Genomic DNA, 461,373 nt, shown 5'->3' on the forward strand with positions numbered 1-461,373 from the left:
TTAGTTTTCAAAGATCATCTTCGCCGTCTCTCAGAGGCGACTTTATTAATATAACATTCTATCAAGATAAAGTCAACAACTTTTTTTCTTAATGTTATTTATCAAGCGCGCTGTTTCAGCGGCGAATACAAATATAACACCTTTTGAAAGAAGAAACAAGTATTTTTTCTAAATAATTTATTTTTCTTTATCTCTTCCTATATATTGATACGAATACGGCTTTTCACGGGAATTGTCTATTGTTGATTCTGCAGGTCTTTAGTATATTTATAATAGATTGAAACTAAATAACCGCAGGGGGAGCTTTGTGCTGAGAGTGAACATTCGTTGTTCTGACCCTTTGAACCTGTCAGTTAATACTGAAGTAGGAATGTGGAATTACTTGAATACATATGGTGTATTCAAATCGATATGTTTTTCTATGAATAACATACTCATCCTTACACGGTCTCTCCTTGCTCAATTCATGAAAAAGGAGATTTTTTTATGCAGCAATCAAATCAATTGGTACGACTGATGGAAATCGCGATTATGACTTCACTTGCACTTGTATTAGATTACTTATCAGGTCTCTTTTTAAGAATGCCGAATGGCGGATCTCTTGCACTGATCATGATTCCCGTTATTCTTATGTCTATTAGATGGGGAATATCTACTGGGTTTATCATTGGTGTGTTAATCGCAGGTCTTCAGCTGATGAATAGCCCAATCATCGCTACACCTGTTCAAGGATTCCTTGATTACTTTGTCGCATCTGTTGTCATTTCTCTAAGCGGCCTGTTTTCTGGATTGATTAAAAAAGCCATCCAGGATCAAAAGCGAAAGCAGCAATTCTTCTATATTACCTTATCTGTTTTTGTTGCTAGTTTCTTCAGACTGCTGACGTTCTTTATTTCTGGCGTTGTTTTCTTTTCTCAATATGCACCAAAAGGAACACCAGGATGGGTTTACTCCTTAATTTATAACAGCACATATATGGTTCCTTCATTTATTATTTGCAGTATCGTTCTTTGTATACTCATCCCAAGTGCATCCCGTTTGGTTTTTCCTCGTCAAAAATAACCGGCTGATTCAGCTGGTTATTTTTTTATGCATAATTTTCCGCTCTATGGAATCTATTAATAATAGAAGATTTCATGCTGGAGGTACGACTATGAGCCCTTACTCCATTATGCTGTGCTGTTATATTTTCAGCCTTGCTTATTTTTTGGCAGGTTTCTATGAAGCTTTAAAAATAGCTGGCGTGAAAGGAAAAGTAGAAGCTTCACCGTTTATTTCTTACATTTTGCTTGCTGTGCTTTTCACTTTTTTCTCTCATTATTACTGGAAGCTGACGATTTGATTCGTTGTATATGGTTTTTTAATATAGACAGCTCCCACCCATATCCTATTTCATTATGGTTCTCGCCAGCCAGCTCAAACTGGCTGGTCACGACAAAACTAGGTTGAAGCTTTTGATAAAATTGCTTTGCCGTATTTTCTTCAAATACCCATAGCAGCATATTTTGATAACCCTTTTCTATTAAATAATCCACTCCGTTTGCCATTAAAGCAACACCCGCACCTGATTTCTGTTTCTGCTGTAATAAATAGATAGCATAAAGCTCTCCATCATATGTAGAATAACGTTCGTCACGTTGTTTTCCAAAAGAAGCAAAACCAAATACACCATCCGCATCTTCTGCGACAAACGTTCCTTCAAGCGACCTTCTTCTCCAGCTCTCTTCCCGCTCTTCAATGTTTAAACTATCTAAATACTCCTGCGAAATGATCCCTTGATAAGTCGTCTGCCAGCTTTTCACATGAATCTCAGCGATTTTAGGAATATCTTGTTGTACAGCATGCCTTACCTTCATCTGCGTCACTCCTTTTAGCTTTTTCCACACTATCTTCATGATTAAAATCCAATTGGTCGTTTTGTCAACGTACTTCCTACAACTTATACTACAGAAAAGAGCGGGAAAGTTAAAATTTCAATAGACACCTTCCATCAGAAGGTGTCTATTGATTTTATTCTTCTATTTGATGAGCGGCTTTTTCGATTTTTCTTGGCTGTTTGATCTCATTTGTCAGCTCTTGAATGCTTTGCTTCACATTGCCTTTGCCTGAAAAATTCTCAATAATTTCTTTGACATCAATTCCTGAGGATGCTTTTAGGCTTTCTTGAAGACTGGACATGAGGTTCGTGGCATAGCCTGTAACTTTATTGGCACCGCTGCCTTCTCCGTTACCACCCGTATCCACAACAGTAATTTTGTCAATGTTAGAAAGCGGTGCAGATACTTGCTTCGCATATTCAGGAAGCATTTTGACAATCATATCAAGGATCGCTGCCTGGCCATACTGTTCGAATGCTTCCGCAATTTTCTCTTTTGCTTCGGCTTCTGCAAGTCCTTTCAGTCTAATGACTTCTGCTTCTGTTTCCCCTTTCGCACGATCTGCTTCTGCTTTGGCAAGCCCGTCAATACGGACTTTCTCAGCTTCTGCTTTCGCCATTGCTTCAATGCTGTATTTCTTCGCATCTGCTTCAGCGAGACGTTTCGCTTTTTCCGCCGCAGCCGACTGCTCTACAGCATAACGGTCCGCATCTGCTTTCTTTTTCACTTCAGAATCGTATTGACGTTCACGACGCTGAATCTCTTTTTCTTCTAATTCAATTTGTTTCTGACGTTCGATGATTTTGACTTGCATTTCTTGTTCAGTTACGTGCTGGCGGTTCCGAGCTGTTTCAAGATCGTACGCTTGGTCAGCGCTTGCTTTCGCTGTATCCTGTTCACGTCTGAATTCGGCTCTTTTCAGTTCATTGATTTTTTCTGCCTCAGCGATTTCGGTAGCACGCTCAAGCTCAGATTTCTTCGCATCTTTATCTGCTTCTGCACGTTTAATCCGCGTTTCTTTATCTGCTTCAGCAGTTGCAATATCTGCGTCACGTTTCACCTGGGCAATTCTTGGTTTACCTAGAGATTCTAAATAACCATTTTTATCACGAACATCTTTAATCGTAAACGACACGATGACTAGACCCATTTTCGCTAAATCTTGCGAAGCGACACGTTGTACTTCTTGAGAAAATTTCTCTCTGTTTTTATAAATCTCTTCGACTGTCATTGATCCTAAGATGGAGCGTAGGTGTCCTTCTAGTACTTCTCTCGCTTCGTTTTCACGATCTTCTTTTGTTTTACCTAAAAATTGCTCTGCAGCAGTAGCAATTTCTTCAATCGATCCACCAATTTTAATGATGGCCGTTCCATCCGCCATGACCGGTACACCTTGTTCAGTATAGACTTCAGGCGTTGAAACATCTAGCTTGCTAGATAGTAAGCTGAGCGGTTCTGCTTGTTGAAAGACTGGAAGTACAAAGGTACCGCCGCCTCTTACAATCTTAATCTTGTTTCCACCTTCGTCCACGTGGACATTTTTACTTCCTAGATAACTTCCTGTAACGATTAACGCTTCATCTGGACCTGCTGTCCGGTATTTAGAAACAAATACACCAATAAGTGCAATAAGAATCACAAGCACAATTCCAATGATAACTAAAATGGTTGTTCCTGGCATAGCATTCCCTCCTAGATTTCTTCATTTGGTATTACGGATAAGACACCTTTGTTCACTTCGACGACTAGCACGCGGGTTCCATATGGAATTTCCTCTTGGTCGAAGCTGACAGCTGGCTTAGAGATTTTCCCGCTATTACTGACCAACAGCACTTCTCCAAACCCGTCTTTTGGAACAGATACAATGATCTCCCCAGTTCTTCCTTTTAAATCGGCCTCCATATAAGAAAGAGATTCTTCAGCAGAGGAAAGCGGGACTAGAACAAATACATTCAAACAAGTCACAAGGATCACTGCGATAATGGCAGATAATACTGCGCCAAGTCCGCTTCCTACAATTGCTGTTTTTTCAGAAATAAACCCTCCAGCCGAGAAAAAGGTAAGAAATGCGAGGATCAATGTTGGTTGCAGGAATGGGACAGGGATCGCGTCAAACCATCCATCAAATACATCGCCGAAAAAGACGAAAACAAGTGTCAGGATTCCTGATATCATCAATATGTATAAATACAGCGTCTGAAAAGGCAGCCCGAACACATCCATCTTCCTCACCCTTTCTTCATGAAATGAACAGCCTTTGTTTCATTTAGACCACACTCACCTCCAATGTATTCCTTCTAACAGGTAATACGAACCACTTTTGTAAAGGTTTCATATTTCATCACAATTCTTCAAAGGAATTCTCGAATAGCTCAAGAATGATTGTCATGTACCATTATGTTAAAATTTGATCTTGAGGTGAGTAAAATGAGTTTATTACATGATGCAAGACAAGAATTGTGGCACGAGCTGCAAGGTTTGAACGAAGATCAATTGAACCAAAAATTATCTGATGATACTTGGAGTATTCAAGAGGTAGCAGATCATTTAAAGAAAATGGACCTAGTTGCAGCAAAACATCTAGCTGCTGAGGGAAAAAAAGCACCGATCAAAGAATATGAACCAAAGCCGGTGGAAATGGCAGAGGACCGTTCGAAAAAAGCCATTGCGCCTAGTATTGTTAAGCCTGAGCACAAACATGTGACACCTACACATTTAAAGGATGAGCTCGATACAGCACGTGAGCAGCTCAATCAAATTTTATCAACATTTACTGAGGAAGATTTCAAACGCGTCATTGCACACCCCGTGTTTAAAGAACTATCCCTTAAGCAATATCTTGATTTTATCGGCGCACACGAAAAACGCCATATTCATCAAATCAAAGAAATTAAAGAACAACTATAAGACAGAAAAAAGACTCCCCTTTGGGAGCCTTTTTTCTTTGTTACACCGTTTTGGGTGTTAACTCAAAGCAGCGAGCATAAATCCAGTTGTACGCTTTTTCGTTTAGATCTCTTGGGTTTCCAACTGTTTGCGGATCTTTCATCGCTTCTTTAGATAAACGATCAATCATATCTTTTGATACACCTTGTTCTTCTAATGAAGGAACTTCTAAATCATCTACTAAATCATACATCCAGTTCACGGCTGCTTTGGCTGCTTCCTCTGTTGACATTCTGCTTGTATCAATACCAAACGCTTGCGCAATTCGAGCGAATTTTTCCGGATATCCTTTCCAGTTATACTCCATCACTGGTCCCATCATCGCTGCAACACACTGACCATGCGCTACAGGAATAATGCCTCCGAGTGTTTGACTCATTGCATGAGCCGCTCCAGCTGATTCGCTTCCATATGAAAGACCAGCGAGCATTGCAGCTTGTGCCATTCCATATCTCGCTTCTAAATCCTCGCCATCAGCAAAAGCGCGGCGAATATAATGAGCTGCATATTCAATGGCCATGAGCGCTACCGCATCAGTAATGGGCTGAGCAAATTTCATCGTATAGCATTCAATCGCGTGAGCAAGTGCATCAATTCCAGTCATTGCTGTCACATGAGGCGGCATGGATACATGAAGCTCTGGGTCAATCACTGTTAAGTGAGCTGCAATAAGTGGTCCACCAGTATTGAATTTGAATTCTCTTTCTTCATCCGTAATCACTGCCCACTGCGTGACTTCTGAACCTGTTCCGGCTGTTGTCGGAATGGTGGTTAAAGGCGGAATTCTATTTTCAAGCGGTTTTTTTCCATCTGCCGCTTCATAATCAAGAACTGAGCCTTCATGGGTCGCCTCTACTCCGATTGCCTTCGCTGTATCCATTGAGCTTCCGCCGCCTACTGCGACTAATCCATTACAGCCTTCTTTTTCATATAAAGCAGATCCTTCGTTCACTAGACGGACTGGCGGATTAGGCTCTACTTTATTAAATAGAACGACATCAATTTGCGCTTCTTTTAATGAAGCAATCACTGGGTCCACCACGCCCGCTTGATAAATACCGGGATCTGTTACAAGCAATACCTTTGAAACGCCATATGCTTTCACTTCTTCCCCAACATGTTTCACTGCGCCAATGCCATGTTTAATGACAGTCGGTATTTCAAATGTATGAAATTTCTGCATGCTTTCAATTTTCATATTTAGTGTCATATAGAATCTCCTCCAAATGTGTGATTTTTATTTAAACCAATGAACTGCTTCAGGTTTTGTATTTCGATATACATGCTTCAATTCAGTGTATTCTTCAAGTCCCGTGCGTCCTAACTCACGCCCAATACCTGATTGCTTGTATCCACCCCAAGGTGCTTGCGCGAAATAGGGGTGGAAGTCATTGATCCAAACCGTGCCTAATCTTAATTGACGAGCCACTCTTTCAGCTTTGCTGATATCCGAAGACCACACAGCTCCTGCTAATCCATAAATCGTATCATTTGCCAGCTCGATAACTTCTTCCTCTGTACGGAAGGATTCGACTGTCAGGACAGGCCCAAAGACTTCTTCCTGTACAATCCGCATATCTGACGTGCAGCCAGAGAAAATGGTCGGCAAGTAGAAGAACCCATTTTGAAGTTCCTCTGCGTCAGGTCTTTTTCCGCCTGTTTCTAATGTTGCGCCTTCTTCTAACCCGATGCTGACGTATTTTTCTACTTTTTCTCGATGCTCAGCTGAGATGAGCGGTCCACTCTGCGTCCCTTCATCAAAGCCGTTGCCTAGCTTGATTTTTTTCGTACGCTTCACCAGTTCTTCTAAAAATTCATCATGAATGGATTCTTCTACTAGCAAACGTGAACCTGCTGAACACACTTGCCCTGCATGGAAAAACACAGCATTCATTGCCTGGTCAACCGCTACGTCTAAATCAGCATCTTGAAACACAATATTCGGATTTTTCCCGCCTAGCTCTAGAGCGATTTTCTTCACATTACCGGTGGCTCCCTGCATAATTTTCTTACCTGTTTCAATACCGCCTGTAAAAGAAATGAAATCCACTTGATCACTCACAGCAAGTTCATCCCCAACTGTCGCCCCAGGTCCGAGCACTAAGTTTGCAACGCCTGCTGGAACGCCCGCTTCTTCCATGAGTTTAAATACTTTGATCGTTGTGAGTGGTGTGATTTCACTTGGCTTTAAAACGATTGTATTCCCCGCCACAAGAGCAGGAGCGATTTTCCAGCTTGCTTGAAGCAATGGATAATTCCAAGGAGTGATTTGTCCGCATACACCGACAGGCTCCCTGACTACTTCACTTTTCGAGTTCGGAATTGGCGATGCGATGATTTCCCCGCCATCTTTATCAGCCAGACCTGCGTAATATTGGAACACGTTCGCAATATCGTCCATATCTGCTTTGCTTTCCTCTAATGTTTTACCTGTATCAAGCGATTCTAAAGTGGCTAGTTCATCAAGATCACGTCTAATCAATTCTGCAATCTTAAACACCAAATTTCCTCTTTCAAGTCCAGGCAGGTTTGCCCAGTCACCTTGATCGAAGGCTTTCCTCGCTGCTTTGATGGCTAGCTGCGCATCATTTCTAGATCCTTCACTGACTGTCGCGATCACTTCTTGATTAAATGGATTGATGATATCCCGCGTGTCGCCACTTTTAGCGCCAACCCATTGCCCATCTATAAATAGTGTTTGACTCATAGAAGGAACCTCCCCTGTTTTTCTTTGATAAGTTTGTTAAATAAAAACTTAACGTTTTGAACATAATAAACGTAACATGTTCAAATTTTTCTGTCAAAGGGAGATATGCTTCATTTTCTTTTGACATTTTGCATTCTTTCGTTAACATATAGTCCATAAAGATTTTTTTGAACGTATTGAATTCTCTTAATAGAAAGCAGGGACAAAATGAAAAAGCAGGAACAGCCACAAGCAGAAGAACGTATTTTAGCTGCTAAAGATCTAGTCATTGATTCCATAGCTGAAACGATGGATCTCTACGGCATTACACGAAGTGCGGGTATTCTCTATGGGACCATGTATTTAAATGAGGAAATGACACTCGATGAAATGCGTGAAGAACTGCAAATGAGTAAGCCAAGTATGAGTACAGGTGTAAAAAAACTGCAGGACATGAATATTGTCAAAAAGACGTTTCACCGGGGCCGAAGAAAACATAGCTTTGTTGCTGAAAAAGACTTTTTTAAGTTTTTCATGAACTTCTTTCCGCAAAAATGGGAACGAGAGGTCGAGGTCAATTTAGCGGCGATTGAAGAAGCGCAAGAGCAGCTTCAAGAGATGGCGAGTGACGATCATCTGGAAGAACATGTAAGAGAGGAAGCGCAGCAGCTCCTTGAGCAGCTTGAACACTCAAAGGCCTATTATGACTGGTTGAGACGATTAGCTCACTCTGTTCATTCTGGCGAAATCTTTGACTTTATTCCAATTGAGCAGAAGGAAAAATAGACGATGTGCTTGCGTTTTACATCTTGAATTTTACAGGAGGATTGATTATAATAAATTATGTCGCAATACTTCGGGGCATTAGCTCAGCTGGGAGAGCGCTACGCTGGCAGCGTAGAGGTCAGCGGTTCGATCCCGCTATGCTCCATATGAAAAACCATTCTTGAGAAATCAAGGATGGTTTTTTTATTTGCATAACTCTTAATATTCTGATCGTTCTTTGTTTTTTCGTAATCTTAATAACTTTATGATGTGGTACGTGATCACAGAAAGATAAGTCGTGATGAGAATGATTATGTAGGACATAGGGAAATTGCTCGTCATTCCGTGATAAATGAAATAGATGAGTAGCACTGACAGCATGATAACTTGAAACAGTTCTTTTTTCATTTTTCTCTCTCCAAACCATGATAGTGATTTGGTCGATTATATCATATATGATGTCATTTTTTGTTAGCTATCAGCAAGGAAGCAACTCTTCACTTGCTGATAGCACTTTAGATAGATCGTCACTTTTTCTGTAATTGTTCGATTTTCTTCTTCGTTTTTGGTCCGTAAATTCCGTCTGCCGCTAATCCGTTCATGAGCTGGAACCGTTTAACCGCATTTGCCGTTTTCGGTCCATAATAACCATCAATCCCGTTGTTTTTTGCCCCTTTGTCCGGGTAAAAATGGAGAGAAGATAAAGCTTTTTGCACCGCTGTGACTTGAGGTCCTTTTGTTAAAGGCTTAGTTACTTTTAAAATGCCGGATGGCAGATTTGACGATTTCTGTTTGGAAACGGGTGCTTTTTGGCTCAAGCTTTTCGCCTGAACTGGTTTTCTTGTGCTTTTGCTGCCTGAATGCGCTGTGGCTATGCCAGCTTTAAAATGATCCCATCGTCCGAGAAGTTTCCTTGGACACTCTTTTCCGCTCCAATGTTTATGCGGCACTACATTTGATAAAGGAATTCCGAAATCTCCTATCAGCTTCCGAATGAGCCATTGGGCATTTTCTACTGCTTGTTCAAAGTTGCCGTCTACATTTTCACAAATTTCAATTCCAATCGATTTCATATTGCCGGTGCCTCTGCCATCCCCTGCGTGCCAGCCGTTTTCGTCTAACGGTAAATGCTGATAAATCACCTGATCATCAACAGTGTAATGCCAGCTGACCCCAGTGCTTGAACGTGCAACAAAAGCTGCATGACTCGCCGCATTTGCACCTTTTGCTGTGTTTGACGTATTATGCACCGTAATATAGAGCGGTTTCATCCTATTTGCTGGTCTGTTTCGATTTTGTTTTGGAATGAATGCTTGAATGATTTTAACCATGCTGTTTCTCCTTTAAATATTATTTTGTTAGCCCTCTTTGTTTCAGGGCATCTTTTTGCAATTGACCTTTGTAAGTCACATAATTGTTTTTAAACCATGCGATAACAGCTGTAACCATGGTAAAAATAGTGGAACCCGCCACATAAAGTGCCTCTCCAGCGGTTTGCACTTGCTCCTCACTAATCGGCAGCACCGTCTGTCCAAACATCACAAGCGTTTGATTGATAAGAGCAATAAAAAGAAGCACTGTGCGAATCACAGTGCCTTTGTCGAATGTTTTCATGATTTTTTCCTCCTATTTTAAATTTCGTTCAATTTTATCAAGCTTGTCGATCACGACGTCATACTTCTCACTAAATTTTGCTAACACATCATTTTGAGCATCAATTTGTTCATTGAGTTTGTTTTCTCGTTCCTTTGTTGTGTTTAATACGTAAAACAGTACCCAACAAAACAACACTGCAAATGGTCCCTGTGTCATTAAATATTGAGTCAAATCCATTTCCACTGCACTCACCTACTCCCTCACTTTGCGCATCCTTAAAGAAGGCAAAATAAAAACGCCTATTCAGCGTTTGTTTGATATTCTTCTTTTGTTATTTCTTTGTATTGTTCCGGCGTGATCTTCTCAAAGCGAACAAATTTTGCTACGTCTTCATTTTCATAACACTTCCATTGATAGAACAATGAAATACTACGGAACCAATCCAATTAAGTGACCCCCTTTTCATTCAGCAACTTGATAAGTTCTGTTGTTGTTTTTGATTGTTCTTCTGCTATCTGTTCTAAATCTGCCAGCTGCTGAAGCAGATCAGCATTTTGCTGTTTTAATAGATCAATTTCTGACGGTGGCATCGGCTTTGGCTGCAAGCTATCAATGTATTCCTGTGTAGCCGACTCATACCATGCTCTTTTCGTTTCATTGTATTTACCTTTGTACAAACCATCTTGTGGTCTTACATCTGTATATCCTTTTGGAATGTCTGCGTCCCCTTCAATTTCTATTTCTTCCCCTGGAAGGTAATTAAATTTTTCATCGTATTTATATATCCACTTCACTTTCATTCCTCCTTTGCCGCTATAAATTTAAAGCCAAACGTGATAAATTCATTTGGGTTTGTTGAATTGGAGACGCTTTGAATATACACATTACCACCAGTATCAATATGTGTTCTGTGTGTTTGTGGTGTTGAACCAGCGCCGATACTAGATGCTACCCCTATAAAATGGATAGCCTGTATAGGACGATAACCACTTGGCAATGTAAAAACAGGTACTTCAAAACCGATAGTCCCCCCTGTAATAGAACCGATTATCCCTACCTCTCCAAATGAATTCTTATAAAATTGCACTTTTTGAGTGCCGTATTGTTTCCATCCGTTTAATATTGTTGTTGGGGACTTCCATTCTAGTTGCTCTGCACTGGTTAGCAAACGTTCCCATTTTGACCATACGCCATTCGCTATAGTCTTACGCCACGTGCGGTTTAAGTTGTCAAAGCCAATTGCCTGCCCGTACGTACCTGTGTTATTACAAGTCCAAATCCCCCTTAACGCATTACCCGGGCCATTGGTTGGTGCATTTGCAGATGCAAAATGAACTAAACCTCGATACTTTGGTAATACTTCATGGAAATCTTCTGTATTTCTGATATAAGCCTTCCCCTGTCCATTCATATCAGTAATAGGAAATGATTGAATCGCATTTAAATCTGTAGATGTGAGCTGCCTTTCCCATTCAGTCCATGTATAGTCAATCTTCCTAATTCTATAAAAAGAGTTCAGACCATTGACTGCATCATATATAGTTTGTAACAGGGTATTTCCATAACTGATAACAATCATAAATGCCCTTTTGATCCCTTGTGGACCATTTAGACCTGCATTATAAACGAGATACATTCCTGTTTCCGTAATTTCGTTATAGTCGGTGGTCTCACTTGCACCTTTATAAATAGGTCTACCATTATTTTGAGTCAATTTATATAACTGTCCGTTGTTCCATTTATCTTTTTCAGCTGTTGTCGGGAGCTGTGTCCAAGTGATAGATATGTGACTAGAATAATAGTAGAAGTAATATGCATTTCCGGATGTATCTATTGCAAAGCCCGTTCCAATATTATTTTGTCCCACTGTCTGTATCCCTCTAATGGCATATTGTGAAGGGCTATCCTCTATTCCACTGGGAGCATAAAATGTACATGTCCCTTTGTCTTTAATTGAGTCAAAAATTTTTGTGCCGGCAGGAATATTTAAAAGTTGTACTCCATTATCACCTGTAATTTTATATAGCTGCGACTCATTCCATTTCTTTTTTTCTACTTCTGAAGAGTGTTGGCTAGAATCACCGATATGAAGAGTTAATTGTTCTGATATACCAGTGTCGTTATAAAGCAATGTTTTCAACATATCGTTGAATAGATCAGCATGAGCTTTGTCACTCGTTTCAAAAGAACGAGGAGTTTTTATATCCAATGATATCTCTCCTTTTTAAAATTATATAAAATGTAAAAACAACAAACCCAACCTCAATCTTGCTCCCCACAATCCTTCTTCCGGGCAAAAAAATAAAGCATTTAGGCTTGGTATGTTTCTCCTGTTATGTCTTGATAGTCATGTACGGAGATCCATCCAATGCTTACATAAAATGCAATATCCTCTTGGCTGTAACACTGCCAGTCCCAAAATTGTTTGATATCTGCTACAGTTGGAAACATCATTCTGAATTTCCCTCTTTCTGCATAGCCAATAGCTGCGTTAATTGTTTTGATAACAAAGCATTTTGTTTTTTCAAAAGTTCTATATCATTTGGCGGGAGAGGGGCTGGTTTTAGGCTATCTATATACTCCTGTGTAGCTGATTCATACCATTGTTGTTTTTCCACATCAAATGCAGCTTTATAAAAAGAAGGATTATTGGGTGGTGCAATTGTTGTGCATTGATCTGGAATGACATAATTGCCTTCATCATCCCTTTCGAACACTTCGATAGGTCTGACCAATTCATTTTGATGATTGTATTCATAGGCTTGTATCATTTTTATCACTTCCTTAATTTAATGGGACGACCGTGTCTAAATAGTAGCCAGTTACTGCACTATCATTCGCTGCCAGTAAACCAGTTAGCTTTAGCTCTCCTGTCTTATATATAAGTAATTTACTATGACCCGTTGTACCTGATACTGGAACTGATACTACTAGACCTTTCTCTGGTAAACCCGCGGCTGGAATCCATCCACAGATGATTTCTCTATTTGCTTTTAGATGCCCTCTCAGCAATAACAAATTTCCCCATTTTACATATTCGACTGGTCTATCCCCTATAGATGAACTTTTGTCTAAGGTAACACTCAGCCACGTGACATTTTCAAATTCAGAATTTGTCACTAGCTGTTTCCAGCCCCTGAAGATCCCATCTGTATGAGTAGTTCCGTACCAATGAGTATTATCGTAGCTTCGACTCACATGAAATGTTTTGCGGTTGTTTCCCGTTTCTAAAATATCTACATTAAACCAAGAAGCATCGGTCGTTGATGGCATATTTATTGCATTCGTTCCAGAGACATAATAAAAACCGGAGGGCAGAGTGAGTATATCTGTACCAGTCGGTATCAGCATTCTATTTCCATTCGCTTTCAATAATGGGTGCTCGTTCAGCCTCTTCCAGCCGCTCCATTCTTGCTGAGTACCGGTAACATCTGTCGTCGATCGATTAATGTATACATCGCCTGTGTTATTTGCCCCAATTATCCAGCCATAGGTATTTTCACTAAAGACTGATAAGGCCCTCATAGAACTTTTTGTTGGCAGATCGGGGTGTGCTTCATGGATATACCAGGAGTGCACGCCCGGTAATTTGATGAGTTTATCTAAAATACTAGGATCGTTTGCATTAATTCTTTCGTATGCTTTTCCATCGTCAGCAGTAATTTTAGATAGTTGTCCTGCGTCCCATTTGTTTTTTTCGTTTTGAGTAGGCATTTGCAACCAATTGATCGCAATGTCATTCACATGATAGTTAAAACAAAATGCATTACCTGAAGTGTCAATTGCGATTCCTACACCGATATTATTTTGACCTACTAGCTGAAAGCCCCTTAATGCTGCATTGCCTATAGCAGGAGAATCAACTACTCCAGAACCTCCCGGGGCATAGAACGAGCAAGCACCTAACGATTTAATCCCGTTATAAATGCTGCCGCCGGCAGGGATATTCACCAACTGGGACCCGTTATCATTTGTCATTTTATATAACTGAGATTGATCCCATTTCTGCTTTTCTTTTTCAGATGCATGAGATGTTGTATCATTTTTGTGTTGATTGATTTGATCTAATAGTCCATTATCATTCTCAAGAATAACCTTGATCATGTCATTAAACAGATCTGCATGGGCTTTGTCACTGACTTTAAAAGAACGAGGTGCCTTTATCTCCATTATCATTCTCCTTATATATATCAGTTCTAAATATCGGTTTTATTGGATTCATCTTGTACTGAACTTAAAACCAAATGTAATAAACTCAGTGGGATTAACAGTATTTGAAGATGATTGTACACATACATTACCCTGTTTATCTATTAACGTACGATGGAATTGAGGTACTCCTGGTGTTCCTGTACTTGAAGCGACTCCTACAAAATGCATCGCCTGTTTCGGCCGAAATTCTTCAGGCAAAATAAACACTTCGTTATTTCCTAAAATTCCACCTTTTACAGCACCTACTATCTCTACTTCACCTAAGAGATTCTTACGATATTTTACTGGCAAATTAATAGGGTCATATTCCTTCCAATTGCTTTTAAGCTCTTTAGGTGTTTCCCACGAACCTTCCAATAAATCTGATAGTGTGATTTGCTTCTCCCATGGTGTCCATGATTCTGCATTGTGTTTAAGAACTCTAAAGTATGTGTTCTTCCCATATACAGATTCATATGCTATTTGCACTAATGTAGTGCCATAACTCATGACCAACAAAAACACTCGATTAAAGGATGATGGACCGTTTATACCTTGGTTATAAATAAGATACATTCCTGTCTGAGTGAGAGTGTTATAGTCTGTCTCGCTAGCAAATCCATGATAAATGGGCTTTCCATTATCTTGTGTGATTTTTACTAATTGACCGTTATCCCATCTTGCCCTATCGCTATCTGTAGGCAGCTTTGTCCATGTAATCGACGTATCACCGGTATGATAATAGAAAGAATATGCATTACCTGAACGATCAATTGCAAAGCCAGTTCCACTATCCTCCTCCCCTACCGTCTGCATGCCTCTTATCGAGACATTCGATAGGGAAGGAGAATCTTCCACACCCGCAGCTGCATAAAATGTACATGTTCCTTTTCCTTTAATTGCGTCAAAAATTCTTGCATTGGCTGGAATGTTGATTAGCTGACTTCCATTATCGGCTGTAATCTTATAACTCTGTGATTCATTCCATTTCTCCTTTTCTGTTTCAGATGCATGTATTTTCGCATCATTTGTATGTTTTAAGATTTGTTCTACTAGTCCAGTATCATTTTCAAGTAGTACGTTGACCATGTCATTAAACAGATCTGCATGCGCTTTATCATTCACTTCAAAAGGTTTTGGTTCTTTGATATCCAATCACTCTTCACTCCCTTGCCTTAACATTTGGTTCAATCTCTTGCAGCTGCTCTAAAGTGAGCATCCTTTGCTCATATCCTTCATTTAGATCTTCCATTGAACAATCCCCCAGTTCAATTGCTTGTTTGACTAGCTCAGGTGTCGCCCATTGAAAATATAATGCCATGACCCAATAATTCATGATTCACTCTCTCCTTTAATGAAAAGGATCTCATTTTTTAGCGCTTTTAGTTCGTTTGATAGAAGATCACATTGGTGTTCAAGCTGTTTTCTCATCAGCTTTTCTTTGGCTACTTCTTGTGCTAGATAATCTAGTGGAAGAGGTGGTTGATACCTCGGGTTGGCTTGTGATTCTTCCCACCATTTTTTTAATTCTTCTGCCGTTGGCTTTGGCACGTCTAGATGCCACTCACTTATATATGAACCGTCGCCGTCATTTCTCAGTTCAAAATCCTTTTGCGGATCAGCATCAGGGTATTTATACTTAATAGCTTCATATAAAATCATCAGAACCCTCCTATACTCTCGGGAAATTACGTCCGCCTATTTCTGTAATATCGAAATAGTTGTACCAGCCTGAGTTCTCAGATACGTAGCGGCTAACATCTCCGTCATATCCTGCATACATATAAATTTCTAAATAATCCCCTTTATTAGCAGGTACATTGGCAGCACCATAAATTCCCGTACTCAAGCTCAATGTATCAGATGGGCTTCCAGGGCTTTGTCTATGGTGTGCGATATTTTTATATCTTTTTCCATTCAAATAGATTGATAATTCAAAGTTTGCGTATCTTTGAAAACTATCAATATAAACACCTGCATTTACTAAATACATCCCATTTTCGGGACAGATGAAGCGATTATTATTGATGTCAAAATTATTATGACTATCTTTTATCTTTCGATTAAAGAGGACTTTTTGGTACTCTCCCTTGGTTAACAGCTGCTTACCAGTTGTACCAATGTTCGTATGAAGAAAACCAGAGATTTTGTGCCACTCGGTCCAGCCAGACCCCGTCCACCAATGACGGCACCACGTACCTGTGCTATCAAAATAACTGCCTGCTTCGTTTCCAGTCCCATAGTAATATTGAATAAATCGAAAGTTACTATATTTTTCATTTTTCACAAAACCGTATCTTGTAGGGTATCCCGTATCATTGGCTTGACCAATATCCATGAATGTAATACCTATTGGATATTCTTCGCCGCTGACTGATGCATCTTGAATGGCTTGATCTCCCGTTAATTTGAATAAGCTTTCATTTGTGATACCTGCAATTTGTTTACTAAGCGCATTGTCGTTCTCTACAAGGGTGTCGACCATCCGATTAAACAAGTTAGCATGGGCTTTGTCTGAGGTTTCAAACGGTAAAGGTGATTTTATATCCACTTCTTTTCCCTCCATTAATAAATATCATCAATCTCAAAAACGAATTCGATGTCGCCGTCTTTTTGTTTGTCTGTCATAGTGCGGATGGCGGTGAATTTGCCGTCTTCGTCGACCAGTGCTAGTTCGTTGATGACTTCTCCTGCAAGTTCTCCTTCGGCGATCGTGCAGGTATAGCGGATTTTTGCTGGCTCCATGAAGGTAAATGAATCAATATTTTTTTGGACCAGTTCCTTTTTAAGTGCTTGTTCGGTGCCGTCGAGAGAGAGCGGTTTTCCATCCTTCGTTCCCCCATTTCCAAATGCCATTTTGACGACTTTTGTGAGTTTTGTTCCTTCTGCTCTTGCCTTTGCCATTTGTTGTCGTGCATACAGTGTTGTTACGGTTAATTGATCAGCCATTGTGATCCTCCTTATAGCTCTATTTTTTTAGAAGTTGCTGCTAGCATTTTTGATCCATCCAGCGGAACAGATCCATCGAGAATCCAGTAATGATCCTTGATCAGTAAGCTGCCACTCTGTTCAGTTTGGACATGTACTGGCAGGCGGAAAGTCATCTTCTTCTTGGTGTGATGCGAAAGCTGGTTCTTGGTGCGTAAAGTCAGCGCCGCTTTTTGCTTCGTTTCATGTACCGCTCCAGTTATGACATAATTCATCCGATATGCTGTTTCTGACTTATGCTGAAGCGGCATTCTCATCTTCAACGAATGCCGAAAACGAACAGGTACATCCGTTGTACCTCGTGTTCCGCTGAGATAGAACGTACCATTTAATACAAACTCACCATTGAGTAAAATCGGAATATGATCGAAAAAACCCACTCTGCTTCGCAGTGTGAGCCTTTGATGATGTTCATTTTTTTCATGTACATCAGTATGATGAAAAGCAGTGAACGTATAAGCCAAGTGAGCAGGCTTTAACGTTTCAAGAATTTCTACAATATATCTCGTGTTTTGCAGATCATCTAGGTTCACACGTAAGGCGAAGTGATAGCGATTTGTTGTGAGCCGGATGATGGCACTTGGATTCTTGAGAAATCGATTCACTGATTTCTCTAATGAAAGATATGTGATTGGCGGAATATTCGACATCATATTGAGTAAGCGTGCTCTGCGCAGTTCAATTGAATCATCTGATTCCCGCTGCACCTTGAGCATTCTTTCCCATCTATTCAAACCCCATGTCGCTGTTAAAGGAAAGAACTGATCCGTTAAGTCGAAAATGGATTCATCCAATTGCTCAAATTCAGGTGCTTCTGTCTTGAGCAGGTGATCTACTTCATAAATTTCTGTAAAATATGGCGGCAAGTAATTTTTCAATTCATCCTGTTTGCTCAATAACCTTCACCTGCCTCAGACGCGGAATCTCAATGTCCTGTAATACTAAGTTTTTCGACTCTCCATTCAATAACACATTTGCATAATCTGACACACTTTCTGAATGATACAGAATATCGTTTAAGGCTGACATTCGAATGGTACTCTTTTCAAATGCGATTGATTTCAACAGCGCTTTAACCTTTTCTTCTATTTCTTTCTGAGCTCCTTCAAGGGTCCAGTCCATTTGAAGTTCGACAGCCACTTCTATGTCGATATCCAGCCATTTGGCGCTTTCAACAGTTGCTTTTGAACCTATAGGCGCTTGTCCTTCTCCTTCACCTGGCTCTGGGTCGATATATTCCTGCACCCTTTTGACAAGAAGATCGGATGCAACGTCTAAATTGCCGTCTGTGATGACAATTTTGACCGTCCCTTCTCCGTTCCAAAGCGGGAACACCTTCGCTCTGCCAACACCAGTCACTTCCTCAGCCCATTTCTTATAATGCGCCCTGTTGGCACTGACAGCCTCTCGCCTCGCACGTATTAAATATCGATCATATAAAGAAGCGTCATCCTCTTCCTCTTGACCTGGGATCACCAGTTCTTTCATCGTCATCGATTCAAGACCTGGAATTGTATCAAGTGACAGCAGCGGCTGGTCTGTTAATTGACCATTTCCGGCTTTACCAGGCGTCTCACATTCTAGCGTGCCATCATTCGAATATTGGAAATAAACATCTTCAATAAAAAAGCGTGAACCAGCTGGGATGTTGACGTTCTCTGGCTGAATGGCCACTGACCAAACTGCTCTAGTGGCTGGTTTTCTTTCAATCCCTACTTCTGCAGCCCGCCGATCTAGAAATTCTCCTTGTGCTGTATCTGCAAAGACCAGCTCAAACACTTGATCAAGCCAAATATAGGACTGCGCCAATTCAGCAGCAGCAGGTGCCAAGGCATTCCAAATCACACTGTTTTCTCTTTTATCTATGTCATCTGGCAGTCTGTCCATCATTCTTTCCATCAATGCTTCATACGTTTGTTCCTCAAACATCTCCCTCCATCACCTCCTCTATTTCTAATGTGCCCTCGTCTGTGACAATAGCTAGTTTGACATGAAACGAGTCATTTTGTTTTGTGACTTCTAACTCTTCAATATGATCAATCCGCTCGTCAACGAGCAGTGCTTCCTCTAGCAGCCTTGGAATCTCCATTTCTTTGTATTCATCCGTGGCTTCTGTATCCGTCAATAGCTCTTGGATTTCAGTGCCAATGTCATGACTGTAGATCGGATGGGCATACCGCTCTGTCCTCAAGGTCATATAAATAAATTGCTGGATTGCCTCAATACCTGAAATGGTTTCGCCTGTCAGTCTGCCAGTTTCAAAATCTATTCGATACGTCGTCGAGGTTTCGACCTCTTCATCTTCTTCTATTTCCTCGATTTCTTCCTCTGGTGAAAGTGCCACGTTCATCACCTCCCTTACAATTTGTCGATGATGTAGAAGGACTGCCCTCCTGCCATTGCGAGCACCATAATACTGTCTCCCCTTTTCAGCCCATCTTCTTCACCCTTATTTAAGCGCTTCGGCCAAATCAGTAATTCTTCTGGAATGGTCAGCTTATGATTTTCATTTAATCGGATGCTCAGAGGGGAGACCGCCGTGACTTCTCCTATGAGAAGATCAATTGGAGATGCTGCATCTACTGCATTCACAGCCAATCGTTTAATCGCTTCACTCAATTTCACGCTTGATCACCCTTTGGCATGGAATTTTTCTCAACGACATCAATGGTCATGGTGTGTTTTACCCCACTAAATTCATGTTTGTCTTGATCGATCCAGTAGGTTTTTTTGACGTTGATTTCAGGAATTTTCAAATAGATTGGGAGACCGCTTTGCAGCTCAGGAATTCCTAGCGCTTGAATACTTTTGACTTCTTGTTTGACGCCTTTTTTCTCTGCCAGCCGTACTTTAGCTCTTTTTTGTAGCTGTGGCTGGTTGATTTGCCCCGTGACCGTCTCAACATGCTGTAAAATACCGTATTTACTTTGGCCTGCTTTATCTTGTTCGATCACCACAATCTCTGATTTACTGCCTTTTTTCTTATTCTTCCCTTGTTCATCAGCAGATGTACGCATCTTCACACGAGTGGCTGTCTCTTCAATCGAGGTGCTGTATTGATAGCTAACGAGATTGACGCCTGATTCAATGACCCATACGTCCTCTGGATCAGGCCAAGCTCTCAGCCCCATCTTGCCTTTGGCAGAATAGATTTGATAGTTTCTTCCCGTTTGCCTCTTCGTTTCTTTCAATGCTTTCAATATAATGTCATACAAACTCGTATCATTTTTAAACACTAGTGATTTTATGACATGCCCTGTATTGGCGATGGAGGTCATTGGAATCTGAAAGTCGGTCCCAATTCGCCTCAAGATTTGATCTGCTCTTTGATTTGAAAAAACATAGACATCTTGGTTTTTCACCAAATATTGAAGCATATCGTATGCGGTAAAGGTCAGCTTTCCTTCAACAGGCGTCCGGGAAAAAACGATGCCTCTAAACAGCTCTTTTCCTTTCCATTTAAAAAGAACCGTGTCTCCTTCTGAGACACGGTAATACGTTTGACTGCCTTGCTTTGTGATAATATTTGCCTGAATAGAGCGAGGGGCTTGATACCTTTGCCCCTGAAGTGTCACACTCTCTGTGACAAGCTCATACATGGTGCCGCTTCTGATGGCAAAAAGCTCAATCAATGCCAGCCCCCCTATTGTGGTATTTTTAATTTTTGCCCTGGGAAAATCCAATGCCCCGGCTGCTTAATATTGCGTTTGCTTCGTTTAATCATCGCTGCTTTATTGGCATTCCAAATACGCCGCCATTTCGTACTGTCACCATAAAATCGGCCTGAAATGGCCCACAAGGTATCACCTTTTTTGACAGTGTACAATTTTGGTGGTGTTTTTGATGGCCTTTTCTTTTTGGTTTGTTTTGCTTTTTTCTTTCGTTTGATTTTTCTAGGCGATGCGGTTTTATATTCTTTTAACTCGATCGTAAATTCACGATCTCCAATATCATATGACCCTTCCTTGTGGGTAAAGCTTTCAATGCTGCACGTCATATTGATTTTCGTTCCAGTTACAATCAACCGTACGGATTTCTTTGAACGCATCATTCTTTCAATTTTCGCTATCGCATTCTCTGGTGATGGAATGCTTTTATATTCAGCAATCGGCGAATATTTCTTAGGAAATAATGAGGTGAATGATACTTGTTTCGCCGATGGTACGTCAATAAAGGTCAGTTCTCCAAAAGAGGCAACCTTCACTGTTTCATTTTGTACGTTATTTGTGATTTCGAGTTCGGATGGAAGGACAGGGAATCGCAACTTGTCCTTTCCTTGGGAAATCCACAATTGATATACTGATTTACCCATCGATCACGACCCCCTTCGTTCCTGTATGAAGCTCTACTTCCAATTCATCTATAAGCATTTGTTTAATTTTTTCGACAAGCGATTGCTGATCTTGTCCATTATGGAAATGCTGATCGCCATTGAATTGAATTGTGATTTGTTTATTACCTGACGATGTTGTATTGCCAGCAGACTGAGCTGAGGTGACTTGCTGCATCTGTGCTTCTGGTAAAGGAGCAGATGCATTTGATGGATCATATACTTGCATCCCAAGCGCCTTGGCTGCCTGCGTCAATAAATACCTTCCGCGAATGCCTCTTTCTTCGGGAATTATCCATTCACGTTTGTTTCCTTCACCAACTCTAGCAACCTGCTCCTGAGTAATCAGTCCTCCATTTGCGTAGCCTTTATAAGGACCGCCTCTTCTCATACTTCTCAATCCAGGCGTGTTAAAGACTGTTCCATATCTGCCCTTAATGTAGTTAATGGCCGCAACAGCATTATGAATTGGGTTCCAAATGTCATTCATGCCCTTGCCTTTATTGGAGTTAAACGTTGGCCCAATGGTTTGCATTAAGCCTTTAGAAGGTGTTCCCTTTTTGGCGTTGGAATCCCATAAGTTGATCGCTCTCGGATTTCCATTTGATTCGTGCTGAGCGATTGTCATCAGACCTGGAAGCCAGCTCATCGATGTGCCAGTTGCCATCAGAGCTGCCATGAGCCATTGCTGAACACTAAGACCTGAAGCCCCCATCCCGCTAAATGCTCCGATTAATGAACCGGCTTGATTCTCTGCGAATTTTTTCACGTCAACTGAATCAAGCCCTTTGACGACACCGATTGATGCAAATTTCCCAAGACTCATCATGACGCGTGAAGGGGAGTGAATGTCTAATTCCTCTCTAAACGCCTGCTCTACTTTCTTCGCCATTTCTTTGGCGGCCTGCCTGACTTCACTTGCTTTCGAACGCATGCCGCTGTTAAAGGCGTCAATCATTCCTGAACCCCAGCCTGGTGATTCTTGTTTTGCTTGCAGGAAAGGTTGTTTGATATGTTGATCTACGTACAGGTTTGTGCCAGTTGATGTAGCATTTTGACCTGCTGCAAAACCACTAACCGTCCCAGTACCCCAATTTGGCGATGTTGTCATCACTTGTTGGTATGGTGCTTTTACACGGCTTTGCAAAAAGCTATCTGTTCCTGTTGGTGTCATTTTCTGACCATTCGCAAAGGCAGAAACCGTTTGTTGACCATATTTTCCTGAGTCAGTTGTCAATTGACCAAAAGGCTGCTGAATATTCTTTTGTTTCCATTGATCAAGTGTAATCACTTTTTGATTTAATCCTTGTTCAAAATCCTTATTAAATTGCTCCCCTATGCTGGAGGCTTGAATGTTCCCAGTCATCGAGACCGAACCGTCTATTGAACCGACAGAAGATGATGAAGCTACTGCTGTAGGAGCTGGAGAGCTTGATACTTGATTTCCAGCTACTCCGCTTGGCATAACAGACATTCCAAGATGAGAAGCAGCCTGTGCAAGCAGCATCTTTCCGCGTCCTCGGTTATTTTGAGTTGGAATAACAAATTCGTTACCAGCTTCTCCGACCCATGATAAGGTTGGCTGAGTGATATAGCCGCCTGTGGCTTTTTGATCAGGAGCTCCAAAGACCTGTTTCAATACAAAATCAACCCCACCGCTAGCCTTATTAAACAAATCTTTGACCCAACCAAACGCTTTAGAAAACCCATCACCAATAGCTTCTGCTACTTTTACAATCGGCTTTTGAATGTTGTCCTCAAACCATTTGGATAATCCATCCCATATATCTGTCACTACTTTATACGCTTCTTCAAACTTTTCTCCGATACCATCTTTAATGGTTCCTACGGTATCTACAAGTGGATTCCACACATTTTCCATAAACCATGTCGATACAGCACCAAAGATTGATTGTATTTTTTTCCATGCATTTGATAATGCTGTCCAAATCCCTGTAGCGACTGTAACAACTGTGCTGCTTAGCGGCGTCCAAACGTTCTCGATAAACCACCCTGCTACTGCACTGAATGTTTCTTGAATCCACGTCCAGGCATTGACTAGGCTTGACCAGATGGTCGTTGCTACCGTAACGACTGTGCTGCTTAGCGGTGTCCAGACGTTTTCGATAAACCAGCCTGCTACTGTACTGAATGTTTCTTGGATCCACGTCCAGGCATTGACTAGATTTGACCAGATGGATGATGCTACTGTAACAACCGTGCTGCTTAATGGTGTCCAGACATTTTCTGTGAACCAAGTCGCTACTGTTGACCAGACTTCGACAATTTGATCTTTAATTTCAATGGCTTTTTGGCCAATTTTTTCAAATCCGCCGCCATCAAACCATTTCCCGATCGTTTCACCGATAGATTCGCCACCCATACTTCCAGCGATGCCGCCTACTAGACCACCGATGGCTGTACCTACTCCTGGAACTACGCTTCCAATAGCTGCACCTGCTGCAGCACCTGCCATCCCGCCGGCGATACCGCCTCCAGTCGTACCGATCTTTTCACCAGCATTCTCTTTTTTCATACCGATTAAATTTGTTGCACTCAGTAAACCACCTAGAATAGGTACTTTCTTTAATAATTTACCGCTCCCTTTACCGATATTTTTCACCGCATCCCCTAGCCCCTTGCCACCTTTCATTAGCCCCGTAAGTCCGCCAACTGAAGCTGCGATACCCGCACCTTTCTTTAGTCCACTAGGAATTTTTCCAAATAACTTACCTGCATTTGTTTTCAGTTTCCCTAATTTACTTGGAGGCCTTCTATTCATTTCGGTTCTTGATGTGGCATTTGGATTTGTTGATCTTCTCGGTGAACGGCCATTTTTCGCTTTAGTAGATCCTCGACTGCTTATACCTCTTGCACAACATGGGCAACAACTACTGCGAAACAAACCTTTTCCACCTCGCGGCTTAGACTGCGTTTTAGGAGCCGAATTAGATGGTGTAGATGTTGGTGCTGTTGTTGGTGCTGTTGTTGGTGCTGTTGTTGGTGCTGTTGTTGGTGCTGTTGTTGGTGCTGTTGTTGGTGTCGGAGTGGTACTGCTATTTTCACTTGATTGATCACTTGCTCCTAAGAGACGATCTAATCCAGTCTTCACCCATTGATCTAGTTTTTTTTCAGGATTAAATTTAATCTTCTCTTTAATTCTTCCGATCACATCTTGTTTGTACTCTTCCATTTTATTTTCAACCCAAGGAAGTGCATTTTCATCCCAAAACTTTCTAGGACTCAATTTTTCCTTCACTTTGTCTGCAACATCACCTGCATATTTTTGGATTTCATTTAATCCTTTATTAGCAAAGTTCTGGAGCCAACTCTGTTTAGGTTCATCCGTTTTAGCTGACGGACTAGCAGTCTCAGGCTCTTTTTTTATGGTTTTTTCTTTCACAACAGACTCTGCCTGATCACGTTTTTTAAGCTTACTCTTGGCATTGTCTTGAACAGACACTCTGATTTCGTGTTTGGACATAGTCAAGCTTCTGAGCGTCTTTTTGATTCGTTGAATTGCAGCGGTGGCTTGGTCAACCATGTTTAATCTCATATAATAGGTTCTGTTCATGAGCTGAAGGATTGATTTTTTGATCGATGACATTTTTACTGACAATTGATCGTTCAGTTTAAACGTCAGCATAATGGGGCTTGTCCCCACTTGTTTCAATCGATCTATGCTGGACTTAATGACATCCAGCCCCTTCGCTTGAATGGATATGACCATATGATTCGGTAACATATTTAACTGATTTTTTAATGAATTTAGATCACGATAGATTCCCTGATCTAGCCTCATGGAAACAGCTGAAATTTTCCGAAGCGACAAAGTGAGATTTCTCAGCTTCTTTTCATCCATTTCCAGGCTTATTTTCACTGGTTTTCTAAATGGTTTGAGCTGCTTCTCAAACGTTTGAAACCTTTTTTGAATGCGTAATAGTTTCTTTGACACTCGGTCTTCTAATTCAAACCGTGCTGTGAGTTTCGCCAATTATTTACCTCCTTTCTTTGCTTCTTTTTCTAGCATGTCTAGCTTGTAGCTGATGAGTCCGAATAGGAATGCTTTGAACGGTCTTGATGATTCATATAATTCAAGGAGTTCAGATGGGGAGTAGTGAAGTTCGTGCATGGCATAATATAAAAACACCGCTTCTTTATCCCCATCTTTTATTAGTTTTTTGCTGCTTCTTCTAAATCTTCAATTTCATCTTCGAATCCGTTGATTTCAATTGCTTTGTTTAACCAGTTCGCATATTCACCGCCGACTGACAGGACACGTTTTGCTACTTCAACTGGATCTTGTGTGCTATAGGCTTCTCTTAATTCCTTTGAGCGGAAATCTGGGTAAATCGTTGATTCAATCGCAATACGTGCATAGAAGCGCTGACTGTCTAAGTCTTTCACACGTCCTCTGCCTTTGACATTTTTGAAGGTCGTGTTTTCTTTTTCCAGTTCATCAATCCGTTCAGTTGTAATAGCTTTAAAGACAAAAGGAATGACATTCCCTTTTTTATCAACAAAACGCTTAGAAATCGGTACCTTCACTTCTTCCGCTTCTACTGTTTGTCCTGGCATAAAAAATGAAAGATCAAATGTTTGTTTTTCGCTCATGTTTAAAAACTCCCTTTGTTAAGTTTTTTTGAATGCAAAAAAGCACATCCATTTTTGAATGTGCTTTCCAATCTTTTCATGTATAATCTTAATTGTACAATTGAACGGCTTGCTCAAGGGTGTCTGGCTCATCCCCGATAGGAAGGGGGTGATGTTCATGTCAACATTTCAAGCGCTTATGTTAATGCTTGCATTCGGGTCATTTATTATTACCCTGTTGACGTATATAGACAAAAAATAGACTCCCCTTGAGCTGTGGAAGGTTAAAGGGAAGTCTACCTAAAGAACCTATTCGAAAAGCCAGCCCCTTGAAGGGCCTTATTGTACATTGCCGGGATGTTAGCGCATCCTGGCTTCTTTTTATTTTATGCAAATTGCTTTGCATGTAAACATTTCAAATCTTTTTTTAGCTGCACAATAACTCTTCTGTAACTACAAAAAAGTATACCATATCGAGGACTGAAATAAAAATAACTTATATTTTAGTCATTCGTAATGTTGTTTCTAAATTAAAAAGAATCCTTCAGCTTTTCAGGAAGATCAAAGTCTTCAAACGTGAAAGGAACCTCTTCCTCCAGTGCTTCCGAATCCACATCCAGTCCAGCGATTTTAGCTGAATCAAAGTTGACATCAAATAATGTCACACGCTCAGTGCCACGGCCTGATGATTTATCGTCAAGTACAGCTTGAAGAGTGAAATATGGATCTTCCCCTTTTTTCACATAATTGAGCATTAATTGAACGAAACGTGACGTGACTTTATAGAAAGTTGCCGTGCCTGTTCCGTTTGCCCCCGTTGTTTTATGACCAGTCATTCGGCGGCCCATTACGTTGACTTCTGATTTGTTTTTCTCCACGTTTGCTTCGAAGGTTTTGATAAATGCAAGCTCCTCACCTTCTAAGAAAAGACGACCCTCTTTACCTGAAATCGTATTTTGCGCTTTAAAAGCCATCTTACTTCACCTCCACATTGAAATAGAATTTTTCTGCTGCATCTACTGGCTGAACTGCTAAATCGATGATAAATCCATCACGATCTTCATTAAGACTGATCACGATATCTGTTTCTGAATTAAAGCCTGTAATTCCGCTGCCATCTTGAAGTTGTGTGAGATACTGTGTAATCAATGTTTTCACAAGCTGCACACCATCATCTGATGCTGGAATGTCAGTGCCATTGGCTTTGCGTAATTTAATCAGATTTTTTAATTCGACGGTTAAATCATTGTTGATCGCATCAAGCACACGAATGATTTTGTTTTTCGCCATTTGCTGATTCTTTTCAACTGTGAAGCTTGTCAAGGAGTTAATATCTTTTTCAACACTCACGGTACGATCTCTCGCATCAAAGGTGAAAAGGAACTCTCCTTGTGATAATCGGTATTCAACTTGATCATTGTCAAGGCGTTCTAATGTATCGACTGCTCCTTCGTATTCAACAAAGGTCAGTGACTGATTGAAGTTTGCTCCGGCACTTGCACCTGCAACCCAAGCTGTTGTTTGAGCAGGTGTTAGTTCTGTTCCATCTTCCAGTACAACACCGCTTGTCACATTGATGATCCCTTCTTGGTCAGCTGCATAATTCGCCACAACCCCTTGCACCTTACGTCCTTGCTTATCACGTAACCGTTCGATAAATGAAGCGAAAGTTGCTTTTAATTGCTCACTATTATTGACTGGAAGTGCAATAACATCAAAGTATTCTGTTTCTGCTGCTTCTAGGAAAGCTGTATAATCTGCGACACTTGCCACGCCGTTTTTCCCGCCTTTTAGTGCCACACCAGCTGTGATGACGACTGCACCTTCACCAGAAAATTGAACGTATTTGTTTTTCACAAGGTCTTTGACATCAGTGACGATCTGCTTATCCACCATATCTGTTCCAAGATAAGTGATAACATCGCGTTTTGTGCTATCAAGTACATTTTCTGCCACTTGTACTGTGATCTCATTTCCTTTTTGGCCGCCATAATTTGCTGTGACCACAAAGTTTTCAGCGATTTCAGCTTTGGCCGGCTCCCCTTCATTTAAGCGGTAAAGCAAGACCGTTTGCGCTTTTTTCTTTGCTTCACGGAAAAGAAGAAGTGACTTATCATCAATGTTAAGTCCAACCTTCTTATTTAAGTCTTCCATATTGGAAACGGAAATAAAGGTTTTTGGTTCTCCCCAGCTCATCACAAGAGGAAGTGCCACCGTACCTCGATCGCCTAAAGTAATTCGCTGCTCTGCTGTTGTTTTAAAATTAAAGTAAATGCCAGGACGCTTTTTCTCTGTACCTGGTGTAAAAGTGCCTCCGTTCATCCTTTAAACCTCCTTGGACAAAAAAGCATCGATGTGCTTTTTCGCTTCTGTTTTTGTAATTGGTTGATGTTTGATATAAAAAAGAGCCCCTTCAAGGATTTCTGGTTTGACCCCGAAAAGATCCTTGCTGTGCTCCTTTAAGGCTTCAAATGAAAAGCCAAATTCTTTTTCTTCGCCGGCTGTTTGAGCGGGCTGTGCATTTTTAGTCTTGCTCACGTTTGATCACCCCATCTGAAAAGTTGATATCTTCAAGGCTTGCCTGTTTGTCTCGGTTGTACCAATAGCTGCTATCCCACGTCAGGACAATCGCTGCTACGCCTTGATCTATCATTCTTGTTTCCACTCTTTTTATGCGGACATAATCATCAAGCACCTCTCCGTCTTCACTCATCATCTGAATGATTTGACGATCAGCAAGCAATGCATCAACGATTGTTTCTGCCGCATCATGTGCTTTTTCTGTATCAATATGAAAGACTTTCACTTGCAGCGAATAAGATTTCATAAAGGTAGATACCGTATCTGGACCGCTGATGACTGTGACTGGCGGCACATAAACGGAGGGCACTTGAAAGCGTTCTGGCAAAAGACGATCATACATTGTCACAGGAAAGTGTGTGTAAATATAATGCATGATTGCCCCGACTTCTTGATTCATTCCATCACCTCCCAAAATGTCGATCGAACCAACTTTGCAGCTTTCGATCCAGCGACTGTTCAAACATTTGCTCATAGAGCATGACAGCATGATCCCAGTAGCCATTTCCATCAATCCATTGAGAGGCAAGCATCATTCCTGTACTTGCATTCGGATCATATTCAAAGCGGCTGCCAGTCCATCTGCCAGGCACCCATCTTCGCTCTCCATTTGAAGAAGCGGCATGTCCATCATTGACATAGGAGGCATATTCAAGCTGCGTCCCCACTTCAAGTGTGAGACCGCCTCTTGAAATGAGAAATTGATTCTCCTTGTCACCTTGCTTAAAGGAGCTTAGAAGCCGGCCTGTATCAACAGCATTCTCCTTGATTAATTCATCTTGAATGATGTCTAAAAGCTGTAAGCCCATGTCCTCTAGCCACTCTTGATATTCTGCCTTTAAGCCGCCATCACACGCTGACTGCAGCTGTGAAAGCAGCCGGTCAAGTCCATCAATTTTCATAGATTTTCCTTCCTGACTGCCATCACTTCAATGTGATGATTTTTCACTTTTTTAGGCTGCTGTAATTTGAGTGAGACGCCATTCCACACCATTTTGTCATGCAAGCGAATATCACTTGCTAAAGGAAAATGGACAAGATAGGATTGATAAATGACTGTATTCGGCTCTTCTTGCACAAGTGACTGGTTTTTTTCTATGACATAACAAGCTAGATCCGTCAGACTGGGAGCATCGGGATAGGAAAGTGTCATTTGTAAATCACCAGCTGGAATCCCAAATTTCCCGCTGGTAGACTCCTTATGTTCAAGGTGAAAAAGATCACAGCGGTCTGTTAATAGAGATTGATAGCTCATAATGATCTCACCTTTAATTTGGCACTGCCGCTAGTCAATGTTGGTTCAATGTAATCAACAAGCAGAGCATAGACATAGGGTCTGCCTTTCACTTGATCAGCTGCCTTCGCATATGAATAATCGCCCATTTTTTCTGACGTAAAACCTTTCAGCATAGATTCGTCATCGTTCAGCATGGCAAAATATTGGGCCATTTTTAATAATGCGATTCTTGCTTTTTCAGGGAGGGGCTGATATTTTTCGCTTGAGAAATCGTGACCTACGATCTGAAATACCGCAGCTTGTGCTTCGATAATATCTGCTGTCAGTCTTTCTACAGATCGATTTTTCACACGATCAAATACAGAATAGGCTTGCAGTTCTTCAGCAGAAATCATCATGGTCTGCCGTCACCTACTCTTTCACTTTCATCACTTTTGCTACAGCATCCTCTTCCTCAAATTTGCTGTCCAGCTTCGCTGTTAAGACAATAATAAATTTACGGCTGCGAATATCTTTTTCTACCTCAATACGAATATTGCGAGAAAAACCTACGATAATATTTTTAGGATGCGTGAGCAAAATATCTGATACATCTGTTCCCGCTTCGTCATATGGCTGCATATTGGCAAGACCTTTGACTGGCACACCGAATGCAGAAGAAAGCCCGCCTTGAATGGCCGCATCTCCGAGTCCTGTCTGACGGTTTGCTACTTGATCCTTCCACTCAACCTCTAAGCTTGGGGAGGTGTAGAAACGGAAATCCTGAGGTACACGTAAATATTTTGATGGCATCGCTTTATAGGCTTGCTTAAACATTTGGCGGCTAATTTCCGCTCCATTTGCATCTACAATATGAGATACCGCTTGTTTTCTTACGCCATCCATTTGAGCTAAAAATGGATCTGCTGAAGTCGTATCACCATTGACGATGAGCTCTTCAATGTCGACCGCTGCTCGTTCAGCGAGCATTTGCATAATCGTTTGCTGAATTCCGTCTTTCTCAATGTTGTTTTCAATACTGTCGTAGGTCATATGAATCTCTGCGATGACCTCTTTCGCATTTAGCTGGACAGTGCTTGTCGCTGGGACAACACGGTCTTTATCATCAAGTGCTTTGCCTTCTTCTGCTGGGCGCAAAATACGCTGGCCAAAGCCGATTTTTTCGATTTTTTGTGAATCACTTTCCATCGGAATGATACGTGCATCATTTAAAACGGTTGGTGTGTTTTGCATCATTCTAATGAATGTGTTGGATTGGGTTGCGTTCATGAGACCGCCGGTTTTTAAGCTGGCAAGTGTCATTTCGGCCTTGCGAATCAACTCTTGATTTCTCACACTGTTTCCTCCTTATTTAGGCTTATAGTAAGCCATCCCATATGGGCTTTGTCCTGTCGTTTTGTGTATCGTGGATTGTTTGTTTTGACATGCCGCGCGCTTTTTCAAGCATGTGAATCCGCTCTGAAATAGGCAAAAGTTGCTGCTGAAGCACTTGCTCAAGCGCTGCATTTTCTCTGCTGGTTGATTTCTCTAAGGAAGAGAGCTGATGACGAATCGGTGCAACTACTTGTTCGAGCACCTTTTGAACAGGCTCTTCTCCTGTTTGATCTGTTTCCTGCAATCCAGCCTGCTGTAAGACGTTGTCGATGGCCATTTTTGCTTTTTCAAGCTCTCGTACTTGATCCGTCGTCAAAGCGGCATCTTGTTTTTGTACGGAGGCTGGCCTTTCACCAATCGTTTGAAGCACATCTTCTGTCTTCAAAATGTCTTGCACGATTGGCAGCAATTGCTCAAGCGCTGATCTGACACCCGCCTCATCACCATCATTTGACTGTAAGGTTTCCAGCAGGTGGTCTAAAACGCTCCAAAATTGTTGTGACATGTTTGCACCTTCCTCTTTCAAAAAGAAATTTTTCAGCAAAGAAAAAAGCCCTCTCTCATTTGTGTCTTGAGATAGGAGCTGATCTTGTTCTTCTATTGCGACGATATCCGCCGTTCCAGCCATTGAATATCCTGTAATATGGCCTTTCTGAATTTGATCCCAAATCTCTTGGGAAGCCTTTGTCACAAGCACCCAAGATCCTTTTCGAATCCACTCACCGCCTACTTCAAAATCAGCTGGAGCAATGTAAGACTCGACCACTTCGCCAACACCATCTTGAAAATCATGCTGCTTGTCAATATGGCGGGCGTCCTTCATAAAACCATGTGCCGCTCTTTCAATTTCTTTAGCTGACATAAAGTCTTGGTGTGCATCAGGGGTATTCGGTTCATACACGACACCATACACAAGGCGATGAGCATCTTCTGCCTTTGTCAGAACACTGACCTCCTTTTGAAAGTCAGGCTGCCTTTTCTTTGCCTTCATCAAAAAGAATTTCTTTTGATTTGCTGCTCTGTCTACGTAGGAAACATGTGTAATTTTTGCGTTTTTTAGTTCTCTTGGCATATATTCACCCCCTTTCAAAAAGCGCACGCGCTTTTGGTTATTCCTTCAGCTGATTCGTCTCTCGTTGAGGCTGTTCTTCAGCTGATGTCATGCGGCTTTCTAAAGGTCGGTGATAGAAATCCTCTGGCCATTCCTCTAACGTTTTACCAAGGATACGCCCCGCCAGATCTCGCAAATCGTTTGGTGATACTGCCCCAGCTTGAATAAATGGGGTCAGAACTTTGGCAATCTCTAATGGGTCTCTAAAATCAGGACCATTTAATAGGAAACGGACATGCCAAATATCAAGATCAGGCAGGAAAAGGGTATTGAGTTTTCCTGTGATGAGATGCCGTTCAGGCTGAAATACCTGCTCCTCTGTTGTTTTCCGCGCCGTATCGGCTGTCGCTTTGTTATAGTCCTGAGACTCACCTGTGTAAATCGGCGGCAGGCGAAAAGAAGAGCGGATTTTGTTTCTTGTTTTTTCATCGTATTCTAAAAAGAGCGCATCTTCTTGCAAGATCTCTGCTAGAGATTTAAAGTTCACTTTGACGTTTGAGACATCTTCTTCTCCAGTCAGCCCTTTTTCCGTTGGGAGACCTTCGACTTCAAGCAATAGAAACTTATGCGCATGATCAGAGCCTTCAATATCGTCCATATAATCCTGAAGCTGCTGATAGGAGGACTCTGACAGCATTCCATTTTCGACAATGATGGCACCAGGTACATGCCGCCCTTGTTTAAAATAAAGATAGTTCAGCTCTTCTGCCTTGCGTGCTCCATACATATTGACGATGTTGCCAATCCAGCGGGGAATTCCATACGTTCCACTGCCGATTTTAAAATGGATCACTTCGGTTGCACGAAGCGGCTCTGGGGTGGTGTCATCATATTTGCCTGTTTCACAATGTAAAATGCGCGGATCACCGTACTCCTTGAAAAAGACTTTCTTTTCATTGATCACCTGCACATATTTACGGAATCGTTTCTTTCGGTTCATTGTTTTCAATTCGCCGTTTTCTGTGTACTGGAATTCGACATCGACTGGCTCACTAAGCTTGCAAATGCGAATATGGAGCGCATCCAAATACTCGATCCCTGCCGGCTTTCCTTGACCATCCCGGAGCACCTCTAAAAAACCATTGCCCGTTTTCTCCCGGTCTTCGAGGACATAGCCGAGAACTACATCAGCAGACTCATCATAGTTCATGTATTTCGTAAACTCTTCAAGTCTTGTCCATTCCTTCTCTGCCGCCTTCTTTTTTGCTGGTTTCACACCTTCTGCATTAAAATCAAAGGCGTATTCTACCCCAAATCCAAAGCCTAAAATATTTGTTTTATACGCATCAATACATTGCTGAAGAATGGTTGAATACTCTGCCATACTCTTTAATTCATTGATGTTATAAGGCGGGGGGACAATGTCATCTTTTTCGTAGGAAAATTCATCTGCATACATTTGTTTTGTATGATCAGACATGTTTGCCTTCATAATTGTTGCTTTCAATTGTTTCATTGTATAGACCTCCTCTCTCTGTTTGGACGGACACGCTCCGAGGCGGTCTGTTTCAAATCTGTCACTTCATAATCATCGAGCGCATACCAGATGGCTGATAATGTGTGCGGATCGATTTGAAATTCATCTTCCTCAAGACGTCCGTCCTTATCTGCCTTATAGGTCAGTGATTGAAGTTCATAGATGGTATACGGGCAGGCATCAGAGCAAATGATTTTTTTAAATCGTTTGATCTTTTTTGTATACTGCAAACGTGAGCCTTGGAATTTATGTGCTGCCACCATTTGAAAGCCGCGCTGCCGAAAATAGTGAATGGTTTTAGGTTCGGCTGCGTCTGCTTTAATCAGTTCCTTTGATTCAATGAACTCTTTCAGGTCATTGGCTGTTTCATCATCCGTTTTTCCGCGGTCGTAATATTCCCAATAAATATATAAGTACTTTTTTTCATGATCGACAGCTAACCGAATGAGCGCATTGTACGATTCAACAAATCCAAAATCCATGCCCGCTCGTTTCAGCGGTCTGTCAATCTGCTGAATGGCTGCTAATACGTCAGAATGGCTCCTCACCTCAAATTGAGGAAAAACCTTTGTGCCATTGATTCCGAAATACCCCTTCCTCGCAATTCGATAGAGGTCTGGGTCATACTCTTTCAGCTCATCCAGCTGCTGCACGTAGCTTTTAGGGAGGAATAGGTTATCTTCCGCCGTGGAGTGATGATAGTACGTATCCTTGATGACAACAGTTCGATTTTTATATAAAGTCTCGTCATCTAAAACGAATCGCTTCAGCTGTTCATCTCGAAAGAAATGCCTATATGTCCAATTATCTTGACCAACAGGATTGGTCGATAACATCATATAAAGTGGCAGGACCGGATGCCTCAGCCTTCCAAGCAGCTCTTTAAAGCCTTCATATGAAACCTCTGAGCACTCCTCAATCCAAATAATCGAGATGTTGTTAATCGATTTTAATTTTTCAGGCTTGTCCAGCCCTTTAAATAAGATGCTGCTGCCGTTTCGAAATGTCAGTGCAAGCGGTGAACTTCTGCACTTCACCACATGATCGATACCTAGGTCGCTGACGATCTCTTGTAATAGAGAAAATGTTGATTCGCGGTGCGTATCATACACTTCCCGGATGACAAGTGCTGTCCGCTTTTCCTCGAGCAGCTTTAAGACGAGCTTTAAAGCAATGTGATAGCTTTTGGAGGAGCCGTAGCCGCCTACTAAAAATTGAAACTTTTGATTCCAATCAAATAGAAAGTGCTCAAAGTGAGGGTTGACTTCTTTTTCAATCAATGGCGTCATGAGTCGTCCTCTTTTCGCTTGATCATGATATGAAGATCCTCCTCTTTTTCTTCACGCACGGCTTTTTTTGTCTTTTCGATCGTCAGTTCAATTTGCTTCAGCCTTAATCTTCGTTCATCCTTCGCATGAGCGAGCTCTTCAAACTGTTTGATCAGACGCCTGAGTTCACCCATTGCACGGGATTGGGCATTTAAAAACGTGGCATGCCGATCCCATGAAAATTGAAACGAATATTCTTCTGCGCTGATTTCTGGTTCTGGCTGAATGCCCTCTTCTGTTTCTTCTAAAGAAGAAGGGATGTATGACGCCTTTTTCAGCTCTTTGATCATGTCCTCCTGGTCTGCTACATACATGATTCGCTGCGCCCGAATAATGGCTGCATATTGAATCTGAATTTGGTCCCAGATTAAATCGAGCGATGTGCGTCCGCCCATTTTCTCCATGATTTCAATCGTTTCATCTGAAAGAAATTGATTGAAGATCGAGTGTGCCTGCTTTGACGGATTTTTTTGTCTTTGCCATCCATATCGTCTTTTCCATGATTTGACGGTATGGATTGAGACATTGTAATGATCAGCAATTTGCTGGTACGTCATCCCTCTCAAATAATCCTGCTTGGCCTCTATCCGTTTATCTTTCATTTACATTCACCTGCCGCCTCCTTTTAATTCGAATAATTCCCTTTGAAGGAATCATTTGTGTAGGGCTAGCAAACATTCGTTTGGTCTTTCTAACTATAGGTGGCAACTGTAAGACAAGCTTTAACTGATTTATTTTTGGAAAGAAAAAACGCCTATTCAGCAGCTTTGAATAGGCGTTCTTGGACTTTTTTGGACATCTTTGTCCGAGCTCTCTCCATATGTTTTTGGACAGTTCCTTTTTTGACATCAAGCATGACAGCAATCTCGCTAAATGATAACCCTTGTGTTGTGTGCATAAAGAATACGTCCTTTTCTCGGTCTGTTAAAACAGATAAAGCTTCATCAATTCGTTTTTTGTCTCTCTCACTGACTTCTCTTTCTTTCTCCTGGATAAGGGTATATTCATGTGATAATGCCTCTAACACTTCTGGATTTGCCAGAATCGTACGCTGATAGACTGAGCGCCTGTCTAGCCCTCTGCGTGCGCCTGGCTCTCTTCCGATTTGGAGCCATTCCACCACGTATTCTAGATCACTGACCATACTAGCGATCATTTTTTTATCATGCTTGTCTTGAACGGACAGCTGATGTTCTTCTTTTTCTTTAAATGGTTCATATTGTTTTCTAGCATCCTTTAATGCTCTTTTATATTCAATGAGTAAATCTTGCATGTTGGCTCTCTCCCTTTTTTAAGAAAATAAAAAACGGACACCAATCAATCCCCTTTTAGCAGGGTCTTGATCAGTGTCCGCAGGCTTTCCGTCTTGGACGTATTGTGTTGTGATGTGTTCAGTCAGTTAGCTGATTTTAAAACCAATCTCGTGATCTACTCTTGCAAAATGACCTTTCGCTGTTTGAATAATCGTTTTCCCATGTTCCGGTACATCCATTTTATAAGCCGTTCCTACATTCCCATCTAACACAATGACTTGAATCTTTCCTTTTTCCATCTCACCGACAAATGTTTGGTTTTCTTGAATGAATAGTTGTTTTGGCTCGTTCATGTGCTTGTCCCCTTTTTTGGTAATGATCTCTCATGATCATCACCTACTGTATTTAAAATGATTTCAACTCTTGAACGCATACTATAAAACTGAGAAACTCTTAAATCGACAATCTGTAGAGGAACTTCATTGGCAATGATTTGAAGTGCTTCTTGAATATGCTGTAATCTTGGCTGAAAGATACTGACGTGCACTGGACGTATCAGCCCTTTTTCTGCGTATGTACGCTTGTTTTGACAGTCAGCTATATCAAGCGGCATGTGATCAAATAAGCGAATCTCAAGTGATAATGCGCCTTCTAATTTTTGCGGGCATTGCGCTTTTGCAGCTAATCGTATTCTTTTCATCAATGTCTCTTTTGTTAACAAATGCTCTGCTTCAATGATTAAATGGATGACCATGCTATGATCTCCCGTCATCCTTCTCCCACTGACGGATGTTTTGTTCGTTTTTACTCGCTTTGAGCAAGCATTTCAAGAAAGTCATGATGTGCTTCCATCGTTTCACGTCTCCCTGATTCCTCCTTTTTTTGCAGCACCGACGTTTGCATTCAGGAGCTTCAGATATGTCTGCTTCTCTTCTGCTGTGGCGAAAACAAACATCGGCTTCTGATGATGAAAGGCGATCCAGCCTCCAGCTTGGACTAAACAAAGCTGCGCTTCTTTTCTGGCATCAAACGTCAACTGATGTCTCATCTTCTTTAGATTCCTCCAAACTGTCCTCAATTTCTGTTTGATATCCATGTCGTTTCATGTCATATGACCAATAACTTTTTGGATATCCAAAATCATTCATCTGTGTCACCATCGGATGTTCGATATTCATTCTGTTCGTCTCCCCTTTTCTAAGAACTGCTCTCCCTCCACAAAATTACTCTTTTCGTGTAACTTTTGAGCAAAAAAAAGCTCTTGAACACCCGTATTCAGCAAATCTGCAATACGCTTTGCTATGTCTAAGCTAGGCTTTGTTCTGCCCATTTCTATATTTGCATAGCCGCTCGTGTACTTATATCCCAATTTTTTCGCCATATAGGTTTGTGTTTTTCCTTGCAAAATCCGTTCTTCTCGTAAATTTTCAAGTTTCATCTTTTCACCTCTTACTCAATATGTGTAAGTTATATTCATATGATAATATACACAAAATGAGTAAGTCAACTTATTTTTTATTCTTTTTGTGTATTTATTTATCTTTTCCGTGTAATTCATGATAAAATTTACTCATAACATGAAAAAAGGTGTTTCCAATGGATAATTTGACTGGGAAGATTTTAACTGAATTACGAGAGAAGCATGGATGGAGCAAGTCAACAGTTGCTAAAAAACTAGGATTAAAGGCGATGTCCACCTATGCAAACTGGGAATATGGCTTGAGAAAGCCTGATGGTGAAATGATTGTGAAAATCGCCGAATTATATGGGGTCTCAACCGATTATCTTCTCACAGGTAAGGACAAAGGCAGACCCGATGATGATCTTGCAGATGATCCTGATTTGCAAATTGCGTTTAAAGCCGCCTCCGATTTTTCCGAAGAAGCACGAAGACAAACCATCGATTTTATTAACTACATTAGAGAAAAAGAGAAGCAAAAAGGCCGTCAGCCAAAACCGTCCGAAGACGAATAATGGAACCGGCTCAATCTCTTATCATAAGCATGACTTTGCTGGGTATATCCCAGCTTTTTTTATGCCACTTTTTCCCCCTAAAAACGACAGACATATGAATAAAAAATCATGTTTTTTTATTCTTCTGGTTTTATTTTCGAGAATATGTGACAATTTTCACCAAAATTACTTATTTTTTTACTAATTCTCATTGACATATAATTCTATTATTATTAATATATGTATATACCAAAAAAAGGAGTGTTACCGATGAAAAAATTAATGACAGCTTGTACATTGTCTTTAGCTGCTGTTGGTGCTCTTACGTTCTTCCAAACTGAAGGTGCCCATGCAGCTGCACAACCTAAAGAACCAGTTATAGCAAAAGCTCCTATTATGAATAAAGTGATTACAGTGAACCGTACGCTTTCTATCGGCTCTTCAATCGCTGTCTCCCTGCCAGCAAGCCAAATTTCTGTGTCAGGTGCAACGTATGCGATTAAATTAGATCAAACAGCTCCAAATTTCACTTGGATTCGTGCCGTACAACGCGGTTCTGTGACAGTATCTTACTATAATTCACAAGGCGAGCTTGTGATTAACTATATTACAGTTCGATAAGCAATCTAGCTATATTAAAAGGCGATGACAATCCCACTTTTACAAAGAGGGATTGTCACATTTTTTTAGTAAAAACATTATGTTTTTTACACTGAACAGGGTTCTTTCCATGTCCAGTTTGCTATTTTTTAAGATTCATGTCAGCGTAAGTACGCATAGATTACTATTAATGCCATTTTTACCAAAAAGGAGTGTTATCGATGAAAAAATTTATGAAAGCTTGTACACTATCTTTAGCTGCTTTAAGTGCTCTTACGTTCTCTCAAACTGAAGGTGCTCATGCAGCTGCTCAGCCAAAAGAACAAGTTATAGCAAAAGCTCCTATTATGAATAAAGTAATTACGATCGACCGTAAAGAGAAGGTAGGATGGTCTGGTGCTTTTTCAATTCCAATCAGTAAAATAACTTTATCCGGTGATACAGATGCTGTTGAGCTGAAACAAACTGCTCCAAATTTCACTTGGATTTACTATTTAAAACCCGGCTTTGTTAAAGTATCTTATCTAAATTCAGATGGTGAACTTGTAGTTAACAACTATACCATTACCTACTAAAACTCTTTTAAATTTATTAAACTCAAGGCGATGACATCATTCATCGCCTTTAATAATGTGACAATTCTCTAAAACCAGCTAGACATTCAATTCTTGCTATAGACCAACCAATATGTTAACTTTCAATTATAATAAGTTGATATATTAAGGGGCTGATGATGATAAAATACATATCTTTGTCTTGGGAAGCGATAGCAAAGAAAGCGCTAAAAAATGAGCCGATCACGGTGCAAGAGGGTCTAGACATTCTTGAAGCTGACGATAGAGAATTGTTACCTATCATGCACGCAGCCTATCAAGTGAGATTTCATTTTTTTCAAAATAAGGTGAAATTAAATATGATTTTTAACGCAAAAAGTGGATATTGTCCTGAGAACTGCGGGTATTGTTCACAGTCGATCATTTCAAAGGCACCGGTTGAAAAATACACGATGCTTGATCAAAAAACCATTGTGGCTGGTGCGCGTGAGGCGCTTAAAAGAAAAGCTGGGACTTATTGTATTGTGGCAAGCGGGAGAGCACCTTCTCACAGGGAATTAGATGAGGTGACTGCAGCAGTGAAGGAGATCACTGACACGATGCCTTTGAAGGTGTGTGCCTGTCTTGGGCTATTAAATGAAGATAAAGCGAAGCGGCTGAAGGAAGCGGGTGTTCATCGGTATAATCATAATATCAATACACATCATGACCACCATGATCAAATTACGACAACTCATACATATGATGACCGCGTTTCGACCATTGAGCAGGTCAAACAGTCGGGTATGTCACCTTGCTCAGGTGTCATTATTGGAATGGGGGAAACCAATCAGCAAATCGTTGAAATGGCTTTTGCACTCAGAGCACTTGATGCGGATTCAATCCCTGTCAACTTTCTTCATGCCATTGAGGGAACACCGCTTGAGCATCAAGAACGAACACACCCGATCAAAGCATTGAAAGTGCTGGCACTGATGAGATTGGTCAATCCAACAAAGGAGATTCGCGTATCTGGAGGAAGAGAGTTTAATTTACGGACACTCCAGCCGCTCGCACTTTATGCGGCGAATTCTATTTTCGTTGGCGATTATTTAACAACAAAAGGCCAGCAGGTCCAAATGGATCACCACATCATTGAAGATTTAGGTTTCGAAATAGAAGAATGTGCGTTATAAAAAAGTCTGCCGGTGAATCGGCAGACTTTTAACGATAGATTAGAATCTTTTATGGAAATCGACAGTTCCGCTTCCATCTTCACGATCAAAGCTGCCAACAAACGTCCAGTTAATATATCCACCGTCACCATTGTTGACAAACGTACCATCTTCAAATACCCAAATACCAAATGTAATCCCGTCATATTCAACACTATCATAGTAGACAACATTGTTCAGTCCACTAAAGTCATGATCTTGGCTTAAATTCTGGACAACAACGTTGTAGTTTTGACCTGCTTCATAGAATGCACTGTATGCCGCATTTTTTACGAATCCATCACGATTTTGAGATGATTTGACTGCTTGTTCGATTTTATCTGCGATGGCTACTGGATCAATAGAGACACTTCCATCAACACCTGTTGTCGTAGCGGCTTCAGCTGTTTGACCAAAAGTCGTAAGAGATAGAGGGGCAGCAACCATTGACGTAGCGATGACAGAACCAACAAACATTTTGCTTGTTTTTCTCATTATTTCTAACTCCTCCTTTAATTGGTATGTTTATGTACTACCCCTTTCTCTATCTCTTAAACACTAATTTATGAAAAAAATTCTGTTTCTACCAATTAAGAGGGTGTTTTTACTGTATAAAGAGGTGGAATAACAAAAAAACTACTCTTTAGAAAGAGTAGTTTCCAGTATTACATGAAAAGGATAAATAAAATCACACCTAGGATGATTCGGTATATCGCAAAAGGCACCAGTTTGATTTTATTGATCAGTTTTAGGAAGAAGCGAACAACGAATAGAGCCACAACAAACGCACTCACAAAGCCGACGATAAAGAATGGCAGCATGTCTGTTGTTAAATATTCAGCATTTTTCACAAGGGTTAACAAGCTTGCTCCCGCCATAATCGGCATCGCCATGATAAATGTGAAGTCAGCCGCAGCCCGGTGATTCAAACCAAGAATAACTCCACCTGCGATCGTAGAACCTGAGCGTGAGAAGCCTGGCCATAATGCCAAACATTGAAACAGTCCGATATAAAGTGCCTGTCTGTACGTCATGTTATCGACTGAGCTTGTTTCTGTTTTACGTTTATTGATCCAGTCAGCGACAAGCATCAGCACTGCCCCTAAAATCAAACCGACAGCGACTGTTCTGACGTCGAACAAGTATTTATCAATATAATCTTCAAATAAGAATCCTAAAATAACGGCTGGAACAAGTCCAACAGCAATTTGGGCGATGGTCAGCTTATGCCCGCTGCGCTTTTGTTCTTCCGTGATATTTTTCTTTAAGCCCAATAAGTTTAGAATACGATCTTTGAACACGATCATGACAGCTAAAATAGAGCCTAACTGAATCACGACTTTAAATGTGTTAGCCGCTTCTGGCGTAATAATCTCCTTCGATTTTAACCAAAGATCATCGACAATGATCATGTGACCTGTAGATGAGACAGGTGCATACTCCGTTAATCCTTCGACAATTCCTAAAACCAGTGCCACGAATAAATCCCATAGATTCATGATTTTCTTTCCTTTCAATTCTGATCTTTTGAAGCAGGGCTAACATCTATGTCCACATAAAGACAAGCTTCCTTCATCGAAAGCTCGTCTTTATGATACTATATTTTTTTCAAAAAAAGATTATGACATCAAACCTTTTCTTCTTTATACAAATTGGATCGCATTTTGAACCAATCAAATAAGTGGGTTGTGATGACCTTTAGAACGGCATATGTCGGAATCGCAACAATGATGCCGATTACGCTGAACAGTTTACCAGCTGTTAATAGAACGAAAATGATCGTGATTGGGTGAATATGAAGATTTTTCCCCATTACCTGAGGAGAAATAAATTTCCCTTCAATGAGCTGAACCACTGTCCAAACAATGATGAGTTTTAACAGCATCACTGGTGACGTCACAAGTGCAATCACAATCGCTGGTGTAATCGCAATCGTTGGACCTAAGTAAGGCACTACACTCGTACATGCCGCAATAATAGCGAGGAGCAGCGCATAGTCAAGTCCAATGATCAAATATCCGATTAAAAGAAGAAAACCGATACAGAAGCTGACAATGATCTGTCCACGAATATACGAGCTCAAGCGATGGTTCATTTCGTGAAGCACGATATGTGTATGTTCTCTCAGCTTATTCGGAATAAATTTCAAGAAATAGTCAGGCAGCTTTTTGCCGTCTTTTAATAGATAAAACAGAATGAACGGCACAGTCACGATCGAGATGATGACTTCTGTGAGCGCTCCTAAGAATGTTCCTACACCGGTAAAGGTGCTTTCCAAAATCTTCGTTGCTTGACTGGATGCTTTACTAACCAATTCAGACACGTTAAAGTTCATCGTCTTCTGTACTTGATTAATAAAGTTACTTCCTGTTAAATGTCTAATTTGATCTTCTACCGTATCGACGTATTTCGGAAGGTTATGAAATAGACTCATGGTTTGAGCTTGTAAAAAAGGAATAATGGACACGATGGTCACAGTAATAACCCCAATAATGACAATATATAAAAGCAAAATGGAATAGATCCGCTTGATTCTTGCTTTCTCTAACAAATTGACAATCGGATTTAATAAATAATACACGACCCCCGTTAAAATGATCGGTAAGGCAATGGTTTTGATGAGTACAATGAGCGGTGTGAAAATAAATGATGTTTTCATGAAAACAAGGATATTCAATCCGATTAATAGCAGGATGAGTAAAAAGAGAACAAACTTGTTATCAAGAAAAAATTTTCTAAATCGACTGCTCCACATTTGCATAGAATTCATATCGTTCCTCCAAACACGAGCTATTTTATGAGTATTGTACACTACTTGATCATGATATGGTGGTCATTGTTTCAGCTTTTCATCCCATTTTGCAATGGACATTGCCCAACCAATGAGAATCGGCTGTCCAATCAGCCTCAACCATAACACGGCTCGTTCTGTACTTTCTTGACCTGGGAATGGTATTCCCTCTCGTGCAGCAAATAAGTTTGCAGGGAAAATAAGCACAAGATAGACAGCAATGGATTTTGCCGCAGCGCCCCTGACATTTGGCAGAAGCAGAAGCAGCAGCATAGCCAGCAGCCATTCAAGGCAAGCAGTCAAATAGACCATCACATATGGAAATGGCCAGCCTGACATCATGCGGGCAAAACCACTAGGCTCTATCACATGAAACATACCGGCTGCTATAAATAAAAGCGCAAAGACGTATGTACTTCCTACATGCAGGACGCGCTTCATGTTCGTTTCCTCCTCTCCCTTCTATCTGAGTATTACCCGAAGAAGGAAGAAACTACCCACTTTTCGTACATTTATATCCTTTATGTAAGACGCAACAACCCATATAAAGGTTTCATCCGCTTCTCAACAAAAAGAATATTCTTTCATACAAACGCTTTCAAAGCATGTATAATCAGAGAAAAGCAGAAGGAGGGAATGACATGGTTCGATTTGCTGTCATCGGAACGAACTGGATTACAGATCGGTTCTTACAGGCTGGTGAAGGAATAGCTGATTTTATTTGTACAGCCGTCTATTCACGTTCAGCTGAAAAAGGACAGGCCTTTGCCGAAAAATATGGGATTGATACCGTTTTTACGAACTTACATCAACTGGCGGAAAGTGATGCGTTTGATGCCGTGTATATTGCGAGTCCAAATGCCCTTCACAAAGAGCAGGCTATGTTGATGATGGAGCATCAAAAACATGTTTTATGCGAGAAACCATTCGCCTCTCATCGAAAAGAAGTGGAAGAAATGATTGCCGCCTCGAAAAAACATCAAGTGTGTTTGATGGAAGCGATGAAAACGACATTTCTGCCGAATTTTCTTCAAATCAGACAACACCTCGATCAGCTGGGACCTATCAGACATGTGATTGCTCATTATTGTAAATATTCCTCTAGATACGATGCTTATCGTAATGGCGAGCTTCCAAATGCCTTTAAGCCGGAATTATCCAATGGTTCTTTAATGGATATTGGTGTGTACCTCGTCTACCCGGCCATCTATTTATTTGGTCTGCCGAATCAAATCACGGCGAGAGGCTATAAGCTTTCTTCTGGTGTGGATGGGAGCGGTTCAGTCCTTTTACAGTATGACGGGCATCAAGCACTTCTTTTTCATTCTAAAATTTCAACGTCTCATTTATCGGCTGAAATTCAAGGGGAGGATGCCACAATGGTGATTGATCAATTCCATCGTCCTTCACGAATCACGATCCATGACCGTGATGGGCGCCAAACTGACATCTCTCTCAAGGATGAGCAGCCAGCCATGTATTATGAAATCAATCATTTTATTGAGTGTATTCAGCAGGGAAAGTGGCAGTCTCCGGTCAATACATTTGCCCTATCTGTTCAAACCATGTCCGTCATGGACGAGGCGAGAAGGCAAATGGGCGTAACGTATCCTGCCGACAGACAAAATCAATAGGGCAAGAAATATGAGCAAAGGGCGAAACTGTTTTTATGTTCGCCCTTTGTTTTTTACGTTTCGCATCAATGGTTTATTTTTCCGCCAACACATCCGCAAATGCTTTCACATAAGGCGGGAGGTCAGGCGGACGTCTGCTTGAGACGAGATGACCATCTGTGACAACTGCTTCATCAAACCAGTCTGCACCAGCATTGGTCATATCATCTTTAATACCTGGTGTACTTGTCACTTGTTTGCCTTGCAGGATTCCTGCTGAAATCAGCACCCAGCCGGCATGGCAAATTTGGCCAATTGGTTTCGCTTTCGCATCAAATGCACGGACAATGTCTAATACTTCTGGGTAACGGCGCAGTTTATCAGGCGCCCATCCGCCAGGGACAAGCACAGCATCATAATCATCTGCTTGAATGGAATAAAAATCTTCATCAGAAACGGCCGGCACACCATACTTCCCGATGTACTCATGATTTGCTTTTTCCCCTACAAGATGGACAGTTGCTCCTTCTTCTCTTAAACGCAGTACCGGATACCACAGTTCTAAATCTTCAAAATCATCACTGACAAACGCAATGACTTTCTTATCTGATAAACGCATAACATCTCTCCTATTCTTTCGATTTCTTCTATTGTACGAGATGACCTCTTAAAAAGAAAAGCGGTTCCCCTTGAGGAGAACCACTTGACCTTATTCGCTGATCTTGAATTTTTTAATTAAATCACGTAATTCTTCCGCCATTTGGGAAAGAGTCGTTGATGAAGAACTAATCTCTTCCATAGAGGCAAGCTGCTCTTCAGCAGATGCGGCAATGTCTTGGATGCTTGCTGAACTCTCTCTCGATACATCGGCAATTTCATTCACTGCTTTAGAAATTTGCTCAGATCCTTTTGAAAGTTCACGTACCGTTGTATTCATTTCATTCATTCTTGCTGCGATTTCCGCTGTTTGCTCATTTATTTGTGAGAAGCTTTCTTTCGTTTGATCTGTAATTGTAAGACCATTCTTTACTTCATCATTTACTGATTTGAACATATTTTGAGATGTTTCAATTTCAGATACGATTTCTTTCACAAGCTTTTCAATCTCTTTTGCTGAATCGGATGATTGAACCGCTAGTTTACGCACTTCTTCTGCAACAACAGAGAAACCTCTGCCTGACTCGCCTGCGCGTGCAGCTTCAATGGCGGCATTCAGTGCAAGTAAATTCGTTTGATCCGCAATGCCGTTAATGACACCTAGGATGTTTGTGATATCTTTTGATTTATGCTCTAGCCCGTTGATCACGCCTTCAGCTTCTTTCACTGAATGGTCGATCGTTTTCATTTGGCCAACGGTTTGCTCTACAAGCTGTCCGCCTGTTTCCGCGACTGTTTTTGATTGAATAGATGACGCTGTGATGACATCAGACGTTTCTGCAACTTCGTTCAGTCCTTCATTCATTTGTTTTAAATGAGCTGCACTTTGCTCCACCATTTCACTTTGATTCTCATTGCCGCTTGAGAATGTTTCAATAGATGATGTAATATGTTCGGTTGCCTTTGTTGTTTGACCTGCGCTTGCTGTCAATTCTTCAGATGATGAAGCCACATTCTCAACAGATGTTTGTACAGCTTGAATGACATCTCTTAGGGACTCACTCATTTCATTAAAACTTGTACCAAGCTGTCCAATTTCATCTTTTGACCTGACATCAATTTTTTCTGTTAAATCTCCCTCACTAATCTTCTTCGAAGAAGAAACAAGGATGGAAAGTGGTTTTGTAATGGAACGGATAATAAAGAAAATGAGAATACCGCCAATAATGAGTGCACCGGCTAGAATAATGGCTGCCATGTTAAAGACTGGCTGTGCTGCATCTTCTACTTCACTGTCAAACATCGTACCCGCAATTTTCCAGCCAGTCACCTTGTTTGTGGTGAACTCCATTTGCTTTTCTCTTCCTTCAAACATATAGCTCATAGATCCTTTATCTTGTGAATACAGCTTTTCTAACCATTCATCACCAGATAATTTTGTTCCAGCTTTTTTCTTTGGATGTGCCACATATGTACGATCTGGACTTGCAATAAAGGCATAGCCTTGTTTCCCAATATTAATGCTATTGGACTCTTTTACTAGATTCGCAATGTTTAGGTTCATCGCAATAACGCCTGATCCATCCTCTAGTTTTTTAGAGATTGTGACCACAAGCGTACCGGTTGATGCCGTTGGATATGGTGCTGAAACAGACAGTTCACCGTTTTTCGCCCAGCCGTCTTTATACCAATCCCGCTCAGTGGCGACATAACCTGCAGGCATTTTTTGATTAGGATATCTTGAAAACACTTTGCCATCACTCGAAGCGACAAAAATGCCTTCTGTGTCATCATTCATACTCATGAACTGCTCAAAGCGTCCTTGAATATCGGTCGTTCCTTTTTGCTTGAGCTTTTTCTCTGTGATCCATTGACTAAAGAAATCGGCTGCGTCTGTTTTCACTTTCACAACCTTCGTAATATTTTTATCCAGCTGCTCTACGTTTTCCTTTGCGCTTTGCATAATTTGATCATTCAAAGAGATGCTCGCTGTATGATATGAAGAGAATGCCAATACAATGATTGGGCATAAAAGAATAAATAAGAAAGAGAATACGAGCTTTTTCGATATAGATGGCTTGCTGAAATACTGTATGAATTTCATAAAAAAGAAAACTCCTTTTAGTAAGATAGTATATATATCGGAAGTACTACTATGTTCTTTACTTTTTTAACTTATTAAAGTCTAAATAAGTCCAAAATACCCAATTTATATGCATTGAATGGAAAAACACCTGACGTTTTCACGTCAGGTGTTTCCGATTGTTGTTAACAAAGGGCTTAAGTGTTCTTGATTTTAGCCCTTTGTCTTCTTTTCAGCGTGATAGAAAACCTTTGCAGTCTAGGAAGGGCGAGCACCGGAGCGCAGACCTGACAAAGAATGCGAGGGTTTGTCTACACGCTGAAACACCTGACGTTTTCGCGTCAGGTGTTTCACTGTATCTCTTACATTTTAAACTGTTTAATGAGCTCTCTTAGTTCTTCTGCCATGTCGGATAAAGTGGCAGAGGATGAGCTGATCTCTTCCATAGATGCCAGCTGTTCTTCTGCTGAAGCCGCAATATCTTGGAAGCCTGCTGAGCTTTCTCTTGAGAGCTCTTTGATTTGATTCACCGCATGTGAAATTTGGTTTGATCCATGTGATAGCTCTTTGGCTGATCCGTTCATTTGTTTCATTTGTTCTGTCATTTCTGATGTTTTATCAGAGATTTTCTCAAAACTCACTTTCGTTTCATCTGTAATGTTTAAACCAGATTGTACCTCTCCTGCTACTTGTTTAAACATTTTCTGCGATTTTTCTATTTCATCGACAATTTCGTTCGTCAGGCTTTCAATCTCTTTTGAAGAGCTTCCTGACTGCTCTGCCAGCTTGCGGACTTCTTCTGCCACAACAGAGAAGCCTCGACCTGCTTCGCCTGCTCGTGCGGCTTCAATCGCAGCATTTAAAGCAAGGAGATTGGTTTGATCCGCGATGCCGTTAATGACACCCAAAATGTTTGTAATATCCTTTGATTTTTGCTCTAGGCCTGCAATAACAAGCTCGGCTTCCTTCACTGCGTGTTCAATGGTTTGCATTTGACCTGCTGTTTTTTGAACGAGTTCTCCTCCAGCCTGAGCGGTTTTGCTCGATTCGATCGACGATTCCATCATATGAGAGGTCGTGTCGACCATATGCGATAAGCTGCGATCCATTTCGTTTAACTGGACTGAGCTTTTTTCGATCATATCATTTTGATGTTCAGTGCTGTTTGAGAACTGTTCAATAGATGATGTAATATGCTCGGTTGCTTGTGCTGTCTGTCCCGCACTTGCTGTTAACTCTTCAGAAGAGGCAGCCACATTTTCAATGGAATTCTGAACGGCTTGAATGACTTGTTTTAGCTTTGCTGACATGTTGTTAAAGCTGTGCCCAAGCTTACCGATTTCATCGTGCGTACGAATTTCAATTTGCTGTGTCAAATCACCCTGACTGATTTTCTCAGCCGATTCAGAGAGCTCTATCAGTGGCTTTCGAATCGATTTAATAATAAAATAAATCGCGATTCCGCCAATGACAATTGCAGCTGCAAGGATGATCAGTGTTAAGTCAAGCACTGGCTGTGCGGCTTCTTTTACTTCATCCACATACATCGTTCCAGCCAGCTTCCAGCCTGTTGCTTCATTTGTGTCAAAAAACATTTGCTTCGGCTGGCCTTTGTATTCATATTCAAAGCTGCCTTCTTTTTTATCATACAGTTTTGAGATGAAGTCACCAGTCAGCTTTGTTCCAGCCTTATCAGTTTTATGGGCAACATAACGCTGATCTGAGGTGGCAACAAACGCATAGCCTTCTTGGCCAATTTTGATGCTGTTTGTATCTTTTACAACCGTATTCAATCGTACATTTACCCCAATCACACCAGATCCATCTGCCAACTGTTCTGATATTGTGATGAGCAGGTCATCAGATGACTTGTTTACAAAAGGATCTGAGATGATGAGTTTCTTATCCTCCATCGATTGCTGAAACCATGGCTCATTTTTTGCGCTCTTTACACTACTCCCTTTATCGATCTCGGAGTATTCAGTTAGTTTACCATTCTGATCTGCAATAAATACTTCCACCACATCGTCATCTGTTTCCGATAACTGCTCTAATTTTACCCTAAGTAAATTTTTGTTTTTTGCAGTCAATTCATCTTTTTTTACCGATTTGGCTAAGTATGAAACAACGTCCATTTTAGGATGAATATCTTTATTAATGAGTTCATTTAATTGCTGAACACCATTTTCGGCACTAGACATAATCTCATCATTGAGAGACTTTGATGCCACTTCATAAGAAAATGCTGCCAATACGAGAATTGGCACTAGGAGAATCGCTAAGAATGCAGTAATTAATTTCTTCGACATCGTAAAGTGCTTAAATAAGTTGATTTTTTTCATGACTCTACTCCTTTTGATTTATGTTTTGTGGTCTCCCTCTTCTATTCTTAGGTAATATGAATTATTTTTCAAGGATTAATGTTCAGAAAATCACCAAAATAAGTATATTTACCTATTTCTTTTGATTTACACAAACAAAAAAGAGCCTCTTGCTGGAGGCTCTTTTCTTCATGTCTATTCGACCTTAAATTTGCTAATTAAATCACGTAATTCTTCTGCCATAGAAGAGAGTGTGGCAGAGGACGAGCTGATTTCTTCCATTGATGCCAGCTGTTCTTCTGCTGAAGCGGCAATGTCTTGAATATTTGCAGAGCTTTCACGTGATACTTCTGCAATCTCACGGACAGCCTCTGACACATGTGCAGAGCCTTTTGAAAGCTGGACAACGGTTTGATTCATCATTTGGAGCTGGTCAGAAATCTCTTTTGTCATGTCGAAAATATTGTGGAAGCTTACTTTTGTTTGTTCAGTGAAGCTTAAGCCAGATTGTACTTCTCGATTGACCGCGGTGAATACTTCCTGTGATACATCGATGTCCTGCACGATTTCTTTGATCAAATTCTCAATTTCTTTTGCCGAGTTGGCCGATTGAACCGCCAGTTTTCTTACTTCTTCTGCTACAACGGAGAAGCCTCTGCCAGATTCCCCAGCTCTTGCTGCTTCAATCGCTGCATTTAGTGCAAGTAAATTCGTTTGATCGGCAATTCCATTGATGACACCAAGAATTTGGGTAATGTCTTTAGATTTACTTTCAAGCGCACTGATGACATTCTCTGCTTTTTTGACAGACTGATCAATGACGTTCATTTGAGAAGCAGTTTTTTCAACAAGCTGTCCGCCTTCTCCTGCGATATCTGTTGATTTAATGGATGAAGCAGTAATGGATTCAGCCGATTCATTCATATGTTGAAGGCCGCGATTCATTTCCTCTAACTCTTCTGAGCTCAATTCGACTTTATCATTTTGGCTTTCATTTCCACTGGAGAATTGTTCAATGGCTAGTGTAATATGCTCTGTTGCTTTACTCGTTTGCCCAGCGCTGGCAGTCAGTTCTTCTGATGAAGATGCGACATTTTCGACTGAAGTTTGAACGGCTCCAATAAGGGATCGTAATGAGTCAATCATCGTATTAAAGCCTTTACCAACTTGGCCAATTTCGTCATCCGATTTGATTTGAAGTTTATCGCGTAAATCACCTTCGCTGACTTTCTTCGAGAAGCGGGCAAGATTGGATAATCTTTTTGAAATAGAGCGGACGATAAAGAAGATGAGGGTTCCTGCAACAATGAGTGTGACACTGAACACAATAATGGCTGTATGGAACACAGGTCTTGCCGCATCTTCTACTTCTGATACGAGCATCGTTCCACCAATTTTCCAGCCGGTTAATTCATTGGTGACATATGCAACCTTTTTATCTGTTCCTTTAAGCGTGTAGCTGCCGCTTCCTTCTTTGTTTTTAAAAATAATACTGGCCAGATTCTCATTGACCTGACTTCCTGACTTTTGGGTTGGATCTGCTAAAACGGTTTTATCTTCCTCCATGATGAAAGCATAGCCTTTTTGCCCAATTTTGATTTCTTTTAATTTTTGGAGCAGGCTGTCAATTTCCATATCAATACCAATGACACCTGAACCATCTTTCAATTTTTGCGCAATCGTAATAACCATTTTGCCTGTCGATGCTGCTACATATGGTTTTGTGATGACTTGTTTCCCGTTTTCTGCATTCAGCGCATCTTGATACCATGGACGCTCTCTTGGGTCGTAGCCATCAGGCATCTTTTGAACTGGGTATTGCATAAACATTCCCTTTTCAGAGCCTGCATAGATAGCAGATACATCTTTTTTATTAATTTTTCCATATTGCTGTAATTCTTTAATCGTTGCACTTCTATTTTTCTCTTGAAGACTAGACGCTTTGAGTGAGTCTGCAAACAGTGTCACAGCATCTGCTTTGTTTCCAATATTCTCGTTGATTAAGGTATCAAATGCATTGACCTGACTCATTGCACTGCCCATAATCTGTTTGTCTAGCTCGGTCTTTGATGTGAAAAACGCACTAATTGTCAGTGCCACGGTTGGCAGGATTAAGACGACCAAAAAGGCAATGATTAATTTTTTTGAAATGGATGGTTTTTTGAACCATTGGATCATTTTTCCCATTTTAACTTTCCCCCTTTACATCTCTAAAGTTATTATCGGATGAAAGGTTTATTTTTAGAGGCTGGAAATGTCGTTTAAAAATAAAAAAAATACCCAGACAATTCTGGATATTTTTTCATCGTTATTTAATTAATTTTAAATTGACTTGTGAGCTCTTTTAGTTCCTCTGCCATGTTAGCAAGTGTGACAGAAGAGGATGAGATTTCTTCCATAGATGCAAGCTGCTCTTCAGCGGAAGCCGCAATATCCTGAATGTTTGCCGCGCTTTCTCTAGAGACTTGTCGCATCTCCTGCATCGCCTGTGAAACAAGCTTTGAACCGCTCGATAGGTCGATCGCCGTATCGTTTAATTGAGTCAGTTTTTTCGACATTCCTTCTGCCGCCTCATAAATGTTTCGGAAGCTTTCTTTTGCTTCTTCTGTCATACCGAGTCCTGCATTTACTTCTCGATTGACCGCTTTGAACATATCTTGAGATTTAGCAATTTCTAACACAATTTCCTGGATGAGCTTTTCAATTTCTTTCGCTGAATCCGCAGATTGGACAGCCAGCTTTCTCACTTCTTCTGCAACGACGGAGAAGCCGCGTCCTGATTCACCTGCTCTTGCTGCTTCAATTGCTGCATTTAGCGCAAGTAAATTCGTTTGATCCGCAATGCCGTTAATGACATTTAAAATACTCGTAATATCTTTAGACTTGTATTCTAATTCTTTCATGACCTGTTCTGCTTCTTGTACAGATGTATCAATATGTTTCATTTGGCTCGCTGTACTTTCAACAATTCGGCCGCCTTGACCAGCTGCCTCTGTTGATTGAAGGGAGACAGCAGCCACTTCTGATGAAGTATGTGACATATCTTGTAATCCTTCGTTCATTGACACCAGCTGATTTGTACTAGATTCAACTTTCTCGTTTTGCTCTTCATTTCCATTTGAAAATTGTTCAATCGACATCGTGATATGCTCTGTTGCTTTACTTGTTTGGCTGGCACTTGCTGTCAGCTCCTCTGAAGCCGAAGCCACATTGTCGACAGACTGCTGTACAGCACGAATGACCTCACGAAGAGATTCACTCATTTTGCTAAAGCTTCTTGTAAGGTCTCCTATCTCATCCTTCGATTTTGTTTCAATGGTCTCCGTTAAATCCCCATCGCTCACCTTTTCTGAGAAATCAACAAGCCTTCTCAGTCCAATTGTAATAGAGCGAACGATAAAGAAGATAGCGACACCGCCAAGGATAAATGAAGAAATTAAAAGAATAATGGCAGAATTCCAAACTGGCTGTGCTGCTTCTTCTGTTTCTGAGACAAACATCGTTCCAGCAATTTTCCAACCTGTTAAATCATTCGTAACAAAAACGAGACGCTTTTGTTCTCCTTTATTCTCATAAGTTGATGTTCCTTCTTTGCCGCTGTAAAGGATAGATGAAATATTTCCCGTGACTTTAGATCCTGATTTTTCTTCTGGGTGGGCTACAATTTGCTTGTTTTTATTTGCAATAATTGGATATCCTTCTCGTCCAATTTTAATATCTTTTATTTTATCTACAATGTCTTGCACATCAATGTCGATTCCGATGACTCCCGACCCATCCTTCAGGCGCTGAGCAATTGTGACAACCATGCCGTTTGTTTTGGCAGAGCCGTTTCCGTTTGTTGTGGCAGAAATGTATGGATTGGAGACAACTGGCTCACCTTTTTCATCCTGCATCGCTAGTTGATACCAATCACGTGTTGTTGGATCATAGCCTTTTGGTATGTCTACTTTAGGAAACTGAATGAAATCACGATTTTTACTTGCCGCATAAAAACCTACTACATCATCTTCATTGATTTTGCTGTATATCTCAAAATGCTCATACAGTTCGTCCTGGTTTTTCTTTTTAAAGTCTGCAGCAGTAGATGTTTCAGCAAAGAGTTTCACCGCATTTTCCTTATTCGAAAGCTTTTGCTCGATCATGTCATTCAGTTCATTGACTCTTGCATTTGCTCCGTACATGATTTCATGATCTAGTTCTTCTTTGGCAATCTGATATGAAATCGTACTGAGTGTAATAATGGGCAAGACGAGAACAAGCGTGAATGAAATAATCAATCTTTTAGAAATAGATGGTTTTTTCAACCATTTTATGACACTTTTCATGTTTTTCCTCCTTTTAAACGTTATGTTATATATCGGACGGCTTGATATTATTTTCATGTTTTTCAAATAAAAAGGATGACTTTTTGTTTATTTCCACAAATAGATTCCTTGCCCAAGCATCACGCATACGCTAATACAAAAGGGGGCGCTTTTCATATGATTATCCTTTCAGGACAGCCAGTGACAAATGAACAGCTGGCTTCGTTTCAGCTAGAGGGACAAAAGCGGATCATTTTGATGCAATTACAAGCCTCAAATGATACATTTCGCTATAGGCAAGCATCTGATTTGTTATTTGAGGTCACGTTACGATCAAACATTATGAATGCTGCAAGAGATTTGAATAAAAGTGGTGCCTCATTTGCTATCTTTCAAAGGTCTCGTGCAAATGACGCATTTTGGCGTGTATCGGAAGCAGGCGCACTAGAGCTCCGCTATCAAGTAGAACCATCTAGAGGAATAAAAGACATTTTTGAAAATGGTTCAAAATATGCTTTTGAATGTGCAACGGCGATTGTCATTGTGTTTTATATGGGGGTCCTCCAAACGGTAGGAGACGAGAAGTTTAATCGAAGACTTCGAAGTTTAACACTGTATGACTGGCACTATGATACATTGTCCATTTATACAGAGCGTGGGAATGATTTTATTTATGGGGATTGCTTATATTTCGAAAATCCAGAGTTTAGCTATCAGCAGTCGCAATGGCGCGGGGAAAATGTGATTTACTTAGGAGAAGATCAATATTACGGACATGGGCTTGGGATTTTAACAGCCGCAGAAATTATCGACAAATTAAATAATAGACGACGGCCAGGTGCGGTTCAATCCGCCTATTTATTGCCGCAGACTACCCGGATGGATGTAATATATCTCAGGCAAATGTTTGGCAGCTAAAAAAAGCCTCTTGTCTATTGGTTATGACAAGGGGCTTTTGTATGCCTTGCGTTTACGATAATCTTGGAGTGTGCCTAGCAAAGTGTTCACAAGGATCTCCATTTCTTCCAAATCTTTTCTTGTGACCGGCGGATCGTGCTGGCTCCACTTTACGTATCGAACAAAATAGTACTGACGAATGGGCGTAAGAATGGCAGGAGAGTGCGGGAAGTCATCAAACCAACATTCAATTTGTCCTTTTTTTCGGTATGAATGTTTTAAGATGTCCATCCTGTCCACCACCCATCATGATTTATGTCTGCGTCAGTTCGTGCATAATGTCTTCAACGGTTAAAATCGAGTGAATACGTCCTACACCCTGTCCTGCCCAAAGAGCCATTTGATCATAGTTTCCCTCGGCTGCGGCTGCTTTTCGCATCGGCGTTGTCCATACATGCTGCACTGGATAAGGGAGAACCTTGTCTTCATGCAGGCGTTCATCCTCCATCCACTGATTCACAATACCTCTCGCTCTTTTCCCAGAAAAAAGCCTTGTTACCCGTGTCCCGCTGCTCTCTGTCTGTAGAAGGGCCTTCTTGTATACCTCTGCGGCAGCACTTTCCTCACTAGCTAAAAAACGTGTGCCGATTTGAACTGCATCTGCTCCAAGCGCTAGCGCTGCTTTCACACCTGCTCGGTCCGTGATCCCTCCGGCAGCGATCAAAGGTACCCCGCAGAGCGGTTTGACGTCAGAGATGAGACTAAACAGCCCCACTAGCGCGTCTCCTTTTGTACGTAAAAATGTGCCGCGGTGCCCCCCTGCTTCACTTCCTTGCAAAACAATGGCATCCATTCCTTTATCCTCTAAAAGCAGTGCTTCCTCTTTTGTAGTCGCCGTTCCGATTAAAAGAATCCCCTTTTGTTTTAAGCGCTGAATCGTTTGTTCATTTGGACAAGCAAAGGTAAAGGAAACGATCGGAACGTCTTCTTCCAGAAGAATGTTGATTTTCTGTTCAAAATCATCCCATAATTCCTCTTCACTCGGCATCCTATCTGCTGCCGGCCGTACAGGCAGTCTCTTCTCCCAAAATGCCACATCCTCTTTTTTTACATCTGGAATTGGCTCTGGTACAAACACATTGACCTGAAACAGGCGAGATGTCAGCTGTTTGATCTGTCTAATCTGCTGCCTTATATCGTCAGGCTGTACATATCCGCTTGCCAGGCTCCCAAGTCCTCCATATTGTGAAACAGCGGCTGCCAGCTGCGGTGTCACAGCTCCTCCTGCCATTGGCGCTTGGATAATTCCATGTTCGATTTGCAATAATCTTTTGATATCCCCCATTTATTTCCCCCATCTCTTACTCGTTTGATGACACTTGTATATAAAAATGGCGATGTCTCGGCCCGTCAAACTCACAGAAATAAATTCCCTGCCACGTTCCAAGCACAAGATCACCATCATTGATGAGAACATGCTGAGACGCGCCCATATAACTTGCTTTCATGTGTGCTGCTGTATTCCCTTCCATATGCCGGTCCTTTGGATGTTCCCACGGAAAGACTTCGTCAAGCCGGCGAAGCATATCCCGTTTCACATCTGGGTCCGCATTTTCATTAATGGTGATCCCTGCTGTCGTATGTGGACAATAGACGATGACGGTTCCATTTTGTATGCCTGTTTCCCTTACATATTGGTGAACCTCGTGGGTGACGTGAATCATGTCATCGCGTTTATCTGTTTGTACATTGATTTTTTTCATATGAACTGCTCCTTTTTGACATTTCTATAAAACCATACCCTTTTTAAATGAAACAAATCACCGCCAATCGGCAGAAAACAAATCTCTTACCTAAAGTTTACCAAGCAAAAAAACCTCGTCAAGCGCTACGAGGTTTTTAAGAAAAGTGAACCTTTTTGACTTCAATGGTCCGTATATGATGATCTTCTGCATCAAGAATAGTAAATTCACAGCCTTCTGCTTCAATCGTATCTCCAATCTCAATATCAAATTTATGCGTCATCATCCAGCCTGCAATTGTATCAACATCATCATTTTCAATGGCTAAATCCAATAAATCATTTACTTCATCAATCAACGCTTTCCCGTCCATCACATAATGGAAATCACCTTTTTTCACGATGTGGGGTGTTTCATCCTGATCATATTCATCTCGAATTTCTCCGACAATTTCCTCTAAAATGTCCTCAACTGTGACAAGTCCCGCTGTTCCTCCGTATTCGTCTACGAGCACTGACATATGAATTCGTTCCTTTTGCATCAAAATGAGCAATTCTTGAACGGGGGTACTTTCAATCACGCGTATCACCGGACGCATTAAGTCTTCAATAGAAACGTCTTGATTCAGAAAGCTCGCCTTAAACACATCTTTGCTATTGATCACACCAATCACATGATCTTTGTCTTCTTTAATAACAGGGTAGCGTGTGTACCTTTCGTTCAGCATATAATGCGTCACGTCTTCTAAGGTTTGTTCAATTTCTATAGCTGAAATTTCTGTACGCGGGATCATGATCTCTCTTGCCACTCGGTTATCAAATTCAAAGATTTTATTCACATATTTGTACTCAGATTGGTTAATCTCACCCTTCTCATAGCTTTCAGATAAAATGAGACGCAATTCTTCCTCACTGATCGCCACTTCATGTTCTTTGACAGAATGAAAACCAAATAATTTCACAATGCTACGTGCAGATCCATTTAATGCTTTAATAAACGGAAACATGACTTTATAGAAAAAGATGAGTGGTTTTGCTGTTACAAGGCTTACGGCCTCTGCCTTTTGAATGGCAATCGTTTTAGGCGCCAGTTCTCCAACAACGACATGTAAAAACGTAATGATCACAAATGCGATGATAAACGATAGAATGTCTGTCAATGCGGAATGAAGCCCTAATTTTTCAAACAGCGGATGCAAAAAATGCTCTACTGTCGGCTCCCCCAGCCAACCTAAGCCTAAAGCTGTGATGGTAATGCCAAGTTGACAGGCTGATAAATATTCGTCGAGATTTGATATCAGCTTTTGAACATGAATGGCTCTCTTATCACCACTTTCAATCAATTGATTGATTTTAGAGCCTCTAATTTTCACAATCGCGAATTCAGTGACAACAAAAAATGCTGTCGCAGCAATGAGTAATAGGACTAAAAATACGTTTAAAATATACAAAAAAACCCTTACCTAACAATGGTAAGGGCTCACCTCCTCTGGCATCAATTAATCATTACGGCCATTTAGGAAGATCATTACAAAACGGAGCAATTCAAACAGGGAGACAAGTGCCGCTGCTACGTACGTCAGAGCTGCAGCATTTAATACCTTGTTCACGCCTCTTTCTTCACTGCTTCTAATGATTCCTTCTGAAACAATGATATCTTTGGCACGAGAACTTGCGTTAAACTCGACAGGCAATGTCACAAGCTGAAAGAACACAGCTGCTGAGAACAAAATGATCCCAAGCCCGATTAAGTTAAGGCTGCTGAGCAAAATTCCACCAAGGAAAAGAAGCGGAGCAACACCTGATGCAAAGTTCACGACTGGAAAGATCTTATGTCTCAAAACAAGCGCACCATAGGATTCCTGATGCTGCAAGGCATGTCCAACCTCGTGTGATGCGACTGAAATGGCCGAAATGGAATGGCCGTAGTACACAGGCTCAGATAAACGAACCACACGCTGCGTCGGGTCGTAATGATCAGTCAAAGTTCCTCTTACCGGTTCAACAGGCACGTCGTATAACCCGTTGCGATCTAAAATATATCGAGCGGTTTCAGCACCTGTTTTCATACTGGATGCATCAACCTTTGAATACTTTTCAAAATTATTCTTCACTTTAAATTGTGCCCAAAATGATAATCCCAATGCGGCAAATGTTAAAAAATAAAAAAACAGCATGCTCATCAGCTTCCTTTTATTTTATATATTTATTTACAATTTTAATGACTTTTATGTACCATGTACAGCAAAAAGCACTAGGTCTTTTTCAGGGGAATAACCATTCCAATGAAAAAGAAAAACACACCTAAGCATGCTGTATAAAAGGTGACTGAACCATAAAGGTCTTGAAAAAAATGCAGCCATGAAAAATCACTCATAAAATGATTCACAGCATTTAAGTCAAACACAAGTAAGATGACAGCTGATGATAAAAAGTGCGCGCCAATAAAAAGAAGTACGGTCTTTTGAACAAACGACATTCGAATTCCCTCCTTCTTCTCCCTTATTTTAAGGTATGGGTTCTATTTCAATACATGACGAAGATGAAAAAATGTTTCCGCAATCGGGCATACTGACATTAGCAGTCTCCTGAAAGGAAGAGTTCGATGAAATCAAACCGTATCTTTATTGCTTGGCTAAGGTGGCCGCTCTATCTTCGAATTGCCATCATCATTTGTTTTTTGCTTCTCTTTTTTGGACAATTAATTGTTTTGCTTGAACCGAAGCAGTATCATACGATCTTTGATGGGATCTGGTGGGCACTCATTACTGTTTCTACGGTTGGCTACGGTGATTTTGTGCCCCAAACGATGCCGGGACAAGTAGCGGGCATGGCGCTCATTTTTATCGGAGCAAGCTTTGTCACCGCTTATTTCGCCACGCTTGCCGCCGCTGTGTTCAGCAAGCAGCACCATTATGTTGAAGGAAAGGTCGCCTTTAAGGGGAAAGGGCATCTGATTATCGTCGGCTGGAATGAGAAAACGAACAAACTGCTTCAATCGTTTCAAACGATTGATCCAGCCATGCCGATTGTACTGATTGATGATTCCTTAAAGGAGGGACCACTTTTAGAGAATGTTCATTTTATTAAAGGACATGGCACCGAAGATGTCACACTACGCAAAGCTAATATTACTAGTGCAAATGCACTGATGATTACCGCAGATCAGCATGAGAATGAAGTGACAGCCGATATGCAGAGTGTGTTAACATTACTTGCGGCAAAAGGAATAAATCCTTCACTATACTGTTTAATTGAAATCTTAACAGATCGTTATGTGAAAAATGCCGAACGTGCTGGAGCCAATCAAGTCATTCATACCTCTGATGCAGTCAATCATTTAATGGTCGAACACTTTCTTATCAAAGAACAGTTCACGGCGTTAAAGAAAAAACGCCATATGACATTGCATAAACACATCACCATCATACCTGTACCGACTTCATTAGCTGGAGAAACATTCTTAACAGCGCTGCATCACTTTTTAGAGCACCATGTGATCATTGTCGGCGTACAAAAAAAAGAAGGACCCATGATGAATCCTCCCTTTAGCTATGAGCTTCATCCAGAGGATGAACTGATCAGCCTTTAAAGCAGCGCGTCTTCTAACTCCTTGACGAGTGAAAAGCCAATCTCAGCATAAGCATTTGATACATCTCCATCTTTCTCTTTTGGTTCTTGGAATTGGTTAAAGGATGCTCCCACATTTCCAATCATCGCATGATCATCTAACTTGTCTTGATATACATGCTTTAAGAGAAATGGATGTCCCATTTTCACCACAACACCCGGCTGATCTAGCTGGCCTTTCTCAGCCGTGAAAGGAACTCTGAGAAAGGTATAACCATCACGGTTATCAATTTTATAATCAAAATACCCGTGATCATAATCCCAGTTGCCATTAATGACATACCCGAGCGGCTTCATCGTTTCTTCCAAATGGTAAAGTGAAAAGCTTTCACCAGGCAGCCTGGATGGTACATGAATCATACGAAACCCTCCTTTTTGTATAGGGTTCGTTAAAGAGAGGAATTCATACATTTGCCTCTCGTGATTTGTACATTGTTTGTAAAAGCAGCATCAAATAAGCTTTGATTGGATGATTGTGTCGTCTCATTTGAACTTCCAGAACCTGCTGTTTCCTTCGTAACGCTCTTAGAACAAATGCGTCCAACATTGCCAAAGTTGACGATTGCCTGGCCAGATATATCATGAATATAAATATGATTTGTCCTCATTCTTCAACCTCCTCCATTCATTATTCTATGTTCAGAACATGGGAAGGCTTGCACAGGAATCTTAAGAATACAAAAAAGGCACACCCTTATGAAAAGGTGTGCTCAGCGTGTAGACAAACCCTCGCATTCGTTGTCAGCTCTGCGCGCTGGTGCTCACGAATGTCAAATTCGCTCCGCAAAAGTAGCTGAACTTCCTAGACTTCAAAGGTTTTCAATCACGCTGAAAAGAAGACAAAGGGCTAAAATAACGATCATTTTAGCCCTTTGTCAACAATCTGAGGCACACCCTTATGAAAAGGTGTGCCTTTCGTTCTTATGATTGTTTTAGACGGCTCTCAAGCTCTGCTTTTTTCTCTTCGAAGCCCGGTTTTCCTAATAAAGCAAACATATTCACTTTATACGCTTCTACACCAGGCTGATCAAATGGATTGACGCCTAGTAAATATCCAGACATTGCACATGCTTTCTCAAAGAAGTACACGAGGTATCCGAATGTATAAGCATCCATCTCAGGAATTGTCACGATGAGATTCGGTACTTTTCCATCTGTATGGGCAAGCATCGTTCCTTCAAATGCTTTTTTATTGACGAAATCAACCGTTTTTCCTGCCAGATAGTTCAAGCCATCAAGATCTTGTTCTTCTGCTTCGATGACAAGCTCATGACGTGGCTTGTCTACATTCACGATTGTTTCAAACAAGTCTCTTCTTCCTTCTTGAACATATTGACCAAGAGAATGAAGATCTGTTGAGAAGTTAGCAGATGAAGGATAAATTCCTTTTTCATCTTTCCCTTCACTTTCACCGAATAATTGCTTCCACCATTCTGCGAAATATTGCAAGCCTGGCTCATAGTTAATCAGCATTTCAATCGTTCTGCCTTTATTGTAAAGGACGTTGCGGACGACAGCATATTGGTAAGCCGCATTTTCAGAAAGCTCAGATGAAGCGAAGTCTTCGCTTGCTTTTGCCGCGCCTTCCATCATCTGATCAATGTCTGCACCGCTCACAGCGATTGGCAAAAGACCGACTGCTGTTAATACAGAATAGCGTCCACCGACATCATCAGGGATGATAAATGATTCATAGCCCTCTTCAGTTGCTAATGTTTTAAGCGCACCGCGTGCCTTGTCAGTTGTTGCATAAATACGTTTTTTCGCTTCTTCAGCACCGTACTTTTCAATAAGGAGCTTTTTAAAGATGCGGAACGCAATGGCTGGCTCTGTTGTTGTTCCAGATTTAGAAATCACGTTAATGGAGAAATCTGCATCTTCCAGCAGATCCATCACATCTGTTAAATAAGACGAACTGATGTTGTTTCCAATAAAAATGATTTGTGGTGTCTTTCGTTTGCCTTTTGGCAAAGTGTTATAGAAAGAATGGTTCAAAAATTCAATCGCCGCACGTGCGCCTAGATAAGAGCCGCCGATTCCGACAACAAGCAGGACATCAGAGTCAGACTTAATTTTATCTGCACTTTTTTTAATGCGGGCAAATTCTTCGCGGTCATATTGCTTAGGCAAGTCAACCCAGCCTAAATAATCACTGCCTGCACCTGTTTGTTCATGAATATTATGATGAGCCACCTTCACAAAATCTTTTAAATATGTAAGCTCATGTTCTTGAAAGAAAGGTAACGCTTTCGAGTAGTCAAATTGAATATGTGTCATCGCTGGTAAGCCCTCCATTACGTTAGTTCTGTCTCTTTCACTTTAGCGGAACTAGCTGTTGAAATCAAGTGATCGTCACTGGCATGGCAAAAAGCCGCTTCTCTGAATGAGAAGCGGCAATCTGAATTATAAAGAAGCTTTCAAAATCGATAGAATGTCATCACGACCAAGTTTCATAAAGTTGCCAAAACCACCGTATTCCATTTCTTTCGCTGCGATGTCAGCAATTTTGTCCAGCTGATCCTCGCCGATGTCATAGTCCGCTAAACGGCTTGGTGCTCCTAGACTTGTCCAGAAGGCTGACAGTTTGTCGATTCCTTCTAACGCGATGTCACGATCTGATTTTCCTTCTGTCTCGATATCGAACATGTTCAACATAAGGTTTTTAAAACGTTCCACATTATGATCGAGTGTATGACGCATCCAGTTCGGGAAGAGAATGGCAAGTCCGCCTGCATGCGGAATGTCATAGACAGCTGATACTGCATGCTCAATCGTATGGGACGCCCAGTCGCCAAAGTAACCCATTTGCAGCGTGCCATTTAAAGCGATCGTTCCTGCATAAAGAATGGTTTCACGATGCTCATAGTTTTGTAAGTCTTCTAGCAGTTTTGGTGCTGTCTCGATGACTGTTTGAAGAACAGCAAAACACATCCGATCCTGTAGAGGTGTGTTTTTTACATTATGGAAGTATTGCTCAAAAACGTGGCTCATCATATCAACCATGCCATACACCGTCTGATTTTCTGGCACAGAATACGTATGCTCAGGGTCTAGAATTGAAAATGCAGGATGAGTAACTGAACTTCCCCATACATATTTTTCATTCGTTTCCCAATTTGTGATAACAGAATCTGGGTTCATTTCTGATCCAGTTGCTGCAAGTGTCAGCACTGTGCCAAACGGCAATGCTTTTTGAGCAGTTGTTTTCTTTGAAATAATATCCCACACATCACCGTCATACTCTGCTCCGGCTGCAATTGCCTTTGTACAATCGATGACACTACCGCCGCCAACGGCTAATAAGAAATCAATGTTCTCATTTTGACAGATGTCGATTCCTTTTTTCACTGTCGTGAGACGTGGGTTTGGTTCAACGCCAGACAGCTCAAATACTTCAGCATCTGCTTCTTTCAACACATCAATGACCTTGTCATAAAGACCATTTTTCTTAATGCTGCCACCACCATATACAAGTAACACTCGTTTCCCATAACGAGCGAGTTCGCTTTTGAGTCCTTCTAGTTGTCCTTTTCCAAACATTAATTTTGTTGGATTATAGTAAATAAAATTCTCCATCTGTTCTACATCTCCTTAAAACGAATATATCCAAAAACATGAAAGACTACTGTAACATATGTACACGATGAACTCAAAAAAGATAGCTGCTAAAAGCAGCTATCTTTTTGATGTTCGATTATAAAGAAGCGTTTAGAATAGCTAGAACGTCTTCTTTGTTTAGCTTCTTAAATTGACCAAATTCACCACGTGCCATTGCACGGTCTGCAATCAAGTCAATTTTCTCATCATTGATGTCATAATCCGCTAAACGGCTTGGTGCTCCCAAGCTAGTCCAGAAAGCAGACAGCTTGTCGATACCTTCTAAGCCGACCTCTTCGTCTGTTTTGCCCGCAGGGTCTACATCGAATACGCGCACCGCTAGTTGCTTAAAGCGGCCTGGGTTTTCTTGAATCACATGCTTCATCCAGTTCGGGAACAAGATCGCAAGTCCGCCTGCATGAGGAATGTCATAGACAGCGGATACCGCATGCTCAATGTTGTGAGATGCCCAGTCACCACGTGCCCCCATTGAAAGCATTCCATTAAGTGCAATTGTGCCAGTGAATAAAATGGTTTCACGCAGCTCATAGTTCTCAAGGTCGTTGATCAGCTTCGGTGCCGTTTCAATGACAGTACGAAGAAGTCCTTCACACATACGATCTTGGTAAGGCGTATTTTCCGTGTGATGGAAATATTGTTCAAACACATGTGACATCATGTCAACCATGCCATAAATCGTATGGTTTTTAGGCACAGTGAATGTGTTGACTGGATCAAGAATAGAGAATTTCGGGAAAACTGCTGGACTTCCCCAGCCATACTTCTCATTTGTTTCCCAATTTGTGATCACTGATCCAGAGTTCATTTCAGAGCCTGTTGCAGCAAGTGTTAACACCGTACCGAACGGAATAGCCTCCATTGGGACGTGCTTACGTGTCACAATATCCCAAGCATCTCCATCGTACTTCGCACCAGCTGCGATCGCTTTCGTAGCATCAATGACACTGCCGCCGCCAACTGCCAAAATAAAATCAATGCCGCTTTCTTTGCAAAGCTCAATTCCTTTTCTCACTGTTGTTAAGCGCGGGTTTGGCTCAACACCAGCAAGTTCAGTGATTGTAGCTCCTGATTCTTTTAGAATGCTGACAACTTGGTCATAAAGGCCGTTTCGTTTAATACTGCCTCCACCATATACAAGTAATACGTTTTTTCCGTATTGTTTAAGTTCATCTGAAAGGGCTGATACTTCTCCCTTTCCAAAGATTAATTTCGTTGGGTTCCAATAAGTAAATCGATCCATTTGATCTCCTCCTCGCGCTACATTATGCGCCTCAATCATTCCAAAAGTAAAGTAATTTGCTTTCATCCATTTTCTTACGCATAGTTTGGCTAAAAATCTGCAAAATATAAATGTATTGATGCTGTATCGAAAGGAGGAATCACGATGAGTGCTATTCAACGTATTGCCCTCGTGCTCACGATTATCGGTGCTATTAACTGGGGACTAATCGGCTTTTTTCAATTTGACTTAGTAGCAGCGATCTTTGGCGGTCAAGGTGCTGCATTATCACGTATTATTTATGGTCTTGTTGGAATTGCAGGTCTTGTCAATCTTGGTCTATTGTTCAAGCCAAGTGAAGAAGCTGTTCACCGTGACGAGCCGAATCCAGAGGTTCGCTAAACAAAAAGACATAAAAAAGGCCGCCTACATGAGGCAGCCTAGGGCACCGTTTGAAGCGGTGCTTTTTTTATTTCTTGATAAGGTCTTTACGGTTTGATTGCTCAATCCACTCTTCAAGTTTATCTTTAAGTGTGTTGAAACCTTGTGGTGCAGCAGCTTCTTCTTTCACTTGCTGTGGTCTTTGTTTCTTTGGTTTGCTTTCTTTTCTTTCAGGTGCTTCTTGTGTAGCACGGATAGAAAGGCTGATTTTTCCTGCATTTTCATCAACAGAAAGAACTTTTACTTGTACTTCGTCACCAATTGAAAGGTGCTCGTTGATGTCTTTTACAAAGCCATGTGTTACTTCAGAAATATGCACAAGTCCTTGAGTTTCTTCATCTAATGCAACAAACGCACCATACGCTTGTAATCCTGTTACTTTACCAGTGTAAACACTGCCTACTTCAAACTTTGTCGCCATGATAACAACTCCTAAATAAATGTTTTAATATTCGTTTATACGCAATTAAAAACTATATCACAGAAAGGTCAGTTACGCAAAATATTTTTTAAATGGGTTTAGATCAGTTCAAAAGGGGGAATACCTGAAAACAAGAATGCTTTCTAGTATTCCCCCCTAATTTGTGAGGCATGAGTCCATCTGGATTGATGCCTTTTTTTATTTTAAGATGGCAGATGCTTCTTCCTTCACTTGTCGATCCTTCAAAAAGCGCTGGATTCTTGAAAGTGATTCCTGAAGATGGTCAAGTGATGAAGCATATGAACAACGAATATGACCTTCACCGCTCGGGCCGAATACATTCCCTGGGACAACGGCCACTTTTTCACTGAGAAGCAGCTCCTCAGCAAATTGTTCTGACGTCATGCCTGTGCTTTTAATCGACGGGAACGCGTAAAACGCTCCGTTAGGCTGGTGGCATGTGAGTCCTAATTCATTCAGGGAGCCAACAAATAAATTACGGCGCCTTCTGTAGCTTTTCTTCATTTTCTCTACATCTTCAAGTCCATTTTTCAATGCTTCTTCTGCCGCATATTGTGCCATTGCGGGCGCGCACATCATAGAATATTGATGTATTTTCAGCATAGCATCACGCAGGACAGGTGGTGCTGCCACATATCCTAAGCGCCAGCCTGTCATGGCAAACCCTTTAGAAAATCCTGAAATCAAGATCGTTCTTTCCTTCATATCTGCGATCGCCGCCACGCTCGTAAAAGCTTCATCGTATGTCAGCTCTGCATAAATCTCATCCGTAATAATGAGCAGGTCATGTTCTTTTGCAAATTGAGCAATATCTTCAAGCTCTTCCTTTGAATAGACAGACCCAGTTGGATTTGATGGAGAGCAAAGCAAGATGGCTTTTGTCTTTGGCGTCAGCTTCGTGCGAAGATCAGCAGAGTCCGCTTTGAAATCTTTTTCAGCTGATGTACTTAAATAGACAGGCACTCCGCCTGCAAGTGTCGTAAGCGCCCCGTACGCAACGAAACAAGGCTCTGGAATGATGACTTCATCTCCGCTATTTAAAATCGCACGAAAGGCTAAATCAAGTGCCTGGCTTCCGCCCACCGTGATAATGAGTTCTTCTTCAGGACTGTAGTTAATGTGAAACCGCTTATATAAGTAGTGGCTCAGTTCTTTTCGCAAAGAGATCAGCCCTGCATTCGCTGTATAAGAGGTCAGCCCTTGTTCTAATGACATAATACTTGCTTCTCTCACATTCCAAGCTGTCACGAAATCTGGCTCGCCGACACCAAGGGAGATGACCCCTTCCATTGTGGCAGCCAAATCAAAGAATTTCCGAATACCTGACGGCTGAATGCTTTGTACCGTTTCAGATAAATAAGACTTTTTCATTTAAGGAGACACCACGATTCTTTTGTCATCGTCTCCTGTTTCAAACACTTTCCCATCATGTTTATATCTCTTTAAAATAAAGTGGGTAGTTGTTGAAACAACGGAATCAAGTGTCGATAATTTTTCTGATACGAAGCGGGCAATATCAGACATTGATCTTCCACGGATCACAACGGATAAATCGTAAACGCCTGACATGAGATAAACAGACTCCACTTCTTGAAATCGATAAATACGTTCAGCAATTTCATCAAATCCGACGCCTCTTTTTGGTGTCACTTTTACATCAATCATCGCTGTAACGCCTTCGTGTCCATCCACTTTACGCCAGTCAATCATGGTTGAATAATCAATAATAACTTTTTGATCTTCAAGCTTTTGAATAATGATTTCGGCTTCTTCTGTTGTTACGCCTGCCATTTTTGCAATTGTATTTAAATCGGCGCGGCTGTTTTCATCTAAAATCTCTAATATTTCAGTTTCTTTTTCTGTTAGTTTCATTTGATTTCACACCTCAGATTATAAAAAGCTAGTTTTAAAAAATCTTCTGAACATTATAGCACGTTTTTCCCATTATGCTAAGCAGGGAAAAGATTCTAATCGTAGATTAAAATCCACATTTTAGGTTACAATACAGTCACCTAACAGAGAGAGTATCAAGTATCGGAGTGATGAGAGTGGACATTGTTCAGCCAGCTTATATGAAAAGTACATTCGGTTTAGATATCTATTACGAGCACTATCCAAATGAGGGAAAGAAGACATTGATCTTAATTCATGGTCTCTTCTCTTCTACCTTCAGCTACCGAAAACTCATCCCGCTTCTTAAACAGGATTTCAATTTAATTGCAATTGATCTTCCGCCATTTGGACAGTCGGAGAAGTCGAATACGTTTATTTACAGCTATCGCAACATGGGCAAAATCATTATTGAACTAGCAGGTTTTTTGCAGATTCAGCATGCAATCCTAGTGGGACATTCAATGGGTGGACAGATCGCCTTATACGCTGCTTCTGAACGGCCAGACCTATTTGAAAAGGCGGTTCTTTTGTGCAGCTCTGGCTATTTGAATAAGTCAAAGAAATCACTTGTTTACAGCACATATATTCCTTATTTTTATCTTTATCTAAAAAGAAAGCTTTTAAAGCAAGGCATTATGAAAAATTTAACGGCTGTTGTGCATGATCATTCCATCATTGATCAAGAGATGGTGGACGGTTATTTAAAGCCTTTTTCAGATGATCAAATCTTTCGAGGGATATTCCGTTTGATTCGGCACCGGGAAGGAGATTTGACCTCGGATGTTTTAAAGAAAATGGAGACACCCGTACTGCTCATTTGGGGCGAGGAAGATCGAATTGTTCCCCTTCAAATCGGAGAAAGGCTGCATAAGGATCTGCCCAATTCGACCTTACATGCATTAAAAAAAACCGGACACCTCATTCCTGAGGAAAACCCGGTCTTTGTGTCTGATCAAATCGGACATTTCAGCCTGTCTTAGCGTGAGCAGGAGCTGCTGTCTCGTATGATAAAAAGCTGATTCGCTGTATGCTGACAGCTTTCTATTGGAAGCAGCTGTTCAAATGAGTGATGGTAGATGGCTTGAATCTCTTTTGCTAAAGATAACGGGTCTTCTGCGTCGTATAATGCACTAATGACGTCAGCAGGCTCCGTTTCATAAAAATCCTCTCCATAATGAAAAGGGTCCCATGCCTTGATGATTTGAATCATCTCTTCTACAGCTTGACTATCTTTCATCGGTATCACCGCTTATAATAAATTTTGTGATGTTTATTTTAGCACAACCAGTAAAGGTTGAAAAACAGCTAGAGGTGGGTTTCATGAATTTCGACGAACAGATCATACGTAAAGGTTCAAAATCAGTGAAATGGGATCAAGCAGAGTCTTTGTTCCTGACAACGGATGCTCTCCCAATGTGGGTGGCCGATATGGATTTTAAAGCGCCGCAAGTCGTCCTTGATGCTTTAAAAGAACGATTAGATCATGGCGTTTTTGGCTATGCATTTCAAGATCAGGATACGCAGCAGGCTGTGGCTGGATGGCTCAAAAGAAGACATGGATGGACAATTCAAACAGATGCTGTCACCTTCACACCAGGCATCGTCACAGCACTTAGTTTTGCTGTCCAAGCTTTTACAGCACCGAATGACGAAGTCGTCATACAGTCACCAGTATATACGCCTTTTTATCAAATGATTGAGCGAAATGGACGGACAGTCTCAACCAATCCTTTAAAAATAGAAAACAACCGCTATATGATGGATTTTGATGATTTAGAGAAAAAGCTGAGCAGACCACAAGCGAAGCTCATGTTCCTATGTCATCCGCATAATCCGTCTGGAAGAGCGTGGACAAAAGAGGAATTAAAACGAGTCGGAGACCTCTGCGTTAAGCATGGTGTCACGGTCATATCAGATGAGATTCATTCAGATTTAATGCTTTATGGAAAGCCGCACATACCTTTTGCAAGTCTTTCTGACGACATTGCACAGATCACGGTGACGTGTATTGCGCCAAGTAAAACATTTAATTTAGCGGGGCTCCAGGCTTCTGCCATTATCATTTCAGATGAAGAAAAAAGAACCCTTTTCAACAAGGAATTGCAAAGACATGGACTGTCCAAACTGAATGCATTTGCGATTCCCGCGATGGAAGCAGCATACCGCCACGGGGATGAATGGCTTGATGCCCTTGTTCTTTATCTAGAAAACAATTTGAAGACAGCGATGGACTATATTGACGAATATCTTCCAAATATGCGTTATATGAAACCAGATGCGTCTTATTTATTGTGGCTGGACATTCAAGACTATCAATTCAGTCAAGCAGAATTGAAACGGAATCTGCTGAAAAAGGGGAAAGTCATACTAGAGCTTGGACACGTGTACGGGCACGAAGGAGACGGCTTTATTCGGATAAATCTCGGCTGTCCTGCTTCAACAGTTAAAGAAGGACTGAAACGCCTTCATCAAGCGTTCACACTATCAACTGAATAACACTTATAGATGAAAAGAACATCCTAACGGGTGTTCTTTTTAAAGAAAAAAACCCTCCTTTTATCATATCTACTTTGTACATGAAATGATATAATGAGAGGAATTACAATTATTTGCGAGGAGAGCATTTATATGGAAATGTTCAAGGATTTTCTGCTCCATGTATCTTTTATTCTATTTCCAATCTTTATATATCATGCGCTATGGCTAAGCCGGACCCCTGCACATTTCCCAAAAACGAATAAACTGCTCATCACAATATTCGCATCCATCTCTTCAGCACTATGTATTATGTATCCAGTTGGTTCGATATTAGATTTGCAGACTGGGCTTCAATCCATACCCCTTGTACTTGCTATTTTATACGGAGGGTATACAGCCGGGATTGTTGCCATCGTGATGAGTTCCATTGTCAAATTCGTGATGTATGGCTCTTTTTTATGGGTTGGGCTCATTGTTGTCCCAATTTACTTTTTCATCCCATTCCTGTTCTACCGGAAATGGCGTCAATATTCAAAGCTGAAAAAGCTGAATTACGGAGTGCTGATCGGTTTATCTAAAGGATTCTTTATTTATATTGGACTGCTTGCGGTCAGCTTAATAGAATACAGTCCAGCTTTTATTATGCAGCAAAAGTTCCTTGAGTTATTTTTATCAACCCTTTACTACATATTCTTTCTTGTGCTCAGTATCTATTCTATTGAATTCATCAAAGAAAATGCGCAAATGAGAACACAGCTCGTCCAGTCAGAAAAACTGACCATTGTGAGTGAACTCGCTGCAAGCGTCGCCCATGAAGTACGCAACCCACTGACAGTTGTGAGAGGCTTTATTCAATTGCTCTTTTCGAGTGACAATGCAAAAGAGCCTGCCAATAAAGATTATAAAAATCTCGTTCTGTCCGAGTTAGACCGGGCGCAGGACATTATCACGAGTTATCTTGATATTGCGAAACAAAACTATTATCAAATTGAATCTCTCAATCTATCGAAATTACTTGAGGAATGTGCATCACTGATGACATCCTATGCAAATTTTAAATCAGTCACGATTCATCAATCCATTGAACCAGACTTGTACATTCAAGGTGATGTAACAAAGATCAAGCAAGTCCTGATTAATTTAATCAAAAATGCAATTGAAGCAGCCCCTGATCATGAAGGGAAAATTGAACTTTTTGCTTCAAAAGAAAATCATAAAGTATGCCTTTATTTCGTTGATAACGGTGTAGGTATGACAGAAAGCCAAATGAAAAAGCTTGGCGAACCGTACTACACTTTGAAAAATAAAGGGACTGGACTTGGGCTGACAGTGACTTTTTCAATCATTGAAAATCACCATGGAACCATTCGTTTCAAAAGCTCACTGCAGTCTGGTACAACTGTCACCGTGAAGTTTCCTGAAGACACAAGAAGAAAATGATCAATCCATTTTTTTTGTTCTTTTTTCATCTATCCGCTCCTGCTTCTTGGACGCACGAATGATGAGGCGAAAGCAAATAAACGCAGCGATAAAGAAAATCACCGTGGTGATAGCCGCTGGGATGTACTCCCTTTTATCTTCAGGAAAATACAGCAGAAAAAGTACGATGAACGACAGCATCGCCATTCCCCCTTTTGCTCGTTTACTTCACTATATTGGCTAAAAAAAATGAAATACCTTCCTATGAGAAGGAAATGGAGGAATTTCACATGATAGACATTCAAATTGGACAAGTTGTGAAAGGTTTTTACAAAACAGGTGTTTACGTTGGGGAGGTGACAGCAGTGAAACCATCAACCTATCTCGTTCAAGTAAAAGCGGTTCTGACACATCCCGTTCAAGGCGACCTGCATCACCCAAAAGAAGCAGACGTGCCTTTTTTCCAGGAGAGACGGGCTTTGGCCTATAGAGAACAGACAAATATCCCTCATCATATGGTGAAGCCTTATGATGACAGCATCCCTGATTATCGAGTGTCACTGAAAGAAGCTGTAAATAAATTGAAACAAACGCTCCAAGCGGATGATTCCAAATGGGCTGAAAAATCAAGAGCATGCCTATCTTCTCTCGAAAAAGATTATTTTCCAGAAGACGACGCCCGCTAATCAGCCGAATCAAAAAAATATGAGAAATCAATCAGCTCACCAATTTTCGTTGTTTGCGGATTTTCTACATAGGCTCTGTCTTTTTCAAAAAGGGTTAGCAGCTGATAAGTCGTCATCGCATCATCGAGTGCTTTATGATGCTTACCAGCTCCCTCACTGCCGTATTCCTTTGCCGCTTTTCGAAGCCCAGTCAGGGTGCGGTCACCAAAAAAGGTTTTATATTCAAAGGCAAGATCTCTCAGCTTCCCCTTAAAAGGAAAGGCAATGTGATTGAGCATACAGTTTTGCTTCAATACCTTCATGTCCATATTGCCCCACGTAATAATCTCACAATTCTCTTCCCCATCAAGTGACACGAGCTTCTCGATAAACGCCTCAAATGAAATCCCGCTCTCTACATCCTGCTGCGTAATGCCGAGGAACGATTTACAGCGCTTCGTCAGCTTCGGGAACTTTTTCGGTTTGACGTAGCTAGAGAATGTGTCTATGATCGTTTCATCTGCTGCTTTCACTACCCCAGCTTCAATAATTTCAGGAAAAAAATTTTGCGGATGATATTTTCCATCAGGCATCGTAAATTCAAAATCGACCACAAGCACCGTCTTCTGTTCCACCAGTCTCACCTCACTTTCTCGTCAGTTTTTCATTCTGATACCATTATATTAAGACGGACCTTGAAATCACTTCATTTTCGTGAAAATAATGCAGATTCACTATGCCCAACCTATTCATCTGATGAAAGATCGTTTATTTTCCTTTATAATTATTAAGGAACACGAAATAAATAAAGAAGGTGGTCTCTATCACAAACAGGAAGAAAAACTTGTACATCATGTGGTTTGTGAACTTTTTTGTATCTGCCAGCATTACAATGATCGTCCCTTTTTTATCACTTTACATAGAATCTCTTGATAGCAGCTATTCAAATGAATTTGTCCAGAGATGGAGCGGCTATGTCTTTGGGGTTACATTTTTGACGGCTTTCCTAATCTCTCCGATTTGGGGACGGATTGGTGACCGGCATGGCTATAAAAAGATTTTATTAATTAATGGTATTGGGATTGCAACAAGTATTCTATTAATGGGGCTTGTGCACACGGTGTATCAGCTATTCGCATTAAGACTTTTCATGGGGCTTGTCACAGGCTTCATATCGACTTCGATGGCACTGATTTCTGCACAAACCGAAAAGGCAACGGCCGGTAAAACCCTTGGAACGATGCAGATGAGTAATGTCGCCGGAGGATTGTTTGGTCCATTAATGGGCGGATTCATGGCAGACAGCGTCGGATTCATTTATACGTTTTTCCTCACAGCGGCTGTCATTTATGTGTCAGCGATTGTGATCATTTTCGGAGTGAAGGAACAGCCAATCCGGTCAAAAGAAGCAAAGCGAGTATCTTACTCACGAAAAGAAGTGCTTGTCCATATTTTCAAACAGCCTTTACTTGTGGTCACGATGCTTCTAACGTTTATTACACAGGTGGGGAACTTTAGTATTCAACCGCTGTTAGCTCTATATATTCACGATTTACATGGTCCGGTTAATCTCGCTTTTTATGCGGGGCTTGCATTTTCTGCAACTGGACTTGGCAATTTGCTGTTTACACGAAAATGGGGAGATCTTGGAGATCGAATTGGTCACGACAAGGTACTGCTTGCCCTTCTCATCCTCTCCTCTATTTTATTCATCCCGCAAGCGATGGCAGATTCCTACGTGATGCTTGTCATATTCCGTTTTCTATATGGAATGGCACTTGGCGGGATTATTCCGTGTACGACAGCGTATATTCGAATTAAAGCACCCGCCTCCATGCAGGGGGAAGTGCTCGGATACAATGTCAGCTTCCGCTTTCTCGGGAATGTCGTTGGTCCGGTGATCGGCGGTATTGTAGCGAGTCATTATGGGATTCCAGCAGTCTTTTATGTCACCGCCGGCATTTTTCTATTTGGCGCATTATTTTTATGGGCGGTCCGCTCTCATTCGAAGGCAACAGAAAGGAGTGTCTGATTATCCTCAGATACTCTTTTTTCTTGTGCAGAAGCCTTATTCACTAGACTTCACGTCCATTTTATTCTAAAAATAACCTTCTCGTAATCGCAAAAGAATGGTACGATATGGCTAGAAAATTGAAGAAAGTGAGTGACCTCATGTTTCGTGCAATTATTGGTTGGTTATTACTTGCTGCCCTCATCCCATTATTTATTCTGACTTTTTATCTATCAAAGGAAGAAGCTGCAAGTGTAAAACCTGTTAACGAAGTGCTTGATCAAAAAATCAAGCTAGAAAAGGTGGATTTTTCCCAAAACAGTTATATGTATGATCGAGATGGTTCTCTGATCTCTGAGATCGTATCAAACGATGAGAACCGCGTTTTCGTCAAATATGATAAAATTCCTGATTCCGTCAAGGAGCTGTTCCTCCGTTCAGAGGACCGCAACTTTTATGACCATAAAGGCATTGACTTTATGGGAGTTGTTCGTGCACTTGCTGCGAATGTCAAAAACCATGGCATCAGCCAAGGAGCAAGTACTATCACACAGCAGTTGTCCCGAAATTTATATTTAAGCCATGAACGTTCGTTCAGCCGAAAGTTTACAGAACTGCTATACTCCTATGAACTTGAGCGGAAATTCTCGAAGGATGAAATTCTCGAAAGCTATTTAAATACCATTTATTTCAGTAACGGGGTTTACGGTGTCGGTTCTGCGGCTAATTACTATTTTGATAAGCCGCTTAGTTCTTTAACGCTCGCACAAATGGCATTTATCTCTGCTATACCAAACAACCCAACGCTGTATGACCCATTGAAACAATTCAAGCACACTAAGAAACGCCAAGAACGACTTCTAGGTATTTTGAAAAACGATGGTGTGATTACCAAAAAGCAATACAAAAAAGCCGTCAAAGAAAAAATCAGCCTGTCCTTAAGTGAAAAGAAAAACCTTTACCCTGACTATGTGACATATGCCAATGAAGAGTTTACCGATCTTGTGTCTGATCAGGAAGGCTTTACAAAACGATTGAAAAAGGCTAAAACGGCTCAAGCGAAAAAGGCAATTCAAAAAGAATTATCCGAAAAGGTCAGTGCCCTGCTCCAGGATGGCGTGAAGATTTATACAGCACTTGATCCTTCCTTACAGCAAAGAGCTGTCTATCAGCTCAATGCACAATTGCCTTACCAAGGTGTAGAAGGCGGATCAGCGGTCATTAATCATGAAACGCATCAAATTGTCGCACTTGCTGGCGGGAAAAACTATAAAAAGTTTGATTTCAACTACGCCTATCAAGCGCAAAGACAGCCAGGCTCTGCGATTAAGCCGCTTTTAGACTATGGTCCTTATATTGATCAAACCGGCGCAACAGCTTCAAGCACCATCAGTGCCGGCAAGTTTTGCAGCAGCGGATACTGTCCGCAAAACTATAATCATAAAACGTATGGAACGGTCACACTTGAAACAGCCTTTAAGAATTCATACAATACCCCTGCGATTCGAATGCTGGATACTGTAGGTGTCCAAAAAGGCTTCAGCTATTTAGAGAAGTTCTCATTCGAACATATCGTAGCGGATGATTACCGCCTACCTTCTGCACTTGGCGGATTTACGAAAGGCTTCTCACCGCTAGAAATAACAGATGCGTATACCGTCTTTGGCAATCAAGGTGCCTATACACAAAGTCATTCGATCACAAAGGTGACAGACTTAAACGGTAAGACCCTTTACAAGTGGAAAGAGTCGCCAAAGCAAGTGTATTCTCAGCGTACCAATGAAACAATGCGTAAGCTGCTTGCCTCCGTTGTGAAAAGTGGAACAGGGAAAAAAGCGAATTTCAACGCCCCTTACATCGGTGGTAAAACAGGAACATCTAATGACTACAAAGACATTTGGTTTGTGGGACTGACAGATCAATACACAATGGGTGTCTGGGTTGGAAGAGATAGAGGAACAGTTGAATCGATTTATAACTCAAGCCCACACTTACGTATTTGGAAAAATACAATGCAATACGCTAGATAAACAGGAGGTTTGATTGCGATGCATTCAACACATCCACCCCATTTAATTTTATTTGACGGTGTCTGCAACGTGTGCAGCGGCGCTGTTCAGTTTGTGATTAAGCGCGATCCGAATGGACAGATGATGTTCGCTTCATTACAATCAGATACAGGACAGCGTATATTAAAAGAAAACGGTTTGCCTTTAGATGAGTTCAATTCATTCATCTATATTGAAAAAGGAACGCTTTATACGAAATCAACAGGCATCTTAAAAGCCGCGCGGCATTTAAAAGGGATATACAGATGGAGCTACTTCCTCCTTGTCATCCCTCGCCCAATCCGTGATTGGTTTTATCAGGTGATTGCGAAAAATCGCTACAAGTGGTTTGGTCAAAAAACCTCTTGTATGATGCCTACACCCGATATTCAAAAACGTTTTCTTTCATAAAAAAAGCATCCTCCAATGATGGAGGATGCTTTCTTTGTCTGTTTATGAAGGCAGACTTGCCATCACACTGTTATACAACTTAATAAATAAGTACAAAATGCCGATTAAAAATGTGGCCCAAAATAGCAGAATAAACATCATAAATCCAATCAAATTCAGCATATTAAGCGATTGATAAATGCGAACCACAACCCAGATAAAATAAACAAGACTTGCTAAAACAAACAGTCCGACTAGCAGAATGAGCTGCTGCGTCAACAGGAATGCAAGCAAGCTGGCAAATAAATAAACAACGGATGCAATTCGAATTTTCTTTAAGTTCTCCCCTTCAGGGTCCTTAGCGAAAAAGAGTAACGCTAGCTCTAATACCGTATCTGCAATCAATTTTAAAGCAGATAAGATCATAAAATAAACAAGTGCAAAAGCGGCAAAGAGAGCAAGACGGATGCCCTGTTCTGAGAAAAATTCCAGCATTCCCTTTAAAATACCTGCTTGAGTTAAGAATTCAGTTGTGATACCTACTGTGAAAATCGAAAAAGCAGAGCTGAATAGTAAAATCGAAATCAGCGGAAAATATCCAGTCAAATATGTATTTTTCATAAATAGTTCCTTTCTCATAAGCTCACATTTATTATGGCTCACTTAAAACGGATTGACAAGATGCTTTCAAAGTAAAGTGGCAGCAAAATCAAATTTGTGATTTTGCACGTACATTCCTTCACAAACTTTCATTTTCCAGTTAAAGTATTACTATTACGAAAAAATCGTGCGTTAGGGGTATACTCGTGAAAAAAACTTTAAGACTGCAAACACGGCTGACGATCTTTGTGTGTATCGTTGTCCTGATCTCCCTTTGTATCACATTCTTTACGATATGGTCGGAAACAGCTAAGAACATCCATCAGCAGGAGCGTGACATTGCCCTCTCCACTGCCAAAATGGTCGCAGAGGCGCCGATCACTGCACAATCATTAGAAGACCATTCATATTCAGCATTACGAAAATATACAACACGTGTTCAGCAAATCACCAAAACTGAATTCGTTGTCGTGATGGATATGAACGGTATCCGCAAAACACATCCGAATCCGCAGAAGATTGGAAAGCGTTTTGCCGGCGGTGATGAAAAACCGGCTTTACAAGGGAAAGAACATATTAGTACGGCTTCTGGAACACTCGGCAGATCCATGCGTGCTTTTGTTCCTGTTTATGATCAAAACGGAAAGCAGCTCGGGGCTGTGGCCGTAGGGATTACGTTAAAGGAAATTGACTTGATTATTCATCAAAGCTTACTTCCGCTCTACTTCGTCACATCACTCAGCCTTCTATCTGGCATTATCGGCGCACTCATTGTTGCAAGAAAAGTAAAGAAGATTATGTTTGGCCTGGAACCGGATGAGATCGCCACATTATTAAAAGAACGAAGCGCCATGCTAGAATCGACAAAAGAAGGGATTCTTGCCGTCGACCAGCACGGTCAAATCAAGCTGGCCAATGCTGAAGCCAAACGGCTCTTTCATAATATGGGCATTCTGGTTGATCCTAGAGAACAAGATGTCCAGACTCTCCTCCCATCAAGCGGCTTAAAGCAGGTCATTGAAACACGCAAGCCGCTGCTTGATCGTGACGTGAGAATGAATGGATTGGAACTCGTCTTTAATGAAGTACCCATTACAGTAAACAACGAGATTGTCGGGGCCATCGCCACCTTCCGTGATAAAACTGAAGTCAAACATCTAGCTGAGCAGCTGAGCGGGGTCAAAATGTATGCCAATGCCCTTCGTGCCCAATCACATGAATTTATGAACAAGCTTCATGTCATTTTAGGGTTGGTCCAGCTCAAAAACTACGATGACCTTGGCACCTATATCAAAGATATTGCGATCTATCAGCAAACGGAAACAAATGAGATCATCAATCATGTGAAAAACACGGTTTTAGCAGGATTTTTACTAGGGAAACAAAGCTATATTCGGGAACAGGGTGCTTCATTAGAAGTCATTTGCAGCACACAAGTGCCTAATTCAGAGGATCCGGCAGTGACGCATGATCTCATTACTGTGATTGGCAATTTGTTAAATAACGCGCTCGATGCGGTTTCTCATACTGAGATTAAAAACATCTCGATCTCCTTCCGATACGTCCAGGAGCAGCTTCATATTGAAATCACAGATACAGGTGTTGGACTCACAAAAGAAGAACAAAACACCATGTTTGATCAAGGCTTTTCAACTAAAGGAGAAGACAGAGGGTTCGGGCTCTACTTCGTTGATCAAAGCATCAAAAAATTGAACGGACATATGATTGTCACGAGTGAAAAAGGAGAAGGAACGACCTTTAGTCTCCGCATTCCGTATAAACAAAAGGAGGATTCACATGATTAATGTGTTAATAGTAGAAGATGATCCAATGGTTGGGGAGTTGAATAAACGATACCTCACCCAAATAGAAGGCTTTGAGTTAAAAGGAATTGCCACATCTTTTCAGCAGGCACTTGAAAAGTTAAAAACAGAAGTCATCCACCTTGTGCTGCTCGATATTTATATGCCTGGTCAAAATGGACTGGCCTTATTATCAGAAATTCGTCAGCAAAATCATTCCGTTGATGTCATTGTCATTTCTGCCGCCAATGAAGTGGACGTTGTCCAGCAAACGATGCGAAACGGAGCGGTTGATTATTTAATCAAGCCTTTTGAGTTCGAGCGATTCCAATCTGCGCTTGCAGAATATAAACGAAAACATGCCCTGTATCAATCCATGAACAGTATTTCGCAAAACGATTTAGATGCGAAGCTTTTTCATAAAAAAGCAGAGGCAGAAAAAGTCCTTCTGCCAAAAGGTTTGACGAAAAGCACACTTAAACTTATTTGGACAAGCATTCAATCATTTGGTCAACAGGCTTTCACAACCGAAGACCTAGCTAATCATACAGAAATCTCTCAAGTTTCCATTAGAAAATACTTGAAATTTCTTGAGGACATCGAAGTAGTTGATGTGGAAATGGCATATGGGACAATTGGCCGCCCTGTTTTCCAATATAAACTGAATACAAGCAATATGAATTTGATTCAGCAATATCTATAATTTGACACATCTGACCTTGACGAAAGGCCAGATGTTTTTTTATGGCACACGATGTAACAAACCCCTTGATATCAATGGTTCTACTGTAGTAGAGCACATCATAAAAGCGGCATTATATCATATTTCAGCCGAGAAAAAGACATTGAATTAAGCCTTTTAACATTTTTTTAAAAATAAAACAAATTTCTATTTATTTATTCGATCGGAAATGATAAATTATGATTGATTAGTTGAACGAGATATAAGTCTGATGTCTTACATCTTCTCTCCTGCCTTCTAAGAAAGCAGGATAAAATACCCTTTTCAGAAGGGTGTGAAGAGATAGATCGGTCTTTTTTCGCTAAACTTTTCTGAAACTTTTAAATTTTATAGGGGGTTATGTTTTGAAGAAGCGCAAAATTGGACTAGCATTGTCCTTAGTCGTAGCAGCAGGAACCATCCTTGGAGCATGCGGCAACTCTGGCTCAAACAGCGGTGAAAGCAAAAAAGATAAAGATCAATTCACTGTTGCAATGGTAACTGATGTCGGTGGTGTCGATGACAAATCGTTTAACCAATCAGCTTGGGAAGGTTTACAAGCATTTGGGAAAGACAACAATTTAACAAAAGGTAAAAACGGCTTTGATTACTTACAATCTAAATCAGACGCTGACTATACAACAAACTTAAACACACTTGCTCGTGAGAAATTCGATCTTATTTACGGAATTGGTTTCTTAATGGAAGATGCTATATCTGAAATTGCGGATCAACGTAAGAAAAACCACTTTGCTATCGTTGATGCAGTCGTGAAAAAAGACAACGTGGCTAGCATTGTGTTTAACGAAAACGAAGGATCATTTCTTGTGGGTGTTGCGGCTGCTCTTACAACAAAATCAAACAAAATTGGTTTTGTCGGCGGCGTTGATTCTGAATTAGTCAGAAAATTCGAAGTCGGTTTCCGTGCAGGTGTTCAAGCTGCTAACCCGAAAGCAAAAGTTGAAGTGAAATATGCTGGTGCATTCGATAAGGCTGATATCGGAAAAGCAACAGCTGAAAGTATGTACAAATCCGGCGTCGACATCATCTATCATGCTGCTGGCGGCACTGGAACTGGTGTCTTCACAGAAGCGAAAAACCTGAAAAAAGCGGATCCTAACCGTAAAGTTTGGGTCATCGGTGTAGATAAAGACCAGTATGACGAAGGAAAAGTACCTGGAACAAAACAAAGTGTCACCCTTACTTCTATGGTTAAGAAAGTAGACACAGCGGTACAAGACTTAACAACAAAAGCAAAAGAAGGTAAGTTCCCTGGCGGCGAAGTGATCACATACGGTCTGAAAGAAGGCGCTCTTGACATCTCTCCATCCAAGGAAAACCTTGATAAAGATGTATTAAAGAAAGTTGAAGAATGGAAACAAAAAATCATCAAGGGTGAAATTAAAATCCCTGCAACACGTGATGAACTAAAAGATTTTAAAGCTTAATTTGAGCATCGGGATAAGCGCGGCTTATCCCCTTGCCTCTCCTTTACCTCCTCTTTATTCGTAAAAGGTGGTAAAAGAAAAGCTGCAGCCTCGTTTTGCAGCTTTTCTTTTGCTAGTTTTTATCTTCATCAGCACCCTAAAAAAGGAGCGGTTAAACCTGTGGATTATGTCATTGAAATGTTGAATATACGCAAAGAATTCCCTGGCATTGTAGCAAACGACAACATTACGCTGCAGCTAAAAAAGGGCGAAATTCATGCGCTGCTTGGTGAAAACGGCGCTGGAAAATCAACGCTCATGAACGTGCTTTTCGGACTGTACCAGCCTGAAAAAGGTGAAATCAAGGTGCACGGAAAACCCGTGACCATCTCTAATCCAAATGATGCTAGTGATTTAGGCATCGGAATGGTGCATCAGCACTTTATGCTTGTCGATACCTTCACTGTTGCTGAAAACATCATTTTAGGTAAAGAGCCAAAGAAGTTTGGAAAGATTGACAAAGAACTGGCCATACAGCAAGTACAAGAGCTTTCTGACCGCTATGGTTTGAAAATAGATCCTGCCGCAAAAGTATCTGACATCTCTGTCGGCATGCAGCAGCGTGCAGAAATCTTAAAAACACTTTACCGCGGCGCTGATATTTTGATCTTCGATGAACCAACGGCCGTTTTAACACCTCAAGAAATTAAAGAACTCATACAAATCATGAAAAACTTAATTAATGAAGGCAAATCCATTATTTTAATTACCCACAAGCTGAAAGAAATTATGGATGCCTGTCATCGCGTGACCATTATCCGAAAAGGCCAAGGTATTCGTACACTTGATGTGGAAAGCACAAACAAAGACGAACTTGCGAGCCTCATGGTTGGCCGTGAAGTGTCATTTAAAACAGACAAAAAAGCAGCTTCTCCTACTGAGGAAGTCCTTCAAATTCAAGACCTCACGGTAAAAGACGCAAGAGGAATTGAAGCGGTCAAACAATTGAACCTTTCAGTGAAAGCTGGCGAAATTGTTGGAATTGCTGGGGTAGATGGCAATGGTCAGTCTGAATTAATTGAAGCCATTACCGGTCTAAAAAAATCAGAATCTGGCACGATCATGCTAAATGGGAAAGCTATTCAAAACCTCCCGCCTCGTAAAGTGACTGAATCTGGGATTGGCCACATTCCTCAGGACCGTCATAAGCACGGACTTGTGCTCGATTTTTCAATTGGAGAAAATATTTCCTTACAAACGTATTATCAGCGCCCTTATTCAAAATTTGGCTTGTTGAATATGAAAAATATTTATGAAAAAGCAAAACAAATCATTGCGGAATATGACGTCAGAACACCGAGTGAATATACAGAAGCACGTGCTCTGTCAGGCGGTAACCAGCAAAAAGCCATTATCGGCCGTGAAGTTGACCGCAATCCTGATTTATTAATTGCCGCTCAGCCGACACGCGGACTTGATGTCGGTGCAATTGAATTTGTTCATAAACGTCTGATTGAGCAAAGAGATGCGGGCAAAGCCGTTCTGCTCATCTCCTTTGAACTTGATGAAATTATCAATGTCAGTGATAAAATTGCGGTCATTTTCGAAGGCAGCATTATTGCCATCGTTGATCCAAAAGAAACAACAGAGCAAGAACTGGGTCTTTTAATGGCTGGAAGTACGCAACAGGAAGTGGGGAAAGAAGCAAATGTCTAATCGCTTAACAAATCTGCTGATTCCGCTTATAGCCATTGTACTTGGTCTTATCGTTGGGGCCATTATTATGCTGGCGAGCGGTTATAGTGTCATCGAAGGCTATGGTGCTCTTTGGAATGGCGTATTCGGTGAGACCTATTATATGGGAGAAACCATCAGACAAGTCACACCTTATATTTTATCAGGACTTGCTGTTGCCTTTGCATTTCGGACAGGCCTCTTTAATATTGGTGTAGAAGGCCAATTGCTTATGGGCTGGGTGGCTGCTGTATGGATCGGAACAACCGTCCATGCACCTATGTATATCCATTTGCCGCTTGCACTCATCACCGCAGCTGCTGCTGGTGCTTTATGGGGCTTTATTCCCGGATTTTTAAAAGCTCGTTTTTATGTGCATGAAGTGATTGTCACGATTATGATGAACTACATTGCCCTTCATGTCACGAACTATTTGATCTCAAATGTCTTAACAGACAATAAAGATAAAACAGACAAAATTGATGCCACTGCTTCGCTTCGATCTGGCTTTTTTGAACAGATCACCGATTTCTCCCGGATGCATAACGGTATTTTTGTTGCCATTATTGCAGCGGTCGTGATGTGGGTAATTATTCAAAAAACCTCTAAAGGATTTGAATTGCGGGCTGTTGGTATGAACCAGCAAGCCTCACATTATGCTGGTATGAACGTTCGCCGCAACATCATTTATGCGATGCTCATTTCAGGTGCTTTTGCAGGTCTTGCAGGCGCTATGGAAGGCCTTGGCACATTTGAATATGCATCTATTAAAGGCTCGTTTACTGGCGTAGGTTTTGATGGAATCGCCGTCGCTTTATTAGGTGGAAATACGGCTATTGGTGTTGTACTTGCTGCATTATTGCTTGGTGGATTGAAGGTCGGCGCTTTAAATATGCCGCTTGAATCTGGCGTACCGACTGAGGTTGTTGATATTGTCATTGCGATCATCATTCTTTTCGTCGCCTCAAGCTATGTCATCCGTCTTGTGATTCAACAAATGAAGAAAAAGGGGGGAAAATAAGTGGGATTTCTGCAAATTCTTGAAATCATCATCCCAGCTACACTTGTTTATGCTGCACCACTTATTTTAACCGCTCTTGGAGGCGTCTTTTCAGAAAGATCAGGTGTTGTGAATATCGGTCTTGAAGGTTTGATGGTCGTCGGAGCATTTTCCAGTATTATCTTTAACTTATTTTTTGCTGATACGTTTGGAGACTTGACCCCGTGGCTTGGGCTTCTTGTCGGAATGGTTATTGGCGGATTGTTCTCATTGATTCATGCAGTGGCGACCATTACCTTCCGAGCAGATCAAACGGTCAGTGGTGTGGCCATTAACATGCTGGCACTTGGCGCTACACTGTTTATCGTAAAACTAATTTATGGAAAAGCACAAACTGATAAAATTACAGAGCCTTTCTATAAAGGAGATATTCCCCTTTTAAGTAACATTCCGATCATTGGCGATATTTTCTTTAAAGATGTTTATTATACGTCCATCCTCGCCTTAGCTCTTGCGGTTGTTGCTTGGTTTGTTTTATTTAAAATGCCGTTTGGTCTTCGCCTTCGTGCAGTCGGAGAGCATCCAATGGCTGCTGATACAATGGGAATCAAAGTATACCGGATGCGCTATATCGCCGTCTTCATTAGTGGACTGTTTGGCGGTCTTGGCGGAGCTGTTTATGCGTCAACCATCTCGCTTGATTTCTCGCATGCTACCATTACTGGTCAAGGTTTCATTGCACTAGCTGCGCTTGTATTCGGTAAATGGCATCCATTTGGTGCAATGGGCGCTGCTTTATTCTTTGGATTTGCTCAAAGTTTAAGCATCATTGGCTCTCTACTGCCGCTATTCCAAGATATACCGAACGTGTATATGCTCATAGCACCATATGTGCTCACCATTTTAGCACTTACTGGCTTCATCGGACGTGCCGATGCACCGAAAGCACTTGGTACTCCTTATTTAAAAGGAAAACGATAAATACGATGTATGATCAATCCCCTGAAGGATAAACTACCTTCAGGGGATTTTTGTATGATAAAAACATAAAAAACACCCGTTTATTTTACTTTTATTACACTTAATTTAGTTTAATAAATAGATGAGTGTCACAGAATCTTCTACAATTGAGACAAATAGCATTTGGGGGTGTTGATGTGGCTAATACACAACAATTGAAATCGATTACAGATGACTCTGTCAATAATAAAAGCGTTTTCCGAAAGATCATGTCTTGGAAAATTGGTGTTATTGATCTACCTGTGTATTTAGTACTTGCAGCGATTATTTTAACTGCCGCTTATTTTAATAAAATTCCAGCAAATATGCTTGGTGGTTTCGCTGTTATTATGATTTTGGGGATTTTCCTTGGAGATGTAGGACAACGTATTCCAATCTTAAAAGATATTGGTGGACCGGCGATTCTTTCTTTATTCGTACCATCGTTCCTGGTCTTTTTTAATGTTCTGAATCCGAACTCATTGGAAGCGGTTACGTCACTTATGAAAACGTCGAACTTCCTTTACTTCTATATTTCTGCTCTTGTAGTAGGTAGTATTCTTGGGATGCAGCGAACTGTTTTAGTACAAGGCCTTATTCGTATGTTTGTTCCTCTAGTTGCAGGTACAATTGCAGCTGTGAGTGCTGGAATTCTAGTTGGTCTTTTAGTTGGTTACACACCGCATCACTCATTCTTCTTTATTATTGTACCGATTATTGCCGGTGGTGTTGGAGAAGGGATTTTGCCATTATCTATCGCTTATTCACAAATTCTAGATGTATCAGCAGAATCATTAATTTCTCAATTAATTCCTGCTGCTGTCATCGGGAACGTCATTGCGATTATCTGTGCTGGCGCACTGAAGAAGCTTGGTGAGAGACGTCCTGAACTAAACGGAAATGGCCGTCTTGTGAAATCAAAAGAAGCAAACGAAATCTTCGAGCAGCCGGATTTGGATGCAAAAGTTGATTTCGGGTTAATGGGTGCTGGTGTACTTGTTGCTTGTACAACCTTCATCTTTGGTGGTTTGTTAGAAAGCTTTGTTCATATTCCAGGTCCAATCTTAATGATTGTTCTTGCTGCTTTAATCAAATACTTAAACGTGATGCCTCAGCATCTGCAAAATGGCTCACAGCAGTTCTACAAGTTTGTATCAAAAAGCTTTACATGGCCGCTAATGGTTGGTCTTGGTATTCTGTACATTCCACTTGATGATGTAGCAACTGTCATCTCTATTCCATTTGTATGCGTCTGTATTGCTGTTGTACTAGCAATGGTTGGTTCTGGTTACTTCGTTGGAAAACTAATGAACATGTATCCAGTCGAATCTGCTATTGTCACTGGCTGTCACAGCGGACTTGGCGGTACTGGTGATGTTGCGATTCTTTCAGCTTCTGGAAGAATGGGTCTTATGCCTTTCGCACAAGTATCTACACGTCTTGGCGGAGCAGCAACTGTAATCTGCGCAACGATTTTACTTAGAATGTTTACTTAAAAATACACACATAAAAAGCATGAGCTCTACACATGGGCTCATGCTTTTTTATATTTCTTTTCTCCTATAGGACCCCTATTCATCAGCTAATACAACTCGTAAATATTCCCTCGGCTGAAAAGGATACAGCTTGGTATCTTGATAGCTCATATGAAGAAGGTGCTCAGAAAATAACGGCCACTCACTTCCGGCCTGCCACCTTTTTTGATCATTTCGGTCAATCAAGAATGCTCCTCCTAAAATCGTGCAGAATAGGCTTAAGCTGATGGCGATCTTTCGTTTCATTTGATCAGCTCCTTTAAGAAAAGCATGTACGAAAAACAAAACAATATACAATGAGGTTCGTTTTTGATAAAATTATTTTTAGGGTCAAAAGAACCCAAAAATACGATTTGTTTAAAATCGGTTCAAACCAATGCACTATGGCTGTATTTACGCTATAATTTTAATTACCAGTTCTTTTGAACGTGAATTATATTGATCAAAGGAGGTTCATTTTCTTGCAGCTTATTCACTTCGCCATCCTATCACCATTTTTACTCGCCTTTGTTGTCCCTTTCCTTTATAAATATGTAAGGCGTATACATACAGGATGGTTTGTTCTCATCTTGCCGATTCTTTTATTTACCTATTTCATTCAAATGCTACACATCACCTCGAATGGACGAACGCTTTTCTCACAGGCAGAATGGATTCCATCCTTAGGGATGAATTTCACTGTGTATGTCGATGGTCTCAGCCTGTTATTTGCTTTATTAATTACAGGTATCGGCGCACTTGTGGTGCTGTACAGTATTTTCTACTTATCAAAGGAAAAGGAACAGCTAGGCTCTTTCTATACGTATTTGTTAATGTTTATGACCGCAATGCTTGGTGTCGTTCTATCTGACAACATGGTGGTTCTATACTTGTTCTGGGAGCTAACTAGTATCTCTTCCTTCCTCTTAATTGGGTATTGGTATAAGCGGGAGCGCTCTAGGTATGGAGCGACCAAATCACTGCTTATAACTGTTTTTGGCGGATTAGCTATGCTTGGTGGCTTCATCCTCATTTACCTGATTACTGATTCATTCAGTATTCGTGAAGCAGTCAATCAGCTTCAGCTCATTATGGCATCACCTTACTTTGTCCCTGCCATGATCCTGATTTTACTAGGTGCCTTTACGAAATCAGCGCAGTTCCCATTCTATATCTGGCTGCCTGATGCAATGGAAGCACCGACCCCTGTGAGCAGTTATCTGCATTCAGCTACGATGGTAAAAGCCGGTATTTACCTTGTTGCCCGCTTCAGTCCAATCTTTGCTATATCAGAGGTATGGTTCTGGACCATTTCCATCGTCGGACTTGTCACATTATTCTGGGGATCATTCCACGCCGTCCGGCAAAACGATTTGAAAGCCATCCTGGCCTATTCGACAGTGAGTCAGCTCGGTATGATTATGCTCATGCTTGGAGTCGGCGCCGCTGCCATTCATGAAAACAATCCTGCCTTTTTTGGCGCGGCCGTCCTTGCTGCTATTTTTCATCTCATTAACCATGCTACGTTTAAAGGCAGTCTCTTTATGGCTGCTGGCATTATCGATCACGAAACAGGAACTCGTGACATTCGCAAATTAGGCGGGTTAATGACCATCATGCCGATTACCTTTACGATCACATTAATCGGTACATTTTCCATGGCTGGACTCCCGCCATTTAACGGTTTCTTAAGTAAAGAGCTATTTTTCACAAGTATGATACGAATTTCTGACATCCGCTTTACCGACGTTTCGACATGGGGTGCTATCTTCCCAGCACTCGCTTGGCTCGCTAGTGTCTTTACATTCATTTACAGTATGATGCTCCTCTTTAAAACATTTAGAGGCCGTCTGAAAGTAGATGAATTGGAGAAAAAACCACATGAAGCACCAATTGGCATGCTGATTCCACCAATCATTCTCGCTGCACTTGTGGTTACATTCTTCTTTTTCCCTAATATTCTTGCCTATTCTGTCATTGAACCTGCGATTGCGGCGATCATTCCTGAGGCGATTGAATCGGGAAGTCGTTTTGCTGTGAAGATAGAAGCATGGCATGGTTTCCAGCCAGAGCTCTATATGACAATAGGTGTTGTGGTACTCGGTACAATTGGCTACTTGACCTTGTCAAAATGGCGTCCAATGTACAACATCTTTAAAGAAAAATGGTCATTTAACTCTTTATATGACCGCTCTCTAATCGGTTTTGAAAAAGGATCGTATCGCCTGACAAACAGTTATATGACTGGTTTTCTACGTGACTATCTTGTCTATGTGTTTGGGTTCATGATTATCGTCATTGGCGGCGTCATGTTTTATCAGCAAGCCTTCTCATTTCAAACAGATCAGGCTGCTCCAATTGGCACGTATGAGGTCATTCTTTCACTTGTGATGGTTGCCGCGACGATTACGACTGTATTCGCCAGCTCACGATTAACAGCTATTATTGCTCTAGGTGTCATGGGATACACGCTGTCATTATTCTTCGTGATTTTCAGAGCACCTGACCTTGCGCTGACGCAGCTGATTATTGAAACGATTTCTGTCGCACTGTTTTTGCTTTGCTTCTATCATTTGCCGAAGCTGAGCTTAAAGCAAAAAACGAGAAGATTCAAAATGACCAATTTCATCATTTCATTGGGTGTTGGGGTTATTGTCACTTGTCTAGCCTTTGCTTCCACAAGTCAGCAGTCACTGGACACCATTTCAACTTACTTTATTGAAAACAGCTATAAACTAGCTGGCGGTGACAACATTGTCAATGTCATTCTTGTCGATTTCAGGGGCTTTGATACCCTCTTTGAGATTACCGTACTCGCCATTGCGGCACTCGGTGTTTATGGGTTATTAAAAACACAAACAAAACGGAAGAGAGGTGTGCGGCGATGAGAAAGATTGATACGAATGATATGCTCTTGCAAGTCACAACAAAAATCACAGCATTCATCATCTTGCTTTTCTCCCTTCACCTATTTCTTGCGGGACATAACAATCCTGGCGGGGGATTCATTGGCGGCCTGATGAGTGCTGGGGCTGTCGTCCTTCTGCTTTTAGCCTATGACCTGAAAACAGTAAGACGCATTTTACCATTTGACTTTATTTATGTTGCTGGAACTGGTTTGCTCGTTGCGATCCTAACAGGTATGGGATCTTTTCTATTCGGTGCACCTTTTCTATCCCATGCATTTGATTATTTTCAATTACCGTTTCTAGGAAAAACAGAACTGGCGACAGCCGTCCTGTTTGATATTGGTGTATATTTGGTTGTTGTCGGTGTCACCATGACCATTATTCAAACGATTGGAGAGAAGGAATAATGGAATTTCTAATGTCTATTATCGTCGGAGTTATCTTTATGGCGGCGACCTATTTGATGCTGTCAAAAAGCCTTCTGCGGGTCATCGTCGGTACTGCTGTTTTGAGTCACGGCGTCCATTTGCTTCTTTTAACAATGGGCGGCTTAAAAAAAGGAGCACCTCCCGTTCTAAAAGAGGGGCTCACATCCTATGTAGATCCATTGCCACAAGCATTAATTTTAACAGCCATTGTCATTGCTTTTGGGGTGACATCCTTTTTACTTGTCATGGCCTTCCGTGCCTTCCAAGAGCTGCGAACAGATGACATGGATCAAATGAGAGGAAATGATCAGCATGAATAATCTCGTGATCCTGCCTATTTTAATTCCATTACTAGCTGCTACACTATTGATCTTTATGAATAAGAATATCATGCTATCAAGAGTCTTTAGTGTGCTTGCATCTCTTTTAGCCATTATTTGTAATGCATATTTAGTTCAAACGATTTTCACAAATGGGATACAAACTCTTTATTTGGGCGGCTGGAAAGCACCCTTTGGGATTGCTCTTGTAGCCGATCAATTTGCCGCACTCCTTGTGCTGACCGCTTCTGTCGTTGGGCTAGTGACAGTTCTCTTCTCCTTTCAAACGATTGGGAAAGAAAGAGAGCGGCTGTTCTATTATTCCGGCGTGCAGTTCTTGTTGGCTGGCGTGAGCGGAGCCTTTTTAACAGGAGATATTTTCAACCTGTTTGTATTCTTTGAACTGCTGCTAATGGCGTCTTACATGCTCATTGTGTTAGGCGGATCAAAGCCGCAGCTTCGCGAATCACTCAAATATATTGTGTTTAATATCATCTCATCAGCATTATTTATTGTCGGGGTCGCCTGTTTATATGCCGTAACGGGCACACTCAATATGGCTGATTTAAGTGTAAAAATAGCTGAATCAGGGCAAACAGGGTTAATCACTGTCATTTCCATTCTGTTCCTCATTGTATTCGGCTTAAAAGCTGGGGTCTTCCCGCTTTATTTCTGGCTGCCAGGATCGTATCACGCTCCGCCAGCAGCGATTTCAGCTCTATTTGGGGCTTTGCTTACAAAGGTCGGCTTATATGCGATAGCCAGAGTTTTCACGTTAATTTTTATACATGATACGGGCTTCACACATACACTCATGGCGTGGCTAGCTGCTCTGACGGTCATATTCGGTGTGATTGGCTCGATCGCCTATTCCGATGTGCAAAAGATCGTGATTTATAACATTGTCACAGCGGTTGGGGTCATTTTGTTTGGAATTGCAGCGAATACACCAGCCTCCCTTCAAGGAGCCATTTATTATCTCATTCATGACATGGTGATCAAAGGGGCCTTATTTATGCTGGCAGGTGCACTCTTTGCGTACGCTGGCACTCATCAACTGAAAAAAATGGGCGGGTTGATTCAATCCCAGCCTCTATTAGGTTGGATGTATTTCATATCGGCTTTATCATTGGCAGGAATTCCGCCTCTAAGTGGTTTTGTTGGGAAGTTAAAAATTGTGGAAGGTGGATTTTCTGCTGGATACATGACGTTTTCTATTCTGGTCTTACTGTCCAGTCTGCTTGTCCTCTACTCTATTATGAGAATTTTCATGTCCGCATTTTGGGGTGAGGAACAGGATAAGCGCAGAAGAAAACCGTCAATTAAAGGAATGGTGTATCCTGGCGTACTGCTTGTTGTCTTATCGCTTGCGATTGGGTTAGGGACAGAGTTCATTGCCCCTTATATCAATCAAGCAGCGGAAATGCTCTCAACACCAGAAAAATATATTCAAGCTGTGCTGAAGGAGTAGATGAACATGGCCTTTCAAATATTACTAAACGCTCTCCTCGCCTTTACATGGATGTTTATGAATGATACATACAGAGCCGCAGACTTTGTATCAGGCTTTGCCTTAGGGATGGTCGCCATTTTTATGCTGCGGCGATTTTTCCCGCAGCGTTTTTACGGCTATGCCCTTTATGCGATTTTCAAGCTCATCATCATTTTTATTCGCGAGCTGCTTCTTGCCAATTTAAGTGTATTAAAGACCGTATTATCTCCAAAACTCACGATTAAGCCTGGCATTTTCGCCTTTCGTACGGACTTGAAAACAGATTGGGAAATCACCATACTGGCAAACATGATTACATTGACACCAGGAACACTCGTCATTGATATTTCTGATGATCGTTCGATTTTATACATTCATGCCATGGATATTGAGGATGCGGAAAAAGCCATTCACGATATTCGGGTTTCATTTGAAAAAGCGATTCAGGAGGTGAGCGGTAAGTAATGGAACTCATATTGCAAATTTCACTTGGCATTCTTGCGCTGTCTACCTTGCTTTTTGTTATACGAGTGATCAAAGGTCCCTCTATTCCTGATCGTGTGAGTGCGCTTGATGCAATAGGAATCAATTTAATTGGAATGACAGGCATCGTTTCAATTTTACTGAAAACCACTGCGTTCTTTGAAATTATTTTACTGCTCGGCATCCTTGCCTTTATTGGCACTGTCGCTTTTTCAAAATTCCTTGAGAAAGGGGAAGTGATTGAAAATGATCGTCATCGCTAAAGCTATCGTGATTTTCTTTATCCTGCTAGGCGCCATCCTTTGTCTAATCTCAGCCATTGGTGTCCTCCGCCTGCCAGACGTTTACACACGTATGCATGCTGCATCAAAGGCATCGACCCTTGGCGTTGTCCTGATACTAGTTGGTGTGTTTTTTCATGAGTGGTTTCTTGCAGGCATTATTTCTGCGAAAATCCTCCTCGGGATTGTCTTTATCTTTTTAACAGCCCCGGTTGGCGCGCACTTGATCGGTAGAGCCGCCTACAATACGGGAGTTAAGATGGACAAACGAAGTGTCCAAGATGATTATGGCGGTTTCCGTAACTTTGTGATTAAACGAAAAGAAGATTCTTACTTATAAAAAAACTAAGAGAACGAATAAAAAAAGCTTCCGCTGCACCGGGAGCTTTTTTATATGCGATCAATGACAGCAAGTGTGCATCTTGATGTACAAATGTGCCGGTCTCGATCATCTTTGATATCGATTTGAAATACCATTGTACGCCGCCCTACATGTACAGGAACAGCTGTCGCTGTCACCACTCCATCGCGTACAGATTTTAAATGATTGGCATTGATTTCAATCCCTGAGCAAACCTGCTTCGTTAAATCTAAATGAGCAGCAGCCCCCATGCTCGCCACTGTTTCTGCTAGAGCTGCAGATGCTCCTCCGTGCAGCAGTCCAAATGGCTGTTTTGTTCTGTGATCGACTGGCATTGTCGCAACGCATCGTGACTCATTACACTCTACAATCTCAATGCCTAGTGCCTCAAGCAGTGTATTTGATCCGCTCACATCCATTAAGGCCCTCTCCCTTCACACGTTTACAGCACACTTTCAGACTTGGCAATTAACACCGCTTCAGTTCGAGATCCGACATTCAGCTTATTAAAGATGGACGTCAAACTGTATTCAATCGAGCGTTTGCTCAAATGAAGCACATCGGCAATCTCCTGGTTCGTGTATCCTTTTTCCACTTCTCTGAGGATCAAACACTCCCGCTCTGTTAAGAGCTCGTGATCGGTCTGCTGCGCCTGTTCTGGCTTTTCTTGCTGCTGTGAAATTAATTTCTTTAAATAGGATAGCTGAATGATAACTTCTCCTTGTAATGTGCGGTGTATGTATTCAATAATTTTGTCTTTCGTCTCTGTTTTACTAATGGCACCGTGCAATCCAGCCCGAATGGCCTCTTCAAAATAGTCATCTACTTCATACCCTGTGTAAATGATAATTTTCACTTGATGGTTGGTTTCTAAAATTTGTTTCGAAATGTCCATTCCATTGATATCCCCGAGATTTAAATCCATCAAAATCACATCATAGATGGAAAAGTCATGCGTCTTTAAAAAAGCGGCTTCTGCATCAGGACTTAAACAATCAACTGATAGCTGCTGGTCTGATTCTAGTATGCTTTTTGTCCCTTCCATGACAGCCGGATGATCATCAATGACCAATATCTTTTTCATGTCTTCCTCCCTTTAAATCACTCACTTCCATTTTATATAAAAAACTTGGCAGATGCCAAGTCTTAATCCTTAATAAATCGTTACAATTCCATTTCAATTTTTACCTTGAGCCCTTTTTCTGGGGCTGTTTGAATTTGAAGCTTCCCATTCAACGCCTTGACTCGTTCTCTAATTCCCGAAAGCCCCATGCTCATGGTGTGTTGATCAAGATGGCTTGCATCAAAACCGACTCCGTCATCCTCGTAGTGAAGGACAACCTGATCTTTTATACAAATCAGCATCACTAACACTTGGGTCGCTTGGGAGTGTTTCAGCGCATTGGATAACAGCTCCTGAACAATTCGATATATATTCAGCTGGGAGTCAATATCAATGTCCAGCTCTTTATCAAAACGTGTCGTATTCAGCCTAATGTGAAACGGTGCTTCCTCCTGAATTTGAGAAGTCAGCTTCGATATCGCTTTGACTAAACCTAAATCATACAGCAGCTGCGGCCGAAGTTCATGACATGTTTCTCTCGTTGTTTGAATCACCTTAGACATTTGCTCATTCCATGAGATCAGCGAATTTTCAATAGATGTTGGACATTGGTCGTTTTGGAAATTCGTTAAAAACATCTCTGACTGCCTTTTTAGTGATATCAAATCCTGAAGCACGGAATCATGAAGATCTCTCGCTAAATCGGAGCGCTGCTTTTCTTCCATCGCAAACATGACTTTTTTCAGCCAGGCGGGATTCGCTTCACGCTGCTTCAAATCTTCAAGATGCTCCATCAACTCTTCGATTTTAACGACATTTTCCAAACTGACACTTGTGTAAAAGGCCAATGTTTTCAGCCAAGAAATCTCATCACGCGTCAATTTCGATGTCCGTAAACTAGATAAACAGCAAATCACAAAAGAGTGACCACCCCGCTCACCAATTTTCATCATAAACCCTTTATCAAGCGCAATGATTTTTCCGACTTCATCTAAAATATCTTGAAATTGATCCACATACTCTTTCCATAGCTCGCTATCTCCTGTTGACTCATCAATTTCAACAATTTGCCCATCAGCCTTTACCTCAAGTACAAAGGCTTTATTCACAACAAGCACTTCTAAAATGGTGTATTTCAAATGGTATAACACTTGGTGAAGTGATGACGCCTCACGAATAAGCTGCGTGAATTTAAACACACTGTCCTGGTAATTATGCTTCTCTGAAAAACGCTTCAGACGAAAACGAAAATCGATAATTTCTTTAAAGTAGAAGACGGTGAGCATAAGAATATACGTGATAATCGTAAATTTAACTGTATAAAAGTTAGCACTTGGCTTCTGAATGAAATCAAATATAACGACCACCACTATAGTAGGTGTGATGGCTAAAAGACTGTAATATTTGATTCTCCCCAAGAAGAAATCAACATTATATAATTTATTGGACATAAATTGATAGACTAAGAAAAACGGAATCAATAGAGCAAACGATGCAAGAATATAAGGTGAAATAAAATATTTATGAAAAAAATAAGGAATAATAAAGAATAGCATAAATGGACTGAATGATGAGATCAGAATAAGTGCAAAGGCACTAAGGACATTTCCGATTTCAGTCCCTTTCAATTTTCTAGATGCCCTTAATGTGATAATAATCGTAATAAATGCAAGTGCAAAGAATGAAAGTAGGTTAAAAGCAGCAAAAATCATATTTCTAAACAGAATTTCTAATACAATATTTATAAAAGGAACGGCATACAAAGAAAGAAGTACACGCCAACTAATAATTTCCGTTCCTAATTCCTTTAAATATTGATACATGAAGTGCATATACAACGCCGGTACACAAGTCATCGTAGAAATTACGATAAAACCGCTAATATATTCTCCTTTACCAGAGCCACCCGAGCTTACATAGGCTACAGCAACAGCTAGCAAAAAGAGAGCAAGAATATATGCAGACTCTTTTTTCCTAGATCTATTGATTTTTAAAATCATAAATATACAAAATAGACAAATCGAATAAAAAATGATAGGTATTAAATAAATAAACAGATTTTCTTGACTCAATAACCTTACATTCTCGATGACAATTTCATCACCATGTCTATCAACTACTAAACTCTTGACATTCGCTAAATAACCTCGTCTTACTTCTTCGGTTGGTTCTTTATTACCGTTCACTTCTAGGATGATATCGCCTTTTCTAACACCAGCATAGTAACTGTCTGTAAAATCTACAACATCCTCTACTTCAAGTTGTCCGTCACTATTCACAGAAACGACTGCTCCTACAAAAATATTAAAGACATTGATGTAGGAAATATAAATCACATAAATGAAGCTAAGGATCATTAATATAACAGTTAATTTCGAGTAAAATTTTTGCATAGACCCTCTTTACTCACCCAGCATCTCTCCATTTTTTTGATCTAATGGTGTCTTCTTTTTGAAAACCTTCAACAATAATGCTTGCAGTCACTTGATCAACGTGAAGTAACGATGCATTTCCATTAGCAACTTGCTTTAATGCCGAGGGATTCTCCACTAGATAACTAACCAATTTTTGAATGTTCATCTTCTCCATCTCCAATTAAAAAGAGTATCAGCTTTTCCTTTTTAGAAGCCTCTAAATGCAGTATTCTAAATGCTTCTTTAAACTTATTTCTGAGAAGGTTTCTCATAATAAATACGTATTGTTGAACACCAGATTCTTTTAATTTATCCTTTAATTCTTCAGAACCGACGCTTTTATTCTCTGTTTGAAAATAACTGAGCAAGTCTGAACTGGATCGATTAAATTCATTTTTTAAATATACTAGCGGTAATGTTTGCATTCTTTTAAAATCAATATTCTCTTTATTGAAAAGACCTACATAGTCATTTTCAAGCTGCTCTGCCATTCCTAGATAATAAGCATACTCTTCAACATTCTTTTCAAAAGAACCTGTTGCCAAAACAACTCCTAACACACAGGGTAATACAAACAGTGATCCTGCCTTTAACTTCATGATATTTAAACAATCCTGCTCATTATCTGGCTCCAGTGTCATATCCAAATGCTGTCCTTGCATTGACTGAATAGAATAGGAATATACACTGTTTAAAAGCTCCGTTGCATGATCAAGCTTCGAAAAGACTTCAAAACTCAATGCAAAAAGAACATTTGCCGCATTAATCGCAATACCGCTCTGACACTTCATCCAAGGATACGAATCTTTGTCCTGATCTTCAATATCATCTAATATATCGGCTGATAAGATGAGAAGTTCAATCCCTGCTGCCAGTTTTGTAATTGCTTGCTTGTCTTGTCCGCCAAATGCCTTATAGTGCTGGTAAGCCAATTGTCCAAAAGGAAATTCATTCTTTATATCTGTAAATTCATGAAGCAGCTTCTGTAAATCATTCTGTCTGACTGCATGTTGAATAAAATCAGACATATTCTGCTTGATTTTTGTATTCTCTAGATAGTTTAGCATACTCGTTCTTGTCCCTCACCCTTTCGTCTTTTATTTTACTAAAAAGACATGAGCAAATGTCTGCTGACATCACTATTTAACAATTATATAATAATATATCCTTTTTTTGTATGTATTTGGATAAAAAAAAGACTTGATGATTATCAAGTCTTTAAGAAATTTTCACATATTCATATTTGTCGTATTGATCAATGCTTTTGTTAATGTTATGAAGAGAAGCCGTTGTTTCTCTAATTTCGTTTTCAAGTTTCCATAATAATTGTTTAAGTTCTTCGATTTCATACTTTTCCATCGATTCCACTCTCCTTTTTTGGAAGATCAATGTATTTGTGTATGGTGATTGGGTCATAAGTATTTGATCTGTTACTAACAGTGTAAATGTAATTGAGTATTTTTTCACCGAAAAGTATGCACAAAATGTGTGCGTGATACCGCAAAATTCAATAGGTCTTTTTTCATCATTTTCTGACTTTTCAAATCATACTTTTATCTCAATTTCAAAGGAATTGCGTCATTTTCGCGACAGGAATAGGCATCATTCGTCACACTTCTCTCCATATAGAACATACGATCCCCTCTATATCTTCGGTTTGGCAAGTCATAGGTCAGACGACAGAGTCTATTGTGGACACCGCAATTTTTTGACGACATTCACCGAAATTGACCGCAAAAGTACCTATTTTTATGTTGGAATTACAAAGATAGAAAGATCATTTTGATTCTTTATTCTGATTTTCTACATACATTTAGAACAGATATCCGTCCAATTTCACGTCAATGAGAGAAGAGGTGACCACGTGTTTTACCATGTTCCTTATCCTGCTTTGCAGGTTCCCGCAATGAGCCGCGCATATCCGCCGCGCACACCTATGACTTTTCCTCCAGTAGATGCTCACTCATTTCAACGAGCCGCAAAGGAATCAGCCCGTCTCGTTGCTGATGCTTCACTCATTACACAGCAAATTTCTAGCTCACTTCCGTTTGCACAGCGCATCATGGAGGCTGCTGAGCGCTCTGATTCGACAAGTGTCGTGCGAATGCTGAAGCAAATCGGTGTGAAAAGTGGCATCGAGATCCGTTTTAGTCCAGAAGGTATTCGTATCTACTTGTCTCTTGCCTCCAGCAGACTTTTCCTTCTTTTACAATGGGCATGACAAAGAAAAGCCGCTCTGACGCGAGCGGCTTTTCTTATGATTCAAACATTTTATGGCACCATTCAATGGCTTCTATATAACAGCCGTAGGCTTCCTCTTTTGGAAGATCCCCATCTAGCATCTCATCATCCCATGCATTTCGTTCAATCCGTTTAGCCACACCCAGCACAAAAGAATAATCATTTTCATAACCAAGCAGTGCCTCGCCAACTTCATCAGAAAGCGGCAGCTCTTTCACAAGTTCGGTGATATCTGCCCTAACAAGCGTATCAATGAGAGAGAACATGCCTGTCAGCATATAAGAGGCTGGATGCTCTCGTTCAGTACGATAGGCAATCAGTTCACACGTTTTGGCACGAATGAATGACATTTTGATAATTTCTTTTTGGCTTGAGTTGGCTTGGACATTCAGTTCTTTAAATGAAAGGATAAAGATCCAGCGCCGAATCTCATTAAACCCGAGCAGGATGATCGCCTGACGGATACTTTTAATTTGATATAGACGTCTCATGCCGCCTGAATTTAGCATTTTTAATAATTGATATGATAGCGATAGGTCACTTTCAATAAAATGAGTCACGGTCTGGATATTCGGCTGGTCCTTGCTTAGTTCATTTAAAAGCTGGTGGTACGCATGGAAGCTTGTCGATAATGCGCGTCCCGATATCACATGGGGTTCACTAAAGAAATACCCTTGAAACAAGTGGAAGCCCGCATCTAGCGCTTCTTCATATTCTCTTCGTGTTTCCACCTTTTCTGCTAGGAATCGAAGTCGATACTTTTTATACGTGTTCAGAATATCTCTTCGTTCATGCGATGTGGTCTTCAGAAAGTCAACTTTTAAAATATCAATGCAATAGAGGAGTTCGTCAAGCAGCTTGTCACAATGATGTTTTCCACTTAGGAAAAAATCATCGAGTGCAATCGTATATCCCCATTTTTTTAATTGCTTACATCTTATAATAAGTGCCGGGGTAATCGGTACATTTTCTAATATCTCGATCACAAGCTGATGCGGATCAAAATAGGTGAGCAGATCAGATGAAAGCAAGCTTTCAGTGAAATTAATGTAGCATCGTTTTCCTTCTGTCAGTGTTTCGATGCCGATATTCAAAAAACTGTTAATGATGAGGTCTGTTGTCGCTTGATCACCGTCTTCAGCACTGTATGTATTGGTTTCACTATCTCTATAAAGCAGCTCATATGATACGACTTGTTCTTTTCTGTTAAAAATAGGCTGTCTCGCAACAAACACCCTCAACTGCTCCAATCCTCCTTTATGCCATGACAAACAAGATGTGCTTACAGTATACCAAATGATTACGCTTTTAGTTCATTTTCAATCGGTCAAAATAAAAAAAAGAGACCATCCCGCTTGATGATCTCTCTTTCTTCAAACCATTAGCTTTCATAAAGCTCTTTTTTTATTTTATTTTTCACATCATGGATAAACTGCATCTTATTATCCCAGCATTTTTGACTCAAATCGACTGGATATTCTTCTGGTTTGCTGATTCGTTTGTATTCCTCCCAGAAAAGTCCAAGACTATCCTGCACATAGGCTTGAATCGTTTGAATATCCGGATTATCATAGACAAGTTTTCCTTGTTCAAAAATCGGAACGTGAAGATCCTTCGCCACAAAGTTTGTGACAAATTTGCTAATAAACGTATGCACTGGATGGAACATTTTTAGTTTATCCTCAGAATGAACATCTTCCTCTTCAAGCGCAATGTAGTCACCCTCAGAATGATGATTCAATTGATTGATAATGCGGTACACACGTTTACGACCTGGTGTTGTCACTTTCTCTGGGTTGGATGAAATTTTGATGGTATCATTCATTTTGCCGTTTTCTTCAATAGACACAAGCTTATACACGGCACCAAGGGCTGGTTGATCGAATGCTGTGATCAGTTTTGTCCCAACACCCCACACATCAATTTTAGCGCCCTGTGCTTTTAAATTCATAATCGTATGTTCATCAAGATCGCTTGATGCAATGACTTTTGCATCATGGAATCCTGCTTCATCCAGCATCGTTCTAGCTTTTTTAGACAAGTATGCAAGGTCTCCGCTGTCAAGTCTGACACCAATGAAGTTGATTTTGTCTCCGAATTCTTTCGCTACCTTAATTGCATTCGGAATACCTGATCTGACGGTATCATACGTATCGACTAAAAAGACACAGTCTGTATGAGTTTCTGCGTATTTTTTAAATGCTGTATATTCATCGCGGTATGCTTGTACAAGCGCATGAGCATGTGTTCCTGATACTGGAATATTAAAGCGTTTCCCAGCACGAACATTACTTGTCGCCTGGAAGCCGCCGATGAGTGCTGCTCTTGCTCCCCACATCGCTGCATCCATTTCATGTGCACGTCTTGTTCCGAATTCTAATGCTGTCTCATCTTCAATGATTCCTTTAATGCGAGCCGCCTTTGTTGCAATCAGCGTCTGGAAATTCACGATATTGAGCAATGCCGTTTCGATTAATTGAGCTTCAACAAGCGTTGCCTCGATACGCATAATTGGTTCATTCGCAAAGACAATTTCTCCTTCTCGCATTGAATGAAGTGTACCTGTAAAGGACAATCCGCTTAAATAGTCAATGAAATCGCTTTTATAACCGAGTTCATCTTTCAAATACGCTAGATCGCTTTCGGTGAAGGAAAAGTCCGATAAATATTCAATCGCTTTCTCTAAACCAGCAAATACAGCGAAGCCATTGTCAAATGGAAGCTTTCTAAAGAAGAGTTCAAACACTGCCTTCTTCTCATGAATGCCGTCTCTCCAATACGTTTCTGCCATGTTAATTTGATAAAGGTCTGTATGTAGTGATAAACTGTCGTCCTTAAACCGATGCTCCAACTTCCATTCTCCTTCCCTTACTTAACCACTTTCGCACCAAGCGATTGCTCAAAGTGAGAAAGTGCCCACTCGTGCCCCGCTTCATTAAAACTCGCCACAGCATTTTGGTGAATCACAAGTTCGAAGCCTTTATTGTATGCATCAACAGCTGTATGAAGTACACAAATATCGGTACATACGCCGGCTAAATGAAGTTCAGTGATGCCGCGTTCGCGCAGTTTCATTTCTAATTGCGTGCCTGCAAAAGCAGAGTATCTTGTTTTTTCCATATAGTAGACATGTTTTAAATGTTTTGACGTGTGAAATAGTGAACTTAGTTGTCCATAAAGCTCAATTCCCTCAGTCCCGCGAATATTATGGGGTGGAAATAACTTTGTCTCTGGATGATAAGGGTCCTCTTCTTCATGATGATCGACAGCAAAGACGACAAAGTGCCCTTCATCAATAAATGAAGAAGTGATCTCTGTGATCTTAGACTCAATCGCTTGTCCAGGCTTTCCACATGTCAGTTTTCCATCGTCTGCAACAAAATCAACTGTATAATCAATACAAATCAATGCTTTGCCCATCCGCATCTCTCCCATATGCTCTTTTGAATCATTATAGCTTATTCATTTCACTAGGGAAACCTATTCAACAGATTCGTGTGAAAAAGCTTTTTGAAACAGCTCATCTTTTAGGTAGATGTGCTCTTGATTGACCGCACTTGGCATCTCTATGACAAGACCAAATGGAGAGTGCGCTTCATGATGATTCACCACTTTAAACGAACATCCAGCGGCATTTGCCATTTTGACATATTGAGAATAGGAAGCATAGGACAATTCACCATTTAAAAGAACTGTGGCCTGGCGATTGGTCTTCAATATTTGTTCGACCTCATGATACGGTTTATTTCTTGATACCTGTCCCTTTGTCAGGGCGAGAAGCGCTCGTTCCCTTAATGAACCGAGAAACATTCTTCGTTCATCAGGTTTTGTTTCAGCATGTCCAAATATCCCTTGCTGCAAATAAAAGTCTACGGATTCTTCTTTCATCGCTGTGTTCACTCCTGGTTTCTAAATTTACATTTCTGTGACCCAGTGCACAACCTTGAGTGCGAGGTCACGTGCTTCATCTGTTTCTACTCTTTCCATTAAGGATTGTTCAAGCGTATGGATGAGCTGCTCTTTTTCGTCCTCATACGCAATGGAAATACTCCATTCAATGTCAGGTACGGCAACAAGCGTTTTATATTCTTTTTTATTTTCATGTAAATATACATTGTAGGTCTTTGGTTGTCCGCTTGTGATGTGTGCTTTTCTAATTTTCATTTGACTCTGTTCACACCTCTTTTTTTCTTACATCCATATCCATTGTACCATAAAAAAAGACAGCTTCAGAAAAGGAATTCCCTTTCAAAGCTGGCTACGCATTAAAGCTTTTTTGCTGGCTGATCAGGTCTATATCCCACACAAAAGTGACGTTTGGACTGTTAAAGAATTGGACAAAGTCTCCTGCATTATAAGTTCCTGAACCACCCGCAGAGTGATCGACACTTTTTGGCGAAATGGCAAAAACATCACCGAAATGTGCAGAACCGTTTCCAATCACACGATCAATATGAATAGGCCCAACTATCGCTGGCATCTTTCCACCACCTTTTCTTTCCTCATCATATGCCCAGCTCAAAAATACGTGTATGAAAAATAAAAAAGACAGCTGATATTTGATCATCAGCTGTCTTTCTATGCGTTAAATGATTGAGGCTGACCAAACAATGTAAAGTCCCAAAGCATTGTCGCATTCGGATCACTTGTGAGTGACATATAATCACCTGAATTAAAGGCTCCAGCCCCGCCAGTAGAGTGGTCTACAGCCAAAGGAGCAATGGCCAGGACATCCCCGAAAGTAGCCGCACCGTTTCCTCCTAACGACTCAATATGAATAGGTCCGACGATTGCAGGCATCAGAATCTCCCCCTATCTGCTTATGTCAATCATCTTATGCAAAAAGGGAAAAGTTGTGCATCTGCCCTAAACGTTTAAATGCTGTTCTTTGCGAGATCGCTGACGCAGCTGAACCAATCTGACAATATTCAAGGTGATGGCTTTAAGCAGTGCATAGACAGGGACTGCAAAGATCATACCAAGAATTCCGCCAAAGCTTCCTGCCCCAATTAATAGCAGGATAATAGTAAGCGGATGTGTGTTGAGCCGTTTCCCAATAATCAATGGAGAAATGACATTTCCATCAACTTGCTGAACGATAAGAATCACAATCACTGTCACCACCGCTTTTCCAGGCGAATCAAGAAACGCAATGAGCACAGCTGGTGCAGCGCCAAGATATGGTCCAAGGTACGGAATCACATTTGTGACCGCAATAATAATGCCGAGAATGAGCGCATATTTCACACCAATTAATAAGTATCCAATAAAACAAGCCACTCCAACAAATAAACAGACGACAATCTGCCCTTGTATGTAAGCCGCAAGCGTATCGTTTAATTCTTTAAAAATTTTCAATCCTTCCTTACGGTAAGGCATTGGCAAAAATTGAACGAGCTTGTCCGGAAACTTATGTCCGTCCTTCAGCATATAAAACAAAATGAAAGGAACTGTGATGACAGCTAAGGCAATATTGGCAATCACACCAAACACCGCAGACATACTTGAAGCAATATTCTCCGGCAAATCTTTTAATGTCGAAACGATCGTCTGTTCAAACTTCGAGACAGACACATAATCCTGGTTCATCATCCATGTAAATGTTTTAGAATGTGAGAAGTCGTTCATAAATTTCTGCATGTCCGTCACATAACCAGGGAAGCTTTTGACAAGTCCCCCTACCTGCGTGACAATAATCGGTCCCGCCGCATTGACAATGAATGTGATGAGTCCAATGAACAGGAGATAAATAATCAGGATAGCGAGTGTCCTAGGAATTTTCTTGGACAAAAATCGAACAATTGGATTAAAGATGAAAAAGAGAATCCCTGCCAGCAGAATAGGAACAAACAGAGTTGATGCAAATAAAATAATCGGTTGAAATAAAAACGAAACCTTTGTTGATACATAAACAATGAGTAAAACAAGTAATATTTGGAATGTCCAAAAATGAACTTTAGATTTTAACAAAGAGGCTCCTCCTGTAACGTATTGATCTTATTAAAAAACTACTATTCAACCCACCTTCTGTCAACTGCTTCTTGTTTTAGAACCTTATTTTTTGTAAAAAAAAGAACAATTGGTATATCATGCACTGATTCCAGATATACATTCTATAAGCATGAAAAAAGCAGACACCTATACGTCTGCTTGTTACACTCTTTCACTGTGATCAGGCATCACCGATACAATTTGCTGGATCCGCACATAAAAAACTGATTTTGCCCCCGCCTCAATCACAATATGATCCGGCATGACTTCCTTCAATTTTCCACGCACCGTATCTTTCACTGTTTGAACAATTAATCTCATACCGATCACTTTATGCAATGTTTGATAAACATATGGATCAACTAATGAAACAAGCTGCGGACTTCCTTGTTGTGCCATCCTACCTGCCCCTTTACTTGTGTATTTACCCACAGCGTATGCAATCACCCATGTGAATGTCACTCAAAGCAAACCTATAACGTTAATACCATATTTTTACATTTTATATGTTTTTACATTTTTTAGCAGTATAATAGATTGGTGCTGTCTACAGCTTAAATCATTTGAAGAGGTGAATGATCTTGAAAAAACTAATCTGTATCGTTGCTGTCATGCTCTTTCTATCTTCTGCATGTTATGCATATGCAGGCACAATAGGAGATGAGCCTGGGACACCAGGGAAGTGGTTCAAAGGAGATGAACCGGTTCAAAAAGATGAGTCCAAACCGCCACTTGTTTTTGTTCATGGCATTAACAGCTCCTCCTCCACATGGTTCGATCGAAACGATATGGCAAAGCAAGCTGTTCTGAACGGATACGAAAGCGCATTCATAGATTTGTATCCAGATCAGGACATGAAAAAGAATGGCAAACTATTAGCGGAAAAACTAAAAGAAATCTATGATGTTTTCGGCCGAAAACTCATTGTGATTGGTCACAGTAAGGGCGGAGTGGATACACAGTCCGCACTCGTGTATCACAATGCTCATCCATATGTGGAAAAGGTCATCACACTCGGCTCCCCTCATTACGGGACGCCGCTGGCAGATTTAGCGTATAGCAAGGGCGGGAGCTGGCTCGCAAAAATTCTTGGACAAAAAAGCGACGCGCTCTATTCTTTGCAAACCGGTCTCATGGAGGCTTTCCGAAGTGAAACTGACAAACTGGAGACGTTTCCTCATAAATACGTCACTTATTCTGGATCGGAATGGGGTACATTTGGCGGAGTACTGTATTTAGGCGGGATGTATTTAAAAAGCTTTGGTACAAACGATGGGGCCGTCACAGTAAGCAGCACAAAACTATCATATGCAAACAATATTTTAACAGGGAAGTGGAATCACAATTCTATCAAAAATGGCACAAGCATGTTCCCCGTGTTCCAGCATCAGCTGCTAGCCAACCCCGCAAATGCTGAAAATAAACAAAAAGAGAATCTAACGCAAGAGCCCGTTACTACTGAGCTGAATACAGATAGTTATGTACAAGGCGGAGAAAGTGAAAAGGATAAAACAGAAGCGTTCTATGTAGAGGAAGGAACGAATGGCTTATCGATTCAGTGGTTAAATGAAAGGCAAGAGGCGCAGCCCGAAATCATCGCCCCAAATGGAGACGTCTTAACAAATCTTAAGACATCGGAAGCATCTTTCCCATATGAAGGCGCATTTTCGCACCATGTGCAAATCAATAAACCCGTTCCTGGAAAATGGATGATTCGATCAAATTCTGAAAAAAGGACTCCTTATTTGCTGCTCGTATCCTTTGACTCACCATTAAATGAGGAAATCAAAGCAGAGGCAGCGAAATCAGGGGATGCATCGACCCATTCAAGCGGGCTGATTAAACGATTAAGCAAAAAAGTAGAAACCTTTTACTTTAAGGATGCACGAAAAGATCATCCATTCAAAACAACAGCTTCATCAGATGTTCAATTGAAAAAAGAAGGTGCTTATTCTGTTACGGTTCATTACACCGGACTCACTGCATCAGGTACATCTGCGTTTAACCGTACCGTTATTCGCACATTGTATGTTGATCAGCATGGAAATATTCATGGAGACATTCCATACTAAACAGAGCGTTTCATGGGCTGAAGTGCCTGATGCACTTTCTGATCCAAATCCGTGATTTTTTTCAGGGCAAGTGATTCGTCTATTTGTCTGTAATGATGATGCCCGCCAGGCTCTTCATCCATTTCGTCTGCTTTCTTAACGATTTGCTGGAGTGTGTCCTTATGAAGGTCGCCCTCTGGCAAATATGAATCCGTATGAAGCAGAATCGCAAGCGCAATATCTTTGGCTGCCTTGGGCTCCTCACCGAGCCGTATGAGCAGTTTGTGAGCCCGCTCTGCACCTTTAATGGCATGAATATCATTCCGTCTATATGTCTCGTAATCCCATTCTCCTCCTGCTGTATACCATTCATAGTGGCCGATGTCATGCAAGAGGGCTGCTTTCACAGCCAGATCTGGATTAACCCCAGCCTGCACCGCCAGCTTGAATGCGTGATAAGCACAAGCAATCGCATGGGCTTTTCCTGAACGATTTAAATATTTTTGAGCGACTGGATGGGTGTAAACATCCATTAACGTAACCTTTCTCATGGAAACCCCTCCTTATCTATATTTTTAGCATCCTAACATATTCTGAAAAGAAACTCAAATGTTCTGTCATATTTTCTATGAGTCTCAAGAGTAGCTTATGTCAAATCAGGTGGTTTTGCTTGTACAACACGAAAAAAGCAGTCGTTATGACTGCTTCTTCACATACTCACGTGCATCATAGACACATCCGCCAGCTGGATCATCGGCTAAGAGATCGAGCAATATACCTGCGACTTCATCTGGGCTCTTCAGCGTGCCTGTTTCATATAACTGCTGAAAACGATCAATTTGTTCAAAGTCCTGTTTTGATGACTTCCGAATTTCTCCCTGCATATCTGTATCGATGGTGCCGGGTGAAAAGGAAAACGTGTTAATTGGATGCGCCTCATCCTGCTGTTCCTCATGTAAAGTCCTCATAAACATATCAAGTCCTGCCTTTGAACTACAATACGCACTCCACCCTTTATATGGGTTTTTCGCCGCTCCAGAGGAAAGATGAACGATCGTTTTCTTTCCGTTAAATGATTGAGTCTGCTCAGCAAAAACATGGCTCAACAGAGCAGGAATGACTAGATTCAACGTATAATGCTGCTGCAGCGTATCCTGCCCGCCTTGTCCAACACGCTTAATCGGTGTCACCATTCCTGCATTATTGACGAATAAGATCTCATCAGCATCTGTCAGAGTTTGCGGTGTAAGATGATCTTGAAGCCATTTGGCTGCTGCCGTTTCATCTGTCAGGTCGACCTGTGTATGTGTGAGCTTCGGATGGGATATCGGCGAAACACTTCTTGCTGCTGTGTACACATGATCCCCTCGTAAAAGCAGCCTGTTCACAAGTGCTAGGCCAAATCCTTTTGATCCCCCTGTAATGATTGAAATTCGAATGACAATCTCCTCCCTTGATAACACTATTTTACGTAGTGAAACGGTATGACATCAAGCAATCTGCATAAAGAAAAGCCTGCCTCTTTTAAAGAGGCAGGCTACTTCTTTTCAGCTTTTACATTCACCTTTGGAATCAGGATGATCATCACCACGATGCCAAAGGCTATCAAGAAACCAAAGATGATTGGAAGCAGCGGCGATGTCTGCTTCTCATGCTCATCGTCAGAAGGTGCTGATACAGCCGAATCACTAAAAGAGATATTCATCTCTTTCATCATACGAGCTGGTGTTTTCGGCGGATTCTCTTTTAGATCACTGAAAAGCTGCGGAGAAAGAGATCCTCCCCGGGTTTTAGGCGGTTCAGCAAAATGAATATCTGTTTTGACTTTTGATGTCGTTTTGCTTTGTTCGTATTGCGTTTGATCCCTCAATATACTCGAGTTAATATTGAGCTCCTTTTCCTGATATTCATTCGGCTTGACATTCGTATCCGTATCTTCACCAGCAGCGAAAGCAGCAGGAATGAGGAGAAGAAAGGAAATGACACCAAGTGCCACCCCTTTCACGAATAAATTAAGCCTCATGAGTCACATCACGTTCCTCTGTTTTATCTTTCCATAGCTTTGTCACAAGCGGCACGACCATGAAGAGGACAGTTAAAATCACTAACCCTGTGACGCCCATTCCAAAGCTGTCTCCTTTTCCATATTGGATGGACAGATACACATCTGTCACTGGATTTGTAAAATGGAAGTTCGGCATCACCAAATCAATTAACGGTGCGACAAAGAAGAAAATAAGCGCCGTTGCCGCCATCCACCCGGCAATGGAACCAAAAAGGAAGGCCGTGCGAATAAAGGCGGAACAAGTCACCAATAGTAAAATCGTAAAAATTGACCATTCAATGGCTTGATCATCGGCAAGTTTGTAAATGTTCAGCCCAAACAAGCTGATCATCAGTCCGACTAATAGATTTAAGATGCCAAACAGTGCACCTTTCACGAGCATCGGAGCGGACGCATAGTACGAACTGAAAAAGCCAATTAACAAACTACTGATCATCACAATAACCAAAATGACTACTGGCGGTACAGTCTGCGTTTTTTCTTCTGGCACATCACCGCTAATTTTCAGCGGATTGGCTAGATGGTTATACACATAGTTGCTGTTGCCTTGATCGTCTAATGTGTTTCCTAAAATCCCCTTTAAATCTTGCTGAACAAGCTTCGTGGAATCAACATTTTTGCTCCAGTTTTCATTCAGCGTATCTGCTTTCTCTTGAACTGTCGTCACACTTTCTTCAATGTTATTCGTATAATCCGCCACCCCTTTTTGACGGTCGGTTAACGAACTCATATTTTCAGAAAGACGAAGCACTTCCTGACTAATTGAATCCTGTGCACTGACAACAATTGAACTGCCTGCAAGGTCTGCTGTATACACCGCATCTCCTTGATCAGCCATTTGCTCAGCTACATTGTCCGCACTTTCAGAGATTGTCTTTAATTCCTGTTCCATGCTTGCCTGCTGAGTCGTGATGTACTCTGCATAGCCATCTGAGAACTTCTGCATCTCATCAATAAAAGTAGACACATCATCGTTTGACGTCAGCATCTGATTTTTGAGCGTATCCCAGTTTTCTGTTTCCTCTTTTTTGATGGAGAGGATGGATTGGATTTCATCTGGTTTGGTGTCTAGTAGAGAAGAGTTATTAGATGGTTGGTAGACATTTGCCATCATCATCTCTAGCTGGGAGAGTTGATTGGAATACTCCATTAATTTTTTAGTATTTGTTGATTTTGTATCAAACTTTTTCTCAAAAAGATTATCACTAAAGGCTTCACCAATTGGTGAGTTTCTGCGCTTCAGCTCTTTCACCTTGCTTAAAATAGAGGATTCCTGGTTCTTGATTTCATTCGGAATCACATTATATCGATCTTGTAACCGTAGGATGGTCTTTTCAAGCTTTTCTACTTTTTTCGTAAGGTTCTCAAGCTCTTTACTCATCTGACTCACTTTGTCTTTCAATTCATCATTATGAGCGTTCGCTTTTTCTTGAATCTTTTTTTTCACTTCATCTAGACGAGTAGCGAGTGCTTTTAGATCATCCTTCGATGAATTCGTGCTGCCGGTATCTGGCTGAGCAGGATTTTCACCGGTTTCACCTTCAATGCCATCTTCAGCAGGAGGCGGCGTCTCCTGTTCTCCTAATTGATCCGCAAGATCGTTCATTTCTGTTGAAATTTGCGAGAGCTCATTTGTTTCTTCATCTAAGTTAATCCCAATCTCTTCTGGGTTTTCATTATCTTGATCTGATGCCCCGTCATCATCAGAGTCAACTGGCGGTTCAGTTTCAGCTAACAGCTGCTCCCTTTTTACGTTTAGCTTCGTCAGCAAAGCTGTTATTTTATTTTTATAGTCTTCTAAGTATCGTTCTTCATACTTTTTAATCAGCTCTTCCTGAGACGCCTTCACAAGTTCCGTTAATCCTGTCGATTGCTTAGGAATAGCGTCTTCTCTCGACTTTTGAACAGATTGGATGGCGTTGTCAGTTGTTTTCAGCTGACTTTGTACACCATTCATATCTGTTTTGAGTCCGCCCATTTGATCACTAAAGCTGCGGGCATTTTGGTTTTGAATGTCAGCGAGCTGTTTGAGCCCTTGCTGGATTTGTTTTTGGCTTGTCGATTGCGCTTTTATTAAGACATCTTTTTGTTTGTCTTGATACTGCTTGTATTGATCGACTACTTTCACAAAATCCTTCAGCTGGCTCTTTGCTTCTTCTGTTGTACCCAAGCCGTCTTTATATTGTTTCTGTGAATCGGCCATCGCATTTTTTAATTCTTCTATTTGTTTCTTTTGCTGCTGAACAGCATCTGATAGTTTGTTCGAGTTCGGCTTATAAAAGTTATACATCGTGTTTTGGAATTCGACTTCTTTGCCGACAATATGCTCAAATTCTTCTCTGACATTGCCGATTTCCTGTGATACAAAGCTCCAGTATAACGTCGACATCTGTTCATTCATTTTCTTTTGTGCATTTTCCAGCTCTCTCTGCACTTTCTCTTTATTGACTGCATTGAGCTGATCTTGCACCGAAAATTGAATGGACGCCTTTTCAGGATGATCTTTATCATAGCTGAGCACATTTTTAGAGAAATCAGACGGAATATAGAGGACAGCGTCATACTTTCTGTTTTTCAGTCCATTTTCCGCCGCACTGCGATTCACTACAGTCCATGTATAATCAGGACGCTCTGATAATGCTGCCACAACATCCTGCCCGAAACGAGCGGTGTTTTCACTTTCGCTCGCCCCCATATCCTCATTGACCACCGCTATATTACGTGTGGCATTCTTCTTCTGTTTTGCCGGGTCGTCTCCAATGAGATGGAAAAATAGCACCGGCAGCACAAGAATCAATATCATCGTGGTTACAATTTTAATGGAGCTTTTTTGCTGCTCTGTCATTGAACACTCTTCCTTTCTACCGCACATAAAGGAACCTGGATTTTCTTCTCTTTCCCGTTCTCAACCAAGTACCCGAAGCCTGGCTGAATGTCTGGTTCTTGTCTTGCATACGGAAGCGGTATGATGTTTTGCTCTGATTTTTTCATGAGTAACATCGCATGTCGAACTTGTTTGATTTCATTTGTAAGTGCATCATAGCCCTTACTGAATTCGGTATGATTCCCTGATGCGATCAGGCTAAAGCCTAGGTGCGCATATGATTTCATGAAATCAGCCAATTGATCTTGAAGACGCGGATCGATTGTCTGCTGAAAGCGTGTAATGCCATCAATCACAAGCACAATTTGAGGAAATGACAGCTGATCGGTCTCCCCTCGTCGTACAGCTTCAACGTACATCTCTTCCCTCACCTTGAATAAGCGATCCATTTCCTCTGCCCAGTCGGTGATATCATCCTTTGTTTCAAGGTAATCGATGTTCTCTTCTTTTGCATAATGGGATAGACCACGATCAATCGAATCAAAGACAGCCAGCTTTTCAGGCTTTGCCACTAAAAGCTGATCAAGCATCAGTTTTGTGACATTTGTTTTCCCGCGCTGCGTTTGACCGATGATGAGACAATGTTTATTCTTTTTCAAGTCAAAGTAAACAGGTGCCACAGATTCTTCATCTAATCCAACTGGAATGTCGTAAGGCGTTTTATATTCATCTAAACGACTCTCTAGCTCCCAAGCTGTCAGCTTATCAGGAAGCATTGGGACAGGTTTTGGTTTTTCTGCCGCTTCGAAGCGATCATGAAGAAACTGAATTTCTTGTTTCAGATGCTCAAATAATTCAAGATCGTTCTCTCCTTCAACTGGCAGGAACATTTGCGCAAAATAAAGCTCTTCTTTGTTGATAATGACTCGGCCTGGGATCGGCTCTAAACTGAACTTCGGTCTGCCAATAATTGAATATGCTTCCCCTTGATCCATTAAGTAATGGACAATCTTTGTTTTCAAATTGTTCATCAGCGATTGACGCACTGCATTGACCCGAGTCGCTGTAATCAAGAAATAAATCCCCAATGATTGTCCGTCACGGCTCAGTTGAATAAATTCAGATTCGAGCTCATGCATTTCATCTTTGACAATGTCAAAGTTGTCAATCACGATAAAAATGAACGGAAGCTTTTTCTCATTTAAGGCGTTGTACATTTTGATATGACTCATTTCTTGCTGTCTGAATAACCGCTTGCGATATTCAACCTCTTCCCGTAGACGCTTCATTGACTTTTGAATCTTTCTCATCTGATCCATTAAGAAATAATCCGCCGTATGTGGCAGTTTAGCTAATGGAAGCAATGTTCCGTTTCCGAAGTCATAAATATACGCATGCCATTCCTCAGGTGAATACCTCTCGGCAAAGCTCATCAGCAGTGTGGTGGCAGCGAGCGATTTGCCGTAACCGGAGGAACCAAAGATACCAATATTCCCATCTTCCATCATTTGATAAGAGAGTGGATGCTGGCTTTGCTGATCTGGTTCATCGACTAGTGCAAAATGGAAGACATGCTCTTCACTCGACGCATAACGCGTTTTTGGAATACGTTCTTCAAGCGGTGGAAGCCATGGACTTGGAAGCTTTTCAATCCCAAGCTCCTGCTGCATACGTTCAATTTCATCAACAACAGCAGAAATTTCCGTCACCGTCTCTTTTTTCACTGCCGGCTCTGTGCTAACACCTGATAACGGAATCAGACCAGTATCTGTCACAATGGCAATGTCATCTTCTGACCCGTAGCCATCTTCCATGTATGGCGCACCGCTCCAAGCTGATTGGAACAATTCATAAATTTCATTATTGCCCACTTGTAAATAACCGCGGCCTGTGACGGTAATGGACGCTGCATCACTATTTTTCAAAATTTCCTTACTGTCTGATGCATCTTGCACTTTTAGTGCCACTTTAAAGCGGGAGTTACTCCAAATCTGATCATCAATGACGCCGCCTGGCTTTTGAGTAGCCAAAATGAGATGGACTCCGAGGCTTCGTCCGATACGCGCAGCACTGACAAGCTCCCTGATAAAGTCCGGCTCTTCACTTTTTAATTCAGCAAACTCATCAGAGATTAAGAACAAGTGAGGCATTGCCTGCTCTGCCTTTTTCTCTTTGTAGAGCTTTGTATAATCATTGATGTGATTCACATGATACTGATCAAACAACCGTTGTCTTTTCTTCAGTTCACTTTTAATCGAGGCAAGCGCTCTTTCACTAAAGTTCTTGCTGCCTTCAATATTGGTGATCGTTCCAAGTAAATGAGGAATATTTCGGAACGGCTGCGCCATTCCGCCCCCTTTATAGTCAATCAACAGGAAAGCAACTTCATGCGGATGGAAATGTACCGCGAGCGATAAAATATACGTCTGTAAAAATTCACTTTTTCCTGATCCCGTTGTTCCCGCCAACAGTCCGTGCGGGCCGTGTGCTTTTTCATGCAGGTTCAGGTCAACAATATCATTTTTCCCTTTATAACCGATCGGCACCGATAATGATTTGGCCGTTTCTGATGTCAGCCATTTTTCACGAATGCCAATGTCGTCTACCTGTTTGGCATGAAAAAGGTCAAGGAATGAGACCGTTTCAGGAATAGAATTGGTCATTCCCACTTGATGATCTAATGTTCTCAGCGTTCTGGCAAACAGCTCATTGTCCCCGCGCTGATGCGTATCAAGCTGAAACGGAATTCGTACTGCCTTCTTATGCTGAATAAGAATATCTCCTTCTTCTTCGTTAATATAACGGACAAGCGTCGAGATATTTTCAGCCAAGCTTTCCTTTGTTTCAGCAGCAAAGATAATGGAGATGCCAAGGTCTGTCCGGCTGCCTTCTAAATATTCTAAAATAACATGTTCAGCAATGAGCTCATGATTTGTCACGATGAATACAAAGTGAGGCGTAAAGATTTTCTTCTCTTTTTCTTCTTCTAGATCACGCTCGCGTAAAATTTCATAGATCGATGACAAAAGCTGATCGCGTGTTTGTTCGTTGTAAATAAATCCTTTGCCATATGTATGAGGAAGCTGGAAGTGCGGAAGCCATTTCATCCATTCCCAATTCTCATACTCATGCTCATGAAAGATAAAGACAAATCTCAAATCGTGATAGCTGTGCGAGAAAGCCAGCTGTCCGACAAGCTGATGAAGCTCATTTTTCACAATCGCAGGCTTCCCAATTAATCCGGTTGGACCGTCTGCGAGACCGAATGTAATCGGAACATTCTTCACTTCACGATAGACTTTTTGCATGTGCTGCGTTTGTTCCATTAAGTCATCGATGTCTCGATTGGCCATATCGCCGCCGCTCATCGATAATTCATAGCTTGATGGGACTGCGCCTGTTCCAAGACGCAGCTGTAAGAAGTCATCACTCACAAGCGTCTTTTCCCAAATTCGGCCGCTAATTTCTGATGTTAAGTACTTCATTTGTTCAAAGGACGGATAATGATACGTCAAAATATATTGCTGGCGGTCATACAGCTCCTGCAGCTCTTTTCTTTTATTTTCTAAGTAAAGAGAGTAGACGCGCTGCCGCTTTTCTTCCCGTCTTTTGCGCTGTGATTTCTCTTTAAAGTATTGAACGGACGATGTGATTAACGTCATGATAAACATAGCCATTGATACGACAATAAAGATTCCGCGCGGCTGGATAAGGGCGACAATCCCCATCACAAGGAGCATCACAAGCGGCGGAAGGACTACAAGCCAAAGCCCCCTGCTGTTATTTTCACTCTCCTGCGCAGGAAAGCTAAAGGATACCCGGTCATCTGGCAAATCATAAATCAAACGCGGTGTTCGTCTGTATGAAGGGTATTTTTGTTTTGTTTCTGTGCTTGGCGGTCTTGTTTTTTCCAAACGTGTTTGAAAAGGTTCGTATGCTGTCACCTGTAATAAATCATCATCTTTAAATGTCACCGTCAGAAAGTTCCAAAATAGCTCATCTCCAGCATACACCTTCTCTGGACCGTGAATTTTTTTCCCGTTCACATAAATCGTTTCGTCCTGAGGCATGACAAACCAAGCTCCATCGATTTGTTCTAAAGTGAACTGACTGGCATTTCGGAACATGGAATGAGCTTGTTCTTTCCACACATCGACCTCATCCTTCTCCTCACGTGAAAAAGACAGCTCAACTCTATTTCCTAGGTAATAAATGTGTTGATCATGAAGTGCATCCATTAAAATAAATGTGAGTGATCCAAGCTGATATGGTTCATGTGGAAGTAATTTGCCTTTCTTTTCTTCCCCCTGATAAATAGAAAAGCCATCATTTGGTTCATCAGGAGATAAACGAATTGGCCCTTCATCAAATGAAAGTGAAGGGATTGTCACCGTATGCTCTATTTCAGGTCCAATCACAGCTTCTCGATTGAACTGCTCATCTAAACGGACGGTTTGATAATCCTCCTCATAAAAAACCCAAAGAAGACTCAAACACTCCACCTCCTCATGGGACAGCACCAACTGTCAGTTGTATCGAAAGAATTATTTTTTCTCATCTTTTTTCGTCTGAGAAGTTTTCTTTTTTGCTTCAGATTCTTTCTCTTTTTTCTCTTGATCGGCTTTTGACTGCTCTTTTTGTTCAGCTGTTTCATCTGTTTGGCTTGCTTCTGAGGAGTCATTGGTGCTTGTCTCTGTTGTTTCTTTTTCTTCATATTTCGCCATTTCTTTAATGATTGGGTCTAGCTGTTTTTGTTTTTCTTCAGCAGAAAGACTGTCATCATTTTGAATTTCATTGCGGTAAGCGACGAGTGCCGTGAATATGTACCTGTCGTCTCCAAGTACCCGAGCGATATCAAGCGCTTCTTTGCTATTGCCTTGTCCAATATGAATCCAGAAAAGAAAGTATTGCGGATCTGTCTGCAATGTGTACGTATCCGTGATTTCTTTTTTATGCTGATCGAGTAACAGGCTGCCTTGATTCGTTTGTACATACGAAATGGCCAGTTCATATTGAAGAGAGACTGGCATTTGATTGGCTGAATATTTCTCTAACGTATCCACCACTTGACTGTACTGTTTGTTGAGATAATATTTGTTTGCCTCGACATACGCTTCTTGCTTTGGCATGGCAAAAAAGAAGGTGTAAATGGTGTACACCAATGCAGGGATTAACAAAACAAGCAGACCTAGTCCGATGTACCGCTCGATCTTCCATTTCTTTTTAGGAATGGTGAATAGCGTTTTTTCTTTCGTTTCAATCGCTTCGATCTTTTGCTGAATGAGAGCAGATAATTCTTCCAGCGACTGCGTTTCGCTGATTTCTTTTGCCAGCTCAGATAATTTCAACGTATCCATGTAAGCGACATATTCCTGAAACTGATATTCATGATCAACCACTCGAAGAATGACGGCCTTGACCTCTTTTAACAGACGATACTCATCGGTTTCATATGGCGGGATGCTTTCTTTCACCCCGTAATGCAAAAATGCAGGAGCTAAACCTTGATGAAAAACAATGTTTTCAGGAGAAACAATAGGATGCAGCCGCTTCACGTCGTGTTTGCAAACTGCATCGACAAGCTGGTATGAAAAAATCCATTTGCTCTTTTCATCCTTTGCATGGATGAAACGAAATTCCTGATAGGCAGGAGGCGGTTGAATAGAAATGATGACCTCATCTTCGGTTAACTGAATCTCTTTCTGAAATGAAGGGTTGATGTCTTTGATCGGTGCCGCTTCTAAACCGTCTAAGAGTTTAATCGTCTCTTTTTGAAAAATAAAGGTATAGGTGCCTGCCTCTTTTTTCATGACTGCTTCTAATTGTTCTTCTAAATAGGAACTCTTTTTATCTGCCATTTACAAAAGTCCTTTCATAGTATTTCCAGCCTGTCTCCTGTGGTAATTCCACAGTCTGACAGCTTATATTCGCCTGAAAACACAGCTTTCTTATTGACTACACGCACCCAGCCGCCTTCTCGCTTAGGAAGTGAGATTTGTTTTGCCTGCCAGGCGATATGGATGACTTGTTTAATATGTAAATAATTTGATAGTCTCAAATCAAACACACTGCCATCATAATTTTTTAAGTCGATGGTAATATCGATATACACAAATTTCCACCTCACAAAATAGAAAGAGCGCCGGCATCCATTGACAGACTCGGCGCTTTTTCTGCTTTTCACACTTAGAAAGGAAATCCCTTTGATTAGCCGCGGATTTGGCTTGCGATGTCTTGGTCAGTGCTTTCAAGTGTATTTGCCGTTTGATCAAGCTGATTGCTGACATCTGTTAATAGATCAGACATTTTGATAAATGAAGGCTTTAGCTGCTCGTATTGATCAGCAAATGCTTCACTAGAAGCACCTTCCCACATTCCTTTTAAATCAGAGATCATTCTATTTAGACGATCAACTTGGTTTAACACTTCTTGACTTTCAACACCATATTGCTTAGCGGTCGCTCTTAGTTCTTCTGGGGTTACGCGAATAATTCCTGACATATTCCTCATTACCTCCCGTGCATAGCCGCCATATAATGGGCTAATCCACTTATTTTTTGACGTTATTATTATAAAAACAGAAATGATACACAGTCAAACAAATCTGTTTTTATTTTACAAAATGAGTCTATAGAATTACTGTTTTTTCGCTTTTTATCTAGTATTTAACAGTTTTTTGGTCATATATTCTTAATAAGTTTACACGCACTTCAATGAACCTTTCCGCCTAATGATTTTTTACTACGTTATGAATGTACTATTTCTTTTCCATCGTGATTAAACATCTATGTGCTCTCTTCTCACGCTTTCTGTTTTTTTAAGTTTATGGCATTTTTTTATTGATTTACTTACCTCATTCTCTTCATAATGTAAGTACGTGAAATATTCGAAAAAGCAGGGGTTTTTATGACAAAAAAGACAGATCCGTTTAAGTATAGTCTTGATCGTTTAGAGGACGTGGCAGACCAAATTAGTGATGTGCTCAATTGCCCTATTACTATAGAAGATACTCATCATCGCTTATTGGCTTATAGCACACACAATGATTTCACTGATCCCGCCAGAACTTCAACCATTATCTCCCGTCGTGTACCGGAAAAAGTCATCAATCGGCTTTGGAAGGACGGCATCATTCCTACACTCCTTAAAACAGACGAACCACTTCGTGTCCCTCAAATTGCAGAGGTGGGTTTATCTAGCAGGGTCGCCATTTCAATCTGGAAGGACAAAGAAGTGCTCGGATTTATCTGGGCGATTGAATCTACGCAGCCATTTTCAGAAAAAGAAATGGAGCTTCTCAAAATGGCTGCACATGCCGTCAAAAACAAATTACTCAATTTACAAATTCGTAAAACGAAAACAGAAGAACGCAACCAAGAGCTTTTTTGGAAGATGCTCACAGGTCATATTCATGAAAAAGATGAGATGCTTGACCTGTTTTTGAGACTTGGCATAAGATGTCCAGACACCTATGCCATCATCATCTTCCGCCTTCGTGACGAACTCACAGAGGAGACAGAAAAGAAGCTGTCCTATCTGCTGGAAACCACACAGCAAGTGCAGGTGCTGTTAACGACTGTTGATTTTCACGAATTCATTATTCTTGTCTCACCAAAAACCGAACATCCGCTTCAAGATATTAAACAATTCACAAGCGGTATGCTGCAGCAGCTGGCTGACCGATATCATATCGAGCATGTTCAGGCAGCGATTGGAGGAATTTACGATAACATCTCTCATCTCCAGCCATCCTATAAAGAAGCACTGGCTGTATTAAAGACTAAAGAACGCTTCCCAATTGAAACAGAACGATTAAACAGTTTTTCTGAACTAGGGATTTATCAATATTTAGATGTACTTGCTGAGAAGCGAAAGGGCTCTTCTTACTCCAGTTACTCTTTATCGAAGCTGGAGGATTATGACCTGAGGCATCATTCCAATCTCGTCGAAACCCTTGAACGGTTTATTGACTGTGACAGCAATGCCAATATTGCCGCAAAGCAATTAAACATCCACATCAATACCTTGAATTATCGATTAAAACGCATTACAGACATCGCAGAAATTGATTTGAAAAACATGAATGAGAAAATGACCATATACCTTGATATGAAGCTAAAAAACGTCCATTTGTGAAATTTCACAAAGAGGCGTTTTTTTATTTTTTATTTCAACCGAAGAATTTTCTAAACTTTCAGGATACACTAGACATACAATATCAATAGATAAGCATAGGGGGAATAAACATGATCATCGGCATTCCGAAAGAAATTAAGAACAATGAAAACCGAGTGGCATTAACACCAGGAGCAGCTTCTCAATTGCTTTCAGCTGGACATCAGATCTTAATTGAAACAAGCGCTGGTTCTGGAAGCGGATTCACTGATGACGATTATGTATCTGTTGGTGCAGAGATTCTTGATCAGGCGAAAGATGTATGGGCCTCTTCTGATATGATTATGAAGGTAAAAGAACCATTACCTGAGGAATATCCTTATTTCAGAGAAGGACTCATCTTATTTACGTATCTGCATCTTGCCGCAGAACCCTCCCTGGCTGAAGCATTAAAACAAAAAGGTGTGACAGCCATTGCTTATGAAACCGTAACGGATGGAAAATCACTCCCTCTTCTCACACCTATGTCGGAAGTGGCAGGCAGAATGGCCGCTCAAATTGGCGCACAATTTTTGGAAAAGCCAAAAGGCGGTAAAGGAATTTTACTTGCAGGCGTACCAGGGGTATCAAGAGGAAAGGTCACCATTATCGGCGGAGGAGTGGTTGGTACAAACGCAGCGAAAATGGCAATCGGACTTGGAGCAGACGTCACCTTGATTGATGTAAACGCAGAACGCTTACGTCAGCTGGACGATCAATTTGGCCATCAAATGAAAACGTTAATGTCCAATCCTGTCAACATTGCCGATTCAGTCAGTGAAGCTGATCTTCTCATTTGTGCTGTGCTAATTCCTGGTGCCAAAGCACCGACGCTTGTGACAGAAGAAATGGTGAAACAAATGAAGCCTGGTTCTGTCATTGTCGACGTAGCGATTGATCAAGGCGGCATTGTCGAAACCATTGATCATATCACAACCCATGATCAGCCCACTTATGAAAAACATGGCATTTTACATTATGCTGTTGCCAATATGCCGGGCGCGGTCCCGCGGACATCAACTGTTGCTTTAACGAATGTCACCGTTCCATACGCACTGCAAATTGCCAATAAAGGTGCTGCAAAAGCGATAAAAGAAAATAAAGCCATCGCAGAAGGTGTTAATGTCATGAACGGACACATCACATACGAAGCGGTTGCTCGTGATCTCGGCTATGATTACGTGCCTGTCAGCAAAGCTTTTGATGCATCTTTTATGACCGAAGCTTAATCCATTACCCGCCCTATCGTTGGGCGGGTTTTATTGTTAACCTAAAAATAAAACAGGTTGACAAAACTCTTTCTTCCCCTTAATCTATTTGTACAGATAAGACAGGGGGAAACTTCATGCAAAAGAAAACAAGAACTGCTGACTTTGTACTAGTCGGAATGTTTGCCGCGCTCATGGCTATCGGAGCCAATATCACATCTATTGTACCGTTTCTACAGGTTGGCGGAATTCCACTTACGATGCAGCCGTTTTTTTGTATACTTGCTGGTCTCTTACTCGGCAGACGGCTCGGGGCATTAGCTATGATTGTCTATGCCTTGGTTGGAATTGCTGGTGCACCAGTATTTGCACAGTTCTCTGCGGGCTTTGGGGTCATTTTAGGCAAAAGCGGCGGTTTTGTTTTATCGTACATCCCTGCTGCCTGGCTTGCCGGGTTCATTCTAGAGAATAAAAAAAATCCTGGCTTTGGCCGCTTTTTACTTGCAGCCATTGCAGGAACGACCGTAATTTATGTGATCGGAACCACCTATACGTACTTCGCATTAAATGTGTGGCTCAATGCACCAATTTCCTATCAAACAACGTGGTTCTTTATGATCTGGTTTATGGTGAAAGATTACGCTTTGACTATATTACTTGCCATGCTGGCACCTAAAATTTATCGCTCTGTTTCAAAAGCCACATCCTTTAGAAAACAGCAAGCTGCATCATAGATATAGACCTCATCTTGATTGAATCATAGAAAAAAGAGCCCATTTTCGTTGAGGCTCTTTTTTTATCGTTATTCAGCGTATTGATCTATGATTTGTTCTAGCATTCCTTCAAGCACTTCTACATTTTCAAGATCTGATGGATTGAAGCGGTAGCGCGCAAGCTGTTCTCCTTCATTATACATCTCTTCGAGCCATCCTCTCAGGCCTCTTGCTCTGCGGTCGACTTCAAAAACAATGTCTAAGCCGCCTTCATCTATCAGAAAAATCAGCTCTAGCTCATCAAGCATATAGCGATAGTAGTCTGATGTCGGAATGAACTCGAATTCTTGGACGAATGGCAGGCGCCGCTGAAAGTAAGGTGCTTGCTCACAGTCTGCTTCGTTCAGGTGGAAGCCAAGATTTCTAGTGGCCTCCAACACATTTCTCACCCAAGGATGTGCTTCAACGAAAATGCGGTCATAGTCAGATTTATCGATTCCACCTTGGATATCAAGGTCTGTCTCCACTGCAATTTCTACTTTTCCGATCGTCATCGGGGTATCAATAGGAAGAATAAATGAAAACGGAAATTCATGCTTTTCTCCAGGCTGGATGGTAAAAGAATCCGCCACCCGTACAGAATGGATGTTTGCATATTTTCTACGCTCTTCATCATCTTTCACAATCACATACTGTGTTTCAATTTTAACATTGATATGACGGATTTCCTGAGAGATTTTCCCGCCCTTTGCATGGACAGTTCCCCTTACCTCTTGTCCTGGATAATAAGCGTTTTTCTCCAAAATGGTATCTACTTTCGCTGCACCAATCCCAGCACTTGCCGCTAGCTTTTTAAAAAATGACATCTCTCATCTTCCCCTTTTCATTTTTATCAGCATATATACGTAAGATGGAGGAAGAAAGATTCATTTAATTCATACTTTTGACCTAATTATTTTTTTCAGCTGCGAACTGCAAAAAAGCTTATAGAAAAAACATGATCGTTTTCTCTACAAGCTTTTCATCTTACAAGATAATCGCCGCAAGCCAGCCGAACAGAACAAGCGGAATATTATAATAGATAAAAGTCGGGACACAAGTTCCCCAAATGTGGTGATGCTGTCCATCCATATTCAAACCAGATGTTGGCCCAAGCGTACTGTCACTTGCAGGTGAACCTGCATCTCCAACAGCCGCAGCAGAGCCAATAATGGCAATGGTGGCCATTGGACTAAATCCTAAGTGTAGACAAAGTGGCACAAAGATGGTCGTGATAATCGGAATCGTTGCAAAGGATGATCCGATCCCCATTGTCACAAGCAGACCAACGAGCAACATTAAAATTGCCGCAAGACTCTGGCTGTTGCCGATAAATTGTGAAGATGCTTTCACAAGCGTTTCAATATCTCCTGTTTTTGTTAACACGTTGGCAAAACCAGCAGCCACAAGCATGACAAAGCCGATAAATGCCATCATATTCATTCCAGATGTAATCAGTTCATCTGCTTCATCGCGCTTCATCATGCCAGTCACAAACAAGACGAGCAGGCCTGCAAGCGCACCGAAGATCATTCCTTCCACACCAAGGCTTTGAGACAGATAAAGCTGAACAATCAACGAAACGAGAATAGCAAGACCAGCAAAGAATAGGCTTTTTTTCGTATAAGCCGATTTCTCTACATCTGTTATTTCACGATCCTCATATACTTTCGGCTTTCGATACACAAAAATAGAAACGATCAAGCCAAGAACCATTCCCGCTACAGGAATCACCATCGCATACGGAATATCTGCAAGGTCTACGGTCAGACCCGCTTCCTTCATATTGTCGCGAAGCATTCCGTGGAAAATCTGTCCAAAACCGACTGGAAGTAATATATATGGTGCAGTGAGTCCGAAGGTAATGACACACGCTAGCAGTCTGCGGTCAATTTGAAGCTCGTTAAACACCTTTAATAATGGCGGAATTAAAACTGGAATAAAGGCTATATGAACAGGAACGACGTTCTGTGAAAAACAGGAGACGATCAAAATAACAAGAACGATGAGCACTTTTGATAGTGTTTTCCGTCTTGAATCGCCTTCTTTTCCTAGAAGCTTTACTGCTCCTTCAACCATTGCATCTGGAAGACCTGTTTTTGTCAGCGCCGCAGCAAATGCCCCTAATAGCGCATAACTAATCGCCACTGTTGCATTTCCCCCGAGTCCGTCCGTAAAGGCATCCACTGTGCCTCCCAAGCCTAATCCACCTGCAAGTCCGCCAGCTAAAGCGCCTAGTGCCAGCGCAATCACGACATTGACCCGCAGCAAGCTTAATATCAACATTAAAACAACCGCTAAAACAACCGCATTCATGGTGAAACCCCCGAAATCCTTTAGTTTACTAATGTAGTAGATAATTAAAGTACCAACGTATGTTAACATAGAAAAAATACTTCGTCAAATGGCGTATGTCCTACATAAAAAAAGCCCTGCCATCTGGCAGAGCCTTATCCCTTTATTTCTTTCCTTCAAATCGTTCCACAAATGTTGCGAGCGATCTCACCATCACACCTGTTGCTCCTGTTGGGCCAAAGCATGAAGGCTTTTCTGTTGTTGCGGTTCCTGCAATATCTAAGTGAACCCAAGGCGTATCCTCAGCAAATTCACCAATGAAAGCACCTGCCATGATTGCATGACCATCACGGCCTGGTGAGTTATTAAGATCCGCCATTTTGCTGTTTCGCACTCGTTTTTTGTCTTTTTCTGTGATTGGCAGCTGCCAGATCATTTCACCGCATTCTTCTGATGCCTCTTTAAATTGAGCATACAGTTCATCGTTATTGGTCATCACACCTGTTGTCTCATTTCCAAGCGCCACAATGACACCACCAGTTAATGTTGCCACGTCTACAAGGACAGAGGCACCATGCTGCTTCGCATATGTCACTCCATCTGCTAAAACAAGACGGCCTTCTGCATCTGTATTGAGCACTTCGATTGTTTTACCGCTTAGTGACACAATGACGTCATCCGGCTTCATAGCATCTGCTGAGATCATATTATCGGTTGAGGCAATGACAGCAATGACATTTTGTTCCGGGCGAAGTTCCCCGATGATTTCCATTGCGCCTAAAACGGAGGCTGAACCGCCCATATCTGTTTTCATACCGACCATACTAGCTCTTGGCTTTAAAGAATATCCACCGGTATCATACGTGATGCCTTTACCAACAAGGCCGATGACGTCTGTCCATTCTTCCTTGCCTTGATATTTCAACACGATGAGCTTTGGCGGTTCTGTTGAGCCTCTATTGACCGCTAATATGCCGCCCATCCCAAGCTCTTCCATTTGTTCTTTATCTAAAATTTCAATCTCAAATTCGTATTTATACGCAAGCTCTGCCGCATACGAAGCGAGATCAGAGGACGTGAGCATGTTCGGCGGCATATTCACAAGGGTACGGGCCGAATTAACTGACTGTCCGTACACTTCGCCGACTTTCAGACTCGCCTGAATTTCAGCTGTATCATGATCCGTCGTAGCATAAACAAACTCGATGAAACGATCCGGTTCATTTGTTTTATGTTTAAAATCCTGTAATTCATATGTAGCTAAAAGACAGCTTTCAGAAAGGGCATGAGCTGCATCTTGAGCAGGCAGATCCTTTCCAATAAACGTATCCAGCAAGACAGAAACCGCTTGCTTTTTATCTTGATGAAGCTTTTTAAATAAATGGGCAAACACTTCTTTTGCCTCTTCAAACGTGTAATCTGATTCCTTCCCAAGCCCGACAAAATAAATGCGTTTGATGCCTGTTTCAGGGGATGGGAAAAACTTCGAAAGCTGATTTCGTTTGGAAGAAATATCGCCTTCTTTTAATAATTCAGTGATTCTTCCTTCAAGTAATTCATCCATTTCTTTTGCTTTTCCTGATAATTGGCTCTTTTGAAAAAGTCCAATTGCCACTGTATCTTTATGCTGCCATTCATTTGTTGCGAAAAACATATTTATCACACGCTCCTTCATGAACTCCATTTTTCACATTGGAGCTTCTATTATATCAAAATTTGCGTGCCTATACGATCATGGCCAGTCTGTCTTTACTTGATGAACATTTATATTTTCACACGCGGAAGGGCATTATGAAAAAGCGGCGCAAATCTGAGCAGCCTGTCCATGTTCTCCTCGTTCCACATCTACTTTCTTTAATGTTATAATGAACATGGACTTGGCAGCATTTTTTATTGCTATCATTTTTTCATCTTACTAGGATTATTAGTCCAACATTTCGCACGATATTTTTTCTTACAGAGAGGATGTTTCTTGTTCATGAGCGTACTGACGAATTTTCCGCTGCTTGCCAGCCTTGCAGCCATCTTTTTTGCACAATTTGTAAAAGTACCGATTCAATTTATCATTTCTAGACGACTAGATTGGTCGCTCATTACAAGCACAGGCGGAATGCCAAGTTCACACTCCGCAGCAGTAACAGCACTCTCAACAGCAGTGGCTTTAGAGCACGGTATGGGAACATCTATTTTTGCCATTTCCGCCATCTTTGCCATTATTACGATGTTTGATGCGACAGGCGTTCGCAGACAGGCAGGAGAACAGGCAACTGTTCTCAACAAGCTCGTAACAGATTTTAACCGATTTGTTGCCGAAGCAAAGAATTTCCCAAGTGCTGAAGAAAAAGAGAAACAAAAGAAATTAAAAGAGCTTCTTGGTCATAAGCCGATTGAGGTCTTCTTCGGCGGCTTAACAGGGATCTTGCTGACACTCATCTTAGATTATTACTTCATGTAGAAGCGAAAAAGCTTTGGACCTAAACATGTCCAAAGCTTTTCTATTCTTTATTGGCTTGAAACTGCTGACGAAACACTTGCATTGATTCTGCTTCATTGAGCTGATTTAAGTCTTTTTCTGTTAGCGTTCCCCCGCCCTTTTTGATGATATACACATCAAGCACCTTTTTACCCCATTCTCTATACACATCATCAACGGTTTCATAGTATAAATCAAGCTTATGACCTTTAATGGCATTCCCTGTATCTGCAACTACACCGTAACCATAGTTTGGGATAAACAGCACCGTTCCAATCGGAAAAACAGATGGGTCCGCTGCCACTGTTGAATATAAATCACGTTTCACTTTGACACCTGAGTATGTAATGCCATATGCATGATGTTCCTTCGTTTTGCCTGTTGATTCCACACCTGCTGTATAGCCTGTGGCGACAACCTTCTGCTTCGGGTAATCGTCCCAATTAAACGCTTCTTCTAGAGAAACAGCCCGCAAGTCGTCATTTTTGAGTGCCAGCGTTTCCCTTTTTTGCTGTTGAAAAAAAGAAGATACTTGCTTGCCCGCATCGGTCTCTTTCACCCATGCAGCTAAATCACTTGGTTCGACTCCAGATATGCCCGTAAAGCTTGTCATCAATGCAAGCATAAAAAGGGCTGTCATGAACAATCGTTTCATCCATGTTTTCATCTCTATTTGTCACTCCTCTACCCATCTATTTGTTTCCAAACAAAATGGAAACTATGCAAAGGAGAAACAAAAAAACCCACTTGCGTGTCCACAAGTGAGTTAAAACATTTGATAGCCTCTTTTTCGAAGTGCATTAATGACAAAACCTGATGCGATCGCACCAATTAGACCACTCAATAAGATGATGATATCTGCCGCAGCAAGTGAGACAATGCGGTCTCCTATCCCTGAAAAAGCGGTGCCCGGTTCTCTTACATAGGCGATCATCTTTTGATTGTTAATAATGAAAAGGCATACAATTGGATATAAAATAGCCATGATCCATGACATTCTTAGCAGCATATTGAGCAAAAAGCCAATGCCAAAGAATAACACGAAAAATAAAATAACTGAAATGATAACGACTGGTAAACTGATCACTTCATCTCCACCCCCAAATATCCCATCATTAGTTTAACTTGGAAATAGAGATGAAGTCAATCAATGGAAAAAGAGAGCATTTAACGCTTCTTTCCTGTCCCTTTACATTCCTCACATGTTTCAGATCCGCCGAGCAATAACTGAAAATACCCTTTCCCTGAACAATATTGACAGGTTGATGATTTTTCTTTTGTTTGTACATTCATATTGCTCACTCCTTAATCTAAATTTTCTGATAATTAATCATAACATATTTTGCTGTCCATGACCAAGTGAGAAAATATACCACAAGTCATAAAAAAAACGTGTATCACGAGGATACACGTTTTTGTCTATATCGGTTTAGAAGAACTTGAATTTTCCTTTTTTCAGAACAAGTCCTGGTCCGCCAACCATGAATAATGAACGGTTGTCGATGATTTTCTTCATTGCAGAAGCTTTTGTTCCTTGAAGTTTTTTACCAAACGCAACACCTACAGCGTCGTGTTCACCAAGAGAAGCAACTGTTCCTTTGATGTCTGGCTTAAAGCTTTCAAGAGAACCACCTTTTACTAGTGCTGCAAGGTTTTTCGCTACTGTCTCACCTTGCTGCATAGCAATTTGTGCAGTTGGTGGGTATGGACGGTTGATTTCTTCATTGATAATCAATGAACAGTCACCGATGATGAATACATCATCATTTTCTGGTACACGAAGATCTGGAGACACTTTTACGCGGCCGCGCATGTTTTCAAATCCAGCTTCTTCAACGATTGGGTTACCGCGTACACCTGCAGCCCAAACAACAGTTTCAGCTTTGATTTCTTCTGTATCATCGTCTTTTCCAACAATGATGCCTTCTGGCGTACATTCTTTGATCGCTGTACCAATTTTGAACTCAACACCTTTACCTTGAAGGTAGTTCATCGCATAGTCGATCAATTCTGGATCGAATCCAGGAAGAGCTGTTGGCGCAGCTTCTACACAGATAATACGCACGTCTTTTTGATCAATATCATACTCTTTGCAAAGCTCAGGCACACGGTTTCCAAGCTCACCAAGGAACTCAATACCTGTGAATCCTGCGCCGCCGACAACGATTGTCAAACGCTCTGGACGTTTTTCAGCGTCCGTATTATACGTCGCAAATTGAAGCTCAATGTGCTCACGAAGCTGACGAGCAGAGTTGATGTTAGAGATTGAGAATGCATATTCTTTTAGTCCTGCAATACCAAATGTTTCAGGAACAGCACCAAGTGCAACAACAAGGTAGTCATAAGAAAGTTCGCCATCAGATGTTACAACTTTCTTCGCTTCCTTATCAATGCTTTCAACTGTTGCTTGTACAAAGTTGACACGGGAACTGTTAATCACATCTTTGATTTGATAACGACAGCGGTCATGATGAAGTGTACCTGCACTTGCTTCATGAAGCCATGTTGTTTCGTAATGATAATTATGCTTGTTCACAAGAGTAATGTCCGCATCATTTGTGCCAAGCTGTTTTGTTAATCTTGTTACAGTCATTAATCCGCCATAACCTGCACCTAATACAACGATTTTCGGTTTATTCACTGGAATCACATCCACCTTTTTTAAATTTGCTGTAAAACGGATAAAGAATTACATATTGTTATTCTCAACCGCTTTGCGGCATTTTATGAAATTTAAACAAAAAAATAAGTATGTGAAAATCTGAACTTTCACCTACATAAAACGAAAGCATTTGACCGTATCCGACAAAAATTCATAAAAAATTAATATTTAGTTCCCTTAACAATAATAGCGAGTTCTGCTCCAATTTTCAAGGCTTTATCCTGAAAATCCTCAATGATAAACGGTCTTTCTCACTTTTTTCTCTTTTTCAATGCGACAGCATCAAAAAACGACAAGTTTTTCAAAACAAGTCAAACGACGATATGTGGTATGATATGATATAGTGATAACAATTTTCATTTGGGAGGATTAAAGGAATGCAAGAAGATTCTAAGGTATATGACATTACCGTTATCGGGGGCGGCCCAGTTGGATTGTTTACTGCGTTTTACGGAGGCATGAGACAGGCAAGTGTGAAAATCATTGAAAGCCTTCCTCAGCTCGGCGGTCAACTATCCGCTCTTTACCCTGAAAAATATATTTACGATGTGGCTGGTTTCCCAAAAATCCGCGCACAAGAATTAGTTGATAACTTAAAGGAACAAATGGATAAATTTGATCAAACCATTTGCTTAGAACAGGCAGTTGAAACAGTTGAAAAGCAGGCAGATGGGATCTTTAAACTTGTCACAAATCAAGAGGTTCATTACTCTAAAACGATCATCATCACAGCTGGTAACGGTGCATTCCAACCGAGAAAGCTTGAATTGGATACAGCAGAATCATTTGAAGGAAGCAATCTGCACTACTTCATTAATGACTTGAACCAATTTGCCGGCAGACGTGTGGCTGTTCTTGGCGGCGGAGACTCTGCGGTGGACTGGGCACTCATGCTTGAGCCAATCGCCAAAGAAGTATCCATCATTCACCGCCGCGATAAATTCCGCGCACATGAGCACAGTGTAGAAAACCTGCACAACTCGAAAGTCAATGTGCTGACTCCATTTGTGCCAACTGAGCTCATTGGTGAAGACCGCATTGAACAGATCGTGCTCGAAGAAGTCAAAGGCGACAAAAAACAAGTGCTTGATGTGGACGATGTGATCGTCAACTTCGGTTTTGTTTCCTCCCTTGGACCAATCAAACAATGGGGCCTTGAAATCGAAAAGAACTCCATCGTGGTGAAATCTACTATGGAAACAAACATCGAAGGCTTCTATGCGGCAGGAGACATCTGTACGTATGAAGGAAAAGTCAAATTGATTGCAAGCGGATTTGGTGAAGCACCAACTGCTGTCAACAATGCAAAAGCCTACATGGACCCGAAAGCCCGTGTACAGCCTCTTCATTCCACAAGCTTATTTGAAAACAAATAAGAACGGATTAAAAAAGGAGTTCCCACTCGCGGAACTCCTTTTTCGTTTATTTAAAAACCCCAATATAGGCATTTGCCATTCCAAGCACCATTGCAGCAAGCAGCACCACAACAATCCCTGCCACAATCAAAATGACCCGATCCTTCACCCGTTCCTTTTTCGGAAGCGGCTTCTCAATCCCGCAAGCTGGACACGTTTTGGAACGATACGGAATCAGTTCATGACAGTTCCTGCAATTGATTTGTTCACTCAAACCTCAGCAACCTCTTTTCTGACTACAGTTTATGTTTGGTTCTCATGATACTCTTTTCGAGTGGAAATAGCCAGTTATGAGGACAAGCTGTAACAAAATTGAGCGATTTACAAATTGTTTTAGAAGGAATGGAATCAATGAAGGTTTGATTTGTTCAACCGATATAGGGAGTAGAAGATTGTAATGAAGGATGGGTGGAAAGATGATAAAGCGTTTCATGATTAGTTTGAGCTTGTTACTGATGATTGGCGGCTCAGTAGAAGTGTTTGCCAAAGACTATAACAAACATTATGCTCAATTTGCAGCAGGATTGAATATGGATGTTGATCAACTAGAACCTTTTTTAAAGCGTGTATCCACTTCGGTTTTGGATTCTGGTTTGAGTGATCAAGAAATCAAACAGATACTCTACAAAGTTCAAAAGATGAATATAAACAATGAAACGAAAAAAATGGGCATTTTTGAAGTGGTGTACCATGAAAAACCAGCAAAGATTAAAATTGAAATTGAAGTCCATGTGGAAGATGGCAATAAAGAAGTGGTGATCTATATGTTTAGCACCCAAGAGTTGGTGGATGTCTTGGATAAAGAACTATTGAAAATAGAAGAAGCTATATAAAAAGAGATGCGGGATGAGTGTCTTTTTTGGTCACCTTTCCTCTTCAAACAAAAAGCCTCCTCAATCGTGTTGTTTACAAAAACAAACGAGCAAGGAGGCTTATTATTATCCATGATCAGTTGTTAACACTCTTCTGGCGTACCGGTATTCGTCGCTGTTCTGAAAGAAGAACCGCATCCGCATGACGCAATCGCGTTCGGATTGTCTATCGTGAAACCGCCGCCCATTAGTGATTGTTTGAAATCAATGATGGTTCCGTTCATGATATCAAGGCTTTCTGAGTCGACAAGGACATTGATGCCGTGCTGCTCGAACTGCGTGTCTTTCTCTGAGACTTCATGGTCAAAGCCCATGCCGTACGAAAGACCGCTGCAGCCGCCGCCTTTTACGCCCACTCGCAGGAACGCATTTTCTTCTTCATGTTCTTTCATCATATCTTTAATCTGCAGTGCAGCAGCTTCTGTAATGGTTACTGGTGTAGTCATGATCATCCCTCCTTTTGACTGGATGTTTCTTTTTCAATTATAAACGTGATGATGCCTTTTCTCAAATAAATGGATTAGAGATAAAATGTGCCGTCACAAATCGTTTCAGCAGGTCCTGTCATAAGCACATGGTCATTGTCTTTCCAGCGAATGATGAGATCCCCGCCTGCTAAATGAACCGTCATGTCCGTTTCTTTTTTCGCCTGCCCATTCACAATTGTGGATACAGCCGCAGCGCAAGCCCCTGTTCCGCAAGCCTGTGTAATGCCGGAACCTCTTTCCCACACACGAAAATGCAGTTCTGTTTCACTAACAACTTCAACAAATTCTACATTGACGCCTTCTGGGAACATGTCGTGTTTTTCGATGATTGGCCCAAGTGTATCGAGCGGCGCTTTTTCGATGTCCTCTAAATAAAAAACGATGTGCGGGTTTCCCATTGAAACCGCTGTTCCATTTAAATTCGCAGTTCCAAAATCAAGCGGCTCATTAATCGTTGTGCTGGCCGGTTCACCAAGCATCGGCATCGCTTCTTTTTCAAAACGTGGTTTCCCCATATCTACTGTAACCAAATGAACGTGACCATTCTGTACATGAACGGTAGCTTCAACGAGTCCTGACAATGTTTCGATCTGGAACGTTGTATCTGTCACAATTTGATGCTCATACACATACTTTGCGACGCAGCGCAGCCCGTTACCACAATTTTTCCCCTCTGATCCATCATTATTGAAAATGCGCATCTTCACAGGTGCCACATCTGATGGGCAAATGAGGATCATCCCGTCAGAACCGATTCCTGTATAAACAGAAGAAACGCGAATCGCCAATTCTGATAGCTGCTCTTCTGGAAGCTGTTCCTTCATCTGATTGACGTATATATAATTATTTCCTAGTCCGTGCATTTTCGTGAATTGAAATGATGTCATGAGCTTCCTCCAAAAATGTTGTTTCTTTATAGTATAAAAGGAGTCGATTCAGGAGACAATCTTATCATCCCCCGTTTTTCATACATAGAAGCTCTTTGCTGCCATGGCAAAGGGCTTTTATTATGCATATGCCTCATTTTCTCTCGTGTGATGCTTCATTTTGATGATATTTTATTAGCATAACATATTGGATGCGCTTTCTATTAATTCTCCTTGAAAATGGAAGCTGAATGTATGAAAAAAATGCACCTCATGACCCATGTGGTGCATTTAAAACATGTCGTTTTCCTCTATAAAAGCATAAATACGCTCGACTAGCTGCTCTGCATTTTCTCCTGAAACAAATTCTCCATTCACAAGTGCAAATGGGGAGTCCATACATTTGCCGCAGTAGCTTAAACAGCCGTATTCCATTACGTCTAGGTTTGGGTCTTTTTCAAGTTTCTCTTTTGCTTCTTGAGACCCTTGTGCAAGATTGCTTACACAAAATTCGATCAGTGGAAACACTGTGCTTCACCTCACATTGCCTTACCATCCTACCGAAATTCTTCGTATTAGTCAAAATATGAGCTTCATCTGTATCGTTACGCCTATTCCTCGTAAAATGTTTTACTATTTAGGACTAACTGATGAATATGTAGGTTATTTTGAAACAATTATTGTGGTTTCACAGTAAATTCGATATAATTTTATTTGGTATTTTAACTTAAAGTTTTTTAGTATAAGTGTTTTTCAATGTCTACGGGGAAAAGGAGAATCGTCATGAAAAATTTAGTCTTGATCGGCGGAGGTTACGGGAATATGCGGGTTCTCCACCGCTTATTGCCAAATCAATTACCTGATGATGTCACTATCACATTAATTGATCGAAATCCTTACCACTGTTTAAAAACAGAATATTATGCACTCGCTGCTGGAACGATCTCTGATCATCACATTCGAGTATCTTTTCCAGAGCATCCGAAGCTTGATATTCAATACGGGGAAGTAGAAAAAATTGATATTGAAAACAAACAGATTTTATTCAGCGACCGTGAACCTATTCCGTATGATGATACGGTGATTGGACTCGGCTGTGAGGACAAATATCATAATGTCCCTGGTGCGAAAGAACATACATACAGCATTCAAACCATTGATCAGTCAAGACATGCGTATAACAAATTAAACAATTTGAGCGCAGGTGCAACGGTTGGCATCGTCGGTGCTGGACTTAGCGGGGTAGAGCTAGCCAGTGAATTAAGAGAAAGCCGTGCTGATTTAAACATTATTCTTTTTGACCGCGGAGAGCTGATTTTATCAAGCTTCCCAAAAAGATTAAGTTTGTATGTGCAAAAGTGGTTTGAAGAAAATGACGTAAAGATCATTAACTGTGCGAATATTACAAAGGTTGAAGAAGGTGTTGTTTACAACCATGATGACGCCATTGAAGCAGATGTCATCGTGTGGACAGCAGGCATTCAGCCAAGCAAAGTGGTACGAGAGATGGATGTCGAAAAGGACGTACAAGGCCGCGTCGTATTAACACCTCATCACAATATCCCTGAAGATGAGCATGTATATGTTGTAGGTGACTGTGCAAGTCTGCCGCATGCCCCAAGTGCACAGCTTGCCGAGGCGCAGGCAGAACAAATTGTTCTATCTCTGCAAAAACGCTGGAAAAACGAGCCGCTTCCTGAGGCTTATCCACAGTTTAAGCTAAAAGGTGTTTTAGGTTCTTTAGGAAAAAAAGCTGGCTTTGGGTTAGTGGCAGATCGTCCACTTGTTGGCCGGGTACCAAGACTCCTGAAATCTGGACTCCTTTGGATGTACAAGCATCACAATGGCTAAAATGATGTGAATTATTTCTCAAAGCTCCTTCATGACGAAGGAGCTTTTTTCTATGAAACGGCATGTGCCGATGAACGGGTCCATTTGATCGGAGCAAGGGCAAGGATGCAGTCTTTACGAAAGGTTCTCATCGTTTTCTTCGATAAACAATACGCTTGGATGACCTGATCCGTTTGACGGTGTACAATGATTTTTCTCTTTGTGCACTCTCCGTTTTTCTTCATATAAATCATCTCAATCGGCATTTGCTGATGAAGAGATTGTTTCAGTAAATAATTCATGATGCTCACGCTCCTTTCATTTCATTATAATCGAACAAACGTTCTTTTTCAACACAAAAAGGAACGTTTGTTCTATTTATTTCTCAAAAAAAGAACAGCTTATTCACTGCTCTCCTTGTACCCGTATTTCTCCATTTCTTGATAAATATCTTTTAATTTCGGATTGCCCTCTCCAACGATTTGATCCTCTACTAAGACAAGCGGATAAAAGTATTCGTCATCAAGAATTCGTTCAGACAATTCCTTCTGGTGTTCGTTTTCTGGCGGGTGCTCAATATCAATATAGGTGATGCGAAATGGCTGACTCGGATATTTTCGTTTTAATGCTGCATCTAACCATTCAAACGTATCTTTTGAAGAAGGCAGATTCACGCAGCTAGCGCACAGGACATCTCTTCCATATACATAAAGATCAACGGTTTTATTCATTTGACAAGCCCCCTATTCTTTCTTCATTTTAGCTGACTTTTCTGTATGAAAAAAGTCAAAATCACTTTTTGTTTCAAGATGAGATTGTGCTATAATGAAAAGGAAACTTTGAAACCAATCAATAGATTTTTATCGTCCAGATGAATATAATGGTGATATGTTGTGAAAGGAGCGATTATATCTAATGACTGAAGTCGAAATGCAAGACCAAGTACAGGAAGTACTGGACAAACTTCGTCCATTTCTATTACGTGATGGAGGAGACTGTGAGCTTGTAGACATTGAAGATGGCATTGTGAAATTACGTCTTCTTGGTGCATGCGGCAGCTGCCCAAGTTCAACCATTACATTGAAAGCCGGTATTGAGCGCGCATTATTAGAAGAAGTACCTGGCGTTGTAGAAGTTGAACAGGTTTTCTAATTCATATATGGCATGAAAACGACCCGATTTGGGTCGTTTTTTTATTAGGTCAGCTTTTCTCTAAACCATTCCTTTATAAAGGTCAGTCTTTGAATACGCTGTCCCGGATGGCCGCTTCTAGATAAATCATGGGATGCCTTCGGGAATTTGACCAATCTTGTGTCTTTCCCAAGCTCCTTCAATGCCACAAAAAGTTGCTCGGCTTGATCAACTGGACAGCGATAATCTTCATCGCTGTGTAAGATGAGGAGCGGTGTGTTCATCTGCTTTACATATTTTAGCGGTGAACGATCCCATAGCTTATCGACAGAATCATAAATATCCCCATCAATCTGCCACCTTGTAAAGAAATAACCAATATCACTGATGCCATAAAAGCTAATCCAGTTTGAAATGGAGCGCTGTGTGACAGCTGCACGAAAGCGGTCGGTCTGACCGACGATCCAGTTGGTCATAAAACCACCATAACTGCCACCTGTCACTCCGAGTCTCGTTTCATCAAGGAAATCATAGGCTTTGAGCACATGATCAACAGCCTGCATGACGTCATCATAATCAACGTCACCATAGCTTCCTCTCACACGGTCGGTAAACATTTGACCATATCCATGACTGCCATGGGGGTTGATATATACAATGGCATAGCCTTCAGAGGCAAGCATTTGAAATTCATGAAAATACGTATGACCATACATCGCATGGGGTCCACCATGAATTTCTAGAATGAGCGGATATTTCTTCCCCTTTTCCATCTGAGAAGGCTTCATAAACCAACCATGCACCTCGTCACCCTCTTTTGACTGAAAAGAAAATGGTTCAGGCTCGGATACGACATGCTCCTTTAAGAAGTCATGATGCTCAAACGTAATTTGCTTAAGTTCTGTCTCCCCTAAAGTCAGCTCATACAGCTCACTCGGTGAGATAGACGAAAGCCGGCTGAGCAGCAGTTTGGATTCATCTGGATGAAGGCTGAAGTTGGTGATATGTTCCGCCTCTAATCGAACAGGATAGGCTAAACCTTCTATAGAAAAATAATAAATCCCTGTACTGCCTTGATCGGAAACAAGCGCATAAAACCCTTGGCTGTCCTTTGTCCATTGCGGAAGCTGATTGGCCTCTCCCATCACGCTATCTCCTGCCATACAGTTCCCAGCATACATATCAAACATTTCTGACAGCTGAACCGCCTTTTCTTCCTTCAGATCATACAGCCAGAGTGATGGGAAGGTGGCATTTTGAAATTCACGCTCATGTCCAATGTACAAAAGGCTCTCTCCATTTGGAGAAAAAGATACGGTGGAATAAGCGCCGCTTGATTGTGTAATCTTCCTTGTCGTTCCATCCTCTAATGACAGGAGACACACATCACTTATGTAAGGTGTCTGTGCATGTAATTGAATATAGGCAAGCCATTTTCCGCATGGAGAGACCGTATGATTCATATGATGAACCTGCTCGCTCGTAACAGGCTCTACCTCTCCTGAACAGATATCCACTTTCACAATCTGCGTGAGGCGCCCATCTAAAAAGCCTTTTCCATCTGCTTTATAGGTCAAATCGTCATATACCACCGGAGCAAATTCATCTCGTTCTTCCTTTTTTTCATCATGAATAGATTCTGATTGTTTCAATGATACAGCTGTATAAATGAAAGCTCCGTCGGGAGAAAAGACAGGATGAGATACTCCGTACGGAATTGCCGTTAAAGTACGCACGCCGCCTCCTTCGCTCTTGATGAGTGCGAGCTGAGGGGCTTCCTTTGGCTTTTGCAAAATAAAAGCAAGCTGCCTGCCGTCTTTTGACCAAGCTGGCTGATGATGCTTTCCATCCTCAAATGTCCATTGTGCCAGCTCCTCTGTCTCTTCATCTCGAACCCACAAATGGATATGGTAATCGTCCTTTTTCTCATTCACAGTGACTTTTGTAAAAACTGCTCTTTTCCCATCTGGTGAATAAACCGGATGAGAAACAGATACAATCTTCGTCAAATCTTCTGCCGTCATCAATTTCTTCATGAATGTATCTCCCCCTTTTATGTATAAAAAATAGTTCGATCCTCTAAATAATAATCCCTGCTTCTCCCTATAAAAACAAGAATAAAAAAGAACGTGCGCCTAATCCGCACGTTCTACACTTGATTGACAGGATGATGCTCCACGACGACCCCTTCTACTGGTACCGTCAGCAAATCGACTTCGCAATGCGGGAAATTTTGGGCAAGCTGCTCTTTCAGCGCTTCACCCTTTCCCTTTTCAATTAAGGTGAGGATCGTCGGCCCAGCACCGCTTAATGCCGTTCCATACGCTCCTTTTAGCGAAGCGACATGCTCCACCTTCGATAGCTCTGGAACAAGCATGGTGCGATAAGGCTGATGAAACAAATCTTTATTCATCATTTCTCCAACAAGCGGCCAGTTTTGCGTCATTAATGCGGCAACAAGCACGTTGCTCACGGCACTCGCACTGACGGCATGCTTATAGGAAAAATCCTCTGGCAGGACATCACGGGCATCCTTTGTCAGCACTTCATAAAAAGGGATGACGACGACAACATCTACATCCACATGCTGCACTTTGACGGCATGTGTCTTGTCTTCTTCGTGGAGTCCGATCAGTAAACCACCGAATAAAGAGGCACCTGCATTATCTGGATGACCTTCTACCTCACTTGCAAAAAAGAGCTTCTGATCATCCGTCATGTTTAATGCAAGAAGCTGATTGGCCAGCTCAATGGCGGCCACGATGGCAGCGGCACTGCTGCCCAGCCCCCGTGCCAATGGAATATCACTCCACACTTTGACATAAACAGGCGGGAGTGTTTTTCCAAAGTCATCTGCGACCTTTTTAGCTGTTTGATAAATCAGATTGTCGGTGCCTGATGGAATTCCAGCTACGACATCTGTTTCTGCTTCAAACAGCCAGCTATCATGGTCATAGACCGATAGCTTTAAATAGCGGCTGAGCGCCATTCCAACTGAATCAAAGCCTGGTCCTAAATTGGCAGTGCTTCCCGGTACTGTGATTGAAAAAAGCATGGAGGCTTCACTCATACGCGTGCGGCCTTTTCTAAGTGTTCAAGAATTTGATCTTCATCTGCATCGAGTGTGACCGGCTTGATTTGTGAAATATCAATGGCCGTATTCGGATCTTTCAATCCGTTGCCTGTTAAGACTGCAACCACTTTACTGCCTGGCTTGATTTCTCCAGATTTCACCTGCTTTAACACGCCCGCAATAGACGCACATGAGCCTGGCTCTGCAAACACGCCTTCTTCACGTGCAATCAATTGATACGCATGAAGAATTTCCTCGTCTGTTACTTCATCAATCTTTCCGTTTGATTCGTCTGCAGCGGCCACTGCTTGTTTCCAGCTCGCAGGATTTCCGATACGGATGGCAGTTGCCACAGTTTCTGGCTGCTTAATTACTTCATTTCGAACGATGGCTGCTGCACCTTCTGCTTCAAAACCGCGCATAACCGGCAGTCCAGTTCCTTTTTTCTCGTGATATTCCTTGAAGCCTTTCCAGTACGCCGTGATGTTCCCTGCATTTCCAACAGGAATCGCCAGTACGTCTGGGGCAGAGCCTAGCTGCTCACAGATTTCAAATGCCGCTGTCTTTTGTCCTTCAATTCGGTAAGGATTGACGGAGTTAACAAGGGCAATCGGCGCTTTTTCACAGATACTGCGGACAATTTTCAATGCATCATCAAAGTTTCCATCAATGGCAATGATCTCTGCTCCGTACATGACCGCCTGTGCGAGCTTACCGAAAGCAATTTTCCCGTCTGGAATGATGACGATACATTTCATATCAGCACGAGCTGCATAAGCCGCTGCTGCTGCAGAAGTATTCCCTGTCGAAGCACACATGATCGTGTCATTGCCTTCTTCTTTTGCCTTTGCAACGGCCATGACCATTCCTCGATCCTTGAAAGAGCCTGTTGGATTGACGCCTTCTGTTTTCACATGAAGCTCAATCCCCAGCTTTTCTGAAAGCTTAGCAAGATGGATCAGCGGTGTATTCCCCTCATTTAATGTTAGTTTAGGTGTAGATTCGTTTACTGGTAAGAATTCTTGAAATTCTTCAATGAGTCCATTCCATTTCATCAGCTTAAACCGTTCCCTTCTACTCGGTACGTGCTCTTCACTTGAACCACCACGTCGAGATCGTTTAATTTTTGCAGGATATTTGAGAAATCTTCTTCTGAGGTCTGATGTGTAATAATCACAATTTCAGCCAGTTCATCATGCCCTTTCACTGGGAGCTGAAGGATCTTTTCAAAGCTGATGCCTTTTTCAGAAAAAATAGATGTAATACGGGAGAATGCCCCGACTTGATCTCTGACATGAATTCTTAAGAATTGCTGAGCAAATACTTCTGATGATGATTTGATCTTCTTCTCAAACTGCGGTGCGATAAATCCGCTTCCGTTCACGCCAAGGCGCATGTTTTTCATCACTGCAACTAAGTCTGATACTACGGCTGTTGCCGTTGGCAGACTACCTGCTCCAGGTCCGTAAAACATCGTCTCTCCTACAGCACTTCCGTAGACATACACCGCATTGAATTCATTGTTGACGGATGATAATGGATGATGATCAGGCAGTAAGGTTGGCTGGACGCTGACCTCCACTTTCTCACCATCTCGCTGGGCAATTCCAATCAGCTTCATTGTATAGCCAAACCGCTTACTGAAATTAATATCCTCATCAGAGATGTCAGAAATACCTTTTACCTTGACGTCCTCTAAATCCACATTCATGGAAAAGCCGAGTCTTGCAAGAATCGCCATTTTCCTTGCCGCATCAAGTCCTTCTACATCAGCTGTCGGATCTGATTCTGCAAAGCCCAGATCCTGAGCTTCCTTTAAGACATCCTCATATGCGCTTTTATCGACATTCATTTTCGTTAAAATAAAATTCGTTGTACCGTTCACAATCCCCATCATCTTGGTGATTCTGTCAGAGGCGAGCCCTTCCTCCAGCGTACGAAGAATCGGAATTCCCCCGGCGACACTTGCTTCATAATAAAGATCACAGCCATTTTCTTTCGCTACATGTAAAAGCTCCGTACCATAAAGCGCCATTAAATCTTTGTTGGCTGTAATGACATGCTTCTTCTCATTCAACGCATCTATTAAATATTGTTTTGTCTCTTCAATGCCGCCCATCACTTCAATGATGACGTCAACCTCTGGATCTCTAATCACATCGTAGACTTCAGTTGTGAAGACCTCTCTTGCGACATCCACATCTCTTTTTTTATCGGGATTGCTCACAAGCACTTTTTGTATTAATACCGGACAGCCGATTTGGTGCATTAATTTATCCTGATGGTCTTGGATAATTTTTACGACACCGCTCCCTACTGTTCCTAATCCTAGTAGCCCAACTCGAATTGCCTTCACCTGAAATTCCACCTTTCTCCATAAACGTCCTCTCTAGAAGGACATTTGTTAACCTTACACAGACATTCAATGTACACACATTATAAAGGGGTATCCTCATTTTGACAAGTTAATAAAATAAGAGATTGTCAGAATGAAACCGCTTAACTGCTATTTACATCAAGATTCTATATTTTCAAAATATTTTTGTTAGAAAAGCTCCCGAAAGCCGGGAAGCCTCATATTATGAACGAACCGGCGTTTTGGCTGGCTCGTCTTGTAAGACAAGCGCAATATTTTCAGCACATAAACGCATCATCGTTTTTCTCGTTTCGACACTAGCACTTCCGATATGAGGGAGAACTGTGACGTTACGTAATGTCGTTAACGGATGAGACGGACTGACAGGTTCCTGTCTAAATACATCCAGACCGGCGCCAGCAATCTTTCCTGTTGTGACAGCTTCATATAAAGCATCCTCATTCACCGTCTGTCCTCTTGATACGTTAATAAAATAAGCAGAGTTCTTCATCAGATCAAATGCTTTTTCATTAAACATGTCTTTCGTTTCCGGCGTTAACGGCGTTAGACAGACAATGAAATCAGACTGCTTGAGCAGTTCCTCAAAATCCGCATAGGTCACACCAAGCTGCGCTTCTGCCTCTGGTTTTCTTGAACGATTATGATAAAGAACATTCATATTAAAGCCTTTGGCCCGCTTGGCAAGTGCGGTTCCAATGCTGCCCATACCTACAATCCCGAGCGTTTTGTGATGAACATCAGCACCGGCAAGTAGAAGCGGTCCCCAGCCTGTCCAGTTTCCATCCTTAACCCAATCACTCGCCTCGACAATTCGTCTAGCTGACGCCATCAAAAGAGCAAAGGCTAAATCAGCCGTCGATTCTGTTAAAACGTCCGGTGTATGACATACGGTGATTCCGCGATTTTTGGCTGCTTTCAGATCAATATTGTCATAGCCAACAGCAAGATTTGCGACCACCTTGACATTCGGGGCTTTTGATAAAAGGGACTCATCTATTTGATCTGAAAGCATGGTGAGAAGCGCATCCGCTTTAGCTGCTTGTGTTTCTAACTCTTCTCTTGGACAAGGCTCATCCTCGCTTGGCCACATCTCAACATGAGCGACTTCTTTTAATGGTGTAAGTGATGCTTCATCCAGCTTTCTTGTGATATAAACATAAGGTTTCGTCAAGAAGAACACTCCTTTAATCGGTTTCTTTAAGCATAACGAAAAACGTCTCAAGAGAAAAGAGACGTTTCGTCTGTTCACTGAAACTTCAAATCAGCAGATGGCTGAATCCAGCCAATAGCAGGAATAGGGCTTCCGCCGCTTCGCATGGCACTCATTTCTTGAAAAACCTTTAGAAAGTATTCATAGCGATTGGCATCATTTAAGACGTAATCTAAACGCTCTTCATAATATGCTTTTTCATTTTCTCCGGACATGTAGTAGCCTTCCACAATTTCAAAATAATGAAGCGGGAACAACAGGCGGCTGTATAATAAACGCTTTGAAAAGGAGGAAAGAGGTGTCACCTGCTCATATTGCTGAAGAAAGGAAAAGCCTTCTTCAATTAAATCTTCCTTATGCTGGACAAAGGTTTCTCTTAAGTATTCCGCAATATCACGGGTTGGATGATCAAAGACCCAATCTACAGGTAAACGAAGCGGCTGCTCATGCGGCCATGTCATACGTGAAAAGCGCTGATGACAGACAGTGCCTGAGTCCCCTTCTTTCGGTTCATCATCGAGCTCCGTATCGACTAAATATTGAATGGCATTTTCCGTTAAGCCAAGATAATACGGAAACGATTCAATGAATTTTTTTTCAAATCGTTCCAGCGGTTTTTGATGCATTTGCTGCATCCAAAAGCCTTCTAGCTGATCTAACCGTTTTGCCCACAATTCCTTCCAAGCGCCCACACGTTTAGTTTCAGATACCTCATATGGAAATCCTCTTCCCCTGACATGAAAGGCTGCCAGCTCTGATGCATGCTGAATTGACCGGCTTGAAATCGGCGGTGCGGCTTTTAATAAAGCGTACAGCTCCTTTCCATGGGTAAAGGTGGGCTTCTCTTCATTTGTTAATTCAAACACAGCAACGTATGGGTCTCCGGCATTCAGTAAATACTGACTGATATGATACAACTCTGTGAGTTCTTCTTCACGCAAATGAGACACAGGAACAATGAGGAAGAGAGCCTTCGCCGTTTGAAAGCTCTGATAACTGCCATATGGCGTAAATTGACGAACATCAATACCAAATGTGTGATAAATGGTTTCTTTCATGTTTTCACCTGCGTTCATATGAATCAATCTCTTATCATATCGTAGTCGCAGGTTAAGGGATTTATGAATACTATTTACTATCCGAAGCTTTTTACACGTTGTGGACAAATTACGAGGATTGGGTGAGGAATACATGCCGCATCATCATGAGATGAACGAAGTAGAAAAAACAGCAAGACGCCGTTTACAAGAACGAGGCGTAACCATTCAAGATATAGCAGACCTTGTCTACTTTTTACAGGAAAAATATCATCCTGGCTTAGACATGACAGAGTGCATCCACAATGTGGAGCGTGTCATCGCAAAACGTGAAGTCCAAAATGCGATATTAACGGGCGTCGAGCTAGACGTACTGGCCGAGCAAAAAAAGCTGACCGAGCCGCTGCAATCCATTCTTGAAACAGACGAAAGCCTGTATGGCGTTGATGAAATTTTGTCCTTTGCGATCGTTAATATTTATGGTTCGATCGGCTTTACGAATTACGGATATATCGATAAAGAAAAACCAGGAATTCTCGGAAAACTCAACGATAAATCCACAGGCGAATGCCACACCTTTTTAGATGATATTGTCGGAGCGATTGCTGCTGCAGCATCAAGCAGGCTGGCACATAGTGCGAGAAATGCAGAATAAAGCAAAAAAGAGGACGCGCGCAAAACGCTTGTCCTCTTTTTTATGATAGTCGCTCGATCCAATCAGATAACGAGTCAATGACATAGGTTGGCTGCTTTTCATACTGCTGAAGCAGCTCTTTTGTTGTCACACCTGTATGGACGAGTAATGTGTCCATTCCTGCATTCATTCCTGCCATAATATCTGTATCATAGTTATCACCGACCATGAGCGTTTCAGAGATATCTGTCCCAAGCACACTCATCGCTTGTTCCATAATAATGGATTCTGGCTTTCCGATAAATGTTGGCTGAACTGTTGTGGTGACAGCAAGTACAGATGTTAATGAACCGTTCCCTGGCAAAAGCCCTCTTTCGGTTGGAATGGCAATATCTCCATTTGTGGAGACAAACTGTGCACCTTGACGAATGGCAATCGCACCTACTGCGAATTTTTCATATGTAATGCCGCGGTCAATTCCAACAACAACGAAATCAGCATCTTCCTGACCAAACGTCAGCCCTTTTTCTTCAATGGCCTGCTTGATTCCCTCTTCACCGATGACATAAACAGACGCATCTTTCTTTTGTTCAGCAATATAATTTGCTGTCGCCATACTTGTTGTAAAAACTTGTTCTTCAGTTGCTGGAATATCGAAGGAAACAAGCTTGTCTGCTACCTGCTTCGGCGTACGTGACGAGTTATTCGTGACAAACAAGTAAGGTATGTTCAACTCATTTAACTTTTGAACAAATTGACCTGCTTCTTCGATCTTTTCTGTTCCTTTATACATTGTCCCGTCTAGATCAATTAAATAGCCTTTGTATTTCATGATGTTCACAACTCCATTGGTTTATTTAAACGCTGATACTGGGCCAAGCTCCTGCTCCAAGTAGGTACGGATGCGGCTTGGAAAGACTTCAAGCGCCTGCTCTACCTCACTGATCACCTGTAAGAGGTCATGATGAACCACTTCCTGATATTGCTGCACAAGTGTTTTGCGGGATGAGACAAGCTTTTTCAGCTGACTGCCTTCCTCTTCTGGAACAACTTTTTCATCAACAAGAATATCCATGATGTCATCATAGCTTCCTGGATCACGCATAATAAAGCCATCAATCATGTCATTTCCTGTATCAAGAATACATTCGACGAGCAAATGAACAATTCGTTCCAGCGCTTTTTTCTCTAAAGGACTTGTCCATGTTTGATGACTCCGCATCAACTCATATTGCTCCTCGAAAAAACGTAACGTCTCTTCAATCTTTTTTCTGTCTACGAAATACATCATGACGCTCCCCTTTGCGTTATTTTCTAATTCGTTTTAAGACAAAATAGGCACAGCCAAAGTTACAGTATTCATAAATATATTCATCGAGTGTGCTGATTTTTGTATCAAATGTGGCTTTTTGGTTTTGGTCATCAAAAAACCCCTTCAGCCTCAGCTGATTGTAGCCCCAGTCCCCTACAATATAATCATACTTATTTAAAATATCTGAGTATCTTGCTTTAAACGCTTCTTCATTAAAGCCGTCCTTAATATCTCTTACAAGATCAAAGGTAGCATTCTGAATGACGATCATCTTCTCACCTCTTTTTAAACGATCCATCTTTAATGATAATTCATTGGAAGAACTCCATCAATTGCTAAAGCATGTTTTTTCTGTTTTAGCCGAAGCTAAAGAAAAAAGGAGGTCACATTTATGAAGAAACAATTAACAGCCGCGATTCTCCTCAGCATGCTTTTAGGCGGGTGCGGCTTTCAATCAGGTATGAACCGGCAAGTGGATGAAGATTCTTCAAGTAAAACCATCCGTCTGTCGAATCGTCATGAAGGAAATAATTCCAACATGCCAGAAGCAGACACAAACAGAGCAGGATATGTTCGTTATCAGCGGCAGCAAGTAACGGATCAGAAAGAAAGAACACCTGCTTTAAACCGTGAGCATCTCGCCCACGTCATTACAAGTTTAACTGTCCAGCTGCCAAACATCAAAGATGCATCCACACTTGTGACAGATGAGGATGCACTGATCGTGTATCGAACAGGAAACAAAAACCGTGATGAATCTGCCGATCAAGTAAAGAAAACGGCGGTTTCAGTTCTTCCTCGTTATTATCATGTATACGTCTCTGATAATCCAGAGCACTTTCAATCCATTGCCAATTTTTCACGTCTTCAAACCAATTCACGTGATTTTGATCAAATTTTAAACAAAACGATTCAACAAATGAAATATTCCCCTCAAGGCGGAGAGATATCAAATCAAGAAGATGCCAATGGGATGACGAATTCCGACCGTACGATGAGAAGAAATGCCCCTTACGGCCAAAATTAATACGAGAAAAAACGCCAGAGAGCTCTGGCGTTTTCTTTGTTATGCTTGCGCCTGACGCTTTTTAGACGCTTCGTTTACTTGTTCATCTGCATGGTAGGAAGAGCGCACAAGCGGCCCAGCTTCACAGTGGCTGAAGCCTTTTGACATCGCAATTTCCTTCAGCTCTGCAAACTCATCCGGATGGTAGTATTTTTGAACTTTCAAATGCTTTTTCGAAGGCTGTAAATACTGTCCAATCGCCATGATATCCACGTTGTTCGCAAGAAGATCATCCATGACTTCAATGATTTCTTCCTTCGTTTCACCGAGTCCAATCATAATGCTTGATTTCGTTGGAATGTCAGGCTGCATTTCTTTGGCACGACGCAAGAATTCTAATGAACGATCATATGTAGCACGTGCACGAACCCTTGGCGTTAACCTGCGAACGGTTTCAATGTTGTGATTTAAAATGTCAGGGCGTGTATCCATTAACGTCTTCAAGTTATCATAATTGCCGCCCATGTCTGAAGGGAGAACTTCAATTGTAGTGAATGGGCTTTTTCTTCTAATGGCACGAACGGTTTCAGCAAATACACCTGCTCCGCCATCTTTTTGGTCATCCCTTGCAACCGCTGTGATAACAGCGTGTTTTAAGTTCATTAAGGCTACTGAATCTGCAACGCGTTCTGGCTCTTGCAGATCAAGCTCAGTTGGAAGTCCAGTTTTCACCGCACAGAAACGGCATGCGCGCGTACAAACAGATCCAAGAATCATAAATGTAGCCGTTCTTCTAACTGCCCAGCATTCATGAATATTCGGACATTTTGCTTCTTCACAAACGGTATGCAGGTTGTTTTCCCGCATCATTTTTTTCAAGCCGGTATAGTTTTCATTCGTATTCAGCTTAATTTTAAGCCAGTCCGGTTTTCTTACGTGCTCTTCCTTCTTTGCCAATTCCATCATCTCCATATGAATTCGTTAAAGGTGCATCTACAAAAATCTTCCTGCTATATACGATGGATGCAGCTAAGAAGCTGCAAAAAATTGAATCTTCGGCCTAAAGCCTTTTCTTTAGACACTTTAACATAGTACAGATTGAACAACAAGGGAATGAGCTGCAAAAATACCCAAAAGCCTCCTAAAAAAACAGAAGAAAATTACTAACATTTTCTTCTTATGAAATAGTGTGAACTATCCACACTAAACGGTAGAAGACGATGCTCGATGAAAGGAGATGGACATTTGTGAAAGTGGTTTTAGCCATCATTATCGCTCTTTCAATGCTCCCTTTACCTGTTCATGCAAAAGGGACGGACAAGCAGCCAGACGAATTAAAAGAGAGAATGGCACTATACGAAAAAGTTGCCGTCACGACACAGGTTCCATGGTATGTACTTGCTGCGGTCGATCAGTATGAACACAATATTCGAAAAAGTAGAAGAGATTTACCGAAACAAAAAGGCATCATTGGCATCTACATTCCCCGGGAAATGTGGATTGGACCAGAAAACCCAAATAAGCAGGATACCTCTCCTTTAAGCATTAAAGTGTTTGATGGAATTGGGCTTGATGGGAATGGGGATGGAAAAGCTGAAAGCGATCACGATGAAGATGTATTGTTCACATTTGCTCAATACTTGCTTCACTATGGCAGCAGCATTGATCAATTAAAAATTGCTTTATGGGATTATTATGGACGTGATCAAACCGTTGGAATCATTTCGTCTTTTATGAAGCTGTTTAAGCACTACGGCCATCTTGACCTCGGCAAGCACGCTTTCCCTCTTCCAGTCGGAGCTGACTACAGCTACCGGAGTACATGGGGAGATGCGAGAGGGTTTGGTGGAAGAAGAATTCACGAAGGTACCGATTTATTTGCCCATTATGGACTTCCTGTTCGTGCGACATCGTATGGCGTGATTGAGATGAAGGGCTGGAACCGCTTTGGCGGCTGGCGGATAGGCATTCGAGATATTCATAATCATTATCATTACTTCGCTCACTTAAATGGCTTTGCGAAAGGGCTCAAAACAGGTCAAATTGTTGAACCTGGACAGGTGATTGGTTCTGTCGGAAGCTCCGGTTATGGCCCGCCAGGCACAGCAGGGAAATTTCCACCGCACCTTCACTACGGCATGTATAAAGACAACGGCAGAACCGAATGGTCATTTGACCCATACCCTCATTTAAGGGCGTGGGAAAGAGCTGAGCGGAAACGAAAATCGTAAAAAACAGCCCAATCCAATCTTGGGCTGTTATTCCTCTTTCCCCTTTTTCTCTGGGAGAACAATCGATGGAGCACCTGAGTTTGTTCCGCTGCCGTTATAATAATCTGGTACGTCTCCTTGAACGGCTTGTATGGAGACAGGAACAGAGTTTTTGACCACGATTGTTTCAGATGCGAACGGGATGATGACTCTTACCTTGACCTCAATTAGAACACTAATATCAATCAAGGCATTGTTGATGCCATAAGGCTTAATGTTTTTTTCAACGTCCGTATGCGGATCACCAATGACACTAAAGCGCACAGGCACTTTTGGCCCTAGATTGGCAATGAGTGCATTTCCGGATGCTTGCCCGAGCGGAATGTTATATATAATGCCGTCATGTCCATCTGTTTGATCCTTTAATGCTTCTTTGGCCTCTTTTTGAAAGTTCCCCTTCTCAATGTCCTCTAAATTTTTTTGAAGATGACGTGACAGATCAGCCATTGCTTTCGATGTTGCCTGCGCATTAAAATCGATCGTCGTCACTTTTCCGTTCTCACTTGTATTCATGACCACCATGTCCTTCATATTTTCCTGATCGTCTGCAAAGTCTTGGACGGAATATTGTATGAGGTGATTGGCGATGCGCTCTGTTTCTAGTTCAGCAATGTGAATAAGGGTAGGTTTAATTGATCGGTTGATAAAGAATAAACTGATCACAGTTGAGAGCACAAAGAATAAGATGGCAAGCAGCATGACGTAACGAAATGGCAAAGGGCCCTTTTTGTAGGGGCGATAACGGCGGTTCATTCTCAATAAAAAATCCCCCCTTCTCCATTACAAGTGTATGCAGACAGGCGGGGGGATAGGAATCATCTCTCTATTTTATTTCACCATTTTTAATAATGCGTCTCTTCCAATTGTTCCAGCTGAAATGCCCAGCGCTTCTGCCGCGTATGTCACAGATTCTAAAGGAGCATCGAGCAATTGCTCAATGGTTCTTACACCAACCGCTCTTCCTGCAATAATTCCTCTATCTGCAAGCTTTTCATTCAAGAGCCCGACATCCAGTGCACCGCACATGATATAACCATGTTCATTTGTCACTGCCATGAAATTCGTCTTCGGCAGCTTGACGGTGACAGCTGTAAAGGAATGGCCATCAATTGTAATAGGTGTTAAATTCACCAAATCCCTTCACTCCTCTCATCACAATCTATGTGAAAAGAGGGCGGGTGTTGTTAGGCTGAAGCGGATTTCATGTTGCTTCCTTTAAGCGCCATGTCAGAACATCACGTAAAAATTCAGGCATGAAATATTCAATGTGTTCGTGATCACGGATATGAGGAAAAAGTGAGCCTAATGTATACATATCCACTGTGCCAACTGTGTATAAGGCGTCCTTTTTAATCAATTGCCCGTTTACAAAGACATCCTTCACCCGTTTGGCTTCACCTTCTTCTAATGAATAGGTGAGACCGCTGTATAGCATTTTCCCCATCAGCTCACCTCTAAAGCCGAAGCCTTTGATGCGCAGCTGTTCCATTTTTTCTTCACAGCCCCGCCGAACCGTTTCGATAAGCTGTTGACCTGTCAGCGTCACCCGAATTGGATTAATGGGATGCGGACATATCCGGTGGATTTCCTCTCTTGTGACGATCCCTGCCTCTAATGAATCGAGCACCATACCTGCATTCATCATGCCAATATCTGCCCCGCACCAATCTTTAATGGCATCTGTTAAAAGCTGTGGAAGCGGAGATTCATCGAACCACTTCGTTTCCAGCCTCGACTCGATCGTTGTCACTTTTTCCTGCATGAGGGCTTTCGCTCTTCTTTCTGCCTGCTGTAAGGTGGTGATGGCTTCATCTGATTCGCTGATGAGCTGATCCACTGACTGCACTGTCGCTTTTTTCTCTATGAGCTCTTTGCGTGCTGTGTCAATCGTCAGCTCGACACAGCCAATATAATGCCCATACTTTTCGGCACATGCAAGCAGCACACCATTGTCCATTTCGCCCTGTTCTAACAGATGATGCGTGTGTGACCCTAGGATGACTTCGATTTCAGGGAAATCACGAGCGACCTCCCGATCATGAGTGATACCAAGATGGGATAAGAGCACAATGACATCCGCCTGTCCTTTCACTTCCTGCAGCATGTCCCGTATGCTGTCAAACGGGTCTGTAATGTTCCAGCCCAGCTTTTCATATACGGGTGTATACGCAATGGTCACGCCTAAGAGACAGAGCTTCAACCCGTTTTCCATTGTGATCATATGATAAGGCTTTGCCCACGATGGCCTTTTGCCTTTCTCAAATAAATTAGACAGGATTACTGGAAAATGCGCATGCTCATACAATTGATCCAGCTGATCATGTGGCAGCGTAATGCCTTCATTATTCCCAATCGTAACCCCATCATAGCCAAGCTGATTGAGTAGCTTAACATTTACCTTTCCATAATCGGCTTCTGACACGAGGTTCACTCGGTCCATATGGTCGCCAATATCAAACAAGAGCATCTGATCGTGAACTTGACGCTTTTCTTCAATATAAGCTGCAATTTTTGGCCAGTTCTCAAAGTGGCTGTGCAAATCGTTTGTATGATATAACCATAGCTTCTGCAGCATGTTGATCTCTCCCTCAAGTTGTCACTGAACCGTCTCATTCAGGTTGAAAGCCGCAGCTTTCGTTTAACTAAATAAATCTAACTGCTTCGGAGACAAGCTTGAATACGTAATATCCAGCAAATCAATCATCTGCTGGCCATTCGCCGCTGCATCTCCGCCGGAGTTATTATTAAACACGACATAAACATCTTTCGATTGCTGATGCAAGATGTCGAGATTCTTTTTCCACTCTTTTAATTCAGCTTCATTATATAAATATAAGTACCTCACTTCACGCCAATTCTCATGGTCTGCCGGGTGAAGCCAGCCCTGTTTATTCCTTCCATGAAAACGGACCAATGTTTTATCACGATGTGTAGCTTGTATCACTGGCGGAATGGAGCCTTCCCCCACTTGCGGTTCATCACAGACAGAATGAATCCACCCTTCTTTTTCCATAAAGGACAAGGTCTGCTCATAGAATTCGTCTGAGAACCATGTACGGTTTCGGAATTCAAGGGCACATGGAATGTCACCCATCTTCTCCTTACACCATCTTAAATAAAGGACGTGTTCTTTTTTGCAATCAAACCATGGTGGAAATTGAAATAGCACCATGGCGAGTTTCTTTTCACGAATGAGCGGAGTCAATGAAAGAATAAATGCATCAAACATGTCCTCCTTCGAAGCAAAAGGAATCTCGCCCCTTTGATGTCCAGTCATGCCTTGGTATGCTTTCACGACAAATTGAAAGGCATCCGGAGTATCCTTTATCCACTTTTCATGATTGCGTTCAGGCTGAACCGCGTAAAAGCTGGCATCGAGTTCCACAATAGGAAACGTTGACGCGTAGTGAAACAGCTTTTGCGCGCTGCCAATTTTCGGCGGATAAAGACTGTCATGATCCCCCCAGCCAGTTAATCCGATATAAATCATGTTTCTCACCTCTTGCCACTTTCATATATAGACGGCTTCCTCACAGCAAAGCCTTTGTCTTTTGTGATCCCCATATTTCTGAAAGAAATTCTTCTGTTTACAACATATCATATTTGCTCGTAATTCTGAATGAAGATGACTGGTGGCACGTGATTTTGTCCTGTCACTCTGTTTGTTTGTCATATTAATTAACAACTTTCTATCTAAAATGATTTTAGCTGATAACATAAAATGCATATCAGAGATGTTGACAGTGATTGTCCATTTTTTTATTCATCTTCACCAAGAGCTATAGCTCTTTACAAAGGAGACCGAGTGGATATGAACATAGACAATAACCAATTTGAAATTTTACAAAAAATGGCCAAAACAATTCACAAGCCTGTCTATTTATATAACCAGCACGGACGTATTCTCTACACCTCACATACCATGATCACGAGCCCAGAATGGATTCACCTTCTCCCCTTTTTCCGAAGCAGGACAAACCACTCGTTTTCGATGATCCAAGTGAAACAAACCTTTTCCGTCTTTCCAATTGATCTAAACGAACAAACATGTGATTACCTTGTCATCCCTTCCTTCATCCCCCCGCAAAATAAAGCATTGCATGCGACGATTGCAAAAGCGGTAAACGAAATATCGATTGCACGAATGAGACAATATGCCGCCCTGCAAACGACCAAGCGTGCTAGAAATGAAGGCTTTCGCAGATGGATAGAGAGGTCATCGTCTTCCCAGCAAGACGCCCCACGTCTCGCACAGGCGTTTGGATTAAATGTAGAAAGCAGCTATTTATGTATAATCTGTCAGCTTGATCAGCTTATTGATGCCGCATTTTTTAAGAAGCAGCAAATGGTTTTAGATCAAGTGATTGACTTGCTCGACAGCGCCATTGCAAGCAGTCCATTTCCTGCCTTTCTGTTTGTCAAAGGTGATACGGGTGTTGTATTGATGGAGGAGACAGGCAGTTGGTCTGAGATGAGTGACAGGCTCATCTCTTTTTTAAAACAGCTGCAGATCCTCGTGAAAATACATGTAAATCACACGATTTCCTTCGGGGTAAGCTTGACCGGCTATCCCATCCCCCATCTATCCGAGGGCTACAGTGAAGCATTAGAGGCTCTTCAAGCGGGACATCTCTCATCACGAACTGAATATATTCAGTTCTACCAAGCAAAGGATGTATCAGATTTACTAAAGCTCATTCCAAAAAAAGATGTCATCACGTTTCACCAGCTACACCTTCACCCGTTATCTGAACCATCACAAGCAGACCAAAGCCTTCTTCACACCTTATCTGTCTATTTAGAAACCCATTGCCACATTTCAGAAACAGCCAAACGATTGTCAATTCATCGCAACACAGTCATTTATCGACTGGAGAAATGCGAGGAATTGCTTCGGATCAGCTTAAAAGATCCTGACGCAACATTGCGGCTGCGCTTAGCCTTCCGTATTCAAAGATTTCTCTCATAACATCCTGATTGAATTTTTTCTTCCGACTCTTCATATAGTTTGTAGGAGAAAAGTGAGACGAAAGGGAGGGATGACAAATGGATGAAGAGCTGCGTCACATCCCGCAGCCCATTCGAAAGGATGGTGCTGGTGCCACCGATTTAGGCCCGCGCGATGTCCTTCGAGATATAGAGAACCCAGATATGCTCGTACCTCCTAAAACCGATGCCGGAACAATCCCTAATTTAAAATTTTCATATTCTGATACACACATGCAATTGAATCATGGCGGCTGGTCGAGGGAAATTACGAAGCGAGAGCTGCCTGTTTCAACAACGATTGCGGGTGTCAACATGCGGCTCACACGCGGAGGCGTTCGTGAGCTTCATTGGCATAAGCAGGCGGAATGGGCGTATATGATTTTAGGCAAAGCTCGCATCACATCTGTAGATGCACAAGGGCGAAATATGATCGCTGATGTTGAAGAGGGTGATCTGTGGTATTTTCCACCTGGTATCCCGCACTCCATACAAGGACTTGAGGATGGGTGTGAATTTCTTTTAGTGTTTGACGATGGCGCTTTTTCTGAATTTGATACATTCACGATTACAGACTGGTTTGCCCATACACCAAAAGATATTCTCTCCGCCAATTTTGGTGTCCCTCAGAAAATGTTCGAGCATATTCCGAATAAGCAGCGCTATATGTTTCAAGGATCGCCGCCGGCATCATTAGAAAGCCAATTCGTATCTGATCCATACGGCAGCATCCAGCCACCATTTACGCATAAGCTTCTTCACCAAGAACCGCTGACGACCTCTGGCGGGACAGTCCGAATTGTCGATTCGCGGAATTTTCCGATTTCAATAACCATTGCAGCTGCACTAGTTGAAGTAAAACCTGGCGGCATGAGAGAAATGCACTGGCACCCTAATAATGATGAGTGGCAATATTATTTAACCGGTACGGCCAAAATGACGGTTTTTGGAGCAGGAGGTACTGCCCGAACCTTTAATTACAGAGCAGGTGATGTGGGATATGTTCCATTTGGTATGGGGCATTACATCCAAAATATTGGCCAAACGAGCCTTTGGTTTTTAGAGATTTTTAAAAGTGATCGGTTTGAAGATATTTCGTTGAATCAGTGGATGGCCTTAACCCCTCCTCAATTAGTAAAAGAGCATTTACACGTAGATGATGCGATGATTCGTGCGCTTCATAAAGAAAAATCACCTGTCGTTAAATATGAGAGGTAATGCTATATCATGATAAAAAACCGATCATCTAAAAATGATCGGTTCAAATTGTTGACAAAGTGCTAAAATGATGTTTATTTTAGCACTTTGTCTTCTTTTCAGCGTGATAGAAAACCTTTGCAGTCTAGGAAGGACGAGCACTGGCGCGGAGCGAATTTGACATTCGTGAGCACCAGCGCGCAGACCTGACAACGAATGCGAGGGTTTGTCTACACGCTGAACCGATCATCTAAAAATGATCGGTTTTCTTTCATGGTTCACCTTATCTTATCGATACCAAGCTTTTGCTAAATTGTTTTTAAAATTACTGTCTTTGAATGGTACGTTGGCACTACCAAAGTCTGTCGTATTCAATGCATGTCTTGCAGCCGGCGTTAGATCATCCCAGCCAATTAAAGGCTGCATCCCTTTTCCGCTCACATTGCCGCTTACATCTAACTCGTGATTCAATGGCCAGTTGCTATCATAACCAACCAAAGGATTTGTCCCTAAAATACTTGCTGCACTCGGTGCTGCTTTCTTATATTGCCCATGTCCTGAGTAAGCAATCGATTGAACACGCGGGTTGGCTACAGCTGGGTTGTCAATCCAAACGACAATGGATTCCCAATCATGACGATGGCCAAAGCCTGGTGAAGGATTATCTTTTGGGAAATACCAAGCATACATAATCGCCCAGCTGCCATTGTACCAATCTGAACGTGAATATACTTGACCGATATTACTGCTGCATCCACCATTATGTGAACCGCTCGTTTTTAACCCTCTGCTAGTGTTTCCAGCAGCATCTACAGCTGGGAATGGTACACATCCATGCCATACTTTCAAATAAGGCTGAAATTTTTTCGCAGCTTTTTGTGTAACAGTTGTTGGGTTGACCTCTCTAAAACCAACTACCTTGTCATGATCAATTTCTGCCGCATGAACTGCTGATGGCACTGCGGTACTAAACATGGTGACGATTAAAAATATAATAGCAAACAGAAACTTCTTCATTTTCTATCCCCTTTTCTCTTAATTTTCTCAGTTACCTCATGCTGTCGAGTTTGATGTTACCATTGCGAAAAAAACCAATCAATCATTTTTTACACAAAATGTATAATTCAGTATTTTATTAACAAGTTTTTGTTGATTCAATAGACCTAAATATATTGTTTATCTCTGAGAAAAAGGTATAAATATTGATAAAACTCAATATTCATTTAGATAAAATATGAAATACATACTATTTCTAATTGGAATTTTTCTAAATACTTTTCATTCCATAAAAAAAAGATTGTAGATCAACTACAATCTCCCTCCCGCTGCTGATGCATGCTGCACTTTTTTCCCCCACATGATGGATGCAGCGAAACTGACGCAAAGCACCAATGTTCCAAACATAAACGGAAACTCAATATTCACATCAAATAATATACCCGCTAAACTCGGTCCGACGATATTGGCAAGGCTCATAAAGGAAGTATTGAGACCACCGGCTACCCCTTGCTGATTGCCTGCCATTTTGGACAGCAATGTATTGAGGGCTGGACGGACAAATGAAGTCGCCGACAAAAATAAAATCGAACCTGTAAAGATCCACCAAAAGGACGGCGCAAAACGGCAGGCGATCAACATAAAAGCCGCACCTAACAGCGCATAACGTACGACTCTCATCTCCCCAAGTCGTTTCACACAGGCATTCACTAACGCACCTTGGACAAGCACTCCAGCAAGACCCGCAATCGTAATCACAAACGCAATATCCTTTGGTGAAAATTCGTGTTTTTGGTCTACATATAAGCCAAAAATCGATTCAAAATGGATGATCCCAAAATTAAGGACAAAGGCCAATATAAACAAAAAGCCGTATGATGTCTTTAGGGCTTGGATCATTTGCACAAAAGGATTGAAATGAATATCCTTGTTGAGCCGCGCCTCTTCCTGCTTTTCCTTTGTTAATGTTTCAGGTAAGAATAGGATGGATAACAAGGTGGAAAGAGCGGCAAAGGAGCCGGCAATGAGAAAAGGAAAAGCGATCCCAAACTCAACCAAATAACCGCCAACGCCCGGCCCAATGACAAAACCTAGTGTCATTGCTGCACTAAATAGCCCCATTCCTTTCCCTCGGTCCTTTTCACTTGTGATATCTGCGATGTATGCAAACATGGCTGGCATGAGCAAGGCCCCGGCTGCACCGGCTAAAAACCGTGACACAAACAGCATCCAAAGCTGATCGGCAAAGGCAAAAATAAATTGGGCAATGGTAAAACCCGCGATCCCGGCAATGATCAATTTTCTTCGTCCAAATCGATCGGTCAGTGCACCGGCAATCGGTGATAACGCAAATTGTGTAAGACCTGTTGCAGCGACGAGGAAACCGAGCGTTTTTCCTGTTGCACCAAAGGCTTCAATGTAACTCGGCATGACAGGTACAATGAGGCCAAAGCCAAGCATGGCAATAAAAATATTGAGCATCAAAATGTATAATCTGCCCATCTTCTTCATACAAAAAACCTCTTTCTACAAAATAAATGAAAATGATGACAAAAATAATGAGAACTTCTCCAGTATAGCGATATCCTCGTCTATAAGTCTAGTTTTTCAAAAAATAGCGTTCTTTTCCAAATGAAAAATACCCGCCAATGGCGAGTATGAAGGATCTCTTTATTCAGCTTATTCATAGATAGAAAGAGCTGCCTGAAGCCCAGCCCCGCAATTGATAGACGCACCGTGTTTGATGAGGATCGCTTCAAGACCTGCTAAAACAAACAGCACATTTTCCTTTCGGCAGCTGTAGCCCATGGTGCCAATTCTCCATATACGCCCAGCGAGCGGTCCAAAGGAGCTTGCAATTTCAATCCCAAAATGATGGAGCAGGTCGGCCCGTACTGCTTCTCCATCAATACCATTTGGAATGACAATGCATGTCACAACCGGCATTTTACAATCTGGATCACCAAACAATTCAAGCCCCATCGCTTCAAGACCTTTCATCAAGGCTTTCTCATGATACGTGTGCCTTTGAAAACGCTCAGACAGCCCTTCTTCCAACACTAGACGAACCCCTTCTCGCAGTGCATAGAGCATCGTTGTCGCTTCTGTGTGATGATTTAATCGTCTTGGGCTCCAGTAATCCTGAAGCTGGCTTAAATCAAAGTAATTGCTTTTGATTGGAGAAATATCGATCTGTTTTTGTAATTCTTCCTCTGTCGCAATTCCTTTTTCTACTTTCTTTCTCGCTTCAATGACAGCTGCCACCCGGTCATTATACGTAATAGGTGACATGCCTGATGGAACAGATAAGCATTTCTGTGTGCCGCCAATCGCCGCATCAATGTTCCATTCATCCACTTTTACTTCGACACCGCCAATGGTTGCCACAGCGTCTACAATAAACAGCGCATCAAATGCCCGGCACGCTTCACCGATTTGCTTGAGCGGCTGCAATCGCCCGGTGGATGTTTCACCATGAACCATTGCAACGATTTTAGGCTTGACCTGCTTTATTTCTTGGATGATATCGTTAGGATCAAAAACCGTCCCCCATTCACATTCCATAGTATGTACCTCAGCACCATAGCGCTGCCCTATTTCAATGAGCAGGTGACCGAAGCGTCCAAAGACAGGCACAAGCATCGAATCACCCGGCTCAATCACGCTGGCAAGCACAGCTTCAAGCCCTGAACGGGACGTACCATCAATAGGATAAGCCCATTTGTTTTCCGTTTGAAAAAGTGACCTTAATAAAATCATCGTTTCATTCATCAAGTGTGTAAATGCTGGATCAAATTGACCGAGAATTGGGGTGCTCATCACACGGAGCACTCGCGGATCTACTTCTACTGGCCCCGGTGTCATAATGGTTCTTGAAGGTGTGTGCAGTTCTTTCACGTTATCCATCCTCTCCCTTGCTGTCCATCCTTATATGCCCACTTATACAGGAATGCTTCTAAAATAGCAATCTCTTTTCTCACGAATTGATTACATAAAATTTACGATAAATCCATTTATTTCTTCATGGTAATGTGATAGAAATAAAGAGAATACATTCCCTATCAAGGAGGAAATCGAATGAAGAGAACATTATTTGGAACTGTCGCCGCCGGAATCATGATATTCGGTACATTCGCCGCCCCGCTGCCCCCAGCTGCAAATGCTCAAGGTTTCACGCTGAATGAACCAAGTCAAACGATCACCTTTTCCCCGTTACAACTTCAAAACGAAACATCTGCACAGCAAACACAAACAGCTGCCACAAGTCAAACCGATTCCTATTACCAATCTGCTGCTGGCAAATCAGGACCCACTCTTAAAAAGGCTTTACACGATATCATTGATGATCATACACAGCTATCCTACAGCCAGGTTTGGGATGCATTAAAGAAAACAGATGAAGACCCCAATAACCCAAACAATGTGCTGCTGCTTTATAGTGGTGTCTCCCGCTCAAAACAAGCGAATGGTGGAAATGTCGGTCAGTGGAACCGGGAGCATGTATGGGCCAAGTCTCATGGCAATTTTGGGACAAGCCAAGGGCCTGGGACAGATCTCCACCACCTTCGTGCGACAGATGTGCAAACGAATAGCACACGTGGAAATTTAGATTTTGACACGGGCGGTAATGAATACAAAGGGGCGCCGGGCAATTTCTACGACAGCGACTCATTCGAACCTCACAGCCGGGTCAAAGGAGATGTTGCGAGAATGCTCTTTTATATGGCGGTTCGCTACGAGGGTGATGACCGCTTTCCAGATCTAGAATTGAACGACAAAGTGAATAATGGAAGCTCCCCTCTTCACGGTAAAATGTCTGTGCTTCTCAAATGGCACAAGCAAGACCCAGTCGATCAAATCGAACGGAATCGCAACGAGATCATATATCAAACGTATCAGCACAACCGCAATCCTTTTATCGATCACCCTGAATGGGCAAGCGCAATTTGGGAATAAAAAAAGCACTGCTATGAGCAAGCAGTGCTTCAGATTGTTGACAAAAGTCTAAAATGATCTTTATTTTAGACTTTTGTCTTCTTTTCAGCGTGACCTGAAAACCTTTGCAGTCTAGGAAGGACGAGTACCGGAGCGGAGCGAATTTGACATTCGTGAGCACCGGAGCGCAGACCTGACACCGAATGCGAGGGTTTGTCCGCGCGCTGAGGCACTGCTACGAGCAAGCAGTGCCTTTCTTTTTATCAAGCGGACAGACGAGACAATAATCAAGACTCTCCGATTTTTTCTCAAGCTGATAATACATACAGCAGGTCTTCCGATTAGATGTTTCAAGTAAACTGTCGTCTAAGTTTAAGCTGTGCTGAAATGGATTTTGCTGTGCTCCAAATACTTCACCAGCCGCCTGCTTCAGATACAGGTAATCCTCCCGTATACGCTGCTTCACCGAAGACTCTTCGGCTTCCCGCATCATGCTTCGATAAAGAGAATTGATCCGAACCGCTACATTTTCCCATAAAATACGAGAAGAGAGTTTTGATGTCCGGTTCAGCACGTCAAAAAGAGGTGTGACACACTCCGTAAACAGCGTGTGCACGACCCTCTCTCTCCACTGTTGTCGATCTCCTTCTAGTGGAACAAACGAACACACCGCCTGATCCAATTCAATTTTCCGATCCTCTCTAAATGCACATGCTGCTGGTGAAAACTGATAGACACCGTCATACAGCGTCATCAAGTATAAAGAGGAACTGACGGCTAAGTAGGCATACCGCTTTGAAAACATAGAGGCTGCCACCGCCAAAGTCGGTGCATGCATGGCTTTCTTTTCAGCCTCTAATAAACGCATGACAGATGCTTCTGAAAAAAGCGCAGCAAGTGTGCGATCAGATGTCATTGGTCCACTTTTGATGTGTACCCCAAAATCAAGTAATTCTTTCTCAACCCACTCTGGCCTCATATCAAAACCCCTATCCTTCGTTTATCGATTTCGCTGTTGATATAACAAATAAATAAAGAATGGTGCACCAATTGCCGCCGTAAATACACCTGCTGGGACATCTAACGGTAGAAAAGCGGTTCTAGCAACAAGATCTGCTAGCATCACGAGAATACTCCCAACTAGCGCAGATGCTGGGACAAGCGCTATGAAAGAACGTCCGATGATCATCCTTGCGACATGCGGCGCCATAAGTCCAACGAATTCAATACCGCCTGCAAATGCAACTGCAATACCAGCTAATGTCACACTCATCAGCAGAAAGAATAATCGTTTAGCCTGCACTTTGACTCCGAGACCTGTTGCAAGATCATCTCCAAGTTCTTTCACATTCATCGTTCTTGCTAATACCATGACAATCGGTAAAATGATCATCACCCAAGGAAGCATCGCCATGACGTCTTTCATCGTGGAACCATATAAACTGCCTGTCAGCCAGATATATGATTTTGTCGTTGTCATCGTATCACTAAGAACAAGAGTAAACGTCACACATGCCTTCATAATGGCGGAAATCCCAATTCCCATCAGGACAAGGGTGATTGGTTTCACTCCTTTTTTCCATGAAAGCAAATAGATGAGGCACGATACCGCAAAAGCACCTGCAATCGCCCATAACGATTGATAAGCAATAGGCACAGTCCCCATCCAGAAGACAATGAACATAATAGCACCAAACGAAGCACCACTCGTAATCCCAATGATATCAGGTGAGGCAAGCGGGTTACGGATCAATCCTTGTAAAATAAGCCCTGATACCGCAAGCGCTGCCCCAACTAAAACAGCCAGCAGCGTTCGTGGAATTCTCAGCGTATTTAACACGAAGGAATTCCCCTCACCCTGACCGATTAAATGAAGCAGCACATCCATCGGCGAAATGAACCGGCTTCCCATACTGAGACTGAGAATGAATAAAACAAAGGCAATGGCCGTCAATAAAGATAAAATCAAAAACGTCCGCTTTGAAAATTGAAATGAAATGCGCCCGCCCTTAGAACGCACTGTATATGTTTTAGCCACCTGTCTTCAACCCCTTGCGCACGAGATAAACAAATAGAGGCGCTCCTGCTACCGCCGTCATGACGCCAATCGGCACTTCCTGCGGCATGATCAGAAAACGAGCCGCAAGATCCGCGGCAAGCAAAAGCGACGCCCCCACAACGGCACAATACGGCAGTACCCAGCGATGGTCAGGCCCGACAAGCTTTTTCACAATATGCGGTACAAGAAAACCAACAAAGCCAATTGAACCTGCGACAGCAACGGAACCCCCAGCTAAAAAGACGACGAGTACACCCATCGTGATTTTCAGCAGCAGTGTACGCTGGCCAAGTCCTTTGGCAATATCATCCCCTGATAATAGGACATTGATGGAGCGTCCAAGAAGCAGCGCCACAATAGTCGCCCCTAGAATATAAGGCAAAACAGGGATTAACATATCAATACTTCTTCCAGACACTGAACCCGCCATCCAAAACAGGATACTTTGAATGGACTGTTCATTCACGATTAAAAGACCTTGTGTAAAGGATGCAAACAGGGCAGATATCGCTGCACCTGCAAGGACAATTTTGACTGGCGTCAATCCATCTCTACCAATGGAACCCAATAGAAAAACAAGCATCCCCGCAATGGCCGCGCCTAGAAAGGCTGTCCACATATAGCCTGTTAACGACTCTGTTGAAAAGAATACAATTGAAATCACGATAAAAAAGAGTCCACCTGCATTAATACCTAATAAATCTGGCGCCGCTAGCGGATTTCTCGTCAATGCCTGCATCAGTGCACCAGAAATGGCTAGACTTGATCCAACGACTGTTGCGATTAAAGCTCTTGATAATCTGGATGTCATGACAATCACACTGTTTGGATCCGATTCATCAAATTGAAGAAACGCATGGATGGTGGCTTTGAGGGAAATCGAGGTTTGCCCAAGGGAAATACTGAGCATAAAAAAGACCAACATCAATACGATGAATCCAGCAAATAGCAGTGCCTTGCTCGAATCCTTTTTTAATAAACTTCTCATCTGATTCCCGCTTTCAATCTTTTATGGAAAAAGGAGAAAATGGTTTTTCACATTTTCTCCTCTGCTATACTTATTTATCAAGTCCTAGACGATCATAAATATCATCAAGCATCATGTTTGCAGCGATGATACCGCCTGCCATGTTCCAAGTGATTTCATCGACTTTATGCACTTGTTTCGCTTTTACTGCGTCAAGCTGCTTCCATAAAGGATGACTTGTCCACTCTTTATATGCTTTTTCAACTGCTTTATCCTGATCATCCATAAAGTAATAGATCACATCTGCATCCATTTGTGGAATGCTCTCTTTGTCTGTAAGTGTAATGATATCTTGCTTTTTATCTTTGACATTTTTAGGACCTTCAAAGCCTAGCTCTGTTAAAATTGACCCCGCAAAACCAGTTTGATAGATTCTTGCATGATCTGCACGGAAGTTCACCACAGACACACTCATTGGCCAGTTTTTAATGTCTTTCTTCGCTTTTTCTTTGAAGTCAGCGACGCGGTCATCCCACTTCGTTAGCAATTCTTTTGATTTATCTTGCTTGTTTAACGCTTCACCCATTAGATTCACTGTGTCTTTGAAAGTGAACACTGTTTCTGTTGCAACAGTTGGAGCGATTTCTTTTAGCTGATCAAAAATTTGCTCGTGGCGGATTTTTGATGCAATGATCAAATCCGGCTTTAGCTTTTCAATTTCTTCTAAGTTTGGCTGTGTTTCCTGCCCAACAATTTTGACACCCTTTAAATCATCTCTTAAATATTTATACGTAGGTGCTTCAAGCCAAGATTCTACAACACCCACTGGTTTAATGCCCATAGCGACGGCTGCATCCGTTGCTCCTTGGTACAGCGTCACCACACGTTTAGGCGATCCTTTAATTTCAGTTGAACCGATAGCGCTTTCAACGGTTCTTGTTTTCTCTTTACTATCTGACTTGCCTTCACTGCTATTGCTGCCGCAAGCCGCTAGTAAAACGATGGAGAGCACAACTAGCAATGACCAGAAAGATTTTTTGAACATGTACCTCACCTATCCATTCTATATGTAGTCATTTCGTTTGATAACGATTCTCATTATCACATTATGATTTTATCATAGAAAAGGATGGTGTCAATGTAAATTTTTAAGAAAATGGGAGAGTATTGACTAGTTGTTCTTATGAAATAGGATGATTCCACATTTGGATGGTGCTGCCAATCTGTTTTCCTGCTTCTAGTAAAACCGACAAATGGGTGTGCCCTTCCAGCACTTGATAGACTGATTGTTTTTTGATAATTGGTTCCTTCGGCAACTCATGATAGGAGAGAAATGTCTCGATGTCATACAACTCATCTTCGCTGCCTACAAACATGCCATACGGCCGATCCATCTTCGTAAATTGTTTTTTAGGCGCAGATGAGGTTAAGGCAATAGATAGATTGACAGTGATGGCTGTCAATAGAAGCGGATCCTGCTCAACCACCCATGCAGGATAATGAAAACGTACGGCTTCAGAATGACTCATCAGACTCCCTTTGGTCATCGCAGACAGAATAAATTTCCATACTTGAACGGTGGCAAAAGGAATTTGATCAGCCCTTGCAGTGCCTGACTTATAGCCAAATTCAGGTGCGATAAAAAAGTAACCGTCCACTTCTCTTTTTTCGGGCCAAGATATGTAGTTCAGCAGCAGGCCCGCTCCAGATGAATGACCGCAAAGATACATGGCTCCTTTATTCTCCTGTTTGATGGCATCTACAACTTGCGAAATATCTTGCCATACATCCGTAACACTAGGTGTATCCCCTTTTTTTCCTTGTGAATGGCCATGGCCTCTTAGGTCGAGTAAAAACGTATTCACATGAAAATCATGTTGCAGCGTATAGGCGATATGCTCATACCCAGCCAAACTGTGAGCGCCTCCGCCATGAATCAAAATCACATTGGCCTGCGACTTCTTTTCTGATAAAAATGGATAATACGCAAGGCTTGTACCATCATGTGATGAAATGTATTGTCTTTCTGGAATATGTACAGGGGCTGCCTGCTGCATACTTGTAAACGAGAATGGTTCTGTCTTGGTGTGTCTCAATTGATTTCGCTCCTTCAGCCAGAAATGAGAATGACTAAGCCGAATTAGTCATCCTCTTTCCTGCATCCTATTCATTCATATCCTTCTGAGGGAAGGTCTTACGTTTTCTAAAGCATACCATAAGTACATGTCAATCAAGTCGGTGCTTTGTAAAACACCTTTCATCCTACTGTACATCTCTTTATGAATGAACAAAAGACGAACGTCCACCGTTCGTCTTCTTTCCTTACTTCACTTCCTCATGCTCTTGAGCAGCATCTCTTTTGCTCGCGATAAAGAGTGCACAGGTCATGGCAAGAATGGCCAGCGCCCACCAGAACGTCGATACTGCCTCTTCATGATCAATGATAATCAAACGAATGACAGCTGTGATCCCAATATATATAAAGTATCGAAGCGGAAAATGAAAGTTGGATTTAAAGTATTTAATAATTAAGGCAATAAACTCAAAGTACATAAAGAAGATCAGCAGTTCTCCAAGCATTCCGTAATAGCTTTCTCCTTTGTTGAACAGTGTCTTATAAACAAATTGGACAATGTACCATGTTTCACTGATTAAGAGAACGCTTAAAGCGATGGCCAAAAAGAACAGACAGATATTGAGAAGGCCTTGCAAGAGATCAGGTATTTTTTGGAAATTTTTGAATCGTTTCATTGGGTCGTCTCTCCATTCCAGTATATTCATTTGTTGTTTACATTTTGATGTTCCAAAATCGGAGCACGATGTAGTAAGTATCGTTCCTTTCTATACTTTCAAACTGCCCATGCATGCGGGTCATCATTCGTTTGATGCTTCGTTCACCAAGTCCATTGCTTTCCGGCGTGAGCTTTGTCTCTTTTATCGCATTGCAGATATGGATCTCAAAGATTTCTTGATCGGATAAAAACGTGAGATGAATATCCTTTTTGGGATCTGCGTATTTCCGTAAATTGGACATCACATTATCAAATACTCGGCCAAGCAGCTCGACATTCACATTGATAGAACTGTCAGGCAGCTCTCCTAAAAGATGAACCTTAAACTTCTCTTGATGCAGAATAACCACCTGATCTGACAGGAGATCGTAAATCACCTCTTTGACTGCAACGGTCTCAAGCTCAGATTCATGTTCTTTATCCAGCAGAAAATAGGCAAACAGATTGTCAGACAGATTTTTTAATTGCAGTGCTTTCCCGTAGGCACTCGCTATATATTGATCTTTACGGGTATCCGCTCCAGTCTCCTCTTTTTTCGCAAACTCCAGATTCATCATCAGCGATGTCAGCGGTGTCCTCATATCATGGGACATTTCGGTGACCAAGCTGCGGCTCTCTTCTTGCAGCTCATCAATGGCTTGAAGCTTGTCCAAAAAGGCTTTTCGCAGATCCTCAATACTTTTGGCAATCATCGCTAATTCATCATGCCCTTTTACCGTCATCTCATAGTCCAGCTCTCCGCCTTCAAGAATATGAATCTCTTGATGAATCATTTGCAGGTAGCGCAGACTTCTGCGAATGCCAAGAAGAACAATGAGGAGAAATATAAGCGTTGCCCCGAGCAGCTCCAGTGTAAAGGCAAGATCGTGGTAACGAGATGAATAGAAACCATCCACCATGACGCGGCCTTTACCGTCGCTAAACTGAATCGGATACGAATGATGCCTAGCGTACTGGGTCATCCTTTCTTTTCCGTACGCCGATTCATCGGCAGCGGAATAAATAGAGTCATATTGCAGCACTTGATCCTTGAAGATGGTCAAATTAATGTAATTCTCTTTTTTCACCCACTCGCCAAACGCATTTCGATCCGTTGAAGACAGCTCATTCTCAGACACGTAGCGGCTGAATTTTTGAATATACTCGGCTGACTCCTGCTCGTAATACTCGTCCGAACTCAAATATCCATCAATCAAATCATTGGTGATCTTTTGCAGCGTCAAAAAGACAATACCACTTACGATGGCAGCCGCCAAAATCAACAGAGCCAGCTTTTTGGCCAGTGTATATTTACGTTGTGCCAAATCGATATCCTCTTCCCCATTCAGTTTTGATATATACAGGACGCGCAGGATCATCTTCAATTTTGGCACGAAGCTTTCGAATATGCACCATCACCGTATTGTTGGAACAATAGAAATAGGGCTGCCCCCACACGCTTTCATAAATATTTTGAGCAGAAAATATTTTGTTTCGCCTGCTCATAAGCAGCTTTAACATCCGATATTCTAGATCAGACAGCTTAATTTGCTGGCTTTCTTTCCATACTTCATTAAATTCTTCACTTACCCTCAGCTTACCACCAACAAGAAAGGTCTCTTCCTGCTCCTTCTTTTCCTGATAGACGGTGTACCTGCGTAATTGTGCAATGACTCTAGCATGAAGCTCCTCTTCTGAGAAGGGCTTGGTCATATAATCATCCCCACCGGCAAGTAATCCTTCCGTTTTATCGAATGTGCTCGACTTGGCTGTCAAAAATAGAATGGGAACGTTAGATGAGGCTCTTATGTGCTGGCATGTTTCGATGCCTGAGAGCCCCGGCATCATCACATCTAAAATCACCAAATCGAGCGAATCATCCACAAGCTTCAATGCTTGCTCGCCATTCATCGCTCTTAGCACCTCATATCCTGCACGTATAAGGGATTCCAGCAGAAGGTCACCAATATCCTGATCATCTTCTACGACTAATATTCGATGGGTCATGCCTCTCACCTCATGAAATGTGATGCTCTTTCTTTTATGTCTTTACTATATATCATCTAGCTATGTGAAAAGATACAGCATAAACCTTAACAGTTTATGAATTTAAGAATCCGCCATCAAATAGACACATTTATTTCCAAAAATTCACTTCTTCATAATTTGTTAAGAATTGATCTATATATTGATTCATTGTAAGGATCAATGGTTCGATCCAAATCACATTTATCATAACAGGAAAAGGGGCATGGGTATGAATGCAAACAAAGTAGCACACGGACAACCGACGAGTGTGCGGGAAAGGGTTCATTTCTTGGATATCGTACGAGGGTTCGCCTTAATGGGGATTATTCTAGTCAATTACTTTTTGATTGTGGATTCGGCCAAGGGATTGGACATGGAGTCAAATGATGTCTTTCACAATGTGGTGAATTGGTTTGCCTCGGGGAAATTCATTACACTGTTTTCCTTTCTATTCGGGGTTGGTTTTATGATTTTTATGGACCGAGCTGCTCAGAAGGTGGACAGCCCAACCAAGCTGTTTGCCCGCAGATTAACCATTCTCTTAGGATTTGGCCTTCTGCATTTGACCTTTGTTTGGATTGGTGACATTTTGGCCTATTATGCAGTCGCTGGCTTTTTATTGCTTTTCTTTTACAAACGAACAGCCAAAACCATCCTTTACTGGCTGATCACACTCTTTGTGATTCAATTGCTCACACCTATTTTTACGATGCTGCTAAGTAATATTAGTACAAGATCATCAGGAAAGCCGGATTTTGCCGTTTTTGATTTGACCAGCCACAACAGTCTGACTTATTTAGCATCGATTGGTGACCGGTGGACAGATATGGTCACGATGGCTTCCAGTTCTTTTTCCACCGTCTATTCTATGTTCTTCATGTTTTTACTTGGTGTTTATTTTGTGAAAATGGAGTTTTTCAAAAACATGGAGGCGAAAAAAGCGATTTGGAATCGCATTTGGATCATTTTCGCAATCGCGTTTCTGATTACACAGTGCAGCACGATCCTAGCAGTGGTCAATCCTTTTGAAAATACACTGTGGTTGAACATCGCCCCTGTCCTTGAACAAAATGGGGGGTTAACTGGCAGTATGTTCTACATGAGTACACTTGCGATGCTGTTTCTGCATGTTCCTCAGCTGCGAGATGCTTTGATGGTCTTTACCAAAGTCGGACGGATGTCGTTGACCTGTTATTTGCTTCACTCCATCATTGGCACAATGCTATTTCTGAAATACGGAGCCGGACTTGCCAATCATCTTCAGCCAGCTGGCACGTTTATGATTGGACTGGGGATTTATGTCTTCCTAGTGCTCTTCAGTACGCTATGGTTAAAGCGGTTTAAATATGGCCCTATGGAGTTTATCTGGCGTCAGCTGACGTATGGGAAGGTTGATGATAAATCGAAAACAAGCACAATGCATGTGGCGAAGTAACTGACATAATAGTAGTTAAAAGGCGAACTTTAGTGGTTCGCCTTTGCTGTAGTATATTAGTTTTTTGTGATTCAATACTGGTCAATCACTTCTCGCAATTGATTCAAATAACTTTCTTTCAATTCATCTGGGTATTCAATTTTGACATGTTTCCCGAATGACATCAAATAGTGTGTCATATACGATAATTCTTCTTGATTGTACCCACCCACAATATAAGGAATATGATCAATGATCTCCAATCTCATATTTGGGTAATGATTCTTCAAAAACTTTTCTTTTCCTTGTTCCGTTAATCGACATTTAAATGAGATATCATGATAAGTTTTTTCGTACGCGAGTTGCAGTTCTTTTAATTCTTCCTTCGTAAATGTATCTCTGATTTCTTCTTCAATCATCATGTCCTTCATAAAGTCACATCTATAGATGCCCCACTTTTTATTTTGAACATCATATGCTTGAGAAAACCAAATGCCATTTCGATAAAACAACTCAAGAAATTGCAGCCTCATCCATTTATTTTCATATTGAGTGTAAGTCATCTTCACTATTTGATCTTCCATTATCGCCTGTAAAATCAATTCCAAATGATTTTGTTCACTAACTGGTGCGACATTATAGTAATGAATCACATCCAAAGTCTCCGTAATCATTTGCTTTCTCTCATCAGACATTGTGGCAAACAGCTTTTGCCGAATTTGTGAGTAGGATTTTTTAAATGGTGTTGCTGACACCAGGTCTAGCGCTTTAAGAGCGAAAAAAATAGCTTGGACTTCTTCTATATTGAAATAAATAGGAACCAATGGAGATTGATTCACCAGTCGATATCCTCCGTGTCTGCCATTTTCAACGTAAAAAGCTAAGCCCATTGACTCTAGCTCTTCTATATCCCTTAAAGCCGTCCTTTTAGAAATGCCAAATTCGGATTGTAAATCCTTTAACTGAAAAGAGTGTTTATCGCTTAAAAAAATAAGTTCTTGGTTTAATCGTTCTGATTTTTTCATTTGATTTTCCTTTTGAATATGGTGACATGTTTTGTCACCTTTATATTTTATACTCAGCTTATCAAAAGAAAAGGAGCATGTACATGCAAACATTAATCATTAACGCACACCCAGATTTCACTCATCGAGAAAGTTATTCAAACAAACTGCAAACACTATTTTTAGAACAGTTTAAAGAAAGGTTTCCTCATGAAGAACCAACCATTTTGCATTTATATGGAACTGAAATTCCTCGTATCGAAAAAGAACAGCTGCTAGGTATTTGGGATAAGCAAGCATCCGAACAAACATTAACGGCTACCGAAGAAAAAATCGCCGCTGCGTCATCTGCTTTATTGGCTCAATTCAAAGCACATCATCGAATTGTGATCGTGTCACCTGTTCATAATTTCAATGTGACTTCACGAATGAAAGATTATATAGATAATATCTTTATTGCGAGAGAAACGTTTAAATATACAGAAGATGGTTCAGTTGGTCTGATGACTGACGATTATCGTGTACTTTTACTTCAAGCAAGCGGCTCAATTTTCACAAATAACGATCGCTACACACCTCTGGAATTTTCACATCATTACCTAAAAGAAATATTTCAAAACTTGATGGGGTTTCATCAATTTCATATTGTCCGAGCACAAGGAACAGCGATTTTAGAACAAGATGTGATCTTACAATCTGCATCTGATGATATGACGAAAACCTTAGATCAGTTTTATGCACTTAGTTAACTTCTATTTAATCAAAAAGACCCAAAACGAAAAATCGTGCTTTTTTTGATAAAAATCACCTTTTTTCGTTTTAGGGTGCTATAAAATCTTTCAGTTGATGTGCATTGGCGGGACCACAAGCACTGCGATTTCATTTCAATTACGACATACTTTATTTATCCCAAACTCTCATCTGCTAGTATACTATTTTTTATGACCAATGCTGCCGTTTCACTCGGATGACTAAGAGGAAAATGATGACCAGATGGAACAACATCAACCTTACCAAGATGCGATGGAGCAGAATAGCCTTTGTCATACTCCCCCCAAATCATATGTATATTATCCTTTGTTACTTCATTGAAATCACCGTGATCATTTTTCAATAGTAAATGGTTAAGCTGAACCGTCGTATTCAAAATTCTAGGAGAAGTAAAGCTGTTTCTGATTTTTTCACTATAATGTTCAGGGATGCTCTCCGCCTTTTCAAACAAACCATTACTTAATAAATAACGCTTTATCATATTAGGAGTTGCTAATTTTAATGTCCATTTGTTCATCCATTTTGGAACATTTAGCGATTTAGCATTTTTTTTGGCAACTGGCGGCTGAAGTAAAGTGATTGAATACTTCTTATCTATGTACCCTTGTCCCAATGCTTCCAGTAAGATAAACGCACCGAATGAATGACCAATGAGATGTGCACCATTTGTCGCTTTCTCCAATAACTTTTTCACTACATTCAAGTAGATATCTAGAAGATGTTTCTCTCTTTTAAATGGAGAACGCCCCAAGCCAGGAAGATCCAAGATCCATACAGGCTGACTCGTTTTTTCATGAAGCTCTTCTGCTAAAGAGAATAAATCCTCTCCATCACTCAATAAACCATGTAATAAAATAAAAGGTTTCCCCTCTCCTTGTAATTGGTAAAGGGTGTTATTTTCACATAATGTTCGTTTAAATAAATGATGATGCTGGACGTTTTGATGCATCATTCGATAATCCAAATCAGCTACTACGGCAGGTAAAAACTTTATGACACTCGTCTTCTTGAACCAATCTCCTCCCATCATTTTTTTCGTTGAAGCATTTGAAAATGTTCTTTTTGTCATAAAATTCAGTCCATCAGAAGGAATGTTTGTTATTTTACTGACTCCACTTTTCATTATTGTTTTCATAAGCGGCATTGGGACAGAGATTTTTGGTGCTCTCATATTCATACTTTCCGACATCGCACTTAATAATTCGGCAATGTTCTGATCGTGCTGTTTGTCTTCAACAAGTGTATATGTTTGAATAGCTGGCTGTTCGATCCTGAGAACCTGCACAATAAACTTCGCAAACTCATCGTTTGAAATCAGTGGCAGCCTATATCCCTTACCTCCAGGAATCACTGGCATGAGCCCTCTTCGCATACTCGTCACAAGCAAACCTAATCCTGCTATCTGCTCTGTACTCCCTGTTTTACTACTGCCGACGACAGTTGGCGGATTAATGACAGACAGCGGATAACCTAGTGCTGATGCCTGTTGACGGATATAAAGATCTGCTAAAAATTTTGTTCTCTCATATGGATTTTTGATGTTCAAATAATGGTTTCCTTCTTTAAACACATCAATGGCAATCTTGCTATTTTCATCATCAAAGGGGCTCATATAACCGACAACATGAATAAATCGCTGCAAGCCCTTCGATTGATGAATACTTTTAGCTAATTCGCCAATGTATTTGGCACCATTTAAAAAGACAGAAGCTGCCTCGTTACTTGTCGCTTGAATATCCATTGGGCCTCCTGCGTGAATCATCACATCCGTTTTCATTACCCTCTCCTTATCCTCAGCACTTAGACCTAACTCTACTTTCGTCAAATCTCCTTCAATAAAGTGCATCACTTCCTGTTTTAAAATGCCTCTTTCTTGAAAAATACGTGCTGCTTTACTTTTAGACCTCACTAAAAGAAGAATGTTCACATCCTCTTTGGCTAATTCTTCGACTAATTGCTTTCCAATAAAGCCTGTTCCACCAGTTAAAAATACTGTTTTCATATGAAGTCTCCTTTTAGTACCACTCAGTACTAATTTGATTTAAAAAAAATGCTTCTTTATCGAAGCAAGTTAAATAAATGATCTGCTGTTTTTGTGATGACCGTTGCATCCTTCAATGTTTCTGAAATAAATAACGCTCCTTCAAGATTTGTAATAAAAAGTGATGCCACCTCATCAATCTGAATCGTATCCCTGAATTCCCCGTTCTCTACCCCTTGTTTCAGTAATAGAGAAACTTTCTTTTGTAATCCTGTAAAAAAAAGACCTATTTTTTCTTTTATGTGCGTGGACTGTGCAGGGCTTTGAATATAAAGAGTAATAAATGGACAGCCGCCCTTAAACTCTCTTGACTGAACTCCTTGTGATAATTGCTTTAAAAACAGTTGGATACGATCTTCAACTGAAAATTGGGTCTGAGAAATTACGTCGTCTATTGCAGCTTGATACATGTCAATCCAATAATCAACGACCCCTTCTAATAATTCCTCCTTATTAGAAAAGTGATAATACACATTAGACTTTGATACTTTGCTTACACGTACCAATTCATCCATACTTGTATAAGCAAACCCTTTTTCCAAAAATAATGTTGCAGCTACTTCGAGCACACGTTTTTGATTCATCAATTTTACCTTTGTCATAATTAGAACTATATAGTACTAATTTGAATGTGGCAAGTATTTATGTTCATTTAGAGATAAGTTTGATTAAAGGATTCTCTCTCAAATGAAAATGAGTCCAAAGAAAAATAAGATGACTTTCATGATAATTATGATGTTATTGGAGGGATGGATTTTTGTAATTCCATCATTCATGTGAGTAAGAGGCATTTGTTGGGATCAAACTGTATACTTTTCTCCATTCACTAAAAAAAACAACGCCATAAAGGCATTTAATTAACAAGTGGTATCATAACGATATCACTCGAAATTAAATGCCTTTAAAAAGCGTTGTGTATCAATGTTCTTTATTATCCAATAGAACCTTCCATCTCAAACTTAATCAAGCGGTTCATTTCAACGGCGTATTCCATTGGCAATTCTTTTGTGAATGGCTCGATGAAGCCCATGACGATCATTTCTGTTGCTTCTTCTTCAGAAATTCCGCGGCTCATCAAGTAGAATAGCTGCTCTTCTGATACTTTCGATACTTTTGCTTCGTGCTCTAATGAAATGTTGTCGTTTAAGATTTCATTGTAAGGGATCGTATCAGATGTTGATTTGTTATCCATGATGAGTGTATCACACTCGATGTTTGAGCGCGCACCTTCTGCTTTGCGTCCGAAGTGAACGATTCCGCGGTACGTTACTTTACCGCCTTGTTTCGAAATCGATTTCGATACGATCGTTGAAGATGTGTTTGGTGCAAGGTGAATCATTTTCGCACCTGCATCTTGGTGCTGACCTTTACCTGCAAGGGCAATACTTAATGTCATACCACGAGCGCCTTCACCTTTTAGGATGACTGCTGGGTATTTCATTGTCAGCTTAGAACCGATGTTTCCATCAATCCATTCCATTGTTGCATTCTCTTCACAAATCGTACGTTTTGTGACAAGGTTGAAGACGTTGTTTGCCCAGTTTTGAATCGTTGTATAACGGCAGTAACCGCCTTTTTTCACGATGATTTCAACTACCGCACTGTGAAGTGAGTTTGTTGTGTAAACTGGTGCTGTACAGCCTTCTACGTAATGCACGTGTGCGCCTTCGTCAACGATGATCAGTGTACGCTCGAACTGACCCATGTTTTCAGAGTTGATACGGAAGTATGCTTGAAGTGGCGTATCTACTTTTATTCCTTTTGGTACATAGATAAAGGAACCACCAGACCATACAGCCGAGTTAAGCGCAGCAAATTTGTTGTCAGTCGGAGGAATGACTTTTGCCCAGTGTTCACGGAAGATGTCTTCGTTCTCTTTTAATGCGCTGTCTGTATCTTTAAACACAATGCCTAGATCTTCAAGATCTTGCTTCATGTTGTGATACACAACTTCAGATTCATACTGAGCAGATACACCTGCTAAGTACTTTTGCTCTGCTTCTGGGATACCAAGTTTATCAAAGGTTTGTTTGATTTCTTCTGGTACTTCATCCCAAGAACGCTCAGAGCGCTCAGATGGCTTTACGTAGTACGTAATTTCATCAAAGTTTAATGCATTTAAATCTCCGCCCCATTGTGGCATCGGCATGTTGTAAAAGTGCTCAAGAGATTTCAAACGGAAGTCGAGCATCCACTGAGGCTCTTCTTTCATACGTGAAATTTCTTCAACGATCTCTTTAGTCAGTCCGCGCTCTGAACGGAAAATGGAAACGTCTTTATCAGAAAAGCCGTATTTATATTCACCAACATCTGGCATTTTTTTAGCCATCCATTTTCACTCCAATCTTATGATTTGCCGTTATCTTCGGCAGATGCGCCTTTTTCAAGCGCCTTCCAGGATAATGTTGCACATTTGATGCGTGCTGGGAATTTTGCTACTCCCTGCAGCGCTTCAATGTCACCAAGATCAATGGAATCGTCGTATTCTTTTCCTTGCATCATATCGGAGAAAATCCGAGACATGTTCAAAGCTGTTTCAATATCTTTCCCTTTAATCGCCTGCGTCATCATAGAGGCAGATGCCATCGAAATCGAGCATCCTTCTCCTTCAAATTTCGCATCAGTGACTTTTTGGTCTTCAATTTTCATCGTAAGACGAATGCGGTCACCACACGTTGGGTTGTTCATATCGACGACGATGCTGTCGTTTAACACACCTTTGTTTCTCGGGTTTTTATAATGATCCATAATCACTTGTCTGTACAGTGTGTCTAAGTTTACATTAAAAGACATTCGTAAAATACTCCTTTGTCTTGCGGAGCGCTGCAATGAGCCGGTCAATCTCTTCTTCTGTATTATACAGATAGAAGCTTGCTCTTGCAGTCGCTGATACGCCAAGCCATTTCATGAGCGGCTGTGCACAGTGATGTCCAGCACGAATGGCGACACCCTCCGTATCAAGAACAGTTGACGCATCATGCGGATGGACGTCGTCTAGGTTAAACGTCACAAGCCCAGCTCGGTGCTGCGGTCCATAAACAGTCGCACCGTCAAGCTCCTTAAAGCGTTCAAGCGCGTAAGTGGCAAGCTGATGCTCGTAACGGCTGACTTCCTCCATACCGATGTCATTTAAGAAGTCAATTGCTTTTCCTAGACCAACTGCTCCAGCAATAATCGGTGTTCCCGCTTCGAATTTCCACGGCAGCTCTTTCCAAGTAGAATCATACAGATCCACAAAGTCGATCATTTCACCGCCAAACTCAGCAGGCTCCATATTATTCAAAAGGTCCTTCTTCCCGTAAAGTACACCGATACCAGTCGGTCCACACATTTTATGCCCAGAGAATGCGAAAAAGTCACAATCTAGATCCTGAACATCAATTTGCATGTGCGGGGTGCTTTGCGCACCATCGACGACAATGATTGCCCCATGTTCGTGGGCAATTTTGGCAATCTCTTTAATCGGGTTGATGGTTCCTAATACGTTTGAGACATGTGTGACAGCGACAATTTTCGTTTGATGTGTGATGGTTTGCTTCACATCTTCAAGCGATAGCGTGCCGTCTTCCTGTAACGGAATATATTTCAATGTGGCGCCAGTTGCTTTTGCTGCCTGCTGCCAAGGGATGATATTCGCATGGTGCTCCATGTGCGTAATGACAATCTCATCGCCTTCTTTAAGGTTTGCTCTAGCATAGCTGATCGCCACCGTGTTTAGTGCGGTTGTTGTACCTCTTGTAAAAATAATTTCTTGGACAGATGAAGCACGGATGAATGCACGAACTTTCTCTCTCGCACCCTCGTATGCGTCCGTTGCTCTTGTGCCAAGGGTATGAACACCCCGGTGGACGTTCGAGTTGTAAGACCGGTAATACTCATTCATTGCATCAATGACCACTCTTGGTTTTTGAGAAGTCGCTGCACTGTCCAAATACACCAAATCATGTCCGTTCACTTGTTGATGAAGGATTGGAAATTGCTCACGAACGTCTTTGATATTCATTATTTTACTTTCCTTTCGATTACAGAAATTAGCTGCTTTTTAACTCCTTCAATCGGCAGTTCTTTAACAACTGGATTTAAGAAGCCATAAATCACAAGTCTTTCTGCATCTTCTTTGGAAATCCCGCGGCTCATGAGGTAATACAATTGAACTGGATCGACACGTCCAACAGAAGCAGCATGCCCTGCTGTCACATCATCTTCATCAATTAGTAGAATTGGGTTTGCGTCACCGCGTGCTTTCTCACTCAGCATGAGGACACGTGATTCCTGTTCTGCATTTGACTTTGTTGCGCCATGCTCGATTTTACCAATTCCGTTAAAGATAGAGGATGCTTGATCCTTCATGACACCATGCTTCAGGATATACCCTTCAGAGTTTTTACCGAAGTGGATGATGCTTGTTGTAAAGTTTTCTGTTTGATTCCCGCGGCCGACAACAACTGATTTCGTATCACCGAAAGTACCATCGCCCATAAGCTTTGTGATGTTTTCAGACACGACGTCTCCATCATTCATCAAGCCAAGTGCCCATTCGATTTTACTGTCACGGCCATTTGCCATACCACGTCTGTTCACATACACTGTGACACCTTCTGCAAGGTTATCTACAGCACCGTATGTGACGCGGGCATTTGCACCCGTGAACACTTCAGAAACGATATTGAAGATCGCTTCTTCCGGTTTTGCCGTACTGATGTAGTTTTCTACATATGTCACAGCACTATGATCGTCTGCTACAACGATGACATGGTTGAACAACGTCGTTTCGTCATTTTCATGAAGATAAACCGCTTGAATTGGTGCTTCAAGCTCTACGTTTTTCGGAACATAGAGGAAAGCTCCGCCATTGACTAAAGCAGCATGTAAAGCTGTTAGTTTGTGCTCATCCACTTTCACTGCATCTGTCATGAAATATTGTTTCACTAGATCTCCATGCTCACGAATCGCTGTATGAAGATCAGTAAAGATCACACCTTTGTCTTTCGCCTCAGCTGAAAGAGACAAAAAGGCCGGCGTTTGATCACGCTGAATGTAGACTGTCTTATCCGTGTCCTCTAAATCAATGAGAGATTTCACTTCTTCAGGAAGTTCTTCTAATGATCCAAATGGCGCACTTTCGACTGTATGCTGTTTGAAATTGGTTAAATTCCATTTTGAAATATTCGTTTTGTCAGGCTTTGGCATTGGGAGGTCTTCTGCTTTTTCAAGAGCCTGTAAGCGAAGGGAGCTCATCCATGCCGGTTCCTGATGCTTCTCGGAGAAGCTTTTGACATAATCTTGATCTACTGATAATTTCGTTTCTAATGTCATCAATAATCCTCCTAACGCTTACGCTTCTTGACCAACAGTTTCGTCTTCAATTCCTAACTCTTTTTTAATCCAATCATAGCCTTCTGCTTCTAGACGCTGCGCGAGTTCTGGTCCGCCGGATTTCACGATACGACCTTGCATCATAACATGAACGTGATCTGGTGTGATGTAGTTCAGCAGGCGCTGATAGTGAGTAATCATTAAGCAGCCGAAGCTTTCGCCGCGCATTTTGTTAATTCCTTTAGAAACAACTTTTAGGGCATCGATATCAAGACCAGAATCGATTTCGTCAAGAATGGCGATCTTTGGTTCGATCATCATTAATTGAAGAATTTCGTTGCGTTTTTTCTCCCCGCCTGAGAATCCTTCGTTTAGGTAGCGTTGAGCCATATCAGGGTCCATTTCAAGGAACTCCATGTTTTCGTCCATTTTGCGGATGAATTTCATAAGAGAGATTTCATCGCCTTCTTCTCTGCGTGCGTTAATAGCAGAACGAAGGAAGTCAGCATTTGTAACACCGCTGATTTCAGATGGGTATTGCATCGCAAGGAAAAGACCTGCTTGAGCGCGCTCATCTACTTCCATTTCAAGTACATCTTCGCCATCAAGCAAGATGCTGCCTTTTGTAACTTCATATTTAGGATGTCCCATAATTGCAGCAGATAAAGTCGATTTACCTGTACCGTTTGGTCCCATTACTGCGTGGAATTCTCCACCTTTTATCTCGAGGTTTACACCCTTTAAGATTTCTTTCCCTTCAATCTCAACGTGCAAGTCCTTAATTGTTAATGTCGAAGCAGTCATATATCGATACCTCCAAAATAATCATTATTCTCAATTTATTCTCATTCTAATTTTATAACAAATTAAAACTGAATACAACACATTCACGACAAGCGTGAGAGGATGCTCTCAAAATTCTAACAAAAAAAGCAGATAGATAAAAGGATTTATGTCGAAAAGACTGTTTTCATAAAGAAAGGACGGGAAACTGTTCTCCCCGCCCCTTAGCTATTAATAGCCCCTTATATTCATTTTTGCGAGCTGTCTTTTCTCATCTCGATAGGACTGCTCTCGTTTATATTCCACTTTCATCCGTAAGTCATGGTCTCTTTCGTACTCTGCATAGCTCATGCCATGAGCTTGGTGCATGGCCTTTTCCATCTCGGCGGTATAATCCAATCCCAGTGTACTTTGGTCCGAACAAATAATAAACCATTCCCTTCCTTGAGTGTAGCTTTATTGTAGCAAATACATACAGCTTTACTCAAAAGGGATATGACACGTTATGCTGGCATATTTTCTCACACAATCGAATGAGAAGCACTCAACTCCCTGATATGGAAAAATACCATGTTTTGCTTCCCTTAATGCGTCTGTCCTCCAAATTCATCAATACATTGCTGAACGACCGTAATTCCTTGGCTCAGCGCTGCTCCGCCGCCAAACGCTGCTGCCACGCTGACAACCTCCAGCAAATTCTCTTCTGTTGCGCCTTGATCAAGCGCTCCCTTTGTATGATAAATCATGCAGTATTCATCCTGTGCATGAATACTGATGCCAAGGGCAATCATTTGTTTTTCTTTTTGCGTTAAAGAATCGCTCTGGAAGCACTGCTCTGTGAATTCATTGAATTTCTTTCCAAACACCGGCATTTTCTTTTGGAATTCACCCATTGCGGTTTTATAATCAGTCAGTGATTGCTGCATGGATCCGCTCATATGCTGTTCATTCATCTTGATTCCATCCCTTCAGGTCATTTGTACGTTTTTATTATGAGCGAGATTTAAAAAAATACACAAAAAACCTCGCTTTGATAGAAGCGAGGTTGAAGGTTGTTATTCAGATACAGGTAATACTGCACCATCATATTTTTTATCGATGAATTCTTTGATTTTATCAGAGTGAAGAACTTCCATTAATGTCTTGATCTTATCTGATTTTTCGTCACCTTTGCGAACTGCAACGATGTTTGCATATGGGTTGTTCTTTGTTTTTTCAAGTTCGATTGAATCTTTTTTCGGATTCAATTTATTTTGGATCGCATAGTTAACGTTGATAAATACAGCATCGCCTTCACTGTTTTCGTACGCTTTTGCAGTTAATTCAGGTGCGATTTTTTTGAACTTTAGATTCTTTGGATTTTCTTTAATGTCTTTCACTGTTGCGTTGATTGTATCAACCTTTGGATCAAGCTTGATGACACCAGCATTTTGCAATAGAGCTAGCATACGGCCTTGCTCAGCTACGTTGTTTGTCATGATGATCGTGCCGCCGTTTGGAATATCTTTTACTGATTTGTATTTCTTAGAGTAGATACCGAATGGCTCAAGGTGAACCGCACCAGCACTTACTAGGTTGTAATCTTTATTTGATTTATTTTCTTCGTTCAAGTAAGGAATATGCTGGAAAAAGTTTGCATCCACTTCTTTTTCAGCTAACGCTTTGTTGTACATTTTATAATCGCTAAGCACTTTCACTTCTAAATCGTAGCCTTTTTCTTTTAGAAGCGGTTTTGCTTCTTCAAGAATTTCAGCATGCGGTGTTTTTGAAGCCGCAACCGTAATGGTTTTGCTTTCGCTAGCGTTATTAGATGAACCGCACGCAGCTAGAATGCCTGCAAATGCTAGAAATAGTGCACTTAAAATCAATTTCTTCATGAATAAATCCTCCCTTAACGTTTATCAATTTTATTTGTAATCAAATCACCGATTATTTGAATAATAAAGACGATGATGAGAATAAACACAGTAGCTACAAGTGTGACATCTGTATTTCCAGATTGGTACCCTTCCACATAGGCAAGGTCACCAAGTCCGCCTGCCCCAATTGCACCTGCAATCGCAGTAGAGCCAATTAAGGCAATCGCTGTTACGGTAATACCTGAAATAAGGGCTGGCAATGATTCTGGCAGCAATACCTTGAAAATAATCGTCGACGTTTTCGCTCCCATAGATCGTGCTGCTTCAATGACCCCTTTATCTACCTCACGCAGAGCAATTTCAACGAGGCGTGCATAAAATGGAGCCGACCCAATGACAAGGGCAGGGAGTGCTGCATTTGGACCTAGAATCGTATGCATTAAGAATTTCGTAAACCCTAATAATAGAATAATTAAAATGATAAAAGGAATCGATCTGAAAATGTTGACGACTGCACCAATCACAGCATTGATCGGTTTATTTTCCCAAAGACCGCCTTTCCCTGTAAGGAAAAGCAGGAGCCCAAGGATAATCCCGATAGCAAAAGCAAATGCCAATGAAATGAGTGTCATGTACACCGTTTCACCTGTTGCACTCCAGATGACATCTAAATCAACGTTCGGAAACCATTTCTCAAACATGTGTCATCACCTCGATTTCAACCTGTTTGCTTTGGATATAGGCGATGGCTTTTTCAACCTCTGTCTCTTCTCCATTAATATGGATGAAGAGTGTTCCAAACGCGCCTTCCTGCGTTTGAGAAATCTTCCCTTGAAGGATGTTCACATCGACGTTGAAGGATCGAATGATTTCTGTGATGAGCGGCTGCTCGGCAGAATCGCCAATAAAGGACAACCGTACGACCTGACCTTCTTTCACTCGCTCTAAGACGTGCTCAATTGTTTCTTTCGCTTCCTCTGGTTCAGCGAGCTGTTTCACAAATCGCTTCGTCATTTCTTCCTTCGGCTGTCTGAAGACGCGTAATACTTCGCCTTCTTCGACAATACGTCCATTTTCCATGACTGCCACACGGTGACAAATTTTGCGAATGACGTGCATTTCGTGTGTAATCAGGACAATTGTGAGCCCTAATCGTTTATTGATATCTGCCAAAAGCTCAAGAATGGAATCAGTGGTTTGCGGATCAAGCGCTGACGTTGCTTCGTCACATAGAAGAACCTTTGGGTCATTTGCTAATGCTCTCGCAATGCCCACACGCTGCTTTTGCCCGCCGCTTAGCTGAGACGGATACGCATTTTCTTTTCCTTCTAAACCGACCAATTTAATGAGTTCATTCGCACGTTCTCTCCGTTTTGAAGTCGGTACTCCTGCGATCTCAAGCGGGAACATAATATTTTGTCTCACCGTTCTTGACCAAAGTAGGTTAAAGTGCTGGAAAATCATGCTGATTTCTTGTCTTGCTTTTCGAAGTTTCGCATTCGATACTTCATTGATTCGGTTGCCTGCCACTTCAACAATTCCTTCTGTTGGCAGCTCCAGACCGTTTAATAGGCGAATAAGCGAGCTTTTTCCTGCACCGCTATACCCGATAATTCCGAATATTTCACCTTTATCAATATTTAAGTTGACGTCTTTCACGGCATCAACATTTCCGCTTTTTGAATAGTACGTTTTTGATACATTCTGTAAATGGATCACAGTCTGTTCACCTGCTTTCTTGCTGAATCTATAGGTTGCCATCACATATGTTATTTATTCTTCCTGCTGTCAGGAGACTCTATCCTCACGCAGGGTCAGTAAAAAAGACCTAACTGCAACGCAAGCAGAAAGGCCTTTTATGTTAAATTCGCCTTTCTCTCATCTTTCAAAGCATTGGGGCTTTGAGTGAATTGGCACCAATTTCAGCTATGCTGACGGTTGCCGGGTTTCATAGGGCACGTCCCTCCACCTCTCTTAATAAGAGAAAATATGTTATTTTATGTGATGTTCATGTTTTTACTAACGTAGAATATCATGCTACCCGAGATATGTCAACGCTGTAAATCGCTAATTTCCAAGTAAACAACTACGTTATCATTTTTCGAAAAAAACCGTTCGTCAGCCAAAGCACTGCCTCTAGTCTTAGGAGCGCACGGAATGACCCTTTGACTTTGACTTGTCCCCTGCTGATTAACTGCTGTAATGACAAATCTCCATCTAATAATTGTAGAATTTCTTTCCTCTCACCATAAAAGATGAGATCCGATAACTCAATTGCAGGTAGTTTCTTCACTTCACCACGTTCATCCACAATTAATGTACAAGAGTCAGTTTCCGCCTCAAATGTAATCTTCAAGGATGATGATGAGAGCAGCGGCTTTAACAATAAACGCTGCCCCGTGTTACCATGGGCTTTCACATTTTCCACATGTATAACCTCCCTGTCATTTGGTTATACATAACATTTCTCTACAAACATCGGCTTGTCCTTTATAAATAACTCGACAAATTTTCAAATGAATTGCTTGAAATATGACAAAAAACCGCTTTATTTAGCGGTTTCAATCATTTCATGAAGATATGGAACTGAGTGAAAGGCATAGCCTTTTTGTACCAGATCGCCTTTTTTAAACAGTAGAAAGCAAGGAACGCTCTCAATCTCAAATGCTTTCGCAAAGCCTGGTGAGTAGTTTAAATTGTTTTCGTAAAATGGTACATCTGGCTGCATGGCATCTACGACTGCCAGCATTTTCTTTGCCAGCTGGCATGTTCCGCAAAACGGTGTATATAAGTATAAAAGAAATAAATCGTCCTCTATCTCCTTGAATTCGTGTTCCTCAATCTCTTTCATATACGTCCACCCTCATAAATATTTCGAATGAACATCAATGTTTGCAGCTAATAGGATAGATGCAATGTGGGCTGACGGTGAAGCGGCCACTTCGCGGTACGTTCTGTCGACAAAAAGATGAATTGCTTCAGGGAATTCTTTTCGAAATTGCTTCCGCAGTTTGTCGCCTGCATCGTCACTGTCTGCTAATATGTAAACGTCTTTCCCCAATAAATCGTCCACAAGCTGATCCAGCTTCGATGTACTAATCGTGCCATTGGTGCAAATGATGGTAACAGGTTCACTTATAACTTCTTTTAGCTTTTGTTTGTCTGTTTTACCTTCTACAATGATGACCTTTTCTATCTCGGCATTCATCACGATCACCCGGCCCTTTTGACGTTGATTCACTTCTTCCTTAGATTACAATCTTTCATTCAGGTTGTAAAGATTGGGCGCCTCAGCATTAAAAAGACTGCAGCTGTTGTTCACTGCAGTCTCATCTGTGATTAGCACCAGCCATTTTCATCGTCACAGTCTACATATTTTTCTGACCCGCCTGTCAATGTATCCGTTAGACGATAAAAACGATTTTGATCATAGGAATAACCCGATTTCAGTTCATATTGGTTTTCACTAATCATTGTACCAATCTCTTCATTTTGATGATAAAGCACCATGCCGCTTTCTTTGAATCGCCCAGTGACATGCTCTGTTATATCCACCTGTTCTTTTTGAAAAGACAAATTGGACACCCCCCATAAAGGTAGAGTGTCCAATTTCACATGAATTAGTCTTCTTTTGTCATTTCTTCATATTGCTCAGCAGTCATCAAGTTCTCGATTTCAGATGCATCCGCTGGTTCTACAACGATCATCCATGCTTTTTCGTATGGAGAGTCGTTAACGAATTCTGGGCTGTCATCCAGCTCATCGTTCACTTCAACGATTGTGCCATTGATCGGTGCGTAAAGCTCAGAAACAGTTTTTACTGATTCTACACTTCCGAAAGGCTCGTCCGCTGTGATTTTATCTCCTACTTCAGGAAGCTCAACGAACACGATATCGCCTAGTTCAGATTGAGCAAAATGCGTAATACCGATACGCACCTTATCTCCTTCTACTTTAACCCATTCATGTTCTTCAGAATAACGTAAATCTTTTGGTGTGCTCATTTAATACCCCTCCAGTCTTTTCTGACAATCTATATTGAAGATACCACAATCTGAACGAAAGTTACATCATTTCCAGACGCTTTTAAATGTATCTTCATTAAATCCAACTGTCACTCGTTTGCCGTCTGTTGTAATCGGACGCTTGATCAGCATTCCATTAGACGCGAGTAATTCTAGCTGCTCGTCCTCTGACATTGCAGGAAGTTGATCTTTCAGCTTCAGCTCCCGGTATTTTTGTCCGCTTGTATTAAAGAATTTCTTCAGCTCTAAACCGCTTTTTTCGTAAAGGGCTTTTAAGGTTTCTTTATCAGGCGTCTCTTCGACGATATGTATGCTGTTGATGTCTTTATTGTGCGCTTCCAGCCATTTTTTTGCTTTTCGGCATGTACCGCAAGATGGGTATTCATAAAAGTCTAAAGCCATCATTTTCACCTCCTGCAAATAGTGACAACATTTTATCATAAAATATTTTAAAAACCTAAATGTATGCTTACAAAAAGGTGCGGAGTTGAATCCGCACCTCAGATTGTTGACAAAGGGCTAAAATGATCTTTATTTTAGCCCTTTGTCTTCTTTTCAGCGTGATAGAAAACCTTTGCAGTCTAGGAAGGACGAGCACTGGCGCGGAGCGAATTGACATTCGTGAGCACCAGCGCGCAAACCTGACACCGAATGCGAGGGTTTGTCTACACGCTGAGGTGCGGAGTTGAATCCGCACCTTTTGAACGACTTTATACAATATATTTCTCTGCTTCAAAAATTCGTTTCGCCACTTCACGCTTTTTGGCGATGACATTGATCGGGGTAAATCTTGTCAGCTTGCGAAGAGCTGACAGACTCATGCGGAGTGAATCTCCTTCTTCCATTGCGATCAAGGATTCTTTCGCATGAGCTTCAATCTTTAGGAACGCTTCCTGTGTGAAAATTTGTGTGTAAGCAAGCTTTTGAGCGTTCTTTTCTGCGCCTGATGCAGCGATTGCCTTTTCGGTACGCAGAACCGCCGATTCAGCAGCAAAAATTTCATTGACGATATCCGCTATGTTCACAAGGATTTCTTGCTCTTTGTCTAATGCTTTCCCATATTTCATCGCTGCCATACCAGATACCATGAGTGCGATCTTTTTCGCATGGGCGAGTAAATACTTTTCTTGATCAAGCGGTTGATCACCCGGCTCCTCTGGCATCATCATCATCAGCTCTTCCTGCAAGGTTTGCGCTTTTTGAAGAAGCGGAAGCTCTCCTTTCATTGCTTTCTTTAAAAATGTGCCTGGAACAAGCAAGCGGTTGATTTCGTTCGTTCCTTCAAAAATCCGATTAATCCTTGAGTCACGATAGGCTCTTTCGACTTCGTATTCTTGCATGAATCCATATCCGCCGTGAATCTGTACGCCTTCATCCACAATATAATCTAATGTTTCAGAGCCAAGTACTTTACAGAGAGAGCATTCAATGGCGTATTCCGCAATGGACTGAGCAATTTGTTTACCATCCTTTTGCTCTTCCTCACTTAACAGTCCCATGCGCTGTTCAAATAATCCGACTGTACGATAAACCGCACTTTCCATCGCATAGAGCTTTGCTGACATATTGGCTGCTTTTTCACCAATTAAACTAAAACGAGAAATTGGTGTTTTGAACTGCTTACGCTGATTCGCATATTCTGACGATAATTGAATAACGCGCTTTGAGGCACCGATTGTGCCGACTGCCAGCTTATAACGTCCGATATTTAAAATGTTAAAGGCAATGACATGACCTCTGCCTGCTTCACCGAGCAAATTCTCCTTTGGAACTTGAGCATCTTCGAGAATTAACGTTCGCGTCGATGATCCTTTAATGCCCATCTTTTTCTCTTCAGGTCCTGTTTTAACACCTGGAAAATCCTTTTCTACGATAAAAGCAGAGAAGTGTTCTCCGTCAATCTTTGCATACACAACAAAGACATCAGCAAATGCGGAGTTTGTGATCCACTGTTTTTCTCCGTTGAGGACATAATGGGTTCCTGCTTCATTCAGGACTGCGGTTGTTTTTGCTCCAAGAGCGTCAGAGCCTGAGCCCGGCTCTGTGAGTGCGTACGCCGCAATGGTTTCTCCAGAGGCGAGTCCAGGCAGGTACGTTTCCTTTTGCGCTTGGTTTCCGAACAGTACGATCGGCAGAGAACCAATTCCAACATGGGCGCCATAGGAAAGTGAGAAGCTTCCTGCTCGTGCGAATTTTTCGGTAATGATGGCTGAACTGATTTTATCTAATCCAAGCCCACCGAATTCCTCAGGTACATCAGCTCCAAGCAGTCCAAGCTCTCCAGCCTTTTTGAGAAGCCTCACGGAATGCTCAAACTCATGATTTTCAATTTGATCTATATGCGGAACCACGTCTTGTAAAATATAATCCTCTGTTGTTTTCCCAATCATTTGATGTTCATCAGAAAAATCCTCCGGTGTAAAGATATGCTCATAATTCGTCTCATCAATTAAGAAGCTTCCACCCTTTTTTACATCTTCCAATGCTTTCATCCTGATTTCCCCCTTTAGATCAATTCAAAAATACCTGCTGCTCCCATGCCCCCGCCGATACACATTGTGACAATGCCAAATTGTTCGTTTCGCCGTTTCATTTCATGAATGAGTGACAGCGTTAGTTTCGTTCCGGTACAGCCAAGCGGATGTCCAAGCGCAATTGCCCCGCCATTGACATTGACCTTCTCTTCATCAATTCCTAAATGACGAATGACTTGAATCGCCTGAGAGGCGAAGGCTTCGTTTAATTCAAACAGCCCAATATCCTTCAGCTCAAGTCCGGCGATTTTCAGCGCTCGCGGAATGGCTTCAACTGGACCAATCCCCATCACCTCAGGCGGTACACCGCCAACAGCAAACGCTCTGAATTTAGCAAGCGGCTGAAGGGAGAGTGAGGAGGCTTTCTCGCGATCCATCATCATCACACACGCAGCCCCATCACTTGTTTGAGATGAGTTCCCTGCGGTTACCGTGCCTTTTGTTGAGAAGGCTGGACGCAAAGTGGAGAGAATCTCCTCCGTTGTGCCTGCTCTCACGCCTTCATCTTGTGAGAACGTAAATGGATGCTCTTCTAATTGATATTGCTCTCCTACCCGTCGTTCCGTTACATCAACAGGCACAATTTCATCTGAAAATTTTCCTTCCTGAAGTGCCTTTGCTGCCTTTTGATGGCTCCTCACCGCAAAGGCGTCTTGATCTTGCCTTGTGACCTGATACTTTTGTGCCACTTGCTCTGCCGTGTGACCCATACTCATGTAGTATTCAGGCGCTTGCTCTGCCAATAGCGCATTCGGACGAATGGAATGCCCCATCATCGGCACCTGTGACATCGATTCAACGCCTCCGGCTAAGATCGTGTCTGCCTGACCGAGCATAATTCGTTCACCCGCATAAGCAATCGACTGAAGACCAGATGAGCAGTAGCGGTTAATGGTGATGGCAGGTACCGTATAAGGAAGTCCTGCTAGCGCCCCAATATTTCGGGCCACATTTAACCCCTGCTCTGCTTCTGGTGTCGCACAACCAATGATCAAATCATCTATCTGTCCGTCGTAATCACCGGCACGCTTTAATGTTTCTTTTACACATAGAGCGCCCATATCATCAGGCCGAACATGTTTTAACGATCCTTTTTTCGCCTTTCCTACTGGTGTTCTCGCGCCAGCGACAATGACTGCTTCTCTCATTTTGACTCCCCCTTAGTTACGTAAAGGTTTTCCTTTGACGAGCATGTGCTGCATGCGTGCCTGTGATTTCACTTCTCCTACAAGACTTAAAAAGGCTTCTCTTTCAAGCTCTAATAAGTATTGCTCCTCTACCTCTGTTCCAAATGGCAGTTTCCCGCCTGAAATGACATGAGCTAATTTTTTCACAATGGTCATGTCATGCTCTGAAATGTATCCAGACAGTCTCATATTTTCAGCAGCCAAAATCATCGCTGCATAGCCTGTTTCTCCCATGACCGGCACCTTTTGCTTAAGCGGTGCACGATAACCGGCTTCATCAAGAGAGAGCACTAGTTGTTTTGCATCATAGATCAGGTGATCTCCGTTCATACTAATTCGATCGCTCACGCGGAGCATGTTCATATCCCGCGCATCCTCAGCTGAAGTGGATACTTTTGCCATCGCAATTGTTTCAAATGTTTTCAGCGTGGCATCCTGTATTGCGGTCTGTGACGGCTTCGCTGATCCTTGCAGATGACGAAGATATAATTCTTTGTTTCCACCGCCGCCGGGAATCAGACCAACTCCTGCTTCCACAAGCCCCATGTACGTTTCACTAGACGCTTGAATAGCTGCTGCCGGAAGACAAACCTCCGTTCCGCCTCCTAATGTCATACCAAACGGTGCTGCAACGACTGGGCGCTCGCTATATTTCACCTTCATCATCGCCTGCTGGAAGCGCCTGATCACAAAGTCAATTTCAAAGAAATTATCGTCCTGTGCTTCCATTAAAATCAGGGCAAGGTTGGCACCAACACAGAAGTTCTTTCCTTGGTTTCCGATGACAAGTCCTTTATAATTCTTTTCCGTTTCATCTACAGCGCGATTGATCATATCAATGACATCAAGCCCAATCGCATTGCTTTTTGAATGGAATTCAAGCAAGGCGACATCATCACCAATATCAATCAAGCTCGCACCCGTATTTTTGAAGATGACACCATGTTTCTTTTTCAATCTAGCTAAAGAAATATGTTTGGCGTTCCCTTTTTCCTGTTCATAAGCGCCATTCTGATAAAACGCTCGCTCTCCTTCGGCATTCTCTTGATAGAATGTGTCGTGTCCTTTTGAGAGCATGTCTTGCACCCACGCCGGGATGCTGTGACCTTCTGCTTCCATGCGCTCGACCGCTTTTTTCACACCGATCGCATCCCACAGCTCGAATGGGCCGTGCTGCCAGCCAAATCCCCATTTCATCGCAAGATCGATAGACTGAATATCATCCGCAATTTCACCTTTTAAATGGGCTGAATAAAGAAGAACAGGCGCTGTCATATTCCAGAGCAATTGCCCTGCACGGCCATCCTGATAAATAAGCGCTTTCAATTTCGCTTTTGTTCCCTTTTGCTGCTTTGCCAGCTCAATGCCCGGATCTTTTAGCTTCGTGCGCTCTCCATATGTGAGCGTCACAGGATCAAGCTCTAAAATGGCCTTCCCATTTTTTTGATAAAATCCTTGTCCCGCCTTGCTGCCAATCCATCCTTTTTCGAGCATTCTTTCAATAAACTCAGGCAGCTGGAAAATCTCTTTTTCCTTCCCTTCTACTTGTTCATATACGTTTCGGGCCACATGAAAAAACGTATCGAGCCCGACGACATCAAGCGTACGGAAGGTTGCACTTTTCGGTCGCCCAATGAGAGGGCCTGTGACAGAATCCACTTCTCCGATGGTGTATTTGTTCTCAAGCATTTCACGCACTGTCACTAGAAGTCCATAAGTACCAATGCGGTTGGCAATAAAGTTCGGTGTATCTTTTGCTTCAACGACACCTTTACCGAGTACATTTTCGCCAAACGTTTTCATAAATGAAAGTACTTCTGGATCTGTTTCTTGAATAGGAATAATTTCTAAGAGCTTTAAATAACGGGCTGGGTTAAAAAAATGTGTACCTAAAAAGTGGCGTTTAAAATCATCTGATCGTCCTTCTGCCATTTTTTCAACCGAAATACCGGAAGTATTACTTGATACGATGCTGCCTTCTTTGCGGTGTTCGTCGATGAGAGAGAATACGTGTTGTTTGATGCTGAGCTTTTCAGTGACAACTTCAATGATCCAGTCAGCATCGTGTAATAAGGAAAGGTGATCTGTGAGATTTCCGGGTGTGATGTATGATAGGTTTTTTGCTGAAGTAAGAGGTGCTGGCTTTTGCTTTAACAATTTTTTCATCGCTTCTTGAGTGAATCTATTCCGAACACTAGGGTGATCAAGCGTTTGCTTTTTCGCCGTTTCTTCCTTTGTCAGTTCATTTGGCACAATATCTAGCAATGTTACTGGTATCCCGATATTGGCTAGGTGTGCAGCAATGCCTGAGCCCATGACACCTGAACCAATGACAGCCGCCTTGCGAATATGTTTGCCCATAAATATCCCCCTAAACATTTTGAATGAATGGTCATTCATTTTTTGTCCAAAAAAAAGCAATGCCTCTTTCTTTATCTTAAAAGATTTTACGAAACAGTTCAATAGCAGATTTCAAAAATTTACACATTCTCATGTGCCTTATTTTACGGCGTATGAATTAAAGATGAGAGGGAATTGTAAGAATGGAGGTGATGTCCACATGTCACGTTTGAAGAAAAACCCATCGAAAGCAGGCGTCAGTGCTGCCAGTGTAAAAGGAAACGCAGGTCCATCACAGGAAGCAGACCTAGGCGGGAAAAAAACCAGTCAAAATCAGCAATATAAAAAGAATCAGTAAGGAAACAAAATCGTAAGGAGGAACACATGTTGAACAATCAGCAAATGAATATGCCCCCACAAGTCATATCAGTGAAGGATTCCTTGTACTTAGAGGATATGCTGAACTGGAACTTGATCGCCATGAAAAAGGCTCATTTTATGGCCGAGCATTGCCAGGACCAAACATTGAAACAAGAATTAAATCAAGTTGGCCAAATGCATCATCAGCACTACACACAAATTCTTCAGCATTTAGGCAGCTCAGGGCAAGGCCAGTCTTCTGGCTTTATGCAATAGGAGGAAAAAACATGGAACAGCAAAATCAACAAAAAATCGGGAATCCACAAACGCCGGTTCCTACGACAACAAATATGAACGATCGTGATTTCATTACAGATCTCTTATCGACTGAAAAATATATGACAAACGGATACAACACGGCGCTCAATGAATTCAGTCATGAATCTCTTTATCAGGATATACAGCGAATCGCACTCGAAACACAGAAAACACAAAGACATTTATATGATGTCATGTTCCGATATGGCTGGTATTCTGTTGAAGCGGCTGATCAGCAAAAGCTCCAGCAGGCACATCAAAAATTCCAGCAAACACTGACAGATCAATCCCCGTACGGATCATCACAAATGTCATAAGAAAAAAACTGCCAGTCTGGATCTGATCTGGCAGTTTTTTAACGGTCTTTATTGGCCCGATGAGCTTCGTTCAACTGTTTGATTCGTTGAATCGTTTCTTTGATCTCTTCTTTCGCTTCTGGATATGTTTCATTGAAATGTTTTGCTAGCGGCGACATACTTTTTGCGATATGAGAGTAGATGATCCACTGTTTCACATCTTGTTTCAGTGCGTCTGTTAATTCACCAAGCAGCAGCTCTGTATATTTATCAAGCAAGCCTTCTAGCTTTTCATCTAATTCATTTCCCATGAATGTTCCGCTCCTTTTTCAGAAAAAAGCCTGACTCTGTGAGACACAGATATCAGGCTTTTGACATACGATTATCTTGCAGCCAAAAATGTTTCGGCTTGCGCTTGCTGCACAATACAGCGTCCTCTACCGTGCGGAATACATAATGGTGTTCCGAATAAAGGATCTGTTGTCACTTGGCAATTCATATCAAAGACATTTTTCACAAGATCACAATTAATCACTGTTTCTGGTCTTCCCTCTGCATAAATCGACTTGTCTTTAATCGCTACAAGATGATGAGCATATCTGCATGCGAGATTGAGGTCATGAAGAACCATCACAATCGTGCGCTGCTCTTTTTCATTTAAGTCAAATAGCAGGTCTAGAATTTCGATTTGATGCGTCATGTCTAAATATGTCGTCGGCTCATCTAACAAAATAATATCCGTTTCTTGTGCCAGCGTCATCGCAATCCATGCACGCTGCCTTTGTCCACCTGATAATGAATCAACTGTGCGATCAGCAAGGTCTTCCATCTTTGTTGACTTCAATGCACGATTCACTGCTTCTTCGTCTTGCTTGGACCACTGCTTCAGCCAATTTTGATAAGGATATCTGCCTTGCTTCACTAACTGATGCACGGTTAATCCTTCTGGCGCTTCTGGTCCTTGTGGAAGAATGGCGAGCTGTTTCGCGACTTCCTTAGTTGGTAGTTTTGCAATGGAATGGCCTTCAAGAAGAACTGAACCGCCCATCGGCTTCATGAGACGGGCCAAAGAGCGAAGTAGCGTAGATTTACCGCATCCATTGCTGCCAATAAATACTGTGATTTCACCCTTAGGGATTGATACATTTAGTTCATCGATGATCATTGTTTCTCCGTAGCCTAAGCTTAAACCTTCAGTAGAAATGGCACTCATTCCGCTCAAACGCTCCTTTTCTCATCCAAATTTTTATATTGAACATCGTCTATGTATAGACGTAAAAGATCACTTTTCTCAATTTAGTGTATCAGATTTAAGTGATCTTGAAAATCATTTTCAATTAAAAAATGAGAAAGTCTCGTTTATTTCTTCTTTTGGAATGTACGTTTGGTCCCATCTTCGAGCTTCAAATCGACCTGAATCCGCTGATAATCATCATCTAAATTAAAAGCAGCTAATAGTTCATTTACATACGCTTCATTGATCTTTGCACTAGGAATCGACATATCATTCAGCTTCATCTTCATCTCGCGTAAGGCTTCTTCCCCTTCATAGCGGACACCATTCATATGATCACGTATGAGTGCTTCTTCTTTGCCTCTCGCCTGACGGTAGGTGGCTTCGTATAATTCGTTTTTCTGTCCATATTGTACAAGCAGATGCATCTGCTGAAATGGCAGTTCCTTCATTTGAACAGCGGACAGACTCTCTGCTTCTGCTTCGTGTGTTTGTTGTAATGGTTCAATTGATTGACAGCCAGACAGCATAAAGAGCAGCACTCCTATTCGTCCCGCCTTCTTCCAACACATCATGTGTTTCCTCCTATTTCACAGCATCGCTTTTTATTCTTCTCCAAGCTTCTTTTCGTTATTCAATAAAATATCTCACTATGATAAGTTAGAACAAAAAGGAGAATCGGATGATGAAAAGAACAGCCATTGTAACTGGTGCCAATAGCGGCTTCGGTAAGCTCATCACGATGCGTCTCGCCAAGCGGGGCTATACAGTGATTGCAGGCGTCAGACAGGAAGCCAATGCAAAAAAGCTCGCTGAAGAAATAGAGCAAGCCTCTTTATCCGGCATGATACATATTGAAGCATTAGATGTGACGGATACGCAGTCGATTCAATTATTTCAGAAGAAGCTTCATGCCTATGCACCCATAACCCTGCTTGTGAACAATGCAGGAACAGCCTATGCTGGTTTTGCTGAGGAGGTTCCTGTCGACACGTACCGCCAGCAATTTGAAGTGAATGTCTTCGGTGTGATGGAAATGACACAAGCGGTGCTGCCGTTTATGACGAGTGGTGCAAAAATTTTCAATATGAGCAGCATCAGTGGATTAATGGGCATGCCCGCACTTTCTCCTTATGTATCGTCTAAGTTTGCTTTAGAAGGATATACAGAAAGCTTGCGGATTGAACTGGCTTCGTTCGGTATACAGGCAGCCTTGATCGAGCCGGGCTCTTTCCAAACAAATATTTGGAACACGTCTATGAAAGAGCAAATGGTTCAACCAGCAGAAGAATCAAAATACACAAATCTCTATCAAAAAATGATGGCACATATTGAATCACAAACATCCAGCTACGGAGATCCTCGTGAAGTGGCAGAGCTTGTTGTTCGATTAGCCGAAAAGAAACGACTGAAACGGCTCAGATATCTTGTTGGGAAAGGCGTACGGCTTTCATTTACAGCAAAGCAGCTCTTGCCTTGGAGCATATGGGAACACATCATACTACGTACACTTGCTTCAAAAAAATAAGCACAAAAAAACAGGTGGACTTTTACAGCCACCTGTTTTTTTATTTATTCGTTATCTGACTGTCCAAGGGTAATATCTAGATTTTTGTTCTTCCCTTCACGGATAACAGTCATTGTCGTTTTATCGCCAACTTTTGTTTCTTTGTAAAGAATTTCTTTCAGCTGCGAGCTGTTCACTACGTCTTTCCCTTTGAACTTGATGATGACATCTCCAGATTTCAAGCCTGCTTTTTGTGCAGGTGATCCTTTTGAAACATCCTTTACGTAAATGCCTTTACCGATTTGTTTATCAAATAAGCCGAGCGTATTTTCCTGATACGTCTCAGGCACTTGCTCAAGGTCAATCATTTGTACGCCAAGGTAAGGGCGTTCGACTTTTCCATTTTTCAACAACTCATCTACGATCGGTTTCACATCGTTACTTGGGATCGCAAAACCGAGTGATTCCACACCGCTTTCACTGATTTTCAAGCTGTTGATACCAATGACTTGACCATTCGTATTAATCAGTGGCCCCCCGCTGTTTCCTGGATTAATCGCTGCATCTGTTTGCAGTACATTCATCTCCACTGTACCAGATGACGTATTTGCTTCAACAGTACGATCAAGACCACTAATGATTCCTTCTGTCACAGTACCTGAGAACTGTGCACCGAGCGGGTTTCCAATGGCAATTACTTTATCTCCAGCACGCAGCTTAGAAGAATCACCAAAGCTCGCCACTTTATCAATGCCGTCAGCATTGATTTCAACAACAGCTAAATCTGTCATCACGTCACTACCGACAAGCTTCGCGTCTTTTGTTTTCCCATCGTAAAGTGTGACCTTTAATTTATTAGCCCCTTCGACTACGTGGTTATTTGTAATAATGTACGCTTTTTTGCCATCTTTTTTGAAGATGACACCAGAGCCTGTTCCAGCTTCAGCTTCTGTTTGATCACCGCTCAGGCCAAATGAATTTTGTGTAGATTGATAGTTTGAGACCCCTACAATAGTGGGCTCTAAATCTTCTACCATATCAGCGACATTTGTAGCATTGGTGATTTGTTTTGTTGAGAAATTATCTGATGCTGCCGGCTCACTTGATGCTGTCTGTGTTTGTGTATTGGCAGCAGTGTCCTGTGACTGCGGCAAAAGCGGTGTAATGCCAAGTACAAGACCCCCGCCAATAATCCCTCCAAGAATCGGGCTAAGCCATGCTGCCTTCCGCTTTTTCTCCTTTTTCGATGCACGGTCATCCACCATTTGAGGAGAATGATTTGTCACATTTTCCTGAGTGGCAGATGCTTCGTTTTCATGCTGGTGAAAAACGAGTTCTTTCTCTTTTTCTGGTGCGTCTATTTGTTTCTCATTCTCTTGATGGGTGTTTTCTTGATGATTGATTTCATTCTCTTGATTCACATTTTCTGGTTGGTTCATCTTATTCTCTTCATCTTCTCTTCGGAAATCCATCGCTTGCACTCCTTTACATCGTGTTTCATTCATATGTGTAGATAGGACTCGTGTCCTCTTAATGGAAAGTTCATTGAAAATACTTGATGGCAATATGTCAAATTATATAATACTTGTTCATAGAAAAAAAGCAAGGTGCGCACATTGATGAAAAGCACCTATTCATCTGCCTTTTGTCTATGCCCTTTTTTCCCTTGACCTTATCATAATCAAACATTATGGGATAATGATGAGAAGAATATGTGAAATTGTGAAAAAAGCGTGTGATTGTTGACATGCCGCCTTTGTATCCCGTTATAATGACGTTGAGAGGATGTGGAAGACTTTGTCGTACACCATTTATTTAGTTGAAGATGAACAAAACTTAAATGAACTTTTAACCAAATATTTAGAGAGTGAGAATTGGAATGTCTCCTCTTTTTTAACCGGAGCAGCGGCACGCGAGGCAATGAACAAGCCGCCGCATCTATGGATTTTAGATATCATGCTGCCAGATACAGACGGCTACACCCTCATTAAAGAAATCAAAGCCGCATCACCTGACGTACCGGTCATTTTTATTTCTGCACGTGATGCAGATATCGACCGTGTCCTTGGCTTAGAGCTGGGAAGCAGTGATTATATTGCGAAGCCATTTCTTCCGCGCGAGCTGATCATTCGGGTGCAAAAGCTGCTTGAGCTTGTGTATAAAAATAGCGACACCCCGCAGCAGCAAAGTGTCACACCTGTTTCTTCTTATGTTATTCATGAGAACGTAAGAGAGGTGTACGAAAGGGACAAACTGATTAACTTAACTTCGAAGGAATTTGACTTGCTGCTTTTATTTACACATCACCAAGGACATGCTTTTTCTCGTGAAGATATACTCGTCAAGATTTGGGGACACGATTACTTCGGGACAGATCGTGTGGTAGATGACCTCGTCAGACGGCTGCGCAAAAAAATGCCCGACTTAAAGGTCGAGACCATCTATGGATTTGGCTATAGGATGCTAAAAGGATGAAGAACAAACCGCTCGCTTTTCAAATTTGGGTTGTCATCTCTGGCATTTTGCTCACCATCTCAATTGTCCTGATCATTCTTTTTTCCAACACATTACGTAATTTCTTCACAGATGAAATTTATAAAAATATCGAAAATGAACAGCAAGTGCTCACAGAATATCCATTGAACCGAGACGGCTCGCCAAAATCGACACCGGAAAACCGCTCGGTGCAGCACATTCTGATTCCTTCAGATGAGTTAAACCAAATGGCGCAGTTTTTCCCGCATGCTTTTATTGAGAAAATCCAATCCTTTGTGAAAAAACAAAAAACCGCAACGAAACGCTATTCTGAAGAGGTGAATGGGCAGCATATCTTTTTTGTCATCAAAAAAGTACCAACAGGTAATACACAATATATTCTTCTGTCCTATGCACCAGATTCTTATCGAGACGACCTGTCCTTTACGCTGTTTAAACAGCTGATCTTCATCTTAGGCACTGTTATTTTACTAAGCTGGATTCCATCGATTTGGCTTGCCCGCTACTTATCCCGGCCTATCGTTGCGTTTGAAAAGCACGTGAAGCGGATTGCACAAGAGGACTGGGACGATCCTGTCATCGTTGACCGGCAAGATGAGATTGGCAAGCTCGGTCATACCATTGAAGAAATGAGACAAAAATTGATTCAAAAGGATGAAACAGAACGGACACTTTTGCAGAATATTTCACATGACTTAAAAACACCTGTCATGGTCATCCGCGGCTATACACAGTCCATTAAAGATGGTATTTTTCCTAAGGGAGATCTTGAACAAACGGTAGAAGTTATCGAAGGTGAAGCGGAAAAGCTTGAGAAGAAAATCAAGGATCTGCTGTACTTAACAAAACTTGATTATTTATCAAAACAACATCCCGCACATTCTTCCTTCCTACTCAGTAATACGATGCTGGAAGTGGTCGACCGAATACGGTGGTCGAAAAATGAATTGCAGTGGAACGTGGACTTAGATGATGAGGCTGCTCTTGAAGGCGATCCAGAACAATGGAGCAAATTATTTGAGAATGTACTAGAAAATCAACTTCGCTACGCAAAAAGTAACATTGATATTCAGATGAAACAGGAAGAGGATCAAATCCGCATTGTCATTCGTAATGACGGTCCTCCAATTGAAGAACATATGCTATCCAGCCTATACGAACCTTTTAGTAAGGGAAAAAAGGGCGAATTCGGTATTGGATTAAGCATTGTCAAAAGAATTCTTTCCATGCACAAAGCGTCCATATCTATTGAAAATGATGATCTAGGTGTACGTTATACAATCATCGTTCCAAAGAAGAGACTGTAGGTTTTTGACCGCAGTCTTTTTTAGATGAATGAATACCCATTGAAATCACGGTATGTGGCTTTGATTTTCTTGCCAGCTTGATACATCCATTTCTTTTCAATAGTTGTCTCTTTTGGCATTTTGACTTTTTCTACTTGAATCCCTTTTGTTCGCAAGCGTCTAATCATATCATCGATTTCTCTCATGGAACATCATCCTTTCACATTTTTTGACCAGTTGGTCACCTTACTTTATAATATAAAGAATTACACTGTAAAAAACAAGTTACAATCTGATTAATTTTTGAAAACTTTCGTCGTTTATGACCGATAAGTCACATCTCTTTGTGCACGTTTCCTAAGACATTTGTCTCTCGGTAAGAAAGGATGACATTCATATTGAAAAAGAAAGAAAAAATGATCATTGAGGCTGGTATGAAATTATTTGCCAGCAAAGGCTACAATACAACATCTGTTCAGGAAATTGCGGATGAATGCCACATGTCAAAGGGTGCTTTTTATCTTTATTTCAAATCAAAGGAAGCACTGCTCATTTCAATTCTTCATTACTATTACGATAAGGTATTTACCCGGATTCATGAGGTTCAAACAGAGGGTGGCACACCAAAAGAAGCCTACCGTAAACAGCTCACTGTTTATTACGATAATATTTTACAGCAAAAGGATTTTATCAAAATGCAGCTGAGCGATCGAGCGCTTCCATTGACTGAAGAAACGCAGCAGCTTGCAAAACAAATTAGGCTAGCGACCATCCAGCTTCACATCGATAACATTAAACAAGTGTATGGAGACGCTGCTATTCCATATATGGCTGATTTATGTTTAACGATTGAGGGCATGAGCCATGTTTATTTCGAGCTTGCGATTTTATATGATTTTCAGTTAGAGGCTGAGGAGCTTGCCACTACCATGATTCACCGTATTGATGATTTGATGGGAGGTATGATGAAGCGAAATGATCTTCCCCTCATATCTGTAGATCAAGCGAGCGACTGGTTTGGTCCGATTTATGAACGGCCATTTGATCCGCTCACAGAATCACTTTTAAAGGAACTAAGAGATCTTGCTGAAACACGCTTTGAAGTGAAAGACGAGCCTGAGTTATTTGAAGCGCTTGGCATCCTAGAAAATGAATTAAACAAACAAAAGCCAAGACAAGTCATCGTGAAAGGCATGCTGTACCAATTGAAATTATATGCACCGCTTCAAATCAACGCTGAATCTCTTTTGCGCATTATGAAAGAGGATCATTTGTAAAACCCAGAGCATCTCTTGGGTTTTCATCATTCAATGACAAAAACCAGGGGCAGCCGCCCCTGGTTTCTTATTTTGCTTTCGGTGTCACCATTTCTTCTGGTTTCACAAACTGCTCGAACTGCTCTTCAGTTAACAGCTCTAATTGAAGTGCTGCTTCTTTTAATGTTAATCCTTCTTTGTGAGCAAGCTTCGCAATTTTCGCTGCATTTTCATAGCCGATGTGCGGGTTAAGTGCCGTCACAAGCATCAGTGAATTGTTCAAGTTTTTCTCAATTGTTTCTAGGTTTGGTTCGATTCCTACTGCACACTTGTCATGGAATGAGTTCATGCCGTCAGCAAGTAATTCAACGGATTGCAGGAAGTTATAAATGATGACCGGCTTAAATACGTTCAGCTCAAAGTTTCCTTGGCTGGCGGCAAAACCGATTGTTGCATCATTCCCCATGATTTGTGCTGCGATCATTGTTAATGCTTCACTTTGGGTTGGGTTCACTTTTCCTGGCATAATGGAGCTGCCTGGCTCATTTTCAGGAATAATCAATTCACCAATTCCGCAGCGTGGACCACTTGCAAGCCATCTGACATCATTGGCAATTTTCATTAAATCAGCTGCAAGTGCTTTTAGAGCACCGTGTGCATACGTAATTTCATCATGGCTTGTCAGCGCATGGAATTTGTTTGGTGATGAATTGAATGCTTGACCTGTCAGCTTACTGATTTCCTCAGCAACATATTGACCGAAATCAGGATGTGCGTTAATTCCTGTACCAACAGCCGTTCCGCCAATCGCAAGCTCTCTCATTTTTTCAGTTGATTCTAGAATCATTTCTTTTGAACGATCTAGCATGTACACCCAGCCGCTAATCTCTTGACCCACAGTCAGCGGTGTTGCGTCTTGCAAATGCGTACGGCCGATTTTCACAATCTCTTGATAGGCTTTCGCTTTCTCATCAAGAGTCGCTCTTAACTGGTCAATAGCAGGAAGTAATTTTTTGTACACAGCTAAAACAGCTGCCACGTGCATAGCAGTTGGGAATGTATCATTTGAGCTTTGGCTGCGGTTGACGTCATCATTCGGATGAATGCTGATCTCACTATTTTTATCTTTCAAGTAAGCAGTTGCTCTATTTGCAACGACTTCGTTCATATTCATGTTACTTTGTGTTCCACTGCCTGTCTGCCAAACTACAAGCGGGAAATGCTCGTCATACTTTCCGCTGATGATGTCATCACATACAGCAGCAATGGCTTCAGCTTTTTCGCTTTCAAGGTTGCCAAGACGTTCGTTGGCAATCGCTGTGCTACGTTTCAAAATTGCAAACGCATTCACAACTTCCTTTGGCATTTTCTCAGAACCGATTTTGAAATTTTCTTTGCTTCGTTGTGTTTGTGCACCCCAGAACTTGTCCTTCGGCACCTTGATTTCGCCCATTGTATCTTTTTCGATTCTAAATTCCGTCATTATGTATCCCTCCATAGCTTCTCATCACTCAACTCTATTCTATACAAAAAACGAAAATCCTTTAAGCGTTTTCAAGTAAAATTTTATCTTTATTTTAATTTTAGTTCAATATAAACCCGAACATCCTTCGAATATTTGTATTTTGGGTTCGTTTTTCCGTAATCCTTTGACGTATACGTCACCTCATAATGCTTGTCAAACGACTGTAGAATACGGTCGATCTCCTCTTTTGTTCCTGCTAAACGAATCTGTGCCATCTTGTTTCCTCCAAAACCCTCATTCTTTCTTTTACCACAAAATAATGTAACACAGAATATTGTTTTTTCAAGCAGGTAATGCTAAGAAAAAGATTTGAGGCGGGTGATCCTAATGAATCAGACACCATTAAAAGAACACTTATACGATAATCTCTCCGTCATTCTCCCGCAATTAAAGGAAATGGACGATTTGGTCCATGATAAAAAAACGCTGCCACACGGACAGGTTGTTTACTATTTATACATAAAAGAAATGAACGAAACGATGGAGATTCAAACCTTTTTAAAGCTGCTCCTCCAAGATCATACATCTCTCACGAAAGAGAAGCTGGAATCCAATTTATCGATGATGACCACTCGTTCGGTGAAGACCTCTGAAGAATTGGTCGATGCGATTTTTGACGGGCATTGCGTGGTACTGATTAACGGATTTCAGCATGCGTATATATTAGAAACGCACGGAACAAAGAAACGAAGTATAGGGGATGCTACCTCTGAAACAGTTGTAAGAGGACCTAAAATTGGTTTTATTGAAGATTTAGATACGAACTTAGCTCTTGTAAGACAGCGTTTGAAAAACCCCGACCTCAAAACGGTCGACATGAAGATCGGACAAAAGAAATACACCCAAGTGACCATCATGTACATTGACGGTATGGCTCAATCGTCTGTTTTAAAAGAAGTCAAAAAACGGCTTAAGCAAATCACTATTGATGATATACAAGACTCTGGTGTCCTTGAGGAACTGATTGAAGACAATGTATATTCTCCTTTTCCACAAATTCAAAACACAGAACGCCCCGATAAAGTGGCGTCTGCTTTAAATAATGGTCGTGTCGCTATTTTTGTCGATCATTCACCTTTTGTGTTAATAGTGCCGGCTTCCCTCGCGACGATTATGCAATCACCTGATGATTATTATGAAAGATGGATCGCCGCCTCTCTCATTCGTATGCTGCGGTTTACCTCTATCTTTCTGACATTATTTTTATCAGCCATTTATATTGCACTTGTGTCGTTCCATCAAGGGCTTCTACCAACAAATCTGGCTATTTCGATTTCAAGTACTAGAGAAAATGTCCCTTTTCCGCCTATTGTGGAGGCACTCATCATGGAAATAACCATTGAGCTGCTGCGGGAAGCCGGCTTAAGGCTGCCAAATCCGCTTGGACAAACGATTGGACTTGTGGGTGGAGTCGTCATTGGACAGGCGGCCGTTCAGGCTCATATTGTAAGCTCAATCATGGTGATTATCGTCAGTGTAATGGCCCTTGCATCATTCACTGTCCCGCAATATGGGATGGGGATGTCGTTCCGAGTGCTCCGCTTTGTGTCCATGTTTACAGCAGCTGCCTTTGGTTTATATGGAATTGTGCTGTTCATGCTCGTTCTCCTTACTCATTTAACACGGCAAAAAAGTTTTGGTACGCCTTATTTCTCACCAGATTTTGTGTTCAGCTATAAAAACGAAGACAATTCCATCATTCGATTGCCTTTGAAAAATCAAAAGAAAGGAGAACGACATGGTCAATCATAAAGAGTCGATTACAAGCTATCAGGCAAGTGCCATAATTGCCAATACAACATTAGGTGCAAGTATGATGGTTCTGCCAAGATCAATGGCTCAGGCTGCAGCAACACCTGACGGCTGGATTGCGCTCTTACTCATGAGTGTCATTTACATTGTGTTTATTTTTGTGAATGTCCTTATGATGAAAAAAGTCCCCTTCTCCTCTTACTACGATTATACAAACGAGGGGCTTGGAAAGTGGATTGGTGCCCTTGCGAATTTGTTGATTATTATTTATTTTCTTGGTGTCGCCAGCTATGAAGTACGGGCTATGTCGGAAATGGTGAGGTTTTTTCTGCTTCAAAACACACCTGTAGCGGTGACAATGATCAGCTTTATTTTGGTTGGTTTTTATCTCGTAGTTGGCGGAATTGGTGATTTTGCCAGACTGTGTCCCTTTTTTCTCATTGTCACCTTGATTATCTTATTTATTGCATACGGACTCAGTGTGCAAGAATTTAAGTTAGATAACCTAAGGCCTGTTTTAGGAGAGGGATTCTCTCCTGTCTTAAAATCCTTGAACGCATCAGCCATTTCGTTTGTAGGCATTGAAATGATGCTGTTTATGCCTGCTTACATGAAAACGCAAAAGCACACCTTTGCTTATGGCACAGTCGGCTTTTTGGTTCCTGCGATCATCTATATTTTCACTTATATTCTTGTCGTTGGTGCGTTCACGATAAAAGAAACAGCGACTTTGACTTGGCCGACGATAGCCTTATTTCAATCGTTTGATATACAGGGGATTTTTATTGAACGAATTGAATCCTTTTTGCTCATCGTTTGGCTCGTTCAGCTGTATACGAGCTTTGTAGGATATACGTTTTTTGCTGCAATGGGGGTATCTAAACTGACAAAATTACCTAAAAAAGTCGTACTTGCGTTGATGGGAATTGTCATCTACTTTGCCGCCAGTTTCCCAAAGGATGTTGATACAGTTCGAGACTATTTAACCTATGTAGACCATTTATTTTTCCTTTTATTCGGTATCCTCCCGTTTCTCTTATTTATCATCGTGTTTTTGAAAAGGAGGCGGAAAGCATCATGAAAAAGAAGGCGGCCTTTGCATTACTCGCCCTTGCTCTATTAAGTGGATGCTGGGATAGTACCAATATTGAGGAGCTCAACATGGCGATTGGTTATGGGCTAGATAAAGGAGACGACGGTCATAAGCTGAAAATATCTATGCAAGTCCTTGTTCCTCAAAAAATTGAACAGGAATCCAGCGTGAAAGATCCAACAAAGATTATTGAAACTAACGGTGATTCCGTGCATCAAATATTCCGAACAACGACTCTCAAAAGTCATCGTATTTTCGCCCAGCAGCTGAGGGTGTATTTATTTTCTGAGGAGCTCATCAATGAGAATAATTTCGACTTGGTCATTAATCAATTTATTCGTGACAATGAAACGCGGAGAGGAAGCCTCGTCTTTATGACCGCTGAGAAGCCTGGAGACTTGCTGAAAATCAATGACGATGGGCAGCCTGCTTCTTCTACATTGTATGATATTTCTGGGAATACAAAATCGACCATACGTATGTTAAAGCCTGTTTCATTAGGAGATATTTCTTCTGCTATGCAAAACAACGTATCTTTTGCTGTTCCGAAAGTCAGCGTGGATCAAGGAAAATTAATACTCGACGGTGCCTCTATTATTAAAAACAAACGATTTCTCACCGACATATCTCCGTTAGCAGTGCAGTCATACAACCTATTGACTGGAGAGGGAAAAGGCGGAGTCATTGAATTTGAATATGATCACAGCATCTATTCTTATGAAATATTTAAACTGAAACACAATATTGAAACGAAGAAAACAGCCAGCGGAAGATATCAATTTGATGTATCAGTAAAGCTTGATGGAAGATTGTCTGAGGATTGGAATGAGCGTGAGAACGCATTTAATGAAAAGTATCTTCAAGAGATTGAGGGTGCAGTTGAGCGTCAATTAAAGAAAACCGTAAACGATTTCATTGGGGAATTACAGCATGAGATCAAAGCAGATATTTGTGGATTTTCTCAAAAAGCGAGCATTGCGTATCCAAAGGACTTTCGAAAAGAAGCGAAGCATTGGGATGAGATTTTTAGCGAATCAGACATTCGTTACAAGGTAAATGTGAAAATCCGTGACTTCGGGACTAAGGGCGCAACACAATCCTTATAGAGTATGTTAAAATGGTAAGAAAAAAAGGGTGTCAATCATGAAACGAGCTTTACTTTCGGCCGGCATTCTATTTTTGATTCTAGGGCTCCTTCTGTTAATCGTTGTGTTCATGCAATCAAAAGAAGATTTCTTCATTGAAGCCGACAGCTTTTCAAGCACATTTTTGATCGTGGTTTATTATGGACAAACTCCTGCGCTCCTTTTAGTTGGAGGCGGATTACTCGTCGGACTTTCACAGATCATCAATTTGCAGGAAAAAAAAGCGGCAGCAGCAACGGAGAGCGTAAAGCTATTATCCGAATTGAAGAAAACCCTGGAAGAAAAATCGGCCAAGGAGCAGGAGGCTTTCCCAGTTCCTGAGCTCCATCAACTATCCGAACGTCCGATTACAGGACAGAAGGACTAATTTTACGCATGTTCTAGCAGCTTTCACTTGAAAGCTGTTTTTTTATTGGATCAGCTTATGACGGTGTGCATACACAGCCGCTTGTGTTCGATCTTCTACATCAAGTTTGGAAAGAATGTTGGTAATATGGGTCTTCACCGTTTTAATTGTAATAAATAATTCCTCTGCAATAACCTTATTTGATTTTCCATCCGCAATCAGCTTGAGGATCTCCATTTCTCTTGCCGTTAATGAATCATGAAGGATTGACCCATTTGATGAATGACGGAGTTTGTTCATGACCTTTCCAGCCACTTTTGATTCAAGTCTTGGTTCGCCGATACTTGCCGATCTGATGGCATCAGCAATTTCTCCTGCCTTGGATGTTTTTAATAAATAGCTTAACGCACCCGCCTCAATCACTGGATAGACTTTATCATCATCAATAAAGCTTGTCAGAACGATAATTCGAGCATCTTCAATTTCCTGACATATTCTTTTCGTTGCTTCGATGCCATCCATTCCTTCCATAACAAGGTCCATTAAAATCACATCTGGCCTTAATTCAACTGCTAGCTCTACACCTTTTTGTCCGTCTGACGCTTCACCAATGACTTCAATATCAGCCTGCGCTTCTAAAAAGGCCGCAAGCCCCATTCTCACCATTTCGTGATCGTCGATTAAAAGCACTCGAATCATCAAACGTTCTCTCCTTTTCCTTCATCAAAAATAGGAACCTTCACATCAATTTGTGTTCCTTTTCCCTCAAATGACATAATCTCTGCGACACCGCCTACTTCACTTGTTCTCTCTCGAATCGATTCAAGTCCATAGGAGGCCGTCTTCACATGGTCTGTTTGAAAGCCAATACCATTATCGATAATCTTCAACTGCACTTGCCGGTTTCTTATGAGCAGGCGCACAGTCACCTTTGTTGCCTTTGCATGCCTAAACACATTTGACAGTGCTTCTTGCACAATTCGGAAGAGGTGGTCCTCTACTCCTTTAGATAACGGAACATCATCTTCAATCTCCCAATCAATATCAATCGGCTGCTTTGCTTGGAATTCATTTAGCAGCTCAATTAAGCCTTTCTTCAGGTCTTTTCCTTCCAGAGTGATCGGTCTTAGATGAAGCAGAAGGGCACGCATCTCATTTTGTGCATCGCCAGCCATTCGTTCGACAAGCTGCATTTGCTTTAAAATTTTTTCGTCCTTTTCCTTCATGCCTTCCAGAATGGCCGAGGTCATCATCGAAATGGCAAATAACTGCTGGCTGACGGCATCATGCAGCTCTCGTGCCAGCCGCTGGCGCTCTTCTGAAACGACCGATTTCTTCATTTGAACCTGCCATTCAGCTCGTTCATTCGAAAGCTTTTGCAGAGAGGCTACTTGCCCTTCCACTCGTTTCGCCATTTCATTTAACTGATCGGCGGCTAAGCCAATTTCATCGTCGCCAAGAGACGGCAGTCTGTATGCAAAGTTCCCATTTTCAAACTTCAAAATCGACTCTACAAGCTGGTCGAGCCTCTTCTTGTGCTGATAGCCAAATACACGTCCTGCAGAAATGCCAATGGCAAGACTAATGATCAGTAAAATGCAAAAAAACGGAATACCGAACCAGCGGGTAGAAAGCAAGATCATTGGATCAAGCTGATAATAAAAAAACATGGGCAGTGTCGTCATCGTCACAACGCCGAGCGCGATACCTACCGCAAGACGAACAGATTGCCACTGGATACCTAAATGCAGTTTCCTCATAAGTATCTCACATCCACATCTCCGATCAGTAGAGAGATGGAGATTTTCACTTTTCGTTTGCTCTCATCGTAATCGTTGGTCATCACATACACTTTACTGCCGAATCCGCTTCGTTTTTCATCTATGATTTTCATATCACCAATCGCAGCTGAAGCACTCACACACACTTCAATATCCTGCGGGACGTAAATATCCACATCTCCGATCAGCCCGCTAATCACGATCGTGCTCTCTTCTTCCGCGATGATCGCCTTTGACAAATCGATTTTGACATCGCCAATAAAACCTGAAATCGTCAAATCACTTAACTGAAACGGCTTTTTCATCAGCCTGACTTCACCGATAAAAAAGTCATGCTCTTTGCGCGGCTTTGTCTGGTTCTTTGTTTTCTTCTGATCGCCCTTTTTTTCAAGATTGACTTTCAGTGAAGGTTTCCCTTCTTTTGATGTTTCCTTTTTATCAACATCAAAAACGGGTTTATTCTTCAATAAACGATAGCCGGCATAAATCAAAAAGGCCGCAAATAAATATCCTGTTAAACTAAATGTAATATTGAGCAGGAATTTTAAGAAGAGAAAGCCGGCAAAAATATAGGAAACTGAACCGAGCCAACGTTTTGATCGTGAGTGCAGCCAATAACCTGACAGCGCAAAAAACACAGGCCAAAACAAATCTGCTCCGATCCCAATAATTTTGAGAAATAAATTAATACCAAAAATCACCACAAGGATGCCTAAAATTTGATTCCTTGAAAAACGCAGTTGACTCGCCTCCTTCCTTTCTTCCGTACATTACCGCAGCTTCAGTTTACCACTTGTCATTTCAATATCGACTAAATGTGTCCCTTTTCCCTGCGTACCTTTAAAGCCCCGACCTTCACTATCCACTTGATCAAATTGATATGAGTGATCGACGCTTCCACTTGTTTTTTTCACTTGAACGTTAAAGTCTCCTTCATCTGGCAAATTAAATTTCGCGCTGCCTGATGTCATGTGAAAGGAGACAGGTGACTCAATTGTATCAAAACTTGCCGTCAATCTACCGCTTGTCATGCCCAATTGCAGCTCTCCTTTGACATCATTAATATCGGCACGCCCCGAAGTTGCACCAATATCACTATCCTTCGCATCGATGTGAGACACTGCCAGCCTGCCAGAGGTTGCTTTGATTTCTACATTTTTTGCTGAGAAATTCTCAGCTGTGAGGTTTCCGCTCGTTGATTTGAGTATCACATCTTGAAGAGACAGCTTCCCATCTCCAACAAACTCACTGACGCCGCTTCCACCCGTAATCTTCACATTTTTATGATAATCTGTTGGAATTTTAACTAAAAGCTCTCCTTTTTCAAATTGAGTGAAAAACAAGAAGCTTTTATTTTCAGCACGAATTTTGAAGGTATCGCCTGTTTGCTCCGCATACATTTTCCCTTTTCCACCGACTGCCGTCACGGAAATATCGGAACGATTTTCAGGTTTTACCTTTACGCGAAACCCAGAAAGAGAAATATCTAATTGATCAATTTCATCTATTTTCGCTGAAGCTGTTGTCACTGGTTTTTCACGGGAAAAACTTAATTGAAAGAGACCTTCATTTTTGAAAAGCATACCAATCATTAAAAAGATACCTACAAGTATACAAATTAGACCGATTAATCGCTTCATTCATACCATCCCTTTATCTTCTGACCTTTTCATTATAAGGAAAAGCGAAACAGAAAGAAATCAAATATCGGAAGAAAAAGCCTGCTTTTCTTCCGATTTGATATCTATTTCTTAGTTTGCCTGCTGCTGTTCAGGCTGCTTTTTTAGCTTCAGCTTCTGCCACTCTTTTTCAACCTCATCGGCATAGTCTAAATGAGCATATGCCCCTTGATCCGCAAATTGTGCATAACTGCCTGCTTTTGTTTCCATTTCTTCAATACGGTTCTCCATTCGAAGAAACTCTTTATACGCACTTTCACTGTCTACTTTATTGATTGAATCATTCATATGCTGCTTTGCCTGTGCGGCATTTGCTCTTGCAATCAGTGCCTGCTTTTTGTCTTTAATATCACGCAGTTTCGTTTCTAAATGCTGTAATTGCTCTTTCAGCTCTTTTAATTGTTTCACAGATTGCTGGTACGCTTCCTGATATTCGTTGTGCTTTTCTTCAAAATACTTCATTTCTGTGAGCGCTTTTCGTGCAAGCTCCTCTTCTCCCGCATGGTATGCAAGCTCAGCCTGCTTCTTTCGTTTTTCAGCAAATGCTTCCGTCTCTTCTGCTTTTCGCAGGAAGCCTTGCTGAATCGTTTGCTGTTTGATGATGGCATGTTTCGCTTTCGCAACATCATCCTCCATATCACGAACGTATTGATTCAGCATGACACGCGGATTCTCCAATTTATCTAAGCCTTCATTGACAGTTGCAACAAACATATCTCTTACTCTTCTTAATACCATTTGATGTTCCTCCTTTTATTTTTTCTTTAAAAAGTCTTCCCATTCTTGATCAAATGACGTGTGAATCGGTTCCTCCGTATTGGGTGCCGTGTTTGGTTCCATATATGCTCTGCTTGATGATTTTTTGGTAGATTCACCAGTGATCATCGACCAACCAAAATAAAGAAGTACCCCTGCAAATGCGATGCCGAGTAAAAACGGCAGAAATTGCACGACGATCAGTACACCAATAACTGCTAGAATGACCCCTAAGGTTTTACTGCCTTTTTCATATTTTTTAACACCTGCATAGATGAGCCATGCCCCAATCAAAACCGGTATCAGTCCACCTAATGAACCACCAAAGAAGATGGATAAACCGACAAACAATAAAATTGAACCGATAATCGTTTTACTTGTTATTTTCATCTTCATGCCTCCTTTCTTGCTCCTTGCTTTAACTATAGTCAAAAAAGAAAGCCGGCAAAACGTGTCACAGATTGATCTTTGATTGCGACTAGAGTCGTAACAATGCTCAGACTGAACGGGTGAATCAAACAAAAAACACTCTTCGAAAAAGAAGAGTGTTGCACTTTGTCTTCTGTTCAGCGTGATAGAAAACATTTGCAGTCTAGGAAGGGCGAGTACCGGAGCGGAGCGAATTTGACATTCGTGAGCACCGGTGCGCAGACCTGACACCGAATGCGAGGGTTTGTCTACACGCTGAGACACTCATCGATAAGAAGAGTGGTGTTAAACGTATGGTAGAATCACAGAATAAGTTGTATCTAAATCAAGTAAGAGGAAGGTGTCATACATTGGTAAATAAAGATCAACTAGCTGATCTATTTGCTAGTCATCCTTTTCACATACAAGAAATCTATCGTTTAGTCATCCAGCCCCATAGTACATTAAGGGAGTTTAAGACAGAATGCGCTGGCTTTCTTTTCAGCATTCGCGGGGAAGCTAGACTGAATGTCAATGGGAAGAACTACGATTTGCAGCCAGGGTCCGTCATGCATGTAACACCAGAATGCCAGCTTGCCCTGCAGGTGATCAGTCAATCAGAATACGAGTATCATTCACTTTTCTATCATTTGAATTGTGATAAGCAATCTGACTGCGACACTGTTTTCAAGCTGGAAACGGGATCAAATCCGAGAATCATTGAAATACTCACCATGCTCCATCAGAATGTCCATACACCTGGCGGGATGGGAAAACTTCGAGTCAAAGAATTATTTATGCGCATCCTATATCAAATGCTCATGGGCTGTAATCAGAAAGAGAGCTCTCCTCATGAAAGGGTCATCGAGGAAGCCATTGCTTATATTAGAGGACAATATATGATTCCATTAACACTTCAGGATCTCGCTGAACTGTTCGATATGAACCCTAAAAGCTTCTCATACTTTTTCCATAAATATACCGGACTTCACCCAATTGACTATGTCATCCAGTATCGTATGGAAAGAGCGCTTGAAATACTAAAGGCAGGTAATATTCCGATTCGTGACGTTGCTATGACTGTCGGCTATCCCAATCAGCTATATTTTAGCAGACTATTTAAAAAGAAATTCGGAGTGCCGCCTAGCGCATATACTGCAAAATAAATCTGTCGTATTTCTTCTTAAAACGATGGATACCAGTCTCATTCCTGAAAGGGTTTCTACAGCTCTCTATGAAGCAACCAGCCTAACTGCCTCGGAAATTGAAATTGACCAAGATCAGCCCTCTTCTGTCAGCCAGATTAGATAATAATGCATATGATATTCGTTATTTGTGTATTCGCATTTCACGAGGTCCTTGCTATACTATTTTATGATAATGATTATCAATATCAATTAATGCTGAGTGATATTCAGCAACGACAGGGAGGCAGATGATGTGAACAAAAAAAGGCTGCTTTGTATCGGATTGTCCTTGTCAGCGACCTGGTTGAAGGGAAAAGGCTGGCAGCATCCAAACAGTATGGTAGAACACTTATTCTCAACTAACTTCTACGTCGAGCTTGCAAAGAGAGCAGAGATGGCCAAGCTTGACTTTCTTTTTAAGCCGGATGCACTGGTCCTCCACATAGAGTCATTGGATCACTCCCCTGGCTTTGGCGGTCTTGATCCGGCGATTCTGCTTGCATCAATTGCTCATGAGACGGATCAAATCGGTCTTGTTTCAACCGCCTCGACTACGTTCAATCCTCCCTATGTAGTGGCGAGACAACTTCAGTCCTTGCACTCGATCAGTAATGGGCGTGCCGGCTGGAATATTGTCACTTCGATCGATGGAGCCGATAATTTTAGCCATTTACCCATGCCATCTTCAGAAGAACGATATAAGAAGGCGATGGAATTTACGGACGTTGTACGCAAACTTTGGGAGAGCTATCCAAATGAGGCGCTGCTCATCAATCGAACGACAGGACAGTTTGCTGACAAGGAGAGAATTTCTTCTATTCATCATGAGGGGCATTTCTTTCAAATTAAGGGTCCGCTCAATGTACCGGCCCATCCATCAGGAACTATTCCTTTGTTTCAGGCGGGTGCTTCGGAAACGGGGAGGGATTTTGCCGCTTCAACTGCAGATGCGATGTTTGCAGCAACCCCTGATATGGCCTCAGGCATTGAATTACGGAAAGACTTGAGGAGAAGAGCATGCAAGCATGGCCGCCAGCCGGATGAAATCCGTGTGCTGCCTGGCTTGTACTTTTTTATAGGAAAAACACGTGACGAGGCGCTTGAAATGTATCGAGAGGCGCATTCCCATTTAAGCACTGCACAAGGTTATGCAGCGATACAATCGATTCTAGGTCTCGATATTCGTCACCTTCCCTTAGATCAACCCGTTCCTGCCGATATGCTGAAAGGAATAGGTGAACAGGTACGCAGTCAGACTCATGCTGATTTGCTGCGCAGGTTGATTGTACAAACGCAGCCTACCGTAAGAGAACTACTCTCTAGGCCTGAGGTCATTGGATCGGCACACTGGATGATCGTGGGAACAGCTGAGGATGCACAGAGAGAAATAACCAGATGGTTTGAAGCAGGCGCTTTAGACGGATTCATTGCTCTTCCAGGCTCGGTACAATCACTAGAATTATTTTTTGACGAATTGGTCCCTTTACTCGTCCAACATGACTTGTTTAGGAATGAATATACTGGGTCCACCTTGCGTGAGCATCTGGGTATGAAATAAAGCACGACCACAATAGACAGTTTGAAAGGAGTTTTGAAAAGATGAATAAAAAATTAATGATCATCGGCTTCATTTCCTTATTGATGCTGATCATGGCAGCATGCGGCGGAGGAGACAAGCCAAAGCAATCAACTACAGCCTCCGGAAGCAAAAATGCCAAAGTTGAAGATTCAGGTGATGCTGCTACGAAAACAATAGAGTATCTTGGGAAAAAGTATATCATCCCGAAGAAAACCGAAAAAATCGTCATTACTGGGGCAATGGAAGCAATGGAAGATGCGGTTGTACTTGATGTACATCCAGCAGGGGCAATATCAGTAGGAGGAAAGTTTCCGAAAATATTTGCTTCAATCACTAGCGATTCCGAATCAATCGGTGAAAAACAGCAGCCGAATTTTGAGAAAATATTAAAATTGAAACCTGACGTTATTTTAGGCTCCTCTAAATTTCAACAAGTCGTACTAAACAAGTTAGAGAAAATTGCGCCGACCATTCCGATCTCACATATTGCGACAAATTGGGAGGCTAATTTAGAGCTAATGGCCGATTTATCAGGAAAACAGACGAAAGCAGAGAAAATCCTCACTCAATATAAAACAGATGTCAAAAACGCAAAAGCATCGTTAAAGAAGAAGCTCAAGGATAAAAAAGTAGCCGTCATTCGAATTCGTGGAGCACAAGCCTACGTATATCCAGAAGATGTGTATTTCAATCCTGTCTTGTATAACGAACTAGGTCTCGCCGTTCCTCAGCCTGTTAGCTTGGCAAAAACGCAAGAAGCAATCTCTGTCGAGCAGCTAGGGGAAATGAATCCAGATTACCTATTTGTACAATTTTCTACGGATGAAAATCAAGAGGCACAACATGCATTTGATGACATGAAAAAGAATCCTGTGATTCAAAACATGACAGCCTTTAAAAAGGATCAGGTTTATATCAATGTGGTACATCCACTCCTTGAAGGTGGACCTGCTTATAGCCGCATCCAGTTTTTAGAAGCCTTGCAGCAGCAATTAGAAAATCAATGAGACTGCAATTATGAACTCATGACTATGGTCATTTTTAAAAATAAATGAAGCAAAAGAAGTGGGGCGAATTGTACGATGCAGGATATGGAAGTATATGATGTAACAATTATTGGCGGTGGACCTGCTGGATTGTTTTCCGCCTTTTATAGTGGATTGCGTGAAATGAAAACGAAGCTGATTGAATTCCAGCCATTCCTTGGAGGAAAGGTTCATGTTTATCCGGAAAAAATGATTTGGGATATAGGAGGGTTAACGCCTGTTCCAGGCTCGCAGCTAATCGAACAAATTGTTGCTCAAGGACTGACCTTTGAACCAAAGGTCGTACTCGGAGAAAAGGTCACCTCTATTTCTCAAGACGAAACAGGTCACTTTGTTCTCCACACCGCGTCCAATCAAAAACATTACTCCAAAACCGTCATTTTAGCTGTTGGAGGAGGTATCCTCAAGCCGATTAAATTGGATATTGAGGGGGCAGAACGATTTGAGGTTCAAAATTTGCATTATACGGTCAAATCCCTTGCACGCTTTAAAGATAAAACCGTGTTGATCTCAGGTGGTGGTAATTCAGCCATTGACTGGGCGAATGAGCTGGAACCGATTGCCAAGCAAGTGTATTTAACCTACCGGAAAGATGCTTTAAAAGGACATGAAGCCGAAATATCACGACTTAATAACAGCTCTGTCGAATGCCTGCTTCATACCTCGATTGAAAAGCTCATCGCAGCAGACAATCATGAGCGGATTGAAACGGTTGTCCTCAAAAATAATCAGGACGATGCCTTATTTGAGCTAGCCATAGATGAAGTCATTATCAATCATGGATACGAGCGAGACAAAGAATTACTTGCGAATAGCACGATTAAACTAGAGCAGAAAGATTACTGGATTTCAGGAACTCCACTGAGTGAGACGTCAGTCCGGGGCATTTATGCAGCAGGCGATATTTTGCATCATGAAGGAAAATTGCATTTGATTGCTGGGGCTTTCCAGGATGCGGCGAATGCGGTAAACCAAGCCAAGCAATACATAATGCCTGATGCAAGTGCTCGTGGAATGGTTTCTTCGCACAATGACATATTTATTCAAAAAAACAAAGAGCTGATGAAGCATTTGTATACGAAATAACGTTTTCGTTGAACAAGCAAGACTTGGAATCCCTTCTGTGCTTACAGAAGGAAGACGTTTAGCACTCTTCTCATTCGAAGAGTGCTTTTCCTTATTTAGAACGAAACACGTCTGCACTTCGTTCATATTCAACATCCGCTTCACCAAGACGATGATTTACGATTCTGGATGCTGCAAATAAATAGTCGGATAGACGATTTACGTATGTGAGCGCAACGGCTGGAATCTCCTCCTGCTTAGCGAGTGTTACAATATGCCGCTCTGCTCTTCTAACGACTGTCCGTGCCACATGTAAGAGAGCAGCGCCTTCCTGACCGCCCGGTAAAATAAACTTAGTGAGCGGTGTAGCTTCTTCTACATAGACATCCATTCTTTGCTCGAGGACTACCACAGAGGCTTCTGTTAATTTGCCCTCTTTAGGTGGTTTCACTGCTGCCAAATCACCGCCACAGTCAAATAGCTCATGCTGTATAACGATGAGCTCTGACAGAATATCTTGAAACAATTCGCCATGCTGCCGTAAATTTGCATGCGCAAGTCCAATGAAACTATTCGCCTCATCTAATGTACCATACGCTTCTACTCTCACGTCATCTTTATCGGCTCTCCCTCCGATCAAGCCTGTTTGACCCTGGTCCCCGGTTCTTGTATATAGCTTCAACGGTTTGCCCCCTTTTCTATCGTTCGTTCATTTAGTATAACCCGAACTCAATAGGATGTAGTTGTTTTACTAAAACATGGTGAATGAATGTCATCAATGAAACAGAAAAGTGAACCATTTGTTAAATTAGGATATTAAATAAGAGGATAGATAGTCCATTATGAAGGCGAACCATCCTCTTTATTTCCTTATAAAATAATAATTGAGGATATAGTTCATAATGTCTAAAATGTGATTAAGACAAAATGAAGGAGGATGGTATGAGTAAATTTAGTTTATTTAACAAGTTTATAGTACAAGAAGGCGAAAAAGAAAAAATGGTTGATATTCTGTTAGATGCAGCAGAATCAATGAAGAATTTGGATGAATGTGAAATATATCTTGTACATATTTCTGAGAATGAACCAAGTTCTGTTTATGTTTATGAAGTGTGGGCAAATGAAGATGCCCATCAAGCGTCTCTAGGTCACGAAGCTACCCAAACATTAATAAGTCGTGCGAAACCAATTATTACTGGTATGGAAAGAATCAATACTTTAATAACAAAAGGCGGAAAGGGCATTTCATCTAATTAGTATTAAACCGCCTTAGATATAAAATTAGGACTGGCTGTCATTGTGGCAGCTTTTTTTTATTTAAAGCAAAGATTGCGAACGAATGTACTTAAACAAACAGTGTGAGTTAATTGAAAAAGCGTAAATTAGGACCACACATTTTAGACATATCTAAAATGTGTTTGTCCTTTTAAAATCTACTGTTTTACTCAACTAACCTAAAAATAACTGTACGTTCACTTTTGAACGGCATTCAATGTTTGAAGAAGACGGTGCACTTTCTGTCCTAACCTTTCGAATAAAAGGTCAGCCTCTTCTGTTTCTTGCGTATTGGGTGCAGCAATACAAAAATGATGAATGGAAAGACTCGTCTCTTGTTTAATGATATGGACAAGCTGCCCCATGAGCTGAACAGACGCTCCGTCTGATAAAGATCCTTTCAGGATAAGCCAAATGGTCAACTTTTCTTGCTGAAGCATGCCGTAAAGGATCATATTGTCTTCGCCGTCTTCGGCGGCATATTGCGCTAATCCGTTAGCTTGCTCGAAAAACACCATATCTTCGGTTGACTCTAGCTGTTCATAAAGCGTCTTCGTCCCCGTTCCAATAGACCTTTTCCAAAAGAACCCGCCGGTTTTCTTATGTGAGGAAAGAATGCGAAGAGGCTGATTAATGGAAAACGTCATTCCTTCTAGGCCATATGTCCTCCAGCCACCCGCTATGTTTACACTTGATGGTTTAGAAGAGGCAGCAGGCTCGATCATCAGCTGACGGTTTGCCCTAAATGGATGCTGTAGCGGTGTCACATTTGTTTCATACACACGATTGATCCGTTCAGTGGTCAAGACGTGATGCGGCTGTCCTAACTGTTCCGTCTTTCCTTCATGAAGCAGTAGCAGCCGATCACAATACAAACTGGCAATGTTCACATCATGAAATACACCAATGACCGTTAACCTAGAAGAAGTCGTTTCTTCTTTAATTAAATCAAGCAATTCTTTTTGATAGGCCAAATCAAGAAAGCTCGTTGGTTCATCCAGCAATAAATATTCAGGCTGCTGCGCTAATGCCTGTGCTAAATATACACGTTGCTGCTCTCCTCCGCTTAAATCATGGATGGATTGATCCTTAAACTTTGCAACATCCGTTTGTTCCATTACTTTGTTGACGACATCCTCATCTTCTTGTGTGATAGAATGCAGCCATCCTTTTTGATATGGATAACGACCGAATTGAACGGTTTCTTCTACTGTAAAGGAGAAAGCCTGATCTGTTTTCTGCGGTAGAACTGCCATTTTTTGCGCAAGCACCTTTGGCTGATAGGATTGAATCAGGTAACCGCTTAAGCGTACTTCACCGCTCTCAGGTGCTAAAACTCCTGCAAGCATTTTTAGCAGGGTCGTCTTACCGCTCCCATTTGGGCCGAGTATACCGAGAAACTCTCCTTGCTTTACTTCAAGACTGATACCACGAATGATCTCTTTCTCTCCATACCCACCTCTGATTCCTTTCACTTGAATCATAACTGCGTCCCTCCTCTATATTTACGAATGAGGATGATGCCAAATACAGGTGCGCCAATTAACGCAGTAATGATGCCAATCGGTAATTCAGTCGGCTCAATGATCGTACGGGATAACACATCTGCTAAAACAAGAAAGGAAGCACCATTCAGCATAGATAGAGGCAGCAGATGCCGATGATCCGTAATAGCTAAAAGACGAATAAAATGCGGTATCACAAGTCCTACAAAACCGATCGTTCCTGATACTGCTACCGCACTTCCTGTCAGGATTGAACCCGCCAGCAGCACAACATATTTGCTCCTTTTCACATGTACACCTAATAGCTTTGCCTTCTCCTCACCATACGTCATGACATTCAAATCTCGCCCCATCAACAGTAACGCACATGTCCCAACGAGAAAGAAGGGGAGAAAAAGTGCAATATAACGCCAGCCCCTCATAGACACACTGCCAAGAAGCCAATGAATGATCTCTTTTAAATCATCACCGGTTAAAGCAATCATCAATGAAATGAGTGCGCCCAAAAAAGAGCTGAAAATCACCCCTGTCAAAATTAAAGAAGAGATGCTCATCCCACGATGAACAAGACGTGCAAAAAAGAGAACGAGGCACAGGGTCAGCAGTGCTGTTGCCATACTAAATAAAGGAAGTGTGAAATGACCAAAAAACGGAAGCTGCAAGCTAAAAAACAGGGTCGCTACGGCTCCAACTGATGCCCCTTGAGATACTCCCAGCGTGTAAGGGTCAGCAAGAGGATTTTTTAATAAACCTTGAAAAGCTGCACCAGATAACGCCAATGCTGCTCCGACTAATGCCGCTAAAATCACTCTCGGCAGCCGAATGTTCATCATAATATTGCGATCGATTGAATCAATGGTTCCAATCTGCACACCGAATAGTTCATGAACAAATATACGAAGAATAGAAGGAATGGGAATCCCTAAGCTTCCAAAGGAGATTCCCATTCCAATGCTTATTACAAGAAGTAAAGCACTCAGTGTATATGCGAGGATTAATTTATTTGAACGTGTCAGGATAGACGCTTTTCGCAAGAGCCTCGACTCCTTCAACCAATCGCGGTCCCGGTCTTGATGCGAGATCCGTATTCAATTGAAAGACTTGTTTTTCTTTCACTGCTTTGATTGCATTCCAGCCGTCTCTTTTTTTCAGATCAGCTAAGCTGGAACCATCAATTGTGACGATGACATCAGGATTTCGTTTGATGATCGATTCTTCCGTCATTTGTACCCAGCCAGTTTGATCCCCAGCAGCATTTTTGGCATGAATGACAGAAAGCATTTCGTCTATAAATGTATTTTTACCCGCAGTATAGATTTCCGGTGCACCTGAGACTTCGACAAAAACTGTTTTTTGTTTATCTTTTGAAATCGCCTCTGCTTGTTTTTTAAGATCATTCAGTTTTGATTTCATCTCGTCTACAAGTTTCGTTGAAGCCTCTTTCACGCCAGCTGCTTCACCGATCATATTGATGGATTGGTACACACCCTTAAAGGATGTCGCATCATTTACAGTCAGCACTTTAATCCCTGCATCTTCAAGCTGTTTAAATCCATCTTTTGATCCCATTTGAGATGCATGTGCTAATACAAGATCTGGCTTTAAGGAAATGACCTTCTCGACATTAAATTCAAGTCCGCCAATCTTCTCTACCTTTTCAACTTCCTTTGGATAATTGTCAAAATCTGATCGTCCGACCATTTTATCTCCTAGGCCAAGTGCATAGGCAACCTCAGTATTACTCGGAATTAAAGAAACAATTCGTTTAGGCTGTTCTTTGATTTCGACTGTTTTGCCTGCTGCATCCTTAATCGATACTGGAAATGCCGCAGTGGCAGTTTCTTTATTTTGTGACCCCGATGCTTTGTGATCTGTCTCAGCGCCTGCACATCCTGCTAAAACACCCACCACAAGCAATAACGATAGCCAAATAGCTGATAACTTTTTCATGAATGAACCCCCTGATTTATGTACTGCTTGACGAAATCTCTTTCGTCAATTCTTTTCTAATTTCGGGAATATTATACTACAGTGCAGATAGGTTGTATATGTGATTTCTAAAAGCGTCTTTTCTGTTCATAAAATAGAAAAACAGCCTCTAAAAAGACTGTTTTTCACTTTTCTATCAATTGATTTCTTCTCCATTGATGACAACTTTCTGAAAAGAAGGAGAGACTGCATGCTCTAAAGATAGAGGATACGCCACATCTTCTATGACACAATCTTTCATTTTAAAATGTGTCACAGGAGAATGTGCATAGGCGGCTATTTTCACACCATATCTTCCGCCGCTGCTTTTGAGTCCTTCTATTTCAATATGACGTACAACAGGACGATGCGGCCCAGCATCTCCTTCTTCATACATCATGTCGATACAGACCACTTCATGCTTCAGACTTTTGACTGTATTGTTTTTAAAATAAATATGTTCAATGGTTCCGCCTCTGACAGAGTTGGTTTTAATACGCAGTGCCCTGTCAAGGTTTGGACTGTCCATTACATTATTCTCTGCATATACATACCTTACCCCGCCAGAGATCTCGCTCCCGATCGTCACCCCGCCGTGTCCATCCCGCATCTCATTTCTACGAATGACGATGTTTTCAGATGAAATCCCTATTCTCCGTCCGTCCTCGTTTCTGCCCGATTTGATGGCAATGCAATCATCTCCGTTATCAAAAAAACAATCTTCAATAAGCACATTCCGGCAAGACTCTGGATTGACACCATCTGTATTTGGCCCATGCCCAATAATATGAACACCGCGGACGATGACGTTTTCACTTAATACAGGATGGATTTGCCACATTGGTGAATCCTTCACTGTCACTCCTTCGATCAGAACATGCTGACATTGGTATGGCTGTATAAAGCTCGACCTTAAATAATGACCTTCTCCAAATACCCTTTCTTCTACAGGTATTCTCTTTTCAGCCATTTCAAACAAAAGCTGGCGGTCCCGATCCTGAGAGGGCTGGCCATTCGTCCCATACTTCCAAGGCCACCAATGATGCTCATCACCTCTGCCATCAAGCGTTCCAGCTCCAGTAATGGCGATATTTTCTGCATGGTGTGCATAAATGAGAGGTGAATAATTATAAAGCTCAACCCCTTCATACCTTGTTCGTACAAGGGGCAGATAATTCTTTGGGTCTTGGCTGAATGTCACATAGGCATTCTCTTGCAGATGAATCTCTACATTACTTTTCAATTCTAAAGCACCTGTCACAAACGTCCCTGCTGGGATCAGCACACGTCCTCCTTTCAACCGGTGCGCATCATCAATGGCGGACTGAATGGCATCTGTAGAAAGCTCTGCCCCTTTCGCATCTGCACCATAATGAACCACATTAAATTCACGATCTGGGAACAGCGGCGCTTTTATCTGCTTTAGCACCTGAGCTATGCCGTTTACTTCTTTGTCCTTTTTCCCTTGCTTGGCTAAACGCGCTATTCCAATCCCTGTCAGCACCGTACCGGCTGTAATATACATCAAATCTCGTTTTTTAGACACTTCCTCATCCCCCAGTCGACTTAAAGTGTGACACCTGTTTTGAAAATAGCCAGCTCTCTAAAATTGTTTTTTTCATGATTTAACAGCTTGCCGCTCGCCACATCAATGACAGTTGAAATAAACTTTTCTAACACAACATCTTCCGGTACATCTTCAAGCAGTTCCCCAGCATTAAAGTCAATCCAGTGCTTTTTTGTTTCATATAAGGCTGTATTGGTCGAAATTTTCATTGTTGGAACAAACGTGCCAAAGGGTGTCCCTCTGCCTGTTGTAAAAAGGACCAGCTGACACCCGGAAGCGGCAAGTGCAGAAGAAGCAACCAAATCATTACCAGGTGCACTTAATAAATTCAATCCCTTTCGTTTCAGCAGCTCCCCGTATTTCAATACATCTTGAATGTCAGAAGTACCTGCTTTTTGTGTACAGCCAAGAGATTTATCCTCTAATGTCGAAATTCCACCTGCTTTATTTCCCGGGGAAGGATTTTCATATACTGGCTGTCGATGATCCAAGAAGTATTGTTTAAAGTCATTGATCATTTGCACAATATTGTCGAAAGTCGCTTCTGATGCTGCTCTCTCCATTAAAATCGTTTCCGCACCAAACATTTCGGGCACTTCTGTTAGCACTGTCGTGCCGCCTTGTGCGACAATAAAATCGGACAGTCTGCCTAAAAGCGGATTTGCGGTAATACCAGAGAATCCATCTGATCCTCCGCACTTTAAGCCGATTTTCAGCTCAGATAACGGAATGTCTTCACGATGATCCTCTTTCGCCGCATCATAAATTTCCTTGAGTAAAGCGACTCCCTGCTCAATCTCGTCTCCTACTTCTTGGCTTCTTAAAAATTTCACTCTCGTACGGTCATATTCACCTAATGTGGACTGAAAATCCTCAATGTCATTGTTTTCACACCCAAGCCCAAGGACGAGTACTCCTCCAGCGTTAGGGTGCTTCACCGCATTTTGTAAAATGGTTTTAGTATTTTCATGATCGTCCCCAAGCTGTGAGCAGCCATAATTGTGCTTTAATACGAGAGCCGTTTCAAAAGGCTTAATGTTTCCGCCCATTTCAGCGGTGAAAATTTGGATGATTTGATCGGCGATGCCATTCACACATCCAACCGTAGGGACAATCCAAAGCTCATTGCGAATCCCGCTTTCACCATTTTTTCGTTTATATCCTTTAAATGTAAGATTCGTTTTTTTATAGGGGTTTTCTGTTAATGAAGGATGGTATTCGTATTCGAGTTTACCTGATAGATTGGTTTTAATATTATGCGTATGCACCCATTCTCCAGCAGAAATTGAAGTCGTTGCATGACCAATAGGGTAGCCATATTTGATGATATTTTCTCTTTGTTTGATATGAGCCAATGCAAACTTATGACCTTTGGCGACGCTCTCTTTTAAGATAACAGTATGCCCCTGATGCTGCAGCTCCTCACCTTGCTCAAGAGCTTTTAAAGCAATACCGACATTATCTGAAGGGTGGATTACAATAAAGTCTTTCATGCTTTCTCCCCCTGACTTTCATATTGATGAAGCATCATTCGGTGAACAGCCGCTCTCATGCCGTGCTTCTGTATGAACGTCAGCTGATCAGCTACAGCGTGACTCAATCCATTAACATCCGTTAAATCTCTGCCCCATAATAGCTCACATGAAAGAATTCTCGCTGCAATCGCTTCATTGGAATGCTTCTCCTCTTCCCATGCTTCCTTCATGAGTTTCAGCACCGTCTCATCATCCTTTACCTTTTCTGCATGTACTCTGTAAAAATAAATGAGACTGCTAAGTGAAAACACAAGTTTCATTGGCAGCTGTTTCTTTTGCTCGACATAATCAAGTAATGACGGAAGATTTCGAGATCGGAACTTTGATACCCCGTTCAGAGCAATATCCAGCAATTGATGCTTTATAAATGGATTGCAAAAACGATCCCAAACGGATTGTGTATACAGAAGTAGCTCATCATCTGGGAGTTCAAGCCCTGGCAGTACTTCCTCCTCCAGCATTCGCCGGATAAACGGACCAACATGCTCATCTTCCACAGCTTCTTTTACAGTTTCTATACCGCATGAGCAGGCAATCGGCACCATTGCTGTATGTGCACCATTTAAAATTCGCACCTTGCTCATACGATAAGGCGCAATATCCTCTACAAACAGTACATTTACCCCTGCTTCTTGAAAGGGAAGCTCTTTTTGGACGAAGGCAGGTGCTTCAATAACAAACAGATGGTAATATTCTGCCGTGACAAGTAATTCGTCGATATACCCCTCTTCCTTTTTGACGATTTCAGCCGCTTCCTTAGAAAATCCAGGGACAATTCGATCTACAAGCGTATTACAAAACGTATTGGCTTCCTTAATCCAAGTAATAAACGCAGGCGGCAGCTCCCACTCAGCTGCCATACCTATTACATATTCCTTCAAACGATCACCGTTGTGTTCAACCAATTCACAAGGCAGAATGATAAGACCTTTCTGCTCATCTCCAGCAAATGTTTTAAACCGGTGATACAAGAGCGCTGTCAGCTTTCCTGGGAAACTGGCTTGAGGCCTATCCTCCAACCGATCCTCCTTTCTGAACACAAGTCCTGCCTCTGTCGTGTTTGAAAAAACGAAGCGAAGATCCGGGTTTTCAGCTACGTGTAGAAACGCCTCGTAATCCGTATACGTACTAATTCCCCTGCTAATCGATTGGATGATCATACGTTCATTCATTTCTTGCTGCTCATGGTATCCCTGAATACATAATGTGTACAAGCCATCTTGTTCATTCAAAGCCGTCACCGACCCTTTTCGGGGAGGAACAACAACCGCTCTTCCTTTAAAATCTGTGCAGTCGTTCAGCTTCTGGATGTGCCAATTGATAAATCCTCGCATAAAATTCCCTTCGCCGATCTGCAAAATCGTTTCAGGATACTCAGGCGCCGGGTATATGGCTTTAGATAATCGTTTCAAATTGATTCCCCTCTCCACTCGATATGCACACGTGAACATTTTCTTGAAAAGGTGCTGATTACTGCACCTTTTTGACTGAATCTCTGATCATCAGCTCTGTGTGGACATACACTTTTTCCATATGATCTTCTTCCTGTTCTTCACCGTTTATCACTGATAGGATGGCCTCTGCTCCAAGTGCACACATTTTTTCAATCGGCTTTTTCACCGTTGTTAGGGCAGGTGTTGTATAGGATGAAAAGGCAATATCATCAAAACCGATTATAGAAATATCATTTGGACACGTTTTTCCTTTTGCATATAAAGCATTCATTGCACCTATTGCCATATCATCGTTTGAACAAAAAAGCGCTGTTGGTGGATCATGAAGAGAAAGCAGCGATTCCATTGATTCATAGCCACTTTTCATGTGATAGTCACCTTTCATCATATACTCTTTCCTCATAGGTATATGGTGATCAATTAGCGCTTGCAGAAAACCAGCTTTTCTTTCTTGGGTCGATTTAAAGCCTTCTTTCCCTTCAATAATGGCAATTTGATCATGTCCTTGCTGAATGAAATAGTGCGCTGCCTGGTAAGCTCCTTGACTATCATCTGCTAATATATTCATGACTTCATTACTTTCTACACGGCGATTCAGCACAATAATCGGAATGCCCTGTTTTTTGACATGATGGATAAACGCTTCATCGTGCTCGCTTTGACTCATGAGCAAAATGCCATCATAGCGTTGTTTATGAATGGTTGTGTAATCGTGAAAGTCGTCAATTCCTCTTACAAAGAGATTATAATGCTCTGTCATGACGCTATTGACACCCTTTAACGCATCCACAAAGAAGCTGGAGGATGTGCCTTCTGTTAAACTCGTAAAAAACAAACCAATTGTAAATGATTTTTGTGATACAAGGCCTCTCGCATGGACATTCGGTGAATAATTCAGCTGTTTTGCAATCGACAAAATCCTTTGTTTTGTCTTCTCCTTAATAAAAGGACTGTTATTCAAAGCCCTTGATACCGTGGTGTGAGAAACATTTGCCAATTTTGCTATGTCTTTAATTGTGACTGTCATGCTATTCCGCCTTTTATGATTTTTTACCATCTTATCATAAAACCGCTTTCATTTTCTTGCCTTTTCTTCATGTGATTTTGTTTGATTGCTGGCGCTGCTTTACCCGGTCAAATTGAAAATACTGCTTGGCATTTTCATAGCTGATTCCTTTCACCATTCCCCCTAACAGCTCAAGATCATATGGGGCTTCTCCTTTTTCTACCCAATCACCGATGATATCGCAAAGCAGTCTTCTGAAATATTCATGCCTTGTATACGACAGAAAGCTGCGTGAATCTGTCAGCATTCCAATGAAACGGCTGATCAGTCCAATGCTGGATAGAGCCATCATCTGCTCTGTCATCCCTTGTTTCGTATCATTAAACCACCAAGCTGTGCCATGCTGAATCTTCCCAGGTGTCTTCCCGTCTTGAAAGCTCCCAGCCAATGTTGAAATCACGACATGATCCCTTGGATTCAGGGAATAGAGAATGGTTTTTGGCAGTGCATTTTCTTGTTCTAAATGATCCAATATTCGGCAAAGCGGCTTGGCAATGTCTTCATCATTCATCGCATCATATCCTGTATCTGGTCCGAGCCGCTCAAACATTTTCGTATTGTTGTTCCGCAGCGCATTGATATGAAGCTGCATCGTCCAGCCACGCTCACAATATGCCTGACCTAGCTTAATAAAAGTTTGTGTTTTAAATTTGATCTTTTCTTTTTCTGTCAATGGATGCCCAGACATTCTTTTATGAAAGATGGCTTCCACTTCTTCTTCGGTCGTTTCTTCATAAGTCATTTCATTAATGGCATGATCTGAGATCAGACAGCCCTGTTCATGGAAGAAATCAATTCTTGCATGGAGTGCTGTCAAAAAATCTTGATAGGATTGAATTGGAGTTGACGAAACCCCCGCCAGCTCGTGAACATAATCTACAAATAAATCATTCGTTATATCGAGTGCCTTATCAGGTCTAAACCCTGGCAGCACTTGCACAGAGAAACCTTCTTCCTGCAGCTTTTGATGATAGTGAAGCGAATCGACTGGATCATCTGTTGTCACCACAGTTTCGACGTTCGATTTCACAATGAAGTCTCTCGCACCAAAACCCTCTCCTTGCAGTTTTTCATTTACTTTCTGCCAAATGATATCTGCGGTCTTTTCGTTTAAGAGTTCTTCAATGTCAAAATAGCGTCTCAGCTCTAGGTGAGTCCAGTGATAGAGAGGGTTTCCAATGGTCATAGGTACGGTCCTCGCCCACGCCAAAAATTTCTCATAATCTGAAGCATCCCCTGTGACGTGTGATTCGGGTATACCGTTTGCTCTCATGGCACGCCATTTGTAATGATCTCCGTAAAGCCATGCTTCTGTGATGGTTTGGAAGGTTTTATTTTCATAAATTTCTTTAGGGCTTAAATGACAATGATAATCTATAATTGGAAGGTCCTTTGCAAACTCATGGTATAGCTTTTCCGCCGTTTGACTGTTGAGTAAAAACTGCTCATCTAAAAAGGCTTTCATCAAACTCCCCCATCTCTCTTATAGATAAAAATATTTTGTTCACGTTAACAATTTTATTGTAATCGTTTACAAAGATGATTTCAATCCTAAAACAGGAAAAAACGATCTCCTTTAGAAAAGAAAATCGTTTTTTGGCTATTTTACAGGTGATGATTTTTTTAGGATAATCGCAATAGTTGTTCCAGTACCTAGTTCACTTTCAACTTGAATATCACCGTCATGCAGCAAGACGAGCTCTTTTGCTATCGCAAGACCTAGTCCTGTTCCATTCGTTGGATCATTTGTATTTGTCCCTCTGTAGTAGCGGTTAAATAGGTGATCCACCGTTTCCTGTGCCATCCCGCGGCCATTGTCTTTCATCTCGATCCGAACTTCTTCATCTGTTTCAGATAAAACAGCTGTAATATGAGTGCCTTTTTCGTTATGCTTCACTGCATTCGCCAGCAGGTTCTCAATCACTCGTCTGAACCATGCTGTATCGATCTCAAATATAACTCCATTTGTTTGATCTTCAAAGGAGGATGGATAATCCTCAGATGAGGAGCTTCTTGAAAACTCGTCCATAATGGAAGTTAAAAATTCACTGAGTTCAACCGGTCTCCGATTTATAGGAAGGGCACCATTCTTCAATCGGTATGTGAGGTTTAAATCCTCAATCAAGGTCGACATGTATTCTGATTTTTCACGAATAACCTGTCCCATTTCCATGACTTCTTCTTTGGACCATTGATACTGATCGGATTCAAGCATGAGTCCATACCCGTAAATCGTACTTAGAGGCGTTTTCAAATCATGAGACAATCCTGCAATCCATTCTTCCCTCGTGGTTTGAATTTTTCTTCGGTTTGCTTCATTCTCTTTTAAAGTATGTGTGAGCTGATCCATTGTTTTTAGGATATCTTCAAATAAACGATATTCCCGCTTAATACGGCCTTTTTTATTTTTACTGACTGGAATTCCCTTTCTATTAGTTGGTTCCTGCAATTTATTTTTTGATAAGAAAATCAGCCAGCGAATAATGTGATAAATTGGTAGCCCATAGCGATACGAATACCATAATGTCATCACAATAATAATAGTGAGTGCAAGACCTGCAATTAAGATGTTTGTATATTGATTTAAAGCGTCTGTCTCTTTATCGTAAAGTTCGTCTGGGCTGTATACTTTATTTGGTACCGAAACGATGATATACAGGTTTTTATTCACTTTCATATAAGACAGATCACTTTTAAACTCCCATGGTTTCGATTGATACTTGAGCAGTTCAACATCTGTTACGTTATTTTTCAAATCGGTGTTGGTTCGTATGCCTTTTAGATATTTTCCTTCTTCATTGAATAGATGCACCGATCCATTCATTCTCTTCAAGAATTCTTTCGTTTCAACCGAATATTGAGATAGCGCAGCCAAATTCTTCTCATGCTGCTTCAAATAATTGGCTACTTTTGTGCTGTTCGTTTTGAATCCATATAACACGATAAAGCTTTCTTTATCAATCTCAATTGGCCAAAAGTACATTTTGTAATCTTTAAATTGTCTCTTTTCAAAGATCTTGATCATTTCATCCTTTTGATAGGATGTTGGAATGGTTTTAGGACGATGATAGCTATAGACGTTATTTTTTTTAGAATCAATTACTTGCAGCCAGCCGTCTCGTTTTTTCACTGCTTGCTTGAGCTGTTCGTCGGCTTCCATTTTTCCATCCTCGTTAAAATATAGCCAGCTCATGAGTGTATCTCCATCAGCTTTTGTTAAACCGGTTTCGGCCATGTTCTCATAGTGTTTTATATAATATAAGTTTTCAGAGAACGTCTGCCCGATCGTCAGAATGGCAATCACAATAAACATTTGTCCGACAAAGTGAAAGAAAAGTTTTGCTCGTAAATTCATAAATTATTGAAGAACCTTTGCAGGATGCGGTATAAATTTATATCCCATACCACGGATCGTCACAATATATTCAGGGTGACTCGGATCTAATTCGATCTTTTCTCTCAGCTTTCGAATATGAACCATGACAGTGTTGTTATCACCATATGATGGGACGCCCCATACTTTCTCATAGATTTGATCTTTTGAAAGAACCACATTCGGATGATCGCAAAAGTACTTCAGCAAAGAAAGAAGCTGAGCAGAGCATGCCGTCACCTCTCCTCTTACTTTCAATTCGGCTGCATGAGGATGATAGGAGAAATGGGCAAAATGATATTGGCTTTGAGTTTCTGCTTGCTCTTCCTGCAAGGAGATATATGTTCGGTTTAGATGAGCCTTAATTCTAGCCACTAGTTCAAGCGGGTTAAATGGCTTGGTGATGTAATCGTCTGCCCCCTGCGCAAAGCCTGTCAGTTTATCGACATCAGACGTTCTTGCGGTTAAATAGAAAATGGGCGCTTTCGTTAATTTTCTTATTTCTGGAAGAACATCAAAACCAGACTTACCGGGCATCATTACATCTAGGAGTAAGAGGTGGATGTCCTCATTCTTGACAACATGTAACGCTTCATCTGCATGGTAGGCTTTATAAATATGTTGAAATCCTTCTTTTTTTAATACGCGTTCAACCATTTTTACAATTGCTTCTTCGTCATCTGCAATCAATATTTTTGCTGTTTCCACGCATCTCTTTCCTTTCTGACTATGATCTCTAACCGTATATTACCATTGTCTAAAGTAAAAAAGTACCTCTTTTCTGCATAAAAGCGAAAAAATATAACTTGAGAAAATGGCCGTACAAGGAAGTATCAGACACGCAAAAAAACTCGGCAGCTGCACCGAGTTCCTTTACTTCTATTATCCGTTCACAGCTTCTAACTTTCGTTCATGATTCACTAAGTCATATGTTAGACAAATCGGCTTATTCGTTCTAGGATCAAGCACTATTTCTGCATCAATATGGAACACCTTGCCGAGTACCTCTTTGGTCATGACCTCATGAGGCGTACCGTCTTTTATGACTTTCCCTTGATTGAGAGCAATCATGTAATGTGAAAAACGCGCTGCATGATTTAAATCATGAATGACCATCAACACTGTTCGCCCCTGCTCTCTATTTAAGCGTTCTAACAGCTGAAGAATCTCAAGCTGATGCGCAAGATCCAAATATGTCGTAGGTTCATCTAGCAGGAGCAGCTCTGTTTCCTGTGCAAGTGCCATCGCAATCCATACACGCTGGCGCTGTCCACCGGAAAGTGCTTCAATTGGCCGATCATGAAAAGCGATCATACCCGTTTCCTCAAGCGCCCATCTGATGATTCGTTTATCTTCATTTGATAGGCGGCCAAACCCATTTTGATGCGGGAAACGTCCATATGACACGAGCTCATATACGGTCAGTCCACTTGGTGCTTCAGGTGTTTGCGGTAAGATCGCCATTTGTTTTGAGATTTCTTTTGTCGGCGTCTCATGGATGGCCTGACCATTTAAGTAAACAGCTCCTCGATTGGACTTCATAATACGTGACATCGTTTTTAAAATGGTTGATTTCCCGCAACCATTTGGACCAATCAGAGTTGTCACCTTGCCTTTTGGGATACTGACATTTAAATCTTCCACAATCAAACGGTCTTGATAACCGATACAAAGCTTTTCTGTTTCAAGTGATTTCATATGTTGTCTCTCCTTCCTCATTAGTTCGTTTTCATCAATAAGTAAATGAAGTAAGGTGCGCCTAAAGCAGAAACGACAAGGCCAACTGGCACTTCTGATGGTGCAAGTATGACGCGGCCAAGTGTATCAGCCAGTAATAGTAACAGCGCCCCAATCAACGCGGAGGCCGGTATCATTCCTTGATGCTTTGGCCCAACAAGCTTTCTCGCCAAGTGCGGTGCGGCTAACCCTAGGAAAGAAATACTTCCTGCTACAGCAACACTCGCACCTGCTAATGCAACGGCAATTAGCATGAACAAGCTTCTTTCTTTATGAACTGAAATACCCAATCCATAGGACAGCTGATCACCCAAATTCATGATATTTAAATAGCGTGCTCTGACAAGCGCAAATATAAGGAAAATCACCATCCATGGCAGAACAGAAAGGACATACGTCCAACTCGAGCCATAAATGCTTCCAGATAACCACACGATAGCTTGGTTAAAATCATTAGGATTCATTTTTAATTGAATGACCACAATCGCTGCTGAAAACGCAGCATTGACACCAATACCAGTTAAAATCAATCGGACAGGTGTGATGCCTTTTTTCCACGCTAACACGTAGATTAGAAATGCAGCAAAGCCTGCACCTACGAATGCGAAAAGCGGCATTACAAAAATCGTAAAGTCACCTAGATTCGCCATCGTACCTTGAAATGCAAAGATAAACAGCACAACGGCAAAGCCTGCACCTGCATTGACACCGAGAATACCTGGGTCAGCTAAACCATTTTGAGAAACACCTTGCCAAATCGCTCCCGATACAGCAATAGAAGCGCCAACAAGTAAAGCGATGACCATTCTTGGAAGTCTGAATTCGAATAATACGAGCTCATCCATTTCACTTCCGAATCCGAAAAATGTTTTCAATGTATCCATCGGAGAAATACGAATTTCTCCGGTATTTAAACTAATTAAGAACACAGCTACGATCGCTAAAAAAATCATGAGCATTGTTCGTTGATATTTCTTTTTCTTTGCTTGCTGCACCATTTCCATTTAAATTCCGCTCCTTTCACGTCTAGCTAAATATAAGAAGAAAGGAACGCCTATAATTGCAGTAATGGCACCGACTGGCGTTTCAAATGGAGCATTGACCAGCCTTGCAGCGATGTCTGCATAAATTAACAAAGTAGCCCCTAAAATAGCGGAGCAAGGGATAATCCATCGATAGTCGACTCCGACCAAGAATCGGGTGACATGAGGTATCACGAGCCCGATAAAGCCAATAGAGCCTGCTACTGACACGGCAGCACCCGTTAAAAGAATAACAACCAATATACCAAGCACCTTAACCGTTTTCGTATACTGTCCAAGGCCTTTCGCCAGTTCTTCACCTAAGCTCAGAACCGTGATCGATCGGGCAAGGATCATTGCAATGACAAGTCCTGCAATGGCAACTGGAATAACGATATGAATGTTGTTCCAATTCACACCTGCCACGCCTCCAGCGTACCAAAAGCTCATGTCTTGAGCGACGTCAAAACGGATAGCAATTGCTGAGGAGATAGAGCTTAAAAGTGCTCCAACTGCCGTACCAGCAAGTGCAAGCTTTACTGGAGTCAGTCCTCCTTTTGACATAGTACCAACACCAAACACAATAGAGGCACCAAGTGCGGCACCGACAAATGACCAAAGAATTAATGTAAAAGAAGATTGGCCAGGGAAAAATGCAAATGCAATGGCAATCGCAAATGCCGAGCCATTTGTCACACCCATAATTTCAGGAGACGCAAGCGCATTCCTTGTCATGCCTTGCATAATGGCACCTGATACTGCTAAAAAGGCACCGACAAGTGCGGCTCCAACTGTACGCGGCAGCCTCAATTCCCGAATGATTTGATGTGAAGTTTGATGTGGATCAAACTGAAAAACAGCTTCCCATACAGTTTTCAGGTGAATATTTGCTGCTCCAAGTGATACCGATAAAAAAAGACCAAATGCTAAAGCGATGATTCCTATGATGATAACAGCTGCTGTTCCAAAAGGCTTCGTGACAATATCAATCGTATCGTCGCTCCCAGACAGCTGTTTATTCGATTGTGAGCCCAAAACCAGTCTCTTCCTTTCCGTTCATTTCTATTCTTTATTAGTGATAATGATTATCAATCTCGAAGTCTAGTATATCACTTTCTTTTCTTTTTGAAATCATTGTTCTGATAAATTTCTTTATTTTCATAAAAAAACTGTGAGAATTTCACCATTTTTTGTTTAGGCTCTAAAATAGCCGATGCATTTTTAATCCCATCATGTTACGATAAAAATGAAATTGAGAATCATTATCAAGAGAAGATGAATAGGAGAGAATCTTTTGTGAAAAAACGAACTGGATTTCTTTTAATTTCTTTATCCATCCTTATGCTCTTTACAGCCGCCTGCGGAAGCAATTCAAATAAAGAATCTGCAGCTAAAAAGAATGACATGATTACATATCAGGATGTAAAAGGCGAAGTCAAGCTTCCGAAAGATCCGAAACGAATTGTGCTTCTTGCAGAAAGCTATTATGGAGACCTTGTGACACTAGGCAAAACACCCATTGCTACAACTGCACCCATCTTTAAAAACCCTTTTTATAAAGGAAAGACAGAGGGAGTCAAAAATCTTGGAACAGCCCCTTCTGTCGAAAAAGTTGCCGCTTTGAAGCCAGATATGATTATTGCTTGGGGAGAAGACGAGAAGTTTGATCAATACAAAAAAATTGCCCCTACTGTAGCAGTGAAATACAACCAATATTCCTTCAAAGACCAGCTAAAAGAATTCGGTAAAATGACAGGTACACCGAAAAAAGCAACAGAATGGATCACGAAATGGGATACGAAAATTGCTGAGGTGAAACCAAAGGTAACTAAAGCTGTCGGCAACAAAACGGTTTCGATCGTATCGCCATTTGATAAAGGTATTTATATCTTCGGAAACACCTTTGCCCGCGGAGGAGAAATCATTTATGACGAGCTGAAATTAAAGGCACCGAAGGCGGTCCAAAAAGAAGCGATCGACAGCGGTACAGGCTATGCGAACATTTCTCTTGAGAAGCTGCCAGAATTCGCAGGCGACTATATTTTCACAGGTCCATGGAGCGGCTCAAAAAGTAAGGGAGACCAAGTGTATCAAAGCAGCATTTGGACATCACTTCCTGCCGTAAAAAATAAACATGTATTTGAAATAGACCCAGTTGGTTACTTCTTTAACGATCCAGTATCACTAGAAGGTCAGTTAGAGTTTATTGTAGACCGATTGACATCTGCATCATAAAAAAACGTTTCTCCAGAAATGGAGAAACGTCTTCCTTTATTCCGTCCCTTTGGCAAATCCTTTTGACATGAATGGGTAAAGCAAAATCCCCACTAAGAATAAACCAATTCCAAGACCAAAAGTTTTCAAATCAGCTGTTCCTGAAATAATCACCCAAGCTGAATACCCCATCGCAACAAGTGCAATGATTCCGTCTCTTGTTCGATTTCCTTTTTGAAGCTCATACGTGTCACCTTGCATGATGACCTTGAAGCTGTAGATTGAAGACACAATATACGGAATGAGATACGCAAGTGTCGCTGATGTCGTTAAAAAGGTAAAAGCTTCATTAATCGTACGTGACATCACAGAGAAGATAAACAGCTGTGACATGATATTGGTGACAGTTAAAGCGAAGGCAGGACTTCCTTTTTTGTTTGTTTTTGCAAATACTGCTGGAAAATCACCAGCTTTTGCTGCTTGATACGGTACTTCTGAACCGAGTAAAATCCAGCCAAGCATTGAGCCAAACAAACAAATAATTGCAAGCAGTGCCATGACAATTCCGCCAGCCGGCCCAATAATAAGCTGAAGCACGTCCACGAATGGTTTATCTGAGCCTTGCAATTGATCGTGCGGCAGAACACCCATTGTAATCAATGTGATAATCATGTAGATCGAAAGTGCGATTAAAAGACCTGTTATCGTCGCACGTTTTACATCACGCTGAGAGGATGCTCTTCCTGATAAAATGACAGCTGATTCGATTCCAATAAATGCCCATAGTGTCGAAATGGCCGCATGATGAATTTGGCCTCCAAGTCCGAGCACTCCTTCACCACTTGTTTCAACCGGGAAATAATAATGGTCAAATAATGCCGTTTGGAATGCAAATAATCCTGCGACAATAAAAAGGACGAATCCAAGTACCTTTGAAAAGGTCGTAATAAAATTCAATTTACTTGCAGCACTTAAGCTTGTGATTAAAATGGTATGTGTTCCCCATAAAAGAATGGTACATATGATAAACGTCGTGAGCTGACCAAGTGTGATCGCTTCTTTTCCAAAAGTAAAGATTTCCGTTTTCACAGTGAGAATAGGGAAAAAAGTCGTTAGATAACCGGCAAGGCTCGTAATAATCGCGACATTACTTATCCAGCTTGCCACCCAATATCCCCAAACCATTGTAAAACCGGCCGCTTTCCCTTTTTTCGGATCTTTAAAAAGCGCCCTTGCATAACTTTGTGGTCCAGCCGTCAGCTGCGGCTTGTGAATGGACAAATGCCCAAATACAAGCGCGATCATCAGCACACCGCCACCTGTCACAAGCCAAGCCATCGTCACACCTAAAGGACTTGCGTGCTGGGCAAGCGTACTTGGCAGCATAAAGATGCCTGAACCCACCATATTTCCGACGACAAAAGCCGTCAATAACCAAAAACCCCATTTTTTTGTCTGTTCCATTTCCGTACCTCCGTTATATTCACTTTGGACCAGACCCGGCAGTATCTTCATTGATATATTTGTGAAGCAATGACTTGCATTCTTTATGTTCATAATGGATCACTTTATAACAGCTTACCCTTATTTTTGTAACTCAGAACATAAAAAAAAGCCTGAACAAAAGTCCATGCTTTTCAAAACATACACCTTGATCTCCGGATAGCCCTCCACGCTTCAAAGACGTGGCAGTCCTGCATTTATTCAATGCAGACCCAGCATAAAGAAAGTTGGAGCTCTCTCTACACTTCGGCGCTGATGCCTTTTTTCTCATGATCTTCGATTCCATCTCTCCCATGAGTGACTCATCATCCGCGCAACCTCTACCTCACTGAGACATAGCGTGAGGATTTCTATTCATTTTTACTACACGAAGGTTATCAAACATTCTCATATCTGTCAAAGGGAAAAACATAGAAAAAAGACAGAGAACTATTTCTCTGCCTTTTACCTGCTTATTGGTTGTTGTTTTTCTTCTTTTGTACAGCTTCCTGAAGTGGATCGCCTGCTAGCTCTTTACTTGCTTCTTCTAACAGCTGATCTACCTGCTGATGGTCTTTCTCACTGTTCGCCTTTTTATCCTTTTGGAAAAATGACATCGCTGTTTCCTCCCTTTTCATAAAATGCCGTTGCCTGTTTAATTTGTGCTACAGTGCTCAGCATTATACAAGATGAGAAGCTCAATCATCATGAAAGGTCTGTCGCATTTTTTGCAAATACATCAGAAAGGTTTTTAAATCTTCCTTTGTGAAGTCTGCCATCATATGCTGAATGACCTTTCCGAAAAGACGTGTATGCTTTTCATAAATAGCCAGCCCTTTTTCCGTGACTTCTAAACGAACAAATGATGAATCGTCCTTGTCCCGTTCTCTCTGAATATAGCCCTGCTCACATAATTTATTGAGTGCAATGGAAGCTGCACCTGGGTTTAAAGAGAGTCTTTGCTTCAGCTCTTCGGCATGTGATACTTTGCCTTGTATCAAAATAGAAAGAGCATAGATCTGCGGAGGCGTGATGTCTTTCTCTAACTCAAGTAACTTGCGGTTTAATTTACGGCTGACTTCATAATGTACAAGAACAATTTCTTTTAAAATGTCTGCATTACTCATCCGAATCGCATCCTTATCGTTAGTATCAACATGACTTCCCCTTTATTATAGAATGTTTTTCCATTCAGCCAACCCCTTTTGTCCTCTTTTTCTTTAGAAATAAGCCTTGCTGAATGAATCTACCCTTGATATAGTGAGTACTTGAACTAAAGATAGAACAGGAGTACGCATCATGACAGGAAAAACACACATCATGGGCGGAATTGCCGCCTCCACAGCCGTTGCCTACTATTATGGATTCGACCCAGTGACTATGGCTGCTGCTGGATCAGTAGGTGCCCTGATCCCGGATCTTTGCCATACAAAAAGTAAAATCGGCAGAAAATTCCCGCTGCTCTCGACACTGATTAGTAGCGTGTTCGGTCATCGCACATTTACACACAGTTTATTATTTCTGCTCATCATTTATTTTCTAGCAACAACATACATTCCAAATGACAGTCTAAGTATCGGTTTATTAGTCGGGATGGCAAGCCACCTCATCCTTGATGCAGGGACAGTGAACGGCATTAAATTTTTATTTCCAGCCTCCATTAAAGTGCGTCTTCCCTTCTATGTCAAAACAGGCAGCACAGGAGAACAAGTCGTACTGGCTGCTCTCACCATCGTTACCTGCTATTACATCGCTGTCATCTGCGGTATCACCATCCCAATCCAGTTCTAATGAATAAAAAAGAGTTTTGCGAAAAACACATGATATGAATTGATCATTCCTCATTTTTTTAGTAGGTTTAAGATAAGTGTTTTTGCCTTGCAGCTGAATACAGAATGGTGAGGAGCTACATAAATGAAAGCGTTTTTCAAAGATCACTGGTTTTTAGTGTGCTCCATCCTCTTCATGTGGATGAAAACATACATCATTTATCAATTCGGATTTCATATACGTACAGCCAATCTGTTTCACGAATGGCTGCTTTTGATCAATCCACTTAGCTTTTTGCTCCCTTTGTTTGGGATTGCTCTTTTTTTAAATGAAACGAAGCAAAAGGTTTTTTTATTGACCGCAAATTTAATTTTAACGGCGATTCTCATATCGAATACGATCTTTTATGGATTTTATATTGATTTCATTACGATCCCTGTCTTATTTCAAGCGAAGAACATGGGAGATATGGGCAGCAGTATGACAGAATTGTTCCACCCGCTATTTTTGCTGATGCTCATTGATTTCGTGGTGCTGGCGTGGCTGTTAAAGCGCAAACCTTTAGCACCAAAAGCATCTTTCAAGACGATCAAAACATATTATGCGGTGTGCTGCAGCTTTCTAGTGTTTCATGTCAGCACAGCCATGATGGATCACCCTCGCTTTCTGACAAGCTCTTATGATCGAGAAGTGATCGTACGAAACCTTGGGCTGTTCCAGTTCCACCTGTATGACGGCGCTGCCCAAACGGCGCGTATTGGACAAAAGGCCTTTGCAGATGAAGATACACTTTCAACCGTAGCAAACTACACAAAAGCTGATTACAGTGCACCAAACGAAGAGTACTTTGGACTTGCTAAAGGCAGGAACGTTGTGTTCATTTCACTCGAATCAACACAGCAATTTGTCGTTGATCAAAAGGTGAATGGACAATACATCACCCCCTTTTTAAATCAACTTGCTAAGAAGAGTTTTTATTTTGATGAATTTTATCAGCAGACTGAGCAAGGGAAGACGTCAGATTCAGAGTTTATTGTCGCCAATTCCCTCTACCCATCTAGCAGCGGCGCTGTTTTTTTCACAGCGAGTGACAACGAATATGACACGTTATACAAGCAGTTGAAAAAAGAGAGCTATCAATCTGTCCAATTTCATGCAAATAATAAAACGTTTTGGAATCGTGATGTGATGTATGAATCGCTTGGGATTGACCGTTTTTATGATGTTGATTCATATCAGGTCAATGAACAGAATTCAACTGGCTGGGGCTTAAAGGATATCGACTTTTTTGATCAATCCATTGATTATTTAAAAAAGTTGAAGGCGCCTTATTACAGCACATTCATTACCTTGACCAATCACTTTCCATTTGAAATCGAACCGAAGGACCAATTTATTGATGAATTTGATTCATCCAGCACCATTTTAAACCGCTATGTGACGACCGTCCGCTATCAGGATGAAGCCATTAAGACATTTTTTGACCGGATGAAAGAAGAAGGACTGTATGACAATACAATGTTTGTCCTCATGGGGGATCACTATGGGATTTCCGAGGCACATCATGAGGCTATGGCAGAGCTGCTCAAAAAAGAAGAGATCACACCGTTTGATGCTGTCAAATTGCAGCGGGTTCCCTTTTTAATTTACATTCCTGGTGTAACAGATCAAGCACCCCAGACAATTTCTGAAACAGCTGGACAAATAGACGTAAAGCCGACACTCCTGCACTTACTCGGTATTGAAACGAAGGATGCCATTCAATTTGGCAATGACTTATTTTCAAACGAACGGACGCCTTTTGCTGTTCTGAGAAACGGCAACTTTATTACAGATGATTATCTCTATACAAAGAACACCTGCTATGATCAAAAAACAAAAGAACCTGTTGAACAGGATGAGGTGTGTCAGCCTTATATCGAAAAAGCCAATAAAGAGCTCTCCTTATCAGACAAAGTGATCAATGGGAATTTGTTACGCTTTTATCAGCATTAAAAGTCGCCATTTGGCGGCTTTTTCTTTTCTCTTTTTAATGAAAGCCTATGAATGGTCAAATAAGTTTGCTTATAATAAAGGATACACATGATATTGAATGATAAGAGGTGTGAACATGAAGTATATATTTTTCGCCTTCATCGCCATCTGTTTGGTCCTGAGCGGGTGTCAAACGGAGATGAAGTCATCGTATACAAGCAAAAAAACAGAGCTTGTGATTTCAGCAGCGGCAAGCCTGCAGGATGCACTAAAGGAAATTGAATCTGCCTTTAACGATGAACATCCGAATGTGACATTAACAAATAATTTCGGGTCATCCGGTGCATTGAAGCAGCAAATCGCTCAAGGGGCAAAAGCAGATCTCTTTTTCTCTGCAGCTGAAGCTCCCTTTGATGAGCTTGTCCAATCTGGAGACATCGATCAAAATAACATTAAGGATGCCATAAAAAATGAGCTTGTACTCATTGTGCCAAAGGATCGTTCTTCCTCTATTAAAAGCTTTCAAGACGTCGAGCACATAAAAGGAAAGGTGGCTCTTGGTACACCTGAATCCGTTCCAGCTGGTACATATGGCAAAGAGATTTTCTCAAAGCTGAATATTTGGGATCAGGTGAAAAAGAACGCTGTGTACGGCAAGGATGTGCGGCAAGTTTTAAATTACGTAGAGACAGGAAATGTGGAAGCAGGTGTTGTGTATAAGACAGACGCCCTCATTTCCAAAAAAGTAAAAATTGTAGCTGTAGCCAATCAGGACATGCACTCCCCGATCATTTACCCAGTAGGGATCGTCAAAGGGACTGAACATCTTGAGGAAGCCAAGACCTTTTTTCAATTTCTTCAATCAGATACAGCCAAATCAATTTTTAAAAAGTACGGCTTTCAAGTGAATTAATGCCTATGATGACTGAAGAATTTCTCTCTCCTATTTGGCTGTCCGTTCAGGTTGCTTTTGTGAGCGGGCTGCTTGCCACTATTTTTGGCACAACGATTGGCTTTTGGATGGCACGAACCTCGTTTAAAGGAAAAATGATTGTGGAAACGCTGTTGATGCTGCCGCTTGTCCTCCCGCCAACGGTTGTAGGGTTTTTATTGCTCGTCATATTCGGAAGGTATAGCATGATCGGAGGCGCCATTGAATGGATCTTCCACCAGCCAGTCATTTTCACGTGGTGGGCGGCAGTCATTGCATCGACGGTTGTGGCATTCCCGCTTATGTATCAATCAGCAAAAGCCGGATTTTCAACGATTGAATCAGATATTGAAGGCGCTGCAAAAGTAGATGGTGCTCATTCATTCCAAGTCTTTACCTACATTACAGTACCACTTGCTCTGCCTTCCCTTCTGTCAGGCAGTGTCCTCAGTTTTGCCAGAGCACTTGGAGAATTCGGAGCAACCTTAATGTTTGCCGGCAACATCCCAGGAAAAACCCAAACACTCCCAACCGCAATCTATGTAGCGATCGATTCTGGGCGGATGGAGCTTGCTTGGGCCTGGACGATTTGTATTGTAATCTTATCTTTTATCATGCTCTTGGCAGTTCGCCGAAGCAGTACATAAAAAATCCTCTTACTCACATGAGAAAGAGGATTTTTTCATTTTATTCAAATCCAACCGTCATCGTCTCTGGATTCGAGCCGACGCGTTCGTTATTGTTTAGTGCATCGATTTTTTCCATGTCTTCTTTGGAAAGCTCGAAGTCAAAGATATCGGCATTTTGTTTAATACGTTCTTCATTGATTGATTTAGGAATTGTCACGACACCGCTTTGCAGATCCCAGCGCAAGATAACTTGAGCAACAGATTTGTTGTAGCGTGCAGCAATTTCCTTCAATACGTCATGATCTAGTAGCTTCCCTTGCATCAGCGGAGACCATGCCTCAATTTGAATGCCTTTTTCCTTTGCATATTGGCGCAGTTCAACAAGAGACAGTTTCGGATGAAACTCTACTTGGTTCACGGCTGGAACAACCTCAGCATCTTTTAACAGCTCTTCTAAATGCTGAATGTAGAAGTTGCTGACACCAATGGCTCTGACTTTCCCGTCTTTATAAAGTTTCTCAAGTGCACGCCATGTGTCTTTAAATGTATCGGCATTTGGGCCAGGCCAATGAATTAAATAGAGGTCTAAGTAATCAAGACCTAATCGGTTTAAACTTGCGTCAAATGCGGCCAGCGCTTTGTCATAGCCTTGATCTGTGTTCCATACTTTAGACGTAATGAATAAGTCTTCTCGTTTCACGCCAGATTCTTTAATCGCTTTTCCTACGCCTGTCTCATTTTTATAAACGGCTGCCGTATCAATGCTGCGATATCCGTTTTTTATGGCTGCTTTTACGGCATCTACCACTTGATTGCCGTCTTCCACTTTAAATACACCTAAACCAAACCAAGGCATTTCCACTCCATTATTCAGTGTTACGGTATCATTCAAGCTTTTGACCATGTTAACAACCACCTTTTTTATAGATTCCATCTTTTTCATTATCTCATGTTGTGCTTCAAAACTCTATTATCAGGCGTTTCTCTTCGCTTCGATGGCTAAAAGTAAAGCACCTGTTATGCCAGCTTTGTCCTCAAGTCCAGGGGAGACAATGTATGTATCAAGCGCCGGCAGGTCTACATAATCATTGACATAAGCAGCTAGCTTCTCTCGAATGAGTGGAAATAACTGCTTTTGTTTCATGACGCCTCCGCCCATTATGATACGCTCTGGGCTTAAAATGAGCGAGTACTGCATAAGCGCCTGCGCTAAATAATCGGCTTCAAGTGCCCAAACCGTTTCTTCCTGCGTCAGCTCTTTGGCAGGTTTCCCCCACCTTTTCTCAATCGCAGGTCCTGCTGCCAGTCCTTCTAAACAATTTCCATGTGACGGGCAGACACCTGCAAATGGGTCAGATTCATGCTGCCTGACAAGGATATGCCCCATCTCTGGATGCGAATAACCATGTAAAAGTTCATTTTTCACAACAGCTCCCGCACCAATGCCTGTACCGACCGTAATGTACATACAGCTGCTCAGCCCTTCGGCTGCCCCTTTTGTTAATTCACCTAATGCTGCCGCATTGACATCTGTTGTAAATGATACTGGGACACCTAATTGCTTCTCAAGCTCTGGAATGAACGGGTAATGCTTCCACTCCACTTTCGGCGTGTTCATGATATAACCGTACGAAGGATCGTCCTTTTGAACACAAATTGGTCCAAAGGAGCCAACCCCTAACGCTGTAATTTCATGCTGCTCGAAAAATGGAACGAGCTTTTGTATTGTTTTTTCCGGGTGCTCTGTGGGAATCGTCATTTCCTCCAGAATGTCTCCGTGCTCATTGCCGATTGCACAACAAAATTTCGTACCCCCAGCTTCAATTGCTCCATAATACGCCATCATTGATCTCCCCCTGCTCGTTCTCTTTCTTCATCATAAAACATGGGGGAGAAGATGACAACATCACGTATTGGTGAGCAGAACAGCTTCCATATCGTTGATATATTCCCTTAAATGATGGGCAATATCACGATTGATCTCACCATCTTCATATAAGGTTTGAATTTCATTTCGAATCGACTGTACAGCTTGGAAGTTAAGCTCTTTTTTCTTTCGGTCAAATGAACGGTCTTTTTGCTGAAAGAAGCTTGGACCGTGTTCACAGCGGTAAATCACTTGGTTGTAAAAACCAATGACTTGGTGACATGTTTGTTGGTTTTCATCTGTCATATGCTGTTTGATCGAGTCTACCGCAGCTTCAGCGGTTTTCTTACGGATTTGTTTGTACGAGTCCTCTTTTTCTAATATGCCGCTTGAAATTTGCTGATTTGGCCGCCATAACTGCAGCCATTGAAGCAAGCGAAGAAACTTCACCTTTGAAAAACGAATTTTAAAGGAGTTTGAATACAACATTTCAAGCTCATGAAATCTTTCTTGCAGGTCATAGGCTTCTTCCTTGTCGATTTTCTCTTCATCAATTAATTGCTGAAGTTTCATCTGTTCTGCTTTGATGCCATGCAGTCTGATTTTTCGCTCTTGTCTTCTCATCCCGAATTGGTATGGTTCACGCTGGATATTTCTCAGCTTTATTCGGTAATCATTGATGAGTGCAAGGGATACTTCTCTGTTGTCCTCATTCATACCTTCTTTTAAGGTTTTAATGGCACTTCTCAGCAGCTTCCGTTTCGCATGCTGAATCTTTGTATCCAAGTCCACGTCGACTTGCTTGTCTTTTTTCTCAGATAAAAGAGGCAGTAACACACTAGCTAAAATGAGTGTACATAAAATCACGCCTGCTGCGAGGAAAATAATCAAGTGCCGCTCGGGGAACGGTGATCCGTCCGCAAGCGTAAATGGTATTGAAAAGGCACCTGCTAAAGTGACTGCACCACGAACACCAGAGAATGTCATCAGCATCGAAGCCCGCAGCTTCGGTTTTTTCACATTCTGCTTTTTCGTTACACTCCAGTTACCTGCCCAGAACAGCCATACCCATAAGAACCGCAGCACCATGAGACATAGCGTAATAATTAAGATATAGCCAATGACCTGCATATTATTAAATGCTTCATCCTGGAAAATGACTGTGGATACATCAGGAATCTGCAATCCAAGTAAAACGAAAACAAGTCCGTTTAAAATAAATAAAATAATATTCCATGTATTTGATGAAGCAATTTGCAATTTGGCTAAATTCGCTTCCATTCGATCTTGCTCAATGGCATGTGTCACACCACCAGCCACAACCGCTAAGATCCCAGATACACCGATTTCTTCCGCTGCTAAATAAATCACAAATGGTGTAAGGATTTGCAGGATGATGTGCATCGTGACATCGTCCATTCCTAAACGGCGGAGAAAATAGCGAAAACGAATGATAAAAAAGGATAGAATAAATCCAGTCAATAAACCACCTGCGGCAATCAGCACAAAGCTAAAGGATGCCTCAGCAATTGAAAAAGCTCCCGTCACCGTTGCAGCAATGGCAAATTTAAAGGCGACAAGTCCTGACGCATCGTTCATCAGCCCCTCGCCTTCCAGCAATCTCATGATGCCCTTTGGCATATTCACACGGCTGGATAAGGCACTGACTGCCACAACATCTGTTGGTGATAAAATCGCTGCAAGCGCAAATGCGGCTGGAAGCGGTATGCTTGGAATCATCCAATGAATGGTATATCCCGCTACAATTACGGTTGCAAACACTAAACCAAGCGCTAAAAGAAGAATAGGTGCTCTTAATTTCCAAAGCTCGTCCCTTGGGGTACGCTTCCCATCATTAAATAACAGCGGCGCAATAAATAGAACGAAGAAGAGTTCAGGATTTAAAGAAATATGTAAACCTGAAGGAAAGGCTGCCACCAATATTCCTAAGCCCACTTGAATTAACGGAACAGGAATAAAGGGGACAAAACGATTGATAATATTAGATGATGCAATGAGTGCTAGTAAGACGAGCACTGCCAAAAAAATCTCCACTAGTACATGTCCCTCCTATATCAAATTTTTCGTCACGTTTTGCTTACATGCAAAGATGTGTTCATTTCATGCTCATGCATCCGTCCGTTCATAAGTGCTTTTTTAGTATCCCGCAAAAAACGAAACCAACACATAACAATCCATCTAGGCAAAAAAAGGCTGAATCCAGATATTCAGCCAGCTGACAAAATTTTTCACATGTATTGTTCAAATGATGAACAAAGACCCTGCTTATATTTTACACGAAAACTTCATCATCTGCTGACATTCCGCTCCTATTAAACACAAAAAAAGAGCGAAATCATCGCCCTTTTTTGTTTTACCCTTTATTTAAAAAATAAGACCGGGCGGGAAGCCGCCATTTGAATAAGTAGGAACATACCCTGCATATGACGAGGATGACAAACAGCAGATATAAAGCAAGCTCTCCTTGCGCTAAGCCAAGTCCCACGAATAAGCCGCCAAGGGCTGCCCATACTGCGTAAATCTCTGCTTTTAGCACAAGCGGCTTTCGTCCTGCTAATAAATCACGCACAATTCCTCCGCCACTTCCAGTCAAAATGGCTGCAACAATGACTGCACTGAGCGGGAGTTCTCTTTGCACAGCAAATAATGCGCCTTGAATCGCAAACGCTGCTAAACCGATCGCATCCGAGAAATTCCCCCATGTGCTCCAGTGCTTGAGCAAGAGCTTTGGAAAAAGAAACACAATCGTAATGGATACAAGGGCAATGGTAAACATTTTGCCCTGTGACCATAAAGCAGACACCGGAAGACCAATTAATAGATTCCGAATCGCTCCGCCGCCAAATGCTGTTACAATCCCTAAAATGTACACACCAAGAATATCGTACTCTTCCTCCATTGCCACAATCGCACCACTAATAGCGAATGCGACTATGCCAATGATACTTAAGACTTCCCATGCCATTTTCCGCTTATCTCCTTACCTTTATCTGATCATCTAACACTACCCCCTTAATGTATATCTGACACAGGCGAAAAGCAATACAAATTTTCTTTAAATTTTATCTTTTTGCAAAAATAAAAAATAGCCCGCTTAATAGCAGGCTATCTTTCTCAATCTTCTTTTGCATTTAACAGCAGCATACTAATGATGATGAGAATAAATGCGATAAGAGCTAATAGTGGAATGGTGATAAAACCAAACCAGTTCAGATAATCAACTGAACAAGGAACACCGCTCAGGCAAGGGCGAATTGATGCGAAGCCTGGTATCTTTTGTTCCATATAATGATAAATGGAAAAACAAGCACCAATGACAGCCAAAGGCAGAACGTAATACTTCACTTTGACATCGCCTCTGAATGTTGCAATGCCAAGTAAAAGCACGAGCGGGTACATGAAAATGCGCTGAAACCAGCAAAGGTCGCATGGGATAAACTTTTTTACTTCACTTAAATACAAGCTGCTCATCGTTGCAACGATAGAAACGATCCAAGCACTGTATAAGTAAACAAGCTTATTCTTCATGATTTTTTCCCTTTGAGCTCTTGATCAATTAATCCTTTGATTTCATCATAGTCATAAAAGTTTTGCACTTGTTTGTTGTTAATGAAAATAGTTGGTGTTGCATTGACTTTATATTGGTTCACAAGCTGATCGTCTGTGTTCAGCTGCGGCTGATATGTTTTCTTTGATAAATTATCTTTTAGCTTGTCTGTATCTATTTTTGTTGTCTTTTTCGCTAGTTCCGTCAGCTTAGCAGGTGTAACCCATTCTGCTTCACCGTCTGGCTGCGCTTGATAAACAGCTTCATGAAATGCCCAGAAGTTTTTCGGATCTTCTTTCAACACTTCTTCAGAAGCTAGTGCAGCTAACACTGCCCCATCTCCATGAACAGGAAGTGGGAAGTTAATAAACGAAAATGAGACATCGCCTTTATCTATGTAGTCCGCTTTCAGTTTTGGGAAAATGTCTGTATCAAATGCTTTACAAGATGGACATTTGTAATCTCCAAACTCCACGATTTGCACCGCTGCGTTTTTGTCCCCCATGACAGGCTGACCTTTAATAGAAGGTTTACTGTCAACTGTTTGAGCTTCTTCGCTGTTTTTATTCCCAATCACAACAAATAGACCGATGAGAAGAGCTGCAATGATGGTTAAAATGACAGCAAATTTAATGGATGAAGATTGATTATTTTTTTTACTCACATAAGCACCTACCTTATCTTTTTCATTCCTAAAAAAAAGAAAAAGGATAATAGCTTAGACAAATGCCATTATCCAACTTCTTCTATCTTAACAAGAGGGGGTCCATTATGAAAGATGGTATTCATGAATTTTTCCTAACAATTTTATTTCATAACCCTCATCGCATTTAAAACAGCGAGTACGGTAACACCGACATCTGAGAAGACAGCTTCCCACATAGTCGCAATACCGAATGCACCGAGTAATAGGAAAACACCTTTGACTCCGAGAGCAAACGCAATATTCTGCCATACAATTCTTCTTGTTCGTTTAGCGACAGCAATGGCTTCAGCAATTTTTGATGGCTGGTCTGTCATGATGACGATATCAGCCGCTTCAACAGCTGCATCTGAACCAAGTCCGCCCATCGCAATTCCTATGTCTGCTCTTGCTAATACCGGTGTATCATTAATGCCATCCCCAACAAATAATAATTTTTCTTGAGGCGCTTTTTTCTGATCAATTTCTTCTAATTTCGTTACTTTATCCTGCGGTAATAATTCTGCATGCACTTCGTCAATACCAATTTGCTGGGCGACCGCTGTTCCGACTTGCTTGGCATCACCAGTCAGCATGACTGTTTGAATACCTGATGCTTTTAGAGCAGAGACGGCTTCAATTGCATCGTCCTTCAATTCATCTGCAATCAAGATCGATCCGGCAAATTCACCGTTAATCGCCATGTACACAACTGTTCCACTTCGTTTTTCTTTTTCATACGCAATGCCTTCTCGTTCCATCAAGCGATGATTTCCAGCTAAAACATGGGAACCGCTGATGGTCGCTTTAATTCCATGTCCCGCTATATCTTCATATGCTTCGATCTGGCTTTCATCAAGCGGCGAACCATATGCCGCTTTAATCGATTCAGCAATAGGATGTGAAGAATGAGCTTCTGCTAAAGCTGCAAAAGAAAGCAGCTCCTCTTTTGACCACTTGTCACTAGTTGTCTCGATATTGGTTACTGTAAAGTTTCCTTTTGTGAGTGTGCCCGTCTTATCAAATACAGCATAGCTGACAGAGTTTAATGCTTCTAGATAGTTACTGCCTTTTACAAGGATACCTCGTTTAGAAGCTGCCCCAATTCCCCCAAAGAATCCCAATGGGATAGATACAACAAGCGCACAAGGACAAGAAATAACTAAGAAAACGAGTGCCCGGTAAACCCAGTCAGACAATTGTGCTGATGGAATGAGAAGCGGCGGCACAAAGGCAAGCAGCAATGCCAATACAACGACAGCCGGTGTGTAGTATTTTGCAAACTTTGTGATAAAGTTTTCTGTCTGTGCTTTTCGGCTGCTCGCATTCTCAACCAAATCTAAAATTTTCGTTACTGCCGATTCGCTAAGTCCTTTTTGCACTTCAATTTCGAGAATACCGTTTTGATTCACAAATCCTGCAAGCACTTCTTTCCCCGCTTCTACGTCACGCGGTACGGATTCCCCTGTTAATGCAGAGGTATCCACGAGTGAAAAGCCTTCAATGACGAGGCCATCGAGTGGAATTTTTTCGCCAGGTTTCACGACAATACGGTCACCGACTTTTACTTCTTCCGGCTTCACTTTTTTCGTTTCATTTCCTACTTTGAGATTCGCATATTCAGGGCGGATATTCATTAATTCACTAATTGATCGTCTTGAACGGTTCACTGCTGCCCCTTGGAACAGCTCTCCAATTTGGTAAAACAGCATTACAGCGAGTGCCTCTGGATATTGCTGAATAACAAAAGCGCCAGCTGTTGCAATGGTCATTAAGAAGTTCTCATCAAATACTTGACCGCGCACGATATTTTTCAGCGCTTTAAAAACCACATCACCGCCGACTAATAAATACGCTGCGAAAAACAGGATAAATTTCAATAAGCCATCTTCAGGTATAAAATAAGCTGCTGTTCCAATGGCTGCACCGCCAATTAATTTCAGCACAATCGTTTTTAAATTCTTTGTCCCATGATCATGATCGTGGTGATGTCCTTCTTCTTTTGGTGATACACTCACGTGAGGTTCGATGGACTGAACGGTTTTTTCAATACGCTTTGACATCGTTTCTTGCTTATCTGCATGTGTGACAGTCAATGTCCCTGTCGCAAAATTAACGGAACAAGCTTCAACGCCATCCATCTTGCCGACACCTGTTTCTATTTTACGTGCACAGTTTCCACAATCAAGACCGCTTAATACGTATTCATCCTTCATTTTTTTCATGTTCTCACCTTTTTTCTATATGATAAGTAACGTTCCCTAGACCGATTAAACCTATTAAAAATCAAATAATTTATATATGAGCATATACTCATATATTGGATTACCCTTATTATATGAAGAATGCTTCTCTTCTGTCAATCATTTATGAAGAAATAATTGGTTTTTTGTGTCCAATCGTGTCACATAGATTTTCAATCAACCAAGCTCATGTCCCCCACACCCCGCATAACATAAAAACGATCGTTTGCAGTTTTTCTCTTTACAAAAGAAGGACAGACGCTTAGAATAAAATAAAAGTTTCCTTAAGGAAACAAATTAGCATTAAGGAATAATTTCATCCTTTAGTCAAAATTATTTAATGTATGCATATATCTTTAGGAAGTGCAATGATGATTGAAAGGGGCCTCAAGAGATGTCAAATGCTTTAACAATCGACCGCCTTCATGTCTCATATCATGGACAGGATGCATTAGAGAACGTCTCTCTTTCCATACAGGAAGGGACAATGACAGGCATTATAGGTCCAAATGGTGCTGGGAAATCGACGTTACTCAAAGCATGTTTGGATTTAATTGAAAAAGATCAAGGGGATATTCGCTTTTTTGGCAATCCCTTTAAACAGGTTAGAAAACAGATCGCCTATGTACCGCAGAGAAATGATTTAGACTGGACGTTTCCAATTCATGTGCTGGATACCGTGCTACTTGGAACATATCCGAAGCTTGGGCTCATGAAACGTCCGAAAAAAGAAGACCGGGCATATGCGTACCACTGTTTAGAAAAAGTAGGAATGCAGGACTTTGCCAAAAGACAAATCGGTGAGTTATCCGGCGGTCAGCAGCAGCGTGTCTTCCTTGCCAGAGCACTTGCTCAAAACGCACAGCTCTTCTGTTTGGATGAACCATTTGTCGGAATTGATATGGCAAGTGAAGAAACGATGGTTCGCATTTTAAAGGAATTACGAGATGAAGGGAAAACCATTTTGGTTGTCCATCATGATTTAAGTAAGGCCGATGATTACTTCAGCCATCTCGTTTTGTTAAATAAAAAGCTCATCAAAGCAGGGCCTGTACACGACATCCTTCGCCCAGAAATCATGCTGGAAGCATATGAAACACAGCTGCCATTCTTAAAATCAGCAGGAGGAGACGTGTAATGGAATTTTTAACAGGACTTTTTGAATATGCTTTTTTACAAAAAGCGTTATTTACATCCGTCATGGTGGGTATCATTTGCGGTGTTATTGGCTGCTTTATCATTTTACGCGGCATGGCCCTGATGGGGGACGCCATTTCACACGCCGTACTTCCAGGTGTCGCCATCTCTTATATGCTGGGGATTAACTTTTTCTTCGGGGCCGTCTTAACTGGCGTGTTAACAGCGATTGGCATCGGATACGTGAGTCAAAACAGCCGTATCAAAAATGATTCCGCCATTGGCATTGTTTTTACCGCCTTTTTCTCCATCGGAATCATTTTAATCACATTTTTGAAAAGTTCCAGTGATTTATATCATATTCTGTTTGGAAACGTTCTGGCGGTTCGATCATCTGATATGTGGATTACGCTCGGCATCGGTATTTTTATCTTGCTTGCCGTCATCGTTTTCTACAAAGAACTGCTCATTAGTTCTTTTGATCCGGTGATTTCTTCCGTATACGGTTTACCAAATCGCTTGATTCATTATTTTCTCATGACCTTGTTAACCCTTGTGACCGTTGCATCTCTGCAAACCGTTGGGATTATTCTTGTCGTTGCGATGCTGATCACGCCGGCGGCCACTGCGTATCTCTTGACAGACCGGCTGTGGATCATGATTTATTTATCTGCTTTCTTCGGGGCTGTTTCTGCCGTCGTAGGTCTTGGGCTTAGTTTTACGTATAATTTGTCATCTGGCGCTTCTATCGTGCTGGTCGCGACTATTTTATTCGGGAGTGCCTTTATCTTTTCACCGAAGCAAGGAATTCTATGGAGATCTTTAAAATCTAAACAAAAACGGACGCAGTTAAAAAAGGAAGCGTCTATGTAAAAGGAGGACATATATGAAGAAGGTTTTTGCAATCCGTTTGACCGCAGTATTCATTGCCCTTTTGGTCATCGCAGGCTGTTCTACCCAGCAAAAGAGTTCCGGTAAAGATGACGGTAAATTAAAAGTTGTCACGACCTACTCCATTCTTTATGACATTGTGAAGGAAGTAGGAGGGCAGCATGTCTCTATTCACAGCATTGTTCCCATTGGTACAGACCCACATGAATTTGACCCACTGCCAAAGGATGTTCAGTATACGACGGATGCAGACCTTGTTCTATCTAATGGCTTGAACCTTGAAACAGGGAATGGCTGGTTTCAAAAACTGCTTGAATCGAGCGGCAAGGACGGGGACGATGCACCTGTAGCGGAGCTGAGTAAAGGCGTCAAAGTGAAGCATTTGTCTTCAAAAGGGCTCGAAAGCCAGCAGGACCCACACGCATGGCTGAATGTCGAGAATGGGATTCTTTATGCGCAAAATGCCAGAGATGCGCTCATTCAAGCAGACCCTGAGCATAAAGAGGATTACGAAAAAAATGCAGAAGCCTATATCAAAAAGCTTCAAACGCTTCACGATGAAGCAAAAGACAAGTTTGATCAGCTGCCAAAAAACAAAAAACTCCTTGTCACAAGTGAAGGAGCATTCAAGTATTTTGCAGAGGCGTATGGACTAAAAGCCGGCTACATTTGGGAGATCAACACAGAAAGTGAAGGAACACCCGGACAAATGAAGCGCATCATTCATTTTGTCAAAGATCATCAAGTTCCTGCTCTCTTTCTGGAAACAAGTGTCGATAAACGCAGCCTTGAAAGCCTCTCTGAGGAAACCGGGGTTCCGATCAAAGGGAAAGTCTTTACTGACTCTATTGGAAAAGAAGGTGAAGATGGAGACAGCTACTATAAGATGATGAAATGGAATATTGATACCATTTACAAAGGATTGTCATCATAAGGAAAGACAGGTGGAGTGAATCCGCCTGTCTTTTTTGTCAGCCTGATATATTTTCTGGATGCTTTTTCGGCCAAATGACGTAGCTGATACTAATGACGAAATCAATGGCTAAGACCATCCCCCACACACTAACAAGCTGCATCAGCGATTCCGTTCTCTCTGGTGCTTGGATAAGATAGGTCAATCCATATAACAGCCCCGCTCCGATGACATAAGAGATGAAATGCCGCGTCCAGCCCACCATTTCATACAGCGACCTCTCCCTTCCGTACTTTGGTTTCTCCTTTGGCTTCGGCCCTCCTGCAAAACGATAAGCAAACCGGACATCTGCCCACTTCACCATTTGATGTCCAAAGGCAAGGCTCACACCGATATAAACAGCCGCAAGCCCGTGGATGACACTCGCCACGGCCCCCTGTCTTAAATCCATATAAGTAGCTGCAAGAAGGATTAGATCCAAAATTGGCGTACAGACAAGAAAGAAAGCACCCCATTTTTTCTGTTTAAACACATAACGCAGTGTTAAGCCCATTAGAATAAACAGCCAAAAGCCAATTTCACAAGCCACGATCAAAAACCCGACCAATTTTCCCACATCCTTTTTTAATACAATTGTATTAAATAAAAAATAACACAACTGTGTTAAAAAAACAATAGCTGTGCTAAAATCAATGTATGCCAAAAATCGTCGATCACCATAAACAAAAACAAAAGGTCGCTCAAGCTGCAATGAGAGTGATTAAACAAGAGGGATTGGAGAGTGCTTCTGTACGAAAAATAGCAGTGGAAGCTGGTATTTCAGCCGGCTCTATGCGACATTATTTTTCCACACAGCAAGAGTTATTTCTATTCTCCATGAATTTGATTCAGGAAAGAGTGAAAGAGCGCATTGCAGGGCTTCCATTAAACGGTCCAACGGAGGAAAATGTATTCACTTTATTGGAACAGGTTCTTCCACTTGACGAAGAACGAAAATTTGAAATGGAGGTGTGGCAGGCTTTTACAGTCAAAGCGCTGACTGAACCAGATCTACAGCCGCTCAATGCAAAGATGTATGACGAGCTTTTTCAAACGGTCCAATTTTGCTTAATGAAATTGAAAGAGGATGGGCTGCTGCTAGATCATATCGACCTTTTATTAGAAACTGAGCGGCTTTATGCGGTCATCAATGGGCTTGCATTGAATGGAATCGTACAGCCCGATCGTTTACCGCCTCAGCTCATTCGCTCCGTGCTGCAAATGCACCTGCAATCCATCACAAAAAAAGACATGTCTCCCTAATTGGAGAGCATGTCTTTTTTTAATCTTCCATAAAAATACGTTTGGCTTCGTAGTAGAGCACCTGCACAAATTTCTTCACATTGATACGGGTGTGTTCTTCTCTCCCGTTCATCTCTTTTGTCAATTCACTCATTTTCTTTCGCACGATAGTGAAATCGAAAAATTTAGATGCGTAATTTTCAAACGTTGGATGCGAAAAATCAGTTAATCCAAGTGATGCGATGTGTTTCAATGATTGGTTGATCGCACGCCTTACCCGCTGTTCAGCCGCCTTTGCTTCTCTTGCGATGTCTGCCGATGTGTAAGGCTCACTTAATTTCTCCTCCGTAATCCCAGTGAAAATAATCTTTAAAGAAGGAAAGGAATCGTGATGATCCGCATGCAGCGCTAAATATTGATCTGTAAACAGAATCATATCTAATAAATCTTTTGATCCCTTCTCACCAACAATGCCAAGCTCCGCAAGCAAGAACTGCCCCGCCTCTGCGAGACTTTTCCCCCGCTGCTTTGTTTTCGTCTGACCGCGCTGCTGAAATTGCATGACCGATTTGAGTGAGTGCTGAATATTTTCAATTGAATGCTCTAAATGAAGACGTTCAATCATGAGGTGGAGCACACTTAAGACCTCTACACGATTGATCGGTTTTGTCACATAATACTCAACACCAAGCGTATACGCCTGCCCGATTAATTCCTTTGTTTCAACCTGTGACAGCATTAAATATTTCCCATGAAATTCATCCTTGATCGCTCGAATCGTTTCAAGCCCGTCCCTTTCCGGCATCAATAGATCAATACATAAAATATCAATGTGCAAATCATTTAAGTAGCTGGCTGTTAACTCTGCACCATCCTCTGCTTCTCCGGCCACAATGCCAAGCTCTTCATCTTCAATGAGCTGAGCCAGTGAAGAACGAACGGCTTCATCATCATCAACAATAAAAAACCTCATCTCCCAATCCCCTCTTTTCTACTAACTTGATCTACTGGTATCGTTAACGTAAATATCGTTTGTTTATTTGGGATACTTGTCATCTCAACACTTCCGCCAAGCTTCTCCGCTGTATCCTTCACATAGGAAAGCCCGATACCGCTAGATGGATTCCCGGCCTGGTCGTATTTTAAAGTGAAGCCCGGTTTAAAAATAACATGATGATTACGTTCTTTAATGCCAGGCCCGTTGTCTCTGATTTGAAAAATCACATGGTGCTCTTTCTGTGAAATAGAGAGTGACACCTCTCCATCTACCGGAATGGCTTCGACAGCATTGGATACGATGTTATTTAACAAAGATAGAATGGTATACACGTGATAGGCGGGGTGCTGCCCATCTTCATCATAATGAAAGATGATGTTTTTTTTAAGTGATTCTGCGTAATTTTCATGGATGCGGATCACAAGCCCCGCGATATGAGCAGGACTCGCATACGCCTGAAAATTTTCCTCATGAATCAGCTTTGATAATGCAGAGAAAATCCGCTGGTTATCCTTTTTGATTTCATGCACCTCACCTGCAATCTGCAAGGCGGTTTTACCGAGTTTTTTCAGATCCAATGACTCCGCATCCTTCGCGTGGTGAAGGGATTGATACAGTTGATAAGATGTGGCCGTAATATGCTCAGCATGTGCGAGTGTTTTATGAAAATATGTAGATTCTGAGTAAAGGTTAGATAGGAGCATCAGCAGATGTTCCTTTTCTTTTTTCATCTGACGCTCTCTCGCCTGCTCTTCATATAATCGAATCATTGTATAACAAGCCAATACGAAAAAGCTTCTGAAAATCGCCAAAACAAATAGTTGAAACAGCGTACGCACCGTTAAAATTTCATCCATAGTGCCTCGGAGTGCAATAATCTCAACAATACTCGCGCACAGTTCCATGATAATGCCTGTCGCTCCAATCAGCCAAGGCTGATCGCGGAAACGTCTGACCTTCAATAAATAAAAGAGCGTGCCATAGACGACGTAATAAAGCAGGGAAGGAAATCTTAATGAAACCGCCTCTTCAAGTGGAAGTTGCCCTGTCACAGCTGTATCAAGCATTACGCGAAACGCAAAAACAGATATCCCAGCAATGATACCGCTCGCCCAAGCCGGGAATCTTTTCATTTGAAGCAGGATAAAGAAAAAGACAACGGTTCCAAAGCTGACCCGAAAGCTATCCTCAAATGGATAAAATTTAAACTCTCCGCCAATCGGTGTCAGCACAATGAGCATCACAATTAAATAAGGCTCTGTATTCAGCCATTTTTTCAGTAGATTCAAACGCAGTCACATCCCTAATAATTGACGATAGTATACTATGTGAGCAAAAGAAAAACAAACATCCATAAAAAAGCGCACACCGGAACTTTGCCGGTGTGCGCTTCTCATGATGCCGCTTAATCTTCTAAACGATCCTTTTCTAAAAGTGATGCGCCAGCAATACCTGGTTTTGTCATTTCAAAAGGATTTAAGATGACGTCAAGCTCTTCCTCTGTTAACACATCATTTTGCAGACAAAGCTCACGTACAGATGCGCCTGTAAGGATCGCTTCTCTTGCAATTCGTGCAGCCGCTTCATAACCAATGTGCGGATTCACCGCCGTCATGACACCGGCACTCTTTTCTACATATTCTTTTAATCTCGTTTCATCTGCTTTTAGGTCACGTAAGCAGTTGTCCACGAAGGACTCGAATACATTTTTCATCATGCTGAGAGATTGAAGTAAGTTGAACACTAACACTGGTTCCATTACGTTCAGCTCAAGCTGACCTGCCTCTGATGCAAGACAGATCGTGTGATCATTTCCGATGACTTGGAATGCCACTTGGTTCATAACCTCAGGCATAACTGGGTTGACTTTCCCTGGCATGATGGATGAACCTGGCTGTCTAGGCGGCAAGTGCAGCTCACCAAAGCCTGCTCTTGGACCTGAAGCCATTAAACGAATATCGTTCGCCATTTTAGACATGTTCATCATACATACTTTAAGCGCTGCTGATACTTCTGTATAAGCATCTGTATTTTGCGTTGCATCGACTAAGTCTTCAGCTCCAACTAACGGCAATCCGCTAATGTCAGAGAGATAACCAACCACTTGGCGAATATATTTAGGATCAGCATTCAGACCAGTGCCGACTGCTGTTGCTCCCATATTGACTTCATATAAATGCTGCCTAGACTGCTTGATACGTTTAATATCACGAGCAAGAACCTTTGCATAAGCACTAAATTCTTGTCCAAGTCTAATTGGAACAGCGTCCTGAAGATGCGTACGTCCCATTTTGATGACATGATCGAATTCCTGTGCCTTTTCAGTCATGACTTGATGCATGTTTTCCATCGTATAAAGTAGTTTTTCAATCATATTTAATGTTGAAATATGAATCGCTGTTGGGAAAACGTCGTTTGTTGACTGCGACATGTTCACATGCGTGTTTGGACTTAGCTCAGTATAAGCGCCTTTTTCCTTTCCTAGTAGTTCAAGCGCTCTGTTTGCAATGACTTCATTGGCATTCATATTCATTGAAGTGCCAGCCCCGCCTTGAATTGGATCGACAATAAATTGATTGTTCCATTTTCCTTCAATAACCTCATCTGCGGCTTGAACAATTTTTTCTCCAAGACCAGAATATAGTCGCTGTGTATCCATATTTGCAAGTGCGGCTGCCTTTTTGACAATCCCTAATGCTTTGATGAGTTCCTCATGAATACGGTAGCCTGTAATTGGAAAGTTCTCCACTGCACGTAATGTTTGAATTCCATAATATGCTTGCGTGTCTACTTCCTTTTCACCTAGAAAGTCTCGTTCGATTCGAACTTGCTTATCCTGTAGCTTCGTCATTTGAAAAGATCTCCTTTTTACGCTGCTTTTGTTTGTTGTTTTAATTCCTCAATATACTTCTTCGATTTCTCTTGATCAAATACTTTTTCCCACTTAGACATAACAATGGCTGCAAGTGAGTTACCAAATACGTTGACTGTTGTACGAACCATGTCAAGAAGACGGTCGATCCCAACGATGAAGGCAAGTCCTTCAAGCGGAAGTCCCATTGCACCAAGAGTCGTGATGACAACAACGATCGATGCACCTGGTACACCAGCCATTCCTTTAGATGTGAGCATTAAGATTAATAGTAACGTAATTTGCTCATAAATGGAAAGCGGCATGCCATACATTTGTGCAACAAATATTGCGGCAATGGATTGATAGATGGCACTTCCATCTAAGTTAAAGGTGTAGCCTGTTGGAATAACGAACGACGTGATCGCTTTCGGGCAGCCGAACTTCTCCATTTTGTCCATTAATCTAGGTAGCACAGCTTCTGAACTTGCTGTTGAGAAAGCTAAGATGATTTCTTCTTTTAACACTCTAAATAGTGTAAAGACGCTTGTTCCCGCCATTTTTGCAATAATACCAAGTACAACAATGACGAAGAATGCCATTGTACCGTAAACGACCAGTACAAGTTTACCTAGTGGGAGAAGCGCACCGACCCCGAATTTGATCACCGTCACACTGATGAGTGCGAATACACCAAATGGAGCAAACTTCATCACTTTATTGGTCACCCAGAACATGGCCTCAAGTATGCCCTCAAAAAATCCTAACACTGGTTTTCCTTTGTCTCCTACTGCGGCAATTCCTAATCCGAATAAGACTGTAAAGAAGATGGTAGGTAATAGATCACCTTCTGCGATGGATTGGAAAACGTTTGTTGGTACAAGATGCACCAATGTTTCAGAGAAAGTCGCCTTTTCAGAAGAAGCCTTAGATGTCTCTTCATATTTAGAGATATCACCTTTCTCCATGTTGCTCATATCAATTCCTGTACCAGGATGGAAGACGTTTGCTGCAAGCAGTCCAACTGCTAAAGCAATCGTTGTTACAATCTCGAAATAAAGAATTGTTTTTCCGCCGAGTCTTCCGATCGTTTTCATATCCCCTACACCTGCAACTGCTACAATCAATGCAGCAATAACAATTGGAAGAACGATCATTTTAATTAAATGGATGAATATATCGCCAATCGGCGTTAACACATTTATAACGGTTTCATTTTGATAAAACAGCGCTCCGACGACAACACCCAGAACAAGTGCAATGAGTATTTGAGAAGCTAACCCTAACTTTTTCATACGTGAACCCCCTTTTTTTGATAACGCTTTCTTTGTTGCTTAATCGCATCTTAACGATGAACCTACAAAAAACGACAAAAAGGAACAAAAAGAAGTGAATTTTTTATGAAAAATCTTTAAAAAGGTGGGTTTTTCCACAAAATTGTTAAAAAAAGACTTCGCTTTTGGCGAAGTCTTAATGATTTTGCACCTGTTCACTTGGTGTATTTTGATTTAAATAAAATTCATCATAAACCGCATATCCAATGAGTACAAGAGCAACATAGCCCAATGCACAAATAGTCCAGATCCATTTGACATTCAGCTTCATTCCGCCACTCCCTCTCTGACTGGCTTCAATCGCTGCAATCTGAGCGCATTCAGCACAACCGACACAGAACTAAAGGCCATTGCCGCTCCTGCAAGCCATGGTGCAAGAAATCCAAATGCAGCGATCGGTATCCCAATACAGTTATAGGCAAGCGCCCAGAATAGATTTTGTTTAATATTTCTCATCGTTTTTTTGCTAAATGTTAGCGCATCTGCAATGGCATGGAGATCTCCTGTCATGAGCGTAATATCTGCCGCTTCCATGGCAACATCTGTCCCTGTTCCAACCGCCATCCCGATATTCGCTGTTGCAAGAGCTGGGGCGTCATTGATGCCGTCTCCAACCATGGCGACTTTCTTTCCTTGTTCCTGAAGCGCCGCAATGTGCGCTGCCTTTTCCTCAGGCAGAACTTCAGCTATAACATGATCAATGCCTGCCTGTTTCGCAATCGCCTCTGCTGTAAGCTTGTTATCACCTGTCATCATCACAACGTGAATCCCTTGCTCTTTTAGACGAGCGATGGCTTGAGGAGAGGACGATTTGATCGTATCTGCCACTGCTACAATGCCGGCAACTTCGCCGTCAATTGCGACGAGCATAGCCGTTTTCCCTTGCTCCTCCAGCTTTGTTACTGATGCTTCGACTTGATCAATTTGAATATGATGTTTCTGTAAAAGCTTCCGTGTGCCAATGAAAAGCTTGTGTCCTGCGGCATTTGCTTCAATTCCATGACCTGGATCTGCTTGGAAGGCTTCAACTTCGACCGCTTCAAGACCTTGTTCCTTCATTCCATCTGTGATCGCTCGGGCAAGCGGGTGTTCCGACTGCTGCTCTGCTGATCCTGCTAGCTGCAGCACCGCATCTTTTGTCCAATTCGCATATGCCAACACATCCGTCAGACTCGGCTCCCCTTTTGTCACAGTTCCTGTTTTATCTAAAACGACCGTGTCGAGTGATTGCGTCACTTCTAAATGCTCTCCGCCTTTAAACAGAATGCCTGATTCTGCGGCACGACCGCTGCCAGCCATAATAGACGTTGGAGTGGCAAGGCCGAGCGCACACGGACATGCGATGACGATGACGGCGATAAAGGTTTCAAGTGCTGAGGTCACATTTCCTGGGTTAACAAGGAAAAACCATATGAGGAATGTGAGCACAGCAATTCCTACAACAATGGGAACAAATATCCCTGATATTTGATCTGCCATTCTTTGAATCGGTGCTTTTGAACCCTGCGCTTGTTCTACAACTCGAATAATCTGTGAAAGCGCCGTCTCTTTCCCGACTTTTGTCGCTTTTATTTTCATAAATCCATTTTTATTGATCGTTGCTCCGATGACCATATCTCCTACGGTTTTATCAACTGGCAGGCTTTCTCCTGTAATCATGGACTCATCTATTGCGGATGTTCCCTCTATGATCTCTCCATCTACCGGCACTTTTTCCCCCGGTTTGACAAACACAAGATCATTCACTTTCACCTCAGAAATAGGCACAGTCATTTCTTTGCCGTCTCGCTCAATGATCGCTTCCTTCGCTTGTAAGCCCATCAGCTTTTGAATCGCTTCTGATGATCTCCCTTTCGCTTTTGCTTCCATTAATTTTCCGAGTACGATTAATGTAATGAGTACAGCACTTGTTTCATAATAGAGAGCTGCCTCATGTGTGCCTTGAACCGCTGACTGAATGCTTTCATATAAACTATAGAAAAACGCGGCAGATGTTCCAAGTGCGACTAGAACATCCATATTGGCACTTTTGTTTCTTAACGCCTTATAAGCACCTACATAAAAGGGCCAGCCGACAATGAACTGCACTGGTGCTGCTAACGCCAGCTGAACCCATGGATTCATGAACGCTTCTGGCAGCCAAATAAAGGACGTGAAAGAAAAATGGCTGACCATTGCCCAAAGAAGCGGCAGTGACAAGATCATCGAAAATAAAAACCGTGCCGTTTGCTTCTCTATTGCTGCTTGGCGATGATCTTTTTTTCCTTCCTCTACTTGACCTGCGGCTGGTTCAATTAAAGCATACCCAATAGACTGCACCGCATTTTTTATGTCATTTGTAGACGTTTGGCCCGGATGATATGTGACCTGAAGCGTCTCAAGAGCAAAGTTTACAGACCCGTGATCAACACCATCCAATCGGTTAATTTTTTTCTCGATTCGGTTTGCACAAGCCGCACACGTCATTCCCTCTATATCAAATTCTGCTTGCTCCATCACCACATCGTAGCCAAGAGATTGAATTTTTTGCTTCAGATCATCTGGCGTTAGCTGCTCCGCTTCATAGACAATATGGGAAGTTTCAAGCGCTAAATTCACATTGGCATCATCTACACCTTCCAGGCGGTTCAATCCTTTTTCTATGCGACCTGCACAAGCAGCACAGGTCATCCCCGTAATTTGAAAGTCAATTTCCTTCTTCATTGATCTCACCTCTCCACATACTCCATGGGGGTATTATATTTTTAAAAAAATACGTGCTGTTTAGCAGCACGTATACTTATTTATACAACATCATACCCCTGTTCTTCAATCACATCAGAGATACGGTGCAACGTGACTTGATCCGGGTGAAAAGAAACCTCCACCTGTCCTTTGTCTAAATGGACTTTCACAGATTCAACACCTGCTAATTCTCCTACATTTCCTTCGACTGCTTGCACGCAATGCCCGCAAGACATGCCCTGCACTTGAAGTGTTGCTTGTTCCACTTCTCATCGCCTCCATCAATCATTTTCTACAGTTTACTATACCCTAGTAGGGTATCATTGTAAACATAAATGCTACGATTTTGTCAGTTTCGTAAAGACTGTCATTAACTCTTCAATGGCTTCCTCCCCATTGCCGCTTTTAATAGCATCTGCTACGCAGTGATGTGTATGCTTTTCCATCAATTGAAGACTGACTTTTTTCAAAGCCGCATTGACTGCGGAGATTTGATTCACAACATCTATACAGTAACGATCGTTTTCAATCATTTGCTGAATCCCGCGAACTTGTCCTTCTACTCGTTTTAAGCGATTGATCAATTGATCTTTTTCCTTCTCGGCTCTAGGCGAAGCCATATGTCGTTCTTCATGTTCTGTCATGTGATCACCTTTTTTCTATTATGACTTGTCTGTACATAAATTAAAGCATATCTCCACCGGAAAAGGCAAAGATATGCTGAGCACCGCATTTAAAGCTGTGTTTCTCTTAGTTTGTTAATTGTTCGATATCCTGCAAAAGATTGACGGATTGCTGAAGCTGCTGAATCAACCCCTGCTGATCCTCTATCATGGCAGCAACGTCGATATCGCCTGTTTTCAATTGCTGTAAATACGTTTGAATCTCCTCTGACAGCACCTTATTTTTTTCAATGATCTGCGCATGCAGGTCTTCTGCCATTTTTGGCGCTGTGACTTCATTAAAATCTTGAATATCTGCCTTCAATGATTCTAGCTGCTGTGTTAATTCTGCTTTTTTGGCAGCATTTTGCACAGCTTCTTCAGCGAGTTTCGGAAAGTCCTCTGTAAATTGCTGAATGTCTCTCACATAGTCATTTGCCTCAGTGACATATGTCGTTGTATCATTGACCTGATCAAGCAAGCCCGAGCATCCGCTTAATACAAGCGTGCCGGAAAAGAGGAAAGCCATCACATATTTTTTCAAGATCGATCATCCTTTCATCTGTATTGAAAGCATCATTTGTTCTGTTCCCCTATCACAAGGATGAAAAAAGACCTAAAAAAAGCCAGACCCTTGCCTCATGTGTGATAGGCAAAGGTCTGGCTAACATGTTCATGCCGGAATGGCCGAGAAACAACGGATGTTTCTGTAGTGACGACCAAACCGTAAAAGCTACTCCCCTTTAGGAAACCGTTCAAATGTTATGTTTATCATATCGAATGTCAGGCGAGCAGTCAATGAGAAGCCGACGGCTGATCGTGCTCTTCATACAGCATATAGTCCGCTCCAGTTGACGCATAAATACGGTTCCGTCCTTGACGTTTTGACATATACAAGGCTTGGTCCGCTTCATATAGAAGAGTTTCTAATACATTTGGATCATAAGCTGTATGAGCAATTCCAAAGCTCGCTGTCACTCGCACTTTTTCCTCATCATTCTCAAAGAAACTCATCTCAAACGAATGTCTCATTCGCTCCGCAATATGACATGCCTCTTCAAATGAATGATGCGGCAGACAAATAGCAAACTCTTCTCCGCCATATCGTCCAAATAAATCGTCCATCTGTAAATGCTGCTGACAAATAGAGACAACATGACGCAGCGCTTCGTCCCCGATATGATGTCCGTGTGTGTCATTGATTTGTTTAAAGAAATCAATATCAAACAGCATAACAGCGGTATCCTGCGCATCCTCTTCCAAGATCATCTGCGTTCGTTCGATGAAAGAAGAACGATTGAAGATATTCGTCAATCCATCGATATACGCACGACGCTCCAGCTCTTCCTGTAGCAAACGCTGCTCTGTTACATCACTGATCACAATTTGCCTGCCCTCGACCTCTCCTCGTCTATTAAATAGCGACGAAGCAGTAAGATGATAATAATAGGACTGGTCTTTTTCCTTTTCCCACATCAAATCATATTGCGAATGATCCTGCGAAGAACGCAGCCACTGAATGAATGCTGACTCTTTGATAAAGCCTGAGAAAATATCGTCGATTTTAAAGCCAATCCCCTTTTTATCAGCAAGTGCTGGAATAATCGATGCAGCAGCGGGGTTGTAATCAATGAGTGTTCGATATCGATCTAAAATGAGAACCCCTTCAGACATATGCTCAAACACACGCTCCATCGCAATTGGAGACAGCTTAAAAAGCTGGAACGACATAATCGCCCATAAATAGAGTGAGTTGGTTAAAAACATCACCACAGGGACCGGATCAATATGAAGAGGTGTAACACCTAATAAATAGATAAAAGAAGTCGTGATTGGCAATAACATTCCCACTAGCAGGATCAGAATCTGCTTTAAATACTCTTTTTTTGTCACACGTAAAAACCAAAGCAGCATAAAAATAGCGAGCATCGAACAGCCAAACGTATAGACGCCATGAATGATATACCAATAACCAATCGTAAAATCAGCCAATAAAAACCCATCTACTGGATTTATCGAAATGCTTCGATAAAAGAGTGAATGCAAAGAGTTGGTAAACACCATAATGGTTGTGAGAGTTGGAATCAATAAGATGAGAAACAAGCGGCGCTTTGTGAAATATTGATGGAACCCCGTAAATTGCAGCACAATCAGCAGACTAAGCGGTGCGATAAACGGAAGACCTATGTATTGAAAACAAACCCAGAACATGATTTCTCCAGGGGTACGCGCCAGTAATTCAAACGTATGCCCAAAGATATAAATCGCAGTTGCCCCAGACATGTACATAAACAATTGACAGCCAATATACCGATGGCGGTTCGCATGAGCAATGATTGATAATATCACGGACAGAATGCCAGAAACACTCATGATCACAATAAAATGTAAAACAATCGAATCCATGTAAACGCTCCAATTTCAGTTATTTAGAACTAGTCTAATATCACTATATATGAGGACGTCACAAATGGGAAGGTGTGATTTTGATTTGGTTGGAGGTTTTTGGTCTATTTTTAGATGATTACTTGTAATGAAAATCCAATCTTTTTACTATTTTTGCTTAATTTTAAGGAAAGGCATGTTGTGGTGTAGCAAATATCTATGTAAGTTTGGAATAAAAGATGAGGAGGTTCAAAAAGAATAAGTGATCTTTCAAATATTTATAAATATTCAATTCACGGAATTGATTTAATTACTATAAACAGTTAACAAATAATCAAATATTTTTCGTTTTTGCCTCTTGTCTTCTTTTCAGCATTTACATGGAATCCATTGCAACCTAGTAAGGGCCTTGACTAGAATTGTATTTTTAATTTTTTTCGCACAAGAAAATCTTCAAAAATTAACACATCTAAAGTCACTGTTTTTAGTTACTTTCCCCTTTCTTCTCACGTTGTAATTACATATTTATTCCTATTATACAAAAAAGCTTATAGACTTTGTCTACAAGCTTAGATAACCATAATAGATTTCAAACAGCATCAAGATTTCCTATCACTCAAAAAATAAATTTCTTATTGGATAAACAAATTTATATGAAAAATAACCAATAAAAAAACCGAGTGTATTTAAAATTAAATCATCTACATCAAAACTTCTGTAAGTAAAACCGATTAAATTTGAGATGGTTAACTGACTCATCTCTATAATAAGTGATGAAAGAAAACCAATTATGAATACCCCTCTTATTTTCAAAGATAAATTATTAAAAACTAATTGAATAAATATTGCCAAAGGAAATAATAATAATAAATTACCTCCAATTTGAGTCAATATAGTGGTCAAAGAACTTTCACTAATTATGTTTATAATGGATTTTAACGGTATAAAATTATTTTCTTCCTCAAAACCCTCAGAAATTCGATCATTAATCAAATTCACATCTATAGGAATAGGAAATAATGTAACATATAAAAGTCCACTAATATAAGCAAAAAAACCAAAAATAAATATACTTTTTTCAATTGGATAAAATTTTTGTTTCAATATAAATATTTTGTAAATTCGAAACAAAATAAATATAATATACATCAATAAACCAATGAAAATAGCTAAACCATTGGTAATCATTTAATCACCTTTCTTACTAATTTGTAATTCTTCCATGCCCACCAGTATAAACACTACTTTGGGCTTTTTTAAAAATCATATAAAAATCTCCTGATGTCTTATTAGAATAAACATTTGTAGTGGTTCCTTCTTTTGTAAAACTTTTCACACCCACATATTTACTTGAAAACCATCCAGTCTTACGATACAATTCAATTTTAAAACTGCCTTTTTGTCCATAAGTATCACTAGTCGTTGAAATTTTAATGTTCTTTCCTTTTAAACTCCAATTTCTAGACGTAAGTTGATGTTTAAACTCAAAAGTAAATTTCGATGGATCGTCTTTTGCTTGAACAGCTATAGGGGTCAATAAACTTAAACATAGGGCAACTGCCATTAAAACCTTTTTAATTTTCACTTCTTACCACTCCTTCAATATAATAACATTAATTATAGCGAAGATTTATGTTACATAACTTTAAAGTTAGTTTAATTTTAAGTTATTTGTGCTTTTTAATATTGATTTATTTGTAAAATTTCTCATAACTAATTTAGAAATGTCCTCTTTAAGAGTCTACGAGCTAGAACTGTTCCTATATATAGAAATCTTAATTGAAACGATTACCAATAAATACGCTCGTGATTCCCAAAAAATCCATTCTACCTTATCAGCCGTATTCTCAGCGAAGTATCACGGTACTGAGAACAATCCGGTGAAAGTCGTTGGTAATTTTGAAGTGACTGTTAATAAAAGGTTGAATTACTGGGAGTTTGAAGAGTTTAAAACATTTATAAGTGTGGTAGAGGATCCATTGTATAAGCATTATATTCTACTCTTTATTTTAGTGGAACGAGAAAAGCAGAGTTACTTGCCTTAACATGGGCTGATGTCAATTTTGAAGAAAATTATATAGAAATTAATAAGACGGAGTATAATAGAGAAATTACCCTCCAAAAACAGCCGCATCTATTAGAATTATTTTGATGCCAAATCAAAAAGGGATCTATTAAAGGGCACAAAAAATGACGCTGAAAAAATAGCGCCAGTTAAAAATAGTTATAGAGTTTTTGGAACGTTTTACGATAGTATCGCTACAAGCACTATTGACAGACGTTATGCAAAATATTTGAAAGAAGCAAATTTAAAAAAATTGTCATTCATGAATTTCGCCATTCTCACGCATCATATTTAATCAATAAGAACTGCAATCCTTTGGTGCTGGCAAATCGTTTAGGTCGCTCAGATGTTGATGAAACACTGAACACTAATAGTCACCTTTATCCTTCTAAACAAAAAGAAGTAGTTGCTTTCATGGAGGAAGAAGTTTTCTAAAATGATGCCAAAATGTTGCCAGCCCCACATCAAGGGCTTTCAAACCCTTGATACGACTGCATTCTAAAAGTTTTGATGGAGACGGTGGGAGTCGAACCCACGTCCAGAGACATCGATTACTTAAGCGTCTACGAGCGTAGTCAACATATTTACGTGTTCACTCATCCTCATGCCTGCTGACGGGCGCTTGGAGAGCTAGTCTGATGGATCTCTTCTTACGTCCTCAGACGGAAACGTAAGCGTAGCCTACTTCATTGGGCTCCTCACAGACACATAGGCGATGTCAGGAAGAGCTCGCTGCGCTTATTAGGCAGCTAGTGCTAAGTTTTGGTTAAAACTTTTAGTTTTGCCAGTTACATTTAAGTGCGTGTTAACGAGATCGCCTCTCGGCTCGCAGCCTAAGCTCGAACCATCCCTGTCGAATCCGTAACGTCCCCTTGTAAAAGGGATATACGGGATGGAAACGTTCAGCTTAACTGCTTCCGTATATAACTATTATAACAACCTTATCGCTCGAAACAACTGGTGGTTTCTGTAAAAACAGCGACGATTGTTGACTGCATAACATATTGTAGCATAATGCTTCCGCTCTCAGCAAGCCATCTGCATCATGCTAGAATTGCTTTTGACGATCACGGAAGGCACGTTCGATTTCACGTTTTGCATCTTTTTTCTTCAGATCTTCACGTTTATCGTATTTCTTTTTACCTTTCCCAATTCCGATCAGCACTTTGGCAAAGCCATTTTTTAAATATAGTTTAAGAGGCACAAGTGAGTAGCCCTCTTCCTTTGTCGCACCAATCAATTTGCTGATTTGTTTGCGGTGAAGCAGCAGCTTTCTCGTTCTCAGCGGATCATGGTTATAACGGTTCCCCTGTTCGTATGGGCTCACGTGCATGTTGTGAAGAAACACTTCTCCTCGTTCGATTTTGGCAAATGAATCCTTTAAATTCACTTTTCCAGCACGAATCGATTTGATTTCAGTTCCTTGTAACACAAGGCCGGCTTCATATGTTTCTTCTATAAAATAATCATGATTTGCTTTTTTGTTTTGGGAAACAACCTTTCCCTCTCCCTTTGGCATTGGCGTACACCCTCCTTTTGACACAAACACGGTCCAAATCGTACGGATTATTTTATCAAACAATCCAGCTTTCGACAATGATGATGCCATGTGGTCAAAAAGCAAATAGAGCGTGAGGCCCTATTTGCTTTTTGTCACATTACTTTTTCTTTTTACGCTTTTGTTTCGGTGCGTTTTCAAACACGCGCTTTTTCTTTTTCTTCTTCTTACGGCTTGTGAACCAGTCACTTCCGCCTTTATCCTCTTTGGCTTTATCTCCAGAGGCCTTTTGACCTCCACGCCCTTTTTTCGCTGGTGGATCTGTTCGTTTTTTGAACTTGAAATCTTTTGGCGATTTACGGCGGGTGCCTTTCATGCCAACGATTTCAAAATCAATTGAGTGCTCATCTTTATTGACATTCACCACTTTGACTGTGATTTCATCACCGATACGGTAGACATTCCCTGTACGTTCACCGATCATGGCAAAGTGCTGTTCATCAAAACGATAATAGTCGTCTGTCATGTAGCTGACATGGACAAGACCTTCTATTGTATTCGGCAGTTCAACGAATAGTCCGAAGTTCGTCACGGAACTAATCATACCATCAAACTCTTCACCGATTTTATCAAGCATAAACTCTGCCTTCTTCAGGTCATCTGTTTCACGTTCTGCATCGACTGAGCGGCGCTCCATCGTAGACGCATGATCTGCGATTTCAGGGAGCAGCTGGCCCCACTTTTCCAGGGTCGCTTCGTTTGTCTTTTTCTGAATTAAATACGTGCGAATCAATCTATGCACGATTAAATCAGGATAACGGCGGATCGGTGATGTGAAATGCGTATAGAATTCCGTTGATAATCCAAAATGACCAATGCTTTCTGGATCATACTTCGCCTGTTTCATAGAGCGGAGCATCACAGTTTGAATGACGACTTCTTCTGGTTGATCCCTGACAGCATCGAGGACACTTTGAAGTGCGCGCGGGTGAATATTTGTTGATGTTCCTTTCACAATGTAACCAAACGTCGTGACGAACTCTAAAAAGCGCTGAAGCTTCTCTGGATTTGGTTCTTCGTGAATTCGGTAAATGAACGGAACATTCATCCAGTGGAAATGCTCTGCAACCGTTTCGTTTGCAACAAGCATGAATTCTTCAATTAATTTCTCTGCAACGGAACGCTCACGAATGACAACGTCTTTCGCTGCTCCCTCATCATCTACAAGCACTTTTGCTTCCTTGAAGTCAAAGTCTACAGCCCCGCGCTCCATCCGTTTTTCACGAAGAATCTCTGCAAGTTTCTCCATCTCTTGGAACATTGGCACAAGCGGCTCATATTTATCTATAAGCTCTTCGTCTTGGTCGACTAGAATCTTATTGACGTCAGAATAGGTCATTCTTTCCGTCGTTTTGATCACACTTTGGAAAATCTCGTGTTTGACGACCTTCCCATTTGGATCAATGACCATTTCACAAGACAGCGTGAGACGATCGACCTTTGGATTCAATGAGCAAATCCCGTTTGACAGGCGGTGCGGAATCATTGGAATGACTCGGTCAACGAGATACACACTTGTTCCACGTTCATAAGCTTCTTGATCAATCGGGGAATTCTCTCTCACATAATGAGAGACGTCCGCAATGTGCACACCAAGCTTATATTTGCCATCTTCCAGCTTTTGCACCGTAACAGCATCATCTAAGTCCTTCGCATCTGCACCGTCAATCGTAACGATCGTTTCGCCGCGCAGGTCACGTCTGCCTTCGAGGTCTTTTTCATCAATCGTTTCAGGTGTGTCTGCTGCCTGCTGGAGTGCTTCTTCCGGGAACTCACCTGGCAGGCCGTGCTTATGAATGATGGATAAAATATCAATGCCAGGATCATTTTTATGGCCGAGGATTTCAGTCACTTCACCCTCTGCACTCATTCTTCCTTCTGGATAGCTTGTCAGCGTGACAACGACTTTATGACCTTCGACCGCTCCGTTTTTAGCGGATTTCGGAATGAAGATATCGTTTGTGATTTTTTTATCATCCGGTATGACAAAGCCAAAGCTTTTCGTTTCTGTATACGTACCGACAACCGTCTGAGTGTTACGCTCCAGGATACGGATGACTGTTCCTTCTTTTTTGGTGCCATTTGATTTATGGCTGACACGAACCATGACGGTATCGCCATTCATCGCTGTGCCCAGCTCATTTGGCGGAATGAAAATATCATCCTGTCCAAACTCTTCAGGTGTCACAAATGCAAATCCTTTTGCATGAGCAGACAGCTTTCCTTTTACCAAGTTCATTTTTTCCGGCACACCATAGCGGTCGCTTCGCGTGCGAACGATAAGTCCTTGATCTTCCAATGTCACGAGTGCTTTGATGAGTTCTTTATAATCATCTGAATTCGTGATTTCCATCATGACTTCAAGCTCTTGTACCGTTAATGGTTTATATGCTTCTTCTTTCATAAAAGCGAGTAATTCATCCATAAATTCTTCTTTTTGCACACTCTAACCCCCTATATATTTAAATTGACCAATCAAGTGATTCTAAGAATGCATGCACATCCTGATGAACCTTTTCCCGCTCTTTATCAAGCGTGATCACATGGCCCGATTCTTCATACCATTTCAAATGCTTTTCATCTGTCTCTACTTCGTTATAAATAATGTTTGCACTGTCTGTATTAATCATATGATCATGACGTGCCTGCACAACAAAAGTAGGTGAATAAATCATGTCGACATTGTTTCTGACATCTGCAATAAGCTCTTGTAAGCCTTTGAGTGTATCCATTGGTGTTTTCTTGAACTCTTCCATTTCTTGTTCAATTTGGTCCTCTGACTTACCCTCGAATTTCTTATAGTTTCGGGCATATTCTAGTACACCCTGGTACATGACTTCTTCACTTTTTATGTACATAGGTGCACACATAGGTACAATTCCCTTTACAGGTACAGTGTAACCTAATTTCAATGAAAAAACTCCTCCGAGGGATAGTCCGCAAACCGCAATCTCCTCGTAGCCCTCATCTTTTAAAAACTGATAGCCTTCTTCTACGTTTTTCCACCAATCGGACGGGCCTGTATGAACAAGCTCCTCTGGCGGCACACCGTGCCCTTTATATTGAGGTGCGTGGCATGTATATCCTCTTTCGTTCAAATAACGGCCAAGCATTCGAACATCGGCTGTATTCCCAGTAAAACCGTGAAGAAGAAGCACCGCCTTTTCTCCACCTTTAAACGTAAATGGTTTTGGTGTAACAACTTTCATGATGTGACTTCCTTTCCTTATGATATGGTGTATATTTTCCACTTGTATGTATGAAACAAACACAAAAGAGTGCTGATAATAAAAAAAGGTCTGAAAAAAGATCAGACCTTCTGTTACTCGCGCTTTACACGCCTAAATATGCCAATGCTAGTGTTAAGATGAAGAAAAGCACTGACAAAATAACCGTTAATCGGTGAAGAATCAAGTCAAGGCCTCTCGCTTTTTGCTTACCGAAAAGCTGCTCGGCTCCACCTGAAATAGCGCCTGACAGTCCAGCACTTTTACTTGATTGTAGTAATACAACGATGATAAGTGCGATACTGACAATTACGAGTAATGTGATAACAAATGCGTGCATGAAAACACCTCCAGACAAACTGGTACACATAGCTTTATTTTACATGAAAACAAGGTGCATGTCACGAAACATCAAAATAAAGATTTCCTATATATTGTCGACTTGATTTGTTATTTTGATTCAATTTCGTTCCAAAGAGCCGTATGCAGCATTTTTTATATGCAATTTTCAGTTAAAAATACGTTTTTAATGAGTTGCTTCTTCCTTCAATAGCTGTTTTAATTCAACTAACAAACGTTCAGCTCCTTCAGGGCTCAGCATCACTTTCCCATTTCCATAGCTTTTGTTGTACTTTGTCACTTGGCCCGTTAACAGGCAGCTCTTATCTGCATCATATTTTTTGAGCATAATGGTTTGATCTTCAATGAAAATTTCTAACAGTTGCTCTTCTTTAATATTGAGTACCTTGCGCATTTCTGAGGGCAAAACAATTCTGCCTAGAGAATCAATATGTCTGACCATCCCAGTCCTTTTCAATGACATTTCCTCCTTGATGATTTCATTTATTGACTTTTGTCAATATTTTCATAGTAAAATAGCTCTTCAAATTTCTTATCAAAGTAATGAATCATTTTGCCAATGACAAGCTGTCCTGGTTTCCGATGACCATTTAATACCCTGCTGAGTGTAGCAGGAGAAATGCCAATTTCATCTGCGAGCTGATTTAAAGACATATCGTTCTCGATCATATACTGCATGACAAAAGCCCGCCTGATCTGAATCTTTTCGACCATCATTACAACCTCCTATGGAATCAATATGTACAACATGTAAGGCGTTCACATCAAACAGATTCATTTACTTAAGTCAACACTTTTACCCCTCCGCTATTCCCTTTGGTCAATGATCATACTAAAATAAGTCATATACTGAAAGTGAGGTTCGATGTCATGAATCACTTTGGTGAACAATTACGCATTTTAAGAGAAAACCGAAAAATGTCGGTCAATCAACTTGCCATGTATTCAGGTGTAAGCGCTGCTGGTATTTCTCGTATTGAAAATGGAAAGCGCGGTGTGCCAAAACCTTTAACCATAAAAAAATTAGCACACGCCTTGAAGGTGCCTTATGAGGATTTAATGCTGCTTGCCGGTCATATTGAACAGGAACAAGTTCATGAAATGAAACCGAAATATGAGTCCATGTTAAAAATCTATCAAACGGCGCTTCAAAAGGATGTAGAACATCTTCCCATTTTTGATGGGGACAAATGGGAAAGGCTCTCCGCACAAGACATCAGCCAGCTGAATGAATACTTTCTCACGCTCATTAACCAAAAAAAGGCGAACAAATAGCGGGGCATAAACCTAATGTACATCCACCATTAACTAATGTCAATATTTTCATGGTGTACTTATTGCCAATAGTCAACAAATCATGTAGAATGGACATATCGAATCTATAACCATGTGAGGTTTTGCGTTGATGAACTTTGGTGCATATTTAAGAGCATTACGTGAGGAAAAGAAGCTGTCAGTGAACCAATTAGCGATGTACTCAGAGGTCAGCGCTGCCGGTATTTCTCGTATTGAAAACGGGAAACGCGGCATTCCGAAACCTCCTACGATTAAGAAGCTAGCTGGTGCATTAAAGGTATCTTATGAAGAAATGATGCAGGCTGCGGGTTATATTGAGGAAGCCTCTTCTGTCCATCAGTTGAAGGATGAAGAAATGACTTTATCCAAAATAAAGGAAGCCGCAGCGCAATATGAACTGAGTGATCTCGAAATATTTGATGGAGACATATGGTCGACCCTTTCGAAAAAAGAAATAGAGGACCTTAACCGCTATTTGTTATTTATAATAAACAGCCGCTCGTCATCATAAAATGTTTTGATCGTTACAAGCTTTTTTCGCCGATTTATGACAGATTTACGGTATAATGGGATCAGATTGGAGTGAAGAAAGATGAATCAATCTGACATGTGCCCGCGGTTTGAAAAAGCAGTTGAGTTATTAAGTAAACGCTGGGTTGCACTGATTGTTTTTCAGCTTCTCTCAGGTCAGCAGCGCTTTAGTGAAATTGAGGCGGCTCTGACAAATTTAAGCGGACGAGTATTATCTGAGAGATTAAAAGAGCTGGAAGCAGCAGGCATTGTGAAACGGGAGGTTTTTGCTGAAACACCCGTGCGCATTGAGTATTCTTTAACGGATATGGGGCGTTCACTTGCACCCGTTTTTGAGGAAATTTCAAAGTGGTCATCTGAATGGATCACACTTGAATCATAAATTTCTCCTGGTGTAGGCCGCCTAATCATCATAAAAAAACCTCCCCTATTCATATAGAGGAGGTTTTGTCTTTTCAAGCGTTTAAGCAGATGTCATGTTTTTCTCAGCTAACGCTTTTCTTTCTTTCTTCTTGTTTGTTGGGCTTAAATAGCGTTCAAGCCAGCCCATGACAAGGTCGGCAATAATGGCCATGAGCGCAGTTGGAATCGCACCTGCCAAAATGATGGCTGTTCCGTTTGTAGCGTTTGATCCTCTGATGATGATATCACCTAGACCTCCCGCACCAACAAAAGTTCCAATCGCTGTAATGCCGATGGCGATGACCAGTGCGGTTCTTAAACCAGCCATAATGACTGATAAAGCAAGCGGTAATTCAACCATTCTCAGCACTTGCCATTTCGTCATGCCCATCGCTTTACCTGATTCTAAATAGGCGTGTTCAATGCTGACAATTCCTGTGTAGGTGTTTCGGATGATCGGCAGAAGCGAATACAGAAAGAGTGATAGGATGACTGTATTTGCGCCAAGTCCTAATACAAGCATCAACACGGAAAGCATCGCTAAAGCTGGTATCGTTTGAATGACGTTGGTAATGGCGAACACCCAATTGCTCAGCTTGCGGTAATGCGCCACAAAGATCCCTACTGGAATTCCGACGATCGCCGCAAACAACACTCCATACGCTGACATGAGAAAGTGCCGATAAAATTCTTCTAACACATATGAACCGTTCTGCTGATAATACGTCCATAATTGCTGCAATGTGTCCATCAGCCCTGACACCTCCCCATCTTATTCAAAATAATTGTGTTCCTTTAAGAAATTTTTCGCAACGGTGGCTGGTTCTTGGAGCTCCCCATCGACTTGATAGTTTAGCTCTTGCATTTGTTCTGTATCGATTTTTCCAATCAGCCTGTTGATGACCTTGTCCAGCCCTGGATGTTCCTTTAACACTTTTTCCGGTACTACAGGTGATGCATCATATGGCGGGAAGAATCGTTTATCATCCTTTAAAATTTTAAGATTATACGCTTTAATCCGCCCATCTGTTGAATAGGCAAGGACAATATCCATTTTTTCATTTTTCAATGCGTCATAGACTAAACCGATTTGCATCGGAAAGGTGTTTCCAAATTCAATTCCGTATGTTTTCACAAACCCTTCGTAGCCGTCCCCTTTCTTTTTAAGCCAAACATTATCCACTCCGAAACGATAATTTTTGGCATTCTTTTTCAAGTCAGAGACTGTTTGCAGGTTGTTTTCCTTCGCCATCTTCTGCGTCACGGCAAAGGCATACGTATTATCAAATCCATACGAATCAAACCATTTGTAGTTGTAACGTTTTTTGAATTCCTTCTGTACAATGTCCATCGCCCGTTTCGGATCTTTTTCCGCATCCATTCCAAGCGTACTTGTTAAATCTGTGCCTGTATATCTTGTCGCAGAAATGTCGACATCTCCGTTTTCCATCGCTTTCTGCTGCACGGTATTGGAGCCGAGGTTTTTCACAATCGTCGTCTTTTTATCTGTGTAATGCTCAATCATATCTCCAACCATATAGGCCATAATTTCTGATTCGGTAAAGTTTTGTGCACCAATTCGCAGCGTGCCCCCTGAGGAGCCGGCTAGTCCAGGAAGTGAACAGCCGCTTATCAATAGCAAGCAACCTGCAAGCAGTGCACTGATCCATTTTGTTTTTCGATTCTTCACATAAGCCAACTCCTTATGAAACTTCCTTCAATCCTTTTAGGCCTTCTGGTGTTACTTTTTTCTCAAGCTTCATCAATGAAAAGTCGATGATAACTGCTAAAATCGTGACTGGGATTGCACCCGCAATAATGTATTCCGGCTGGTATAGCTGAAGTCCAATTAAAATGTAGTCACCTAGACCGCCTCCACCGATAAAGGCAGCAAGTGTTGTCCAGCCAATTAAATAAATCGTTGACGTTCTGACACCAGCCATAATGATCGGTACAGCAAGCGGGAGTTCAACGAGCCGAATTTGCTCCCATGTTGTCATCCCGATTCCTTTACCGGACTCTAGCAAGTTTTTGTTCACACCTTGGACGCCGGCATACGTATTTCTCAATATAGGTAAAACCGAATAGAAAAAGAGAGCAACGATTGCAGGTATTTTCCCAACCCCCAAAATAGGAATAAAAAATGCAAGAATCGCTAAGCTAGGGAGTGTTTGAAAGATATTCACAACACCGATGACAAAACCTGCGCCTCTTTTCATTCGTGTGAGAACTACGCCTAAAGGCACGGCAACGATGATACCGAGCACGACCGCAATTAAGGAGATATATAAATGCTCCCACATTTTTGTGAGGAGTTCCCCACCATTTTTCTCTAGAAAATCGATGATTTGATCCATGTGTACACCTCCCTTACTTCATTTCAGTGACAGCCGCCGGTGTATCGTCTCCCCAAATGGAGTCGTACACGACATCTACAAGACTGGCACGTGTCACAATGCCTTTTAAGTGTCCCTCTGCATCCACAACCGGTACATATTTAATGCCGCGTATTAAGATTTTTCGAACGGTGTCTCTTAGAAGTGCACCTTCTTGTACGGTATAGAACTCTGTATTTAAAATATCACCGACGAAGGCTGCTTTTCTGCGGTTGGCATCGATTGTTTCAATATCGATATAGCCTTTTAGCACATGATGTTCATCTACTACAAGCAAAGAATCAACCCGCTTTTCTCTCATAATATAGATAGCATCTGTTAATGTTTTTTCGACTGTAATGGTCACTGGTGACGTGTTCATCATTTGTTCTACACGTTCCATGTTCGGGTTCGATTGTAGCAGTCGTTCTTTTCCGATAAATTCTTCTACGAATTCATTGGCAGGGTTCCGCAAAATATCATCAGGCGTACCGACTTGCACAATCTCTCCATCTTTTAAAATCACAATTCGATCAGCTAGTTTAATGGCTTCATCCATATCATGTGTGACGAATACGATGGTTTTATTTAACGTTTTTTGCAGTTTCTTAAATTCTTCCTGCAATGAATCTCTCGTAATTGGATCAAGTGCGCCAAACGGTTCATCCATGAGGATCAGAGGGGGTTCTGCTGCTAGTGCGCGAAGAACGCCAATTCGCTGCTGCTGTCCTCCGCTGAGCTCATGAGGGTAGCGCTCTAAAAATTCCGGTCCCATGTCGACAAGCTTCAGTAGTTCTCGGGCCCGTTCTTTTCGTTTTTCTTCCGGCCATTTTAACAGCTTCGGAACAAGTGAAATGTTTTGTGCGATGGTCATATGGGGGAACAGTCCAATTTGCTGAATCACATAGCCAATTTCTCTTCTTAATTGAACTGGATCTTTTTTCATAATGTTTTCTCCCTCGATGAAGATGTTTCCTGAGGAAGGCTCGATGAGTCGATTGATCATCTTCATCGTGGTTGTCTTACCACAGCCACTCGGTCCAATAAAACAAATAAATTCTCCTTTTGCTATGTCTAAATCAATATTTTTGACAGCCTTTTTTCCGCCTTTATACGTCTTTGATACATTCTCTAATTTCAGCAAATGAGACACCTCCAGTTAGTCGGATTCCTATTTTCAGAAAATTTACACCTTATTTATTATAGTGCAAACTTTATAAAATAAAAAGTTTACGATGTGTTTGTATTGCATAACATTTATTTAAAATTTTCAGTTAACGGCCTGATATATAGATATCTCTCCTTTTTCCTCCAAATTACGAGCAAATACTCAATATTTATTGTTTTCATCAACAAACAGGTATATGATATATTGTGTTACAAATTGTCAGTCGTGAAGGGATGAAGCGGGGAGTGGACAAGCTAGCGTTAGGCGCCATTCAAAAAGCACAGGATCATTATATTGAAAAAGCTGCCGAGAACATGAATGCCTTTGGTCTTTCTTCTACAGTAGGTAGAGTGCTTGGTATCATTCACATGAACCGTAAACCAATGACGCTTGGAGAGCTATCAGAGGCGACCGGCATGAGCAAAACAAGGATGAGTCAAGTCGTTCGAGAAATGCTTGATTTGAATATTGCAGAAAAGGTTTATGAAAAAGGAATACGTAAAGATCTATATGACGTTGAACAAGATCAATACCAGACGTTTATTTCTTTGTTTGCAGCCAATTGGTCCCGAGTTGTCAGCAAAAACCGCAAAGCACATAAGAAAACGTGCAAGGAATTGCTGGAACTGCTGGAACAGGACGACCTGCCAGAAGAGACAGAGGATAAAATCAATCTGCTTCTTTCAGAAATAAAAGAAAGTCTTGATTACTATGATTGGATTAGCCGCTTAATTGAATTCTTTGAAAGTGAAGAAGTGTTTAAGCATGTGCCGAAACCTTAAAAAAGCTGTTTTTATTTTACATTCATGTAGAAAAAAACAGCTTTTTTATATACACTTATGCCATAAACACTCGGAACATCCCTTTTAATCCTGCACCGATCATCTCAACTGCCACTACAGCAAGAATTAATCCCATCAGCCGTGTCACGACATTCATCTCTGTTTTCCCCATTTTTCGCATAATGAAACTTGAATAATGAAAGGCATAATACGTCATTGCCAGAACGATGACAATGCCGATGAGAATCGCTAACATATGAAGCATCCCTTCACTTCCCGGGGTTAAACTCATCACTGTAGCGATTGTACCCGGACCAGCGATGATCGGGATCGCAAGCGGCGTAACAGATACATCAGCCTTCTCTTTGCTTTCTGCCTTTTCCTCAGAATGAGGATTTTGGACATGTGACTCCTTTGCATTCAGCAAATTGTAAGCGATACCAAAAATAAAGATACCTCCTGCGATGCGAAGTGCATGAATATCGATTCCAAACAATTTGAAAATGAGCCTGCCTGCCAATAGAAAAGCAATTAAAATAATGAAAGAGACCACAATCGCTTTTTTGGCTGTCTGGGAGCGTTCTTTCTCTGAATAACCTTCTGTTAAGGTAATGAAAAGAGGCACGTTTCCAATGGGGTTTGATACAGCAAATAATGAGACCACAACATGAATCATAAAGGAAATCAACAGACACCCTCCTTTTTTCATAGTGTCTGCCAATCTGATGTGAATATTCCCTTGTTATGTTAAAACCTGTACGGATTTGACCGATGTTAATAGAGGTTTTTAAAGAAAGGGGAATCACACATGAAGAAAACGATCACCATTATCCTTTTATCTATTGCGGTTTTAGGAGCAGCTGGCTGGATTGTTTGGCAGCAGCAGACTATCAAAGAAGCAGAGGAAAAACATCAACAAGAAAGCAAATTGAACGATGAGCAGCTTTCGCAGTTAAAATCAGATCAAACAGAGATGAAGCATGAAAACGAAGATCAAAAAAAGAAACTGTCCACCATGACAAAAAAGTTGAATAAAGAAAAGAAAGCCTACCAAAAAGAAGCCAAGCAGCGTAAAGCGCTTGAGGGGAAAATCGACCAGCTCCAAAAAGAACTGGCAACAGCAAAAGCCACTGCTCAAGCGAATAAGCAGAGAGCGCAGGCTGCAAGGAAAACAACTGTCAAAAAGGACCCAAATGTCACCCACAATCCGCCCTCACAGTGGGTACAGGATCAATATGATTGGGGCGTGAAACAAGGGTATATTAAAGAATAGAAAGGATGAAAAAATGTGATACAGATTCGACCATTGTCGCGTGATGAATCCGTCCCTATGGATCTTTTACTATTAGCTGACCCTTCAAAGGAAAAGGTTCTTGCCTATGTAGAAGCCGGTGCTTGTTATGCCGCATTTCATGAACAGGACGTGATTGGTGTCTATGTGCTTTTATCTCTGTCTCAGCAGACAGTCGAAATCATGAATGTCGCTGTAAAAGAATCCTATCAGGGAAAAGGAATTGGGAAGCAGCTGATTCGCCATGCCATTGCTGAAGCCAAGGCCGCTGGATTTCAAACGATTGAAATCGGCACAGGCAACTCAAGTATTCAGCAGCTCGCACTTTATCAAAAATGCGGCTTCCGCCTGTCATCTATTGACCGCGATTTCTTTCTTAAACATTATGATGAACCGATTTTTGAAAACGGTATTCAGTGTATGGATATGGTACGGCTGTCACACACTTTTCAAGCAGACTGAGGCTTTGTTCCGTCTGCTTTTTTTATGTTCTGCGCTTTTTTATCACATGAATCACATATTGAATGAAGAAATAGAGCACGCCGCCAGCTAAAAAGCAGACCACACATCCGAAGAGTGTCGCCTCTGAACTGAACTGATACTCCTCAATTTTCATGATATAAAATGGCATGCCAAACATCGTGGGACTTGATTCAACATGATTGACTTCTAGCAGCAGTAAAAAAACTGGGGTCATAAACACAGCAAATACATACAGCATCGCAAGTGTTAAGCCGCTAGAAAACGAATGAAATACTTTGATCATTTCTTTCTCTCCTTTATCTCTTTTAAACTGGCTGTGATATTTTTCCCGTCTGGGCAAGCTGGATGCAGCATCACCGTGTTCAGTAAAGAAAAAAATAGCAGCTGATGACTCACGGGATGCTTCCAGAGTAAAAAAAGCACAATCGAGCTGAGCACTGGAAAAAGTGGACCTGCAAGTGCCACCATTAAATTGAAGCTCGGCCGGGCAAATGCCTCATGGACGACCGCCACATGCTTCCAATCAATCATGACCACAAAATCAAAGAGCGGTCTTTTGTCGATTTTGTTACACACCATGACCATCAGCATATGACCGAGTTCATGGATCAGCACAACTGCTAGGACACTCATGACAAGCTCAATCATCGCAAGACCGGCCTCTTTAACATGACAAAATATATACCGCTGAAAAATACAACTGAACCTAGCAGATAGGCGGTGGCGAGAAGATATACATTTGACGAAAGCCACTGCAATAAAAGCATATCGATGAAGCTGACTACAGCAATCATCATGACGATCACAAACAGTTTATTAAACTCACTAATCCTCACGACAAATCCTGTACAGGCCGCCATGGCAGTAATCAATAAAATGGATAAACTCGCTAAGCCATGACCTTCACTTTCAATACCTATCACCAAATAGGCAAGCCCAATAAACACAAAGTATGTCATTAAATTGATTGCGTAATAAAATAAAATTCTCGGTAATAAATAAGCTCCCTTTGATGTATTTAACATAAAGATGGCCCTTTGATTGATATAATATTCTCTGCCAATCATCAGTGGAAGCATGATCAATATTTCTTTTAAAGCGAACTGCAAAATAAACGCATACAGCCAGCCAGTTTCTACTGGGGTAAAGACAAATGGCAGCCCCGCCGTTAAACAAACGAGAAATAGAAACAAAATGCCTTGTTCTTTAAAAACAGCTGAACGGCTAAAATAAACCAATTCCTGCCGAAGATGCGTCAGAAAGGAAGACTGCGTTCTGATTTTCTTGTAAGAGAACGACTTCATCTCTGTTTTCAGCTGCAAAAACATCCGATTGACATAACAAGCAGCTACCCCCTTCAGCCATAGCCAACCAGCGCTTAGAAGGATCACCAGAAACATCAGATAGACTGATGGCCATACGCGGATCATTTCCATTGCTTTTTGCAAAAGGAGAAACACTAATGTATTAAGCACCGCAAAGCCGATCGTTTGCAGCAGCAAATGCTCTTTTATTTTTGATACGAAATGGCTCACACAAATCCGCATCACCATCCAAGAGGCAAGCGAAAACAGTGCCAGTACAAAGCAAGTGATACAGACAACCGTTATCCAATACAGAGATAGTGCCTGACCGCTGATCAAAAGACCTAATACAATCGGTAAAAAAAGCAGTCCAATCATGAGGAAACAAAAAAGCACAGGAAAGAAATACGCACAAAGGACAAAGGGCACACTTTGTATCGCACTGTTCAAAAAGTAGAATTGATATTCTTGGCGCTTCAATTTATTGCGGGATAAAACAATACCTGCACCTAAAAGTAAGAGAGTCATTTTCATCAATTGGAGGTATAAATCAGTTGGTTCGCTTTCTCCTGTCTGCATAAAAAAGCGCAGGCTGATGACGACGTATATCGCATACATCAGCAAGAAAAAAGTCGCAGCTGCGAGCAGCTGTAAAGGATACTTTTGTCCGAGCTGCTTTGCTTTCGCTGTCAGCATACCCCATTCTATTTTATGAAGAACGTGTCGTGTCCAGATCATTGAGTAACCTCTCCACCTGCATATAGTAATCTCGATTCACTTCTTTATAAATATCTTCAAGTGCCTGATGAGGAAATGTCTGATTCGTCTCTTGGCGGGACATATCCAGCTTGACGTCACCATTTCTTAAGATCATGAGATGGTCATACAACGTATCACCAAAGCTCAAATGATGAGTTGAAATGAGAATACCAGCACCTTGATCTCTCAGCTTCATCAGTACCTTTTTTAAGATGATCATCATATCTGGATCAAGTCCGTTCGTTGGCTCGTCGAATACATAATAATCACATGGCCTGAGAAGCTGTGAGATGATCTGCGTTTTCTTTTGATTGCCATGGGACAGCTGAGCGATCGGCTGATCCATATAAGCACCCAGTTCAAACAGATCAATGAATGTCTCTTCCCGTGTGACATCTTGCTCATTTGGCAGCTGAAGTAATTGAAAGTATTCCCTCGGCGTTAAATAATCGAACAACGCATAGTCGTCAGGAATATAGGAAACATGTTTTTTCAACAAGGAGATATGATCTGAGGATTGAAGGTTCAGCTGTTTACCATGTAAAGTGACACAGCCTATAAATGGCGTCAGTCCGAACATGGCTTGGATCATCGTCGTCTTTCCCGCACCATTATGCCCTAAAAGAAGCAGCATCTGCCCTTTTTCCACAGTCATTTGAATATTGCGGAGAGAGAACGTGCGGCTATACGTTTTTTCTTTTAATTGTAATGTCAGCATCATAACCCTCCGTTTGTTTCAGATAGAACAGATGACCTTGCATCTGTTCTCATCCCTGTTAGAAACCGCATTTGATTTTAATATACATGCCTAAGAACTTGAACTCTCCTAAAAATTTAGAGCCTTTTCCAAAGGTTTTGCATGCCCAAATCAATGCTGCAACTGTCACAATGCCCAAAATAGCGGCAAGGACATAAATCCAAAAAGCGTTTTTCTGTACGTTCTTAGAAGTTAGAATTCGGTGCTTCCTTTCATCATATGCCGCCAATAGGTGAATAACATACATATACACACCCACTGGAAAACGAAGGCTAAAAGGATTCAGCATCTCATCACCCCCTAATATATGTAAAATGATACCATCCCCTTACAGAAAACATAAGTTCATTTCAGATCATATTTTTAGTCGAATTTTCATGATTTAGTGCTTAGAAATGGAGAGGATTTTGACTTCTTCTCTAACTGAAGGAGGATTTTTTACAGAAATAGGATAAGTCAAATGAATTAGCCATTAAATTTCGCGCAGCACAAAAAAAACGCTGCGTCCCACTCTCATGAAAGAGCGGAACGCAGCGCGTTGCCGGGCATTATTTATTCAAGTTATAGAATGTAGCAATGCCGTGATATTGTGCTGTTTCAGCCAATTGATCTTCGATGCGAAGTAATTGGTTGTATTTCGCCACACGGTCCGTACGAGACGGAGCACCTGTTTTGATTTGTCCAGCGTTTGTTGCAACAGCGATGTCAGCAATTGTGCTGTCTTCTGTTTCACCAGAACGGTGAGAGATGACTGCAGTGTATCCTGCACGTTTTGCCATTTCGATTGCATCAAATGTTTCAGTTAATGTACCGATTTGGTTTACTTTGATGAGGATTGAGTTACCGACACCGTTTTTGATTCCTTCAGAAAGCTTCTTCGTGTTTGTTACGAATAAGTCATCTCCTACTAGCTGAACCTTGCTGCCAAGGCGCTCAGTTAATAGTTTGTGACCTTCCCAGTCGTTTTCATCAAGGCCGTCTTCGATAGAGATGATTGGGTATTTCGATACCATATCTTCATACCAGTCAACCATTTCAGCAGATGTTTTCACAACACCTTCGCCTGATAAATGATATTTACCGTCTTCTTTGTTGTAGAACTCAGAAGATGCAGCATCCATTGCAAGTTTCACTTCTTCACCTGGTTTGAAGCCAGCTTTTTCGATCGCTTCTACGATTGTTTGAAGTGCTTCTTCGTTAGAACCAAGGTTTGGAGCGAATCCACCTTCGTCACCTACAGCTGTGTTTAAGCCTTTTGCGCTTAATACAGATTTCAGGCTGTGGAAGATTTGTGCGCCCATGCGAAGTGCTTCACGGAAGTTTGGAGCACCTACAGGCATAATCATGAATTCTTGAATGTCTACGTTGTTATCCGCATGCTCTCCGCCGTTGACGATGTTCATCATTGGCACTGGAAGCGTTTTGGAGTTGAATCCACCAAGGTATTGGTAAAGTGGAATTTGTAAGAAATCAGCAGCCGCACGTGCTACAGCGATAGATACGCCAAGAATTGCGTTTGCACCTAATTTCCCTTTGTTTTCTGTTCCGTCAAGCTCGATTAACATTTTATCAATCGCTACTTGTTCTGTTACATCAAAGCCTAAAAGCTCTGGTGCAATGATTTCATTTACGTTGTTTACAGCTGTAAGAACACCTTTTCCAAGGTAACGGTCTTTGTCTCCGTCACGTAGTTCTACTGCTTCATATTCACCAGTAGAAGCACCACTTGGAACAAGCGCACGGCCAAAGCCGCCAGATTCTGTGTAAACTTCTACTTCAACTGTTGGATTACCGCGAGAGTCTAATACTTCGCGTGCATATACGTCAACAATGTATGGCATCTTAAATTTCTCTCCTTTTGAATCAATTTGTTATTTTTGAATCAATGATGTTCCTGTCATCTCTTTTGGTTTTTCAAGACCAAGCAAGTCTAAAAGTGTTGGAGATAGATCGGCTAAAATGCCGCCTTCTCTAAGCGTCGCACCTTTTTTCGTCACGATCACTGGAACAGGGTTCGTTGTATGTGCAGTATGCGGTTTTCCTTCTTCGGTAATCAGCACGTCTGCGTTACCGTGGTCTGCCGTGATGATGGCATGTCCGCCTTTTGCTAGGATTGCGTCGACTACAGCTCCTAAGCACTCATCTACTGCTTCAATGGCTTTGATTGTTGGCTCGAGCATACCTGAATGACCAACCATGTCCGGGTTAGCAAAGTTCAGAATGATCGCATCATGCTTGTCAGCATTGATGTCTTCAACAAGTGCATCCTTTACCTCGTAAGCGCTCATTTCTGGCTTTAGGTCATAGGTTGCCACGTTTGGTGATTTGATTAAGATGCGGTCTTCACCAGGAAATTCTTCTTCACGTCCACCGCTCATAAAGAACGTCACATGAGGATATTTCTCTGTTTCAGCAATCCGCAGCTGTTTCAATCCATTTTGAGAAATAACTTCACCTACTGTGTTATCCAAATTCACTGGTTTGAAGGCAACATAGCCATCAACCGTTTCACTGAAGTGTGTGAAGCAAACGAAATGTAAATTCTTCGGATGTGCTTCCCCGCGGTCAAATGAGCGGAAATCTTCATTTGTGAACGTATTCGAGATTTGGATCGCACGGTCTGGACGGAAGTTATAAAAAATCACAGAGTCGCCATCGTTTACTTTTGCAACTGGCTCACCATTTTCTCTCGTGATGACAGATGGAATAACGAATTCATCGTAGATTCCATTTTCATAGGAGTCATCAACGACATCATACATGTTTTGATAACTTGGACCTTCACCATACGCCATCGCACGGTATGCTTTCTCTACACGATCCCAGCGTTTGTCACGGTCCATTGAGTAATAGCGTCCAGAAAGTGTTGCAACTTCACCGACACCGATTTCTTTGATTTGATCTTCAAGCTGTTTTAAGTACACTTTGGCTGTCTTCTGACCAACATCACGCCCGTCCAAGAAGCCATGAATGTATACCTTTGTTAAGCCTTCTTTTTTAGCCAGCTTGAGCAGGGCAAAAAGATGCTGGATGTGGCTGTGCACACCACCGTCTGACAAGAGGCCGAATAAATGAAGCGCCTTATCATTCTCTTTTGCGTAAGTCATTGCATCTAGGAACGTTTCGTTTTTCTCAAATTCCCCATCACGAATGGCAACATTCACTCTTGTTAAACTTTGATACACAATGCGTCCTGCACCGATGTTCAAATGCCCAACTTCAGAGTTCCCCATTTGACCTTGCGGGAGACCTACTGCCTCACCTGAAGCCGTTAAGGTTTGATGCGGAAATTCGTTCCAGTAGCGGTCAAAGTTCGGTTTTTTGGCTTGTGCGACAGCGTTACCGACTGTTTCGCCTCTTAAACCGAACCCGTCTAAGATGATTAATGCAGCTGGTTTTTTACTCATATTGACCTTCCTCCAATAATTGAACGAAAGACTGAGGTTCTAAGCTTGCGCCGCCTACCAAAGCACCGTCAATATCGGATTCTGCCATATATTCTTTAATATTCGCCGGCTTCACGCTTCCGCCATATTGAATGCGAAGGCTGTCTGCCGCTTCTTGACCAAATTCGCTTGCAACGGTTTGGCGGATGTGTGCGCAAACGTCGTTTGCATCTTTCGCTGTAGAAGATTTTCCTGTACCGATAGCCCAGATTGGCTCATAGGCAATAACAGATTCAGCTACTTGCTGCTTCGTTAAACCAGCTAGTGCTTTCTTCACTTGATCAGCGACAAGTTCATTTGTTTTGCCTGCTTCACGCTCTTCAAGCGTTTCACCTACACAGATAATTGGAACGATACCATGATTGAATGCAGCATGTGCTTTTTTGTTCACTGTTTCATCTGTTTCAGCAAAGAATTCGCGGCGCTCTGAATGTCCAATCACTGAGTAGCCGATGCCAAGGTCTTTTAAAGCAGCAGGGCTGATTTCACCAGTGAATGCACCATTTTCTTCAAAGTGCATGTTTTGCGCACCAATTTGAAGATCTGTTCCGTTTGAAAGGCTGTTTAGCTTTTCAAGGAATAGTGCTGGCGCACAGACAATAGATTCCACTTTGTCAGGAGATGGAATAGATGACTTCACTTCTTCAACGAAGCTAACCGCTTCGCCAAGTGTTTTGTTCATTTTCCAGTTCCCAGCTATAATTGGTTTTCTCATGATTGACACTTCCTTATAGCAGTTTTGGTCTTATTTATCGTTTAATGCAGTAACACCAGGAAGTTCTTTGCCTTCCATAAATTCAAGTGAAGCGCCGCCGCCTGTAGAAATATGGCTCATTTGATCGGCAAGACCAAATTTCTCAACAGCTGCTGCTGAATCTCCACCGCCAATGACAGAATATGTATCTTTTGCTTCTGCCAGTGCTTCTGCGATTGCTTTTGTTCCTTGAGCGAATGCATCGATTTCAAATACACCCATTGGTCCGTTCCAGACAACAAGTTTGCTCTTTTTAATAACGTCAGCATACTTCTCTCTTGTCTCTGTTCCAATATCAAGTGCTTCTAAATCACTTGGAATTTCAGAGATTGGGACAATGCTTGTATTCGCATCATTTGAAAAGTCGTCGGCTACCAGAACATCTGTTGGAATCAGGAAGTTCACGCCTTTTTCTTTTGCACGCTCCATAAAGGATTTTGCTAAATCGACTTTGTCTTCTTCTAATAGAGATTTCCCTACTTCGTGGCCAAGTGCTTTCACAAATGTGTAAGCAAGTCCGCCGCCGATGATGAGGTTGTCCACTTTATCAAGAAGACTTTCAATCACACCGATTTTATCCTTTACTTTTGCGCCGCCGATAATCGCTGTAAATGGGCGATCAGGGTTTGAAATGGCTTTTCCTAATACCTCAAGCTCTTTTTGCATGAGGAAGCCTGAAACAGCCGGAAGATAAGCTGCAATTCCTGCTGTCGATGCATGTGCACGGTGTGCAGCACCGAACGCATCATTGACATACACATCAGCTAAATCAGCAAATGCTTTTGATAATTCAGGATCGTTCTTTTCTTCACCAGGATAGAAACGAACGTTTTCAAGCACTAGCACATCTCCTTCTTTTAAGTCAGAGATTTGCTTTTTCACGTTGTCGCCGTAAGCTTCATCTGCTTTTTTCACTTCTTTTCCAAGAAGCTCTTGCAGACGTTCCGCCACAGGTGTCAGACGCAGTTCTTCAGTAACTTGACCCTTCGGACGACCCAAATGACTAGCTAGCAGTACCTTTGCGCCTTGTCCTGTTAAATACTCAATCGTTGGTAATGCTGCGCGGATACGAGTATCATCCGTCACTTCTCCGTCCTTCATTGGAACGTTAAAATCTACGCGGCAGAACACAACTTTACCTTTTACGTCAATGTCTTTTACTGATTTCTTATTCATGCTCGTCAGGAGATCCTCCTTTATTCTGGTTTCCTTACGCATTGGACAAGTCTCTCTTTATCCTTTTCCCATTTTGCCCTCATCAAAACGAGAAATCGTGCAGAACGGATAAAAACAGAGAAAAAGGGAAAGGGATGCTTCCCCTTCCCTTGTCCGTCTTCATTATATCGTGTCTCTAGGAAAGAACCAAGTGAGTTCCTTCAGTGTGAGAAATTAAAGACCTTGTTTTGCAATGTAAGCTGCAAGGTCAACAACGCGGTGAGAATATCCACTCTCGTTATCGTACCAAGAGATCACTTTCACCATGCTGCCTTCCATCACCATTGTAGAAAGAGCATCGATTGTTGAAGAGTTTGCATTACCATTGTAGTCTCTAGATACTAATGGCTCTTCGCTGTAGCCAAGGATTCCATTAAGTTCTCCTTCAGCCGCTTCTTTAAATGCTGCATTTACGTCTTCAGCTGTTACATCTTGGTTTAATTCAGCAACAAGGTCAACTAAAGAAACGTTAGGTGTTGGAACACGCATAGCGCCACCGTTTAATTTACCTTTAAGTTCAGGCAATACAAGTGAAACAGCTTTCGCAGCACCTGTAGAAGTTGGGATGATGTTTTCCGCTGCTGCACGAGCACGACGGTAGTCTTTGTGCGGAAGATCAAGAATTTGTTGGTCATTTGTGTATGAGTGAACAGTTGTCATCATACCGCGTTTGATACCAAATTTATCGTTAAGTACTTTTGCAAATGGAGCTAAGCAGTTTGTTGTACAAGATGCATTAGAGATGACATCGTGGCTAGCTGCATCGTATTTGTCTTCGTTTACACCCATAACGATTGTAATATCTTCTTCGTTAGCAGGAGCAGAGATGATGACTTTTTTAGCGCCAGCTTCTAAGTGTTTAGCAGCGTCTGCACGTTTTGTGAAGAATCCAGTAGATTCAACAACGATTTCTACGCCTTGTTTACCCCAGCTTAATTTCGCAGGGTCACGTTCAGCTGATACTTCGATTGTTTTACCGTTCACTACTAAGTTTGTACCGTCTACAGAAACCTCTGCATCTAGTTTTCCGTGAACAGAGTCATATTGTAAAAGGTGTGCAAGCATGTTAGCGTCTGTTAGATCGTTAACCGCTACTACCTCAACTTCAGGATTGTTTAATGCTGCACGAAATACGTTACGTCCAATACGTCCAAATCCGTTAATACCGACTTTTACTGCCATGATGTTTCCTCCTTTTATAGGTCACAATGTTTTATATTGAGGGATCAATTGACTCCCTTAATAACTCTTTTGCGGCTCCTTCGTCTGTGACGAGAACCGTTCGGCGCGGCTTTTTGAAATAAGCTTCAATAGCCCCTGCCTTTGATGATCCACCTGCAACAGCAATGATGTTTGGAATGCTTTCTAAATCATCTAGCTGCATGCCGACGGAGTGCACTTTGTGTACGACCTCACCATCACGATTAAAGTAATAGCCAAAGGCCTCTGTCACTGCGTCATGCTCATCAATCTTTTTTAAATCTTCATCTGGTGTATTTCGTCTCATCGCCATTGTTTTTGCTTCCCCGATCCCATGAATGAGCATCGTAGATGATTGAATCGTTTGAAGCACTTCTTTGACGGACGGCTCTTCAATAATAGAAGAGTAAGCACCTTCTGACAGCTGCCCTGGAACAAACAGCAGTTTGTAAGTACCGGAAGCTTTTTCAGCCATGTGGGCACAAATGGTGTTTGCCTGATTTTTTACATTCTCCCCAAGACCGCCTCTCGCAGGGACAAACATCATGTCTCTGTTTTTAGCATCAGGGGTCATCATTTCGGCAACGGCTTCCATCGTCGTTCCGCCAGTGACGGCGACGATATTATTTCCAGTAAACCTTTTTTTCATACATTGGACAGCAGCTCTTCCCATTTCTTGCTTCACCCACGGGGATTCGTCACTGTCACCAGAAACAATGATGACTTCTTCCAAGCCTAACTTCCTCTTTAATGTATTTTCCAAAAAGGTTAAGCCTAAAACGTCCTTCATCATTCCTTCAAGCATTTCAAGCAAAGCGTGACCTTCACTCGTCAGCATCATGCCGCTCGTTTTGACATCCAGCAGATTTTGTTCTTTTAAAAACTGAACTTCAGCACGTAAGATGCGCTCACTGAGACCAAGACTCGTCGCAAGACTTCTGCGGCCAATTGGTTCAGCTAACCTGATGTACTGCAAAATGTCGTAGCGTTTCTGCATAACTATGAGAAGATCTGGCAATAATTTTTTTTGAGCTTCCAATAAACGATTCATGGCTAACGACCCTTTCTTTTCACGTTGGACTAAAAACGTCCCACTGTGACAAAAAACGTCCCGCCACAGCCAAAAAAAATCAATCCCTGCTTTCTTTAATTATTTTAACAGGATAATCTTGCATTTTCAACTCTTACAAACACATTCAGACAAAAAATAGACACATTTTTACCGATAACCTGCTTGTCATCAAGGTTCTTGCTATGATATTTCTTTTCAAAATATTTTTTTCTATTATATAGAATGAATTCACGCTTGAAAATGTGCATGCTGGTGAGATCAGCATGCACATTTTTTGCTTTCAGCTAGATGGAAAAATAGAGCTGTTTATGTTTTTGTGATGGTTCCTTCTTCTTCGTCAAGCCTTCTTGCCTCTTCCTTTGGTTTGATTTTGAAATAATAAATGATGTAGCAGGCAGCCATGAACGGGATTCCGCAATAAAGACCAATCCGCTGATCCTCTATAAAGAATAAGCTGATAAGGACAATACCAAATGCGATAAAGCCTGCCAAAGGGACAAATGGATAGAGCGGTGTTCGAAAAACGAGATCCTTTACATCACCGCCCTCTTTTATGAATTGCTTTCTAAAAAAATACTGTGACAAGCAAATGGACATCCAAACCACAACAAGGACCATACCAGAAATCGAAATGAGCCACACATATACCGTTTTTGGTGCCACAATACTTGTGAGCAAGGACAGAGCGGATACGCCCATTGTGACCAATAGTGCATTGATCGGAATTTTACGTTTGGACAGCTTTTTCGTAAATTCAGGTCCTTTTCCGTCTTTTGAAAGCGCCCAGAGCATACGTGATGATGCATATAATCCAGAGTTTGCTACAGATAAGACAGCTGTGATAATGATAAAATTCATGATATCTGCGGCATACGGTATGCCGACCTTGTCCAGCACGACGACAAACGGACTGTCGACAGCACCTGCTGTCTGCCATGGGAGAAGTGCGGCAAGAACCGCAATCGATAAGACAAAAAAGACCATTGTTCTCCAAATAATATTCCGTATAGACCGCGGCAATGTTTTTTCAGGGCTTTCACTCTCTCCTGCTGCGATCCCCACAAGTTCTGTTCCTTGAAAGGAGAAATTGACGGTGACCATGGTTAATAAAATCGCAAAAACGCCATTAGGAAATAGTCCGCCATGATCTGTCAAATGACGAAATAGAGGGGCTGGTTCCCCGCCTTTCAGATGAATCATTCCGAAAATTGCGCCAATTCCAATGATAATAAACAATAGAATGGCAGCGACCTTAATGGCCGAAAACCAAAACTCCGTTTCAGCGAAGCTGCGAGCTGAGATGGCATTCACGGCAAATAATATCACGCTAAATGCAAGACACCACAGCCAAACAGGGATATCCGGGAACCACCTTTGGAGCAAAATGCCCGCTGACGTAAACTCCAGTCCAATCGTACACGCCCAGCTAAACCAATAAAGCCAGCCGATCATAAAGCCTGTGGACGGGCCTATATATTTGGTCGCATACTCCTGAAAGGAACCGGCTGTCGGCATCGCCACGGCTAATTCTCCAAGGCAGAGCATCACCAAATACATCAACAATCCACCGATGATAAATGAAAGAATGGCTCCACCTGGTCCTGCCTGATGAATAATGAGACCTGATCCAAGGAAAAGGCCGGTACCAATGACGCCTCCTAAAGCAATCATAAAGAGGTGTCTGCTTTTCATGGAACGCTCTAGTTCATTATGCTGTTCTTGCTTCAAATCCGCTCCCCACTTTCACTCTTCTATTCATCATCCTTTGACAAAATTCGCTGTTCGTTGAAAGAGAAAGGGAGAAAGTGATGGCTTCTCCCCTTTTCCCATTACGCTTGAAATAATGCTTCAATATGACCAATCGCCCAGTCTAAATCCTCTTTAGAAATAGTGAGAGGCGGTGCATAGCGGATGACAGTCTCATGGGTTTCCTTACATAACAGTCCTGCTTGTTTCAGCTTCTCACAATAAGGTCTCGCTGCCTCTGTCAGCTCCATTCCGATAAACAATCCGCGGCCGCGCACTTCCTTAATAACAGGGCTTTGAATGCGCGTGAGTTTGTCTTTTAAGTATTCGCCAAGCTCCATGGAACGTGCTGCAAGGTTTTCATCGATTAAGACATCCAATGCAGCAAGCGACACCGCACATGCAAGAGGATTTCCACCGAAGGTAGAGCCGTGAGACCCAGGGTTAAATACACCTAATATATCGCGGTTTGCTACAACACACGAGATCGGGAATACACCACCGCCTAAAGCCTTCCCAAGAATCAGCATATCTGGCTCAATGTCTTCCCAGTCACAGGCAAACATTTTACCTGTCCGCGCTAATCCGACCTGGATTTCATCCGCTATGAACAGCACATTTTCCTGTTCACAAAGCGCCTTCGCTTCCTTCAAGAAACCTTCTGGCGGCATAACAATTCCCGCTTCCCCTTGAATGGGTTCGATGAGAAAAGCCGCAGTTTGCGGTGTGATGGCTTCACGTAACGCTTCAATATCCCCGTAAGGAATCAGTTTGATGCCCGGAAGCATTGGACCGAAACCTCTTTGATATTCTGCTTCTGAAGAAAGGGAAACAGCCGTCATCGTTCTGCCATGAAAATTTCCGACACACGCAATGATTTCCGCACGATTCTCTTCGATTCCCTTGACATCATAGCCCCAGCGTCTCGCTGCTTTTACAGCTGTTTCGACAGCCTCAGCTCCAGTATTCATCGGCAGTGCCATCTCTTTATTTGTTAGTTGACAAATTTTCTCATACCAAGGGCCAAGCTGATCATTGTGAAAAGCTCTCGAGGTAAGTGTCACACGGTCTGCCTGTCTTTTGAGCGCCTCAATAATGCGGGGATGGCGATGCCCCTGATTCACTGCGGAATACGCACTCAGCATATCCATATATCGATTGCCCTCAGGATCTGTCACCCAAACTCCCTCAGCCTCAGAAATCACTATTGGCAGCGGATGATAGTTTGCCGCACCGTATTGTTCTGTTTGTTGAATCAATTCATTTGTCTGTGTCATCGTCTATTCCTCCTTCTATAAGCTAGCCTATTTTAATTGGATTCATCTTCACACCTATGATATGCAAGGATCGTGCCAACTTTCTGCCCGTATCCTGACAATGATTCATCTCATTTTTACGCCAAATTTTTTTGCATATGCAAAATTTTTGAGAGGAAACCGCAAAATTTTTCATGTAAAATAGAGGTAACTGCTGGAGGTGGAGCAAATGAAAAAAGATCCGTATGCTGCAAAGCTCGAAAATGAGATTGATCTGTATAAACAAATGCTCGATTTAATTGATGTCGGGGTTCATGCAATTGACGAGAATGGAAATACTGTTGTTTATAATAAAAAAATGATGGAGATTGAGTCTTTGAAACGCTCTGATGTTCTCCATAAAAATGTATTAGACCTCTTTGTCTTCCAAGACGAAATGCACAGTACGCTTGTCCAAGCGCTGCGTACTGGGAAACAAACCGTTCATGCAAAGCAGACGTATCATAATTACAATGGAAAAGAAATCACAACGATTAATCATACATACCCGCTCGTTCGAGACGGTCTCATCCAAGGAGCAGTTGAAATTTCGAATGATGTGACCAAGCTGGAACGGTTGATTCACCACAATATGAAGAAAAAAGGCAGCACACGCTTTACTTTTGATTCAATTATTGGACAAAGCCCTGCGTTTTTAGAGGTGATTGAGCATGCGAAACGAGCGACTCGTACTTCTTCTTATGTTCTCATTGTTGGTGAAACAGGAACAGGGAAGGAGCTATTTGCTCAAAGCATTCATAACGGCAGCAGCCGGTCATCTGGACCATTTATTACTCAAAACTGTGCGGCACTGCCTGACAGCCTCATCGAAAGTCTGCTCTTTGGTACACAAAAAGGGGCTTTTACAGGCGCGACTGATCAGCCCGGTTTATTTGAACAGGCGCAGGGTGGTACACTGCTGTTAGATGAGATCAACTCATTAAATCCTGCTCTTCAAGCAAAATTGCTGCGCGTCTTACAGGAAAAACGTGTGAGAAGGTTAGGCAGCACAAAAGAAATAGCTGTTGATGTGAGAGTCATTGCCAATATGAATGAGGATCCTGTAGATGCGATTGCAGGCGGACGCATGCGCAAGGATTTATTTTATCGACTAGGGATTGTCACCTTATTTATTCCACCGCTTTCTGAGCGAAAAGAAGACATTCCTACGTTTGTGCGTCACTTTATTCAAAAATATAATGAACTGTTTCAAATGAAGGTGAAGGCGGCTGACGAAGAGGTGTTAAACCTTTTTGAGGCGTATCATTGGCCGGGCAATGTAAGAGAGCTGGAGCATGTGATTGAAGCGGGGATGAATATGATGATGGATGAAGACTACCTAAGTATGCATCACCTTCCCTATCATTTTAGATTTAAGCATGGGGAAGGCCGTCCTGCAGCGCAATTGCAGACGAATCAGTTGCAACAAACGACAGCTACTGACACCTTTATCTACACATGTCCAGAACATACGACTGATTTCCAAACCCAAATGGACCGATTCGAAAAACAATACATCGTCCATTACTTAGAAAAAATGGACGATAATATTTCACAGACTGCAAAGATATTGGGCATGAGCAGGCAAAGTCTGCAATATCGAATGAAAAAGCTACATATTTCTCGTTAATGATTCTCAGGATTATTGATAAAGGGCTGAAATGATCTTGATTTTAGCCCTTCGTCTTCTTTTCAAAGTGATAGAAAACCTTTGCAGTCTACACTGAATGCAAGGGTTTGTCTACACGCTGGAGCTGCACCCTCATTCGGCACAGCTCATTGTGTACCTGACTGTCCTGCCGGTTCTTGACGTGCATCACTCAGCAGTTTTTCTACATTTTCTAAATGTGTGAACATCGCTCTTTCCGCTTCTTCTGGTTGCCTTTCTTCGACGGCTTTATAAATTTGTTCATGTTCTTTATAAAGCTGACGAATAGAGGCTTTCCTTGAAAACAAGACGGCTTTTCTCGTTTCCCGCATCGTTTCTACCAGCAAGGCTGAGACCTGATTCATTAATGCCTTTAATAAGTCATTCTTTGAGGCTTTGGCTAAGGCGAGGTGGAATGTGAGGTCTGCCTCTTCACCCATTTCTTCATTTACTTCCGCGCGTTTCATTTGTTCGAGTGCATCACGCAGCTGATGAAGGTCATCATCCGTACGCTGCAGCGCCGCTTTTTTGACAGCACCCGTTTCAATAATAGCTCTTACTTCAAGGAGCTGCGTGACGTCATGCTGCTTCATCAAAAATGCAGAAGATAAGCTAATTGTGAGCTGTTCGGGATCGAACTGCTTCACATATGTACCTTCCCCTTGTTTCATCTCTATTAATCCCATCGCTTTGAGAGCAGACAATGCCTCTCTTACAGCAGAACGGCTGACTTGAAAGTTTTCTGAAAGAGCTTGAACCGAATCTAATTTTTCTCCTGGAAGAAGCTCACCTGTGCGAATGGATTCGACTAATGCATCCGCAATTTCTTCATATATTTTTTTGGTTTTAATTTGTTTATATTTCAATTGGTTTCACCTCATCACTGTTGTCCATCCCTATCGGCTCATGCCCTATCTTATACTTTACCCCAAAATTCCGATCTCTCGTCTCCCCTTTTTAATTTTCAAGAAATCTCCGAACAGCCTTGCTTCCAACAAAAAAGAAGCACGTGCCATGTTCTGGCAAGTGCCTCTTTTTAATCATAGCGCTTCCGCAGCGTAGAGGACGGAAGGTTCATTTGTTCACGATATTTCGCAATGGTTCTGCGCGACGCGCGGATGCCAAAAGTTTGCTGAAGCAGCGTCATGATTTGCTGATCTGAATACGGTTTTTTCTTATTTTCCGTTTGAATGAGCTCTGCAATGTGCGTTTTGACTGTATAACTGGACGCCTCTTCCAGAGAATGTCCTTCTAATTTTGCTTGAAAAAATTGTTTCATTTCCATGAGCCCATAAGGGGTCTGCACCATTTTCCCTTTTACAGTCCGGCTGACAGTTGACTCATGTACTTGCAGTATATCTGCGATCCGCTTCATCGTAAGCGGTTTCATTTTATGTTTCCCTGTAAGAAAAAAATCCGTCTGATGTGAGATAATCTCACGAACGACACGGGTCATCGTTTGTTTTCTTTGCTTCAACGCTTGGACAAGCCAGTTGTACTGCTGCTCTTTTTCCTTTAAATACGTATAAGCTTCCTGCCGCTTTTGATCTTGAATCATAGCGAAGTAGCCTTCATTTATTTCAACGTCTGGAAAAGCGCGCGGATTCAGCTCAAATGTGATATGATCCTGCACCACAGTCATCGTGACATCAGGCTCTATATACAGATGCTCTTCATCATATGAGAAATGAAGACCTGGTCTTGGTTCGAGCTGAGACACTTCATCTTGTACCGCTTGGAGTGTTTTCATTGAAACGTCTGTTTTCGTCGCAATTTCCTTCCAAGCCTTTCTTGCAAAAAGAAAGAAATGCTCTTCGATGATCCGTTCGGCTTCATACCAGCGCTCCCTTTTTCTTCTCAGCTGAAGGAGAATGCATTCCTGCAAAGACCTTGCGCCAATACCGGCAGGCTCTAGCGATTGAAGCTGATGAAGGACGGCTTCTACTTCTTCAGCTGGCACCTCTAAAACAGCTGCCATTTCATCAATCGGTTCATTTAGATAGCCATTGGAATCAATCGACTCAATCATAAAATGGAATATTTTTTGTTTCTTTTCACTTAAATTCAAATCAATCGCCTGTCTCTTTAAAAACATTTGCAGGCTTTCTTTTTGATGCGTTCGATACGGCTCTGTTATTCGACCTTGAGATTTTTTATGATAAACTGGTTGGTAGCTGTCCGTGTCTTTCCGCTCAATCAGAGGGTTCTCAAGCGCTAACTGGTCAAGATACTCGCCCAGCTCTGCGCAGTTTAGCTGCAGCAGTGTAATGGCCTGCCTGAGTTCTTGTGTGAGCACCGGTTTTAATACCTGTTCTTGTTGCAGTTTAAGGCTCATTGTCTCCCCTCCCTCTCATCATTTTACATGAAGATTGACGGACCGTATATACGAAATAGGAGTGATTTCCATGTCTGAACTTTTTTCCGTTCCATACTTTGTCGACAACTTAAAACAGCACATCGCCATGAACCAAAATGAAGACAAGATTCATGCGATGAATGCATATTACCGCTCAGTCGTGTCCACGCTTGTTCAAGACCAGCTGACCAAAAATGCGGTTGTATTGAAGCGAATTCAGCATCTTGATGAAGCCTACCAAAAGGTAAAAAAAGAAAGCGAATGAATGAAGAAGAACACCCTTTGTCAAGATGGCAAAGGGTGTTGATCATTTGCGAAAAGCTTCTGATCCAGCCTCGATTTGTACATCATCAAAAAGCCAGACCGCCCCGCCGTATAGATAATAAAGGCAAACCATAGTCCGTGATTGTGCCAAATAGGCGTGACCGCCATTTGAACAACAATAAACAAAATCATCGCAAACAGCATTGAATTTCTAACAGGGGCAATTTCTGTTGCACCTGTAAATACGCCGTATATGACCAAACCGAAACAAGCCGCAAACGGATAGAGAACGAGCCAGTTTGAATAGCCTAATGTCACGTCAAGCAGCTGAGGAAGGTTTGTAAACAAGCTCAAGATCGGCTCTTTTAATAGAAAATAAACTGCCGCTATGACACAGGCCATGACGAGTGCCCACTGCCTTGAAAGGGTTAAGGTTCTTTCATAGAGAGTGCGATCATTTGCACCAACTGACCGGCCAACAAGAATGCTGGACGCATTGGCAAAGCCATCGAACAAATAAGCCATGATGTAGTGAATTTGAAATAAGATAGCATTGGCTGCCAGCAGCTCCGTACCAAAAGAAGCACCTTTTGCGGTAAACATGTTGATAACCACTAACAGACAGATCGTCCGAATAAACAAATCTTTATTCACTTGAAACATTTTCTGCACTGCCTGTGTATCCATGATTTTCTTAACAGAAGGCAGCCGGAACCCGCTTGACGAATGCTTCATGATGATCCATGCCCCTAACATAAAAGCGGTTAGCTCAGATATCAAAGTCGCGGCCGCCACTCCTTTGACTGCAAATGTAAACACATGAACAAGCAGAAATGCGAGGGCCATATTCATGACATTGATCAAGATTTGTAAAGAAAGGGCTTCTTTCATTTTTGCCATCCCCATCAGCCAGCCCAATATGACATAATTCATTAAGGTAAATGGAGCTCCCCAAATGCGAATATGAAAATAGTCTGCGGCAAATTGACGGACATCAGCATCAGGAGAAATCACGAGAAAAGCAGATTGAATAATCGGCCATTGCAGGGCAATAAAACAAAGTCCGACGATGATGGCAACGAAAAACGGTCTTAAAAATGCAAGAACGCCCTGCTCCTCATTCTGCGCCCCGTTTGCCTGAGCAGCAAAAGCAGATGTACTTACCCGCAAAAAACCAAACAGCCAATATAATGTACTAAAAATGAGACTGCCAACTGCAACGCCTCCAATATAAGCGGGGTTTGCAAGCTGACCGACAACAGCTGTATCAACAGCTCCAAGTAATGGCGTGGTCATCGTTGAAATCGTTAAAGGAATAGCCAAAGCTAAATACGCTCGATGGTTCACGATGCCACCTGCCTTTCATGAAAAATAGCCTCTTCTCAAAGAGGCGTTGATATTAAAGCTTTAACGAACCGGTCTGCCAATCGTTCGTGACAAAGGATGGTCTGCGAGCATTGCATCTCTCATTTTCTGCACTGCTTTCTCTTCTGAAGAAAAAAAATCATCCTTAGATTGAAATTGGGCGACAAGCTCTCCTTGATCAAGAATCGCCAATTGATCACTTAATTGATAGGCTGCTGTCATATCGTGTGTAATAAATAAGTAAGCCACACCCAGCTCCTTCTTTAATTCTGCTAATAAATCTAAAATGACCGTCTGGGTAACCATATCTAAGCTGCTCACAGATTCATCAAGTACAATAAGCTTTGGCTGCAGCAATAAGGCTCTAGCGATGTTGATCCTTTGCAGCTGGCCGCCGCTGAATTGATGTGGATATTTAGATAAATCTTTTTCACTGAGCCCGACTCTTTCCAGCCAATGAATCAGTACGTTTTTACGTTCCTTTCGGCTCATGGTTTCATAGTTTTCAAGCGGTTCAGATAAAATTTGTTCGACTGTCCACCTTGGATTTACTGCCGAATAGGAATCCTGAAACACCGCTTGCACATGCCGGCGAAAATGCTTACGTGTTTGTTGATCTGCACGATATATATCCTGACCTTCAAAAAGAACCTGTCCAGCTCTTGGTTTCTCTAGACCAAGTATGATGCTGCCAAGCGTACTTTTTCCTGCTCCGCTTTGTCCCAGCAGTCCAAGGCAAGTACCTTCTTCAATTGTCAAATCGACGCTTTTCAAGACAGGGACTTCGCCTTTTTTTCTCATTAGAAATGACCGGCTGTTGTATACATGACTGACTGCTTTTACTTCTAATAAATGCAAGGGTCTTCTCACCTCAAATCGGGCAAACAGCTGGGATGGATGGACGAGCTGCTAATAGTTTTTTTGTATAATCATGCTTTGGATGTTCAAATAGCTCAAGAACTCCTGCTTTTTCAACAATTTCTCCTTGTTTCATGACGACAACTTGATCTGCCATTTCGGCAATGACACCAAGATCGTGGGTAATCAGTAAAATAGCTGTTCCATAGTCATGACGAATTTGGTTCAGATGCTGAAGAACCAATTTCTGATTGTGTACATCTAATGCAGTTGTCGGCTCATCTGCAATGATGAGGGGCGGGTGCATACATGCAGCCATGGCGATCATGACACGCTGCAGCATGCCTCCGCTTAATTCAAAGGGATACTTGTTTAACAGCTGGTCTGGCTGCGGCAGGTTCATTTGGGCTAACGCATCCACTGCCTGCGCTCGTGCCTGCCTTTTACTGACCGCAGTATGCCGGCGGATGGTTTCAATCAGCTGATGGCCGATTGTCCAAACCGGCGTAAAGCTGTTCATTGGATTTTGCATAATATACGAGATGTCTTTGCCTCGAATGGACCGCATATCCCTTTCGCTTACACCGATCAATTCTCGTCCCTGTAATGTGATACTGCCTGTGACTTCAGTTGTTTTTCGATCAAGCATGTGTAAGATCGACATACTTGTCACTGTTTTCCCGCAGCCGCTCTCACCAATTAATCCAAGAATTTGACCGCGTTCTACTTCAAACGATACTTCTTGAATCAGAGGCGTTGTCCCTTGAGGTGTTTTCGTATGCACATGCAGGTTCTCTATTTGTAAAATGGACTCTTGCACATTGATCATTCCTTTACACACGGCGTTTGATCCCATATTTCTCTGAAAGGGCTTCTCCTAGTAAATTAAACAGAATCACCACAGCCATGATCACAAGACCTGGGTACAGCATCAGCTGAGGATTCGTTTGAATGTACGACTTCCCTTCATGAATCATCGCTCCCCATTCAGGCGTAGGAGGCTGAACCCCTAATCCGAGGAAAGACATCGCAGAAATGTCCATAATCGCCCAGCCCATTTCGAGTGTTCCAATGACAGCTAAAGGCGGCAGTACATTCGGAATCATATGTTTTCTCATGATATTCCAATGCGAGGTCCCACTGATCTTTGCAGCTGCAATAAAGTTCTGTTCCTTTAAGCTTAGCACCATTCCTCGGAAGACGCGGGCGTAATACACCCATTGCACGAGCATCAAGGCAAGTACGACTTGAGAAAGTCCCGGACCGAAGATACCGACTAATCCTAGGATCAGCACTAGGTTGGGAAATGCCATGACTCCATCACAGATTCTCATCAAGACATGATCGATCCAGCCGCCTTTGTATCCTGAAAAGAGGCCGACAATCAAACCAATGAATAACGAAGAAAGAAAGATTAATAACGCACAGCCCAGCGAAACACGCGCGCCATATAAAATACGAGATAAATTGCATCGTCCTAATTGATCCGTTCCAAGAGGATACTCCCATGAAGACCCTTTTAGCTTCATTGCTAGATTGACAGCGGTCGGATCATGTGGAGCGATCCATGGCGCACATATTGTGGCAATGAGCAGGAGACCGAGCAGCAGGGCGCAGATCGAGATCATCTTTTGATGAACGAAGAGATGTTTTACTTTTGTCATCATTGCTGGCGGCCTTCCTTTCTAGAGATACGAGGGTCAATGATCAGCTGAATCAAGTCAACTATCAAACTGCTCAAGATAAAAATACATGCTGACATGAGGACATAAAATTGAATAACAGGCAGATCCCGATTAAAGATCGCTTCAATAAAAAATCGTCCAAACCCCGGCCATGAAAAAACAGCCTCTACAATAATGGTTCCGGTTAGCAGCTTGCCAAGATTCACCCCAAATCCAGTCAGCATCGGCGATATCGCGATTCTAAGCACATGCTTGAACATGATCGATTGTTCCTTTAATCCTCTCATTCTCGCATATTGAACGAAAGGCTCCTGAAGTGTCTCACTCACACTTGACCGTAACAGCCTTGTATACGTAGCAATTAAAGGAATGGCCAAAGTGATCGACGGCAGGATGAGATGCGCCCATGTTCCAACCCCTTCAACTGGTAAAAGGTCGAGCTTCACTGAAAAAAAGAAGATGAGCAAATACCCCAAGACAAACGTCGGGATAGATGCTCCTAAGAAAGAAATAAGCCGGCTCAGATGATCAATGGCACCGTTTTTTCTCATCCCGCTGAAAAAACCGAGCGGAATGCTGACCCATATAGCGATCAGTAGACTGGTGAGTGCCAATTGAATCGTCGCCGGTATTCGATACATCACCTCATCAAGTACAGGCTGATTCGACATATACGACCGGCCAAAATCGAGGTGAATGACTTTTTCAATGGTATGAAGATACTGCATATAAAACGGTTCATCTAGCCCAAACTCACTTCTTTTTTGTGCTAATATCTCATCCGTAGGCTGGATATGAGCCGCTGCTAAATATGCCTCAGCCGGATCAACTGGTGAAAGGTGAATCATACCAGTTGTGAACAGCGCGGCTAATAAAAATACTGGAATAATTGATAGCAATCGTTTGACGATATAGCGGCCCATTTCCTTACCTTCCTTCTGTTACTTCAGTGTAATGCCAGTGAAAGGATGTTCATCGCGGTTCGCAGGGAACGTAAAGTCCTTCACAGCTTTTTGATAAACGGCTGTCTTTTTAAAATAAGAGATTGGCACAATTGCCCCTTGATCCTGTAAAGAGGATAGGACGGACGCATAAAGTGCTTTACGTTTGTTTTCGTTTGTTGTTGATGGAATTTCCGTCATTTCTTTGATCAGCTTGTCCTTATTTGGGTAGGCTGAGATGGCTTCTTTGAACCCAAACCCATCTGATGAGAGAACGTTCATAAATGTATGCGGATCATACGGCGCTCCGTAGTTGCTAAAGAAGTTCATATCAAATTTATTAGCTTTAAAGCGTTGAACCTGTGTGGCCAAGTCCACACCTTCAAGCTTGACGCCAACACCAACGGCTGCCCATTCTGCTTGCAGCGTCTCCGCCATCGCTTTTTGAATCGATTCCGCTGAGTCATACATCATACTAAACTCAAGCTTTTTCCCATCTTTTTCACGAACAGTTTTTCCTTTTGGAAGTGTCCAGCCCGCTTCATCCAGCAATGCTTTGGCTTTGTCCACATCATATTGGAAAGACTTCACTTGAATATCTGATGTATACGGCATATTTGTCGGCAGGATGTGATCTGCTTCATCCTCTAAACCAGATGTGACCCCTTCTACCATTGATTTTTTATTGAACGCATATTGAAGGGCGTGACGCACTTTCTCATCTGACAGCTGGTCCACTTTTGTGTTCATGACAAGCTGTCTCGTTGCAACAGGCTCTGACATTTTCGTTTCATACTTGCCGCTTGCCTCTAGCTGTTTATACGAATCAAGGCTAATGGTTCCTTCTCCGTAAAGTAGATCCACATCTCCTTTTTCAAATGCCATGACTCTCGTTTCCGCATCAGGAATGACCTTTACCTTGATTTCTTTTACCTTTGGTTTTTCTCCCCAATAATGATCATTTCGTTCGAAAATAGCATAGTCATCTTTTTTATATGTTTTTAAAACCCAAGGGCCTGTCCCCACTGGTTTTTCGATTCCTTTTGACGTATCTCCATTTTTAGGGAAGCCTGCTTCCCCAAGGAAACGAACCGGACGGACAACCGCCAATTCTTGAACAGTTGGATAATAAGGCTCTGTTAATGTAAGCTTAAACGTTTTCTTGTCTACTGCTTCTGTCTTTTTGATTTTTTTAATGACACCTAACCAGCTATGTATATCTTTGTGTTTTAAGATGGAATCAAAGTTCTTTTTGACAATGTTCGCATTAAAATCAGAGCCGTCTGAGAATGTCACATTGTCTCTTAAATGGAATGTATACACCTTACCATCCTTTGACACATCCCATGATTTCGCTAATTCAGGTTTCAGTTTTCCATTTTTTTGATAGCTCACCAATGGCTCATAAATCATTGATTGTGCAAATAATTGAGATGGATTGTATACGTGTGGATTCATTTCACCAATATCTCTTGGCCACGCCATTGTGATCATGTCAGGATGATCCTTGTTTCCATCCGCTCCATTGTTTGTTTGAGAGCATCCTACTAGTAAAAAGAGAATAAGCAGGAAGGGTAACACAGTATTTATCTTAATTTTCGGAAAATTATTCCAAATAGCCATAAGTTGTTCCTCCTAATTGATTCTGATAATCATTTTCATTTTAAGGAGGAAGGAACCCGTTGTCAATATCATATTTGAAACGAAATAACAATACTTATCCCAAATTATTCAATAAATTGAGGAATTTGATAGAAATAGAAGCAGGCTGCTTATGAATGAGCAGCCTGTGAAGAGGTAGATGTTTTTTCTCGCAGCATGTCATGGAGTATATGGATGATACGATCCTGTTCTGCATCTGTCATGCTTGTTCCAGATGGGAGACAAAGCCCCCTCTTAAATAACAGCTCGGATACGGGAATCTCTTGAGCCACAGTATAAAACGGGCAATGGCGAAAAAGAGGCTGTTTGTGCAGCGGCTTCCATACACGCCTTGCTTCAATCTGTTCTTTTTCTAAAGTATGAATGATCTCCACTGGAGACAGCGATTGATCACGATCTAAAGTCAATGCCGTCAGCCAGCGGTTGGATGTCGTTTCTTGATACTCTGGCATCAAATGGAAACCCTCTGCTTCGGATAAAGCGTCCTGATAACGCTGAAAAATACGGCGTTTTTGTTCAACACGCTCGTCCAGTACCTCCATTTGGGCAATTCCGACACCTGCTAGAAGGTTGCTCATGCGATAGTTGTATCCCACCTCTCGATGCTCATAGTGCATGGCACGTTCTCTTGCCTGTGATGCGAGAAAGCGGCAGCGCTCAATCGCTGATTCATCATCACTCACAAGCATTCCGCCTCCTGACGTTGTAATGATTTTATTTCCATTAAAAGAATAAATACCAAACCTGCCCATTGAGCCGCTTTTTCTTCCTTTATACAAAGCGCCTAACGATTCAGCCGCATCCTCAATAACTGGTACATCATATGCATCACAAAGCGCCATGATCTCGTCCATTTTTGCACTTTGTCCATATAAATGGACGACAATGACCGCGCGTGGTTTTTTCCCAAGACGGGCTGATTCAACAAAGGCTTTTTCTAAAGCAAGCGGACACATATTCCATGTATCCGTTTCGGAATCAATAAAAACGGGCGTCGCTTGTTCATATAAAATTGGATTTGCCGTTGCAACAAACGTGAGAGTAGAACAAAAGACTATGTCCCCTTTTTGAACCCCAATCAGCTTTAAAGCGAGATGAATTGCTGCTGTCCCCGAGGACAAAGCGGCTCCTGCCTTTACTCCTGCATAGTCCGCCACTGCCTGCTCAAATTCATTCACAAGCGGTCCAAGCGGTGCAATCCAATTGCTCTTGAAGGCTTCCTCTATTTGTAGATACTCTTTTCCGCTCATATGTGGAGGAGATAAGTAAATGCGTTTGCTTTCTTTCATTACTTGCCACCTTCTTTCCGGTCTTTGATTTCTATTGCAGGAATTCCGATAGCAACCTTCTGATCATTTATATCTTTTGTCACTGCCGCACCTGCACCGATAACCGTCCAGCTTCCGATCGTTGTACCAGGTATCGCTACGGCACCTGCCCCAATATGGGCTCCATCCCGTACGGAAACACATCCTGTCAGAACTGCTCCTGGTGACAGATGCACAAACGATTCGAGTCTGCAGTCATGCTCCACGATAGACCCTGTGTTGATAATCGTATGCTCGCCGATGACTGCATCTGCTTGGATCACCGCCCTTGCCATCACGACAGTTCCTCTTCCAATGACAGCTGAAGGACTCGTGATTGCTTCTGGATGAATGAGTGTGGCAAATGCCGCATCTTCAAATGAGAGACGTTCCTTGATCAGCTGTCTGACCTCATTTTGTCCGATGGCAATCAGCCATTTGGTTTGAGGCATTGTCTCTCTGAGCTGTTGGCTCATAGAGATCGGTCCATACAAAATGCCGCTTTGAGTGACCGTCTCTTCAAATTGATCATCTAACACCGCACATAATGAGTAATCGGGGTGTGCAAATATGAGATCTTGGATGACTTTGCTATGTCCGCCGGCCCCAATTAAACCAATGGTTTGTTCATTACATATCGGTTCCTTTGAATTTTTCAGCTGTGGCATGATTCGGCTGCTGCACCCCCTCTGTTTTAATGACTTTCAGCAAGGTCATCCATAAAATTTTCATATCGAGCCAAAACGATTGATGCTCGACATACCAAAGGTCATAGGTGAATTTCTCTTCCCAGGAAAGTGAGTTCCTGCCGTTCACCTGTGCCCATCCTGTTATACCGGGTTTCACAAGATGACGCCTTGCTTGTTCTTCTGTATACATAGGCAAATACTCCATTAAAAGCGGCCTTGGCCCAACGAGACTGAGCTCTCCTTTGAGTACATTGACTAGCTGCGGCAATTCATCAAGACTGAGCTTTCGAATCAAGGCACCGGTTTTTGTTAATCGCAGATGATCTGGCAGCAGCTCCCCATGTTCGTCGCGTTCATCAGTCATCGTCCGAAATTTATAGAGCAGAAAAGGCCGGCCAAACAGACCAGGCCGCTTCTGCCGAAACACCACAGGCGTGCCAATTTTCCATCTAATCAATCCATAGATGAGAAGAAAAAGAAGACTGCCTGCGATAAGCAGCGTCAACGCCACCATCACATCTATCACTCTTTTCATCATTGCATCTCCTTTTCACTTAGCGGGAGACTGTTTGCTTCACTTTACGCATCAGCTGCATCCGCTCTCGTTTTGTTCCTGCAAACAGATATAAGTAGCACATATAAAGAATGAAACAGAGCCCGCCAATCGAAAACAGCTCCCACCATGAAGTCACGTTATATACCGCCTGAATTCCTACACAGACGCCCCAAATCAAGAGCGCTCCAGCAAGCGGAATGAGCGTATGCTTGTAAAAAATGGTGCTTTTCTGATTCGTGATACTGGCCGTATAAATTGGCAGAAACACGATATTTTTGATCAATAAAACCATTGCCCCAGCTGATGCAATGCCATATAACCCAAGCTGCAGCATATGAGTCAATCCATAGGCAAATAGCACATTAGACACACCTAATATCAGTGTGACAACCGCTGGAACTTTAAATCGATTAAAAACGGGCGGTACATATGTCAGCGGTAAAAACATCAAAGTCAAACATAAATAAGCCGCATGAATCATGAGAAGCCATTTCAGCTCCTCAAAGGCAGGCCCCAGCCATAAATCCATAAGTGGACCAGCGAGACCTCCTAAAAGTGCGGCTGGAAACGCAACAAATAAGCCGCTCCACTTAATGGCGTTTGCAGCATATTGAATGAGTCCCTCTTTGTCCTGATTCGAGTAAAATTTCGTGATCGTTGGCGCAAACACAACCGCTAGTGTCCCTGCTAGAGTGCGAAGTAATAATGGGAACTGCAAGATCGCCGCATACTGACCCGTTGCTTCCGCACCAATGAGCAAGTTGGTCATCAATAAATCAATTTGTAAAAACAACAAAATGCCCATTTGCTCAAATGAATGCCAGACCCCAGATCGAACAAGAGTGAGGCTAGACGATAATGAGACGTGCCGCCACTTAAACGAAAACCAAGGGATGAGTTTTTTAAAATAATAGATACCGATTCCCATAGCCGCTAAACTCCCAATGACGGCCGCAAGCGGAATATGCCAAATGGCTGGTGTCATCCATGTAAACAGCATGACAATCATCAGTGCTCTCAAAAACATTTGAATTGCCTGTCCAACACTTGATATATAGAGCTTATTCGCATAAAACGGTGCAGCCCCAATGCCAGACATAACGAAATTGAGCATAAATAAAAGACCCCCTAAAATAAAGGCGATCTGTGTGTCTTTGGCGAGATGAGCAGGCACATGAAGCCACTCAACCAGCTGATGAGACATGAAAAGACAAAGTAAAAAGAGACTGATGGATAATAAAAACGAACTGACGAAATAGGAAGCGAGATAGCCCTGCGCCTTCTCCATCTCTCCTTTATGAGCCGCCACAGAGAAAAAACGCACAACAACAGCACTTAGCGAAGCCGTAATGACCGATAAATAGTTGATCATATTTTGCGTCAGATGGATTAAGCCGAATGCTTCCACTCCAAGCGTATGAACAATATAAGGTGTTAAACAAACAGACATGAGCATCATCAGGACAAACGTGATTAAGTTCGCACTAGCATTGTAAAGGAACGCTCGATTCATTGTGCTTCCACGTAGCGTCTAAGGGATTTCATCAGCTGATCAATTGCCTCTTTCACAGCTGCCTCATTTGGTTCTTTTAAAAGGGTCATAAACGGTAGATGATCCACCCACTCATATCCCTCCATTACTTTATGATCAAACGATCTCAGGACAACACACGGTGTATGTGTAATTGCACAAAAGATCATGCCATGCAGACGATCTGTCACGACAACCTTTGCCTGTCTTAGCTCCGTCCACAAAGCTGTTAATTCATCTAAACGAGTCGTTCGATCAACTCGTTTGCCAATTGTCGTTGTGATAATACCGACTTGATCGTACGTCTCTTGAATATGCTGCAGCAGCTGCTGGCGCTTCTCTTTTGTGAGATATGCTTCCTGATCCTCACGCAGACAAAGCAGAACCCCTTCACGACTTTCATCTTTTGATGATTCATTTAATGACAACACCATATCAGGCTGTTTCCACACATCTTGATCAGGAAAATGCCGCTGCATCCATTCATAGGTTGTTTGATCTCTTGCCATGAGAAGCAGTCTCGGGTGCCTCTTATACGTTTGAATGGCGCGTCGTTCCTCCCGTTTCCCTTTTTTTGTTTCTGTAAAATGAACAGTGGCAGGCAGTTGAATCATAGGATAGGACTTAAAGGTGTTTATGATAAATTGTCTTGTCCATTCTTCGTAGCGGTATAGATCTCCCATATTGCCCCCACCGATGATACAGACGATGTCTTCGGGGTGCCGGCTGCGCTGTAGTGGACGGGCGAGGCGGTATATATCTTTCATGTCCACTTCCATGATGTCATAGGCTGGAAAGTGCTTCTTTAAAAAACAATAACTCGCATAGGCGATTGCATGATCCCCTAAATTATCATGCCCCGGCAGAAGCGTGAGAATGATCTTCTTCTGATGACTCAGCTCTGGCAGCCTTTGGCGGCTCAGTCTATACTCAAGCGGATATTTGACCTTTAAAAGCAGCCACTCTGCAGCGTGTGCCTTCCATTGCTGTAATGTCAATCTCTTCACCCCTATTTCCTTGTTTGATATTCGATCCATTTTTGATAACTCGAAGCGGCGGCAGAAAGCGGATAAATCAACCGGCACTTAGCAAGGAATAAGATCATTCGCTTTCGAGCCGTGAGCTTCGATGGTTCCACTTGTTTGACGGCATGCTGAAAAGCCTCGTGTGTCACCATTTCCCGCATGTGATCAAGTTTTTCCTGAACAGAGAGCGCATTTTGGCTTTTCCATTCGTTGAGCATACAATGAAGCGTATGGTTGACGATAAAAAAGTCTAATGCTTTCTCATACAAAGAAATGTCATCATGCTCGTTTAAAAACAAGCGCTGTGCATGATAAAAGGTCAGTCCATGATGAAAATACTGCTTCTGATATCGCTGCACAATAGATGACAGATGAACTCTGTAGTAATAAAGGGGCTCATGAACAAAAGCGATTCTGCGTGATAAAGAAAAACAGCGCAGCGTCACATATTGATCTTCAATGTTCTCAAGCTCACCCCGCAGTGGAAATCGGATGTGATGTTCTTCTAAAAAGGCTCGCCGATACAGCTTATTCCATGAGAATCCAGTGATATCCCCATGTAATAACGCTTTGATTAAACTCGTTTTTTCAGCTGACCGCTCGTTTAACAGCGTCGATGGGATGGTTCGTTTTGACTGCTCAAATTGAATCCAGTATTCACTGACCACAAGATCTGCGTCAGTCATTTCGGCTTTTTCATACAAGGCTTCACAGTAATGAGGTTCGAGAATATCATCTGAATCAATAAAGGCAAGATACGTCCCCTTTGCTTCTTCAATGCCCCGGTTTCTCACAGCACCTAACCCTTGATTGGTTTGATGAATGACCCGAAAACGCTTATCTCGGGCTGCAAATGTTTCAAGCCATTCTCCGCTGTGATCCGTCGATCCATCATTGACAAGAATGACTTCTATATCGGTAAAGCTTTGATCTGCAATCGATTGAAGGCATTGCTCTACATATTGACTCGTATTGTAAACTGCGACCAATAGACTGATAGCTGGCATTACAGCATGCCCCACCTTTCTTCAAATCTACTTTGTAAATATCGTTCTGTACGGTAATACAGAAGAATCAAACGGCATCAGCATGATGCTGTACAAAATATAGCAAACAGCGATCCCTACATACATAAAGACATTAGACCGCTCATCGAAAATACGTGTGAAATATGGCAGTAAAATGAGCTGATACAAGCCAAAATAAATATGAAATCTAGCATAAATGACATCCTTTGTTGCAAGGATGCCAAACAAAAAGCCAAGCAAGCAAAAATTCACAATGTAATCACTCTCAGGCGTCAGCTCACGAAGCCGTTTTCGATAAAAGAAAGCAAGCAGAAGCGGCAAAATCAATACACCGATTTTTGTCACATTCATTCCATTTGTATTCGTTGTAAGCCATTCCTCGTAATGACCATATGAACTGCCTTGTAGCATCACCACAAACACCGAGACAAAACGATCATAAAGAGCGGTTAAGCCTAGAAAAACCATGCATAAGACCAGCATCATCCAAGACCACGACTTTGTTCTCACGATAAAATACACAGGAATCATGATGAGTGCTGATGAATGAAATAATGAACAGACAAGGACAAGCGGAAAGTACAATTTCCACTGACCATTGATCACCAGCCGGATGGCATAAAAAAGAATCGCTGCCACCATATACTGACGCATGCCATTAAAAGACGCATAATAATGAAAGGTCCCCAGAAACAGTAGCATACTAAGCTCAAAGGGACGGCCATATTGAATAAGCGTCTTAATGATAAAGAAATAGGTGATCGCCCCAATCGAGATATACATGATTTGCGGATCATGAGACAGTTGATTGAGCATCCATAAAATAAACGTAAACCCCGGATCGGTTGCGGCCTTATCCACTCCGAACCCAAATATATGCCAAGGCTTTTCATAGTTGATGGAGAATTCATACATCTGTCCATAAGTGACAAAATCGGTTCCTACTTTGTATCGAATTCCAGAGACAATACAAAGGAACAAAAACGGAAAAAACACTAGAAGCTTGTTAGGCCGCCATCCGCTTTGAATGGTATCGTCACGCCTGCCGTAAAATGCGGCAAAGCTCGACCATAAATAGACCATGATCATGTTCACCAAATAAACCGCCATCTGCCCTTCCTTTCTTACATTCCATATAGATCCATCACACGTGTGATATTCTGTTTCACATCAAATCCTCTTTGTTCAAGCTGGGATATAATGGTCTCTTGAAGAGGAGGCTCTGCATGATATGCTTCAAGAACCGCCTTCATCCATTCATGTGCAGAATCCCGCAGCGACATCCTTTTTACAAGACCACAGCCTAAATCCACTTCCTCTGTAATATGATCTGAAATGACACAAGGCAATCCAGAAGCCTGTGCTTCCACTAATACAAGCGGAAGACCTTCAAACAAGGATGGCATAACAAACACATCAAATGCTTTCATATATTTCGGAACGTCTGATACGACGCCTGTAAAGACAATATTCTCTAAAATACCTGCCTTCTTTGCATACGATTCGACGACTGGCTTCAGCGGTCCATCTCCTACAAGAACAAGCTGAAATGAGACTCCTTGCTTTTTTAAGGTCTGCGCCAGTTCCATAAAAAAAACGTGGTTTTTTTGCTCATGGAACCGCCCAATATGACCAATAATCATCTTCTTTTCGAGAAGATGGAGCTGCTTTTTAATCTCTGCCTTTTCGTCTGACCCAGGCTGAAAAAAAAGGGATAAATCAATCCCATTTGGCAACACCTCAACTCGTCCATTCTCCATTTTTTTCTGTCCAAATAAAAAGGCACCGGCATCCTCGCCGCATGCAACAAGCTGTGTGGAGAATGTAAAGATTAACTGGCGAAACCCTTTGAGCATCAGATGATCAAGCCCGTTTGGTGACTGTTTCCAAGCCGTATTATGTGAATGACAAATGCGCACCTTCACACCCGCCAGTTTCGCAGCAAGTGCGGAGAAGCCTGTTTGAAAATCCGTATGTGCATGCACTGCCTGAAATGGCCCCGCTTGCTTGATCGTCTTTGTCAAAGCTTTCACAAAGGCCATCGGGGAGGACGCCCCAATACTTGGCACGTAAAAGATACGTCCCCCGAGCCGGCGAATTTCCTCATCATAATCACAGACGTCCTTGCGGTGGGTAATGAAATCGAATTGCAGGACATTCCTGTCGAGTGCACGATAGATGTTCATGATCATCGTTTCAGCTCCGCCTCGGTTCATCCCGCCTACAATATGGAGTACGCGCTTTGGTTCACTCATCACGAACCGCCCTCTCTTTCAGCATAGACGCCTCCAGCTTCCGCCGATGATAAAGCTTCATGATCTTTGGTGATAAACAAGCTCGTACCACTGGCTTTATAGCAAATAGATAATCAACCGGCGGCAATTTTAAGAGCCAGCATGCTTTTAAGACGAGCCAGGCATTATCCATAGAATATCGAAACTTCCTTCGATGAAAGGCCGCTTCATCCTCTCTTACAAGGTATAACGGTTCTGGTAAATTAAAACCTTTCCTTCCTGCAGCAAAAAAGCGGATCCAAAGGTCTATATCTTCCATCCGCCTTGTTGTTTTCACAGAGCGATATCCATGTAAAGCCTTGTAAGCAGAAGCCCTCATCATAATAGTCCCATGACAGAAAGGAGTTCCTCTTGCCATCACCCGGCGATCAGGCTCTGAGACAAGTGCCCGCACACCCTTTGTTCCCGTTTCATCAAAAACCGTCATTGCCGTACCGACCACATCGTATTCAGGATGTGTGTCGAGGAAATGAACCTGTTTTTCTAAACGAAGAGGCACCGATACATCGTCGCCATCCTGCCTTGCAATTAAGTCTCCCCTCGCTTCCGCTAGGCAGCGATTGAGGCTGGCAGCGAGCCTTTGATTTTGTTTATTACGGATAAGGCGAATTCTTTCAGGATGTCGATTTTTATAAGACAGCACTTTCTCATAGGTGCCGTCTGTAGATGCGTCATCACATATGATGAGCTCCCAATTTTCATACGTTTGATGAAGAATGGATTCAATACTTTCTTCCACTGTCTCTTGGCAATTGTAGACGCCCATGATGATAGACACCTTTGGTTTATGCATGCTGTTTCACCTTCTCTGCTTGATTCATATAGGTTGTATAAATTTCTTCCATTGCACTGAGCGTCTGCTCCTGTGCAAATGCATGAGCCATAGAACGACCTGCTTTTCCCATAAGAGGCAGCTGATCTTTTTTGTGATAGAGCTGCTGTAAATAATCAGCTAAGCCCATCACATCATGTGGTTTGACTAAATAACCATTGATCCCATGTCTGACAAGCTCACAATGCCCTCTATTCTCTGTTGCCATCACGGGTTTTTCCGCAGACATCGCTTCAAGCAAATTCATGCCGAGCCCTTCTCTCAGGCTTGTGGACACACATACATCGCTCATATGCATCCATTCCTCAATTTGTTTACAAAAACCAGCAAAACGGACATGCTTTTCCAGATGGAGCTCGCAAACCAGCTTTTCATACTTCGGCCTCATTGTACCTTCCCCAGCAAACACGATCCTCACATTTGGTATATTCCTAGTTAGCAGTGCACATGCTTTAATGAGCATCCCTTGATTTTTATTAACATTCAATTCCCCAGCACACAACACAATAAAATCTTCTGGAGAAAAGCCATAGGCTGCGCGAAGACGCTGCTTCTCTTTTTCATCAACTGGTGCAAATCGTTTCATATCCACACCCATACCGGGAACATAATAGACGGATGCCCGCTCATTTGATAGGTAGTCTGCTCTTTTAAAATCTTCTCCATTAATGGTGATAAGAGCGTCTGTATAGCCGGCGAGCCACCTCTCAATTGGATAATAGAGCAGCCAATTTTGAAGCGGCGCCCCCTGCCAAAAATGAAAGCCATGTGCCGTGTAAAGAACCTTCGTTCCTTGTTTCCGCGTGCTTTTGGCTGCGAGCCTGCCAATGACACCTCCCATAGGGGTGTGGCAATGAATGAAATCATAGTGCTCTTTCGCTAACAGCTTCTTCAGCTCCACATATGCAAGCCGGTTGCGTACATGAAAAGGAGAGCGCTGAATTGGAATCGAGTGAGCTCGATCCACATAAGGCAGCTCCAGCTGACCATTTGCCGCTGTGTGCACTTCCCATCCTTGTTCCTGAAACCACCGGAAAAATGGAAGATGAAATGCCTTAAAATGATAATCAACCGTTGCGCAAAACAAGACTTTTTTCTTCATTGGCAGGCGGTTCCTCCTCTCGTTTCATCTGATCGGACAACATATCATGCGACTCAATGGCAGCAAATAATGCTTGTCTCATTTGCTCCTCACTCATCATGTCAAATTTATGGATAAAACTGTTCAGCACATACGGGTCACCATCCAGAGCATGACCGATATGAATTTTCGGGAAGATTTGTTCCTGTGCTTTTTCATGCTGGTTGAGTAATTCCTCGTACATTTTCTCCCCAGGGCGAATGCCTGTAAATGTGATCGGAATCTGGTCTGTAGTGTAGCCTGAGAGGTGAATGAGGTTTTCTGCGAGGTCAACGATTTTTACTGGCTCCCCCATATCTAATACAAAAATCTGTCTTCCTTCTGCCAGTGCACCTGCCTGAATCACAAGCCTTGATGCTTCTGGGATGGTCATAAAATATCTGGTCATCGCTGGGTGGGTGACTGTCACCGGCCCGCCTTGTTCAATTTGTTTCTTAAAAATAGGAATGACGCTTCCCCTGCTCCCGAGTACATTTCCAAATCGAACGGCAACAAATTTCGTTTCGCTGTCTGCCCCCATTTGCATAATCAGCATTTCAGCAAACCGTTTTGTCGCTCCCATCACATTAGCAGGATTGACTGCTTTATCAGATGAGATGAGGACGAATGTTTCAATGCCGTGCTCGTGCGCAGCTTCTGCGACATTTTTTGTCCCGATAATATTGTTTTTCACTGCTTCTTTCGGACTGATTTCCATGAGCGGGACATGCTTATGTGCCGCAGCATGATAAATCATATCCGGCTGAAACTGACCAACGATTTCGCTCATTTTCTGTTTATCCTGAATATCCGCAATTTGTGGATAGAGACTGATGCTTCCCCCATATAATTCTTTCAGCTCTAGTAAAATAGAATGAATGCTAAATTCTCCATGTCCCACAAGTACAATCGCTTGAGGAGCAAATACACATATTTGACGGCAGATTTCTGATCCAATTGATCCGCCTGCCCCTGTAACCATGATCGTTTTTCCCTTTAAATGTACAGATAGACGGCTTGTATCTAATTGAATCGGTTCTCTCCCTAGTAAATCCTCTGGCTGTACATCCCGTAATTGATTCAGGGCATGGGTTCCCTTTAGAATCTGATCCATTTCCGGCATGATCTGTGTTTTGACCCCGGTTGCTACACACTCCTTATACAGCCCTTTTAAGGTGTGACTGCTTTTAGACGGAATGGCAATGATGATCTTCTGAATATCCATCATGACAACAGCTGTTTGAATATGTTCTTTTCCCCCTATAACGGGCAGTCTCATGATTTCAAGCTTATGCTTCGTCTTGTCATCATCGATGAAGGCGACTGGCTCAATATGTACATCACTCGATTGCTGAAGCTGACGAACGAGCATGGTCCCCGCTGATCCGGCGCCAATAATTAATGCCCGCTCCTTTTCTGCCTGGAGCCGCTTTGCCCCATCATGAAATAGTCTAGAAGCCATACGTGATGCACCGATGAATAAGACATGAAAAAGCCACACGATGAATAAAAACCGAAATGGCCATGTCTGCACGAAAATGTACAGCATCGTCATAGAAAATAAAAAAGAACATACAAAGGTCTTCATTAAAGAAAATAACTCTCTTATCCCTGTATAAGCCCATACTTGCTTGTACACATGAAACATGCAGGCAAATATATGGTGACCAATGAGCAGACTGAGCGAAGAAATGGCGAGCATTTCAAATGTATAAACGGTTAACGCCGCCTCTTGGACAAATTGAAAGCCAAAAAAGACGGCAACTAAGATGAGATATGAATCTAGTGCCACGATAATTGATAATCTTTGGGCGTAAGTCAACGCTCCTCCCCCTTTTTCAACATCACTAATCTTACGTCATCTGGGCATCAAACCCATCCTCACACCCCACTACTGATGACGAGCATCTAAGGCACTGGTTATGCCCACAGCAGGATCGAGTGCCTCCATTGTTAAAGATTAGGAGACATCACCTATCAATCTTTTTAATACATATACAGCCTGCCCTTTTTCTCTTTCTTGCCATTCAGCATAGCCCCAAGCAATTTGCCCGTTGTTCCGTCTAATACTTCTTTTGATTTCTTCACAGCAGCGATCTTTGTTTTGCCGCTCAAGACAACGAGAATGCTCCCATCCGTCCGGTTCGCTAGAATCTTTGCATCTGCAACTGGCAGAAGCGGCGAAGAATCAACGATGACCATGTCATATTGCTGTTCAATCTCATAAAATAGCTGTTTCATCACAGAAGAGGAGAGCAGTTCTGCTGGATTCGGCGGAATCGTTCCGCTCGGAAGCAGCTCTAAATGCTCAATCGGTGTAGGTAAAATGGCTTCCTCCAAACTGCAATTATTTAATAACACATTCGTCAAACCAGTGTGATAACTCAGGTCAAAATATTCATGAACAGCTGGCTTTCGTAAATCTGCATCTACGAGCAGCACCCTCTTTTTCTGTTGTGCAAAAACAGCTGCTAAGTTTGCAGCCGTAAATGATTTCCCTTCCTTTGGCAAGGAGGATGTCACCAATATGGATTTCAGCCTTGTTTGGATCGATGTGAATTCAATGTTTGTTCGGATCGTACGGAATTGTTCCGCAATGACAGAGTGAGGATTTAATACAGAAATACATGATAAATCTCTCTTTTCTCTTTTCTTCCTCTTAAAGATCAATGTTCTGTCCTCCCGTTATGACGGACTGCTTGTCTTTTTTGGCCCTCCTATCTGCTTGCATCTGATAGACACTGCCGAGCGACGGCAATCCGATCTCTTCTCTTATTTGATGTGTTCGTTTTACAGTATCATCGAGTAAATTCATTAAGAAAATGAGTGTCATTCCCCCTAATAAAGAGGCGCCTAGTGCCAGAACGATATGAACGAATTTCCTTGAATTCAGCAGAATCGTGTTAGACAGCTTGGCTTCAGACAAAACATTAATGCGATCCATATTCATGGTTTTTTTGATTTCTTCTTGCAGCACCTCTGTTGCCGTATTCGCAATGGCGACTGCCTTCGCGCGGTCCTCATCCTGTACAGAAATATTAATGACCTCAGACTCATTTTCTGTACTTGTGGCAATTTTGTGTTTTAATCCTTCAGCTGACTCTGTGAGCTGAAGTGTTTCTTTTACTTTTTCAGTGACGATTGGACTTTTTAACAAAACTTGAAAGGTACGTGTATATTGAAGGTTCATCTGAATATCGTTTAAATTTGCTTGTGCGTCCTTGCTGCGTTTATGAACAAGAATTTGTGTGGTTGCCTGATATACAGGAGTTGAGACATAGAACTGATAGTAGGCTGAAATGCCCGTTACGATCAGGACAATCAGGATCAGAAGGGCCATTTTCTCTTTTATGACAGAAAACAGCTGCTTAAAACCTATATTCTCGTTCATAGATACCTCCCGACTTCATCATAAAAAGGTTATATATGGTTTCTTTTTGTTAATGATTGGATTATAAAAGATAATACCCGCAAAGAAAAATGTCATAATAGGTCTTATAGTTCTTTTTAAAGAACGAAATCGTTCGTTTTCTTTTGTTTACTTCCTGTTTCTTACGTTTTTGAATTTTATAAAGAACAATTTATTTCTTATAATGAACGAAAAGGTCGCAGAACGATTCGCCGAGGAGAAGGGAGATCATTGATCGAATGATAGGCAAGGTGATACGCATTTACCGAAAGAGGAAAGGATACTCGATCCAACAGCTGGCTGAAGCCGCTCATGTTTCTAAGTCCTATTTGAGCAAAATTGAGCGGGGTGTCCACAGGAATCCATCTGTCCAATTCTTAAAAAAGGTATCCTCTTCACTAGAAATTGATTTACAAGAACTGTTTGATGCAGAGACGATGATGTTCCATCACTCAGAAGGTGGTGAACACGAATGGCGAGAGCATATCGTCAATGCCGTCCAATCCGGTATGCCTAAAGAAGAGCTCTATCAGCTGCTCCAAACTTACCGAAAGGAGCAGGAAGAAAAGACGTTACATGTCACCCATAGAAAGCTGACCGATTCAAATATCACAGAGTGGAAGCGTCTAATGAGTGAAGCGAAGGCGATCGGCTTAAGCATTGAGGAAGTAAAAGCTTTCCTCACCAGCATGGGAGAACGCCGGGCGTAAGCCTTTCAGGAAGAATCAAATTGCGGGGAGAGGCGTTTGACGCTTCGATGAAAAAGAGCCTTTGATCATGAAAGGCTCTTTTTTCTCTTATTTTTCTTTTTTTGTTCGTGCTTTTTTCGTTATATCATTGTTTTTCCAATAGGCCCATAGTGATGTAATCCCAAGAAAGGCTAACGTGATGAATTGCTGAACGCCTTCTTCATCAATAGGAATTGGGCTTTTCCCCACAGCGGTAAGCGCACTGTTAACAAGTGCCAGTAAAAGTAACACAAGCCTCGCAATCGTACCTGCACTGATTTTTTGAACCTTCAACTATAACCCCTCCCTTTCCTCTTCACATGGGCGGTACTGCTCGTTCCCTCTCATATGTATGCAAAAGCCGAATGAATAGAAGAACAAATCAAAAAAAGAGACATCATTCCTATATGCGGAATGATGCCTCTTTTCACTTGCTTGTTATTTAGAAAACATCTCTTTTGCTTCATCCAAAGCCATTTTATTGCCTAGAGCTGAGTAATCGAGCCATGGCTGATCAGCAATCGGATAAACTTGATTTTTCTTCACAGCTTTTAGACCCTTCCAAATCGGCGTCTTTTCTAATTGCTTGAATGCCTGCTGCGCTTTATCATCACGGTTGACGACAACAAAGATAGCGTCAGCATCATAGTCAGGAAGAACCTCTTGAGAAATCACTTCAAATGGGCGCTTGCTGTCCAGCTTTTTCACGCCATCGACAGGTGTCAGACCTAAATCCTCGTATAAAATAGGACCCATTGGACGCTTCATGCTAAATACGCGAAGCTCCTTTGCTGTCACACGAATTGCCATGACTTTTCCGTTTCCAATCTTTTTCTTGATGAGCGATTTGACTTCTTTTGCTTCTTGATTGTAATTCTTAATATATTGATCGGCTTCTTTTTCTTTATTGACGTGTTTAGCGATTTTTTTCAAATGATCCCGCCATGTGCCATCATTTAAATTAAACACTTCCGTTTTGGCGATCTTTTTATATTTCGATAAGTCTTGTCCAGCTAATTCTTCATCAACATAAATGACATCTGGTTTTAACGCGAGCAGTGATTCCATATCTGGATCGGCTGCAATCCCGAGTTTCTTCGTCTGACTCAGCTGTTTTTTCGCATGTGGAAGGAAATCTTTTAAGTCTCCTCCTACAACAGAGCCTGCTGGCTTGATCCCAAGCGCTAATAAGTCATTGGTTAAATGAATAGACAAGGAAGCAATCTTTGGTGTTCCATTGTCCTTTTGATTTGTTGTATTCTTTGTTTCCTGTTGTCCACAAGCGGCAAGCAATAGGAAACAGAGCGTTAATCCAAACACTAGTAATTTTTTCATGATGAGTTCCTCTTTCGTGTTTATTTCGTTTTTGTCAATAAATAGAGAAAATATGGGGCTCCGATAAAGGCCACTACTACACCGGCTGGTATAGCATTCGGGGCAAAAATAGAACGTCCAATTGTATCGGCACTAACTAAAATGAATAAGCCAAGCAGCGCACTAACCGGTAAAAAATACTGGTGCAATGAGCCGACAAGCCGTCTTGCCAAATGCGGAGCGACGAGACCGATAAAGCCAATACCGCCTGTCATTGAAACACTTGCACTCGCCAAACCAACAGCTAAGGTCAGCAAAACGAGCCGTTTACGCTGGACACGTACACCTACACTTGAGGCGACAGCATCTCCTAATGTCAATGCATTGAGGGTGTTTGACTGCATGAGTGTAAGCGGCACAAGGCATACAATCCAAGGGAGAAGTGCTAGCACGTGAATCCAGTCTCTCCCCCATACATTGCCCACAAGCCATCTTGAAGCAAACGTGTATGTATCCTCATCCAGCTTCAATGACAAATATAAGGTGAGTGCACTAAATCCCGCAGCAACTGCAATCCCGACTAAGATCAGCCGGATAGGAACAAGCCCTTCATGCCGGTCGTATGCAAGAAGTACGATGACCAGTGCCGCCAGCAGTCCGCCGCCAAACGTAAAGAGCGGAATGAGAAGAGCAGGATTACCTTCAAGTGCGTGAAAATACGTCACAAACACAATTAAGCCAAATGCCGCCCCTGCATTCAGTCCAATGATTCCAGGATCGGCCAGTGGATTACGGGATAAGCTCTGCAAAATGCCGCCAGCTACGCCAAGGCCAATTCCCGCCAAAATCGTCACTACGATCCGGGGCAGGCGATAGTCAAACAGCACCGTTTCACTTTGGAAATCACCAAAGCCAAATAACGTCTTGATAACCACGACAGGGTTTAGTTTCAGCGTACCGGTATTTAAACTATACAGCACAACAGCCGCACTCAGGCAAAGCAAAACGACTGTCACGATAAGAGCACGCTGTTTCTCTTTCATGACAGGTTCCTCCCTTCTTTTCTGGCAATATATAAGAAGAAAGGAACACCAACAAGCGCTACCATCACACCAATGGCAAGCTCTCTTGGCGGATTGACTGTGCGGCTGGCAAGGTCTGCAAAGACAAGCAGCATAGCGCCTAGTATCGCTGACATCGGAATGACGAAACGATAGTTTACACCAACAAGCTTTCGTGCGATGTGCGGAATGACGAGACCGACAAACCCAATGGACCCGACTGCTGATACAGAAACCCCTGCTAATAAGACAGCAGCGGTCATTCCTAGTATTCGCACTTTTCTTGTTTTCACCCCTAAATTCGCCGCTACATCCTCACCGAGCGATAGCAATGACAGTGACCGTCCCAATAACATCGCCCATACGATCACCACTAGAATGACCGGGGCAAGAATTGTCAGCTGCGGCCATTTTACACCAGCCACCCCGCCTGCATACCAAAAAGCCAAATCCTGACTCAGGTCAAAATAAATCGCGATCCCAGAGCTGAGCGCATGCAGCAATGCGGCAACAACGGCCCCTGCCACTGTTAGGCGCAGCGGTGTCAATACGCCGCCAGCCGCCCCAATGGCAAAGATCAGCAGCGTACTGAGCACAGCACCGATAAAGGAAAAAAACATCAATGCCGAATAGGGTATTCCTGGGAAAAACGCAAAACAGAGAGCCACCACAAACATTGCACCGCCATTAATGCCCAAAATCCCCGCGTCTGCCAGCGGATTTCTTGTAATGCCCTGCATGAGAGCACCCGCTACGGCAAATGCCGCTCCAACTAGAGCTGCCCCTAAAACACGAGGAAGTCTTAATTCATGGATAATCTGCTGCTCAGTTACATTTGACTGGTAGTCAAATACAGCTGTCCAAACCGTTTGCAGGGACAATGTCTTTGCACCGTATGACACAGCAAAAAACATGGCAGCCGCTAAACCAATGACTGCGAGAAAAAATATCAAAAAATACACAATATGTGATGATCGTTTTTGTTGAGGTGTTCGCATATCCTGCAAAATCGGTGTCATCCTTTTCTTCATTAAAAGTCAATTTGAAAATGAGAATCATAATCATCAAAATTATAGCCGCCAGTCTCTAAAAAATCAATGTACACCCTATTTTTTAATTAATGAAGGTATGTGCAAAGCAGCGAGATGAGAGGTTCTATTTTTCGCTTGGAACAATCTATCATTTTTTCTTATATTTTAATAGGAAAATAGTTGACATTTCGCATGTACATCCCCTAAAATTACAAAAGTAAGTCAAATGTTATAAAAATATTACAAACAGATGTCAAACTGATAAAGAATGACCCGTCATGAGAGGAGATTTGAACGTTGTGTCAGTAAAGGGAAAATGGAGTATCGTCCTATTTGCGCTTGCGGCCGTCATTGGAGCAGTTGCATTCTTCCAAAACCAACAAGCAAGTGGTACGGAGAAGAAAAATGTAAAGCAGGATACAAATTATAAAAATGTAGAAATTGTCACTCTCGTAAATGACGGGAAATTTATGAGATATGCAGTCAACTATCCTCTTTTTCATCAAAAAAAGCTAGATGACAAGATTCAAAGCTATGCCAATTCAGCATTAGAGCATTTTAAAAAGACCTTCAGTGAAGCAAAGGATATTGATGAAAATAAACGCTATGAGCTGAATATTGATTATGATATGGTGCATTATGCGAAACAGTCCGCTGCCATTCACTTTACGACCTATACGTATACTGGCCAGCAAAATGGAACCACCAATCATTTAACGATTAACTATGATTTTCAGAAAAAAACCTTTCTTGACACAAAAGATTTATTTTTGCCTAAAGCCAATTATTTAAAGAAATTATCCTACATTACATATATGGAGCTTCGAAAGGACAAAACTTTATCTAAGGATCTGCCTCTCCTTCAGAAAGGAACTGCCCCTACTGCTCAAAACTTCAGCCAATTTGCCTTGAAAGATAAATATGTGGAGTTTTATTTTCCAGCTTCTCAAGTAGCCGAACAGGACCTTGGTCCGCAAACGCTCGCAATCAAAAAGACGCTGCTGAAAGACATGATGAGACCAGAATATATGAATAAAACCAAAAATAAAAATGAAATGAAAGAACCGAATCCGAAAAGAAAAGCCGTCAAGCTTCCGCAAAAATCAAAGCTTGACCCGAATAAAAAAGCCATTGCACTCACATTTGATGATGGACCGAATCCAGCGACAACCTCAAAAATTTTAAATGCCCTGAAGGCGAATAAAGGACATGCCACCTTTTTCGTATTAGGCAGCAGGGTGCAATATTATCCTGGAATGCTTGCTGACATTTTAAAAGGTGGGAATGAGATCGGAAACCATTCTTACAATCATCCTTTATTAACAAGACTGCCTTTAAAACAAGCCGTGAAACAAGTGAAGGACACCCAGCAGCTGATTGAGAAAGCGAGCGGATATACACCTACTCACTTTAGACCGCCATATGGTGGAACAAACCAAAACATCAATCAGGCGATTGGGATGAAGGTATCGTTGTGGGATGTTGATCCTGAGGATTGGAAAATTCGCAACAGTCAGCAGATCACAAGCCACGTTCTCTCACATGCAGCAGATGGCAGAACAGTGTTAATGCACGATATTTATGACAGCTCAGCTCAAGCAGCAGTAAAGATCATCCATGAACTCACCAAACAAGGCTACCAGCTGGTAACAGTGAGTGAACTTGAACAATTAAAAAAGGAACGACAAGAACAACCCCCTATGCAGTAGACACAGGGGGTTTCTTTTATGACTCCAAAGACTTTTTTTGCTTCAATAAGGCTTGAAATGTCTCTTCAAGCTCTTGCGATGCCTCAATACTTAAACGGCTGAGCACTTCAGACAGCTGCATATCAATTAACATAAGCTCCTCTTCTCTTTGAGTAACAGCGGGTTTTTCTTCCTTTTGTTTATACGCTTCATACGTGCCGTCAAACCCGACAATGCGTTCTTCGTGAACATGGAAAATGCGAGTAGCCACCTGCTCAATCAGTCTGCGATCGTGGGAAACAAACACAACGGTCCCTGGATAATCCTTCAATAGACCTTCAAGCGCTTCAACTGCAGCCAGATCTAAAAAGTTCGTCGGTTCATCCAGCATGAGCACATTGGCATCACTGACGAGTAAGGACGCAAGCATAGTCTTCACCCGTTCTCCCCCGCTTAATACCCCAACAGGCTTATGCACATCATCCCCACGAAATCCAAGTCTCGCTAAAACCGTTCGAACCACTGTCTCATCTTGAACCGCCTCTTTCAGCGCATTTTGTAGAATGGATTCATCTACCTTCAATCCTGAGAGATCCTGACGAAAATACGCTAGTTTGGCAGCCTCTGAGCGAGAAATTCCGGGATGTCCATTCACTAGCATTCGAAGAAATGTCGTTTTGCCGCTCCCGTTTTTTCCGATAATGGCGATTTTATCTCCGCCTCTCACTTCCACATTCGCCTGCTTCCAAAGCACTTTATCGCCTGCCTTGCCATCTACATGTTTCACTCGTAAAATGGTACGGCTTGCTACTTCCTTCATCGTATGCTGCGTCATTTGAAGGGGCTGAACGTCCTTTACCTTCTCAACCTTTTCTAATTTCTCCATTCTTGTTTCAATAGATTTAGCTGTTTTTTGCAGCTTTTTTTGTTTATTTGCATAGTAAGGCTTTGCAATTTTAGGCCCTGAAGATTTCACCTTTTGAGATGGCTTTGTCGCTTTGTCAGCCTTTTTCTTTTTCTTTTCGAGCGCATGCTCTAACTGTTTTTTCTTTTGTGTATAAGCTTCGTACGCTTCCACCTGCTGACGATGTGCCAGCTCTTTTTGTTGTGCAAAATGCGTGTAATTACCTTTGTATTGATGAAGATGCCCTTGATCAAGCTCCCAAATCTCCGTACATACCGCATCTAAAAAAGCACGATCATGAGAAACAACAATGAGTGCCCCTTGATAATGACGCAGCTTTTCTTCCAGCCACTCAATATGTTCTGTATCCAAATGAGTTGTCGGTTCATCTGCTAATAAAAGGGCAGATGGGCTGCTTAATGCTCTTTCAATATAAGTCTGGGTCATCTCGCCGCCGCTCTGTCTGCCATCTGCTTGTTTCAGCTGAGGAAGCAACATACAGGTCGTTGTCGCGGCAAATGTGCCGCTGTCTGGTTTTTCCTGCCCCGCCAGCACATGCAATAAAGTTGTTTTCCCACTGCCATTTATCCCTACAAGTCCAATGCGGTCATTTTGATGAATGGCCAGCTCCTCAATTTCAAATAACAAGCGATCCTTTCGAAATACCTTTAACTGATTGGCTTTTAATAACATCCAATCCTCTCCTTTCGTATCAGGAGACATGAAAAAGCCTCCCATTCTCAGAATAGGAGGCAAAATGGTGTACAAAAATAAGCGGATTGATCTAGTATGATGTACCGTTCACATTTGAACACACACATCCTACGTATCAATCACCTCATTCTTTGATTCCCAAGCTGTACCATCCTATTCCGAAGCTAAAAAATGAAAACGCAGCAAACATGGCAAACCGATCGTCTGCTCACTGCCTTCGTTCGTTCATTTTGCTTACAGGTCATAGGATTAGTACTTCATTGCATTGGGTCACCCTTCCGTCATTTGTTACGTATACGATAAAAGATTGGTTATTTTTTGTCAAGCTGAAAAGGCATAAGTGAGTCTATTAACTGACGTGTAAACGGATGGGACACTTCAAACAGTTCATCCTTTTTACATTCTTCCACTAGACTTCCTTCATGTAAAAAAAGAAGACGGTCACATAGATACACGGCCGCTTCTACATCATGGGTAATCATGAGGATGGTCATGTCCAGCTCTTTTTTTAATGTCTCAAGCAGCTCTAATATTTGTACTTGAACAGACACATCAAGTGAGCTCAGGACTTCATCTAGTATGAGAATCGATGGATGTGTTGAGATGGCTCGTGCAATGCAAACTCTCTGGAGCTGACCGCCGCTCAGCTGATGAGCATATTGATTCAGCATAGTCGAGGGCAGCCTGACTTGCTCAAGCAATGACAACACCTTCTGATCCACATTATGACCCTGCTTTAACAAGCGCATCGGCTCTGCTATGATCTCTTTCACCGTAAAGGATGGGTGGACAGAAGAGAGATAATCCTGAAAGACAACACTCATTTTCCCCCGGTTCACCCTCCGCCATGTGTGAGCCGGCTTCCCTTCAATTCGAATCTCGCCGCCATCTATCTTTTCTAAACCGAGCAGAATTCGTGCCAATGTGCTTTTACCGCTGCCGCTTTCACCGACTAACCCGGCACATTGCCCTTTTTCAATTTGAAACGAGACGTTTGATATGCGTGCTTTTGATTGCATTTGACGAGAGAAGAAACCTTTCTTATCTCCATGTTTGACTACATCATCGGCTGTGATCAACATAGGAACGCCTCCACTCTCTTCTGCTGCCGAAGTGCTTCAAGTGGGGCAGATAACCTCAGTCTCGTCTCAATTAAATGCTTTGTTTGGGGATGCTTGGGTGATGTGAATACTTTCTCGGCTGAGCGATGCTCAAGCATTGCGCCTTGATGCATCACCATCACATCGTCTGCGATCGCCTGAACAACACCTAAATCATGCGAAATGACGATCAAGGCGGCGCCTGTTTCTTCTTTCAGCCTTTGGAATTGCCTGATGACTTCACGCCGATTATATGCATCCAGCGACGCCGTTGGCTCATCTGCAATGATCACGTCAGGAGTGAGCATCATTGTGATGGCAATCATAACACGCTGCTGCATACCGCCAGACAGTTCATACGGATATTTTTTCATCAAATCATGCGGATTTTTTAAATGAACACACTCCAGTCCAGCCATAGCATATGCTTTCCCTTCTTTCCCGCGTAAACCTAGATGCTGCTGAAATGTTTCCAGCATTTGATGACCAATCGTTTCGATGGGATTGAATGCATTCATGGCATCCTGTGAGATGAATCCTATTCGTTTTCCCCTCCATTGCTGTGCTGCTTGAGTTGTCAATTTCTCCCCGTCAAAAGTGATTGATCCCCCCACCTCTAGCGAAGGGACAACAAGGTCAATTATCGCTTTTGCGATAGTTGATTTTCCACTTCCACTTTCTCCAATGATGGCTAAACAGCGTTTTTGATGTAAGGAAAATGTGATATTTTCTACTATCTCCTTTTGCAGAAGTGGATCACTTACGGACAGATTGTTTACGTCGATAAAAAGCAAACGGTCTCCCCCTTTTTTTACTGGTATGATGCATGACAGGGCTGGTGGCCTGCTGAAGGCTGTCTCCTAAAAAGTTCAACGCCATGACCACAAATAAGATGGCAAGTCCAGGTGCAAGCATATGTGCTGGATGTGTCACCATGACATTCTTTGCCTCGTTGAGCATCATGCCCCATTCCGGTGTAGGTGCACTGACACCTAACCCAAGAAAAGACAAGGCAGATATATTTAAGATCACCCAACCCGCATCAAGTGTCGCAAAAACGGCGATTTCTCCTGAAATGCGAGGAAATAGATGCCTCCTCAGAATGTAAAAGGAAGAGCCGCCAGATACCTTGGCAAACTGAACGGCTGGTTCATTCGCATATAGCAGGACAGACGAACGAATCATTCTTGTATACCAAGCCCATTTCGCAAGGACATTTGCCAAAATAATATTGAACAGCCCCGGTCCGAGTATCCCCACAACCGCAAGAATCATGACCTCTGCTGGAAAAGACAGCATGACATCACACAGTCTCATCAACACACCATCCACCTTTCCTCGAAAGAAGCCGGCCATGAGTCCAAGTGTGCTGCCAATGAGCATCGTGATACACATCGTCAGTAGAGCCGCAAGCATTGTTGTCCGAATGCCATATAAAAGCCGTGACAATACACATCTCCCGAGATGATCTGTTCCAAGCGGATAAGTAAGACTGATGCCGGCATATTTTTGAAGAATATTCGTATGTGTTGGATCATGTGGTGCTAACAATGGTGCAAACAGGCCTGCTAATGCAACAAGTGCTAACACCCAGATCGAAAGAACAGCCATACGATCTTTTCTTAATTGATTCCACCCTATCATCGTTCTCACGCCTCCTTTCGTAACTGCGGATTCATGGCCATCTGCATCACATCAGCAATGAGATTGCACACAACAAACAGGAACCCCATGACAAACAAATAGGCTTGAATAATCGGGAAGTCAGCGTGGAAAATAGCGGTTACACACAACCGGCCAACCCCTGGCCAAGCAAAAAGATTTTCAATAATAACGGTTCCCGCAATAAGCTTTGGAATAGACATACCAAGTGCAGTCACCGCTAATTGCAGGGCATGTCTCATGACTTTCAATTGAACAGATCGTTCCTTTAAACCACGGGCTCTTGCATAAAAAACAAATGGCTCGTGCTGAAACTTTAGAATTTGATTGCGTATCAGTCTCACATAGGTTGATAAGTAGCCAAGTGAAAGTGTGACAGCTGGGAGCAGAATCGACTGAAATCCTTCCATTCCACTCGTATTGACCCAATTGAATTTGACAGAAAAGAGCCAAATCAATAAAATCCCCAGCCAAAAGCTAGGCATCGAAGCGGCGATAAACACAAAGGCTCTCAGTATTCGATCCATCCAGGTATGAGCAGCATACGCACAGATCATTCCGAATAACAAACTGAACACAATGATGAAAAAGAGCGCTGCCCCTGCAAGCTGCAATGTCGCAGGCAGCGCCTCCATCATAAGGTCAAAAACCGGCTCCTTTGTGACGTAGCTCCTGCCAAAATCTCCTGTTAATCCATCTTTAAACCATGTGGCGTATCGTATAAGAAATGGTTGATCTAAACCTAGTTCCTGCCGCATTGATTCAATCATTTCTTCTGTTGGAGTCACTTGATTCACCCGTAAAGCGACCTCAGCTGGATCACTCGCTCGCATCGTGAGTAGGACAAAGGCAAAGAAGGTGATAAAGATCATCAGTGGGAAAAGCATCAATATTCGTTCGAAGAGATAGCGTGTCATGTCTCTACCTCCGCTTTATGATGAAAAATACATACGGTCAAATGGAATTTCATACTGTGACACGTGAAAACCTACACCTTTCAGGCGTTTATTATAAACGGCCTTTGTCACAGAATAAGAGATTGGGATGTAGACATTTTCATCGTGGATATACGTCAATATTTCTTGATACATTTGTTTCCGTTTTTGCTCATCTGGCTCTACCAATACTTTCGATATCGTCTCATCCAGCCACTTTTTCTTTTTTAACCCTAATTGGGCTTGGTAATCAGCATGGGATGCCACACGGAATGAAGAGACGTAGGTTTGCGGATCATAAGGAAGTCCCCAAGACAGCGAGTACATCAGATCGAATTTCCCTGTTTTTTGACGGTCTAAAAATGCCTGTTTTTCTTCTCCTCTAATATCCAGCTTGACCCCTACCTGCTTGAAATCTTGTTGAATCGATTCACTGATCGTTCTTTCGCCTGCGTTATCAGAGTTATAGTAAATGGTCACGCTTAGTTGTTTGCCATTTTGATAGCGGTAACCGTCTTCTTTCAGCTTCCAGCCTGCTTCATCCAATAATGCCTCTGCTTTCTTTTTTTGATAGGTTTTCTTTTTCAATGGGATATCTGCGTAAGGGACTGAAGGGGCAAGCAGTGTGTGCGCCACCTGTTCTGTCCCATTTAAAATGCCTTCGGTGATCATCTCTTTTTGAATGGCATATTGAAACGCTTCTCTTACTTTCGTGTCTTTTGTCATTGGTTGATTTGAATTGATGACAATCGATCTTGATCCAACAGGGGGACTCACGGTTACACCATATTGACCCGCTTCCTTTAAAGCCTGGAACGAGTCTCCGTCAATCATGTCACCATCTGCTCCAAATAATAGATCAATCTCTCCTTTTTGAAGTGCAAGTAAAATCGTTTGGTGGTCCGGCATGACTTTCCACTTCACTGTTGAAATCTTCGGCTTTTTCCCCCAATAATGTTCATTCATTTCAAAAACAGCATATTGATTTTTCTTATGTTCCTTTAGCACATACGGTCCTGTCCCTGCATAGTTGTTGACTCCATTTGCAGTTGTTCCATCAATGAAGCTTTTTGGAGAAATAAAACGGAATGGGCGTGTTAATCCCAACTCTTCTAATGTCGGATAATAAGGTTCTTTTAAAGTAAGAACAAATGTATGGTCGTCCACCGCCTTTGTGGATTTGATTTCAGATACGAGATTCAGCCAAGCATTCTTTTCAATATTTTTGACGACGGCATCGATGTTCATTTTCACAGCCTTTGCATGAAAAGGCTCGCCATCTGAAAAAGTCACACCTTTTCGGAGATGGAAGGTGTAGGTCCTTCCGTCCTTTGATATATCCCAGCTTTCTGCTAAGGCAGGCTGAATCCCTTTCTCTGTATTGACAACAAGCGATTCAAACACCATATTTTGAGCAGCCATCTCTCCGCCATATAAATGGGGATTGATGTCCCTAATATCTTTTGTACTTGCATACACAAGCTCATCTTCTTCTCTATCCTTCAGGCTGGAAGATGCTTTATTTTCAGAGCATGAGGCCAATAAAAAACAAGCCATGACCGAAAACAGCATCAACGTGTATGTAACATAAGGATGTTTTTTTATGTAAACAGGCTGATGATTCATATGTACTTCCCCCTAAATTAACAATATCGTAATCATTACGATTATTAATCGAAATGATTACGAATTGAATATTAGCATACAGATTTGGGAAACACAATGTCTTTTTTCATAAAAAAACAGACTCCTAGTAGAGTCTGTTTCGATGATGGATCAGGATCAAGTCTGGCTTTTCAGCGTGAGGATGATTGAACTTATTTTGCTTTTATGAATTGATCGATTACACGTAATGCTTTTTCTGTCCCGCCTGCTGTTTGGAAGCTTTCTTCAATTTTCTCAATCCCCGACCGGTACGTATCACTGCCTAGAACCGACTCAACGGTTTCTCTTAGCTGTGTTGCCGTTAGGTGTTCTTTATCCAGTGCACGAGCAGCAGATAATTCAGTTAGCCTTTGTGCCACCATCGGCTGATCTTTGTCGATCGGAATCACAACCATCGGAACGTTGTAATGAATGCCTTCATTGACGCTGTTCATCCCGCCGTGCGTCACAAACACATCTGTCCGTTCGAGCACTTCAAGCTGCGGCACATAAGGCTCGATCAGAAAATGAGAAGGCGCCTCTTTTAAGAGAGATTGATCCACTTTTTCACCTGTTGCGAGGATGACTTTTCCGCCAAAGTCTGCAAAGGCATCAATACACAGATTGAAAAATGCTTCCGTATCCCCAAGAACTGTACCCATGGAAATAAAGACGACCTTTTCTTGCTCGAGTGCTTCCAGCGGAAAATGGTGCTGATCGGCTCTTTTTAGAAAGCTCGGTCCAATAAAGACAAACGATTCGTTCACTGCATCGACAGACGGCTGAAAATATTCACTTGTATACACGATATTCAGTTCTCCACGATTTTTCATGAATTGCATCAAACGCGTTGGCTGAACGCCAAAACGCTCTTGTATTTTTTCTAATAGATGATCGGCTTTCTCATCCTTTTTGTATAAAGGCGTGTCAAAATGCGCCTCTTGCAGCACAAAAGATGGGTTGGAACCGATGCTCGGAATGTGTAAGTAATCTCGAACAAGCTCCCCTGCCCCAAACATATCAAAGTAAACAAAATCAAATGAATGCTGCTGAGAAAGTGTTTCCACTACTTCTAAAATATCAAATGATGTTTGCAGCATAGCATGAAAGAATGGCTGCATCGTATCTATATGACCTTCATCCACATGTAATGTCCGAATATAGTCTGGAGTTATATGTACATGAGCGCCTAAGCGTTTAATTCGTTCCTCATAATGTACAGTTGTAACCGCATGAATTTCATCTCCTCGATCCGCCCAAGCTTTGATGATCCCTAACATGGGGTTCACATGTCCTTCAGCTGGAAACGCAATCAATAAAATCTTTGCCACAAGAAATCCCTCCTCATTGTCAATTCTCTTCCATGTTAATCATATACAGACAGCCGGCTCAACAAATACGCCTGAAAAGAGATGAAATGAGTCTTATGGCCAGTATTTTAAGAGGCTAACAGAAAAAAGACAAAGCCTCTTGTTACGCGCTTTGTCTTTTTTCTATTATTTTTTAAGCAGCATTTCTTTAAACGCAGCAGACTGTTTTTCAATTGAGATTGGATCCGCATAGATAAATTCATTAATTGAATAGTACAGGACATGTCCTTGTTTCACTGCTTGATTCTTCTTCCATACCCCGCTGTTTGTGATGTCAAGATTCGGTGCTTTTCCATCCTTTGTCGGTACAAGTAAATAGTCACCTGTATACTGGTTCATCTCTTCTAATGAAATACCGAGATAACCTTCTTTCGGAAGAGCTTTTTCTGCCTTTTCAGGCAAGCTGAATCCATAGCCTTGATAGATAACTTCCCCGCCGCGTCCAAAATCTGTACCAAATAAGTATACTTGCTTTGGCTGGACGTCCATAATGGAGAACGTCTTGTCATCACCAATTTTTGCTTTGACCTCTTTGCCGTCTTTTTTCAGCTGCTCGTCCATTTCTTTTATTTGTTTTTTCGCTAATGCTTCTTTTCCAAGAATCTTTCCGATTTCAATATGCATCTCTTTGAAGCTGTGTTCACTTGTTGTGAAAGTGATCGTTTTTGCGATTTTTTTATATTTTTCAACTTGATCATTTTGTGAATATGCAATGATGAGATCAGGCTTCAGCTTAGCGATTGCTTCCACATTTTCCATCGGCACCCGCTTCACACCTGTTTCGTCTAAAAAGGATGATTTAGGATAGACATCTGTCATGCCAACAGGTGTCACACCTAACTTTTTAAAATTCCCAAGCTGCGCTGTTAACACAACAATTCGCTTCGGCTTGGCAGGAATGGTGATCTTTTCACCCGTTTCTGTTGTATATGTACGTGTACTTGCTGCTTGCTCTTTATTCTCTTTCTGCCCGCATGCTACTAACAGCAGTGCCAGCAGACTGACTAGCCAAATCATTTTTTTCACTTACAAAACCACCTTTAATTGAGAATGATTATTAATTATAGCATAAACAGTGTGGCTTAGATGTATATTTTTAGAAGTGAATGCCACACACAAAAAAACCTCTCCTGTTGGAGAGGGTTCGAGGACCTTTTTCTATTGTGAACTAAGTCAAGTACACGCGCAGAGAATGTATAAAACCCCGACACGATGGATGCTATGAGAATATATCTTGTGAATATTTTTTGTATACATTTAAAGTTTTTAATTACAGGATCTTATTAAAGTAAAACACCCTTTGGTTGAAGAACATTATTCAAACATTAAAATTTTGGGGTCTTTATTGTAACAGTGAACAAGCATAGCATGTAATTGTCCCCTATGATGATAAACATGTGCTAATATCTCTAACAACCATTCATACCTTGTATATGTCACACCCCAATATGAAGTGGTACGAGACAGTAGTTCTGTGTCCGATAATTTCATATAATTATTTTTTAATGAATGAAAATTAGTCATTAAGCCATTTTCTATCGACTCTAAAGTTTTATATGATACATTAGCATAAAATTTTTCCATCTCTTCTTGGGTAGCCTCATTAGCAATACGCCAGTCAGCTTCACAAATGATCGCAATGTGTTCCAGCAACTCTCCGATAGACTGCTTATGAGGTGTTGGTTTTTTTTGTAAATCACCTTCTTCTAATTGACTTACTATTTTTAATAATGTTTTAACAGCTACTTCAATTTGATGTAAAACACTTTCACAATTCATTAGTGCCTCCTTATTAAAGAATTCTGCCATTTTAGTTGAACAAGCTTTGAGAATATTGTTGATGCAATGATTTTATACTCCAATTATAGATTAAATTTACTTAATCAATATCATAAAGAAAATTTATCTTTTTAACAATTTTAATCTGTGCTTTTCGATACAAAATGAACTACTTCACTTAAACGCTGATAAATAGTGAAGTTCCTCTCAATTTACTCACACAATACCACTCATAAAAAAACAAAAAACCCTTCATTTCAAAGGGTTTTCAGGTTCTTTCACAAATGATAAATCGAATCCTATCGGATACTATAGACGCGCTCGGAGAACGTATAATTTGTGTCTTTAATTACTGTTGTAACAACGTTTTAAAATGACCTCGTGCAAAATTTTTGCAAAGAATATTTCTATTAACACTTTAAATCACTATTAACTTTACTTTAATGCTATCATGAAGAAATTTTATCTTTTTTTACAATTTCAATCAAAGTTTTAGTTCTTCTCTTACCGTACATAATTCTCAGAAGATCTTCGAGGATATAAGAATCCCAATTGATTAAGCTTTCGCGTATTAAAAAATAATTCAAAAGAAATATTTTATCAACAACATTATCAAACAGTTTAAAATATTCAGCTCTATCTATAATAGTATTATTATGCAGGCTAGAGAAATATTCAACATTCGTTATAGGAGTACCGCTTGATACCGAATGGGACACTGCACTTAATTTCTGATAAAAAAATAAATTCTTCTCAACTGAATCATAATACTCGCTAAAATCATCTTCATCTAGGCATTTTTTCAAATCATTAATAAATTTTCTTTTAGTTTCTTTAAATCGAAAATCTAATTTTTGAAATTCAAGAGTAGGATTATCATTTAGCATAACGCCTCTCTCTTTTTCCAATACGAATTTAAAATTTGCCTCTTGGGCAGCTCTCAGTAATAATAAAGCACCCCTACATTGCCCAGTTATAAGTGCATAAAATGATTCAAGTAATAACGAAAAAGTCATATCAAATTCGGAATCAAAGTAATTTTTCGTCTCTGCTTTGTTCTTAAGATAACTAAGTGAAAATATATATCCGAAAATGCCATTAATTGCAGTTGAATTTATTGATAAAAATTGATGATTAACTCCTTCTAAACTATTAATTTTTTCTAACTCATCATTGAAATAGTCATTTAAAGTTTTCACTTTTCTTTACTTCCTTTACTTACTGTGTTGAACCAACCTATAACATTATCTTCTATAGTTTTTGATGATCTTTGCACTCTAGGATCATCATTTTCATCATTGATGTCTTTTTCGTCCAGGTAAACCATAATTAATTTTATATATGTAGATACTATTGAAGGATCGTATTCTTTTGAGATATCATTAAGTAGCCTAGAGGCAAGATAAGGTCTACCTCTGAACACATAATCTTTATAGTTTTTTTTGAATACTTCTTTTATAAAGCCTTCTAAATCTTTCTTATTTTTAAGAATATTTCTTTCAGTAATTAATTCATAAAGAAGCCCCAAAAATAAACTTTTAGTTTGTTGTAAAGTAAACTTGTTTTTATTTATTACACTAAACTCAATTATAAAATCTTTTTTACTTTCAATCTTTTTCATGTTCTCCCTCCGAATCATCTTCCACCAACCTTCTGATTTCTAAGACAACCCTTGTAATAGAGTTTTTCAGTGCATCATGTTTTGCTCCACTTTCATCATATAAAGAGAATTTCAGAGGAACTGAAGACTGATATGGTATTTCTGTATCAAAGAAAGGCAGATTGATGTCCCTCTGAAGTGTTCTTTTTAGCTTACTTTCAATAGTCATATCATGCGTTAAAGTAAATAAAATTCCTAGGGCTTTAATTGATGGACGACTTATATTATTTCTAAGTATGTTATACACACTAATGATCCTTGAATCTTCATTATAAAAAGTATCATTAACTAAGTTACTTAGTAAAGCAATACCTATACTAGAGAATAAATCAATCTTACTTGGAATTATATAATGATCTGAAGCAAATAAACTAGCCTGAGTTAAAATTGTCCAATTGGGTGGACAATCAATAATTATATAATCATAATTCTTTCTTAATTCATATTTATTGAAATGATCATCTAAAACATTATGTTTTCCACTCGTATCACCGTATAAAGATTCAAATAAATCTAAATCTCCCGGTATTAAATCTAAGTTGTCTTTTAAATTATAAACCAAAGAAAGGTTTTCTGGTTTAAGAACTACATCCTTCTTCATAAATAACGACTTTACTGTCATTCCTTTTGCTTTTAATCTATTATATATTAACTGAGACAATATTTCTTTCTTATAATTATCTTTATTAGAACCATCATGTTGTTCACTCTCTTCGACTTGCACCTCGCCTGAAGGTGATACAACCTCTTCGTATTTCTCTTTTGCCTCTTCATACACACTTAATAATAACGCTTCCTCTATTTCGTTCTTGTGATACATAAATTGATGATTAAGTAACGCTTGTGTAGCGTTAAATTGCGGGTCCATATCTATTACTAAAACTTTTAGGTTATCACGAGATAAAGCATCAGCAATATTAATCGCTGTTGAAGTCTTCCCCACCCCACCCTTTAAATTTATAAATGAAATAACTTTAGCTTTATTAGCATCCATTTTCCTCACTCCATTGTACTTATTTTAGATATCTTTTACTATAGATCATACAATATGTGTACTTTTTTGTAAAATTAATGTAATGAGTTTATTAAAAATTTTTAAACTAAAAAACTATATTCAAAAACTTTTAATCTTAACTTTATAATATCATCGAGCACATGTAGACATGCTGATAAAATAATAGAGAAAACGTATATCTCTTCAAAAATGTCGTATTTAAAATTTAATTACTTGAAGACTTTCATTCAATATGAATGAAAGTCTTCTATTCTATACGAATTCAAACTATAATCACTTCAATTAAGAACTTATAATGATATATCCATATAACATTTTTCCAAATGAGCTATAAATATATTGACTTATTGAATATTCCCCCATCTATGTCCTCTCTCTGCTATTAGTTTTTTATCCATTCCATGTCATCTTTTGTCCATCCCTCTGGTAAGCCATTCGGGAATGGATCATCTGCATACACTGGCTTCAAAAGAACCTCATCATATTCTTTCGTTTCTGAATCCATATGAGCATACATATGAGCATATAGCTCTAGTTGCTGTTGCACATCTACCATAACGAGATTCACACCCATAGGATGTGATTTAAGTTTCATTCCATAATTCCCCATATAAGACCAAATAGGGCTATAAAACTTACGACCACCATCCACAAGATCATACGTGATTCTTTTATCTTTCTTCTCGACCTGTTCATCATTGAATAGGTGTCCTGTATGACGCTCCACGTTTATATGCGGAAGCTCATACGTAATATCATACACCGATGTTTCGCCCTTCATTTCACTGCTATGCTTCGTTTCTTCCATTTCAACTAAAGAACGGTTTCCGCTTTTCTTGTATGTCAAATAACTATCGACTATATTAGTAGGGACTTCAAAATCAAATGCAGGCGCAACCTTTCCGCCGATTTCATTTTCATAATGAAGATTCACTTTCCTTTCAAAGCCATAACCTGTTTTCTTTTTTGGAATTTGACTAATCGGTATACTTAACTGCTCATAAAACACCTTTCCCATCAAAGGCGTTTTTTCTGTCATGACAACACCCTTGTAAGACAGATTTTTGTCTTTTCCCGCATCTGCCTTAATCGTTTTTTCACTCGCTGCGTATCCATCCGTTGCAAGTAAATTTTTCGCAAAATCAATTTTAAAATCGTTTTTGCTGAAGTCTGTAAACTTCACTGTGTAAAGAGCCTTGTCATTTACCTTCAAATACTTCGCAGGGATTTTCATATCAATCTTCTTAGGTAACTCTTTTGCTGTATACATTTTTGATGTGACTTTTGTTGAGCCACGATATAGACCTACTGTGATTTTTTTGCCGGACATTTCTTTCAAGCTAGACTTGTAATTCAATTCTTTTGACAAAAACACTTTGACAGGAAGACCCTTTTCCCATTGCGCTGTATATATTTGCAGTTTTTCAAAGCCCAATTTTCCAAGTGGCTTGTCATAATAATAATTAATCGTGATGTTTTTTGACCCCACTGTTCCGCTTTCTTTGTCTCCATCAGTCCTTACATAACGATATGTGTATTCTCCATTTTTGATAGAAGGGTGCTTTTCTGAATACTTTTCACCACGCACCTTTTTGTAATTCTTACTTTCCTTAATTTTTTCACCTGTACGGTTATCATAATAATTAACCGTCACAGATCGCTCCAAATTATAGTAAAACTTGATCGTCACATCTTTGTTGCTTAATGTACCTGTTTTCTTATTTGTGTTCACAGGAATAAATGTTTCTTTTCCTTTTGTGATAGACGCTTTTGGCGCAAATGAATATGTTGAACCTATGTTTCTTGTGTAACTCTCTTTTTCAAGAAGATCCCCCGAATACTTGTCTATATGTTGTACATTGATGTTCTTTTGACGCTTCTCAAATTTCGTCTTAAATGAAGTAGTATTGTTTGGGTCTGCAAACACTTCGCCAAACCCTAATACTTGATAACTACCTGTTGAAGGTTTGGTGATCAAAGGTAGATAAAGAGCCATATCACTTTCCAGCTTTCCAGTATTATAATTTATCCCTACATTCAGCCCAGCTTCTAAATGTACTTTTTGATACCCATACACACGCATAGTACCATTTGTTACTTTCTTCCTTGTTGCTTCATTTACAATTGTGACACCCTTAGGCACTTTAATTTTCACACTGTTTTTCTTAGATGTTTTCAAAGTTGTTGTTTGTGAAATTTGTTTATTATCTTTCACATGGACCGATAGATCATTTTTAGAAAATTTAATAGAGTTGTCTATATCTTCGCCATTTATAACTAAATCCCATAGCTTGTCATACTTAGGAAGACTTTTCCCCGAATCTCCACCAGAATATAAACGGTCTAAGATCAATGATGTAATGACAATACCTTGTTTTTTATTTTTAAAGATATTTTCTTGACCACCCCATCCATAATACAAAGCCCTTTGCACTCTCGCATTATCATAAGGTGTCGCTTCTTTAAACTTTGAACCTGTCGGCGGTGACGCTTTAGAATGCTGAAAACAAAAGGCCTGTTTCCCATCTACCCTAAAATCTCCGACAACTGAACCACGATAAGTGACTGCTCCTTTATATTCAATTTTGGGAGTCGCTGCCTTCGCTTTGGATGGCTTTAGAAAAGAAAAAATGGAATCGATCAACCCTTGTTTGTCTTCAAGGTCGCTTTCCATTAATAGTTCTTGATTTATATCTCCTTTTTCAATCAATCCGTTAAGCGTTGCTTTGACACGTTCACCGTCAACTTGCATATAGAGCACTTCGCCATTCATTTCTAAATATCCGTCATGGTTAACACCAAATGTTTCTATTCCTTCACCTTTTGCATGAACAGAAGGTGAATATCCTATGATCACGCTAAAAAGCATGATTACAATTACCGCTAAAAGTTTTCGTTTCCCTAGCGACACTTTATTTTTCATTTCGACACCTCTCACTTTTTCAAAATAAAAAAGGCATCCTTTTTAGAATGCCTTTCAATCACTTTCACTTATTCAACTTGTCCCATGGTACACCATCAAGATCATTTCCATCATACTTATATTCCTTATACGTTTTACCTGGAGATTGGTCTCCACCATGATTTTTGATATTTCCTTCGCCTGTTTTAATACCATTTGTAGACGTACCACCATTTGAACGTTTAGGCGCTGTTTTTTTAGGAGTGTTCACATGACTATATGACTTTTTAGAACTGGTTGATTGTTTTGGTTTTTTAGAGCTTGTCACCGATCTGTTAGAACTGGTAGACCCATTAGATGGCTTCGTATGGCTGTATGATTTATTAGAGCTAGTTGAACCATTAGAAGAGCTGTATGATTTCTTAGAAGCCACTACTGGAGCTTTAGACGTTGAAGTATTGTTATTCTTCTGCTCTACCTTATTTATCGACTGGCTCTTTTCTTCTTTTTTGGTTGCTACTGTTTCACTTTTCTTTGAATCTATTTTTTTAGTTTTCTTTGAATCTGCTTTTTTACTTTTCTCTACCTTGTCCTTTTTAGGGCTTTCCTTCTTCTTCACTTCGTCTTCTTTCTGCCCCTTAGTTTCAGTCTTTTTAACATTGGTGACAGAAACTGTTTTTGCTTGCTGTTTTTCCTGTGTTTCTTGCTTTGCGTTAGCATTAAACCCCCAAATAATACCGCCTACTAACACGCCCGCCAACCCTAGACCAACAACAGCTTTGACCATTGTATTTTTCTTTGCTTTCATTTGTCTAATCCCCCAATTTTCCGCTATTCATTTAGTCAATTATATCACGAATTAGCATTATTTTACATAAAAGAACAAAAAGAAAAACAATCAATCCCCCTATTCCCCCAAATCTTTGGGGGACTCCCTCGCCGGTAGGCAGCTCAAAAGGTGTGATGACCTTTTGAGACATTAAAAGGGTTTGGGGGCGCTGATTGTTTCAACTCCTTAAATTCTCCATCACTTCGTTCAGTCCGATTTACCGTTGACACAAACCTTATTCGCACCACTGGACTTTGATTCGATTGATCTTAGATACATTTCAAATAGTTCTTTCATAAAAGGAATAGCTCTAATTTCTTGCCTCAATCCTATCACCTCATTTGCATTTCAGCTAAGAACGTTTCTAACATGTCTATATGCTTCTTTTCTAACTTCGCATTAAGGAGCAGATACTCGTAATCAAACCACCATTTCATGAATTGGCGTTAAGTAGGCTTCCAACATTTTTTCATGCTTATCTTGTAATTCCGCATCTGTAATCATGTCCGATAGATCATTTTTTCCTAAAGCTCTATCAGCTTCTAAAATCATTTTCATTGTTGGCGCACAACTATTTTTCAACCAATTACGAGACTTTTCATAGAAATCTGTTTGCGGCTTTGTATACAACCTTAACTTCTTTACATCACCGATAAATTCTAACCAAAAAGGGCTTGTTTCCCTTTTCCTTTTTTCCTCTGGCCCATCTTCTTCAACAAAGCGAACATAATTATTAATGATAGCCATACCGATACTGGTCAAATTCCTATCTTTAATTAGTTCACCAACAGCAGAATGAGCACGTTCATTTTTTAGTCTTATTTCATACCTGTTCCAGTCTTCCATCTCTTCATAGGGAATGTTATACTTTTCAGCTTGCTCGAAATTCTTTTCATAAAAACAAAGATATGCATCTGATTTTTTTGATCCGAAATATAACGTTGTTCCCCCAAGTCGCCCATCGCCAATATCTAGCGACCCATTGTAGTCAGATTTACGAAACCTTGAGACACATAATCCCTTTTGTGCTTTTTCTAAAAGAGATGGTATTGTGAAATAAGTTCGTTTGTCATCAATCGCTATATCTAATCTTGTAAAATTGCCTTTCTCATTCAAACAATCTTGAAAGAAATCAAACCAAGTCTTTTTCCTACATTCCAAGAAAGATTCGAACTGTCTACAACCTTTACCAGAAAACTCAATCAGAATACCCCTTTCATCATCTGGAGAACTATACATGACTTTGATCATATCCATCTCCCACGTTCCAATATATCCGTAAAAGCCTTTCGGCTTCTCTGTCATATAATCTCTGTTAATATGCAGGACGTTTTGAATGATATGGTCAATGTCATGTGTTTTAAAACTAACTCTTACATAGTCAACCATTGATATTAAATTTTCTTCTTCTTTTTCATTTTTCCGTACTACCCCCCTGTTAGACAGGAAAAGGTTTTATGTCGACAAAAAATGACCCCTCTAACAGAGTCATTAAAATGGATATTGAAACAATGCAACTTTTTAAAGGTTTATTTAAAACATTAATACCCAATCATTATGAACTAATTTTTGTTAGTCCTACAAACCCTAAACAAGTTTTAACAAATGAATTTGTTAATAAGATACTTAAGAAAACTTTGAACGACTTAAAAATTGAACCTGTAACAATTCATGGTCTAAGACACACACACGCCAGCATACTTCTTTACAAGAAAATATCTATTTATTATGTTTCAGAAAGGCTAGGACATGCTAGCATTGACACAACCCTTAGATATTATGCTCATGTGGTAAAGGAGCTTAGAGAAGAAGATACTAAAAACACTTTAGATTTGTTTCAAAAAATGTTATCACTTGAAAGAGCCACAAGTGAAAAATTTGTGCAAAATAAAATGAAATAATATCGTTTTCTAACGTTTACTCACGTAATTTCAATTACATAAAAAACAAAGAAAACCCTTTATCTAAAAGGGTTTTCAGCTTTTTACAAATTTTCAAATCGAATCCTATCGGATACTCTAGACGCGCTCGGAGGGATTCGAACCCCCGGCAGACGTGGTACCGGAAACCACCGCTCTATCCAACTGAGCTACGAGCGCACGATATGTTTTTTGAACGTCAGCATATCAAATTATAAGGGAAATGCTGCAAGAAAGCAATGAAATTATGATGACTTCAAAAAAGAAGCCTGCACCATAAAGATGCAGACATTTCTATTATGCATTTTTAACAGATGCAATAATGTTTCGTTCTATGTTTTCATTTATTTCATCCACTGTTTTCACAAGACAAATGATCCCATCAATAAACGGCCAAATGAACAAGGTCAACCATCCTAAAAGAAGCATGACCACTGCATAGCCTTTCTTTTCATCTAAATAAAAACGATGAATTGCAAAAGCTCCAAGGAACCACCATAAAAGAAAAACAACTAATTTCGACTTTTTTTTGGCTTGAAGTTCAGTTGACACAACAATTCGCTGTTGATCAGTCAAACCACTTTTTTCTAGAAGTAGATTATCCACTCTTTTTCCTTCTTTCCGACTATATATAATTACAACATAGGTAATATTACCTCATAACAGAAAGTTTTACCATATTTTTTTAAAACTTTTCCATGGTTTAAGAAAAATAATTTTGGGAAAAATAACATGTGGCTGTCGAATTTTTTGATTGCGTTTTGTTTGACCTTTATTGACCAAAAATGTATCATTGAATTACATACTTACCTAAAAGGTGAAGGAGGAACATTATGAATTTAATACCTACAGTCATTGAGCAAACAAATCGTGGGGAAAGAGCTTACGACATTTATTCTCGTCTTTTAAAAGACCGTATTATCATGCTTGGTTCTGCGATCGATGACAATGTTGCCAACTCCATCGTGTCACAGCTGCTTTTCTTAGAAGCTGAAGATCCAGAAAAAGATATTTCTATCTACATTAACAGCCCTGGCGGTTCGATCACAGCTGGTATGGCCATTTACGATACGATGCAATTTATTAAACCAAAGGTATCAACTATTTGTATTGGTATGGCTGCATCTATGGGTGCGTTCCTGCTTGCTGCTGGTGAAAAAGGTAAGCGTTATGCTCTTCCAAACAGTGAAGTAATGATTCACCAACCACTAGGTGGTGCCCAAGGTCAAGCAACAGAAATTGAAATTGCGGCAAAACGAATCCTTTCTTTACGCGATAAACTGAACCAAGTACTTGCTGAACGTACTGGTCAGCCAATTGAAGTGATTGAGCGCGATACTGATCGTGACAACTTCAAAACAGCGGAAGAAGCACTTCAATACGGTCTCATTGACAAAGTCTTGACCCGTAATACAGAAGAACAAAAATAATCATCACAAAAATAAACCGTCTGCTCTTTGAACAGACGGTTTTTTTGTGATTGAAATATGCTTTAAGACAGCTCCGTCCATTTCTGCTGAAGAGACGGTGTTTGATAAGAAGCCATCTGTGTGATTAATTCTGCTGGTTCGCTTGAAGCATGTAACAATTGAAGGTGGGATTCATTCGAAAAACCTTCCTGTACACTAAACTTCACCATGTCAATAAGCGGGTTAAAATAGTCATTCACTTGATACAAGCCAATTGGCTTTTGATGAATGCCGATTTGAGCCCAGCATAGCACCTCAAATAATTCTTCATATGTACCAAAACCGCCTGGCATCGCAATAAACCCGTCGGATAGCTCGCTCATTTTCGCTTTTCGTTCATGCATTCCTGTTACCTCGATGAGCTCTGTCAGCCCTTGATGCACAACTTCTCCTCTAAAAAGCCCCTTCGGCATGACCCCAACTACTTGTCCGCCATGTCTCATCACCTCATCGGCAATGGCCCCCATTAAACCAATACGTGAGCCGCCGTATACAAGCCGGATGCCCTGTTTCGCCATGTAAGCACCCAGTTCCACAGCCTTTTGTTTGTAGACCTCATTTACACCTGGATTTGAACCAGCAAACACACAAATCGTTTTCATCAAAACAGCTCCATCTCTCTCTATGATTTTCTTCACTCACTCATTCTACTATAATGAATTGTAAAGAAACAGCCATTTCATCTATATATAGTGTAAAATCAGAAGGTGAATACTATATAAGGAGCTGTATAGAGAGAATGAACACAACAGAGATGGAGAAGTGGATCAAGGATTTTTATCAAATGAGAAATTGGACAAAGTACGGGCCGTTTATCCGGTTAGGCTTCTTAATGGAAGAAACGGGAGAACTTGCTCGTGCCGTGAGAGCATTAGAGATCGGACGGGATCGGCCTGATGAGCAGAGACAGGAATTACCCGAGTTAAAGAAAGAACTCATTGAAGAAATGGGAGATGTTTTAGCGAATCTCCTCATTTTAGCGGATCTCTATGATGTCACAATAGAAGAAGTCTTTTCCACTCATCAACAGAAACTCACAAAGCGTTTTTCTGGAGAAATAGAGCCAGTAAAAAACACGTGACGAAGCTGTCACGTGTTTTTTACCGTCTTATAGCTGCTGTGGTGAGATATCATCCGTTCGTTCAAAGAAATGCTGCTTTCCGATATGATGGAAAAGTCCCGTTCGATGCAAAAGCTCTTTGGGCTGTGATTGAAGCCCGACGATCATCAGCTTTCCATTATGATGCTTTAACCGATTGGAGATATTCATCAAAACCGCTTCTGCCGAGGTGTCCATATAATTGACTTTATTCATGAGCAGGATGAGCGTTTTTGGTTTTGTTTGAACATGGTCCAAAATCGAATTTTCCAATGAATCTGTTGTCCCGAAAAACAGTGGTCCTTCAATGGAATACATACTGATCCCTTTTTCGTCTGTCTGTTTTTCTAAAGCAGCTGCCGTTTCCATTTGGGGAACAGCGACATTTGTATGAATATTAGTCGTCTGGCTCATTTTTTTGATAAAAGCAATAAATGCTAAAATGAGACCAGCAGTGACACCAATAATTAAATCACCGATGACCGTTAGCAGGAAGGTCACAACAAGTACAAGTGAATCGGCATTTTTCACTTTCATAATATTGATAAACTCTTTTCTCTCACTCATATTCCAAGCAACAAACATTAAAATCGGTGCCATCGCAGCAAGTGGAATCATCGACGCATATGGTGCAAACAGCATTAAGATCAGCAAGACGACAACGCCATGCACGACACCTGAAATCGGGCTTGCCCCGCCATTTTTAATGTTCGTTGCCGTACGGGCGATAGCTCCCGTCGCCGGAATTCCTCCAAAAAGTGGTGCCGCCATATTGGCGATCCCTTGTCCGACAAGCTCCTTGTTACTGTCATGCCTAGAGCCTTTCATATTATCAGCGACCATTGCGGACAAAATGGATTCTACGCCGCCTAAAAGTGCAATCACAATCGCTGGAGGCAGGAGATATATCATTTTTTCAATCGTCAATTCAGGAAAAGCGAAACTTGGCAGCTGACGAGGGATTTCACCATATGCAGAGCCAATCGTTTCAACTTGTCCTTGGAAAAAGAGAACGGCTAGAAACGTTGAAGCCAACAAACCTAATAGAGCACCTGGTATTTTGGGAATGTATTTTTGTGCTGCCAAAATCACAATGAGCCCGATGACGGCTGTGATGATGGCAAGACTGTTTGTGGTACCAAGATGGACCACGATTTCTCTCATATTGAGGAAAAAGCTTTCATGCTTTTCAACACCCTTTAATCCGAGGAAGTTGGCAATCTGTCCTGAAAAAATAATGACAGCAATGCCCGCAGTAAAGCCGATGATAACCGGACGAGGAATAAATTTCATGAGCTTTCCTAGTTTGAATATTCCGAATAATACAAGCATACAACCTGCCATAAAACCGGCAATGAGCAAGTTTTCAATACCGTACTGGCTGACGATACCGAATAATATTGGAACAAACGCCCCGGTCGGTCCGCCAATCTGATACTTTGAACCACCAAACAATGAAATCAAAATGCCGGCAACGATGACTGTGTATAATCCATATTCTGGTCCGACACCAGATGCAATGGCAAATGCCATGCCTAAAGGAATTGCCACAACGCCCACGACAAGCCCAGCGATTAAATCGCGTCTAAACTTTGATGAATTATATCCTTCAAATCTTCCATAAAAACGCATGGTATGTGTTGGCCTCCTTCAAGTATGTGTAGATGATTTAGGTATACTGCGCGTCAATTTGTTTGTCTTTCACAACGACATCCAGCTTTCCTGTTGCTGGATGAATCACTAGCCCATGAACAGCTACATCATTTGGCATTAGTGGATGCTCTTTGACTAGCTTTACACTTTGGGCCACGCTTTCTTCAACAGAATCAAACCCTGTCAGCCAGCCCTTTAGATCGACTCCTGAATTTTTCACAATGCTCAAGCATTTTTCCTCGATTCCGCGCGCTTTCGCCTTTTCAAGTAAAGGATCTGCCGCAAGACCTGCCATTCCGCATTCATGGTGCCCTACTATGCATACTTCCTCTGCCTTTAGCTCATAGATGGCTAGCAGGATACTCCGCATCACACTGCCGAACGGGTGTGTCACAATGGCGCCCGCATTTTTAATGATCTTTGCATCACCATTTTTAAGCCCCATGGATTGCGGCAATAATTCCAAAAGACGTGTATCCATGCACGTTAAGATGACCAGTTTCTTCTCAGGAAATTTCCCTGCTTTGTAAGGCTCATAGTGTCTCTCATTCACAAATTCTAAATTGTGCTGAAGAATCTGTTCTAATTTTGATCCCATCTTGCCATCTCCCATCTTTTTTTAAGTAACGTCTGCTCGTGCCTGTCCCCCTTTTCTTTCGTGTGTTCTCAAGCATAGAGAAGAAAAATGAAAGAAAAAAAAGAAAAAAATGAGAAAACGATGAGAGAAAATGTAAGTATTTTTTCTATTTTGTCCTCTATTCCGCTTCTGCGTAAGGGGGATACAGTTTTCTATGACAATCTATTGTTCTCAGCTCGTGAAAAGACGAAGAAATGGTTTAGTAAAAAACAGACATCCCATTTAATACACTCCAAATATAATAAATTTTCTATCAAAAAAACTCGATCTATTTTCCAGTTTGTCAGATAACCTCTCAGAACATCTAGCATTTATCTGTGTCATTTCTACTAATCACGCATTTTTCTACATATGAAAAATACATCAGATGGCTTATGATTTTACTTTTTTCACTAAGGAAATGTCTCTCTCACCGTTATTTTAGTATATTAAATATTGAGTTGATAACATTCAAACGTGTTCTGTCAAAATGGTTGCTTTATAATAAAAGGAGCAAGATGACCATGTGAAAGGAGCGAATTGACTGTGACACCACACATTTTTGTCGCCAAACCCTTACCTGCCTCTTTTGAAGAAATGCTAAAGGAACATTGTACATACGAGGTGTGGCAATCCAAGGACCCTATTCCAAGAGACATTTTGTTTGAGAAGCTGCAGCACGCTGACGGCCTTTTAACGTCTGGAACAAAAATCGATCAGGAGCTATTAGATCACGCACCAAAACTGAAGGTGGTGAGCAATAACTCTGTTGGCTACGACAACTTTGATATAGATGTGATGAGGCAAAGAGGCGTGATCGGTACACACACACCTTATACGCTCGATCATACCGTTGCTGATCTTGCCTTTTCACTCATTCTCTCCTCTGCACGAAGAATCGCCGAGCTTGATCGCTTTATCCGCGAAGGAAAATGGACAAAATTCGTACAGGAGGAAGAGATCTTTGGCATCGATGTTCATCATCAAACACTTGGCATAATTGGCATGGGACGTATCGGCGAGCAAGTAGCAAAACGGGCGGCACTTGGGTTTGATATGAACGTTCTTTATCATAACCGAAGCCGGAATGAAAAGGCTGAATCGGCGTATGGCGCTGTATATTGTGCACTTGATGACCTGCTAAAACAAGCCGATATCATCGTATTGATTACCCCGCTAACGAAGGAAACATATCATATGATTGGAGAAAGAGAGTTAAAGCTTATGAAGCAAACGGCCTTATTTGTAAACATTTCCCGCGGGAAAACAGTGGATGAAAAAAGCCTCATTCAAGCGCTTCAGGAGGGATGGATCAAAGGAGCAGGCCTAGATGTGTATGAGAAGGAACCTCTTCAAGAGGATCACCCTTTTAAAAAGATGAACAATGTCACCCTTGCCCCTCATATCGGCTCCGCTACTGAAACAACAAGAGATCTGATGCTGAAACGAGCTATTCATAATGTGATTCATGGAATTGATGGCAAGGCATCTGTTGATGTTGTGAAGGAACTTGTTTCATCTTAACCAGAAAAGACGCAGGTAGCTGAACTGCGTCTTTTTATTTATTTTATTTGGAGATCATCAGGAGAAAAGGCTCATTTTAGCAAAGATCCTGATTCTTTACATTTCCTTCATGTTCGGGTGCTATAATATGAGATAGACAAGCATCAAGAGGACAGCATCCGATTGCCTTAATAGGAGGATGAAGATGAAAAGATTGAGTTCGATTTTTACGTTGTTCGCTCTGATCGCTGCCATTCTGTTTTCTGGCTTTATCCCGCAGCAAGCTTATGCAGAAACACCTCTTAACCCAACAGCCACGCATGAAACAGCTTCTATTCAGCTCACGCCAGATGTGCGTACCCTTGCCGTTATTAATACATTTGATGGTGTAGCAGATTATTTAATTCGCTACAAACGACTGCCTGATAACTACATCACAAAATCACAAGCAAGTGCCCTTGGATGGGTGGCATCAAAGGGGAATCTAGCAGAGGTTGCGCCAGGCAAAAGCATCGGTGGAGATGTTTTCTCAAACCGGGAGGGACGTCTTCCTTCAGCGAGCGGCCGAACATGGCGTGAAGCAGACATCAACTACGTTTCAGGCTTCCGCAATGCTGACCGCCTCGTCTATTCAAGCGACTGGCTCATTTACAAAACAACAGATCATTATGCGACATTCACACGTATTCGATAATGAATAAAAAGACAGAGCTTTAAGGCTCTGTCTTCTTTTATTGCTTACGGTATAAGGTTTTTCACGTAATCTTCAAAAGGCACAGGCAGCGGCTTTTTCGATACTTCTTCGTGTTCATGTGTAGTGATATGATCCTCCGTAACAATTACACGTCCGGTTGGCGTGAGTTTTGACGCAAGCGCTCTTTTGTTAAAGGGGGAAGATTCATTTTCATAAATCTCGTGTCTCATTTGGACCAATGTAGCCTCGCTCACCTCGTTCAATGTGAAAGCATAGCCTGTTTCAGCGCCTTCTCCTCTGTCTAATTGAAGCAAGTGTGTCCCTTTTTCGGTTTGCTCTGCTTTGACGCGAAATCGAATAGACGCTCCTTCCACCCATTCTTCTGTAAAAGGCACAGGCTGAAGAGGCAAATTTACACCAAACCCCGCATCAATGAGAAAACGTTCATTGTGATGCTCAAGCAAGATCGCTACGTGCGTGCCATCAATTGCCCACGTGCCGGCTTCGTTGTTAAACACTGTGCCTTGAACAAGCTGTACTGAGAATCCAGCTTCTTTTAACACATAGAATAAGAGTGGATTAAGATCGTAACAAAGACCACCTCTGCTTTCTTCAAGCAGATGCCGCTTCAGCCCTTCTTGATTCAAGGCGTAGGATTGTTTGTTTAGGACAGATCTATTTTCAAATGGAAAGGTATAGGCCATTTTTTTTAATAGTGCAGGCAAGTCATCGAAGGTGATGGACTGCCCTTCGTATCCGATCTTCTGCAGAAAAGCTGATTGAATCATGACATTCCCTCCTAAAAAAACTGAGCCTGTGAAGCGACTCAGTTTTCTTGATTGATAAAATCCGTTAACGCCTCAATGGCTTCTTGTTCGTCCGCACCATCTGCAATCAGTGTGACAGTAACCCCAGAGCTGATCGCAAGACTCATGAGACCCATAATGCTTTTCGCATTGACTTTTTTCCCGTCTTTCTCTAGAAAAATATCAGCACCAAAACGATTGGCTTCTTGTACGAACAAAGCAGCTGGACGTGCCTGCAAGCCTGTTTTCAGCTGAATGGTAACCGTTTTTTCCACCATATGATCTGCCTCCCTTTTTCATTCTCCTATTTAAGTGTAACAGCTTGTCCGTTTCGTAATTGTTCTGCTATTTGGTCTAGCTTTCTTAAGCGGTGGTTAATCCCAGACTTGCTGATCTTGCCGCTTTCCACCATTTCTCCAAGTTCCTTCAGAGTAACCTCTTGATAGTCAATTCGCAGTTTGGCAATTTCACGAAGCTTATCCGGCAGGGCATCAAGTCCAATTTTTTCATCAATGAATTGAATGTTCTCGACCTGACGCAGTGATGCCCCAATGGTTTTATTCAAGTTTGCTGTTTCACAATTGACGAGCCGGTTCACGGAGTTCCTCATATCTCGGACGATTCGAACATCTTCAAAGCGCAGCAGTGAGTTATGAGCGCCCACAACACTTAAGAATTCCGTAATTTTTTCCGCTTCCTTCATATACGTAATGTACCCTTTTTTACGCTCAAGTGTTTTACTATTGAGCTGAAATTGATTCATCAGCTCACAAAGGGCATCATTATGTTCTTTATATAGTGAAAAAATCTCAAGGTGATAGGAGGACGTTTCTGGGTTATTCACAGAACCGCCTGCTAAAAAAGCACCTCTCATATAGGAGCGCTTGCAGCATCTTTTCTTCACAAGCTCTTCTGATATATTGCGCTCGAATACAAATTGTTCACCTAATATTTTCAAATCCTCTAAAATGGTTTTCGCACGTTCTACCAGTCTGACAATATACACATTATTCTTTTTTAATCTCATTTTCTTACGAACGAGCAGTTCGACTGTCACATCGTATTTCTTTTTGAGCAGCGTATAAATACGTCTTGCAATGGCTGCGTTCTCTGTCTGTATATCTAAAATCAATTTTCGATTAGAGAAAGATAATGAACCGTTCATACGGATGAGGGCAGAAAGCTCTGCTTTTGTGCAGCAGTCCTTCACGTCCAGATTAGTCAGCTCTTTTTTTGTTTCGGATGCAAATGACATCCTTGCCACCCCCATTCCTATTTTTTCTGATGCAGCAGGTCGACAAGCAGCGAGGCTACTTTCAGCGTGTCGTGACGAATCACATGCTGGTCATATGTAATGATTTCTCCTGGGATGACTTCGAGTCCCATTGCTTTGAGTACATCTGTGTCGAACTGTACAGGCTGTGCCTGTTCTTCTGCATATTTTGCTTTGATCTCTTCTGGAATTTCTTTATTGTTCACAAAAATCGTATCGATAAATGGACGATCCATATGATCGTTTAATGCCTGTACGTGATCAGCCGCACTGTAGGAAAGCGTTTCCCCTGGCTGCGTCATGACATTGCAAATATACACTTTTTTCGCCTTTGAACGAATCACTTCTTCTCCAATATGCGGGACAAGCAAGTTTGGCAAAATACTCGTATACAGGCTGCCAGGCCCAATGACAATCAAATCCGCCTCACGAATCACTTGAATGGATTCTGGGAGCGGTTCAATCGCATCAGGTGTGAGGAATACTCGTTTAATTCGCTCACCATAGGTCGGGATTTTTGATTCTCCTGTCACCATCTGCCCATTTTCTAATTCCGCATGAAGAACTACACTTGAATTCGCTGCTGGCAATACTTTTCCTCTCACATTTAACACCTTGCTCATTTCTGTGACGGCATGAAAAAAATCACCGGTTATATTTGTCATGGCCGCAAGAATGAGGTTGCCGAGAGAATGGCCTGTTAAGTCATTTCCTTTGTTAAAACGATGCTGAAATAAATCTTCTACAAGCGGTTCAACATCAGAGAGAGCCGCAAGGACATTTCGAATATCACCTGGAGGGGGAATATTCAAATCATGCCGCAGTCTGCCTGAGCTGCCTCCGTCATCAGCAACCGTTACAATAGCGGTAATGTCCACTGGCTTTGTTTTTAGCCCTCTGAGCAAAACAGACAAGCCAGTGCCGCCGCCAAGAATGACCACCTTTGGAAGTGTCGTCATCTATTTTCTGCTTCTCTTTTCAATGTCCCGGTGAGTGACATGAGTGTAGTAATCGTTTTTAAAATACTCCGATAAATAGTTGGCTAGCGTCACAGATCGATGCTGTCCGCCTGTACAGCCGATAGCGATCACAAGCTGGCTTTTTCCTTCTCGTTTATAGGATGGTAGCATAAAGCTGAGGAGGTCAATTAATTTCTCCGTAAACTTTTGCGTTTCACTCCATTTCATCACATAAGAGCGCACTTCTTCATCGTTACCAGTCTGCGGACGCATACTCTCAATATAGTAAGGATTCGGCAGGAATCTCACGTCAAAGACAAGATCAGCATCAATTGGCAGACCATATTTAAAGCCAAAGGACATCACATTGACTGTGAACACCTGCCCTTGGTTGGTCGCAAAGTGCGTAACAATTTTTTCCCGCAGCTGTTTTGGTTTTAAATCCGATGTATCAAAAATCATTTGAGACCGGCCTTTTAATTCCTCTAACAGATCTCGCTCCATCTCAATTCCTTCAAGCGGCAAGCCTGTAGTTGCAAGGGGATGCGAACGTCTCGTTTCTTTGTATCTTGAGACAAGTACCTTATCATTTGCATCTAAAAATAGAATCCTTGGCGTAATCCAGTCCAGCTCACTCATTTCATCTAAAGCCGCAATTAAGCTGTCAAAAAATTCGCGTCCGCGCAAATCCATCACAAGAGCGACCTTGCTCATCTTGGAATTCGATTCCTTCATGAGCTCTAGGAACTTCGGTAAAAGTGATGGCGGCAAGTTATCTACACAAAAGTAACCTAAGTCTTCAAAGCTTTGAATGGCAACGGTTTTCCCCGCACCTGACATTCCTGTAATAATCACAAGCTGAATATCTTCTTGTTTGTGTGTATTCATGCCTGCTCCCTCTCCTTCTTTATGAAAACGGTTCATGTATTAGTCCCCCTGAGGATCTAACCGATAAGCAATCAGCTCAAAATCGGGTGTATACGTAAAAGTGCCGTGCAGAAGTCCTTTTCCTTTAAGCATAAAATCAAGGATATGAGTATCTCCTGGAGCCATAGGCAAACTAGGCACATCCTTTACGTCATGCCATTTCAAAATGCCTTCCTCTGACTCTGTCACGTTTTTTCCGGTAAATGAATCTGCCATAAAGGTGAACATCATCCACTCTTGAACGATTTGATCGCCTTCTTTTATGATAAAGGTAAAAACACCTTTTAGCTGCGGATTTAGAATATAAATACCTGTTTCTTCTCTATACTCTCGAACAACTGAATCCTTCACCGATTCTCCGCTTTCCATTTTGCCGCCCGGTGCTACCCACCAGCCCCGCCTTGGCTTTTGCAGCAAGAGAACTTGATCTTCGTGATGCAGCACACAATTAGTTACTCGTTGCATCAGCTGTCACCTACTCTTTTATGTCTTTAACTTATTATACAGGTTCAACCTGACTCCCACAATGAACATGCCCGTTCTTCACCGAAAACAGACTGCATTTCGTCTGAATGATGTGGGAGACCATTTCTCTACTCTTTATTTTACAGCATCTGGCGGTTCTCCATGCGTTATTTGTGAACATCTCGTGAATTTCTAATTTTAAGGCAAAAAAAAAGGACACGGATTCACATCCGTGCCAAACATGTATTCCTTATAAAAGGGGGTCAATTACTAGTTTTATCATAACGGATAATTATTTCACGCGTGTTACATTCCAGTTAAAAGCCCATGACGCTATATTAAGGATTTACGACAGCCATTTATTTCGTTGCTTTGAGTTTTTCAGCAAGCTCTTCTACATAATGCTGTGCGCTTTGTGCTGCAATACTTCCGTCACCTGTTGCTGTTACAATTTGACGAAGTGTTTTTTCACGAATGTCACCCGCAGCGAAAATACCTTCCACTCTTGTTTCCATTCTTTCGTTTGTCTCGATGTAGCCTTCTTTATTTGTAATGCCGAGATTTTCAAATGGTTTAGACAGTGGCAGCATTCCAATATAGATAAAGGCGCCGTCTGTTTTAAATTCTTCTTCTTCACCAGTCACCGTATCAACCAATGTCACACTGCCGACTTTCCCGTTTTCTTCGTTGATCTGTTTGACAGTTTTGTTCCACATGAAGTCGATTTTTTCATTATCAAAAGCACGCGCTTGTAAAATGCTTTGTGCACGAAGCTTATCGCGTCTATGGATAATCGTTACTTTAGAAGCGAAGCGTGTGAGATACACACCCTCTTCTACAGCAGAATCTCCACCGCCAATGACGACAAGCTCTTTGTTTTTAAAGAAAGCTCCATCACATACTGCACAATATGATACGCCGCGGCCGCCAAGTTCTTTTTCACCTGGTGCACCGATTTTTTTATATTCAGCCCCTGCCGCGATAATGACAGAACGTCCTTTGTATTCTTTTGAACCAGCTTTGACGATTTTGTACTCTTCACCATCGACGATTTCTTTGATATCGCCATATGCATACTCTGCACCGAATTTCTTCGCATGCTCAAACATTTTATTTGAAAGTTCCGGCCCTAAAATGCTTTCAAAGCCAGGATAGTTCTCAACATCTTCTGTATTTGCCATTTGTCCGCCTGGAATTCCTCTTTCAATCATTAAAGTTGAAAGATTTCCCCGTGATGTATAAACAGCGGCTGTCATTCCGGCAGGACCCGCTCCAATGATGATCGTATCGTAGATTTTTTCTTCTGACACAACTGTCACTCCCTCTTCAATTGCTGCTCGCATTTCTTATTAGAATGCCCTTGGGTGATGCTTCCATTCATGACAGAGAGCATCATTTCCACTCTTAGCTTTTATTCCTTACCCATATCCTATTAAATCTGCGGATAATAAGCGAATCATTTGCTCATATCTTCAAAAAAAGAAAAAGCTTCCTTAAACTGCTGTTTAAGGAAGCCTGTTTACGGTTATATACAAAGTAATGATTTATTCAACGACTCTTCTTACAACGCCTTTGAATGCTTTTTTCCAGTATACGTTGCTCATTGAGTCAACTGAAACACCGCGAGAGCTGTTATCGTTCAAGAATGTACCGTTTCCTAAGTAAATCCCAACGTGTCCATTTACTTTATACGTATCAAAGAACACAAGGTCTCCGCGTTTCATGTCAGATGCACTTACAGCTCTTCCTTTACCTACAAGCGTATCTGTTGTTGTACCGCCAGCTGGTCCAAGGTTGATGCCTGCTGCTGCGAATGCCCAGCGAACGAATGAAGAACAGTCAAAACGACGTGCGTCAATATCGGATTGTGATCTACCGCCGCCCCATTTATATGGAGATTGTCCAACAATAGTAGAACCTGTGCTGATTGCACCTTCGATTCCGCCTACGTTACTGCTGACAGGTGATCCACCGCCAGAAGATGGCTTCTTGCTTGGTGAACTGCTGTTGTTGTTATTATTAGATGATCCACTGTTATTTGAAGACGGGCTGCTATCGTTCGTAGAACTGTTGTCTTCTGCTTGAACACTAGCTTGACGCTGCTCTTGTCTTTGTGATTTTTCTTCTTTTGCTTTTTGAGCCGCTTCTTGAGCAGCTTCTCTAGCTTCTTTTTCAGCTTGTTTTTGTGCAGCAATTGTTGCGTCTTTTTCAGATGCAATGCTGTTAGCCTCACTGTTTAACTCACTGATTTCAGAAAAAGCACTTCCTTTTTGCTTTTTCACTTGCTTGAATAGCTTGTCTTTTTCATCAAGCTGTTTATTCAAGTCTGTTTGAAGTGTTTCAAGCTTTGCAAGTGTGTTTTGCACATTTTCAAGCTTTGTATTTAATTCGTTTTCGGACTTTTGAAGCTCAGCTTTGTCTTTTTCTTGCTCTTTAATGATTTCGCTGTCTGCGTTGATGAGTGTTGATACTGCACCCGCACGGCTGATGAAATCGCTAAAGCTTTTTGCTCCTAGTAATACATCTATGTATTTAGTAGAACCGCCGCTTTCTTGAAGCGCACGTACACGCTTTTTCAAGAATTCGTTTCTTTCTTCAATACGTTTTTCAGTATCAGCAATTTCTTTTTTTAGTGCTTTGATTTCTTTTTTTGTTTTTTCATTTTCTTTTTGTTTTTCTTCGATTTGATCACTTGTTTTTAAAGCTTTCTCATCAATATCTTTAAGCTTTAGTGCAAGTGCCTCTTGTTTTGCTTCAAGCTTTGAAAGCTCTTCTTTTTTCTTTTGAAGATTCTTGCTTACCTCAGATTGCTTGCTGTCTAGTTCTTGTTTCTTTTGTTCAAAGTTCTGTGCGTTTGCTTCATGCGTAAATGGGATAAATAAACCGCTCGCTCCGATCACCGAAGCTAAACCGAAAGTAATAAACTTTTTCACGAATAGTTCCTCCTTTGACAATTTCCCAAGCGACATTAGAAAGCAGCAAATTCTCTGCGACCAATCTGTGCTCTCTATGTCTTTCTTCCTGATTGATCAGTCAGATGTTGACCAGATTGTTTCTATCACTAGGTGTTTCATTTATGTATAGTAAAATATTTAAATATATGTCTTTGTTTTAATCCACGAGTTTCATTATACATGAGACATCGACAAAATGAGCTAATATTTTTATTACATTTATGTTTCAAAAACATGTCGTGATTGTCATACTTCGCCATATCCTTGTAAATTCCACCTTTTTATCCAAGAAAAAAGCATGACCTTTTCGGCCATGCTGCATTGTTCTGAATCTATTTACCTATTTAATCGATTAATGTACAAATGACATGTTCATATTTAGACAACGTTTGAGCGCTGATCTGAAAAGAGGCTGCAATCTCTTTTTTACTGACAGATGATTCTTCTTGTTCATTCATCCATAGATAATAAGCCGCTGCCGCCCATGCCGGTGCATTTTTCTTATCGACACCAGAAGCACGTGCCTGCTGAATAATGTGAAATAGCCAGAAATATGGCATATGGCTGTCAGGCTGAACGGCTTCTTCCAAACTAGCTGCCGCCTGTTTTGCAAAAATCGCGTCTTCTGAAAAAGACCGTTCTTCCATTTCATCTTCATACAAAAGCAGTTCGATGAATTGCTTTTCAAAGGCTGTTTTTGCCGCTCTCGCATCAAGGACAGATTGCAGAACGTCACGTTCCCCTTTTTGTTTGCTGACATAGTACGCAGTCAGCCGTTCCTCAATTGAGACCATTGGCTCAGTCTCCTCAGGTTTATCCTGCCACGGCTTGATTTCATCTGCATCGATATCTTCTTCGACCATCTTATCCCAAACCGTTTGTGCGAGCGATTTGTGGCCTGTATGGTAGGCTGCGCTTGCAAGCCAATATAAAAATGTACTATCTCCCTGAAAGCCTGTTTTGTACAAGGAATAAAGCCATTTAAAGGCCCATTCAAATTCCCCGACGAGAGCAAATGTTGCACCAAGCTTATAACGCTGTTCACTTAGTATTGGATACACGTGCGTTAATTGCTCTGCTAACACATTGACCTTCTCTGCTTCTTTTTCATAGTGGTAGAAGACAAGCTGATTGCAAAGGGCATGCAGATTACCGGGATTTTCATGAAGGACCCGGTTCAACATTTCTTTCGCCTGATGGATTCGACCAGAATAAAAATAGGCCAAAGCGAGATTATTATACGCTGACCAAAATTCTGGATACTCAACAATCATCTGTTCCAGCATCTCGATGGCTTCATCCAGCCTGCCGCTTTCTAGCAAATAGTTCGCTTGATCCTGCTTGACAATCAGGTCATCCTGATCATAAGGAAAATCTTCGTCCTCTTCGTCGCTCATATCGAGCAGGTCAAGGAGATCGTCATTTTCATCCGCAAATTCCCCGTTCTCTTCCAGCGCGGCATAAGCAGTAGCTGATTTATATGCTTCTTGAAAGAGTCCGAGATTGGCATAATTATTGGCTTTAAAATAATGACACTCAGACATGTTTTCATCGATGTGTTCAAGGATGAAATCAAGCAGTTCGTTTGATTGCTGGTAATGACCCATTTCCGTATAGATAATGGCAAGCTGTGACAGCATTTCTACATTTTCAGGCTCAAGTACGATGGCCCGCTGTATCAGCTTACTTGCCCTAGACAAATTTCGTTCTCTATATGCTTTAAGACCTTTATGAAAAAAGTAATGCCCATCTTGAAATAGTTGGACGACTTGTGTGTGATTATTTTGAGAAGTGTATTTACTCACCGATACCCTCCATTTCGAACAGTGTACCGTGTGTAGTATAACATACTTCACGAGCCGTCACATAGAACAAAAGAAAAGGGTGGATTTGTTTTTCTTTTATTCTAAAGCAAAAAGCCAGGGTGCCCCCGGCTTTTCATTCTCCTTGATGACGCTTTTTTAATACCTTTAATACATCATCAAGCGGCAATTGCTGTTCACGTAATAACACAAGAAGATGATACAGGAGGTCGGCTGTTTCCCATTTTAATTCTTCTTGATCCCGGTTCTTCGCTGCAATGATGACCTCGGATGCTTCTTCCCCTACCTTTTTCAGGATTTTATCGACCCCTTTTTCAAATAGATAGGTTGTATAAGCGCCTTCTGGCATTTCCGCCTGACGCTTTGCAATAACCTGTTCAAGCTCATTTAGAATTGCAAAACGATCCTGCTCTCCGCCTTGGGGCTTCACGCCATCTTCTGAAAAACAGCTGTAGCTGCCAGTATGACAGGCCGGGCCGCTTGGTATCACAAGGACAAGCAGAGCATCTTTGTCACAGTCATATCGAATAGAGGTGACTTGCTGTGTATGTCCTGATGTGGCACCTTTGTGCCAAAGTTCTTTTCTCGACCGGCTATAAAACCATGTTTCACCTGTTTCCAACGTTTTTTCATAGGATTCTTGATTCATATATGCCAGCGTCAATACTTCCTTACTTTGAGCATCCTGAACGATTGCAGGAATCAAGCCTGCCTCATTAAAGGTTAATTCGTTTACCTGTTTCATCTGACTTTCACCCCGTGTTCTTTCAAATATATCTTCACCTCTTGAATTGAGGTCTCTTTATAATGGAAGATGGAGGCTGCTAATGCTGCATCAGCTTCTCCTTTTGTAAATGCCTCCAGCATATGCTGGGCATTGCCAGCGCCACCAGAGGCGATAACTGGCACAGTGACTGCTTCTGATACAAGCTTTGTCAATCGATGGTCAAAGCCTGTTTTTTCACCATCGGCATCCATACTTGTCAGCAAAATTTCACCTGCACCTCGCCGAACAGCTTCCTTCGCCCAGTCGCTGACCTCTAATTCCGTTTGACGGCGCCCTCCGTGTGTATAAACCATATATGCTTTTTTCTCTTGATCGTATTTTGCATCAATTGCGACAACGATGCACTGGGTTCCAAAAAAATCAGCGCCTTCTGAAATCAGTTCCGGCCTTAACACAGCCGCTGTATTCACAGATACCTTGTCTGCACCAGCTCTTAATATGCGCTTCATGTCATCAAGGTGGTTAATCCCGCCGCCTACTGTAAAAGGGATAGCAAGCGTAGACGCGACTTGCTTGACCACATCCACCATCGTTTTCCGGCCTTCATGAGAGGCGGAAATATCAAGAAAGACAAGTTCATCCGCCCCTTCCTCATCATAAATCTGCGCTAATTCTACCGGATCACCAGCATCCTTTAAGCCAAGGAATTGCACCCCTTTTACAACACGCCCTTCTTTCACATCAAGACATGGGATAATTCGTTTTGTCATCATATGCGGTCAAGCCCTTCAAACGCTTCTGTTAAAGTAAACTGCTTCGTGTAAAGTGCCTTTCCAATGATCGCACCAGATACACCAGACTGTTTTTGTGCTGACAGCTTTTGCACATCAGCTACCGCACTGACACCACCTGACGCAATCACTTGTTTTCCTGTTGCTTCTGCTAAGCGAACCGTGCTTTCCACATTGGGACCAGACAGCATGCCATCCATTTGAATATCGGTGAAAATAAAGACCTCTGCGCCTTCCTTTGCTAATTCCCTGCCGAGTTCCTCCGCCTTCACTTTCGACGTTTCCAGCCAGCCTTCAGTCGATACAAAGCCATTTCGTGCATCAATCCCAATGGCTATTTTCTCCCCATATTGCGCCAGCATTTTTTTTACAAAGGCTGGATTAGACACAGCAGAGCTGCCGAGAATCACTCTAGCTACGCCATTGCTTAAATAAAAGGCAACGTCTTCTTCTGTCCGAATGCCGCCGCCAATTTGAACATTCACATCTAAGGAGGAAGCAATTGCTAGCACATGCTCATGATTGACGCGTTTCCCTGCCTTTGCACCATCTAGGTCAACAAGATGAATCCATTTTGCTCCTTCCTTGGCAAACTGCGTAGCCATATCGAGCGGCGAATCTCCATAAATGGTTTCTTGATCATAATCTCCTTGCACAAGCCGTACACATTTGCCATTTCTCATATCAATCGCTGGATATAATGTAAATTCACTCATTTGTTCACCCTCTGTTCGTTTGCTAATTGAATAAATTGTTTGAGCATCGCCATTCCGGTTGTACTGCTTTTTTCAGGATGAAACTGTGCGCCAAGCACATTCCCCTTACCGACAACTGCTGGTACTTGAACACCGTATGCCGCACTTGCTAATTGCTCATCTGGATTCATCTCACTCACATAATAAGAGTGAACAAAGTACGCAAATCCTTCCGGTACACCATCAAACAATGGGGAGGGCTGATGAAATGTAAGTTCATTCCACCCCATATGAGGAACCTTCAGCCTTTGTCCGTCCTGATCACGATCCTTTAGAAGGACAACACGTCCTTTTAACAGCCCCAGTCCTTTTGTATTTCCCGCTTCTTCGCTTTCTTCAAATAACAGTTGCATGCCAAGGCAAATGCCGAATAACAGCTTTCCTTCCTGCACGACTTGGTGGATAAACGCCTCAAGTCCTGTTTGTCTTAATAGCTGCATTGCATCACGAAACGAACCGACTCCGGGCAAAATATAGGCATCTGCCTTTTTGAGCTCCTCTACATCAGATGAGACGATATAGCGGGCACCAGCTCGTTCCAGTGCTTTTGAAACGCTGAACAAATTTCCCATTCCGTAATCAATGACTCCGATCATTAGAGCATCCCCTTTGTTGACGGTATACCTTTCACTCGTGGATCAATGGTTGTTGCTTCATCTAAGGCACGTGCCATTGCTTTAAAAATGGCTTCAATCATATGGTGTGTATTCGTTCCGTAATGAACAATCACATGAAGATTTATACGGGCTTCAAGGGCAAATTTCCACAGGAATTCATGTACTAACTCTGTATCAAAAGTACCGACCTTCTGGCTAGGGAAAGCGGCTCTCATTTCCAAATGCGGACGATTGCTAAGGTCAACTACTACTTGGGCAAGTGTTTCATCCATCGGAACAAAGCTGGAGCCGTAGCGCTTGATTCCTTTTTTATCACCAAGTGCTTCTTTAAACATCTGTCCTAGCACGATGCCAATATCTTCTGTCGTGTGGTGATCATCAACATCGGTATCCCCTTTTGCATCGACGGTCAAATTAAAGTGTCCATGCTTCGTAAATAGATCAAGCATGTGTGTCATAAAAGGGACATCTGTTTGAATATCTGCTTTTCCTTCTCCATCAATTTCTAGCGCTAAAGAAATATTCGTTTCATTTGTTTGTCTCGCTGTTTCTGCCTGTCTCATTACGATTCCTCCCGCTTTCTCGCTTCAATTGACCTTGCATGCGCTTCAAGCCCTTCTAATCTTGCAAAAGCCGCAATGCTTTCCCTGTGTGTCTCGAAGGCTTCTTGGCTATATGAAATAATGCTCGTTTTCTTTTGAAAATCGGTCACACCAAGCGGGCTGGAGAATCGAGCTGTTCCGTTTGTTGGCAGCACATGATTCGGTCCTGCAAAATAATCGCCCACCGGCTCTGGACTATAACGCCCTAAGAAAATGGCCCCTGCATGCTTGATTTGACCAAGAAGTGATTCTGGATATGCTGTCAGCACCTCTAAGTGCTCTGGCGCTAATTGGTTAACCACGTCTACTGCACGATCAATTGATTCTGTCACATAAATACGGCCATGATCTTGTATGGATTGTGCTGCGATTGATTTTCTTGGTAAAGTATCCAGCTGCTTTTGCACCTCAGCCTGCACGCTTTCAGCAAGTGCCTTAGACGGTGTCACCAAAATACTAGATGCCAGCGCATCGTGCTCTGCCTGCGATAACAAATCAGCCGCAACCTCATGTGCAGCTGCCGTTTCGTCTGCTAGAACCGCAATTTCACTTGGACCTGCGATCATATCAATGTCTACTTGACCAAATACTTCCCTCTTGGCAAGTGCTACATATATGTTGCCTGGACCTGTGATTTTATCAACAGGCTGGATGCTCTCAGTTCCATAGGCAACAGCGGCAACCGCCTGAGCACCGCCCATTTTGTACATTTCTGAAATCCCCAGCTCCTTTGCAGCCACTAACACAGCATCAGAGAGCCGGCCGTCTTTCCCTGGTGGTGTCACAAGAACGATCCGTTCAACGCCAGCGACAAGTGCCGGGATGACATTCATGAGAACAGATGATGGATAAGCCGCTGTGCCGCCTGGAACATACACACCTACCGCATCAAGCGGCGTTACCTTTTGTCCAAGCATTGAGCCGTCCTTTTGGTGATAAAACCAAGAGGATGTCAGCTGACGTTCGTGGTATGTTCGAATATGCTTGATAGCCGTTTGGATAATCTGAACCATCTCTTTATCCAAACGTTCGTAAGCTTCTTCCATTTCACCTTCTGTGACAAGCGGATGTTCAATCAACACGCCATCGAATTGCTTCGTAAAAGAACGTACAGCTTCATCACCTTTTTTTCTCACTTCTTCTATAATGCGCTGAACAGCCTGACGTTGCGCTTCCGTCCCTGTATCTAAAGATCGTTTGATGGAGAGATTGTCCGTCCCACCTTCTTGTATATAGGTGATGTTCATGATGATTCCTCTCCTTCGATGATTTTCGCCAGACGCTGTGCCATTTCATCAATCACTGTATCCTTCATTCGATAGCTTACAGGATTGACTATAAAACGTGATGTAATATCACAAATATGTTCCGTTTCAACAAGTCCATTTTCTTTTAGTGTTTGGCCTGTAGAGACAATGTCAACGATGCGATCGGCAAGTCCGATGAGCGGTGCTAATTCAATGGAGCCATTCAGCTTAATGATCTCCACCTGCTCCCCTTGTTCTCTAAAATAGGACGATGCGACATTTGGGTACTTTGTTGCCACACGCGGTGCGACGCTGCCCCAGCTGGCTCCTGGCAATCCGGCTACAGCTAAATGACATTTGCTGATGTTTAAATCAAGCACTTCATACACATCACGAGATTCTTCAAGCATGACATCCTTCCCTGCAATGCCCACATCTGCCACACCGTGCTCTACATATGTCGTCACATCCATTGGCTTAGCTAAAATAAAGCGGAGGTTTTCTTCCGGTACATCAATGATTAATTTTCTTGAATCCTCGAATTCCTCTGGCAGCTGGTAGCCGGCCTGCCTTAACAGCCCAACTGCCTCTTCAAATATCCGGCCCTTTGGCATCGCCATTGTCAACACTTTACCCATTTTGCTCTCCCTTTCTAGCGCCAATAAAATAAGTCACCCGCTCAAATGCCTTGGTCATCGCGTCAATATTTTCAATCCCAGCTAAGTCTTGCAGAACGATCTTTTTCCCTTTTGACCGCTCCTTTTCTGCAAAAGCAAAAGCTTCCAGTCTTTGTTCTTTACTAAAAATCACAGCCTCCTGCGGCTCAATGATTTCTTTTGCATCGAGCGCTTCAAGAAGGCGGTCTAATCGAAGTCCGAAGCCTGTAGCTGGTGCAGGTGCATCAAAATGAGCAAGCAATTGATCATATCTACCGCCACTTCCGATGACAGATCCAACATGATCTGCAAATACTTCAAACAAAATACCTGTATAATAGCTCATATGACTCACCATGCTTAAATCTAAACGGATATATTCTGTACAGCCATAATCATCAAGTGTTTCCCAAAGCGACTTTAACTGTGCGAGCACTTCTTTTCCTTCTTGTGACACGACAATTTCCTCTGCCCGCTCTGTAACTTCCTGGCCGCCTCTTAGCTCCAAAAGCTGCAACAGCCTCATTTTATCGATGGAAGAGAGCGGCAATTGCTTCACATGCTGACGATATCCTACATAATTCTTTTCATATAAGAAGCGGCGAAGGACGTTTGCCCGCTCTGTATTTCCCAATACATCGACAAATAACGTCTCTGCTAAAGCGACATGTCCGATCGCTATTTTGAAGGATTGAAGCCCCGCATTTTTTAATGCAAATACGACAAGCGCAATTACTTCAGCATCTGCACTAATTGAACCATCACCAATCAATTCAATTCCGACCTGCTCAAATTCTGACGGCCTCCCGCCTTCTCTTTCCTGCGCACGAAACACACTCGCTGCATACCCAACACGAAGTGGATACGCCTGTTCGTGAAGCTTGGAAGCTGCCACTCTCGCAATCGGCCCCGTCATATCAGGTCTCAGCACTAGGGTTTGCCCGTTTTGATCAAGAAGCTTAAAAAGCTGTGTATCTGTAATCGCCGATTGAACACCGACTGTATCGTAAAATTCAAGCGTTGGTGTCTCCATCAAACGGAAACCCCAGCCATTCATGACCTCTGTTAAAGAATGTCTTACTTTTTTCTTCGTCTCATACAATCCGGGTAATGAATCCCGCATACCATATGGTTTCTCAAACATAAACATGTTCTTCCGCACCTCCAACACATTAAAACAAAAAATTCCGAATCCTTTAGTTCGCTAATATGATAATATGCTAACAAAATAAAGTGATTAAATCAATCATTTTTATTTCTCTTATTTTCATCAACATATTCTGGAATTATTACATTCAAGTGACACCTGCTCCTTTTCTGCATGTTTGATGTAGGAACGTGCTATAATACTTAAAAATATTGAATAACACAGGAGATTACAGTGAAATTCATCCAGACATTCATCTTAACTTTGTTGTGCGCATGTCTTGTTTATTTCGGCTTTATTTATGTTTCACAATTCGATCAAGTCAAGAAAACAGCTTCGCCACAAGAATCAGCGAAAGAAAAAGACAACGATACAGCACTCTCTGCTGAAGAAACCCGTTCAACGAAAAAAACAGAAACCACAAAGCATTCATTAAAAGGAAGCAAACAAGCCATGGACGTCATCCTCTACAATCAAATGGACGCCCCAAGGCTTTATAACGGATGCGAAGTTACGAGCTTAGCGATGCTGCTTCATTACAGTGGCTATGAGCATGTAACAAAAAACGCATTGGCAAATGAAATCAAGCGAGTTCCGCTCAATTATGAAAATGGCTTAAAAGGAGACCCTCATGACGGATTTGTAGGCGATATGGAGAATGGACCAGGTCTTGGTGTTTACCATGAACCTATTTATCAGCTTGCGAAAAAATACGCAGGCGATCAAGTTGTCGACTTAACCGGAAAGCCTGTCAAAAAGGCCATTTATCAATCACTTGAAAAGGGTTATCCTGTCTGGGTGATTACGACATCCACCTTTGACAAAACAGATAACATCGAAACATGGAATACACCAAATGGCAAAATAGATGTAAGCTTCAATGAGCATAGCGTCGTGATCACAGGCTATGACAAGGAGCATGTCTACTTGAATAACCCATACGGGCAAAAGAATCAGAAAGTGGACCGTGATCGATTCGAAGATTCTTGGGAACAGATGGGCAGTCAGGCGATTATCATTAAAGCGTAAAAAAACAACCTCTGTGTGGATAGAGGTTGTTTTTTAATGATTATTTTTCTAGCAATTCCGTCAGGCGAGCTTCAAGCTTTTCAGCAGTCATCGCACCACCGCCCAGGCTGAAGTATTCATTCCCTTTTTTTAATAAAAGTGTAGGGTAGCCATTCACATGTAGTTGATGAACCTTCGCAAAGTCAGCATACGCATCATGCATTGCTTCTTTTGTTTTCATGCGTTCAATAACTGCTTCAAAATCAAGATGATGTGCCAAAGCGATATCCCGATACGTTTCTTCATCACTCAGGCTTTTTCCGTCTTGATAAAAAGCCTTTTGCATCGATGAAGCCAATTCCAATGCACGCTCTGGTGCAATGAATTTTAATGCTGAAAACCCAATGGCCGCAGCCTCAGAGTCTAAAAGGAACGTTCCTTTTGCTAACAGCTCCTGATAACGTTCACCAAATTCGACTCCAGTCAGCTGACTAATACGCTGATTTGCTTCTGGAATGTGTGGATAATCCTTTATGGGAAGACTTCTTTCTCCTACAAATAAACCGCCCGACACAAGTGTTAGTGGTATCTCTGGATGATTTTCATGCAAAGTGCGGATACTGTTTGAAAACCCATAACACCAGCCACAATACGCATCCCATACATAAATCAAAGACAATTCTTGCTCATTCATACGTTAGACTCCCCATTTTGCTTATTCTGCTTCAGATACAACGGTAAAACGTTCGCCAACATGAGCTGCCTGCTCCACTTCATCAACCAATGCAATGGCGTAATCAGCATAGCTCACATAGCTGTCCCCTTTAGAATTGACAATCAGATGGTCTTTCCCTTTCACGTAAGAACCCGTACGTTTGCCAGCTGGATGAAAGAATGCTGCTGGGCTGAGGAAGGTCCATTTCAATCCTTCAGTCTGTTGAAGATCTTTTAGGTTTTCTCCTTGCTGTGAAGCAGTAGGTACATATTCTTTTGGAAATTCTGGTGTATCCACAAGTCTTGTTGTTTTTGCCTCATCTACAAATAGACTTCCTGCTCCGCCCACAACGATTAAACGAGTCTCAGGTGCCTCTTTTAAAATATCAATAAGCTTTTTCCCAGCTTCTACGTGAAGGTGCTCTTGTCCAGCAGGTGCGCCAAATGCATTCACAATCACATCAAAGCCTTTGATGTCTTCTGCCTGCAAATGAAACACATCCTTTTCTAGAACGGCTAATGATGAATCCGTTACCTTTTGTGCATCTCGGACAATCGCCGTCACCTCATGTCCTCTAGATTGAGCCTCTTTTACAATTTCTTGTCCTGCTTTACCTGTTGCGCCAATAATTCCAATTTTCATGTTAACTCCTCCTACAATATGGTTTTATGTTGATCAAAAAGGTGTAACCAATCCAGTTACAACAGAGGTAAAAAAAATTGAATAGATCATCCAATTTTTTTGATTAACACATGCGTTAGTTCACTTAACTTGATCTCAGCAAGCACTTGCTCCATCGCACTTTGAGCGCGGCATAAAATTAATTCAAGCACCGCTTGAATGTTTGCACCGATTGGGCAGTCAGGATTTGGGCTTTCATGAATTTGAAACAATTCTCCCTCATCTACGACTTCAACCGCTTTATACACATCGAGCAGTGTGATGTCGTCTTCACTGCGGTTCAGCTGAGAACCACCTTTACCAAGACTCGTTGAGATTAGGCCTGCTTTTTTTAATTTACTCATAATGCGGCGGATGACCACTGGGTTTGTATTCACACTACCCGCGATATCCTCCGATGTCTGTAAAGATCCTTTTTCAAGTGATAGCAAGGCCAGAATATGGACAGCGACAGTAAATCTGCTGCTGATTTTCATGTTTCCTCACCTCTGTTGTAATCATTATAGTTACACCTGTATCACATTGTCAACAAAAAAGTCTGCCGAGCTACTCAGCAGACTTAGATTGACGTGCTTCCATTTCTTCTTTCGTATAAATCATGCGCATTGGATTTCCTCCAACAAATGAGCCTGCTGGAACATCCTTATGAACAAGTGTACCAGCCGATACGATCGCCCCATCTCCAATTGTCACACCGGGTAAAATAGTTGAATTGGCTCCAATTAAGACTTCATCACCAATATAGATTTCCCCAAGTCTGTACTCTTTAATCAAATACTCATGAGACAAGATGGTCGTGTTATAGCCAATCACACTATTTCGACCGACCGTAATTTTCTCGGGAAACATAAGATCCACCATCACCATAAGGGCAAACGCCGTATCCTCACCGACCTTCATCCGAAGAAAGGTACGGTATATCCAATTTTTCATTCCCATAAATGGTGTGTACCGTGCCAATTGAATAAAGATAAAGTTTTTCACGACTTTGAGAAAGGGGACCGTTCGATAGACTTGTCTAAGCGAATTGACCCCTTTTACAGGATAACGATCTGTTTTTCTCAACTTAATCAGCTCCAACAATCGCCAGGAGATCACTCATTTTCTTCAGCATGAAATCAGGACGATGTTTTAAAAGGGCCTCTTCTCCCTTAATAGACCAAGCAACACCTGCTGTTTTTGTCCCTGCCGCTTGACCAGACAAAATGTCGTGATAATTATCGCCGACCATCACTGCTTCATGCGGATCACTGCCAAGCTTTGATAATGCCAGCTGGACAGGTTCGGGATGCGGTTTCTCATTTTGTACATCATCAAGCGTCACAATGACCTCAAAAAACGGCTCTAAACCAGTCAGCTTCAATCCCATTAAAACGGTATCTCGTATCTTCGTTGTGACAATACCAAGTTTAAATCCACGATCCTGAAGAACTTTCAAGGTGTCTAAAACAGTCTCATATTCAGTCACAAGCAGATCATGCTGTTCATGATTAAACGTTCGGTACATCTGAATCATGTCATCCGTCAAATCAGGGTCCATCGCAGAAAATGTATCAAACAATGACGGGCCAATGAAATGTAGGATATCTTCACGGCTGTACTGACCAGGATAATAATGGTCCAGCGTATGCTGGAATGACGCAATAATTAATTCATTTGTATTGATTAATGTACCATCTAAATCAAATAGCACTGTGTTGATCGTTGAGTCGTTCATATGGCTTCCTTTCTAACAGCTGCATGTTCTCTCTTCCGCCAAATATAGCTAATGGCAGCTGTCAATAAAATTGCAGAAATGAGGCGGATGACGAGAAGCGGCCACACTGGAATACCGAGCGGAATAAAAATCAGCGTATCTTCGACCACCGCATGACAGGCAACGAGAAAAATGAACGCAAGGGTTAAATCCTTTTTACTCACACCGTCCTCTTCCACTGCCTTTATCATCACGCCGGCACCGTACGCCAGACCAATCGTTAATCCAGCCACCATCGTCATAGATGTATTTTCTTTCATTCCAAGCATTCTAGTAAAAGGTGACAGCCACTTAGACAACGTATGGAGCCACCCTAAATCTCTCATGAATTGAATGATGATCATAAGAGGAATGACGATACAGGCGAGCTGGAACACACCAAGTACGGCTTTTTGCAAAGCAAGAAGGATGATCATATACCAACTAGAAGGCACATCAGCCGCCTGAGCTGCCGTCAGCAAACCATATTGCGCCGGCTCCTCGCCTCCCTGCCAAACGAGATGAATGACAATAGCTGAAATAACAGCAAGACTGATTCTGACTAACAAAATCACAGACACTCTCAGTCCAACCTTTGCTGCCACTGTCGATTCAATGATCAGGTTATGGCAAAAGGACAGCATTACGGCCAAAATAAACACTTCCTTCACAGGAAGCTCTAATGTCAAAATAGCTGCAATACCAGCATACAAGTTCAGCATATTTCCTAATACAAGCGGAATAGCCGCTTCTCCTGAAAGGCCAAACAACCCCATAAATGGTCGTATAAATTGGATGATCCAATCCATCACAGGTGTATGCTGCAAGATGCTGACGAGAATGGTAACTGGAAAGATGACTTTTCCAAGTGTCCATGTTGTCGATAGCCCTGCTTTCAAGCCATTTTTCCATGTCTCTCCCATCTCTTCTGATCCCCCCTACTTAATTCGATGAGTTGTTCTCTTTATACGGAATTGATGCAAATCCTTTTATTCTTCTATAGAAAATCAGCAGAATAGCCACTGCAAAGATCACAATCGAAATCATCTGTGCGATTCGAAGATGCTCTGTCAGCATTAAGCTGTCTGTTCTCATACCTTCAATGAAAAAACGACCGATTGAATACCAAATTAAATATGACAAGAAGATTTCGCCTCTGCGCAGTGATGTTCTGCGTAATAAAATTAATATCACAACACCGACAAGATTCCATAATGATTCGTATAAGAACGTTGGGTGATAATAGGTTCCATCAATATACATCTGATTAATGATAAACTCAGGCAGATGCAAATTTTCTAAAAAGGCTCTTGAAACTGCCCCACCGTGCGCTTCTTGGTTAATAAAGTTCCCCCAGCGTCCAATCGCCTGACCTAATAAAATACTAGGTGCTGCTACGTCAGCTATTTTCCAAAAGGATACCTTTCTCACTTTTGTAAAAACGATGGCTGTCAGCACAGCACCGATCAACCCGCCGTGAATGGCAATTCCACCATTCCAAATCTTGATGATTTCGTTTGGATGCTGCTGATAGTAATCCCATTCGAAAGATACATAATAAATTCGCGCACAAATAATCGCTATTGGAATAGCAAATAAGATTAAGTCAATAAACGTATCTTTATTGATACCTCTTTTTTCACATTCTCTCAGCGCGATCCAGAGTCCAAGCAAGGCTCCGACCCCAATGATCACACCATACCAATGAACCGAAATAGGTCCGAGCTGAAAAGCAATCGGATCAATTGGCTGAATTGCTTCGTTCATATAGACAACTCCTATTCATCCTGCCCCTTGTCTTCAATAACATCGGCAAGTTTACTTGTAAATTGTTCCGCTGCATTATGTCCCATTCGTTTCAACCTGAAATTCATCGCAGCCACCTCAATAATGACCGCTAAGTTTCGTCCTGGCCGTACCGGGATAGTCAGCTTCGGTACATCTGTATCGATAATTCGCATTTTCTCTTCTTCAAGTCCTAATCGATCATACTGTTTGCCTTGTTCCCAAAGCTCAAGGTTCATCACAATCGTAATTCTCTTATAGCTTCTGACAGCGCCTGCTCCAAATAAGGTCATCACATTAATAATGCCTAATCCACGGATTTCTAATAAATGTTCAATCAGCTCTGGTGCGCTCCCAACTAACGTATCCTGATCCTCTTGACGGATTTCCACACAATCGTCTGCGACCAGCCTATGTCCCCTCTTCACTAGTTCTAAGGCTGTTTCACTTTTTCCTACTCCGCTTTTCCCAATTAACAATACACCTACACCATATACATCGACGAGCACGCCATGGATTGCGGTCGTTGGTGCAAGTTTACTTTCTAAAAAGTTGGTCAATCGACTCGAAAGTCTTGTTGTTTTTAGGTTTGATCGTAAAACGGGCACGCCATTTTCATTTGAAGCTTCAATTAATTCCTTCGGCACCTCACGATCTCGCGACAAAATAATCGCAGGGGTAATATCTGTACAAAGAGATATCATTCTCTGCTTTCGTTCGCGTTCTGGGAGCTGCTCAAAAAAAGAAAGCTCGGTTTTCCCTAAAAGTTGAACTCTTTCTTTTGGGTAATATGTAAAATAACCAGCCATTTCAATACCTGGTCTGGAAAGATCACTGATTGTAATGGGACGATTAATCCCTTCTTCCCCACTTACCAGTTCAAGATGAAATTGTTCCATTATGTCCTTCGTACGAACTTTCGGCACGCTTCTTCCTCCTTTTATCACAGGCGATTCAGAAATACAGCTCTATTTTATCACTTTCAATGATGAACCCAAAACAGTATTTTATCCTGATCCTGTTTCATCGCCCTTACTGGTATAGACAACTATACTTAAAAAGAGTAAACTTAAGTTATAGATCACGAATAAGGGGGCTCAAACATGAGCAGTTCTTTATTACTCTCCAATATTCATATTGTGACAAAGTCAAAGATCATTGAAAACGGTTTTGTCGGTTTACGCGATGGCAAGATTGACTATATTTCAACATCACCACCGACAGGAAATTATGAAAAAGTATATATTTCCCGGGAAAACTTTTATTTACTTCCCGGAATGATTGATATTCACATCCATGGCGGATATGGTGCAGACATGATGGATGCGACACCAGAAGCGATGAATACACTCGCTGACAATTTACCATCAGAAGGAACGACAAGTTTTTTAGCGACAACCATCACACAAAATCATCAAGAGATTGAACAAGCACTTAAAAATGTCGCTCAGTGGAAACAAAGTAATGAAGAACAAGCAGGAAGTCAGGCACAATGTCTAGGAATCCACCTCGAAGGTCCATTTATTTCTAAAGATAAGGCAGGGGCACAGCCTGTTCAATGGATTAAACAGCCTGACATCCCGCTTTTTAAAAAATGGCTTGATGCAGCTGAACAGCTCATTCGAATTGTCACGTTTGCACCTGAGGAAGACACTGATTTTGCTTTTCTTTCCCTGTTGCAGGAAAAGAATATGATCCCTTCGATTGGACATACGAATGCTCATCATGACATGATCAATTTAGCAGCTGAGCATGGTGCACGACATGTGACGCACCTTTATAATGCTCTAAGCTCGTTTCAGCACCGGGAACCAAATGCTGTAGGTGCTGCTCTTACAAACCAGAACCTTCATACTGAGCTGATCACAGATGGGATCCACTCCCACCCTCTTTCCATCAAACTTGCGTATTTGGCAAAAGGAAGTGATCATTTAATCATGATTACAGACTCGATGCGCGCAAAAGGGCTCGGGAATGGAACGTATGAATTTGGCGGTCAGACTGTGACAGTCAGCGGCGAAAAAGCATTACTCGCGGATGGTACACTTGCAGGATCAATCTTGCGAATGAAAGATGGCGTCAAACGAATGAAACAAATCACAGATTGTAAGTGGACAGAGATAGCAAAGATGACCTCAACCAATGCAGCCACTCAGCTAGGCATTGACCAACAGCTAGGGTCGATTGAAGTTGGAAAACTAGCAGATTTGGTGATTTGGGATGAATCTTGTGAACTGATGATGACGATCTGCCGTGGACAAATCGTCTTTGAAAAAAAGGAGGCCCGCCACTGATGAACATCATCGAATTAGAAAACAAAGATCAATTAGGAAAAGAAGCCGCTGCCATTATTGCACATGCAATAGCTGCTAAACCCGATACCGTACTCGGCCTAGCAACGGGCGGTACACCGATTGATACTTACAAAGAGTTAATTCAACTTCATCAAGAGCACCAATTGTCTTTCAAACAAACCAAAACCATTAATTTAGACGAATATGCAGGACTTGATCCAGAGCACGAAAATAGTTATATGACCTACATGAAACGTCACTTATTTGATCATATTGATCTCCCACAAGATCAGTATTTTCTTCCAAATGGCGCTGCAGCTCATTTAGAAAAAGAATGCTTAAGATATGATCAGCTCATTCAAGATGTAGGAGGTATTGATCTTCAACTTCTTGGAATTGGTCAAAATGGACATATCGGTTTTAACGAACCTGGCACCCCTTTTCACTCAAAGACTCATGTTGTGCAATTAGATGAAAACACAAGACAGGCCAATGCAAGGTACTTTTCTTCTATTGATGAGGTACCTACACATGCCATCACGATGGGAATTGCGAGCATTCTTTCAAGCAAAAAAATTCTCCTTCTTGCTTCAGGAAAATCAAAAGCGAAAGTGATACAATATTTAGAACAGACAGAGATTCACCCAGACTTCCCAGCATCTGCACTGAAACTCCATGAAGATGTCACGATTTTAATCGATCGAGAAGCTGGTTCACTACGCTAAACACGAGAGGATTTTCACATGTTTATTGATAAGCAGTCACCTATTCCAATGTACCATCAGATTATGGAGAACTTGAAAAAACAGATTGAGGATGGAACATTAGCACCTGATACACTCATTCCTTCTGAAAGAGAATATGCCGAACGCTTTGGTATTAGTCGAATGACTGTCAGACAAGCCTTATCGAACCTTGTGAATGAAGGATATTTGTATCGCCAAAAAGGAAAAGGAACATTTGTTAGCCGAAAAAAATTTGAACAGCCCCTTCAAGGCTTAACAAGCTTTACCGAGGATATGCGCCAGCGTGGGCTCAAAGCTTCAAGCCAGCTGATTGACTTCAAAAAAACCGCATGTCCAGAGCACTTGCTGCCAGTCTTACAACTGTCAAATAGCGATGCAGTGTATGAACTAAAACGGATACGCCTTGCCAATGATGAACCGATGGCGATTGAAACGTGCTATATACCTGAAAGATTTGCAGAAGATTTAACAAAGGAACATTTAGCTGGCTCTTTATATGAATATATAGAAACTCATACGGGCCTTGTCATTGCTCATGCAAAACAGGAGCTTGAAGCAAATGTTGCCTCGGAGGAAGAAGCACACGTGCTGACTATTTCAAAAGGCGATCCTGTGCTATCAATAGCAAGAACGACTTTTTTTCAACATGACATTCCATTTGAGTATGTCCTTTCGGTTTATAGAGGGGATCGATATAAACTCATTCATACTATGGAAAGATAAACAGTGCCCCCTGAAACGGAGCACTGTTTTTTATTTCCTAAGAAATTTTGTTTCATCATCATTTTTTGTATGGATTTTCCATATAGGTGAAATGGATTTTCCTTGAAAACGATCTTTTGCTACAGTGTACCAATAATAATCTTCATTTGGCTTTAAGCCCTTCCACTCAAAGCTCGCTTTTTTGCCACTTTTCACGCCTCTGGTTTCACCTAGAAGAACATTTGTATACACATTTAATTCAAAATAATTGGTTTTGACAGCTTTCATTTTCGGCGTCAAATCCACATCGATTGAAAATTCATCCTGATCGCCATATGTTTTGGGATCATAGAAATGCTCTTGATTCAAATAAGGTGAGTATGTCGTAAAATGAAGCTGATTTTTTTCTTGATCGGCTGTTATCACCCTCATAAACCCTTGACCACCTTCAGGTCCTGACTGATAATCGGCGAGTATTTGATATACTTTCCTGTCTACTTTTCCATCATGGTCATCATCAAGCTCATCTACTTTCCTGCTTGCTCCGTGGTAGTGGCCGCTAAATACTGCCACAATATTAGGATGGCGTTTCACCACTTGGTGGAAAATGAGATCGCCAATCGGGCTTCGGTTGCCACTCACTAACAAATACTCATGGAAATTTAATATGACGATACGATCTGGATGCTCAGAAATCACACGATTTAACCAATCAATTTCATCTTGCTTAATCCCCCAGCCCATATACACCATCATATAATCATTGCCGCCCGCAGAAATGAGATCGTAATGGCCTTTATTGTTTAGATAGGATTCACCATAGTAAGGTTTTTCTGCAAAGCGTTTCTCTCCGAAATATTTCCCGTATTCTGCATAAAAACCGTCCTTGTGTCTCACATCATGATTTCCCGCTAAAACACCATAAGGAATGTGATTGTCATCTAATACACGCATAAATGTATCTGCCCGGTGCCATTGCTTATCCTTTGAATCATCCACAATATCGCCTGTATGGAACACATATTGAATGTTTAATTTCTCCCTCTGATCTCTGATCCATTCGACCATTTGTTTAAAGATATGAGGATAGCTTTTTGCATAATATTGAGTGTCAGACATCCATATCATCTTATATGGCTTATGCGATTTGCTGATTTCATCCTGCACAAGCAGATCAAACGTTTGATTCTTCATGTACTGTCTGACTGACAGCAACCCCTTCAGGTAAAACTCCTTTTGATCCTTGGCAAAGTGTTGAATGATTTTATCCCACTTTTCCTGTTGGTGATTCCATGCGTACATTGTCACCTTTCTCCCTGACAATGAACTCCCTTTCCACACAGCTTCGACGACATCCTTTTCACGTACGCCATGATGAACTTTGATTTGAAAACGATGATAGGGAAAACGTTGTAAATCCCTCGTTTCAACTGTCTTCCCATCAACAAATGCAATGCGGTTTCTCTCTTGATCAGAAAAGCTCATTTCTCCTCTTTGGAAGAAACCCTTTGGCGGTTCTGTCTCTGCCGCATATTTAAAAATCTTCATTGAAGGATGCAGTGATGTGTATTGATAAGCACGATAAAAAGAGTAATCTAATGTATCATTCGTTGGATCCTTTGTTAGCACAGTTTGCTTTGATGATTTCATTTTTGTCTTATCTGCCACCCGTTCTGGTGTCTCAGGATGTTCATGGACGGTTTTGAACTCCTTTTTCAGCGTCGACAGGTTCCCAGCAGCATCTTTTGCTTTGATCGTAAACGTGTGCTTCCCAGGCTCTAATTCGCTAGAGGACGTCTGATATGGCAAAGAAACTGGTTTGCCATCTACAAATGCCTTCAATTCCTCTATGTCACTCCAGCGATCAGTAACCTTTGCTTTTAATGTAAAGGCTCCTTTGTATTGATCCTTTGCTTTTACATTGGTCTTGATTCTCGGACCCGTGTTATCCACTTTCACACGTACTGAAGCATGCTCGTCTGAGGTTTTGGCCTCAATTAGATGCGGCCCTTCTTTCATCCTTCTTGTGTCCCACTTCATATAGGTTGAAACATAAGCCTCTTTTGGGATCTCAAATTGAAACGTTCTGACTTTTTTGGCGTTCCCGCCATCTCCCATTCTCCATTCTTTTTGCGGTTTCGCATTGATTGGAAAAATTTGTGTCCCATTCGATAAGATCATCCTGACATTCTTCAATTCAAAATCATCATGATTCTCTCCAGGCAACCGGTCCATCGGAGAAGACTTCGTGCCGGCATGGAAGGAAATCGTTTGAGGACCTGCCTTTTTTATCTCTTCTTCTGGTATCGGTATTGTATAGGTACGATACACTTTTGTCGAATCATCAAAAATAGAAAGTAAACGCTTACCTATAGACACACCATTTCTAAAATATAAATTTGTCCCTTTGACATCAAATGCGATATATGGATCTGCTTCAAGGGCAGAAGATACTTGTTGATTCCGCTTTCCATCTATCAGCAATTCGATGCTTTTTTTCTGATCAGATGTTGCCTTTAATGAAAATAACCCTGAAACTGTATCTCCTTCTTCCACATTGAATCGGAGGCCATGGGCTTTGCTAATCTGCTCCACATCAATCGTTTTTTTCAACGTCATGGCTTCATTTTCGCCATCTGATGCTTCAAGCTGATATTCCAATTGTTCCTTACCAATCAACTCAGGCGAATAAATAATATGATGAAATAATCGGTCATTATGATCTTTTTGCAGAAGGATTTCCTTGAAAGCCTCTTTTCGATTCGTTCGATAGCGCAGTTTGACGGTTTTCACGACCTGATCATCCTGGACATCTGCTTTAATCTCTACGCTTTCAGTTGGTTTCACCGGTTTCCTTACCGTCATATCTTCAATCACGGGTTTATGGATATCTTGAGAAATGTCCTTTTTCTCAGATGGAATTTGTGCTTTTAACACTTTTCCTGGAGTAGGTTCTTCTTCAATTTTCGAGATCAGCTTCATCTGCGTAGTACCATCCATTGGATATTTGAACAGCAAGGATTTATGCTCGCTAAACCATGATGGCTTCAAACGAAATGCAGCAGAAGAAATCTCTTCACCTATATTTGTTGTGATCGAGACAAGACGAGATTTAGAGTTGGACAACCCCTTGCTCTCGATAATGGATAGATGCTCGCCCTCTTTTAATTGGCTTTTGTACATGGCATTAAAGTCCGCTGCAGTTAAATGCTCCTGCCCTTTTTTTCTCAGCCAGAAAACATACGGTTTTCCAGGTGAAATGGTGACTGGATTTGCGTGAAAGGAGTACACATCATCCATTTCGATACCTTGCGTGGGATTACGGTAGCGGAGCTGATAATGTTTAAGAGAAATAGGCGCATGTGTCGTGTTATACACTTCGATAAATTCAAAGGCATCTTTGCCTTTTCTGTTTTTTGAATTGACGACAATTTCTGTGATGAATAAGTCCGGAATATGCGAAAGATCCTCTTCAAAACCATTTAAATGAACAGATTGCTCTGCCGTTTTGATCACAGATTTTTGCGTAAGGAACTCTGTATAGTAACGAACGGTCGGATTCCATAATTGATCTGGCGGAATTTTCGCTGTAAATTCAGGCTTCATCCCTGGTAACCGTTCCATTGGAATCAACCGGTACCCAAGTTCATCACTTTGTTTATAATACAAGTTCGCAGACAAAATCTGTTCTTGGTCGCTAATCGACGCACGAAACTGAAGATCACGGCTTTTCCCTTGAACCGGACGGACGTCCACATGAAACTGGTCAAAGATAAAAGGAGAAAAAGGCTTGTCCGGTAAATTCACTTCTGTTTGAAGAAAAGGGCCTGCAGAAGCAGGCTGACTGAAACAAAAAAGAATGATAAAAAAACATAAAAGCATAATTTGTCTGCTCACGTTCACCATCTTGCACCGCCTCCCTTCGGATATTGTGTCTCCTGAAGGTGGTTTTTATGTCAGATGGAACGGAGAAATGATACAATTTTGCACGAAAAAACCGTTAGCTTTTTTTCGCTAACGGCTCTACAATTCCTTTTTGTATCAACAGATGGAAAATGGATAAAATGACAGCCATCCAAATGGCCGTACCGAACCCATCAATGTTAAAACTATCGCCCATAAAGCTCGATGTCATCATCAGTGTAATGGCATTGATGACAAACAAGAACAATCCTAGTGAAAGGACGGTCACTGGAAGCGTTAAAATGATCAAAAACGGCTTCACTAAAATATTGAGCAAGGACAAAATGATACTTGCCACAATGGCAGCGCCAAATCCTTCAATATAAACACTCCCGAGTCCTGGCAGAATACCCGAATCAAAATATCCAGCAATGACGATTAAAAGTAATGCATTTACGAAAATACTGACGATCCATCTAAGCATTTAATTAGTGCCTTCTTCCGGAACAACAAAATACCAGATGAAGTAGATCAGGAAGATCGGCATAAATGCTGTCAAAAATCCGATGATGACGGTTAAAATGCGAAGCAGGGATGCATCCACACTTAAGTATTCCGCAAGTCCACCAACAACACCCGCTATTTTTTTATCTGTTGCTGAACGATAAAGTTTCTTCATGTAGAATCACTCCTTGTCTGATTGGTGCTTTACTTGTATTGATCCTGTTTTTGTTTCTGCAAAAATGGATATACTGTGCACTGCTTGTTGATTGGCTTTGATCATTTTCTCTTTTTGTAATGTTTCATTTTTCTCTTTAATCATCTCTGCATCAAGTAAATCGTGAGAGATAGACCCGAGATTGCTTTTCAGCTCAGCGGTTACTGCACACGCCCGCGGGATTTGAACGTCCACACTTCCTGTTGTCGTTTTCGCATAGATGGAACGGCAATTTTCATCTGACAGCTGAACAGCAATATTTCCGTTAAAGCTTTGAGCATCAATTGATTCACTTTTCCCGCGCAGGTCTATAAGCCCATTAATGGTTTCTACTTCAATCATACCACACTCGTGATCTGCCAGTTTAATTTGTCCGTTTGCTGTTTCGATTCCGACTTTTTCTGCCTGTAACGAGGCAAAAGAGACAACACCATTTGTCGTTTTTGCAGCAAGTTCTTTTGTCTTTAGCTTTTCCCCGCGAATCGGCCCATTAAACAGCTTGACCTTGATCTTATCGTATTGGATACGCGGTACGTATAAAGTGACATTGACTTTCATCGTCTTCTTTTCGGTTCGGATGAAAAATTTATCCCCTTCAAGCCCGCAGTCCAATTGATTGAGAAATTGCTGTCTTGCCTGCTCTCCGTCCTCTGCACGGTAGATTTTCGCATGACACTCTGCTCGAATATCGCCATCGTCCCAAGGCATGACGTTGAGGCTGCCATTCGCCAATTGAATATCTAAATGAGAGAGCGAGGCGTCTTTGAACTGAAAAATGTGCTCAACATCGACTGACTGTCCAAAGTTCAAATCTAGATCAACGTCTTTGACTTTTTTCACCGCAGAATCTAACCAGCCAAACAGTTTTGCTCCAAGGTTTTCAGTGCCGTTTCCTTTGCTATCTGCTCCAGCTTTTTCTTCATGAAAAGTGTGCTCAGCTGTGGACTTCTCTAATGAGACAGACTGACCTTCTTCTAGTTTTTCCAGCAGCGTAATCGCTTCTTTTGCTGATAATACCCCGTCTTCTACTAATTTTAAAATTCGTTCTTTTTCATTCATACAAAGCCCTCCTACGATTTGATAGATTGAAGTACTTTAATACCTTGAATGATATTCCAAATGAGAGAGATCAAAAAGCCAATGGCTACTAAAAAGGACAAGATGAACACCGTCATGACTGGAATGAGCGAGTCGTTTGCCTGTGTCGCCAATAAAAATGGGATAGACCCAAAGACCAAAATAACACACGCTGCGACTGGCAAAAGATGTGACCATAATGCCCGCAGCGCATGTCGTTTCGTTTCCTTTTGATCTACTACAAAAAACGCCACGATCGGTACAATAAACGGCATAAATAAAACACTAAAATAACAAATAGATGCAATGATCGACTGATCTCTATTCATATATATTCGCTCCTTCATAACGAAAATTCCTTTCTAATTCATACGTTTATTGCGTATAAAAAGTTTCAAAATCATTCGATTTACATATGACCTTAGACACAAATTATTTCTTTTTGCACCTAAGTGTAGATTCTTCACAGATTACCCTTTAAAATATGTTGAAAAGATGGTGATTATCATTATAGGGGGTAATTATTTTGACAGATCATCATAATTCTAACCACACGGCTCAAACGCTTTTAGACCTTATACAGAAACAGAAAAGTATGAACAGCGAAATGATCAAGGAGCTCGAAACCATTCATCCGTCTCACCCGAAGTATGGTGATATCCGTTACTTAAAGGTATTGCTCGACAGCAGCAGTACCCATATTTTAAAGGATTTAACGCATCTTAGTAATTTAATGCCAAAGGAAGATGTGCAATAAAAGAAAAACCCCTCGATAAGAGGGGTTTTTCTTCTTTTCTTTATGAAGAAGTTACACTTTCCGTTTCTTTGACCAATTGTTTCATGCGTTCACGGTCACGCTCTAAAACTGGCTTCAAGTATTGTCCTGTATAAGAAGCCTCTTCTTTTGCAATGTGCTCAGGGGTTCCAGAGGCAATGATCGTTCCGCCGCCTGCGCCGCCCTCTGGTCCGAGATCAACGAGGTAATCAGCAGCCTTGATAATGTCAAGGTTGTGCTCAATGACCAAGACCGTATCCCCGTTTTCAACCAAACGCTGAAGCACTTTTAATAAACGGGCAATATCATCCACATGCAGACCTGTTGTCGGCTCGTCCAAAATATAAAGAGACCTTCCGTTTGATCGGCGGTGAAGCTCAGATGCCAATTTCACGCGCTGCGCCTCTCCTCCGGACAATGTCGTTGCAGGCTGTCCAAGTGTAATGTATCCTAATCCAACATCATAAATCGTTTGAAGCTTCCGCTTAATTTTCGGGATGTTCTCGAAAAATTGGAGTGCGTCCTCCACCGTCATTTCAAGCACATCAGCAATGTTTTTCCCTTTATATGTGACCTCAAGTGTTTCGCGGTTATAACGTTTCCCATGACACACTTCACACGGTACATACACATCTGGCAAGAAGTGCATTTCAATTTTAATGATTCCATCTCCACGGCAAGCCTCACAGCGTCCGCCTTTCACGTTAAAGCTGAATCTGCCTTTTTTATAGCCTCGTACCTTTGCTTCATTGGTTTGTGCAAACACGTCCCGCACATCATCAAATACACCTGTATACGTGGCAGGGTTGGATCGTGGTGTACGGCCAATTGGTGATTGATCAATATCAATGACCTTATCCAAATGATCCATCCCTTTGATTTCCTTGTGCTGTCCTGGCTTCGCCTTCGCTCTGTGCAATTTTTGGGCCAGTGATTTTAATAGAATTTCATTCACAAGCGTACTTTTTCCTGAGCCAGATACACCGGTCACAGCTGTAAAAACGCCGAGCGGAAATTTTGTATTTACGTTTTTCAGGTTGTTTTCTTTTGCCCCTTTGATCTCAATATAGCGGCCGTCAGGCTTTCTTCTCTCGATCGGGAGCGGAATAAACTTCTCGCCAGATAAATATTGTCCTGTTAAGGATTTTGGATCTTTCATGACTTCTTCCGGCGTTCCAGCTGAAATCACTTCTCCTCCATGAACTCCTGCCCCAGGTCCAATATCTATTAAATAATCAGCAGCTAGCATCGTATCTTCATCATGCTCCACGACAATGAGTGTATTGCCGATGTCGCGCATGTTTTTCAATGTTCCAATCAAACGGTCATTATCACGCTGATGCAGACCAATGGATGGTTCATCTAAAATATAAAGAACACCTGTCAGCCTTGACCCGATTTGAGTCGCCAGGCGAATCCTCTGCGCCTCTCCACCTGAAAGTGTGCCAGCCGACCGGCTCAATGTTAGGTAATCTAATCCCACATTATTTAAGAAGGACAAGCGCTCTTTAATTTCACGTAAAATGAGCTGAGCAATCTGCAAATCTTTCTCAGACAACTCGATTTTTTCATAGAAATCAAGGGCATCAGAGACAGACAAATCGGTGATTTCTCCGATATGCTTACCATTGATGAGAACTGCCAGCGTTTCTTTTTTCAGACGATATCCTTTACATGTCGGACATGGCTGATTCGCCATATATTTTTCCATTTGCTCACGAATATAATCAGAGCTGGTTTCTTTATAGCGTCGTTCAATATTACGAAGAACACCTTCAAACTCAATTTCATTTTCACGTACCTGTCCAAAATCATTTTCGTATTTAAAATAAATCCGCTCAGATCCGCTTCCATATAAAATTTTATCGAATAAATGCGACGGTATATCTTTCACAGGAATGTCCATGTCAATGCCATAATGTGTACATACGGTCTCAAGAAGCTGCGGATAGTATTGCGAGCTTTGCGGTTCCCATGGTGCAATGGCATGCTGTCGTAAAGTTAAATCCTTATTAGGAATGACAAGTTCAGGGTCGACTTCTAGTTTAGAACCGAGCCCATCACAGCTCGGGCAGGCACCGAAAGGACTATTAAACGAAAACATTCTTGGCTCAAGCTCACCGATAGAGAATCCGCAATGCGGACAAGCATGATGTTCGCTGAATAACAGCTCTTCTTGTCCGATCACATCAATCATCACCCGGCCTTCACCTAGCCGCAGCGCAGTTTCAAGAGAGTCAGACAGACGAGCAGCCACGCCTTCCTTCACCACAATACGATCAATTACCACTTCGATAGAATGCTTCTTGTTCTTTTCAAGCTCGATCTCTTCAGAAAGGTCTTCCATCTCTCCATCGACTCTCACACGGACATAGCCCTGCTTCCGAATTTGATCAAGTACTTTCACATGTGTTCCTTTGCGACCGGACACAACCGGGGCAAGCACTTGCAATTTCGTTCTTTCTGGATATTCTAAAATACGATCTGTCATCTGCTCAATCGTTTGTGACGTAATTTCAATCCCATGTATAGGACAAATCGGTTTTCCAACCCGAGCATACAAGAGACGCAAGTAATCATAAATTTCAGTAACAGTTCCAACCGTTGATCTAGGGTTCCGGCTCGTCGTTTTCTGATCAATACTAATCGCCGGAGAAAGACCTTCAATGGCATCTACATCCGGTTTATCCATTTGACCAAGAAATTGGCGTGCATACGCTGAAAGAGATTCAACGTACCTGCGCTGACCCTCGGCATAAATGGTATCAAAGGCAAGCGACGATTTTCCTGAACCAGATAATCCCGTGATGACCACTAACTGGTCACGCGGGATATTTACATCAATATTTTTAAGGTTGTGGGCTCTAGCACCTTTCACCTCTATTCGTTCCATAGCCATCGGGCAATCATCCTTCCGCTTTTAGCTCTAGCAATAGATCTCTTAATTCTGCTGCTTTTTCAAAATCAAGCGCTTTTGCTGCGTCTTTCATTTCCATCTCGACCTTTTCGATCACTTTTTCTCGTTCTTTTTTGCTCATTTTCGACAGCTTTGGTGCTGCTTTTGTTTCGTATTCTTCCGTATCCTCATGTATCTTTGTTGCCTTAATGACATCTCGAATTTTCTTATGGATGGTTTGCGGAGTGATCCCGAATTTCTCGTTATATGCTTCTTGCTGTTCTCTTCTACGCTTCGTTTCTTGAATCGCAATGTCCATCGATTTCGTCATATTGTCTGCATACATAATGACTCGGCCTTCTGCATTTCTCGCTGCACGGCCAATCGTCTGGATGAGGGATCTTTCAGAGCGCAAAAAGCCTTCCTTATCCGCATCTAAAATTGCCACGAGCGACACTTCTGGAATATCCAGCCCTTCACGAAGAAGGTTGATTCCAACAAGCACATCATATTTTCCGAGACGTAAATCACGAATAATTTCAATCCGCTCAAGGGTCTTAATTTCTGAATGCAAATAATTCACTTTGATGCCAATCTCTTTTAAATAATCTGTGAGATCCTCAGACATTTTCTTCGTCAACGTAGTCACAAGCACACGCTCATTTTTCTCAACTCGTGCATGAATTTCTCCAATTAAATCATCAATTTGCCCTTCAATTGGACGGACTTCAATGATTGGATCAAGTAAACCTGTTGGACGGATAATTTGTTCCACAACCTCTGGCGTTTTCTCAAGCTCGTATGGACCAGGCGTTGCAGATACATGCACAATATGGTTGATATGCTTTTCAAACTCATCAAAGGTGAGCGGTCTGTTATCAAGAGCGGATGGCAGACGGAATCCGTGATCAACCAACACTTGCTTTCTCGCTTGGTCCCCATTGTACATAGCGCGGACTTGAGGAATCGTTACGTGCGACTCATCAACAACGATCATAAAATCATCTGGGAAATAATCAAGCAGTGTGTAAGGTGTTGAACCAGGAGGACGCAAAGTCAGATGTCTTGAATAGTTCTCGATTCCTGAACAAAAACCCATCTCTCTCATCATCTCAAGATCGTATCTTGTCCGCTGCTCAAGGCGCTGTGCTTCAAGCAGTTTTCCGTTTTCACGAAGCTTCTCGAGCTGCTCTTCAAGCTCTTGCTCAATATTGATAATTGCTTTTTCCATCTTTTCTTCTCTTGTGACGAAGTGAGATGCTGGGAAAATAGCCACATGATCACGATCACCAAGTATTTCTCCAGTCAGTGCATCCACTTCACGTATACGTTCAATTTCATCACCGAAAAACTCCACTCTGATACAATGCTCATCTCGTGAAGCAGGAAAAATCTCAACGACGTCTCCTCGGACTCGGAAGGTTCCGCGCTGAAAATCTATATCATTACGAGAATACTGAATATCCACCAGCTTACGAAGAAGCTGATTGCGTTCAATCTCCATTTCAGTACGTAAAGACAGAACAAGCTCTCGGTATTCCTCTGGCGAACCTAAGCCATAAATACAGGACACACTGGCAATGATAATGACATCTCTTCTCTCAAATAACGAGGATGTAGCGGAGTGCCGCAGCTTATCAATCTCATCATTGATGCTGGCATCCTTCTCAATAAATGTATCAGTCTGAGGCACATATGCCTCCGGCTGGTAATAATCATAGTAACTCACAAAATATTCAACAGCATTATTCGGAAAGAATTCCTTGAATTCGCTGTACAGCTGACCGGCAAGTGTCTTATTATGCGCAATGACAAGTGTCGGTTTATTCACTTCTTTGATCAGGTTGGATACAGTAAAGGTCTTTCCCGTACCTGTAGCACCTAACAGCGTTTGATGCTGTTTCCCCTGATGGATCCCCTCAACAAGCTTTTCAATCGCCTTTGGCTGATCTCCTTGGGGCTGATAGTTAGAAACTAATTCAAAGCGGTCACTCACATCAAAGCCTCCGTTTCGTTACGAAATCTATCTAATGAATATATTATCATAAAAGGACACAAAAATACGAACTAAAGTTCGGGCTTATGCTTGATTTTTATTTCCAATACAGTCATACCCTCTCTCCCAAGGCAAATAACCCTCTTAAAAAAACCTTCCTTTCAGTATGGAACATTTTGGAGTGAGATATTCGATGAGCAGAAAAAGAGCACAAAAAGAAAGCTGCACTCACTAAAAATTGTAAGCACAGCTCTTGTTTAAAAATACCATCATGCTCTTGATGACGATGACATCAATGATGTTTTTCAGCTTTTTCTCTTTTTTCGATTTCTTTCTTAGCCATAAACAATGCCCCTGCTACTAAAGAAATAATATCTAATCCCACAATAAAGTAGGTTTCTGTATAGCCCTTCATGTACGAAGCAAATAAAAGCGCTGCTGTTAATGCAATGCCGACGTAATGATTATAAGTAACCTTTGAAAATAAAATAACGAGCAGGAAAGGAAAAACTAGTGCAAATATGGCTTTTGTAATCACAAAAACCCTCCCTCATCATGGTCTACTCCCTTGATTATAGTAAAGATTGGCATATTGAACAATTCACAGTTTTCAATTTCACCTATTTTTCTTTTGGTTCGGAGACTTTTGTTATAGAAATAGAAGGAAATTAGTGAGATTGTCCCCTTTATAAAGATAGGTCTTTACGTCTTTGACAATAACATCCAATAAATCCTATGATTAAAAATGATAGTGCGCACTATCATTTTAAAAAATAGAGAGACATACAAACCATTGGCTATTTGGATAAGGGGGCATTCCCATGTATTCAGTTTTATTTCATGCGGCTGAAGAATCCGCAGCACTCGCAGGGGCAAAAGGCCTAAATTTAATCAAATTAAACAATCACGGCCTTCCAGTCCCAGATGGATTTATTATCAAAACCAACAGCTTTGCAAGCTTTCTTTCATATCACAATCTGCAGCCATCAGAACAAAACCTTGAACAACAAATCAAAGAAGCATCGTTTCCTTCACAAATGGAAGCAGAGCTGCTTTCGTCCTTTCAATCATTGCGGAAGACTTATCCCTCAGTTGCAGTCCGATCCTCTGCTGTTGCTGAAGATCTCGAAGGCGCCTCATTTGCAGGACAGTACGAGACCTATTTAAATATCAATTCAAATGAAGAATTTTTACTAGCTGTCAAAGAATGCTGGTCTTCTTATTTTGCAGCGAGAGTCGCACAATATAAAGAAGAGATGGCTGAAAACGAGGAAGACATGCCGCTTATGGCTGTTGTCGTTCAAGGATTGGTCCATTCTGACGTCTCCGGTGTCATCTTTAGTGAGAATCCCATATCGGGAAAAACAAATGAAATTATGCTGACAGCAAGCTACGGACTAGGAGAAGCAATCGTCTCCGGTCTTGTGACACCTGACACATTTATTGTAGATAAGGAAAACTTTTTGATTGAAAAATCACTTGGGACGAAAGAGCTGCAAATTGTTCCTGACCATGAGGGTGTCATCGAACAGCCAGTAGCAGAAAAAATGGCTGATCAATTTTGCTTGAGCGATGATCAATTGGTAGAAATTACACAAATCACAAAACAAGTAGAGGCACTTTACGGACATGGAGTCGATATCGAATTTGGTATAGCAAATGGATCGTTTTATTTACTTCAAGCAAGACCGATTACCACAGCTCTCTCAAAATCAGCAAATGAAACAGCAGGTGCTTCTTTTCTCATGCAGCCAGAAGAGCTGCAAGATTTCTGGATTTCAATGGACGACCATATGCCTGGTCCAACGAGCCCTCTTTTTTCAAGCCTGATCATCCCAGCATTAAAAAACGGGCTAAAGAAAAATGGAGAAAAATATCAAGTACCTGACATGAACATCAAAGATATTAAGCTTTACAGAGGCCACCTATACTCGGCACCGGAAATGTCTCAAGCGGGAGAGACAGATGCACCCGTTTTTAATGAAAGTATGTTTGAGTTATTTCCGCATCTAAGTGAACGGATGTATAAGATTCTAGAAGAAAACTTCTTTCCATTTTACGAAAAACTCGATCGCCAAATGAATGAGCCTATGACCATTGAAAAAGCAATCGAAGGCTTTGAAGAATTAAAGGCTTTTTATATACAAGCATATGATGATCATTTTGATATCCTCATGCCACAAGTCATTCTATCATCCATAATCGAAGACATGCTTGTGACGTATACCGGTGATCAAACACAAGTCGTCTTGCTGCACGAAATGATGATAGGCGTGATGAACAAATCTCTTGAAACAGATAAGATGCTATCGGATATAGCAAAGGAAGTCCTTCAAGATCCAGAACTTCATCAAGCATTTATTCAGCATGAAAAGAACCCAGAGCTGTTGTATGCACTCAATCACTCGAAAAAAGGAAAACACTTCATTTCGAAATTAGAGGAATTTCTCCAAGTTTACGGCTGGCGATCTGTTAAAAGTCATGACTTTACGGAAGAAACATGGATAGAGAACCCTGAGTATATATTAGATATCATTAGAAATAACATTCAGTCCCAATGTGATTTTGATGAAGAATTTGCAAAAGCAGTTATCAAAAGACAAGAGACGTATAAAAATTTTATGAGTCAAGTGAAGGATGAGTCGTTTAAAACAAAATTTGAGACGCTGTATCAATTTGCCGTTCAAGCAGCGAACATCCGAGATGACCACCACTTCTACATTGATGCCATGTTAGATGCTAAAGCCCGGGTATATCTATTAAAAATTGGTGAACTTCTTACACAAAAAGGAGCCATTCTTCATCAAGATGATATATGGAATCTCTATGCTGAAGAGGTACACCAAGCGCTCACAACGTCTACTTCATTCGAATCGGTTGTCCAGCAAAGAAAAATAGAAATGAAAGAAAATGAAGACATTCAACTCCCAGCTTACACCGGCACACCAACTGAAGCTGAATTGCAGCAAGTGGAAAGAATGCTTGGTTCGTTAAGAGAAAATGAAAACAACACACACGATGTGATCCATGGAATCGGCGCATCCAGCGGTATTGTTTCTGGAAGAGTAAAAGTCATTACATGCGCTGAAGAATTCTCACAATTTCAAAAGGATGATATTTTAGTTTGCAAATCGACTACCCCCTTATGGACGAGCTTATTTAGAGATGCAAAAGCAGTCATCACAGATGCTGGAGGCATTTTGTCTCATTCAGCTATTATCGCTAGAGAGTATATGATGCCAGCTGTCCTAGGGACTAGAAGAGCGACTGAAACACTTCAATCCGGTGACCTTGTGACAGTAGATGGCAGCAATGGACGCGTTCAGATATTAAAGCAGCATTCACGTTCATAAACTTATCATATTGGCGGTCATAGATTTTATCGGTATACTTACTTTGTTGCAAACACATTCATAACCTGAGGTGAGTATGCTTGTTAAAATCTACAAATCAACGAATCATTCGCGCAACAATGGATTTATTAACTGAAAAGGGCTATCAAAAAACAACAACCAAAGAAATAGCGACAAAAGCGAATGTGAGTGAAGCAACTATTTTCCGCAACTTTAAAAACAAACGCGGCGTCATTGCTGCCATTATGAAGATGAAATCATTACCGACAAAAACCCTAGAAGCAGAATTTAAAGGCGATCTATACACCGATTTAAAGTTTCTCGGTACCTATTTCCTTGAAAATTTGACTTCCAAAAAAGAATTTATTTATATCAGCATGCGAGAACCGGATATGTTTAAGGATTTAACGAATCATGAAAAGATATATCCTCAAGAACTGAGAGAAATGCTGATACAATATTTCAAAAAGATGGGTGCTCAGCATCATGTATTAAAAGGAAAAGAAGACATTTATGCAGACATCTTCATTAGTACGTATTACGGATTTTTCATTCAGCAGCTAGAGCAAGATTTCCAACTCGTGCTCACACAAAAAGAAGATTTTATTGAGACATGCACACACATTTTCATGAGAGGAATTTCTCCCGCTTAAAGGGTGAAATTCTTCTTTTTTACAAAAGGTGGTATAAACATTGAAGTTAAACAAAGAGAGCCTCATCATCTATTCTTTGTTGCTTGGGGCTATACTAGTTCCAGTCAACTCAACGATGATCGCAGTTGCTCTATCGTCCATATCAACTTATTATCATCAGTCCCTTTCAAACATCACTTGGGTTGTCACGATTTACCTTATTGTCATGGCTGTCACTCAGCCTATCGCTGGTAAGTTAGGAGATATATACGGACACCGGCGAATGTATTTAATTGGTGTGATGCTTTTTTTAGTTGGTTCGATTGGATGTGCTTTAGCACCTAATCTAGCTTTTCTCATCACCTTTCGTTCCATTCAAGCAGCTGGTGGTGCTATTTTAACACCAAATAGTATCGCATTGATTCGTGCAACAGTATCCTCTGAAAAACTATCTAAAGCAATGGGGTACTTTGGATTTGGAGCCGGTATAGGTGCCGCACTTGGACCTTTTATAGGTTCAATTCTCATTCAGAGTTTTGATTGGCACTCTATATTCTTAGTTAATATCCCATTCTTGTTCCTTACACTTGTGACCGGCGTATTCCTCATTCCAAAAATAAAGCATACACGCTTACAAGCAAGTGTCGACATCATGGGTTCATTGTACTTAACCGTCGGGATTGCCACACTCATTTTATGCACCAAAAGCCAATTACTAAATGAATACTTGATCTATGGCATTCTAGCATTGATTGTGATTCCTTTATTTTTTAAACATGTACGGAAAGTAAAAAATCCAATCATCGATCTATCCCTATTTAAAAACAGTTCATTTACAAATGCGAATTTGTCGATCATGCTAAGTAATTTTGTGATGTATGCCATCCTTTTGATTATGCCGCTGTTTATGGAACAACGACTTGCACTTTCTCATACACAAAGCGGTATTATTCTATCGATATTTTCACTTTGCATGTCAATTAGCGGTTTATTAGGGGCAAGACTTCATCCAAAAAAAGGCGCGAAAAAAATGATTCGCTTTTCATTTCTCTGCCTCACTTTATCAGGCATCATGTTAATTACACTGAATCAGTACCCCACCTTACCACTGCTTATCGTGACACTAGTCGCAGGTGGAATTTCATCAGGAATTGGTATGACCAGTATGCAGATGGCTTCTTTAACCTCTGTTGATCAAAGCTTATCTGGTTCAGCATCTGGTATTTTCTCTACCTTTCGATATTTTGGCAGCATCATTTCATCTACATTAATTGGGATCATGAGTGGTTTTCAATCTTTATTTATTGTATTAATGGGCGCAGGTATCCTTGGTTTCTTTTTATCTCAACGCGTAAAAACAAAATCAACCTCTCCATCATCTGAACATTCCGCCTAGTGACTCCCTTCGCTCTATCTATTTTTAGAGCAGGGGAGTTTTCATCATTTGGATCACTGTAAGCTATTACGACTGCGATTATCAAATCTTGAAAATCGTCTTTCAAAGACACAAAAATGACATATGACCGGGCAAAAAAGGAACTTCAGGTGCAAATTCTCCCACTCACTCACCTAAAAGCCATTTTCCACCTCTTTCTTCATGGATAACTTCGATTTTTTTTCACAATTTTTGTGGTATGCTTTTTGAAAATAGAGAACGCAAAGGAGCGGAAGAATGGAACGTGTGAAATATGTTTTGATCTGTTTATCAGCTCTACTGTTATTCCTGACGGGCTGCGGAAAAGAACAGCAATTTACGCCGCCTGGCAGCTCTCAATCGATCGCTGTCATCTCTCAATTAAAAAAAGCCTCCTTTTCAATAGTTGATTTACAAAAGAATAAAACGGTCTCTTCTGTGGATCTAAAACACCCACTCACTGATCTTATTCAAATCAACAAAAACGTCATCATCGCCACAAGTAAAGAAGGGGAATCCCTTATTGAAATTAATTTAAAAAAGGGGACAGCAACAGAGTATATGGATGTGAGTAAAGGGCTGACTTCACTTACATATGATGCAGCTTCTCATACATTAATTGCTGCTGATTCACAGAAAAATGTCGTTTATTTAATAGATACGCAGCGTAAAAAAATAAAAGCGACTGTGAAAACTGGAAAGCTCCCCTCTTCTATGACACTTTCTTCTTCAGGTATTTTATTTGTTTTAAATGCAGAAAGTCATACTGTCTCCGTCATAGATATTGAAAAGGAAAAAAATATACGTACATTCTCTGTCCTTGAACGGCCTTCTGGAATTCATTTTGATGGACAGTCCATTTGGATTGGTGGCCACGGTAAATCAGGCACTTTAAATCAAAGTATTTTTGCTTACGACCCTAAAACAGGTAAAAAACAGCGTGAAATAAAACTAGGCGTTATGCCTGTTGCATTTTTTTCAGAGAAAAAATCTTCTATTTTATATGTACTATGTCATGGAGATCATACGTTATACAAAGTAGATACCAAAACAAATAAACAGCTTGCTTCGGTTGAAACTGGTCAAAATCCAAATTATATCACCGCTGATACCACATCTATATATGTGAGTAACTTGGATGACAACTCAGTATCCATCTTTGATAAACACTCACTCATCTTGAAAAATCGATTGAATGTCCCATCAGGACCTTATGCTATCGTGTTGGAGGAAAAGAAATGAAGGAACAAATGCATATTTTAATCGTAGATGATGAGCTCGATATGCTTGAGCTCATCGGGTCTTTTTTGAAGAAACAAGGCTTTCACATAATCACTGCAAATACTGGAATGGATGCCTTACATCAGCTAGAAAAGGAACCCGTTGATCTTGTTGTATTGGATATCATGATGCCTGATATGGATGGTTTTGAAGTCTGTCAGCGTATTCGAGAAACATCTCAAATTCCAGTTTTATTCTTAACAGCGAGAAGTTATGAGGAGGATCGAATTAGAGGTCTTGAAATTGGAGCGGATGACTACATCATGAAGCCTTTCAGCCTGCGTGAGCTTGCAGCAAGAATTGAAACAACCTTAAGACGTATTAGAGGTCTTTCACTAAAGCGCAGCAGAATACAATTTGGCGACATAGAGATCGATCAAGACGGCAGACAAGTTTATCTCCATCAACTGCCCGTTAATTTAACAAGAAGAGAATTTGATTTACTCATGTTTCTTTTTCACAATCAAGGCCAAGTGTTTTCACGAGAACAGCTATATCAAAAATTGTGGGAATCACATTCAACGAGCGGCTCTTTAAGAACAGTCGATACACATATCAAAACACTGCGACTGAAATTAACAGGAGCAGAACGTTATATTAAAACTGTTTGGGGTGTCGGCTATAAGTTTGAGGAGGACGAATGAAGCCATTATCTATTAAAAAGAAAGTACTCTTCTTAATCCTTGCAGTGATCGGAATCGTTGCAGCCTCAGCGCTTGCCCTAACCTATTACTTATATCAGCACTTATATATTGATAAGCAGATTGATTCCTTAAGTGTACAGGGTAAGAAGCTGGCAGAAATCTATCACACACACGGGAAAGACACGTATTTTACCGATAGAATGAAATGGGCAAACGATTCAAGTCAAGCGAATGTTATTTTTACAGATGATCCAATGGAGCTTTCAAGTGGTCTGCCTTTTGATACGAATACCAATGATAATCTCATTACGTTCAAGGAACGTCAAAAGCTCCTTCAAGGTGAGACCGTCGTGTTAATTAGAGAACACCCACAATTTCACCAAGATATTCTTGGTATCGCCATCCCTGTTTTTTCAAGCAACGATGATCTGTCGGGGACTATTTTCCTCTCCATGCCTTTATCTGATGTGTATGAACCCTTTGTCCAAATTAGATTGACGCTTGGCATATCCATTTTATTGATTCTGCTCCTGATTTTCTTGATTGGATATAAGAGCTCCAATAAAGTTGTGCAGACAATAAATAAAATGAAAGAAATTGCAATGGAAATGGAATCTGGCGACTTCTCAAAACGAATGGCCGTAACCAAAAATGGAGACGAACTAAACCAGCTTAGCCGCTCTTTTAATAAACTGTCTTCTACCCTCGAAAAAGTTGAACAGCACCGCAGGGAATTTCTTGCGAATGTCTCTCACGAACTTAGAACTCCATTAAGTTATATGAAAGGCTATGCAGAAGGAATTGAAGAAGGAGTCATTGATCAGAAAAAGGGAATGCGTATCATCCAAGATGAGGCCACACGTTTAAGCCGGCTTGTTCACGATCTTTTAGATCTTGCACAGTTAGAAGGGGACTCTTATCCACTAACGACGGAGCCAATCGTCTTTGCTCAGCTGATCCACGATGTTCTTGATCAAATGGCATTTATCGCTGACAAAAAAAGCATATCTCTCAATCGGGCGCTTGAAGAGGATTGCATTGTTTATGGTGATAGCGATCGCCTACAGCAAGTGGTTCGTAATTTACTGGACAATGCCATTCATTACACGCCCTCTGGGAAGTCCATTTCGGTTGAATTACATGTTCTGCACAGCACAGCTGAACTGAGAGTGACGGACGAAGGAAATGGCATTCCAAAAGAAGACCTCCCGCATGTGTTTGAACGATTTTATCGAGTAAATAAGGCACGCACGAGAAAGGATGGCGGCTCTGGACTTGGACTAGCCATTGTCTATCAAATCATCAAAAAACATCATGGTACGTTCGATATTCAATCTGAGCCTGGCATCGGTACAACAGCCATCATTCAGCTTCCTCATGCTACATTCAATGAGAGCTCACCTACTCAATAGCTACTCACATATCTTATTCTCATTGGAATCTCTTCTTTATCTGATAGATTCTGTATCCATAGCATGTGTCTACAACTTGAACAGCTCTTTTCACCAAGAGCTGTTTTTTATTTCTAAAAAATAAAAAAATGGTCTTTTTTTATTAACATTTTATTCATATTTGCTTGTTACACTTTTTTCAAGTGAAGAAAAAGGAGTGACATGCTTTTGATCAGACGTTTTCAGAAATTTGATATTTATTTATTTTTCATATTGATCTTATCTACCATCTTAAACATTTATCACATTTGGAAAGATGATACGGTGAATGCGTATTATACTGCGGCTGTCACAAGTATGATGAAAAGTTGGCATAATTTCTTCTTTGCTTCATTTGATCCAGCAGGGTATGTCACGGTGGATAAACCACCGCTCACCTTCTGGCTGCAAACGATCAGTGCCAAAATTTTTGGTCTTCATGGATGGAGCATCATCTTGCCGCAAGCTTTAGCTGCCATTGGATCTGTTTATCTGATCTATCGTCTTGTCAAACCAACCTTTGGTCAAGCAGCGGCAAGATTAGCGGCACTTATCATGGCGTGTACACCTATTGCGGTTGCGGTATCTCGCACAAATAATATTGACAGCTTACTTGTCTTTATACTTTTACTAGCAACAGGAATGATGTTCAAGGCTGTAAAACAGCAAAAGGTGCTTTGGGCGTTTTCTTCATTTGCGATGATTGGCGTCGGGTTTAATACAAAAATGCTACAAGCCTATATGATCGTACCAGCACTCATTCTTTTTTACATCATTGCTTATCGAACGACATGGAAGAAAAAATTACTCTCACTGATAGTTTCAATGATTGTCCTTTTAGGTGTATCTGCTTCATGGTCCATAGCGGTTGATCTCACTGCCAAAGACAATCGCCCTTATATGGGATCAAGTCAATCGAATTCTGCATTAGAATTAGCCTTTGGTTACAACGGTCTCCAGCGGCTGACTGGTCAACAGTCTGGCGGTGGTGGCGGAATAGGCGGCGGCTCAAGTAAGGATGAAGGTCATCCCCCTTCTCAGCAAAACGATGATGATTCATCCACGATGCCTCAGCCGCCATCTGATGGTAATCAAAACAGCTCAGACAGCTCAAATCAATCTTCCAGTCAGGAACAACCGTTTATGCAAGGACCGCCGAGTCAAGCAAATGGCACGACACCACCTGACATGCCTTCAGGAAGAGAGGGAGGAAACGGCGATGGTCCACCTTTTGGCGGAGGCGGCAAGATGGGAAATGGCTCCGGCATGTTTGGTACAGGAACCAAGGGGCCATTACGTCTGTTCCAATCTGAATTATCCGATCAAATCAGCTGGCTGCTTCCATTCGCTATCTTTGGCACAATTGGGATCTTCTTATCGACAGTATTTGAAAGAAGACGTCTCAATACAAAACAAAAAGAAACGCTATTTTGGTTAGCTTGGCTTATACCAGTTGCAGGATTTTTCAGTGTAGCAGGGTTTTTCCATCATTATTATTTGATCATGCTGGCACCGCCAATTGCCGTATTAGCAGGGGCAGGCTGGGTCGCCTTGACTCAATTGTTCCAAACAGAAACTGGCTTTAAAAAATGGCTGCTTCCGATTGCCATTTTGGTGACGACAGCATTTGAAATCTTTATCTTATCTACCTTTACAAGCACCATTGGTTTTGGCTTAAGCATTGCCGTCGGTCTCATTGGCATTGGCTCCGTCCTTGCGCTTTTCTTTACAAAAGGAAAAGCAAAGCTAAAACAAGTGATTTCTCTCATAGCTATTCTTGGTATGTTGATCACACCGCTGTATTGGGCAAGCACCCCCCTTCTTTACGGAGGAAACAGCATGCTTCCAGAGGCTGGTCCTCAGCTTGCAACTTCAAGCGTCAGCATGAGTTCACAGGTAAATGAAAAGCTGATCAGCTACCTTGAAAAAAACAATACAGGTGAAGAATTCCTGTTTGGTACAACTGATGCAACTACTGCCGCTCCTTATATTATCAAAACAGGGAATGCGGTGATGGCGCTAGGTGGTTTTAGTGGATCCGATAACATTTTAACGCTTAGCGAATTTAAACAGCTCGTCAAAGACGGGAAAATCAAATACTTCTACCTCTCTGGCATGAGAGGCGGAAGCACAGATATTCTGACTTGGGTTCAGAAAAATGGAAAGAAAGTCGCTGCTTCTAAATGGCAACATCTTTCTTCAACTGAAACGAAGACAACAGGAAGCTCGAACAGTCAGTCATCTAAACAATCTGATTCAGCCAATGGACAAAGGGGCGGAATGGAGAACGGTACCCTTTACGAACTATCTGTCGACTAAATCTATTAAGGAGGGAATGGCTGATGGACAAAAGCATACAATATTCTATTGTGGTTCCAGTCTATAATGAAGAACTTGTGATCCATGAATCCTATCAGCGATTGAAAACCGTCATGGATTCGACGGGAGAAGCATACGAGCTTCTCTTCGTCAATGACGGTAGCATGGATCGAACAGCTGAACTAATTAAAGGGTATTGCCAAAGCGACCCGAATGTCAGACTCATTGATTTTTCTCGTAACTTTGGACACCAAATTGCCATTACAGCTGGGATGGATTATGCAAAGGGAGAAGCTGTCGCCGTGATAGATGCAGACCTACAAGATCCACCTGAATTGATATTAGAGATGATCGCAAAATGGAAGGAAGGCTATGAAGTCGTATACGCGGTGCGAACCAAACGTAAAGGCGAAACGTTTTTCAAAAAGCAAACCGCTTCCCTTTTCTATCGCGTTTTACGTCAAATCACCGAAGTAGATATCCCAATCGACACCGGTGACTTCAGATTAATGGATCGTAAAGTGTGCCATGAAATGAGAAAAATACGAGAAAAAAACCCATTTGTCCGTGGCCTAGTCAGCTGGGTAGGTTTCAAACAAATTGCAGTAGAGTATGTTCGGGATGAACGTCTAGCAGGAGAAACAAAGTACCCGCTCAAAAAGATGCTCAAGCTCTCGATGGATGGAATCACTTCCTTTTCCTATAAACCTTTGAAGCTAGCGAGCATAGCAGGAATTGCCCTTTCCGCTATCGGATTCATTTCTATGTTTCTTGTACTTTACTTAAAGCTTTTTACAAACAGCACCATTACAGGATGGAGTTCATTAATCGTCATACAGCTGTTCTTTAGCGGCATTATCCTTTTTATGCTGGGAATGATTGGAGAGTACATCGGCCGAATCTACGACGAGGCAAAAGATCGTCCGCTATACATTGTAAGAGAGAGTTACGGGCTTCAGTCAAAGCCACAGCCTGTTCAATCTCCTGTTCATTTCAAGCAATACAAGCAGCATTAAAAAAGCGTGTGAGACCTCTTTAAAAGGTCCCGCACGCTTTTTTGTATTAAGCAGCTGTTTCAAATCGCTTTCTGTTGATAAAGAAAGAAAGGGTAATAATGAGGTAAATGCCCATTGTGACCATCGTTTGGATAATCGGAGTTGTTGACACAACGCCGATAAAAATAGCAATGATCGCAATTACCGAAAACCATGTTGTAAAAGGATACAGCTTCACACGATATCCCCCTGGTTCTGCTACGCTTCGAGATTTTAGATGCCCGACCGCAATAATAAACCAGATAAATAAGACCGTATAGCTTAAAGATCCCATTAAATAATTAAAAGTTTGACTTCCTACAAAAAGAGAAATCAATACAGCGGCATACAATGTAGATGTACATACTAGGATCGCTCTAACAGGCACCTGCTGTTTGGATAGCTTTGAGAAGCCCTTCCACACACGTCCATCCATCGCTTGTGTATAAAGCACCCTTGAGGAGGCGTACAGTCCAGAGTTCATTGAAGACAAGATCGCTAGTAAAATGATACCGTTCATGATGTCACTTGCATATGGCACACCAATCGTTGCAAACACCGTAACGAATGGGCTCACTTGCTCATTGTTTACTTGATTCCAAGGAATCAAGCTGACGATGATAAAGAACGGTAGTACATAGAAACCGATGATTCGTACAAATGTACTTTGAATGGCTTTTGGGATGACTTTTTCAGGATTTTTTGTTTCTGCTAATGTGACCCCGATCATCTCAGTCCCGCCATATGAATAGACCACAACAAGCATTGCCGCAATTAAGCCGCCTGTTCCATTCGGGAAAAATCCTCCGTGATCGGTTAAGTTTGATAATCCCGGTGCTGCATGCTGTCCGAATGAGACAAACAGCATAGTTAACCCAATAATAATAAATAAAATAATAACAGCAATTTTAATAGAGGCTAACCAGTACTCTGTCTCTGCAAACATTTTCACCGAACATACATTGATCAATGTCACAACAAGTGAAATGATTAACACAAGTGTCCAAATCGGCACCTGCGGGAACCAGTACTGAATAAAGATCGCAGACACGATCGCTTCTGCTGCAATGTTCAACACCCACATTTTCCAGTATATCCAATCTAAGAAATAGGCCGGATATTTGCCTAACACAGGTTCAATTAAATCACGGAATGTTCTTGCACCAGGTCGTGCGACAGTCATTTCGGCAAGTCCTTGCATAATAAATAATAAAATAAGACCACCAATCATATATGCCAAAATGACAGCAGGACCTGCGATATCAATGGCAGAGCTGCTTCCTTTAAACAGACCAGCACCGATTGCACCGCCAAGTGCGAGCATCATAATATGCCTTGACGTCATTGTTCGTTTTAACTGCACATGTTCCTTTTCCATTTTTCTATAGCTCCTTTAAATTTGAATCTTCAGACAAATATAGGATAAAAGCATATAAAAAGGCCAGTCATCTCCTTGAAGAGACGACTGACCTTGCAACCGCGTTACCACTCTTATTGATACAGCCATAGCTGAATCCAACTTGAAACCCGTTAACGGAGGTCACACGTAAAGACTTACTATTCATTCAGTCTTACCGCTCTTTGAGCGAGTTCAATGATTCGTTTTACTGCGTTGCACCAACCCGCAGCTCTCTTAAAAAACGGATATTCATCTACTATTCTCAAGTCAAAGCGTTTATAGTCAATTTGTATATTCATCAAAGATTTTATTTTTTAAATATACTGACTATCCACGCAATTGTCAACATCCTTTTTCAGACATATCCTTATGAACGAAGCCAAACGGCTACTTCATCCATAGGACGACGCGTTTTGCCGCGCTTTGGCTCAGTGACACGATAACCAAAGGCCGCCATGACAGAGATGTCGTACTGACCATCCTCAAGTAACCCTTCTTCATCTAGAATACGATGAATTTCATCGTAGCTAAATCCTTCGACTGGACATGAATCAATGCCGATTTGTGCAGCGGCTGTCATCATGTTTCCAAGAGCAATATACGTTTGCTTGGAAGCCCAATCAAAGAGCGTACGTTCATTTTCCAACAAATGAAGATCATTCTCTTGGAATTCTTTGTAGCGTTCTTTTACCATCTCAAACGTTTCATCTGTCATTCCTTTGATTTGCTTGTTGATGTATTCCGCATATGCTGAATTATAGCGGGCGTCTGTTCTTGCCAAGATGAGCACAAAGTGGCTGGCAGTTGGAAGCTGCTTTTGCGCTCCCCATGTATATTCTTTTAATTTCTCTCTAAACGCTTCATTTTGAACAACGATGAACTTCCAAGGCTCGAAGCCGACAGAGCTTGGGGAAAGTCTTCCTGTTTCTAAAATGAACGCAAAATCATCCTCTGATATCTTTTTCGTTGGGTCGAACTCTTTTGTCGCATGACGGAACTCATACGCCTCAATGATTTCTTTTTTTAATTGCTCTTTGTCTCGCATTACATTCATCCTTTCTATTGAACAATAAGGGTGTGTTTCATCAATCCAATTTCTTTCCATTCCCATATAGAAATTGTTATGATAAGAAAACAAACAGCCCGAATGTGTGATGTCATATCTCTATGGTAAAAGAAAAGCTTCCAGTGATTCAAGTACGCACATTTTTGTTCGTTAGGTACAATCTTGTTCGTGTACTACCAATTTTTTCATAGAAAGGAGTCTTAAGATGAGTGCACCATCCAATCCAGTCAGCATTGTCAATCATGGGTGTCCCGTTTCAATTACGACGAGTGTCATCGGAGGGAAATGGAAAGGTGTGATCCTTTATCATTTGACTTGCGGTCCAAAACGATACAATGAATTACGCCGGCTTCTGCCAAGAATTTCTCAGCGTGTTCTCACACTGCAATTGCGTGAGCTTGAACAAGATGGCGTTGTTCATAGAGAAGTCTATGAGGAGGTTCCTCCTCGTGTCGAATATTCACTCACTTCCCTTGGAGATACATTAAAGCCTATTATCTTCGCCATGCGTGAATGGGGCGAATCCTATGGAAAAGAAGCTCGTCCCACAGAAAAAAGCTGCCATCTCTAGCAGCTTTTTTTTAAGATGAAATTGCCGTTGGTTCTTGCTGTGGATCATCTTTCACAAACAGAATCCCAAGCTGATGATGCTCTCCTTCGTAAGAAGCGCGTTTTTCAAATCTTGTCTGACCATTTAAGCCAATGATCTCAAGCTTTGTCAGAGCACGGTTGGTTTGAAGAGCTTCGTAAAATTCCGAAACGGTTTTGACTTCAATTCCATTTACCTTCGTAATGACTTCTCCGATCTCAAGCTTTAAATCAGCCGCTGGTGTATTCGGAATAATGCCTAGCACCATTAACCCTTGATTACGCTTAGAGAAGTAGAACGGGGCCGCATTGTCATTGACCCTCTGCTTCCATGAGAGGAAGGCTCTACCGGCAATCGCTATCAATACAGCTCCCCATGCAATTGGCTCAAACCAAATACTTGCAGCGCCTAATAAGGCAACAGCGAGTCCAAGCATGAGAATACGCCGAGCCGTAATTTGAATGCTCACGATTGGCAGTGATCCTTGAATCCGCTGGCCGAAGCCAATGATATATGGAATGACAATCAATGAAAAACTTTGATCATGCACTTGAAGCACCGGCCACCAAGGCAGAGAAGAAGTAAACTCACCTGCCGGCATCAGTAAAACAAGCGGTAAAAGCCACAGACGATTTGCACGCTGCTGACCAATCAAAAGTCCTCTCGCACTCATCACCATTGCAGGCGATGTTCGTAAATGCGCCGTTCGATAGGCTAGGATCCCCTCGGTCATTAATAAAAGACCTAGCAAAATGACAACGGCAGATGCATTCATCATTGAGAGCTGCGGCAGCCATGAATGGCTCACTTGGAAATACAGCAGTCCAAATGCCGCAATAAAACTGAAACCGAGTGTGTATGCAGACGAAAGCGCACTCGCCTTAAAGAATAAAGAGAACACGATGGTCATCGCTGCAATCAGCACAATGAATCCAGGGGGAAGGGCAATCCCTAAGCCTACTGAAATGACGGATAGGCAAATCCCTAGAATCCATCCCTTTGAATATGTAAATTTCAGTTCATCGTATACATCTTCAATTCTTGTTTGAAACGCTTTTCTCTCCCGCTTTATGCGGATGTAGCCATGTAATAGGCTGATTAATATCATGAAATAAAAAAGAGGATGGATTAAAAACAGACCGACCGCTTTTAATCCAGCTCCCATCCACTCCGAGCTCATTATCGTTCACCGCCCAAGTCAAGCATTTTCTCTTATTCTATCAAATAAATCGATGCTTGACATCAGGTTTATTTCTCCTGATTCATCCAAAGTGTCACATTCGACAGTGAAAAATCCTTTAAGTAGTGATTGACATCTACATCTAGTATGCCGCCTAGCAGCTGCATCGATCTCTTGATGTCGGTTAAGTTTATACCAAGTCTCTTATGATTATCCATTAAATAATTGAAGTATATCTCAGCACAGTCTTCATCGATTTCGTCGACTGATTCTACCGTTGTGTAATTGACCAAGTACCTGCTTAACAGCATGAGCAGACTTAATGCCTTTGTAGCGGAAAACGTCACATCTTTCGTACGACTCTTCAGTTCCTCTACTAACTCGTAATATTTTTTCTCTCTCACAATACTTGCCCTTTTCAATTGTGTACCCCCATTTACTAGTTCTTTTAAGAAAAGCGCAAACCTCGGTACAGCTTAATGCTCAAGCTGAATATCCGCAAAAAATAAAATATTTAAAATGAGTGCTACTTTTTATTGTAAGAATTATTTATGTAACATACAACTTTCAAAAGTTTCATTTTCATGACATGTTTAAATCAACAGAAAGTCTCTTATATACATATGTTATCGGGTAAAATCGAAGGAATGTTATGTTTTTTGTAAAATAAATGAATATATTTCTCGATATAATTTATATTTATAAATAAATTATTACATGTTCGTGACACTTATGAACCAAAAAAAAGAGGCAATTATTCGCCTCTTTATTTTTTAAGATATAGTGCTTTTAGTGCAGTCTGCAGTTGAAGGTCATTTTTTTCGTACGATTTCACTTCATCTACCATTTTGTTCATCATTTTTGCTGTTTTCAAATCAATGACACCTGACTTATCGAGATTGTATGTGCTTTGGAAGGCAAGCACGGCCTTTTTTGTTTCTTCATCAAAGTATCCATCTACTCTGCCAGGGTCAAATGATAGACCTTTTAGGAGCGTCTGCGCTTGTCTCACTTCTTCATTGTTCATATCAAGTTGAAGTGGTTCTTTCAGCTGAAGCGGACCTGCCGTAAAGTAATCTGGCTGATGAATGGCAATCGTTGGTACAACACCTTTTTTGTGAATCCAATTGCCTTTTGGCGTGAGCCATTTATACAGCGTTAATTTAATATTACTTCCATCTCCCATCGGAACTGCCTGCTGCACAGTTCCTTTTCCAAAGGAGACATCACCAACAACTTCATACTTTCCGGCTTCTTTCATAGCACCAGCAAGAATTTCAGAAGCGGAAGCACTGCCTTTATCAATTAAGACATTAACAGGGTAAGGCTTTCGTTCTTTTCGTTTTGAAAAATATCGTTTCCGATCGCCATTCCGTTCTGCGATTTGTATATAGGGCTGATCCTTCGTAATAAAATGCTTCAAAATATCTTCCACACTTTGCAGGTAGCCGCCTGGGTTTCCTCTTACATCCAGTACAAGGCCTTCTATGCCCTTTTTCTCGAGCTGTTTCAGGCTTGATGTGAAATCCTTCGCAGTGTCTTCAGAGAAGCTGGAGATCGCAATGTAGCCTGTTTTTTGACCATTTACCTCTTTTACAGAGGAAGTCACTGTTTCAAGCGGGATTTCTTCTCGTTTAATATGGAATGTTAATTCCTTTTCAATGCCATTTCGTTTGATTTTTAAGGCGACAGACGTCCCTTTTTTTCCTCTTATTTTCAGAACAGCATCGTTTAGGCTTTTTTCTTTCATCGTCTCACCATCGATACTGATGATTTCATCTTTCGGCTTAAGACCTGCTTTAGCCGCAGGGGATTTTTTAAAGGCGGAGACAATAATAATTTTTCCCTCATCCATCCCGACTTCTGCCCCGATTCCCTCAAAGGAAGAATCAAGCGAATCCGAAAATTGCTTGGCCGTCTGCTTGTCCATGTATACGGAATACGGATCATTTAACGTCGAAAGCATTCCTTGAATGGCGCCTTCAAGCAGCTTTTGACGATCCACTTCCTCTACATATTCATTTGATATAAGGTCATAGGCTTTCTCGATCTTTTCCATCCCATTCTCTTTCGCCTGATCACTTGATTGAGCTTGTCCAGCCATTGCGGCAGCTGCTTGCGGTGATTCCGCACGAGTTCCCTCTTTATGCGTTATCACCCCTGCACTTATTAATAGAACGACACTTGCCATAATAGATACGATTTGTTTTTTCATATTTGGCCTCCTTCTTCAACTCTTCCTGATGACCTGAGTTATTATATGCCAGAAGAAGGGATTTCATGTAAAGACATTCTCCCGAGAAAGCTTGACGAATCATTTTATTAGGTGTAATTTTTATTTTGTTATGATTGAGAAGGAGTCTTCGCTATGTACATTATATTGACGATGCTTTTATTAGGAATTTTATTAGGTTTTGTAGGAGCCGGCGGGGCTGGATTTGTCATCGCATTGCTTACGTTAATTTTTGATATCCCTATCCATACAGCACTCGGGACGTCATTAGCCGCTATGGCATTTACGACGCTATCAGGTGCATACAGCCACTACCGGGAAGGGAACATTCAGCTGAAGTCTGGTTTGATTGTTGGTGCTTTGGCTTGTATTGCTTCTTTTGCTGGAGCTAAGGTTGCTCCTTTTATTCCCGAAGAAAGTCTGCACTATTTAACAGCCGGGATGCTCTTTTTATCCGCTGTTTTTATGATGATCAAGCTATTTATTCTTAATGAAGAGGCTGAGCAGCAGCCGCTTTCTTCACGTCAATTGATGACAAGGGGCATTATTTTAGGGCTTGTGTCGGGAATGCTGTCAGGTATGTTCGGTATCGGGTCGGCACCATTTATTCAAGTAGGGCTTTTGATTTTACTGAAGCTGTCGATTCGACAAGCGGTTGGCACAACGATGCTTGTTATTATTCCGATTTCCATCGGTGGTGGAATTGGGTATATTTCAGAAGGCTATGTTGATTTTATCTTACTGGTCCAAATTTTAATTGGAACGGTATTAGGCGCATTTATCGGCGCTAAATTCACACGACTTGCACCGAAACCTTTATTGAAATCGGCTGTACTGTTAACACCTATTATTGCCGGTTTACTGCTGTTATTTTAATTTTATCTAGATCAAAAAAAGCCGATAACATGATGTTATCGGCTTTTTGATTAACGGATATATTGTGCTGGATTGACCGCATTTGATTTTGCACCATTCCATAATCCTTTATGAATTTCAAAGTGAAGATGCTGGCCATGCGATTGGCCTGTGTTCCCCATATATCCAAGGAACTGTCCTTGTTTCACTCTCTGTCCTGTGGACACACTTCTTGTCGAAAGGTGGGCATATACCGTTTGATAGGTCTGTCCATTGATATTGTGCGTAATGAACACGACATTTCCATAGCTCGTTGAGTAGCTTGAGTTCGTCACTGTTCCAGATGCTGCTGCGACGACAGATACTGTGCCTCTTGCTGCAATATCTAATCCGTAGTGCTGTCCGCCAGAACGTCCGCCAAAGCCTGATGAGAAACCGCCTGCCGCTGGTTTAATAAAGCCAGAGCTGCTTGCTGGTGTATCAGATACTTGATCTGTGCCGCTGCTAGGAAGTGCAGGTGCATTTTTTTCTGCAGCTGCTTGTTCAGCTTTCTTCGCTTCTTCCTTTTGACGGCGTGCTTCCTCAGACTTCACAGCAGCTTTTTGATTCGCTAGGATTTCTTGTTCATTCTCAAGCTTGCCTAGTTCCTCATGTGCATGATTCTTTTTATCTGTTACATCACCTAAGATATTTTCTTTTTCTTTATGCTTCTTGGATAAATCCTTTTTCAGTGTTTCTAGCTCTTTCAGAGATGTTTCAAGTCCACTTAGCTGATTATTTAGCTCTGCTTCTTTTTGCTCCACCAGCTTTAAATCATTTTCATGTTCTGTAATCATGTCTTTGTCTGCTTCGACAATGGTTGTGACAGCCCCAACACGACTGACAAAATCACTAAAGCTGCGAGCACCTAGCAGCACATCTAAATAGTTGATCGTACCGCCGCTTTTTTGCATAGAACGAATTCGATCTTTGAAAATGGCTTTTCTTTTCTCAATTCGCTCATTGATGACTTGAATGTCTTTTTTTAGTTTCTTGATCTCTTGTTTTGTTTGTTTGACTTCTTTTTCTTTCTCAGCGACTTTTTCAGTTGCAGCACTTACCTTTTGGTCAATCTTTTCAATTTCTTTCTTAAGCTTTGTTTCCTTTTTTTCAAGCTTTGCCAGCTCTGATTTCTTTTTCTTCAATGTTGATTCAGTCTTCGATGTTTTCTCTTCGATCTGTTGACTTTTTTGATCTAGGTCTTCGTATGCGAATGCACGATTCTCGTTCCCTGGAATGTATAGCCACGTTGTTCCTATAAACGCTGCCATTCCAGCCATCATCAGCTTTCTTTTCAAAACGATATTCCCCTCCCATGACAACTGTCGACATGAAGAGTCGACCGGATGATTCGGATCAACCGGTCACATCTTCTATAGAATCCTCGAGTGCTGCCATCAAAATATATTTATACTTTTAAAAATTTACGGATGGACGTTAAGCTTCCCCACACACCAATGATTGCACCGATCAATAGAAGGACCAGTGATACTTGATAGACAAACGGGTTATATGGAAGCATGGAAATAAATGAGCCTTGTACTCTTGGTGCCACCCAGCCCACAACATATTGATACGTGCCCAGCAATAGGCCAATTGGTATAATGGAACCAAATACACCAAGCAGTAATCCTTCAATGAAGAATGGCCAGCGGATAAACCAGTTCGTTGCACCTACCAGTTTCATAATCTCTATTTCTTTACGTCTAGCAAAAATCGTAATTTTGATCGTATTAGAGATTAAGAACATGGCTGTAAATAAAAGCCCAATAATAAGCGCAATACCTACATTACGCGCCACTCCGACCACATTAAAGAGTCGGCTGACCTCTTCTTTTCCATAAGTTACTTTATACGTACCTTTTAGGTTTTCTAACTTCTTCGCTACTTTTGGTGTATCGTGTGGATCAGATGTTTTCACAATAAACGCATCGTTTAATGGATTTTCTTGATCAACGAGTCCCATGGATTGTCCATTTTCACCAAAGCTTTTAATCAGCGCTTTTAGTTCATCATCCTTAGATGAGTACTTAACATCACTGATTTCAGGAATCTTCTCGATTTCTGCTTTTAATTCATCCTGCTGCTGTTGATTCGCCGTTAATTGAATTAATACTTTCACTTCTACTTCTTTTTCAGCGTTCGATGCCATGTTATTCAAGTTGAGCATGATGACAAGAAAAACCCCAACTAAAATCAAGGTGACAGTGACCGCACTAATTGATGCAAATGTCATCCACGTGTTTCTTCCAAGTGAACGGAAGCTCTCACGTAAATGCCGCGAGAGAGTTTTAATCATAAATTCCGTACTCCCCTCTTGCTTCGTCACGCACAATCATTCCATCTTCGATTGCGATAACGCGTTTCTTCATGGTGTTTACAATTTCTTTGTTGTGTGTCGCCATAACGACTGTTGTTCCGCGGTTATTAATCTCTTCAAGCGTCTTCATAATTTCCCATGATGTGTCTGGATCAAGGTTTCCTGTCGGCTCATCTGCAATGACAACCTCAGGACTATTAACAATTGAGCGAGCGATAGACACACGCTGCTGTTCTCCACCAGACAGCTGGTCAGGAAATTGGCGTGCTTTGTGCTTGAGCTGTACCAAATCAAGTACATCAAGTACTTTTTTCTTAATGATTTGAGGCTGTTCTCCAATCACTTCAAGAGCAAATGCCACGTTCTCAAACACCGTAAGTGTTGGAAGCAGTTTGAAATCTTGGAATACTACGCCAATTTCTCTTCTTACGTAAGGAATTTCTTTTTCCTTAATCGAACCTAGATCTTTGTTATTAATTAAAATTTTCCCTTTGGTTGGCTTCTCTTCACGATACATCATTTTGATGAAAGTGGATTTACCAGCGCCACTGGGACCAACAACATACACAAATTCTCCCGGATGGATAGAGACATTGATTCCATTGATCGCCTTTACACCATTAGGATAGATCTTGTAGACTTCCTTCATTTCAATCATGTAATCACCTAATCTTTTCTTATTCGCTGACTAACAGCTTATCATGATGTTTTGACACTTCTCGTCAAAAAACGTTATGTATGGTCACGCACATACCCTTCGATACGTACAAGCAATTTATGTCCTTTTCATCCAAAAAGATGAAAAAAGTCAATCATCTAAATTCCAACAACTCCAATTATACGTCATGAATCGACGCAATGGTATTACATTTATATTTCAAAACTTATAATTAAAAGGTAAATAGAACAGACAAAACCGAAAAACATGTCTTTTTACCCTTATTTTTTAACAAAAATTTAATATATCACAATTTCATACTATCCAAAAGTCTTTTTCTATATATAAAAAACAAAAAACCTTGTCGATTAGACAAAGGTTTTATTTTTTCTCTGCAAGCCATTTTGCCACTTCTTTTGCTTGCTTCTCATCTACCATTCCGCTTGGCATAGAGCCTTTACCGTTCTGTGCAATATCTGCAATTTGACTTTCATTATATTTCTTTCCTACTTCTTTCAGGCTTGGTCCGCCTCCGCCAGATAGGTCTTTCCCATGACAGCCAATACAGTTTTGCTGATAAATTTCCTCACCACTGCTTACAGTTGAAGCACTTTTGCTGCCTTCTTTGTCACTGCTGTTTGAATTTCCTCCACAAGCCGCGAGCACAAGAAGCATCACTGCAAACAGCATTATTAATCCGCTTTTTTTCATCTATTTCCCTCCCTTACAATCATTTGGTCAACGCTATTATATCCTTGTTTACGCCCTTTTAAAACCCTCACCAAGCACCTCTTTTGCATCCATCACAATAACAAATGCTGATGCATCGATTGCTTTCACCACTTGTTTCAACTTTGTGAATTGTGACTGTCCAACGACACACATGAGAATTGGACGGTCGTGATCTGTATATCCTCCGACTGCAGAAATCTTCGTCACTCCACGATCAATTTGATCAAAGACCGCTTGTCTGACCTCATCTTCATGTCCTGTAATGATCATCGCCATTTTCGAATGACTGAAGCCGGCCTGTACCACATCAATCGTTTTACTAGAAATAAACACACCAATGACCGCATACAGCCCCTCTTCGATTCCAAAGACCGTCATCGCAGCTAGAACAATCAATCCGTCCATCATCGCTAAACAAGTGCCTAGCGTGAGTCCTGTGTACTTATTGATGATTTTAGCAGCAAGTGCTGTACCACCTGTAGATCCATTCCCAAGGAACACGATCCCTATTCCGATCCCAATGACCACACCGCCAAAAATGGCTGCTAAGAGCGCTTCATGCGTCACAGGAGCGATATGTCTTGTGACAAACACCATCAAAGGTAAAAAAATCGAACCAACGAGTGTCTTTACTCCAAATGTTCCGCCTAATAAATAAAAGCCAGCGATAAACAGCGGAATATTAAGTCCCCATTGCACATACGCCGCTTCAAAGCCGAATGACTGCATAATGGTACTAATTCCGCTCACACCACCTGCCGCAATCTGATTCGGTAATAATAACGTATTAAATCCAATCGCCACGATGGCTGATCCGATTAAAATAAACAAATAATTTTTCACTTCGATCCAAAATTGAGAATGTCCCTGATTCATGTCTTTCTTCCTCCGTTACTTCTGAATGCACACCTATTTTAAGCCCTCCTAAAGCGATTGTAAATAACAGCCAAATGCAGTGCTAATGGATTAATACTTTATCACACAGACGGATCAGTGTACTTGCCGGTTGGCATAGGAGAAAATGATGGTATATTTAATATGTACATGAGAAAGAAGGGCATGCGATGAAGAAAATACTGAAAATCACAGGGATTACATTACTTGCACTGATCATCTTAGCTTTTGGTGCTTTTTATACATGGAGCCGCTTTACATATGGACCATCAGAAGCATTAAAAAAACGGGTGAACATTGAGCAAGTGGAACATAAAAACAATGTGTATGCATTTGAAGCACCAAAAAGTGATACTGGCATCATTCTCTATCCTGGGGCAAAAGTGGAGCCACTTGCGTATGCCTATATCGGGGACACGCTGATGAAAAAAGGCTATTCTGTCTTTATCCCTGACATGCCATTTTCCTTTGCGATATTTAATCCTAACAAAGCGCAGGACATCATCAAAGATCATCCAACGATCAAACACTGGTATATTGGCGGACATTCGCTTGGCGGGGCAGCTGCCGCTATGTTTGCAGAAAAAAATCGGAGCAAGCTTGATGGACTCTTTTTTCTTGCGTCTTATCCAGCATCAGATGACCTGAAACAATCGTCATTGAACGTACTCTCGATATCAGGTGAAAAGGATGGGCTGGCGACACAAGAGAAAATCAAGAAGTCTAAAACAAATCTGCCATCTCAAACCGTCTATCATGAAATAAAAGGCGGGAATCATGCGCAATTTGGTATGTACGGCAAACAAAAAGGTGATCAGCCTGCGGACATTCCAGCTCTAACACAGCAAAAGGATATCATTCAGACAATGCTTAATTGGTTAAAACCAGCAAAAAAGCTCCCGTAATGGGAGCTATTTTTTCGTCGCTTCTAAAAACTCTTCAGCATCTGCTACAGCCAAACGAATGGCTTCTTCCCAAAATGCTTTTTGGGTCAGATCAACGCCTAAATGCTTATAGGCTAAATCTTCTACTGTCATTGAAGCAGTATCCTTTAATAATGCAATGTATTTCTCTTCAAACGACGTACCAGCCTGCAATGCTTTTGCATAAATGCCTAACGAGAACATGTAGCCAAAGGTATATGGGAAATTATAAAACGGTACACCCGTGATATGGAAATGTAGCTTAGACGCCCAGAAATGCGGATGATATTCATCTAAAGAATCACCGAACGCTTCCTTCTGCGCTTCAACCATCAGTTCATTCAACCGCTCAGCGGGCACTTCACCTTGTTTACGCTCTTCATAGAAGCGCTGTTCAAATAAGAAACGAGATTGAATGTTCATGAAGAATGCCACACTTCGCTGCAGCTTATCCTCTAACAAGCTGAGACGCTCCTCTTCATTTGCTGCTTCTTTTAATGAAGCATCAGCTACAATCATTTCTGCGAATGTCGATGCCGTTTCAGCTACATTCATTGCATATTTCCGATTAAGGATGCGAACATCCTGCATCACTTCCTGATGGAACGAATGACCGAGCTCATGCGCTAGTGTTGCCACATTGGATGGACTTCCTGAGAAGGTCATAAAAATACGTGATTCTCCGCTGTCAGGGAAATTTGTACAAAAGCCTCCTACCCGTTTGTTTGGACGATCCTCAGCCTCTACCCAGCGCTCATTAAAGGCTTTTTCTGTAAAGGCAGCAAGCTCTTTTCCAAATCCAGCGAAATGTTTCACAATAAAAGCAGCCGCTTCTTGATAAGGATAGATTTTGGTCTCACTGCCAATAGGAGCGCCAACATCGAACCAGCTCAGCTTATCCACTCCGAGCATATCAGCTTTTCGGTGTAAGTAATCAATGAATGGCTGCTTATGTTCATCAATCACAGACCACATCGCATCAAGAGTTTCTTGTTTCATACGGCAAATATCAAGCGGTTCTTTTAAAATATGCTCCCAGCCTCTTGCTTCATATACTTGCAGACGAAAGCCAGCCAAATGGTTGAGTGTGCTTGCAAATAGATGTTCATCCTGCGTCCACGCATGCTCTAGGTTGTGATAAACGGCCTTTCTGACTTCACGATCTGAATCATCCATAGCATTTTCCGCTTGCCCTACAGAGATCATCTGCGTTTCACCATTTTGCTCAAATGGAATGGTAATCTTATTCACTAAGCTGGAATAAAGCTCATCCCACGCATGATACCCATCTACGGCTAGCTTTTGAATCAGGGTTTCTTGTTCAATGGGTAATTGATCCTTCACACGCTCTCTGCGTTCATTTAATATGTAGTGAACATCTGAAAAGACTGCTGAATTCATCAGTTCTTCCCATTTGCTTGAAGGAATAGCTGCAAGCGCTTGATCAAACAGTGCAAGGATGGTTCCTAAATCCGCTTCCAGCTTGGCAATCGTACCTCGAAGACTGCCAGCCTTCATATCCTTTGTATTTTGAGATTGTAGACAGGATACAAATGAACCTGCTTGAGACAGTTTTTTAAATGTCGTTTCATACGTATCAAGGACAGATGTTAATTTGCTTTCAATGTGTGTATCTTCTTTTGAAAAGGCATCCACCTTTTGTCGTAATTCATCTAATAGCTGCTGAATGTGTTGCAGGTATGTTTTAAATTCTGGTGAAGAACTGCCGCCTTTAAAAAAGGCATCTAAATCCCACGTTTCTTGTAATGGTGTTAATCCCAAAATATTTCCCCCTTTATTTGCTAATTTCATCATACAAAGGATATAGAATCAGTATGTCGTATGTATTCCTTTATATTCATTATATTTTCTCACAATTAAAAAAACCCGGCAAGAAGCCGAGTTTTATGATAATTTCGAACGTAAATAAGCATCGATAAATGAATCTAAATCTCCATCCATGACCGCTTGAACATTTCCCATCTCCGTATTGGTTCGATGGTCTTTCACAAGAGAATAAGGGTGGAATACATAAGAGCGAATTTGGCTTCCCCAGCCAATTTCTTTCTGTTCTCCTCTAATTTCATCCAATTCTGCCTGCTGTTCTTCGATCCGTTTTTGATAGAGCTTCGATTTCAGCATTTTCATCGCACGTTCTCTGTTTTTGATTTGTGATCTTTCTGTTTGGCACGTCACGACGACATTGGTTGGAATGTGTGTAATACGAACAGCAGAGTCCGTCGTATTGACGTGCTGTCCGCCTGCACCACTTGCACGATACGTATCTACCTTGATGTCCTCTGTGCGAATATCAATATCAATTTCTTCATTGAATTCCGGCATAACATCACAGGAAACGAAGGATGTATGTCTGCGGCCAGATGAATCAAAAGGAGAAATACGGACCAAACGATGGACACCTTTTTCTGCTTTTAAATAACCGTACGCATTATGCCCTTTGATTAGCAATGTCACCGACTTAATTCCTGCTTCATCACCAGGAAGGTAATCAAGTGTTTCAACCTTAAAGCCTCTGCGCTCTGCCCAGCGAGTGTACATTCGCAGAAGCATAGAACCCCAGTCCTGTGACTCAGTACCACCTGCACCTGGGTGAAGCTCAAGAATGGCATTGTTTTTATCATAAGGTTCACTTAACAGAAGCTGCAGTTCAAATTCGTTAAACTGCTTTGTTAAGTTCTTCAGCTCTTTTTCAAGCTCGGCATGAAGTTCCTCGTCATAATCTTCCTTTAATAAGTCATGCGTCATTTGCAGCTCTTCATGCGATTCACTGAGTTCATGATAGGAATTCACAGAATCCTTCAGTGCATTGGCTTCATTGATGACACCTTGTGCCTTTTGCTGATCATTCCAAAAATCAGCCTCTGACATTGTCGCTTCAAGCTCTGCGATTTTGGCTTCTTTTGTTTCTAGGTCAAAGAGACCCCCTAAAATCAGCTAGCCTGCTAGCCATATTTTCAAGCTCTTGTCTAATTTCTACTAATTCCATATCCTTCACCTCATAGATGTATGGGGGCTGACATGAATAGAAAGAGGTTTTCACCTCTTTCCATTACTTATTCTGTCTTCCCATGACAATTTTTATATTTCTTGCCGCTTCCGCAGTGACATGGAGAGTTTCGTCCAATGTCAACGACTTTACGTACCGGCTTTTTCTTCACTGTCTTCTCCTCATCGCCCTCTTGTGGCTGATGAGCCGTTGTTTGACCTTGAACCACTTCTTCACGTTCTAGGTTGTTTTGGATTTCTGATTTCAAGACATACTTGGCCACATCATCTTCAATTGAAGCAACCATATGCTCAAACATCGCAAATCCTTCCATTTGATACTCACGAAGCGGATTCGTTTGTGCATACGCACGTAAATGAATACCTTGACGCAGCTGATCCATTGCATCGATGTGATCCATCCACTTTGAATCCACCGCACGAAGAACGATGACTTTTTCAAATTCACGCATTTGTTCATCGCCAAATGTTTCTTCTTTCGCATCGTATTTTTCTTTAATACGATCCATGATGAAGGTTGTGATTTCATCTGCTTCTTTACCGAAGATATCTTTGACCGTAATGGCTCCTTCGTCTAAATAGTTCGTGTTGATTAACTCAACAAGACCATCTAGTTTCCATTCTTCAGGCAGCTCTTCTTTAGGTGTATAAGATCCAACAGCCCGCTCAATTGAAGATTGAATCATGTTGATGACAATTGATTTTAAGTTATCAGAATCAATGACTTCAAAGCGCTGTTTGTAGATCACTTCACGCTGCTGACGAAGCACATCATCATATTGGAGAAGCTGCTTACGGGAATCAAAGTTGTTCCCCTCAACGCGTTTTTGAGATGATTCAACGGCTTTAGACACCATTTTACTTTGGATTGGTGTAGTGTCATCCATGCCAAAGCGATCAAGCATCGCCATCGTCCGCTCTGCACCAAATCGGCGCATCAATTCATCTTCCATGGATAGATAGAATTGAGTAATCCCAGGGTCTCCTTGACGCCCAGAACGTCCGCGAAGCTGGTTATCAATACGGCGGGATTCATGACGCTCTGTCCCAATAACAGCCAGACCTCCGAGTTCTTTTACACCTTCGCCAAGCTTGATGTCCGTACCACGTCCTGCCATGTTTGTCGCAATGGTAACGGCACCTTTTTGACCAGCCTCTTCAATAATTTGCGCTTCACGTTCATGGTTTTTCGCATTTAACACTTGATGAGGAATGCCTTTATTTTTAAGCAGCTTAGAAATAAGCTCAGATGTCTCAACTGCTACTGTTCCGACAAGAACTGGCTGCCCTGTCATATAGCGCTGCGCAACATCCTCAGCCACTGCTTTAAATTTACCATCCATTGTGCGGTAAATTAAATCAGGTCTGTCATCACGAACTACTGGTTGGTTGGTCGGGATTGTCACAACCTGCATGTTGTATATGTTACGGAATTCTTCTTCTTCCGTTTTCGCTGTACCAGTCATACCAGATAACTTTTCATACATACGGAAGTAGTTCTGGAATGTAATGGTTGCTAGTGTCATGCTTTCATTCTGTACTTCAAGACCTTCTTTTGCTTCGATAGCTTGATGCAGACCTTCACTATAGCGGCGTCCTTTCATTAAACGTCCTGTGAAGGAGTCAACAATGACTACTTGACCTTCTTCTACCACATAATCCACGTCTTTTTGCATCGCAACATGTGCCTTTAGCGCCTGAGCGATGTGATGGTTCAGCGCAACATGTTTGACATCAAACAGGTTTTCGATGCCGAATGCTTTTTCCGCCTTCGTCATTCCGCTTTCAGTCAGCTGCACACTTTTTGTTTTAATATCATACGTGAAATCATCTTCTATTTTTAATGTACGGACAAATGCATTGGCTTGTACATAAAGCTTTGTTGATTTCGCAGCTTGTCCAGAAATAATAAGAGGTGTTCTCGCTTCATCAATTAAGATGGAGTCAACCTCATCAATCACGGCATAATGAAGTGGTCTTTGAACCATTTGCTCTTTGTAAAGCACCATGTTGTCTCGTAAATAGTCAAAGCCGAGTTCATTGTTTGTTGAATACGTGATATCAGCGGCATACGCTTCTCTTTTTTCATCTTTATCTAAGCTGTTTAAGTTTAAGCCAACCGTTAAGCCAAGGAATTCAAAAATCTTGCCCATTTCCTGCGCATCACGGCTTGCCAAGTATTCGTTGACTGTTACGATGTGGACGCCTTTTCCAGAAAGAGCATTTAAATAAACAGGCATTGTTGATGTCAACGTTTTACCTTCACCTGTTTTCATCTCAGAGATGTTGCCTTCGTGAAGTGCGATCCCCCCCATGAGCTGCACCTTAAATGGGAACATTCCTGTTACGCGGCGGGATGCCTCGCGAACCGTTGCAAATGCTTCAACCAACAGGTCATCCACGGATTGTCCTTTTTCAAGTTTTTCTTTGAATTCGATCGTTTTATTTCGTAAAGCCTCGTCAGATAATTTTTCAAAATCTTGAGCGAGAGCTTCGATTTCATTTGCCTTTTTTTCATATCGGCTGATCGTACGTTTCGTAGGATCAAACACTTTATTTAAGATTCCAAGCATATAATAACGCTCCTCTATTTCATGCAATTTTTCGGCATGTCCAAAAGTTTGACAGGTCCATATTTACCTGCATTTATCATACCATACCTTCTTTCATTTCCAAAGAATTTGCCATAATTTCGCACAAAAAACCCGCCCCTTATGAAAGGAGCGGGTTTACTTTATTTAGGTTGTTTTTGAATCAGCATCAACTGATCATCAAGCGTTTGGCTCAATAAGTCCATATTTACCGTCATTTCGACGATAAACCACATTGGTCAAATTTGTTTCAGCATTTGTGAAGACAAAGAAACTATGACCTAACATGTTCATTTGGAGAATGGCCTCTTCGCTGTCCATCGGTTTTAAGTTGAAACGTTTTTGTCTGACGATTTCTGTTTCATCAATTTCTTCGTCATCTTGAACTGCTACATCAGCAATCCCATTTCCTCCAGCAAATAAGTGCTTTTTCGCACCTTGCTCGCGGAATTTACGGTTTACTTTTGTTTTGTGTTTCCGAATTTGACGTTCTAATTTACTGGCTGCTAGATCTACTGCATTGTACATATCCTCATTATGCACCTCAGCTCGAAGTGCTAGATCAGTCATTGGAATAGTAACCTCAACTTTAGATTCTTGATCGTTGTAAAACTTCAAGTTCACGTTGACTGAAGCATCTACATCTGTTTCAAAGTAACGCTCCAGCTTTCCAATTTTTTTCTTGACATGATCTCTTAGTGCAGGTGTTACATCGATGTTTTCTCCTCTGACATTGTAATTCATGTAAAGAACGCCTCCTTTAAAATTAAGGATATGTAAACCTATTTCTACTTTTCCCTCCTATTCTCCTGCTCAAACGTAAAAAAAATGTGAATATTTATTGAAATTTGTCGAATTTTGCGGTGCTTCAACTATTGCTTGATAGGTGATGAATATATATTCGACTGATTCTTGAAAAAGACCAGTGCACATTAAATGGTAAAAGATGAAATAGATGTTTTCAGCGATTGAGATAAGGATTTTAAATCCTCCGCAGCTGCTTTCATTTCTTCATTTGCCGCTAATGATTCTTCAACAGCAGCAGACATGTACTCCGTCTCTTCTGAGTTTCGTTTGGCTCCTTCTTCAATGACACCAACTGTTTGAGAAATTTCCTCTGTACTAGCGGAAATTTGCTCTGCAGTGGCTGACAGCTCCTCTGCTTTCATTGAAATATCACGAATAGATTCCAGGATTTCATGGAAACTCTGTTCAGATAATTGTGATACATTTACACCTTCTGCTACATCTCTCTCAACTTTTGTCATCGATTGTGATGACCTTTCTGTATCTTTGTTCACGTTGGCGAGTAATTGACTAATTTGATCTGTCAGCTGACTAGATTCTTCTGCCAGCTTCCTCACTTCATCTGCTACAACTGCAAAACCTCTTCCATGTTCTCCCGCTCTTGCTGCTTCAATGGCTGCGTTTAATGCAAGCAAATTCGTTTGGTCAGCAATGGCATGGATATTCCCCAACAGATTTTGAATGCCCGTAAACTGTGCTTGTACATGAGCCATTGTGGAATGGTGTTCATTCACAGACTCTTTAATAGAGCTCATTTGTTTCACAAATTGTTGAATCAGAGCCGCACCCTCTTCAGCCTTTTCAGTCACTGAAATTGAGTGACCCGAAACATCGGACGTGTGTACTGCTGCATTTTGCATGCCAGTCGACACTTCCTGAATGGCAGAGGCGACTTTTCCGACCGCGTCTGATTGTTCACGTGAAGCTTCACTGACCTGTTCAATCGAGCTAGATGTCTGCTCACTAGCCGATATCGTTTGACTGATGGTTTCCTCAAACTGAGCAGCAGAATCAGCAAGCTGTCTTGATCCGTTTTGCACCTGTAAAATGAGCTGGCGCAAATGAGTTGTCATTTGGTTAAAGGCTGTGCCGAGCTGGCCAATCTCATTTTTAGAGGTCACTTCAATCTCATCAAGGGTAAGATCACCATCTGCCATCCTTCTCGCGGCATTTGTGACAGAAACAATCGGTTTTGTCATGCGATGAACGAACCTGGACCCGATTACCAAAAAGCCAACGATAATTGCCACACTGGCCAAAATAAGTGTAAGCAATAATTGATTACTGTCTTGATTGAGCTGATCGATTTTTTGATCACGTTGTTTTAGTTGTGTTTGAGCAAATTCTTTTGTTAAGGTATGTATTTCTTGTTCGATAGGTTGTAATTCTTGACTGAGGCGGGTGTTGAATTCTTTTTGATTTTGCATATTTAATGAATTAAATAATCGATTTGTTGAGGTATAGTAGAGATAATTTTTTTCTGAGATTTGATCTAATAGATTTTTTGCTTGTTTGACAGTACTCATTTTTGAAGCTTGTGCCGTTTTCTTATTAATATCTTCATATGTTTGCTCAATTTTCTGCAAATTTTTAGCATCTTGCACCACGACATATGTTTTAATCTGCGCCTCCTGCTTCTGCAAAAGTGCCTCTAATTCCAGAGAAGTCTGATAAAGTTTCACTTCCTTGCTTAGAAGGTCTTTATAGGATTGATCTGTTTTGTAATAGATGAAGCTTGAAAAACCTAAAATACTGACAAACAGCACACATATGACAATAAGCCCAAATAAAAATTGATTTTTTAGTCTCATAATTTCCTCCGAATGGTCTGAATTGGACAAAAATTAATGAATGACATACGGCCTCATACAGGCATGTATTTCATCCATCCACTTTCTATATTCAGGTATAAAATATGATTTCAGGAATGATTGGAAGTGATTTGAAGGGAATGTATAGAAAGCTAGTATATCAAAACTTAAAAATATTTGATCAAACGAACGAATCGTCTTGGCAAAATGCTCATTTTTAATAATTGAAAGCAGAAGGGGATGTGTTGTCTCTAAATGAAAGAAGGCATGGATCAGATCATTAAAGATCCGATCCCCTTCTGTTTTAGCAAAATCCTTCTCAATTTCATCTAAATATTTTAGACTCTCTTCTATCGTATATAGAAGGTCATAATATGTGGTTAATAAAATATAATCATCTGAACGATACGCCACAGGTCTCACCTATTTATTTCCGTTTATCGTAGTATACGCCGTCACTCGTCATGGGCTGATATGGATTTTGATAGTTCAACTGTTTTGTTTTCTTTATTTGAATGGCTTGAATATCTGCTTTTATCCCATTCTGGATAACCGTTAATTGTTTCGCCATCTGTTGATCTGTTTGTATGATTTCTCTGATTTTCTCTTTTTCTTGATCCGTCAGCTCATGCTGTATATCTCTCATTAATTCGTCTCTCTCAATTAAAAAAGCATCAAAGTCTTCAACCAATGTGTCACTTTGCGGATTTGCCTCTATTTCGGCTGCCATTTTTAATGTTTGATCATGCAGCTGGTCCACAATACTCATAGAGATCCTCCGATAGAGTGGTGGCGCCCTTTTCGATCAGTTTGAACGACTTCCTTCCACGCATCACGGAAATCAGTGACGTACTGCTCTACTTCATTCAATATCTCTTCGTCATTTTGAAGATTGGCTTCTATCAGTCTGCGATAAATATAATCATACATACTTGCCATACTCTTTGATACGTCATAAGAACGATTTAAGGTGACATTTAATTCTTGAATGATGTTTTGTGCCTTTTTCAGGTTCAAGTTTCTCGTTTCCGTATCCTCTTTTTGAATGGCATACTTCGCTAGTCTGATGAACTTTAAGCAGCCTTCATAAAGCATAAGCGTCAACTCAGCAGGTGTTGCAGTCTCAATAGAATTTTTCTGATAGGCGGCATAAGGGTTCTGCATTGCCATATGTTATAAACCTCCAATTATTGTCCAAGCAGTTGAGAAAGATAGCCAGATTGGCTGTTTAGTTTTTGAATTGCACTATCCATGGCGTTAAACTTTTTATAGTAACGGTCTTCAACCATTTTCAAGCGGTCTTGGAACGTACTCATTCGCTTGCCCAAAGAATCAAGGTCCTTACCAAGGCCATATTCTTTTAATTCCATCGTTGTGCTGCCAGCCTTTGTTTGAATGCTCTTCGTGAAGGCAGTTAAGGAATTCTTGACACGATAAATGATTCCTTGTTCTTTATATTGCTGCTGCGCTTTTGCTTTATCTGTTGAATCCACATTTAAACTACCCGAGATGAACATTTGACTGACCTTCTGCGGATCTTCTTCAATGGCTTTTCTTAGTTTCTCTTCATTAATCTCAAGTTTTCCGCCATCTTTATACTTCGATGATGTCGTAATACCGATTTGTGTCAAGTGAATTTTATTCGCATCACTTGTCGTAATTTCAGCATAAAAGTCATTTCTTATTGTAGAGGCACCGGATCGTAAAATGGAATCACTTCTCAACAAGCCAGACTTCGCGGTCGTTTCCCATAGCTCCACTTCTTTGTCAGACATCCCTTTTTTCTCTTCTGCTGTTAATGGTTGATAGTCTCTGTTTCTTTTTTCATTGACTTTACCATTAATCTGTTCAACGAGCTCATTGTATTTATCAACAAATTGTTTAATCTTATCAAAGATTGCATCCACATCTGTTGAAACGTTTAAGCTGACAGGCTGATCCGTTGTTCCTTTAAGCTCGTACGTAATACCAGCCTGTGTAAATGTATTGTTGTTATTCTCCATTTTCAGGCCGTTAATCTCGTATTGTGCCTTCTGTCCTTGAGTAGTCGCAACTAATTTATTGTCGGCATCTACTTGGAAGCCTAATTGCGTTAAAAATGAAGCCGAATTGCCATCAGCTGCTTTAATACTGACACCTTCACCCGTTGCTCGTGAAGTGAGAGCAATCGTATCGACATAGTTGGCCCCGTCAAAAATCTGCCCTTTGTAAGCCGTCACACCTAATTGCGAGCTGTTCAGCTTTTTCACGATGTCATCAACTGTATCGGTATCAGAAGTATCGATCGTCACCGTTTTTGGTTCTGTTGAATCTGGTGTCGTCACTTGAAACGTAAACGTGCCATTGGCAGGTGTAAATCCAGATGCACCAGAGGATTTGAAGACGGAAGCTGTCGCTAGTTGAGTGACATGAATTGAGCCAGAGGTCGCATTTGTTGATCCAGTTGCTGTGACAGCTGATTCATTTGAGCTTGTCACTTTTTTGGCGCCATATGTGCTTGGAAGCGATAAGTTTAAGCTGTTAATCAAATCATCTAGTTCTTTGACCTTAGAATTGACCTCACGATAGCTGTCCCTTTGCCATTCGAGTGTCTGTTTTTGACGTGTCATTTTATCAAGTGGTGCTTGTTCAGTTTTCATCAGCTTTGAGACGATCTCATCAATATCAAATACATTTGAAAATCCAGTAATTCGATTAACCATTGTTTATGTTCTCCCTTCAATTACATTTTTTTATCTACAAATAAACCGACAATCTCTGTCATTGCCGCATAGAAATCAAGCCATTCCTTGGAAGGAATTTCTCTAATGACCTCTTCTGTTTGGTTATCTACGACTTTGACATAATATTCATTGAGTTTTTCATGTAATTCAAATTGAAGATGAAATTGAGTAGGTTCAATGAGCTTATTTGCCCCTTGAAGCGTTTTTTCAATTTCTTCTTTTGAAACGATCTTGCCATTTGTTTGTGATTCAACGTTTACATTGTCATTCTGATTATTAGAAACACGGGTTTGAAATGCATCGATAATTGGCTCTAGCGGTGTCAACTTACCAACAGACATAGTTATTCAGCTCCTGTGCTTTAATCTATCTTTTATATCGGCTTTGAATTTTCAAATTAAATATAGATGGACAGATTTGTTAAAGTTTCATATAGAATATGAACATCCATATCGAAACGCTTTCACACGGAGAAGAACAGCTGAACCAGATAAAAAAATCCTCACTTTTTTTGTGAGGATAATTGAGAGAGGATATCTAAGGATAAACTCGCAGCACGATTGTTCTCTTCTTGAATAGACAGATACACTTCTTTCCTGTGAATATCAATGTGCTTAGGAGCCTCAATCCCGACCTTCACTTGATCGCCTTCGATTGAAATAATCTTGACTTCAATATCATCGCCTATTTGAATCGACTGGTTTAATTTACGAGACAGCACTAACATGAGGAAGCCACCTCTAACAAATGTTTTGTATGATAGGCTGAATCATGCAAAATCACCTGCTTAGCTTTCATGTTTTTACGATTCACAATAATAGGCGCTCTTAAATTGGCTGTTGTTTTTTCAATAGAGGATTCCATTGTTAAAATAACCATTACTTCCACATCATTGGCATCTTCTACTTCCAAAATGTCTACAACCGTTTCATCTAAATCAAATTCGTATTGATTGAAGAATAAAAATGGGCTGCTGACGATAAAGCCTAATGCTGCGTTTTTCAATGATTGAAGAACTAAAAATGGAGACTCTTCTGATAAAGGCAAAATGACAAACTGTTTTTGATCCAGAAATCCTGGTATCCCATTAGAGAAGTTAATGATTTGCTCCTCTTTAATTGTCACTTCACCATGGTATTTTGTTTGAATGATCATAATTCACGACCTTTTTCGTTTTTCTTAACTATACCTTATCACCATTTTGGCCCGTCTCGTCAACTTCTATTTTTAATTCCGGATATTGTAACAAGTCAATATTAACCTTACCCGGCTGGTAGTTAACGATTGGTTTATGAGGTGTTGCCTTGATGACTGCCTTTTGCGGCTCCACATCAATTTGAAGCTCTGAAGGCTGATAGTGAATTTTCACACTAAAGAATGAAGGGATCACACCAATAGTGAATTGTTTTGCTGGAGGACTGCCATTGATTTTGGCAAACTCAGCAATCGCATTTCCACCATTCTCGATCTTAATGAGTTCACTTCCTTCTTCCGCTCTTCGGCCCATTCCTTCTCCAACAGCACGTTTCCCTTCAGCTGCCCATTCCTCAGAACGCCTAAAAATTGATTTGATATCCATATCGGCAAATGCCTCGGTTTGATCAATGGTTAATTTCGACGGTGTCCTCATGATATTCATGACAGCTCGCGGCTGTTGAATATCAAGATCTGCTGGTGGCTGTTCTACTTCTTGCCTGGAAGGAGTTGTCGACATTTGCAGCTTTGCATAGGTTTGCTGCATTAACAATCTAGGGATTTGCATACATTCACCTCCATGATGCAAAAAAGCACCCAACGGATGCTTTTTATTATCTTAAGAAATCAACAAGGGATGGCTGAATGACTTTAGCTGTTGTCGCTAAAGCAGCTCTATTCACAGTCTCTTGTGTAAGAAGATCAAGAATTGCCTTTTCACTTTCAACATCTTCATTATCTGATTTAGCATTTTTTAACACTTCGAATTGTGAAGTCAAACGACTGTCTACTAAATCAACACGATTCGTACGGGCTCCTAGGTCAGATCGCTCAGCACTCATCACTTCTTTAAACTGATCGATGCTTCCTAATGCATCATCAGAATTCGTGAACGTTCCATTTTTCAATGAGTTTTCTAAATCAGTTAGCATTTCAATGACATTTTGACCGCTGGCAGACTGTCCACCAAACGCTGAGATTGGATTTGAGTTGACATTTAAAGTGATACCATCAGAAATGTTCGATTTAACCGCATTCGCATCTGTATAATTTTCGAAGTTAAATGTATACGTACCATCTGCATTCTCGACAACTGGTTTAACATTTGTATTTGTCCCATTAAATACGAACTTACCTAGCATTTGAGTGTTCATTGCATCAATGATTTGTTTCTTCATCTGACCAATTTCCACTCCGATGGCTTCTAAATCTTCAGGCTGCTTTGTTCCGTTAGCCGCATCAAGCACTTTATCTCGTACATTTGACATAATATCAATGATTTCTGTAACACTTGTTTCAGATGTATCAATCCAGTTTCGTGCTTCATTTAAGTTATTCTGATATTGCTCATTTCGAAACAGGGCTGTACTATATTGCAGGCTTTTGACTGCTGCAACAGGATCATCAGATGTTTTCGTAAACCGTTTTCCTGATTGTGCCTGTTCATTAATTTTAGATAGTTTTTCATAACTTTTACTAATATTACGCAGTGAGTTTTGTGAAATCATACCTTGTGTGACTCGCATCAGTTATCCCTACCTTCCTACGACACCCATGCCGTTTATTACTTTATCCAATATTTCATCTTGTAATGTCACAACTCTCGCAGCCGCATTATATGCATGTTGAAATTGAATCATATTCGTCATTTCTTCATCGATCGAGACAGCGCTAGTCGACATTCTGCGTTCATTGGCTGAATCGACAAGAGCTGCTGAACTGCTTTCCAGCGTCATGTTCTTTTTCCCTTGTATCCCCATCTCAGCGATGACATTTTGGTAGTAATCCTGAATCGTCGTTGTATTACCACCGATTGGTAACTTTAAGTTTTGAATATCAGCTAATTTCGTAGCATTCGATCCGTCACCTTGTGTTTGATTAAGAGATGCTGCAATATTATCTGTTGATGCTAAAATGACATCACTCACTTTAATACGAGCTGCCAGACCTTTATTCAAATCATTGTTGTTCTCAATATCAAAAAAGTCCTGACCACTTGTCCCATTTAACGTGTACCCCTGCTTATGCACATCGTTAAATGTATCCATGAACACTTGTGCGACTTCATCAAGCTCTGCAAGCATATCAGGATACATGCCTTTTTCAGCACCATTTGACATGTAACCATAAGCCTCAACAAGTGCTTTTACTTTACCGTTCACTTGTAATTGGTCTGCTGCAATGGTTGTTGTTCCGAACTGAAGTGAGTTGACAAGTCCCGTTGTATTATCATAGGAGATTTGCAGTTCAGACTTTTCGTTCGTAATACCATTCAAAATGGTACCAGCAGATTGTCCATTTGCACCGATAATGTCGATGTTGACAGTTCCTTCAGCAATTTTGAGTGCATTACCACCAGGTGGATTGTAGCTGACCTTAATATCAACAAGTGAAGATAATTGATCTACCAAAGCATCACGCGTATCATAAAGATCATTTGGAAGATATCCATTTGGCTCAACCGTTGCAATCTGTTTGTTCACTTCATCTATTTGAGTTAAAAGAGTGTTTACATCTTTGGCTGTTGAATCGAGTTCTGTTTTCAAATTCTTTTGTATCGTTGTTAAAGAAGAATTGAGCAGACGGAATTGATCCACTAAAGCCTGTGCACTTGTTTTAACAACTGTACGTGCAGAAGCTGTATCAGCATTTTTTGTTTCCGATAGCACCTGTAATGATTTCCAAAGGTTATCAAAAGCTCTGTTTAAGCCTTCATCCGTCAAATCATTCATAACCCCTTCCATCTGTGAAAGGGCATCAGACTTCGTTGAGTAGTAAGACAAGTTGTTGTTATGATCTCTATATTGTAGATCTAAAAAACTGTCTCGAATTCTTTCAACCGTTCCAACTTGTACGCCTGTCCCCATTTGACCATACGTCTTGCCGTCATAAACAGAAATGACTGGATAAGGATTTTCTGCTTTAAAGGTCACTCTTTGTCTTGAGTAGCCCTCCGTATTTGCATTAGAGACGTTGTTTGATGTGACATAAAGCCCTGCACGCTGGGCTGTGATTCCTCTTTTTGCCGTTTCTAGTCCCATGAATGTAGAACCCATTGGTATCCTCCTTATTTACGCCTTTGAATCAAACAAAGCCCTCTGCTGTTTAGGCTTTGAACTCTCAAGACCATTTTGTCCGTAATTCATATTTTCTTTATTAGGGTTAACGAGATCGAATGTCAGTGAAATAAATTGAAGTGACTGCTGAATGAGCTGTTTGTTCAGTTCATTTACATCTTTTAGTTCCACCATGATGTCATTTAGCTTCTCATATAACGAAATGAGCTCTTCTTGATCTGTACCTTCAGCTATTTCGATACATGCGGTGATGGTTGGCGGCTGATCACTTTGTAAAAATTGAACTGTCGCTTCAATTCGTTTTTCTTCTAATTGAGAAATAGCCTGAATATACTTTTGCTCTAAATTCAGAACCTCTGAAAGAGCATCAATCTCATTGCTTTTCAGCATTTCTGTTTTATCCTTAGACAGCTTTAAAAGCTGTTCATGCAATCCATATAGACGATGCAGTTCTTCAATAATTATTTTAACTGACATTCACGCTGCTCCCTTTTGTTATTGTTGTTTATAAAAATTCAGCATTTTATCTGCAATGCCTTTTGTATCTACTTGATATGTTCCGGCTTCGATGCTTTTTTTTATTTGGTCTATTTTATCTTGGCGTTCTCTCATAATATTCGGCACCTTTTGCATTTCGATTGCCTTTTTAGAAATTTCGACTTTATCAGTTGTTTTCGCTTGATTCGATTGCAACGTTTGTTTCTCATATGTTTTCTTGTAAGGATTTACTGGTTGTGTTCCATATCGATTAATTTTCACGGGATTCCTCTCGCTTTCCGTTACAGTCTGTCTTGATTCTATCCATTTTATCGACCAAACTGCAACTTAGTTTAGGGAATCAGTCGTTTTTAGGATTAATGGCATAATAGGTGTCTTTTTTCCTAGATTCAATCTCCCTTTTACGCTCCTCCTCTTGATTCATTTGGCTTATTTGCGAATGAATATCCTGTTCACATTGGCTGCAAAGCTTGTTTTTTCTGATCGGTTTGCCACATCTTTCACAAGGATAATTGATATTCGGAAATTGACTAATTTGAAGTCGCTTCAAACGGATAAATTTCAAGATTAATTCTTCATCAACTTCTGTTGCATCTACTATTTCAGGAATGGTTGATTGTCTATTACTTTGCTTCCTTAAGAATTTATAAACGATATCAAAGGAACGTTCCTCTTCTTCAAAGCATTTGTTACAAACCGTTTGGATGGTGGTTTTTAAAAATAGCTGATTACATTGTGGACAGTTTGCCAATTGATTCATAACCAAAACCCCTTACGTTATTTTCTTTTCTTAATATCGGTTGATTATCATGATTTTTAACTACGTATCAATGTAAAAGAAGAAACACTTTTGGCACCTGCATCTTTTAAAATTCTTGCTGCATCATAAATAGTTGCTCCCGTTGTATAGATATCATCAACCAATATAATATCCTTTTGAACAATCGCATCTGTGTGCTTTATTTGAAACAGTCCCTTTTGATCTAGGCGTTCATTTTTCTTTTTTTTGGACTGCTTACTTTGATGTATTTTAACAAGCGGCTGCAATATCGGCTTACCAATCATAGAAGCGATGACGACAGACTGATTAAATCCTCTTTCTTTTAGCCTTTCATTACTTAAAGGGATCGGAATCAGCAAAGGTTCTTTCATGCAAAAGGATCTCTTAAATACTGCTTGTACATCTCGTTTAAACAACTCAACTAAAGCCGTATCACCCCGAAATTTAAAGCGGGCAAGGACATCTCTCATCAACTCATTGTAAGTATAGACTGACCTATTTTTCACAAGGACTTTAGTAGAATCAAAGCGGCCATTCCATCTATAACAGTCTTGGCACAGTTGGTCATTTGACTGTGCTCTTCCGCATGCTGGACAAATAGGGCGGTCAATCTTTACTAGGAGATTTTTACATACTACACAAAGTCGATCATCATTTAATAGGAGTAATGATTTCCATGTAAAAGCAGGCACGAAATGCCCTTCACAGATTGGGCAAATCAATTGTTTTCCTTGTTCAGCAGCAGGCGGTTTTCACACCTTGGAAATGTCGTAACCTGCGAAGCAGCTTCTGTCAGAATGACCAGCATTGCAGTATTCTTTTGTTTATCCACCATCTCAGATTTACTGTAGGATATTTTATCGCTATCTGTTATATATTGTGGTTTCACTTGATTCAGTGAAATCGCTAATACATCTTCCATACACTTTTCACAATGACAAATCATGTTTAATTGGTTGAGATATTGATAGAGGATTTCTTTGAGTAGTATTTCTTTTGCGTTGAGTAGCATCGTATGTCTCTCCTGCCATTAGCGTATTGTGAATATAATGTACCATGATTTAGTTGAACCCACACTATTTTTCAGAAAACTCTTTTCCAGCAATATCATTCATTTTCACGATATGCTTTTTTGCTTGTTTCATACTTCTCGTTAAACCAAAATGAAAAAAAATAACGTCTCCTGAACAATAATCGGGATGTCTACCTGCTCTTCCAGAAATCTGAACAAGTGCACTCTCTGTAAAAATAGTAGATTCTGAACCTAGTACCCCCACTTGAACATTTGGAATGGTTACGCCTCTTTCTAGAATAGTGGTTGTAACTAGCACATCGTATGCAAAATCTCTGAAGTGCTGAACCTTTTGTTTTCTGTCTGGATCATCAGCAGATACTCCCTCTACGTTTAGGTTGTGTTCTAGAAGAATCTTCGTTACCTTCTTCATGTTTGCAATTGAAGGAACAAAAAGTAACACTCTTCTCTTCTTTGCAATATGTCTCTGCAACCATTTCATCACTTTAGGAGGCAGATGGTTCTTTTTTAATTTCTTTTTCCAATGCCCTATCCATTGAAAGGACGGAACTGGTAACGGTTGTTGGTGAAAGCGCAAAGGAATTTTTATCGCTTCAAGTATTCCACGAGAAACCTCTCTCATCATATTTTTAGAGGGTGTCGCACTTAAATAAATCCTAATCCCTCCTTTCTTTCTCATCGCCTTTAGAACAGCGAATTGGAGGCTTTCATCCATTGAATAAGGAAAGGCATCGACTTCATCCACAATGAGCACATCAAATGCATTTTTGTATCTCATCAGCTGGTGAGTTGTGGCGATCACAAGCGGTGCTATTTGGAATCTTTCAGAGCTGCCTCCATAAAGAACAACTATCTTCATCCCTTGAAATGCTTTTCGAAGCCGTGGTTCGAGCTCAAGCACAACATCTGTTCTAGGTGTCGCAATACAGACACTCATCCCTTGTTTTAAAGCAAATTCTATTCCGTGAAAAAGCACCTCCGTTTTCCCTGCCCCGCAAACCGCCCAGACGAGTAGATCAAATTTGTTTTTAATAGCTTCGATTATTCTTTCAGACGCTCTTTTTTGTCCTTTAGACAGCTGTCCCTGCCATGTTAATTCGGCTCGACATATTTCTAGCATTTGTGGACCCGTCCATTCATAAAGAGATCCACATTCAGTTACTTTCCCCATCATGATACATGACCTACAATACACACAATTTTTTTGACATACGTCACACGGAGAGTAAGCAAAGTACCGCATCTGTGATACACCACACCTGGAGCATGTAAAACCATTTACTTTCTTCTCAATGGCAGGTGTCCGATTGACTAAGCCTTTCTCCTCCAGCCAATCCAAATTGGACTGTGGGCACATTGTTTCAACGGTAAGCAGATGACGTGAATGCAGCTGTTGCCTTAGTTTCATTGCTTTGTCCATGTTCAATTTCAACAAACACCTTTCAATTGATGTTTGCCTATTATGCACAAAGACATGACCTTTCGTCCAACAGGTAAAATAGAAAAACAAAACCCCTTTTCTATGAGAAAAGAGGTTTTTAGGATTTATCTCATCACCCAGCCAAGAGCCAAAGAGCCTTCGCCTAGATGAGTGCCGATCACAGCACCAAAGTAGCTTTTATAAAATTCAACATGAGGATATTTTTCTGATAAGTGCGCAATTAATTCTTCTACTTCTTCTTCTCTATTACCGTGTATCAGTGTTGCTCTCATTGGTACACCACGTGATGCATCTTGATCAAATAATTCAAAAATACGTGAAATGGCTTTTTTACGTGTACGAATCTTCTCAAAAGGGACAATTAGCTTGTTGTCAAAATGCAGAATAGGCTTTACCTTTAAGAGGCTTCCAATGAAAGCCTGAGCACCATTTAATCTTCCGCCTCTTTGCAAATGAGTTAAGTCGTCAACCATAAAATAAGCACGCTGACTTTTTTTCAGGTCATTTAGATGTGCTAACACTTCTTCTACAGAAGCACCACCTTGGATTTTTTCAGCAGCTGCTAACACATAAAATCCTTGTGCCATACAGCTTGTTTCAGTATCAAACGGGTAAATGTCAATTCCGTCCACTAGTTCATTCGCTGAGGCTGCACTATTATACGTTCCACTAATTCCACTTGAAAGGTGAATACTAATTACAGCGTCGAATGTTTCGCTTAGTTTTTCATATAAGGCTATTAATTCACCGAAAGCAGGCTGAGAGGTTGTTGGAAGATCTTTGTGTTTTTTGATTTCTTCATAATATGTCTTCCAGTCCATTTCTATTTCTTCACGGTATGATTCACTGCCAAAGATAACATTAAGGGGAATCATATGAATATCATGTTTATCACGCAGCTCTTGTGGTATATAAGCAGTACTGTCTGTTACAACGGCTATTTTCATTCTTAAATACCTTCCTTATTCATTGAGTTACTCTTTTTTATTTTAAAAGAATGATCATTTTTTTCATTAGATTTATAATAGTAATCAAAAAAGCCTGCCTAATCAATAGGCAAGCCTGCTATACCCGAAAAAGACTCCCTTCCCTTGCCTATCATTTCTCTCCAGCTAAAATGTGAGAGAACAAAAACAGGCGAAAAAGGAGTACTTGTCCGAAACATTATCTCATTTCTACCCAACCGTTTTTAATAGCTACAACAACAGCTTGTGTACGGTCGTTTACATTCATTTTTTGCAAAATGTTACTCACGTGGTTTTTGACTGTTTTCTCACTAATAAAGAGCGATTCACCGATTCCTCTGTTGCTCTTACCGTCAGCTAACATTTGAAGAACTTCACATTCACGTCTCGTTAAGATATGAAGCGGTCTGCGAATTTCAGGATATACCTCGTGCTGCGGGTGTGCTGAAACGCCGCTAGTTGCTAAGCGTCGGAATTCATTTACTAAGTTATGAGTGACTTTCGGATGTAAATAAGAACCTCCGTCAGCTACAACTTTTACTGCTTCAATAAGTGTGTCTGCATCCATTTCTTTTAACAGGTAGCCTCTCGCCCCTGTTTTCAATGCATGTGTTACATAGTTTTCATCGTCATGAATAGATAGAATAATGACTTTTGATTCGGGATAAAGCTCAACTAGCTGCTTTGTAGCCTCAACACCATTTACATTCGGCATATTAATGTCCATAATGACAACATCCGGATGATAGTGTTCTACGATACGTGCAGCTTCGTCACCGTCGTCTCCTTCTGCAACTACTTCAAAAGTAGGTTCAAAATCTAAAATCCGTTTGACACCTTCACGGAATAATTGGTGGTCATCAATAATTACAATATTTACTTTAGTCACAAGCTACGCCTCCCCATGTTTATTGTTCTACACCTGAACTTTATGGTCAATATGTCTTTTGACTCTATTTTACAATTTTATTTTGCAATGATAATGGCACGCGAATCATGATGAATGTCCCTAGACCTATTTTTGAGTCTATGGTCATTTTACCTTCCAGTAAGTCTACGCGTTCTTTCATGCCAAGTAAACCGAAGGATTTGTTTTTGTTTGTTTTCACATCTTTCATATCAAAGCCTTTTCCATCGTCTTTAATAATTAAAGTCACAAAGTCTTTCGTTACTTCTACTTTGACAGAGATTTCTTCAGCTTCAGAATGCTTTAATGAATTTGTAACAGCTTCTTGGGCTAGTCTAAACAGTGCCACTTCAAATTGAGAAGCAATTCTTTCACTTTCTGTATCACCTAGACATTGGAACGTAATTTTTGTTTTTCCATCATACTCTTCAATTGTATTTAAGTATTTTCTTAGTGTCGGAATAAGACCCAAATCATCTAGAGCCATTGGTCTTAAATCATAAATGATTCTTCTCACTTCGTACAGTGCATTTCGCACATTCTGTCTAAGACTTCTAATTTCTTTAAAGCCTTCTTCTGTACCACGGTCTCTAAAAATGCGTTCAATTAGCTCGGAACGCATCATCACATTTGCCAGCATTTGAGCAGGTCCGTCATGAATTTCCCGAGACACTCTTTTGCGTTCTTCTTCTTGGGCTTCAATAATCCTTAGCCCAAAATCTTGTTTTGCCTGAGCATCTTCAAGTAAAACACCGACTTGACGTAAATCCTGATTGAGATAGTTGAGAACAACTGTAATCTGACTCACAAGCGTTTCAGAGCGTTCAATGACGTCTTGTAAGCTTAATAATCGTCTTTCCAGATCGTCTCTTCTTTCTCTCAGCTGCTTCTCGCGCTGCTGGATCATGGTGAGTTCCACTTGCAGATTATGTGCTTTTTCGTAGGCTTCTCGTATTTCTTCTTCGCTGAATTTGTTGAAGTTTCTGCTGACCTCAGATAAGCGATTTCTAGCATGTCTTGTATGGACTTCTAGTTTATCTCCAAAATCAATTACTTCGTTTACTTGCTGCTTGATTTGCTTCAGCTCTTCTACTAGGCTTTCATATTGTTGACGGGACTGTTCGCCAATTCTGAATACTTCGTCCTTGCTGCCATCAACTGTACTTAGCATTTTCATGATGATTGAATCCAATAATTTCGGATCCATTTTAGGTGTTGTCATGGCTTTTCCCTCCCGTAACAGTGATGTCATCTTTTTTTATTATAAATGTCATTGATCTGCAATTTATGTCGAATTATAATGAAAGAATGCGTATAAATTATGAAGTTTTTATGACGACCCTTTTTCCGCTCCTATCATCATAACAAAATACGCTGTGAAATTCTAAAACCAATGCAAATTTTCTCTAGTCTTACAATTTGCTTGTCAGGAGGGTATGTCTTTTGCTGAATCGCTATCTTACAGTAAAAAGTCGTGGCGAGCATGAGATCGTCATTGAAAAATCACGTTTTATTTGTCATATACAGCGTGCTGTCTCAGAAGAAGAAGCACAAACATTTATACAATCCATAAAAAAACAACATTGGAATGCCACGCATAATTGCTCAGCCTATCTCATTGGTGAACATGACCTGATTCAAAAGGCAAATGATGACGGTGAACCAAGTGGTACAGCAGGTGTGCCAATGCTTGAAGTATTAAAAAAACGGAAGCTGAAAGATACAGTTGTTGTAGTCACTCGTTATTTCGGCGGCATTAAGCTAGGCGCCGGCGGATTGATTCGTGCCTACGGAAAATCTGTATCAGAAGCTATCAATCATGTTGGTATGGTAGAGCGCTGTTTAATGCGTACGATGCACACAACAATAGATTATACATGGCTTGGAAAGGTAGAGAATGAGCTTAGAGCCTCATCTTTTCAGCTAAAAGAAATCCATTATACAGAAGATGTTATTTTTGAAACATATGTAGAAGAAACACAATCAGAGCAGTTCATTGAGTGGATGACTGAACTGACAAATGGAAAAAGTGTTACAAAAGAAGGCGAACTTATTTATTTAGAAAAGGACATTGGTCCGATAAAGGAGACAGATGAATGGCACAACGAGTAAAAGTGCGTGTACGAAAGAAAAAGAGTAAAAAGAAGAAAATTTTCAAACGTATTCTGGTCTTATTTTTGCTTCTTATCATCTGCATGGGCGGATTTGCGGTATATAAAATCGTCAATACACTTCAGGCTGCTGACAAAACATATGATGAACTGAACCGCGGGGAGAAATCGAAGCTGCGTGATGCCGTCGTTGATATTAAGAAAAAGCCTTTCTCCGTTTTATTTGTCGGAATTGAGGATTACGCCACAAATGGTGATCATGGCCGTTCAGATTCACTCATTGTCGCAACAATTAACCCGCAAGACAAAACGATGAAGATGGTTAGTATCCCTCGTGACACACGTGTACAGCTTGCAGGTGACACAACAGGAAATAAAGAAAAGATCAATGCTGCATATGCTAAAGGCGGAAAAGATGAAACGATTGAAACTGTCGAACAATTCTTGCATATTCCAATCGATAAATATGCCACAGTAGATTTTGATGGCTTCAAGGATGTCATTGATGAAATGGGCGGAATTGATATCGATGTCCCATTTGACTTCAATGAAAAAAGTGATGTTAAAAAATCGAAAAAGATTTACTTTAAAAAAGGCGATATGCATTTAAACGGGGAAGAAGCACTTGCTTACGCGCGGATGAGAAAACAAGACCCTCGCGGTGATTTTGGACGTAACGATCGTCAGAAACAAATTTTACGAGCAATGATTGATCAAATGGCGAAGCCAAATAACATTGCGAACGTGGATAATATCGCAAAAGAAGTCAGTGATCACATTTCGACCAATTTCCGTATTACAGAAGGGCTTGCTCTTCAGCAAATCTACGGAGGATTTAAAGGAGACGACACAGAAACACTCTCTATAAAAGGAACAGATCTTTATTTAGGGCCAAATCGAACGTATTACTTTGAGCCAGATCCAACCAATTTAGCTAACGTACAAAATGAATTACGGACGCATTTAAAGCTTCCTTCTGAATCTTCGACTGAGACAGATTCACAAACCAATTCAACGTCTGGTGAAACAGGAACGTCTGATACTTCGACTTCTCCTGCAACTTCATCAGGACAATAAAAAAACAGCCCTGTTCCTAGGAACGGGCTGTTTTTTTATTGTCTTTTGACCATTCGTTTATAAAATTTCGTAAATGGTTTGAACTCTTCATTTACCAAACCTGTGACTTCCGCAATCACTTGCATGAACATCACCAGTAAAAAGATAATGATCAGTGATAACCAAATAGTAGCGCTTGTGAGCAAAATCGCACTTAAGCTAAAGACTAAACCAATCATGTAAATCACGATGACAGCCATGCGATGGGACAAACCAAAGGCCATCAATCTATGATGAATATGAGATTTGTCGGGCGCTGAAATCGGCTGTTTGTTTAATATTCGTCTAATGATGGCAAAGGTGGTATCGAAAATAGGAACACCTAAGATGATCACTGGGACAACAACACTAAACAAAGTGACACTTTTGTATAATCCTAAAAGAGACAGCACCGAGATCATATAGCCTAAAAACAGTGAGCCGGTATCCCCCATAAAAATCTTCGCCGGATGAAAATTGTAAAAGAGAAAGCCGATGGTACTGCCAATGACAACAAGCGATAAAGAAAGAATCAGAATTTTATCAGCAGAAAATGCCATCACGGCTATCGTTGATAAACCGATGACAGAAATACCGGCAGCCAGTCCATCAAGACCGTCAATTAAATTAATGGCATTTGTGATTCCGACAATCCATAACACAGTTAGGGGATATGCCATCCAGCCTAACTCAATTCGATCTGTCAAAAAAGGAACAGAGAAAAAGTCCATTTTTAAACCCGTGCTTACAATCAAACAAGCAACAAGGACTTGTACGAGAAATTTAAATTTTGCACTTAAATTATATTTATCATCAAATATACCTAGAATGACGATGAGTACGGCGCCAACTGAAATTGCTGTAATTTTATTATGTAGAAACAGCCCACCTGCTAATGCTCCAGCCGCTACCCCAATAAAAATTGCCAAACCGCCCATTCGAGGCATTACTTTATCATGAACTTTTCGTTTATTCGGCTGGTCCACTGCACCAATCTTAATTGCAAACTTTTTGACGATTGGTGTCACAATTAAAACTGTAGCCAGAGAGACAAAAAACGCTAATAAGGCGCGTTCGTAATCCATAGGTCAGTCTCCTTCTAAATTGAAATCTGTATTTTGTATATTGGCCGCTCTTTCCATTATACAATTGAATAGAGGATGATCACAAGCTCCCCCTGTGAAGAAGAAACAAATAAAAACGCACAATCCTTGATGAATTATGCGTTTTCTTTAATATTCGTTAGTTCCACCATGTTTGTGAACAGCGCGTGCCAATCTTTTTTCTTCGCACGGCTTTGTCTAAGATGTCTATAGGTCATGTCGTCTTTTTTGCTGATCACGTTTTGGCAGGCTTCTACGAAGAGCGCAGGATCTTCGCCCTCTAAATATTCATACACATCATTCTCTTTTAGCCTTTCCGTTGACGGAAGATTTAAACCGACAACCGGTATTCCGGCGGCTAAAAATTCATATAGTTTGAGCGGGAACACAGCTTGATTGTAAGGAGATTGTTTGTATGGCATCATGCCTACATCAATTAGCTTCATGTACGCAGGCACTTCTTCTGGTGCAACAGCACCTGTCCAAATCACATTCGGCAGTTTGAGTGCATGCTGAAAAGATGGATCACCATTTGTTCCATCAGGACCAACAAATAAAAATGTCCAATCAGGCTGCATGCGAGCAGCTTCAGCTATCATGTCAAAATCGAGCTTTGGCTTGATGCCTCCAATAAAACCAAGAACGGTTCCATCTCTTCCTTTCAGCACCTCCTCTTTACATGGAAGATTGCTTTTCGCAAATACATCATATTCTACGCCATTTTCCACCGTAAACACATCTTTCGGTTCACCCATGAGACGTTTTTTGATCTGATCGTGTAAGTATTGTGAAGAGCATGTAATGCTGTGTGCGTATTTGATGATTCGATTTTCCGCTTTGACAATGACACGCTGCCTCATGTAAGAAAGCATGTTATTTTTGCCGCTTATCGGCTCTCCCCACAGGTCACTGCAATCATAGACGATATGTTTCCATTCAAATAAAGAAGATAAGAGCGGAAAGCCAGGAAACGTATACCATAAGCAAACTGCGATCCCCTTCTTTTCCTCCTGCCGCAAATGCTCAAGAAGAGGGGATAATTTATGAATATAGAACATGTCTTGATATCGGCCAAAGCGAAAAAATTTGCTCTTGAGCACATCAGGAATGGTCAATTGCTTCATCCGATCGGTTATGGGCTGAAAGGGAGCTGAATGACGGGTTGCAGATGGGCATACCCAGATGACCTCTTTCGTTTCTGGATCAGATGCTAGAAATTCCGCCAGTCGATGCCGTCTGTACCTCAGGCCGTCCTGTCCCCATTCTCCCGTCGCTACGATAACATGTATGATCGAGTCTGCTTTCACCTTTATCACCTTTTTTCCCTTTTGTTTATAAGCGCTTCTTCACCGCATTTGTCGCATAGTGCATAAAACACCAAGATGCTTTGACAAAATGAAGCTGCTCAATTTCTCTGTAGACGAACCACGTTTTTTTCGCTGCTTTCCACTTGTTACTGGAGATTGAGTTTCCCACGATGCGGTATTCACTAAGCGGTTCACTCATACCATAGGCTGTAAATCCTTTCTTTAAAATTGACAGCCACGTAGCTAAATCCTGTCTTGTGCGGATGTTCGGCATTTCCACATGTCCTACCTTGTGAAGATCAAGCATCACTGTCAAACAGCCGATAATGGTATTTTTCAAGGCTTCATTATAGGTTAATCTCGCTGGTGCAGTGACGGTTTTTTCTAGCGGTTCTCCATTTTCTGCGATGATGTCATATGCCGTAAAAGTAAAGGCATAATCATTTGTCAGCATGAAGTCTACCTGTTTTTCAAGCTTCGTTTCTTTCCATTTATCATCGCTGTCTAAAAAAGCGATAAAGCGGCCTTTTGCCTGTTTGATGGCTTCGTTTCTAGCAATGGCGGCTCCCCCATTTTGCTCTAAATAAATGACATTGATTCGGTCGTCCACTTGACTTACATCCTCAAGCAGCTTCCTTGTCCCATCTGTTGAACAATCATCTGCGATGATCAACTCCCAATTAGAATAGGTTTGGGCAAGGACGGAATGAACTGTATCCGTTAAATAACGTTCCGCATTATACGCCGGTGTAATGATTGATACTAACGGTTGCTTGTTCACTAAGACTCATCTCCAGTTCATCATTAAGATTCTTTGAACACTTCGGGTAAAACCACAAACATGAGCGAGATACTAAAGCCAATGACAAGTCCAAGCAGTGCCCGCTTTTTCGCTGACATCCCTTTATTGCCTTCATCCAAAACCTGGGCGGGATCAACAATCTTCGCCTGCTTCATTCCGAGCTTTGTCGACTCCAATTCATATAAAAATCGTTCTTTATCTACTTTGGAATCATTGCTGACAGATTCGTTTTCAAGAGCAGCTAATCTACTTTCAATCACTTGCTGCCTTTTTGTAAATAATGTTTTGTCTTGCTTCAGAAATGTATCTGACACCTGCTTCACGACAGCTAAAGCATGATCCTTATCGGCATCAGTGAAAGACAGCTGTAATTGTGTATCTGATTGATTGGTGAGGATGAGACGGTTTTTCACATCCTGCCTTTCTTCTTCCTTGACATCACTGAGTGCTTCATTCAGAAATGCATCACTTTTTAATAGAGATGTCACTTCTGCCATATTGTTATACACCCCGTCATCATATTTACCAAGCGTGAGGGTAACAGCAGCTGTGTAACTAGACTGATGCGCTGTCCCTTTGGCAAAAAAGAAACCAAAAGCGCCTAATACAATAGGCAGCAGTACAAGCCATACGATATATTTTTTGATTCGCTTCCCTATTCTAGATATGAAACCAGACATGTTCATTCTCCCAACATTGACGTATTTGCTTTTTTCACAAGTGTAGCCATACAAGCCCAGCATCACACACGGTTCACCAAGTCTTACATCGTTGTTTGTTTTTCAGCATATTCACCGCTGCGATCACCAGTCCTAAAAAGACCCAGTGGAAATATAAATTCGAGACAGAACTAGGACTGATACTTGAAACGAGAAAGCTCAGCATGGCAGCAAACAAACCTTCAATGATCATTTTTGCTGATCGAGTGTCAGCCCATTGGTATTGTTTGTACAGTGTGAACATGAGATAAGCGTAGATTGAGATGTAGCCCAGCATGACCGCAAATCCAAAATTCGTCATCACTTCCAGAAGCCAATTGTGCACCTCAACGACTTGATCTGTATCAAAGATCGAAAAGTGGGCCAAATAGTAAGACACATTACCCGCTCCGACCCCAAACCCGTATGAATTCGTAAAGAAATGCCAGGCATTTTTGATCAAATTCGCTCTCGCGATGTTGGATGGGAGTGGTTCACTAAAAGAATGAGCGACCTGAGAAGCGAGAAACAGGTCATAAAAGACCGAATATATCTTGGCTGAAAAAACAGCGATACAGATGACACCAAGTCCTCCCGCTGCGATGAGTGACCACTTTTTGAGAAAACGGGGCATCAGCAGCCACACATAGATTGCCACCCCTGCAAATATGCCAAGTAAGCTGGCGCGGGATTCTGTTAATAAAATGAGATACAGTGCTGCGATTGCGCCTAATAATCCAAAGGCTTTGATATAACCATTTTTCATTTGCCGCATGCACGCTACATATAAGAAAAAGCTAATGGATAAAAACGTCGCAAAGTCATTTTGATTAAAAAAGACAGCTGTAGGATAGTGCTGTTTATACGCCGGCCCAAGGTACAATGAGGTATTCGGCAAATGGTTCAAAGTAAAGTGATTATAAAATCCTATCCCCATGACAAATACGGTCATGACCAGCCAAATACTATAAAAGGTGACCACTTGATCGATGCGCTGAATGTACATGACCACAAGAAAGATAAACCCCATCCCCATTGCAAGCAGGGACATATACTTGAGGCCATCTGTGACCGAATGAGCCCACAGCAGTGAAATGAGCCCGTAAAGAAACCATGCAGCGAAAAATCCAAGAATCCCTTTTACACGGATTTGCTGCCACTGCGATATGTACGTCCCCTTATCTCTCATCCGCCATATGAATAAAACAAAGGCGACAATGAGCATGATACGATAGAGAAAAAGACTAAAGAACCCGGCACTTATTGAAAAGAACGCGTTGTTGAGAAAGGTCAATGCAATCAAAAGGTAGATGACTGACATGAACACTTGCTCACCGTTCATGTATAGTTTTATCAACACGAGAAAAGCCGTCAGGACCAAAAGCAAGACCGGAATGGCGACCATCTTCTTTAACCCGGCGGGCTGCACAGACGCCATTTGCATCAGCCCTAGTCCTGCTGCAAACAATATACATCCGATCATGATTTGCCATGCTGTTTGTTTCACACTCATACCCATTTTCCTCCTAAGCAACCCATCCGATTTGAGGGATTAAGCCTTGACTTCCTGTTTATAGTAGGAAATGGTACGAGCCAAACCTTCCTGTAAACTCACAACAGGCTCCCATGCTAAGACTTGTTTTGTTTCCTCGTTTGCCAATGTACTATGCACGATATCTCCTGCACGCTGCGGCTTGTAAATCGGTTCAAGCTGTGATCCCGTTACCTGCTTCATCGTTTGAAACAGTTCATTGACAGTGATGGAATCACCACACGAGATGTTTAAACAAACGTTTGATTGGGCTGTTAAAGCTGCAACATTCGCTGCTGCTAAATCACCCACATAGATGAAATCTCTTGTTTGTTCCCCGTCTCCAAAGATAAAAGGCGCCTCATGCTTTGCAAACTTATCCGAGAAAATAGAGACAACACCGCCTTCGCCAAGTGCGTCTTGGCGCGGACCATATACATTGCTGTACCGCAAAATACAATAGTCCACATCATAGAGTGATTTTGCTATTTCTAAATATCGTTCTACTGTCAGTTTCGCTAAGCCGTAAGGTGAGCCGGGCTTCAGCCTATGAGCGGTGTCCACTGGCAGATACACTGGGTCTCCATAAACAGCTGCCGATGAGGCAAAGACCACTTTCTCCACTCCTGCTTCGGCCGCTGCTTTCATGACGTGCAGAGACCCTTTTATATTCACCTCTTCGTCATAAACGAAATTCTGAACTGAAATGGCTACGCTCACTTGTGCTGCTAGGTGAATAATATAATCTGGTGCGATTTGTTTAATCAAATCAACCGATGCTGGCTTTGTGATATCTGCCTCAATGCATTGAATAGAAAGATGGGCAATATTTTCACGAGATCCAGTTGAAAAATTATCAAGAATGATGGGCTCATAGCCTTTTTCTAGCAAAGCTTCTACCGTATGCGACCCAATAAAACCGCTTCCCCCAGTAACCAATACTTTCTTCATCCAAGTTCCCCCTGTTATTGTGCCTTCGATACCAATTCTGCTTCCCATACGCCCGGGCGGCCGATAGACTGGTAAATAAATCCTCTCTCTTTCATTTCTGCTGGATCAAACAAATTCCTTCCATCAATTACAATCGGTGAACGAAGCAGCTGCTTGATCTGATCTTTATCCATCTTCTGTACGTCATCCCATTCTGTTAGGACAAGACAAGCATCCGTATCTTTGACTGTTTCATACAGGTCATTGCTGAAGACCGCCTGAGGACCAAGCTCCCGTTCTGCTTCCACATAAGCAATCGGATCATAAGCTTTCACAAAAGCTCCCAGCTCTCTCAGCATCGGAATAATATCTAATGCAGGTGCGGAACGCATATCATTCGTATTCGGTTTGAATGCGAGACCTAAGACGGAAATGGTTTTCCCTTTAATATCACCGAACACGCTCATCAATTTACTGACAAGATGGGCTCTTTGGTGGTTGTTCGTTTCAATGACAGATTCGATCAGCTTAAATCGGTAGCCGGCAGTTTCAGCAATTTTGAGAAGAGCCATCGTGTCCTTCGGAAAACAAGAGCCCCCAAATCCAATGCCTGCTTTTAAAAATTTATGCCCGATCCGGCTGTCTAATCCAACTCCTTCACTGACTTTTTCAACGTCAGCTCCTACCCGCTCACAAATATTTGCAATGTCATTGATAAATGAGATTTTTGTGGCAAGCATGGCATTTGCAGCATACTTAATCATTTCAGCACTTTCTAAGTTGGTCTCCACCACCTCTGTTTGAAACGGATCATGCAATCTTTTGATGATGGCTGAGGCATGAGTGCTTGTCGCTCCAATGACCGCCCGCTCCATGTTCATCGTGTCTTGAATCGCCGATCCTTCTCTGAGAAACTCTGGATTAGATACGACGTCAAAAGGATATTTACTGCGCGATGCCTTTTCAACAATGGCTTGAACGAGCCGGCCTGTTCCAACGGGCACTGTGCTTTTATTGACGATGATTTTATAACCATTCAGGTGTTCACCAATCGTTTGAGCAACAGCTTTCACATACGTTAAATCTGCTTCCCCCTGTGGTGTCATTGGTGTCCCTACGGCAATATAGATAATCTCTGATTCCCGGATGGCGGCAGGAATATTGGTTGTAAAAAACAGTTTTCCTTCTTCCGTATTTTTTTCAATCAATTCCTTTAAACCTGGTTCATAAATAGGAACGACACCGCTTTTTAAGCTGTTGATTTTTGATTCATCAATGTCACAGCAGATGACACGATTTCCGATATCAGCAAAACAAGTACCCGATACTAACCCGACATACCCTGTTCCAATCACAGCAATTTTCTTCAACATTTTTCATCCTCTCAGTAAAAGCATATTGTCCGTTCCAAGCTGTTTATCTATCTATCATTCTTTGCACATTTCATCTTGTTTAAACGATGGATGAAGCACCTTTTCATATTGCTGAATGAGATGTTTTGCATTATTTGCTGATGAATATTCTGTATGAATCATTTCATGAAACTCATTCTTCATTTGCTCATCCCAGCTGTTTTCATAAAGACAGGCGTGAATCGCTTCTTTTAACTGACTCGTCGAACGCGGTTCAACGAGCAGGTGTTGATAAGCAGAAAATAAGGATGGAAGACCACCGACCCGTGTCGCAACGACAGGTACTTTTAAAGCGAGCGCCTCAAGTACAACGGTTGGCATTCCTTCACTATAGGAAGGGAGTGCAAACAAATCGGCTGCCATTAAGTAGTCTTTCACCTGCTCATTCGGCACCTGCCCTGGGAGTATAATAGATGCTCCAGCCCGTTCCGCGAGCTCCTTTGCAAGTGGGCCTTTTCCGACAAAGACGACTTTCACACCATCCATGCTGCTGACAGCATCAGCTAATTCAAGCAAGCCCTTCTCTTTCACTAAGCGCCCGATGTAGACAACAAGCTTGTCGTGGAGCGGTAAATTTAACTGCTGCCTGATGCCTTCTTGATCTTCTTCCGTTTTAGAAAAAGACTGAAGTGGAATACCGATCGGAAGAAATGTTGCTTCCACCTTTGTCATGTCATTTGTCTTTTTTGCCAGTTCCTCACTCACCGTCAGAACAGCAGATGCCTGTTTAACCGCAGTTTCAAAGGCGACCTGTGCCCCTTGGCTATAGCCCGGATACACGTTCACATCACTACCGTGTAACGTCAGAAGATAAGGGATTTGCGTTTCTTTCTGAATCACAGCCGCTGCTCCGCCAGACGGCATGGCAAAGTGCGCATGGATTAAGTCTGGTGACAGCTCATAACGCTCCATTGCGTGTAGAACAGAAGCTGCGATTCGTTTACTCGGCTGTGCCCATTTCAGCTGTCCAGGTAGTGCCGTATAAGGCGGCCTGTATACCGTCACTCCATTCCTCACTTCCTGTTCAGGCAGATCTTTTTTCTGCCGATAGGATGCCTTGAGCATCCGTAAAACGGGTGGATTCACTGGCTTGGGACAAATGACAGTCACTTCTAGTCCTTGTTTGTGCAGCTCCTGCACTTGCGTTTCATGAAACACGCCTTCACTCGGATGTTTTTCACTTGGATATACACTTGTCAGCCATAGCACCTTCATGACGAACGACCTCTTCTCAATAATTTGCCTGCAGCCTGAGGATACATTTTGATAAGCAGCAAGCCATACAATGCACCACTTAAACAAACCGTCAGTAGTAATTGAAGTGAAATATCTGCTGACGTCAGCTTCATCCCTTGATGTAAAGCTACCGCACAGACAGCCATCAGCAGCGTCATGACAGCAGGCTTTCCAAGTGATTTTAAATACACCTTCATATCAAGCTGAATGACATACGCCATAAGCCATCTGCCGACAATAAAGTTGAGCAGGCTGACGCCTGAGTAGATCCAAGCTACTGTGAGCAGACTGCCTGTAGTGACACCTGCATATAATGCGCATCCATACACAATGAGCATTCCCGTATCCCAATAAAAGGCTAAGTCCGCTCTCCCTTTTGCAAGGAGTATTGAACCGTTGGGATTCATTAGCACACGCAAAAGGCCGACAATGCACAAAATATTAAGAACAGGAACCGTTACTAGCCACTTCTCCCCAAACACCACTTCGATAAAGCTATCTGATACGGCAGCAAGGCCGATTAATAATGGAAAACTAATTAATGCGAGCATATTCGTCATACTCAGGAAGCCCTCACGCAGCATGGAGTGATCACGCTGACTTTTTGCAAAAACAGGGAACGCCACTCTCGTCACAATCGGATTAATCTTCAGCACGGGGATCGTCACAATTTGATATGCCAAGCTGTAAATACCTAACGCTTCTGCTCCAAGAAATCGGCCGATTAAAATCATGTCGATGTTCGACCCTGCTCGATTGACTAGCCTGGATGCAAGCTGGAATGCACCAAATGAGAAAAATTCCTTCACTTCTCCTAATGCAAAAACAGGTGCTGGACGCCATTTCTTCCAATAAGCAGCTGCGTACATGAGACCTTTTCCTGATTGCAGCAGCACTTGAGAGATGACATAGGCAACTATCGGATTCATGAAGAAGGCAAAAGCGAGTAAAACGAGCAGCGATATGATAGTCGCAATCGCTTCAATGGTACTTAATGTTTTAAAGGCTAAGTCTTTTTGCATCATATACTGGTACTGCTGGCCAATCGGTGCAATCAGAAACATGATCGATAATAGCTTGAGCAGACCCTCTAGCTCTGGCCGGTTATAAAAAGCGGCAATCATTGGGCTTAGCAGGATGAGCAGACAAAATAAGATAATCCCTGTGAGCAGGTTGATCCAATATAATGTAGATAATTGACGTTCTGTCGTTTGTTCCTTTTGAATGATCGCTGCACCAATCCCTAGATCAAGTAAAATTTGCGTAAATATTGTGACAGTTGTGATCATACCAACGAGTCCAAACTCCTTCAGTGACATCACGTTCCCTAAAAAGGCGAACTGTGCAATTTGGATGATGGTGATGATTAATGCGGACAAGCTTGTCCATTTCGCCCCGCCCAGCATGCGTTTTTTCATACTTGCCATTTCTCTTCCCTACTTTACTTATCTGGCTCCGTCACCAGTCATGATGACTTTTAACGTTTTTACCATAATCTTCGTGTCGAGAGAAAATGTCAAGTTTTGAATATACTGTAAGTCGTGTGTTAATTTTTCACTTGGACTCATTTCATATCCTCCATTTACTTGAGCAAGACCTGTCAGCCCTGGCTTTACCGCCAGCCTTTTTGTGAAGCCCGGAATCGTTCGATTAAATTCTGCTGTAAACATCGGTCTTTCCGGACGTGGGCCTACGATACTCATTTCTCCTTTTAACACGTTGATAAATTGCGGGAGTTCATCAATTCTTGTTTGACGGATGAATGCCCCCACTTTGGTGATACGCGGGTCATTTTTTTGAGCCCATTTCGCTCCACCGCTTTCTGCGTCGATTCTCATCGATCTGAGCTTCCATAGTTTAAAGTAAACACCGTCTTTCCCAACCCTTTCCTGCATATAAAAGGCTGGGCCTGATGTTTCCAGCTTAATCAAAAGAGCAAACAGTAAAATGATTGGCGTACTCAACATCAATCCGATGAACGAGAACATTAAATCGATGAAACGTTTTGCAAATAAATAACGAACCATATGTTCTGTTAAGGCAAAAGAATGATTTCGTCTCACTTCATATTCTCTGTAAAGATTCATCGCTTTCTCTGCACTCACTGACCTGCACCTCACCATTTAAAGTAGTTGTTGTGTAAAGAGATGTTCTATGAAAGTCAGTTTAGCAGAGCAACATTAAGCAAATGTAAAAGGGCTGTTAAGTCTTGTAAAACTGTGTTAAGAATGTGCACATATATCAAGTTATGCCCTTTTCAACGTAAAAAAGACCCGCAATTATGCGGGTCTCCGGGTCTTTTCTTTATTTTGCTTTGACGGATTCGATGGTTTTCAATCGAAGTGTTCCGTTTGCATCTTTTGTATAGGTCACTTTCACTTTTGATTCTTCTTTTAAGCTGTTCACTTGTTTAGAAAACGTATTGCCAAATTGAATGGCTACTTCTTTCCCATCAATGTTGACAGCAATTGTATGTCCATCAGCCAAACCGACATATGTGCCTTCTTTGGTGACTTCATTTTTCTTATTTGTTGTTGATTCTTTCTTTGTTTTAGAATCAGCTTTTGATTGATCCTTAGCAGGCTCTTCTTTTGTGATTTCTTTACTGGAGCTATCTTTTGATTCTTCATCAGATTGACCTGCCGGCTTTTCTGCTTGAGCCGCTGTTTCTTTGCTTTGGTCATCTGTTTTTTTATTTGATGATTGATCTTCTGTTTTTTCGTCTGAAGCCTTATCTTTGTTTTGATCAGCCGCTTCAGTTGTTTCTTTTTTGCTGTCATCCTTATTGTTGTCGCTTGATTGATTTGTTGTGCCGCATGCTGTGAGCAATACGCCTAAAAGCAATACTAGAAACGGCATTGTGATTAATTTTTTCAAGATCGTCACCTCTTCATGATTTGTCGGTTTACTCTCGTTTGAAGATTTATGCGTAAACCATTCACCTGCTATGTTTCAATTATAACAAACATAACCAAAAATGAAATGTATTTTTAACTTGACAATGTTTTTTCAGGGACTTTTAAAAAAAGGCTGCCGAGAAACGTTCTCGGGCAGCCTAAGAGGAGTATCTGAGGCACCCCTCAGGTTTTCTTATGTTTACTTATCTAAAATACCCTGACACGCCGCTTGAAATCCCTGCTGCTAACCGATCTTTATACGTAGCAGATTTCAAGATGTTTGAATCAACTGGACTGGAAACAAAACCAGTTTCTAAAAGAACACTCGGCATTTTAGAATATTTAATGACGTAGAATCCAGCTGTTTTCACACCACGGTCTCTTGTACCTAGTGCACTAACCATTTTAGGCTGGATGTTTTGCGCCAGCTTCAGGCTGTTTGCAGCCGCATATGTTTTGTCATAATACGTTTCTGTTCCATTTGCACTGCTGTTATCATTTGAGTTTGCATGGACACTAATGAAGATATCTGCTTTCGCGCTTGCACCTTTGCTGACTCGTGTTTGAAGACTGTCAAATGTGTCTGATGTTCTTGACATAGTCACAAGTGCACCAGCGTTGTTTAATTTCGTATTTAAACGTTTTGCTACATCTAAATTCAAGTTCTTCTCATATAATCCATATCCTACAGCACCCGAATCATGCGCACCATGACCTGGATCAATGAATACTTTTTTCCCAACAGCCGGGTTTTTCAGCTGGTTTACAACAGTTGGTGTCACAGTATTTGCGCTACCTACGACAGTAAATTTGGTGATTTTCTTGCTGCTCACTGTTGCTCTTGTTACTTTTGGCAGCGTCTTTTCATTTGTTAGAAGCAATGCTTTGTTTTGCTTCGCTGCAATTCCTGCAGCAGAAGATGAAGTGGCATAGCCAAATCCTCTTCCTACATAAGTGTTATTTATGCTCATATTGTACTTTTTCACAATATTCGCCGCGACATCATAACGAGTGGAGCCTTTGATTCGCGTTGGAGATTTCAATTGATTATAAGCTGCTTTTGTGACGTAATTCTCTCCGCCGACTACAATGGTTTGTTTAACATTACTTGCTTTTGCAACAGAAGCGATTTCAGAACGAAGTCCCTTTTTATCTGTGTATAGAATTGGGAATCCTTTTTGTGCCGCTACAGGTGCAATCGCAATCCCATGTGCATAGAAGGAACCTTCAACGACAACGACGCCTGCTGGCTTTTTCATTTTCTTCGCGATATTGGCAGACAGCTCATATCGGTTTTTCCCTGAAATACGCTGTGTGGAGATGCCCATTTTCTTCACTTGGTTGACCACGTTGTTTGACACACTTGACGTGCTGCCTAAAACGATCACCGTTTTCGTTTTTAATGCCGTGAGGGCTTTTTTTGTATCACCTGAAAGGCTTTTACTGTTTGTGTAAAGAACTGGTCCATTTTTTTGGTGTGCAAGCGGAATTCCTGCTGTTGCATCTGCATACGCAGTTTTCCCAACTAAAACGACTGTACTTGCAGTTCCCCATCCTTTTTTCGCTACGTTTGCTGCTACAGCATACCTGCTCCCGCCATCAATTCGTGAGACTGAATTATCTGCCAAAGCTGTGGGAACGATAACGAAAATAGCGATGAGGCTGAGGATGGCTGTTTTCATCATTGAGCGCATCTTCTATGTCCTCCTTTTACCCTTTAATAGTTTGTTAGTTTTGTACCTGGATAGTAGAACGAGAGTATGGAAGAATATGAGTTTCCAGATTCAGCTCTAGCTTTGGCTCCGTATTGGCTCATGCCAATGCCGTGACCATATCCTTTTCCTGAAATCGTGAAGTCATTTGTATTGTTTTTGACTGACGCAAATGTGCTTTTCACCTTTGTTGCGCCCATGACTGATCTAAACTCGGTCATCTTCATACTTGCCGTTGCGCTTTTGTTCACTGTATACTTACCTGTTTTGTTTTTCAGATGGTATGTCAGTTTGATCGATACCGTCTTAGCACGCTGGCCTTTTGTTTTTCCTGAAAACGTCAGGCTTGAAATGGATGCGATCTTCATATCAGATGCTGCTGTTTCTTTGTTTTTTAGTAGCCATGATTTGAGACCAGCAAGGTCAGCTGCATTTGTCTCTTTTGCCTTAGACCACTGAGATGCTGCTGTACTAGCAGTCAATGCTGTGCCTAATTGTTTTTTAGAGAGTTTCAGTGTCCATGTATTGACCGGATCTTTTGTATCCTTTTTAGCCACTAAGTAAGGCAGTGCATTTGCCCATACTTCTTCACTTGCCTCTGTATAGCCGCCATTACTAGAGTAATAGGTTGCTGAAATGAGCTGATTGTTGTATTTCAGAACCTTTCCTTTTGTAGCATCGACAGCTTTTGTCGAATTTGTGTACCAGTTATATCCTCCATAAACTTGGAAGGCTGTTGTATCAGGCACGACTTTACCAATACTATTCACCGAATACGTTCTAGCGGCAACCGCCTGTGCTTTTAACGCTTCAACATGCCAGCTTGCAGGCATTTCATTCGGTACGACACCTTTTAGATAATCTTCAAATGGAATCTTTTCGAGAGTCGGCCTGATATACCCTGATTCAATTGCAAAGTTTACGCTGCCTAAATACGGCTTCCCTGCAATTTGGAGGACATTTTTCGTTGAATATTTCTCAGGAACAACTCTTACTGTGTTATATGTTTTGATACCTTTTAATGAAATTTTTCCGTTAGAAATATTCAATTGGTAGTTTTGATTTTTTTTCAGATAGACTTGTTTAGCTAATGAATTTTTCAAGCTATCTTTAATCGCACTTGTGCTACCAGCAAGATGATAAGCAGATGTACCTTTTTCTTTCAGCAGTGCTTTTAAAGACGCTGTGACAGAATCCGGTTTCACATAAACAACGGTACTGTTAGATTTTGCAGCCAATTGCGACAGCGGCATAGCATAAATATAGCTAGAGGCTTTCGCCAAATATACTTTATCTGCATTAATGTTTAATTTTTTGATAATATTCACAGATAATTCATAGCGATTTGCACCACTAATGCGTGTAACCTGTGAGGTTTTTTTGATTTGATTTTCTACTTTTTGTCCGGTACTTTTCGTACTGCCAATAATTATGACTTTACTTGGCATTTTGTAAGTCGGAATAGAATCTTTTTTTGTAAGCAGGATTGGATATCCTTTTCTCGATGCATAGGATGCAATTGCAATCCCATTCATAAATGAGTTCCCACCGACAACGACAGCTTGCTTATAGTTACCCATTTCTTTCGCGATTTTTTGGGAAATTTCAAACTTGTCTTTTCCACTAATGCGTCTCACTTTACCGTACTTTTTAATTGATTTCTCAGCAGCAGTTGAAATACTTTTCGTATTTCCGACAATCAGGATATTATCCGGTTTCATTTTCTTCAGCTGATTTTCAGTTGTTTTAGTGAGCTTTTCAATGTTCGTATACAAAATAGGTGCGCCCAATTTGTATGCTAACGGGGATACAGAAATGGCATGATCAAAAGCATCTCTGCTCACAATGACAACAGTTGAAGGATTTTTCCATCCTGCAGATGCAATACTGTTGGCGACTTCGTATCTATTTTTGCCATCATATCTTTTCGTCACAGCAACATTTGATCCTGATAGTTTGTATTCTCCAGTTGTTGAGATATCCATGCTTGTTTTGTTTCCGATATAATTAGACAATTTCACCGAAATTGTCGAGCTGGCCATGGCAGACTGAAGGGGTGCAACTAGTAGAGTCAGTGTTATAAGGACAATAAGTGTAATGCCTGTTTTCTTCAATTTTGTTCATCCCGCCCATCTTTTTTACTTCTGTTTTTCAATCTTTTGAATTTCCTTTTGACCACTGTCATTAATAAAGTAAGAGATTTCTACTGTGTCTCCTGGTTTAAATTCATTTAACACATCTTTAAAATTATCCGTAAATTCATAGCTTAAGGTCGTATTCACTTTTTTCACTTCGACTGTATGTGCATCAGCCATTCCAATAAATTCAGCTTTTTCTTCCAGCACCTGAGGAGTTGAACTGCTTGTCTTGTTTTCTCCTGAGGACTGCTCAGCCGTTCCACATGCTGTGAGCACGATACCTAGTAGCAGTATTAAGAACGGTAAAACGACGATTTTCTTCATTTTTTTCACCTCATGTCTTTGTATCGTCTTATAACTTATTATTTTAAGGTAAATTTAAGGTTTTTTGAAACCTTTTTTTTGTTACAACGTCTATATCTAGGTTCAGAGTAAAAAAATAACTTGTTTATCAAGATTCGTAAACCTATAATCATGAAAGAATCATAGAAAAGGTGAGGGACATTATGAGAGCTGAGAGAAAAAGAAAAAAGAAGAAGGTTCTTTGGATTGTTTTATCGATTATTGGCTTATTCGTATTAGCAACTGGCGGATACGCATATCATCTTTGGAACACAGCTGCATCAACTGTCGCAGGCATTCAGGAGAATTTAAAGAAGTCAGATAAGCGTGACAAAGATGTCGATTTAAATAAGAAAGACCCGATTTCGATTTTAGTCATGGGTGTCGACGAACGAAAAAATGACCGAGGCCGTGCAGATACATTAATATACATGACAGTGAATCCGAAAACCAAAACGACCGAGATGGTAAGCATCCCGCGTGATACGTATACAAAAATTGTCGGAAAAGGCACAATGGATAAAATCAACCACTCCTATGCATTTGGCGGCACACAAATGGCTGCAGATACTGTAGAGGAACTACTTGATGTACCTGTTGATTACTTTGTCAAAGTCAACATGGAAAGCTTTAAGGATATCGTTGATACACTTGGCGGTATTACGGTAAATAGTACGTTTGCATTTAGCTATGACGGTCATTCATTTGGTACAGGAGAGATTAACCTGAATGGGGATCAAGCCCTTGCCTATACAAGAATGAGAAAACAAGATCCTAAGGGTGACTTCGGACGTCAGCAAAGACAGCGTCAAGTCATCGAAGGCATTATTGCAAAAGGGGCTAACATTTCATCTATTACGAAATTCGGCGATATGTTCAAAGTTGTGGAAAACAATATGAAGACGAACATGTCATTTGACGATATGTGGACGATGATGAATGATTATCGTGATGCAAGACAGCATGTAAAGCAGCATGAGCTGAAAGGGTCAGGCGCACGTATCAACAACATTTATTACTACCAGCTTGATGATAGCAGCCTTGCGAATGTGAAGAAGGAATTGAAGGAAAGTTTGGAGCAGTAAAAAAAGAAGACTACATCTATGTAGTCTTCTTTTTTTATGATTGAAATGGAACTGGTTTTTCTTCACTTAATCCAAAACGATGAAGAAGTTCTTCAACAATTCGTTTTGACGCTTGTCCATCACCATAAGGATTAGACGCCTTCGACATGTTGTCATACTCTTTTTGATCTACTAGCAGCTCTTTTGCCATGTTGTAAATGGTCTCTTCATCTGTACCTGCAAGCTTAAGCGTCCCAGCTTTCACGCCTTCTGGGCGTTCTGTTGTATCACGCAGCACTAATACCGGTTTTCCAAGAGAAGGCGCCTCTTCTTGCACACCGCCAGAATCCGTTAAGATAAAGTGTGAAGCAGCAGCGAAGTTATGGAAATCAACAACTTCAAGCGGTTCAATTAAGTGCACACGATCGAGATCACTGAACTCTGTCTGAGCCGCATCACGAACGGCAGGATTTAAATGTACAGGGTATACAACCTGAACATCTTCAAACTCTTCTACCACACGTCTAATCGCTCTAAACATGTTTTTCATCGGCTGACCGAGATTCTCCCTGCGATGAGCCGTTAACAAGATCATTTTATCTGTACCTATTTTCTCTAAAATAGGGTGCTCATACTGATCTGTTACCGTTGTTTGCAATGCATCAATTGCTGTATTCCCTGTCACACAAATGGTTTCTTCTTTTTTATTTTCAATTAAAAGATTCTGCTTCGCTTCATTTGTAGGAGCAAAATGAATATCAGCAATAGTGCCTGTCATTTGTCGGTTCAATTCCTCCGGGAACGGTGAGTATTTATTATGTGTTCTTAAACCCGCTTCAACATGACCGACTGAAATTTGATGATAAAATGCAGCCAGGCTTCCTGCGAAGGTTGTTGTTGTGTCTCCATGAACAAGCACAATATCAGGTTTTTCCTCTTGGAATAATTGATCTAGCTTCAATAGTGCATTTGATGTAATTTCAGATAATGTCTGGCGCTGCTTCATGATGTTCAAATCATGATCTGGCGTAATAGAAAAAGCCTCAAGGACTTGATCAAGCATTTCTCTATGCTGAGCTGTTACAGTAACAATCGAATTTATCTGTGGATGTTTATTCAGTTCAAGAACAAGTGGTGCCATTTTAATTGCTTCAGGTCTAGTACCGAAAATAGTCATTACATTTAGTTTTTTCACTTGTTTATGCCTCTTTCCTAGTATAGTACTTTTAATTATACACAATTTGGAGGGTAAATTTAATGATATAAAAAAAGAAATTTACATTGAATTAACGTTAAATTTCTCTTTCCTTTACATTTAACATATAAAATATGAATTATATAAAAGTCATTTTAGTGAAATCATTTGTCTTTCCTATGATTTGTAAGTTACACTTTAAACAGACGACCAAGAACAAACATTGAAATATGAAATCGGTTATTTATGTAAGGAAGGTGCAAAGTTCATTGAAAAAAGTACGTAAAGCCATTATACCAGCTGCAGGTCTTGGGACTCGTTTCCTCCCTGCAACAAAAGCGATGCCTAAAGAAATGCTCCCAATCGTTGATAAACCAACCATTCAATATATTATTGAAGAAGCTGTTGAATCAGGAATCGAAGACATTATTATCGTGACTGGAAAAGGAAAAAGAGCCATTGAGGATCATTTTGATTTTGCACCAGAGCTAGAGCGCAACCTTGAGGAAAAAGGAAAGAGCGAGCTTTTAGAAAAGGTGAGAAAATCCTCTAACATTGCTGACATTCATTACATACGTCAAAAGGAGCCAAAAGGTCTTGGGCACGCTGTTTGGTGCGCACGAAACTTTATCGGTGATGAGCCTTTTGCTGTTTTATTAGGTGATGACATTGTTCAAGCCGAAACACCTGGGCTTCGCCAGCTGATGGATGAATACGAAAAAACTCTTTCATCTGTGATTGGTGTTCAGCAGGTAGCAGACAGCGATACGCATCGCTACGGGATCATTGATCCTCTTACACAAGAAGGACGCCGCTATCAGGTCAAAAACTTTGTTGAAAAGCCGCCGCAAGGAACAGCACCATCGAACCTTGCCATCTTAGGCCGCTACATTTTCACACCAGAGATCTTTATGTACCTTGATCAGCAAGAGATTGGTGCAGGCGGAGAAATTCAACTGACAGATGCCATTCAAAAGCTGAATGACATCCAGCGCGTATTTGCCTATGATTTCGAAGGAAAACGATACGATGTCGGCGAGAAGCAAGGCTTCATTGAAACGACTCTTGAGTTTGCCCTTCAGGACGAAGAATTGAAAAAGAAACTCATTCCATTTATGAAACAGCTTCTCGAAAAAGAAGAAGTGAATTAAAAAAAGCTGCCGGCATCGGCAGCTTTTTATTTGATCACTGAAATAGTGAGTGTATGCTGTTCATTATCAATGACAAACAGGTTGTTTTCGCCTTTCACTGCGAATTTCGTTTGTTTCTCATTCATCAAGACATTCTGTTCTGTCAGCCCAAGTGTGGAAGGAGAGATGGACATCACCTCTCGAAACACAATGGTGTTTGCCTGACCATTTTGAATGACATAGTCAGTTTTCTCTGTGGTCAATCGCTCAATCGTATCGCCTTGATCACTTTTGATTGAGCTCAGCGTTTGCATTCTTCGCTTTAGCACAGACTCTTCTTTTCCGAGGAAGGAAAGTAAATACTCATATGAACCTGCAGATGCAGGTGATACATAGGAATTAAACTGTCCTGGTCCAATGGACAATGACTTTAATTTCTCTGCCTTTTGAAGTGCAACAGGTTTGACAAAATACGTTTCTGTCGCTGTTTTAATTTGAACGGTTTGTTTATTTTCAGCCACAGCTTGTACTTCTTGTCCAAATGGCAAAATAACATCTGCCTTTTTTTTCATGGCTTGATCTTTGTAAACAGTGAGTGGATCAGCTGTGACAATCGCCTGTTGATCCACCTTTTTCATATCAGGCGCCCCCTTGGTCTGCGGGTTCTTCGACTGAGGCGCTTCTGTCTTATCTGATGAAATTGCACCAAATGTCGCCAATGTTCGAAGCGGACGATCTGAAAACATCGATAAGGCAAGCAATATCGTTAACACTGCTAAAATCGTCACTTGCAATGCAGGTCCGAACAGTGAGCGACGTTTTCCGTTCTCTTGATAACGAGATACCTTTTCTGTCTTTTGTACGCCTTTGCGGCCTTCTTTATGTTTCAATTGATATTCTTTTTTTTCTTTCTTGGAAAGCTTGTTAAACCAGTCAACAAACTCTTTATACTCTTTCACAACTTTTTTCGTATTATCAAACATACGAAGTTCACCATAATGCATCCAAGCCACTCGATCACAGATTTTTTGGATTTGACTAATGGAGTGACTGACAAAAAAGATTGTCTTCCCTTGTTCTTTGAACTCTGTGATTCGATCGACACATTTTTGATAGAAGGTTTGGTCTCCAACAGACAATGCTTCATCAATAATCAGGATATCTGGATCGATATGCGCTGAAATGGCAAAGCCAAGACGTGATTTCATTCCGCTTGAATAGCTCTTTACAGGCTGATCAATAAAGTCACCAATATCCGCAAACTCTACGATTTTTTCATAAAGTTCGTCTATCTCTTTATTCGTCAGACCCATCATTAAGCACTTTAGGCGAATGTTGTCTTTCCCGCTTAATTGGTTGTTCAGCCCTGCCGCAATGGCAATTAACGAAGGCTGGCCGTCCATATCAATTTCACCACTTGTTGGTGGTATGATCTTCGCCAAAAGATTTGACATCGTTGATTTTCCAGATCCGTTGATTCCTACAAAACCAATTGTTTCACCTTCATATACGTCAAAGGACACATCACGAACAGCAAAAAAACCTTTTTCATTTTTATTAGGAAAAAACAGCCCTTTAATTTTATCTGACTGCTTTTTATATAGGACGTATTGCTTGGATACGTTTCGAAACGAAACCTTTAGTTTCATCGTATAATCTCCTTACTTTTTAAAGAAAATCGACAAATTTATCCCTAAATTTCATATGAAGTAACGAACCGACTGTTAAAAAAAGAAGCGTGATCAGCCAAAAATAAAGTGTGTATTTGACATCATGGAAGAACCATTCTCCCTTTAACAAACTATTTCTAAACCCATCAATAATGTAGAATAGAGGATTCAATCTTAATATATCCCCAATCCACGCTTTGTCTCCAGTGAGCTTCTCTGAGATATTCCAAAAAATCGGCAGCAAAAAGAAAAGCAGACGTGTCACGGATTGTAAAAGAAATTGATAGTCTCTCACGAGTACACTAATCGTGGAATTAAACAAACTAAACGAAAACATAAACGCGATCATACAAATAAGATAGTATATATATTGCAGCCAATGCGCATCAGGATAAATGCCATAGGAAATCAGCACAATCAAATAGACACCCATCATGACAAAGTAGCTGAACAAGTTAGACATAATGACCACAGACGGCAGCGCGCTAATCGGGAAATTCATTTTTGATACCATATTAATCCGTTTAAACACACTGTTTGATCCATCAAGAATGGTTGGACTAATGAAGAACCAAGGAATTAATCCAGCAAGCATCCAGATGATAAATGGAACCTCCATGCCCCCAATGACAATCGGCTGTCCTCCGCGAATGCCCATGCCAAAAACAAACCAGTAAGCCAGCATTTGAATCAATGGATTTAAAAACTGCCATAAAACACCTAAATAATTCATCTGATATTTTGATTTTGTTTCATAAACAGCAAGTCGCATAATCAGCGGAAATGAACTGAATTGCTCCTTTAGTATCGTCAACATTGCGTTCATTCTAATCTTCCTTAGATATAAGTTTTTGGGATTACTTTTTTAAAAAGCACCGCTCATAATTGTAACAGATAACGATGCACATTTCACCTTATAACAAAAGTCATGCATGTCAAACTAGAAGACAAAAAACCCCTGAATCCTTTCAAACACAGATTCAGGGGGCCTAAGACATTAGATAATTTGATGCTCTTTTAAGAAATCAGTAATTCTTTTCGTATTTTGATTATCGTTAAAGCTGTTGATTTTCAAATATTTTTCCTTATACTCATCTTCCACAACATACTGATTCTCAATTGCATGTTTGACAATACGAATCAGCTCTTGTGTATTATATGCAATCGGTCCCGGTGCATTTTCTTCGTTTACAGGAGGAATCGCTTTATACTGTCTAATCAAATAATCTTTTTCTTCCCAATAAAAAATAGGGTACGCTCCTCTATATTGTGCATCATAAATAGCAGAAGAGTAATCAGTGATAAACACCTTAGACACTTTTAGCGCTTCTGATGGATTATCAGAAATAATATGTTTATACTGAGGCAGGTTTTGATAAACGTACTGCGAAAATTTGTTATGCGGTACAATTAACAGACGATCAAGTAGACCTGCTTCTTCAAAGCTTTTAATGATTTTGATCAGAACTCTATAGTAAGATGTTTCTTCGATTCTATTTGTATAAATAAGTCCCTCTTCCCAATACCGGTAAGTTGGCATAAAAGCAATCTTATCTGCACCGTCTACTAATTTGGCATGATCAAAAGTTGCCAGACCTGTCAAAATCAAATCCTCACGGTCATAGTTCATTTTATAGAATTCACCAGCCTCTAGTTCAGAGCTGATGACTGATTTATAAATATTATATTGGTTCTTGTCTTTATGGAATCCAAAAGCCATTGGATTATCAACCGGTTTTGCAAACATAATTCCATGCTGCAAAAAGACAAGTGGAACACTCATGATTCTCTCTCTAAGATGATCAATATATAATCGATCATTCAGAACATGGTTGGATAACTCACTTGAAATAAAGTAGCTGGCATTGAAGATACTTAAAAAATGTCTCAGACTATATTTCGGAATGATACCCTTTCCATACTTAGCTTTCAATGCTGGATATGCGCTTGATTTCTTATTAAGAATAAAGTAATTTCTTGAGTCTGTTTGACAATTCTCTTTTACATAATCATACACTCTAATAGCTGATTCATCTGCTTTATCACTCTTTTTCTCAAAAAACAAATTCACACCATACTTTTTGTCTTTATAGAATGATGATAAGATACTCGCTATTTTTATTTTTACTTTACTAAATAAAGAATATTCCTGTGAATAAGGAATAATGGTTGATGTCACATTACCAAATAGATTTGTTCTTAATACTTGAAGCTTGTCCCCATTCTTCTTCGTGATATATGTTTTCACCTTTTTATCTCTTTTTTTCAACCTTAAACTATGGATAATTCGATGATCATTTCCTACGAACAAGTTGTTATGGATTCTGCTGTCTAGGTCAAGATCATTTAACGAAATTTTAAAGAAACCATATCTCTTTAGGAATTTGATCTTTCTAAATGGTCTTATAAATTTCGCCAGTTGATGCTCAGAATTTCTAATGTAAAGATATTCATATTTTTGGTCGGAATTATATGCGTAATGTGTCAGCCTTCCATAAACATAAAAGCTATTAAACATACTAAATATACGTAGTCTTGATGTATGCTTTGTAACGAGATAAGGATTTCCTCTTACTAAGTAAACGCCATTCGTTCTTACATATATGTAATATCTTTGTTTATTAATCACCAAAATATTAAGGATATTGTCTTCTTTAAATTGCTCTAATGTACCTTTACCAAAGATCTTGAGCGGCTGATATCTAGGAACGAGTCTAAAGTTGACGATTTTCTTTTGCTCAGTCACCTTATTTAAAATTTTGATTTGATTACGGTTATTCACAGTCACTTCAATATCTTTATGTTCCTGCATCACATCAAACAAAATTTTCCTTACATTTAATTCTTTATTTTGGCAGTCATACGTAACGACAAAGCAGAAAGGACTGTATGTGATAAAGGAAATGTCTACAAATCTTCTATCTGCCCCATGAATCTTCAAGTTCATTTTATAATTCTGATTGATCTCATCTACGTTTAGCAGCCCTGAGAATAATAACAGTTCCTCTTCGCCTCTATATAAGCCATAGCGGTCTAATCCTAACTGCTTGACATATATATCTTCAAATTGATTGTTAATTTCAATAGGATGTATTTGATTTGGTTGAATGATGTCAGAGCTTTCTTTGACAATATATAAGTTCTTATCCTTAGCATAGAGATAGATCATTTCATTAGAATGATCTATTGAGGTTTCAAAAATCATCTGATCCTTTACATTAATTTCACAAATTCTCTTTGATTCGTTTACATTTAGCTTTTTAAATTCAAAAGTACACAACTTCTCTATGTCATCGATATATAACACTAACTTTTGTTCATCCAAATTAAGAATTTCTATAAAATTATGATAAAGTTTGTACATTGAAGCACCTCTATATTATTTTCAGCATTTTTACAGTAACGGATAATCTTATCTAAATTTAGCATGTTTAGTGTTAAATTTCTACGTTTTTTTATTTTTACCACTACTTTTAAATATGTGTACATTGGAATAAAAAACACAAAAAAAGTACCGTTCAAAAGGCGAAGAACGGTACTTTTATAAACTATTTTTCAGAAAACACTACTTCAACGACACGCTTCGAAGATTCTCCAGTCTCTAAGTAGCAGAATTTCTCATAAAACGGTGCGAATGCCTCTGGTAATGTAAAGGATGGCTTTTCTGTTTCTCTGACCCAGTCAATCACACGGGCTGTCTCTTTTACAAGCGGTCCAGGTGCTTCTTGTTCAAAGTCGAAGTAGAAGCCTCTTAGCTTATCTCGATATGTTTCAATGTCAGGTACATAGAACAACATCGGACGCTTGAGGTTTGCATAATCAAAGAACACAGATGAGTAGTCTGTGATGAGCAGATCAGAAATCATATAAAGGTCTCTAATGTCTTCGTAATGAGAGAAGTCATAGGCAAAGCCTTCATATGGTCCTAAATCAAAGTTTTCAGCAACTAAATAGTGCATGCGGAGAATGATGATATAATCGTCTCCAATTGATGCCCTCAGCTCATGCAGATCAAGGTCTAAATCAAATTTGTACTGCCCCTTTTTATAAAATTGATCGTCTCTCCATGTTGGAGCGTATAGGATCAATTTTTTATCCAACGGAAGGTTCATTTTTTGTTTCAGCACTCTCATCGTTTCTTCATTGTTTTGATTGTGAAGGAAGTCATTTCTTGGATATCCTGACTCAATCATGGTCTTTTGAAATTGGAACGCACGTGTAAAGATTTCAGTCGAGTAGGCATTAGGGGATATGAGATAATCCCAATTTGATGCTTCTTTCGTGAAATTCTTTTTGTATTTCTTCGTGTTCGTTCCAGGCATATGCACTTCGTCCATGTCCATTGCCAGTCGTTTTAACGGCGTACCGTGCCAAGTCTGCAAGTATGTTGTGTGCTCTGGTTTTGGTACCCATAGCGGCAAACGGCTGTTTACAACCCAATACTCGGCTCTTGCCATCGCAAGAATCCATTTCAATGATAGACGATTGATATAGTAGATGCCCTTTTCCTTAAACGGTGCTTCATGCCCTTTTTTAACACTCCAGATCAGCGTATATTCAGGGTGATTTTCTTTCATATACTCATAAATACCACGCGGGTTACAGCTGAATTGTTTTCCATTAAAGCTTTCAAAAACAACGGTTTTCTTTTTCACAGACAGCTTACTCGCCAGCTTAAAGGTCGTTTTGAAGGTCCTAGTCACAAGACGGTTACGGACTTTTTTAATTTTGCCGAATTGCTTTTTGACTTTCTTCCATTTGCTTTTGATGTAGTATTTCGCACGTGTTTTCTTTGTGTAATCATTAATGCGGATGCCAAGCGTTTGTCTTTTTTTCTTTCGATACACTTCATATCGAATTGGTACATCGTTTCTTTTATGAATTTGAACAAGTCCTTTTAGTTTGTTGGAGCGGTCTCCAAGCACTAAAGAAGCAGTTGTTAACGTTTCCTCCACTCCATCCACTTCGCATATAAATTCAAGATAGAAGCGATATACAAGACGTTTGTTCAAGGAATAGGTTAATTCAGATAAAGGAA

General features: G+C 41.3%; 471 protein-coding genes, 2 tRNA genes, 1 other RNA gene, 5 pseudogenes, 3 riboswitches and 1 other annotated feature (1 of these 483 only partly in view). Of the genes and pseudogenes, 113 read left to right on the forward strand and 366 right to left on the reverse strand.

Features of this window, described 5'->3' with window-relative positions:
• Positions 1 to 286 precede the first annotated feature (286 nt).
• Positions 287 to 388: riboswitch (TPP riboswitch) on the forward strand.
• Positions 389 to 486: 98 nt separating this feature from the next.
• The gene (thiT, locus tag AKG37_RS06595) at positions 487 to 1,062 is read left to right on the forward strand and encodes an energy-coupled thiamine transporter ThiT (RefSeq protein ID WP_060698087.1); all 576 of its coding nucleotides are present in this window, start codon (positions 487 to 489) and stop codon (positions 1,060 to 1,062) included.
• A gap of 239 nt (positions 1,063 to 1,301) precedes the next feature.
• Here the strand turns inward: thiT and AKG37_RS06605 are convergent, their stop codons facing one another.
• The 3 genes from AKG37_RS06605 to AKG37_RS06615 all read right to left on the reverse strand — a co-directional run bounded on the left by AKG37_RS06605 (position 1,302) and on the right by AKG37_RS06615 (position 4,100).
• Positions 1,302 to 1,856: a GNAT family N-acetyltransferase gene (locus tag AKG37_RS06605; RefSeq protein WP_060698089.1), complete on the reverse strand. Its 555-nt coding sequence runs from the start codon at positions 1,854 to 1,856 to the stop codon at positions 1,302 to 1,304.
• Positions 1,857 to 2,010: 154 nt separating this feature from the next.
• Positions 2,011 to 3,558, reverse strand: a complete 1,548-nt coding sequence (locus AKG37_RS06610; RefSeq protein ID WP_060698090.1) for a flotillin family protein — start codon at positions 3,556 to 3,558, stop codon at positions 2,011 to 2,013.
• A gap of 11 nt (positions 3,559 to 3,569) precedes the next feature.
• Entirely contained in the window at positions 3,570 to 4,100 is a 531-nt protein-coding gene (locus AKG37_RS06615; RefSeq protein WP_060698091.1) for an NfeD family membrane protein, read from the reverse strand.
• A 204-nt stretch (positions 4,101 to 4,304) separates the two neighbouring features.
• Between AKG37_RS06615 and AKG37_RS06620 the strand changes: the two genes are divergently transcribed.
• Positions 4,305 to 4,784 carry a DinB family protein gene (locus AKG37_RS06620; RefSeq protein WP_193391699.1) on the forward strand — a complete coding sequence of 160 codons (480 nt, stop codon included), beginning with the start codon at positions 4,305 to 4,307 and terminating at the stop codon, positions 4,782 to 4,784.
• Positions 4,785 to 4,824: 40 nt separating this feature from the next.
• Here the strand turns inward: AKG37_RS06620 and AKG37_RS06625 are convergent, their stop codons facing one another.
• Positions 4,825 to 6,033, reverse strand: a complete 1,209-nt coding sequence (locus tag AKG37_RS06625; protein WP_060698093.1) for an iron-containing alcohol dehydrogenase — start codon at positions 6,031 to 6,033, stop codon at positions 4,825 to 4,827.
• A 27-nt stretch (positions 6,034 to 6,060) separates the two neighbouring features.
• Positions 6,061 to 7,530 carry a betaine-aldehyde dehydrogenase gene (betB, locus tag AKG37_RS06630; protein ID WP_060698094.1) on the reverse strand — a complete coding sequence of 490 codons (1,470 nt, stop codon included), beginning with the start codon at positions 7,528 to 7,530 and terminating at the stop codon, positions 6,061 to 6,063.
• 207 nt (positions 7,531 to 7,737) lie between these two features.
• Between betB and cudC the strand changes: the two genes are divergently transcribed.
• Both cudC and AKG37_RS06640 read left to right on the forward strand, forming a co-directional pair.
• Positions 7,738 to 8,295, forward strand: a complete 558-nt coding sequence (gene cudC, locus AKG37_RS06635; RefSeq protein WP_060698095.1) for a choline uptake/conversion transcriptional regulator CudC — start codon at positions 7,738 to 7,740, stop codon at positions 8,293 to 8,295.
• A gap of 72 nt (positions 8,296 to 8,367) precedes the next feature.
• A tRNA-Ala gene (locus AKG37_RS06640) sits at positions 8,368 to 8,440 on the forward strand.
• 361 nt (positions 8,441 to 8,801) lie between these two features.
• Here the strand turns inward: AKG37_RS06640 and AKG37_RS06650 are convergent.
• The 23 genes from AKG37_RS06650 to AKG37_RS06750 form a co-directional block, all read right to left on the reverse strand.
• Positions 8,802 to 9,605 carry a peptidoglycan recognition protein family protein gene (locus tag AKG37_RS06650; protein ID WP_060698097.1) on the reverse strand — a complete coding sequence of 268 codons (804 nt, stop codon included), beginning with the start codon at positions 9,603 to 9,605 and terminating at the stop codon, positions 8,802 to 8,804.
• A 19-nt stretch (positions 9,606 to 9,624) separates the two neighbouring features.
• A complete protein-coding gene (locus AKG37_RS06655) occupies positions 9,625 to 9,888 on the reverse strand; it encodes a phage holin (RefSeq protein ID WP_019743388.1) in 264 nt (87 codons plus the stop codon).
• A gap of 12 nt (positions 9,889 to 9,900) precedes the next feature.
• The gene (locus AKG37_RS06660; RefSeq protein ID WP_060698098.1) at positions 9,901 to 10,113 is read right to left on the reverse strand and encodes a BhlA/UviB family holin-like peptide; all 213 of its coding nucleotides are present in this window, start codon (positions 10,111 to 10,113) and stop codon (positions 9,901 to 9,903) included.
• A gap of 56 nt (positions 10,114 to 10,169) precedes the next feature.
• Positions 10,170 to 10,316, reverse strand: coding sequence for an XkdX family protein (locus tag AKG37_RS18495; protein ID WP_077233700.1), 147 nt, complete (start codon positions 10,314 to 10,316; stop codon positions 10,170 to 10,172).
• Positions 10,317 to 10,670 (reverse strand): hypothetical protein, encoded by a 354-nt coding sequence (locus AKG37_RS06665; protein ID WP_420805455.1) that lies wholly within the window; start codon positions 10,668 to 10,670, stop codon positions 10,317 to 10,319.
• On the reverse strand, positions 10,667 to 12,079 hold the full coding sequence (locus tag AKG37_RS18500; RefSeq protein ID WP_077233701.1) for a hypothetical protein: 1,413 nt from the start codon (positions 12,077 to 12,079) through the stop codon (positions 10,667 to 10,669). The genes AKG37_RS06665 and AKG37_RS18500 overlap by 4 nt, the downstream gene beginning before the upstream one ends.
• Before the next feature lie 101 nt (positions 12,080 to 12,180).
• Positions 12,181 to 12,324, reverse strand: coding sequence for an XkdX family protein (locus tag AKG37_RS06675; protein ID WP_060698100.1), 144 nt, complete (start codon positions 12,322 to 12,324; stop codon positions 12,181 to 12,183).
• Entirely contained in the window at positions 12,321 to 12,641 is a 321-nt protein-coding gene (locus tag AKG37_RS06680) for a hypothetical protein (RefSeq protein ID WP_060698101.1), read from the reverse strand. The genes AKG37_RS06675 and AKG37_RS06680 overlap by 4 nt, the downstream gene beginning before the upstream one ends.
• 13 nt (positions 12,642 to 12,654) lie before the next feature.
• Positions 12,655 to 14,040 (reverse strand): hypothetical protein, encoded by a 1,386-nt coding sequence (locus tag AKG37_RS06685; protein ID WP_060698102.1) that lies wholly within the window; start codon positions 14,038 to 14,040, stop codon positions 12,655 to 12,657.
• A gap of 48 nt (positions 14,041 to 14,088) precedes the next feature.
• Positions 14,089 to 15,216, reverse strand: a complete 1,128-nt coding sequence (locus AKG37_RS06690) for a pyocin knob domain-containing protein (RefSeq protein ID WP_060698103.1) — start codon at positions 15,214 to 15,216, stop codon at positions 14,089 to 14,091.
• Between the two features lie 7 nt (positions 15,217 to 15,223).
• Positions 15,224 to 15,397 carry an XkdX family protein gene (locus AKG37_RS06695; RefSeq protein ID WP_060698104.1) on the reverse strand — a complete coding sequence of 58 codons (174 nt, stop codon included), beginning with the start codon at positions 15,395 to 15,397 and terminating at the stop codon, positions 15,224 to 15,226.
• Complete coding sequence (locus AKG37_RS06700; protein WP_060698105.1) at positions 15,394 to 15,723, reverse strand: XkdW family protein; 330 nt, start codon at positions 15,721 to 15,723, stop codon at positions 15,394 to 15,396. Before AKG37_RS06700 ends, AKG37_RS06695 begins: the two co-directional genes overlap by 4 nt.
• 10 nt (positions 15,724 to 15,733) lie before the next feature.
• Positions 15,734 to 16,612, reverse strand: coding sequence for a hypothetical protein (locus tag AKG37_RS06705; protein ID WP_060698106.1), 879 nt, complete (start codon positions 16,610 to 16,612; stop codon positions 15,734 to 15,736).
• A gap of 14 nt (positions 16,613 to 16,626) precedes the next feature.
• Entirely contained in the window at positions 16,627 to 17,010 is a 384-nt protein-coding gene (locus AKG37_RS06710; protein WP_060698107.1) for a phage tail-collar fiber domain-containing protein, read from the reverse strand.
• 11 nt (positions 17,011 to 17,021) lie between these two features.
• Positions 17,022 to 17,945, reverse strand: coding sequence for a YmfQ family protein (locus tag AKG37_RS06715; protein ID WP_060698108.1), 924 nt, complete (start codon positions 17,943 to 17,945; stop codon positions 17,022 to 17,024).
• Complete coding sequence (locus AKG37_RS06720) at positions 17,929 to 18,978, reverse strand: baseplate J/gp47 family protein (protein ID WP_060698109.1); 1,050 nt, start codon at positions 18,976 to 18,978, stop codon at positions 17,929 to 17,931. Before AKG37_RS06720 ends, AKG37_RS06715 begins: the two co-directional genes overlap by 17 nt.
• Positions 18,971 to 19,393, reverse strand: a complete 423-nt coding sequence (locus tag AKG37_RS06725) for a DUF2634 domain-containing protein (protein ID WP_060698110.1) — start codon at positions 19,391 to 19,393, stop codon at positions 18,971 to 18,973. Before AKG37_RS06725 ends, AKG37_RS06720 begins: the two co-directional genes overlap by 8 nt.
• A gap of 14 nt (positions 19,394 to 19,407) precedes the next feature.
• A complete protein-coding gene (locus tag AKG37_RS06730; protein WP_060698111.1) occupies positions 19,408 to 19,674 on the reverse strand; it encodes a DUF2577 family protein in 267 nt (88 codons plus the stop codon).
• Positions 19,671 to 20,681, reverse strand: coding sequence for an XkdQ/YqbQ family protein (locus AKG37_RS06735; protein ID WP_060698112.1), 1,011 nt, complete (start codon positions 20,679 to 20,681; stop codon positions 19,671 to 19,673). Before AKG37_RS06735 ends, AKG37_RS06730 begins: the two co-directional genes overlap by 4 nt.
• 11 nt (positions 20,682 to 20,692) lie before the next feature.
• Entirely contained in the window at positions 20,693 to 21,361 is a 669-nt protein-coding gene (locus tag AKG37_RS06740; RefSeq protein ID WP_025094222.1) for a LysM peptidoglycan-binding domain-containing protein, read from the reverse strand.
• Entirely contained in the window at positions 21,354 to 25,373 is a 4,020-nt protein-coding gene (locus AKG37_RS06745; RefSeq protein WP_060698113.1) for a transglycosylase SLT domain-containing protein, read from the reverse strand. The genes AKG37_RS06740 and AKG37_RS06745 overlap by 8 nt, the downstream gene beginning before the upstream one ends.
• The gene (locus AKG37_RS18825) at positions 25,374 to 25,511 is read right to left on the reverse strand and encodes a hypothetical protein (protein ID WP_149865075.1); all 138 of its coding nucleotides are present in this window, start codon (positions 25,509 to 25,511) and stop codon (positions 25,374 to 25,376) included.
• 41 nt (positions 25,512 to 25,552) lie between these two features.
• Entirely contained in the window at positions 25,553 to 25,993 is a 441-nt protein-coding gene (locus tag AKG37_RS06750; RefSeq protein WP_012011040.1) for a phage tail assembly chaperone, read from the reverse strand.
• Positions 25,994 to 26,144: 151 nt separating this feature from the next.
• Here AKG37_RS06750 and AKG37_RS18830 point away from each other — a divergent pair, with 151 nt between their 5' ends.
• Entirely contained in the window at positions 26,145 to 26,234 is a 90-nt protein-coding gene (locus AKG37_RS18830) for a putative holin-like toxin (RefSeq protein ID WP_160316319.1), read from the forward strand.
• A gap of 268 nt (positions 26,235 to 26,502) precedes the next feature.
• On the opposite strand, the gene AKG37_RS06755 is transcribed toward AKG37_RS18830, so the two are convergent.
• From AKG37_RS06755 to AKG37_RS06835, 18 genes are all read right to left on the reverse strand, one after another.
• Entirely contained in the window at positions 26,503 to 26,946 is a 444-nt protein-coding gene (locus AKG37_RS06755) for a phage tail tube protein (protein ID WP_060698114.1), read from the reverse strand.
• Position 26,947: 1 nt separating this feature from the next.
• On the reverse strand, positions 26,948 to 28,294 hold the full coding sequence (locus AKG37_RS06760; RefSeq protein WP_060698115.1) for a phage tail sheath family protein: 1,347 nt from the start codon (positions 28,292 to 28,294) through the stop codon (positions 26,948 to 26,950).
• A 3-nt stretch (positions 28,295 to 28,297) separates the two neighbouring features.
• The gene (locus tag AKG37_RS06765) at positions 28,298 to 28,510 is read right to left on the reverse strand and encodes a YqzN/YkzM domain-containing protein (RefSeq protein WP_024425900.1); all 213 of its coding nucleotides are present in this window, start codon (positions 28,508 to 28,510) and stop codon (positions 28,298 to 28,300) included.
• Positions 28,497 to 28,952, reverse strand: a complete 456-nt coding sequence (locus AKG37_RS06770; RefSeq protein WP_039180991.1) for a phage tail terminator family protein — start codon at positions 28,950 to 28,952, stop codon at positions 28,497 to 28,499. The genes AKG37_RS06765 and AKG37_RS06770 overlap by 14 nt, the downstream gene beginning before the upstream one ends.
• Positions 28,953 to 28,956: 4 nt before the next feature.
• The gene (locus AKG37_RS06775; RefSeq protein WP_060698116.1) at positions 28,957 to 29,454 is read right to left on the reverse strand and encodes an HK97 gp10 family phage protein; all 498 of its coding nucleotides are present in this window, start codon (positions 29,452 to 29,454) and stop codon (positions 28,957 to 28,959) included.
• Positions 29,451 to 29,807: a YqbH/XkdH family protein gene (locus tag AKG37_RS06780; protein ID WP_060698117.1), complete on the reverse strand. Its 357-nt coding sequence runs from the start codon at positions 29,805 to 29,807 to the stop codon at positions 29,451 to 29,453. The genes AKG37_RS06775 and AKG37_RS06780 overlap by 4 nt, the downstream gene beginning before the upstream one ends.
• Positions 29,804 to 30,187 (reverse strand): protein YqbG, encoded by a 384-nt coding sequence (yqbG, locus tag AKG37_RS06785; RefSeq protein ID WP_060698118.1) that lies wholly within the window; start codon positions 30,185 to 30,187, stop codon positions 29,804 to 29,806. The genes AKG37_RS06780 and yqbG overlap by 4 nt, the downstream gene beginning before the upstream one ends.
• A 13-nt stretch (positions 30,188 to 30,200) precedes the next feature.
• Entirely contained in the window at positions 30,201 to 31,124 is a 924-nt protein-coding gene (locus AKG37_RS06790) for a phage major capsid protein (RefSeq protein WP_060698119.1), read from the reverse strand.
• A 22-nt stretch (positions 31,125 to 31,146) separates the two neighbouring features.
• The gene (locus AKG37_RS06795) at positions 31,147 to 32,235 is read right to left on the reverse strand and encodes an XkdF-like putative serine protease domain-containing protein (protein WP_060698120.1); all 1,089 of its coding nucleotides are present in this window, start codon (positions 32,233 to 32,235) and stop codon (positions 31,147 to 31,149) included.
• A gap of 37 nt (positions 32,236 to 32,272) precedes the next feature.
• The gene (locus AKG37_RS06800; protein WP_060698121.1) at positions 32,273 to 33,730 is read right to left on the reverse strand and encodes a phage portal protein; all 1,458 of its coding nucleotides are present in this window, start codon (positions 33,728 to 33,730) and stop codon (positions 32,273 to 32,275) included.
• A complete protein-coding gene (locus tag AKG37_RS06805; RefSeq protein ID WP_162490557.1) occupies positions 33,727 to 35,028 on the reverse strand; it encodes a PBSX family phage terminase large subunit in 1,302 nt (433 codons plus the stop codon). Before AKG37_RS06805 ends, AKG37_RS06800 begins: the two co-directional genes overlap by 4 nt.
• An 8-nt stretch (positions 35,029 to 35,036) precedes the next feature.
• Positions 35,037 to 35,681 (reverse strand): phage terminase small subunit, encoded by a 645-nt coding sequence (gene terS / locus AKG37_RS06810; protein WP_060698123.1) that lies wholly within the window; start codon positions 35,679 to 35,681, stop codon positions 35,037 to 35,039.
• Positions 35,682 to 35,833: 152 nt separating this feature from the next.
• Positions 35,834 to 36,352: a sigma-70 family RNA polymerase sigma factor gene (locus AKG37_RS06815; protein WP_060698124.1), complete on the reverse strand. Its 519-nt coding sequence runs from the start codon at positions 36,350 to 36,352 to the stop codon at positions 35,834 to 35,836.
• Between the two features lie 126 nt (positions 36,353 to 36,478).
• Positions 36,479 to 36,685: an XtrA/YqaO family protein gene (locus AKG37_RS06820; protein WP_024423268.1), complete on the reverse strand. Its 207-nt coding sequence runs from the start codon at positions 36,683 to 36,685 to the stop codon at positions 36,479 to 36,481.
• Positions 36,682 to 37,086, reverse strand: coding sequence for a hypothetical protein (locus tag AKG37_RS06825; protein ID WP_060698125.1), 405 nt, complete (start codon positions 37,084 to 37,086; stop codon positions 36,682 to 36,684). Before AKG37_RS06825 ends, AKG37_RS06820 begins: the two co-directional genes overlap by 4 nt.
• Before the next feature lie 102 nt (positions 37,087 to 37,188).
• Positions 37,189 to 37,380: a hypothetical protein gene (locus AKG37_RS06830; RefSeq protein ID WP_237697657.1), complete on the reverse strand. Its 192-nt coding sequence runs from the start codon at positions 37,378 to 37,380 to the stop codon at positions 37,189 to 37,191.
• Positions 37,358 to 37,510 (reverse strand): hypothetical protein, encoded by a 153-nt coding sequence (locus AKG37_RS18985; protein ID WP_162838475.1) that lies wholly within the window; start codon positions 37,508 to 37,510, stop codon positions 37,358 to 37,360. Before AKG37_RS18985 ends, AKG37_RS06830 begins: the two co-directional genes overlap by 23 nt.
• Positions 37,507 to 37,770: a helix-turn-helix transcriptional regulator gene (locus AKG37_RS06835; RefSeq protein WP_060698126.1), complete on the reverse strand. Its 264-nt coding sequence runs from the start codon at positions 37,768 to 37,770 to the stop codon at positions 37,507 to 37,509. Before AKG37_RS06835 ends, AKG37_RS18985 begins: the two co-directional genes overlap by 4 nt.
• Positions 37,771 to 37,928: 158 nt before the next feature.
• Here AKG37_RS06835 and AKG37_RS06840 point away from each other — a divergent pair, with 158 nt between their 5' ends.
• From AKG37_RS06840 to bioB, 4 genes are all read left to right on the forward strand, one after another.
• Complete coding sequence (locus tag AKG37_RS06840; protein WP_060698127.1) at positions 37,929 to 38,306, forward strand: helix-turn-helix domain-containing protein; 378 nt, start codon at positions 37,929 to 37,931, stop codon at positions 38,304 to 38,306.
• A 249-nt stretch (positions 38,307 to 38,555) separates the two neighbouring features.
• Positions 38,556 to 38,906: a hypothetical protein gene (locus AKG37_RS06845; RefSeq protein ID WP_060698128.1), complete on the forward strand. Its 351-nt coding sequence runs from the start codon at positions 38,556 to 38,558 to the stop codon at positions 38,904 to 38,906.
• A 200-nt stretch (positions 38,907 to 39,106) separates the two neighbouring features.
• Positions 39,107 to 39,460 carry a hypothetical protein gene (locus tag AKG37_RS06850; protein ID WP_060698129.1) on the forward strand — a complete coding sequence of 118 codons (354 nt, stop codon included), beginning with the start codon at positions 39,107 to 39,109 and terminating at the stop codon, positions 39,458 to 39,460.
• A gap of 158 nt (positions 39,461 to 39,618) precedes the next feature.
• Positions 39,619 to 40,614 (forward strand): biotin synthase BioB, encoded by a 996-nt coding sequence (gene bioB, locus AKG37_RS06855; RefSeq protein ID WP_060698130.1) that lies wholly within the window; start codon positions 39,619 to 39,621, stop codon positions 40,612 to 40,614.
• A gap of 39 nt (positions 40,615 to 40,653) precedes the next feature.
• Here the strand turns inward: bioB and AKG37_RS06860 are convergent, their stop codons facing one another.
• From AKG37_RS06860 to AKG37_RS06875, 4 genes are all read right to left on the reverse strand, one after another.
• Complete coding sequence (locus AKG37_RS06860; RefSeq protein ID WP_060698131.1) at positions 40,654 to 41,127, reverse strand: hypothetical protein; 474 nt, start codon at positions 41,125 to 41,127, stop codon at positions 40,654 to 40,656.
• Between the two features lie 170 nt (positions 41,128 to 41,297).
• Positions 41,298 to 42,131 (reverse strand): undecaprenyl-diphosphate phosphatase, encoded by an 834-nt coding sequence (locus AKG37_RS06865; protein WP_039183288.1) that lies wholly within the window; start codon positions 42,129 to 42,131, stop codon positions 41,298 to 41,300.
• A gap of 128 nt (positions 42,132 to 42,259) precedes the next feature.
• A complete protein-coding gene (locus AKG37_RS06870) occupies positions 42,260 to 43,402 on the reverse strand; it encodes an AI-2E family transporter (protein ID WP_060698132.1) in 1,143 nt (380 codons plus the stop codon).
• Between the two features lie 63 nt (positions 43,403 to 43,465).
• On the reverse strand, positions 43,466 to 43,864 hold the full coding sequence (locus AKG37_RS06875; RefSeq protein WP_060698133.1) for a DoxX family protein: 399 nt from the start codon (positions 43,862 to 43,864) through the stop codon (positions 43,466 to 43,468).
• Between the two features lie 200 nt (positions 43,865 to 44,064).
• Between AKG37_RS06875 and AKG37_RS06880 the strand changes: the two genes are divergently transcribed.
• The gene (locus AKG37_RS06880; RefSeq protein WP_060698134.1) at positions 44,065 to 45,057 is read left to right on the forward strand and encodes a Gfo/Idh/MocA family protein; all 993 of its coding nucleotides are present in this window, start codon (positions 44,065 to 44,067) and stop codon (positions 45,055 to 45,057) included.
• A 73-nt stretch (positions 45,058 to 45,130) separates the two neighbouring features.
• Here AKG37_RS06880 and AKG37_RS06885 read toward each other — a convergent pair whose 3' ends face one another.
• The 8 genes and pseudogenes from AKG37_RS06885 to AKG37_RS19400 form a co-directional block, all read right to left on the reverse strand.
• Complete coding sequence (locus AKG37_RS06885) at positions 45,131 to 45,655, reverse strand: type 1 glutamine amidotransferase domain-containing protein (RefSeq protein ID WP_060698135.1); 525 nt, start codon at positions 45,653 to 45,655, stop codon at positions 45,131 to 45,133.
• A gap of 90 nt (positions 45,656 to 45,745) precedes the next feature.
• Positions 45,746 to 47,737 carry a methyl-accepting chemotaxis protein gene (tlpB, locus tag AKG37_RS19430; RefSeq protein ID WP_060698136.1) on the reverse strand — a complete coding sequence of 664 codons (1,992 nt, stop codon included), beginning with the start codon at positions 47,735 to 47,737 and terminating at the stop codon, positions 45,746 to 45,748.
• A gap of 341 nt (positions 47,738 to 48,078) precedes the next feature.
• Entirely contained in the window at positions 48,079 to 49,026 is a 948-nt protein-coding gene (locus tag AKG37_RS19375; protein WP_420805457.1) for a methyl-accepting chemotaxis protein, read from the reverse strand.
• Positions 49,018 to 50,058, reverse strand: a pseudogene (locus AKG37_RS19380) (HAMP domain-containing protein); the annotation flags it as partial. The pseudogene AKG37_RS19380 and the gene AKG37_RS19375, both read right to left, overlap by 9 nt.
• Before the next feature lie 174 nt (positions 50,059 to 50,232).
• Positions 50,233 to 51,183, reverse strand: coding sequence for a methyl-accepting chemotaxis protein (locus AKG37_RS19385; RefSeq protein ID WP_420805458.1), 951 nt, complete (start codon positions 51,181 to 51,183; stop codon positions 50,233 to 50,235).
• Positions 51,178 to 52,224: pseudogene (locus AKG37_RS19390) on the reverse strand (cache domain-containing protein); the annotation flags it as partial. The gene AKG37_RS19385 and the pseudogene AKG37_RS19390, both read right to left, overlap by 6 nt.
• Positions 52,225 to 52,349: 125 nt before the next feature.
• Positions 52,350 to 53,300: a methyl-accepting chemotaxis protein gene (locus tag AKG37_RS19395; RefSeq protein WP_413598547.1), complete on the reverse strand. Its 951-nt coding sequence runs from the start codon at positions 53,298 to 53,300 to the stop codon at positions 52,350 to 52,352.
• Positions 53,292 to 54,422: pseudogene (locus AKG37_RS19400) on the reverse strand (cache domain-containing protein); the annotation flags it as partial. The pseudogene AKG37_RS19400 and the gene AKG37_RS19395, both read right to left, overlap by 9 nt.
• A gap of 99 nt (positions 54,423 to 54,521) precedes the next feature.
• On the opposite strand from AKG37_RS19400, the gene AKG37_RS06910 reads away from it, so the two are divergent.
• Positions 54,522 to 55,262, forward strand: a complete 741-nt coding sequence (locus AKG37_RS06910; RefSeq protein WP_060698140.1) for a protein-glutamine gamma-glutamyltransferase — start codon at positions 54,522 to 54,524, stop codon at positions 55,260 to 55,262.
• A gap of 21 nt (positions 55,263 to 55,283) precedes the next feature.
• Here the strand turns inward: AKG37_RS06910 and AKG37_RS06915 are convergent, their stop codons facing one another.
• The 6 genes from AKG37_RS06915 to AKG37_RS06940 all read right to left on the reverse strand — a co-directional run bounded on the left by AKG37_RS06915 (position 55,284) and on the right by AKG37_RS06940 (position 59,461).
• Positions 55,284 to 55,532: a hypothetical protein gene (locus AKG37_RS06915; RefSeq protein WP_060698141.1), complete on the reverse strand. Its 249-nt coding sequence runs from the start codon at positions 55,530 to 55,532 to the stop codon at positions 55,284 to 55,286.
• A 22-nt stretch (positions 55,533 to 55,554) separates the two neighbouring features.
• Complete coding sequence (locus AKG37_RS06920) at positions 55,555 to 56,586, reverse strand: NAD(P)H-dependent flavin oxidoreductase (protein ID WP_060698142.1); 1,032 nt, start codon at positions 56,584 to 56,586, stop codon at positions 55,555 to 55,557.
• A gap of 16 nt (positions 56,587 to 56,602) precedes the next feature.
• Complete coding sequence (locus tag AKG37_RS06925; RefSeq protein ID WP_060698143.1) at positions 56,603 to 57,004, reverse strand: secondary thiamine-phosphate synthase enzyme YjbQ; 402 nt, start codon at positions 57,002 to 57,004, stop codon at positions 56,603 to 56,605.
• A 136-nt stretch (positions 57,005 to 57,140) separates the two neighbouring features.
• On the reverse strand, positions 57,141 to 58,433 hold the full coding sequence (locus AKG37_RS06930; RefSeq protein ID WP_060698144.1) for a hemolysin family protein: 1,293 nt from the start codon (positions 58,431 to 58,433) through the stop codon (positions 57,141 to 57,143).
• Between the two features lie 48 nt (positions 58,434 to 58,481).
• Positions 58,482 to 59,156 (reverse strand): zinc metallopeptidase, encoded by a 675-nt coding sequence (locus AKG37_RS06935; protein ID WP_060698514.1) that lies wholly within the window; start codon positions 59,154 to 59,156, stop codon positions 58,482 to 58,484.
• An 80-nt stretch (positions 59,157 to 59,236) separates the two neighbouring features.
• On the reverse strand, positions 59,237 to 59,461 hold the full coding sequence (locus tag AKG37_RS06940) for a YuzI family membrane protein (RefSeq protein ID WP_060698145.1): 225 nt from the start codon (positions 59,459 to 59,461) through the stop codon (positions 59,237 to 59,239).
• Between the two features lie 126 nt (positions 59,462 to 59,587).
• On the opposite strand from AKG37_RS06940, the gene AKG37_RS06945 reads away from it, so the two are divergent.
• Complete coding sequence (locus AKG37_RS06945; protein WP_060698146.1) at positions 59,588 to 60,574, forward strand: potassium channel family protein; 987 nt, start codon at positions 59,588 to 59,590, stop codon at positions 60,572 to 60,574.
• On the opposite strand, the gene AKG37_RS06950 is transcribed toward AKG37_RS06945, so the two are convergent.
• From AKG37_RS06950 to AKG37_RS06970, 5 genes are all read right to left on the reverse strand, one after another.
• Positions 60,571 to 60,972, reverse strand: coding sequence for a YugN-like family protein (locus tag AKG37_RS06950; protein WP_060698147.1), 402 nt, complete (start codon positions 60,970 to 60,972; stop codon positions 60,571 to 60,573). The genes AKG37_RS06945 and AKG37_RS06950 overlap by 4 nt on opposite strands.
• Before the next feature lie 29 nt (positions 60,973 to 61,001).
• Positions 61,002 to 61,220, reverse strand: a complete 219-nt coding sequence (locus tag AKG37_RS06955) for a spore germination protein (protein ID WP_060698148.1) — start codon at positions 61,218 to 61,220, stop codon at positions 61,002 to 61,004.
• A 313-nt stretch (positions 61,221 to 61,533) separates the two neighbouring features.
• Positions 61,534 to 62,889, reverse strand: coding sequence for a glucose-6-phosphate isomerase (locus AKG37_RS06960; protein ID WP_024423293.1), 1,356 nt, complete (start codon positions 62,887 to 62,889; stop codon positions 61,534 to 61,536).
• Between the two features lie 126 nt (positions 62,890 to 63,015).
• Positions 63,016 to 64,188, reverse strand: coding sequence for an iron-containing alcohol dehydrogenase (locus tag AKG37_RS06965; protein ID WP_060698149.1), 1,173 nt, complete (start codon positions 64,186 to 64,188; stop codon positions 63,016 to 63,018).
• A 118-nt stretch (positions 64,189 to 64,306) separates the two neighbouring features.
• Positions 64,307 to 65,470, reverse strand: a complete 1,164-nt coding sequence (locus AKG37_RS06970) for an iron-containing alcohol dehydrogenase (protein ID WP_060698150.1) — start codon at positions 65,468 to 65,470, stop codon at positions 64,307 to 64,309.
• A 144-nt stretch (positions 65,471 to 65,614) separates the two neighbouring features.
• Between AKG37_RS06970 and AKG37_RS06975 the strand changes: the two genes are divergently transcribed.
• On the forward strand, positions 65,615 to 65,851 hold the full coding sequence (locus AKG37_RS06975) for a DUF378 domain-containing protein (protein ID WP_060698151.1): 237 nt from the start codon (positions 65,615 to 65,617) through the stop codon (positions 65,849 to 65,851).
• Between the two features lie 67 nt (positions 65,852 to 65,918).
• Here the strand turns inward: AKG37_RS06975 and yugI are convergent, their stop codons facing one another.
• The 3 genes from yugI to AKG37_RS06990 form a co-directional block, all read right to left on the reverse strand.
• Positions 65,919 to 66,311, reverse strand: coding sequence for a S1 domain-containing post-transcriptional regulator GSP13 (yugI, locus tag AKG37_RS06980; protein ID WP_008345795.1), 393 nt, complete (start codon positions 66,309 to 66,311; stop codon positions 65,919 to 65,921).
• A gap of 198 nt (positions 66,312 to 66,509) precedes the next feature.
• On the reverse strand, positions 66,510 to 67,703 hold the full coding sequence (locus AKG37_RS06985; protein ID WP_060698152.1) for an aminotransferase: 1,194 nt from the start codon (positions 67,701 to 67,703) through the stop codon (positions 66,510 to 66,512).
• Complete coding sequence (locus AKG37_RS06990; RefSeq protein ID WP_060698153.1) at positions 67,704 to 68,204, reverse strand: Lrp/AsnC family transcriptional regulator; 501 nt, start codon at positions 68,202 to 68,204, stop codon at positions 67,704 to 67,706.
• A gap of 176 nt (positions 68,205 to 68,380) precedes the next feature.
• Between AKG37_RS06990 and AKG37_RS06995 the strand changes: the two genes are divergently transcribed.
• A complete protein-coding gene (locus AKG37_RS06995) occupies positions 68,381 to 69,205 on the forward strand; it encodes an alpha/beta fold hydrolase (protein WP_060698154.1) in 825 nt (274 codons plus the stop codon).
• Here AKG37_RS06995 and AKG37_RS07000 read toward each other — a convergent pair.
• Positions 69,202 to 69,462: a DUF1871 family protein gene (locus AKG37_RS07000; RefSeq protein ID WP_060698155.1), complete on the reverse strand. Its 261-nt coding sequence runs from the start codon at positions 69,460 to 69,462 to the stop codon at positions 69,202 to 69,204. The genes AKG37_RS06995 and AKG37_RS07000 overlap by 4 nt on opposite strands.
• Positions 69,463 to 69,545: 83 nt before the next feature.
• On the opposite strand from AKG37_RS07000, the gene AKG37_RS07005 reads away from it, so the two are divergent.
• Together AKG37_RS07005 and AKG37_RS07010 are read left to right on the forward strand one after the other, a co-directional pair.
• The gene (locus AKG37_RS07005) at positions 69,546 to 70,721 is read left to right on the forward strand and encodes a MalY/PatB family protein (RefSeq protein WP_060698156.1); all 1,176 of its coding nucleotides are present in this window, start codon (positions 69,546 to 69,548) and stop codon (positions 70,719 to 70,721) included.
• A 132-nt stretch (positions 70,722 to 70,853) separates the two neighbouring features.
• Entirely contained in the window at positions 70,854 to 72,143 is a 1,290-nt protein-coding gene (locus AKG37_RS07010; RefSeq protein ID WP_060698157.1) for an ATP-binding protein, read from the forward strand.
• Here the strand turns inward: AKG37_RS07010 and AKG37_RS07015 are convergent, their stop codons facing one another.
• The gene (locus AKG37_RS07015) at positions 72,144 to 72,323 is read right to left on the reverse strand and encodes a hypothetical protein (RefSeq protein ID WP_060698158.1); all 180 of its coding nucleotides are present in this window, start codon (positions 72,321 to 72,323) and stop codon (positions 72,144 to 72,146) included.
• Positions 72,324 to 72,412: 89 nt separating this feature from the next.
• Between AKG37_RS07015 and kapB the strand changes: the two genes are divergently transcribed.
• A complete protein-coding gene (gene kapB / locus AKG37_RS07020; RefSeq protein ID WP_060698159.1) occupies positions 72,413 to 72,808 on the forward strand; it encodes a kinase-associated lipoprotein KapB in 396 nt (131 codons plus the stop codon).
• Here kapB and kapD read toward each other — a convergent pair.
• A complete protein-coding gene (gene kapD, locus AKG37_RS07025; protein WP_060698160.1) occupies positions 72,805 to 73,422 on the reverse strand; it encodes a 3'-5' exonuclease KapD in 618 nt (205 codons plus the stop codon). The two genes, kapB and kapD, sit on opposite strands and share 4 nt — an antisense overlap.
• Before the next feature lie 218 nt (positions 73,423 to 73,640).
• On the opposite strand from kapD, the gene AKG37_RS07030 reads away from it, so the two are divergent.
• The 3 genes from AKG37_RS07030 to AKG37_RS07040 all read left to right on the forward strand — a co-directional run bounded on the left by AKG37_RS07030 (position 73,641) and on the right by AKG37_RS07040 (position 77,257).
• Positions 73,641 to 74,819 (forward strand): MFS transporter, encoded by a 1,179-nt coding sequence (locus AKG37_RS07030; protein ID WP_237697672.1) that lies wholly within the window; start codon positions 73,641 to 73,643, stop codon positions 74,817 to 74,819.
• Positions 74,820 to 74,926: 107 nt separating this feature from the next.
• The gene (locus AKG37_RS07035) at positions 74,927 to 76,828 is read left to right on the forward strand and encodes a transglycosylase domain-containing protein (RefSeq protein ID WP_060698162.1); all 1,902 of its coding nucleotides are present in this window, start codon (positions 74,927 to 74,929) and stop codon (positions 76,826 to 76,828) included.
• A gap of 18 nt (positions 76,829 to 76,846) precedes the next feature.
• Complete coding sequence (locus AKG37_RS07040; protein WP_060698163.1) at positions 76,847 to 77,257, forward strand: thiol-disulfide oxidoreductase DCC family protein; 411 nt, start codon at positions 76,847 to 76,849, stop codon at positions 77,255 to 77,257.
• Positions 77,258 to 77,299: 42 nt separating this feature from the next.
• On the opposite strand, the gene AKG37_RS07045 is transcribed toward AKG37_RS07040, so the two are convergent.
• Entirely contained in the window at positions 77,300 to 77,857 is a 558-nt protein-coding gene (locus tag AKG37_RS07045) for a YufK family protein (protein WP_060698164.1), read from the reverse strand.
• A gap of 185 nt (positions 77,858 to 78,042) precedes the next feature.
• Here AKG37_RS07045 and malK point away from each other — a divergent pair, with 185 nt between their 5' ends.
• The 7 genes from malK to AKG37_RS07080 all read left to right on the forward strand — a co-directional run bounded on the left by malK (position 78,043) and on the right by AKG37_RS07080 (position 87,015).
• Positions 78,043 to 79,641, forward strand: a complete 1,599-nt coding sequence (gene malK / locus AKG37_RS07050) for a malate sensor histidine kinase MalK (RefSeq protein WP_060698165.1) — start codon at positions 78,043 to 78,045, stop codon at positions 79,639 to 79,641.
• A complete protein-coding gene (locus AKG37_RS07055) occupies positions 79,634 to 80,341 on the forward strand; it encodes a response regulator (protein WP_060698166.1) in 708 nt (235 codons plus the stop codon). Before malK ends, AKG37_RS07055 begins: the two co-directional genes overlap by 8 nt.
• Positions 80,342 to 80,724: 383 nt before the next feature.
• On the forward strand, positions 80,725 to 81,807 hold the full coding sequence (locus AKG37_RS07060) for a BMP family lipoprotein (RefSeq protein ID WP_060698167.1): 1,083 nt from the start codon (positions 80,725 to 80,727) through the stop codon (positions 81,805 to 81,807).
• A 159-nt stretch (positions 81,808 to 81,966) separates the two neighbouring features.
• Positions 81,967 to 83,502, forward strand: a complete 1,536-nt coding sequence (locus AKG37_RS07065) for an ABC transporter ATP-binding protein (protein ID WP_060698168.1) — start codon at positions 81,967 to 81,969, stop codon at positions 83,500 to 83,502.
• Positions 83,495 to 84,541 carry an ABC transporter permease gene (locus tag AKG37_RS07070; protein WP_060698169.1) on the forward strand — a complete coding sequence of 349 codons (1,047 nt, stop codon included), beginning with the start codon at positions 83,495 to 83,497 and terminating at the stop codon, positions 84,539 to 84,541. Before AKG37_RS07065 ends, AKG37_RS07070 begins: the two co-directional genes overlap by 8 nt.
• The gene (locus tag AKG37_RS07075; protein WP_060698170.1) at positions 84,542 to 85,501 is read left to right on the forward strand and encodes an ABC transporter permease; all 960 of its coding nucleotides are present in this window, start codon (positions 84,542 to 84,544) and stop codon (positions 85,499 to 85,501) included.
• Between the two features lie 176 nt (positions 85,502 to 85,677).
• Positions 85,678 to 87,015 carry a 2-hydroxycarboxylate transporter family protein gene (locus AKG37_RS07080; RefSeq protein WP_060698171.1) on the forward strand — a complete coding sequence of 446 codons (1,338 nt, stop codon included), beginning with the start codon at positions 85,678 to 85,680 and terminating at the stop codon, positions 87,013 to 87,015.
• 75 nt (positions 87,016 to 87,090) lie between these two features.
• On the opposite strand, the gene AKG37_RS07085 is transcribed toward AKG37_RS07080, so the two are convergent.
• Complete coding sequence (locus AKG37_RS07085; RefSeq protein WP_060698172.1) at positions 87,091 to 87,300, reverse strand: hypothetical protein; 210 nt, start codon at positions 87,298 to 87,300, stop codon at positions 87,091 to 87,093.
• Positions 87,301 to 87,515: 215 nt separating this feature from the next.
• Here AKG37_RS07085 and AKG37_RS07090 point away from each other — a divergent pair, with 215 nt between their 5' ends.
• The 7 genes from AKG37_RS07090 to mnhG are packed head-to-tail and all read left to right on the forward strand — an operon-like array spanning position 87,516 to position 93,286.
• Positions 87,516 to 89,921 carry a Na+/H+ antiporter subunit A gene (locus AKG37_RS07090; RefSeq protein WP_060698173.1) on the forward strand — a complete coding sequence of 802 codons (2,406 nt, stop codon included), beginning with the start codon at positions 87,516 to 87,518 and terminating at the stop codon, positions 89,919 to 89,921.
• A complete protein-coding gene (locus AKG37_RS07095) occupies positions 89,918 to 90,349 on the forward strand; it encodes a Na(+)/H(+) antiporter subunit B (RefSeq protein WP_060698174.1) in 432 nt (143 codons plus the stop codon). Before AKG37_RS07090 ends, AKG37_RS07095 begins: the two co-directional genes overlap by 4 nt.
• Positions 90,349 to 90,690, forward strand: a complete 342-nt coding sequence (locus tag AKG37_RS07100) for a Na(+)/H(+) antiporter subunit C (protein ID WP_060698175.1) — start codon at positions 90,349 to 90,351, stop codon at positions 90,688 to 90,690. The genes AKG37_RS07095 and AKG37_RS07100 overlap by 1 nt, the downstream gene beginning before the upstream one ends.
• On the forward strand, positions 90,683 to 92,161 hold the full coding sequence (locus AKG37_RS07105; protein WP_060698176.1) for a Na+/H+ antiporter subunit D: 1,479 nt from the start codon (positions 90,683 to 90,685) through the stop codon (positions 92,159 to 92,161). Before AKG37_RS07100 ends, AKG37_RS07105 begins: the two co-directional genes overlap by 8 nt.
• Positions 92,162 to 92,167: 6 nt before the next feature.
• Positions 92,168 to 92,647 carry a Na+/H+ antiporter subunit E gene (locus AKG37_RS07110; protein ID WP_060698177.1) on the forward strand — a complete coding sequence of 160 codons (480 nt, stop codon included), beginning with the start codon at positions 92,168 to 92,170 and terminating at the stop codon, positions 92,645 to 92,647.
• On the forward strand, positions 92,647 to 92,928 hold the full coding sequence (locus AKG37_RS07115; protein WP_060698178.1) for a Na(+)/H(+) antiporter subunit F1: 282 nt from the start codon (positions 92,647 to 92,649) through the stop codon (positions 92,926 to 92,928). Before AKG37_RS07110 ends, AKG37_RS07115 begins: the two co-directional genes overlap by 1 nt.
• A complete protein-coding gene (mnhG, locus tag AKG37_RS07120) occupies positions 92,912 to 93,286 on the forward strand; it encodes a monovalent cation/H(+) antiporter subunit G (RefSeq protein ID WP_003213369.1) in 375 nt (124 codons plus the stop codon). Before AKG37_RS07115 ends, mnhG begins: the two co-directional genes overlap by 17 nt.
• A gap of 50 nt (positions 93,287 to 93,336) precedes the next feature.
• Here mnhG and AKG37_RS07125 read toward each other — a convergent pair whose 3' ends face one another.
• The 6 genes from AKG37_RS07125 to degQ form a co-directional block, all read right to left on the reverse strand.
• Positions 93,337 to 93,726 carry a hotdog fold thioesterase gene (locus AKG37_RS07125; RefSeq protein ID WP_060698179.1) on the reverse strand — a complete coding sequence of 130 codons (390 nt, stop codon included), beginning with the start codon at positions 93,724 to 93,726 and terminating at the stop codon, positions 93,337 to 93,339.
• 23 nt (positions 93,727 to 93,749) lie between these two features.
• Positions 93,750 to 94,391: a two-component system response regulator ComA gene (gene comA / locus AKG37_RS07130; protein ID WP_060698180.1), complete on the reverse strand. Its 642-nt coding sequence runs from the start codon at positions 94,389 to 94,391 to the stop codon at positions 93,750 to 93,752.
• An 80-nt stretch (positions 94,392 to 94,471) separates the two neighbouring features.
• Complete coding sequence (locus AKG37_RS07135; RefSeq protein ID WP_060698181.1) at positions 94,472 to 96,763, reverse strand: sensor histidine kinase; 2,292 nt, start codon at positions 96,761 to 96,763, stop codon at positions 94,472 to 94,474.
• 13 nt (positions 96,764 to 96,776) lie between these two features.
• On the reverse strand, positions 96,777 to 96,950 hold the full coding sequence (gene comX / locus AKG37_RS07140; RefSeq protein WP_060698182.1) for a competence pheromone ComX: 174 nt from the start codon (positions 96,948 to 96,950) through the stop codon (positions 96,777 to 96,779).
• A complete protein-coding gene (locus AKG37_RS07145; protein ID WP_060698183.1) occupies positions 96,928 to 97,851 on the reverse strand; it encodes a polyprenyl synthetase family protein in 924 nt (307 codons plus the stop codon). The genes comX and AKG37_RS07145 overlap by 23 nt, the downstream gene beginning before the upstream one ends.
• Positions 97,852 to 98,002: 151 nt before the next feature.
• Complete coding sequence (gene degQ, locus AKG37_RS07150; protein ID WP_003213123.1) at positions 98,003 to 98,143, reverse strand: degradation enzyme regulation protein DegQ; 141 nt, start codon at positions 98,141 to 98,143, stop codon at positions 98,003 to 98,005.
• A gap of 505 nt (positions 98,144 to 98,648) precedes the next feature.
• Here degQ and AKG37_RS07155 point away from each other — a divergent pair.
• On the forward strand, positions 98,649 to 99,005 hold the full coding sequence (locus AKG37_RS07155; protein WP_060698184.1) for a YuzC family spore coat inner layer protein: 357 nt from the start codon (positions 98,649 to 98,651) through the stop codon (positions 99,003 to 99,005).
• Between the two features lie 34 nt (positions 99,006 to 99,039).
• Here AKG37_RS07155 and AKG37_RS07160 read toward each other — a convergent pair whose 3' ends face one another.
• The 9 genes from AKG37_RS07160 to AKG37_RS07200 all read right to left on the reverse strand — a co-directional run bounded on the left by AKG37_RS07160 (position 99,040) and on the right by AKG37_RS07200 (position 105,415).
• Entirely contained in the window at positions 99,040 to 100,266 is a 1,227-nt protein-coding gene (locus AKG37_RS07160; RefSeq protein WP_060698185.1) for an EAL and HDOD domain-containing protein, read from the reverse strand.
• Between the two features lie 140 nt (positions 100,267 to 100,406).
• Positions 100,407 to 101,876: a nicotinate phosphoribosyltransferase gene (locus tag AKG37_RS07165; protein WP_060698186.1), complete on the reverse strand. Its 1,470-nt coding sequence runs from the start codon at positions 101,874 to 101,876 to the stop codon at positions 100,407 to 100,409.
• A gap of 17 nt (positions 101,877 to 101,893) precedes the next feature.
• Positions 101,894 to 102,445: a cysteine hydrolase family protein gene (locus AKG37_RS07170; RefSeq protein WP_024425949.1), complete on the reverse strand. Its 552-nt coding sequence runs from the start codon at positions 102,443 to 102,445 to the stop codon at positions 101,894 to 101,896.
• A gap of 60 nt (positions 102,446 to 102,505) precedes the next feature.
• Positions 102,506 to 102,913: a YueI family protein gene (locus AKG37_RS07175; RefSeq protein WP_047203314.1), complete on the reverse strand. Its 408-nt coding sequence runs from the start codon at positions 102,911 to 102,913 to the stop codon at positions 102,506 to 102,508.
• Positions 102,914 to 102,940: 27 nt separating this feature from the next.
• Positions 102,941 to 103,189: a YueH family protein gene (locus tag AKG37_RS07180; protein WP_058838084.1), complete on the reverse strand. Its 249-nt coding sequence runs from the start codon at positions 103,187 to 103,189 to the stop codon at positions 102,941 to 102,943.
• Positions 103,190 to 103,283: 94 nt separating this feature from the next.
• The gene (locus tag AKG37_RS07185; protein ID WP_047203373.1) at positions 103,284 to 103,505 is read right to left on the reverse strand and encodes a spore germination protein; all 222 of its coding nucleotides are present in this window, start codon (positions 103,503 to 103,505) and stop codon (positions 103,284 to 103,286) included.
• Between the two features lie 98 nt (positions 103,506 to 103,603).
• The gene (locus AKG37_RS07190) at positions 103,604 to 103,825 is read right to left on the reverse strand and encodes a spore germination protein (protein ID WP_003213446.1); all 222 of its coding nucleotides are present in this window, start codon (positions 103,823 to 103,825) and stop codon (positions 103,604 to 103,606) included.
• A 66-nt stretch (positions 103,826 to 103,891) separates the two neighbouring features.
• Entirely contained in the window at positions 103,892 to 104,995 is a 1,104-nt protein-coding gene (locus AKG37_RS07195; protein ID WP_060698187.1) for an AI-2E family transporter, read from the reverse strand.
• Positions 104,996 to 105,178: 183 nt separating this feature from the next.
• Positions 105,179 to 105,415: a YuzF family protein gene (locus AKG37_RS07200; RefSeq protein ID WP_060698188.1), complete on the reverse strand. Its 237-nt coding sequence runs from the start codon at positions 105,413 to 105,415 to the stop codon at positions 105,179 to 105,181.
• A gap of 176 nt (positions 105,416 to 105,591) precedes the next feature.
• On the opposite strand from AKG37_RS07200, the gene AKG37_RS07205 reads away from it, so the two are divergent.
• Positions 105,592 to 107,088, forward strand: a complete 1,497-nt coding sequence (locus AKG37_RS07205) for an esterase/lipase family protein (RefSeq protein WP_237697659.1) — start codon at positions 105,592 to 105,594, stop codon at positions 107,086 to 107,088.
• Here AKG37_RS07205 and AKG37_RS07210 read toward each other — a convergent pair.
• From AKG37_RS07210 to AKG37_RS07245, 8 genes are all read right to left on the reverse strand, one after another.
• Complete coding sequence (locus AKG37_RS07210; protein ID WP_060698190.1) at positions 107,085 to 107,618, reverse strand: HD domain-containing protein; 534 nt, start codon at positions 107,616 to 107,618, stop codon at positions 107,085 to 107,087. The genes AKG37_RS07205 and AKG37_RS07210 overlap by 4 nt on opposite strands.
• A 144-nt stretch (positions 107,619 to 107,762) precedes the next feature.
• Positions 107,763 to 108,506: a (S)-benzoin forming benzil reductase gene (locus tag AKG37_RS07215; RefSeq protein ID WP_060698515.1), complete on the reverse strand. Its 744-nt coding sequence runs from the start codon at positions 108,504 to 108,506 to the stop codon at positions 107,763 to 107,765.
• A gap of 98 nt (positions 108,507 to 108,604) precedes the next feature.
• Entirely contained in the window at positions 108,605 to 109,090 is a 486-nt protein-coding gene (gene essA / locus AKG37_RS07220; RefSeq protein ID WP_060698191.1) for a type VII secretion protein EssA, read from the reverse strand.
• On the reverse strand, positions 109,080 to 111,977 hold the full coding sequence (gene esaA / locus AKG37_RS07225; protein ID WP_060698192.1) for a type VII secretion protein EsaA: 2,898 nt from the start codon (positions 111,975 to 111,977) through the stop codon (positions 109,080 to 109,082). Before esaA ends, essA begins: the two co-directional genes overlap by 11 nt.
• Positions 111,974 to 116,449 (reverse strand): type VII secretion protein EssC, encoded by a 4,476-nt coding sequence (gene essC / locus AKG37_RS07230; protein ID WP_060698193.1) that lies wholly within the window; start codon positions 116,447 to 116,449, stop codon positions 111,974 to 111,976. Before essC ends, esaA begins: the two co-directional genes overlap by 4 nt.
• Before the next feature lie 51 nt (positions 116,450 to 116,500).
• Positions 116,501 to 117,814 carry a type VII secretion protein EssB gene (gene essB / locus AKG37_RS07235; RefSeq protein ID WP_060698194.1) on the reverse strand — a complete coding sequence of 438 codons (1,314 nt, stop codon included), beginning with the start codon at positions 117,812 to 117,814 and terminating at the stop codon, positions 116,501 to 116,503.
• Between the two features lie 14 nt (positions 117,815 to 117,828).
• On the reverse strand, positions 117,829 to 118,068 hold the full coding sequence (gene yukD, locus AKG37_RS07240) for an ESX secretion system protein YukD (protein WP_003213579.1): 240 nt from the start codon (positions 118,066 to 118,068) through the stop codon (positions 117,829 to 117,831).
• A gap of 95 nt (positions 118,069 to 118,163) precedes the next feature.
• Positions 118,164 to 118,457, reverse strand: coding sequence for a WXG100 family type VII secretion target (locus AKG37_RS07245; protein WP_003213769.1), 294 nt, complete (start codon positions 118,455 to 118,457; stop codon positions 118,164 to 118,166).
• Between the two features lie 405 nt (positions 118,458 to 118,862).
• On the opposite strand from AKG37_RS07245, the gene AKG37_RS07250 reads away from it, so the two are divergent.
• From AKG37_RS07250 to AKG37_RS07260, 3 genes are all read left to right on the forward strand, one after another.
• The gene (locus AKG37_RS07250) at positions 118,863 to 120,092 is read left to right on the forward strand and encodes a PucR family transcriptional regulator (protein WP_060698195.1); all 1,230 of its coding nucleotides are present in this window, start codon (positions 118,863 to 118,865) and stop codon (positions 120,090 to 120,092) included.
• Between the two features lie 110 nt (positions 120,093 to 120,202).
• A complete protein-coding gene (gene ald, locus AKG37_RS07255) occupies positions 120,203 to 121,339 on the forward strand; it encodes an alanine dehydrogenase (RefSeq protein ID WP_060698196.1) in 1,137 nt (378 codons plus the stop codon).
• A 116-nt stretch (positions 121,340 to 121,455) separates the two neighbouring features.
• The gene (locus AKG37_RS07260; protein ID WP_060698197.1) at positions 121,456 to 122,052 is read left to right on the forward strand and encodes a biotin transporter BioY; all 597 of its coding nucleotides are present in this window, start codon (positions 121,456 to 121,458) and stop codon (positions 122,050 to 122,052) included.
• A gap of 68 nt (positions 122,053 to 122,120) precedes the next feature.
• Here the strand turns inward: AKG37_RS07260 and AKG37_RS07265 are convergent, their stop codons facing one another.
• From AKG37_RS07265 to AKG37_RS07275, 3 genes are all read right to left on the reverse strand, one after another.
• Positions 122,121 to 122,897: a sporulation protein gene (locus AKG37_RS07265; protein ID WP_060698198.1), complete on the reverse strand. Its 777-nt coding sequence runs from the start codon at positions 122,895 to 122,897 to the stop codon at positions 122,121 to 122,123.
• Positions 122,898 to 123,057: 160 nt separating this feature from the next.
• Entirely contained in the window at positions 123,058 to 124,386 is a 1,329-nt protein-coding gene (locus AKG37_RS07270; RefSeq protein WP_060698199.1) for a Na+/H+ antiporter family protein, read from the reverse strand.
• A 142-nt stretch (positions 124,387 to 124,528) separates the two neighbouring features.
• The gene (locus AKG37_RS07275; RefSeq protein WP_060698200.1) at positions 124,529 to 126,019 is read right to left on the reverse strand and encodes a leucyl aminopeptidase; all 1,491 of its coding nucleotides are present in this window, start codon (positions 126,017 to 126,019) and stop codon (positions 124,529 to 124,531) included.
• Positions 126,020 to 126,343: 324 nt separating this feature from the next.
• Here AKG37_RS07275 and AKG37_RS07280 point away from each other — a divergent pair, with 324 nt between their 5' ends.
• Positions 126,344 to 126,820, forward strand: a complete 477-nt coding sequence (locus tag AKG37_RS07280) for a divergent PAP2 family protein (RefSeq protein ID WP_060698201.1) — start codon at positions 126,344 to 126,346, stop codon at positions 126,818 to 126,820.
• A gap of 40 nt (positions 126,821 to 126,860) precedes the next feature.
• On the opposite strand, the gene AKG37_RS07285 is transcribed toward AKG37_RS07280, so the two are convergent.
• The 4 genes from AKG37_RS07285 to AKG37_RS07295 form a co-directional block, all read right to left on the reverse strand.
• Complete coding sequence (locus AKG37_RS07285) at positions 126,861 to 127,505, reverse strand: 3D domain-containing protein (protein WP_060698202.1); 645 nt, start codon at positions 127,503 to 127,505, stop codon at positions 126,861 to 126,863.
• Between the two features lie 99 nt (positions 127,506 to 127,604).
• A complete protein-coding gene (locus AKG37_RS07290; RefSeq protein ID WP_039181171.1) occupies positions 127,605 to 127,925 on the reverse strand; it encodes a YuiB family protein in 321 nt (106 codons plus the stop codon).
• Between the two features lie 80 nt (positions 127,926 to 128,005).
• Positions 128,006 to 128,131, reverse strand: coding sequence for a YuiA family protein (locus AKG37_RS18915; RefSeq protein WP_160316320.1), 126 nt, complete (start codon positions 128,129 to 128,131; stop codon positions 128,006 to 128,008).
• Between the two features lie 136 nt (positions 128,132 to 128,267).
• Positions 128,268 to 129,485 (reverse strand): NAD(P)/FAD-dependent oxidoreductase, encoded by a 1,218-nt coding sequence (locus tag AKG37_RS07295; RefSeq protein WP_162473404.1) that lies wholly within the window; start codon positions 129,483 to 129,485, stop codon positions 128,268 to 128,270.
• Positions 129,486 to 129,877: 392 nt separating this feature from the next.
• Here AKG37_RS07295 and yumC point away from each other — a divergent pair, with 392 nt between their 5' ends.
• Positions 129,878 to 130,876 (forward strand): ferredoxin--NADP reductase 2, encoded by a 999-nt coding sequence (yumC, locus tag AKG37_RS07300; protein ID WP_039181175.1) that lies wholly within the window; start codon positions 129,878 to 129,880, stop codon positions 130,874 to 130,876.
• A 46-nt stretch (positions 130,877 to 130,922) separates the two neighbouring features.
• On the opposite strand, the gene AKG37_RS07305 is transcribed toward yumC, so the two are convergent.
• Complete coding sequence (locus AKG37_RS07305; protein ID WP_060698203.1) at positions 130,923 to 131,129, reverse strand: hypothetical protein; 207 nt, start codon at positions 131,127 to 131,129, stop codon at positions 130,923 to 130,925.
• Positions 131,130 to 131,331: 202 nt separating this feature from the next.
• On the opposite strand from AKG37_RS07305, the gene AKG37_RS07310 reads away from it, so the two are divergent.
• On the forward strand, positions 131,332 to 131,748 hold the full coding sequence (locus AKG37_RS07310) for a hypothetical protein (RefSeq protein ID WP_060698204.1): 417 nt from the start codon (positions 131,332 to 131,334) through the stop codon (positions 131,746 to 131,748).
• Between the two features lie 122 nt (positions 131,749 to 131,870).
• Here the strand turns inward: AKG37_RS07310 and AKG37_RS07315 are convergent, their stop codons facing one another.
• The 3 genes from AKG37_RS07315 to AKG37_RS07325 all read right to left on the reverse strand — a co-directional run bounded on the left by AKG37_RS07315 (position 131,871) and on the right by AKG37_RS07325 (position 133,669).
• Positions 131,871 to 132,233, reverse strand: a complete 363-nt coding sequence (locus tag AKG37_RS07315; protein WP_060698205.1) for a HesB/IscA family protein — start codon at positions 132,231 to 132,233, stop codon at positions 131,871 to 131,873.
• 74 nt (positions 132,234 to 132,307) lie between these two features.
• Entirely contained in the window at positions 132,308 to 133,162 is an 855-nt protein-coding gene (dapF, locus tag AKG37_RS07320) for a diaminopimelate epimerase (protein WP_060698206.1), read from the reverse strand.
• A gap of 270 nt (positions 133,163 to 133,432) precedes the next feature.
• On the reverse strand, positions 133,433 to 133,669 hold the full coding sequence (locus tag AKG37_RS07325) for a YuzB family protein (protein WP_008346813.1): 237 nt from the start codon (positions 133,667 to 133,669) through the stop codon (positions 133,433 to 133,435).
• A gap of 255 nt (positions 133,670 to 133,924) precedes the next feature.
• Between AKG37_RS07325 and AKG37_RS07330 the strand changes: the two genes are divergently transcribed.
• A complete protein-coding gene (locus AKG37_RS07330) occupies positions 133,925 to 134,992 on the forward strand; it encodes an NAD(P)/FAD-dependent oxidoreductase (RefSeq protein ID WP_060698207.1) in 1,068 nt (355 codons plus the stop codon).
• A 50-nt stretch (positions 134,993 to 135,042) separates the two neighbouring features.
• Here the strand turns inward: AKG37_RS07330 and AKG37_RS07335 are convergent, their stop codons facing one another.
• Positions 135,043 to 135,273 carry a hypothetical protein gene (locus AKG37_RS07335; protein ID WP_060698208.1) on the reverse strand — a complete coding sequence of 77 codons (231 nt, stop codon included), beginning with the start codon at positions 135,271 to 135,273 and terminating at the stop codon, positions 135,043 to 135,045.
• A 99-nt stretch (positions 135,274 to 135,372) separates the two neighbouring features.
• A complete protein-coding gene (locus AKG37_RS07340) occupies positions 135,373 to 135,702 on the reverse strand; it encodes a YuzD family protein (protein WP_060698209.1) in 330 nt (109 codons plus the stop codon).
• Positions 135,703 to 135,823: 121 nt separating this feature from the next.
• Between AKG37_RS07340 and AKG37_RS07345 the strand changes: the two are divergent.
• Positions 135,824 to 136,123: pseudogene (locus AKG37_RS07345) on the forward strand (NifU family protein).
• A 44-nt stretch (positions 136,124 to 136,167) separates the two neighbouring features.
• Here the strand turns inward: AKG37_RS07345 and AKG37_RS07350 are convergent.
• The 6 genes from AKG37_RS07350 to yutH all read right to left on the reverse strand — a co-directional run bounded on the left by AKG37_RS07350 (position 136,168) and on the right by yutH (position 143,838).
• A complete protein-coding gene (locus AKG37_RS07350) occupies positions 136,168 to 138,138 on the reverse strand; it encodes a S9 family peptidase (RefSeq protein WP_060698211.1) in 1,971 nt (656 codons plus the stop codon).
• A 113-nt stretch (positions 138,139 to 138,251) separates the two neighbouring features.
• The gene (thrB, locus tag AKG37_RS07355) at positions 138,252 to 139,172 is read right to left on the reverse strand and encodes a homoserine kinase (RefSeq protein ID WP_060698212.1); all 921 of its coding nucleotides are present in this window, start codon (positions 139,170 to 139,172) and stop codon (positions 138,252 to 138,254) included.
• Positions 139,169 to 140,230 (reverse strand): threonine synthase, encoded by a 1,062-nt coding sequence (gene thrC, locus AKG37_RS07360; RefSeq protein WP_060698213.1) that lies wholly within the window; start codon positions 140,228 to 140,230, stop codon positions 139,169 to 139,171. Before thrC ends, thrB begins: the two co-directional genes overlap by 4 nt.
• Positions 140,230 to 141,531 carry a homoserine dehydrogenase gene (locus tag AKG37_RS07365; protein ID WP_060698214.1) on the reverse strand — a complete coding sequence of 434 codons (1,302 nt, stop codon included), beginning with the start codon at positions 141,529 to 141,531 and terminating at the stop codon, positions 140,230 to 140,232. Before AKG37_RS07365 ends, thrC begins: the two co-directional genes overlap by 1 nt.
• A gap of 223 nt (positions 141,532 to 141,754) precedes the next feature.
• The gene (locus AKG37_RS07370; RefSeq protein ID WP_060698215.1) at positions 141,755 to 142,723 is read right to left on the reverse strand and encodes a 2-hydroxyacid dehydrogenase; all 969 of its coding nucleotides are present in this window, start codon (positions 142,721 to 142,723) and stop codon (positions 141,755 to 141,757) included.
• A gap of 74 nt (positions 142,724 to 142,797) precedes the next feature.
• Entirely contained in the window at positions 142,798 to 143,838 is a 1,041-nt protein-coding gene (gene yutH, locus AKG37_RS07375; protein ID WP_060698216.1) for a spore coat putative kinase YutH, read from the reverse strand.
• A gap of 115 nt (positions 143,839 to 143,953) precedes the next feature.
• On the opposite strand from yutH, the gene AKG37_RS07380 reads away from it, so the two are divergent.
• Entirely contained in the window at positions 143,954 to 144,454 is a 501-nt protein-coding gene (locus AKG37_RS07380) for a phosphatidylglycerophosphatase A family protein (protein WP_025094161.1), read from the forward strand.
• A 40-nt stretch (positions 144,455 to 144,494) separates the two neighbouring features.
• Here AKG37_RS07380 and AKG37_RS07385 read toward each other — a convergent pair whose 3' ends face one another.
• Genes AKG37_RS07385 through AKG37_RS07395 form a run of 3 tightly spaced genes read right to left on the reverse strand, consistent with a single transcriptional unit; the run spans position 144,495 to position 146,016 of the window.
• Entirely contained in the window at positions 144,495 to 145,268 is a 774-nt protein-coding gene (locus AKG37_RS07385) for a TIGR01457 family HAD-type hydrolase (protein ID WP_149865077.1), read from the reverse strand.
• A gap of 18 nt (positions 145,269 to 145,286) precedes the next feature.
• Complete coding sequence (locus tag AKG37_RS07390) at positions 145,287 to 145,721, reverse strand: DUF86 domain-containing protein (protein ID WP_060698218.1); 435 nt, start codon at positions 145,719 to 145,721, stop codon at positions 145,287 to 145,289.
• A 19-nt stretch (positions 145,722 to 145,740) separates the two neighbouring features.
• Positions 145,741 to 146,016, reverse strand: coding sequence for a YutD family protein (locus AKG37_RS07395; protein WP_039181199.1), 276 nt, complete (start codon positions 146,014 to 146,016; stop codon positions 145,741 to 145,743).
• 120 nt (positions 146,017 to 146,136) lie between these two features.
• Between AKG37_RS07395 and AKG37_RS07400 the strand changes: the two genes are divergently transcribed.
• On the forward strand, positions 146,137 to 146,772 hold the full coding sequence (locus AKG37_RS07400) for a YhcN/YlaJ family sporulation lipoprotein (RefSeq protein ID WP_060698219.1): 636 nt from the start codon (positions 146,137 to 146,139) through the stop codon (positions 146,770 to 146,772).
• Positions 146,773 to 146,811: 39 nt separating this feature from the next.
• Here the strand turns inward: AKG37_RS07400 and lipA are convergent, their stop codons facing one another.
• Positions 146,812 to 147,708 carry a lipoyl synthase gene (gene lipA / locus AKG37_RS07405; protein WP_008360456.1) on the reverse strand — a complete coding sequence of 299 codons (897 nt, stop codon included), beginning with the start codon at positions 147,706 to 147,708 and terminating at the stop codon, positions 146,812 to 146,814.
• Between the two features lie 326 nt (positions 147,709 to 148,034).
• Here lipA and AKG37_RS07410 point away from each other — a divergent pair, with 326 nt between their 5' ends.
• Positions 148,035 to 148,982 carry a M23 family metallopeptidase gene (locus tag AKG37_RS07410; RefSeq protein ID WP_237697681.1) on the forward strand — a complete coding sequence of 316 codons (948 nt, stop codon included), beginning with the start codon at positions 148,035 to 148,037 and terminating at the stop codon, positions 148,980 to 148,982.
• 27 nt (positions 148,983 to 149,009) lie between these two features.
• Here the strand turns inward: AKG37_RS07410 and yunB are convergent, their stop codons facing one another.
• The 4 genes from yunB to AKG37_RS07430 form a co-directional block, all read right to left on the reverse strand.
• Complete coding sequence (gene yunB / locus AKG37_RS07415) at positions 149,010 to 149,774, reverse strand: sporulation protein YunB (protein ID WP_077233705.1); 765 nt, start codon at positions 149,772 to 149,774, stop codon at positions 149,010 to 149,012.
• Positions 149,775 to 149,849: 75 nt separating this feature from the next.
• Complete coding sequence (locus AKG37_RS07420) at positions 149,850 to 150,155, reverse strand: YunC family protein (RefSeq protein WP_024425980.1); 306 nt, start codon at positions 150,153 to 150,155, stop codon at positions 149,850 to 149,852.
• Positions 150,156 to 150,222: 67 nt separating this feature from the next.
• Positions 150,223 to 151,596: a bifunctional metallophosphatase/5'-nucleotidase gene (locus tag AKG37_RS07425; RefSeq protein WP_060698222.1), complete on the reverse strand. Its 1,374-nt coding sequence runs from the start codon at positions 151,594 to 151,596 to the stop codon at positions 150,223 to 150,225.
• 63 nt (positions 151,597 to 151,659) lie between these two features.
• The gene (locus AKG37_RS07430; protein WP_060698223.1) at positions 151,660 to 152,511 is read right to left on the reverse strand and encodes a DUF72 domain-containing protein; all 852 of its coding nucleotides are present in this window, start codon (positions 152,509 to 152,511) and stop codon (positions 151,660 to 151,662) included.
• A gap of 321 nt (positions 152,512 to 152,832) precedes the next feature.
• On the opposite strand from AKG37_RS07430, the gene AKG37_RS07435 reads away from it, so the two are divergent.
• Positions 152,833 to 153,990 carry a PucR family transcriptional regulator gene (locus tag AKG37_RS07435; protein ID WP_060698224.1) on the forward strand — a complete coding sequence of 386 codons (1,158 nt, stop codon included), beginning with the start codon at positions 152,833 to 152,835 and terminating at the stop codon, positions 153,988 to 153,990.
• Between the two features lie 77 nt (positions 153,991 to 154,067).
• A complete protein-coding gene (locus tag AKG37_RS07440; protein ID WP_060698225.1) occupies positions 154,068 to 155,225 on the forward strand; it encodes an oxalate decarboxylase family bicupin in 1,158 nt (385 codons plus the stop codon).
• A gap of 267 nt (positions 155,226 to 155,492) precedes the next feature.
• Here the strand turns inward: AKG37_RS07440 and AKG37_RS07445 are convergent, their stop codons facing one another.
• From AKG37_RS07445 to AKG37_RS07455, 3 genes are all read right to left on the reverse strand, one after another.
• Positions 155,493 to 156,221: an NPP1 family protein gene (locus tag AKG37_RS07445; protein ID WP_060698226.1), complete on the reverse strand. Its 729-nt coding sequence runs from the start codon at positions 156,219 to 156,221 to the stop codon at positions 155,493 to 155,495.
• A gap of 291 nt (positions 156,222 to 156,512) precedes the next feature.
• A complete protein-coding gene (locus AKG37_RS07450) occupies positions 156,513 to 157,712 on the reverse strand; it encodes an MFS transporter (RefSeq protein WP_060698227.1) in 1,200 nt (399 codons plus the stop codon).
• A 168-nt stretch (positions 157,713 to 157,880) separates the two neighbouring features.
• Complete coding sequence (locus AKG37_RS07455) at positions 157,881 to 159,107, reverse strand: pyridoxal-phosphate-dependent aminotransferase family protein (RefSeq protein WP_060698228.1); 1,227 nt, start codon at positions 159,105 to 159,107, stop codon at positions 157,881 to 157,883.
• Positions 159,108 to 159,278: 171 nt separating this feature from the next.
• Between AKG37_RS07455 and AKG37_RS07460 the strand changes: the two genes are divergently transcribed.
• Positions 159,279 to 160,157 (forward strand): endonuclease I family protein, encoded by an 879-nt coding sequence (locus tag AKG37_RS07460; RefSeq protein WP_060698229.1) that lies wholly within the window; start codon positions 159,279 to 159,281, stop codon positions 160,155 to 160,157.
• A 214-nt stretch (positions 160,158 to 160,371) separates the two neighbouring features.
• Here AKG37_RS07460 and AKG37_RS07465 read toward each other — a convergent pair whose 3' ends face one another.
• The 8 genes from AKG37_RS07465 to AKG37_RS07500 form a co-directional block, all read right to left on the reverse strand.
• On the reverse strand, positions 160,372 to 161,115 hold the full coding sequence (locus AKG37_RS07465; protein WP_060698230.1) for an IucA/IucC family C-terminal-domain containing protein: 744 nt from the start codon (positions 161,113 to 161,115) through the stop codon (positions 160,372 to 160,374).
• 21 nt (positions 161,116 to 161,136) lie between these two features.
• Positions 161,137 to 162,174 carry a FecCD family ABC transporter permease gene (locus tag AKG37_RS07470; protein WP_060698231.1) on the reverse strand — a complete coding sequence of 346 codons (1,038 nt, stop codon included), beginning with the start codon at positions 162,172 to 162,174 and terminating at the stop codon, positions 161,137 to 161,139.
• A complete protein-coding gene (locus tag AKG37_RS07475; RefSeq protein WP_034282660.1) occupies positions 162,167 to 163,183 on the reverse strand; it encodes a FecCD family ABC transporter permease in 1,017 nt (338 codons plus the stop codon). Before AKG37_RS07475 ends, AKG37_RS07470 begins: the two co-directional genes overlap by 8 nt.
• A 70-nt stretch (positions 163,184 to 163,253) precedes the next feature.
• Positions 163,254 to 164,207 (reverse strand): ABC transporter substrate-binding protein, encoded by a 954-nt coding sequence (locus tag AKG37_RS07480; RefSeq protein ID WP_060698232.1) that lies wholly within the window; start codon positions 164,205 to 164,207, stop codon positions 163,254 to 163,256.
• 136 nt (positions 164,208 to 164,343) lie between these two features.
• Complete coding sequence (locus AKG37_RS07485; RefSeq protein ID WP_237697660.1) at positions 164,344 to 165,258, reverse strand: alpha/beta hydrolase; 915 nt, start codon at positions 165,256 to 165,258, stop codon at positions 164,344 to 164,346.
• A 226-nt stretch (positions 165,259 to 165,484) separates the two neighbouring features.
• Positions 165,485 to 165,913 (reverse strand): phosphate-starvation-inducible protein PsiE, encoded by a 429-nt coding sequence (gene psiE, locus AKG37_RS07490; RefSeq protein WP_060698233.1) that lies wholly within the window; start codon positions 165,911 to 165,913, stop codon positions 165,485 to 165,487.
• A 37-nt stretch (positions 165,914 to 165,950) separates the two neighbouring features.
• Positions 165,951 to 167,258 (reverse strand): HAMP domain-containing sensor histidine kinase, encoded by a 1,308-nt coding sequence (locus AKG37_RS07495; RefSeq protein WP_060698234.1) that lies wholly within the window; start codon positions 167,256 to 167,258, stop codon positions 165,951 to 165,953.
• The gene (locus AKG37_RS07500; RefSeq protein WP_060698235.1) at positions 167,245 to 167,940 is read right to left on the reverse strand and encodes a response regulator transcription factor; all 696 of its coding nucleotides are present in this window, start codon (positions 167,938 to 167,940) and stop codon (positions 167,245 to 167,247) included. Before AKG37_RS07500 ends, AKG37_RS07495 begins: the two co-directional genes overlap by 14 nt.
• A 250-nt stretch (positions 167,941 to 168,190) precedes the next feature.
• Between AKG37_RS07500 and AKG37_RS07505 the strand changes: the two genes are divergently transcribed.
• Positions 168,191 to 169,396: a DUF418 domain-containing protein gene (locus tag AKG37_RS07505; RefSeq protein WP_060698236.1), complete on the forward strand. Its 1,206-nt coding sequence runs from the start codon at positions 168,191 to 168,193 to the stop codon at positions 169,394 to 169,396.
• A 71-nt stretch (positions 169,397 to 169,467) separates the two neighbouring features.
• On the opposite strand, the gene AKG37_RS07510 is transcribed toward AKG37_RS07505, so the two are convergent.
• Positions 169,468 to 170,400: a helix-turn-helix transcriptional regulator gene (locus AKG37_RS07510; RefSeq protein ID WP_060698237.1), complete on the reverse strand. Its 933-nt coding sequence runs from the start codon at positions 170,398 to 170,400 to the stop codon at positions 169,468 to 169,470.
• 83 nt (positions 170,401 to 170,483) lie between these two features.
• Here AKG37_RS07510 and AKG37_RS07515 point away from each other — a divergent pair, with 83 nt between their 5' ends.
• Positions 170,484 to 171,128: an FMN-dependent NADH-azoreductase gene (locus tag AKG37_RS07515; RefSeq protein ID WP_060698238.1), complete on the forward strand. Its 645-nt coding sequence runs from the start codon at positions 170,484 to 170,486 to the stop codon at positions 171,126 to 171,128.
• A gap of 155 nt (positions 171,129 to 171,283) precedes the next feature.
• On the opposite strand, the gene AKG37_RS07520 is transcribed toward AKG37_RS07515, so the two are convergent.
• From AKG37_RS07520 to AKG37_RS07615, 21 genes are all read right to left on the reverse strand, one after another.
• Positions 171,284 to 173,152, reverse strand: coding sequence for an alpha/beta fold hydrolase (locus AKG37_RS07520; RefSeq protein ID WP_060698239.1), 1,869 nt, complete (start codon positions 173,150 to 173,152; stop codon positions 171,284 to 171,286).
• A gap of 56 nt (positions 173,153 to 173,208) precedes the next feature.
• On the reverse strand, positions 173,209 to 173,775 hold the full coding sequence (locus tag AKG37_RS07525; protein ID WP_060698240.1) for a TetR/AcrR family transcriptional regulator: 567 nt from the start codon (positions 173,773 to 173,775) through the stop codon (positions 173,209 to 173,211).
• Between the two features lie 347 nt (positions 173,776 to 174,122).
• The gene (sufB, locus tag AKG37_RS07530; RefSeq protein WP_060698241.1) at positions 174,123 to 175,520 is read right to left on the reverse strand and encodes a Fe-S cluster assembly protein SufB; all 1,398 of its coding nucleotides are present in this window, start codon (positions 175,518 to 175,520) and stop codon (positions 174,123 to 174,125) included.
• 17 nt (positions 175,521 to 175,537) lie between these two features.
• Positions 175,538 to 175,984, reverse strand: coding sequence for a Fe-S cluster assembly sulfur transfer protein SufU (sufU, locus tag AKG37_RS07535; RefSeq protein ID WP_060698242.1), 447 nt, complete (start codon positions 175,982 to 175,984; stop codon positions 175,538 to 175,540).
• Positions 175,974 to 177,194, reverse strand: a complete 1,221-nt coding sequence (locus AKG37_RS07540; RefSeq protein WP_060698243.1) for a cysteine desulfurase — start codon at positions 177,192 to 177,194, stop codon at positions 175,974 to 175,976. The genes sufU and AKG37_RS07540 overlap by 11 nt, the downstream gene beginning before the upstream one ends.
• Complete coding sequence (sufD, locus tag AKG37_RS07545) at positions 177,194 to 178,507, reverse strand: Fe-S cluster assembly protein SufD (protein ID WP_060698244.1); 1,314 nt, start codon at positions 178,505 to 178,507, stop codon at positions 177,194 to 177,196. Before sufD ends, AKG37_RS07540 begins: the two co-directional genes overlap by 1 nt.
• Positions 178,508 to 178,525: 18 nt before the next feature.
• Positions 178,526 to 179,311, reverse strand: a complete 786-nt coding sequence (gene sufC / locus AKG37_RS07550) for a Fe-S cluster assembly ATPase SufC (RefSeq protein ID WP_007500355.1) — start codon at positions 179,309 to 179,311, stop codon at positions 178,526 to 178,528.
• A 210-nt stretch (positions 179,312 to 179,521) separates the two neighbouring features.
• A complete protein-coding gene (locus AKG37_RS18990) occupies positions 179,522 to 179,659 on the reverse strand; it encodes a YuzK family famiily protein (RefSeq protein WP_162838476.1) in 138 nt (45 codons plus the stop codon).
• Between the two features lie 215 nt (positions 179,660 to 179,874).
• Entirely contained in the window at positions 179,875 to 180,243 is a 369-nt protein-coding gene (locus AKG37_RS07555) for a carboxymuconolactone decarboxylase family protein (protein ID WP_003212803.1), read from the reverse strand.
• 102 nt (positions 180,244 to 180,345) lie between these two features.
• A complete protein-coding gene (gene metQ, locus AKG37_RS07560) occupies positions 180,346 to 181,167 on the reverse strand; it encodes a methionine ABC transporter substrate-binding lipoprotein MetQ (protein ID WP_060698245.1) in 822 nt (273 codons plus the stop codon).
• Between the two features lie 14 nt (positions 181,168 to 181,181).
• Entirely contained in the window at positions 181,182 to 181,850 is a 669-nt protein-coding gene (locus AKG37_RS07565; protein WP_024423401.1) for a methionine ABC transporter permease, read from the reverse strand.
• A complete protein-coding gene (locus AKG37_RS07570) occupies positions 181,843 to 182,868 on the reverse strand; it encodes a methionine ABC transporter ATP-binding protein (protein WP_060698517.1) in 1,026 nt (341 codons plus the stop codon). The genes AKG37_RS07565 and AKG37_RS07570 overlap by 8 nt, the downstream gene beginning before the upstream one ends.
• 156 nt (positions 182,869 to 183,024) lie before the next feature.
• A riboswitch (SAM riboswitch) is annotated at positions 183,025 to 183,133 on the reverse strand.
• Positions 183,134 to 183,235: 102 nt separating this feature from the next.
• On the reverse strand, positions 183,236 to 183,577 hold the full coding sequence (locus AKG37_RS07575; protein ID WP_060698246.1) for an SCP2 sterol-binding domain-containing protein: 342 nt from the start codon (positions 183,575 to 183,577) through the stop codon (positions 183,236 to 183,238).
• A gap of 120 nt (positions 183,578 to 183,697) precedes the next feature.
• Positions 183,698 to 184,000: a thioredoxin family protein gene (locus tag AKG37_RS07580; protein ID WP_060698247.1), complete on the reverse strand. Its 303-nt coding sequence runs from the start codon at positions 183,998 to 184,000 to the stop codon at positions 183,698 to 183,700.
• A 12-nt stretch (positions 184,001 to 184,012) separates the two neighbouring features.
• Positions 184,013 to 184,357, reverse strand: coding sequence for a toprim domain-containing protein (locus AKG37_RS07585; RefSeq protein ID WP_060698518.1), 345 nt, complete (start codon positions 184,355 to 184,357; stop codon positions 184,013 to 184,015).
• Between the two features lie 131 nt (positions 184,358 to 184,488).
• Entirely contained in the window at positions 184,489 to 184,725 is a 237-nt protein-coding gene (locus AKG37_RS07590; protein ID WP_060698248.1) for a YusG family protein, read from the reverse strand.
• Between the two features lie 44 nt (positions 184,726 to 184,769).
• A complete protein-coding gene (gene gcvH, locus AKG37_RS07595; protein WP_008347039.1) occupies positions 184,770 to 185,153 on the reverse strand; it encodes a glycine cleavage system protein GcvH in 384 nt (127 codons plus the stop codon).
• Positions 185,154 to 185,219: 66 nt separating this feature from the next.
• Positions 185,220 to 185,576 (reverse strand): arsenate reductase family protein, encoded by a 357-nt coding sequence (locus tag AKG37_RS07600; RefSeq protein ID WP_060698249.1) that lies wholly within the window; start codon positions 185,574 to 185,576, stop codon positions 185,220 to 185,222.
• Between the two features lie 308 nt (positions 185,577 to 185,884).
• Positions 185,885 to 187,666, reverse strand: coding sequence for an acyl-CoA dehydrogenase family protein (locus AKG37_RS07605; protein WP_060698250.1), 1,782 nt, complete (start codon positions 187,664 to 187,666; stop codon positions 185,885 to 185,887).
• 14 nt (positions 187,667 to 187,680) lie between these two features.
• Positions 187,681 to 188,856 carry an acetyl-CoA C-acetyltransferase gene (locus AKG37_RS07610; protein WP_060698251.1) on the reverse strand — a complete coding sequence of 392 codons (1,176 nt, stop codon included), beginning with the start codon at positions 188,854 to 188,856 and terminating at the stop codon, positions 187,681 to 187,683.
• A 12-nt stretch (positions 188,857 to 188,868) separates the two neighbouring features.
• On the reverse strand, positions 188,869 to 191,256 hold the full coding sequence (locus AKG37_RS07615; RefSeq protein WP_060698252.1) for a 3-hydroxyacyl-CoA dehydrogenase/enoyl-CoA hydratase family protein: 2,388 nt from the start codon (positions 191,254 to 191,256) through the stop codon (positions 188,869 to 188,871).
• Between the two features lie 199 nt (positions 191,257 to 191,455).
• Between AKG37_RS07615 and AKG37_RS18520 the strand changes: the two genes are divergently transcribed.
• Genes AKG37_RS18520 through AKG37_RS07625 form a run of 3 tightly spaced genes read left to right on the forward strand, consistent with a single transcriptional unit; the run spans position 191,456 to position 192,230 of the window.
• On the forward strand, positions 191,456 to 191,593 hold the full coding sequence (locus AKG37_RS18520; RefSeq protein WP_003212904.1) for a YuzL family protein: 138 nt from the start codon (positions 191,456 to 191,458) through the stop codon (positions 191,591 to 191,593).
• Between the two features lie 26 nt (positions 191,594 to 191,619).
• The gene (locus tag AKG37_RS07620; protein WP_060698253.1) at positions 191,620 to 191,871 is read left to right on the forward strand and encodes a hypothetical protein; all 252 of its coding nucleotides are present in this window, start codon (positions 191,620 to 191,622) and stop codon (positions 191,869 to 191,871) included.
• An 11-nt stretch (positions 191,872 to 191,882) separates the two neighbouring features.
• Positions 191,883 to 192,230, forward strand: a complete 348-nt coding sequence (locus AKG37_RS07625) for a spore coat protein (protein ID WP_060698254.1) — start codon at positions 191,883 to 191,885, stop codon at positions 192,228 to 192,230.
• A 38-nt stretch (positions 192,231 to 192,268) separates the two neighbouring features.
• Here the strand turns inward: AKG37_RS07625 and AKG37_RS07630 are convergent, their stop codons facing one another.
• The 3 genes from AKG37_RS07630 to AKG37_RS07640 all read right to left on the reverse strand — a co-directional run bounded on the left by AKG37_RS07630 (position 192,269) and on the right by AKG37_RS07640 (position 194,015).
• Positions 192,269 to 192,520, reverse strand: coding sequence for a YusU family protein (locus AKG37_RS07630; RefSeq protein ID WP_060698255.1), 252 nt, complete (start codon positions 192,518 to 192,520; stop codon positions 192,269 to 192,271).
• A gap of 71 nt (positions 192,521 to 192,591) precedes the next feature.
• Positions 192,592 to 193,422, reverse strand: coding sequence for an ABC transporter ATP-binding protein (locus AKG37_RS07635; RefSeq protein WP_008347057.1), 831 nt, complete (start codon positions 193,420 to 193,422; stop codon positions 192,592 to 192,594).
• Between the two features lie 146 nt (positions 193,423 to 193,568).
• Positions 193,569 to 194,015 carry a YusW family protein gene (locus AKG37_RS07640; RefSeq protein ID WP_193391704.1) on the reverse strand — a complete coding sequence of 149 codons (447 nt, stop codon included), beginning with the start codon at positions 194,013 to 194,015 and terminating at the stop codon, positions 193,569 to 193,571.
• Positions 194,016 to 194,125: 110 nt separating this feature from the next.
• Between AKG37_RS07640 and AKG37_RS07645 the strand changes: the two genes are divergently transcribed.
• Positions 194,126 to 194,971 carry an oxidoreductase gene (locus AKG37_RS07645; protein WP_060698257.1) on the forward strand — a complete coding sequence of 282 codons (846 nt, stop codon included), beginning with the start codon at positions 194,126 to 194,128 and terminating at the stop codon, positions 194,969 to 194,971.
• A 44-nt stretch (positions 194,972 to 195,015) separates the two neighbouring features.
• Here the strand turns inward: AKG37_RS07645 and AKG37_RS07650 are convergent, their stop codons facing one another.
• The gene (locus tag AKG37_RS07650) at positions 195,016 to 196,422 is read right to left on the reverse strand and encodes a S1C family serine protease (protein ID WP_060698258.1); all 1,407 of its coding nucleotides are present in this window, start codon (positions 196,420 to 196,422) and stop codon (positions 195,016 to 195,018) included.
• 325 nt (positions 196,423 to 196,747) lie between these two features.
• Between AKG37_RS07650 and AKG37_RS07655 the strand changes: the two genes are divergently transcribed.
• Positions 196,748 to 197,425, forward strand: a complete 678-nt coding sequence (locus AKG37_RS07655) for a response regulator transcription factor (RefSeq protein WP_060698259.1) — start codon at positions 196,748 to 196,750, stop codon at positions 197,423 to 197,425.
• Positions 197,422 to 198,753, forward strand: coding sequence for a sensor histidine kinase (locus AKG37_RS07660; protein ID WP_060698260.1), 1,332 nt, complete (start codon positions 197,422 to 197,424; stop codon positions 198,751 to 198,753). The genes AKG37_RS07655 and AKG37_RS07660 overlap by 4 nt, the downstream gene beginning before the upstream one ends.
• 20 nt (positions 198,754 to 198,773) lie before the next feature.
• Here the strand turns inward: AKG37_RS07660 and spxO are convergent, their stop codons facing one another.
• Positions 198,774 to 198,938 (reverse strand): anti-adapter protein SpxO, encoded by a 165-nt coding sequence (gene spxO, locus AKG37_RS18995; protein WP_003212782.1) that lies wholly within the window; start codon positions 198,936 to 198,938, stop codon positions 198,774 to 198,776.
• A 192-nt stretch (positions 198,939 to 199,130) separates the two neighbouring features.
• On the opposite strand from spxO, the gene AKG37_RS07665 reads away from it, so the two are divergent.
• Positions 199,131 to 200,009: a TetR/AcrR family transcriptional regulator gene (locus tag AKG37_RS07665; protein ID WP_060698261.1), complete on the forward strand. Its 879-nt coding sequence runs from the start codon at positions 199,131 to 199,133 to the stop codon at positions 200,007 to 200,009.
• Positions 200,010 to 200,076: 67 nt separating this feature from the next.
• On the opposite strand, the gene fumC is transcribed toward AKG37_RS07665, so the two are convergent.
• Positions 200,077 to 201,471: a class II fumarate hydratase gene (gene fumC, locus AKG37_RS07670; protein ID WP_060698262.1), complete on the reverse strand. Its 1,395-nt coding sequence runs from the start codon at positions 201,469 to 201,471 to the stop codon at positions 200,077 to 200,079.
• A gap of 89 nt (positions 201,472 to 201,560) precedes the next feature.
• Entirely contained in the window at positions 201,561 to 201,728 is a 168-nt protein-coding gene (locus AKG37_RS18525) for a YvzF family protein (RefSeq protein WP_003213147.1), read from the reverse strand.
• Positions 201,729 to 201,840: 112 nt separating this feature from the next.
• Between AKG37_RS18525 and AKG37_RS07675 the strand changes: the two genes are divergently transcribed.
• Genes AKG37_RS07675 through AKG37_RS07690 form a run of 4 tightly spaced genes read left to right on the forward strand, consistent with a single transcriptional unit; the run spans position 201,841 to position 205,870 of the window.
• A complete protein-coding gene (locus AKG37_RS07675; protein WP_060698263.1) occupies positions 201,841 to 203,265 on the forward strand; it encodes a spore germination protein in 1,425 nt (474 codons plus the stop codon).
• Positions 203,252 to 204,346: a GerAB/ArcD/ProY family transporter gene (locus tag AKG37_RS07680; protein WP_060698264.1), complete on the forward strand. Its 1,095-nt coding sequence runs from the start codon at positions 203,252 to 203,254 to the stop codon at positions 204,344 to 204,346. Before AKG37_RS07675 ends, AKG37_RS07680 begins: the two co-directional genes overlap by 14 nt.
• Positions 204,343 to 205,464 carry a Ger(x)C family spore germination protein gene (locus AKG37_RS07685; RefSeq protein ID WP_060698265.1) on the forward strand — a complete coding sequence of 374 codons (1,122 nt, stop codon included), beginning with the start codon at positions 204,343 to 204,345 and terminating at the stop codon, positions 205,462 to 205,464. Before AKG37_RS07680 ends, AKG37_RS07685 begins: the two co-directional genes overlap by 4 nt.
• 37 nt (positions 205,465 to 205,501) lie before the next feature.
• Positions 205,502 to 205,870 (forward strand): hypothetical protein, encoded by a 369-nt coding sequence (locus tag AKG37_RS07690; RefSeq protein ID WP_060698266.1) that lies wholly within the window; start codon positions 205,502 to 205,504, stop codon positions 205,868 to 205,870.
• 42 nt (positions 205,871 to 205,912) lie between these two features.
• Here AKG37_RS07690 and liaR read toward each other — a convergent pair whose 3' ends face one another.
• From liaR to AKG37_RS07720, 6 genes are all read right to left on the reverse strand, one after another.
• A complete protein-coding gene (gene liaR, locus AKG37_RS07695; protein ID WP_041115722.1) occupies positions 205,913 to 206,548 on the reverse strand; it encodes a two-component system response regulator LiaR in 636 nt (211 codons plus the stop codon).
• Positions 206,548 to 207,609, reverse strand: a complete 1,062-nt coding sequence (gene liaS / locus AKG37_RS07700) for a two-component system sensor histidine kinase LiaS (RefSeq protein ID WP_060698267.1) — start codon at positions 207,607 to 207,609, stop codon at positions 206,548 to 206,550. The genes liaR and liaS overlap by 1 nt, the downstream gene beginning before the upstream one ends.
• A complete protein-coding gene (gene liaF, locus AKG37_RS07705) occupies positions 207,606 to 208,370 on the reverse strand; it encodes a cell wall-active antibiotics response protein LiaF (RefSeq protein ID WP_060698268.1) in 765 nt (254 codons plus the stop codon). Before liaF ends, liaS begins: the two co-directional genes overlap by 4 nt.
• 30 nt (positions 208,371 to 208,400) lie before the next feature.
• A complete protein-coding gene (gene liaG, locus AKG37_RS07710; RefSeq protein ID WP_060698269.1) occupies positions 208,401 to 209,270 on the reverse strand; it encodes a LiaG family protein in 870 nt (289 codons plus the stop codon).
• Positions 209,271 to 209,381: 111 nt separating this feature from the next.
• Complete coding sequence (gene liaH / locus AKG37_RS07715; protein WP_060698270.1) at positions 209,382 to 210,047, reverse strand: stress responsive protein LiaH; 666 nt, start codon at positions 210,045 to 210,047, stop codon at positions 209,382 to 209,384.
• 15 nt (positions 210,048 to 210,062) lie between these two features.
• Positions 210,063 to 210,455: a hypothetical protein gene (locus tag AKG37_RS07720; RefSeq protein WP_060698271.1), complete on the reverse strand. Its 393-nt coding sequence runs from the start codon at positions 210,453 to 210,455 to the stop codon at positions 210,063 to 210,065.
• A 389-nt stretch (positions 210,456 to 210,844) separates the two neighbouring features.
• Between AKG37_RS07720 and AKG37_RS07725 the strand changes: the two genes are divergently transcribed.
• The 4 genes from AKG37_RS07725 to AKG37_RS07740 all read left to right on the forward strand — a co-directional run bounded on the left by AKG37_RS07725 (position 210,845) and on the right by AKG37_RS07740 (position 215,371).
• On the forward strand, positions 210,845 to 211,639 hold the full coding sequence (locus AKG37_RS07725) for an AraC family transcriptional regulator (RefSeq protein WP_060698272.1): 795 nt from the start codon (positions 210,845 to 210,847) through the stop codon (positions 211,637 to 211,639).
• 274 nt (positions 211,640 to 211,913) lie between these two features.
• Complete coding sequence (locus AKG37_RS07730) at positions 211,914 to 213,218, forward strand: NtaA/DmoA family FMN-dependent monooxygenase (protein ID WP_060698273.1); 1,305 nt, start codon at positions 211,914 to 211,916, stop codon at positions 213,216 to 213,218.
• A gap of 41 nt (positions 213,219 to 213,259) precedes the next feature.
• Positions 213,260 to 214,246, forward strand: coding sequence for an ABC transporter substrate-binding protein (locus AKG37_RS07735; RefSeq protein WP_060698274.1), 987 nt, complete (start codon positions 213,260 to 213,262; stop codon positions 214,244 to 214,246).
• Between the two features lie 75 nt (positions 214,247 to 214,321).
• Positions 214,322 to 215,371: an NAD(P)/FAD-dependent oxidoreductase gene (locus AKG37_RS07740; RefSeq protein ID WP_060698275.1), complete on the forward strand. Its 1,050-nt coding sequence runs from the start codon at positions 214,322 to 214,324 to the stop codon at positions 215,369 to 215,371.
• Positions 215,372 to 215,462: 91 nt separating this feature from the next.
• Here the strand turns inward: AKG37_RS07740 and AKG37_RS07745 are convergent, their stop codons facing one another.
• Positions 215,463 to 216,032, reverse strand: coding sequence for a cob(I)yrinic acid a,c-diamide adenosyltransferase (locus AKG37_RS07745; RefSeq protein WP_060698276.1), 570 nt, complete (start codon positions 216,030 to 216,032; stop codon positions 215,463 to 215,465).
• 260 nt (positions 216,033 to 216,292) lie between these two features.
• Between AKG37_RS07745 and AKG37_RS07750 the strand changes: the two genes are divergently transcribed.
• On the forward strand, positions 216,293 to 216,607 hold the full coding sequence (locus AKG37_RS07750) for a putative quinol monooxygenase (protein WP_060698277.1): 315 nt from the start codon (positions 216,293 to 216,295) through the stop codon (positions 216,605 to 216,607).
• A gap of 215 nt (positions 216,608 to 216,822) precedes the next feature.
• Here AKG37_RS07750 and AKG37_RS07755 read toward each other — a convergent pair whose 3' ends face one another.
• The 13 genes from AKG37_RS07755 to AKG37_RS07815 form a co-directional block, all read right to left on the reverse strand.
• Positions 216,823 to 218,109, reverse strand: coding sequence for a heme ABC transporter ATP-binding protein (locus AKG37_RS07755; protein WP_060698278.1), 1,287 nt, complete (start codon positions 218,107 to 218,109; stop codon positions 216,823 to 216,825).
• Positions 218,106 to 219,164, reverse strand: coding sequence for a FecCD family ABC transporter permease (locus AKG37_RS07760; RefSeq protein ID WP_060698279.1), 1,059 nt, complete (start codon positions 219,162 to 219,164; stop codon positions 218,106 to 218,108). The genes AKG37_RS07755 and AKG37_RS07760 overlap by 4 nt, the downstream gene beginning before the upstream one ends.
• Complete coding sequence (locus tag AKG37_RS07765) at positions 219,130 to 220,080, reverse strand: ABC transporter substrate-binding protein (protein WP_060698280.1); 951 nt, start codon at positions 220,078 to 220,080, stop codon at positions 219,130 to 219,132. The genes AKG37_RS07760 and AKG37_RS07765 overlap by 35 nt, the downstream gene beginning before the upstream one ends.
• 175 nt (positions 220,081 to 220,255) lie before the next feature.
• Positions 220,256 to 221,644 carry a glycoside hydrolase family 28 protein gene (locus AKG37_RS07770; RefSeq protein ID WP_060698281.1) on the reverse strand — a complete coding sequence of 463 codons (1,389 nt, stop codon included), beginning with the start codon at positions 221,642 to 221,644 and terminating at the stop codon, positions 220,256 to 220,258.
• Between the two features lie 20 nt (positions 221,645 to 221,664).
• Complete coding sequence (locus AKG37_RS07775; protein WP_060698282.1) at positions 221,665 to 223,158, reverse strand: UxaA family hydrolase; 1,494 nt, start codon at positions 223,156 to 223,158, stop codon at positions 221,665 to 221,667.
• The gene (locus tag AKG37_RS07780; protein ID WP_060698283.1) at positions 223,155 to 224,612 is read right to left on the reverse strand and encodes a tagaturonate reductase; all 1,458 of its coding nucleotides are present in this window, start codon (positions 224,610 to 224,612) and stop codon (positions 223,155 to 223,157) included. Before AKG37_RS07780 ends, AKG37_RS07775 begins: the two co-directional genes overlap by 4 nt.
• 58 nt (positions 224,613 to 224,670) lie before the next feature.
• A complete protein-coding gene (locus tag AKG37_RS07785) occupies positions 224,671 to 225,681 on the reverse strand; it encodes a LacI family DNA-binding transcriptional regulator (protein ID WP_060698284.1) in 1,011 nt (336 codons plus the stop codon).
• Between the two features lie 67 nt (positions 225,682 to 225,748).
• Positions 225,749 to 227,185 carry a glucuronate isomerase gene (gene uxaC / locus AKG37_RS07790; RefSeq protein ID WP_060698285.1) on the reverse strand — a complete coding sequence of 479 codons (1,437 nt, stop codon included), beginning with the start codon at positions 227,183 to 227,185 and terminating at the stop codon, positions 225,749 to 225,751.
• Positions 227,186 to 227,320: 135 nt separating this feature from the next.
• The gene (locus AKG37_RS07795) at positions 227,321 to 229,075 is read right to left on the reverse strand and encodes a HAMP domain-containing sensor histidine kinase (RefSeq protein WP_060698286.1); all 1,755 of its coding nucleotides are present in this window, start codon (positions 229,073 to 229,075) and stop codon (positions 227,321 to 227,323) included.
• A gap of 3 nt (positions 229,076 to 229,078) precedes the next feature.
• Complete coding sequence (locus AKG37_RS07800; protein ID WP_060698287.1) at positions 229,079 to 229,801, reverse strand: response regulator transcription factor; 723 nt, start codon at positions 229,799 to 229,801, stop codon at positions 229,079 to 229,081.
• Positions 229,802 to 229,975: 174 nt separating this feature from the next.
• Positions 229,976 to 230,791, reverse strand: coding sequence for an ABC transporter ATP-binding protein (locus AKG37_RS07805; RefSeq protein WP_060698288.1), 816 nt, complete (start codon positions 230,789 to 230,791; stop codon positions 229,976 to 229,978).
• A 20-nt stretch (positions 230,792 to 230,811) separates the two neighbouring features.
• Positions 230,812 to 231,834, reverse strand: a complete 1,023-nt coding sequence (locus AKG37_RS07810; RefSeq protein WP_060698289.1) for a FecCD family ABC transporter permease — start codon at positions 231,832 to 231,834, stop codon at positions 230,812 to 230,814.
• A complete protein-coding gene (locus tag AKG37_RS07815) occupies positions 231,835 to 232,887 on the reverse strand; it encodes a FecCD family ABC transporter permease (protein WP_060698290.1) in 1,053 nt (350 codons plus the stop codon).
• A 261-nt stretch (positions 232,888 to 233,148) separates the two neighbouring features.
• Between AKG37_RS07815 and AKG37_RS07820 the strand changes: the two genes are divergently transcribed.
• On the forward strand, positions 233,149 to 234,087 hold the full coding sequence (locus tag AKG37_RS07820; protein ID WP_060698291.1) for an iron-hydroxamate ABC transporter substrate-binding protein: 939 nt from the start codon (positions 233,149 to 233,151) through the stop codon (positions 234,085 to 234,087).
• Positions 234,088 to 234,123: 36 nt separating this feature from the next.
• Here AKG37_RS07820 and AKG37_RS07825 read toward each other — a convergent pair whose 3' ends face one another.
• The 3 genes from AKG37_RS07825 to AKG37_RS07840 form a co-directional block, all read right to left on the reverse strand.
• The gene (locus tag AKG37_RS07825; RefSeq protein ID WP_060698292.1) at positions 234,124 to 235,530 is read right to left on the reverse strand and encodes an amino acid permease; all 1,407 of its coding nucleotides are present in this window, start codon (positions 235,528 to 235,530) and stop codon (positions 234,124 to 234,126) included.
• A 191-nt stretch (positions 235,531 to 235,721) separates the two neighbouring features.
• Positions 235,722 to 235,900, reverse strand: a riboswitch (Lysine riboswitch).
• A gap of 121 nt (positions 235,901 to 236,021) precedes the next feature.
• On the reverse strand, positions 236,022 to 236,165 hold the full coding sequence (gene sspJ, locus AKG37_RS07835; protein ID WP_060698293.1) for a small acid-soluble spore protein SspJ: 144 nt from the start codon (positions 236,163 to 236,165) through the stop codon (positions 236,022 to 236,024).
• Between the two features lie 81 nt (positions 236,166 to 236,246).
• A complete protein-coding gene (locus tag AKG37_RS07840) occupies positions 236,247 to 236,675 on the reverse strand; it encodes a MarR family winged helix-turn-helix transcriptional regulator (protein ID WP_060698294.1) in 429 nt (142 codons plus the stop codon).
• Between the two features lie 172 nt (positions 236,676 to 236,847).
• On the opposite strand from AKG37_RS07840, the gene AKG37_RS07845 reads away from it, so the two are divergent.
• The 4 genes from AKG37_RS07845 (at position 236,848) to modB (ending at position 240,870) form a co-directional block, all read left to right on the forward strand.
• On the forward strand, positions 236,848 to 237,339 hold the full coding sequence (locus tag AKG37_RS07845) for a metal-dependent hydrolase (protein WP_060698295.1): 492 nt from the start codon (positions 236,848 to 236,850) through the stop codon (positions 237,337 to 237,339).
• A gap of 123 nt (positions 237,340 to 237,462) precedes the next feature.
• The gene (locus AKG37_RS07850; protein WP_060698296.1) at positions 237,463 to 239,313 is read left to right on the forward strand and encodes an LTA synthase family protein; all 1,851 of its coding nucleotides are present in this window, start codon (positions 237,463 to 237,465) and stop codon (positions 239,311 to 239,313) included.
• Positions 239,314 to 239,428: 115 nt separating this feature from the next.
• Complete coding sequence (gene modA / locus AKG37_RS07855) at positions 239,429 to 240,205, forward strand: molybdate ABC transporter substrate-binding protein (RefSeq protein ID WP_060698297.1); 777 nt, start codon at positions 239,429 to 239,431, stop codon at positions 240,203 to 240,205.
• Positions 240,205 to 240,870, forward strand: a complete 666-nt coding sequence (modB, locus tag AKG37_RS07860) for a molybdate ABC transporter permease subunit (protein ID WP_060698298.1) — start codon at positions 240,205 to 240,207, stop codon at positions 240,868 to 240,870. The genes modA and modB overlap by 1 nt, the downstream gene beginning before the upstream one ends.
• A 40-nt stretch (positions 240,871 to 240,910) precedes the next feature.
• On the opposite strand, the gene AKG37_RS07865 is transcribed toward modB, so the two are convergent.
• The 7 genes from AKG37_RS07865 to AKG37_RS07895 all read right to left on the reverse strand — a co-directional run bounded on the left by AKG37_RS07865 (position 240,911) and on the right by AKG37_RS07895 (position 249,194).
• Positions 240,911 to 241,756 (reverse strand): aldo/keto reductase, encoded by an 846-nt coding sequence (locus AKG37_RS07865; RefSeq protein WP_060698299.1) that lies wholly within the window; start codon positions 241,754 to 241,756, stop codon positions 240,911 to 240,913.
• Between the two features lie 69 nt (positions 241,757 to 241,825).
• Positions 241,826 to 242,695, reverse strand: coding sequence for an ROK family protein (locus AKG37_RS07870; RefSeq protein WP_060698300.1), 870 nt, complete (start codon positions 242,693 to 242,695; stop codon positions 241,826 to 241,828).
• A 63-nt stretch (positions 242,696 to 242,758) separates the two neighbouring features.
• A complete protein-coding gene (locus AKG37_RS07875; RefSeq protein ID WP_060698301.1) occupies positions 242,759 to 244,774 on the reverse strand; it encodes a Na+/H+ antiporter in 2,016 nt (671 codons plus the stop codon).
• 319 nt (positions 244,775 to 245,093) lie between these two features.
• Complete coding sequence (locus tag AKG37_RS07880) at positions 245,094 to 245,705, reverse strand: trimeric intracellular cation channel family protein (RefSeq protein ID WP_060698302.1); 612 nt, start codon at positions 245,703 to 245,705, stop codon at positions 245,094 to 245,096.
• 149 nt (positions 245,706 to 245,854) lie between these two features.
• Entirely contained in the window at positions 245,855 to 246,268 is a 414-nt protein-coding gene (locus AKG37_RS07885) for a disulfide oxidoreductase (RefSeq protein WP_060698303.1), read from the reverse strand.
• The gene (locus AKG37_RS07890; RefSeq protein ID WP_060698304.1) at positions 246,265 to 246,951 is read right to left on the reverse strand and encodes a DsbA family protein; all 687 of its coding nucleotides are present in this window, start codon (positions 246,949 to 246,951) and stop codon (positions 246,265 to 246,267) included. The genes AKG37_RS07885 and AKG37_RS07890 overlap by 4 nt, the downstream gene beginning before the upstream one ends.
• A gap of 143 nt (positions 246,952 to 247,094) precedes the next feature.
• The gene (locus AKG37_RS07895) at positions 247,095 to 249,194 is read right to left on the reverse strand and encodes a heavy metal translocating P-type ATPase (protein WP_060698305.1); all 2,100 of its coding nucleotides are present in this window, start codon (positions 249,192 to 249,194) and stop codon (positions 247,095 to 247,097) included.
• 412 nt (positions 249,195 to 249,606) lie between these two features.
• Between AKG37_RS07895 and AKG37_RS07900 the strand changes: the two genes are divergently transcribed.
• From AKG37_RS07900 to AKG37_RS07910, 3 genes are read left to right on the forward strand one after another with little or no spacing between them, the layout of a single operon-like run.
• Positions 249,607 to 250,350 carry a metal ABC transporter ATP-binding protein gene (locus tag AKG37_RS07900; protein ID WP_060698306.1) on the forward strand — a complete coding sequence of 248 codons (744 nt, stop codon included), beginning with the start codon at positions 249,607 to 249,609 and terminating at the stop codon, positions 250,348 to 250,350.
• Positions 250,350 to 251,222 carry a metal ABC transporter permease gene (locus AKG37_RS07905; protein WP_060698307.1) on the forward strand — a complete coding sequence of 291 codons (873 nt, stop codon included), beginning with the start codon at positions 250,350 to 250,352 and terminating at the stop codon, positions 251,220 to 251,222. Before AKG37_RS07900 ends, AKG37_RS07905 begins: the two co-directional genes overlap by 1 nt.
• Before the next feature lie 13 nt (positions 251,223 to 251,235).
• Positions 251,236 to 252,174 carry a metal ABC transporter substrate-binding protein gene (locus AKG37_RS07910; RefSeq protein ID WP_060698308.1) on the forward strand — a complete coding sequence of 313 codons (939 nt, stop codon included), beginning with the start codon at positions 251,236 to 251,238 and terminating at the stop codon, positions 252,172 to 252,174.
• A 37-nt stretch (positions 252,175 to 252,211) separates the two neighbouring features.
• Here the strand turns inward: AKG37_RS07910 and AKG37_RS07915 are convergent, their stop codons facing one another.
• Positions 252,212 to 252,760, reverse strand: coding sequence for a hypothetical protein (locus tag AKG37_RS07915; RefSeq protein ID WP_060698519.1), 549 nt, complete (start codon positions 252,758 to 252,760; stop codon positions 252,212 to 252,214).
• A gap of 89 nt (positions 252,761 to 252,849) precedes the next feature.
• Between AKG37_RS07915 and AKG37_RS07920 the strand changes: the two genes are divergently transcribed.
• Positions 252,850 to 253,455 carry a TetR/AcrR family transcriptional regulator gene (locus AKG37_RS07920; RefSeq protein WP_060698309.1) on the forward strand — a complete coding sequence of 202 codons (606 nt, stop codon included), beginning with the start codon at positions 252,850 to 252,852 and terminating at the stop codon, positions 253,453 to 253,455.
• Positions 253,456 to 253,474: 19 nt separating this feature from the next.
• On the opposite strand, the gene AKG37_RS07925 is transcribed toward AKG37_RS07920, so the two are convergent.
• From AKG37_RS07925 to AKG37_RS07975, 12 genes are all read right to left on the reverse strand, one after another.
• Positions 253,475 to 254,407, reverse strand: a complete 933-nt coding sequence (locus tag AKG37_RS07925) for a response regulator (RefSeq protein ID WP_060698310.1) — start codon at positions 254,405 to 254,407, stop codon at positions 253,475 to 253,477.
• Positions 254,404 to 255,720, reverse strand: a complete 1,317-nt coding sequence (locus AKG37_RS07930) for a sensor histidine kinase (RefSeq protein ID WP_060698311.1) — start codon at positions 255,718 to 255,720, stop codon at positions 254,404 to 254,406. The genes AKG37_RS07925 and AKG37_RS07930 overlap by 4 nt, the downstream gene beginning before the upstream one ends.
• A gap of 116 nt (positions 255,721 to 255,836) precedes the next feature.
• Positions 255,837 to 257,282, reverse strand: a complete 1,446-nt coding sequence (aspA, locus tag AKG37_RS07935; RefSeq protein ID WP_060698312.1) for an aspartate ammonia-lyase — start codon at positions 257,280 to 257,282, stop codon at positions 255,837 to 255,839.
• Between the two features lie 17 nt (positions 257,283 to 257,299).
• Positions 257,300 to 258,577 (reverse strand): cation:dicarboxylate symporter family transporter, encoded by a 1,278-nt coding sequence (locus tag AKG37_RS07940; protein ID WP_039181428.1) that lies wholly within the window; start codon positions 258,575 to 258,577, stop codon positions 257,300 to 257,302.
• Between the two features lie 175 nt (positions 258,578 to 258,752).
• Complete coding sequence (locus AKG37_RS19300) at positions 258,753 to 258,887, reverse strand: hypothetical protein (protein ID WP_273700881.1); 135 nt, start codon at positions 258,885 to 258,887, stop codon at positions 258,753 to 258,755.
• A complete protein-coding gene (locus AKG37_RS07945) occupies positions 258,884 to 261,319 on the reverse strand; it encodes a heavy metal translocating P-type ATPase (protein ID WP_060698313.1) in 2,436 nt (811 codons plus the stop codon). Before AKG37_RS07945 ends, AKG37_RS19300 begins: the two co-directional genes overlap by 4 nt.
• A gap of 80 nt (positions 261,320 to 261,399) precedes the next feature.
• Positions 261,400 to 261,606 carry a copper chaperone CopZ gene (gene copZ, locus AKG37_RS07950; protein WP_060698314.1) on the reverse strand — a complete coding sequence of 69 codons (207 nt, stop codon included), beginning with the start codon at positions 261,604 to 261,606 and terminating at the stop codon, positions 261,400 to 261,402.
• Positions 261,607 to 261,678: 72 nt separating this feature from the next.
• Positions 261,679 to 261,984 (reverse strand): metal-sensing transcriptional repressor, encoded by a 306-nt coding sequence (locus AKG37_RS07955; RefSeq protein WP_060698315.1) that lies wholly within the window; start codon positions 261,982 to 261,984, stop codon positions 261,679 to 261,681.
• Positions 261,985 to 262,090: 106 nt separating this feature from the next.
• Positions 262,091 to 262,546 (reverse strand): DUF6376 family protein, encoded by a 456-nt coding sequence (locus AKG37_RS07960; RefSeq protein WP_060698316.1) that lies wholly within the window; start codon positions 262,544 to 262,546, stop codon positions 262,091 to 262,093.
• 251 nt (positions 262,547 to 262,797) lie between these two features.
• The gene (locus AKG37_RS07965; RefSeq protein WP_060698317.1) at positions 262,798 to 264,408 is read right to left on the reverse strand and encodes a histidine kinase N-terminal 7TM domain-containing diguanylate cyclase; all 1,611 of its coding nucleotides are present in this window, start codon (positions 264,406 to 264,408) and stop codon (positions 262,798 to 262,800) included.
• Between the two features lie 591 nt (positions 264,409 to 264,999).
• The gene (locus tag AKG37_RS07970) at positions 265,000 to 265,575 is read right to left on the reverse strand and encodes a VanZ family protein (protein WP_060698318.1); all 576 of its coding nucleotides are present in this window, start codon (positions 265,573 to 265,575) and stop codon (positions 265,000 to 265,002) included.
• 16 nt (positions 265,576 to 265,591) lie between these two features.
• Complete coding sequence (locus AKG37_RS07975; protein ID WP_060698319.1) at positions 265,592 to 265,972, reverse strand: hypothetical protein; 381 nt, start codon at positions 265,970 to 265,972, stop codon at positions 265,592 to 265,594.
• 202 nt (positions 265,973 to 266,174) lie between these two features.
• On the opposite strand from AKG37_RS07975, the pseudogene AKG37_RS19180 reads away from it, so the two are divergent.
• Positions 266,175 to 266,887: pseudogene (locus tag AKG37_RS19180) on the forward strand (site-specific integrase); the annotation flags it as partial.
• Positions 266,888 to 266,960: 73 nt separating this feature from the next.
• Here the strand turns inward: AKG37_RS19180 and ssrA are convergent.
• From ssrA to AKG37_RS08015, 7 genes are all read right to left on the reverse strand, one after another.
• Positions 266,961 to 267,324: a transfer-messenger RNA gene (ssrA, locus tag AKG37_RS07985) on the reverse strand.
• A gap of 176 nt (positions 267,325 to 267,500) precedes the next feature.
• Positions 267,501 to 267,971, reverse strand: coding sequence for an SsrA-binding protein SmpB (gene smpB, locus AKG37_RS07990; RefSeq protein ID WP_012011279.1), 471 nt, complete (start codon positions 267,969 to 267,971; stop codon positions 267,501 to 267,503).
• Between the two features lie 139 nt (positions 267,972 to 268,110).
• Complete coding sequence (gene rnr, locus AKG37_RS07995; protein ID WP_060698321.1) at positions 268,111 to 270,453, reverse strand: ribonuclease R; 2,343 nt, start codon at positions 270,451 to 270,453, stop codon at positions 268,111 to 268,113.
• A 19-nt stretch (positions 270,454 to 270,472) separates the two neighbouring features.
• Positions 270,473 to 271,219, reverse strand: coding sequence for an alpha/beta hydrolase (locus AKG37_RS08000; protein ID WP_060698322.1), 747 nt, complete (start codon positions 271,217 to 271,219; stop codon positions 270,473 to 270,475).
• A gap of 124 nt (positions 271,220 to 271,343) precedes the next feature.
• Positions 271,344 to 271,577 (reverse strand): preprotein translocase subunit SecG, encoded by a 234-nt coding sequence (gene secG / locus AKG37_RS08005; RefSeq protein ID WP_003212746.1) that lies wholly within the window; start codon positions 271,575 to 271,577, stop codon positions 271,344 to 271,346.
• A gap of 186 nt (positions 271,578 to 271,763) precedes the next feature.
• Positions 271,764 to 272,054 carry an AbrB/MazE/SpoVT family DNA-binding domain-containing protein gene (locus tag AKG37_RS08010; RefSeq protein WP_060698323.1) on the reverse strand — a complete coding sequence of 97 codons (291 nt, stop codon included), beginning with the start codon at positions 272,052 to 272,054 and terminating at the stop codon, positions 271,764 to 271,766.
• A 26-nt stretch (positions 272,055 to 272,080) separates the two neighbouring features.
• Positions 272,081 to 272,314, reverse strand: a complete 234-nt coding sequence (locus AKG37_RS08015) for a helix-turn-helix domain-containing protein (RefSeq protein ID WP_149865070.1) — start codon at positions 272,312 to 272,314, stop codon at positions 272,081 to 272,083.
• Between the two features lie 153 nt (positions 272,315 to 272,467).
• Here AKG37_RS08015 and AKG37_RS08020 point away from each other — a divergent pair, with 153 nt between their 5' ends.
• From AKG37_RS08020 to AKG37_RS08030, 3 genes are all read left to right on the forward strand, one after another.
• Positions 272,468 to 272,872 (forward strand): helix-turn-helix domain-containing protein, encoded by a 405-nt coding sequence (locus AKG37_RS08020; protein ID WP_034660010.1) that lies wholly within the window; start codon positions 272,468 to 272,470, stop codon positions 272,870 to 272,872.
• A gap of 130 nt (positions 272,873 to 273,002) precedes the next feature.
• Positions 273,003 to 273,404, forward strand: a complete 402-nt coding sequence (locus AKG37_RS08025) for a helix-turn-helix domain-containing protein (protein WP_060698325.1) — start codon at positions 273,003 to 273,005, stop codon at positions 273,402 to 273,404.
• Between the two features lie 81 nt (positions 273,405 to 273,485).
• Positions 273,486 to 273,806: a winged helix-turn-helix transcriptional regulator gene (locus tag AKG37_RS08030; protein ID WP_060698326.1), complete on the forward strand. Its 321-nt coding sequence runs from the start codon at positions 273,486 to 273,488 to the stop codon at positions 273,804 to 273,806.
• Between the two features lie 81 nt (positions 273,807 to 273,887).
• Here the strand turns inward: AKG37_RS08030 and AKG37_RS08035 are convergent, their stop codons facing one another.
• Genes AKG37_RS08035 through AKG37_RS08050 form a run of 4 tightly spaced genes read right to left on the reverse strand, consistent with a single transcriptional unit; the run spans position 273,888 to position 277,345 of the window.
• A complete protein-coding gene (locus AKG37_RS08035; protein WP_060698327.1) occupies positions 273,888 to 274,577 on the reverse strand; it encodes an ABC transporter permease in 690 nt (229 codons plus the stop codon).
• A gap of 21 nt (positions 274,578 to 274,598) precedes the next feature.
• The gene (locus AKG37_RS08040; RefSeq protein ID WP_060698328.1) at positions 274,599 to 275,516 is read right to left on the reverse strand and encodes an osmoprotectant ABC transporter substrate-binding protein; all 918 of its coding nucleotides are present in this window, start codon (positions 275,514 to 275,516) and stop codon (positions 274,599 to 274,601) included.
• Between the two features lie 13 nt (positions 275,517 to 275,529).
• Positions 275,530 to 276,183: an ABC transporter permease gene (locus AKG37_RS08045; protein WP_060698329.1), complete on the reverse strand. Its 654-nt coding sequence runs from the start codon at positions 276,181 to 276,183 to the stop codon at positions 275,530 to 275,532.
• A gap of 13 nt (positions 276,184 to 276,196) precedes the next feature.
• Positions 276,197 to 277,345 carry a betaine/proline/choline family ABC transporter ATP-binding protein gene (locus tag AKG37_RS08050; RefSeq protein ID WP_060698330.1) on the reverse strand — a complete coding sequence of 383 codons (1,149 nt, stop codon included), beginning with the start codon at positions 277,343 to 277,345 and terminating at the stop codon, positions 276,197 to 276,199.
• Positions 277,346 to 277,614: 269 nt separating this feature from the next.
• Here AKG37_RS08050 and AKG37_RS08055 point away from each other — a divergent pair, with 269 nt between their 5' ends.
• Positions 277,615 to 278,151 (forward strand): GbsR/MarR family transcriptional regulator, encoded by a 537-nt coding sequence (locus tag AKG37_RS08055; RefSeq protein ID WP_034280936.1) that lies wholly within the window; start codon positions 277,615 to 277,617, stop codon positions 278,149 to 278,151.
• Positions 278,152 to 278,206: 55 nt separating this feature from the next.
• Here AKG37_RS08055 and AKG37_RS08060 read toward each other — a convergent pair whose 3' ends face one another.
• On the reverse strand, positions 278,207 to 278,839 hold the full coding sequence (locus AKG37_RS08060; protein ID WP_060698331.1) for a MarC family protein: 633 nt from the start codon (positions 278,837 to 278,839) through the stop codon (positions 278,207 to 278,209).
• A gap of 120 nt (positions 278,840 to 278,959) precedes the next feature.
• Between AKG37_RS08060 and AKG37_RS08065 the strand changes: the two genes are divergently transcribed.
• Positions 278,960 to 279,424: a hypothetical protein gene (locus AKG37_RS08065; protein ID WP_060698332.1), complete on the forward strand. Its 465-nt coding sequence runs from the start codon at positions 278,960 to 278,962 to the stop codon at positions 279,422 to 279,424.
• Between the two features lie 15 nt (positions 279,425 to 279,439).
• Complete coding sequence (locus AKG37_RS08070; RefSeq protein ID WP_078060986.1) at positions 279,440 to 279,904, forward strand: GNAT family N-acetyltransferase; 465 nt, start codon at positions 279,440 to 279,442, stop codon at positions 279,902 to 279,904.
• A gap of 22 nt (positions 279,905 to 279,926) precedes the next feature.
• Here AKG37_RS08070 and AKG37_RS08075 read toward each other — a convergent pair whose 3' ends face one another.
• The 13 genes from AKG37_RS08075 to AKG37_RS08135 all read right to left on the reverse strand — a co-directional run bounded on the left by AKG37_RS08075 (position 279,927) and on the right by AKG37_RS08135 (position 293,455).
• Complete coding sequence (locus AKG37_RS08075) at positions 279,927 to 280,208, reverse strand: hypothetical protein (RefSeq protein ID WP_060698333.1); 282 nt, start codon at positions 280,206 to 280,208, stop codon at positions 279,927 to 279,929.
• On the reverse strand, positions 280,205 to 280,573 hold the full coding sequence (locus AKG37_RS08080) for a hypothetical protein (protein WP_060698334.1): 369 nt from the start codon (positions 280,571 to 280,573) through the stop codon (positions 280,205 to 280,207). The genes AKG37_RS08075 and AKG37_RS08080 overlap by 4 nt, the downstream gene beginning before the upstream one ends.
• Positions 280,570 to 281,967, reverse strand: a complete 1,398-nt coding sequence (locus AKG37_RS08085; RefSeq protein ID WP_060698335.1) for a hypothetical protein — start codon at positions 281,965 to 281,967, stop codon at positions 280,570 to 280,572. The genes AKG37_RS08080 and AKG37_RS08085 overlap by 4 nt, the downstream gene beginning before the upstream one ends.
• Positions 281,939 to 282,706 (reverse strand): ATP-binding cassette domain-containing protein, encoded by a 768-nt coding sequence (locus AKG37_RS08090; protein WP_060698336.1) that lies wholly within the window; start codon positions 282,704 to 282,706, stop codon positions 281,939 to 281,941. Before AKG37_RS08090 ends, AKG37_RS08085 begins: the two co-directional genes overlap by 29 nt.
• A gap of 58 nt (positions 282,707 to 282,764) precedes the next feature.
• A complete protein-coding gene (locus AKG37_RS08095) occupies positions 282,765 to 283,034 on the reverse strand; it encodes a hypothetical protein (RefSeq protein WP_060698337.1) in 270 nt (89 codons plus the stop codon).
• A gap of 259 nt (positions 283,035 to 283,293) precedes the next feature.
• A complete protein-coding gene (eno, locus tag AKG37_RS08100) occupies positions 283,294 to 284,586 on the reverse strand; it encodes a phosphopyruvate hydratase (RefSeq protein ID WP_003212752.1) in 1,293 nt (430 codons plus the stop codon).
• A gap of 30 nt (positions 284,587 to 284,616) precedes the next feature.
• Positions 284,617 to 286,152 carry a 2,3-bisphosphoglycerate-independent phosphoglycerate mutase gene (gpmI, locus tag AKG37_RS08105; RefSeq protein ID WP_060698338.1) on the reverse strand — a complete coding sequence of 512 codons (1,536 nt, stop codon included), beginning with the start codon at positions 286,150 to 286,152 and terminating at the stop codon, positions 284,617 to 284,619.
• Positions 286,145 to 286,906 (reverse strand): triose-phosphate isomerase, encoded by a 762-nt coding sequence (gene tpiA, locus AKG37_RS08110; protein ID WP_060698339.1) that lies wholly within the window; start codon positions 286,904 to 286,906, stop codon positions 286,145 to 286,147. Before tpiA ends, gpmI begins: the two co-directional genes overlap by 8 nt.
• A gap of 30 nt (positions 286,907 to 286,936) precedes the next feature.
• On the reverse strand, positions 286,937 to 288,121 hold the full coding sequence (locus AKG37_RS08115) for a phosphoglycerate kinase (RefSeq protein WP_060698340.1): 1,185 nt from the start codon (positions 288,119 to 288,121) through the stop codon (positions 286,937 to 286,939).
• A 213-nt stretch (positions 288,122 to 288,334) separates the two neighbouring features.
• Entirely contained in the window at positions 288,335 to 289,342 is a 1,008-nt protein-coding gene (gene gap, locus AKG37_RS08120; protein WP_060698341.1) for a type I glyceraldehyde-3-phosphate dehydrogenase, read from the reverse strand.
• 31 nt (positions 289,343 to 289,373) lie between these two features.
• A complete protein-coding gene (locus tag AKG37_RS08125) occupies positions 289,374 to 290,411 on the reverse strand; it encodes a sugar-binding transcriptional regulator (RefSeq protein WP_060698342.1) in 1,038 nt (345 codons plus the stop codon).
• Between the two features lie 327 nt (positions 290,412 to 290,738).
• Positions 290,739 to 292,124 (reverse strand): amino acid permease, encoded by a 1,386-nt coding sequence (locus AKG37_RS08130; RefSeq protein ID WP_060698521.1) that lies wholly within the window; start codon positions 292,122 to 292,124, stop codon positions 290,739 to 290,741.
• Positions 292,125 to 292,261: 137 nt separating this feature from the next.
• The gene (locus AKG37_RS08135; protein ID WP_060698343.1) at positions 292,262 to 293,455 is read right to left on the reverse strand and encodes an ornithine--oxo-acid transaminase; all 1,194 of its coding nucleotides are present in this window, start codon (positions 293,453 to 293,455) and stop codon (positions 292,262 to 292,264) included.
• Between the two features lie 208 nt (positions 293,456 to 293,663).
• Here AKG37_RS08135 and AKG37_RS08140 point away from each other — a divergent pair, with 208 nt between their 5' ends.
• Positions 293,664 to 295,103 carry a sigma-54 interaction domain-containing protein gene (locus AKG37_RS08140; protein WP_060698344.1) on the forward strand — a complete coding sequence of 480 codons (1,440 nt, stop codon included), beginning with the start codon at positions 293,664 to 293,666 and terminating at the stop codon, positions 295,101 to 295,103.
• 146 nt (positions 295,104 to 295,249) lie between these two features.
• Here the strand turns inward: AKG37_RS08140 and AKG37_RS08145 are convergent, their stop codons facing one another.
• Both AKG37_RS08145 and rpoN read right to left on the reverse strand, forming a co-directional pair.
• On the reverse strand, positions 295,250 to 295,987 hold the full coding sequence (locus AKG37_RS08145; protein ID WP_060698345.1) for a FadR/GntR family transcriptional regulator: 738 nt from the start codon (positions 295,985 to 295,987) through the stop codon (positions 295,250 to 295,252).
• Between the two features lie 170 nt (positions 295,988 to 296,157).
• A complete protein-coding gene (gene rpoN, locus AKG37_RS08150) occupies positions 296,158 to 297,456 on the reverse strand; it encodes an RNA polymerase factor sigma-54 (RefSeq protein WP_060698346.1) in 1,299 nt (432 codons plus the stop codon).
• A gap of 70 nt (positions 297,457 to 297,526) precedes the next feature.
• On the opposite strand from rpoN, the gene yvfG reads away from it, so the two are divergent.
• The gene (yvfG, locus tag AKG37_RS08155) at positions 297,527 to 297,742 is read left to right on the forward strand and encodes a protein YvfG (protein ID WP_003213121.1); all 216 of its coding nucleotides are present in this window, start codon (positions 297,527 to 297,529) and stop codon (positions 297,740 to 297,742) included.
• A 20-nt stretch (positions 297,743 to 297,762) separates the two neighbouring features.
• On the opposite strand, the gene AKG37_RS08160 is transcribed toward yvfG, so the two are convergent.
• The 19 genes from AKG37_RS08160 to AKG37_RS08250 all read right to left on the reverse strand — a co-directional run bounded on the left by AKG37_RS08160 (position 297,763) and on the right by AKG37_RS08250 (position 318,025).
• Positions 297,763 to 299,088, reverse strand: a complete 1,326-nt coding sequence (locus tag AKG37_RS08160) for an MATE family efflux transporter (RefSeq protein WP_060698347.1) — start codon at positions 299,086 to 299,088, stop codon at positions 297,763 to 297,765.
• A 60-nt stretch (positions 299,089 to 299,148) separates the two neighbouring features.
• A complete protein-coding gene (gene nikE, locus AKG37_RS08165) occupies positions 299,149 to 299,964 on the reverse strand; it encodes a nickel import ATP-binding protein NikE (RefSeq protein ID WP_060698348.1) in 816 nt (271 codons plus the stop codon).
• 13 nt (positions 299,965 to 299,977) lie between these two features.
• Positions 299,978 to 300,793: a nickel import ATP-binding protein NikD gene (nikD, locus tag AKG37_RS08170; RefSeq protein WP_193391705.1), complete on the reverse strand. Its 816-nt coding sequence runs from the start codon at positions 300,791 to 300,793 to the stop codon at positions 299,978 to 299,980.
• A 4-nt stretch (positions 300,794 to 300,797) separates the two neighbouring features.
• On the reverse strand, positions 300,798 to 301,631 hold the full coding sequence (nikC, locus tag AKG37_RS08175) for a nickel ABC transporter permease subunit NikC (protein WP_060698349.1): 834 nt from the start codon (positions 301,629 to 301,631) through the stop codon (positions 300,798 to 300,800).
• A complete protein-coding gene (nikB, locus tag AKG37_RS08180; RefSeq protein WP_060698350.1) occupies positions 301,628 to 302,572 on the reverse strand; it encodes a nickel ABC transporter permease subunit NikB in 945 nt (314 codons plus the stop codon). The genes nikC and nikB overlap by 4 nt, the downstream gene beginning before the upstream one ends.
• 18 nt (positions 302,573 to 302,590) lie before the next feature.
• Positions 302,591 to 304,213: a nickel ABC transporter substrate-binding protein gene (gene nikA / locus AKG37_RS08185; protein WP_060698351.1), complete on the reverse strand. Its 1,623-nt coding sequence runs from the start codon at positions 304,211 to 304,213 to the stop codon at positions 302,591 to 302,593.
• 149 nt (positions 304,214 to 304,362) lie between these two features.
• Positions 304,363 to 305,541 carry an aminotransferase class I/II-fold pyridoxal phosphate-dependent enzyme gene (locus AKG37_RS08190; protein ID WP_060698352.1) on the reverse strand — a complete coding sequence of 393 codons (1,179 nt, stop codon included), beginning with the start codon at positions 305,539 to 305,541 and terminating at the stop codon, positions 304,363 to 304,365.
• On the reverse strand, positions 305,541 to 306,227 hold the full coding sequence (locus AKG37_RS08195; RefSeq protein ID WP_060698353.1) for an acetyltransferase: 687 nt from the start codon (positions 306,225 to 306,227) through the stop codon (positions 305,541 to 305,543). The genes AKG37_RS08190 and AKG37_RS08195 overlap by 1 nt, the downstream gene beginning before the upstream one ends.
• On the reverse strand, positions 306,190 to 306,783 hold the full coding sequence (locus tag AKG37_RS08200) for a sugar transferase (protein ID WP_060698354.1): 594 nt from the start codon (positions 306,781 to 306,783) through the stop codon (positions 306,190 to 306,192). The genes AKG37_RS08195 and AKG37_RS08200 overlap by 38 nt, the downstream gene beginning before the upstream one ends.
• Positions 306,784 to 306,802: 19 nt before the next feature.
• Positions 306,803 to 308,317: an MATE family efflux transporter gene (locus AKG37_RS08205; protein WP_060698355.1), complete on the reverse strand. Its 1,515-nt coding sequence runs from the start codon at positions 308,315 to 308,317 to the stop codon at positions 306,803 to 306,805.
• Positions 308,314 to 309,333: a polysaccharide pyruvyl transferase family protein gene (locus AKG37_RS08210; RefSeq protein ID WP_237697663.1), complete on the reverse strand. Its 1,020-nt coding sequence runs from the start codon at positions 309,331 to 309,333 to the stop codon at positions 308,314 to 308,316. The genes AKG37_RS08205 and AKG37_RS08210 overlap by 4 nt, the downstream gene beginning before the upstream one ends.
• 11 nt (positions 309,334 to 309,344) lie before the next feature.
• On the reverse strand, positions 309,345 to 310,367 hold the full coding sequence (locus AKG37_RS08215) for a glycosyltransferase family 2 protein (RefSeq protein WP_060698357.1): 1,023 nt from the start codon (positions 310,365 to 310,367) through the stop codon (positions 309,345 to 309,347).
• 27 nt (positions 310,368 to 310,394) lie between these two features.
• A complete protein-coding gene (locus AKG37_RS08220) occupies positions 310,395 to 311,498 on the reverse strand; it encodes an EpsG family protein (RefSeq protein ID WP_060698358.1) in 1,104 nt (367 codons plus the stop codon).
• Positions 311,499 to 311,512: 14 nt separating this feature from the next.
• A complete protein-coding gene (locus tag AKG37_RS08225) occupies positions 311,513 to 312,643 on the reverse strand; it encodes a glycosyltransferase family 1 protein (RefSeq protein ID WP_060698359.1) in 1,131 nt (376 codons plus the stop codon).
• A complete protein-coding gene (locus tag AKG37_RS08230; protein ID WP_060698360.1) occupies positions 312,636 to 313,475 on the reverse strand; it encodes a glycosyltransferase EpsE in 840 nt (279 codons plus the stop codon). Before AKG37_RS08230 ends, AKG37_RS08225 begins: the two co-directional genes overlap by 8 nt.
• Entirely contained in the window at positions 313,468 to 314,616 is a 1,149-nt protein-coding gene (locus AKG37_RS08235; protein WP_060698361.1) for a glycosyltransferase family 4 protein, read from the reverse strand. Before AKG37_RS08235 ends, AKG37_RS08230 begins: the two co-directional genes overlap by 8 nt.
• A complete protein-coding gene (locus tag AKG37_RS08240; protein WP_060698362.1) occupies positions 314,582 to 316,456 on the reverse strand; it encodes a polysaccharide biosynthesis protein in 1,875 nt (624 codons plus the stop codon). Before AKG37_RS08240 ends, AKG37_RS08235 begins: the two co-directional genes overlap by 35 nt.
• A gap of 164 nt (positions 316,457 to 316,620) precedes the next feature.
• Positions 316,621 to 317,304: a CpsD/CapB family tyrosine-protein kinase gene (locus AKG37_RS08245; RefSeq protein WP_060698363.1), complete on the reverse strand. Its 684-nt coding sequence runs from the start codon at positions 317,302 to 317,304 to the stop codon at positions 316,621 to 316,623.
• Positions 317,294 to 318,025: a YveK family protein gene (locus AKG37_RS08250; protein WP_060698364.1), complete on the reverse strand. Its 732-nt coding sequence runs from the start codon at positions 318,023 to 318,025 to the stop codon at positions 317,294 to 317,296. Before AKG37_RS08250 ends, AKG37_RS08245 begins: the two co-directional genes overlap by 11 nt.
• A 257-nt stretch (positions 318,026 to 318,282) precedes the next feature.
• Here AKG37_RS08250 and slrR point away from each other — a divergent pair, with 257 nt between their 5' ends.
• Positions 318,283 to 318,753 (forward strand): HTH-type transcriptional regulator SlrR, encoded by a 471-nt coding sequence (gene slrR, locus AKG37_RS08255; protein ID WP_060698365.1) that lies wholly within the window; start codon positions 318,283 to 318,285, stop codon positions 318,751 to 318,753.
• 87 nt (positions 318,754 to 318,840) lie between these two features.
• Here the strand turns inward: slrR and AKG37_RS08260 are convergent, their stop codons facing one another.
• The 4 genes from AKG37_RS08260 to AKG37_RS08275 form a co-directional block, all read right to left on the reverse strand.
• Positions 318,841 to 319,065: a phage holin gene (locus AKG37_RS08260; RefSeq protein ID WP_060698366.1), complete on the reverse strand. Its 225-nt coding sequence runs from the start codon at positions 319,063 to 319,065 to the stop codon at positions 318,841 to 318,843.
• 144 nt (positions 319,066 to 319,209) lie between these two features.
• The gene (locus AKG37_RS08265; RefSeq protein ID WP_060698367.1) at positions 319,210 to 320,109 is read right to left on the reverse strand and encodes an iron-hydroxamate ABC transporter substrate-binding protein; all 900 of its coding nucleotides are present in this window, start codon (positions 320,107 to 320,109) and stop codon (positions 319,210 to 319,212) included.
• Between the two features lie 17 nt (positions 320,110 to 320,126).
• Positions 320,127 to 321,128, reverse strand: a complete 1,002-nt coding sequence (locus AKG37_RS08270; protein WP_060698368.1) for a FecCD family ABC transporter permease — start codon at positions 321,126 to 321,128, stop codon at positions 320,127 to 320,129.
• Positions 321,125 to 322,153, reverse strand: a complete 1,029-nt coding sequence (locus AKG37_RS08275) for a FecCD family ABC transporter permease (protein ID WP_193391706.1) — start codon at positions 322,151 to 322,153, stop codon at positions 321,125 to 321,127. Before AKG37_RS08275 ends, AKG37_RS08270 begins: the two co-directional genes overlap by 4 nt.
• A gap of 323 nt (positions 322,154 to 322,476) precedes the next feature.
• On the opposite strand from AKG37_RS08275, the gene AKG37_RS08280 reads away from it, so the two are divergent.
• The gene (locus AKG37_RS08280; protein ID WP_060698369.1) at positions 322,477 to 323,886 is read left to right on the forward strand and encodes a polysaccharide deacetylase family protein; all 1,410 of its coding nucleotides are present in this window, start codon (positions 322,477 to 322,479) and stop codon (positions 323,884 to 323,886) included.
• A gap of 16 nt (positions 323,887 to 323,902) precedes the next feature.
• Here the strand turns inward: AKG37_RS08280 and abc-f are convergent, their stop codons facing one another.
• The 15 genes from abc-f to AKG37_RS08355 form a co-directional block, all read right to left on the reverse strand.
• On the reverse strand, positions 323,903 to 325,462 hold the full coding sequence (gene abc-f / locus AKG37_RS08285) for a ribosomal protection-like ABC-F family protein (protein ID WP_193391707.1): 1,560 nt from the start codon (positions 325,460 to 325,462) through the stop codon (positions 323,903 to 323,905).
• Positions 325,463 to 325,794: 332 nt separating this feature from the next.
• On the reverse strand, positions 325,795 to 326,565 hold the full coding sequence (locus AKG37_RS08290) for an ABC transporter ATP-binding protein (protein ID WP_060698371.1): 771 nt from the start codon (positions 326,563 to 326,565) through the stop codon (positions 325,795 to 325,797).
• A complete protein-coding gene (locus tag AKG37_RS08295; protein WP_060698372.1) occupies positions 326,559 to 327,377 on the reverse strand; it encodes an ABC transporter ATP-binding protein in 819 nt (272 codons plus the stop codon). The genes AKG37_RS08290 and AKG37_RS08295 overlap by 7 nt, the downstream gene beginning before the upstream one ends.
• A complete protein-coding gene (gene opp1C / locus AKG37_RS08300; protein WP_060698373.1) occupies positions 327,340 to 328,227 on the reverse strand; it encodes a nickel/cobalt ABC transporter permease in 888 nt (295 codons plus the stop codon). Before opp1C ends, AKG37_RS08295 begins: the two co-directional genes overlap by 38 nt.
• Before the next feature lie 5 nt (positions 328,228 to 328,232).
• Positions 328,233 to 329,162, reverse strand: coding sequence for a nickel/cobalt ABC transporter permease (gene opp1B, locus AKG37_RS08305; protein ID WP_060698374.1), 930 nt, complete (start codon positions 329,160 to 329,162; stop codon positions 328,233 to 328,235).
• Positions 329,163 to 329,177: 15 nt separating this feature from the next.
• Positions 329,178 to 330,806, reverse strand: a complete 1,629-nt coding sequence (nikA, locus tag AKG37_RS08310; protein ID WP_060698375.1) for a nickel ABC transporter substrate-binding protein — start codon at positions 330,804 to 330,806, stop codon at positions 329,178 to 329,180.
• A gap of 191 nt (positions 330,807 to 330,997) precedes the next feature.
• A complete protein-coding gene (locus tag AKG37_RS08315; RefSeq protein WP_060698376.1) occupies positions 330,998 to 332,155 on the reverse strand; it encodes a macrolide family glycosyltransferase in 1,158 nt (385 codons plus the stop codon).
• Between the two features lie 165 nt (positions 332,156 to 332,320).
• Positions 332,321 to 333,211, reverse strand: a complete 891-nt coding sequence (locus AKG37_RS08320; protein WP_060698524.1) for an ABC transporter substrate-binding protein — start codon at positions 333,209 to 333,211, stop codon at positions 332,321 to 332,323.
• 297 nt (positions 333,212 to 333,508) lie between these two features.
• Positions 333,509 to 333,973 (reverse strand): DinB family protein, encoded by a 465-nt coding sequence (locus AKG37_RS08325; protein WP_060698377.1) that lies wholly within the window; start codon positions 333,971 to 333,973, stop codon positions 333,509 to 333,511.
• Positions 333,974 to 334,422: 449 nt separating this feature from the next.
• Positions 334,423 to 335,172, reverse strand: a complete 750-nt coding sequence (locus tag AKG37_RS08330; protein ID WP_060698378.1) for a hypothetical protein — start codon at positions 335,170 to 335,172, stop codon at positions 334,423 to 334,425.
• On the reverse strand, positions 335,169 to 335,594 hold the full coding sequence (locus tag AKG37_RS08335; protein WP_060698379.1) for a hypothetical protein: 426 nt from the start codon (positions 335,592 to 335,594) through the stop codon (positions 335,169 to 335,171). Before AKG37_RS08335 ends, AKG37_RS08330 begins: the two co-directional genes overlap by 4 nt.
• Positions 335,581 to 336,627, reverse strand: coding sequence for a ParA family protein (locus AKG37_RS08340; protein ID WP_060698380.1), 1,047 nt, complete (start codon positions 336,625 to 336,627; stop codon positions 335,581 to 335,583). Before AKG37_RS08340 ends, AKG37_RS08335 begins: the two co-directional genes overlap by 14 nt.
• A gap of 403 nt (positions 336,628 to 337,030) precedes the next feature.
• Complete coding sequence (locus AKG37_RS08345; protein WP_060698381.1) at positions 337,031 to 339,571, reverse strand: MucBP domain-containing protein; 2,541 nt, start codon at positions 339,569 to 339,571, stop codon at positions 337,031 to 337,033.
• 64 nt (positions 339,572 to 339,635) lie between these two features.
• Complete coding sequence (locus AKG37_RS08350) at positions 339,636 to 340,358, reverse strand: hypothetical protein (protein ID WP_060698382.1); 723 nt, start codon at positions 340,356 to 340,358, stop codon at positions 339,636 to 339,638.
• A gap of 441 nt (positions 340,359 to 340,799) precedes the next feature.
• Complete coding sequence (locus tag AKG37_RS08355; protein ID WP_078060990.1) at positions 340,800 to 341,768, reverse strand: replication initiation factor domain-containing protein; 969 nt, start codon at positions 341,766 to 341,768, stop codon at positions 340,800 to 340,802.
• 107 nt (positions 341,769 to 341,875) lie between these two features.
• Between AKG37_RS08355 and AKG37_RS08360 the strand changes: the two genes are divergently transcribed.
• Positions 341,876 to 342,280 carry a tyrosine-type recombinase/integrase gene (locus tag AKG37_RS08360; RefSeq protein ID WP_060698525.1) on the forward strand — a complete coding sequence of 135 codons (405 nt, stop codon included), beginning with the start codon at positions 341,876 to 341,878 and terminating at the stop codon, positions 342,278 to 342,280.
• Positions 342,281 to 342,402: 122 nt separating this feature from the next.
• Here AKG37_RS08360 and AKG37_RS08365 read toward each other — a convergent pair.
• Together AKG37_RS08365 and AKG37_RS08370 are read right to left on the reverse strand one after the other, a co-directional pair.
• Positions 342,403 to 342,478, reverse strand: a tRNA-Arg gene (locus AKG37_RS08365).
• Positions 342,479 to 342,595: 117 nt separating this feature from the next.
• Positions 342,596 to 342,904 carry a TM2 domain-containing protein gene (locus AKG37_RS08370; RefSeq protein ID WP_060698384.1) on the reverse strand — a complete coding sequence of 103 codons (309 nt, stop codon included), beginning with the start codon at positions 342,902 to 342,904 and terminating at the stop codon, positions 342,596 to 342,598.
• A gap of 227 nt (positions 342,905 to 343,131) precedes the next feature.
• On the opposite strand from AKG37_RS08370, the gene clpP reads away from it, so the two are divergent.
• Positions 343,132 to 343,728, forward strand: a complete 597-nt coding sequence (gene clpP / locus AKG37_RS08375; RefSeq protein ID WP_007500118.1) for an ATP-dependent Clp endopeptidase proteolytic subunit ClpP — start codon at positions 343,132 to 343,134, stop codon at positions 343,726 to 343,728.
• 62 nt (positions 343,729 to 343,790) lie between these two features.
• On the opposite strand, the gene AKG37_RS08380 is transcribed toward clpP, so the two are convergent.
• Complete coding sequence (locus AKG37_RS08380) at positions 343,791 to 344,369, reverse strand: LOG family protein (RefSeq protein WP_060698385.1); 579 nt, start codon at positions 344,367 to 344,369, stop codon at positions 343,791 to 343,793.
• Positions 344,370 to 344,506: 137 nt separating this feature from the next.
• Here AKG37_RS08380 and AKG37_RS08385 point away from each other — a divergent pair, with 137 nt between their 5' ends.
• The gene (locus AKG37_RS08385; protein ID WP_060698386.1) at positions 344,507 to 344,848 is read left to right on the forward strand and encodes a MazG nucleotide pyrophosphohydrolase domain-containing protein; all 342 of its coding nucleotides are present in this window, start codon (positions 344,507 to 344,509) and stop codon (positions 344,846 to 344,848) included.
• 27 nt (positions 344,849 to 344,875) lie between these two features.
• Here the strand turns inward: AKG37_RS08385 and AKG37_RS08390 are convergent, their stop codons facing one another.
• Together AKG37_RS08390 and AKG37_RS08395 are read right to left on the reverse strand one after the other, a co-directional pair.
• Positions 344,876 to 346,498, reverse strand: a complete 1,623-nt coding sequence (locus AKG37_RS08390; RefSeq protein WP_060698387.1) for a SulP family inorganic anion transporter — start codon at positions 346,496 to 346,498, stop codon at positions 344,876 to 344,878.
• 37 nt (positions 346,499 to 346,535) lie between these two features.
• Entirely contained in the window at positions 346,536 to 347,117 is a 582-nt protein-coding gene (locus AKG37_RS08395; protein ID WP_060698526.1) for a beta-class carbonic anhydrase, read from the reverse strand.
• A gap of 564 nt (positions 347,118 to 347,681) precedes the next feature.
• On the opposite strand from AKG37_RS08395, the gene AKG37_RS08405 reads away from it, so the two are divergent.
• Positions 347,682 to 348,659: a 2-hydroxyacid dehydrogenase gene (locus AKG37_RS08405; protein WP_060698389.1), complete on the forward strand. Its 978-nt coding sequence runs from the start codon at positions 347,682 to 347,684 to the stop codon at positions 348,657 to 348,659.
• 184 nt (positions 348,660 to 348,843) lie between these two features.
• Positions 348,844 to 349,332: a ribonuclease gene (locus AKG37_RS08410; protein WP_060698390.1), complete on the forward strand. Its 489-nt coding sequence runs from the start codon at positions 348,844 to 348,846 to the stop codon at positions 349,330 to 349,332.
• A gap of 44 nt (positions 349,333 to 349,376) precedes the next feature.
• Here the strand turns inward: AKG37_RS08410 and AKG37_RS08415 are convergent, their stop codons facing one another.
• The 17 genes from AKG37_RS08415 to AKG37_RS08495 all read right to left on the reverse strand — a co-directional run bounded on the left by AKG37_RS08415 (position 349,377) and on the right by AKG37_RS08495 (position 365,084).
• Positions 349,377 to 350,120 (reverse strand): arylamine N-acetyltransferase family protein, encoded by a 744-nt coding sequence (locus AKG37_RS08415; protein ID WP_060698391.1) that lies wholly within the window; start codon positions 350,118 to 350,120, stop codon positions 349,377 to 349,379.
• 38 nt (positions 350,121 to 350,158) lie between these two features.
• Positions 350,159 to 350,416, reverse strand: a complete 258-nt coding sequence (locus AKG37_RS08420; protein WP_024423549.1) for an HPr family phosphocarrier protein — start codon at positions 350,414 to 350,416, stop codon at positions 350,159 to 350,161.
• Positions 350,417 to 350,442: 26 nt separating this feature from the next.
• Complete coding sequence (gene whiA / locus AKG37_RS08425) at positions 350,443 to 351,393, reverse strand: DNA-binding protein WhiA (protein ID WP_060698392.1); 951 nt, start codon at positions 351,391 to 351,393, stop codon at positions 350,443 to 350,445.
• Between the two features lie 17 nt (positions 351,394 to 351,410).
• A complete protein-coding gene (locus AKG37_RS08430) occupies positions 351,411 to 352,370 on the reverse strand; it encodes a gluconeogenesis factor YvcK family protein (RefSeq protein WP_060698393.1) in 960 nt (319 codons plus the stop codon).
• On the reverse strand, positions 352,371 to 353,258 hold the full coding sequence (gene rapZ / locus AKG37_RS08435) for an RNase adapter RapZ (protein ID WP_060698527.1): 888 nt from the start codon (positions 353,256 to 353,258) through the stop codon (positions 352,371 to 352,373).
• 39 nt (positions 353,259 to 353,297) lie between these two features.
• The gene (locus AKG37_RS08440; RefSeq protein ID WP_060698394.1) at positions 353,298 to 353,762 is read right to left on the reverse strand and encodes an 8-oxo-dGTP diphosphatase; all 465 of its coding nucleotides are present in this window, start codon (positions 353,760 to 353,762) and stop codon (positions 353,298 to 353,300) included.
• Between the two features lie 359 nt (positions 353,763 to 354,121).
• On the reverse strand, positions 354,122 to 355,072 hold the full coding sequence (gene trxB, locus AKG37_RS08445) for a thioredoxin-disulfide reductase (RefSeq protein ID WP_060698528.1): 951 nt from the start codon (positions 355,070 to 355,072) through the stop codon (positions 354,122 to 354,124).
• Positions 355,073 to 355,306: 234 nt separating this feature from the next.
• Entirely contained in the window at positions 355,307 to 356,695 is a 1,389-nt protein-coding gene (locus AKG37_RS08450) for a C40 family peptidase (protein WP_060698395.1), read from the reverse strand.
• Between the two features lie 365 nt (positions 356,696 to 357,060).
• Positions 357,061 to 358,521, reverse strand: coding sequence for a tetratricopeptide repeat protein (locus AKG37_RS08455; RefSeq protein ID WP_060698396.1), 1,461 nt, complete (start codon positions 358,519 to 358,521; stop codon positions 357,061 to 357,063).
• Positions 358,522 to 358,654: 133 nt separating this feature from the next.
• A complete protein-coding gene (hisIE, locus tag AKG37_RS08460; protein WP_060698397.1) occupies positions 358,655 to 359,284 on the reverse strand; it encodes a bifunctional phosphoribosyl-AMP cyclohydrolase/phosphoribosyl-ATP diphosphatase HisIE in 630 nt (209 codons plus the stop codon).
• Positions 359,281 to 360,039, reverse strand: a complete 759-nt coding sequence (gene hisF / locus AKG37_RS08465; protein WP_060698398.1) for an imidazole glycerol phosphate synthase subunit HisF — start codon at positions 360,037 to 360,039, stop codon at positions 359,281 to 359,283. Before hisF ends, hisIE begins: the two co-directional genes overlap by 4 nt.
• Positions 360,036 to 360,773, reverse strand: coding sequence for a 1-(5-phosphoribosyl)-5-[(5-phosphoribosylamino)methylideneamino]imidazole-4-carboxamide isomerase (gene hisA, locus AKG37_RS08470; protein WP_060698399.1), 738 nt, complete (start codon positions 360,771 to 360,773; stop codon positions 360,036 to 360,038). The genes hisF and hisA overlap by 4 nt, the downstream gene beginning before the upstream one ends.
• Entirely contained in the window at positions 360,770 to 361,408 is a 639-nt protein-coding gene (gene hisH, locus AKG37_RS08475) for an imidazole glycerol phosphate synthase subunit HisH (protein WP_060698400.1), read from the reverse strand. The genes hisA and hisH overlap by 4 nt, the downstream gene beginning before the upstream one ends.
• A complete protein-coding gene (hisB, locus tag AKG37_RS08480; RefSeq protein ID WP_034660084.1) occupies positions 361,408 to 361,992 on the reverse strand; it encodes an imidazoleglycerol-phosphate dehydratase HisB in 585 nt (194 codons plus the stop codon). The genes hisH and hisB overlap by 1 nt, the downstream gene beginning before the upstream one ends.
• On the reverse strand, positions 361,992 to 363,278 hold the full coding sequence (hisD, locus tag AKG37_RS08485; protein WP_060698401.1) for a histidinol dehydrogenase: 1,287 nt from the start codon (positions 363,276 to 363,278) through the stop codon (positions 361,992 to 361,994). The genes hisB and hisD overlap by 1 nt, the downstream gene beginning before the upstream one ends.
• Positions 363,275 to 363,916, reverse strand: coding sequence for an ATP phosphoribosyltransferase (gene hisG / locus AKG37_RS08490; protein ID WP_060698402.1), 642 nt, complete (start codon positions 363,914 to 363,916; stop codon positions 363,275 to 363,277). Before hisG ends, hisD begins: the two co-directional genes overlap by 4 nt.
• Positions 363,909 to 365,084: an ATP phosphoribosyltransferase regulatory subunit gene (locus AKG37_RS08495; protein WP_060698403.1), complete on the reverse strand. Its 1,176-nt coding sequence runs from the start codon at positions 365,082 to 365,084 to the stop codon at positions 363,909 to 363,911. Before AKG37_RS08495 ends, hisG begins: the two co-directional genes overlap by 8 nt.
• Before the next feature lie 231 nt (positions 365,085 to 365,315).
• On the opposite strand from AKG37_RS08495, the gene AKG37_RS08500 reads away from it, so the two are divergent.
• Positions 365,316 to 366,110 (forward strand): C39 family peptidase, encoded by a 795-nt coding sequence (locus tag AKG37_RS08500; protein WP_060698404.1) that lies wholly within the window; start codon positions 365,316 to 365,318, stop codon positions 366,108 to 366,110.
• 40 nt (positions 366,111 to 366,150) lie between these two features.
• Here the strand turns inward: AKG37_RS08500 and AKG37_RS08505 are convergent, their stop codons facing one another.
• The 8 genes from AKG37_RS08505 to hprK form a co-directional block, all read right to left on the reverse strand.
• On the reverse strand, positions 366,151 to 366,783 hold the full coding sequence (locus AKG37_RS08505; RefSeq protein ID WP_060698405.1) for a DsbA family protein: 633 nt from the start codon (positions 366,781 to 366,783) through the stop codon (positions 366,151 to 366,153).
• Between the two features lie 21 nt (positions 366,784 to 366,804).
• Complete coding sequence (locus tag AKG37_RS08510) at positions 366,805 to 367,446, reverse strand: NAD(P)-dependent oxidoreductase (protein ID WP_060698406.1); 642 nt, start codon at positions 367,444 to 367,446, stop codon at positions 366,805 to 366,807.
• An 86-nt stretch (positions 367,447 to 367,532) separates the two neighbouring features.
• Positions 367,533 to 367,961 carry an Rrf2 family transcriptional regulator gene (locus AKG37_RS08515; protein WP_024423567.1) on the reverse strand — a complete coding sequence of 143 codons (429 nt, stop codon included), beginning with the start codon at positions 367,959 to 367,961 and terminating at the stop codon, positions 367,533 to 367,535.
• Positions 367,962 to 368,031: 70 nt separating this feature from the next.
• Positions 368,032 to 368,550 (reverse strand): acyltransferase, encoded by a 519-nt coding sequence (locus AKG37_RS08520; RefSeq protein WP_060698407.1) that lies wholly within the window; start codon positions 368,548 to 368,550, stop codon positions 368,032 to 368,034.
• 1 nt (position 368,551) lies between these two features.
• Entirely contained in the window at positions 368,552 to 369,202 is a 651-nt protein-coding gene (ppaX, locus tag AKG37_RS08525) for a pyrophosphatase PpaX (protein WP_060698408.1), read from the reverse strand.
• Positions 369,199 to 370,143 carry a nucleoside recognition domain-containing protein gene (locus tag AKG37_RS08530; RefSeq protein ID WP_060698409.1) on the reverse strand — a complete coding sequence of 315 codons (945 nt, stop codon included), beginning with the start codon at positions 370,141 to 370,143 and terminating at the stop codon, positions 369,199 to 369,201. Before AKG37_RS08530 ends, ppaX begins: the two co-directional genes overlap by 4 nt.
• Positions 370,144 to 370,162: 19 nt before the next feature.
• Positions 370,163 to 370,987, reverse strand: coding sequence for a prolipoprotein diacylglyceryl transferase (gene lgt / locus AKG37_RS08535; RefSeq protein ID WP_060698410.1), 825 nt, complete (start codon positions 370,985 to 370,987; stop codon positions 370,163 to 370,165).
• Positions 370,988 to 370,998: 11 nt separating this feature from the next.
• Positions 370,999 to 371,931 (reverse strand): HPr(Ser) kinase/phosphatase, encoded by a 933-nt coding sequence (gene hprK / locus AKG37_RS08540; protein WP_060698411.1) that lies wholly within the window; start codon positions 371,929 to 371,931, stop codon positions 370,999 to 371,001.
• Positions 371,932 to 372,108: 177 nt separating this feature from the next.
• On the opposite strand from hprK, the gene nagA reads away from it, so the two are divergent.
• The 3 genes from nagA to AKG37_RS08555 are packed head-to-tail and all read left to right on the forward strand — an operon-like array spanning position 372,109 to position 374,768.
• Complete coding sequence (gene nagA / locus AKG37_RS08545) at positions 372,109 to 373,299, forward strand: N-acetylglucosamine-6-phosphate deacetylase (RefSeq protein ID WP_060698412.1); 1,191 nt, start codon at positions 372,109 to 372,111, stop codon at positions 373,297 to 373,299.
• A complete protein-coding gene (gene nagB, locus AKG37_RS08550) occupies positions 373,299 to 374,024 on the forward strand; it encodes a glucosamine-6-phosphate deaminase (RefSeq protein ID WP_060698413.1) in 726 nt (241 codons plus the stop codon). The genes nagA and nagB overlap by 1 nt, the downstream gene beginning before the upstream one ends.
• 18 nt (positions 374,025 to 374,042) lie before the next feature.
• The gene (locus AKG37_RS08555) at positions 374,043 to 374,768 is read left to right on the forward strand and encodes a GntR family transcriptional regulator (RefSeq protein ID WP_060698414.1); all 726 of its coding nucleotides are present in this window, start codon (positions 374,043 to 374,045) and stop codon (positions 374,766 to 374,768) included.
• 30 nt (positions 374,769 to 374,798) lie between these two features.
• Here the strand turns inward: AKG37_RS08555 and AKG37_RS08560 are convergent, their stop codons facing one another.
• The 5 genes from AKG37_RS08560 to AKG37_RS08580 all read right to left on the reverse strand — a co-directional run bounded on the left by AKG37_RS08560 (position 374,799) and on the right by AKG37_RS08580 (position 380,774).
• Entirely contained in the window at positions 374,799 to 378,653 is a 3,855-nt protein-coding gene (locus AKG37_RS08560; protein WP_060698415.1) for a lamin tail domain-containing metallophosphoesterase family protein, read from the reverse strand.
• A gap of 94 nt (positions 378,654 to 378,747) precedes the next feature.
• The gene (locus AKG37_RS08565) at positions 378,748 to 379,134 is read right to left on the reverse strand and encodes a phage holin family protein (RefSeq protein ID WP_007500042.1); all 387 of its coding nucleotides are present in this window, start codon (positions 379,132 to 379,134) and stop codon (positions 378,748 to 378,750) included.
• The gene (locus tag AKG37_RS08570) at positions 379,135 to 379,329 is read right to left on the reverse strand and encodes a PspC domain-containing protein (RefSeq protein WP_060698416.1); all 195 of its coding nucleotides are present in this window, start codon (positions 379,327 to 379,329) and stop codon (positions 379,135 to 379,137) included.
• 6 nt (positions 379,330 to 379,335) lie between these two features.
• The gene (locus tag AKG37_RS08575; protein WP_060698417.1) at positions 379,336 to 380,427 is read right to left on the reverse strand and encodes a DUF4097 family beta strand repeat-containing protein; all 1,092 of its coding nucleotides are present in this window, start codon (positions 380,425 to 380,427) and stop codon (positions 379,336 to 379,338) included.
• Between the two features lie 11 nt (positions 380,428 to 380,438).
• Complete coding sequence (locus AKG37_RS08580) at positions 380,439 to 380,774, reverse strand: hypothetical protein (protein WP_060698418.1); 336 nt, start codon at positions 380,772 to 380,774, stop codon at positions 380,439 to 380,441.
• 197 nt (positions 380,775 to 380,971) lie between these two features.
• Between AKG37_RS08580 and AKG37_RS08585 the strand changes: the two genes are divergently transcribed.
• Positions 380,972 to 381,202, forward strand: a complete 231-nt coding sequence (locus tag AKG37_RS08585) for a hypothetical protein (RefSeq protein ID WP_060698419.1) — start codon at positions 380,972 to 380,974, stop codon at positions 381,200 to 381,202.
• A 40-nt stretch (positions 381,203 to 381,242) separates the two neighbouring features.
• On the opposite strand, the gene uvrA is transcribed toward AKG37_RS08585, so the two are convergent.
• The 3 genes from uvrA to AKG37_RS08600 form a co-directional block, all read right to left on the reverse strand.
• Complete coding sequence (gene uvrA / locus AKG37_RS08590) at positions 381,243 to 384,119, reverse strand: excinuclease ABC subunit UvrA (RefSeq protein WP_060698420.1); 2,877 nt, start codon at positions 384,117 to 384,119, stop codon at positions 381,243 to 381,245.
• 7 nt (positions 384,120 to 384,126) lie between these two features.
• A complete protein-coding gene (gene uvrB / locus AKG37_RS08595) occupies positions 384,127 to 386,112 on the reverse strand; it encodes an excinuclease ABC subunit UvrB (RefSeq protein WP_060698421.1) in 1,986 nt (661 codons plus the stop codon).
• A gap of 292 nt (positions 386,113 to 386,404) precedes the next feature.
• A complete protein-coding gene (locus AKG37_RS08600; protein ID WP_034318699.1) occupies positions 386,405 to 386,650 on the reverse strand; it encodes a CsbA family protein in 246 nt (81 codons plus the stop codon).
• A gap of 283 nt (positions 386,651 to 386,933) precedes the next feature.
• On the opposite strand from AKG37_RS08600, the gene AKG37_RS08605 reads away from it, so the two are divergent.
• The 8 genes from AKG37_RS08605 (at position 386,934) to AKG37_RS08640 (ending at position 398,201) form a co-directional block, all read left to right on the forward strand.
• A complete protein-coding gene (locus AKG37_RS08605; RefSeq protein ID WP_060698422.1) occupies positions 386,934 to 389,465 on the forward strand; it encodes a PEP/pyruvate-binding domain-containing protein in 2,532 nt (843 codons plus the stop codon).
• Positions 389,466 to 389,545: 80 nt separating this feature from the next.
• Positions 389,546 to 390,118 (forward strand): TetR/AcrR family transcriptional regulator, encoded by a 573-nt coding sequence (locus AKG37_RS08610; protein ID WP_060698423.1) that lies wholly within the window; start codon positions 389,546 to 389,548, stop codon positions 390,116 to 390,118.
• Between the two features lie 40 nt (positions 390,119 to 390,158).
• The gene (locus AKG37_RS08615) at positions 390,159 to 391,493 is read left to right on the forward strand and encodes an MFS transporter (RefSeq protein ID WP_060698424.1); all 1,335 of its coding nucleotides are present in this window, start codon (positions 390,159 to 390,161) and stop codon (positions 391,491 to 391,493) included.
• 276 nt (positions 391,494 to 391,769) lie between these two features.
• The gene (locus AKG37_RS08620) at positions 391,770 to 392,753 is read left to right on the forward strand and encodes a YncE family protein (protein ID WP_060698425.1); all 984 of its coding nucleotides are present in this window, start codon (positions 391,770 to 391,772) and stop codon (positions 392,751 to 392,753) included.
• Positions 392,750 to 393,436, forward strand: a complete 687-nt coding sequence (locus tag AKG37_RS08625) for a response regulator transcription factor (protein WP_060698426.1) — start codon at positions 392,750 to 392,752, stop codon at positions 393,434 to 393,436. Before AKG37_RS08620 ends, AKG37_RS08625 begins: the two co-directional genes overlap by 4 nt.
• Complete coding sequence (locus AKG37_RS08630; RefSeq protein WP_060698427.1) at positions 393,433 to 394,848, forward strand: HAMP domain-containing sensor histidine kinase; 1,416 nt, start codon at positions 393,433 to 393,435, stop codon at positions 394,846 to 394,848. The genes AKG37_RS08625 and AKG37_RS08630 overlap by 4 nt, the downstream gene beginning before the upstream one ends.
• A gap of 207 nt (positions 394,849 to 395,055) precedes the next feature.
• The gene (locus AKG37_RS08635) at positions 395,056 to 397,185 is read left to right on the forward strand and encodes an ArnT family glycosyltransferase (RefSeq protein ID WP_060698428.1); all 2,130 of its coding nucleotides are present in this window, start codon (positions 395,056 to 395,058) and stop codon (positions 397,183 to 397,185) included.
• Between the two features lie 23 nt (positions 397,186 to 397,208).
• Positions 397,209 to 398,201, forward strand: a complete 993-nt coding sequence (locus AKG37_RS08640) for a glycosyltransferase family 2 protein (protein ID WP_060698429.1) — start codon at positions 397,209 to 397,211, stop codon at positions 398,199 to 398,201.
• A gap of 46 nt (positions 398,202 to 398,247) precedes the next feature.
• Here AKG37_RS08640 and AKG37_RS08645 read toward each other — a convergent pair whose 3' ends face one another.
• Positions 398,248 to 399,597 (reverse strand): amino acid permease, encoded by a 1,350-nt coding sequence (locus AKG37_RS08645; protein ID WP_060698430.1) that lies wholly within the window; start codon positions 399,595 to 399,597, stop codon positions 398,248 to 398,250.
• A gap of 76 nt (positions 399,598 to 399,673) precedes the next feature.
• Positions 399,674 to 399,898, reverse strand: a binding site (T-box leader).
• An 87-nt stretch (positions 399,899 to 399,985) separates the two neighbouring features.
• Entirely contained in the window at positions 399,986 to 400,663 is a 678-nt protein-coding gene (locus AKG37_RS08650) for an NAD(P)H-dependent oxidoreductase (protein WP_060698431.1), read from the reverse strand.
• Between the two features lie 226 nt (positions 400,664 to 400,889).
• Here AKG37_RS08650 and AKG37_RS08655 point away from each other — a divergent pair, with 226 nt between their 5' ends.
• Positions 400,890 to 401,255 carry a winged helix-turn-helix transcriptional regulator gene (locus AKG37_RS08655; RefSeq protein ID WP_060698432.1) on the forward strand — a complete coding sequence of 122 codons (366 nt, stop codon included), beginning with the start codon at positions 400,890 to 400,892 and terminating at the stop codon, positions 401,253 to 401,255.
• A gap of 10 nt (positions 401,256 to 401,265) precedes the next feature.
• Here the strand turns inward: AKG37_RS08655 and AKG37_RS08660 are convergent, their stop codons facing one another.
• From AKG37_RS08660 to ctpB, 3 genes are all read right to left on the reverse strand, one after another.
• A complete protein-coding gene (locus AKG37_RS08660; protein WP_060698433.1) occupies positions 401,266 to 402,453 on the reverse strand; it encodes a PDZ domain-containing protein in 1,188 nt (395 codons plus the stop codon).
• Between the two features lie 68 nt (positions 402,454 to 402,521).
• A complete protein-coding gene (locus AKG37_RS08665; RefSeq protein WP_007500014.1) occupies positions 402,522 to 402,875 on the reverse strand; it encodes a swarming motility protein SwrAA in 354 nt (117 codons plus the stop codon).
• 344 nt (positions 402,876 to 403,219) lie between these two features.
• Positions 403,220 to 404,668, reverse strand: a complete 1,449-nt coding sequence (gene ctpB, locus AKG37_RS08670) for a carboxy-terminal processing protease CtpB (protein ID WP_060698434.1) — start codon at positions 404,666 to 404,668, stop codon at positions 403,220 to 403,222.
• A gap of 153 nt (positions 404,669 to 404,821) precedes the next feature.
• Between ctpB and AKG37_RS08675 the strand changes: the two genes are divergently transcribed.
• A complete protein-coding gene (locus tag AKG37_RS08675) occupies positions 404,822 to 405,562 on the forward strand; it encodes a sulfite exporter TauE/SafE family protein (RefSeq protein WP_060698435.1) in 741 nt (246 codons plus the stop codon).
• 50 nt (positions 405,563 to 405,612) lie between these two features.
• Here the strand turns inward: AKG37_RS08675 and AKG37_RS08680 are convergent, their stop codons facing one another.
• From AKG37_RS08680 to AKG37_RS08700, 5 genes are all read right to left on the reverse strand, one after another.
• On the reverse strand, positions 405,613 to 406,878 hold the full coding sequence (locus tag AKG37_RS08680; RefSeq protein WP_060698436.1) for a murein hydrolase activator EnvC family protein: 1,266 nt from the start codon (positions 406,876 to 406,878) through the stop codon (positions 405,613 to 405,615).
• Between the two features lie 110 nt (positions 406,879 to 406,988).
• Complete coding sequence (gene ftsX, locus AKG37_RS08685) at positions 406,989 to 407,879, reverse strand: permease-like cell division protein FtsX (protein ID WP_060698437.1); 891 nt, start codon at positions 407,877 to 407,879, stop codon at positions 406,989 to 406,991.
• Positions 407,872 to 408,558 carry a cell division ATP-binding protein FtsE gene (ftsE, locus tag AKG37_RS08690; RefSeq protein ID WP_060698438.1) on the reverse strand — a complete coding sequence of 229 codons (687 nt, stop codon included), beginning with the start codon at positions 408,556 to 408,558 and terminating at the stop codon, positions 407,872 to 407,874. The genes ftsX and ftsE overlap by 8 nt, the downstream gene beginning before the upstream one ends.
• 381 nt (positions 408,559 to 408,939) lie before the next feature.
• The gene (gene cccB / locus AKG37_RS08695) at positions 408,940 to 409,269 is read right to left on the reverse strand and encodes a cytochrome c551 (protein ID WP_060698439.1); all 330 of its coding nucleotides are present in this window, start codon (positions 409,267 to 409,269) and stop codon (positions 408,940 to 408,942) included.
• Between the two features lie 48 nt (positions 409,270 to 409,317).
• Positions 409,318 to 410,166, reverse strand: coding sequence for a YitT family protein (locus tag AKG37_RS08700; protein ID WP_060698440.1), 849 nt, complete (start codon positions 410,164 to 410,166; stop codon positions 409,318 to 409,320).
• Positions 410,167 to 410,354: 188 nt separating this feature from the next.
• On the opposite strand from AKG37_RS08700, the gene AKG37_RS08705 reads away from it, so the two are divergent.
• Positions 410,355 to 411,089 (forward strand): alpha/beta family hydrolase, encoded by a 735-nt coding sequence (locus tag AKG37_RS08705; protein ID WP_060698441.1) that lies wholly within the window; start codon positions 410,355 to 410,357, stop codon positions 411,087 to 411,089.
• A 6-nt stretch (positions 411,090 to 411,095) separates the two neighbouring features.
• On the opposite strand, the gene AKG37_RS08710 is transcribed toward AKG37_RS08705, so the two are convergent.
• From AKG37_RS08710 to degS, 24 genes are all read right to left on the reverse strand, one after another.
• Entirely contained in the window at positions 411,096 to 412,889 is a 1,794-nt protein-coding gene (locus AKG37_RS08710; RefSeq protein WP_060698442.1) for a M3 family oligoendopeptidase, read from the reverse strand.
• 123 nt (positions 412,890 to 413,012) lie between these two features.
• Positions 413,013 to 414,114 (reverse strand): peptide chain release factor 2 gene (gene prfB, locus AKG37_RS08715; RefSeq protein ID WP_098677688.1). Its coding sequence is split into 2 segments (ribosomal slippage): positions 413,013 to 414,041 and positions 414,043 to 414,114, totalling 1,101 coding nucleotides; the frame shifts between segments, so codons are not numbered across the junction.
• Positions 414,115 to 414,181: 67 nt separating this feature from the next.
• A complete protein-coding gene (gene secA, locus AKG37_RS08720; RefSeq protein ID WP_060698443.1) occupies positions 414,182 to 416,707 on the reverse strand; it encodes a preprotein translocase subunit SecA in 2,526 nt (841 codons plus the stop codon).
• A 198-nt stretch (positions 416,708 to 416,905) separates the two neighbouring features.
• Positions 416,906 to 417,469, reverse strand: coding sequence for a ribosome hibernation-promoting factor, HPF/YfiA family (gene hpf / locus AKG37_RS08725; RefSeq protein WP_060698444.1), 564 nt, complete (start codon positions 417,467 to 417,469; stop codon positions 416,906 to 416,908).
• A gap of 188 nt (positions 417,470 to 417,657) precedes the next feature.
• A complete protein-coding gene (locus tag AKG37_RS08730; protein WP_060698445.1) occupies positions 417,658 to 419,343 on the reverse strand; it encodes a methyl-accepting chemotaxis protein in 1,686 nt (561 codons plus the stop codon).
• A gap of 33 nt (positions 419,344 to 419,376) precedes the next feature.
• A complete protein-coding gene (locus AKG37_RS08735) occupies positions 419,377 to 419,757 on the reverse strand; it encodes a DUF8042 domain-containing protein (protein WP_060698446.1) in 381 nt (126 codons plus the stop codon).
• A gap of 13 nt (positions 419,758 to 419,770) precedes the next feature.
• Positions 419,771 to 420,112 (reverse strand): flagella biosynthesis regulatory protein FliT, encoded by a 342-nt coding sequence (gene fliT / locus AKG37_RS08740; RefSeq protein ID WP_060698447.1) that lies wholly within the window; start codon positions 420,110 to 420,112, stop codon positions 419,771 to 419,773.
• Positions 420,109 to 420,513: a flagellar export chaperone FliS gene (gene fliS, locus AKG37_RS08745; protein ID WP_060698448.1), complete on the reverse strand. Its 405-nt coding sequence runs from the start codon at positions 420,511 to 420,513 to the stop codon at positions 420,109 to 420,111. Before fliS ends, fliT begins: the two co-directional genes overlap by 4 nt.
• Before the next feature lie 17 nt (positions 420,514 to 420,530).
• On the reverse strand, positions 420,531 to 422,045 hold the full coding sequence (locus tag AKG37_RS08750) for a flagellar hook-associated protein 2 (RefSeq protein ID WP_060698449.1): 1,515 nt from the start codon (positions 422,043 to 422,045) through the stop codon (positions 420,531 to 420,533).
• 20 nt (positions 422,046 to 422,065) lie between these two features.
• Positions 422,066 to 422,407: a flagellar protein FlaG gene (gene flaG / locus AKG37_RS08755; RefSeq protein ID WP_060698450.1), complete on the reverse strand. Its 342-nt coding sequence runs from the start codon at positions 422,405 to 422,407 to the stop codon at positions 422,066 to 422,068.
• Between the two features lie 161 nt (positions 422,408 to 422,568).
• Positions 422,569 to 422,793 carry a carbon storage regulator CsrA gene (csrA, locus tag AKG37_RS08760; RefSeq protein WP_060698451.1) on the reverse strand — a complete coding sequence of 75 codons (225 nt, stop codon included), beginning with the start codon at positions 422,791 to 422,793 and terminating at the stop codon, positions 422,569 to 422,571.
• Positions 422,787 to 423,221 (reverse strand): flagellar assembly protein FliW, encoded by a 435-nt coding sequence (fliW, locus tag AKG37_RS08765; protein ID WP_041088051.1) that lies wholly within the window; start codon positions 423,219 to 423,221, stop codon positions 422,787 to 422,789. Before fliW ends, csrA begins: the two co-directional genes overlap by 7 nt.
• Positions 423,222 to 423,249: 28 nt before the next feature.
• Positions 423,250 to 423,828 carry a DUF6470 family protein gene (locus AKG37_RS08770; protein ID WP_060698452.1) on the reverse strand — a complete coding sequence of 193 codons (579 nt, stop codon included), beginning with the start codon at positions 423,826 to 423,828 and terminating at the stop codon, positions 423,250 to 423,252.
• 46 nt (positions 423,829 to 423,874) lie between these two features.
• Positions 423,875 to 424,786 carry a flagellar hook-associated protein FlgL gene (gene flgL / locus AKG37_RS08775; RefSeq protein WP_060698453.1) on the reverse strand — a complete coding sequence of 304 codons (912 nt, stop codon included), beginning with the start codon at positions 424,784 to 424,786 and terminating at the stop codon, positions 423,875 to 423,877.
• Positions 424,787 to 424,795: 9 nt separating this feature from the next.
• Positions 424,796 to 426,316: a flagellar hook-associated protein FlgK gene (gene flgK, locus AKG37_RS08780; RefSeq protein WP_060698454.1), complete on the reverse strand. Its 1,521-nt coding sequence runs from the start codon at positions 426,314 to 426,316 to the stop codon at positions 424,796 to 424,798.
• Between the two features lie 15 nt (positions 426,317 to 426,331).
• Positions 426,332 to 426,814 carry a flagellar protein FlgN gene (locus AKG37_RS08785; RefSeq protein WP_060698455.1) on the reverse strand — a complete coding sequence of 161 codons (483 nt, stop codon included), beginning with the start codon at positions 426,812 to 426,814 and terminating at the stop codon, positions 426,332 to 426,334.
• Positions 426,815 to 426,832: 18 nt separating this feature from the next.
• Positions 426,833 to 427,096, reverse strand: a complete 264-nt coding sequence (flgM, locus tag AKG37_RS08790) for a flagellar biosynthesis anti-sigma factor FlgM (RefSeq protein WP_060698456.1) — start codon at positions 427,094 to 427,096, stop codon at positions 426,833 to 426,835.
• A 79-nt stretch (positions 427,097 to 427,175) separates the two neighbouring features.
• Entirely contained in the window at positions 427,176 to 427,595 is a 420-nt protein-coding gene (locus tag AKG37_RS08795; protein WP_060698457.1) for a TIGR03826 family flagellar region protein, read from the reverse strand.
• A 56-nt stretch (positions 427,596 to 427,651) separates the two neighbouring features.
• Positions 427,652 to 427,987 carry a ComF family protein gene (locus AKG37_RS19185; protein WP_237697700.1) on the reverse strand — a complete coding sequence of 112 codons (336 nt, stop codon included), beginning with the start codon at positions 427,985 to 427,987 and terminating at the stop codon, positions 427,652 to 427,654.
• 347 nt (positions 427,988 to 428,334) lie between these two features.
• Positions 428,335 to 428,628 (reverse strand): late competence protein ComFB, encoded by a 294-nt coding sequence (gene comFB, locus AKG37_RS08805; protein ID WP_060698458.1) that lies wholly within the window; start codon positions 428,626 to 428,628, stop codon positions 428,335 to 428,337.
• Positions 428,629 to 428,692: 64 nt separating this feature from the next.
• On the reverse strand, positions 428,693 to 430,075 hold the full coding sequence (locus AKG37_RS08810) for an ATP-dependent helicase ComFA (protein WP_273700884.1): 1,383 nt from the start codon (positions 430,073 to 430,075) through the stop codon (positions 428,693 to 428,695).
• 119 nt (positions 430,076 to 430,194) lie between these two features.
• A complete protein-coding gene (locus tag AKG37_RS08815; protein WP_060698459.1) occupies positions 430,195 to 431,037 on the reverse strand; it encodes a DegV family protein in 843 nt (280 codons plus the stop codon).
• A gap of 217 nt (positions 431,038 to 431,254) precedes the next feature.
• On the reverse strand, positions 431,255 to 431,944 hold the full coding sequence (degU, locus tag AKG37_RS08820; RefSeq protein WP_008348273.1) for a two-component system response regulator DegU: 690 nt from the start codon (positions 431,942 to 431,944) through the stop codon (positions 431,255 to 431,257).
• 64 nt (positions 431,945 to 432,008) lie between these two features.
• The gene (degS, locus tag AKG37_RS08825) at positions 432,009 to 433,184 is read right to left on the reverse strand and encodes a two-component sensor histidine kinase DegS (RefSeq protein ID WP_060698460.1); all 1,176 of its coding nucleotides are present in this window, start codon (positions 433,182 to 433,184) and stop codon (positions 432,009 to 432,011) included.
• A 221-nt stretch (positions 433,185 to 433,405) separates the two neighbouring features.
• Between degS and AKG37_RS08830 the strand changes: the two genes are divergently transcribed.
• Together AKG37_RS08830 and AKG37_RS08835 are read left to right on the forward strand one after the other, a co-directional pair.
• Positions 433,406 to 434,074 carry a YigZ family protein gene (locus AKG37_RS08830; protein WP_060698461.1) on the forward strand — a complete coding sequence of 223 codons (669 nt, stop codon included), beginning with the start codon at positions 433,406 to 433,408 and terminating at the stop codon, positions 434,072 to 434,074.
• The gene (locus AKG37_RS08835; protein WP_060698462.1) at positions 434,059 to 435,150 is read left to right on the forward strand and encodes an LCP family protein; all 1,092 of its coding nucleotides are present in this window, start codon (positions 434,059 to 434,061) and stop codon (positions 435,148 to 435,150) included. Before AKG37_RS08830 ends, AKG37_RS08835 begins: the two co-directional genes overlap by 16 nt.
• A gap of 35 nt (positions 435,151 to 435,185) precedes the next feature.
• On the opposite strand, the gene AKG37_RS08840 is transcribed toward AKG37_RS08835, so the two are convergent.
• The 14 genes from AKG37_RS08840 to AKG37_RS08905 all read right to left on the reverse strand — a co-directional run bounded on the left by AKG37_RS08840 (position 435,186) and on the right by AKG37_RS08905 (position 451,258).
• Entirely contained in the window at positions 435,186 to 436,253 is a 1,068-nt protein-coding gene (locus AKG37_RS08840) for a glycosyltransferase family 4 protein (protein WP_034660156.1), read from the reverse strand.
• Positions 436,254 to 436,387: 134 nt separating this feature from the next.
• Positions 436,388 to 437,587, reverse strand: coding sequence for a teichuronic acid biosynthesis protein TuaH (gene tuaH, locus AKG37_RS08845; protein ID WP_078060992.1), 1,200 nt, complete (start codon positions 437,585 to 437,587; stop codon positions 436,388 to 436,390).
• A 16-nt stretch (positions 437,588 to 437,603) separates the two neighbouring features.
• Positions 437,604 to 438,359 carry a teichuronic acid biosynthesis protein TuaG gene (gene tuaG, locus AKG37_RS08850; RefSeq protein WP_060698464.1) on the reverse strand — a complete coding sequence of 252 codons (756 nt, stop codon included), beginning with the start codon at positions 438,357 to 438,359 and terminating at the stop codon, positions 437,604 to 437,606.
• Between the two features lie 23 nt (positions 438,360 to 438,382).
• Positions 438,383 to 439,060 carry a teichuronic acid biosynthesis protein TuaF gene (gene tuaF, locus AKG37_RS08855; protein ID WP_060698465.1) on the reverse strand — a complete coding sequence of 226 codons (678 nt, stop codon included), beginning with the start codon at positions 439,058 to 439,060 and terminating at the stop codon, positions 438,383 to 438,385.
• A gap of 73 nt (positions 439,061 to 439,133) precedes the next feature.
• A complete protein-coding gene (gene tuaE, locus AKG37_RS08860) occupies positions 439,134 to 440,591 on the reverse strand; it encodes a teichuronic acid biosynthesis protein TuaE (RefSeq protein WP_060698466.1) in 1,458 nt (485 codons plus the stop codon).
• Positions 440,592 to 440,630: 39 nt separating this feature from the next.
• Entirely contained in the window at positions 440,631 to 441,560 is a 930-nt protein-coding gene (locus AKG37_RS08865) for an NAD-dependent epimerase/dehydratase family protein (RefSeq protein WP_060698467.1), read from the reverse strand.
• 14 nt (positions 441,561 to 441,574) lie between these two features.
• Positions 441,575 to 442,912 carry a UDP-glucose 6-dehydrogenase TuaD gene (gene tuaD / locus AKG37_RS08870; protein ID WP_060698468.1) on the reverse strand — a complete coding sequence of 446 codons (1,338 nt, stop codon included), beginning with the start codon at positions 442,910 to 442,912 and terminating at the stop codon, positions 441,575 to 441,577.
• A gap of 54 nt (positions 442,913 to 442,966) precedes the next feature.
• Positions 442,967 to 444,166: a teichuronic acid biosynthesis protein TuaC gene (gene tuaC / locus AKG37_RS08875; RefSeq protein WP_060698469.1), complete on the reverse strand. Its 1,200-nt coding sequence runs from the start codon at positions 444,164 to 444,166 to the stop codon at positions 442,967 to 442,969.
• A complete protein-coding gene (gene tuaB / locus AKG37_RS08880; RefSeq protein WP_060698470.1) occupies positions 444,163 to 445,614 on the reverse strand; it encodes a teichuronic acid biosynthesis protein TuaB in 1,452 nt (483 codons plus the stop codon). Before tuaB ends, tuaC begins: the two co-directional genes overlap by 4 nt.
• Positions 445,615 to 445,632: 18 nt before the next feature.
• Positions 445,633 to 446,292 carry a sugar transferase gene (locus tag AKG37_RS08885; RefSeq protein ID WP_060698471.1) on the reverse strand — a complete coding sequence of 220 codons (660 nt, stop codon included), beginning with the start codon at positions 446,290 to 446,292 and terminating at the stop codon, positions 445,633 to 445,635.
• A 199-nt stretch (positions 446,293 to 446,491) separates the two neighbouring features.
• The gene (locus AKG37_RS08890) at positions 446,492 to 447,064 is read right to left on the reverse strand and encodes a hypothetical protein (protein WP_060698472.1); all 573 of its coding nucleotides are present in this window, start codon (positions 447,062 to 447,064) and stop codon (positions 446,492 to 446,494) included.
• A 223-nt stretch (positions 447,065 to 447,287) separates the two neighbouring features.
• On the reverse strand, positions 447,288 to 448,778 hold the full coding sequence (locus AKG37_RS08895; protein WP_060698473.1) for an N-acetylmuramoyl-L-alanine amidase: 1,491 nt from the start codon (positions 448,776 to 448,778) through the stop codon (positions 447,288 to 447,290).
• Positions 448,779 to 448,801: 23 nt separating this feature from the next.
• Positions 448,802 to 450,910, reverse strand: coding sequence for a SpoIID/LytB domain-containing protein (locus AKG37_RS08900; protein ID WP_060698474.1), 2,109 nt, complete (start codon positions 450,908 to 450,910; stop codon positions 448,802 to 448,804).
• A gap of 24 nt (positions 450,911 to 450,934) precedes the next feature.
• On the reverse strand, positions 450,935 to 451,258 hold the full coding sequence (locus tag AKG37_RS08905; protein ID WP_024423640.1) for a hypothetical protein: 324 nt from the start codon (positions 451,256 to 451,258) through the stop codon (positions 450,935 to 450,937).
• A 182-nt stretch (positions 451,259 to 451,440) separates the two neighbouring features.
• On the opposite strand from AKG37_RS08905, the gene tagU reads away from it, so the two are divergent.
• Entirely contained in the window at positions 451,441 to 452,361 is a 921-nt protein-coding gene (gene tagU / locus AKG37_RS08910) for a polyisoprenyl-teichoic acid--peptidoglycan teichoic acid transferase TagU (RefSeq protein ID WP_039181856.1), read from the forward strand.
• 34 nt (positions 452,362 to 452,395) lie between these two features.
• Here tagU and wecB read toward each other — a convergent pair whose 3' ends face one another.
• Positions 452,396 to 453,535, reverse strand: a complete 1,140-nt coding sequence (wecB, locus tag AKG37_RS08915) for a non-hydrolyzing UDP-N-acetylglucosamine 2-epimerase (protein WP_060698475.1) — start codon at positions 453,533 to 453,535, stop codon at positions 452,396 to 452,398.
• 269 nt (positions 453,536 to 453,804) lie between these two features.
• On the opposite strand from wecB, the gene galU reads away from it, so the two are divergent.
• Positions 453,805 to 454,686, forward strand: a complete 882-nt coding sequence (galU, locus tag AKG37_RS08920) for a UTP--glucose-1-phosphate uridylyltransferase GalU (protein ID WP_008343198.1) — start codon at positions 453,805 to 453,807, stop codon at positions 454,684 to 454,686.
• Positions 454,687 to 454,712: 26 nt separating this feature from the next.
• On the opposite strand, the gene tagH is transcribed toward galU, so the two are convergent.
• From tagH to AKG37_RS08940, 4 genes are all read right to left on the reverse strand, one after another.
• Complete coding sequence (gene tagH, locus AKG37_RS08925; protein WP_060698476.1) at positions 454,713 to 456,314, reverse strand: teichoic acids export ABC transporter ATP-binding subunit TagH; 1,602 nt, start codon at positions 456,312 to 456,314, stop codon at positions 454,713 to 454,715.
• Positions 456,315 to 456,333: 19 nt separating this feature from the next.
• On the reverse strand, positions 456,334 to 457,161 hold the full coding sequence (locus AKG37_RS08930) for an ABC transporter permease (RefSeq protein WP_060698477.1): 828 nt from the start codon (positions 457,159 to 457,161) through the stop codon (positions 456,334 to 456,336).
• Between the two features lie 171 nt (positions 457,162 to 457,332).
• On the reverse strand, positions 457,333 to 459,699 hold the full coding sequence (locus AKG37_RS08935) for a CDP-glycerol glycerophosphotransferase family protein (protein WP_060698478.1): 2,367 nt from the start codon (positions 459,697 to 459,699) through the stop codon (positions 457,333 to 457,335).
• Positions 459,700 to 459,883: 184 nt separating this feature from the next.
• Positions 459,884 to 461,373, reverse strand: partial view of a CDP-glycerol glycerophosphotransferase family protein gene (locus tag AKG37_RS08940; protein WP_060698479.1) — the 3' portion only. 775 nt of this gene lie beyond the right edge of the window; only the last 1,490 of its 2,265 coding nucleotides appear in the window; the start codon falls outside the window, past its right edge — the gene reads right to left on this strand; it ends in the stop codon at positions 459,884 to 459,886.

Source organism: Bacillus australimaris, assembly GCF_001307105.1.
GTDB lineage: Bacteria > Bacillota > Bacilli > Bacillales > Bacillaceae > Bacillus > Bacillus australimaris.

What these genes read in the sequence shown, in the direction of transcription:
- thiT (WP_060698087.1), top strand. Translation starts at nt 487, where the DNA reads ATGCAGCAATCAAATCAATTGGTACGACTGATGGAAATCGCGATTATG.
- AKG37_RS06605 (WP_060698089.1), bottom strand. Translation starts at nt 1,856, where the DNA reads ATGAAGGTAAGGCATGCTGTACAACAAGATATTCCTAAAATCGCTGAG.
- AKG37_RS06610 (WP_060698090.1), bottom strand. Translation starts at nt 3,558, where the DNA reads ATGCCAGGAACAACCATTTTAGTTATCATTGGAATTGTGCTTGTGATT.
- AKG37_RS06615 (WP_060698091.1), bottom strand. Translation starts at nt 4,100, where the DNA reads ATGGATGTGTTCGGGCTGCCTTTTCAGACGCTGTATTTATACATATTG.
- AKG37_RS06620 (WP_193391699.1), top strand. Translation starts at nt 4,305, where the DNA reads ATGAGTTTATTACATGATGCAAGACAAGAATTGTGGCACGAGCTGCAA.
- AKG37_RS06625 (WP_060698093.1), bottom strand. Translation starts at nt 6,033, where the DNA reads ATGACACTAAATATGAAAATTGAAAGCATGCAGAAATTTCATACATTT.
- betB (WP_060698094.1), bottom strand. Translation starts at nt 7,530, where the DNA reads ATGAGTCAAACACTATTTATAGATGGGCAATGGGTTGGCGCTAAAAGT.
- cudC (WP_060698095.1), top strand. Translation starts at nt 7,738, where the DNA reads ATGAAAAAGCAGGAACAGCCACAAGCAGAAGAACGTATTTTAGCTGCT.
- AKG37_RS06650 (WP_060698097.1), bottom strand. Translation starts at nt 9,605, where the DNA reads ATGGTTAAAATCATTCAAGCATTCATTCCAAAACAAAATCGAAACAGA.
- AKG37_RS06655 (WP_019743388.1), bottom strand. Translation starts at nt 9,888, where the DNA reads ATGAAAACATTCGACAAAGGCACTGTGATTCGCACAGTGCTTCTTTTT.
- AKG37_RS06665 (WP_420805455.1), bottom strand. Translation starts at nt 10,670, where the DNA reads ATGAAAGTGAAGTGGATATATAAATACGATGAAAAATTTAATTACCTT.
- AKG37_RS06675 (WP_060698100.1), bottom strand. Translation starts at nt 12,324, where the DNA reads ATGATGTTTCCAACTGTAGCAGATATCAAACAATTTTGGGACTGGCAG.
- AKG37_RS06680 (WP_060698101.1), bottom strand. Translation starts at nt 12,641, where the DNA reads ATGATACAAGCCTATGAATACAATCATCAAAATGAATTGGTCAGACCT.
- AKG37_RS06685 (WP_060698102.1), bottom strand. Translation starts at nt 14,040, where the DNA reads ATGGAGATAAAGGCACCTCGTTCTTTTAAAGTCAGTGACAAAGCCCAT.
- AKG37_RS06695 (WP_060698104.1), bottom strand. Translation starts at nt 15,397, where the DNA reads ATGAATTATTGGGTCATGGCATTATATTTTCAATGGGCGACACCTGAG.
- AKG37_RS06700 (WP_060698105.1), bottom strand. Translation starts at nt 15,723, where the DNA reads ATGATTTTATATGAAGCTATTAAGTATAAATACCCTGATGCTGATCCG.
- AKG37_RS06710 (WP_060698107.1), bottom strand. Translation starts at nt 17,010, where the DNA reads ATGGCTGATCAATTAACCGTAACAACACTGTATGCACGACAACAAATG.
- AKG37_RS06720 (WP_060698109.1), bottom strand. Translation starts at nt 18,978, where the DNA reads ATGTTTGAGGAACAAACGTATGAAGCATTGATGGAAAGAATGATGGAC.
- AKG37_RS06740 (WP_025094222.1), bottom strand. Translation starts at nt 21,361, where the DNA reads ATGGGTAAATCAGTATATCAATTGTGGATTTCCCAAGGAAAGGACAAG.
- AKG37_RS18825 (WP_149865075.1), bottom strand. Translation starts at nt 25,511, where the DNA reads ATGCACGAACTTCACTACTCCCCATCTGAACTCCTTGAATTATATGAA.
- AKG37_RS06750 (WP_012011040.1), bottom strand. Translation starts at nt 25,993, where the DNA reads ATGAGCGAAAAACAAACATTTGATCTTTCATTTTTTATGCCAGGACAA.
- AKG37_RS18830 (WP_160316319.1), top strand. Translation starts at nt 26,145, where the DNA reads ATGTTCATGTCAACATTTCAAGCGCTTATGTTAATGCTTGCATTCGGG.
- AKG37_RS06755 (WP_060698114.1), bottom strand. Translation starts at nt 26,946, where the DNA reads ATGGCTTTTAAAGCGCAAAATACGATTTCAGGTAAAGAGGGTCGTCTT.
- AKG37_RS06760 (WP_060698115.1), bottom strand. Translation starts at nt 28,294, where the DNA reads ATGAACGGAGGCACTTTTACACCAGGTACAGAGAAAAAGCGTCCTGGC.
- AKG37_RS06770 (WP_039180991.1), bottom strand. Translation starts at nt 28,952, where the DNA reads ATGAATCAAGAAGTCGGGGCAATCATGCATTATATTTACACACACTTT.
- AKG37_RS06775 (WP_060698116.1), bottom strand. Translation starts at nt 29,454, where the DNA reads ATGAAAATTGATGGACTTGACCGGCTGCTTTCACAGCTGCAGTCAGCG.
- AKG37_RS06780 (WP_060698117.1), bottom strand. Translation starts at nt 29,807, where the DNA reads ATGAGCTATCAATCTCTATTAACAGACCGCTGTGATCTTTTTCACCTT.
- yqbG (WP_060698118.1), bottom strand. Translation starts at nt 30,187, where the DNA reads ATGATGATTTCTGCTGAAGAACTGCAAGCCTATTCTGTATTTGATCGT.
- AKG37_RS06795 (WP_060698120.1), bottom strand. Translation starts at nt 32,235, where the DNA reads ATGCCAAGAGAACTAAAAAACGCAAAAATTACACATGTTTCCTACGTA.
- AKG37_RS06800 (WP_060698121.1), bottom strand. Translation starts at nt 33,730, where the DNA reads ATGAAACAATTGAAAGCAACAATTATGAAGGCAAACATGTCTGATCAT.
- terS (WP_060698123.1), bottom strand. Translation starts at nt 35,681, where the DNA reads ATGAAAGATAAACGGATAGAGGCCAAGCAGGATTATTTGAGAGGGATG.
- AKG37_RS06815 (WP_060698124.1), bottom strand. Translation starts at nt 36,352, where the DNA reads ATGCAAGATTTACTCATTGAATATAAAAGAGCATTAAAGGATGCTAGA.
- AKG37_RS06820 (WP_024423268.1), bottom strand. Translation starts at nt 36,685, where the DNA reads ATGAACGAGCCAAAACAACTATTCATTCAAGAAAACCAAACATTTGTC.
- AKG37_RS06825 (WP_060698125.1), bottom strand. Translation starts at nt 37,086, where the DNA reads ATGGTCATCCATTTAATCATTGAAGCAGAGCATTTGTTAACAAAAGAG.
- AKG37_RS06830 (WP_237697657.1), bottom strand. Translation starts at nt 37,380, where the DNA reads ATGAGACATCAGTTGACGTTTGATGCCAGAAAAGAAGCGCAGCTTTGT.
- AKG37_RS18985 (WP_162838475.1), bottom strand. Translation starts at nt 37,510, where the DNA reads ATGAATATCGAACATCCGATGGTGACACAGATGAATGATTTTGGATAT.
- AKG37_RS06835 (WP_060698126.1), bottom strand. Translation starts at nt 37,770, where the DNA reads ATGAAACTTGAAAATTTACGAGAAGAACGGATTTTGCAAGGAAAAACA.
- AKG37_RS06840 (WP_060698127.1), top strand. Translation starts at nt 37,929, where the DNA reads ATGGATAATTTGACTGGGAAGATTTTAACTGAATTACGAGAGAAGCAT.
- AKG37_RS06845 (WP_060698128.1), top strand. Translation starts at nt 38,556, where the DNA reads ATGAAAAAATTAATGACAGCTTGTACATTGTCTTTAGCTGCTGTTGGT.
- AKG37_RS06850 (WP_060698129.1), top strand. Translation starts at nt 39,107, where the DNA reads ATGAAAAAATTTATGAAAGCTTGTACACTATCTTTAGCTGCTTTAAGT.
- bioB (WP_060698130.1), top strand. Translation starts at nt 39,619, where the DNA reads ATGATAAAATACATATCTTTGTCTTGGGAAGCGATAGCAAAGAAAGCG.
- AKG37_RS06860 (WP_060698131.1), bottom strand. Translation starts at nt 41,127, where the DNA reads ATGAGAAAAACAAGCAAAATGTTTGTTGGTTCTGTCATCGCTACGTCA.
- AKG37_RS06865 (WP_039183288.1), bottom strand. Translation starts at nt 42,131, where the DNA reads ATGAATCTATGGGATTTATTCGTGGCACTGGTTTTAGGAATTGTCGAA.
- AKG37_RS06870 (WP_060698132.1), bottom strand. Translation starts at nt 43,402, where the DNA reads ATGAATTCTATGCAAATGTGGAGCAGTCGATTTAGAAAATTTTTTCTT.
- AKG37_RS06875 (WP_060698133.1), bottom strand. Translation starts at nt 43,864, where the DNA reads ATGAAGCGCGTCCTGCATGTAGGAAGTACATACGTCTTTGCGCTTTTA.
- AKG37_RS06880 (WP_060698134.1), top strand. Translation starts at nt 44,065, where the DNA reads ATGGTTCGATTTGCTGTCATCGGAACGAACTGGATTACAGATCGGTTC.
- AKG37_RS06885 (WP_060698135.1), bottom strand. Translation starts at nt 45,655, where the DNA reads ATGCGTTTATCAGATAAGAAAGTCATTGCGTTTGTCAGTGATGATTTT.
- tlpB (WP_060698136.1), bottom strand. Translation starts at nt 47,737, where the DNA reads ATGAAATTCATACAGTATTTCAGCAAGCCATCTATATCGAAAAAGCTC.
- AKG37_RS19375 (WP_420805457.1), bottom strand. Translation starts at nt 49,026, where the DNA reads ATGTCAGCAAAGCTAAAACAAGTCATTCAAGCCGTTCAGAATTCCATT.
- AKG37_RS19385 (WP_420805458.1), bottom strand. Translation starts at nt 51,183, where the DNA reads ATGATTGACTCATTACGATCCCTTATTGGAGCCGTTCAAACTTCAGTC.
- AKG37_RS19395 (WP_413598547.1), bottom strand. Translation starts at nt 53,300, where the DNA reads ATGAGTGAATCTCTTCGTGAGGTCATTCGTGCTGTACAGCAGTCTGTC.
- AKG37_RS06910 (WP_060698140.1), top strand. Translation starts at nt 54,522, where the DNA reads ATGATTATCCTTTCAGGACAGCCAGTGACAAATGAACAGCTGGCTTCG.
- AKG37_RS06915 (WP_060698141.1), bottom strand. Translation starts at nt 55,532, where the DNA reads ATGGACATCTTAAAACATTCATACCGAAAAAAAGGACAAATTGAATGT.
- AKG37_RS06920 (WP_060698142.1), bottom strand. Translation starts at nt 56,586, where the DNA reads ATGGGGGATATCAAAAGATTATTGCAAATCGAACATGGAATTATCCAA.
- AKG37_RS06925 (WP_060698143.1), bottom strand. Translation starts at nt 57,004, where the DNA reads ATGAAAAAAATCAATGTACAAACAGATAAACGCGATGACATGATTCAC.
- AKG37_RS06940 (WP_060698145.1), bottom strand. Translation starts at nt 59,461, where the DNA reads ATGTCGTTTGTTCAAAAGACCGTACTTCTTTTTATTGGCGCGCACTTT.
- AKG37_RS06945 (WP_060698146.1), top strand. Translation starts at nt 59,588, where the DNA reads ATGAAATCAAACCGTATCTTTATTGCTTGGCTAAGGTGGCCGCTCTAT.
- AKG37_RS06950 (WP_060698147.1), bottom strand. Translation starts at nt 60,972, where the DNA reads ATGATTCATGTACCATCCAGGCTGCCTGGTGAAAGCTTTTCACTTTAC.
- AKG37_RS06955 (WP_060698148.1), bottom strand. Translation starts at nt 61,220, where the DNA reads ATGAGGACAAATCATATTTATATTCATGATATATCTGGCCAGGCAATC.
- AKG37_RS06960 (WP_024423293.1), bottom strand. Translation starts at nt 62,889, where the DNA reads ATGACACATATTCAATTTGACTACTCGAAAGCGTTACCTTTCTTTCAA.
- AKG37_RS06965 (WP_060698149.1), bottom strand. Translation starts at nt 64,188, where the DNA reads ATGGAGAATTTTATTTACTATAATCCAACAAAATTAATGTTTGGAAAA.
- AKG37_RS06970 (WP_060698150.1), bottom strand. Translation starts at nt 65,470, where the DNA reads ATGGATCGATTTACTTATTGGAACCCAACGAAATTAATCTTTGGAAAG.
- AKG37_RS06975 (WP_060698151.1), top strand. Translation starts at nt 65,615, where the DNA reads ATGAGTGCTATTCAACGTATTGCCCTCGTGCTCACGATTATCGGTGCT.
- yugI (WP_008345795.1), bottom strand. Translation starts at nt 66,311, where the DNA reads ATGGCGACAAAGTTTGAAGTAGGCAGTGTTTACACTGGTAAAGTAACA.
- AKG37_RS06985 (WP_060698152.1), bottom strand. Translation starts at nt 67,703, where the DNA reads ATGAAAAAGTCTTATTTATCTGAAACGGTACAAAGCATTCAGCCGTCA.
- AKG37_RS06990 (WP_060698153.1), bottom strand. Translation starts at nt 68,204, where the DNA reads ATGAAACTAACAGAAAAAGAAACTGAAATATTAGAGATTTTAGATGAA.
- AKG37_RS07000 (WP_060698155.1), bottom strand. Translation starts at nt 69,462, where the DNA reads ATGAAAGATAGTCAAGCTGTAGAAGAGATGATTCAAATCATCAAGGCA.
- AKG37_RS07005 (WP_060698156.1), top strand. Translation starts at nt 69,546, where the DNA reads ATGAATTTCGACGAACAGATCATACGTAAAGGTTCAAAATCAGTGAAA.
- AKG37_RS07010 (WP_060698157.1), top strand. Translation starts at nt 70,854, where the DNA reads ATGGAAATGTTCAAGGATTTTCTGCTCCATGTATCTTTTATTCTATTT.
- AKG37_RS07015 (WP_060698158.1), bottom strand. Translation starts at nt 72,323, where the DNA reads ATGCTGTCGTTCATCGTACTTTTTCTGCTGTATTTTCCTGAAGATAAA.
- kapB (WP_060698159.1), top strand. Translation starts at nt 72,413, where the DNA reads ATGATAGACATTCAAATTGGACAAGTTGTGAAAGGTTTTTACAAAACA.
- AKG37_RS07030 (WP_237697672.1), top strand. Translation starts at nt 73,641, where the DNA reads ATGTGGTTTGTGAACTTTTTTGTATCTGCCAGCATTACAATGATCGTC.
- AKG37_RS07035 (WP_060698162.1), top strand. Translation starts at nt 74,927, where the DNA reads ATGGCTAGAAAATTGAAGAAAGTGAGTGACCTCATGTTTCGTGCAATT.
- AKG37_RS07040 (WP_060698163.1), top strand. Translation starts at nt 76,847, where the DNA reads ATGCATTCAACACATCCACCCCATTTAATTTTATTTGACGGTGTCTGC.
- AKG37_RS07045 (WP_060698164.1), bottom strand. Translation starts at nt 77,857, where the DNA reads ATGAAAAATACATATTTGACTGGATATTTTCCGCTGATTTCGATTTTA.
- AKG37_RS07055 (WP_060698166.1), top strand. Translation starts at nt 79,634, where the DNA reads ATGATTAATGTGTTAATAGTAGAAGATGATCCAATGGTTGGGGAGTTG.
- AKG37_RS07070 (WP_060698169.1), top strand. Translation starts at nt 83,495, where the DNA reads ATGTCTAATCGCTTAACAAATCTGCTGATTCCGCTTATAGCCATTGTA.
- AKG37_RS07085 (WP_060698172.1), bottom strand. Translation starts at nt 87,300, where the DNA reads ATGAAACGAAAGATCGCCATCAGCTTAAGCCTATTCTGCACGATTTTA.
- AKG37_RS07095 (WP_060698174.1), top strand. Translation starts at nt 89,918, where the DNA reads ATGAGAAAGATTGATACGAATGATATGCTCTTGCAAGTCACAACAAAA.
- AKG37_RS07100 (WP_060698175.1), top strand. Translation starts at nt 90,349, where the DNA reads ATGGAATTTCTAATGTCTATTATCGTCGGAGTTATCTTTATGGCGGCG.
- AKG37_RS07105 (WP_060698176.1), top strand. Translation starts at nt 90,683, where the DNA reads ATGAATAATCTCGTGATCCTGCCTATTTTAATTCCATTACTAGCTGCT.
- AKG37_RS07110 (WP_060698177.1), top strand. Translation starts at nt 92,168, where the DNA reads ATGGCCTTTCAAATATTACTAAACGCTCTCCTCGCCTTTACATGGATG.
- AKG37_RS07115 (WP_060698178.1), top strand. Translation starts at nt 92,647, where the DNA reads ATGGAACTCATATTGCAAATTTCACTTGGCATTCTTGCGCTGTCTACC.
- mnhG (WP_003213369.1), top strand. Translation starts at nt 92,912, where the DNA reads ATGATCGTCATCGCTAAAGCTATCGTGATTTTCTTTATCCTGCTAGGC.
- AKG37_RS07125 (WP_060698179.1), bottom strand. Translation starts at nt 93,726, where the DNA reads ATGGATGTGAGCGGATCAAATACACTGCTTGAGGCACTAGGCATTGAG.
- comA (WP_060698180.1), bottom strand. Translation starts at nt 94,391, where the DNA reads ATGAAAAAGATATTGGTCATTGATGATCATCCGGCTGTCATGGAAGGG.
- AKG37_RS07135 (WP_060698181.1), bottom strand. Translation starts at nt 96,763, where the DNA reads ATGCAAAAATTTTACTCGAAATTAACTGTTATATTAATGATCCTTAGC.
- comX (WP_060698182.1), bottom strand. Translation starts at nt 96,950, where the DNA reads ATGAACATTCAAAAATTGGTTAGTTATCTAGTGGAGAATCCCTCGGCA.
- AKG37_RS07145 (WP_060698183.1), bottom strand. Translation starts at nt 97,851, where the DNA reads ATGCTAAACTATCTAGAGAATACAAAAATCAAGCAGAATATGTCTGAT.
- degQ (WP_003213123.1), bottom strand. Translation starts at nt 98,143, where the DNA reads ATGGAAAAGTATGAAATCGAAGAACTTAAACAATTATTATGGAAACTT.
- AKG37_RS07170 (WP_024425949.1), bottom strand. Translation starts at nt 102,445, where the DNA reads ATGGGCAAAGCATTGATTTGTATTGATTATACAGTTGATTTTGTTGCA.
- AKG37_RS07175 (WP_047203314.1), bottom strand. Translation starts at nt 102,913, where the DNA reads ATGAAAGAAGAATCCGTAGACTTTTATTTGCAGCAAGGGATATTTGGA.
- AKG37_RS07180 (WP_058838084.1), bottom strand. Translation starts at nt 103,189, where the DNA reads ATGAAAATTAGAAAAGCACACATCACAAGCGGACAACCAAAGACCTAC.
- AKG37_RS07185 (WP_047203373.1), bottom strand. Translation starts at nt 103,505, where the DNA reads ATGCCAGCGATAGTTGGGCCTATTCATATTGATCGTGTGATTGGAAAC.
- AKG37_RS07190 (WP_003213446.1), bottom strand. Translation starts at nt 103,825, where the DNA reads ATGCCTGCAATCGTCGGACCTATTCATATTGAGTCGTTAGGAGGAAAC.
- AKG37_RS07200 (WP_060698188.1), bottom strand. Translation starts at nt 105,415, where the DNA reads ATGGCACAACAAGGAAGTCCGCAGCTTGTTTCATTAGTTGATCCATAT.
- AKG37_RS07205 (WP_237697659.1), top strand. Translation starts at nt 105,592, where the DNA reads ATGATCTTGAAAAAACTAATCTGTATCGTTGCTGTCATGCTCTTTCTA.
- AKG37_RS07210 (WP_060698190.1), bottom strand. Translation starts at nt 107,618, where the DNA reads ATGAGAAAGGTTACGTTAATGGATGTTTACACCCATCCAGTCGCTCAA.
- essA (WP_060698191.1), bottom strand. Translation starts at nt 109,090, where the DNA reads ATGAGGCTTAATTTATTCGTGAAAGGGGTGGCACTTGGTGTCATTTCC.
- esaA (WP_060698192.1), bottom strand. Translation starts at nt 111,977, where the DNA reads ATGACAGAGCAGCAAAAAAGCTCCATTAAAATTGTAACCACGATGATA.
- essB (WP_060698194.1), bottom strand. Translation starts at nt 117,814, where the DNA reads ATGGCAGATAAAAAGAGTTCCTATTTAGAAGAACAATTAGAAGCAGTC.
- AKG37_RS07245 (WP_003213769.1), bottom strand. Translation starts at nt 118,457, where the DNA reads ATGTCAGGAATTATTCGCGTAACCCCAGAAGAACTAAGAGCGACCGCT.
- AKG37_RS07250 (WP_060698195.1), top strand. Translation starts at nt 118,863, where the DNA reads ATGACAAAAAAGACAGATCCGTTTAAGTATAGTCTTGATCGTTTAGAG.
- ald (WP_060698196.1), top strand. Translation starts at nt 120,203, where the DNA reads ATGATCATCGGCATTCCGAAAGAAATTAAGAACAATGAAAACCGAGTG.
- AKG37_RS07260 (WP_060698197.1), top strand. Translation starts at nt 121,456, where the DNA reads ATGCAAAAGAAAACAAGAACTGCTGACTTTGTACTAGTCGGAATGTTT.
- AKG37_RS07265 (WP_060698198.1), bottom strand. Translation starts at nt 122,897, where the DNA reads ATGTCATTTTTTAAAAAGCTAGCGGCAAGTGCTGGGATTGGTGCAGCG.
- AKG37_RS07270 (WP_060698199.1), bottom strand. Translation starts at nt 124,386, where the DNA reads ATGAATGCGGTTGTTTTAGCGGTTGTTTTAATGTTGATATTAAGCTTG.
- AKG37_RS07275 (WP_060698200.1), bottom strand. Translation starts at nt 126,019, where the DNA reads ATGTTTTTCGCAACAAATGAATGGCAGCATAAAGATACAGTGGCAATT.
- AKG37_RS07280 (WP_060698201.1), top strand. Translation starts at nt 126,344, where the DNA reads ATGAGCGTACTGACGAATTTTCCGCTGCTTGCCAGCCTTGCAGCCATC.
- AKG37_RS07285 (WP_060698202.1), bottom strand. Translation starts at nt 127,505, where the DNA reads ATGAAAACATGGATGAAACGATTGTTCATGACAGCCCTTTTTATGCTT.
- AKG37_RS18915 (WP_160316320.1), bottom strand. Translation starts at nt 128,131, where the DNA reads ATGAATGTACAAACAAAAGAAAAATCATCAACCTGTCAATATTGTTCA.
- yumC (WP_039181175.1), top strand. Translation starts at nt 129,878, where the DNA reads ATGCAAGAAGATTCTAAGGTATATGACATTACCGTTATCGGGGGCGGC.
- AKG37_RS07310 (WP_060698204.1), top strand. Translation starts at nt 131,332, where the DNA reads ATGATAAAGCGTTTCATGATTAGTTTGAGCTTGTTACTGATGATTGGC.
- AKG37_RS07315 (WP_060698205.1), bottom strand. Translation starts at nt 132,233, where the DNA reads ATGACTACACCAGTAACCATTACAGAAGCTGCTGCACTGCAGATTAAA.
- dapF (WP_060698206.1), bottom strand. Translation starts at nt 133,162, where the DNA reads ATGACATCATTTCAATTCACGAAAATGCACGGACTAGGAAATAATTAT.
- AKG37_RS07330 (WP_060698207.1), top strand. Translation starts at nt 133,925, where the DNA reads ATGAAAAATTTAGTCTTGATCGGCGGAGGTTACGGGAATATGCGGGTT.
- AKG37_RS07335 (WP_060698208.1), bottom strand. Translation starts at nt 135,273, where the DNA reads ATGAATTATTTACTGAAACAATCTCTTCATCAGCAAATGCCGATTGAG.
- AKG37_RS07340 (WP_060698209.1), bottom strand. Translation starts at nt 135,702, where the DNA reads ATGAATAAAACCGTTGATCTTTATGTATATGGAAGAGATGTCCTGTGC.
- AKG37_RS07350 (WP_060698211.1), bottom strand. Translation starts at nt 138,138, where the DNA reads ATGAAGAAATTGATGACGGCAGAAGATTTGACGAAGATTGTATCTGTT.
- thrB (WP_060698212.1), bottom strand. Translation starts at nt 139,172, where the DNA reads ATGAGTGAAGCCTCCATGCTTTTTTCAATCACAGTACCGGGAAGCACT.
- thrC (WP_060698213.1), bottom strand. Translation starts at nt 140,230, where the DNA reads ATGAAATGGAATGGACTCATTGAAGAATTTCAAGAATTCTTACCAGTA.
- yutH (WP_060698216.1), bottom strand. Translation starts at nt 143,838, where the DNA reads ATGAACGCAGGTGAAAACATGAAAGAAACCATTTATCACACATTTGGT.
- AKG37_RS07380 (WP_025094161.1), top strand. Translation starts at nt 143,954, where the DNA reads ATGCCGCATCATCATGAGATGAACGAAGTAGAAAAAACAGCAAGACGC.
- AKG37_RS07390 (WP_060698218.1), bottom strand. Translation starts at nt 145,721, where the DNA reads ATGTATTTCGTAGACAGAAAAAAGATTGAAGAGACGTTACGTTTTTTC.
- AKG37_RS07395 (WP_039181199.1), bottom strand. Translation starts at nt 146,016, where the DNA reads ATGATCGTCATTCAGAATGCTACCTTTGATCTTGTAAGAGATATTAAG.
- AKG37_RS07400 (WP_060698219.1), top strand. Translation starts at nt 146,137, where the DNA reads ATGAAGAAACAATTAACAGCCGCGATTCTCCTCAGCATGCTTTTAGGC.
- AKG37_RS07410 (WP_237697681.1), top strand. Translation starts at nt 148,035, where the DNA reads ATGCTCCCTTTACCTGTTCATGCAAAAGGGACGGACAAGCAGCCAGAC.
- yunB (WP_077233705.1), bottom strand. Translation starts at nt 149,774, where the DNA reads ATGAACCGCCGTTATCGCCCCTACAAAAAGGGCCCTTTGCCATTTCGT.
- AKG37_RS07425 (WP_060698222.1), bottom strand. Translation starts at nt 151,596, where the DNA reads ATGCTGCAGAAGCTATGGTTATATCATACAAACGATTTGCACAGCCAC.
- AKG37_RS07430 (WP_060698223.1), bottom strand. Translation starts at nt 152,511, where the DNA reads ATGATTTATATCGGATTAACTGGCTGGGGGGATCATGACAGTCTTTAT.
- AKG37_RS07435 (WP_060698224.1), top strand. Translation starts at nt 152,833, where the DNA reads ATGAACATAGACAATAACCAATTTGAAATTTTACAAAAAATGGCCAAA.
- AKG37_RS07440 (WP_060698225.1), top strand. Translation starts at nt 154,068, where the DNA reads ATGGATGAAGAGCTGCGTCACATCCCGCAGCCCATTCGAAAGGATGGT.
- AKG37_RS07445 (WP_060698226.1), bottom strand. Translation starts at nt 156,221, where the DNA reads ATGAAGAAGTTTCTGTTTGCTATTATATTTTTAATCGTCACCATGTTT.
- AKG37_RS07450 (WP_060698227.1), bottom strand. Translation starts at nt 157,712, where the DNA reads ATGAAGAAGATGGGCAGATTATACATTTTGATGCTCAATATTTTTATT.
- AKG37_RS07455 (WP_060698228.1), bottom strand. Translation starts at nt 159,107, where the DNA reads ATGGATAACGTGAAAGAACTGCACACACCTTCAAGAACCATTATGACA.
- AKG37_RS07460 (WP_060698229.1), top strand. Translation starts at nt 159,279, where the DNA reads ATGAAGAGAACATTATTTGGAACTGTCGCCGCCGGAATCATGATATTC.
- AKG37_RS07465 (WP_060698230.1), bottom strand. Translation starts at nt 161,115, where the DNA reads ATGAGGCCAGAGTGGGTTGAGAAAGAATTACTTGATTTTGGGGTACAC.
- AKG37_RS07475 (WP_034282660.1), bottom strand. Translation starts at nt 163,183, where the DNA reads ATGAGAAGTTTATTAAAAAAGGATTCGAGCAAGGCACTGCTATTTGCT.
- AKG37_RS07480 (WP_060698232.1), bottom strand. Translation starts at nt 164,207, where the DNA reads ATGTTCAAAAAATCTTTCTGGTCATTGCTAGTTGTGCTCTCCATCGTT.
- psiE (WP_060698233.1), bottom strand. Translation starts at nt 165,913, where the DNA reads ATGAAACGATTCAAAAATTTCCAAAAAATACCTGATCTCTTGCAAGGC.
- AKG37_RS07500 (WP_060698235.1), bottom strand. Translation starts at nt 167,940, where the DNA reads ATGACCCATCGAATATTAGTCGTAGAAGATGATCAGGATATTGGTGAC.
- AKG37_RS07505 (WP_060698236.1), top strand. Translation starts at nt 168,191, where the DNA reads ATGAATGCAAACAAAGTAGCACACGGACAACCGACGAGTGTGCGGGAA.
- AKG37_RS07510 (WP_060698237.1), bottom strand. Translation starts at nt 170,400, where the DNA reads ATGAAAAAATCAGAACGATTAAACCAAGAACTTATTTTTTTAAGCGAT.
- AKG37_RS07515 (WP_060698238.1), top strand. Translation starts at nt 170,484, where the DNA reads ATGCAAACATTAATCATTAACGCACACCCAGATTTCACTCATCGAGAA.
- AKG37_RS07520 (WP_060698239.1), bottom strand. Translation starts at nt 173,152, where the DNA reads ATGAAAACAGTATTTTTAACTGGTGGAACAGGCTTTATTGGAAAGCAA.
- AKG37_RS07525 (WP_060698240.1), bottom strand. Translation starts at nt 173,775, where the DNA reads ATGAATCAAAAACGTGTGCTCGAAGTAGCTGCAACATTATTTTTGGAA.
- sufB (WP_060698241.1), bottom strand. Translation starts at nt 175,520, where the DNA reads ATGGCTAAAAAAATGCCAGATGTTGGTGAATATAAATACGGCTTTTCT.
- sufU (WP_060698242.1), bottom strand. Translation starts at nt 175,984, where the DNA reads ATGTCTTTTAATGTAAACTTAGACACACTGTACAGACAAGTGATTATG.
- AKG37_RS07540 (WP_060698243.1), bottom strand. Translation starts at nt 177,194, where the DNA reads ATGAATATCAAAGACGTTCGTGAGCAATTTCCAATCCTTCATCAACAA.
- sufD (WP_060698244.1), bottom strand. Translation starts at nt 178,507, where the DNA reads ATGACATTAGAAACGAAATTATCAGTAGATCAAGATTATGTCAAAAGC.
- sufC (WP_007500355.1), bottom strand. Translation starts at nt 179,311, where the DNA reads ATGACTGCTTCGACATTAACAATTAAGGACTTGCACGTTGAGATTGAA.
- AKG37_RS18990 (WP_162838476.1), bottom strand. Translation starts at nt 179,659, where the DNA reads ATGCACCAAGCTCATGGCATGAGCTATGCAGAGTACGAAAGAGACCAT.
- AKG37_RS07555 (WP_003212803.1), bottom strand. Translation starts at nt 180,243, where the DNA reads ATGAATGAACAGCATATGAGCGGATCCATGCAGCAATCACTGACTGAT.
- metQ (WP_060698245.1), bottom strand. Translation starts at nt 181,167, where the DNA reads ATGAAGAAATTGATTTTAAGTGCACTATTTCTAGCATTTGCAGGCATT.
- AKG37_RS07565 (WP_024423401.1), bottom strand. Translation starts at nt 181,850, where the DNA reads ATGTTTGAGAAATGGTTTCCGAACGTTGATTTAGATGTCATCTGGAGT.
- AKG37_RS07580 (WP_060698247.1), bottom strand. Translation starts at nt 184,000, where the DNA reads ATGAAAGAGATTGAGGAACACGAATTCAAGGAGATAGAGGACGATTTA.
- AKG37_RS07585 (WP_060698518.1), bottom strand. Translation starts at nt 184,357, where the DNA reads ATGAATGCCGAGATAGAAAAGGTCATCATTGTAGAAGGTAAAACAGAC.
- gcvH (WP_008347039.1), bottom strand. Translation starts at nt 185,153, where the DNA reads ATGAGCACACCAAAAGATTTACGTTATTCTGAAGAACATGAATGGGTT.
- AKG37_RS07600 (WP_060698249.1), bottom strand. Translation starts at nt 185,576, where the DNA reads ATGGCTTTAGACTTTTATGAATACCCATCTTGCGGTACATGCCGAAAA.
- AKG37_RS07605 (WP_060698250.1), bottom strand. Translation starts at nt 187,666, where the DNA reads ATGAAAGCATTGGAAGATGTAAAAAAGGGTGGAAGCTTCTTAATTGAT.
- AKG37_RS07610 (WP_060698251.1), bottom strand. Translation starts at nt 188,856, where the DNA reads ATGAGAGAAGCAGTCATTGTCGCTGGCGCGAGAACACCAGTAGGAAAG.
- AKG37_RS07615 (WP_060698252.1), bottom strand. Translation starts at nt 191,256, where the DNA reads ATGGGCAAACATATTCGCAAGGCGGCTGTCATTGGTTCAGGTGTCATG.
- AKG37_RS18520 (WP_003212904.1), top strand. Translation starts at nt 191,456, where the DNA reads ATGTCACGTTTGAAGAAAAACCCATCGAAAGCAGGCGTCAGTGCTGCC.
- AKG37_RS07620 (WP_060698253.1), top strand. Translation starts at nt 191,620, where the DNA reads ATGTTGAACAATCAGCAAATGAATATGCCCCCACAAGTCATATCAGTG.
- AKG37_RS07625 (WP_060698254.1), top strand. Translation starts at nt 191,883, where the DNA reads ATGGAACAGCAAAATCAACAAAAAATCGGGAATCCACAAACGCCGGTT.
- AKG37_RS07630 (WP_060698255.1), bottom strand. Translation starts at nt 192,520, where the DNA reads ATGGGAAATGAATTAGATGAAAAGCTAGAAGGCTTGCTTGATAAATAT.
- AKG37_RS07635 (WP_008347057.1), bottom strand. Translation starts at nt 193,422, where the DNA reads ATGAGTGCCATTTCTACTGAAGGTTTAAGCTTAGGCTACGGAGAAACA.
- AKG37_RS07640 (WP_193391704.1), bottom strand. Translation starts at nt 194,015, where the DNA reads ATGTGTTGGAAGAAGGCGGGACGAATAGGAGTGCTGCTCTTTATGCTG.
- AKG37_RS07645 (WP_060698257.1), top strand. Translation starts at nt 194,126, where the DNA reads ATGATGAAAAGAACAGCCATTGTAACTGGTGCCAATAGCGGCTTCGGT.
- AKG37_RS07650 (WP_060698258.1), bottom strand. Translation starts at nt 196,422, where the DNA reads ATGGATTTCCGAAGAGAAGATGAAGAGAATAAGATGAACCAACCAGAA.
- AKG37_RS07660 (WP_060698260.1), top strand. Translation starts at nt 197,422, where the DNA reads ATGAAGAACAAACCGCTCGCTTTTCAAATTTGGGTTGTCATCTCTGGC.
- spxO (WP_003212782.1), bottom strand. Translation starts at nt 198,938, where the DNA reads ATGAGAGAAATCGATGATATGATTAGACGCTTGCGAACAAAAGGGATT.
- fumC (WP_060698262.1), bottom strand. Translation starts at nt 201,471, where the DNA reads ATGACGGAATTTAGAATCGAAAAAGATACAATGGGCGAAATCAAGGTG.
- AKG37_RS18525 (WP_003213147.1), bottom strand. Translation starts at nt 201,728, where the DNA reads ATGGCACAGATTCGTTTAGCAGGAACAAAAGAGGAGATCGACCGTATT.
- AKG37_RS07675 (WP_060698263.1), top strand. Translation starts at nt 201,841, where the DNA reads ATGAATCAGACACCATTAAAAGAACACTTATACGATAATCTCTCCGTC.
- AKG37_RS07680 (WP_060698264.1), top strand. Translation starts at nt 203,252, where the DNA reads ATGGTCAATCATAAAGAGTCGATTACAAGCTATCAGGCAAGTGCCATA.
- AKG37_RS07685 (WP_060698265.1), top strand. Translation starts at nt 204,343, where the DNA reads ATGAAAAAGAAGGCGGCCTTTGCATTACTCGCCCTTGCTCTATTAAGT.
- AKG37_RS07690 (WP_060698266.1), top strand. Translation starts at nt 205,502, where the DNA reads ATGAAACGAGCTTTACTTTCGGCCGGCATTCTATTTTTGATTCTAGGG.
- liaR (WP_041115722.1), bottom strand. Translation starts at nt 206,548, where the DNA reads ATGATTCGAGTGCTTTTAATCGACGATCACGAAATGGTGAGAATGGGG.
- liaS (WP_060698267.1), bottom strand. Translation starts at nt 207,609, where the DNA reads ATGAGGAAACTGCATTTAGGTATCCAGTGGCAATCTGTTCGTCTTGCG.
- liaG (WP_060698269.1), bottom strand. Translation starts at nt 209,270, where the DNA reads ATGAAGCGATTAATCGGTCTAATTTGTATACTTGTAGGTATCTTTTTA.
- liaH (WP_060698270.1), bottom strand. Translation starts at nt 210,047, where the DNA reads ATGGTATTAAGAAGAGTAAGAGATATGTTTGTTGCAACTGTCAATGAA.
- AKG37_RS07720 (WP_060698271.1), bottom strand. Translation starts at nt 210,455, where the DNA reads ATGAAAATAACAAGTAAAACGATTATCGGTTCAATTTTATTGTTTGTC.
- AKG37_RS07735 (WP_060698274.1), top strand. Translation starts at nt 213,260, where the DNA reads ATGAATAAAAAATTAATGATCATCGGCTTCATTTCCTTATTGATGCTG.
- AKG37_RS07740 (WP_060698275.1), top strand. Translation starts at nt 214,322, where the DNA reads ATGCAGGATATGGAAGTATATGATGTAACAATTATTGGCGGTGGACCT.
- AKG37_RS07750 (WP_060698277.1), top strand. Translation starts at nt 216,293, where the DNA reads ATGAGTAAATTTAGTTTATTTAACAAGTTTATAGTACAAGAAGGCGAA.
- AKG37_RS07755 (WP_060698278.1), bottom strand. Translation starts at nt 218,109, where the DNA reads ATGATTCAAGTGAAAGGAATCAGAGGTGGGTATGGAGAGAAAGAGATC.
- AKG37_RS07765 (WP_060698280.1), bottom strand. Translation starts at nt 220,080, where the DNA reads ATGAAAAAGTTATCAGCTATTTGGCTATCGTTATTGCTTGTGGTGGGT.
- AKG37_RS07775 (WP_060698282.1), bottom strand. Translation starts at nt 223,158, where the DNA reads ATGAAAGACTTTATTGTAATCCACCCTTCAGATAATGTCGGTATTGCT.
- AKG37_RS07785 (WP_060698284.1), bottom strand. Translation starts at nt 225,681, where the DNA reads ATGACAGTCACAATTAAAGACATAGCAAAATTGGCAAATGTTTCTCAC.
- uxaC (WP_060698285.1), bottom strand. Translation starts at nt 227,185, where the DNA reads ATGAAAGCCTTTTTAGATGAGCAGTTTTTACTCAACAGTCAAACGGCG.
- AKG37_RS07795 (WP_060698286.1), bottom strand. Translation starts at nt 229,075, where the DNA reads ATGAATTTACGAGCAAAACTTTTCTTTCACTTTGTCGGACAAATGTTT.
- AKG37_RS07805 (WP_060698288.1), bottom strand. Translation starts at nt 230,791, where the DNA reads ATGAAATCACTTGAAACAGAAAAGCTTTGTATCGGTTATCAAGACCGT.
- AKG37_RS07810 (WP_060698289.1), bottom strand. Translation starts at nt 231,834, where the DNA reads ATGGAAATGGTGCAGCAAGCAAAGAAAAAGAAATATCAACGAACAATG.
- AKG37_RS07825 (WP_060698292.1), bottom strand. Translation starts at nt 235,530, where the DNA reads ATGGAACAGACAAAAAAATGGGGTTTTTGGTTATTGACGGCTTTTGTC.
- sspJ (WP_060698293.1), bottom strand. Translation starts at nt 236,165, where the DNA reads ATGTCATTTTTCCAAAAGGATAAAAAGGCGAACAGTGAGAAAGACCAT.
- AKG37_RS07840 (WP_060698294.1), bottom strand. Translation starts at nt 236,675, where the DNA reads ATGAGTAATGCAGACATTTTAAAAGAAATTGTTCTTGTACATTATGAA.
- AKG37_RS07845 (WP_060698295.1), top strand. Translation starts at nt 236,848, where the DNA reads ATGACAGGAAAAACACACATCATGGGCGGAATTGCCGCCTCCACAGCC.
- AKG37_RS07850 (WP_060698296.1), top strand. Translation starts at nt 237,463, where the DNA reads ATGAAAGCGTTTTTCAAAGATCACTGGTTTTTAGTGTGCTCCATCCTC.
- modA (WP_060698297.1), top strand. Translation starts at nt 239,429, where the DNA reads ATGAAGTATATATTTTTCGCCTTCATCGCCATCTGTTTGGTCCTGAGC.
- modB (WP_060698298.1), top strand. Translation starts at nt 240,205, where the DNA reads ATGCCTATGATGACTGAAGAATTTCTCTCTCCTATTTGGCTGTCCGTT.
- AKG37_RS07865 (WP_060698299.1), bottom strand. Translation starts at nt 241,756, where the DNA reads ATGGTCAAAAGCTTGAATGATACCGTAACACTGAATAATGGAGTGGAA.
- AKG37_RS07870 (WP_060698300.1), bottom strand. Translation starts at nt 242,695, where the DNA reads ATGGCGTATTATGGAGCAATTGAAGCTGGGGGTACGAAATTTTGTTGT.
- AKG37_RS07880 (WP_060698302.1), bottom strand. Translation starts at nt 245,705, where the DNA reads ATGGCATGGGAAGTCTTAAGTATCATTGGCATAGTCGCATTCGCTATT.
- AKG37_RS07885 (WP_060698303.1), bottom strand. Translation starts at nt 246,268, where the DNA reads ATGAAGAATAAGCTTGTTTACTTATACAGTGCTTGGATCGTTTCTATC.
- AKG37_RS07895 (WP_060698305.1), bottom strand. Translation starts at nt 249,194, where the DNA reads ATGAAAAAAATGAAGGATGAATACGTATTAAGCGGTCTTGATTGTGGA.
- AKG37_RS07900 (WP_060698306.1), top strand. Translation starts at nt 249,607, where the DNA reads ATGTCAAATGCTTTAACAATCGACCGCCTTCATGTCTCATATCATGGA.
- AKG37_RS07905 (WP_060698307.1), top strand. Translation starts at nt 250,350, where the DNA reads ATGGAATTTTTAACAGGACTTTTTGAATATGCTTTTTTACAAAAAGCG.
- AKG37_RS07910 (WP_060698308.1), top strand. Translation starts at nt 251,236, where the DNA reads ATGAAGAAGGTTTTTGCAATCCGTTTGACCGCAGTATTCATTGCCCTT.
- AKG37_RS07920 (WP_060698309.1), top strand. Translation starts at nt 252,850, where the DNA reads ATGCCAAAAATCGTCGATCACCATAAACAAAAACAAAAGGTCGCTCAA.
- AKG37_RS07925 (WP_060698310.1), bottom strand. Translation starts at nt 254,407, where the DNA reads ATGAGGTTTTTTATTGTTGATGATGATGAAGCCGTTCGTTCTTCACTG.
- aspA (WP_060698312.1), bottom strand. Translation starts at nt 257,282, where the DNA reads ATGACGAAGCTACAGGATAAGCAAGTTCGAATCGAACGAGACTTTCTA.
- AKG37_RS07940 (WP_039181428.1), bottom strand. Translation starts at nt 258,577, where the DNA reads ATGAAAAAGTTAGGGTTAGCTTCTCAAATACTCATTGCACTTGTTCTG.
- AKG37_RS19300 (WP_273700881.1), bottom strand. Translation starts at nt 258,887, where the DNA reads ATGAAGCTGAATGTCAAATGGATCTGGACTATTTGTGCATTGGGCTAT.
- AKG37_RS07945 (WP_060698313.1), bottom strand. Translation starts at nt 261,319, where the DNA reads ATGAAGAAGGAAATTGACTTTCAAATTACGGGGATGACCTGTGCTGCT.
- AKG37_RS07955 (WP_060698315.1), bottom strand. Translation starts at nt 261,984, where the DNA reads ATGACAGAACATGAAGAACGACATATGGCTTCGCCTAGAGCCGAGAAG.
- AKG37_RS07965 (WP_060698317.1), bottom strand. Translation starts at nt 264,408, where the DNA reads ATGGATTCGATTGTTTTACATTTTATTGTGATCATGAGTGTTTCTGGC.
- AKG37_RS07970 (WP_060698318.1), bottom strand. Translation starts at nt 265,575, where the DNA reads ATGATTACCAATGGTTTAGCTATTTTCATTGGTTTATTGATGTATATT.
- smpB (WP_012011279.1), bottom strand. Translation starts at nt 267,971, where the DNA reads ATGCCAAAGGGAGAGGGAAAGGTTGTTTCCCAAAACAAAAAAGCAAAT.
- AKG37_RS08000 (WP_060698322.1), bottom strand. Translation starts at nt 271,219, where the DNA reads ATGAAAGTTGTTACACCAAAACCATTTACGTTTAAAGGTGGAGAAAAG.
- secG (WP_003212746.1), bottom strand. Translation starts at nt 271,577, where the DNA reads ATGCACGCATTTGTTATCACATTACTCGTAATTGTCAGTATCGCACTT.
- AKG37_RS08015 (WP_149865070.1), bottom strand. Translation starts at nt 272,314, where the DNA reads ATGATGGTCGAAAAGATTCAGATCAGGCGGGCTTTTGTCATGCAGTAT.
- AKG37_RS08020 (WP_034660010.1), top strand. Translation starts at nt 272,468, where the DNA reads ATGAATCACTTTGGTGAACAATTACGCATTTTAAGAGAAAACCGAAAA.
- AKG37_RS08025 (WP_060698325.1), top strand. Translation starts at nt 273,003, where the DNA reads ATGAACTTTGGTGCATATTTAAGAGCATTACGTGAGGAAAAGAAGCTG.
- AKG37_RS08030 (WP_060698326.1), top strand. Translation starts at nt 273,486, where the DNA reads ATGAATCAATCTGACATGTGCCCGCGGTTTGAAAAAGCAGTTGAGTTA.
- AKG37_RS08035 (WP_060698327.1), bottom strand. Translation starts at nt 274,577, where the DNA reads ATGGACACATTGCAGCAATTATGGACGTATTATCAGCAGAACGGTTCA.
- AKG37_RS08045 (WP_060698329.1), bottom strand. Translation starts at nt 276,183, where the DNA reads ATGGATCAAATCATCGATTTTCTAGAGAAAAATGGTGGGGAACTCCTC.
- AKG37_RS08065 (WP_060698332.1), top strand. Translation starts at nt 278,960, where the DNA reads ATGAAGAAAACGATCACCATTATCCTTTTATCTATTGCGGTTTTAGGA.
- AKG37_RS08075 (WP_060698333.1), bottom strand. Translation starts at nt 280,208, where the DNA reads ATGATCAAAGTATTTCATTCGTTTTCTAGCGGCTTAACACTTGCGATG.
- AKG37_RS08080 (WP_060698334.1), bottom strand. Translation starts at nt 280,573, where the DNA reads ATGATTGAGCTTGTCATGAGTGTCCTAGCAGTTGTGCTGATCCATGAA.
- AKG37_RS08085 (WP_060698335.1), bottom strand. Translation starts at nt 281,967, where the DNA reads ATGATCTGGACACGACACGTTCTTCATAAAATAGAATGGGGTATGCTG.
- AKG37_RS08090 (WP_060698336.1), bottom strand. Translation starts at nt 282,706, where the DNA reads ATGCTGACATTACAATTAAAAGAAAAAACGTATAGCCGCACGTTCTCT.
- AKG37_RS08095 (WP_060698337.1), bottom strand. Translation starts at nt 283,034, where the DNA reads ATGCTGAATCCTTTTAGCCTTCGTTTTCCAGTGGGTGTGTATATGTAT.
- eno (WP_003212752.1), bottom strand. Translation starts at nt 284,586, where the DNA reads ATGCCATACATTGTTGACGTATATGCACGCGAAGTATTAGACTCTCGC.
- gpmI (WP_060698338.1), bottom strand. Translation starts at nt 286,152, where the DNA reads ATGAGTAAAAAACCAGCTGCATTAATCATCTTAGACGGGTTCGGTTTA.
- tpiA (WP_060698339.1), bottom strand. Translation starts at nt 286,906, where the DNA reads ATGAGAAAACCAATTATAGCTGGGAACTGGAAAATGAACAAAACACTT.
- AKG37_RS08115 (WP_060698340.1), bottom strand. Translation starts at nt 288,121, where the DNA reads ATGAATAAGAAATCAGTAAAAGACATTGACGTAAAAGGTAAAGTTGTG.
- gap (WP_060698341.1), bottom strand. Translation starts at nt 289,342, where the DNA reads ATGGCAGTAAAAGTCGGTATTAACGGATTTGGACGTATTGGACGTAAC.
- AKG37_RS08125 (WP_060698342.1), bottom strand. Translation starts at nt 290,411, where the DNA reads ATGAATCGTTTATTGGAAGCTCAAAAAAAATTATTGCCAGATCTTCTC.
- AKG37_RS08130 (WP_060698521.1), bottom strand. Translation starts at nt 292,124, where the DNA reads ATGAAAAGCAGACACCTCTTTATGATTGCTTTAGGAGGCGTCATTGGT.
- AKG37_RS08135 (WP_060698343.1), bottom strand. Translation starts at nt 293,455, where the DNA reads ATGACACAGACAAATGAATTGATTCAACAAACAGAACAATACGGTGCG.
- AKG37_RS08140 (WP_060698344.1), top strand. Translation starts at nt 293,664, where the DNA reads ATGAAAAAAGATCCGTATGCTGCAAAGCTCGAAAATGAGATTGATCTG.
- rpoN (WP_060698346.1), bottom strand. Translation starts at nt 297,456, where the DNA reads ATGAGCCTTAAACTGCAACAAGAACAGGTATTAAAACCGGTGCTCACA.
- yvfG (WP_003213121.1), top strand. Translation starts at nt 297,527, where the DNA reads ATGTCTGAACTTTTTTCCGTTCCATACTTTGTCGACAACTTAAAACAG.
- nikD (WP_193391705.1), bottom strand. Translation starts at nt 300,793, where the DNA reads ATGATCAATGTGCAAGAGTCCATTTTACAAATAGAGAACCTGCATGTG.
- nikC (WP_060698349.1), bottom strand. Translation starts at nt 301,631, where the DNA reads ATGATGACAAAAGTAAAACATCTCTTCGTTCATCAAAAGATGATCTCG.
- nikB (WP_060698350.1), bottom strand. Translation starts at nt 302,572, where the DNA reads ATGGGCCGCTATATCGTCAAACGATTGCTATCAATTATTCCAGTATTT.
- nikA (WP_060698351.1), bottom strand. Translation starts at nt 304,213, where the DNA reads ATGGCTATTTGGAATAATTTTCCGAAAATTAAGATAAATACTGTGTTA.
- AKG37_RS08190 (WP_060698352.1), bottom strand. Translation starts at nt 305,541, where the DNA reads ATGAAAGAAAGCAAACGCATTTACTTATCTCCTCCACATATGAGCGGA.
- AKG37_RS08195 (WP_060698353.1), bottom strand. Translation starts at nt 306,227, where the DNA reads ATGCCACAGCTGAAAAATTCAAAGGAACCGATATGTAATGAACAAACC.
- AKG37_RS08200 (WP_060698354.1), bottom strand. Translation starts at nt 306,783, where the DNA reads ATGAAAAGAGTGATAGATGTGATGGTGGCGTTGACGCTGCTTATCGCA.
- AKG37_RS08205 (WP_060698355.1), bottom strand. Translation starts at nt 308,317, where the DNA reads ATGAATCGAGCGTTCCTTTACAATGCTAGTGCGAACTTAATCACGTTT.
- AKG37_RS08215 (WP_060698357.1), bottom strand. Translation starts at nt 310,367, where the DNA reads ATGCCAGCTATCAGTCTATTGGTCGCAGTTTACAATACGAGTCAATAT.
- AKG37_RS08220 (WP_060698358.1), bottom strand. Translation starts at nt 311,498, where the DNA reads ATGGCGGTTTATTTGGTGAACATGATCATGGTCTATTTATGGTCGAGC.
- AKG37_RS08225 (WP_060698359.1), bottom strand. Translation starts at nt 312,643, where the DNA reads ATGAGTGAACCAAAGCGCGTACTCCATATTGTAGGCGGGATGAACCGA.
- AKG37_RS08230 (WP_060698360.1), bottom strand. Translation starts at nt 313,475, where the DNA reads ATGCATAAACCAAAGGTGTCTATCATCATGGGCGTCTACAATTGCCAA.
- AKG37_RS08235 (WP_060698361.1), bottom strand. Translation starts at nt 314,616, where the DNA reads ATGAAGAAAAAAGTCTTGTTTTGCGCAACGGTTGATTATCATTTTAAG.
- AKG37_RS08250 (WP_060698364.1), bottom strand. Translation starts at nt 318,025, where the DNA reads ATGAACGAGAATATAGGTTTTAAGCAGCTGTTTTCTGTCATAAAAGAG.
- slrR (WP_060698365.1), top strand. Translation starts at nt 318,283, where the DNA reads ATGATAGGCAAGGTGATACGCATTTACCGAAAGAGGAAAGGATACTCG.
- AKG37_RS08270 (WP_060698368.1), bottom strand. Translation starts at nt 321,128, where the DNA reads ATGAAAGAGAAACAGCGTGCTCTTATCGTGACAGTCGTTTTGCTTTGC.
- abc-f (WP_193391707.1), bottom strand. Translation starts at nt 325,462, where the DNA reads ATGTTATTAAAAGCCAATCAGTTAAAGGTATTTCGAAAGGATCGCTTG.
- AKG37_RS08290 (WP_060698371.1), bottom strand. Translation starts at nt 326,565, where the DNA reads ATGTTGATCACAGCCGATGATGTAGTCAAACATGGAGATAAGAAAGGT.
- opp1C (WP_060698373.1), bottom strand. Translation starts at nt 328,227, where the DNA reads ATGATAGGGTGGAATCAATTAAGAAAAGATCGTATGGCTGTTCTTTCG.
- opp1B (WP_060698374.1), bottom strand. Translation starts at nt 329,162, where the DNA reads ATGACACGCTATCTCTTCGAACGAATATTGATGCTTTTCCCACTGATG.
- nikA (WP_060698375.1), bottom strand. Translation starts at nt 330,806, where the DNA reads ATGAATCATCAGCCTGTTTACATAAAAAAACATCCTTATGTTACATAC.
- AKG37_RS08320 (WP_060698524.1), bottom strand. Translation starts at nt 333,211, where the DNA reads ATGATTTGGCTAGTCAGTCTGCTGGCACTGCTGTTAGTAGCATGCGGG.
- AKG37_RS08325 (WP_060698377.1), bottom strand. Translation starts at nt 333,973, where the DNA reads ATGAATTGTGAAAGTGTTTTACATCAAATTGAAGTAGCTGTTAAAACA.
- AKG37_RS08335 (WP_060698379.1), bottom strand. Translation starts at nt 335,594, where the DNA reads ATGAAAAAGATTGAAAGTAAAAAAGATTTTATAATTGAGTTTAGTGTA.
- AKG37_RS08340 (WP_060698380.1), bottom strand. Translation starts at nt 336,627, where the DNA reads ATGGATGCTAATAAAGCTAAAGTTATTTCATTTATAAATTTAAAGGGT.
- AKG37_RS08345 (WP_060698381.1), bottom strand. Translation starts at nt 339,571, where the DNA reads ATGAAAAATAAAGTGTCGCTAGGGAAACGAAAACTTTTAGCGGTAATT.
- AKG37_RS08350 (WP_060698382.1), bottom strand. Translation starts at nt 340,358, where the DNA reads ATGAAAGCAAAGAAAAATACAATGGTCAAAGCTGTTGTTGGTCTAGGG.
- AKG37_RS08355 (WP_078060990.1), bottom strand. Translation starts at nt 341,768, where the DNA reads ATGGTTGACTATGTAAGAGTTAGTTTTAAAACACATGACATTGACCAT.
- AKG37_RS08360 (WP_060698525.1), top strand. Translation starts at nt 341,876, where the DNA reads ATGGATATTGAAACAATGCAACTTTTTAAAGGTTTATTTAAAACATTA.
- clpP (WP_007500118.1), top strand. Translation starts at nt 343,132, where the DNA reads ATGAATTTAATACCTACAGTCATTGAGCAAACAAATCGTGGGGAAAGA.
- AKG37_RS08380 (WP_060698385.1), bottom strand. Translation starts at nt 344,369, where the DNA reads ATGAAAACGATTTGTGTGTTTGCTGGTTCAAATCCAGGTGTAAATGAG.
- AKG37_RS08385 (WP_060698386.1), top strand. Translation starts at nt 344,507, where the DNA reads ATGAACACAACAGAGATGGAGAAGTGGATCAAGGATTTTTATCAAATG.
- AKG37_RS08390 (WP_060698387.1), bottom strand. Translation starts at nt 346,498, where the DNA reads ATGCGTTTTTATGGAAGATTTGAAGGATATAATTCATCAAAGTTTAGA.
- AKG37_RS08395 (WP_060698526.1), bottom strand. Translation starts at nt 347,117, where the DNA reads ATGGGATCAAAATTAGAACAGATTCTTCAGCACAATTTAGAATTTGTG.
- AKG37_RS08410 (WP_060698390.1), top strand. Translation starts at nt 348,844, where the DNA reads ATGAAAAGATTGAGTTCGATTTTTACGTTGTTCGCTCTGATCGCTGCC.
- AKG37_RS08415 (WP_060698391.1), bottom strand. Translation starts at nt 350,120, where the DNA reads ATGATTCAATCAGCTTTTCTGCAGAAGATCGGATACGAAGGGCAGTCC.
- AKG37_RS08420 (WP_024423549.1), bottom strand. Translation starts at nt 350,416, where the DNA reads ATGGTGGAAAAAACGGTTACCATTCAGCTGAAAACAGGCTTGCAGGCA.
- whiA (WP_060698392.1), bottom strand. Translation starts at nt 351,393, where the DNA reads ATGTCATTTGCATCCGAAACAAAAAAAGAGCTGACTAATCTGGACGTG.
- AKG37_RS08430 (WP_060698393.1), bottom strand. Translation starts at nt 352,370, where the DNA reads ATGACGACACTTCCAAAGGTGGTCATTCTTGGCGGCGGCACTGGCTTG.
- rapZ (WP_060698527.1), bottom strand. Translation starts at nt 353,258, where the DNA reads ATGAATACACACAAACAAGAAGATATTCAGCTTGTGATTATTACAGGA.
- AKG37_RS08440 (WP_060698394.1), bottom strand. Translation starts at nt 353,762, where the DNA reads ATGCAACGAGTAACTAATTGTGTGCTGCATCACGAAGATCAAGTTCTC.
- hisIE (WP_060698397.1), bottom strand. Translation starts at nt 359,284, where the DNA reads ATGAAACAGGTAAACGAATTAACCTTTAATGAGGCAGGCTTGATTCCT.
- hisF (WP_060698398.1), bottom strand. Translation starts at nt 360,039, where the DNA reads ATGATGACAAAACGAATTATCCCATGTCTTGATGTGAAAGAAGGGCGT.
- hisA (WP_060698399.1), bottom strand. Translation starts at nt 360,773, where the DNA reads ATGAGTGAATTTACATTATATCCAGCGATTGATATGAGAAATGGCAAA.
- hisH (WP_060698400.1), bottom strand. Translation starts at nt 361,408, where the DNA reads ATGATCGGAGTCATTGATTACGGAATGGGAAATTTGTTCAGCGTTTCA.
- hisB (WP_034660084.1), bottom strand. Translation starts at nt 361,992, where the DNA reads ATGAGACAGGCAGAAACAGCGAGACAAACAAATGAAACGAATATTTCT.
- hisD (WP_060698401.1), bottom strand. Translation starts at nt 363,278, where the DNA reads ATGAACATCACCTATATACAAGAAGGTGGGACGGACAATCTCTCCATC.
- hisG (WP_060698402.1), bottom strand. Translation starts at nt 363,916, where the DNA reads ATGGGTAAAGTGTTGACAATGGCGATGCCAAAGGGCCGGATATTTGAA.
- AKG37_RS08495 (WP_060698403.1), bottom strand. Translation starts at nt 365,084, where the DNA reads ATGTTTATGTTTGAGAAACCATATGGTATGCGGGATTCATTACCCGGA.
- AKG37_RS08505 (WP_060698405.1), bottom strand. Translation starts at nt 366,783, where the DNA reads ATGAATGAGCAAGAATTGTCTTTGATTTATGTATGGGATGCGTATTGT.
- AKG37_RS08510 (WP_060698406.1), bottom strand. Translation starts at nt 367,446, where the DNA reads ATGAAAATTGGAATTATTGGCGCAACAGGTAAAGCAGGACAAGAAATT.
- AKG37_RS08515 (WP_024423567.1), bottom strand. Translation starts at nt 367,961, where the DNA reads ATGAAAATCAGCAGCAGATTTACTGTCGCTGTCCATATTCTGGCCTTG.
- ppaX (WP_060698408.1), bottom strand. Translation starts at nt 369,202, where the DNA reads ATGAACGACTCAACGATCAACACAGTGCTATTTGATTTAGATGGTACA.
- AKG37_RS08530 (WP_060698409.1), bottom strand. Translation starts at nt 370,143, where the DNA reads ATGGGAGAGACATGGAAAAATGGCTTGAAAGCAGGGCTATCGACAACA.
- lgt (WP_060698410.1), bottom strand. Translation starts at nt 370,987, where the DNA reads ATGAACGAAGCAATTCAGCCAATTGATCCGATTGCTTTTCAGCTCGGA.
- nagA (WP_060698412.1), top strand. Translation starts at nt 372,109, where the DNA reads ATGAGCAGTTCTTTATTACTCTCCAATATTCATATTGTGACAAAGTCA.
- nagB (WP_060698413.1), top strand. Translation starts at nt 373,299, where the DNA reads ATGAACATCATCGAATTAGAAAACAAAGATCAATTAGGAAAAGAAGCC.
- AKG37_RS08555 (WP_060698414.1), top strand. Translation starts at nt 374,043, where the DNA reads ATGTTTATTGATAAGCAGTCACCTATTCCAATGTACCATCAGATTATG.
- AKG37_RS08560 (WP_060698415.1), bottom strand. Translation starts at nt 378,653, where the DNA reads ATGGTGAACGTGAGCAGACAAATTATGCTTTTATGTTTTTTTATCATT.
- AKG37_RS08565 (WP_007500042.1), bottom strand. Translation starts at nt 379,134, where the DNA reads ATGCTTAGATGGATCGTCAGTATTTTCGTAAATGCATTACTTTTAATC.
- AKG37_RS08570 (WP_060698416.1), bottom strand. Translation starts at nt 379,329, where the DNA reads ATGAAGAAACTTTATCGTTCAGCAACAGATAAAAAAATAGCGGGTGTT.
- AKG37_RS08575 (WP_060698417.1), bottom strand. Translation starts at nt 380,427, where the DNA reads ATGAATGAAAAAGAACGAATTTTAAAATTAGTAGAAGACGGGGTATTA.
- AKG37_RS08580 (WP_060698418.1), bottom strand. Translation starts at nt 380,774, where the DNA reads ATGAATAGAGATCAGTCGATCATTGCATCTATTTGTTATTTTAGTGTT.
- uvrA (WP_060698420.1), bottom strand. Translation starts at nt 384,119, where the DNA reads ATGGCTATGGAACGAATAGAGGTGAAAGGTGCTAGAGCCCACAACCTT.
- AKG37_RS08605 (WP_060698422.1), top strand. Translation starts at nt 386,934, where the DNA reads ATGTATTCAGTTTTATTTCATGCGGCTGAAGAATCCGCAGCACTCGCA.
- AKG37_RS08620 (WP_060698425.1), top strand. Translation starts at nt 391,770, where the DNA reads ATGGAACGTGTGAAATATGTTTTGATCTGTTTATCAGCTCTACTGTTA.
- AKG37_RS08625 (WP_060698426.1), top strand. Translation starts at nt 392,750, where the DNA reads ATGAAGGAACAAATGCATATTTTAATCGTAGATGATGAGCTCGATATG.
- AKG37_RS08630 (WP_060698427.1), top strand. Translation starts at nt 393,433, where the DNA reads ATGAAGCCATTATCTATTAAAAAGAAAGTACTCTTCTTAATCCTTGCA.
- AKG37_RS08640 (WP_060698429.1), top strand. Translation starts at nt 397,209, where the DNA reads ATGGACAAAAGCATACAATATTCTATTGTGGTTCCAGTCTATAATGAA.
- AKG37_RS08645 (WP_060698430.1), bottom strand. Translation starts at nt 399,597, where the DNA reads ATGGAAAAGGAACATGTGCAGTTAAAACGAACAATGACGTCAAGGCAT.
- AKG37_RS08650 (WP_060698431.1), bottom strand. Translation starts at nt 400,663, where the DNA reads ATGCGAGACAAAGAGCAATTAAAAAAAGAAATCATTGAGGCGTATGAG.
- AKG37_RS08655 (WP_060698432.1), top strand. Translation starts at nt 400,890, where the DNA reads ATGAGTGCACCATCCAATCCAGTCAGCATTGTCAATCATGGGTGTCCC.
- AKG37_RS08660 (WP_060698433.1), bottom strand. Translation starts at nt 402,453, where the DNA reads ATGAGCTCGGAGTGGATGGGAGCTGGATTAAAAGCGGTCGGTCTGTTT.
- ctpB (WP_060698434.1), bottom strand. Translation starts at nt 404,668, where the DNA reads ATGAAAAAACAAATCGTATCTATTATGGCAAGTGTCGTTCTATTAATA.
- AKG37_RS08675 (WP_060698435.1), top strand. Translation starts at nt 404,822, where the DNA reads ATGTACATTATATTGACGATGCTTTTATTAGGAATTTTATTAGGTTTT.
- ftsX (WP_060698437.1), bottom strand. Translation starts at nt 407,879, where the DNA reads ATGATTAAAACTCTCTCGCGGCATTTACGTGAGAGCTTCCGTTCACTT.
- ftsE (WP_060698438.1), bottom strand. Translation starts at nt 408,558, where the DNA reads ATGATTGAAATGAAGGAAGTCTACAAGATCTATCCTAATGGTGTAAAG.
- cccB (WP_060698439.1), bottom strand. Translation starts at nt 409,269, where the DNA reads ATGAAAAAAAGCGGATTAATAATGCTGTTTGCAGTGATGCTTCTTGTG.
- AKG37_RS08700 (WP_060698440.1), bottom strand. Translation starts at nt 410,166, where the DNA reads ATGAATCAGGGACATTCTCAATTTTGGATCGAAGTGAAAAATTATTTG.
- AKG37_RS08705 (WP_060698441.1), top strand. Translation starts at nt 410,355, where the DNA reads ATGAAGAAAATACTGAAAATCACAGGGATTACATTACTTGCACTGATC.
- secA (WP_060698443.1), bottom strand. Translation starts at nt 416,707, where the DNA reads ATGCTTGGAATCTTAAATAAAGTGTTTGATCCTACGAAACGTACGATC.
- hpf (WP_060698444.1), bottom strand. Translation starts at nt 417,469, where the DNA reads ATGAATTACAATGTCAGAGGAGAAAACATCGATGTAACACCTGCACTA.
- AKG37_RS08730 (WP_060698445.1), bottom strand. Translation starts at nt 419,343, where the DNA reads ATGAGACTAAAAAATCAATTTTTATTTGGGCTTATTGTCATATGTGTG.
- fliT (WP_060698447.1), bottom strand. Translation starts at nt 420,112, where the DNA reads ATGAGTATTGTGGACCAGCTGCATGATCAAACATTAAAAATGGCAGCC.
- fliS (WP_060698448.1), bottom strand. Translation starts at nt 420,513, where the DNA reads ATGGCAATGCAGAACCCTTATGCCGCCTATCAGAAAAATTCTATTGAG.
- AKG37_RS08750 (WP_060698449.1), bottom strand. Translation starts at nt 422,045, where the DNA reads ATGGTTAATCGAATTACTGGATTTTCAAATGTATTTGATATTGATGAG.
- flaG (WP_060698450.1), bottom strand. Translation starts at nt 422,407, where the DNA reads ATGTCTGTTGGTAAGTTGACACCGCTAGAGCCAATTATCGATGCATTT.
- csrA (WP_060698451.1), bottom strand. Translation starts at nt 422,793, where the DNA reads ATGTTAGTGCTGTCTCGTAAATTAAACCAGTCGATTCAAATAGGCGAT.
- fliW (WP_041088051.1), bottom strand. Translation starts at nt 423,221, where the DNA reads ATGATCATTCAAACAAAATACCATGGTGAAGTGACAATTAAAGAGGAG.
- AKG37_RS08770 (WP_060698452.1), bottom strand. Translation starts at nt 423,828, where the DNA reads ATGCAAATCCCTAGATTGTTAATGCAGCAAACCTATGCAAAGCTGCAA.
- flgL (WP_060698453.1), bottom strand. Translation starts at nt 424,786, where the DNA reads ATGCGAGTCACACAAGGTATGATTTCACAAAACTCACTGCGTAATATT.
- flgK (WP_060698454.1), bottom strand. Translation starts at nt 426,316, where the DNA reads ATGGGTTCTACATTCATGGGACTAGAAACGGCAAAAAGAGGAATCACA.
- AKG37_RS08785 (WP_060698455.1), bottom strand. Translation starts at nt 426,814, where the DNA reads ATGTCAGTTAAAATAATTATTGAAGAACTGCATCGTCTATATGGATTG.
- AKG37_RS08795 (WP_060698457.1), bottom strand. Translation starts at nt 427,595, where the DNA reads ATGAATCAATTGGCAAACTGTCCACAATGTAATCAGCTATTTTTAAAA.
- AKG37_RS19185 (WP_237697700.1), bottom strand. Translation starts at nt 427,987, where the DNA reads ATGAAAGAACCTTTGCTGATTCCGATCCCTTTAAGTAATGAAAGGCTA.
- comFB (WP_060698458.1), bottom strand. Translation starts at nt 428,628, where the DNA reads ATGCTACTCAACGCAAAAGAAATACTACTCAAAGAAATCCTCTATCAA.
- AKG37_RS08815 (WP_060698459.1), bottom strand. Translation starts at nt 431,037, where the DNA reads ATGAAAATAGCCGTTGTAACAGACAGTACTGCTTATATACCACAAGAG.
- degS (WP_060698460.1), bottom strand. Translation starts at nt 433,184, where the DNA reads ATGACAACACCTAAAATGGATCCGAAATTATTGGATTCAATCATCATG.
- AKG37_RS08835 (WP_060698462.1), top strand. Translation starts at nt 434,059, where the DNA reads ATGGCACAACGAGTAAAAGTGCGTGTACGAAAGAAAAAGAGTAAAAAG.
- AKG37_RS08840 (WP_034660156.1), bottom strand. Translation starts at nt 436,253, where the DNA reads ATGGATTACGAACGCGCCTTATTAGCGTTTTTTGTCTCTCTGGCTACA.
- tuaF (WP_060698465.1), bottom strand. Translation starts at nt 439,060, where the DNA reads ATGTCTGGTTTCATATCTAGAATAGGGAAGCGAATCAAAAAATATATC.
- tuaE (WP_060698466.1), bottom strand. Translation starts at nt 440,591, where the DNA reads ATGAGTGTGAAACAAACAGCATGGCAAATCATGATCGGATGTATATTG.
- AKG37_RS08865 (WP_060698467.1), bottom strand. Translation starts at nt 441,560, where the DNA reads ATGAAGAAAGTATTGGTTACTGGGGGAAGCGGTTTTATTGGGTCGCAT.
- tuaD (WP_060698468.1), bottom strand. Translation starts at nt 442,912, where the DNA reads ATGTTGAAGAAAATTGCTGTGATTGGAACAGGGTATGTCGGGTTAGTA.
- tuaC (WP_060698469.1), bottom strand. Translation starts at nt 444,166, where the DNA reads ATGAAGGTGCTATGGCTGACAAGTGTATATCCAAGTGAAAAACATCCG.
- tuaB (WP_060698470.1), bottom strand. Translation starts at nt 445,614, where the DNA reads ATGGCAAGTATGAAAAAACGCATGCTGGGCGGGGCGAAATGGACAAGC.
- AKG37_RS08895 (WP_060698473.1), bottom strand. Translation starts at nt 448,778, where the DNA reads ATGCGCTCAATGATGAAAACAGCCATCCTCAGCCTCATCGCTATTTTC.
- AKG37_RS08905 (WP_024423640.1), bottom strand. Translation starts at nt 451,258, where the DNA reads ATGAAGAAAATCGTCGTTTTACCGTTCTTAATACTGCTACTAGGTATC.
- tagU (WP_039181856.1), top strand. Translation starts at nt 451,441, where the DNA reads ATGAGAGCTGAGAGAAAAAGAAAAAAGAAGAAGGTTCTTTGGATTGTT.
- tagH (WP_060698476.1), bottom strand. Translation starts at nt 456,314, where the DNA reads ATGAAACTAAAGGTTTCGTTTCGAAACGTATCCAAGCAATACGTCCTA.
- AKG37_RS08930 (WP_060698477.1), bottom strand. Translation starts at nt 457,161, where the DNA reads ATGAACGCAATGTTGACGATACTAAAGGAGCAATTCAGTTCATTTCCG.
- AKG37_RS08935 (WP_060698478.1), bottom strand. Translation starts at nt 459,699, where the DNA reads ATGTACAAACTTTATCATAATTTTATAGAAATTCTTAATTTGGATGAA.